The sequence below is a fragment of the Streptomyces spinoverrucosus genome, from assembly GCF_015712165.1.
Classification (GTDB): Bacteria; Actinomycetota; Actinomycetes; order Streptomycetales; family Streptomycetaceae; genus Streptomyces; species Streptomyces spinoverrucosus_A.
In genome coordinates this window covers 1083386-1537876 of sequence record NZ_JADPZX010000001.1, presented here as the reverse complement: position 1 = coordinate 1537876, position 454491 = coordinate 1083386, and the positions used below count along the sequence as shown (strand labels likewise).

Here is a 454491-nt window from a genome sequence, read left to right as displayed (position 1 = left end):
CCCGGGGTTCGATCAGCGTTGCCGGGCTCTTCGTCATCCTCATGCTCACGCGGGAGACGTTCCGGCCGATGCACGACCTGGAGGCCGCCTACCACGCCGCGTACTCCGCGATCCCGGCGAGCGTCGGCGTCGCGGAGCTGCTGCGGCTCGAGCCGGACGTGACCGAGCCGGCCACGACGGCCCCCGCGCTCACCGAGGACCCGCCTGGCCTGACCTTCTCGGACGTCTCCTTCACTTACCCGACGCGAAGCGCCCCGGCCCTGCGGAACTTCAGCCTCACGGTGGCACCGGGTGAGCGTCTGGCGGTCGTCGGCCGTTCCGGCGCGGGCAAGAGCACGCTGATCGCGCTGCTGATGCGCTACTTCGACCCCGACGACGGTGTGATCCGGCTCGGCGGGCGGGACATCCGCGAACTGCCGCTGGCACAGCTGCGCGCGCTTGTCGGCGTCGTGTCCCAGGACACGTACCTCTTCCACGGCACCGTCCGGGACAACCTGCTGCTGGCCAAGCCGGACGCGCGGCCGGAGGAGCTGGACCGGGTGACGGCGGCGGCCCGTGCCGACAAGTTCATCCACGCGCTGCCGCAGGGCTACGACACCGTGATCGGGGAACGCGGGCTGAAGCTGTCCGGCGGCGAACGGCAACGGCTGGCGATCGCACGTGCGTTGCTCAAGGACGCGCCGGTCCTGGTTCTCGACGAGCCGACGTCCAGTGTGGACGCCGCGAACGAGGCCGAGATCACCCAGGCACTGACCGAGCTGATGCGTGGCCGGACGAGCGTCGTCATCGCGCACCGGCTGTCCACGGTCCGCGACGCCGACCGGATCGTGGTGATGGACGGCGGCCTCGTGGTCGAGGCGGGCAGCCACGCCGACCTGCTCGGCTCAGCCGGGGCCTACGCCGAGCTCGTCGCCACTCAGACGGGAGCGACGCGATGACCGCTGTCACCCACGACCACGACCACCTGCACGACACCGGCGGTGAGGATCGCGCGCGGCCGCGGTCGTTGAGTGCCCGGCTGCGGGTGCTCATGCCGCTGCTCGGGGAGCACCGGAGGCTGATCGCCGTCGCCTATCTCGCGGGCGCGGTGCACCAGTTGCTCGCGCTCGCTTCGGCCGGGATCGGCGCCTACGTGGTCGCGCTCGCGGCGACCGGCAGCTCGGCCGGGGAACTCACCGGCTGGATCGTGCTGTTGGCGGCGCTCATCGCGCCGCTCGCCTTCTTCAACGTGGCCGACAGCGTGTTCGCCCACGTCGCCGCCTTCCGTGCCCTGGCCGACACCCGCGGCAAGGTGTACGCGGCTTTCGAGCGGCTTTCCCCCGGGTACATGCTCGAACGCCGGTCAGGTGACCTGGGATCGGCGGCGATCGCCGATGTCGAGCAGATCGAACTCTTCTTCGCGCACACGCTGAGCCCGCTCGCGGTGGCCACCACGATCCCGGTGGCGACCACGGTGGCCCTGGGCAGCTTCCACTGGTCACTGGCGGTGGCGTTGCTGCCGGTGCTGCTGGTGCTCGCCTCGGTGCCGGCCTGGCTGCGCCGCCGGGCCGAGGCCCACGGCCGGGACCTGCGCGAGTCACTCGGCCGGATCGGCGCCGACAGCGCCGACACCTTCCAGGGCCTGCGCGAGCTGGTCAACTTCGGTGGCCGGGAGCAGCGGCTGGGGCTGCTGCGCCAGGAGGGCTCGCGGCTCGCGGCGGCGAAGGCGCGGCACGGACGACGGTCCGGAATCGAATACTCCGCGACGGACACCATCGCCCTGGTCGGCATCCTCGTGGTGCTGGTGCTCGGCGCCCGACTGGTGGACCAGGGCGAACTGGCCGCCACCGCCTTCCCCGTCGCCGTCGTGCTGGCCGCGATGTCGATGATGCCCGTGCTCAAGGTGACCGAGGTCGCCCGGGAGCTGTCGGTGGTGGCCGCCGCCGCGGAACGCATCGTCACGTTGATCGAGCAGCCTCCCCCGGTGACCGACCTGGTCGACTCCGCGCCCGCCGGCCCGATCACGCCGGTGGTGCGCTTCGACGGAGTCGGCTTCGCCTACCGCGACGACCTGCGGCCCGCCGTCGAGGACGTCTCCTTCGAGATCCGCCCCGGGGAGACCGTGGCGCTGGTCGGGCACTCCGGGGCCGGCAAGTCCACCTGCGCCAACCTGCTGCTGCGGTTCTGGGACGCGGCCGCCGGCTCCATCACGGTCGGCGGGCACGACGTGCGCGACTTCCCGGCGGAGGACCTGCGTCGGCTGATGACCCTGGTGCCGCAGGACACGTTCCTGTTCAACACGTCCCTGCGGGAGAACATCCGGCTCGGCCGTGCGGACGCCACCGACGAGGAGGTCGAGGCGGCCGCCCGGGCCGCCCAGGCGCACCAGTTCATCGCCGAGCTGCCCCACGGCTACGACACGGTGGCCGGGGAGCTCGGCGCCAGGATGTCCGGCGGGCAGCGGCAGCGCATCGCCATTGCTCGCGCGCTGCTCAAGGACGCGCCGATCCTCGTCATGGACGAGGCGGTGTCCAACCTCGACGCCGCCAGCGAACAGGCCGTCACCGCGGCGATGAACAGCGCCAGGCAAGGGCGCACCACGCTGGTCATCGCGCACCGGCTGTCCACCATCCGCACCGCCGACCGGATCGTCGTCCTGGACCGGGGCCGGGTCGCCGAGACCGGCACCCACGCCGAGCTGGTCGCCGCCGACGGCCGCTACGTCAACCTGCTCGCCGCTCAGCTCGACGAGGAGTCAGCGTGACCGCCGGCACCAGCCGTCCCGCGCGAAGTCCGTCGTGCAGGCACGGGCTGCCGGCCGTCGGTGGCCTGGAGCAGCTCGCCGAGGAAGAGGAACTGGAGCAGCCGGAATGACCGATTCCGACGTGCAGGAACCAATCACGTCGTACTGGAGCGGCCACGGCCCCGACTACGACGCGCACCCGACGAGCCGGCTGCACATGGGTGAGGCCGCACAGCACTGGCAGCAGGTCTGGGCCTCGGCGCTGCCCCAGGCACCGGCCGACGTGCTCGACGTCGGCACCGGCACCGGCCAGGTCGCGGTCCACCTGTGGCAGCTGGGACACCGGGTTACCGGGGTCGACCTCGCCGAGGGGATGTTGGACCTCGCCCGAGCCAAGGCCGCGGAGTTGGACGACCCGCCAATCTTCCGGGTCGGGGACGCCGTGCGCCCGCCGTTGCCCGCCGCCTCGTTCGACGCCGTCACCGCGCGGTACCTGCTGTGGACGCTGCGCGAACCGGTGCAGGCGCTGCGGAACTGGCACGAGCTGCTGCGGCCCGGTGGGCATCTCGCCGTCGTCGACGGGCTGTGGTTCGCGAACGGGATCGATACGTCCCGGGACAGGCCGGACGAAGCCGTGTTCCACTCCGCCTACCAGCCCCATGTGGTGCATGCGCTGACGCTCGCGGAGTCAGCGGATCCGCAGGACTTCGCCGCGGCGGTCCGAGACGCGGGCTTCGTCGACGTGCGGATCCGTGACCTGCCGGAGATCCAGGCCGCGGAGCTGGAGCTGTCCCGCGATCCAGCGGTGGGCCACCAGGTGGACCCCCGGATGCAGTTCCTCATCACCGCGCGGCGGGCGCCGTGAGGAATGCGCGACGCCTTGCCGGAAGTACGCCCGCCGACGCCCGCACGACTGGAGAACCCACGTGAGCCCTTCCCGCCACCCCCGGGCCGGCCGGTTCCGGTCGCTGACGGCCGTTCTCGCCGCCGCCGTGCTCACCCTCACCGCCTGCCAGTCCGCCGAGCCGAAGGCGGGTACGCCCAAGGCGGGAGGGACTCTGCGCATCGGCCTGGCCTCCGAGTCCGGGGCACTGGACCCGCACACGTTCAGCGCCAACTTCCTCGTCCTCGACGGCGTTTTCGACGCGCTCGTCGGCTATGGACCCAACGGGAAGCTGCGACCCGAACTGGCCGAGTCCTGGACCGTGGCTCCGGACGGCAAGTCCGTCGAGTTCGACCTGCGCGACGGCGTGACCTTCCACGACGGGACCTCGTTCGACGCCAAGGCGGTCAAGTGGAACTTCGACCGCTGGGTCGGCAAGAAGGACTTCGCCTTCTTCCGTGCCTCCAAGGTGATCACCGGTGTCGAGGTGATCGACCCGGACATCGTCAAGCTGAAGCTGTCCGAGCCGTACGACCCCCTGTTGCAGGAACTGTCGATCGCCCGGCCGGTGCGTTTCCTCAGCCCTGCCTCGGTCGGCGCCGACGGGAAGTTCTCCGCGCCGGTGGGCACCGGGCCGTGGAAGTTCGTCTCCAACTCCGCGACCGGTGCGGTCCTGCAGCGAAACGACGCGTACTGGGGGCGGAAACCGCTGTTGGACCGTCTGGAGTTCAAGGTCGTCCCGGACTCCCAGTCGCGCCTGGCCGCGTTGCGCAACGGTGAGCTGGATGTCATCGGCGGCGCCTATCTGGCCCCGATCACCCCGGTCGAGGCGAAGTCGCTCAGCAAGGGCGGCGGCGGAGCACGGCTTCTCACCGGCGAGCCCGACGTCACGGTCATGCTCGGCTTCAACCCGAAGGGCCCGGCCGGGGACAAGGCCGTCCGTGAGGCGGTGGCCAAGGCGCTCGACCGCAAGGCCCTCATCGAGGCGCTCTACCTCGGCTACGGCGAGCCGGCGTCGCGCTTCTTCCCGCCCGCCGTCCCCGACTCCGGCGCCGACCAGACCTTCACCTTCGACAAGGCCGCCGCCGAGAAGGCGCTCGACGCCGCCGGCTACACCCGCTCCGGCGACACCCGCAGCAAGGACGGCAAGCCGCTGCGCCTGCGGTTCCTGGTGTCCGCCAACGCCAACGGCATGCAGGACGCCCGCGGCAGCGCCGAAGCGGTGGCCGGGGCATTGAAGGAGGTCGGGGTCGGTACCGACATCGTCTTCGTCGACGACACGGCGTACTACGAGGACAAGGCGGCCGGCAAGTGGGACATCGCGTTCTTCGAGACGTACGGCGCCCCGTACGACCCGTCAAGCACGGCGGTCGCCTTCCTCGCCGAGGGCGCCGAGTCACCGGTGTTCGCGACCGGCGCCTACGACCGGCTGGTCGACGCCGCGCTGTTCGCCCGCGACCCGAAGGACCGCAAGGCCAAGTACCAGGCCCTCTACGACGCGCTGTACGCCGACGCCGGCTACGTGCCGATCGCCTACCGCACGCGACTGTGGGCCGTGCGTGACACCGTGACCGGGTTCGCCATCCCGACCACCGAGTACGACCTCGAGCTCAACGGCGTCGGCCTGAGGTGAGTGTGTCCGCATCGACCGGTCCGGGGCGTGCGGTACGCGCGCCCCGGACCGGCGCCACGGTGGCGGGGTTCCTGCTGCGCCGCGCGGCAGGTCTCGTCGTGGTCCTGCTCGCCCTGTCGGGGATGACGTTCGCCCTTGCCCAGCTCGCCCCCGGCGACCCGGCCCGGGCCGTGGCCGTGGACCGGATCGGGGATGCCGCCACCGCCGCGGACATCGAGGCGGTACGCGCCGAACTCGGCCTGGACGGCCCCGTGGCCGAGCAGTACCTCCGGTTCCTCGGCAACGCGCTCACCGGAGATCTCGGCGAGTCGTACCGGACCGGGCAGCCGGTGACCGCCGAGCTGGCCGGCCGCGTGCCGGTCACCCTCGGGCTGGCCTCGCTCGGCGGTGGCCTCGGTGTGGCCCTCGGGCTGGCCCTCGGCCTCGCATCGGTACGCGCCCGCGGGCGGTTCGTACGGGGGGTGCTGCGTACGGTCGGTCTCACCGCCTCCGCGGTCCCGCCCTTCTGGCTCGGCTACCTGCTGGTGCTCTACCTCGCGTTGACGCTCGGCCTGGTACCCACCGGCGGCATGGCCGGACCGAGCACGTGGCTCCTGCCCATGGTCGTCCTCGCTCTTCCACTGGCGGGGGTGCTCAGCCGGGTCGTCGCGGTCACCGTGGCCGACGCGCTGGCCGCACCCCACATCCAGGCCGCCGTGGCGCGGGGTGCCTCGCCGCGCCGGATCCTGCTGCGTGAGGCGCTGCCGAACGCGGCCGGGCCGGTCCTGACCGTGGCCGGGTTCACCGTCGCGGGGCTGCTCGTCGGCACCGTCATCGTCGAGCAGATCTTCGGCTGGCCCGGGGTCGGAGACTACTTCGCCCAGGCCGTCGCCGCGCGGGACCTGCCCGCCCTGCAAGGAGGCGTCGCCTACTTCGGGTTCGCCATCGTGGCCGCCAACGCGGCCGCCGACGCGCTGCACGGCCTTGTCGACCCGCGAGTCCGGAGCGTGCGGTGACCAGACGTCAGCGTGGGGCCCGCACGGCCCAGTCCCGTCGCCGCCGGCGCACGATGGCCGCGGCCGTACCTCTGGTCGGCTTCGTCCTGCTCGGCCTGAGCGCGCCCTGGCTGACGCCGTGCGACCCCACCGCCAACGACCTGGCCGCCACGCTGCAGGCCCCCGGGGGAGAACACCTGCTCGGCACCGACCAGCTCGGTCGCGACCAGTTGTCGCGGCTTCTCCAGGCGGCCCGGATCTCCCTGACGGTCACGGCTGCCGTGCTGCTGCTCTCGATCGCCCTCGGCGTGGTCCTCGGTGTCACCGCCGGTTACGTGGGCCGCGCCTTCGACCGGATGCTGGTCGGGCTGGTCGACGTCACGATGGCCGCCCCCGCTCTGCTGGTCGCGCTGGCCGTCATCGGTGTCCGGGGCCCGGGCACGGAGAACATCGTGCTCGCCCTCGCCCTCACCGGATGGGCACCCTACGCGCGGATCGCTCGCGCCCAGGTCCGCAGCGCTCGCAGCGGGGTGCACCTGGACGCGCTGCGTGTGCTCGGTGCGCCCCGCCGCCGGATCGTCGGGCGGCACCTGCTCCCGGCCACCATCGGCCCCTGCCTTGTCTACGGCAGCACCGACCTCGGGGTCATCGTGCTGGCCGTGGCGTCGCTGAGCTTCCTCGGGCTCGGCGTCCCACCACCCGACGCGGAATGGGGGGCGATGCTCGTCGAGGCACGGCCCTTCCTGGACTCCGCATGGTGGCTGGCCTATCCGCCCGGGATCGCCATCACCGCGGTCGTGCTGGCGGCGAACCTGCTGGGAGAGAACCTCACGACCGGCGACCGGGCACGCCCCTCGGCGTTCTTCGTCGGCCGTCGGGTTCCGCGCCGCCGCCCGAAGTCGGCCGGCTCATCCGCGAACGCTCCCGTTCCGGCCGGCCCCTCCGTGAACGCCCCCGTCCCGGCCGGGCCCGTCTCGGACCACGCGGAGTCCGCAGAGGAGAGCGCGAAATCCGCACAGGAGAACGCGGTCTTCGAAGTCCAGGCCCTGAACGTCTCCTACGGCGACCGGCGGGTCGTGGCCGACGTCAGCCTTCGCCTGGCGGCCGGGGAGATCCTGGCGCTGGTGGGGGAGAGCGGCAGCGGCAAGTCGAGCTCGGCGCTGGGGCCGCTGGGCCTGCTCGGTCCATCGGCGCAGGTGAGCGGCTCGGCCCTGCTGCGGACCCCAGCCGACACCCTCGACCTGATCGGGGCGCCGGAGACGGCCCTGCGACAGCTCTACGGGCGGGAGATCGGTGTCGTCTTCCAGGACAGCCTGGCCGCCTTGAACCCGCTGCGGACCGTCGGCGCATCGCTCGATCAGGCCATCCGGTTGTCCGGTTTCGCGACGGACCGGGCCGAGGTCCGGCTCCGGCGCGCCTCTCTGTTGGACGCCGTCGGGCTGCCCGATGCCGCGCCGCGCTATCCGCACCAACTCTCCGGAGGTATGCGCCAGCGGGTCCAACTCGCCATCGCGGTGGCCGGCGAACCGCGCCTGCTCATCGCCGACGAACCCACATCCGCCCTGGACGTCACCGTGCAGGCGGACATCCTCGGCCTGCTGCGGCGCTACCGCGACCGGACCGGGGCCGCCATCCTGCTGGTGACGCACGACCTCGGCGTCGTCGCCGAGATCGCCGACTCCGTCACCGTCGCCTACGCCGGCCGGATCATCGAGCACGGGCCGGCCCACCGGGTGCTCACCCGGCCGGACCACCCCTACACCCAGGGCCTGCTCGCCGCCGTGCCCGACCTTGCCGTCGCGCCCGGAACTCCCTTCGTGACCTTGCCCGGCGCGCCCGGCGCCGGACCGGACGACGTCGCGGGGTGCTCCTTCGGGCCGCGTTGCCGTCTCGTCCAACCCCGCTGCGCCGCCGAGGTGCCCGAACTGGACCTGGTGGGTGAGACCCATTGGTCTCGCTGTGTGCGCCACCCTTCGGCCGAGGTGGCCGTCCAACCCCGGCCCCGCGGAGGCGCCCGTGCTTGAGATCGACGCATTGACGGTCGGCTACCCCGGCCGAGGCGGACGGGGCGGGCCGGTGCTGACGGACGTGTCGTTGCGGGTCGATCGGGGTGAGATCCTCGCCCTGGTGGGGGAGTCCGGTTGCGGCAAGTCGACGCTGGCCCGGGCCGCGGTCGGCCTGCTCACACCGGATCGCGGTGCCGTGCGGGTCGCCGGGGCGGACGTGCACCGGGCGCGGGGGCGGGCGGCGCGCGACGTGCGGCGCCGGTGTCAGATGGTCTTCCAGGACGCCGGGCTCTCGCTGAGCCCGCGCCTGAGCGTCCACGAGGCGATCCGCGAACCGCTGCGGATTCACAAGGCCGGCAGCCGGGCCGAGCAGAAGGCCCGTGTCGAACACCTCCTGCACACCGTCGGGCTGGGGCCGGAACTCGCTGACCGACGCCCGGGGGAACTGTCCGGTGGACAACGTCAGCGCGTCGCCATCGCGCGCGCCCTCGCTCTGGAACCGGACGTGCTGATCTGCGACGAGCCGGTCACGGCGCTCGACGTCTCCATCCAGGCCGGGGTGCTCAACCTGCTGTCCGAACTGCGGGACCGGCTCGGTCTTGCGTGCCTGTTCATCGCCCACGACCTGGCCGTCGTTCAGCGGCTGGCGGACCGCATCGCGGTCATGTACGGCGGGCGCGTCGTGGAACAGGCCGCCAGTGCGACGTTCGCCGTGGCACCGCTGCACCCGTACACCAAAAAACTGCTCGCCGCGGCACCAGCGCTGAACTCCCAGCATCGCCCGCGACCGGTCGAGGAGTCGGCGATCCGACCGCTGCCCTCGCCGGCCGCCCAGGACGGGTGCGGCTTCCGCGCCCGGTGCCCGGAGCGTGTCGCGGCCTGCGAGTCCAGACCGCCCCTGATCCCGCTGGCGGCCCCGCAGCCCCGCCCGGCCGCCCACGCCGGCCACTACGTGGCCTGTCACTTGCCCGGCTCAGGCCGCCCCTCGTCCGATCAGCACGGCAACCCGGAGAAATCCATGACCGACACCGCCGAACACACCGGCACCTGGACCGACCTGCTCACCCGCTGGGACCGGCAGCAGGACCTCTACATCGAACAACGCGAGCGCCGCTTCGACGTCATGTTCGACTTCCTCGGCGAACTCGCCCCAGGACCCGCCCCCACCGTGCTCGACCTCGCCTGCGGCCCCGGCGCGATCAGCGACCGGCTGCTGCGCCGGTATCCCGAGGCACGCGCCGTCGCCGTCGACGTCGACCCGGTGCTCCTGACGATCGGGCAGGGCGCGTGCGGGGACCACGGCGGCCGGCTGCGCTGGGTCCGGACCGACCTGCGCACCCCCGACTGGGTCACCGCCCTCGACGAGGACGGCAGGCCAGGCACCTTCGACGCGGTCCTGTCCAGCACCGCGCTGCACTGGCTGGGCCCGCCGGAGCTGGTCGCGGTGTACCGCGCCGCCGCGACCCTGCTGAAGCCCGGTGGCGTGCTGATCAACGCCGACTACCTCCCAGCCGGCTCGCGGAACAAGCGGATCAGGGGGGCCTGCGCCGCCGTCAACGCCCGCCGGCAGTCCGCCGCGCTCGCCCGCGGCGCCGAGGACTGGGAGACCTGGTGGAAGAACGCCGAGTCCGTGCCCGCCTTGGGCGAGGCCGTCGACACCCGACGCCAGATCTGGCCGGAGGGCAGAAAGGGCAAGTGGGCCTCCGCAGGCATCGACTATCACGAGGCCGCGCTCCGCGAGGCGGGCTTCGCCGAGGTCGACGTCGTGTGGCAGGACCTCGAGGAGCGGGTGCTGATCGCGCTGATGCCGTGACGGCCGGGCCGTTCACCCCTGCTGTGTCGGAGAGTTGTGGCCTAGCAGGACGCCGGATGGCGCCACGCTCTCACGGATCAGCAGGCGGCGGCAGGCCGGTCGAAGAACACTTCGTCTCGCGTCGCGCCGCCCATCGGCGCCGGCCGATCTCGCGCAGCTCCTCCCGCCGGATGCGCTCGCGGCCGCGCCCGACCGGACAAGAGGCCGAGGCCGCCGCGCGCGCCGGCCAGGCACACGAGTGCATCACGACGCTGCGGACGGCTACGACACAGTCGCCGGTGAACGCGGCGCGCTCATGTCCGGCGGCCAACGGCAACGCATCGCGATCGCACGGGCCCTGTTGAAGGACGCTCCGATCCTCGTCATGACGAGGCCCGGCACGGCCGCACCACTTTGGTCATCGCCCACCGGCTCTCGACCGTCCTGACCGCGGACCGGATCGCCGTCGTCTCCGGCGGACGCGTGGCCGAGACCGGAACCCACGAGGAGCTTCTCGCCCTCGACGGCGCCTACGTCGAGCTGCTCGCCTCGCAACTCGACGGATTCGCCGGACCGGACGCCTGATCCATGGGAACTCTGCCCGTCCGCACCGGGCGGGCAGGGGGCCCGTCCCGAAGCGTTTTGAAAATGAGTGTCATTTTCGTGTAAGAATCTGGTGTGCTTATCTCACCGCAGGCGTCGGCGCCTCCGATGGCCGGAGTACGGCCCTTCGCGCTCACCGCTATTCGGCATCCCACGGTCGCCACGCTTCTGGCGGATCACCGCGCGCTGCTGGCCGACCTTCTGGACGGCCTGGGGTCACCGCTGCACGTCGTGCTGCCCGAGATCTTCGAGGAGAACGTCACCGGACTACGGCAGGCGTTCGCCGAGGCGGGCGCCACCGCCGACATCCTGTTCGCCAAGAAGGCGAACAAGGCCGACTGCTACGTCACGTCGGCCGCTGCCCTCGGCGTCGGGATCGACGCCGCCAGCACCCCCGAACTGGTCAAGGCCCTGGCCGGCGGGGTGCCCGGACACCGGATCGGCATCTCCGGCCCGGAGAAGGACGACACCCTGCACGCTCTCGCCGTTCAGCACGGCTGCCTGGTCGCCGTCGACTCGATCAGTGAGCTACGCCGGCTCGCCGCAACCGCGCGGCGCGCGCGACGGCAGACCAGTGTCCTGCTGAGGTCCCGGACGGCCGGTCAACCGGGAAGCCGCTTCGGGCTGTCCGCCGCCGAGCGTGACGCCGCCGTCGGTCTGTGCGCGGAACTCGCCGATCACATCAGCCTCCGCGGCTTCTCCTTCCATCTGAACGGCTACTCCACCGCGGAACGCGCGACGGCGGCGAACGAGATGATCGAGCACTGCCTCGACGCCAGGCGGCGCGGCTCGCTCTGCGCCGAACTGGTGGACATCGGCGGCGGGTTGCCGGTCCGCTATGTCGAGCCGCGACTCTGGGACGAGTTCGTCGAGCAGAACGAGCCGACCCAGTACCACGCGGCCAAGAACTTCAAGGACTTCTATCCGTACGGCGGGCAGACGGCCGCCGAGGCAGTGCGCGCGATCATGGCGCACCCGGTCGACGGGGACGAGAGCCTGTCGGCGAAGGCGAAACGCACAGGCATCCGGTTCGTCGTAGAGCCCGGCCGGGCCCTGCTCGACCAGGCCGGATTCACCATGTACCGCGTACAGCAGGTGGACGACCGGCGGGACACCGAGGGGTACGCCATCGTCACGGTCGCCGGCAGCAGTTTCAGCCTCTCCGAGCAGTGGTTCAACAGTGACTACCTCCCCGACCCGCTGCTGGTGTCCGCCCAGGCTGCTGCCGACGAGATGTTCCCGGCTTGCGTCGCGGGCTCGACCTGCCTGGAAAGCGACCTGGTGACCTGGCGGAAGATCGGCTTCCCGCGGCCCGTCCGGCGCGGTGACCACCTGGTCTACCTCAACACCGCGGGCTACCAGATGGACTCCAACGAATCACCGTTCCATGACGCCGCGCTACCCCGGAAAGCCGTTCTCCGCCTCGGTGACGGCGAGGCCCGGCCGCGCTGGCACCTGGACGGAATCTGACGCCACCTCGAACCGATCCGACGCGACCTCGAACCAGTCCGGCACGACCTCGAACGAAGGAGAAACCCCGCATGTCACAGAGCTACGCCCCGCCCGGGCAGTTGTGGCTCTTGCCGCAGTCCCAGCAAGAAGGTCTTGACCTTGACCACCGCCAGGTGATCGAGGTCGTCGAGCAGGCCTACCGCGCATTGCGCGAAGGCGGCTCGAACAACCCGGTCAAGACGATCATCGACGATCCCGACCACCACTCGCTGAGCTATTCGATGGTGGCCAGGGACGCGGGCAGCGGCACCGTCTGCTTCAAGGCCGTCTACGAGTTCGACCCGCGCCGGACCCGGGACAGTTACCGGTTCCACTCGTTCGTCTTCCTCGTCGACGACACCACCGGGGCGCCCATCGCGCTGATGGACGTGGTGAAGCTCGGCCCCCTGCGGTCCTCGGCCACCACCGCGCTGTTCGCCCGCGCGGCCTGCCCCGACGCCCGAACCGCCCTGGTCGTCGGGACCGGCGTCCAGGGGCAGGCGGCCCTGCCGATGCTGGTCGCGGCCCTGCCGAAGCTGGAGCGCCTGCAGGTGTTCGGCACCTACCCCGAGGGTCTGCGCGCGGTCCAGGACAGCGTCGACGGACGCGAGGTCGAGATCGTCAAGGATCTCCGGGAGGCCGCCGGTGAGGCGGACATCGTGATCGGCGCTGCCGGCCTGTCTGCCACGGAGGAGGTCCGGCGCGACTGGATGAAGCCGGGCTCGGTCGCCGTACTCCTCGGGTACGGCGTGCACGCCGACGTGTGCCACGGCGCGGACTACCGGATCGCCACCGACACCGCCCAGATGCACGCCACCTGCGACGACCTGCGGGGCGAGGACGGCAGCCTGCCGTCGGTCGACGCCCAGCTGCCGGACGTCCTGCTCGGCCGGGCACCCGCCCGGCGCACTCCGGACGACGTGGTGTTCGCCTACAACAGCGGCATGGCGGTCACGGACGCCGCACTGGGCCGGTACATAGCCGATCTCGCCCAGGCGAGCGGGCGCGGGGAAAAGGTCAACTTCTGGTGAGCAGTGCCCGGACAACCGACACGACCGACACGACAGAGGCCGGCGTCGGCTGGTGGGTCAAGAACTCGCGGGCGCTGCTGAAGCTCGCGTTTCCGCTGATCCTGACCAACTTCGCCTATGTCGCGCTGACCACCGTGGACATCGTGATGCTGGGCAGGCTCGGTGCGGTCGAGATCGCCGCCGCCGGTCTGGCCATCGCGCTGTTCAACCAGTTGCGCACCACCGGGACCGGCCTGGTCACCGGGGTCAGCAACCTGGTGGCCGAGGCGCGGGTGCGAGGCGACCGGGAACGGATCGGCGCACTGCTGTTCGCGGGCTTCTTCTGGGCGACCGTCTGCGGTGTGGCGTTCTGCGCGGTGCTGCTGCTGATCGGCCCGCTGCTCATCCTGCTGGGTCAGGACCCGAAGGTGGTCGACAAGGCAGGTGACTTCCTGGTGGTCCTGGCGCCGGGCATGCTGCCCTGCCTGTGGTTCCAGAACCTGCGGCACTTCACCACCGGCCTCAAGCGCCCCGGCCCACTGCTGGCGATCACACTGGCCTCGGTCGGCGTGACCATCGGCCTGAACTACGCACTGATCTACGGCAAGTTCGGCCTGCCGGAGTTCGGATTCGTCGGCGTCGCGATCGCCACCGTCACGGTGTTCCTGCTGTCCTTCCTGGCGTTCATCGCGGTGATCCTGCGCGACAGCGTCCTGCGCCCGTACCTCACTTCGCCCGACGCGCGGCGCTGGAACGGGGACGCGGTCCGGTCCGTTTGGCGCCTCGGCCTGCCGATCTCGGGCACCTATGCCTCGGAGGCCGGGTTCTTCAGCGTGCTCACCCTCATCATCGGCTCCCTGGGCGTCAACGCCCTCGCCGCGCAGACGGTGCTCAACCAGATCGTCTACATCGTCTTCATGATCTCCGCCGGCCTGTCCCACGCGGCGTCGATCCACATCAGCGAGGCCGACGGCGTGAACGACTACGCGACAGCACGCCGCATGGGGCTCCTCGGCACGGCCTGGGGAGTGATCGCGACGCTCGTGATCGCCGTCCTGTACCTGGCGATCCCGAACCCGATCGTGTCGCTGTTCATCTCGGCCGAGCACGCCGACAACTCGGACATCGTCGCGCTCACCGTGACCGGACTGCTGATCGCCGCCCTCATGCAGGTCTTCGACGCCACGCAGAACATCGGCAACGGCATCCTGCGCGGCATCGGCGACACCGCCGGGCCCTTCCGGATCTCCCTGGTCGGCTACTGGCTGATCGGGCTGCCCGCCGGCTACCTGCTCGGGGTGACCGCCGACTGGGGCGTCGAGGGCGTCTGGATCGGCCAGACCATCGGCCTCGCGGCCACCGCCGCCATCCTGCTGGTCGCGTTCCTGCGCCGCGTCGACCGGCTCCACCGAGAGAAGTCAGGCGCACCCGTCCCGCAACCGGAGCCGTCATGAACCCCGTCCTCGCACCAGCCACTTCGGCGTCGTTGATACGCGGCGAAGTGGCGGGCCTGCCGCTCTACGATCCCGGCGCCGACCCGGACGAGGTGGCCGCCCTCAGCGGCGGCCGCGTGATCAAACTCTCCAACAACGAGAACCCGTACGGCATCTCTCCCACGGTCGCCGAAGCCATACGCCTCAGCCTGGCCGGAGGCGTCTCCCGCTACCCCGATCCCACCGGCAAGCGGCTGGCCGAGGCCATCGGGACGAGCCTGGACGTGCCTGCCGAGCACGTCGTGCTCGGCAACGGTTCGGAGAACATTCTGGAGTTGCTGTGCCAGGCGGTACTCGATCCCGGTGACCTGGTGGTCACCCAGGCGCCCGGGTTCGCCCTGCACGAGATCTTCCCGCGCGTCATGGGCGCCCGGGTCGTCAAGGTTCCGGTGACTGCCGAGTTCGGGTTCGACGCGGCCGCCTGGCGTGACGCGCTGGCCGCGGGACCGAAGCTCGTCTTTCTCGCCAACCCGTGCAACCCCACCGGCGCGATGCTCAGCGCCGGCCAACTGGAGCAGGTCGTGGCCGCCATGGCGGAGTCGGCACTGCTCGTGCTCGACGAGGCGTACGGCGAGTTCGCCCGGACCGACCCCGAGTACCCCGACGGGCTGGAGGCCCTGCGCGGCCAGGACCGGCCGTGGATCGTACTGCGCACCTTCTCCAAGGCCTATGGTCTGGCGGCCTTCCGGGTGGGGTACGGCATCGCCTCCGACGCCGCCCTGATCCAGGCACTGGACCGGGTCCGTACTCCGTACAACGTCAACCAACCCGCCCAGGACGCCGCCATCGCCGCGCTGGGCGATCACGAGCACCTTGCGGAAACGGTACGCCGGACCGGTCTGGAGATTGCCAGGGTCACGGACCGGCTGCACGGCGCGGGACTGCGTGTGGTCCCGTCCTCGACCAACTTCCTGTTCATCGACACCGGATACCGCTCCGACCGAGTCGCCCAGGAGCTGCACCGCGCCGGAATCATCGTCAAGGCGTGGCGCGAGCCGGGATACGAGACCTACATCCGAGCCTCCCTGTCGACGCCCGAGGAGAACGACGTGTTCGTGCGGTGTCTGACGGAGATCTGCGCGAAGGGAATGCTGTGATCAAGAGCAAGGTATCCGACCTGATAGGCCGAACCCCCCTGCTCAAACTGTCGGTTGCGGAGAGTTCGGCGACCGTCCTGCTGAAGCTGGAGCAGTTCAACCCCACCGGCACCGCCAAGATCCGGATGGCGCGGAACATGGTGGACGAGGCGGAGGAGGCGGGGCTGCTCGCCCCCGGCGGGTGGCTGGTCGAGTCCACCTCCGGCAACACCGGGCTCGGCCTGGCGCTCATCGCCGCCGAACGCGGATACAAGTTCACCGCCGTGGTGGACAACCACTCCAGCGCGGACAAACTGCGCGGCATGCTCGCCTACGGCGCCGACATACTCAACGTCGCCGGGGACGAGGAGGGCCTCGCCACCGCCGAACGCGACACCGTGGCCGAGCGACTCGCGGCTGAGCACGGCGCGTACTGGACCGCCCAACACCGTAATCAGGGGAACCCCAACGGCTACCGGCCGCTCGCCCGCGAACTGCACGACGACCTCGGCGACGACATCGACTACCTGTACGGGGCGGTCGGCACCGGCGGTTCGCTCTGCGGCACCGGTCGCGTCCTGCGGGAACGCATCCCGGACCTGAAGATCGTCGGCGTCGAGCCGGTCGGGTCGGTCGTCTTCGGCGGCCCGGGCGCGCCTTACCACCAGTCCGGCACCGGTACGCCAGAAGGCTCGGAGATCGGCGGCGTCGTCGACTACGAAGTGATCGACAAGGGAGTCAAGGCCAGCGACTCGGAAGCCTTCGAGACCTGCCGCTACCTGGCAAGGAACTTCGGCATCCTGATCGGCGGTTCGGCCGGCGGCGTGGTCTACAAGGCCCTGGAGCATGCGCAGAGCGCGGGGCCCGGGACCACCATCGTCGTGCTGGTCTGCGACGGTGGCGACAAGTACCTGGACACCGTGTTCAACGACGACTGGATGGCCGCCAACGGCCTGTTCGACGAGCAGGTCGTCCGCCGGCTGGCCGCGATGCTGCGGTAACACCTGGCCGACGGGCCGATCACTGCGACACAACGCCCTTCTGGCACTACTTACGGATTGGTACGATCAGCCAATGAAAACGAAAATGATTACCACAATACTTACGGCCGCGGCCATGTTCGCGGTCGCCGGGTGCGGCGGCGACTCGGCCTCCGATGCGGCCGGGAAGGCGACGACGGCTGCGAAGGGCGCGACGACCTACCCGTTCACCATCAAGAACTGCGGCACCGACGTGACTTACAAGGCCGCGCCGCAGAAGGTCGTCACGCTGAACCAGACCGCCGCCGAGATCCTCATCCACCTGGGGGTGGGGGACCGGATCGTCGGATCGGGCTACGAGATCGAGAAGGCGCCGGACGCGATCGCCGCGCAGTACAAGAAGATTCCGATCCTGTCCGGGGACGGCGAGACGATCAAGCACGAGAAGCTGCTGGAAGCGCAGCCGGACCTCGTCTACAGCTCTTTCGCGAGCTTCCTCACCAAGGAGGAGGCCGGTGACCGCAAGGACCTGCACGACCTGGGCGTGCCGACCTACCTGACCGAGTTCGACTGCTCGTACCACGAGAGCGTGGCCGACGCGGACTTCGAGATGCTGTACGAGGAGTACCGCCGCCTGGGCAGGATCATGGGCGTGCCCGACGCCGGCGAGAAGCTGGCGACCGAGCAGAAGGCCGTGGTGGACAAGGCGCTGAGCGACTACAAGAAGCCGGACAAGCCCCTGAAGGTGATGTGGTTCTACTCCACCTACGACGGCACCCCTTGGGCCGCGGGCCCCGGTGGTCTACCGCAGCACATCTCCGAGCGCGTCGGGGTCGAGAACATCTTCGAGGACGCGAAGACCAAGTGGGCGGAGGTGAGCTGGGACGAGGTCGCCGCCCGGAATCCCGACGTCATCATCCTGGCCGACCTGACCCGAGGCGAACCCAACGACACCGCCAAGGAGAAGATCGAGCTGCTCAAGAAGGACCCCCTCACCCGCAAGCTCGCCGCCGTGAAGGGCGACCGGTTCGTCACCATCCCCGGCACCCACATGGACCCCAGCTACGGCAGCGCGTCCGCGGTCCCCGCGCTGGTCGACGGCCTGAACAAGCTTGGGTGACCTGTCAACCACCATGACCACGAGCTCACAAACGACTGCCCCGCCCACCGGCACTCCGGTCACCAGCCCTGCCAAGGCTCCGGTGGGCGCGCGGCGCGCCTCGACAGCGGCACTCTTCGTCCTTGCTGTGGCCGGGCTGTTGGTGTCGGTCGTCGCCGCTTCGCTGTTCGGGAGCGCGAACATCCGGCCCCTGGATGTCGTCTCCACGATCCTCAGGCACATCGGCCTGGGCGATATCGCCCCCACCCCGCCACTGCCGGGGCTGCTGGACGCTCTGATCTGGGAGTCTCGCTTCCCGCGGGTGCTGCTGGCCTGCGCCGTCGGCATGGCCCTGGCGGTCTCGGGCGCGGTCCTGCAGGCGGTCACCAGGAATCCCCTGGCCGACCCCTACCTGCTGGGAGTCTCCTCCGGCGCCTCCACCGGCGCGGTCGCCGTGCTCCTGCTGGGCATCGGCGGAAGCATCTCCCTGTCGACCGGAGCGTTCGTCGGCGGGCTGGTCTCCTTTGGTCTGCTGCTGGTTCTCCTCGGCGGGGGGCGCGTCTCCAGCCCCTCCCGAGTGGTGCTCACCGGTGTGCTCGTGTCGCAGTTCTTCGCGGCGGTCACCTCGGTCATCCTCATGGTCAGCGGCGACGCGAACTCCACCCGCGGGTTCACCTACTGGCTGCTCGGCACCCTCGGCGGCGCCCGGTGGGAGGGGGTGACCGTCACCGTCGTGATCATCCTGATCGGGGTGATCGCCGTCCAGTTCTTCGCGCCCGCCCTCGACGCCTTCACGTTCGGGTGGGACTCCGCCGAAGCCCTGGGGATCAACGTCACCGCTGCCCGCGTCTGGCTGATGGTGCTGACCTCGGTCATGACGGCGGCCGCCGTGGCGGCCTCAGGCGCGATCGGCTTCATCGGGCTGCTCATCCCGCACGCCGTCCGCATCCTCGCGGGCCCGACGCACCGCTCCCTGCTTCCCCTGTCCGCGATCGTCGGCGCCATCTTCCTCATCTGGGTCGACGTGTTCGCACGGACGGCGTTCTCGCCCCACGAGCTGCCCGCCGGCGTCATCACCGCGCTTCTCGGCGCGCCCGCGTTCGCGCTGGTCCTGAAGCGTCTGGAGTCCTGATGGGCCGTATCACCACCACCCAACTCTCCTGGTCGGTCAAGGGTCACCGGCTGCTGGACAACATCGAGATGGCGGCCCAGGACGGGAAGATCGTCGGCCTCCTCGGCCCCAACGGCTCGGGCAAGTCGACGCTGCTGCGCCTGCTCGCCGGACTGCGCCGCCCCGACACCGGAACCATCCACTTCGACGACACCAGCCTGCACGACCTCAGCCGCCGGGTGCGGGCCCGCCGGCTCGCCGTCGTCGAACAGGACGTGTCCGCCCACCACCACGTCAACGTCCGCCAGGTCGTGGAACTCGGGCGCACACCGTTCCGCGGCCGCTTCGACGCGCTGACGGAGCACGATCGGCGGATCGTCGACGCGGCGCTGGAACGGACCGACATCACCGGCAAGCAGTACCAGAGCTGGCACACCCTCTCCGGAGGGGAGAAGCAGCGTGCCCAACTCGCCCGCGCCCTCGCCCAGGAACCGCAGGAGATCCTGCTCGACGAACCCACCAACCACCTCGACATACGCCACCAGCTCGAACTCCTCGACCTGCTGACATCACTGGACGTCACCTGCGTCGTCGCCCTGCACGACCTCAACCTCGCCGCCCGTTACTGCGACCACATCGTCGTCCTCGACCACGGCGAGGTCGCCGCGGCGGGCACCCCGGAGGCCGTGCTGACCCCGGACCTGATCAAGTCGGTCTACGGCGTCAACGTCCTCGTCGACCGCGAACCCACCACCGGCACCCTCCGCATCACCTACCTGGCCGCCACCGCCACGGGAACGACTGCCACACAGGTGATGCAACTCGATCCCCAATAGGACTCGTCAGCTGCTGACCGGTGATGTCGTAGCCGGATGAGGAGAGTGCACCGCTTCGACAGACGACTGGGCATTCCCGCACCGCTTCCGGTGTTCGGGCCTACCTACCGAGGTTGGGGCCGTGGTTACAGGGGTTGGGGGGCCAGGGAACGGGCGGGGTGGCGGGGGTCCAGCCCTGGTGGCGGTAGAAGGACATGGCTCGTGGCGACTGGACGGACGTCAGCAGCCAGGAGCGGCCCTCGGGGGCGTCGGCGGTCACGGCCTCCAGGAGCTTGCCCGCGAGACCGGCGCCCCGGGCATCGGCGCGGACCGCGAGCTCGGGGCTCCGGCGGCGCGGGACACCTGGCTCCTCGGCGTCCCTCTCTGCCTCGGGCTCCCCGGCCTGTATCTGGCGTGAACGGCGCGCGCCGTGCTGTACGCCCTGCTGATCCACCTGCGGTACCAGCACCGCTTCCGGCGCCGGTCGTGACCCGCTTCAGCGGCGGGCGTCGTCCTCGAACGGGCGCGCCTCCGCCGCCGTAACCGTCTCCCCGGCCCGCACACCGTGCAGGACATGCGCCAGTACCTCCGCGCCACGGACCACGCGCGGGCCGGGGCGGTTGAAGTAGGCCGGGCCGTCGAGCACCCACACCCGGCCGGCCCGGACGGCGGGCAGGTCCGCCCAGCCGGGCAGAGCGGTCAGCAACTCCCGTTCCTTCAGCGTCCGTTCGGGAGCGAAGCCGCAGGGCAGCACCAGGACGACGTCCGGCTGGGCCGCGCGTACGGCCTCCCAGGTCATCGGCTTGGTGTGTTCGCCGGGCGCGGCGAGCAGCGGCTCGCCCCCGGCGCGGGTGATCTGCTCGGGCACCCAGTGTCCGGCGGGCCACAGCGGGTCCAGCCACTCGATGGCGACGACGCGCGGCCGGTCCCGCCCCGCCACCGCAGCACGGACCCGGTCGAGCCGGGCCCGCAGCTCCGCCCGACGCTGCTCGGCCCGCTCCCGCACTCCGAGCAGCTCGCCGACCGTGACCAGACAGTCCAGTACGTCGTCGAGAGTGCGCGGCTCCAGGCTGAGGACGCGGGTGCCGGCGTCCAGGACACGTACGGCCCGGCTCACCTTCTCGTACGACACGGCGCACACGTCGCACAGGTCCTGGGTGAGGACGACGTCCGGGCGGAGGCCGGCCAGGGCCTCGGTGTCGAGGGTGTAGAGGGACGACCCGGAGTGCGCCGAGCCGCCCACGGCGTCGGAGATCTCGCGGCTGGTGAGGTCGTCCGGGGTGAATTCCGCACGCGTGACGACCTGTACGCCGGTCACCGAAGCGGGAGGCCAGTCGCACTCGTGGGTCCGGCCGACCAGCCGTTCGATGAGGCCGAGCTCGGCCACGATGTCGGTCGCGGCGGGCAGCAGGGAGACGATGCGCATACCGCGACCCTAGGCGCCCGATGTCATCCGCCGCACGGCAGGACTGGATTTACTAGGACGTCCAACTATATATTCGTGGGGAAGGCCCGCGGTGCAGGGAAGCCGGTGTGAATCCGGCACGGTCCCGCCACTGTGACCGGGGAGTACGCCGTCGAGAGATACGCCACTGACGAGCTGGATGTCGGGAAGGCGGACGGCGCGCGCTGATCCGGGAGTCAGGATACCGGCCGTGGGATTTGTTCCGTGTTGTCCACGAGGATGGAGCAGACACGCATGGCACCGGTGTGCACCCACGACCCAGGTGAATCCCCCGTTCTCTGACGAGGACGGGCTTCGAGCCATACGCGATCTCGCGCTGCCCCGCACCCCGACGCCACGAGCGTCCCGAGGTGCCGGACCGGCGTGCCATCCCCGGATCCCACCTGACGAGAGCAGGCATCGATGGTCCGCGAACACGACCGCGCCGCTGTGCGCGAGTTGACCCATTTCGTCGGCGGCAAGCACACCCCGGGTACATCGGGGGCCTACGGCGAGGTGTACGACCCCAACACCGGCCGCGTCCAGGCCCATGTACCGCTGGCGAACCGTGCCGAGACCGCGGCGGCCATCGCCGACGCCGCCGAGGCCCAGCGCGAATGGGCCGCCTGGAACCCGCAGCGCCGGGCGCGTGTGCTCCTGCGCTTCCTCCAGCTTGTGGAGGAGGAGAAGGATGCGCTGGCCCGGCTGCTGTCCTCCGAGCACGGCAAGACCATCGCCGACGCGCACGGTGACATCCAACGCGGCTTGGAGGTCGTCGAGTTCGCAGCGGGCATCCCGCACCTGCTCAAGGGCGAGTTCACCGACAACGCGGGCACGGGCATCGACGTGCACTCGCTGCGCGCACCGCTCGGCGTGGTCGCCGGGATCACCCCGTTCAACTTCCCCGCGATGATTCCCCTGTGGAAGGCCGCCCCGGCCCTGGCCTGCGGCAACGCCTTCATCCTCAAGCCCTCCGAGCGCGACCCGTCGGTCCCGCTCCGCCTCGCGGAACTCTTCCTGGAGGCGGGCCTGCCGCCCGGCGTCCTCAACGTCGTCAACGGCGCCCGCGAGACCGTCGACACCCTCCTCGAAGACCCGCGCGTCGCCGCCCTCGGCTTCGTCGGCTCCACCCCGATCGCCGCGCACGTCTACGCCACCGCCGCCGCCCACGGCAAGCGCGCCCAGTGCTTCGGCGGCGCCAAGAACCACATGATCGTGATGCCGGACGCCGACCTCGACCAGGCCGTCGACGCCCTGATCGGTGCCGGATACGGCTCGGCGGGCGAGCGCTGCATGGCGATCTCCGTGGCCGTACCGGTGGGCGAACAGACCGCCGACGCCCTCGTGGCCCGCCTCAAGGACCGCATCGCCGGCCTGCGCATCGGCCGCAGCGACGACCCGGACGCCGACTTCGGCCCCCTGGTCGGCCAAGACGCCGTCGACCGCGTCCGCTCCTACGTCGACCTCGGTGTCGAGGAGGGCGCCGAACTCGTCGTCGACGGACGGGACTTCACCCTCCCCGGCCACGAGGACGGCTTCTTCGCGGGCGCCTCCCTCTTCGACCGGGTGACTCCTTCCATGCGCATCTACCAGGAGGAGATCTTCGGCCCGGTCCTGTCCGTCGTCCGCGCCGCCGACTACGAGGAGGCCCTGCGCCTGCCCAGCGAGCACACCTACGGCAACGGCGTCGCGATCTTCACCCGGGACGGCGACACCGCCCGCGACTTCACCCGGCGTGTGAACACCGGCATGGTCGGCGTCAACGTGCCCATCCCGGTGCCGGTCGCCTACCACACGTTCGGCGGCTGGAAGCGCTCCGGATTCGGCGATCTGAACCAGCACGGTCCGGACGCGATCCGCTTCTACACCCGTACGAAGACGGTCACTTCACGCTGGCCCGCCGGCCTCAGGGAAGGCGCCAGTTTCACCATCCCGACGATGGGGTGAGCGGTATGACCATGCTCACCGAGGACCAGCAGGCCCTTGTCGAGACCACCCTCGACTTCGCCCAGGACCATCTCGCCCCGCACGCCCTCGACTGGGACCGGGACAAGCACTTCCCCGTCGACGTGCTCCGCAAGGCGGCCGGTCTCGGCCTCGGCGGCGTGTACGTCCGTGAGGAGTCCGGAGGCTCCGGCCTCACTCGCGCCGACGGCGTGCTCGTCTTCGAGACGCTCGCCTCCGGCTGCCCGTCCATCGCCGGGTATCTGTCCATCCACAACATGGTCGCCTGGATGATCGACCACTACGGCGACACCGCCCAGCGCGAGCGATGGCTGCCCCGCCTGTGCTCGATGGAGGACCTGGGCAGCTACTGCCTGACCGAACCCGGTGCCGGCTCGGACGCCGCCGCCCTCACCACGCGCGCGGTTCGCGACGGCGACCACTGGGTGCTCACGGGGGTGAAGCAGTTCATCTCCGGGGCGGGCGCCTCGCAGCTCTACCTCGTGATGGCCCGCACGGGAGGCGAAGGCCCGCAGGGCGTCTCCGCGTTCGTCGTCGACAAGGACGACCCCGGCCTTTCCTTCGGCCCCAACGAACGCAAGATGGGCTGGAACGCCCAGCCCACGGGCCAGGTGATCCTGGACGAGGTCCGCCTGCCTGCCGACCGGCTGCTCGGCCGCGAGGGCGACGGTTTCCGCATCGCCATGAGCGGCCTCAACGGCGGCCGACTCGGCATCGCAGCCTGCTCCCTGGGTGGCGCCCGCAGCGCCCTCGACCGCAGCCTGGCCCACCTCGCCGACCGGGAGGCGTTCGGCGCGCGGCTCCTCGACGCCCAGGCCCTGCGCTTCCGCCTCGCCGACATGGCGACCGAACTCGCCGCCGCCCGAGCCCTCGTCCAGCAGGCCGCCCAGGCCCTGGACCGTGGGGACCCGCAGGCGCCGTACCTGTGCGCGATGGCCAAACGCTTCGCCACCGACACCGGGTACTCCGTCGCCGACCGGGCGCTCCAACTGCACGGCGGCTACGGCTACCTGAGCGAGTACGGCGTCGAGAAGATCGTCCGCGACCTGCGGGTCCACCAGATCCTGGAAGGAACCAACGAGATCATGCGCGTCATCGTGGCCCGCGGCCTGACGGAGGCGTTCGGATGACCGACGTCCTGTTCCGCACGGAGGGCCGGGCCGGCCACATCACCCTCACCCGCCCCAAGGCCCTGAACTCCCTCACCCATGACATGGTGCTGCGCATCGCCGAAACGCTGACCGAGTGGGAGCACGACCCGGCCGTCGAGACCGTCGTCATCACCGGCGCGGGCGAGCGCGGCCTGTGCGCGGGCGGCGACATCCGCGCCATCCACGACGACGCCCGCGACGGGGACGGTTCGGCGACGGCGGCCTTCTGGCGCGACGAGTACCACCTCAACGCCCGGATCGCCCGCTATCCCAAGCCATACGTCGCCGTCATGGACGGCATCGTGATGGGCGGCGGCGTCGGAGTCTCCGCGCACGGCGCCTTCCGGGTCGTCACCGAGCGGTCCAGGATCGCCATGCCGGAGACCGGCATCGGCTTCGTCCCGGACGTCGGCGGCACCTATCTGCTCGCCCTCGCGCCCGGCGAGCTCGGCACCCATCTCGCCCTGACGGGCGCCCAGATCGGTGCCGCCGACGCCCTGCTGTGCGGACTCGCCGACCACTACGTGCCGTCCACCGCACTCCCGGGCTTCGTCGACGACCTCGCCGAGAAGCCCGTACGGGAGGCGCTCGCCCGTCACGTACGGCAGGCGCCCCCGGGAGTCCTGGCCGGCCGCCGGGAATGGATCGACGCCTGCTTCTCGGCCGACACCGTCGAGGACATCGTCCAGCGGCTCCTCGCCCAGGGTGACCCGGCCGCCAAGGAGACCGCCGATACCCTGCTCGCCAAGTCGCCGACCGCTCTCAAGGTCACCCTGGCCGCCCTGCGCCGCGCCCGCCGGCTCGGCCCCTTGGAGCGGGTCCTCGACCAGGAGTTCCGCGTGTCGTGCGCGACTCTGACCGCCCCGGACCTGGTGGAGGGCATCCGCGCCCAGGTCATCGACAAGGACCGGGACCCGCACTGGTCGCCGGCGACGCTCGTCGAAGTCACCGACGCGGACGTCGAGCGCTTCTTCACGCCCCTCGGCGAGCGCGAACTGGGCCTCGCCGCCGCATCCGACACCACCGAGGAGGTGGCCTGGTGAGCACGACCGTCGCGTTCATCGGACTCGGACACATGGGCGGCCCGATGGCCGCCAACCTGACCAAGGCCGGCCACCGGCTGCTCGGCCACGACCTCGTCCCCGCGGCGATGGAGAACGCCGCCGGAGCCGGAGTGGAACCGGCCGCGTCCGCGACCGAGGCCGTCGCCGACGCCGACGTGGTCATCAGCATGCTGCCCGCCGGCCGCCACGTCCTGGGTCTCTACGACGACATCCTGGCCGCCGCCCGCCCCGGCACGCTCTTCGTCGACTGTTCCACGATCGACGTCGCCGACGCCCGCACCGCCCACGAACGCGCGGTCGCCGCCGGGATGCGCGCCCTGGACGCACCCGTCTCCGGCGGAGTGGTCGGCGCCGAGGCCGCCACCCTGACCTTCATGGCGGGCGGGGGAGAGGCGGAGTTCGCCGAAGCGCGCCCCTTGCTGGAGGCCATGGGCAAGAAGGCCGTGCACTGCGGCGGGCCGGGCGCCGGACAGGCCGCCAAGATCTGCAACAACATGATCCTCGGCGTCTCCATGATCGCCGTCAGCGAGGCGTTCGTCCTCGGCGAGAGCCTCGGCCTGTCCCACCAGGCCCTGTACGACGTGGCCTCCACGGCCTCCGGGCAGTGCTGGGCCCTCAGCGTCAACTGCCCCGTTCCCGGGCCCGTTCCGGCAAGCCCCGCCAACCGCGAGTACCGGCCCGGGTTCGCCGCGTCCCTGATGGCCAAGGACCTGGGCCTCGCCGCCAACGCGGTGCGCGCGGGGGGCGTCGACGCGGAACTCGGCCTGCGTGCCGCCGAGTTGTACACCGCCTATGCCGAGCGCGTCAGTGACACGGAGGACTTCTCCGGCATCGTACGGACGATCAGGGACCGCAGCGGAGAAGAGAACGGGGACGCGGCATGAGCAATGACGCCGAGAACACCTACGCCACGATCCGCGTCGAACGCAAGGGCCGCACCGCCCTGCTCACTCTCGACCGCCCGAAGGCCCTCAACGCGCTCAACCTCCAGGTGATGGAGGAGGTCGTGGCGGCGACCGAGGCCCTCGACCGGGACCCGGACTGCGGCTGCATCGTGATCACCGGATCGGAGAAGGCGTTCGCGGCCGGGGCCGACATCAAGGAGATGCGGCCGCAGGGGTACATGGACATGTACCTGAGCGACTGGTTCACGGCCTGGGACCGGCTGGGGCAGCTGCGCACGCCGACGGTCGCCGCCGTCTCCGGGTACGCGCTGGGCGGCGGCTGCGAACTGGCCATGCTCTGCGACATCCTGCTCGCCGCCGACACCGCCGTCTTCGGGCAGCCGGAGATCAAGCTCGGTGTCATCCCCGGCATCGGCGGCTCCCAGCGGCTCACCCGCGCGGTCGGCAAGGCCAAGGCCATGGAACTGTGCCTGACCGGGCGCACCATGGACGCCGCCGAGGCCGAGCGCGCGGGCCTGGTCTCCCGGATCGTGCCCGCCGACGAACTGATCGGAGAGGCGCTGAACGTCGCGGAGACGGTGGCGGGCATGTCCCTGCCGGTCGCGATGATGGCCAAGGAGGCGGTGGCACGGTCCTTCGAGACGACCCTGGCGGAGGGCGTCCGCTTCGAACGGCGGCTCTTCCACGCGGTGTTCGCGACTGCGGACCAGAAGGAGGGCATGGGCGCGTTCGTCGACAAGCGGCCGCCCGAGTTCCACCACAGGTAAGCGTCGGGTGAGAGGACGTTCGCTGACGTGAGAGGGCTCGCGGAACCATCCGGGGGCCCTTTCGCGTTCTCCGAGCACCGATGGCGTCCGGCGAGGAGCGGAGGAACCGAGTGGCCAAACGACCCCAGCCGCGCCGCATCACCCTCGGCGGCCACGAGGCGGTCGCCCTCACCGTGGAGGAGTACGAGCAGCTGATCGCCAGCCGTCGGCAGATCGGCGGCCAGAGCGCCCGCGTGCGCGTGCTCGCTCAACAGGCCAAGCAGACCGAGCAGTTCCTTGAGGAGTTGGAGGTGCTGGTCGGGGCTCGACTAGCACGTACGTCCGCCGGTCGGGGTCGATGGCGAGCCGTCCCCCGGCCGGGGGACGGGCCCGTTGGGCGCAGTCACGGCGTTCGCAGATCCGGCAGCCCAGGCCGATGGGCGTCGCGGCGCGGGGGTCGTCCAGGGCAATGCCCTCGGCGTAGACGAGCCGGTGCGCGTGGCGCAGTTCGCAGCCGAGCGCGACGGCGAACTCGGCGCGCGGGGCGTGATGGCCGAACCCGCCCCGGGTGATGGTCCTGGCGACCCAGAAGTACCGCTTACCGTCCGGCATTTCGGCGACCTGCGTCAGGATCCGGCCCGGTGCTGAGAACGCGTGAGCGTGCCGAGGTCGCGGTAGGCGCGCTCGACGGCGTTCAGTTCCGCAGGCGTGCGGTCCTGTACGAAGGCGGGCTCGTCCAGCTGGACCCACTCGGCGCCGGCCGCGCGCAGGTCGGCGAGCACCTCGGCGTACACCGGCAGCAGGCGGTCGAGCAGGGTGAGCGGCTCGAAGTCCGCGGGGACGCCCGGTGCGGGCTTGGCGAGGAGCAGGTAGGTGACGGGGCCGACCAGGACCGGGCGGGCGGTCAGGCCCAGCGCCAGGGCCTCCTTCAGCTCGGCGACTTGCTTTGTCGAGTCGGCCGTGAACACCGAGTCCGGGCCCAACTCGGGCACGAGGTAGTGGTAGTTGGTGTCGAACCACTTGGTCATCTCCAGCGGCGCGACGTCCTGGGTGCCGCGGGCCATGGCGAAGTAGCCGTCAAGGGTGTCGGCCGCCATGGCCGCGCGGTGGCGCTCGGGGATCGCGCCGACCATGACGGTGGTGTCGAGGACGTGGTCGTAGTACGAGAAGTCACCAGTTGGCACTTCGTGGATGCCGGCGTCGGCGAGCTGCAGGTGGCAGGTCTTCGGACTCGCGGGCACGCCCTCGTCGTTCACCGAGGAGGACACCTACTGGCCGTCGCTTCCCAGGCCCGGTACGTCGGACCCAGTGCGTATGACGGCGGTCGTTCCCGCTCACCGCTGCGGGGCAGTCCCGGATTCCCACCGGGTTCCCTCTTGCGACACCCCGCCATGGGGTCCCCCCATGCTTTTGGGCTATGGGGGAGGACGGGGTGAACCAGCTGCTCCGGCCACCCTACGGGGTGTCGTCCCTCGGGCAAGGGAGCCGTCCGGGCTCTGGAAGGTGACACAGAGCACGTCGGAGGCGGAACGCCGAGGGGCGGGAAGCGCCGCACTCGCGCTTCCCGCCCTTCCCAGTCGCGCCGCGCGGGACCCTCACCCCTGCGGCGGTGCGGGCCCCTCAGCCCGCGTCGTACCAGGCCCTCAGCCCTGGTCGTAGGTGTGGAAGCCCCGGCCGGTCTTTCGGCCCAGCAGCCCCGCCTCGACCATCCGCTGGAGCAGCGGGGGAGAAGCGTAGAGGGGTTCCTTGAACTCGTCGTAGAGCGACTCGGCGATGGACGCGACGGTGTCCAGGCCGATCAGGTCGGCGAGTTTCAGCGGGCCCATCGGGTGGGCGCAGCCGAGCTCCATGCCGGTGTCGATGTCGGTGGCGGTGGCGAAGCCGGACTCGGCCATCCGGATCGCCGACAGGAGATACGGGATGAGGAGCGCGTTGACGACGAAGCCCGCCCGGTCCTGGGAACGGATCACCGTCTTGCCGAGGGCCCGGGTGGCGAAGTCCTCCACCGCGGCCGTCGTCGCGGCCGACGTGTGGAGCGAGGTCACGACCTCCACCAGGGGCAGTACGGGCACGGGGTTGAAGAAGTGCAGCCCGACCACTCGGTCCGCGCGGCTCGTAGCCATGCCGAGCCGCATGATCGGCAGGGAGGAGGTGTTGGTGGCGAGCACCGCCTCCGGATCCTCGACGATCTTGTCGAGCGCGGCGAAGATCTCGGTCTTGGCGTCGGCGTTCTCGATCACGGCCTCGACGACGAGCTGCCGGTCGGCGAGGTCGTCCAGGCTGCTGGTGAAGCCGAGCCTGGCGAGGGCGTCACCGGCGGCTTCCTGGGTCAGCTTCCCCCGCCGCACCGCACGGTCCAGGGAACCCGCGATCCGGTCGCGGGCGGCGCGGGCGGCGATGGCATCCGCCTCGCAGACCACGGTGTCGAGCCCGGCCCGTGCGCACACCTCCGCGATGCCGGCGCCCATCTGTCCGCCGCCGACCACGCCGACGCGTCCGATCGCCGCGCTCATGCCGCGGCCTCCGTCCGTCGTACCAGGTGCCGCGTGTAGGCGTCCGGCGTGAAGAACAACGGCAACTCGCCCGTCAGCGCGGTCCGTTCGAAGAGGGCGCGGATGTCGTCGACCGGCGCCCACGGGTACTCGGCGCCGAGCGCGGCGGTCTCGTCGTCGAGGATCTCCTCCACGGTCTCCCGGTCGATGACCCGGTGCCGCAGCCACTGCCAGATCTGCACGCGGGCGATCTCGGCGGTGGCCGCGTCCTCCATCAGCCCGTTGATGGCGACCGCACCCTGCCCGCGCAGCCAGGCGGCGAAGTAGCGCAGCGCGACGGAGACGTTGGTGCGGACCCCCTCCAGGGTGGGCGGGCCGCTGATCCTGCGCACGGACAGCAGGCCGGCCGGGGTCACCTCGACGTCGTCGCGGGTCCGGTCCAGCTGATGGGGGCGTTCGCCGAGGACACCGTCGAAGACCTCGCGGCAGACGGGGACGAGTCCCGGATGGGCGACCCAGGAGCCGTCGAAGCCGTCCTCGGCCTCGCGCTCCTTGTCCAGCCGGACCTTGGCGAGCGCGGCCTCGTTGGCGGCGGGGTCCTTGCCCGGCACCTGGGCCGCCATGCCGCCGATGGCGTGGGCGCCGCGCTTGTGGCAGGTGCGGACGAGGAGTTCGGTGTAGGCCCGCATGAACGGGGCGGACATCGTGACCTTCGCCCGGTCGGGCAGGAGGAAGTCGGTGCGGTGGCCGAAGGTCTTGATCAGGCTGAACAGGTAGTCCCAGCGGCCCGCGTTGAGCCCGGAGCTGTGCTCGCGCAGTTCGTAGAGGATCTCCTCCATCTCGAACGCGGCGGTGATCGTCTCGATGAGGACGGTGGCCCGGATCGTGCCGCGCGGGATGCCGAGCAGCTCCTGGGCGAGGACGAAGACGTCGTTCCAGAGGCGGGCCTCGTAGCGGTTCTCCAGTTTGGGGAGGTAGAAGTACGGGCCGTACCCGGCGTCGATCTGCCGCTGGGCGCAGTGGAAGAAGTACAGGCCGAAGTCGACGAGGGCTGCGGGCACGGGCCGGCCGTCGAACTCCAGGTGCTCCTCGTCGAGGTGCCAGCCACGCGGACGCACGACGATCGTGGCGAGCTGCTCGCCGAGCCGGTACTCCTTGCCCTCCGGCGTGGTGAAGTCGATACGGCGCTCGATGGCGTCGAGCAGGGTGAGCTGACCGCCGATGACGTTGTCCCAGAGGGGCGCGGTGGCGTCCTCGAAGTCCGCCATCCACACCTTGGCGCCGGAGTTGAGCGCGTTGACGGCCATGCGCCGGTCGGGCGGGCCGGTGATCTCCACGCGCCGGTCAGTCAGACCGGGCGCGGGCGGCGCCACCCGCCAGGTCGGGTCGTTGCGTACAGAGGCCGTGACCATGGGGAAGTCGAGAGGCGAGCCCGACGCCAGCCGCAGTACCTGCCGGCGGCGTTCCTTCATCAGGTCCCGCCGACGCGGCTCGAACGCCTCGGCCAGCCGGCCGATGAAGTCCAGGGCGGCGGGGGTGAGGATCTCGTCGTGCCGGTGACCGGGGGCGGCGAGGACGCGGACGTGGTGGGTGAGTGCGGTGGTGGACATCGGGCTCTCCTGAGGGATGGGAGCGGAGGGGGACGGAGACGGTTCGTCCCCCTCCGCTCGGCCGAGGGCCGGCCGGACGGCGAGTGTCCGGCCCGGCGGCCTAGTGGAACTGCTCTTCCTCCGTGGACCCGGCCAGCGCGGTCGTGGAAGAGGCAGGGTTGACGGCCGTCGACACCAGGTCGAAGTAACCCGTGCCGACCTCACGCTGGTGCTTGACGGCGGTGAAGCCGTGGGCCTGGGCGGCGAACTCCCGCTCCTGGAGGTCGACGTAGGCGGTCATGCCGTGCTCGGCGTAGCCCCGGGCGAGGTCGAACATGCCGTGGTTGAGGGAGTGGAAGCCGGCGAGGGTGATGAACTGGAACTTGTAGCCCATGGCGCCGAGTTCGCGCTGGAACTTGGCGATCTGGTCGTCGTCCAGCGCGGCCTTCCAGTTGAAGGAGGGCGAGCAGTTGTACGCCAGCATCTGGTCGGGGTACTGGGCGTGGATCGCCTCGGCGAACTCGCGGGCCTGGGCGAGGTCCGGGGTGCCGGTCTCCACCCAGATCAGATCGGCGTACGGGGCGTAGGCCAGACCACGGGCGATGACCGGCGCCATGCCGTTCCGCACCCGGTAGAAGCCCTCCGCCGTGCGCTCACCGGTCACGAACTCGGCGTCACGCTCGTCGACGTCGGACGTCAGCAGATTCGCGGCCAGCGCGTCCGTGCGGGCGATGATCACCGTCGGTGTGTCGGCGATGTCGGCGGCGAGACGGGCCGCGTTGAGGGTGCGGATGTGCTGCGAGGTCGGCACGAGGACCTTGCCGCCGAGGTGGCCGCACTTCTTCTCGGAGGCCAGCTGGTCCTCGTAGTGGATGCCGGCGGCGCCGGCCGCGATCATGCCCTTGGTCAGCTCGAAGGCGTTCAGCGGGCCGCCGAACCCGGCCTCGGCGTCGGCGACGATCGGCGCCAGCCAGTCGGTCGAGCTGTCGCCCTCGCTGGTGGCGATCTGGTCGGCGCGCAGCAGCGCGTTGTTGATCCGACGGACCACCTGGGGAACGGAGTTGGCCGGGTACAGGCTCTGGTCGGGGTAGGTGTGCCCGGCCTGGTTGGCGTCGGCGGCGACCTGCCAGCCGGACAGGTAGATGGCCTGGAGGCCCGCCTTGACCTGCTGCACCGCCTGGCCGCCGGTCAGCGCGCCGAGCGCGTGGATGTAGTCCCGCTCGTGCAGCTGACGCCACAGCCGCTCGGCGCCGCGCCGGGCCAGAGTGTGCTCCTCACGGACGCTGCCGGAGAGCCGTACGACGTCCTCGGCGCTGTAGGTGCGCTCGATGCCCTGCCACCTCGCGTCGGTGGCCCAGCGCTTGGCCAGTTCCTCGGCCGCCTGCGTCCTCGCTTCTGCCATGACTGTCACCGTTTCCTCGGTCTGTACTGGCTGCCAATCCCGCCGTCCGGATGAACAGAGGTGGCACTGCGTGTCGTCTCACTGGGATGCGGCCCGCCGTCACCCCGGAGGGCGAAGGTGAGCAATGCTGTCGGCGTGATGCGCCGCGGATGCCGGGATCTCCGACGTCAGGGCAGTGAATCGTGCCCCGGTTCCGGGCGGTTTCTGCCGGGTCCGGCGGGCCGCACTGAAACTCTGGCACTGGCACTGAGTGCCATCAACCTTGGATCAATGCCAACTTTTGCGAATCTTCTCGCCGTGGTTTGCCAACTTTGCGAAGGTCGGGGTGGCGGGTTCGTCCCGTACGCTGACCGGGTCGGGATGCCTGGTATGGAGGAGCGCGGGTGAGCAAGACGTACGCGGGTGCGCGGCTGCGGCGGCTGCGTGAGGAGCGCCGTATGAGCCAGGCGGAGCTGGCCCGCGTCCTTGGTATCTCGCCGAGCTATCTGAACCAGATGGAGCACGACTCCCGCCCGCTCACCGTGCCCGTCCTGCTCCGGCTCACGGAGACCTTCGGCGTCGACGCCGCCTTTTTCTCCGAGCGCGACACCGCCCGCCTCGTGGCCGACCTGCGCGAGGCGCTGACCGGCGAGATCGCCGCTTCCAGGGTCTCCCCGTCCGACCTAGCCGAACTGGCCTCGCGGATGCCCGCGGTCGCCCAGGTCCTGCTCGACCTGGGCCGCCGCAACCAGCAGCTCGCCGAGCGACTGGCCGGGGCGGCGGACGGCCGGGGCGCAGAGCGGGAAACCGTGCCCTCACCGCACGAGGAGATCCGCGACTTCTTCTACCGCCGCCAGAACTACCTCCACGACACCGACCTCGCCGCCGAGCGGCTGGCCGAGGAGATCGGTATCCGGCCCGGTGAGGTGATCGGGGCCCTCACCGCGAGACTTGCCGAGACGCACGGCATCCATCTCGCCGCGGAGTCCGGTGAACGGCTGCACCGCTACGACGACCGAACCCGCACCCTCCATCTGTCCTCGCGCCTGCGGCCCGGTCAGCGCGCCTTCCGCATGGCGACCCAGCTGGCCCTGCTGGAACACGGCGAGGATCTGGGCCGGCTCGCCGCGGAGGACTTCGAACCCGGCTTGCAGGCCCACGCGCTGGCCCGCATCGGGATCGCCAACTACTTCGCCGCCGCGCTGATCCTGCCGTACACCGCCTTCCACACGGCCGCCGAGGAGGTCCGCTACGACATCGACCGCCTCACCGACCGCTACGGACTCGGCTACGAGACCGTCTGCCACCGCCTCAGCACCCTCCAGCGCCCCCGACTGCGCGGGGTCCCCTTCTCCTTCGTCCGGGTCGACCGGGCCGGGAACATGTCCAAGCGGCAGTCCGCGACCGGCTTCCACTTCTCCCGGGCCGGCGGCACGTGCCCCCTGTGGAACGTCTACGAGGCGTTCACCTCACCCGGCCGTATCCACGTCCAGATCGCCGAAATGCCGGACGGGCAGCGGTACTTGTGGACGGCCCGCGCCGTCACCCGGCACCGCGGCGGCTGGGGCGAGCCCGGCAGGACGTATGCCATCGGGCTGGGCTGCGAGATCCGCCATGCCCACCGCCTCGTCTACTCCGACGGGCTCGACCTCACCAACGCCTCCGCCGCGACTCCGATCGGCATGGGCTGCCGCGTCTGCGAACGCCTTGGCTGTTCCCAACGGGCCGCGCCACCGCTGGGGCGTCCGCTGCTCATCGACCAGAACAGCAGCACCTTCGTGCCCTATCCGGTCGGGAACGACGGGGCCCGGGGGTAGGCCGAGATCTCGGCCCACCCCGCGGACGCACCGACCCGACGGAGTGTCAGACCTCTGCGGCTGAACGAGTGGCGCGCTGCCGGTGGATCAGGCCGAGCGCGCCGTCCAGGAGCAGGAAGGCCAGCAGGGACCAGCCCAGCAGCGGAACCGCCCAGCCGACGGCGATGGTCAGCGGCACGGCCACGGCCAGAGCGGGCCAGGGCAGGTTGCGCCAGGTACCGCGCGCGGGCGGGCGGCCCACCCAGGCGCGGCGGTCGGCCCGGGTGGGCCTGCGCTGCCACCACATGCGGTAGCCGAGCACGATGCCCACGGTCAGGCCGAGGGCGATGACCGCGAGGACGATCTGGTTGGCCAGACCGAAGAGGGTGCCCATGTGGGCGGCCACACCGAGCGTGCTGAGCTTGGCGAGCACCGGGTGGTCCGCCCAGTCGACACGCGAGGTGACCTCGCCGCTGTGGGGGTCGATGGCCGCCTGGTCCTTGTGGACCGGCCACAGGCCGTCGGTCTGGGCGACGGTCCAGGTGCTCTTGTCGTCGGCGGGGGTGCTGATCTCCACCGGACCGTCGAGGCCCGCGGCACGGGCCTCGTCGAGGATCCGGTCGATGGTCAGCCCTTCGGGCAGGCCGCCCTCCGTGGTGTCTTCGCCGGTGCTCTCGCCGTGCGAGTGGTCGTGTCCCGAGCCGCCGGTCCCCGCGGACGCGGTGGTGTCCAGCTCGGGTGGGTAGGCGCTCAGCGAGGTCCGCAGGTCGGTGATGCGTTCCCCGGCATGCGTCGACCAGGTCAGGCCGGTGACGCTGAGGGCGAGCAGGCCGACGGAGATCCACACCCCGGTCACCGCGTGGAAACTGCGGCTGCGGCGCACCCCTCGCGCTCCGCGTTCCGGTAGCACGGTGTTCCGCTTCGAGCCGCCCGCGTAGGTGCGGCGGCGGCCGAACCACAGCACGAGACCGCCCAGGACGAGCACCCACAGCCAGCTCGCGGCGAGTTCGGAATAGAGCCGGCCCGTCTCGCCGAGGTGAAGGTGGCGGTGCAGGTCGTCCAGCCAGGTGGCCAGCGGTGTCGAACCGAACCACGTGGTCAGGGCGCCGCGTACCTCGGCGGTATAGGGGTCGACGTAGACGGTGCGCTGCTTGTCCTGCTCGGCGAGTTCGGGGACGGAGAGCACGACCTTGGTGGTGTGGTCCGGCGCGTCGGGCGGGACGACCGAGGCGATGACGCCCTCGGGGTGGGCTTCGCGGGCGGCCGCGATCTGCTCGGTCAGGGGTCTGGGCTCGTCACCGACCCGCTCCACCCGCAACTGGTCGCCGTAAACGAACTGGTCGAGCTGCGGCACGGCGGTGTACGCCAGCCCGGTCAGCGCCGCGACCAGCAGGAACGGGGCGACCAGGATGCCCGCGTAGAAGTGCAGCCGGGTCAGCAGGGGCCACCAGCCGGAACGGGTACGAACGTCGGCGCCGCCGTTCTGCGCCGGTGCCGCGGAGGTCGGCGAGGCGTCGGTAGCGGTCTGTGCGGCTGGTGGGCTCGGGTCGGGGGAGTCGGCGGGTGGGTTTTCGTCGGGGGAGGCTTCGGACGTGGTGCTCATGAAAGGGCTCAGCTCCTGAAGTCAGCCCGGCCCACTGCGGGGAACCGGGTTGCTGTTCACTGCTGGACGGGCGCGTGTGGCCCACCGGTCCCGTCGCGATGAGCGGGGCCGTGGGCGTACGGCACGCCCGTGAGTGCCGACGCGTGCGGCTGGGCGAACCCGGGGCATGCGAGGCGAGAAAACCGGTCGGGTGAGAAGTGCGCGGGACACCCTCGGTTCGGCCGGATCAGCGGGTGAACAGCAGGGGCGGCCCGCGGCGGGCGAGTGCATGCTCCAGTACTCGGGTGCCGAAGGGCACGTCGTTGTCCGCGGCGCCGCACTGGGGCGCCACACGATGCCGGGACAGCGCCGCCCGGTGCCGCGCCCACCGCCGCAGCAGGTCCAGGGCGCGGAACGTGGCCGAAACGGGCGCGCCGAGCAGACGGCACAGCCGCCACACCACGGCCTCACCCTGCCGCAGCCACCAGGCGGCACCGAGCCCGGCGACCAGGTGCGCGAGCAGCATGAAGGGGCTTGGATGGGCGGCGTCCAGGGCCACTCCGACCGCTTCGGCACCTGTCCCGGTGGCGCCTGTTGCGGCTGCCGGGGCGTGGTGCTCCGCATGCGACATGTGCCCGGCATGCCCATCGGGGGGTGCGGAGGGCGCAGTGCTGGTGCGGGCGGGCCCGGCCAGGGCGAACAGCAGGTGCAGCGCGCCCTGCGTGACCGTGACCGCGCCGCCGATCTGGACCAGGGAGCGCTCGCTCCCGGCTAGACGTCCGGCCGTGACCGCGACAGCGATGCCGCCGATGGCCAGCAGCGTGAGCGGCGGACGATGCCCGGCAGCCATGCCGTGCCCGGTGGCGGCCAACAGCACGCACACGAGGCTGAACACCGCCACCCGCGAGGCGCGGAGCAGACCGCGGTCAGCCATCGCTCCTCCTCGCGTGTTCGCCGGGCTGCCCCGCTTCTTGTCGCACACATACGTGTGCGACTTCGTGACCGTTCACTTCCGGCCACGGGCGATCGTCAACTGCCGTCGGGACGATGCGCGTGTCCGAGCCCGCTGTGCCCGCCGCCGACGAGTGCCGAAGTGGCTCGCGGGGCGAGGGCCGGCAGAGCCTACCGTGACCGAAATAGGCCGCACCAGTCCGCCGACCGCAGTTCAGCGCGCGGGAACGGTGAACGGGTCACGCCCGCACCGCGTACACCACGGCACGCGATTCCCCGCGGTCACCGAGAAGCGGCGAGGACAGGAGCATCCGCCATGGCTGAGAAGACCTACACCGTGTCCGGTATGAGCTGCGGCCACTGTGCGGCGAGCATCACCGAGGAGGTCGTCGAGGTCGCAGGGGTCACCGAGGTCGACGTCGATGTCCCGGCGGGCCGTGTGACCGTGACGGGCGAGTCGGTCGACGACGCTGCCGTACGTGCCGCGATCGTGGAGGCGGGCTACGAGGTGACCGGCGCTGCGTCGCCCGCGGCCGCCTGACCGGCCGAGTGTGATGCACGTCACTTGCGGGCGGGGGAACTTGCGTTTCACCTCGCCCGACTCCTGAACCGTAACGGCCGACCCGGGAATTGAAGCGAACTGCTCGTCCGGGCGTCGGACAGGCATCAGGAGGCCCGGTGATGGAAGAACCCGAGCAGACGTCGTCCCCGAGGGCGGGCGCGGCCCGGCGCAGGCTGGTGCCGCCGCCCGCCCTCTGCGGTTTCCTGCTGCTGCTCACGCTGGTCTTCACGGTGTCGTACGCCGTCGGAACCGCCGCCGGTCCGGTCGCGCCCGGCATGCACCGCTCGGGGACGGACGACGACGGAAACGGCGGAGACGGTGGCGGCACGGACATGGAGCACGGGGACATGGGCGACATGGACATGAACCACGGGAGCGGCAGCTGATGGCCACCGAACCCGCACCCCCCATGACGATCACCGACCTGACCGTCGGTGGGATGACCTGTGCGGCCTGCGTTCGGCGGGTGGAGAAGAAGCTCGCCAAGCTGGACAGCGTCTCGGCGACGGTCAATCTGGCCACCGGGCGCGCCCGCGTCAGCCACCCGGCGCACGTCCGCCCGGCAGAACTGGTAACGGCCGTCGAGCAGGCCGGCTACACGGCCGCGCTGCCCGAGCCGCCGAGGAAGAAGCCGGAACGCCAGGACCGCGGCGACGAGCCCGAGGACGCCCGTCAGGAACGCGAACGCCTGCTGATCACCGCACTGCTCGCGGTCCCGGTGCTCGTGCTGTCTATGGTGCCCGCCTGGCAGTTCCGCAACTGGCAGTGGTTGTGCTTTGTGCTGTCCGCGCCGGTCGCCGTGTGGAGCGCGTGGCCGTTCCACATCCGGGCGGCGCGCGGGCTGCGGCACTCGACGGCGACCATGGACACCCTCGTCTCGCTGGGCGTGGTGGCCTCCTTCGGCTGGTCGGCGTACGCCCTGTTTCTGGGCGGGGCGGGCGAGCCGGGCATGACGATGCCGTTCAGCCTGCTGCCCGAAGCGTCGGACGGCATGGCGCACGTGTACCTGGAAGCGGCCGTCGGTGTCCCGCTGTTCGTGCTCGCGGGCCGTTTCCTGGAGGCGCGGGCCCGGCACGGCACTGGTGCCGCCTTGCGCTCGCTGGCGCACCTCGCCGCCAAGGAGGTGTCCATCCGGGAGGGCGACGCTGAACGGCTCGTCGCCATCGATGAGTTGACGGTCGGGCAGGTCTTCGTCGTACGGCCCGGGGAACGGGTCGCCACCGACGGGGAGGTGGTGGAGGGCAACTCCGCCGTGGATCTGTCGCTCGTCACCGGGGAGAGCGACCCGGTCGAGGTCGGCTCCGGCTCGGCGGTGGTGGGCGGTGCCGTCAACGCGGGCGGGCTGCTGCTGGTGCGGGCCGCGGCTGTCGGCGCCGACACGCAACTGGCCCGGATCACCCGGTTGGTGACGGAGGCGCAGGCTGGGAAAGCGAAGGCGCAGCGGCTGGCAGACGCGGTCGCGGGCGTGTTCGTGCCGGTGGTGCTGTCGCTGGCGGTGACCGTGCTCGGGTTCTGGCTCGGTGCCGGGGCCGACGCGCAGGCAGCGGTCACCGCGTGCGTGGCCGTGCTGGTGGTGGCCTGCCCGTGTGCCCTGGGCCTGGCGACCCCGACGGCGCTGATGGCCGCGACCGGGCGCGGCGCGCAGCTGGGCGTCCTGGTCAAGGGCCCGCAGGCGTTGGAGGGGTTGCAGCACCTGGACGCCGTCGTGCTGGACAAGACCGGCACCCTGACCTCCGGGCACATGAGCGTCGCCCGGGTGACCGCGGTGCCCGGCGGGCTGGGCCGCGACGAGGTACTGCGGCTGGCCGGGGCGGTGGAGCAGGGCTCGGAGCATCCGCTGGGCCGGGCGATCGTCTCGTACGCGAACCGGGCTCAGTCCGGGACGCGGCTGCCGGCCGTGAGTGACTTCGCGGCGACGGCGGGCAAGGGCGTGCAGGGCCGCGTCGAGGGTCGGCTGGTGGAAGTCGTCGCCCCCGACTGCGAGTTGCCCGCCGACCTGGCAGACGCGCTGCCCGTGGCGGAGGCCGCCGCGCACACGCCCGTGCTGGTCCGGATCGACGGCGCGGCCGAGGCCCTGATCGAGGTCGGGGACGTTCTACGGCCCGGCAGTTACCGTGCCGTGGACCGGCTCCGGCGCCTGGGCGTACGCCCTGTCCTCGCGACCGGTGACCGTGAGGCGTCCGCGCGGGCCGTCGCGGCCGCGCTGGGCATCGACGAGGTGCACGCGCGCTGCACCCCCGAGGACAAGGCCGACCTCGTACGCGAGTTGCGGGAGCAGGGCTACCGGGTCGCGGTCGTCGGGGACGGCGTCAACGACGCGGCCGCGCTGGCCGGGGCGGACCTGGGCATCGCCATGGGCGGTGGCACGGACGCGGCGATCGGCGCCGCCGACGTGACCCTCGTACGCGGTGACATCGAAGCCCTGGCGGACGCGGTACGGCTGGCCCGCCGCACTCTCGGCACCATCCGCGCCAACCTCCTGTGGGCCTTCGGCTACAACGTCGTGACCGTGCCGCTCGCCATGGTGGGCCTGCTCAACCCGATGGTCGCCGCCGCGGCCATGTCGGTCAGCTCGGTGCTCGTGGTCGGCAACAGCCTGCGGCTGCGCGCCTGGCAACCGGCGCCCGCCCGGCAGCGCACCCTGACGACGACCGGGAGCGACGCCCGATGATCACGTCCCTGTGGCGTCCCACCCGCCGCCGTCTGACCGACACCCTGATCGCCGCGGCCGCGCCCGTCGCCGCCTCCAGCCTCGCCCTCGGCGCCCTGACCACCTGGGTGAACACCGGCAACGCGGGCAGCCCGCCGCGCGTCGAGGTCGTCGACGGCCGGGTCTGGCTGCCGTACGGCGACACCCGAGCCACCTCGGCGTACTTCCGCATCATCAACTCCGGGGGCGCGGACGACCGGTTGCTGAAGGTGACGTCCGCCGCGGTCGCCGGCACTCCCGAGCTCAGCCGTCACCGCATGCTCGACGGAAACGCCGCGACCGGTGAGGAGGTCTCCTCGATCCCGGCCCCGGCCGGGGACACGCTGTCCATGTCCCCGGACAGCTTCAACGTGACAGTGCTCGCGAAATCGGGCTGGGAGATCGGCGACGAGGTCCCGTTCACGCTGCACTTCGAGCACGAGGGTCGGATCAGGGTGTCGGCGTTGGTGCTCCGGCCGGGCACGGACGCCTCCTGACCGGCCGGGCCGCCGCTACGACCGTACGGCCGCCAGCACCTCCCGGCACACGTCCACCGCCTGCTCGGTGGACTCCGCGCAGATGCGGCAGTGCTCGTGGTGCGCCGCGCACAGGTCGTGGCTGAGCCGGCAGGCGATCAGGCATGCCTCGACCTGTGCGGCGAGCAGCGTACGGTCGTGGCCGCCCCGGGTCAGGACCCGGCGGGTCGCGGCCGTCACGTCGGCGCAGTCCAGGTCCTGGACGATCGCCGCCCTCAGTTCGTCGGCGTCCTTCCCGGCGAGCATGGCGGCCGCGCACGCCGTCGTGGCCTCCTCGCACTCGGAGAGCAGGCTGACGGCACGGGCCAGGACCTCGCTGCGGAGCGGGCCGGCGGTGGTGAGGCTGTCGAAGAGTTCCCGGGTCTGGAGCATGACGTCCCCCACGGGGCGAGTGGTGGGTCTGTACCCCGCCGACGCCAGTACCGCGTGCCGCCGAGAGGAAGCGACGCGCACCCCACCGTCACCGGGGATTGCGACTGGCGGGAACTCAGGCCCTGTCCGCCCCGACTACTGCATCGGGGGTGGCGGTGGTCCGCCTTCGCACCGAGTGGATCCGGGAGTTGTTCGATGCGTTCTCGTAGGTGGGCCGGTGCCGCGGCCGTCGTGGTGGGCGGTCTGCTCATGGCGGGCTGCGGCAACGGAGACGGCAGCGGGGACGGCGACAAGGCAAGCCCCGCCGCCGGTAAGGCCGCCGCAGGCGACTACCCGGTGACCGTGACCGACTGCATGGGCGCCAAGACCACCTTCGACTCCGCCCCGAAGAGCATCGTCACCAGCAACGCCTCCAGCCTTGAACTGCTGCTCCGGCTCGGTGCCGGGGACAAGGTGATCGGCACCGGCTTCCCGCCCGGCGAGGGCACCCTGCCCGGCGAACTCGACGCGCAGGCCCAGCAGGTGAAGGTCCTGAGCGACACGGTGATTCCGAAGGAGAAGCTGCTCGGCTCCGGCGCCGACCTCTACATCGACACCTTCGCCTCGATGAACATGGGCGGCGGCATGGGCGACGCGCCCACGGAGCAGGAGTTCAAGACCGCCGGGATCAAGCACATCTTCCTCAAGTCCACCGCCTGCGCGGCGCAGAGCAAGAGCGCGGTGACCGACCTGTCGGCGGTGGAGGGGGACATCACCTCCCTCGGCGAGGTCACGGGCACCAGCGCGAAGGCGAAGGAACTCGTCGACGGGATGAAGAAGAAGGTGGACGCCGTCCAGAAGGCGGTCGGCAAGACGGCGGAGAGCGAGCGGCCGACGTACTTCTTCTTCGACTACGACGCCGGTACCAAGCAGCCCATGGCCATCTGCAACCGGCAGGTCGCCAACGCCGTGATCACGCTCGCCGGGGCCCGCAACGTCTTCGCCGACTGCGACGGCGACTACAAGCAGGTCGGCTGGGAGGACGTGATCGCCAAGAACCCGGACTGGATCCAGCTCGGCGTGCGTAATCGGGGGAGTGAGGCGGCGAACGAGAAGGCGTTCGACGAGGCCGAGAAGTGGCTGACGTCCAACTCCGCCACCAAGGGTATGAAGGCCGTGAAGGAAGGGCACTTCCTGCGCATCGGCTCCGAGCAGACCACCATCGCCGGGGTCGAGAACGCCGACACGGTCGAGGAGATCGCGAAGACCATCCACCCGGGCAAGGTCGGCTGACCGTGCTCGACGTTCCGGTGCGCAGGAAGGGCACGGATGCCCCGCGCGCGCAGACGCGGCGTTCCGTGCCCGCCGGGCCGCTGGCGCTGCTCCTCGGGGTGGCGCTGCTCGCGGCCCTCACGGCGGCGGTCGCCTGGGGCTCCACGTCGATCCCGCCGGGCGAGGTGTGGAGCGTGGTCTGGCGCCGGGCGACCGGCGAGGCCCCGAGGCCCGGCACGAACGACCTGATCGTCTGGCAACTCCGGCTGCCCCGAGCCCTGTTGGCGGCCCTGGTGGGTGCCGGGCTCGGCCTGGTCGGTACGGCGATGCAGGCCCTGGTGCGCAACCCGCTGGCCGACCCGTACTTCCTCGGCGTCTCCAACGGCGCCTCCCTCGGCGCGGTCGCCGCGATCGTGCTCGGCCTCGGCACCGGCGGGGTCCTCGGCCTCGGCCTGTCGGGCGCGGCTTTCGCCGGAGCCCTGGCCACCTTCGCCCTCGTCTGGGCGATCGCCCGGCGCGGCGGGGGATTCGCGCCGCTCCGCCTGGTGCTGGCCGGGGTCGCCATCGGTCAGTTCCTGTCCGGCTTCACCAGCTACCTCGTGCTCCAGGCCGGTGACGAGCAGCAGACCCACAGCGTGCTGTTCTGGCTCATGGGCAGCCTGAGCGGAGCGAACTGGGAACTGCTGGCCGCCCCGGCGGTGGCGGTACCGGCCGTGTCGCTGCTGCTCCAGGCCCGCGCCCGCGGCCTGAACGCGCTGCTGATGGGCGACGAGACGGCGGCGGGGCTGGGCATCGATGTCGTACGGCTGCGCAGGGAGCTGTTCGCCGTGACGAGTCTGCTCACCGGTGTTCTCGTCGCGGTGTCCGGGGCCATCGCTTTCGTCGCGCTCATGGTCCCGCACGCCTGCCGCCTGGTCGTCGGCGGCGACCACCGTCGACTGCTGCCGGTGTCGGCGCTGTTCGGCGCGTTGCTGCTGGTGGTGGTCGACATCGTGTGCCGTACGGCCATGGACACGCAGGAGCTGCCGGTCGGGGTCGTCACCTCGCTGATCGGCGCTCCGGCGCTGCTGTATCTGCTGGACCGACGGCTGGGGAGCGGCAGTTGAGGATCTGGGGGAGCGGACGTTGAGAATCGACATCGAGGACCTGCACGTCGCGTACGCCGGTCGTACGGTCGTCGCCGGCGCGCATCTGATCGCGGCCGAGGGCGAGATCACCGGCCTGGTGGGGCCGAACGGCAGCGGCAAGTCGACGCTGCTGCGGACGGTCTACCGGCATCTGAAGCCCGCCTCCGGCCGCGTCCTGCTCGACGGCACCGACATCCGCGCACTGGCCCCCGCGCGCTCGGCTCGGCATGTCGCCGCGCTTCCGCAGGAGCGGGGCGGCGACTTCGAGCTGAGCGTCCGCGAGGTCGTCGCGATGGGCCGAACACCGTACAAGCGGGCCTTCGCCGGGGAGGACGCCACCGACCGGGACGTCGTCGCCCGCGCCCTCACGGACGTCGGAATGGCGGACCACTCCGGCCGCCGCTTCACAGAACTGTCCGGCGGTGAGCGTCAACGCGTCCTGCTGGCCCGCGCGTTCGCCCAGCAGCCGGACGTCCTGGTGCTGGACGAGCCGACGAACCACCTCGACATCCGCCACCAGGTGGAACTGCTCGCCCTGCTCCGCGCGCAGCGCCGTACGACCCTGGTGTCGCTGCACGACCTCAACGCCGCCGCCTCCGTCTGCGACCGGCTGCACGTGCTGCACGACGGCCGGGTGGTTGCCTCCGGCGGGCCCCGTGAGGTGCTGCAACCAGCCTTGCTGGCCGAGGTGTTCGGCGTGCGGGCGACCGTGGTCGAGCATCCGCTGACCGGTGACCCGCTGATCGCCTTCGATCATCGAGCGCCGGCGGACAGAAGGCCCCTTTCCGAGAGCCGGGCCGAGCTGTCCTCACGTTCCCGGGAAATGTTGTGATGAGGAAAGGACGGGACCATGACTGAAATCCACGGCCTGGCCGGTCTCGAACCGGTGGCGGCCTTCTGCGGCAACTGCAACTGCGGCTGCCCTCAACTGTTCGTCGACCCCGCGGCCCCGGCCGAGCGCCGTGTCGTCCTCACGGACGACTTCGGGCAGCGGGTGCAGATGAGCGCCGACCAGTTCGCCAATCTGGTCGAGGACGCGAAGTCCGGCAAACTCGACGGCGTGACGACGGCCTGACCCAGCTGCATCAGAGGCGGATCCGTATATTTCCCGCCAATTCTGGGAACTCACTGCGCGTCTCCCCCGACTTCTGGGACGGGGCTGTCGCTTGGCGGCCCACCCGAGTGGGGGAGGCGCGCAAGTGGCGGACCACGACTCCGGTTCGGAGCGGTCCGGGGACATAGCCGGGGGCGGCGACCGCTGGCTTCTGGTGGTCGTGGCGGGCGCGCTGTCGTTCGTGGCGATGCTCGACATGAACATCGTGAACGTGGCGCTCGCGGGCATCTCCGAGGGCCTGCGGACACCCGCCGCGATAGCCCAGTGGGCGGTACTGGGCTATCAACTCCCGGTCGTCGCCCTGCTGTTGCCCGTCGGGCGGTGGCTCGACGCCATGGGCACCCGCCCGGCGCTGCTGACCGCGACCTCCGGCTTCGCCCTGTGCAGCGCGCTGGCCGCGCTGTCCCCCTGGGTGCCCTGGCTGATCGCTGCCCGCATCGGTCAGGGCGCGTGCGGCGCCGTGCTGTTCGTCCTGATGCCGGTGCTGGCGATCCGTTCCGTACGGCCGGAGCTGCGCGGGCGGGCGATGAGCGTGCCGGCGACCCTGGGCCCGCTGGGCGCCGTTACCGGACCGGCCATCGGCGGGCTGATTCTCGACCATCTGGGCTGGCGGTGGATCTTCCTCGTCAAGATTCCGTTCTGTCTGGCGGCGCTCGTCATCGCCTGGCGTGCGATGCCGCGCGACGGCCGCCTGCATTCACCGGACCGCAGGTACTGGCCGACGCGCTGCTGGTGGCGATGGGCGGCACCGTCCTTCTGCTGTCCCTGACCCTGGCCGCCGACACCTCCGCCTGGCTGCCGCTGGCCATCGCCGCCGTACCGCCGCTGTGATGGTGGCTGCGGGGGCCGGGCGGTCGTCCGGTGGCCGGGGTGCTGCGGGCGGTCGGGCTGCTGCGGGCGCACGGCGCGGTGCTCGCGCTGGCGCTGGGCTTCGCGGCCATGCACTACGTGGTCGCCCTCCACCTTCAGCGAGACGAGGGGGTCAGTGCGACGACGACCGGCCTGACGGTCCTGGCCTTCCCTCTCGGGATGGGCCTGGCCGGCCCGCTGGGCGGACGCCTCGCCGATCGGTACGGCGCCCGTCCGATCGCGGTTACCGGCGCCGCGTTCACCGCAGCAGGACTGCTTCTGCTGACCCCGCTCGGCGATGACTGGTCCCCGCCCGACGTGGCCTGGCGCCTCGCCCTGGCCGGCGTCGGCATGGGCCTGAACGGTGGGCCCACCCAGGCCCTGGTGATGGGCGCCGCGCCACCCGACCGCGCCGCCACTGTCGGTTCGACCGTCCAGCTCGCCCGCAGCCTCGGCTTCACGCTGGGCCCTGCCAGGCGGTGGCCGAGCACCTGGACGGGATGTTTGCCTTCGCCGTCTGGGACGAGCGCGCCCAGCGGCTGCTCCTCGTCCGCGACCGGCTCGGCGTCAAACCGCTGTTCTGGGCTGCCGTCGACGACGGGCTCGCCTTCGCCTCCGAGCCCAAGGCGCTGTTCGCGCACCCTGTGGCGTACGAACCTGTAGCGGCGTGGTCGGCGCGACACATCATGAGGTCCCGGCCGCCGGCCACCGCTCTCGTTGCGCCTGAGCTCCGCCCGCTTGCCCGCGTGCGCATAAACGCCCATACGTGTCATCAGGTTTCGCTGAAGGCCCGCCGGTAGGCGCTGGGCGTGGTGCCGAAACGCGTTCGGAAACGGCGGCGCAGGTTGACCGCCGAGGCGAGTCCGACTCGGGTGGCGACGGCTTCCACCGGGAGGTCGGTCTGTTCCAGCAGTATCCGTGCCGTGTCGAGGCGCTGGGCGAGCAGCCATTGTCCCGGGCTGGTGCCGAGTTGTTCGGCGAAGCGCCGGGCGAGGGTTCGACTGGACAGGCCGGCGCGTTCGGCGAGGTGGTCGAGGGTCAGCCGGGTGCCGAGGTGGGAGGTGGCCCACTCCAGCAGCGGTGCCAACGATTCGTCCGCCCTGGCCGGTGCGGGCTGCGCAGCGTACTGGAGCTGGCTGCCCTCCCGGTGCGGCGGCAGGACCATTCGCCGGGCGATACCAGCGGCGTACGCCGCTCCGTGGTCGGACCGCACCAGGTGCAGGCACAGGTCGATGCCCGCGCCGGTCCCGGCACTGGTCGCCACGTCGCCGTGGTCCACGAAGAGCACGTCCGGATCCACGTGCACATCGGGAAAGGCGGCGGCGAACCGGTCTGCGCTGCGCCAGTGGGTGGTGGCGCGGCGACCGTCGAGCAGTCCGGCCTGAGCGAGGACGAACGCCCCTGTGCAGATCGCGACGATCCTCGCCCCGCGCCGGTGCGCGTCCCGCAGTGCCTCGACGACGTCCGGCGACACGGGCGCGTCGGGCGGCTGCCGACCGGGGACGACCACGGTGTCCGCCTCCCGCAGGGCGGACAGCTCCGCCTCGACGAGCATCGTGTAGCCAGCGCCGGTCGGCAGGAGTCCGGAACGCTCGGCGCAGACCCGGAAGTCGTAGCGGGGCGGCGCGTCCGGCGGGGCGGCACCGAAGACCTCAAAGGCGCAGGCCAGCTCGAAGGGCGACTGCGGCGGGGTGAGCAGGGCCACCACACGATGAAGCGACATGGCGAGAATGTACCTGAAGGTGTCATTCAAGACTCTCGGCCGGGAGAGCATGTCGCGGTCACAGTGGATCCATGAACGAGATCCTCGAATCGACAGTGCTGCGGACCGAGATCCAGGTCGACGGTGCAGCGGCCAGCTATCTGACCGTGGAGCAGGACGGCCCGGCAGTGCTCCTGCTGCACGGCACCTATTGGAGCCGGGTCTGGCTGCCGGTGATGGACCGTCTGGGCGCGGCGGGGCTGCGCCCCATCGCCGTCGACCTCCCCGGACTCGGGTGCTCGGGAGGCGAGCTCACCTTGGAGACGGGCACGGTCCCCGCCCTTGCGGACTGGGTGGCGCGCTTCGCCTCCGCGCTGAAGCTCTCTGGGCCGATCGCCGTGGCGGGTCATGACATCGGCGGCGCCGTCGCCCAGCACATCCTGGTCCACGATCTGTTGGACGTGTCCCGGCTGGCATTGGTCAACTCGGTCACCTACGACTCCTGGCCGGTGTCCAGCGTGGCTCGCTTCCGGGACCCTGGGGTCGTCGCCGCGACCACCGCCGATGAGATTCTCGCCGCCCGCCGGCAAGCCGTGACACAAGCATTGGCCGGTGCCGCCACCGAGCAGCGGATCACGGACTATCTGGACCCGTGGACCGATGAGCGGGTCCGCCGCTCCTGGATGGCTATGGTGGGCGCGGCCGACAACCGCCACACCCGCGACGCCGTCCCCGCCCTGCGGCAGAACGCGACACCCAAGCTGCTGATCTGGGGCGAGGACGACGGCTTCCAGAAGGTGGAGTACGCCGAGCGGTTCGCCTCGGAGATCCCGCACACCACCCTCGTACGCATCCCGGACGCAGGCCACATCCCCACGGAGAACGCGCCCGGCCCGATCGCACGCGCACTCGTCGACTTCTTCACGGCATAGAGGGCGAAGCTGGCCTTGTCACAGCGGTCCACCAGCCGGTCCGTTCAGCGGGCATGCCGGGACTCCCCTGCCGCGGGGGCGCCTGCGCTTTCCGGCATACGGGGACGGGGCACGGCCAGGGCCGGACCCAGGTCGAGCCGGGCGTCCAGGTCAAGACGGAAAGTGCCGTAGGGGTTCACGTTCGACCAGAAGAGCGGGGTCAGCCCACGCCGGTCCTCGTCGTTGAGTTTCTTCGCCCACGCCGGTTCGGCCAGGACCTGCTGCATCAGCAGGGTGTTGACGTGCACGAGCGCGGACTGCAGCAGGTGCAAGGCAAGCATCGAGGTCTCGGCGTGCTCCTTGTCCGGGCCGGTCAGGGCGCCGTCCTTGCCGTAGTGGAGCACGGTGTTCGCACTGTTCCAGTTCTCCACGACCTGGAGGCCGCCGTGGATCTCGCGGCGCAGGCCAGGGCCGGCCAGGTAGTCGCAGGCGAAGACCGTACGCACGGCGCGGCCGAGTTCTTCGAGGGCCTGGTAGGTGGGGTGCTTGGGGCCGCCGCGGGTGAAGCGCCGCAGCACCTGCTCCGCCTCCGCCGTCCCCAGCCGGAGCGCGGTGGCGTACTTGACTGTCTGGTCGTATTGCTGCTCGATCAGCTCCCAGCGGATCGGCCTGGTCAGCGAGGCGCCGAGCGCCGGCCAGCCGGGCGGAGTGTCGTCGGGGCGGTACAGGCGGATGCTGCCGATGTTCTTCAGCCTCGGCAGGAGGCGGAAGTTGAGCAGTTCGGTGAAGGCGAACCCGACGACGCTCGCGCTGCGGGTGTCGACGTAGTTCGACTCGATCTCGGCGTCCGTGCAGTGCCGCAGCAGGCCCTCGATCATCGCCGCGACCTCGGACGACGAACAGCTCTTGAGCTGGGAGTAGATGCAGACGTTCTTCCGCTCGACGTGCCAGTACACCATCACGCCGTTGCCGCCGTAGCGGGCGTGGTACTCGGTCATGAAGTCCTTGAGGGCCACCAGGCCGGTGGGCTCGGCCACGAAGCCCACACGGCTGCCTCATCATGTGGCAGCACCTTCAGGAGCAGGTAGGTCTCGCTGCCGTCGTCCGGCGCGAGGATGACGCCTCGCCAGAAGGCGGTGATGCGGATCGTCCTGATGCGCGGGTCACGCGCCTGGGACACAACCGTGAGTTGGAGTCCTTTGTCCGATCTCAGTTCCACCGTGCTCAGCGTCTGGAACTTGGCCATCGCCTTGCGCACGCCGGCCCGCACCGGCTTGTCCAGCTGCTCGTACTCGGCCCACAGGGTGTTCGCGACGGCGAGCTGCGGCAACAGTAATTCCCCTGACCTCTGTCGTACGGATGAGGAGTGGCGTCGTCGCGTCCGAGCGCGCGGTGTCCGGGGCCACCCGTGCGAAGGGTCACCCTTCGTCTCACAGATTCAGTTCCGCTGCCCTCAGCGCTTACGGCAGGGATCTTCACTTGGCCGCCGCGTTCACTCCCTATGGCGAGCGGGGTCCCCTGCCCCGCCGCGTGCTGCGCATCGACCGTGGGCAGTGCGATCTCGCCACGACGAGGTGCTGCGCTGAAAAATCGCTGGCGCATCGTCTGGCCGGGTGGCTAGGGTCATGTTCGTTCCTGCGGCTGCTCCGTGCCGCCGCTGTTCGCTGCGTGTGACCTGGGAGGTGTTGACCGATGGCTGTCGCTGCGCTGGGCGCTGCCCGCATCCCGGAGTTCATCAAGTCCACCTCCGTGGCCACCGGCTGACACACTCGACGCTTCCGCGCGCGTCGTCGTACGCGCGCCCGCCGGGGCCACCCTTGTGAAGGGTCTCCCTTGACTTCCACTTCTGCTTCCGCCGCGCTCGCCCCCTACGGCTGGGACGAGGCATGGGCGGACGAGTTCACCCCGTACGACTGCGAGGGGCTGCTGGCCGGGCGGGTCGTCCGGGTCGACCGCGGTCAGTGCGACGTGGCCACCGCCGACGGAGTGTTGCGCGCCGACACCGCCTTCGTCACACCGCACGATCCGATGCGGGTCGTGTGCACCGGCGACTGGGTCGCCGTCGAACCCGCGGGCAGCCCCCGCTACGTACGGACGTATCTGCCACGCCGTACCGCCTTCGTACGCTCCACCTCCTCCAAGCGGTCCGAGGGGCAGATCCTCGCCGCCAACGTCGACCACGCGATCATCGCCGTGTCGCTGGCCGTCGAACTCGACCTCGGCCGCGTCGAACGCTTCCTCGCGCTCGCCTGGGAGTCCGGGGCGCAGCCGGTGGTCGTCCTGACCAAGGCCGATCTCGTGCCGGACGCGGTGACGCTCGGGCACCTCGTGCAGGACGTGGAGACCACGGCACCGGGAGTGCCGGTGCTGGCGGTCAGCGCGGTCGGCGGGGACGGGCTGGACGTCCTCACCGCCGTCGTCTGCGGCGGTACGTCCGTGCTGCTCGGACAGTCCGGCGCGGGCAAGTCCACGCTCGCCAACGCGCTGCTCGGGGACGACGTGATGGAGGTGCAGGCCACCCGGGACGTCGACGGGAAGGGCCGGCACACGACCACCACCCGCAACCTGCTGCTGATGCCCGGCGGCGGTGTGCTGATCGACACGCCGGGGCTGCGCGGGGTCGGGCTCTGGGACGCCGGTACCGGGGTCGGGCAGGTGTTCGCCGAGATCGAGGAGCTGGCCGACGGGTGCCGGTTCCACGACTGCGCGCACGTGTCCGAGCCGGGGTGTGCGGTGCTGGCCGCCGTCGAGGCGGGGGAACTGCCGGTGCGGCGGCTGGAGAGCTACCGGAAGCTGATTCGGGAGAACCAGTGGATCGTGGCCAAGACCGATGCCCGGGTCCGGGCGGAGATCCGTAAGGACTGGAAGCGGAAGGGGGCGGAGGGGCGGGCCGCCATGGAGGCAAAGCGGCGGGGTTGGCGGTAGGCCGCGGTCACTCGGCCGGAAGTCACACACCGGCGAGTCGCACAACTGGGTGTCCGAATCCCGCTAGCAGCAGTCTCCGCCCCGGCGGAGACTGGACAACGTGATGGATGAGGACACCAGGTACGAAGCCGTGCGCAGCAGGGACGCCCGGTTCGACGGCGCGTTCTTCTTCGCCGTCGAGACCACCGGCATCTACTGCCGGCCCAGCTGCCCGGCCGTCACCCCCAAACGGCACAACGTGCGGTTCTTCGCGACGGCCGCCGCCGCCCAGGGCGCGGGTTTCCGCGCCTGCCGGCGGTGCCGGCCGGACGCGGTGCCGGGCTCGGCCGAGTGGAACGTACGGGCCGATGTCGTCGGCCGCGCCATGCGGCTGATCGGCGACGGGGTCGTGGACCGCGAGGGGGTCGCCGGGCTCGCCGCGCGGCTCGGATACAGCGCGCGGCAGGTGCAGCGGCAGCTGACCGCCGAGCTCGGCGCCGGGCCCGTCGCCCTCGCCCGGGCGCAGCGCGCCCACACCGCGCGCGTGCTGATCCAGACCACCGACCTGCCCATCACGCACATCGCGTTCGCGGCCGGGTTCGCCAGTGTGCGGCAGTTCAACGACACCGTCCGCGAGGTGTACGCCTCCACCCCGAGCGATCTGCGGGCCGCCGCGCCCAAGGGGCGTACCGCCCGGCGGGCGGACACGCCGAGCGCCGGGTTCCCGCTGCGGCTCGCCTACCGCGGCCCGTATCACGCCGGTGCCGTCTTCGACCTGCTGGCGCGTGAGACCGTGCCCGGCATCGAGGAGGTCGGCGGGGCGACCGGCCGGCGCACCTACCGGCGTACGCTCCGGCTGCCGTACGGCACCGGGATCGTCGCCGTCGACGAGCGGACCGCAAGCTCCGGCTCCGCCACCCACCCCGGAGGCTGGCTGGAGGCCCGGCTGCATCTCACCGACCCGCGGGACCTCACCACCGCCGTACAGCGGCTGCGGCGGCTGTTCGACCTCGACGCCGATCCGTACGCCGTCGACGAACGCCTCGGCGCCGATCCGCGGCTCGCTCCGCTGGTCGCCGCGCGGCCGGGCCTGCGGTCGCCGGGCGCCGCGGACCCGGAGGAGCTGGCGGTACGGGCGCTGGTGGGGCGGTCGGTGGCGGAGGGGCTGGTACGTCGGTACGGCAAGGCCCTCGACGCGCCCTGCGGCACCCTCACCCACCTCTTCCCCGAACCGGCCGTCCTCGCCGGGGCCGAACCCGAAGGCACCCTGGGCGCGCTCACCGCGGCCCTCGCCGACGGCCTCGTACGACTGGATCCGGGCGCCGACCGGGACGACGCGCAGGCGGCCCTGCTCGCCCTGCCCGGCGTGGACCCCGCCACCGTCGCCGTCGTTCGCACCCGCGCCCTCGGTGACCCGGACGTCGCCCCGCCCGGCGCGGAGGTACCCGACAGTTGGCGCCCCTGGCGCTCGTACGCCGTACAACACCTGCGCGCAGCAGGGGAGCTGGAGTTCACGTGAACACCCCCGTCACCGCCACCCCGACCCACTGGACCACCGTCGACTGCCCCGTCGGCGAGCTGCTCCTCACCGCCGACCCGAGCGGCACCCTCACCTCCCTCTCCGTGCCCGGGCAGAAGGGCGGGCGGACCGTCCAGGACGGCTGGCGGCACGATCCCGCGCTGTTCCGGGAGGCGGAGGAGCAGCTCGCCGCGTACTTCGCCGGGGAGCTGAAGGAGTTCCGGCTGCGGTCCCGTTCCGAGGGGACGCCGTTCCGGCGGCGGGTGTGGGCGGCGCTCGACTCGCTGCCGTACGGCGCGACCACCACGTACGGCGAGATCGCCGCGCGGATCGGAGCCCCGCGCGCCGCCGTACGCGCCGTCGGTGGCGCGATCGGCGCCAACCCGCTGCTGATCCTGCGCCCCTGCCATCGGGTGATCGGCGCCGACGGGTCGCTGACCGGCTACGCGGGCGGCCTGGACCGCAAGGTGCGGCTGCTCACGCTGGAGGGCGTGCTGCGTTAACCGATTGAACCTCTGGCCGCCCGCGTGATTGCGTGGGCGGCATGATGTCGACCGATCGACTCGTGGCGTTCGCCGCCATGTCGTTCCTGCTGATCGTGGTGCCGGGGCCGAGCGTGCTCTTCGTGATCGGGCGGGCCCTGGCGCAGGGGCGCCGGGCCGCGCTGACCACGGTCGTGGGGAACACCCTGGGGGCGTACGTCCTCGTGGTCGCCGTGGCGTTCGGCGTCGGGGCCGTCGTGGAGCGGTCGGCCGTCGTCTTCCTGGCGCTGAAGCTGGCGGGCGCCGCCTATCTGATTCACCTGGGTGTGCGCGCGATACGGCAGCGTCACACGCTGCGGGCGGCGTTCGGCGGGGCGGCGGAGGTCGCCCACGGGCGGCTGCGCACGCTGTGGGAGGGGTTCGCGGTCGGGGTGACCAACCCGAAGACGATCGTGTTCTTCGCCGCCGTACTGCCCCAGTTCGTCGACCGCGCCCAGGGGCACGTCATCACGCAGATGCTGCTGCTCGGCCTGGTCTTCAACGTCATCGCGGTCGCCTGCGACAGCGTGTGGGGGCTGGTGGCGGCCGGCGCGCGGAACTGGTTCGCCCGTTCCCCCGGGCGGCTCGCGGCCGTCGGCGGCATCGGCGGCCTGACCATGATCGGCCTCGGCGTGACCGTGGCGACGACCGGCCGCAAGGACTAGGGCCTGTTGCGAAAGTGGCCTCTGCCGCGCGACGCCCGGCACGCACTCTCGGCGCACCGGACGCCGCGCGGCCGCCCTCCGGGCGACGAGGCCACTTTCGCAACAGGCCCTAGAAGCCGACGTCCCGTCGTCCGGCAGGTCAGGCCCAGATCACCACGCCCAGCCACGCGCCCATGATCAGCAGGCAGGTGAACAGCTCCGCGAGCACATTGGACCCGCCCGAGCGCATCGCCGTGCGCAGGGCGGCCCTGGCCTCGCCGTGGCGGCCGAGTCGGAGGCGTTCGCAGAGGTAGATACCGGCCATGAAGCCGGGGATCGCGCCGACGACGGGGACGACGACGAAGCCGACGAGCGCGCCGAGTCCGGCGTACACCGCCATCCGGGGGGTGGCGCCGGACTCCTGGAGCCGGCGGGGCGGCAGGGCCCAGCGCACCACCTGCGACAGGAACAGCGCGACGGTGGCGCCGACCAGCAGGAACCAGGCGACCGGCCGTGGATCCTGCAGCGCCCACCACATCACCGCGGCCCACACCAGCCACGACCCCGGAACACCGGGCACCAGCACTCCGCACAGGCCGAACACCATGACCAGGCCGGCCAGCAGGAGCTGCCACACTCCCATCTGCCCAGCGTGCAGGAGCCCGGGGAGACTCGCAGGTCGCCGGGGTGGGGCGGCGGGCATCGGCTGCTCCCCGGCGCGTGCGCGCGGAACCGTCAGCGTTCCCGGGCCACCCACCCCCGCTCATACGCGTGCCACCCCAGCTGCAGCCGGGTAGTCACCCCCGTCAGCTCCATCAGCCGTTTCGCCCGCCGCTGTACGGTCCTCAGGCCCAGGTCGAGCTGTCTGGCGACGCTCGCGTCGGTCAGGCCGGCCAGCAGCAGGGACAGGATCTCCAGATCGGTGCCGTCGGGACCCTCGGGGCCCTGCTCGGTGACGCCGGTGTCGCCGAGCCGCAGCGGCAGCGCCTCCCGCCACACCGACTCGAACAGGCCCGCCAGCAGTTCCAGCAGCCCACTCGCGTGCACCACCAGAGCGGCCGGTTCCGCGGTCGGCGAGGTGAGCGGCACCAGGGCGAGCGCGCGGTCCGCGACGACCAGCTTCGTCGGCACCTGGTCCACCACCCGCACCTCCTCACCCCGGCCGAGCGCCGCGCCCAGCTCGGTCACGCCGTCCGGCTGATCCAGCACCGCCCGCTCGACCACGACCCGGTAGCGCACGCCCCGGGCGGCGGCCTGCTCCTCCGCGTGGTTCTCCTCGCCGGTCACGGCCACCGGCGTACCGGTGACCAGCGCGCACACCTCGTCGGTCGCCCCCAGCTGCAACTGCAGGAACCGCTGCGTCACCGCCGCCGCGCCGATCACCACCTCGACCAGGTCGTGCACGGCCGGTTCGGCCGCCGCCGCCCGGTACTCCTCGGCCAGCAGCGCGGCCGCCAGCTCCGCCTGCTCCAGTTCGTGCCGTCGTTGGGTGAGCAGCGCGCCCAGCGCCACACCCGGCGGGGCGGCCACCCAGCGGCCGGGCCGCGCGGACGACTGGGCGGCGAGACCGTGCCGTTCCAGGCGGCGCAGCGCGCGCTCCGTGTCGTGCTCGCCGAGGGTCAGCCGCCGGGCCAGATCGGACACGTCGGCGGCGCCCACCGCCACCAGCGCGCGATACGCCGACTCATGTGTCCCGTCCAGGCCTATCGCCGCCAGCATCAACCGTCGCCCTCCCCGGAATCCGGACCCCGCGGTGCGGCCGTGGCGGAAACCGGCCACGGCGCAAAACCGCCTCGGCACATCATCGCCGTACCGCCCGTAACTCTGCGAAGGTGGGGCCACCGGCGCCGACGGGGGGCCGGGCCCTTCGACGTCGCCGGGCGGTTCTCCCGTGGGGGGTGGAACCGCCCGGCGGCCCTCATCATTTTCCGAACGCCCCGTTTTCATCCGGCCCGTGCGGTGGACAATTGGGGGCATGAGCCAGCAGGGGGGAAGGCCCGCCGGTCACTCCGACGACTGGTGGGGGCAGCTGTACGACGACACCACCGAGGACACGGGCCCCACGCGCACGCCCGACTCACTGGACGACCGCTTCGCCTCGGCGTCGGGCGCGGTGACCGGACCGCCCGATGCCCGGGACGTCTTACCGAAGCCGCGCAGCGGCGCACGGCCGCCGCGGGACACCGCCGATCGTCCCGGCGTCCCCGAGCCGCACGACGCCGGGCCGGTCCCCGCCGTACCCACCCCACGCCCCCTTCCTCCCCAAGGCCCCACCACCTCGACCACCGGCACCCCGTCCCCCACCTTCGCGGATCCACCCCCGCCGCCCCCACCGCCACCGGCCCGCCCGAGCCCGGTCACCCGCACCCTTCTCCACCACGTGGGCTCCGGCCCACCTACCTACGACCCCGAACCCACCGCCCTCCCGCCCGCCGACCCGGACGACCTCGGCGGCCTGGTCGCCGACACCATGCTGGACGGCGCCCACTACGGGGCCTGCACACTGCGCGCGGCCTCCGTGCGCGGGGACTCCGCGCGGTACCGGGGCGAGCCCCGCCGCGACGCGCTGCTCACCGCGCGGTTCGGCACCGGCGACGACGCGCTCGTGCTGGTCGCGATGGCCACCGGCGTACGGGCCACCGCCGGGGCGCACCGCGCCGCCGCCGAGGTGTGCCGGTGGATCGGGCGGGCGGTCGGGCGCAGCCATGAGCGGCTCGCCGAGGACATCCGGGCCGGCCGGCGCGGCGACCTGAAGTCCGGCCTGCACCGCCTCACCGACCGCAGCCTCGGCAAACTCCGCGCGAGCGCCGCCGAACAGGGCCTCAGGCCCGACGAGTACGCCGCCACCCTGCGCTGCCTGCTGCTGCCCGCCGACCCCGGATGCCGTACCCGCGTCTTCTTCGGCGTCGGCGCCGGCGGCCTGTTCCGGCTGCGCGACGGCGCCTGGCAGGACATCGAACCGCAGATCGGCGAGGTCGCCGGCGAACCCGTCCTCGGCTTCGGGTCACCGCCCGCCGAGACCCCCGGTGGCGACCGGCTCACCATGGACCTCGGCATCCCCACCCCGCCGAGCCCCTACGAACCGGCCCCCGAACCGCCCCGCGAACCCTTCCGCTTCCGCGCCTCCGTCGCCCGACCGGGCGACACGCTCCTGATGTGCACGGACGGCCTGGCCGAGCCGCTGCGCGGCGAACCGGAGCTGCCCGCGCATCTGCGAGAGCGGTGGTCGGCACCGCAGCCACCGGGCCTCGCCGCCTTCCTCGCCGACACCCAGGTACGGGTGAAGGGCTACGCCGACGACCGTACGGTGGCGGCCGTCTGGGAGGCGTAGGGGCCCACCCTGTGGATTGATGGACCCAACGAGAGCCGAAGGGGTGCATCGAGCCATGGCCAAGCAGAACGTCGCCGAACAGTTCGTCGACATCCTCGCCCGCGCCGGAGTCAAACGCCTGTACGGCGTCGTCGGCGACAGCCTCAACCCGGTCGTCGACGCGGTCCGCCGCAACTCCGCCATCGACTGGATCTCCGTACGGCACGAGGAGACCGCCGCCTTCGCGGCGGGCGCGGAGGCCCAGATCACCGGGAAACTGGCGGCCTGCGCCGGCTCCTGCGGACCCGGCAACCTGCACCTCATCAACGGCCTGTACGACGCCCACCGCTCCATGGCCCCGGTCCTCGCCCTCGCCTCGCACATCCCGTCCGGCGAGATCGGCCTCGGCTACTTCCAGGAGACCCACCCCGACCGGCTGTTCCAGGAGTGCAGCCACTACAGCGAGATGATCTCCAGCCCGCAGCAGATGCCGAGGCTGCTGCAGACCGCCATCCAGCACGCCGTCGGTCGCGGCGGCGTCAGCGTCGTCACCCTGCCGGGCGACATCGCCGACCGGCCCGCCCCCGACCGGGCCCCCGAGAGCGCCCTGGTCACCTCCCGCCCCACCGTCCGCCCCGGCGACGCCGAGATCGACCGCCTCGTCGAACTGATCGACGAGGCCGAGAAGGTCACCCTCTTCTGCGGAAGCGGCACGGCCGGGGCGCACGCCGAGGTGATGGAGTTCGCCGAGAAGATCAAGTCTCCGGTCGGGCACGCCCTGCGCGGCAAGGAGTGGATCCAGTACGACAACAAGTTCGACGTCGGAATGAGCGGACTCCTCGGCTACGGCGCCGCCTACGAGGCCACCCACGAGTGCGACCTGCTGATCCTGCTCGGCACCGACTTCCCGTACAACGCCTTCCTCCCCGACGACGTGCGGATCGCCCAGGTCGACGTGCGCCCCGAGCACCTGGGCCGCCGCTCCAAGCTGGACCTGGCCGTCTGGGGGGACGTCCGGGAGACGCTGCGCTGTCTCGTCCCCCGCGTGAAGACCAAGGAGAACCGGCGCTTCCTCGACAAGATGCTCAAGAAGCACGCGGACGCGCTGGAAGGGGTCGTCAAGGCGTACACCAGGAAGGTGGAGAAGCACATCCCGATCCACCCCGAGTACGTGGCGTCCGTCCTCGACGAAGTCGCCGACACCGACGCGGTGTTCACTGTCGACACCGGTATGTGCAATGTCTGGGCCGCCAGGTACATCTCGCCCAACGGCCGCCGCCGCGTCATCGGTTCGTTCTCCCACGGCTCGATGGCGAACGCGCTGCCGATGGCGATCGGCGCCCAGTTCACCGACCGTCGCCGGCAGGTCGTGTCGATGTCGGGGGACGGCGGATTCACCATGCTGATGGGGGACTTCCTGACCCTGGTCCAGCACGACCTGCCGGTGAAGGTCGTGCTGTTCAACAACTCCTCCCTCGGGATGGTCGAGCTGGAGATGATGGTCGCCGGCCTGCCGTCGTACGGCACGGCCGCCACCAATCCCGATTTCGCCGCAGTGGCCCGCGCCTGCGGCGCGTACGGCGTCCGCGTCGAGAAGCCCAAGCAGCTCGCCGGCGCCCTCAAGGACGCCTTCCGGCACAAGGGACCCGCACTCGTCGACGTCGTCACCGATCCCAACGCCCTGTCCATCCCGCCGAAGATCAAGGCCGAGATGGTGACCGGGTTCGCCCTGTCCGCCTCGAAGATCGTGCTGGACGGCGGCGTCGGCCGGATGCTCCAGCTGGCCCGCTCCAACCTCCGCAATGTGCCCCGGCCTTAGGCCTGTCCGGCGTACGGCCTCTACTGGCGCAGTGCCGCATGGTTTCGGCCAGTCTCTACGGTCGCGCCACGGTGGCCGTGCGGTGGCCGGAGAGCGGCTGTCGGCAAACGGCGGTCACCCGGGATTGGCGGATACGACCGGATCGGCAGGCGTAGTCCGGTAGTTGGGGCCGGTCATGGCGGGCCGGGCCGCGTCGGGCGCGCGGGCGGCGGTCGGCCGGGGCGCCCGTGGCGGGCCCGGCCGTGGCCGAACATCTGGTCGTTGACAATTCCACATGACTGTCCCCGGTACCCATCGGGCAAGCATCCCCGTGAACGTGTTCGAGCAGGAGGGGAACCGACATCGGCACGCGGGCGGGGGTCATGAAGAGGCAGGCACGAGGGGGCGGTCCCACGGCGATCGGGGCCTTCTCGGCAGGGACGGTGGAGGAAGAGGCCGACGGCGCCACGGAGCAGGCACAGGCGCCGCAACTGACGCGCAGACTCGGGCGGGCGGACCTGAGGGCGGTCCCGGAGGCCCGCAGAGAGCTGCGCGACCTGCTACGGCACTGGGGACAGCCCGGCCGGGCGGAGATAGCGGAACTGCTCACCAGCGAACTCGTCACCAACGCCATCGTCCACACCGACGACGACGCGGTCCTGACGGCCTGCGTCGGACCCGGGGGACTGCGGGTGGAGGTACGGGACTTCGTGGCCCGACCGCCGCGACTGCGGGTGGCGAACGCCGACGACAACACGCACGGCAGGGGGCTGGTGCTGGTGGAGTCCCTCGCGGACGCGTGGGGCGTACGGCCGCACGGGGTGGGGAAGTCGGTGTGGTTCGAACTCGACGCGGACGCCGCCTGAGACGCCGCTCGAACGGCACGGGGTGCGGCCCGAGTCGGACCGCACCCCGGTCCCGTGCTGTCCGGCTCTAGCCGAACTGCTGCTCAAGGTCCTTCAGCTTGCGCTCAAGGGAGTCGAGACGCGGGAGGGCCATTGTGTCGTCCTCCGCGGTGAGGTCGACGGTGACCGGCTCAGCGCCCCTGCGGACGGGCTGAAGTGAGGGCCGGGCGCGAACGGGCAGTGGCTCCCCGGTGGATATGGCAGGCTCCGCGGAGACGCGCTCGGCCTGCTCCACCGTGGGCAGCTCGACGTGCCGTCCGCCGCTCCGGCCGACGAAGCCGCGCCCGTGGCCCCGGCTGATCGCCTTGAGCTGCGCCCGCTCCAGCCGCTGCTGCTCGCGCCGCCGCAGCCGGGCCTCCTCCTTCTGCCGCTTGTCCTCGCGCACCTCGTCGACCGCCTCGTCGAGGGTGCGGACGCCTTCCAGCAGCATCAGCGACCAGGCCTTGTACGTCTCACGCGGCGCCCGCAGCCAGCGGACGATGCGGATCTGCGGCAACGGGCGCGGAATCAGGCCCTGCTCGCGCAGCGCGGCCCGGCGGGTCTGCTTCAGGGCGCGGTCGAAGAGGACCGCCGCCGACAGGGACATGCCCGCGAAGAAGTGGGGGGCACCGTCGTGTCCGAGGCCGCGGGGGGCGTGCACCCAGTTGAACCAGGCCGCCGCGCCCGCGAACGTCCACACCAGTATCCGGGAGCCGAGCGCCGCGTCACCGTGGCTGGCCTCGCGCACCGCGAGCACGGAGCAGAACATCGCCGCGCCGTCGAGGCCGAACGGCACGAGATACTCCCAGCCGCCGGAGAGGCCGAGGTTCTGCTGGCCGAAGCCGACGAGGCCTTTGAAGGAGAGGGCCGCGGCGACCGCGGCACAGCAGAAGAGGAGCACATAGGAGGCGGTGCCGTAGATGGCCTCCTTGCGTCTGCGGCGCTCCTCGGCGCGCTCCCACGAGTCGTCCGCGCTCGCGTCCTTCCCCGCGGAACGCTTGCCGCGCTGGAGTACCGCAACCGCCGTCAGCATGCCCGCGAGCAGTACGGCGCACGGTAGCAGCCAGTTCAGCGATATGTCGGTCAGTCTCATCTGGGGTCCCTTGCATTGGGATAGGGCGTAACGCCCGCCATGGTGGCCCAAACCCACCGGCCCTCAGGGGGTTTCGGGGCAAGAGGCCGCCAATGAAGTGCAAGGGGATGCCCGGGGCGGCGTTCTGCTCGAACTGCCGCTTGAGGGGCGGGAGTTGAGTTCGAGTAAGAGTACCCGGACGGGTGGTTGTGTTGAAAGTTCCTGCGGCTGGTGGGGGAGGTGTGAATTCCCTGTGCGTGGGCGATGCGGTGGGGCGCAGGAGGCTCAACTGGCGGTTGTCGCCAGCAGTTTGGTGACGCGGTCCGCGTCGCAGGTGCGCGGGCAGGTGGCGCAGGTGTCCTCGGGACGCAGGGTGTAGAACATGCAGCAGCTCGCCCGGTCCCGGGTGGGCAGTGTCTCGCCGTTGGGGCCCTTGAGCTCGCGGAAGGCGGCCGAACCGGCGTACGGCTTGGTCGCGCCCGGCAGCAGCAGCTCCAGTTCGTGGCGCGCGCGGTCCTGCTCGCCGAGGAGGTGGGCGACGTACCAGAGGCCCTCGACGATCTCGTCGGTCGCCGTACCCCACAGGGCGCGGCCGCGGCGGCGCATCCGGGGGCCGAAGGCGGCGAGGACCGGTTCGAGGTGCTCGGCGACCGCCGCGCGCACCTCGGTCCGCAGGGCCTCCTCGTCCGGGACCACGGTGGCGCCGGGCAGGGCGGCGGCCGGGTCGCCGGGGAGGCAGGCGAAGCCGTGCGGGCGGACCGCGAGGCGGCCCATGGCCAGGCCGGGGGCCGTGCGGTTGTACGAGACATGCGTCACGGGGTAGCGGGGGACGCGGCGGCTGAGGAACCAGGGGACGGTGATCAGGAGGCAGGCCGGCCAGGCGTAGCGGTGCAGGCCGAAGCTGGCGATCACGTCCGGGCGGGCGCGCTGGGCGTAGTCGCGGACGACCTGGGCGTCGTCGTGGGCCAGGAAGTCGTCGAGGGCGGTGCTGTGTGTGGTTATGGCGGCGGTGGTGATCCAGCCGGGGGTGGTGGGGAAGGGCTCGGTGGGGTCCAGTTCTGTGATGCCGAGGCTGGGGACGGCTTCCGTGAGGCGGGCGTACGCGTGTGCTGTGGCCGAGGCGGGCGTGGGCATACGGGGACCACCCAATCGGAGATGTCTGGGGCCTGTTTGAAGGTAAGGCTTACCTTAGCGGAAGGGGGGAGGATTTGAACTGGGGGCTTCTGCGCCTAAGGTGCTTGACGGATGAGTAACAAGACGCCGTAATGACCCCAAGTACTGACACGTCCGGAGGAGGACCCCTGTGAACCCCATGAAGCGAGTCGTGCCGGGCTTCGTGGAGGTGGGGGGTGTGGGCGGTGTGGGGGATTCGGTTTCGGTGCCGCAGGTGCGGGTGCCCGCGCAGCCTGGGGCCGCGGATGCGGCGTGGGGGCGGGACTGTGAGTCGGCTGAGGGTGTGCGGGGGGAGCACACGCACGGGGAGCACGCGCACGGGGGGCACGCGCACGGGGGGCACGCGCACGGGGAGCACACGCACAGTGAGCAGCCGGTTCGGGCGGTGGTGCAGCGGGCGTCCGTGCGGGGGCAGATTCTTGACGCGTTGCGTGCGGCGTTGGTGAGGGGGGAGCTGCGGCCGGGGGAGGTGTACTCGGCGCCGGCGCTGGGGGAGCGGTTCGGGGTGTCGGCGACGCCTGTGCGGGAGGCCATGCAGCAGTTGGCTCTGGAGGGGGCCGTCGAGGTTGTGCCCAACCGGGGTTTTCGGGTGGTCGAGCGGGATTCTCGTGAGCTGGCGGAGTTGGCGGAGGTGCGGGGGCTGATCGAGGTTCCTGTCATTCTGCGGCTGGCTCGTACGGTGTCCGCGGAGCGGTGGGCGGAGTTGCGGCCGTTGGCGGAGGCGTCGGTGCGGGCGGCCTCGTCCGGGTGTCGGGCGACGTATGCGGAGGCCGATCGGGCCTTTCACCGGGGTGTGCTGGGGCTTGCGGGGAACTCGCAGTTGGTGCGGATCGCCGATGATGTGCATCGGCGGGCGCAGTGGCCGTTGGTGGGGGCCTTGGCCTCGGCCTCGGCCTCGCGGGGGCGTACGGAGTTGGTGGCGGATGCGGCTGAGCATGCCGCTCTGCTGGATGCGCTGGTGGTGCGGGATCTGGATGCGGTGCGGGGGCTGGTGGAGGCGCACTTCGCCGTGGGGTGAGGGTGCCGGTGCCTGCGGCGGCCTGTGGCTGATCGGTGGGGGCCGCTGCAGCGCCTACGGCCCGGGGGTGGGTCGGGGCCGCGCCGGGGGGTGTCCGTCCTCGGAACGGCGCGGAATCGGTCACTTACCAACTTGCCCGGGTTGACGCGCCAACCGCTGCGGGCGGACACCCCCCGACACGGCCCCTTCCGTGCGTGCGCGAGTGCGGCTATCACCGGCCCAGCGGCGGGCATGCGGTGCCCTCCGGTTGTGGGTTGCGGTGCCGCTGAGCCGTGGGCACCTGGTGTCGTCCTGCGGTGGGTGTGTGGTGCCGCCCCGTCGCGGGTGTGTGGTGCTGTCCAGCGGCAGGTATGCGGTGCCGTCCAGTCGCGGGCAGTCGTGCTGCTGGGGCGGCACGGGTGGGCGCGGGTGTAAGCCGTTGTGCCGGGCTGCGTGACGCCCCGGGGGCAGTCGCTACGCCGTTGCCGCGCCAGCAGCCGGTGGTGTCAGTTGGGTTGCGAGCCAGGTGGGGACTCCGCCCAGGAGGCGGTACAGGCGGCGGGCCTCCTCGCGTAGGCGGGATGCCTCCGGTTCGGGTTCTGTGGCGGCCAGCGAGGCCAGGGCGGGGGCCGTGCCCACCAGGTAGCCCAACTCCTCGCGGATCCGCAGGGATTCGGCGAAGCCGTGGCGGGCCTCGGCCAACTCGCCCTCTCTGAGCGCCAGTCCGGCGAGGTGGCGCCAGGTGAAGGAGAGGAGGAGGGCGTTGGCGTGGGCGGTGGCGCCGGCGTGGGCGCGGCGGTAGGCGGCGAGGGCGGCCTGGGGGGAGTGGGCGAGGTTTTCGGCGAGTAGGCCGCGGCGGAAGTCCAGGAGGGGGCGGCCGGGGGCGCCCGGGGGGATCAGGGCCGCCGCCCGGCCGAGGGCCGCTCGTGCCTCGTCGGCGCGGTCGCGGACCGTGTGCAGGGTGGCCGCGTAGGCGAGCTGGCCGCGTTCACAGGCGGCCGCACCCCGTTCCTCGTCGGTGTGGGCCAGCGCCTCGGCCGTGCGCAGGGCGTCCTCGGCCTCCTGCCAGCCCTGCTCGGTGTACAGGCATCGTTCGACCAGCAGCGCGGCGCGTTGCAGGGCCGCCGCCGGCGTGGTCGGGGTCAGCAGGGCCGCCGCGTCGGCCCAGCAGGCCCGTGAACGCAACCGCCACACCGCGGTCTGGAGGGGATCGTCGTCTGAGGTCGTTCCGGTACCAGACATGGCGGTATGCGCCACGTTGCCCTCCCCGAGCGCGCCATCGAGCTGTTGAGTGGTGGCCGCATTTCAACACCAATTCAGCTGCCCGGCCAAGAGGGTGGGTGAAGGATTTCACAAAGTCGAGGGGCTTTGCGGTCTGTTGGGTTTCAGCTCATGCGCAGGGCCAGGAAGAAGTCGAGCTTGTCCTCCAGGCGTGAGAGGTCGCGGCTCGTCAGCTGCTCGATGCGGCCCACGCGGTAGCGCAGGGTGTTGACGTGCAGGTGGAGGCGGGAGGCGCAGCGGGTCCAGGAGCCGTCGCATTCGAGGAAGGCTTCGAGGGTCGGGATGAGTTCGGCGCGGTGGCGGCGGTCGTAGTCGCGCAGGGGGTCCAGGAGTCGGGCGGTGAAGGCGCGGCGTACGTCGTCGGGGACGAAGGGCAGGAGGAGGACGTGGGAGGCCAGTTCCTGGTGGCCGGCCGCGCAGACGCGGCCGGGGCGGGCCGCCGCCACCCGGCGGGCGTGCCGGGCCTCCTCCAGGGCGCCGCGCAGGCCCTCCGCCGAGTGGACCGCCGCGCTGACGCCGAGGGTGACGCGGCCGTCGTCCTCCAGGCCGGCCGAGAGGGGGGCGCGGACCGCGGTGAGGAGTGCGTCGGCGAGGACGCCGGTCTCCGAGCCGTCGTGCTCCGAGGAGACGGCGGGCAGGGGGACCAGGGCGATCGCCTCGTCGCCGGTGTGGGCCACGGCGATGCGGTCGGAGGGTTCCGGGCCGGTGGCCAGCGGGTCGACCAGGATCTCCTCCAGGAGGGACTGGGCCACCGGACCCGCCTCGATGTCGGCGCCGTCCCATTCGACGCGGGCCACGACCACCTGCCAGTGGGGGGCCGCGCCGAGGCCGGGCAGCAGCACCGGCGCGGCGACGCGCAGGCGGGCCGCGATCTCGGCGGGGGCGGCGCCCGTCTGGACGAGTTCCAGGACCTCCTGGGCCAGGCGGCGGCGGACCGTGCGGGCCGCGTCGCGGCGGTCGCGTTCGACGGCGATGAGTTGCGTGACGCCGTGGAGGAGGTCGAGGCGCTCCTCCGGCCAGTCACCCGCGTCCGCCTCGACGGCAAGTAGCCAGTCCGACAGGACTGTCTCGCGTACGTCCCGGGAGGCCTGCGGGGAGCGGCCGCTGCTGCGGATCGGGAAGAGCGAGTACGTCGTGGTGCCGAGGATCAGGCGGTGCGGGCCGCGCCGGCCGGTGCGGGCCGCCGCCAGGTGCTCGGCCGCCAGCTTCGCGCACGCCTCGGGGGGCAGCGCCGGGCCGCCGACCTTGGAGCCCGCGATCAGGCGGCCGGTGGGGGAGAGGACCCAGGCGCGCAGGTCCAGGTCCGAGCCGAGGAGGTCGAGGACCACGTCCGGGCCGCCGCCCGCCGGGCCCGCCGTCATCATCCGGCGGTGCCGGTCGACCACGGCCGCGAGGTCGCCGGCGCGCTCGCCGGAGACCTGTCGTACGACGTGCTCGGTGATCGTCGCGAAGGCCACCGACTCGTGCACCGCGAAGAGGGGCAGGCGGTGGCGGGCGCAGGCCATGACCAGGTCGTCCGGCACGTCGCCGAGTTCCGCCTCGCCGGCCCCCAGTGCCGCCACGCCGGCCTGCACCAGGATGCGTACGAAGGGCTCGGAGTCGGCCGCGTTCCGGCGCCACGCCAGGCCCGTGAGCACCAGCTCACCGCCGGAGAGGTAGCGGCTGGGGTCCCGCAGGTCGGTGGTCATCACGCCCCGCACGGTGCGGTCCAGCTCGTCCTCGCCGCCGAGCAGCTTGAGGCCCAGCGCGTCGGTGTCCAGCAGTGCGCGCAGCCGCATTCTCGTCGCCGCCGTTCTTTGTCTCGAAAACTACGATGGATCTTGACGGGTCCCTGGGTGAGTGGCCCGTGCGGTGGCCGGTTGAGCGGTGCTCGCCGTCTCCCGTGCTGTGTCCCAGGTCACGCGGCCTGTGCCGGACGTTTCCCCAGGAAAACCAGGAGGTTACTGATGACCTCCGTTCATACGAATCTACAAGATGACCGCCCTGGCCAGCCAACTCCTTCATGGTTTCGGTGACTGACCGCGCTGGAACAAGGCGCTGTGTACTGAGGTCAATGCGCGTTAACAGCACATGAACGAGCCGGGCCCGCCGCACACGGATTGGCTCAATCTGTACGACCCACGAGACGATGAAGAGAGCCGGTCATGGACTTCCTTCGCCCCGCCAGCTGGGAGGAGGCGCTCGCCGCGAAGGCCGAGCACCCCACCGCTGTGCCGATTGCGGGTGGCACCGATGTGATGGTCGAGATCAACTTCGACCACCGCCGGCCCGAGTACCTCATGGACCTCAACCGCATCGGCGATCTCTCCGAGTGGGAGATCGGCGAGGACTCCGTGCGGCTGGGGGCCTCCGTCCCGTACTCGAAGATCATGGAGCACCTGCGCGCCGAGCTGCCGGGCCTGGCCCTCGCCTCGCACACCGTCGCCTCCCCGCAGATCCGCAACCGCGGCGGCGTCGGCGGCAACCTCGGCACCGCCTCCCCGGCCGGTGACGCCCACCCCGCCCTCCTCGCCGCCGGCGCCGAGGTCGAGGTCGAGTCGGTGCGCGGGTCCCGCCGTATTCCGATCGATGAGTTCTACACCGGCGTCAAGCGCAACGCGCTGGCGGCCGACGAGCTGATCCGCGCCGTACACATCAAGAAGGCGGACGGGCCCCAGCAGTACTCGAAGGTCGGCACGCGCAACGCCATGGTCATCGCCGTGTGCGCCTTCGGGCTCGCCCTGCACCCGCAGACGCGGACCGTGCGGACCGGTATCGGTTCGGCGGCCCCGACGCCCGTGCGGGCCAAGGCCGCGGAGGAGTTCCTGAACGCCGCGCTCGAAGAGGGTGGCTTCTGGGACAACGGAAAGATCATCACCCCGTCGGTCGCCAAGCAGTTCGCGGACCTGTGCTCCGCCGCCTGCAACCCGATCGACGACGTCCGGGGCACGGCGAGCTACCGCCGGCACGCGGTGGGCATCATGGCCCGCCGGACCCTGACCTGGACCTGGGAGTCGTATCGCGGCACCGCCGCACGCACGGAGGGAGCCGCGTAATGCGCGTCAATTTCACGGTCAACGGACGTCCGCAGGAAGCCGACGACGTGTGGGAGGGCGAGTCCCTGCTGTACGTGCTGAGGGAACGGCTGGGGCTGCCGGGTTCGAAGAACGCCTGCGAGCAGGGCGAGTGCGGGTCGTGCACCGTGCGGCTGGACGGCGTGCCGGTGTGTTCGTGTCTGGTCGCCGCCGGGCAGGTCGAGGGCCGCGAGGTCGTCACCGTCGAGGGGCTCGCCGACTACGCCAAGCAGCGCGCCGAGAGCGGCTGCGCGACCGGCGCCTGCGGGACCTCCCTTCAGGACGCCCAGCAGTGGCAGGCCAAAGGCACCGACTCGCAGACCGGTGAGGGCAGCGAACTCTCCCCGATCCAGCAGGCGTTCATCGACGCCGGCGCCGTCCAGTGCGGCTTCTGCACCCCGGGTCTGCTGGTCGCCGCCGACGAGATGCTCGAGAACAACCCGAACCCGACCGACGCCGACATCCGCGAGGCGCTGTCGGGCAACCTGTGCCGCTGCACCGGCTACGAGAAGATCATGGACGCGGTCCGCCTGGCGGCCGCCCGCCAGTCCGAGGGGGTCTGACCATGCCGACCAACGGCGCACCTACGAAGATCACGCAGGGCTCGCAGACCAAGGGCGGCATCGGTGAGTCCACGCTCCGCCCGGACGGCACCCTGAAGGTCACCGGCGAGTTCGCGTACTCGTCCGACATGTGGCACGAGGACATGCTGTGGGGGCAGATCCTGCGCTCCACGGTCGCGCACGCCGAGATCGTCTCGATCGACACGTCCGAGGCGCTCGCGCTGCCGGGTGTGTACGCCGTGCTGACGTACGACGACCTGCCGACCGAGGTGAAGAACTACGGCCTGGAGATCCAGGACACCCCGGTCCTCGCGCACGGCAAGGTACGCCACCACGGCGAGCCCGTCGCGATCGTCGCCGCCGACCACCCGGAGACGGCCCGCCGCGCCGCCGCCAAGATCAAGGTCGACTACCGCGAACTGCCCGTCATCACCGACGAGGCCTCCGCGACCGCGCCGGACGCGATCCTCGTCCACGAGGGCCGCGACGATCACCACGCCGGCCACGTCCCGCACCCGAACATCGTGCACCGCCAGCCGATCATCCGCGGCGATGTGACTCAGGCCCGCAAGCGCGCCGACGTCATCGTCGAGGGCGAGTACACCTTCGGCATGCAGGACCAGGCCTTCCTCGGCCCCGAGTCCGGTCTCGCGGTGCCCGAGGAGGACGGCGGCGTCCACCTCTACATCGCCACCCAGTGGCTGCACTCCGACCTGCGCCAGATCGCGCCCGTGCTCGGCCTGCCCGAGGAGAAGGTGCGGATGACGCTGGCCGGTGTCGGCGGCGCGTTCGGCGGTCGTGAGGACCTGTCGATGCAGATCCACGCCTGCCTGCTGGCGCTGCGCACCGGCAAGCCGGTGAAGATCGTCTACAACCGGTTCGAGTCCTTCTTCGGGCACGTCCACCGCCACCCGGCCAAGCTGTACTACGAGCACGGCGCCACCAAGGACGGCAAGCTCACGCACATGAAGTGCCGGATCGTCCTGGACGGCGGCGCCTACGCCTCCGCCTCCCCGGCGGTCGTCGGCAACGCCTCCTCGCTGTCCGTCGGCCCGTACGTCATCGACGACGTCGACATCGAGGCCATCGCCCTCTACACCAACAACCCGCCCTGCGGCGCCATGCGCGGCTTCGGCGCGGTCCAGGCGTGCTTCGCCTACGAGGCGCAGATGGACAAGCTGGCGAAGAAGCTCGGCATGGACCCGGTGGAGTTCCGGCAGCTCAACGCCATGGAACAGGGCACCATCATGCCGACCGGCCAGCCCGTCGACTCGCCGGCGCCGGTCGCCGAACTCCTGCGCCGCGTCAAGGCGATGCCGATGCCGCCGGAGCGCCAGTGGGAGAGCAGCGAGGGCGCGGACGTCCGGCAGCTGCCCGGCGGCCTGTCCAACACCACGCACGGTGAAGGCGTCGTACGGGGTGTGGGCTACGCGGTCGGCATCAAGAACGTCGGCTTCTCCGAGGGCTTCGACGACTACTCCACCGCCAAGGTGCGCATGGAGGTCGTCGGCGGCGAGCCGGTGGCCACGGTCCACACGGCCATGGCGGAGGTCGGCCAGGGCGGTGTCACCGTCCACGCGCAGATCGCCCGCACCGAGCTGGGCGTCACCCAGGTGACCATCCACCCGGCGGACACCCAGGTGGGCAGCGCCGGTTCGACGTCCGCCTCGCGGCAGACGTACGTCACCGGTGGTGCCGTCAAGAACGCCTGTGAGCTGGTCCGCGAGCAGGTGCTGGAGCTCGGGCGCCGCAAGTTCGGCTCCTACCACCCGGCCTGGGCGACGGCCGAGCTGCTGCTGGAGGGCGGCAAGGTCGTCACCGACGGCGGCGAGGTGCTGGCCGACCTGGTGGACGTGCTGGAGAACGAGGCCGTCGAGGTCGAGGAGGAGTGGCGGCACCGGCCGACCGAGGCCTTCGACCTGCGCACCGGCCAGGGCTTCGGCCACGTCCAGTACTCCTTCGCCGCGCACCGCGCCGTCGTCGAGGTCGACACCGAGCTCGGCCTGGTCAAGGTGATCGAGCTGGCCTGCGCGCAGGACGTCGGCAAGGCGCTCAACCCGCTGTCCGTCATCGGGCAGATCCAGGGCGGTACGACCCAGGGTCTCGGTGTGGCGGTCATGGAGGAGATCGTCGTCGACCCGAAGACCGCGAAGGTGAAGAACCCCTCCTTCACGGACTATCTGATCCCGACCATCCTCGACACGCCGACCATCCCGGTCGACGTCCTCGAACTCGCCGACGAGCACGCCCCGTACGGGCTGCGCGGCATCGGCGAGGCCCCCACCCTGTCCTCGACTCCGGCGGTCCTCGCGGCGATCCGCAACGCGACCGGCCTGGAGCTGAACAGGACGCCGGTCCGCCCCGAGCACCTGACCGGTACCGCGTAAGAGCTCTCCGGGCGGCGCATGGAACGTCACACACTCCGCGCCGCCCGGAGCCCAAGTACCGCACCGCTCGCGGTCCTTGGAACCGACCGAATCGTTCGTCTCGGGCCGTCCCCCGGGTCGTGCGGCCGAAGCACCTTCCCAAATCCCGCAGCCGCAACGGCGGTCCCCATGCGGGTGCCCCTATGAACCTTGGGAGTAGGCCCACATGACCCAGCAGTCACTGGAGCCGAAGACCGTCTCGGAGGACGCGGGTGACGGATCCCGCGTCCCGGCCGGACGCTCTTGGCTCGACCGGTACTTTCACATATCCCAACGGGGATCCTCGGTCGCGCGTGAGGTGCGCGGCGGCGTCACCACCTTCATGGCGATGGCGTACATCCTCCTCCTCAACCCCCTGATCCTGTCCGGCAAGGACGCGGCGGGGGACACGCTCGGCCAGAAGGCCCTGATCACCGCCACCGCGTTCGCGGCGGCCCTCACGACGCTGCTGATGGGTTTCGTCGGCAAGGTGCCCCTGGCGCTCGCCGCGGGCCTCTCCGTCTCCGGAGTCCTCGCCTCCCAGGTCGCTCCCCAGATGACCTGGGCCCAGGCGATGGGCATGTGCGTGATGTACGGCGTGGTCATCATGCTGCTGGTCGTCACCGGCCTGCGCGAGATGATCATGAACGCGATTCCCTTGCCGCTGAAGCACGCGATCACCATGGGTATCGGCCTGTTCGTGGCGCTGATCGGCTTCTACAAGGCCGGTTTCGTGCACAACGGCGAGACCACCCCGGTGATCCTCGGCCCGGAGGGCGAACTGGCCGGCTGGCCGGTGCTGCTCTTCGCCCTGACCCTCCTCGCCATCTTCATGCTCCAGGCGCGCGGCATCCCCGGCGCCATCCTGCTCGGCATCGTCGGCGGCACGGTCCTCGCCCTGATCCTCAACGCCCTCGACGTCATCGACCCCGAGCAGTGGGCCGGCGGCGCTCCCGAACTGCGGGGCGGCGCGGTCTCGATGCCCGACTTCTCGATCTTCGGCAACGTCGAGTTCGGCGGCTGGGGCGAGGTCGGCGCGATGACCGTCGGCATGATCGTGTTCACGCTGGTGCTCGCCGGGTTCTTCGACGCGATGGCGACGATCATCGGCGTCGGCACCGAGGCCAAGCTGGCGGACGACAAGGGCCGGATGCCGGGCCTGTCCAAGGCGCTGTTCATCGACGGCGCGGGCGGCGCGATCGGCGGCGTCTCCGGCGCCTCCGGCCAGACCGTGTTCGTGGAGTCGGCGACCGGCGTCGGCGAGGGTGCCCGCACCGGCCTGTCGTCGGTGGTCACCGGTCTGTTCTTCGCGGCCTGCCTGTTCTTCACGCCGCTGACGGCGATCGTGCCGGGCGAGGTCGCGGCCGCCGCCCTGGTGGTGATCGGCGCCATGATGATGATGAACGCCCGGCACGTGGACTGGTCCGACCGCGCCACCGCGATCCCGGTCTTCCTGACCGTCGTGATCATGCCGTTCACGTACTCGATCACCGCGGGTGTCGCCGCCGGTGTCATCTCCTACGTCGCCATCCGGATCGCGCAGGGCAAGGCGCGCGAGATAGGTGTCTTCATGTGGGCGCTGACGGCGATCTTCGTGGTGTTCTTCGCACTCAACCCCATCGAGAGCTGGATGGGCGTGCACTGACGCCCGACCGCCCTCCCCACACCGCTGTTAAGGAGACCGAGACATGCTGGACATCGCCGACGAGCTGCACCGGTGGGTCGAGCAGGGACGCGACTTCGCCGTGGCCACCGTGGTGGCCGTGAGCGGCAGCGCCCCGCGCCAGCCGGGCGCCGCCCTCGCGGTGGACGCCGACGGCACGGCCATCGGCTCGGTCTCCGGCGGCTGTGTGGAGGGCGCGGTGTACGAGCTGTGCCAACAGGCGTTGCGGGACGGGGAACCGGTCCTGGAGCGCTTCGGCTACAGCGACGAGGACGCCTTCGCGGTCGGACTGACCTGCGGCGGCATCATCGACATCCTGGTCACCCCGGTCCGGGCGGGCGACCCCGTCCGGCCGGTGGTGGCGTCCGCGGTGGCCGCCGCGTCCCGACGCGAGCCCGCCGCGGTGGCCCGGATCGTCTCCGGCCCGGCCGAACTGATGGGCGGCCGCGCGCTGCTGGTCCGCCCCGACGGGTCGTACGACGGCGGCTTCGGCGCCCATCCCGAGCTGGACCGCACGGTCGCGGCCGAGGCGGGCGCCTTCCTGGACGCCGGCCGCACCGGCACCCTGGAGATCGGAGAGCAGGGCTCTCGGTGCGGAGCACCGCTCACGGTGCTGGTCGAGTCGTCGGTCCCCGCCCCCCGCATGATCGTCTTCGGCGCCATCGACTTCGCCTCCGCGCTGGTCCGCGTCGGCAGGTTCCTGGGCTACCACGTCACGGTGTGCGACGCCCGCCCCGTCTTCGCGACGCGGGCCCGCTTCCCCGAGGCCGACGAGATCGTCGTAGAGTGGCCCCACGAATACCTGGAGCGCACCGACGTCGACGCCCGCACGGTGCTGTGTGTGCTCACCCACGACGCCAAGTTCGACGTACCCCTGCTGAAGCTGGCGCTGCGGCTGCCGGTGGCGTACGTCGGCGCCATGGGCTCGCGCCGCACCCACCTCGACCGCAACAGGCGGCTGCGCGACGTCGGCGTCACCGACCTGGAGCTGGCCCGCCTGCGCTCGCCCATCGGCCTGGACCTCGGCGCCCGTACGCCGGAGGAGACGGCCCTGTCCATCGCCGCCGAGATCGTCGCGGGCCGGCGCGGTGGCAGCGGGGTTTCGCTGACCGGCGCGCACACCCCGATCCACCACGACACGCCGTCGGCACCGGCGGGGCGGATCGGGTCGGTGGCCTGAATCGGACAGGCCCTAGTGGTCTGTCTCCAGGTGCAGTTTGAGCAGGTCCACGCCGTAGTCGCCGCCGTTGGGGGTGCGGATGACGGTGTGGATGTGCTGCTGGGTGGGCGTGCCGTTCATGCCGCCCATGCCGCCGCCGCTGTCCTTGGTGCCGTAGGCGAGCGGCGACTGGGCGTCGTACTCGATGAGCACCACCGGGCTGTGCACGCGGTAGTAGAAGGCCGAGTCGTCGTCCGTCTCGCCGAGCCAGTAGAGGTACGTGTCGTCCAGGTGCTCCTCGATCTCCTTCATCCGCACCTCGGCGTGGCCCTCGGCCTGGTAGCCGACGTAGACGCCGACCAGGTCGAGCAGCTTCTGCCGCTGGGCGGAGGTGAGTTCGGAGCCGGGCAGGCCCTGGTAGGCGAGTTCGAGGTTGTCGGCGCCCGCGCCTGCCTTCAGGTTGGCGCCGCTCTTCTCCTCGGTAGTGGAGATCACCTTCGCCCGCTGCGCCTCGGTGAGGGAGCGCAGCAGGGCCAGGCCGGCCGTGGTCTCCGGCTCGAAGGTGGTGATCTTCTCGCCGTCGTACGTCGCCGAGGTCGGCTCCGAGCCCATGAAGGTCGGCGTCATCACGACCTGGTCGCCCAGCACGAAGTAGTTGATCGCCAGATGGTGGCCCTCGTACTGGAAGCCCCAGGGCGCGCTGGTCGACGGGGTGCCCATGACGGTGAAGAAGTAGTGGCCCTCGGTGAGGGTCTCCTTGCCGCCGCCGTTGTACTCGCCGAGGAACGCGTTGAGCTTCATGATGTTGCGCGCCTGGGTGAGCCCGTCGGCCGAGAGGGCCGCGCCGAGCAGCGCGTAACCCAGCTCGCGCTGCTTGTCGGTGAGGTCGCCCATGCGGACGCCCTCGCGCTCGTAGCCGTCGACATTGCTCCACGCCAGCCATTCGTCGGCCTGGATGTCGAACAGGGTGGCCCGGCGCTGCTTCTGGGAGAGCCCGTCGAGGAACGCCTGCGCGGCCTTGACCAGCGCGTCGGTGGAGACGCCGGTGGAGTGGATCGTGTACAGGTCGTCGACGACCTTGCCGTCGGTGGTGACGCCGACGAAGTCCGCGTACTTCACCTCGCTCGCGCCGGGGCCCATGCCGCCGGGGCCGCCGGACGGCATACCGCTCGGGGCGCCGGAGGCCGCCGCGGCGGAACTCGCCGATTCGGAGGAGCCCGTGGAGCAGCCGGTCATCGTCGCCACCGCGGCGACGCCGCCGGCGAGCAGCGCCCGGTTCATGAACCAGCGGCGGGTGCGTTGGGCTTCGGGGGTGCGGAGTCTGTGTCCGTGTCCGTGCATGCGCACCACACTCCAGGGCGGACCTGAGGCGCTGTTCGGTCGGCGCTGTGCGGGCGCTGTGAGCGCCGGTCACCGCCCCCGGAGCAGGCGGTTCGCCGCCCGGCCGAAGACATGGCGGGCCGCGCGCTCCAGGGCGCCGTCGAGGACGGGCGGCAGCAGACGTACGCGGAGTTCCTCGCGCCAGATCACGTGGGCGCGGCCGCCGGGGCCCGGGCGGACCTCGATCTCCGCCCAACCGCGCACCACCCGGCCGCGTTTCTCCAGCCGGCACCGGCCGGGGGCGTCGTCGGCCGGCGGCTGCCAGACGGTGACCTCCATCCGGTCGTCGAAGGCCAGCGGGCCGAGCCCGGAACGGGCCACGAACACCGTGCCCACATGGGTCGGCGCAGGGGTGAGCACGGTGACGCGGGTCAGCGGGACGACGTCACCGTGCCGGGACCAGTCCGTGAGCCGGCGCCAGGCCTCGGGCGGGGGGAGCGGAGCCGTGCGTTCGAGGAGGAAGGTGGCCACGGGGCGATCCTAGGCGGGTGCTACCGGTAGACCTCGCCCGGTTCGGCCTTCCCCGGTGCCAGCAGCTGAGGGACCGTCACGAACACGTATCCGCGTTCCTTGAGCGCGTCGATGATGCCGGGTACCGCCGGCACGGTCCCCTGGTAGATGTCGTGCAGCAGGATGATGCCGTCCCGGCCCGCCTGGTCGAGGACGAGCCGGCGGATGAGGGCGGAGTCGTCGGTCGTGTAGTCCTTGGCGGTGACGCTCCACAGGACCTCGGCGAGGCCGAGTTCGCGGCAGATCTCGTGCACGGTGTCGTTCGTACGGCCCTGGGGCGGGCGCATGAGGGTGGGGCGGCGGCCGGTGAGGCGTTCGATCTCCTCGTTGGGGCGCTGGAGTTCCTCGCGTATCTCGTCCGGCTTCAGCCGGGTGAGGATCTTGTGGTCCCAGGTGTGGCTGGCGATCTCGTGGCCCTCGTCGGCCATCCGCCGGACCAGCTCCGGGTACTTCTCGATGTGCCGCTTGCCGAGCAGGAAGAAGGTCGCCGGGACCTGCTTCTCCTTCAGGATGTCGAGCAGGCGCGGGGAGTTCTCGCTGGGGCCCGCGTCGAAGGTGAGCGCGATGCACTTGGCGCGTCGGCAGTCGACGCTGCCGAAGGCGGCGGGCTTCCCGTCGGACGCGGCCTGGGCGCGGACCGCGCTGGGGGCGGTCGTGTCGAGGCTGGTGCAGCCGGTCAGGGCGAGCGGCAGGGACAGGGCCGCCAGGAAAGTCGCGGCGGCACGGAACGGGGTGACCCGTCTGTCCGTCTTCCCGGGTGCCTTGGGGTGTTGGAGTCCTGGTCGGAGAGGCATGCCGAGACTATACACTGAGTGTATAGACGGGGGTTATAGTTGCCTGCGCGGCTCACTCGCGTGTTGCCTGCGCGGCTCACTCGCGTGTTTGAGGCGGCCGCACTCTGGCACCCGGCCAGACATGACCGCCGCCTACGCCGTGGTGATCCCCACGCTCGTCCGTGACACCCTCGCCGACTGTCTCGCCGCGCTGGCCGCCGCGACCGGCCCCACGCCGCGCGAGATCGTCCTGGTCGACGACAGACCCGTCCCGGATCCGGGCCCGCTGGAGCACCCGCTGAGCGTCCTCGGCGATCTGCGCGACCGAACGACCGTGCTGCACGGCGGCGGCCGCGGCCCCGCCGCCGCCCGCAACACCGGCCTGCGCGCGGTCGCCTCGCCCTGGGTCGCCTTCCTCGACGACGACGTTCAGGTCGGCCCGCACTGGTGCGAGCAGCTCACCCAGGATCTGGCCGCCGCGAGCCCCGACACGGCCGGCGTGCAGGGCGTGATCGCCGTACCGCTGCCCGGGCTGCGCCGCCCCACCGACTGGGAGCGCGAGACGGTGGCCCGGGCGCGCGCCCGCTGGGGCACCGTCGACATGGCGTACCGCACCGACGCCCTCAAGCAGGTCCGCGGCTTCGACGAACGCTTCCTGCGCGGCCACCGCGAGGACATCGACCTGGCCCTGCGGCTGCTCGACGCCGGATGGGGCATCCGGCAGGGGCGACGCACCACACGGCACCCGGTGCGTCCCGAAGGCCGCTGGGCCTCGCTGGCCGCCCAGCGCGGGCACGCCGACGACGCGCTCATGCTGCGGCTGCACGGCGCCGGGTGGTGGAGCAAGGCGGTCGCGCCGCGCGGTCGTGTCCGCGCCCACCTCGCGGTGACGGCGGCGGGCGCGGCCGCGTGCGTGCTCGCGTGTGCCGGGCGTCGTACGGCCGCCGCTGTCGCCGCGTCGGTCTGGGCCGCGGGCACCGCCGAGTTCGCCTGGGCGCGGATCGCGCCCGGCCCGCGCACCCGGGACGAGGTGACCACCCTGCTGGTGACCAGCGCGCTCATTCCGCCGGCGGCCGGCTGGCACTGGCTGAGCGGACTGTGGCGGTACCGGGGCGCGCCCGTGTGGCGGGACGTGGCGCCGTGATCCGCGCCGTGCTCCTCGACCGCGACGGCGTCCTCGTCGAGGACGTCCCCGACAACGCCGACCCCGACCGCGTCCGCCCCGTCCCCGGCGCCCACGAGGCGCTCGCGCTGCTGCGCGCCCACGGCATCCGCACCGGCTTCCTCACCCACCAGCCCGGCGTCTCCCAAGGGCGCCTCACCGAGGCCGACGTGCGCCGGGTCGATGCCCGCGTCGAGGAACTCCTCGGCCCGTTCGACGTACGCGGCGTGTGCCCGCACGCCCCCACCGACGGCTGCCACTGCCGACCGCCCGAGCCGGGCCTGATCCTCTGGGCCACCGGCCGCCTGTGCACGGCGCCCGCCCACTGCGCCGTGATCGGCGACACCGACGCCCACCTGGAGGCCGCCCGCCGGGCGGGCGCGCACGGGATCCTCGTGACGACCGCCCGGCCACAGGCAACCGCCGGACACACCGACCTGGGCACGGCGGTGCGGTCGTTGCTGTCGGGCCGGGCGGCGACTCGCGCGGCAAGGTGACCTGCGCGGCGAGACGCAGCCTTCTCACACACGCCGCCCGGCTGCCCCCGGACGGGTCCCCGTCACCCCCAGTGCCGCCGCCAGCGCGTCCGCCCGTCCCGTACGCCGGTGCCGTCCCGGAAGCGGTCCCGAGCCCGCCGGGCGGCGCCGCGTCCGGCGCTCGGGCACCAGTCCCACCACCGTTCCGGCTCGCCCACTTCGAGCCGTTCGGCCGCGATCAGCGCGGGCCGGCCGCAGGCGCGCGCCTGCGCGGTCACCTTCGCGCCGCCCGTGACCGGGTCGACGGCCAGTGCCGCAGTGCCCGCCCGCAGCGCCAGGACCAGCCCGGGAACGACGACGGAGGTGCCGACCAGGCGACGTCGTACGCCGGCCCGGCCCGCTCCAGTACGTCCTCCACCCGCCGCAGGGCCGGCACGTCCCCGGCGGTCACCTCCCCGTCCCGGAAGCTGAACCGCCCGGTGAGCAGGATCCGCCGCGGTTGCCCCATGGCGCCGACGGGCGCCCCGCACCCCCGGCGGCCAATCCCGCCTACAGGGCGCGTGCGACGAGGAGGGCGACGTCGTCGTGGTCTTCCGGGTGGCGCAGACCGTACAGCAGCAGGTCGCAGGTCGCCTCCAGCGGCCGGTGGGGTTCGTCGAGGAAGGTGAGGAGTGCGTTCAGCCGGTCGTCGATGGGGTGGTGGCGGGTCTCTACGAGGCCGTCGGTGTACAGGACCAGCAGGTCGCCGGGGGCCAGTTCGACCGTGGTGGGCTCGAAGGGGATGCCGCCGATGCCGAGGGGGGCGCCGGTGGGCAGGTCGAGCAGCTCGGGGGCCTGCCCGGGGCGGGCCAGCGCGGGCGGCATGTGGCCCGCGTTGGCGATACGGCACTGTCTGGTGTGGGGGTCGTACACGGCGTACACGCACGTCACGATGTAGTGCTCCAGATCGCAGGTGATCTTGTCGAGGTGCTGGAGCACGGCCTCGGGGTCGAGATCGAGGTCCGCGTAGGCGACGGTCGCCGTGCGCAGCCGGCCCATGGTGGCGGCGGCGTCGATGCCGTTGCCCATGACGTCGCCGACGACCAGGGCGGTCTTGTCGTCGGTCAGACCGATCACGTCGTACCAGTCGCCGCCGACCTCGCTGGTGGCCTGCGCGGGCTGGTAGCGGGAGGCCAGCTCCAGGCCGGTGTGGTGCGGCGGATGGTCGGGCAGCAGGCTGCGCTGCAGGGTGAGGGCGGTGTTGCGCACGCTCTGGAACCAGCGGGCGTTGTCGATGGCCACGGCGGCACGGCTGGCCAGCTCACTGGCCAGTACGACGTCGTCCTGGTCGAACGGCAGCGGGTTGCGGGTGCGCTTGAGGTCGAGGGCGCCGAGCACCTCGCCGTGCGCGATCAACGGCACGGCGAGATACGAGTGGACACCGGCCTGCGCCAGCAGCGCCCCGGCCTCGTCGTCCCGGGCGATGCGCGGCAGATCCCGGTCGTCGACATGCCGTACCAGGACCGGCCGGCCGGTGTGCACGCACAGGGTGACCAGGCGGTCGCCCTCGTAGGCGGCGAGGTCCCCGGGCGGGTCGGCGGCGCGCAGCGCCACCGTCGGGTGCGCCGCCTTGAGCGCGAGGGCCCGGAACAACTCCGGCCCGTTGTCCGGGGCCCGGTTGCGGCGGCAGGCCAGCGCGGCGTCCAGGACGTCCACGGCGACCACGTCGGCCAGCTCGGAGGCCGCGATGTCGGCCAGTTCGCGCGCGGTCTGCTCCACCTCCAGCGTGGTGCCGACCCGGGTGGAGGCGTCGGCGATGAGGGCGAGGCGCCGCCGGGCCCGGTCGGCCTCGGCGGCCGCGCGGTGCCGTTCGGTGACGTCGACGACGGAGGTGGCCGCGCCCAGGATCCGCCCGCCGGGGTCCTCCAGCCGGTAGAACGACAGGGACCAGGCGTGCTCGTGCTCGGGGTCGGTCGGCGGGCGGCCCACGTGGTACTGGTCGAGCAGCGGGCTGCCGGTGGTGAGCACCTGACGCAGGCAGGCCTCGATGGTGTCGATGTCCGGCAGGTGCAGGGTCTCCCGCAGATGCCGGCCGATGTGGTCCTCGGCGGGCACCCCGTCGATCCGCTCCAGTGCCGGGTTGACCAGCAGATACCGCAGGTCGTGGTCCATGAGGGCGAGGCCGATCGGGGACTGGTTGATCAGCCGCTCGCACAGGGCGAGGTCGGTCTCGACGCGCTGGAGCAGGTTGTGGTCGGCGGCGAGGCCGAGGGCGTAGACGTCACCGAGATCGTCCAGCAGCCGCATGTTGCGGAACTCCGTCAGACGACTGCTGCCGTCCTTGTGCCGGATCGGGAAGGTGCCCGCCCAGGCCCGTCCGGTCTCCAGCACCTCCGCGAACAGCTTCGTCACGGCCGGCAGATGCTCGGGGTGGATGAACAGCCGCGCCGCGTACGTGCCGAGGGCCTCCTCCGCGGTGTAGCCGAAGAGCTCCTGGGCCTGCGGGGTCCAGAACACGATGCGCCCGTCGGCGTCGACCACCACCGCGGCCACGCTCAGCACGTCCAGCAGGCCGGTCGGTCTGGGCGCCTCGGGGCCGTACTCGTCCGCGTCGGACTGGAAGGATTCGGCTGTCATCCCTGGTCCTCCTCCTCCACCGGCCGGCGGAAGTGACACGTGCCCTTCCATGCTGCCCCCGGCCCTCTGCCTTGCCCAGCCCTGGGCGGGTCACGGGGTGCCCGGCGGGGCCGTGCACATCGGACGGACAAGCAGGAACATGGGTCCTGTAAAGGATGGGGACCCATGGACTCTGCGCGACACGGTTCCGACACGGCGCCGCCCGCCGGAGCGCGCGAGCTCTTCGACGCGTCCAGCGACGCGGCGGCGGTGGTCTCCGCCGCCGGCGTGGTGATCGGCTGGACCCGGGCGGCCGAGGAACTCCTCGGGCACCCGGCGCGGGAGGTCGTCGGCGGCTCCGCCGCACGTCTGCTGGCGATGCCCGAGGATCCGGTACGCGCGGCCGGCGTCGCCGAGCGGTGCCGCGCCGGAATGGGGTGGAGCGGTCACATCCCGCTGCGGCACCGCGACGGCCACCGGATCGACGTCGACCTGCGGGTCTCCGCGTGCTTCCGGATCGGCGCGCAGGAGTGCTTCCTGCTCTCGGCCCGGGAGCAGCGCCAGGAGTGGACGGTCGGCCGGTCCGTCCTCGACGGCTTCCTGACCCGCTCGCCGGTCGGCATGGCGGTGATGGACCTGGACCTGCGCTACATGTGGCTGAACGACACCCTGGAACGCTTCGGCGGCGTGCCCCGGGCGCAGCGAATCGGCCGCAGGCTGAGCGAGCTGCTGCCCGGGCTGCACGCGGAGACCCTCGAAGGCCTGATGCGCAAGGTGCTGGCGACCGGGGTGCCCGTCACCGACTACGAGTACGTCGGCTGGAGCTGGGCCGACCCGCACCGCCAGCACGCCTACTCCACGTCGTTCTTCCCGCTGCTGGACGCCGACAACTCCGTCACCGGGGTCGGCTACATGGTCCTGGACGTCACCGAGCGGTGGAACGCCCGACAGCTGTTGTCGCTGGTCAACGACGCCGGCACCAGCATCGGCCGGACCCTCGACGTGATGCGCACGGCGCAGGAACTCGCCGACTTCGCCGTTCCCCGCTTCGCGGACTTCGTCGTCGTCGACCTGCTGGAAACCGTGCTGAGCACCGAGGGGCACGGGACGTGGCTGACCGACGCGGGACCGGCGGCCGCCAAGCCGTTGATGCGCCGCGCCGGGATGAGCTCGGTGCGCGAGGGCTGCCCGGAGGCCGTGGCGCGGGTGGGGGACCGGGTGGACTTCCTGCCGCCGCCGCACAACGTGAACCTGCTCATCGACGGCGAGCCGATCCTGATCCCGGTCCTCGACCCGTCCGACGCGCTGTGGGTCGCCGAACAGCCCGAGCGTGTGGTGAGCATCCGCGAGTTCGGACTGCACTCCCTCATCTCCGTGCCGATGCGGGCGCGGAACGCCGCGCTGGGCCTCACCACGTTCATACGGTCGCTCAATCCCGTCCCGTTCCAGCCCGACGACGTCCTGCTGGCCCGGGAGCTGGTGGCGCGGGCGGCGCTGTGTGTGGACAACGCCCGCCGCTACACCCGGGAACACACGTCGGCGGTCACCTTGCAGCGCAGCCTGCTCCCGCAGGCCCTGACGGGCGGCACGGCGCTGGAGGTGGCCTCGTACTATCTGCCGGCCGATCCGAGCGGAGGGGTCGGCGGCGACTGGTTCGACGTGATCCCGCTGTCCGGCTCCCGCGTGGGCCTCGTCGTCGGCGACGTCGTCGGCCACGGCATCACCGCGGCCGCCACGATGGGCCGGCTGCGCACGGCGGTGCAGACCCTCGCCGACATGGAGCTGCCGCCCGCCGACCTGCTGGCGCACCTCGACGACCTGGTGCTGCGGCTGAGCGAGGAGAAGACCGACGAGAGCACGACGCCGTTCCTCGGCGCGACCTGTCTGTACGCCGTCTACGACCCCGTCACCAGGCGGTGCACCATGGCCCGCGCCGGACATCCGCCCCCTGTCGTGGTCGCCCCCGACGGGCAGGTCTCCTTCCCGGAACCCCCGGCCGGGCCGCCGCTCGGGCTGGGTGGGATGGCCTTCGAGTCCGCCGAGATCGAACTCGCCGAGAACAGCCTCCTGGGTCTCTACACCGACGGCCTCATCGCGGGCGCCGACCGCGACATGGAACTCGGCATGTCCAAACTCGGCGAGGCCCTGGCCCAGCACTCCACAGGAAGGGGTGGCGCGCACACCGCGCGCGGCGGTGGTGAGGCGGGGGCGGGTGAGGTGGGGGCCGGTGGTGGTGAGGCGGGGCGGAGTGTGGCGGGGGCCGGTGGTGGTGAGGCGGGGCGGAGTGTGGCGGGGGCCGGTGGTGGCGACGCGCGGGCGGGTGTGGCCGGGGACGGTGGTGCAGATGCGGGGCGGAGTGTGGCGGGGGCCGGTGGTGGCGACGCGCGGGAGGGTGTGGCGGGGGCCGGTGGTGGCGACGCGCGGGAGGGTGTGGCGGGGGCCGGTGGTGGCGACGCGCGGGAGGGTGTGGCGGGGGCCGGTGGTGGCGACGCGCGGGAGGGTGTGGCGGGGGCCGGTGGTGGCGAGGCGGGGGCGGGTGTGGCCGGGGACGGTGGTGCAGATGCGGGGCGGAGTGTGACGGGGTCCGGTGGCGGCGGCGCCGGAGCGAGCGCCGCGGGGACCGGGCCCGCGGCGGGCACGGGGTGGGGGCCGGACTCCGACGTTGCAGCAGACACCGGGCGGGGTCAGGACTCCGGCCTGGCGGCGGGCGGTGGGCGGGGTCAGGGCTCCGATCTCGCGGCGGGTGGCGGGCGCCGGGGCTCCGGTCTCGCGGCGGGTGGTGGGCGGGGTCGGGACTCCGATCTTGCGGCGGGCCCCGGGCGGGGTCAGGACTCCGGCCTGGCGGCGGGCGGTGGGCGGGGTCAGGGCTCCGATCTCGCGGCTGGCGGCGGGCGCCGGGACTCCGGTCTCGCGGCGGGCGGTGGGCGGGGTCGGGACTCCGATCTCGCGGCTGGCGGCGGGCGCCGGGACTCCGGTCTCGCGGGGGTCGGTGGGCGGGGTCAGGACTCCGGCCTGGCGGCGGGCCCCGGGCGGGGTCAGGGCTCCGATCTCGCGGCGGGCGGCGGGCGCCGGGACTCCGATCTCGCGGCGGGCCCCGGGCGGAGCCAGGACTCCGACCTGGGGGCGCGCGCCGGACGCGGCCCGGCCCCCGACGCCGCCGCGCACAGCCGACCGGCACCGGACCCCGACCTCGCGGTCCTGTGTGCCTTCGCCGTGGAGCGGCTGGTGCCCGTGCCTCAGCCCGACGACATCGCGCTGCTCCTGACGCGCACCCACGCCCTGGGCGCCGACCACGTCATCTCCTGGGACGTCCCCGCGGACCCCGCCGCCGTCGCCGACGTCCGGGCCCGGGCGACCCGTCAGGTCGAGGCCTGGGGCCTGGAGGAGCTGGCCATGACCACGGAGCTGATCGTGAGCGAACTGGTCACCAACGCGGTCCGCTACGCCGCACCGCCCATCCATCTGCGTCTGCTCCGCGACTCCCGCCTGACCTGCGAGGTCGCCGACGGAAGCAGTACCGCGCCGCGCCTGAGGCATGCCCGCAGCACGGACGAGGGCGGCCGTGGCCTGTTCCTGGTGGCCCAGCTCGCCCACCGCTGGGGCGCCCGCTACACCCCCGGCGGCAAGATCATCTGGGCCGAGCAGGAGATTCCGTGAGACCCGGGGTTACCGGGCCAGTTCCTTGGTGATGCGGTCGAGCATGAACGCCGAGGACTCGCGCGCCCGTTCCTCCCAGGCGAAGACGCAGGCGGTGGCCACGCCGTCGAAGTCCAGCTCGCGCAGGGTGCCGAAGAAGGCGTCCCAGTCGACCTCGCCCTGGCCGATGTCGAGGTGCTGGTGAATGCGGGCCGGGGTGCCGGGCGGATTGAGGATGTAGCGCAGTCCGGACGACCCCTTGTGGTTGAAGGAGTCCGCGATGTGCACATGCCGGAGCTTGTCGCCGGCGTAGCGCATCATCGCCGCGATGTCGGCCCCCACCTCCGCCGCGCCGGACAGATGGAAGGTGTGCGGCGCGCAGTAGAGGTAGTTCACCCAGGGCTTGTTGAGGGCACGGACCAGGTCGACCGCGGGGGCGTTCTCCTCGCAGAAGTCGTCCGGGTGCGCCTCCAGGTTGAGGGCGATGCCCTCCCGCTCGAAGACCGGCAGCAGCTCCTCCATCGACCGCCAGAACGCGGCCTCGCTCTCGGCGGCCCGCTCGGGACGTCCGTTGAACTCGGAGTTCATCAGCGGGCACCCGAGCTCGGAGGTGATCTCGATCATCCGCTTCCAGTAGCGGACGGCGGCCTGCCGCTCCGTCTCGTCGGGCGAGGACCACTTGTACAGCGGCAGCACGGAGGACAGCTGGACGCCGTGCGTGCGCAGCGACCGCTTGAACGCGGCGACGCGTTCGTCGTCCGCCCGCGGATGCAGGAAGAACGGCATGAAGTCGTCGCGCGGCGACAACTCGATGTACTCGTAGCCGAGTTCGGCGACCGTGCGCACCATGTCGTCGAGCGGCAGGGCGCGGAACATGTACGGATCGAGGGCGATCTTCATGCGGTTCCTCCGTAGAAGGCCGGGCGGGGCTTCATGTCGACGGTGACGACCTGGCCGCCGGTCTGAAGGGAACGGACGGCGGCGTCGCAGATGACGGTGGCGGCATAGCCGTCCCACGTGGAGGGCCCGGTGGGCTCGGCGCCGCCCGCGACGGCGTTGATCCACTCGCGGAACTCGGTGTCGAAGGCGTCCGCGAACCGCCCCTTCCAGTCCTGCAGTACGGCGGTGCCGTGCCGTCCGGCGCTACGGACCCCCACTGCGGCCGGGTCGGGCAGCCGGACGAGGCCCTCCTCGCCGACGGTCTCGCACTGGATGTCGTATCCGTACTGGCAGTTGACGAAGACCTCCAGGTCGATGCGGACGCCCTGCACCGTCTCGAAGTACATCAGCTGGGGGTCCTTGAGGTGCGCGAACCGCCTGCCGGTGGCGCGCGGCGTGATCACCTGGGCGGAGACGATCTCGTCGTCCAGCAGCCAGCGCAGTACGTCGATCTCGTGCACGGCCGTGTCCTGCGCGGCCATGACGGAGGTGTACGACTCCGGCACGGTCGGGTTGCGGTGCGCGCAGTGCACGATCAGCGGGGTGCCGACGGCGCCGGAGGCGATGGTCTCCTTCATCTGGCGGTAGCCCGCGTCGAAGCGGCGCATGAAGCCGACCTGGACGAGACGGCTGCCGTGGGCGCGTTCGGCGTCGACGATGCGCAGACAGTCCTCGGCGGTGGTGGCGAGGGGCTTCTCGCAGAAGACGGGCTTGCCGGCCGTGATCGCGTCCAGGACGTGCTCGGCGTGCGTGGGCCCCCAGGAGGTGACGAGGACGGCGTCCACGTCGGGGGAGCCGATCACGTCGGCGCCCGTGGGCAGCGCGGTGGCGCCGACGCGGGCGGCCGCCTCGGCGGCGCGCGCCGCGTCGATGTCGGTCACGGCGGTGACGGCGGCCCCGGTGACGACCTCGGTGAGGCGCCGTATGTGGTCCTGGCCGATCATTCCGGCGCCGATGACACCAACTCGTACGGTCATGGTCGTTCCCTCCACGGGATTCAGGAGAAGCGCGCCCGGAGTTCGGCTTCGAGGGTTTCGAGGGTGCGGCCCTTGGTCTCGGGGGCGTAGCGCTTCACGAAGGTGATGGATACGACGCCCGCCGCCACGAACAGGAAGAACGTGCCCGCGATGCCGACGCCGGAGACCAGGGACGGAAAGAGCAGGCCGATCACGAAGTTGGTCAGCCACAGCACCACGGCGGCGACGCCCATCCCGAAGCCGCGCATCCGCATCGGGAAGATCTCCGAGAGCATCAGCCAGGTCACCGGCGAGATCGCGCCTTGCTGGAAGGCGAGGAAGGTGACGGTCATCGCGAGCACGGCGTAGGCGCGGACCTCGCCGGACGGCAGCGTCAGCGCGAACACGCCGATCAGCAGCAGGGCGACCGTCGTGCCGAGCTGGCCGGTCATCAGCATCGGGCGGCGGGGCACCCGGCCCAGCAGCCAGATCCCGACGAAGGTGGCCAGCATCGAGATCACTCCGTTGGCGATGTTCGCCGTCAGGGCGCCGTCGGCGGTGAAGCCGGCGTCGGTGAGGATCTGGGTGCCGTAGTACATGATCGTGTTGACGCCGGTGATCTGCTGCACGATCGCGATGCCGAAGCCGACGAACATCAGCCGGCGCACCCACGGCACGGCCTTCATGTCCTTCCAGCCGCCGAGCCTCTCCCGCTCGTCCAGGACGGCCAGCGCGGACACCTCGCTCAGCTCGGCCTCGGCCCGGGCCCGCGACCGCACCTGCTTCAGTACGCCGAGTGCCTCCCCGAAGCGGCTCTGCGAGGCCAGCCAGCGCGGGCTCTCCGGCATCACCAGCATCCCGAACCACAGCACCACGGCCGGCAAAGTGGCCAGCACCAGCATCCAGCGCCACACCCCGCCGGACTCGCCGCCGACCTGGGCGATGACCGCGTTGGAGGTGAAGGCGAGCAACTGCCCGCTGACGATCATCAGTTCGTTACGGGTGACCAGCGCGCCGCGCCGCTCCGCCGGCGAGATCTCCGCGAGGTACACCGGCACCGTCACCGACGCGCCGCCGACCGCGAGGCCGAGCACGAACCGGGCGACGACCATGACGGCGGTGGTCGGTGCGAGGGTGCAGCCGAGCGCGCCCACGAAGAACAGCACGGCGAGGGCGAGGATCGTCCGGCGTCGTCCGCGCGCGTCCGACAACCGGCCCCCGGCGACCGCGCCGAGCGCTGCACCGAGCAGGAGCGAGCTGGTGACCATGCCCTCGGTGACCGGGGTCAGGCCCAGGTCTTCGGTCATGTAGGGCAGGGCGCCGTTGATGACACCGGTGTCGTAGCCGAAGAGCAGACCGCCGAAGGTGGCGATGACGGTGATCAGGCGCAGCCGCCGGGAGACCGCGGAAGGGGCCTGGCCGGCGACCGGGGGCGGGGCCGGTGACGCGTCGGCCTTCACGTCCATGGCCGCCTCCTGCCGGTCGGGGTTCGGGCGTCGCGTTCGGTCCTGCGCGGTGGCGATGGCGCCGTTGCCATGGAGTGTCCTTCGGGAGAGATCGGGACATCGCGCTGCTTCCCCCGTCGCCCCGGGGGCAGCCGGTGCGTTGTCGGAAGAGGTCGCTGTCGCGCTCTACTAGCGCGCTCTAGTGCGAGTACGATGGCGCCTGTTCAAATGTCATGTCAATACCTTGTTGCCGGGAGATTTCGCCGCCGCCCCGGGTGGGTTCCGGGACTGGCTCGGTCGAAGGGTGGGTTCACAGGTGGATGCAACGGGCAGGCAGCGGCCCACGATGGCCGATGTCGCCGACCGGGCGGGCGTGTCCCGGGCGCTGGTCTCGATCGTCTTCCGCAACCAGCCGGGCGCGAGCCAGGAGACCCGCGAACGGGTGCTGCGGGTCGCCGAGGAGATCGGCTACCGCCCCGACAGCGCGGCCCGGCTCCTCGCCCGCGGCCGCAGTCGCACGCTCGGCGTGATGTTCACCGTCCACCAGACCTTCCACACCGACCTGATCGAAGGCATCTACCCCGAGGCCGAACGCCTCGGCTACGACGTCCTGCTCTCCGCCGCGGCCGAGGGCCGCAGCGAGGCCAAGGCGATCGAGGCGCTGCTCGGCCACCGCTGCGAGGCGCTGATCCTGCTCGGCCCCGACGCGGACCCCGCCTACCTCGACGAACTCGGACAGCGCACCGTCACCGTGTCGGTCAGCCGCCGCGTGCCGCGCGCCCGCGTCGACTTCGTGCACAGCGCCGAGAGCAAGGGGGTGCGGCAGGCCATGGACCATCTGATCGAACTCGGGCACCGCAGGATCGTGCACGTCGACGGCGGCCGGGGACCCGGCTCGGCCGAGCGGCGGCGCTCCTACCGGGCCGCGATGCGCCGGCACGGACTGGAGGCGGAGACCCGGGTGATCCCCGGCGAGCACACCGAGGAGTCCGGCATCGAGACCGGCCGCCTGCTGCTGGCGGAGCGCGACCGGGGCCTGCCCCTGCCGACGGCGGTCCTCGCAGGCAACGACCGGTGCGCGATGGGCGTGTTGATGGCCCTGGTACGGGCCGGCGTCGAGGTCCCGCGCGACATGTCCGTCGTCGGCTACGACGACAGTCACCTCTCCCATGTGATGCCGATCGGCCTGACCACCGTCCGCCAGGACGCGGTGCTGATGGCCGAGCATGCGGTGCGGTTCGCCGTGGAACGGCTTCAGGACCCGGAACTGGGGCCCCGGGAGGCCGTACTGGACCCGAAGCTGGTGGTACGGGGGACCAGCGGCCCGCCGCCCCGGGAGGCGGCGGGCTGAGTTCGCTCAGCGGGTGCCGTTGGCGGCGAACTCCGCGATGGAGTCGACGTTCTCCTCGGTGACGAAGGCCGGCCCGGTGAGCACCGGGGCGGTCCCGCCGCCGCTGAAGTTGCCGTTGGTGCGGTACAGCCACAACCCGTCGACGGCGAGGTAGCCCTGCAGATACGGCTGCTGGTCGACCGCGAACTCCACGGACCCGTCCTGGACGGCCCGCACCAGCTCCTTGTTGAGGTCGAAGGTGGCCACCTTGGCCCTGCTCCCCGAGTCCTGCACCGACTGCACGGCCGTGAGCGCGAAGGGGGCGCCGAGGGTGACCACCTGATCGACGGAGGAGTCCCGCTGGAGCTTGGCGGTGATCGTGGACTTCACGGACGGCATGTCCGTGCCGTTGACGTAGAGGGTCTCGGTCTTGCCCTTGAACCCCTTCTTCAGCCCGGCGCAGCGCGCCTCCAGCGCGACCTGCCCCTGCTCCTGGATCACGCACAGGGCGTGCCGGGCGCCCAGCTGGTTGAGGCGCTCCCCGAACGCCTCGCCCGCGATGTTCTCGTCCTGGCCGAAGTACTCCAGCATCCCGAGCTGCTTCCAGTCGTCCAGGCCGGAGTTGAAGCCGACGACCGGGATGCCTGCCGCCCTGGCCTTGGCCACCACCGCCTTCATGGCGTCCGGCTTGGCCGCGGTGAGCGCGATGCCGTCGACCTTCTGGTCGATCGCGTTCTGCACGAGGTTGGCCTGGTTTCCGGCGTTCGGGTCGCTGGAGTAGACGAGCTTGACGTTGTCCTTCGCGGCGGCGGCCGTGGCGCCCTTGCGGATCAGGTCCCAGAAGGTGTCGCCGGGGGCGGCGTGCGTGATCATCGCCACCGTCATCCGGGGCGTGTCCGCTTGGCCCGCGGCTGCGGCTGCCGCGCCTTCCTCGGACTTCTTCCCGCCGGAGCCGCTGGAACAGCCGGCGGCGAACAGGGCGCCCGCCAGCACGGTGGCGGTCAGGGCGGCGGCTCGGTGGTTTCTGTGCATGTCCCTTGCACCTCGTGACGAGTGGGTCCGGCTCGGTGGCGGACCGTGGCGCGGCGGGGTGGTCGGCCGGACGATGGGCTGGAGCGCCTACTAGTGCGCCCTACTAGTGCGCTCTAGTGGCACGTACTATGGGGCCGCCCTCGGTGGATGTCAACGGTTTGTCAGGACGTTTGAACAAGGTGCCGGGCAGGCCGCTGATCCGGTCCCCGCTCGGCGTCGTTCTGCATGTGTTTGATCGAGAAATAGCACCTTGTGAGACATTTCACCGATAAATGACTGGACTGGGGCACGTCGCAGATTTAGCGTCCTTTGAAAGCATGCGAGCCTTACAGACGATTTCCGCAGCGCCGCGGAGGCCGTGCAGCAGATGCGGCGTACCTCCGCGCCGGCATCACCAGAGGGGCGACTCGAGCCCGGAAGGTGGACAAGTGAGCGAAGACGCTGTGTGGGTCAGGGGTGTGACCGGCATCCAACTGCACCACGTCACCAATCTTCAGGACGCGCGACGCTTCCTGGGCAACGCCGTCATGGCGCTGAGCGCCGCCCATGTGCGGACCGGCGACGCCAGGTTCTCCGGTCTCGCCGACCAGCTCAAAGCGGTGGTCGCCGAAGCGCGGGACCTTGAGGGCGAGGCCCGGGAGAGCATGCAGCGGCTGCACTCTACGGATCCGGAGCGGTTCGTGCGCTGCCGGGAGGGCGAAGAGCCCTGGCCGGACGAGTTGCAGGCGGGCTTCATCCCGCGCCACACCTGCCGGGACGAGTGCCTGTACCACGACCGCGACGTGCTGGACGCCATCATGCAGTGCACCTGCGGCCGGCCCCCGTGCCGAGCGTGCGCGATCGCCGGCGCGCCCTGACGCACGCCTGGGCCCGACCCGGGGTACGCCGTCCGAGCCGCCGCGGCTGTCACCGCGTACGTCGGACCGTGCCCCGGTCACTCCAGGACCGGCCGAGAAATTTCCTGCGTCAAGTGCCCGGCCCGTCGCGCACCGAACCGGACCGCACGGCGGCGTTGCCGGGGCGTCCAACTCGCCTTGACACGCCGTCGTTGCAGGCGTTGCCTGGGATGAGAGGCGGCTTCTCACGGTGTATCCGGTTCGACCGGATCCGCGTCCGTGCCAAGGCCCGGAAGCGATCGGTGATGACGCATGGCGACGTATGAGTATTCCTGCCCTCGCTGTGGTTCGTTCGACGTGAAGCGGCCCATCGGCACGGCATCGGCCGAGGAAGTCTGCCCGCGCTGCTCGAACCTCGCCCGGCGCGTGTACTCCTCGCCCGCGACCGTCTTCACGTCGCCTGCCGTCGCGGCCCTGCGCGAGCAAGAGGAGAAGTCTCGCGAAAACCCCGCGGTGGTCACGCGGGTGCCCCCAAAGGAGGCAGCGCCGAGGCCCGCTCACCCGGCCCACGCCCGACTCCCCCGTCCCTGACACGTCTGACGGGGAAGTCGTCGCGAACCGGCCGGTAAGCCCTTCCCGGAAAGGTATGGGGCGGCATCGGTCCCACTGCCTCGCCAGTGGATCGGGAGGTGGGTTCCCTTGGCCAATGTCGGACTTCTCTTCGTGGGTGCGGTGCTGTTCCTGAACGGGCTGATGCTGTTGGGAAAGGTGGACAGCCGGGCCGCAGCGGTATTCAACCTGTTCGTGGGCGGACTCCAGGTTCTGACACCCACATATCTCATCATCGCCGCGGATCAGGATGCCGCCCGAATTCTGCTGGCTTCGGGTATCTTCCTCTTCGGTTTCACCTACCTGTATGTAGGAATCGGACTGCTGATGGGGCTCGACACGACCGGTGTCGGGTATTACTCGCTGTTCGTGGCGATCGTGGCTCTGGGTTATTCCTTCGTCAGCTTCCGGCAGTTCGGCGATCAGCCGTTCGGAGTCATCTGGCTCTACTGGGCGTTCCTCTGGTTCCTCTTCTTCCTGCTCCTGGGCCTGAAAATGGAGAGCCTGACGCCTTATGTCGGCTGGGTGACCGCGATCGAAGGCTGGGTGACCGGCGTCATACCGGCATTCCTGCTGCTGTCCGGTTACTGGGTCGCGGAGAACTTCTACGAGATCGCGATCGCGCTGGGCGCGTTCGGTGTGCTGACCTTCGGCGGGCTGTGGTTCGCGCTGCGCCACAGGCGGCCAGGTCGGCCCGCGGAGGAGTACGGCGCCCCGGGCTATCCGGCCGGCAGCCACGGCTAGGCGTGACACGGGCGAGCAAGAAAGAAGCCAAAAGCCCTGACCGCTCGCCATCACAGAAGAATACGAAGAACACGAAGAATACGAGGGATTCACATGCCTGAAGTAATCTTCAGCGTCGACCAGTCCCGTTCGATGCGTGACCAGGACGTGCCGGGACACAACAGGTGGCACCCTGACATTCCCAACGCCGCGATGGTCCGCCCGGGAGACGAGTTCCGCGTCGAATGCCGCGAATGGACCGACGCGCAGATCGGCAACAACGACTCCGCCAACGACGTCCGTGATGTCGACCTGAAAGCATGCCACATGCTCAGCGGGCCGATAGGCGTCGAAGGCGCGGAGCCCGGCGACCTGTTGGTCGTGGACATTCTCGACCTCGGGCCGGTACCGCAGCAGGTCGGGGACGCGCCCGGTCAGGCCTGGGGATACACCGGCGTCTTCGCCAAGGCCAACGGCGGGGGCTTCCTGACGGACTACTTCCCCGACGCCTACAAGGCGATATGGGACTTCCACGGGCAGGTGGCGACATCCAGGCACCTTCCCGGTGTCCGTTTCACCGGCATCACCCACCCCGGCCTCTTCGGCACCGCGCCGTCCGCGGAGCTGCTGGAACGGTGGAACAGGCGTGAGCAGGCCCTCGTCGACACCGACCCCGACCGCGTCCCGCCGCTGGGACTCACGCCCGACCCCGATCAGTCCCTCGCCGGCCAGGCGACCGGATCGGACGCCGAACGCGTCGGCCAGGAAGGAGCACGCACCGTTCCCGCACGGGAGAACGGCGGCAACCACGACATCAAGAACTTCACTCGTGGAGCGCGCGTCTTCTACCCCGTCCACGTCAAGGACGCCAAGCTGTCGGGCGGCGACCTGCACTTCAGCCAGGGAGACGGTGAGATCACCTTCTGCGGCGCCATCGAGATGGGCGGCTACATCGATTTCCACGTCGACCTGATCAAGGGCGGCATGGAGAAGTACGGCGTCACCACCAACCCCGTCTTCATGCCGGGCAACGTCGAGCCGCGGTACTCGGAATTCATGTCCTTCATCGGGATCTCCGTGGACCACGACACCGACACGAACTACTACCTGGACGCGACGGTCGCCTATCGCCGCGCCTGCCTCAACGCCGTCGAGTACCTGAAGAGGTTCGGCTACACCGGACAGCAGGCCTACCTGCTCCTCGGCGCGGCCCCCATCGAGGGACGCATCAGCGGGATCGTCGACATCCCCAACGCCTGCTGCTCCCTCTACCTCCCGACCGGAATCTTCGACTTCGACGTCCGTCCCACCTCGGAGGGGCCGAAGTCCGCGGACCGCGGTCAGTGCGCGGTGTCCGCCTGAGGCCGACCGGTCACGGAACCCTCACCCCCCGGCCGGGCTCCCAGACGGTGCCCGGCCGGGGGCCCTCGCGTCAAGGGGCGACGTCGGCGCCGACGATGCATCCGCCCGGAATATACCTAGTGGCCAAACATTTGAGTACGTGACCAAATAGGCCGCCATATTTGCGCTGCCGTGGAGCCAGGTGTAACACGGCGGCGATTGCACGGCGCTGAAGCAGGAAGAAACGGGGGCGACCCCGCCGACCGGACAACGCGTCAGATTGGATTTCCTGTGAACAACACCGGCCCGGTTTCCGGATACGAGACGTACGACCAGCCTCCGAGCCCCGACCGCTCCGCTCGCGACCGGACCGCCGCACGGAGGACGGCCATTGCGGTCTGCACGATCGCCGACATCGCGGCCGGTTTCCTGGGCCTGTGGATCGTGCTCCACCTGCTCGACGCGAACCAGGCGAATCCGTTTGTCGAGTTCGTGCACGGAACGGCGGACTGGTTGTCCGGATGGGCACAGGACATTTTCACGATGGACACAGAGGGCCTGCGCGTTGTCCTCAATTACGGTCTCCCGGCCGTCATCTATTTGCTGATCGGGCACGGGATCGCCGCCCGGCTCAATCAGGCGTGACCTCACCGGGCGCAACCCACGTCCAGCACCTCGATCACGTCACCCTGCACGGTGTACACGAGCCAGCACCATTCACCGAACACCGCGGCAAGCTCCGGGTGCTGCGCCTGCGTGTCCTGGCTCACCGCCGTGATGAGCGTGATGATCTCCTCGTGCACGTTGGCCGGGACGTCGAACAGCACGTCGGCGGCCCGTTGGATCAGTTCGACCTTCATCGCGCCTCCTGCGGCCGACAGGAGCAGCACCGCATGGCACCGCGGCACTACCAGCATCTCCCATGTGGAGGGGATTGGGGCGGGGCGTCTCGGCGATGCCGCCGATGTGCGAACCGCCGACGTGCGAACCGCAGCACGGTGGCGCCGGCGAAGTAGGCGGCCAGGCCCGGGGCGGGCAGGCCGGCGGGTCCCTGCCCGCGTTCGGCCAGGGAAATGCCGAGGAGCCCGGCCAGCACACCGGCCACACCGGCGACGGCGAGCAGGGCCGGCAGGACGCCGGTCGCGTCGCCCGGTCCGGGGCGAGGTCCGCTGCGTCGCTCGATGCGTCCGAACACGGCGACGAGCACCGTGAGGATCAGGGCCAGCACGACGAGCCAGGGGAGGCGCAGCGCCAGCCAGGCCGGTGACCCCGGTGGCGGCTGCGGCAGCAGCCCCGTGGAATACAACGCCAGTACGCCCAGTACCGCGGCGGTCAGATGCCACAGGAACAGCGTCATGATCACCGAGTTGACCGCCACCACAGCCGTCCACGGGGCCGCGCGCCGCAGCCACCGGCGGGCCGGGGCATGCAGCAGCAGGGCCAGGCCGGTCTGGGCGGCGGCCAGCGCCAGCAGTGCCACGGTGGGAGGTGCGGTGTTCTCGATCTCCTGGCCGGTCGTCCCGACCATGCTGACCGGATACGGGCCGACCACCGTCAACAACACCAGGGCGACCAGCCCGGCCACCGTGAGCGGGAGCGCGACCCCGCGCCGGTCGGGAAGCCGCCCGTCCTGCCAGGCGAAGCCGAGCTGATGCACGGCCAGCCAGGCGAGCAGGTAGTTGGCCTCGCCCACGTACGGAATCCGCAGCCACAGCCGTGCCGCGTCACCCAGGCCCACCAGGACGGTCAGCGCGATCGGTACGGCCAACCCGTACCGGTGGTGCAGGGCGAGCATCGGCGGGGTGAGCACGATCACGGCCAGATAGGCGGTCAGGAACCACAGCGGGATGGTGGCCAGCCAGACGGCGGTGCCGATCAGGCCGGGATCGACACCGAGCGTCCTGACCAGGAGAGCGGCCGGCACCAGCGTGGCCAGCAGCGCCGTCGTGGGACGGACGAGCCGGTCGGTGCGGTGCAGCACCCAGCCGGTGATGGTGCCGCCCCGCTCGCGGTGGGCGGTCAGGGAGGCCGCGTTGGCGAAACCACCGACCAGGAAGAAGACCGGCATGACCTGGAACAGCCAGGTGAACGGGCGTGTCCACGGCACGAGCCGCAGGACGGACTCGCCGCGCAACGTCCCGTCGTACGTCACGTGCACGGCCAGCCAGTGGCCCACCACCACGACGACGATCGCGACGGCGCGCAGAAGGTCGACATGACGATCCCGGTGCGCCGGGGTCTGCTCGGCCAGTCGGCGCATCTCACGCAGCACCTCCTCCACCCACTCCGGTGCCTAGGACGCGCCGACCCGGCGGAGGGACAATGAGAGGGCATCCCGCGCGTTGAAGGCGGTGGGAACCATGGTGCTGCCTGTGGTCGTGGGTGTCGACGGCTCGGAGCCCAGCCTCCACGCCGTCGACTGGGCAGTGGACGAGGCGGTCCGCCACGGCCTGCCGCTGCGGATCGTCCATGCCTCGCTGTGGGAGCGGTACGAGGGCGAGGCACTCGCGGACACACCGGGCGTCAGCCCGGATTTCGTGACCGAGCACGCGCTGGTCGAGACCGTGGTGGCGGCCGCGGCCCAGCATGCCCGGCGACGGGCGTCTCGGCTGGAGATCAGCACCGATGTGGTGCCGGACGACCCCCTGTCGGCGCTGCTGCGCGAGGCACACCGAGCCACCCTGGTCGTGACCGGTGCCCGCGGCAGGGGACCGATCCGGGAACTGCTTCTGGGCTCGGTCAGTCTTTCCCTCGCAGCCCGGGCACCAGGGCCCTGCCCGGTCGCCGTCGTACGGGGCCGTGCCGAGAACAGGGAATCCCGCAACGGGCGGATCCTCCTGGGAGTCGGTGGCGACACGGCCCCGGCAGCGGTCCGGTTCGCGTTCCGGGAAGCCGCGGCACGCGGGTGCGAGATCGAGGCCGTACGCGCCTGGCGCCGGCCGGCGCACAGGACCGCGCCGCATCCGCTGCTGGTCGGGGACCAAGCCCACGCGGGGGAGGAGCAGGCAGCGGCCCTCCTGCACGGCGCACTGGACGGCGTCGCGGACGAGTACCCGGGCGTGAGCGTGCACCGCGCGCTCGTCGAAGGCTCCGCACGCCATGCGCTGGTCGCCCGCTCGGCGGCGGCCGACCTCCTGGTCATCGGGTCCCGTCGGCGTCACGGACACCTCGGACCGCAGCTCGGGCTGGTGGGACACGCCCTGCTGCATCACGCCGACTGTCCGGTGGCGGTCGTCCCGCAGCACGAGTCCGCGTGAGGGAGCGAAGAGGTGGTCGTCGTCCCGCGACGCCGACGCGGATGCTCGCTGCCCGCGTCGACGTCGGTGTCGGATCAGACCGACTCGGGGGCCGGGTCCGGTGAGGTGGACGAGGTGCTGTTGCGGGCGCCTCGCCCGTCGACGGCCGTGCCGCGGCTGAGGCGGCCCGGCCACCAGAACCAGCGGCCCAGGTCCAGCGCGAGGGCGGGCACCAGGACCGTACGGACGAGGAAGGTGTCCAGCAGGACGCCGATGCCGACGAGAACGCCCATCTGGGCCATCGTCACCAGGGGCAGGCCCGCGAACACCGCGAAGGTCGCGGCCAGCACGATGCCGGCCGAGGTGATGACCCCTCCCGTGCTGGTCAGACCCTCCAGGACGCCGCGCTCATGGCCCAGCCTCCCGATCTCCTCCTTCACGCGGTGCATGAGGAAGATGTTGTAGTCGATGCCGAGGGCGACGAGGAAGACGAAGCCCATCAACGGGATCGACCAGTCGACGCCCGCGTAGCCCAGGACGTGCTCGAAGAGCAGGTTCGAGGCGCCGAGGGCCGCGAAGTACGACAGGACGACCGTGGCCAGGAGCAGGAGCGGGGCGACCAGGGCCCGCAGCAGAAGGATCAGGACACCCAGGACGACGAGGAGCACGATCGGCACGACTGTCGTCAGGTCGCGGTCGGCGGCCCGCTGGGTGTCGAGGGTCTCCGCGGTGGTGCCGCCGACCAGGGCGTCCGCGCCGTCGACCTGGTGGACGGCCGTGCGCAGGGCGTCGACCGTGTCCTTTGCCGCCTGGCTGTCGGGTGCGTCCTCCAATACCACGGCGATGGCGGTGAGTTCGCCGTCCGGTGTGCGGTCGCCGCCCTCCTCGACCCGGGCCACCCCGGCCACCGCGGCTGCGGCGGCCCTGACCTCGGCGGTCCGGTCGGAGCGGGTGACGATCTCCGCCGGGTCGGAGGCGCCCGACGGATAGTGCGCCGAGATCCTCTCCTGCGCCACGACCGACTCGGGCTTGTCCTGGAACGTCTCCGCCTGTGTCAGGCCCATGTTGATGCCCACCACGCTCAGCGCGAGCGCACCGGTGACGGCGACCGACATCAGCCACGACCAGCGGGGGCGCAGCGCGACGGCGGCCCCGACCCGGGACCAGATCGTGCGCGGCTTGCGGGCAGGCGTGCCGTGGTGCGGCACGAACGGCCAGAACACCCAGCGGCCCGCGATGACCAGCAGCGCCGGAAGCACGGTGACCATCGCGAGGAAGCCGCAGACCACGCCGACCGCGCCCACCAGGCCCAGCGAGCGGGAGGAGTTGATGTCGGCGAACGCCAGGCAGGACAGGCCGACGGCGATGGTGGCGGCGGAGGCCAGGATCGCGGGGCCCGAGCGGCGCAGCGCGATCCGCATCGCCTCGTGGCGGTCCTCGTGGCGGTGCAGTTCCTCGCGGTAGCGGGCGATGAGGAGCAGGGCGTAGTCCGTGCCGACGCCGAAGACCAGCACCATGAGCACACCCGCGCTCTGCGGGTCGACCGGCAGTCCGGCGTGCTTGGCCAGCAGGTAGGTGGTGGCCTGGGTGAGGACGGCCGCGAAGCCCACCGACAGCAGGGGCAGCAGCCACAGGACCGGGCTGCGGTAGGTGAGCAGCAGCAGGACGGCCACGACCAGGCCGGTGGCCAGCAGCAGCGTCGTATCCAGGCCGTCGAAGACCGCCACCGAGTCGGTGAGGGAACCGGCGGGGCCGCCGACCTCGACGTGCACGCCGGGCGGTGCGTTCGCGCCCGCCACGTCACGCAACTCGTCGACCTTGTCGGTGATGTCGTCCTCGACGTCTAGCGGGACGATCGTCATCAGGGCCTCGCCGTCCTCGGACGGGATCGGCTGCGACACCTCCTGACCGGCGGGGACGTACCGCGCGAAGGCGTCCCGGTCGGCGGCGGCCGTCGCATCCGCACCCGCGCCGGTGTAGACGACAACGGCGGGCATCACGGTGTCCGTACGGAACTTCTCCAGCTCCGTGTTGACCCGCGCGGACTCGGCGCCGCGCGGCAGGAAGGCGTTCGGACCGGTCTCCTCGACGTCGCCGAGCTTGCCGGCCAGTGGACCGAGGGCGACGGCCGCGATCAGCCAGATCGCCAGGATCAGCCACTTGCCGCGGCGTCCGCCGGGCGCGCGGGCGACGCGCTGGAGCAGCGCACGCATGAGTACTCTCCTTACGTAGGGAGCGCGCCGTCGCCGATCGGTTCCACGACCGGCATCAGGGCGCACGGGGCCCGCACCACGGCGCTTGCAGGTGTGACGACCTGCCGTGGTGTACGGGTGGGTGTGTCCCGGGGGTGTGTTCTTCCTCGGTACGGCCGGGAGTTGCCGCTCCCGGCCGTACGCGCGTCTGAGGGGGTTACTCGATCTCGCGCATCATCTTCTCCATCGAGGACACCGCGAGCCGGGTCTGCGTCAGCTCGTCCAGTGTCTGCCGCTGCTCCTCGACCGTGCGCCGCTGCAACTCAACGGTGTCTTCGAGGAGTTGGGCGTACTTCGCCGCGAGGTCCTTGTACTGCTGCTCCCGTGCGGCCAGCATTCGGGCCCGCCAGGTGGCGGCGACCTGCCAGACGATCACGATCAGCAGGGTGAAGACCCCGGCCGCGCCCACGGCTCCGACCAGCGCGCTCACGCTGTCGGCGCTGTCGGCGAGCGTCACCTGTTCCCCATTCACTTCGCTTCCTCTTTCTCTGCCTCGGTCTTCTCTGCCTCGGTCTTCTCTGCCTCGCTGAGCGTCGCGGCCGCCCGGGAGACGACGCCGGGTGTCAACTCGTAGAAGAACGGCGTGACGTCGAAGTACTTCATCGCCTTGCCGTCCTCCGCGAGTTCGAGCGTGCCGACGATCAGTCCGGCCGCTTCCAGTCGCTGCAGGTGCATGTGCAGCAGGGGGCGGCTCATGCCGATCTCGCGGGCCAGCGCGCTGACGTAGTTGCGGCTCTCCAGCAGGGCCGCGACGATCCGCATGCGGTGCGGATTGCCGAGTGCGGAGAGCACCTTCAGCAACTCGTCGCCAGTCGGTGCCGAAGGCGGGACCTCGGGCATCGCGGACCCTTTCCGTCGTACCTGTCAGAGAAAGCTGACAGGACTCGCGGGTACCTGTCAAAGATTCCTGACACATATCAGGGGTGGATGGGGGACAGCCAGGGGTGACATGGGGGATGTCTCAGGGTCGGCACGACCTGCCGCTCGCGGACGTCGGCTCGCGCGGGTGATGGCGCACTGTGGGGGCAGCCCAGCGGCAGCCGTGCATTACTTGGCGGGTGCCATCGCCTCCGCGCCCGAGAACCCCGAGCCCTACACGGTCCTTGCCGAGTTGTGGAGGGAAAGGCCGTCGGAAGTCGCTGAGGTCGTTCAGGATGCCGACGCCCTGAGGACCGTACTGGCGCAGTCGTATATCAGCTTCCTTCAGGGCGACATGGACGGCGCGGTGCTGGCGATCGGGGCGGTCGCGGGTGTGCGACCCGACATCGCATGGGCCAAAGCCGCCTGGTTCAGCGATGAACGCTTTCTCGGTGTGGTGAGTGGCGACTCTCTGGCCGAGGCCGCGATGCGGACCATGGACGGTGGCCGTGATCTGGACACCGAAAGCGTGCGGGAACGATTCCGGCCCTGGTTCAAAGCCATAGACGTCGTCTCGGCCCGCCGGCCGTTGCCGGAGGCGTTGGCCAAGATGGCCATCCTTCTCCGGGCGTGCGGTCTCACCGACGCATCATTGGCTCTCTGCGACCAAGCGGACGCAGATCAACGGATCATGCTGACGGAAGTGGTGCGCGCGGGCACATGGCGCAAGCTGGGAGATTTTGAACAGACAGTGGCCGCGTTCGAGCGCGCTGTTGCCCTGGCCCCGGCCAACTGGTCGCTCTACCTCGACCTGGCCGATGTGCGCGCCGAGCAGGGCGACTTCACCTCTGCGGTCCGACTGATCGATCAAGGGATGAGATACGGCCCGACCGAACTCACCCTTCGCGCGGCCGGGGCAGCCTACCGCGCACGGCTTACCGGCTCGCCGGCCGAACTGAGCGAACTCATCGAACTGGCGACGAATCTGCCGAACGACTCGTACCGAGACCTGCTGATTGACCACGCCTGCACCGGTCCCGACCTGCCTGCCGCCCTCGTGAATGCGGCCCGCCGCATCCGGAACAGCTGAGGTTGCGCAGTCATCCAAGCCCGGTGAGGGGCAGCCCCTTTCAGGACTGCGGTGACCCTGCGCCTGCGGCTTCCACGACGATCTCTCCAGCCCGGGTGCGTGCGTACAGCACCTCTCTGCCCGCACGGTGGGCGCTGGCCAGACCGGCGGTGCGCAGTGCGGTCAGGTGCTGGGAGACGCCGCCGGGAGTCAGTCCGGTGCGGCGGGCGAGGTCGGTGGTCGAGGCAGGGGCAGAAAGCTCGGTCAGGAGTGTCGCGCGGGAGCGGCCCAGTACGCCCGCCAGGGCATCGGACACGGTCGCGGGCCGCGCGTGCCAGAGCGTGCCGACGGCGCGTGGCGGGTAGCGCAGCGATGGCTGCCAGGGCTCGTTGAGCACGGAGAACACGCGCGGCCACACAAAGGCGGACGGCACCAACAGCAGGCCACGGCCGTCGAGTCGGCGCGCTCCGCGCACGGTGCGGTGCTCCAGGCGCAGGGTGCCTCCGGCCCAGGTGACCTGTGGGTCGAGGTCTGCGAACAGGTGCTGGGCGCCGCCTTCGACCAGGCGGCCGGCACGGTAGCGGATGTCGCCCTCCAGCAGGGTGAGGATCCGTGACCAGTACGGTGCCAGGGCCAGGTCCCAGTACGCCTCCACCACGTCGGCCAATCGCCCGAGCTCGGCCGCCGGGTCGGCACGCAGCGCCGCCATCCGCGCGGGCGGCACCTCTGCCGTCGTGTGCAGCAGCTCCGGCGGGGTGGCCCGGACCGCGGCCAGCTCCACGTCCAGTGACGGCAGGGGCGTTGTGGGCGGAGGGCAGATGAACCCCGGGACGCGGCCGGCCCAGCGCGAGCGCGTCGGCATCGGAACGAGTTCGAACAGAGGGCTGAGGTCGAGGTCCGCCGCCGCCAGCCGCGGGCGCACGTGTTGAGCCCAGGTGCGATGCAGGCCATGTTCGTCCGCGCCCTTGAGCACCCGGACGCTGGCCACCACCTCCCACAGGGGGGAGATCGCGAAGCGGGTACGAGCCACGTCTTCCAAGCCGAGTGTGATCTCGATCATTTAGCTCAGGGTAAATCAATGGGTGGAGCGGTTGGCGGTCGCGCACCGTACAGCGCATGACCGAAGCACCGAATTCCCCGTGGCGGCTGCGCGACTTCCGCATTCTCTTCGCCGCGGGCGCCCTCAGTCACCTCGGCAGCAATGTCGGCTACGTGGCGATCCCGCTGCTCGCCGTCACCGCCCTCGACGCGGGCCCCGGCCAGGCGGGTGCGCTGGCCGCGTTGTCCACCGCTGCCTTCCTCCTCATCGGCCTGCCCGCGGGCGCCTGGGTGGACCGCCTGCCCAGCCGCCGGGTGTTGGTGGCCGCCGACGCCGCCCGCGCCGTGCTGTTCGCCTCGATCCCTGTCGCCTGGTGGCTGGGCGTGCTGTCGCTGCCGCAGCTGTACGCGGTGGCGCTGCTGAACGGCTGCGCCACGGTGTTCTTCGACGTCGGCTCGCAGAGCGTCCTGCCCGAACTGGTCGGCCGCAAGCGCCTGGTGCCGGCGAACGCCGCTCTCGTGAGCCTGATGGCCGGCGCCAACATCGCCGGCCGCGGCGCCGGCGGCTTCCTGGTCCAGCTCTTCACGGCTCCACTGGCGATCCTCGGCGGGGCCGTCGCTTACCTCAGCTCCGCCGTCGGCCTCACGGGCATCAGGCCCCGACACGCTTCCTCCGTGGCATCGGCTGACCGGCGACGGCTGCGGGCAGAGATATCCGAAGGGCTACGACATGTCCTCGGCAGCCGCGAGTTGCGCGCGCTGGCTCTCACCGCGGCGCTCACCAACCTCGGCGCACAGATGATCAACGCCATGCTGCCAGTGCTGTTCACCCGCGAACTGCACCTGCCCGCCGGGGCGCTCGGGGCGTACTGGGCGGCCGGCGGCCTGGGCATCCTGCTCGGCGCCCGCCTCGCTCGCCCCCTGGCCGCCCGCCTTGGCCACGGCCGCACCCTGGGGCTGGCCGGGCTCTGGTTCGCACCCGCCGCACTTGCGGTCGCGCTGATCGGCGACGGGCCATGGCTGTGGGTGGCCGGCGTCGGGTGGTTCGCAGCCATGACCAAGACGGGCATCGACAACGTCCTCGGCGTCGCCCTGCGCCAGCATGTGACCCCGGACTCGTTGCTCGGCCGCATGAACGCCACCTTCCGATTCCTGCTCACCGGCGCCCTGGCGATCGGCTCCGCCCTCAGCGGTCTCGTCGGCCAGGCGGTGGGCGTACGCATGACGGTCTGGACGGGCGCGATCTGCCTGGCCGGCGCGTTTCTCCCGGTCTTCTGCTCCCCCGTTCGCACGCTGCGAGAGCTTCCCGTAGCCACCACGCCACTCCGCCAGGCGTCAGCGGCACCCGTCACCGAGGCGTGAACCCAGCACTCACCTGCTGCCAGGCAACCTGCCGTCACGTCACCGCCGAGCCCACTGTGAGGGTTCGTGCCGTGGCGTCGAGAACGGCGTCTGTGCCCAGGGGCAGAGTGGCCGGCCGAGCACGGTGACCGACGGGCAGGCCGCCGAGAACAGGGATGCCGAGGCCGCCGAAGTGCTCCATCAGGACATCAGCGATGCTCCAGCCGCCGTCCTGGGAGGCTGTCGCGTCGCCCTCGAACCCGAAGAACTGACCGAGAGCCACGCCGCGAAGCCCGTTCAGCTGCCCGCTGCGGCGTAGTTGGGTCAGAGCCCGATCCACGTTGCGCAGGCCACCCATGGGGTGTTCGAGAAAGAGAATGGCCCCGTCGAGAGAAGGCAGCCCGGCACCGGCCTCGGTGCTGAGGGCGGTGAGGAGCCCCCCGATCAGGACGCCCGTCGCCGTGCCATCGACGGTGACGGCTTCGGTCGCCTCGTTCGGATCGGCGTGCAGTGTGACAGGATCCGTCTCGGTCAAGGCCTGTCGCAACGCCTGCACGGTCCCGCTGTCGAGGACGTCGTCGCCGTGTGTGAGGAACGGGCCATGAACGGTCGCCAGCCCGCACTCCCGCCACAGCGCGAGGTGCAGGTGCGTCACATCGCTGAATCCGATCAGAGGCTTCGGATCGCGTTGGACCGCGTCTGTGTCGAGACCATCGGCGATCCTGTAGGCACCCGCGCCCCCGCGCGTGGCGAAGACGGCTCGCACCCCCGGGTCCGCGAAGGACGCCGGGGGTGGGCCCGCCCGTTCGCCGCGCGCTACGTGGTTGTCAGAGGGGAGCGGGCGGCTTCCGCGATGGCACGCCGCATGGTGAAGCCGGCTGCGGCTGGCTACGGGGCAGGCGCGCTGCCGGGTTCTGTCGAATCCTGGCTCCTCCTGCGCGGGTGTCGGAGGCGGATTGCCACGCCCCCGATCAGCAGGGCGGCGAGGAGGACGGCGAGCGCCGCAGGGCTGGCGGCGTCCAGGGCGTCAGCGAGGGTGCGCTGGATCGTGCCGGCGGTGTCGATGACAGGGTCCTGGGTGGCGGGGGCGCGCTGGACGCGGATCTCGTACCAGCCGTAGTAGGCGACGTACGCGCCGACCAGGAGCAGCAGGCCGCCGCCGGTGCGGGCGGCGACGGAGCCCAGGCGGCGCAGCCGGGCGACGCGGGCGGTGCGGGTGAGGGCGATGGAGAGGGCGGCGGTGCCGACTATCAGGCCCATCCCGGTCGCGTACGCCGTGAACAAAGTGATGCCTTCGAGGGTGGATCCGCTGCGGAAGGCGGAGACGACGATGGCGAGGAAGGGGGCGATGGTGCAGCCGAGGGAGGCGATGGCGTAGGCGGCGCCGAACAGGGCCATTGACGGCACGGAACGGGTGACGGTGGGGGCGCGGCGGAGTTTGGGGAGTAGGGCGGGCAGGTCGCGGCCGGCCAGGAGCCAGCTGCCGATGAGCGTGAGGAGGTGAGCTGTACTGAGATTTGTGGAGTCCCTGATGCCAGGGTTACGGTCCTGGCGAAGGAGATCCACCAGCACCATGGCAGCACCCCGTAAATATCCGGACGAACTGCGCGAGCGCGCGATTCGCGAGGTCCGCACCACCGGCCGCCCGATCGCGCACGTCGCGAAGGACCTCGGCATCCACAAGGAAGCCCTGCGAGGCTGGGTCCGCCAGGCCGAGGCCGACCGCGGCGAGCGGGACGACCGGCTCACCACCGCCGAGCTGGACGAGTTGAAGCAACTCCGGAAAGAGGTAGCGGAGTTGCGGCGGGCGAACGAGATCTTGAAAGCCGCCTCGGTGTTTTTTGCCCAGGAGATCGACCGTCCCCGGACGAGGCCGAGCAGGTGATCGACCACCTGCGCGAGAGGGGCCTTGGGGTCGATCCCGTCTGCCGGGTGCTGGAGCTGTCGCCGTCGACGTACTTCGCCCGCAAGAAGCGGCCGAAGTCGGCCCGCCGGCTCCGGGACGAGCAGCTCATGCCGCTGATCGAGGAGGTCCACGCGGAGTCGGGCGGCACCTATGGCGCCCGCCGGATCACCCGCGCGCTTCGGCGCAAGGGCCACGGGGTGGCCCGCTGCACCGTCGAGAGGCTGATGGCCGAGCTGGGCCTGGAGGGCGTCATCCGTGGCCGGCGGCGTCGGACCACGATTCCGGAACCGTCGGCGCCGCGTCCGCCGGACCTGGTCGACCGCGACTTCACCGCCTCCCGGCCCGATCAGCTGTGGGTCGCGGACATGACGTATGTCCGCACCTGGTCGGGATGGGCGTATGTGGCGTTCGTCCTGGATGTGTACTCGCGGATGATCGTCGGCTGGCAGGTCGCGAACCACATGCGGACCGAACTCCCTCTGGACGCCCTGGAGATGGCGCTCTGGCGGCGTCGGATCAAGAAGGACTCCGGACTGATACACCACAGCGATCGCGGGTCGCAATACGTATCAATTCGGTATACCGACCGGCTCGCCGACATCGGCGCCTCAGCCTCCGTCGGCTCCGTCGCGGACTCGTATGACAACGCGATGGCCGAGGCGCTGAACGGCACCTTCAAGGCCGAGCTGATCGAGATGCAGGGACCCTGGAAGGACGTCGACCAGGTCGAGCGGGCGATCTTCCAGTGGATCACCTGGTACAACGAAGAGCGTCTTCACTCCGCGCTCGACTACGTGCCGCCGGCCGAGTACGAGGAAGCCTTCTGGCGCAGCCAGGAGCAAACCCCGCAGTCCGCCTGAACCAATCAAGATCGGACTCTACGAAACTCGGGGCAGCTCAGAGGAGACCGAAGCCTATGGTGAACCAGGGAAGGTGTTGCTGTACCTGTCCGGCGAAGGGGGCGATGGCGAGGCCGAACAGGGCGAACACGGCGGTGAATCCGGCGCTCATCGCGGCGGTCGTCATCAGCGCGCGGACCACGGCGGCCGTGCGGGTGGGGGAATCGTCACCCAGGACGAGCAGGGACAGGTAGGCGGGCAGGAGGGCGAAGCCGCAGGGGTTGACGGCGGCGAGCATCCCTGCGGTCAGGGCCAGGGCGAGGGGCAGGTCGGACATGATGGTTCAGCCGATGAGCGGGCTGAGCTTGTCGGCGAGTCCCTTGCCGGCCGGGAGACTGCCGGTGAAGACGGTCCTGCCGTCCTTGTCGAGGATCACGTAGACGCTCTGCTGGGTGATCTCGAACTTCTTCCAGACCTCCCCAGCCTCGTCGGACACGTTCGGGAAAGTGTCCACTTTGGTGTCGGCGACGAAGTCCTTCATGGCCTGAGGCTTGTCGAGTCCGGCCACCCCGATCACGTTCGCCTTGCCCCCGAACTCGGCGGCGACCCTGGCAGTTTCGGGGCCCTGGGCCTTGCAGGTGGGGCACCACGGTGCCCAGAACCACAGCACGGTGGGCTTGCCCGCCAGCGTGGCCGCGTCGAAGGGCTTGCCGTCCACGGTCATGCCGGTGAACTGGAGCGCCTCGGGGACCGCCGCACTTCCGGACCCGTCGCGCCCCGCTGCCGAGGAGTCGGAGGCCGACGGACTGGCCGCCGCTGCGGCACCGCTGGAGGACGCGTTGTCCTGGGTGCCGCAGCCGGCCAGGCTGAGCGCGGCGGCGGCCAGAAGAGTCGGGAACAGCAGACGGGCACGCATGATGGGCAACTCCTGGTGGTCGTCAGTCTGCTGAACTGTAAGCCGAGCCGGGAGCGGTCGGGCCGGGCTGCGGTGCTTACGGTTCGGTGACGTCAGCCCGCGTGGTCGGCGAGCCGGTCCGGGGCGAGGACGGTGATGCGGCCGCGGGTGAGGCGGATCAGGTACCGGTCGGCGAAGTCCCGCAGGACCTTGGTGGTGGTCTCGCGGGAGGTTCGGGCGAGGGCGGCGATCTGCTGGTGGGTGAGCGCGATCTGCGGGCTACGGGCTGCGGGCTGCGGACCCGAGGACGCGGGGCCGCGTCCTGCCACACGGTGAAGTGCCTTTCGCGCCCCCGAAGCCGCCGGGGGGAGGACCAGCGAGATACGGGTCTTCCAGGGCACTCCGGCCGACGGAGTGAGGTCGTCAGTCATCCACAGCGGGTACGACGGCGACGGGGCAGCGGGCCGTGTGCAGGACTTCGCTGCTCACCGAGCCGAGGAGCAGTCGGCGCAGGCCGGTGCGGCCGCGTGAGCCGACCACCAGCAGATCGGCCTCCTCCGACAACTCCGTCAAGCGCGTCGCCGGGCGCACCCAAGCGATGTGCAGTTCGACCGGCACCTGCGGATGCTGTCCGCGAAGCTCAGCGATCCGTTCCTCAATCAGACCCCGGGCACCGTCCTCGGTCTCGCGCACCTCGCGTTCGGCTGTGGTGACGCTGCCCGGACCGGGCAGCAGCGCAGTCCGGTGCAAGGCATGCACGACGTGCAGGTGGGCTGAGCGGCGGTCGGCCTCCGCGAAAGCGAACTCCATCGTCTCCGGCGAGTAGTGCACGAGGTCGGCGCCGGCCACGACGCGCTCTCGTGACGCTCCGCGGTGCGGGCCGGGACGCGTCACGAGCACGGGGCACCGGGAGTGTGTGGCGACCTGAAGGCTCACCGAGCCCAGCGCCAGGCGAGGAAAGCCGCCACGGCCCCGATGCCCCAGCACCAGCAGGCACGCCTCCGCCGAGCGCACCACAAGCGTCGAGGCGGGATCACCGAAGTGCACTTCGCCCGCGACGGTCAGGACGGGGAACGCCGACCGGGCCACGGCCTCGAACCGGTCCACCACTGCCGTCCCCCGCTGCGCGGGGGAGCCCTGCCCGGCCTCCTCCTCCCTCTTCCAACCGAAGGGGCCGGGCAGCACTACGGCGTGGGCAACGTGCAGAGGGACTCCACGCATCACGGCCTGATGGGCTGCGTAGCGCACAAGGTCGTCCTGGTCGTCGGCGTCGTCCACGCCGACAATGACAGGCTTAACGTCAGCCATCTCGACTCCTCTCCACGCGAGATCCCTCACGGCCTGCCTGCCCCGGCCCGGTCCCCAAGCACGGGCGCGGATGTGGAGGGAGCCGACCCGTGCGGCTGGGACGTCTCGCTTTCATCGTCCGCGTGCGCCGAGAGGATCGCTGCGAGCAGCAGCCCGATGCCGGCCATGGCCGCGAGTGCTACGGCGACTTTGACCGTCCATGAGCGCTCCGCATCGCCGTGGAGGGCTGTTTCACGGCTCGCGGCCTCGTCAGGCTCCGCCTCGTCCGTGCCCGGGCCCCGGCGCCCGTCGTCCGTGCCTTGATCGGCGTCGGCTGCGTCGGGGAACTGCTGTTCGAGCGTGTCGAGACGTCGTGCAAGGGTCGGGTCGTCCTCGGCCAGGCGTTGCTCGATGAGAGCGAACGCGTGTGCGTCGTCCGGGGAACTCATATGGGTCACCTCGGCGTCGAACAAGCGGATCCGATGTAGGGGTGTGGCCCGGTCCGGTGCCTGTGGTGCGGTGGCGCCGGGCGGACGTGAACGCCCTGACGCTTCCCCGCCTGCGGGAGACCGGGTACCCGCACCCGGATGCCTCACGCGTGGTGGGAGGCCGACCGGTGCGCTGCCCTCGGGGCTGGGTGGTCAGGTCGTTCTTCGGTGCGGTTCGCTGCGTCAGGTCTTGCCGTCGGGTGGCGTATCGGCGTGGCCTGAGCGCGCGGGTCGCAGCACGCTGAGTACGACGGAGGCGATCAGGACGGTGACGATCACCGCGAGGCTGACGAGCGAGTGCACCTCCGGAATGCTGGTGCTGACGATCTCGTGGGATGCCTGCAGGATCAGCTTGACGCCGATGAAGGCGAGGATCAGCGCCAGGCCCTTGCTGAGGTAGTGGAAGCGGTCCAGCAGGTCGGCGAGCAGGAAGTACAGGGCGCGCAGGCCCAGGATGGCGAAGGCGTTGCTGGTGTAGACGATGAAGAGATCACTGCTGACGCCCAGGACGGCGGGCACGCTGTCGATGGCGAAGACCAGGTCGGCGCCCTCGACCGCGGCGACGACGGCGAGCAGCGGGGTGGCGACGAGCTTGCCGTTCTCCCTGAGGAAGAACCGGTTCCCGGCGTAGTCGTCCCGGACGGGGATGACCTTGCGCAGCAGCCGTACGGCGATGCTCTTGCCGGGGTCGACGCTGTCCTCCTCTTTGGTGACGATCTTGTACGCGCTGTAGAAGAGGAAGGCGCCGAAGAGGAACAGGACGGCGGTGAAGCGGCTGACGATCGCCACGCCGGCGGCGAGGAACAGGCCGCGGAAGACCAGGGCGCCCAGGACGCCGAGAAACAGCACGCGGTGCTGGTATTCGCGGGGTACCTGGAAGTAGCCGAAGATGAGTGCGAAGACGAAGAGGTTGTCGACCGACAGGCTCTTCTCCAGCAGCCACGCCGTGGTGTACTCGACGCCGGGGGTGGTGCCCACCACGAGGAAGACAACCACGCCGAAGACGACCGCCAGGCCCACCCAGACCCCGCTCCAGGCAGTGGCCTCCCGCAAGCCGATGACGTGCGCCTTACGGTTGACCAGCAGATCGACTGCCAAGGCCACCACAATGGTGACGGCGAACACGGTCCAGAGCCACAGCGGAACCTCGTACACGAACTCAACCCCTCAGGCACGGTCGACCGCATGAGGAGATCACCGTGGTAGCGCGCCCGTAACTGGAGGCGTGCGGGGTGGAGAGCTCCCGTACCCTCCTGGCGGCCGAGCTGCGGCCTTCCAGTGCTGCTCGTCACTTCGGGGCGGTGACGACAACCGCGTAGCTGCCGACTCCCACAAGTGCGTCGCCCGGAATCTGCTCGTCAGGGGTCATCAGGTGCAAGATGCTTCCCGACTGCTCGTCGAAGTCGATGTCGGTCACGGTGCCCTTCCTGACTCCTGTGTCGGTCAGTACGGTCTTCCCGATGGGGTCGTGCACCGCGTGGGCGTGATGGCTGGGGTCGATGTCCTTCTCGTCGCGGATCCGGTCGGCCCCTTCGACGGTTACCTCGTCCGGGCCGAACGACTGGACGTCTTCCCATGAAAGGGTGTGGTGTCCGCGGCCCCGGGTCTTCAGGCGCAGACCGGCGAGGCGCGCCGGTGAGGGGGCTACGGTGCACGCCTCGACCGTTCCGACCGTCTGGGCGGTCGCGAGGTCCATCACGGTCCTGCCCTGTGCCCTGGTGAACAGCATGGGTCAACCCTCCTGGGGGTGCTGCTGGAGGCGGCTGCGCAGGTGGTCCAGGGCGGTGTCGAACCCTGCCAGGTCACCCGCGCTGTGCTGTGCGGTGGCGTCCGGGACGAGTACGCGTTCGCCGGAGACGGCGACAGGGCCGGCGACCGGCAGCAGAACGCGCTGGCGCTCGGCGGTCTCGACCTCGTAGCCCGCGACCGCCGGCTCCCGGCCGACCGCGACGATGGCGTCGGTGACGGTACCCAGTCGTGTGCCGCTACGGGTCGAGATCGCGACACCAAGCACATTGCCCCCGGCCCGCTCCTTCTCACCTCGCCCGGCGGCGGTTTCGTCGTCCTCCAGCGCGCTCTCGTCGCGCACCATGACCGCGTCCGGCCCAGGCCGTGGACGTTCTTCCACAGCAGAGCTCGATGGAGCGGACCCGCCAGCAGGCCGCGGCCTGCGAGGGTGAAGCATCGGATGCTGCCCGTGGTGGCGTCGAAGACGAGGTCCTTGACCTGCCCGATGTCCTCCCCCGTCAAGGTGACCACGGGGTGCTGGGTGATCTCGCTTGCTCGCATATAGGCGGCGGTCACAGCGTCTGACCTCCCTCACCCGGAGGCCGGCGGTTCTGCGCTATCACCCCACCGGATCTGCGCCGCGCCTGGAGCGCCACTATGCAGACGGCGATGGCCGCGAGGATCGCGAGAGCGATGATGAGCCAGGTCCACCATTCCATGTCGATGCCCCTTTACATCGCACAAACGCCCCAAGTGTGTCTATTTCAGGATCTACCTCCGAGTGCCCGGGCGTCGACCCGAAGAGGTACGGATCGGTCATGCGCCGATGAGGCCCGCGTTGTCGGACCGATGACAGGCAGGTGCACCAGGCTCTCACCGGCAGAGTGCTCAGGGCGGCAGCGTGGTGCGTCGTCACGGCGCGGGGATTTCGAGGACGCCTTCGTCATAGTCGATGGTGATCGAGCCGAAGTCGCTGAGCACGTCCGAACCGAGCAGACCCTGCATCGTCTCGCCACCCCGGGGCGGCGAGAGATCGATGACCGTGAGTTCACCTGGCGCGAGACGCAGGTCACCGACCTCCCAGTGGGTTACCTCGACAACGGGGACCTCTCCAGTACTGAGGATCCCGCTCACCGAGCGGCGCTCGCCGGTGCGGTCAAGGCCGACCCGGTTTGCGATGTCGTCGTCGACGACGCTCATGGAAGCACCGGTGTCCAGGGCGAACATGAACGGCCCCTGGCCTTCGATGCGCACCGGGACGAACGCCAGCGTCTGGCCGAACTGCTCCTGCACCCTGAGCGGTACCTCGCGCGCCGCCGTCCGAGAGATCTGCCCGTCACCCCGGTCGTCGCGGTCCTCGGACACCACGCACCCGGCGAGCAGCAGCGCGGCCAGAAGCACCGCAACGCGTGGGGGCTTCCGCCGATGCCTGGTGCCGGACGCTCGGGCGTCCCGCGTGCCCATGCGCCACGGGGTGCCCGTCGCGCGGCCGCGCAAACACGAGCACCGTGCAGGCGGCGGCGCGTCGTCCGGAACGTCCGCTGCTTGAGCCGACGGTCCGAACGTAGTGCTGGTGCGACGGCTGTGCCCGGGTGATCCACCGGCAGCACCTGATTCGTGACAGGCGTGTTGAGGCCCGGCCCGTCGGCGGCTCGCGGTGGGCCATGGCGTGGCGCATGAAGGCAGTGGCGAGCGCCGGGCACCAAGGAGGCGGCTGCTGTGCGGGCGACGATCTCACTGGGCCGGTTGGCCGGGATCCGCGCTCGGGTGGAAGCACTCGTGGGGTGCGGACGGTACGTCAGACGGCCAGGGCCGCGACAGTGACGGCGTAGACCGTGATGAGCAGAACGCCGTCGAAGCCGAGACGTCCCCACCCACGCCGCTGCCGTACCAGCAGGCTGGCGAGCGGTATCGAGGTCATGACCAGGGAGCCACTGGTCAGGAAAAGCTCGTCCGCACCCGCCGCCTGGTACTGGGCTTGATCCTCTTTGACGGGCATCGAAGATCCGGGGCTTCGGCCCCGGAAGGGTGATGTCCATCATGGAGAGCATCGGGAAGAAGAAGCCGCGTCCTCGCCGCTCGTTCACGCCGGAGTTCAAGGCCGAGATCGTCGAACTGTGCCGACGCGGGGACCGCTCGGTCGGCCAGGTCGCCAAAGACTTCGACCTGACCGAGACCGCAGTGCGCGACTGGCTCAAGCAGGCCGAGGTCGACGCGGGCGAGCGCGACGGCCTGACCGGCAGCGAACGCGAGGAACTGGCCCAACTGCGGCGGGAGAACCGCCGCCTGCGCGAGGACGTGGAGATCCTCAAGCGGGACTTCGTCTTCTACGGCGCACCCGAGCATCCGGACGGCACCGTACGGCTTGCCATGGACGGCCCGACTGAGCAGGCTGTCACCGCCGATTTGGAGCGTCTGCCGCCGGAAATCCGCCGGGTCGTCGTTGCCGCCGCGATTGACGGCGCCGCGACATTCTCCGACGTCGGCGCCGTCGAGATCACTGTGACTAGCGGGGTCGGCGCGGCCTCAATCGCACGGGCCACCCTCGACGCCGCAACCACCGAGCGCACCATGATCCTCGCCGAGATCTACCGCCGTGGCGACGGCTGGCGGCTGCGTGCCGTGGGGCAGGGCTACGACCATGGTCTGGCCGACCTGGCCCAGGGCTACGGCGTCGACGTCAGCGAATGACCCAGCGGGCCCCGCGTTGTATGTGGGTTGGGGGCCGTCTGTGCAGCGGATGCCGGACAGCCCCGTGCCCAGACTCGTCTGACGATTCTGGGCACGGGGCGGAGCTGGTTTACGTTGGTCAGGTTGTCTTGGGCTGTGAGTCGGCGAGGTCGTTCAGAACCGCGTTGACCACAGGCCAGCACATGTTCAGAGTGTCGCGGTCCGGAGCGTGAGCCTCGCGAATCTCAGCGCGTGGGTGGACGAAGTTGCGGTACCTGCGCAGTTCGTGGCAGAAGCGTTCGACGTCGGAGCCGATCCATCCGGCCTCGTGGCAGGTCTTGATCAGGGTGTCCAGGCTGACATTGTCCGGCGACTTGTTGCCGAGCAGGGATGCGTCGCGTTCCTGGACCACGTGGACCAGGACGCCTTCGAGGAGGCTGCCGAGCATGATGATGGACGCTACGTGAGCGCCGTTGGCGTAGCAGGTGCGTGCCTCGTCCAAGCGGTGCTGGAGGAGCCCGGCCATCTTCTGGTCGTTGATGAGGTCTGACATGGCTGCCCTGAGTTCGACCGGGCCCTGGTTGCCCGGGTGGGCGAGAGAGGGGTCGCAGGCGATGAGGCGGGGACGGCCGCCGGGATTCTCCAGGCGTACGCCCTCGTGGATGAGGAAGGCGTTGACGGCGGAGACGACGGCGGGGAGCTGCTCGGGTTCGTCGAGGTACTCGCGTGGGTCGGCGAGCCGGAGCAAGACCTTCGCCAACTCCGTGGGGTCGTCCCGGCGTTCGGTCAGACGGGCCAGGGTCCAGTCCATGCGGTAACCGTCGTACTCCGGAACCTGCTGCCAGCCGGCACGTTCCAGGAACTGCGCGATTTCATAGCCCTTGCGGTAGTAGAGGTGGTCGTCGCCGCAGATGACGCGGGCCAGTTCCTGCAACGTGTTGACGTCCAGGACGCCGAGTGGGGACTGCGTGGTCATGCCGACCCTTCCGTACTGGGGATTTCGGTTTCGTCGTCTCCTGCGTGTCGAGGGCAGCGACCGGATCGACCGCGTCCGGGCCATCGGAGGATTCCGACAGGTCCTCGGTCAGCTCCTCGTCGGTAGAGAGGTCGAGGGGGGTCCACTTCACTCCGGGGCACGAGGATGTGGGCGTGGCATGAGACCAGTCGCCGGCGTCGGACGTGGCCGGACGGATGCCCAGCCGGTTCAGTTCCTCCCACAGGCCGGTCAGGGCCTCCTCGGGGTCGAACCGGAATTCGCTTTCGGGGATGCGCCAGAACGTCCAGCCGACCCTCTGGAGTTCGCGATCACGCTGCTGGTCGTGCCGGATCTGTTCGGGCGTCGAGTGGTACCGCTCGCCGTCGCACTCCACGGCCAGGCGCCCCCGCGCCCCCACAACGACGAGGTCGATGCGCTTGCTTCCTGCCGGGTACTGCGGGATGACGTGGTACCCGCGGGCTTTCAGACGCAGGTAGACGTGCTGCTCGAAGAGCGATTCGAACGGCTTCTGCGGGACCTCGCTCGACACCTTCCCGAGGTCGTCGGAGTTGGCCAGCGCTGCGGGTGGGTTCTCCATGTAGGCAAGGAGGTTGAGGCGGAGGTCTCCGGACTTCAGGCGGTCCGGCGGCACCGAGTAGAAGAGCCGCATCTGGTCCTGGGCGCGGGACGCGGCGACGTTGTACGCCTGTCGCTCGCTGCGTGCGCCGCCCGCGATGCGTGGCGGGTTGGTCGCGACCATCGACAGCAGGATGACGTGGCGTTCGTCTCCCTGGAACGATGCGGGGTTGCCCACACGTATCTGGTGCCGTTCGCGCACAGGCGCCGGAATGCGCTCGTTGATCAGCTGTTCCAGGAGCTTGACTTGGCTCACCGGCCCTTGAAGGGCGATGACGCCCATGGTCTTGTCCCGGTAGGCGGGATCCTCCACCAGCTGGGCCAAGCAGTCGACGATGGTCTCGGCTTCCTTCGGGTTACGGAGTCGGCTGTCGCGTCCCTGGGTGACGGCCCCGTCGACGAAGTGCGTCACGAGCGGGTCGAGGCGGTCACCGCCGTACTGGCGCAGTGGCTGCAGTTTGTTGTTGTAGAAGGCCCGGGAGGACCAGCCGATGATCTCGGGCATGCACCGGAAGTGCTCCTCCAGCCGGATCACCTTCGGGAAGAACGTGGACAGCAGCTGGTAGAGGTTGGTGGCGGGGCCGTAGAGAGTGCGCAGGCTCGGAGGCATGTCCGGCAGGTGGGAGATGAGCCGGTCGTGGATCGCCTGGTGACGGCCCATGCCGCTGAGCGAGGGCGCGCACTGTTTGTCGTCCCCCACGACGATCACGCGAGGGGCGAGCCACATCAGGAACAGTGCGTCCATGCCGGCCTGGCTCGCTTCGTCGACGATGACCACGTCGAATGCGTCCCGCTCGGGCGCCACCATCTCGGCAACCTGCGAGATGGGCATGACCCACGCCGGGACCGCGCCCTGCGCCGTCCGCATGGCGTCGTGCGCTGCGGCACGGTAGCGGCCCGCGCTGCGGCCCTTGCCCTTGCCGTACGAGGCCATGTGGGCGCGATACGCCTGCAGCGCGGACCGCTGCTCCTGCGTCATGCGCTCCAGGCGGGGTTGCCGGACAGACTGGACAACGCGCTTCAAGAGAATGGCGCGATATGCGTGGCGCATAGGCCGATTCGACCTGCTGCCCCGATCAGCGCGTGGGTAAGCGATGCGAACGCATGTCCGGGTGCGTACCAGTCCGCTGTCTCCCGTGCGGTGGCGTCGCCGCCGTAAAGACATCAGCCACTGGCTGATCTGTGCCCTTACCGGGAGTCTCCACGCCTGCCGAGACTGCTGCTCAGGACGTGGGGAGGGCTTGGATGGCGGTGCGGAGTCGACGTCGGTCGGGCGCTCGGAAACGCCGAGAGCAGCGGCTCAAGTTGAGCTTGATCGGTGGTGTCGCCTGCCTCGTTCTACTGGTCGTGTCCTGGCATGTGATCTGGCCGTACCTCATCGGTGGGTTCGTTCTCGTCGGGAGTATCTCCGGCGGGTGGTGGCTGTGGCGTATCAATCGATCTGTAAAAGGGCGCGATGACCAGTGGCGGCAGGAGGAGGCACTCAAGGCCGGCCGCCGATCCCTCATCGAAGTGGACGCGATGTCGGGTGGTGAATTCGAGGACTTCGTCGTGGGTCTGTGCCGACGCGACGGATGCACTGAGGTTCGCCGGGTCGGCGGCTCGCACGACGATGGCGCGGACGTGCTGGGGCGTCTGCCGGACGGCCGGAGCATGGTGATTCAGTGCAAGCGTTACTCACCGAAGAGCAGGATTCCGAGCCGCGAGGTCCGAGACCTTCTGGGCTCAAGGGTTCACTTCAAGGCCGACGTGGCGATCTTCGTTACAACTACGTACTTCACCGGACCGTCCGAGCGGACCGCAGTACAGAACGGCGTCATCGCGGTGCACCGCGACCATCTCGGTTTGTGGAACAACGGCGCCTCGCTTCTGTCGCTCAGCGAGGTGAACGGGGCGGGACAAGGTGATCGTAGGCATCGTGCTCGCTACAGGGAGACATACGAGTAGGACAGTCGCAATCCTCGAACCGTCCGCAAAGGGTTCCTGACCTGCGGTTTTGCTGGCGTGCGTCATGTGTGGTGTGGGCGTTAGGGGCGATACCTTGACGCTGGTGAAGTTCATCTGACACCCGTTCCGATGGGGTGTCAGATGCATGTTGTGCGACACCCTTCAGCGGGCCCGATCTCACGCTCGGCCCGACGTCAGTTCCATGGCTGTCACGTCCGAAGGCGCCCTGATCCGAGGCGCGGGCCCCACGCGCCCGGCCGCTGTCGGGTTGGCCAGCTCGTTCAGGCCGTACGACAGCTGCTGGTACAGGAGTTGGGCTGGGACCGGCGCTCGGTACTCACCAAGCCGTTCTCGGCGCCGGGCAGGAGGGGGGCGGCGTCCGCTGGAGCGGATCATGTAGAGCGTGCCGTCGGCGGCGCAGTCCGTCGGCGCCGGCTTGCAGATGCCGTCTTGGCCGGTGCGATCAGTCGGTGTCCGGGTCGTCGGACACTTCGAGGAGGCGGCTCGCGAGGTCATCAGCCCACTCCAAGGCCCACGTGCGCAGAGTGGTGATGGTGGCATCGTCGAGGCCGTAGGTGGCGAAGGCTTCGTCGTCGGTCCACTCGGCTCCGCTGAGGTTCGCCTGGAGGTCCTCGTGCTCGAAACGACCGCGGGCGTGACGTCGGCCGAACTCCTCCAACTCGGCATTCGTCCAGCGGCGGGACGCGGCGAACACGTCGATCGGATCGCGGGGCGCCCCGCGGTCGGCGAGGGCACGGACCTTGGTCCCGATCACGTCCTCCTCGGCGAGGACAGGCCCGTACGGGCTCTGGGCGACGGGCCGCCAGAAGATCTCTTTGAGGATGTCGACTTCGCACTCCTGCCCGGTGGTGGGGTCCGTCACGGTGAAGCGGGCGGACAGTGGGGCAGTCTCCAGCGCCTGTACCTTCCAGCCCCGGGCTGTCAGGCCGCTGCAGAGCGCGGCTGCGATGTCGGCCATGGGTGCCGGGTTCTCGGTGGCGACATCGAGGTCCTGGCTGGGGCGGTTGACGAGGCGGTGCGCCCGCACGGCGTATCCGCCGGTGAGGACCAACGGGTACGGCGAACCGAGGGCGATCACATCGGCCAGGAGCCGCGTGTGCAGCTCCGGCATGTCCGTCACGCGGCAGCCCGGGTGCGGGAGGCGAGCTGGGGGAAGGCGTCCTCCCACACGGTACGCACGGTGCGGCCGACGAGGGTGCGCAGTACGGGCCACAGCTCGAGGAGTAGGTCCCGGTTGAGGTAGCGGGGCAGGTCGTCGTGCAGGCCCTCGTGCAGAACGGTGCGGTACAGGCCCATGCGCTGACGAGGTTTGTCCAGGTCGTACGACGTCATCCCGGACCATGCCAGGTGCAGCGGCAGCTCCACGACGCCGTGGGTCGGTCCGTGCAGCTCGTCCAGTGACTCCGGTAGACGGCGCTGGAACTTTTCCCGGTACAGCGCGAGGTCCTCGGCGTCTGCGCCCGAGAGATTCCTCGGCCCGGGTCCGGTGTGCTGCGGGTGGGAGGCCATGCCTCCATTATGGCGGCCGCAAAGGGTCGGGGGCTTGTGGCTTCAACTAAGGAGTCAATGTCACTGTCTGTGTCCGTTGCGGATGCGGCAACGGCGCTCGACGACAGCCTTGGCGGGGAACGGGACAGCCATGGAGTCGCTGGCGCAGGGCCCGTGCCGTCGGCTGATTCTCCCCGGATTCTCCCCAGCGGCTTCTGGAGGGTAAAAGTGCGTAAAAGTGCTGGTCAGATGTGCAACGGAGGCAGGTAGAGGAGATCACCCGCATCACTTCTCCCCAGAGGCTCCCCAGGGCTGATTTCGCCCCGATCCGTGACCGGTGCGAGAGCAAAGGCCGCACAAGAGCTGAGCTCGGTAAGAGGGACTCAGAGCCAGTCCCGTCGCTTGAAAATCACGTACAAACTGACGCAAACCACCCCCATCAGGCCGATCGCAAAGGGGTATCCGAAGCTCCAGTCCAACTCGGGCATGTGCTCGAAGTTCATGCCGTAGATAGTTCCAACCAGCGTGGGAGCAAACAGAATCGCCGCCCACGACGAGATCTTCTTGATCTCCTCGTTCTGCTCGAACCCCGCCTCCGCGAGCGCCCGCATCTCCGCGTTCTGCTGCTGGGTCACGAGAGTCGTGTTCACCGTCAGGATGTCGGTCAGCGCCTGGCGGAAGCCGTCGACGCGTTCGCTGGTGTGGGTGACGTGATCGGCCACGTCCCGTAGGTAGCGCTGGAGTTCCTCGTCCGTGCCGTACTTGGCGAAGCCCGCCATCAGGCCGTGCAGCATCCCGACCAGGGGTCGGGTGGCGCGCTGGAACTCGACCATTTCGCGGGAGAGCTCGTAGATGCGGCGCGAGACCTCCGGGTCGCCGCGGAAGACCTCGGTCTCGATCTCGTCGATGTCGTTCTGGACGCCCGCGACGACCGGCGCGTAGCCGTCGACCACCGCGTCGAGGATCGCGTACAGCACCGCCTCCGGGCCGAGCTTCAGCAGCTCCGGCGTCTCCTCCATGCGGCGGCGCACCGCCGACAGGTCGGGGGCCGCGCCATGGCGGACCGTGATCACGAAGTCGGGGCCGACGAAGACGTGCAGCTCGCCGAACTCGACCTCCTCTGGCGCGTCGAGGTAGCGCGCCGCCCGCAGGACGACGAAGAGGGTGTCGCCGTAACGTTCCAGCTTCGGCCGCTGGTGTGCCTCCATCGCGTCCTCGACGGACAGCGGGTGCAGATCGAACTCCGCGGCCAGGGAGAGGAGTTCGCTCTCCGTGGGCCGGGCCAGCCCGATCCAGGCCATGCCGGACGGCTTCTCGCGCAGTTCGCGGTAGGTGTCGGCGAGGGTCGCGGGGGAGGAGACCCGCACGCCGTCCTCGTACAGCGCCGCCTCGACCACGCTGCCGATCTCGGTGGGCTGGGCGGCCGGCGGATCGGGGACGGGCGGCGGATCGGTCTGCGGCGGCTGTGGGGGAAGGGCGCGTCGCCAGCCGGACCTCTTCGACGAGTTCTTCCAGGCGATGGGGCACCTCCCTGGTCGGCCTGCGGCGGTGTGATCGTTGGCCAGGATCGCCAGAATCGTCAGGATAATCGCCAGGGTATACGGGGCAAACGGCATCGGGACGGGGTAGGCGGGCGAGGATGCGGCGAGAGTTGCGGACCGAGGCTGTCCGCAAGCGGCGCTAGCGTGCGGAGCATGACCCAGACGACGACCGTGCTCGGCACCCGCGCCCTCAACCGCGCCACCCTCGACCGGCAGCTGCTCCTGCGCCGCGCGCCGCTGTCCGCGAAGGCGGCCGTGGAGCACCTCGTCGGACTGCAGGCCCAGGAGGTCAAGCCGCCCTACTACGCGCTCGCCGCCCGCCTCGACGGCTTCCGCCCCGAGGAGCTCGCCGGGCTGCTCGCCGACCGCGCGGCGGTCCGGATCGTCACCCTGCGCTCGACCATCCATCTGCACACCGGCGACGACGCCCTCACCCTGCGGCCGCTGGTCCAGCCCGCCCGCGACCGGGAGATCAGGATCTTCCGCAAGGGCCTCGTCGGCGTCGACCTGGAGCGGCTCGCCACGGTCGCCCGCGAGCTGGTCGAGGCCGAGCCGCGCACCATGCGGCAGCTGCGCGAGGCCCTGATCGCCGAGTGGCCGGACGCCGACCCGCAGGCCCTCGCCGTCGCCGCCCGCTGCACGCTCCCGCTGGTCCAGGTCACCCCGCGCGGGCTGTGGGGCAGAAGCGCGCAGGTCGCCCTCACCACCGCCGAGCACTGGCTGGGCCGCCCCGCCGAACCGGCCGCCACCCCGGAGAGCGCCGTACTGCGCTACCTCGGCGCCTTCGGCCCCGCCTCGGTGAAGGACATGCAGACCTGGTCCGGTCTGACCCGGATGCGCCCCGTGTTCGAGCGGCTCCGCCCGCAGCTGGTCGCCTTCCGGGACGAGAGCGGCGTCGAACTCTTCGACCTCCCCGACGCGCCCCGCCCCGACCCGGAGACCCCGGCCCCGCCCCGCTTCCTGCCCGAGTTCGACAATCTGCTGCTCTCGCACGCCGACCGCACCCGCGTGGTGCCGCCCGCGCGCCACGGCCGCACCTGGCAGGCGAACACCTTCTACTGCCCGCTCCTCGTCGACGGCTTCCTGGCCGGCGTCTGGCGGCTGCTCGACGGCGCCCTGGTCGTCGAGCCGTTCGACAGCCTCACCCGGGCCCAGCGCGACGAGGTGACAGAGGAGGGCGCCCGCATGCTCCAGGTGCTGCACCAGGAGTCGTACGACATCCGCTTCGGGACCGTGATCCCGTGACCCGCGCCTGACCGGGCGCATGGAGAGGGGGCGTTGCGGGCCGCTCGTGGAGGCCCGCAACGCCCCCTGGCTTACTTACCTGAGGGGTACTCAGGAGTCCTTGCTGTCCCTGCCGCCGCTACGAGTTGACCTGCGCGGTCACCAGGCTGGAGAAGGTCGTCAGCCGGGTGTAGACGCCCGGGTAGCCGGCCTGCGCGCAGCCCTCGCCCCAGGAAGTGATCCCTGCCAGGACGCCCCCGATGAGCAGGGGACCGCCGCTGTCGCCCTGGCAGGTGTCCACGCCGCCGGAGGTGTATCCGGCGCACACCATGTCGCTCGCCACGAAGTCGGAGCCGTAGGAGTTGCCGCAGCTGGAGTCGGACACGGTCGGGACGGTGGCGGTCCGCAGCTGGTTGGAGGAGCTGCCGTTCTGGGAGGTGGTGCCCCAGCCGAGGACGCGGGCCGTGGTGCCGGGGGCGTACACCGAGGTCTGCGAGGAGGAGACGTACTTCGCGGTGGTGTACGGCATCGACGTCGACAGCGTCAGTACGGCCACGTCGTCGCCGTTGGTGACGTCCGAGTAGTCGGGGTGGATCCAGATCTTGCTGACCCGGCTGACCGTGCCGTTGGTGCCGTTGAGGTACGTGCGGCCACCGACCACGCGGACGCTGCTGGTGGTCTCGCCGACCATGCAGTGCGCGGCGGTCACGACCTTCGTCGGGGAGACCAGGGTGCCGCCGCAGAACTGGTCCTGCGAGGCGTCCGTGATCTGCATGATGAACGGGTACGCGGTCGTGGTGGTCGTCGTACCGCCGACGATGGGCTGCGGGGCGGCGACGGCGGCGGGGGCGGTGAGCAGCGCGGTCGCGGCGGCGGCAGCGGTCGCCGCGACGGCGGCGGCGGTCTTTCTGGCACGGGTGAGCCCGAACATGAGTCTCCTCAAGGGGTTGCCGGTGGGGGGTCGCGCGGGTGGGGTGGAGCACGGGGGCCTCGGGACAGACCCCCGTGTGCCCGGCGAGCGGCACGTGACTAAGCTAGAGCCGGGCGCCCATCCGTCCCAATGAGGGAACCCCCTAAGGGAGTTGGGGCAGGGAAAACCCTCGGTCGAGTGCGGCCGACGCCGCTACTTGACGTGCCGCCCCGCCGCCAGTCGGACGATGTCGACCCGGGATCGGATCCCCAGCTTGCGGTAGACCCGGGTGAGCGTCGCCTCGACCGTCTTGACGCTGATGAACAGCCGCCCGGCTATCTCCCGGTTGGTCGCGCCCTCCATGACCAGCGCCGCGACCTGACGCTCCATCGAGGCCAGCCCCTCCAGCGCGGACGGCGCGGGAGCCGGGGCCGGCTGCCGGTCCGGGGCCGCCCCCGCCGCCACGGCCGCGTCGACCTGCCGCAGCCAGGGCAGCGCCCGGCACCGCCGGAACAGCCGGGCCGCCTCGTCGTACGACGTCGGACCCGGCCCCGGCAGGGCCCGCAACCGGGCCAACTCGAAGGCGGCGCGCGCCTCTTCGAGCCCGTAGCCCAGCTTGCTCAGCCGGTCCTGCACCGACGTCAACTGGCTCACGGCCGCGTCGTGTTCACCGGCCGCCGCCCGCACCAGCGCCTCCGCCCGGTCCAGCACGGCGAGCACGCTCTCCCGCCCCAGCCGCAGCGCCTGCTCGCGCGTCACGTCGATGACGTCCTGCGCCTCCGCGAGCTCGCCGATCCGCACCAGCGCCTCCGCGAGGTCCCCGTGCCAGCGGCCGCGCGCCGGGTCGGTGACGCCGAGCCCGTTCTCCAGCTCCCGTACCCGGCGCAGCGACCGGACGGTTCCCTGGGCGTCCCCGGCGACCAGTTGGACGTATCCGAGGGCGGCCAGCGCGCGCGAGACGTAGATCTGGTCGCCGTCCTGCTCGGCGTGCTCCACCGCCTCCCGCGCCAGCGCCAGCGCCTGCTCCACGCTGCCGCCGGAGGCCTCGGCGAGCGAGGTGAGCATCGCGGAGGCCACCTCGCCGATGCCCGAGTCGCGGGCCAGCCGCAGGCTCTCGCGGGCCAGGTCGAGGGCGCGGCCGCAGTGCCCGGAGCGCAGTTCGGTCTCGGCCAGCAGCCGCAGGAAGTGCACCTCGCTCTCGACCATTCCGCGCCGCCGTACCTCGCGCAGCAGCGCGGTGACCGTGTTGCGCGCCTCCGGCAGCTGGTCGCTCATCAGCAGCCAGCGGAAGCGGGTGGATCCCGCCCCGTTGTGGTGGCACGCCACCTGCGGGTCCTGCGGCTCCTTCAGCGCCCGTTTGATGGTCGCGGGCGCGTCCGGGTGGCCCATCAGGGTCTCGGCCTGGGCCTGGAAGGCGAGCGCCAGCAGTTCGGTACGCCGGTCCCCGGCCCGCGCGGCCAGGCCGGCGGCGTGCGCGGCCTCCTCGCGGCCCTCGGCGAAGTCGCCCTCGACGACCAGCGCCCGCCAGGCCAGCTGGTAGTGCACCAGGGCGAGCAGCCGCGGATCGTCGCCCGCGTCGGCCAGCGCCTGCGGGAAGACGGCGTCGACCTCTCCGAGGGCCTGGCCCGCCGCCTCGATCACCACCATCCAGGCCCGCACCCGCTCCGCGGGAACCGTGGCCCGGGTCAGCACCTCACGCGCGATGTCCCGGGCGAGGTCCACCTCACCGGCGGTGATCGCGTCCTCGGCCGCCTGCAACCGCCGTTCGTCCGGCCCCGGCACGCTGTCGGCCGGCGCGTGCCGCGCCGCGAGCAGACCGAGTGACGCGGCGACCGAGGGCGCCCCACGGTCGCGGGCCAGCATGGCGGCCCCGGCGAGCCGCGCCGCCACCTCCGGATCGGTGCCGGTCGTCGCCAGCGCCAGATGCCGGGCCCGCTCGATCGGATCGGAGGCCGCCGTGGACAGCGCGGCGTGCGCGGCCCGCCGCTGGTGCGCGGGCGCCTCCGCGTACAGCGCGGCGGAGACCAGCGGATGCGCGAAGCGTACGGCGGGCCCCTCCGGCTCCGTTGCCAGCAGCCCGAGCTCGGCCGCCCGGGCGGTCTCGGCCTCGGCGTTCTCCCGGCCGGCCGCGTGCAGCAGCGACAGCGTGGGCCGGGCGCCCGCGCTCGCCACGAGGAGGGTGTGCCGGGCCTCGGCGGAGAGCATCTCCAGCCGGCTGAGGACGAGCGCCCGCAGCGACGTCGGCACCGGCAGCGGCTCGCCCGGGCGCGGCGGGGTCGGGTTCTCGGCGAGGGCACGGCCCAGCTCCAGCGCGAACAGCGGGTTGCCGCCACTGGTGCGGTGGATGTCCCGGACCGTGGAACGCGGCAAGCCGGTGTAGCCGCGGTTCTCCAGCAGCGCGGAGACCTGGGCGCGGGAGAGCGGGCCCAGCCGGACGGCGAGCGTGTCCGGGGGAGAGGTGCGCAGATGGCGGTCGTACTCCTGGCCGTCCGTCCGTACCGCGCACAGCATCTTGACGGGGGTGTCGCCGAGACGGCGGGCGGCGAAGCCGAGCAGTTCGGAGCTGGCCGAGTCCAGCCACTGCACATCGTCGGCGACGACGAGGACCGGCCCCTCGGCGGCGAGCGCGCGCAGCGCGGACAGCACGGCGAGGCGCAGCGCCAGGCCGTCGCGTTGGAGGGTGGACTCGCCGCGGCCGGTGAGCGCCGACTCCAGTGCGGTGCGCTGGGCGGCGGGCAGCTTGTCGGACACCTCGTCCAGCACCAGACCGAGCAGGTCGGCCAGGGCCAGGAACGGCAGATGCGATTCGGACTCCGTCGCCGAGCAGCGCAGCACGGTCCGGGCCGCCTCGGCGTAATCCGCGGCCAATGCCCGCAGCACGGTCGACTTTCCTATTCCGGCGGGCCCGTGCAGCAGCACACTGCCCCCGCGACCGAGCTGCTCACCCGCCGCCGTGAACAGTTCCTCCCGGCCGATGACCAGGTCGGGGCGGCTTCTGGCAGGCTCCTTGAAGTCCCGTCGCACGGTCACCGCTCCCTCCGAGTGTCGTGTCCGGGCCAAATTCTAGGCAACAACTCATTGAAATCCGGAGCGCCGAGATGGTGAGGGAAATAACAACAGGGGTGCATGGGCAAATTCAGACGGCCGTCAGGTGAATGGTCTGCCCGTACCGAGGGCCGTCCATGCGTAGGTACGGCAGTACTCTGCGTGGCGTTCAAGACCCTCAGCCCTCCGGTGTGCGGCATACACCCCCGTTCGGGGTAGTGACACCTGCGTCGCGGATTACACGATGTGAGCGAGCCGCCCGGGAACGGTCCGGCACCTAGGAGGACAGATGACGACGGCGACGGAGGAGTTCCGCGGGGCACGGGACTTCCTGCTGGAACACCGCGAGGACTACGACACCGCCTACGCGGGTTTCCGCTGGCCGCGCCCGGAGTACTTCAACTGGGCGCTGGACTGGTTCGACGTCATCGCCGACGGCAACGACCGCACGGCCCTGCACATCGTGGAGGAGGACGGCAGCGAGATCCGGCTCTCCTTCGCCGCCCTGGCCGAGCGGTCGGCACGGGCCGCCAACTGGCTGCGCGCACGCGGTGTCGCCGCCGGGGACCGGATCCTGGTGATGCTGGGCAACCAGGCCGAGCTGTGGGAGACGGCCCTGGCCGCGATGAAGCTGCGCGCGGTCGTCATCCCGGCCACGCCACTGCTCGGGCCGGCCGACCTGCGCGACCGGGTGGAGCGCGGGCACGTCCGGCACGTTCTCGTGCGCGCCGAGGACAGCGGCAAGTTCGCCGAGGTGCCGGGGGACTACACGCGCATCGCGGTCGGCGGGGCACCGGAGGGCTGGCTCAGGTACGAGGACGCGTACGCCGCCCCCGCCGACTTCACGCCCGACGGCCCCACCCGCGCCGACGACCCGCTGATGCTCTACTTCACCTCGGGGACGACGGCCCGCCCGAAGCTGGTCGAGCACACGCACACGTCGTACCCGGTCGGGCACCTGGCGACCATGTACTGGATCGGCCTCAAACCTGGCGATGTGCACCTGAACATCTCCTCGCCGGGCTGGGCCAAGCACGCCTGGTCCAACCTCTTCGCCCCCTGGAACGCCGAGGCGACCGTCTTCATCCACAACTACACCCGCTTCGACGCCGCCCGGCTGATGGAACAGATGGACCGGGCCGGGGTGAGCACGTTCTGCGCTCCGCCGACGGTGTGGCGGATGCTCATCCAGGCCGACCTGACCCAGCTGCGCACCGTGCCGAGGGAGGCGGTGGCCGCCGGGGAACCGCTCAACCCCGAGGTCATCGAACAGGTGCGGCGGGCCTGGGGCGTGACCATCCGGGACGGCTTCGGACAGACGGAGACCGCGGTGCAGGTCTCCAACAGCCCCGGCCAGCCGCTCAAGACCGGCTCCATGGGCCGGCCCAGCCCGGGCTTCCGCGTGGTGCTGCTGGATCCGCAGACCGGCGCGCCGGGCGCGGACGAGGGCGAGATCGCGGTGGACCTGTCACAGTCGCCGGTCGGTGTGATGGCGGGCTACCACGGGGACGCTGACCGGACGGCGCAGGCGATGGCGGGCGGCCACTACCGCACCGGCGACATCGGATCGCGCGACGAGGACGGTTACATCACCTACGTCGGCCGCGCCGACGACGTCTTCAAGGCGTCCGACTACAAGATCTCCCCGTTCGAGCTGGAGAGCGCCCTGCTGGAGCACGAGGCGGTGGCGGAAGCGGCCGTCGTACCGGCGCCGGACGCGCTGCGCCTCGCGGTGCCGAAGGCGTACGTGGTCCTGGCCGAGGGCTTCGAGCCGGGCCCCGACACGGCGAAGGTGCTGTTCGAGCACTCACGCGAGACCCTCGCCCCGTACAAGCGGATCCGCCGCCTGGAGTTCGGAACCCTCCCGAAGACCGTCTCCGGCAAGATCCGCCGCATCGAGCTGCGCGAGGCCACGGCGGCGGGCTCGGCCGACGAGTACCGCGAGGAGGACTTCCGCTGACCGATCACCACGCGTGTCACCAGCGTCCCGGGACAGCACGTAGCCGACGCCCCTCTCAGACCAGGGTGGCGTGCAGGGCGTCGGCCGGCTGGTTCACCGGGCGCGGGGTGCCGGTGGGGTCGTCCACGACGAACAGCGGGACGCCGAGGGCGTCGGCGCGGGCGCGGGCCTCGGTGGCGTACCCGGAGAGCGAGAAGTACACGCAGCGCGCGGACTCCGACATGGCCGTCAGCCACAGGCACTCCACGTCCCGCAGGGTGGCCGGGCGCGCGGACGGGTCGACCTGGGCGACCAGGCCGCGCGCCGCGAGGCCGATCCCGGACGGCGGCCGCTGGTCGGCGCGGCGCAGGTCGCGGTGGCCGAGGCGGTGGAGGTAGAGGGCGGCGGCCGTGACCGCGTCGAGGGCGGTGCGCACGCCGACCGGTCGCCGGTCGCCGGTGCCGGGCCTCGCCACCGGGATCCGCAGCACCGTCCCGCAGGGGCAGCCCAGCTCCGGGCGGGGCCAGTGGTTGCGCCGGCCGCAGGAGGCGCAGGGCACGGCGACCCATTCCTCGTCCCAGCTGCGGTGTGCGACCGCCCGCGGCGCGGTGTGCCGGTCCAGCGGCGGGCCGGCGGGGGCGCCGCAGGCGCAGGGGTAGGACGGGGCGGTGTAGAGGTGCTCGCGCCGACAGGCCGGGCAGCGCACCGGCAGGCTCTCGGGCATGGCCACTCCAGGGCGTCGCGGCGGAACGGGACGGCGGGGGCCGCGCGTGCGGTCGCGGCGGCCTCCCCATCGTGCTCCTTACGCCCCCGGCCTGTCCGTCCCTTGACGGCATTTGGCACCCACGCTTACATTACTTCCAGATCGTAGAAGTTACTTTCCGCAATACGGAAGTGCTCACCGGCGGGGCGCGACGGGAGTACGCATCCGACAGCCGAAGCAGGAGTACTCAATGGCTCGTATGACCGCTGCCCGCGCGGCAGTCGAGATCCTCAAGCGCGAGGGCGTCACGGACGCGTTCGGTGTGCCGGGCGCGGCGATCAACCCGTTCTACGCGGCACTCAAGGCGTCCGGCGGCATCGGCCACACCCTCGCCCGCCATGTGGAGGGCGCCTCGCACATGGCCGAGGGCTACACCCGCACCCACCCCGGCAACATCGGCGTGTGCATCGGCACCTCCGGACCGGCCGGCACCGACATGATCACCGGCCTCTACTCCGCGACCGGCGACTCCATCCCGATCCTGTGCATCACCGGCCAGGCCCCGACCGCGGTGATCCACAAAGAGGACTTCCAGGCCGTCGACATCGCCTCCATCGCCAAGCCGGTGACCAAGATGGCGGTCACCGTGCTGGAGGCCGCGCAGGTCCCCGGCGTCTTCCAGCAGGCGTTCCACCTGATGCGCTCCGGCCGCCCTGGCCCGGTCCTGATCGACCTGCCGATCGACGTCCAGCTCACCGAGATCGAGTTCGACCCGGAGACGTACGAGCCGCTGCCGGTCTACAAGCCGGCCGCCTCCCGCGCCCAGATCGAGAAGGCGATCGGGATGCTCAACGCGTCCGAGCGCCCGCTGATCGTGGCCGGCGGCGGCATCATCAACGCCGACGCCGCCGAACTCCTCGTCGAGTTCGCGGAACTGACGGGCACTCCGGTCGTGCCGACCCTGATGGGCTGGGGCGTCGTCCCCGACGACCACGAGCTGAACGCCGGCATGGTCGGCCTGCAGACCTCGCACCGCTACGGCAACGCGACGTTCCTGGAGTCCGACTTCGTCCTCGGCATCGGCAACCGGTGGGCCAACCGCCACACCGGCAAGATCGACGTCTACACCGCCGGCCGGAAGTTCGTGCACGTCGACATCGAGCCGACCCAGATCGGCAAGATCTTCGCGCCCGACTACGGCATCGCCTCCGACGCCAAGGCCGCGCTGGAGCTGTTCGTCGAGGTCGCCCGGGAGCTGAAGGCGGCCGGCAAGCTGCCCGACCGCTCCGAGTGGGCCGCGTCCGCGCAGGAGAAGAAGGCCACCCTCCAGCGGCGTACCCACTTCGACAACATCCCGATCAAGCCGCAGCGCGTCTACGAGGAGATGAACAAGGCCTTCGGCCCGGAGACCCGGTACGTCTCCACCATCGGCCTCTCGCAGATCGCCGGCGCCCAGATGCTGCACGTCTACCGGCCGCGGCACTGGATCAACTGCGGCCAGGCCGGCCCCCTCGGCTGGACCATCCCGGCCGCGCTCGGCGTCGCCAAGGCCGACCCGGAGGCTTCCGTGGTCGCCCTCTCCGGCGACTACGACTTCCAGTTCATGATCGAGGAGCTGGCGGTCGGCGCCCAGCACCGGATCCCGTACGTCCACGTCCTCGTGAACAACTCCTACCTGGGCCTGATCCGGCAGGCGCAGCGGGCGTTCGAGATCGACTTCCAGGTCAACCTGGAGTTCGAGAACCTCAACTCGCCCGAGCTCGGCGTCTACGGCGTCGATCACGTCAAGGTCGCGGAGGGCCTCGGCTGCAAGGCGATCCGGGTGACCGACCCGAACGAGCTGGGCGCGGCCTTCGAGCAGGCCAAGAAGCTCGCCGCCGAGTTCCGGGTGCCGGTGGTCGTCGAGGCGATCCTGGAGCGCATCACCAACATCTCCATGTCCGGCACGAACGACATCAGCAACGTGGTGGAGTTCGAGGAACTCGCGACAGAGCCCGGACACGCGCCGACCTCCATCAAGACGCTGAAGGTCTGAGGCGGATCACGGCAGTCGAGGGCGGCTCACCCGAGGGGTGAGCCGCCCTCGTCGTGCTTCGACAGGCCCTAGTCCCCGCCGCCTCCGCCACCCCCGCCGCACCCGTACCCGCCGCCCCCGTAGTGGTACCCGCCGGACGTGCCGCCGTCGTTCTGCTCGCCGGGGTCCTCCTCGGCGCCGTAGAGCCGGCGGAGGTCGGCGCCCCGGCCGAACGGGAAGCGGCCCTCGTCCGCGAGGGCGTCGCGGCCGACGAGGCCGGACGAGCGGGCGAAGTGCGGTACGAGCACGGCCAGGGCACGACCGCCGTGGAGTGCGACCGCGATGAGCATCTCCTCGTCGGTGAGGCCGTCCGAGCGTGTGGGCAGCGGGTGCTGGGCGCGGAGGGCGGCGAGGTGACGGCGTGCCGCGCGGGTGGGGCCGGGCAGCGCGGGGCGCAGCAGTCCGGCCGCGACGAGGTCGCGGCGCATCCGGGCGAGGGCGAGGCGTACGGCCGAGCGGCTGGGCAACTCCCGTATGCCGGCGGGCCGGTAGAGACCGACGCGTACCGCCTTCTCCAGCGGGTGGTCGGGTGGGGGGAACCCGGCTGCCTTCCGCAGGGTCCCCGGCTTCCCGGCCTCGACCAGGCCCCGCAGATGCAGGCCGAGCACGGCGACCCTGAGGGCGGCCCGGGGGCCGCCCTGCAGAAAGCCGACCTCGTGCGGCTCCAGCCGCCCGGTCCTCGTTTCCTCGCTCATCACAACCGACCCCCGTCACCCGGGGCCCGCCGCCCCCGTGCCGGCGGGCCCCGGTGTGTGGGGTATGTGCCCGCCCTTGGGGGCGCTCGAAGCATGCCGGGGGAGGGTTCAGAGGTTGATTTGAGGAAGCCGTACCCGGCGTACGCCCCCTGGCGTACGCGGGGTCATCCGGTGCCGGGCTGCTCGTGGTGCTCCGACAGGCCGGGCCAGTCGTCGGGCCCACCGCCCTGCCACTCGATGAGGTCGCTCTCCTCGACCTCGATCGTGTCCAGATCGGCCAGCCGCAGAATCTCGACGACGTCGTCCAGATGCGTGGCGACACCGAGGGTTTCCTCCCCGGCGGTGACCCGGCGGGAGCCGTCCAGGGCCGGGGCGTGGACTACGACATGCGGGGGCTGTGTGGGGTGTGCCATGTCTTCAGGGTGCTGCGGGCGGGCGGGATCCGCATGTCAGTGGGGTCCGGGCACGACGAAGGGCGCCGGGAGGATGAGGGTTCTTCCCGGCGCCCTGGTCGTGGTGGCCGTCCGGCGGTGCGAGGCTGGGCGCGTCAGGACATTCGCGCCGCCGGACGGAGTCGATGTGGCTGGGACCGCGGCGGCCAGCGACGGCTCCGGAGTCCTTCCCTCAGGTCGAAGAAGGAGCCTCGGGACCTTCACCACCGCACTGGCTCGCACGCCGCCGCGGTCCTCGCCTTGCCCGCCGTGCCACCGGGCGACCACCCCTCATCCGGGTCGCCGGTGGCGCGGCGGGCTGTGCGTCCGGAGTCCTGACCTCCCGTCAGAGTCCGGACGCGGCCCTTGGGTTCAGTCCTCGCGCAGGGCGCGGACCGCCTCCTCCACGCGCTTGCCGTACTCGGGGTCGGCGGCGTGGAAGTGAGCCAGGTTCTTGTCGATCACGTCGTCGCGGGAGACCTGCGAGAGGCTGCCGGCGATGTTGGCGATCAGACGCGACTTCTCCTCGGCGGACATCAGGCGGTACAGCTCGCCCGCCTGGAAGAAGTCGTCGTCCTTGGTGTGGAGGGGGGCCTCGTGGGTGCCGGTGTGGCCGGACACGGCCAGCGGGGCCGACAGCGGGCGGCCGGTCTCGACGGGCCCGTCGTAGGAGTTCGGCTCGTAGTTCTTGGCGTGCTGGCCCTGGGCGTTGGTGGCCATGAAGCCGTCCCGGCCGTAGTTCTGCGCGGTGGTCGCCTTCGGGGCGTTGACCGCGAGCAGGGTGTGGTTGACGCCCAGGCGGTAGCGGTGCGCGTCCGCGTAGGCGAACAGACGGCCCTGGAGCATCTTGTCGGGGGAGGGGCCGATGCCCGGCACGAAGTTGTTCGGGGAGAACGCGGCCTGCTCGACCTCGGCGAAGACGTTGTCCGGGTTGCGGTCCAGCACCAGGCGGCCGACGCGCTGCAGCGGGTAGTCCTTGTGCGGCCAGACCTTGGTCAGGTCGAACGGGTTGAAGCGGTAGTCCGCCGCCTCGGCCGCCGGCATGATCTGGACGTACAGCGTCCACGACGGGTTGACGCCCCGCTCGATCGCCTGGAGCAGGTCGGTCTGGTGCGAGTTGGGGTCCTGGCCCGCGGTCTCGGCGGCCTGCTCGCTGCTCAGGCAGCGGATGCCCTGGTTGGTCTTGAAGTGGTACTTGACGAAGAAGGCCTCGCCGTCGGCGTTCGTCCACTGGTAGGTGTGCGAGCCGTAGCCGTTCATGTGGCGGTACGACGCCGGGATGCCGCGGTCGCCCATCAGCCAGGTCACCTGATGCGTGGCCTCGGGGGCGTGCGCCCAGAAGTCCCAGACGTTGTCCGGCTCCTGGCGGCCCGTGAACGGGTCGCGCTTCTGCGAGTGGATGAAGTCCGGGAACTTGATCGGGTCCTTGATGAAGAAGACCGGAGTGTTGTTTCCGACGAGGTCGTAGTTGCCCTCTTCGGTGTAGAACTTGACCGCGAAGCCGCGCGGGTCGCGCACCGCGTCCGCACCGCCCAGCGAGTCCGCCACGGTCGAGAAGCGCAGGAACACCTCGGTGCGCTTGCCGATGGTGTTCAGGAAGTCGGCGTGGGTGAAGCCGGTGACGTCGTCGGTCACCTCGAAGTAGCCGTACGCGCCGGAGCCGCGGGCGTGCACCACGCGCTCCGGGATGCGCTCGCGGTTGAAGCGCGCCAGCTTCTCCAGCAGGTGCTGGTCCTGGAGCAGGAGCGGACCGCCGACACCGGCGGAGGCGGAGTTCTGGTTGTCGGCGACCGGGGCGCCGGACTCGGTGGTGAGCACGCGCTTCGACATGGTGACCTTCCGTACGAGGGGCAGCGGAAAACAGATTCCACTTCGTGGAGCATCCGCTTTGTGGAGCCTAGGTTCGGGGCGATCGCGACGTCAACAGTTTGTTGAAGTCGAGGGGATGGTTCCGGGCGACGCCACCGCCTGGGCGCGACAGGACAGGTGTCAGCGGCGGCGCCGCCCGGAGATCTCGGAGGGACTCAGACCTGGGCGCCGGAGAGGCGCTCCACGGCCCGCAGCAGGGCCGAGTGGTCCAGGCCCCCGTCGCCCTGCGCGCGCAGGGCGGCCACCAGCTGGGCGACCACGGCGCCGACGGGCAGGGCCGCGCCGACGTTGCGGGCCGCGTCGGTCACGATGCCCATGTCCTTGTGGTGCAGGTCGATCCGGAAGCCCGGCTTGAAGTCCCGGTTCAGGAAGTTGTCCTTCTTCCGGGTCAGCACGGTCGAACCCGCGAGCCCGCCGTTGAGGACGTCCAGCGCCGCCTTCAGGTCCACGCCGGACTTCTCCAGGAAGACCACGGCCTCGGCGCACGCCTGGATGTTCACGGCGACGATCAGCTGGTTGGCCGCCTTCACGGTCTGACCCGAGCCGTGCGGACCGCACAGCACGATGGTCTTGCCGAGCGCCTCGAAGATCGGCTTCGCCTGGTCGAAGTCGGCCTGCTCACCGCCGACCATGATGGACAGCACGGCCTCGATGGCACCGGCCTCACCGCCGGAGACGGGGGCGTCCAGGACGCGGATGCCCTTGTCCTTGGCCGCCTTCGCCAGGTCGACCGAGGTCTGCGGGGTGATCGAGGACATGTCGATCAGCAGCGCGCCGGACTTCGCGTTCTCCAGGATGCCGTCCGGGCCGTACGCGATGGCCTCGACCTGCGGGGACGCGGGCACCATGGTGATGACCACGTCGGCGTCCCGCACGGCCTCGGCGATCGAGCCGGCGGCCGTACCGCCGGCGGCGGCCAGTCGGTCCAGCTTCTCCCGCTCCAGAGTGAAGCCGGTGACCTGGTAACCCGCCTTGATCAGGTTCTCGGACATGGGGGAGCCCATGATGCCGAGGCCGATCCAGGCGATCTTGGGAAGGGTGCTCATGATAGGGGGTACCTCTCTGAACTGCTGGGGTACGTCTGAGAATTGGCGCCGGTCGGCAACAATCGGCCCGTCCGGCGTGTGAGGACGAGGCCCCTTCGGGGCCGAAGCGGGGGTCTGGGGGCGGCAGCCGCCCAGGGGCGGCGCCGTCAGCGGGCGGCGCGCTGGTCCGCCGGCAACCAGCCGAAGGCCTCCGCGCTGGGCCTGTCGCCCGGCCTGTACTCCAGTCCGACCCAGCCTTCGTATCCGGTCTTCCTCAGCTGGTCGAGCAGCTCCTCCAGCGGCAGCGTTCCCGTGCCCGGCGCGCCACGGCCCGGGTTGTCGGCGATCTGCACGTGGCCGGTCTTCTCGGCGTACGCGGCGATCACCTGCGGCAGGTCCTCGCCGTTCATCGACAGGTGGTAGAGGTCCATCAGGAACCGCGCGTTGCCGAGGCCGGTCGCCTGGTTGACCTTGTCGACTATGCCGATCGCGGCCGGCGCCGACACCAGCGGGTACAGCGGCGACTCGGGCTGGTTCAGGGCCTCGATCAGCAGGATCGCGCCGATCCGGTCGGCGGCGCGGGCCGCGAGGACCAGGTTGTCCAGCGCGAGCGCGTCCTGCTCGGCCGGGTCCACGCCCTCGACCCGGTTGCCGTAGAGCGCGTTGAGCGCCTTGCAGCCGAGGGAGGCGGCGAAGTCGGCGGCCACGTCGATGTTGGCGCGGAACCGCTCCGACTCCTCGCCGGGGATCGACAGGGCGCCCCGGTCGGGGCCGGGGAGCTGTCCGGCGTAGAAGTTCAGGCCGGTGAGCTGGACGCCCGCGTCCTCGATCGCCTGCTTCAGGGCGTCGAGCTCGGACTGCTCGGGCGTGGGGGAGTCGACCCAGGGCCACCACAGCTCGACCGCGGTGAAGCCTGCCGCGGCGGCCGCGGCCGGGCGCTCCAGAAGCGGGAGTTCCGTGAAGAGGATCGACAGGTTGACGTTGAAGCGCTGGTCTGCGAATCCCATCGGGGGTCGGCGCTCCCTTCCTGCTCTGCGCTGTATTCCATAATGTGGAAGTTGGTTTCTGCTTAATGGAAGAGTGCCTGTGGTGGGTGAGAGCTGTCAAGACCGGCCCGCAAAAAAGCGCCCCCGCGCGCGTGGCACGGGGACGCTGGGGAGGCGGTGGTTCAGAGCGCGTCGACGGCGCTCACCCTCCAGCCCTCGGACGTGCGGGTCATCGTCATCCGCACCCGGTTCAGGTCCACGCGGGATCCGGTGACCTGGGTGGACCGGGTGACCTGGTTGACGAAGAGCAGCACCACGGCCTCGTCCGCCGAGGCCGACACCACGGACGCCGCGGGCGCACCGCCACCGGCCGGCTCCGCGACCGTCGCCCTCACCACGCCGTCGTACTTCTGCGCCGTGGGCCCGACCACGGTCCGCGTGGTCTTGCGGTACTCGTCGCGGAACTTCCCGGTGAGGTGGGCGCCCGCAGCGGCGAAGTCCCGGTCCAGGTGCCGGTGGTCGTACGACAGCACGGCGGGCGCCGCCTTCCGCGCGGCCGCGAGCGCCTCCGCCCGCGCCTGGCCGGCCCGCACGCCCTCCCGGTAGTGGGTGGCGAGGACGGCGAGGGCGACCAGGCTCGCCACGAGCAGGACGGACAGGATCGCGACCCGCGGTCCCCGCCGGGAGCGCCGTACGTCCGTCTGCTGAGGGCCGTCCTCCGTGAAGTCCTCGGGTGACGGCTCCGGCGGGTCGTCCCAGCCGTCGGGCGGCTCGATGACCACGGTGCGCCCGCCGACCGGCGCCTTCACCGCAGCGGAAGCAGGGCTCCGTTCCGCTCGCTTGGCCGCGGCACGAGCCGCCGCCGTCATCGTGCGCCGGGTCGGGGAACCGGAGCCGCGTCCTCGGGTGGTGGTTTTCGCCACGGTCTTCCTCCTCACTGAATCGGACTGGATCGGACTGGATCGGACTGGTTCGGGCTGGATCGGGTCAGCCCACGAACTCGACGTCGGAGGTCAGCCAGCGGCCGTCCTCGTGGACGAGGTCGAGTTGCAGCCGGTAGGTGCGCGCCTCGCCCTTGGGTACGGCGGTGTTGGTCACCTTGCTGTCGGCCACCACGAGCACACGGGCCGAGCGCTCGTCGGAGCGGACGATGCCCGCGTCGAGGACCTGGCCCTCGGACACCGACTTGTTCTGCGCGACGAGCTCGGTCAGCTCCTCGGTCTGCGCGGCGAACTCCTTCTTGAAGTCGCCGGTCGCGCCCTTGAGCACGTTGGCGCTGTCCCGGTCGTAACGCCGGTAGTCGAGCGAGGTGAAGTTCAGCGCCGACTGACGGGCCGCCGCCAGGATGTCCTGGCGGCGCTGCTCCGCCTCGCGCTGCTCGTAGAGCCGGCTGCTCAGCCAGAGCGCCGACGCGGTGCAGAGGGCGGTTGCCACGATCAGCCCCACCGACACGGCTCTGGAGCGCCCGGCTCCGGTGAGCAAGCCACGGGTCGCCTGGTACACCATCCCGCTCATGCCATCGGTCCGACGAGCAGCCATTGCCACGACTCCTTTCCGAAGACGGTCTGCTGGCCGCCCGTCGAGCCGATCTCGACGGGCGTTCCGTCCGGGCCGGTGAAACTGCCGGTCTCCGGGTCGTACGGCGTCACGTACGCCGTCCGGTCGGCGCCCCCGGCGCCGGACGCCGCGCCGGGGGCGTTCTGCGCGCCGCGCACCGAGGTGGCGCTGCCGCGCGGGGCCGTGCAGCGCGCGCCGGTGTTCGCCTCGCGCGTGCTGGTGTCGGCCGGATCGCGCCGGGCGGTGCCTCCGTAGCCCTGGGTGCAGGGCGGCGGGTCGTCGGCGTTCACCACCAGGCCGAAGTGCGTGGTGCCGTCGCCGGGGACGACGGTGTGGCTGCCCGCGACCACCACCGGGAAGGTGACCAGCGCCTGCTCCACGCCGGGCAGCCGCGCGAGCGTGACCTGTCCGCCGCTGATCAGGTTGGCGAGCAGCACCGACAAGCGCGGTTCGATCGACTTCAGCAGCGAGTTGAGCTCGACGGCCGCCGGTGTCGCGTTGCCGACGAGCTTGCGCAGGTCCCCGTCGCTCGACTTCAACTCCTTTGTGAGCAGCGCCAGATCGCGGGAGAAGGCCTTGATGGACGAACCCTGGTCGGCCTGCGTCTTCAGCACCGTCCGGGAGTCCTCGATCAGCGCGATCGTCTCGGGCAGCGACTCGGACGCCGACTCGACCAGCGCGTTGCCCGAATCGACCAGCCTGCTCAGGTGCGGGCCGGTGCCCGCGAAGGCCTTGCCCAACTCGTCGACGGTGACGCGCAGGTCGTCCTTGCCGACCGAGTTCACCAGCCGGTCGAGACCGAGCACGAGGTCCGTGGTGGGCAGCGGAACCCGCGTGCTGCCGCGCGGGATCGTGCTGCCGTCCAACAGGTACGGCCCGGCGGAGGTGCGCGGCTGAAGGTCGACGTACTGCTCGCCCACCGCCGAACGGTTCGCCACCACCGCGAGCGTGTCCGCCGGGATGCGTGGCGCCCCGTCCTCGATGTCCAGCGCGACCGAGACCCCACCGCCGCCGGTCAGCCGCAGGGCCCCGACCCGGCCCACCGGCACCCCGCGGTAGGTGACCTCGGCGCCGGTGAAGATGCCCCCGGACCCGGCGAACTCGGCCCGCACGGTGTAGCCGCGGCCGAGCACGCCGTCCACCAGGCCCGTGTACTGGGCGCCGACATACGACACACCGACGGCGGTGACGGCGGCGAAGGCGACCAGCTGGGCCTTGACCGTACGTGTGATCACGGCTGTATCCCCTTCAGCAGCAGTTCCGCGAGTGCCAGGTCGATGCCCGGGGGCAGATCCCGGTCCGTGCCGTGCGCGGCCGTGCACACCGGCGGGCACAGCAGGTCTCCGGACGGAGGTGAGGGTGCGGGGGCGGGCGGAGCCTCGGGCAGGTCGGGGCTGGGCAGCGGCACGCTCGGCAGGCCGGGGACCTCCGGCACGTCGGGCAGATCCGGAAGGCCGGGTGCCTCGGGCGTGCGGCCCCCGCCGCCGTCTTCCGGCTGCTGCGTCAGGTTGCCGTAGAGACTCGCCAGATCCAGGTCCGCGGTGACGCTCAGGTTCACGTAGTCGCCCTTGATCGCGTCCACCGCGTTCCGCGGGAACGGGTAAGTGGTCAGCAACTCAAGGGAGTTGGGCAGATCGTCGCCCGCCTTGTTCAGCTGCTGGAGGATCGGGCGCAGCTGCTTGAGGTTGGCGACCGTGTCGTCCCGGGACGCCTTGATCACCTTCGTGCCCGTGGTGCCCAGCTTCGACAGGGCGGTGAGCATCCTCGTCAGGTCGCGCCGCTGGTCGGCGAGCACCTTCAGCGCGGGCGGCAGTGTGTCGACGGCCGTGGCGATCGTCTGCTTCTCCTTCCCGAGCCGCCCCGCGAGCCGGTCGACGGCCTCGATCGCGCGGACGATGTCCCGGCGCTGGTCGTCCAGGCCGCCGAGGAAGGTGTCCAGTTCCCCGAGCAGGGACCTGACCCGGTTCTCGCGCCCTTCCAGGGCCTTGTTCAGCTCCACGGTGATCGTCTTGAGCTGGGCCACTCCACCACCGTTGAGCAGCGCGGACAGGGCGGACAGCACCTCCTCGATCTCCGGGTTGCGGCCGCTGCGGCCGAGCGGGATGCGGTCGCCGTCGCGCAGCCGTCCCACGGGCGCCGTGCCGGGCGGGGCGGCCAGGGCGACGTACTTCTCGCCGAGCATGCTGGTCTGCCGCAGCTCGGCGACCGCGTTGGCGGGCAGCTTCACCGAGTCGGCGACCCGCAGCCGTACGCGCGCGTGCCAGCCGTCCAGCTCGACCTTCTCGACCGCGCCCACGGTCACGTTGTCGACCTTCACCGCCGACTGCGGGACCAGGTCGAGTACGTCGCGGAACTCGACGGTGACGCGGTACGCGCGGCCGTCCGAGGCGGCGCCGCCGGGCAGGTCGACGTCGTACCAGCCGTTGAACTCGCAGCCCGTCAGCAGCAGCGAACCGACCGCCACCCACGCACTCCTGCGCAGCCCGCTCATGCGCCGCCCTCCAGGATGCCGCCGAGCGTCCGGTCGACCGTGCCCGGTACGGCGGGTGCCGTCGGCACCTCGGGCAGGGAGCCGAAGAGCTTCTCCAGATCGGCGCAGTCGGCCCGCTCGCCGGTGGTCCTGAGCACGGAGCACAGCAGGGCCGCCGGATCCTGCGGGTGTTGCGGGTTGTTGCGGGTGTCGAGGGTGCCCGAGGAGGCGTTGTAGGCGTTCTGGAGGTTCGACAGACCCGTGGGGGCGACCTCCAGCAGCTCCTCCAGCGCCGCCCGCTGGGCGACGAGGACCTTGGTCACCTTGCTGAGGCCCTTCACGTTCGAGGTCAGCGACTGCTTGTTCTTCTTCACGAACGCGGACACGTCGCCGAGGGCGGTGCCGAGGTTGCGCAGTGCCGCCGCGAGGTCCTCGCGCTCCCCGGCGAGCTGCTCGGCCACCTGGGCGAGGCTGGTGTTGAACGACCGCACGCTCTTGTCGTCCGCGGCCAGCGCCGCCGTGAACACCTGGAGGTTGCGCACGGTGCCGAACAGGTCGCCGCGCCCGTCGGACAGCGTGGTCACCGCCTCCGACAGGTCCTTCACCGTCTGGTGGATGTTCTCGCCCTGACCGTCGAGGTTCCGCGCGCTCACCCCGAGCAGCCGGGACAGGGAGCCGTCCTTGTTGGCGCCGTCGGGACCGAGCGCCTCGGCCGTGGTGTGCAGGCTGTCGAAGACCCGGTCCAGCTCGACCGGCACGGCCGTGCGCGTCTCGGGGATGACGGCGCCGTCCCGCAGCACCGGGCCCTCGCGGTGGACCGGCAGCAGCTGCACATAACGGTCGCTGACCACCGAGGAGTTGATGATCGCGGCCCGCGCGTCGGCCGGGACCTTGCGCTCCTCGTCGTACTCCAGCTCCACCCGCACCCGGCCGCCCTCCGGCGTGATGGCCTTCACCTCGCCGATGCGGACGCCGAGGACCCGGACGTCGGAGCCGGGGTAGATGCCGACGGTGCGCGGGAAGTAGGCGGTGACCCGTACCTTTCCCGGGCGCGGCCACAGGACGAGGGCGAGCCCGGCCACCAGGGCCAGTACGACGAGCAGCGCCAGACGTTTCCTCATCGCGAGCCTCCCGTGCGCGGCACCACTGGGGCGGCGACCAGGTTCTGGACGTAGGAGTCGAACCAGCGGCCGTTGCCGAGGGTGTTGGTGAAGACCCGGACGTAGGGCGCGAGCAGCTTGACGCTGCGGTCCAGGCTCGACTGGTTGCGTTCGAGCATCTCCACCACCTGGTTCAGGCCCTTCAGCGCGGGCCCGATCTCCTTGTCGTTGTCCTCGACCAGGCCGGAGAGTTCGACGCCGAGCGCGGCGGAGGTCGTCAGCAGCTTGTGGATGGCCTCGCGTCGCCTGCTGATCTCCTTGAACAGCTTGTCGCCGTCCTCGACGAGGGCGGTGAAGTCGGAGGAGCGCTCGGCCAGTACGCCGGTGACCCCGTGGGCGTGGTCGAGGAGTTCACGCAGCGCCTTGTCGCGCGTGGCGACCGTCCGGGAGATCTTCGACAGGCCCTTGATGGACGCCCGTACCTCGGCGGGGGAGTCCTGGAAGGTGGTGGAGATGGTGTCCAGGGCCGTCGCCAGCCGTTCGGTGTCGACCTCCTCCGTCGTGGTCGTCAGATCGCTGAACGCCTGCACGACGTCGTACGCCGGGACGGTCCGTGTCAGCGGGATCTCACTGCCGGGCTTGAGCTGACCCGGCCCTTTGGGGTGCAGTGCCAGGTACTTGGCGCCGAGGATCGTCTTCACCCGGATCGAGGCGCCGGTCGCGGTGCCGAACTCCGGCTCGCCCTTGATCTTGAAGGTGACCCTGACGTGGTCGCCGTCCAGGTCGACCTCCTCGACCTTGCCGACCTTGACCCCGGCGATCCGCACCTCGTCGCCCGGCCTGAGCCCGCCCGCCTCCGCGAAGGCCGCGCTGTACGTCTCCCCGTCGCCGATCACCGGCAGGGAGTCGGCGTTGAACGCGGCGACGGTGAGCAGCGCGAGGGCGGTGAGACCGACGGCGCCGATCGTGACGGGGTTGCGCTCGCGGAAGGGGGTGAGGCCCCGGCGGCGCCCCAGGCGTGGCAGCTTCGGCCACTCGACGCGCACCTTGACCAGCGGCTCGGGGCGGGCCCTGCGCTTTCGTCGCAGCCGGATCCTCATGCTCCGCACCTCGCCCTCGCCACATGCAGCTCCGGCGTGATCACCTCACGTGTCTTCGGCAGCACGATCCGGCCGTCGAAGTCGCAGAGGTAGAAGTTGAACCACGAGCCGTAGGACGCCGTCCCGGTCAGCTCGTTCAGCTTGTTCGGCAGCCGCTTCAGCACGCCCTCCACGGTCTTCTCGTTCCTGTTCAGCGTTCCGGTGAGCTCGGTCAGCTCGGCGATGTCGTCCTTGAGCGGTGGACGGGCGTCCGCGAGCAGACCCGACGTCGCCTCCGTCAGGTCGCCGATGCTCACCAGCGACTCGCCGATCGGCTTCCGGTCGGCGGACAGCCCCGAGATCACCCGGCGCAGCTGCTTGAGCAGCCCGGAGAAACGGGCGCCGCGCTTGTCGAGCGTCTCCAGCACGGTGTTGAGGTTGTCGATCACGGAGCCGATCAGCTTGTCCCGGCCGGCGAGTGTGGTGGTGAGCGACGCGGTGTGCGCGAGCAGGCTGTTGACCGTGCCGCCCTCGCCCTGGAGGGTCTTGATGATCTCGGTGGCGAGCTGGTTGACGTCCTGGGGGCTGAGCGCGGCGAACAGCGGTTTGAAGCCGTTGAGCAGCGCGTTCAGGTCCAGCGCGGGCTGCGTCCGCGCCAGCGGGATGGTGCCGCCGGGCCGCAGCCGGGTGCCGTCGCCCGCGCCCTCGGTCAGGGCGACGTAGCGCTGCCCGACGAGGTTGCGGTAGCGGATCACCGCGCCGGTGCTGGTGAGGAGCGGGCGGTCCTCGCTGACGGTGAAGGTGACCTCCGCCCGTGTCCGGTCCTTGATCCGGATGCCCTCGACCTCGCCGACCCGCACCCCGGCCACCCGGATGTCGTCGCCCTCCTCCAGTCCGGTGACGTCGCTGAACACCGCGCGGTAGGTGTGCTCGGGAGTGAAGGAGACGTTGACGATGGTGGCGGCGAGCAGGGCCGTCGCCAGGATCGTCACCAGCGCGAAGAGGCTGAACTTGATCAGCGGCGCGGCGGTCCGGCGCGCACTCGTGTTCCTACGACTGCTCACACGACTGCTCACACGACTGCTCACACGACTGCTCATACGACGCTCACCGCCGTCCCCCGCGCCATCGGCCCGAACAGCAGCGTCGCCACCGGCGGCACCTCGTCCGCGGGCACGCCGAGGACGGGCGCCACGAGCGAGCCGACGGCGCGCTGCTCGGCGCGCGTCCCGGACACCTCCGACGTACCGTCGTTCAGCTTGGTGTGCGGCGCGGGCACGCCCGGGTGCGGCAGCCCCCGGCAGTTCGGGCCCGACCGCTCGCCGTAGCGCGGCTCCTCACCGGGCTCGTACGCCGGCCGCTGCCGTACGACTTCCAGGGTGATCCGCATCTTCCCGCCCCGGAACGCCTCCTCCGAGGCGGCCTCCTGCCGGACCAGGCCGTCGAGGAGGCACGGGTACTCGGGCGAGTAGCGGGCGAACAGCTCCAGCGTGGGGCGGGAGACCCGGCCCAGGGTGATCAGCCGGTCGCCGGTCGCGGCGAGGAAGCCGTCCGCCGTGCGAGCGGTGGTCGTGGTCGAGGTGAGCGCTGCGGCCAACTGGTCCTTCTTCTCCACCAGCGTGCGGCTGGTCGTCACGGTGTTGCGGAGGATCCGCAGCAGGTCGGGCGCCGCGTCGCCGTACACCTCGGCGACGTCCGCGAACCGCGCGATGTCCTCCTTCAGGGACGGCAGATGCGGGTTGAGCCTGCGCAGATACGCCTCCACGCGCGTGAGGTTGTCGCCGATCCGGTCGCCGCGACCCTCCAGTGCCGTGGCGAACGCGGAGAGCGTGGCGTTGAGTTCGCCGGGCCTGACGGTCCGCAGCAGCGGCAGCAGGTCGTTCATCAGCTGCTGGAGCTCGATGCCGACGCGGGTGCGGTCCTGGGTGATGACGTCGCCGGCGCGGATCGGCCGCGCGGCCGAACCGGCGGGCACGACCAGGTCGACGTACTTCTCGCCGAACAGCGTCTTGGGCAGCAGCCGCGCGTGCACATCGGCGGGGATGTACGCCACGTGCTCCGGCTTGAGCGCGATGTCCAGCGTGGCCTTCGTACCGTCCGCGCGCACCCCGCGCACCTCGCCGACCAGCAGCCCGCGCAGCTTGACGTCGGCCCGCCGGTCGAGCTGGTTGCCCAGGCTGTCGGCCTCCAGCGTGACCCGCACGACCGGCGTGAACGCCTGCTGATAGACGGCGACGGACAGGGACAGCAAAGTCGCGAGTACGGCGATGAAGACGACGCCGTACAACCGAAGCCTCAGCACCCTCACCCGGCTCACCCCGCTATCCGTACGGTCGTGTTGGCGCCCCAGATCGCCAGGGACAGGAAGAAGTCGAGGACGTTGATCGCCACGATCGAGGTCCGCACCGCCTTGCCCACCGCGACGCCGACGCCCGCCGGGCCGCCGCTCGCGTAGTAGCCGTAGAAGCAGTGCACCAGGATGATCACCACGGCGAAGACCAGCACCTTGCCGAAGGACCACAGCACGTCGACCGGGGGCAGGTACTGCTGGAAGTAGTGGTCGTAGGTGCCCGCCGACTGGCCGTAGTAGCCGGTGGTGATGGTGCGGGCGGCGAGGTACGACGACAGCAGCCCGACCACGTACAGCGGGATCACCGCGACGAACCCGGCGATCATCCGGGTGGTCACCAGGAACGGCAGCGACGGCACGCCCATGACCTCCAGGGCGTCGGTCTCCTCGCTGATCCGCATCGCGCCGAGCTGCGCGGTGAACCCGGCGCCGACCGTCGCGGACAGCGCGAGCCCGGCCACCAGCGGCGCGATCTCCCGGGTGTTGAAGTACGCCGACAGGAACGCCACGAAGTTGGACGTGCCGAGCTGGTTGAGCGCGGCGTACCCCTGCAGGCCCACCTCCGTTCCGGTGAAGAACGACAGGAAGGCGATCACGCCGACCGTGCCGCCGACGACGGCGAGGGCGCCCCGGCCGAAGCTGACCTCGGCGAGCAGGCGCAGGATCTCCTTCTTGTAGCGGCGCAGGGTGCGGCCGGTCCAGGCCAGCGAGCGGCCGTAGAAGGTGAGTTGGGCGCCCAGGTCCTCAAGTGACTTCAGCGGGCGGTCGATCAGTCTCATCGGCTAGCCCCTCTGCGGGACGACCTGGAAGTACACCGCGGTCATCACGAAGTTGGTCACGAACAGCAACATGAAGGTGATCACCACCGACTGGTTCACCGCGTCGCCCACGCCCTTGGGGCCGCCCTTCGCGGTGAGTCCCTTGTACGAGGCGACGATCGCGGCGATCGCACCGAAGACGAGCGCCTTGATCTCGGCCGCCCACAGGTCGGACAGCTGGGCGAGCGTGGTGAAGGACGCCAGATACGCGCCCGGTGTGCCGTCCTGCAGCACGACGTTGAAGAAGTAGCCGCCCGCCACACCGACCACCGACACCAGGCCGTTGAGCAGCACCGCGACCACCATCGAGGCCAGCACGCGGGGGACGACCAGCCGGTGGATGGGGTCGATGCCCAGCACCTGCATGGCGTCGATCTCCTCGCGGATCTTCCGCGCCCCGAGGTCCGCGCAGATCGCCGTGCCGCCCGCCCCCGCGATCAGCAGCGCGGTGACGATCGGCGAGGCCTCGCGCAGCACCGCGAGTACGGAGGCCGCCCCCGAGAACGACTGGGCGCCGAGCTGCCGGGTCAGGCTGCCGATCTGCAGGGCGATGACCGCGCCGAAGGGGATGGACACGAGGGCGGTCGGCAGGATGGTCACGCTCGCGATGAACCACGCCTGCTGGATGAACTCCCGTACCTGGAAGGGCCGTTTGGGGACGGTCCGTACGACGTCCAGGGCCATGGCGAACAGGCTGCCGGAGTGGCGCAGCGCGCCGACGGGGTTGAGGCTCATGCGCGGGCCACCTCCTGCTCCCGCTCGGCGATGGCCTGCCAGCGGGGCGGCCGGGTGATGCCGGGGCTGGGCAGCAGCCGGGGCGTGAGGTGCTGGGGGCCGGCGCTCTCGCCGATCTGGGCCAGCTCCTGCTCCACCTGGGCGGCGTCCTTCTCCTCCGCCATGCCGATGGGGCCCTGCATCCGGCCGTTCAGGAACTGCCGTACGACGGGTTCGTCGCTGGTCAGGAGCCGGTCACGGGGCCCGAACATCACCAGCTCGCGGCGGAACAGCAGCCCGATGTTGTCCGGGACCTGGCGGGCGGAGGCGATGTCGTGCGTGACGATCAGGAACGTCGCGTCGATCTGGGCGTTGAGGTCGACGATCAGCTGGTTGAGGTAGGCGACGCGGACCGGGTCGAGGCCCGAGTCGGGCTCGTCGAAGAGGATGATCTCGGGGTCGAGGACGAGCGCGCGAGCCAGCCCGGCCCGCTTGCGCATACCGCCGGAGATCTCGCCGGGCAGCTTCTGCTCGGCGCCGATCAGCCCGACCATGTCCATCTTCTCCAGGACGATCCGCCGGATCTCGCCCTCCGGCTTGCGGGTGTGCTCGCGCAGCGGGAAGGCGATGTTGTCGTACAGGTTCATGGAGCCGAACAGCGCGCCGTCCTGGAACAGCACGCCGAAGAGCTTGCGCACCTCGTACAGCTCGTGCTCGCGGAGCGTGGTGAGGTCCCGGCCCTGGATCGTGATCGAGCCCCGGTCCGGCCGGAGCAGCCCGACGAGCGTCTTGAGGAACACCGACTTGCCCGTGCCCGAGGGGCCGAGCATGACGGACACCTCACCGGCGGGCAGCGTCAGCGAGACGTCCTGCCAGATGACCTGGTGACCGAAGGACTTGGTCAGCCCTTCCACACAGATCTCGACACCCATCCGGTCCACCCTTCAGCCGGGGAGCAGCTCGTACGTCTGCTCTACGGGGAGGGGCGGGGCGTCCGTCGCGGCGAGGGCGAACTTTTTTGCGGACGGTTCGGGAGGGGGGCTACGGCAGGGAGCCGACCGGCGCGTCGGGGGCGTCCGCGACGGTGGGTTCGGGGACTGCGGGCACTCGGGGGGCTTGGGGCGCCTGGGGTGCCCGGGGTGCTTCGGGCGTGTCCGGGGCTTCCGGCAGCGACGGGCGGTCCGGTACGAGGCCGGGGACCGGGTCCGCCGGGACCGACGGCAGCTCCGGCAACGCGGGTACGGCCGACACCCCGGGCACGCTCAGCTCCGCCCCCGCCGGCACCCCGGGCAGCGACGGCACCGACAGCGGCAGCAGCGACCGGTCGGCCGGAGTCCGGCTCGCCCCGGGGGCGCCGGACGCCGAGGCGGCCGGTCGCCCGGGCGAGGACGCGCCCCGTCCCTCACGGACGTCGGCGGACGGACGCTGCCATGCCTCCGGCACGGGCGAGACGGACGTCCGGGGCCGCGCGCTCTCCCCGTTCCAGTCGTCGGCGTACGGCAGTACGAACCCGGCCACCGCCAGCGTCGCCGCCGTACCGGCCAGCGCCACGGCCTGCGTCTGCGACGCCCCGCGCGGCCGGCCCCGCCCCCACAGGAACACGGCGAGACCGAGCGTGCCGGCCAGCGAGTCGCGCAGCGTGCGGCGGGCCCGGGCCAGCAGCGACTCGACGGTCCGGTAGCTCAGGCCCATCTTCCCGGCTACCTGCCCGACGTCGAGGTCCTCGGACTTCAGCCAGATCGCCTCGGCCTGCCGGGCGGGCAGCTCCCCGCTGCGCGCGGCCAGCCACCTGGCCTCGGCCCGGTCGCACACCGCCTCCTCGACCGGCACCGGGCCGGGAGCGATCAGCGTCGGGCTGGTGCGCACCTCGGCCTCGCGGTTGACCTGCCGGTACCGGTCGACGCACAGCCGGATCGTCACCGTCGTCAGCCAGGCGGCGAGCCGCTCGTCGTCCAGGTCGGGGCGTTCCGCCGCGCGCAGCATCGCCTCGTGCACGGCGTCCTCGGCGTCCTCCGGGGACATCGACCGGCGGCGGGCCACCTTGAGCAGGTGCTCACGGTGGCTCCACATGCGCTCCCAACGGTCGTGGGCCGCCTGTGTCTCCGCGGGCGTGTTCGTCGCCATGAGGGCCCCTTCGCGCTCATCCGCCGGCCAGGTGCGCCCGGCGGAGGGCGACATTACCGCCCGGTAGCCGCGCTTGTGGAGGGGGCGGAGCCCATCAGGTCGCCCGAGGGCAGCAGGTCGTCGTCACCGGGCAGCTCGATTCCGGTGCCGGGCAGGGGCAGCGGGGGCCGTGGCGACGGCTGGGCGGACGGACGGCCCGTGGGGGACGGCCGCGGGGCGGTGGGGGAGGGCGCCGGGTCGGGGGACGGCGTACCGGATCCGCCGCCCGCCGGGCGGGCGCCAGGCGTGGGCGACGGTCCGCGTCGCACCGGCCGGGAGGCCTCGCGCTCCGGACTGCGACCGCCCGCCGCCCCGGCGTCCGGCACGACCCGGTGACCTGCCAGGAAGTACGCGAACCAGGCCCGGACCGTGCGCAGATACGCCGTCGAGCGGTTGTAGCCGAGGATCGCCGCGTCCAGGTCACCGGACGCGGTCAGGTCCCGTCCGCCCGCGCACAGGTAGCGCCCGGCGGCGAGGGCCGCGTCGAAGACGTTGTGCGGGTCTGCCCGCCCGTCTCCGTTGCCGTCCGTGCCCCACACCGCCCAGGTCGACGGGATGAACTGCATCGGCCCGACCGCGCGGTCGTACACCGCGTCCCCGTCGAGGGCACCGCCGTCGGTGTCCCGGATGAGGGCGAAGCCGTTGCCGTCGAGGCGTGGCCCGAGGACCGGCGCCGGCGTCGTACCGTCCGCGGCCACCCGCCCGCCGCGCGCCTGACCGGACTCCACCTGCCCGATGGCGGCCAGCAGTTGCCACCGAAGCCCGCAGCCGGGCGCCATGTCCGCGAGGCGGGCCTCGGCCCGTCGGTAGGCGGCGAACACGCTCACCGGCACCGCGCCGCCCACCTGCGACGTCGTGGCCTTCCGTGCTCGCAGCGGCGGGAGTTCCGTGCGGTACGGGGTGTCCCCGGACACGCTCGGCCCGTGCCCGGGGTCGGGCTCCGGGTGGGCGGGCGCGGCGGCCCGCGCCGACGGGGTGACACCCGGCGCCTGTGACGCGGTCAGCACCGCCATCGCCGCCACCGCGATCGCCGTAGCCTTCGCGCCTGTGATTCTGTGCCGTCCTGACACCGTGCGGCCCCTCCCTGTGCGGTCACTGCGGTCGACTGCTCTACGGGGAGGGGCCGCCGGTCCGTCGCGGGAAGTGCGGGATTCCGGCACCGCCAACCTCTGCCGCACCTTCCGTCACGCACAATGAGCCTGCAGCTGCCCTCTGGCCGGAGGGCTGAGAGGATGCAGGTCGAACACGCCATGGGGGCACAGTGCGACTGAAAGTGGAATTCACGACGGAACCCTTCGATCTCGACGAGGCACCCGCGCACGCGCTGGTGGCCCGCGAGGTCATCGAGGCCGCCGATCTGGACGCCGTGGACGTCGGGCCCTTCGGCAACACCGCCGAGGGTGCGGCCGACGCGGTGCTGACCGCCGTGGACGCACTGCTGCGCAGGACGCTCCAGGCCGGTGCCACCCGGGTCTCGCTCCAGGTCAACGTGGTCGGGGAGGGCGATAAGTGACCGGCAACGAGTCCTTCATCGCCGCCGTGAAACCGCTGGTCGACGCCATGGGCGGCATGATGATCCCGCCGGACGAGGCGAGCGCCGACGACGTCGTGCTGGCCTGGGAGGGCGCCGACGTGGTCGCCGTACGGCTGCCGCAGCTCGCCGACTCCCTCGATCACATCCTCGCGGCCATGGAGCGCAAGCAGGGCAAGCCGCTGTCCGAGCTGGACCGCAAGTCCAAGCAGGAGGTGGTGCGCATACTGGAGGCGCGGGGCGCCTTCTCCGTGCGGCACGGCGTGGAGACCGTGGCGAGCGCACTCGGCGTCAGCCGGTTCACCGTCTACAACTACCTCAACCGCGAAAAAGAGGCCTGACCAGGGCTTTCCCCCGGTGTGCGACCGCCGTCCCGTCAGTTCGGGGCGGCGGTTTTTGTTACCCCGAATTTTCAACAAACTGTTGACGTGGTGTTTCGGAGGGCGTTAGCTATCCGCAGCCCGTTCAGTACGACGGCCGGTCTACGGCCACGGAGGCTCCCGTGACGTCCACTTCCACGCCGCCGGGCCTGGCCCGCTTCAACGCCCTGGGGGAGCACGCGGCCTTCGCCGCGCTGCACGAGGCGTGCGCTTCCACGGCCTGGGCGAACCGGCTGCTCGCCGCCCGCCCCCACGCCACCCCCGAGGACCTCTACGCCGCCAGCGACGCCGCGATGGCCGAGCTGACCGCCGAGGACCTCGAAGAGGCGATGGCCGGACACCCGCCGATCGGCCGCCCCAAGCCGGGCGACCCGACCTCGGCCCGGGAACAGCGCGGCATGGCCGGCGCCTCCGAGGAGCTCAAGGCGGAGATGCTGGAACTGAACCTGGCCTACCAGGAGAAGTTCGGGCATGTCTTCCTGATCTGCGCCACCGGCCGCACCGGCGAGCAGATGCGCGACGCGGTCAAGGAGCGGATCGGGAACTCGCCGGAGCAGGAGCGGGAGATCGTCCGCACCGAGCTGGGCAGGATCAACCGCATCCGCCTGGCCAACCTCGTACAGGAAGATCAGACATGAGCACCAGCACCACCGCCTCCGTGTCCACCCACATCCTGGACACCAGCGTCGGCCGCCCCGCCGAGGGCGTCGCCGTCCACCTCTCCGCCCGCTCGGGGCGCGACGCGGACTTCACGGCGCTCGGCGGGTCCGCGACCGACGCGGACGGCCGGTGCAAGGACCTCCCGGCGCTGCCGGAGGGCACCACCCACGTACGGCTCGACTTCGCGGTGGAGCCGTACTTCGAAAAGTTCGCGAAGAAGCAAGCCGATGCGCAGCAGGACGCCCCCGCGAATCGGGACAGCGGACCTGGTGTGTTCTTCCCGGAGGTGGCGATCACGTTCGCCGTCGTGCCGGGCGAGCACTACCACGTACCGCTGCTGCTCAACCCGTTCGGCTACTCCGTTTACCGAGGGAGCTAGCTAAGATGCCCACGATTCTCGGCCAGAACCAGTACGGCAAGGCAGAGAACCGCGTCGTAAAGATCACGCGGGACGGCGCCACCCACCACATCAAGGACCTGAACGTGTCGGTGGCCCTGAGCGGCGACATGGACGAGGTCCACTACTCCGGTTCCAACGCCAACGTGCTGCCGACCGACACCACCAAGAACACGGTGTACGCGTTCGCCAAGGAGCACGGCATCGAGTCCGCCGAGCAGTTCGGCATCCACCTCGCGCGTCACTTCGTCACCTCGCAGGAGCCGATCAAGACGGCCCGGATCCGCATCGAGGAGTACGCCTGGGAGCGGATCGCGACCTCCGACGCCAACTCGAAGTTCATCGGCGCGGACGAGGTCAAGCACTCCTTCGTCCGCAAGGGCCAGGAGACCCGGGTCACCCAGATCACCTACGACGGCTCGTCGTGGGAGGTCATCTCGGGCCTGAAGGACCTGGTCGTGATGAACTCGACCAACTCCGAGTTCTGGGGTTACGTCAAGGACAAGTACACGACCCTGAAGGAGGCCTACGACCGCATCCTGGCCACCCAGGTCTCCGGCCGCTGGCGCTTCAACTGGACCGACGACGAGCAGAAGATGCCCAACTGGGAGAAGTCCTACGAGCAGACCAAGAAGCACATGCTCCAGGCCTTCGCCGAGACCTACTCGCTGTCGCTGCAGCAGACGCTGTACCAGATGGGCGCGCGCATCATCAACAACCGCAGCGAGATCGACGAGGTCCGCTTCTCGCTCCCGAACAAGCACCACTTCCTGGTGGACCTGGAGCCGTTCGGGCTGAAGAACGACAACGAGGTCTACTTCGCCGCCGACCGCCCCTACGGCCTGATCGAGGCCACCATCCTGCGGGACGGCTGCGAGGCGAAGATCCCCATGGATCTCACCAACCTGTAGTAACTCCAGATATCGGCACCCGCGGCCGGTGAGGGCTTTTCGATCCGGCCGCGGCACTCAAATCACCCAGGGTCCTGCCGTGCCCTCTCCACTTCAGCGCAAAGGACGAATCATGGCAGCAGCCCAGCGCATCGTCATCGAGAACTGTGCGATCGCGACAGTGGACGCGAACGACACCGAGTACGCCACGGGCCACATCGTCATCGTGGACAACCGCATCGAGTCCCTCGGCGCGGGCAAGGCCCCCGAGGGCCTGGAGAACGTCGTACGCCGCGTCGACGCCACCGGACATCTCGTGACCCCCGGCCTGGTCAACACCCATCACCACTTCTACCAGTGGATCACCCGGGGTCTGGCCACCGACCACAACCTCTTCAACTGGCTCGTCGCCCTCTACCCGACCTGGGCGCGCATCGACGAGCAGATGGTGCGCTCGGCCGCGCAGGGCTCGCTGGCGATGATGGCCCGCGGCGGTGTCACCACCGCCATGGACCACCACTACGTCTACCCGCAGGGCTCCGGCGACCTGTCCGGCGCGATCATCGGCGCCGCCCGCGACATGGGCGTCCGCTTCACCCTCGCCCGCGGCTCCATGGACCGCAGCGAGAAGGACGGCGGGCTGCCCCCGGACTTCGCCGTCGAGACCCTCGACGGCGCGCTCGCGGCGACCGAGGAGACCGTCAAGCAGCATCACGACGCCTCCTTCGACGCGATGACCCAGGTCGCCGTCGCCCCCTGCTCCCCGTTCTCCGTGTCCACCGAACTGCTGCGTGAGGGCGCCGTGTTGGCGCGCCGGCTCGGCGTGCGGCTGCACACGCACGGCTCGGAGACGGTCGAGGAGGAGAAGTTCTGCCACGAGCTGTTCGGCATGGGCCCGACCGACTACTTCGAGTCCACCGGCTGGCTCGGCGAGGACGTGTGGATGGCGCACTGCGTCCACATGAACGACTCCGACATCGCCGCCTTCGCCCGTACGAAGACCGGTGTCGCCCACTGCCCCTCCTCCAACGCCCGCCTGGCGGCCGGTATCGCCCGCGTCCCCGACATGCTCGCCGCCGGCGTCCCGGTCGGCCTCGGCGTCGACGGCACCGCGTCGAACGAGTCCGGCGAACTCCACACCGAGCTGCGCAACGCCCTGCTCATCAACCGCCTCGGCGCCCACCGCGAGGCCGCCCTGAACGCCCGTCAGGCGCTGCGCCTCGGCACCTACGGTGGCGCCCAGGTGCTGGGCCGCGCCGACCAGATCGGCTCCCTGGAGCCCGGCAAGCTGGCCGACCTGGTGCTGTGGAAGCTGGACACCCTCGCCCACGCCTCCATCGCCGACCCGGTGACAGCGCTGGTCTTCGGCGCCGCCGCCCCGGTCACGCTGTCCCTCGTCAACGGTGAGCCGGTCGTCGAGAACGGCCGCCTGCTGCACGTCGACGAGGACGCGATCGCCCGCTCCACGCGGGACGAGGCGCAGCGGCTGGCGCGGATCGCCGCCCAGGGCTGAACCGGGTGAAGACCCCGGCCGGGAGGGACGGCTCCCGGCCGGCAGCCGTGGACCCGAGCGGGGTCCATGGCGGCCGTGTCCGGGGCGCGCGTGGACGCGTGCGCCCCGGAACGGTCACCGTTCCCCGTCGAACGGCCGTCCCGGTCCCGCACGACCACCTGCACCACCTCCCTGACACCCACGGCAGCCTTTCCGCGCGGCCGTGTACCCGACCGGAGGAGCCGCCGTGGCCGCTCAGCCCGATGCCGTACCGCCCACCGTCCCCGAGCAGCGAGCCGTACATCCCGTCGACGAGAAACTCCCCGCCCTCAAGATGGCGACCACGGGCCTGCAACACGTGGCCGCCATGTACGCGGGAGTCGTCGCCCCACCCCTGATCGTCGGCGCGGCCATCGGCCTGACCGGCACCGAACTGACCTTCCTCACCGGCGCCTGCCTGTTCACCGCGGGACTCGCGACCTTCCTCCAGACGCTCGGCATCTGGAAGATCGGCGCCCGGCTGCCGTTCGTCAACGGTGTCACCTTCGCCGGTGTCGCCCCCATGACCGCGATCGTCGCCTCCACCGACGACAAGTCCGACGCGCTGCCGATCATCTTCGGGGCGGTCATCGTGGCCGGACTCCTCGGCTTCCTGGCCGCGCCCTTCTTCAGCAAGGCGGTCCGCTTCTTCCCGCCGGTCGTCACCGGCACGGTGATCACCCTCATCGGCATCTCGCTGCTGCCGGTGGCCTTCGGCTGGGCGCAGGGCGCGAGCCCCTCGGCGGACGACTACGGCTCGGGCACCAACCTGGGCCTGGCCGCCGTGACGCTGCTGCTGGTCCTCCTCCTGCGCCGCTTCACCCGGGGCTTCGTCAAGCAGATCGCCGTACTCCTCGGCCTGGTCGCGGGCACGCTGGTGGCGATACCGCTCGGCGTCACGGACTTCAGCCCGGTCACGGACGCGGACATCGTCGGCTTCCCGACGCCCTTCCACTTCGGCGCCCCGCAGTTCCAACTCGCCGCGATCATCTCGCTGTGCGTGGTCATGGTGGTGTCGATGACCGAGTCGACGGCGGACATGCTGGCGCTGGGCGAGATCGTCGAACGCCCCGCCGACGAGAAGACCATCGCCGCAGGCCTGCGCGCCGACACCCTCGGCTCCGCCATCAGCCCCCTCTTCAACGGCTTCATGTGCAGCGCCTTCGCCCAGAACATCGGCCTCGTGGCGATGACGCGGATCCGCAGCCGCTTCGTGGTCGCGGCCGGCGGCGCCTTCCTGGTCCTGATGGGCCTGTGCCCGGTCGCGGCCTCGCTCATCGCGGTCGTACCGCGCCCGGTGCTCGGCGGCGCGGGCGTGGTCCTGTTCGGCTCGGTCGCCGCGAGCGGCATTCAGACCCTGGTCCGGGCCGGCCTCGACAAGGACAACAACGTCCTGATCGTCGCCGTCTCCCTCGCCGTCGGCATCATCCCGATCACCGCGCCGGAGTTCTACCACGCCTTCCCGGAGACCGCGAGGATCGTCCTCGACTCCGGCATCTCGACGGGCTGCGTCGCGGCGGTGCTGCTGAACCTGGTCTTCAACCACCTCGGCAAGCGGGCCCGTGAGGCCGACGAGGTCACGGCGCCGATGGAGCCGGTGACCACGCCATGAGGTTGGCGGATCGCGGCGGAAGGCCCGCCTTCGTGGCGTACAGCGTCTTCATGTCCAGGCACCCCGAGTGCCCGAAGGGGCTGCGGCGGGCTCGGCTCCCTCACGCTCCAGCCGTTCGCGGTCCAGCCCACTCACGGCCAGCGCCTCCGGGACGAACTCCTCGCTGATCGGCCGGAGTTCGCGGTAGAACGTCCGCTCCTCCGGATCGGCGGCCGTGAGACCGTCGGCGTCCTGCCGGCCGGCGACCGCGGCACCGAGGCTGAGCATGGAGTACGGCCCCGGGATCGGGCCGTCGGCCTCGATGTCCACGGAGATGTAGAGGCTGGGTTTGATACGTCGTGGGGCCATGACGCCGAGCTTCGCAGCCCGGGGTCATGGCCCCATCCGAATTCAGGGGCGCTCGGTGCGTGTCCTCAGTACGGCCGCCGCCAGCCCCAGCGCCCCCACCGCGATCACCGTCGCCACCCGGAACGCCAGCTGGTAGCCCTCCGCCGTGGCCGCCACCGGCTCCGTCCCTGCGGTGAGCAGCCCGTCGGTGTGGCTCGCCGCGAGGGTGGACAGCACCGCCAGACCCAGCGAACCGCCCACCACCTGCGTGGTGTTGAACAGCCCGGACGCCAGGCCCCCGTCCTCCTCGTGCGCCCCCGACATGGCGAGCCCGGTCAGCGCGGGCATCGCGGCGGCGAAACCGGCGGCGAGCAGCAGCAGCGGCGGGAGTACGTCGGTGAGGTACGAGCCGCCCACGGGAGCCCGGCTGAGCAGGGCCATGCCGACGGTGATCAGCACGAGCCCGGCCAGCAGGACCCGGTACGCGCCGAACCTGCCGATCGTGCGGGCCGACAGCCCCAGCATCAGCACTCCGATCGCGATCGGCGCCGGGAGGAAGGCCGTGCCGGTGGTCAACTCGTCGTAGCCGAGGACGCGTTGGAGGTAGAGCGCGCCGATGAACTGGAAGCCGTACATCGTCGCGATCATCAGGACCTGCACGGCGTTCGCGCCGGTCAGGAGCCGGGAGCGGAACAGGCGCAGCCGCAGCAGCGGGCGTTCGGTGCGGGCCTGGCGGACGAGGAACGCCGTGAACAGGGCGGCGGTGAGCCCGGCCAGCAGCAGCGTGGCGGTCGGACCGAGGTCGCCGGCACCGATGATCACGTAGACCAGGAGCATCAGGGCGCCGGTGACCAGGGCCGCCCCCGGATAGTCCGCGCCCTTGCCGAGCCCGGCGCCCCGCTCCGGAGCGAGGACGCGCACGGCCGCCAGCCAGGCGACGACACCGATGGGCAGGTTGATCAGGAAGATCCAGTGCCAGCCCAGGGCCTGCGTCAGCGCCCCGCCGAGGAACGTGCCGAGCGCCCCGCCCGCCGCGCCGACCGCGCTGAACACCGCGATGGCGCGGGCCTGTTCACGCGGCTCGGGAAAGAGCGCGACCAGCATGCCGAGCACCACGGCCGAGGTCATCGCCCCGCCCACGCCCTGCAGAGCGCGCGCCGCGATCAGCATGCCCTGGCTCGTGGCCACCCCGCACAGCACGGACGCCACGGTGAACACCGCGAGCCCCGCCGTGAACATCCGCTTGCGGCCCACCAGATCGCCCAGCCGGCCGGCCAGCAGGAGCAGCCCGCCGAAGGGGATGAGATAGGCGTTGACCACCCAGGCCAGCCCCGGGCCGCTGAAGCCGAGGTCGCTCTGGATGGCGGGCATCGCCACGGTGACGATGTTGCCGTCCAGGATCGTCATCAGCGTCCCCGCACACAGCACGACAAGGGCCGCCCAACGGGAGTACGTTCGCTCCAGAGGCCGCTTCACGGTCTCAGTCACGGGCTCGGTCAGGGACGACATGGCCGCGTCTCCTCCGCAATCTCCATAGGTGCACGACTTGTAACGGGGAACATCGTGGGTGACCATGGAGGTCGGCGTAAGGAGGCACTTCGATGTCCCAGGGGAACACCGGTGTTACCGTCCAGGTCGTGAACGCGCACGCGTGCCCGGTCCGTGAAGTTCTTGACAGGGTGGCCGGCAAGTGGGCGGTCCAGATCCTGGTCGCGGCCGCGCACGGGCCGATCCGCTTCACCGAGTTGGAGCGCAGCATCGAGGGGATCAGCCGCCGCATGCTGACCCTCACCCTGCGCAATCTGGAGCGCGACGGGCTCGTCGTGCGGACCGTGCATCCGACGGTGCCGCCGAAGGTGGAGTACGAACTCACCCCGGTCGCTCATGAGTTGAACGACACCCTGCAACGGCTGACGGACTGGGCCGAGCGCAACCGGGTGTACATCGCTCAGGCGCGAGCGGAGTACGACTCGGAGCACGATCCGGAACTGGTCGGCGCGTAGACAGCGCCGCTACGTCCGTCTCAGAGGCCGAACAGGCCCGGATCCGCCGCCAGTTGCTTGAAGTGCTCCCGGGGGTCCGCGACCAGTCTGCGCTCCTTCAGGTCCATCAGCCCGCCGACCGCTTCGATCTCGGCCGCGACCGAGCCATCGGCCTTGCGTATCCGCTGCAGGATCCGGAACGTCTTGCCCTGCCCCCACTCGAAGCCGCACGTCACCTCGACCTCGTCGCCCGCGAGCAGCTCCCGCCGGTAGCGGATCGTCGTCTCCAGGGTCACCGGGCTGACGCCCCTGCCCACCAGGTCGGCCTGGCGGATGCCGGCCGCCTGGAGCAGCGACCAGCGGGCGTGCTCGGCGTAGTTCAGGTAGACGGCCTGGTTGAGGTGGCCCTGTACATCGATCTCGTACCCGCGGACGGTCACGGGCACGGAAAACACGTCGCTCACGGTGTCCCCTTGTCGTGGTCTACGTACTCCCCGATCTTGGCATGCTCATCACGCCCGTCGTGGAGAGGCCAGCAGATAACGCGCGCGCGTGCGCGGCTCGGTGTGCTCGCCGACCTGCCAGCCGGCCCGCTCCAGCGTGGCCGCGCAGGCCCGCAGTGCCTCGGCGTCCGGTTCGTACACGGCCACGGCCTCCGGCTGCGGAGTCGCCCGCACCCGGTAGCCCGCGGAGTCCCGACCGGCTGGGCGGTGCCCGGCGGCTTCCAGCGCGAGGGCGGCGGCCTGCACCAGATGCGTCCGCTCCCAGCCGCACGGCCGGTCCGTCACGCCGTCGGGACTGGTCATGCGGCGCAGCTCCAGCAGGCCCTGCCAGGCGCTGTGCACCTCGCGGACGCGGGACGGCCCGGCGTCCGGCGCGACCTCCTCGCCCCCGACGCGTGCGGCGAACACACCGGCGTTCGCGGCAGGCTCCGGCGCGGGCGCCTGCGCCTCCCGTATTCGATGACCCGCCGGCGTCAGAAAGTGGTCGTGCGGCGGCCGCGGGTGCCGGAAGGCCAGCCCGCGCTTCACCAGCGCCGCGAGCTGCGCCTCCGTGCCCCTCAGCCGCCCGGTGACCGGGTCGGCGGCGTCGATGACACGCCGCTGGGCGGCGGTCGGCGGGCGTGTCATGACGTACTCCTCCCCGGTCAGCAGTCCTCTGGGGCGCCGTAGCGGCGACCCATTCGAAGACTACGACCCGGGTCTGACATTCCAGGCGGCGATCACCGGCCGCCCGTGCTCGGTGCCCAGCCGGCACACCGTCCCCGTCGCCAGCTGGAACAGCGCGCCGTCCTCCGGCGGCAGCCCGAGCCGCCGGGCGGTCAGCACCCGCAGGAAGTGCCCGTGCGACACCAGCACCACCACACCCTCGGTGTTGGCGAGCGCGGCGTCCACCTTGCCCAGCATCCGGTCGGCCCGCGCCCCCACCTGCTGCACGCTCTCCCCGGGATGCTCCGGCGGCCCGGGCGCCACCCCGTCCCTGAACAGGAACCAGCCGGGCCGCTCCCGCTGGATCTCGACGGTGGTGATCCCCTCGTAGCCCCCGTAGTCCCACTCCCGCAGATCGGTGTCCACCCGCAGCGAGCCGTGCAGTCCGATGAGCTCGGCGGTCTCCCGCGCCCGTTGCAGGGGGCTGACGAAACAGGCACCGATCCGGTGCGACCGGATCAGCGGCACCAGCCCGCGCGCCTCCTGACGGCCGTGCTCGGTCAGCGGGACGTCGGTCAGTCCGGTGTGCCGCCCGGACCGCGACCACTCGGTCTCCCCGTGCCGCACCAGCAATAGATCACCCATGCGGCACACGCTATGTGCCGGGCGGTGGCCGCGCCTGCGGTGACACATACCCAGGCGACCGCATGAGGCGGAGACGTGTGCGGTGGCGGGTCTGCTCCCGGCGCAGCAGGAGGTGTACAGGGCGTGCCTCGGTTCGGGCGTGTGGCTGGTGTGGGGCCCGCCACGCCGTACCGCTACCAGGAGATGGCGACGCTGGAGTCCGCATGAACGTCATGCACCAGAAGATCGTCGTCGTCGACGACCGCACGGTGATGAGACGCCCCCGCGCCCGGTACGGAACCGGACGCGGGGTGTCGGCATGTCGTACGTCAGTGATCGGCGGCGTACGAGACGAAGGCGGCCCACTGCTGGGGCCCGAAGCCGAGCTGGGGGCCCTGCGCGCGCTTCGAGTCCCGTACGCGAACGGTCTCGGGGGCGAAGGCGACCTCCACGCACTCCGGGCCGTCGTTCGTGCTGTAGCTGCTCTTGAACCATGCCAGCGCGGAACCGTTCCCCGTCGTGGGGTTGGTCATCATGTCTCTCCCAGCACTTTCTCGATGAAGGCCAGCGACTCACGGGGTGCGAGGGCCTGGGCCCGGATGATGCCATAGCGGATCTCGTGGATCTGGACCTCCCTGGGGTGGGAGATCAGCCGACTGGTGAGCTGAACCTCGTTGTGCCCCACGGTGTCCCCTTCCTTGAGCCGGAGCAGCTGAAGTGACCCCGATAGACCGGCGTGGTCCTCACGATCCGTGGGCATCACCTGAATCTCCACGTTCCGTCGGTTGCCGATCTCCAACAGGTGTTCGAGCTGCTTCCGCATCACCATTCTGCCCCCGAGCGGGCGGCGCAGCGTCACCTCTTCCTGGACGAAACTGAAGACGGGTGCGGGCTGCCGGTCGAAGATCTCCTGCCGCGCCAAGCGCGCCGCGACGAGCCGCTCCACCTCCTCCTCGCTGAACGGCGGGCGCCGCATCCCGTACAACGCCCTGGCGTACTCCGGTGTTTGCAGCAGGCCGTGGACGACGGAGTTGGCGTAGGCGCACAGCTCAACCGCCTCCGCTTGCAACTTCGCCAGATCCCGCACCTTCTTCGGATACCGGGCCTGCTCCACGTCCTTCTTCAGCCCGATGAGCAGGCCACCGGCGTCCAACACGCGATCGGCCGCCTCCAGAAAGGCCGGACTCGGCGCCCGCCGCCCCCGCTCCACCGAGGACACCTGCTCCTCGCTGTACCCGATGGCCGTCCCCAACTCCGCCTGTGTGAGCCCCGCCCGTTCGCGGCACATCTTGACGATCCTGCCGACCGTGCGCAGTACCGCCGCCGACTCCTCGTCATCGGTGCCGTACGGCTCCATGCCGTCACCGCTCTGCGGCCCCTGCCCCGTCACACCCATGATGCTCCACCTCCACGTGCCGCCCGTCCTCAACTCCCCACCGGCGCACGGCGTAACGCCACGCCGCCCGGACACGGCCGGACAGCGACCGGACAGTGACGCTGAGTACCATCGTCGTCACTGGTCAGGGTAGAGACAGCCGACCACGCTGAGTGACATGAACGCCGATATTGACCACTCGACGGCAGCCCACCGGGGACCCGCCCAACGCACCACCCCCACCCACCACTTCACCCTCCGCCTCTCGGCCACCCCCAGAGGCGCCCGCCTCGCCCGCCGCCTCGCCGCCGAGCAACTCCACACCTGGGGCTGGCCGTACGACACGGAGGCCAACCAGACAGCGGCACTGCTGGTGGCCGAACTCTCCACGAACGCGGCGGTGCACGGCCGGGTCAGGGGCCGCGACTTCCGTCTCCGTCTCACCCTCCACCCCGCGGACGCCACGCTCCGCATCGAACTCACGGACCCCCGCCCCGACCGCCGCCCACCCGCCCCCGGCTCCCTCTCGCCGGCCTGCCCGGAGCAGGACTCCGGCCGCGGCCTGCTCCTCGTCGAAGCCCTGTCCACCCACTGGGGAACGGCCTGCGGGGACCCGTACACCAAGACCGTATGGTGCGAAGTCGCCCTGAAGTGACTGTCAGACCGGCCGCACGCTGCCCGCACACGGGTGCGTAAGACCACGGAACGGCTGATCGCCGCCGCCGACGCCAACTCCTCCTCGCTGACGTGCCGGAACCGGAGGCGACGGACACGGCAACGGAGCCGCTGAGGAGCCGCCTGCTGGCGGGGGCTGGACAACTGGTGGTGGCCGTGGGCCTCCTCGCCGGGGCGTTCCTGTTCCCGGGCGGGGCAGGTGTGCCGGACTTGCCGGCGGCCGCGGGGCTGGCCGGTGTCGCCTTGATCTGCCCGCCGCTCCGGGACGCCCTGCACCGCGGCGCCGATTATCTCGCCGACCGTTCGCCCGGCGCCGGGGGACCCGAGGCCGCCGACGGGGAGCCGCGTCTCCCGGCCGCCGCCGCCCGCCTCCACGTCCTGCCCCCACTGCGGCGGCCGTTCGGCCGTCACCGCGCGATCACGGCCGGTAGGGTGAGGGCCAGTCGGATGATCCCGCAGGAGCATGAGGGCGAGGGCGACGAGAAGACATGGCGGCGCTGGAAGACAGCCAGGGGCGTACACGGGACCGGCGGTCGGTGTTCGAGCGGTATCAGGACGCGGCAGCGGATGCCGGTGAAGTGGACTCGCCTCTGCTCTCCGTGGAGGTCACCGCCGACGGCCGGCCGACCGACGTCGAGCGCGAGGAGGGCGGGGACGAGGCGGTCGAGCAGATCACCTCTCCCTTCGACCCTGAGCACATCGACATCGACACCCGGACGACGACCGTCGACCTGCTGCTGTCCCGGCTGCGCAACGAGATGATCGACCTCGCCCCTGACTTCCAGCGCAAGGCGGGCATCTGGACCGACGGCAAGCAGAGCCGTCTCATCGAGTCGCTGCTCCTGCGCATCCCCATTCCTTCCTTCTACGCGGCCGAGAACAAGGACGGCAGTTGGGCCGTCGTCGACGGCATCCAGCGCCTGACCTCCATCGCCCGCTTCGTGGAGCCGCAGACGGTCGGCGCGGACCCGCTGAAGCTGACGGGCCTGGAGTATCTGCGCAACTTCGACGGGGCGAGCTTCTCGGATCTCTCCGGAAAGCTCCAGATCCGGCTGCGCGAGACGGAGGTCGTCGTCCACGTCATCCGGCGTGGTACGCCCGAGCCGGTGATGTTCAACGTCTTCGCGCGCATCAACACCGGAGGCGAGCCCCTCACCCGGCAGGAGATCAGGCACGCGCTCATCCCGGGACGGGCCCGCACGCTCCTCGCGGAGCTCGCGCAGACCGAGGAGTTCCGGCGGGCCACCGGCCACAGCGTCGTCGGCGACCGGATGGCCGACCGGGAGATGGTCCTGCGCTTCCTGGCCTTCCGGATGACCTCCCCGCACGCCTACCGGCCCGGTGACTTCGACGCGTTCCTCGCCGAGGCGATGCACCAGGTGAACCGTCTCGACAGCTCGGAAGAGGACCGCCTGCGGGCAGAGTTCATCACGGCGATGCTTGCGGCCGAGAAGATCTTCGGCCCCCACGCCTTCCGGAAGTACCGTCGCAACCAGCAGCGCAAGTCGCCCATCAACAAGGCACTCTTCGAGGCGGTCGCCGTCAATCTCGCGAGCCTCGGCGACGACGATCGCGAGGCGCTGTGGCAGGCGGATCTCCTCGACGCCTTCGCCGAGCTCATGGAGGACGTGGAGTTCGAACGTGCCATCTCCGTGGGCACCGGGGACGCCAGGAAGGTGCGCAAGCGGTTCGACGCCGTCAAGGAGCTCTTCGGGAACGCGCTCAGTGAGGAACGGAGCGGGGCCGAGCAGTGATCAACCGCATCACACTGATCAACTTCAAGGCGTTCCGGCGTCTGGAACTTCCCCTCGGTCCGCTGACACTCCTCACCGGCCTCAACTCCTCTGGCAAAAGCAGCGTGTTGCAGGCGCTGGGACTGTTACGGCAGTCGTACGAGACCCAGATGCTCAATCGGACCAGGCGGGCCGGGGGCGGGCTGCTGCTCAACGGCGATCTCGTGGCCCTGGGCACCGCACAGGACGTCCTGCACGAGGACTTCGGGCCCGTGGAAGAACTTGCCGCCGTCAGCGAGCCGCTTGTCGGCTTCGTCATCGAGGAGGACGGCGAGCAGCGCACATGGGCCGCAGCGTACGACATTCGTCATCCTGACCAGGACGTTATGCCTCTGGCGGAGGGGTCGGTCCGCTCGCACTTGGCCGAGCAGCCCTTCCAGTATCTGCACGCCGATCGCATCACCCCGGCGGTCACCTACCCCCGCTCCCACCAGATCGCCATCGCGCGAGGGTTTCTCGGGGTGCGCGGTGAACACACCGTCAACTACCTGCGCCACCACACGGAGCAGGAAGTGCCCAGGGAGGTGCCCGACGGCCCGCTCCGTCATCGCGCCGCCACGTCTCCTCAGCTCCTGGACCAGACGATCGCCTGGATGCAGGAGCTGTGCCCGGGTGTCAACATCGAGACGGACCCCATCGAGGGCACCGACTCGGTCCGTCTCTCCTACGGCTTCGGTGGCACCGCAGGCATCAATGCCACACGCCGCCGCCGCCCCACCAACGTCGGTTTCGGTCTCACCTACGCCCTGCCCGTCGTCGTCGCCTGTCTCACCGCGACCTCTGAGAGCCTGATCCTGCTGGAGAACCCCGAGGCCCACCTGCACCCGAAGGGGCAGAGCAGGATGGCCGCACTGCTCTCCGCGGCCGCTGCCACCGGCGCCCAGTTGATCGTCGAGACGCACAGCGACCACGTGCTCAACGGCGTCCGCATCGCCGTGAAACAGGGCGTCCTTCAGCCGGAGGACACCGTCGTGCACTACTTCAGCGGCAATGGGGCGGGCACCGAGGTCGTCACCCCCCGCATCGACAAGGACGGCATGCTCGAACAGTGGCCCGAGGGCTTCTTCGACGAGTGGGAGCACTCGCTCGACCAGCTGCTGGACTGACGGCACGGGCCGACACAGGGGGAGGAAAACGTGCCACTGCTGTTTCTGAACGAGAAGTCCTGGGGGACGGCCTGTGACCCGGCGCGGGCCGAGCGGGCCATGGCCGACTTCGTGGACGCCGTGCGTGCCGCTGCCGCCGCCGGCGGATCGGGCACCGCCCTGGTGAGCGAGGTGGACGTCAAGGCTCTGGAAATCGCCGAGGGTTATCCCGTCAACAAGTGGATCGGCGCCAGTCCACGCAACCGCGCTCTCTGGCAGCGCCTGAGGGGCTTACAGGGCAGATCTCCCGTGCGGAGCGTCTTCCCGGCGGAGGATGCTGCCGACCACCTCGAGTACCGCCACGACGGCGATATCGTCCTCGGACTGGGCGCCGCACACATCATGGACGGCATCGCCGTCAGCCTTCCGGTGGCCCGGCAGTGGCAGGCCGACAGCGTGACCGTGGAGCGCAGCGAACTCGTCGAATACGACGACAGCACGCTCCAGGTGCGGCACGACACCGTCGACGTCCGGCATGTGTCCGCCGAGCCCCACCTCGAGAGCCACGTCGACTGGATTCGCAAGACGCGCCGGGAGGGCGTCACTACCGGCCTGCGGATGTGGGACAGCCGAGCCGATCTCTACCCGCACCTCACGTTCCTGCCACGCGTCAAGGGCCAGCTCAGCGGCCTGAACCCGCACTGGGTCCTACCTGTACGTCGGACCCTGGAGCGGTTGGAGGAAGCCGTCGCCGCTTGGGATCCGGCGACCATGGCCGAGCCCGAGTGGCCGACCAAGGTCAGCCCGGAGGGCGAGACCCGCAAGCGCGTATGCCGCTTCACCGATCTGGACGGGGAAACACGCACCTTCGACCTGCACGCTCGGTTCACTCCGGGGGCGGGCCGCATCCACTTCCGCCTCGTCCCGGAGGAACGGGCGATCCGGCTCGCCCACATCGGCAGCAAGATCCGCCCGGAACTCTGAGCTGTCGGAACGGCGCCGAGAAGAGGTCCACCTCGGATACGACGGCGACCGAGAACCGCCGCCGGTCGCCGCTGCCGGGGTCGTTGGCCGCTACTGCCGGTACCCGCTGAGAAACCGCCCGATCCGCCCGATCGCCGCCTCCAGATCATCCGCGTGCGGCAACGTCAGGATGCGGAAGTGATCCGGTGTCGGCCAGTTGAAGCCCGTCCCCTGCACCACCTGGATCTTCTCCCGCAGCAGCAGGTCCAGGACGAACTTCTCGTCGTCGTGGATCCTGTGCACCTTGGGATCGATGCGCGGGAACGCGTACAGCGCGCCCTTCGGCTTCACGCACGACACGCCGGGAATCTCGTTCAGCTTCTCCCAGGCCACATCGCGCTGCTCGTGGAGGCGGCCGCCGGGGGCGGTCAACTCCCGGATCGACTGCCGGCCGCCGAGCGCCGCCTGAATGGCGTACTGCGCGGGCGCGTTGGAGCACAGGCGCATGGAGGCCAGCATGGTCAGGCCCTCCAGATAGTCCTTCGCGTGCTGCCTCGGGCCCGTCACCACCAGCCAGCCGGAGCGGAAGCCCGCCACCCGGTACGTCTTCGACAGGCCGCAGAAGGTGAGGACCACCAGGTCGGGCGCGAGTGCGGCGGCCGAGTGGTGCACGGCGTCGTCGTACAGGATCTGGTCGTAGATCTCGTCGGCGAACACCATCAGGCCGTGGCGGCGGGCCAGGTCGAGGATGCCCTCGACGATCTCCTTCGGGTAGACCGCCCCGGTGGGGTTGTTCGGGTTGATGATGACCACGGCCTTCGTGCGGTCCGTGATCTTCGACGCCATGTCGTCCAGGTCCGGGTACCAGTCGGCCTGCTCGTCGCAGAGGTAGTGGACCGCCTTGCCGCCGGCGAGCGTGGTCACCGCCGTCCAGAGCGGGAAGTCCGGGGCGGGGATCAGGATCTCGTCGCCGTCCTCCAGCAGGGCCTGTACGGCCATGGAGACCAGCTCGGAGACGCCGTTGCCGAGGAAGACGTCGTCGACGCCGACCTCCAGGCCGAGGGTCTGGTAGCGCTGGGCGACCGCGCGGCGGGCGGAGAGGATGCCGCGCGAGTCGGTGTAGCCGTGCGCCTGGGGCAGCATCCGGATCATGTCCTGGAGGATCTCCTCCGGCGCCTCGAACCCGAACAGCGCGGGGTTGCCGGTGTTCAGGCGCAGCACGCTGTGCCCCGCCGCCTCCAGCGCGTCGGCGTGCTCGATCACCGGGCCGCGGATCTCGTAACAGACCTCGCTGAGCTTGCTCGACTGCCGGAACTCCATGGGCCCCTCCGGTAACTGGTGTTGCTTGGTTTTACCAAGTTCGAGCTTGGAAAGTCCAACGACATGTCTAGACTGCGTCGCATGTCACCTCGTCGAAGCTACGACCAGTACTGCTCCGCCGCCCGCGCGCTCGATGTCGTCGGCGACCGCTGGACCCTGCTGATCGTCCGCGAACTCCTCGCCGGCGCGCGCCGCTACACGGACCTGCACGCGGATCTGCCGGGCGTCAGCACGGACGTACTCGCGTCACGGCTGAAGGACATGGAGCGCGACGGGCTGACGACCAGGCGCCGACTGCCGCCGCCCGGCGCGGCGTACGTCTACGAACTCACCCCGCGCGGACGGGAGTTGCTGCCGGTGCTGCAGGCGCTGGGCGTGTGGGGTCAGGCCGAGCTGGGGGAGCGGCGGCCGACGGACGCGGTCCGCGCGCACTGGTTCGCGCTGCCCCTGCTGCGGGCTCTGGAGGGGGAGGGGCTCGTCGAAGTGCGGCTGGAGGAGGGCGACTTCCACCTGTACGTCGGTGCCGAGGAGGGCCCCGTGTACGGCGACGGGCCCGCGCCGGGCGAGCCCGACGCCCTGCTGGTCCTCGACACCGCCACATGTACGGCGGTCGGCCGGGGCGAGGTGAGCGTGATCGACGCGGTACGGGACGGACGTATCACGGTGACCGGTGACGGCACACTGGCCAAGGTCCTGCGGGAGGCGTGAGGACCAACAAACGTGAGGACCGACAAAGCAGAAGGCCCGCACCGTACTGGGCGGGCCTTCTGATTCTTGGTCAGGCTCCGGTCGGGCGCCCCGACCCCCGGGTCAGCGCATACCCCCCGACCCCGGCCAGCGCGGCCAGCGCGCCGCCCACCGCCGTCCACACCCACCGGTCGGACCACCAGCCGGAGGCCCAGCCGTCCTCGGGCTCGATGCTCGACAGCACCGCCGAACCCTCTTCGTCCTCGGCCGACTTGACGGCTGCCCCCGGCACCAGCGGCTCGGCCAGTGCCCCGTCCACCGCCGCCGCGCCGCCGATCTCCTTGACGTCCACCCGCACCTCGGCGCTCACCGGCAGCCCCAGGTCGGACGTCGGCAAGCCCACCGCCGTGAGGCGCACGTAGTACGTGCCCGGCAGCGGGTCACCCGCCCACGGCTCCGACCAGGCACGGACCGTGCGCAGCGTGCAGGCCAGTTCCAGTGAGCCCGCGTCCTGCACGGCGGTCCGCGTCTGGGAACCGTACTGGCAGGCCTGGCGGCGCCGCAGACCGTCGTACACGTCGAGCTGCCAGGTCTCGGCGGCGTGCGAGTCCGGGAGCTTCACCGTCGCCTTGACGGTGGGCCGCTGGCCGGCGTCGGCGGGGAACGACCAGTACAGGTAGTCACCGGCGGAGCCGTCCGCCGTGGCGGTCTGCCCCGGCTCGAACTCGGCCGCCGTACGGAACGACGTGCCCGCCTCGGTCGGCGCCGAGCTGTCACCGGCTGGGGACGGCGTGGAGTCGGCCACGGCCGGTGAAACGGCCCATCCCAGCGCCAGCAGAGCCGCGCCCAAAGCCTTCACGATTCGCATCAGTTGGTCCTCCAGACCGCGACCCGCCAGCGCGACAGCCAGCCCCACAGCAGACCGGCGACGAAACCGGTCAGGACGAGAGCGCCGAGCAGCCACCAGCCGCGCCCGAGGCCGAAGGCGGCCACATCGCTCGCCGGCGAGGGCCCGTCGACGACGTCGATCGTCAGCTCCAGCGGCAGCCCGGGCGTGGTCTGCACGCCGGAGGCAGCCGAGAAGGAGTGGGTGACCTGCAGACACACGCTCTCGGCCGCCGGCTTGTCGGCGTCCACGTCGTCGCGCTCGGCCTTCGGGTAGCGCAGCCCGGTGGAGATCACATCCGTACGGCCGTTCCCGGCCGCCTCACCCCGCACGATCTCGCGGTCCTTGACCGTGACCGCCCGCAGCAGCACCCCGTACGCCGGGTTCACGTCCCGGTCCGCCGCCACGCTCACGGAGGCGCGCAGTTCCTGGCCGGGCAGCACGTCCACCCGGTACCAGCGCTGCTGCCCGAACCCCTCGCGGTCCGTGTAGAGGCCCGACTTCAGTGTCGGTGCCTGAGCACACCGCTCCGCGCCCTCGACGGCCACCGGCGTCACCACCGGATCGGCCGCCCGGTCCACCAACTGGTTCACGCGGTCGGTGAGTTCGTCCGTGTGCTCCACCGACGTGTATGTGCCGCCCGTCGCCTCAGCGATACAGCTGAGCTGCTGCCGCATCCTGGTGTTGGGCACCAGGCCGAGCGTGTCGATGGTGAGACCGATGCCCTTGGCGGCGATCTCGCGGGCCACCTCGCACGGGTCGAGCGGGGCGCAGGTGTCCTCGCCGTCGCTGATCAGCACGATCCGCTTGGAGCCGGTGCCGCCGTCGAGGTCGTCGGCGGCCTTCAGCAGCGCCGGGCCGATCGGGGTCCAGCCGGTCGGCGCCAGGGTGGCCACCGCCGCCTTGGCCTCGGTGCGGTCCAGCGGGCCGACCGGGTAGAGCTGCGCGGTGTCCTTGCAGCCCGTCTTCTGGTCGTCGCCGGGGTAGTTGGCGCCGAGGGTGCGGATGCCGAGCTGTACGTCCTCGGGCGTGGCGTCCAGCACCTCGTTGAAGGCCTGCTTCGCCGCCGCCATCCGCGACTGGCCGTCGATGTCCCGCGCCCGCATCGAACCGCTGACGTCCAGTACGAGGTCGACCTTGGGCGCGGCGGCCGTGGTCTCGTCGGCGAGCGCCGTCGACGGGACGGCGATGCCGGCCGCCAGCGCGGCGAACAGGGCGCATGCCCCTGCCGCCAGCCGTTGTCTTGTGATCATCGGTGGATCTTATGGATCAGGCGTGTCGGGCTCCAAAACGCCGGTTCGCCTGCCCCGAAACGGCAGGTCACCGAAGCGGATTGGGCAGCTCCGCCCACAGATCCCCGACCCTGCCCGGCGACAGCCGCATCAGCGTCAGCGCCTTCGTGGGCAGGGGTTCGTCGCACAGCGCGGCGAGGTCGGGCGTGCGCGGCAGCTCTCGTACGGCCGTCTCCAGCGCCGCCCGCAGGGCCGGCCGCGACCCGGCCGTCCCGGCCAGCGCGCCCGCCACCAGCGACCCGAACAGCTTGCGCCGCAGCGTCGTCACATCGTCGGTGACGATCCGGGCGGGCAGCTCCGGCACCGGGATGCCGTGCCGGGCCAGCCGGGCCGGGCTGACCCGGATGTCGGCCAGGTCGCGGTAGACCAGCCGCACCGGGGCGCCCGTCGGGGACAGCACTACGAGGAGGTTCTGGCCGTGCGCCTCCAGCGCCACCCCCAGCTCCAGCAGCCGCAGCCCGACACCGAGCGCGAGCCGGGCGAACTCGCCCAACCACAGTGGCGAGTCGGGGAGTTCCGTGGTCGCCAGCGCGGCCACCGGCAGCACCCGCTCACCCGGGCCCGCGTACTCCTGCGGCGACTGACGCAGTACGGCCGCCAGGTCCGGCGATCCGTCCGTGACCGCGCCCAGCGTGCGCGTGACGTGCAACAGGCCGTCCGTGCGTGCCGCCGGCTCCTGCGCGAACGCCGACAGGACCATGGACGCGGCGACCGACGGCACCGACATGTCCCGCACGGACGAGGTCAAGCGCGCGCTGAGCGCGGTCTTGACGTGTACTGAGTCTTCGAGGGCGAGGGTGCGCAGGGACATCAGCGGGTGCCCGGTGAGCCGTTCCTCGCACGGCCGCTTCAGCACATGCGCCGCCTGCCACGGATGCACCGGGATCAGCACCCGCCGCCCGTCCCGCATCCGATCCGGCCACGCACCCGTCACCAGGCACGTCTCCGCCGGGACCGGCACCAGCCCGAGCCCCACCAGCGGGCGGTGCTCGGGCGCCTGGGCGAGCTGCTCGGCGACCGAGAAACCGGGCCGCGACCGGCAGTTGGGGTGGTACGGATGCCCGTCCACCACCCGCTGCTCCCACTCCCAGTCGCTCGCGGGCCACTCTTCCTGGCGAGGTGGCTGTCCGGCCCTTGACAGGGCCAGTGAGGCGACACTGTGGTCGAGTTCGGCGGCGAGGTCCGCGCCGTGCGGTACGGCGAGGTCCGCCATCAGCCGTGCCGGACGGTCGTACGGCACGCCCTCCAGCTGTACGGCGGTGACGTAGGCGGCGGTCGCGTACGGGTCCGGCGCGGGCCCGTGCAGCCGACGACCGTCACGCAGGCGCACGGTGACGCCGTCCCCGCTGGGGACGCGGCTCTCCACCCAGGGGAGCGGCTCATGAGTGAGCGCACGCCACAGGCGCGTCAGTACGGCCGCCCGGGCGGCGGGCAGTTCGGCCGCGTACCGCGCGGCGAGGCCCGGGCGGACGACGGACAGTTCGTCGGCGACCTCGGCCTCGGCGGTGGGGGACGGTGCACGGTCGGGCTCCTCAGGGCGAGTCGGGGCGGAACGGCGCGACCTGGGCGGTCACGGGGGCGGGTGACGACCGCGATACTGATCGTCTCCGCAGATATGAACCGTAGGGAACGAGTGGAACGCGTGGACCTCATCCCCCCACCCGCCGGCGCCGACGCCGCAGCACCCGACGACGTCGCCGATCTGGCCGACGCCTACGCGGCCGCGCCGCTGCTCAACTGTCTGCTGCGCGAGGTGGCACGCCCGCTGCCCGGCCGCGAGGGGGTCTACCGGCTGCCCGGCGGCGACCGGCTGCTGCGGGTGCGCGGCGGCCGGCGGCCCATCGCACCCGAGGTGTACACACCGCACGGCTGGCACCGCCTCGACCACACCGACCTCGTCAAGCTCGTCACCGAGGAACTGCGCCGCCACACAGGCCTGTCCAACCACGAACTGCCCGCCGAGATGCTCGACAGCCGGGACGCCGTCGCCGCGCTCCTCGCCGCACGCGCGCGTGCCACCCCGCCCGACGACCCCTATCTGCGCTCCGAGCAGTCCCTGGTCACCGGCCACCCCCACCACCCCGCCCCCAAGGCGCGCGGCGGCGGCCCGGTCGCCGGCTGGCTGCCCTACGCCCCCGAGGCGCACGCCCGCTTCCCCCTCGTCCTCCTCGGGCTGCGCGAGGACACCGTCGTCGAGGAGGGCGACATCGCCGCGCTCGACACCCTCGGCACACCCCCGCCCGGCTACCGGCTGCTGCCCGCCCACCCCTGGCAGCTCGACCTGACCGCCCGCGACCTCGCCCCGGCCTTCGCCGACGGCCGCCTGATCCGGCTGGACACCACCACCGCCCCCGTCTGGCCGACGGCCGCCATCCGCACGGTGTACGCCCCGGAGCGCGACCTGTTCCTGAAGTTCAGCCTCGACGTGCGCATCACCAACGACGTACGCCGGCTGTGGCGGCACGACCTGCTGAAGCTGCGCCGCACCGACGCCGCCGTGAGCAGGGCCTTCGCGGGCGGTACGGCGGCCTGGATGGCCGACCGGGGCTACCGCACCGCCGACTTCGCCTTCGAGGAACTCGCCGTCCTGGTCCGCGACGGGGTGCGCGGCCACGTCCTGCCCGGCGCGACCCCGTTCCTGGCCGCAGGGCTGGTGGAGGGCTTCGAGGGCAGCCCACTGGACGGTTTGACGGACCCGGCGTGCTGGTGGGAGACGTATCTGAGCCGGGTGGTGCCCCCGGTCCTGACGGCCTTCGCCGACCACGGCGTCGTACTCGAAGCGCATCTGCAGAACTCGCTGGTCGCCTGTGACGCCGACGGGGCACCGATGCAGGCGCTGTTCCGGGACGCCGAGGGCGTGAAGCTGCTGCCGGACGTGTCGCGGGCCGCCGGGTGGGAGCGGCTGGTGTACTGCCTGGTCGTCAACCACCTCGTCGAACTGGCCGGAGCACTCGCCGAACGCCACCCCGGGCTGGACCCCTGGCCGGCCGTCCGCCGCGAACTGGCCCGGCACGATCTGCCCGAGATCCCCGCCCTCCTCACCGCGCCCACGCTCCCCGCCAAGACGAACCTGCTGCTGCGCTGGACGGGCGCGGACGGGGCCGCCGCCCGCTACCGGCCGCTGCCGAATCCGCTGGCCGGCGGAGCTTGAGCACTACAGCATGAGCTGGTCGATGGTGATCGGCAGGGAGCGGATGCGCCGTCCCGTGGCGTGGTGGACGGCGTTCGCGATGGCCGCCGCCACACCCACCAGCCCGATCTCCCCGACTCCCTTCGTACCGACGGGGGTTGCCCGGTCCGGGCCGCCGACGAAGATCACCTCCATGTCGGGGACATCCGCGTTGACCGGCACGAGGTAGTCCCCGAAGGTGGCGTTGGCGATGCGTCCGGTCCCGGCGTCGGTGGCCGTCTCCTCGAACATCGCCTGGCCGATGCCGCCCACCGTGCCGCCGACGATCTGACTGGCGGCGGTCTTCTCGTTGAGGATGCGCCCGCCGTCGACCGCCGACACCACGCGGGCCACCCGGAGCAGCCCCAGGTCGGGATCGACGCGGACCTCGACGAACTTGGCCGCGAAGGCGCCGGCGGTGGCCATCCCCGCCCCGTCGGGGGCGGGAGGTGTGCTGCGGCCGTCGGCGCTCAGTTCCTCCAGGCCATGGCGGGTCAGGATGTCGGTGTACGACTCGCCCTGGTCGGGGGCCCCGGTGCGGTGGATCCGCCCTTCGGCGACGGAGACGTCGTCGAGCGTCGCTCCCCGCAGCGGTGAGTCCGGGTCGTCCTTCACCACGTCGAGGAACTCCCGCACGAGGCGGCGGCAAGCGGCGTGCACGGCGTTGGCCAGGGCGCCGGTGAGACCGGAACCTCCCGCCTGCGGGGAGTAGGGCATGTCCGAGTCGCCGAGGTCGAAGTGGACGCGGGAGATATCCAGGCCCAGCAGTTCGGCCGACAGCTGCGTGATGATCGTGTAGGTGCCCGTGCCGATGTCGGTGGCCGCGCTGCGCACGTCGGCCGACCCGTCGCGGTGAAGGGACGCACGGGCCTGGCACGGCACCTGGTAGTGCGGATAGGACACCCCGGCCAGTCCGTAACCGATCAGCCGGCGCCCGTCGCGCATCGACCCCGGCCGAGGATCGCGGCGTGACCAGCCGAACCGCTCGGCGCCCCGCAGATAGCATTCCCGCAGTGCCTTGCTGGACCAGGGCAGGCCGAGCAGCGGATGCTTCTCCGCGTAGTTGCGCAGGCGCAGTTCGAGGGGATCGATGCCGAGTTCGTGGGCGAGTTCGTCGATCGCGGACTCCAGCGCGAAGTTGCCCTGTCCCTCGGCCGGCGCCCGCATGGAGCCGGGGCACGGGATGTTCAGCCGCACCTGCCGGTCCCGCGTCCTGACGTTCGGGCAGGCGTAGGAGACGGACGAGCCGGCCGACACGGGCTCGTAGTCGTCGTCCTCCATCGCCACGGGGGAGACGCCCTCGTGCTCGACGGCGGTCAGCTCTCCGGTCCGGGTCGCCCCGATCCTGATCTGCTGGACGCTGTAGGGCCGATGACCGACATCGGTGAACATCTCGGGCCGGGTGAGTACGAGCTTGACCGGCTTTCCCACCTCGCGTGCGGCGAGCACGGTGAGGATCACATGGGGCCACACCCGCAGCCCGGCACCGAAGCCCCCGCCGACGTAGGGGGCGAGGACCCGGACGTTGCTCTCGGGGACATGGAAGACCGCGGCGAGCGTGGTGCGGACGTTGTGGGGCCACTGGGTGGAGTCGTGGACGGTGAGCGAGTCGCCGTTCCAGGCGGCGACCGTGGACATCAGGCCGAGCGGGTTGTTGGTGTTGTCCGCGGTGGTGTAGGTGCCGCCGACGACCACGTCCGCCGCGGCGAACCCGGCGTCGATGTCGCCCCGGTCGGAGTCCAGCCCCCAGGGGTCGGTGGCCACCGCCGCCCGCGGGTCGTGGAGGTCCAGCAGCGGCTCGGCGGGCTCGTAGTCGACGCGCACCAGCGCGGCGGCGTGGCGTGCCTGCTCCGGGGTGGTGGCCACCACGACGGCGAGGTGCTGCCCGTAGTGGAGGATCCGGTCGCCCTGGAGCGGGGCCGGCGGGGACGGACCCAGCAGCGTCATCGGCCCGCGCTCCAGCCGAGGCGCGGTCAGGTGGGTGATGACGGCCAGTACGCCGGGCGCGGTTGCCGCCGCGGTGGTGTCGATGCCCCGGACGCGCCCTGCGGCGATGGTGCTGTGCACCAGGCAGGCGTGCACCATGCCGGGGAGGCTGAAGTCGTTGGGGTAGGGAGCCCTGCCGGTGGTCTTCATGGGCGCGTCCACGCGCTCCAGGCCGCGACCGACGGCCCTGGCGGCTTCGAGCGTGGTCATGGCTCGGCTCCTGACACGGTTTCGAGGGTGCGGATCAGCGTGCGCTGGGCCAGTTCGATCTTGAAGGCGGTGCCGGGCAGCGGACGGGCTCCCGCGAGGGCGGCCCGGGCGGCGGCCAGAAAAGTCTCCGCGTTCGCGGGCGCGTCACGCAGTACGTCCTCGGCGTCCCAGGCCCGCCAGGGAACAGTGCCCACTCCGCCGAGCCCCACCCGCGCCTCCCGGATGACACCGTCCTCCTGCGTCAGCGCCACACCGGCCGAGACCAGCGCGAACTCGTACGACGCCCGGTCGCGGACCTTGATGTAGTGCGAACGCGCCTCGCGTGGCAGCAGCGGGATCTCGACCGCGGTGATCAACTCGCCGTGCTGGAGTACGTTCTCGATGTGCGGGGTGTCGCCGGGCGGCAGATAGAACCGCGTCAGCGGTACGGCACGAGGACCGTCCACGCCCTGGATGTGGACGACGGCGTCGAGGGCGGCCAGCGGCACGGCGACGTCCGAGGCGTGCAGCGCGATGCAGTGGTCGCTGGTGCCGAGGACGGCGTGCATCCGGTGGACGCCGGTGATCGCGGCGCATCCGGATCCGGGGCGGCGCTTGTTGCAGGCTGCCACGGTCGGGTCCCGGAAGTAGCGGCACCGGGCGCGTTGCAGCAGATTGCCGCCGATGGTGGCCATGTTGCGCAGCTGCGTCGAGGCTCCCAGGAGAAGCGCTTCCCGTACGAACGGCAGCCGCTCCGTCACCACGGGGTCGGCGGCGAGTTCCTCCATCGTCGTCAGTGCCCCGACGCGCACCGCCGATTCGGTGTGCGTGATGCCGCCGAGCGGAAGCCGGGTGATGTCGACGAGCCGACGCGGATGCAGCACGCCGTCCTTCATCAGGTCCAACTGAGTGGTGCCGCCCGCGAGATAGGACGTGCCGGGATCCTCGCTGACCAGGGCCACGGCCCGGTCGGAATCGGTGGCCCGCAGATATTCGAAGGGATCCATCGTCACGCCTCCGCCACCACGTCGCGAATCGCGGCGCGGATGTTGGGGTAGGCGCCGCAGCGGCAGATGTTGCCGCTCATGAACTCGCGTATGTCCTCGTCGGAGCCCGCGCGCCCCTCGGCGATGAGGGAGACCGCCGACATGATCTGCCCCGGGGTGCAGTAACCGCACTGGAACGCGTCATGCCGTGCGAACGCCGCCTGCATGCGGTGCAGTTCACCGTTCGTCGACAGAGCTTCGACGGTGGTGATCTTTCGCCCTTCGTACTGGGCGGCCGGCGCCAGGCACGCCACCACGCGCTTTCCGTCGACCAGCACCGTGCAGGCTCCGCAGGCTCCCTGGTCGCAGCCCTTCTTCGAGCCGGTCAGTCCGAGGTGGTCGCGTAGCGCGTCGAGCAGAGTGACGCGGCTGTCGAGTCGGAGGTGGTGTTCGGTGTCGTTCACGTCGAGGGTGACGTCCACGTGTGGCACTTCGGGCGGAGCATGGGTGGATGACGGCATTGCCGCGGTGTCTGCGTGGTCCATGGCAGCAACTCGATTCCGGGGCGTGAGGCCGGCTCGCCGACGCAGAGAGCGGCAGCCCCCTGAGCCGACTCGTGGAGTCGATTTTATGGCCCAGGTGTCAGATGTGCGATTTAAGCGGAATGGATGATATTTCACGTTCCCCTCCCGACAGTGACGCACGGAGCCGATGGGGCGATCCTGGGGGTGGGGCGACCGGCGGCCGCGTCCGCCCCGCTGGAGGCAGAGATGAAAGTGAGCCGACTCGGTCTGGTCGTGCACGGTGGACGCGCGGAGGCTCTGGAGGCGGCCCGCGTGGTCCGTTCATGGTGCGCGGAGCACACCGTGCGGGCCACGGACATCGACGTGTGGCAGGACGGCGAGCGGCGCAGCGCCCGTGAGGAGGTCGAGGCCGCGGGCGACCCCGAACTCATCGTCACCCTGGGCGGCGACGGCACCTTCCTGCGCGGTGCCCGGCTGGCCGCGGTGAACGATGCCCTGCTCCTGGGGGTGAACCTGGGGAGAGTGGGCTTTCTGACGGAGGTGCCGGCCGCCGACGTGCGTACGGCGCTGGACGCGGTGCGTGACGACCGGCTCCGCATCGACAGCCGTATGCTGCTCGCCCTGCGGGCCTCCTGCCGCTTGGAGGTGCCGGCGGGCGCGGAGGCGTGGGTGCGGTACGGCCGCGGGCCACTTCTGCCGCCTCCCCAGGTGCGCACCGACTGCGCGGTCGACGCCGAGTGGGGCGTCCCGCTGGACGTCACGGCGCTCAACGACGTCGTCCTGGAGAAACTGGCCCGGGACCGGCAGGTGTCGGTCGGCGTCTACGTGTCCGGGAGGCTTCTGGCCTCCTACTCCGCCGACGCGCTCCTCGTGGCCACCCCGACCGGCTCGACCGCCTACAGCTTCGCCGCGGGCGGACCCGTCGTCTCGCCGCGGGCCGAAGCCCTCGTCTTCACGCCGGTCGCCCCGCACATGGCGTTCAACCGCTCGGTCGTCACGGCCCCCGACGAACCGGTCGGCCTGCGGATCCTCGAACGGTCGGGACCGGCCGCGGTCAGTATCGACGGACAATTGCGGGGCGTGCTGGACCCGGGGGACTGGATCGGCGTGTATGCCGCTCCGCAGCGGTTGCGGGCCGTACGGCTGGGGCCGATGGACTTCTACGGCCGGCTGCGGGAGCGGATGAACCTGACCGACGCCCCGGCCGCGGTCGCCGACGGATCCCCCGCGCCCCTGTGGTCGGTGACGACCCCGCCGCCCGGAGACCTCGCCCATCTGGCACTGCTGGTCCCCAACGGTCCCTCGCCCCTCCTGTGACCGCCGTCGTGAGCGTCACCGGCCGCTCTGTGGGCTGTAGGGCTGGAGGAGCTGGTCGACGGGTGCGTAGTCGTCGGTGAGCACGTGGGCATCGCCGGTCCAGGAGGTGAGGTCGTCGCCGGTGGCGATCTTCCAGCCGGTTTGCCGGGCGTCCAGCGCTTCCTGGGTCGCGTCCAGGTCGACCGTTCGGTCGGAGGCCAGCACCACCACATTGCCGCCCTTGGGGGTGGCGGTCGGGTCGAGGCCGATGTCGGCGCCTTCGCCGAGGAGGGCGACGTGCTCGAAAGTCTCGTGGAGGGTGGCTACTTCGGCACGTGCGAAGGCCATGTCACCGTGATCGATGAGGTTGGCGACGTAAAGGCCGTCCCCGTTGAGCACCCGCCGTATGTCGGTGATCGCTTCCACCGTGGTGAGGTGCCACGGCACGCTGACGCCCCCGAAGGCGTCGCCGACGACGAGGTCACGACTGCCGGCGTCCAGTCGCCGCAGGCCGAGCCTGCCGTCCTCGGCGCGTACGTCGACACCGGCTGCCGGTCTCAGACCGAGTCGGTCTCGGTTGATGCGCACGACCCCGTCATCGATCTCGGAAACGAGACTGCGCGTCCCGGGCCGCGTGGCCGCCAGGTATCGGGGTAGGGTGAGCCCACCGCCGCCCAGGTGGTAGGCGGCAAGAGGTTCACCATCGGGAAAGGCGGCGTCGACCACCGACGCGATGGCGCGCACATACTCGAACTTCAGGAACGTCGGGTCATCGATGTCGACGTAGGAGTGCCGCAAGCCGTCCAGCACGAGTGTGCGGCCGCTGCCCCGGTCGGGGTCTTCGACGACCCGTGCGCAGTGGTACTTGGTCTCCGTGTCGCAGCCACCCGGTGCGACCGTGGTGGCGAGGCCGCCGGCAACGACCACGAGTGTCAGGGCGGGGGTGCCGCTCCACCCGCGGCTTCGCCACTCGACCAGCGCCGAGCCGACCACCAGCAGCGTTCCGAGGCCGATCAGGATGCCGCTGACCGGCAACCTCGACACGAGGACGAAGCCGGTGAGGACGGTGCCGAAGATGGCGCCGACGGTGCCGACGCCGGACAGTCGGCCCACGACCGTTCCGGTCTCGGCGAGACTGGTGAGACGCAGCTTGGTCACGATCGGCGTCACCGCGGAGAGCAGCGCGCCCGGCACGAGGATGGTCAGCGACGCGATCAACAAGAGCGTCGCCGGCGCCCACTCCGCGGTGCTGCGCAGCACGGCGGGGGTGAGCGCCACGACCGCTCCCGACACCCCGAGCGAGGGGCCGATGAGCCGGCGTGGGTTGACCTGGTCGGCGAGGCGCCCGCCCAGCCAGGAGCCGAGGGCGATCGCGGTGAGGGCGATGCCGATCACGACGGTACTGGTCTCGAGAGTGAGGCCGAGGTAGGGGGCCAGCAGCCGCAAAGCGACGATCTCGACCACCAGGACCGCGGCCGAGGACCCGAACACAAGCACGGCGGCCGCACGGGGGCCCAGGCCGTGATCGCGTGGCGTGCCCTCGGCGACAGGCGACGAAGACGATCCGGTCACGGGCGACATCCTTGCATGCTTGGCCTCGGCCACGTGGCGCCGGTGCCTGACCGCACGGGCTGCCCGGCCTGACGGCCGGGCAGCCCTCACCAAGATCTTCATCGACCGTCCAGGGCTCCTCTGGAAGCACCTGTGTTGTCGCCGTGCAGTGTCCGCGACCGCCGCAGTCACCGGCCACTTTGGTGGACACTCAGGTTCTCGAGAAGCGCGATGTCGTGACGGTCGACGTCCCTGAGGGTGTATCCGCTGCGGAAGGCGAGTTGTTTCGATACCGACAGGCACGGAATGACCCGGCCCTGGAGCGTACCGACGGCGAACGCCCCGTGGGGATACAGGAAGAAGTCGCCGTCGAGGTCGGCCTGTCGCCCTACTCCTTCAGCGTCGAAGACGACCGGATGTAGATCCACCCAGCGTTGTCCGGGAGCCGCGAGTTCCACCCGTGTAGGTCGCTGTTCCGTTTCCACTCGGTATCCGAACGCTTCCAACGCGTCGACTGTCGCAGCCTCGCTCGCAGCGTCCAGAGCGAGGTCCACGTCTCGGTGCGCCCGCGTCTGACGCCCCACGAGGACGTCCACTCCCCATCCGCCGGCCACCCAGTGCGGAGCGTCGGCGGACTCCAGGATGTCGAGCAGGTCGAAAAGATCGGCGATGTTCATCGAGCCAACCCAACCAGCAAGTCGAACCGTCTGCAAGATGCCTACGAATCTACACAAAAGGAGAACATGTGCGCGACGTGGCGGCGTGGTCCCAGCGGTGATCGGTTCGGCAGATGCGTAGAGCGGTCTTGAATTTTCTAATTTCCGTCATTAGTTTGCACATCCAGTCGGCTCATCCGACCTAACAAGGTGGATAACTTGCTGTACTTGGACTCAGCCACGGCTGAGCACTGCATCGACTGGTTACAGACCGGGCTCATCCAGGGCGTAACCACCAATTCGACCCTCTTGGCGAAGGCCGACGCCACGTCGGTGTCGTCGGCCGTGAAGCGCATCCTTGCCAGTGGAACCGCCGAAGTGCATGCCCAGGTCCTGTCCGAAGCGGATGCGGATGCCTATCAGCAGGCGATCGCGTTAGCCGGCCTCGATCCACGAGTTCGGGTGAAGATCCCGTTCGTGACCTCGGCAGGACAGTGCCGGGCGGGACTCATCCGTCGGGCGCGTGACGCCGGGGTCAAGGTGAATGTCACCGTCTGTACCTCGCGCGCCGAGCTGTACGCGGCGCTGTTGTTGCAGCCCGAGTATCTGAGCCTTCTCTGGTGCCGCACGCGCGACGCGGGGGAGGACCCTGCCCAGGTGGTTCGTGCGGTGACCGCCCGCCGCGCTTTGACCAGCACCGGCACGCGCCTGGTCATCGGGAGCATCCGCGAGCCCGCCGACGTCACCGCGGCGCTCGACACGCCCTGCGACATCGTGACGGTGCCCCCGGCCGTCCTGGAGAAGTGGATCGACCACCCACGCAGCGTGGAAATGGCCCGTCAGTTCGCCACGGATGCCAAGGGACTCGTCACATGACCGAGGGCCCGGCGCAGGTGCCGTTCGCGGCCCCCCTCATCGGCGAAGAGGAGATATCCGCCGTCACCGAGGTACTGCGCAGCGGATGGATCGGCACGGGCTCCGTCGCGCGGGACACCGAAAACCGCATCACCCGATACCTCGGCGTCGAGCACTCCCTGCTGGTCAACTCCGGTACCGCGGCACTGCATCTCGCATTACTGGCGCTCGGGGTGGGTCCGGGCGACGAGGTCATCGTGCCTACGACGACCTTCACGGCATCCGCTGCCACGGTTGTGCACACTGGCGCCACCCCTGTGCTGGTCGATGTCGAGCCGCACCGGCTCACCATCGACCTGGAACAGGTGCGACGGCACCTCACCGGACGCACACGCGCGGTGATGGCCGTTCACTTTGCCGGCCGCATGGCTGACATGCGGGCACTACGCCACCTCTGCGACGAACACGGCCTCGCCCTGATCGAGGACTCGGCCCACGCTCTGCCCGCCGAACGTGACGGGGTGACGCCCGGCCGACTTGCCGACGCCACGGCGTTCTCGTTCTTCGTCACGAAGCCACTCACCAGCGCTGAAGGCGGCCTTCTGGTCTGCAATCGCGCGGACTTGGCGGCACGAGCCCGGACACTGAGCGCCCACGGCATCGATCGCGACGCGTTCGCACGGCATCACGAGGGACGGTCACCCCACTACGACGTCGTCGCGGCCGGCATGAAATACAACATGCCGGACGTGGCCGCAGCGCTCCTGCGCTGCCAGTTGGATCGCTGCGACGTGCTGCACGAACGGCGGCGTGCGATCGCGGAGCGCTACGCGAAAGGTCTCGCTTCCCTGACCGGCCTGCTGCTGCCGCTCGCCGACACCGCACAGGACAGCTCATCGTGGTACCTCTACGCCGTCCAGTTGCCCGAGGGCGTCGACCGTGACGGCGTGGCGGACCGGCTCCGCCAACGCGGCATCGGAACCAGCGTCCACTTCAGACCGCTGCACCAGTTCAGCTACTACCGTGCCGAACTGCCCTCCGCAGCACAGGCCTTTCCCGTTGCCGACGCCGCCTACCGAAGACTTCTGTCGCTCCCGATCTTTCCGGCGATGACGAACGAGGATGCGGACTCCGTCATGGCGGCCCTGACAGATGAACTTCGGCGCGCTGCCGGTGTGCGATGACCCAGCTGGTCATTCTCTGTGGCGGGCTCGGCACCCGGATGGCCGCGGTCAGCGGGGGCGTGCAGAAGTGCATGGTTCCCGTCGCCGGTCGTCCCTTCCTGAGCCACGTACTGGATCGGTCCGTCCGGCCGCCTGTCGACCGGGTCCTGCTCCTTGCGGGACACGACGCCCACTCCGTACAGGAGCTGGCCCGCGCGTGGCGGCCGCCTCACCAGGGAGAGTCGCCATCCAATCCGCTTCCTGAAGCCGACGGAACCGAAGCACTTCTTCGCGTGGAGGTCCTCGTCGAGGCCACTCCCGCCGGTCCCGTCGGTGCGCTGCGCGAAGCGGTCTTACACCTCGACGAGCAATTCCTCCTCGTCCTCGGCGACGTCCTTCCGCCCGACAGAAGGGACTTATGGCAAGCCCTCAGCGGCATCCTGCATCAACAACAGGCGCAAGCCGTCATGTCCGTTGCCCCCGAGAGCCGCTCGCACGACCCGGGCAACATCAGCGTCGACGGTCCGTGGGTCGCCCGCTACGACAAGAGATCCGCCGCACCGTACATCGACCGCGGGGTCCGGTTCCTTCGCCGGGACGCGCTGGAGTCCCATCCCGGCGACAGCGACAGTCCGTTCTTCGGGGCCCTCGCCGCCCAGCGTCGGCTCGCCCACTGGATCTGTGACGAGCCGATCATCGAGATCGGCACCCCGGATCGCTGGCGGCACGCCTGCGCCACCTTGGCCGACCTTCCCAGCGGGCCGTGCTCCACGCCCTCCCGAGCCGAGAGACAGCGCTGATGACGACGGTTCGCAGCTCCGCTCCCATGCGCATCAGCATCGCCGGCGGAGGCACCGACCTACCCGAGTACTACCGGCACGGCCCCACCACTGTCGTAGCGGCCGCCCTACCGCTGCGTGTTCACGTCAGCGTCGCCGACCGGCCGGCCTGCGCGCTGGCCGAACTGAACGCGTCAGACACCACTTGGCAGTACCTCTTGCCGCCCGCTGACACCGCGCGGCATCCGTATCCCGCGGCCGCGGGAGTCGTCCTCGGACTGAGGAGCCTGCCGAGCATCGCCGTGGGCTCCCTCGTACCGCCCGGTTCGGGCCTCGGCGGTTCCGGCGCCTACTCCGTCGCCCTCGTCGACGCGCTCGCTCGCTGGAGCGGTCAGTCTCTGCCACCGTACAGAACCGCTACTCTCGCGTTCCGGCTCGAACGCGAAGTCCTCGGCCGCACGATCGGACAGCAAGACGCCTGGGTAGCCGCACTGGGCGGCGCGCAGCGCCTTGGCTTCGAACCCGACGGGTCCGTCACCGCTACCCCCAGCCCCGCCCTGTGCTCCGCGCTGGCCCGGCTCATCGACAACGGCCTGTTGCTCTACCGGGTTCCCGGCACCCGCGACGCCTCCCGCGTCCTGTCCCGGGCCCCGGAAGTCACTGCCGAGCACCACCGTCAGGCGACAGCCGCCGCGGCGCTCACCGAGGAAGCCTTCCTGAGCGGTGACATCGCCGTGGTCGGTTCGGCCCTGCGGGCGCACTGGGCCCGAAAGACAGCCGCCAACCCGGCCACCGACCATCCCGTGTGCCGACGGATCGGACAGGCCCGTGACACTGACGGAATAACCGGTTTCAAACTGATCGGCGCCGGAGGCGGGGGGCACGTGCTCATCGCGGCCGACCCCACTCGCCTTGATCGCGCCCGGGCCTTCCTGGACGGCCTCGGGCTCACACATGTCCCCTTACGCATCTCCCAACAGGGCCTTGACAGCACCCAGTCGACGGCAGAGCCCAGCCGATGCGAGGGGGACACATGCGCGTCGGCGTGATCGGTGCGGGACTACAGTGCAGGCGGCGTATTTCGGCACTGGCCGCGGACGACGAGTTGGTCGGCATCGCCGCACCCGAACTGAACGAAACACGGACCCGTGCCCACTCGGTCAGGACCCGCGTCTTCGACCACTGGGACCAACTCCTCGCGCAGCCCGGACTGGACGCGGTCATCGTCGCGACGCCACCCGACACCCACCTCGCGGCGACCGTCGCGGCTCTCACCGCCGGCAAGCACGTCCTGTGCGAGAAGCCACTCGCCCGCGGCAGCGAGGAGGCGGCCCGGATGGAGGCCGCGGCACTCGACCACGGAAGGCTCCTGCACTGCGGGTTCAACCACCGATTCCACCCCGCTGTCCGTGCTCTGGCCCAGATCGTGGCCGATGACGAATACGGCGCAACCCTCTCAGCCCTGGGCGTGTACGGCTATGGCATCCGCGAGGGCTACTCCGACGAATGGCGCGCTGACCCGGGCATCGTGTCGGGTGGGCAGCTGATGGAACAGGGCATTCACCTGATCGATCTCATCGACGCCCTGCTGTGGCCGATCGACGACGTGATCGCTCACACCCAGCACTCGTTCGGTCTGCCGACCGGGATCGAGGACGACGCCCACGTCATGTTGCGATCGGCCGCCGGCCAGGTGGCCATGATCCGCAGCAGCCTGAGCCAGTGGCACAACCGCTTCCTGTTCGAAGTCACCTTCGAACGTGCCACCGTGCGGATCGACGGACTGACCGGTTCCTACGGCGAGCAGACCCTGACGGTCGAACGCCGCGACGACGGGCCGTTCGGCGCGCACGTCACACGGTTCCGTGGCGCCGACCGGTCCTGGGCCGCGGAATGGGCCCACTTCCGGGAGACGGCCGCACAGGACCCCACGCCGCCCCCTGATCCGGCCGGCCGACGTGCCCTCGCCGTCGTCGAGGCCGCCTACCGCTCCACCCACGCCGGCCGCTGGACCCCCGTCACGAAGGAGACACCATGAGTCTGTCCAGCATCACAGCCCTCCGCGACGCAGCCGCCACCGTCACGGCCGGCCTGGACACGGAGGCGCTCACCGCGGCCGCAGGGGTGCTCGCCGACTGCCGTGCCACTCGCGGTGTCGTCCTGACCGCCGGGCTCGGCGGCTCCAGCTCCACCGCCTCCCACTTCGCCGCCGACCTGACCAAGTTCACCCGCACCCCCCACGAGCCGCATCTACGCGCCGTCGCCCTGCTGGACAACATCGCCTGCCACACGGCGTGGACCAATGACGACGACCCCGGCCTGGCCCTGGCTCACCTGGCTGAACCATGGCTGCCCAGCCACGCCGGCGCCCGCGACGCCGTCGTGCTCTTCTCCGTGCACGGCGGCGCCCGCGACGGCTCCGTCTCACGCGGCCTGGTGGAGCTGGCCGCCTTCGCCCGCGAACAAGGCGCCGCGGTGATCGCCGTGACCGGCTTCGACGGGGGAGCCACCTCCGATCTGGCCGATGTGCACATCAACGTCCCGCTGGACCGCGAGCCGCTCGCTACGCCCGGTATCGAGTCCGTGCACCTTCTCGTCGCGCACGCCCTCTGCCTCGCCCTCACCGATGGAGAAAAGCGATGACCCGACCTCGCACCCTGGTGACCGGCGGCGCCGGTTTCATCGGAAGCCATGTCGTCGACCACCTGGTCGCCGCGGACAGCACACCCGTGGTGGTGGTCGACAACTTCTCCAACACCACCCGCAGCTGGATCGAACCTCACGAGCGTGACGGCACCGTCGTCCTCCACGAACTGGACGTCCTGGAAACCGACCGGCTGACCGAGCTGATGTCGGACGGCGTGGACCAGGTCATCCATCTCGCCGCCAGCGTCGATATGCGCGTCGGCCTCGAGGACAACTGGGTCGACATCCAACAGTCGGTCCTGGGAACCCGCTCAGTCCTTGAGGCCATGCGGCGGGCCGACGTGGGACAGATCGTCTTTTCCTCCTCCTCGACCGTCTACGGCGAACTCGCGCAGCGCCCTACCGCCGAGCACCACGGCCCCATGCTGCCCATCTCCGTCTACGGCGCGGCCAAGCTCGGCGCCGAAGCGCTGATCTCCTCCTACTGCCACCTCTACGGCTTCCGGGCGAGCATCTTCCGCTTCGGCAACGTGGTCGGCGGACGCATGAACCACGGAGTCATCCACGACTTCCTCAACAAGCTGCGCGACGACCCGAGCCGACTCCACATCCTGGGCGACGGACACCAGCGCAAGAACTACTTCCTCGCCGAGGACTGCGCCCGCGGCATCGTCGACCTGGCCGCCGCGGCGAAGACCGACATCCTCGTCGCCAACCTGGGCTCCACCGAGACCGTCACCGTCGCCAGGATCGCCGCGATCGTGTTGGAAGAACTCGGTCTTGACGCGGAGATCGAATACGGCGGCGGCAAGCGAGGCTGGCCCGGCGACGTCCCGGTGGTGGAGTTCGACCTGTCCACGGCCCACTCCATGGGCTGGCACAGCTCGCGGGAGTCCGAGGAAGCCGTCCGCGAGGCGGTACGCCGCCAGATAGGCGAAGCCGAGCATGCCTGACGTCCTCCTGGTCGGCGACTGGCACCTCGCGTCGGTGACCGCCGCCGGGCTGGCACAGCTCGGCTACACGGTCCACATACGGCCCGACGCTCTGCAAACGCCGGACCGGGCAGCCTTCGACGCCCTCGTCCGCGGGCGCCGTTGCGGCGACGAACCCGAAGTCGCGGGAATCCTTGCCACCGCGCATGAGAAGGGAACCCTGCGGCCGGTGCTCGACGAGGCGCAGGTCGCTCAGGTCCTGCGGCACGCCGACATGAGCCTCGTCGTCCACGACACCGGAACCGCCGCCGACGGCACCGTCACTGACCGGCGGCCCGTCGCCGCATTGCGCCAACTGCTGGGGAGCCACCGGCGCTGCGGGCCCGTGGTCGTCGCGAGTCAGCTCCGCGCGGGCACCTGTGACGCCGCCCTCGCCACCGCCGGCCTGTCGGCCGACAGCCCCGACCTCATCCACATTCCCGAGAACCTGCGCCTGGGCCGAGCGGTCACCGACTTCCTCCACCCCGTACGGACCGTCGTAGGGTGCAACTCTCCCCATCTGCCCGAAGCCGTACGCGACTTGCTGGACCGCCTCGGTTCCCGCGACGAACTGCGCATGCGGCTCGTCGAGGCGGAGCTGGTGAAACACGGCACCAACGCCTATCTCGCCCTGTGCATCACCCTCGCCAACGACCTGGGGACCGTCGCCGGTCATCTCGGCGCCGATCCGGTGACGGTCCTCGATGGCGTCCGCGCCGACGAGCGTGTCGCCGCCGGCGCCCCGCTGCGACCCGGAGAACCGTACGCGGGTGCCACCTTGCACCGTGACGTGCGGGCCCTCGTGGAACACGGTGAACCCATCGGCCGTGACGGCCTCTTCCGCGCCGTGGCCCATGCCAACGCCGTCCACGCGCTGGCACCGCTGGCGGCCCTGGACAAGCACCTCGAAGGCGTCGCCGAACGGACGGTCTGCCTGCTCGGTCTGACCTACAAACCCGGGGTGTCCACGCTCCGCGACTCCGCGGCCCTGCGGTTGGCGGACGAACTGCTCGCACAGGGCGCCAGGGTCACCGCCTACGATCCGATCGCCGAAACCGCCGACCTCCAGGACGTGCACCGCTGCACCACGTTCACCGAGGCGGTGGCCGACGCCGACTGCGTGGTGCTGACCGTGGAGCATCCGGCCTTCACCGACCCGGCGTTCTTCGAGAGCGCCACCCCGCGGCACACCCTGCTGCTGCGGCTGACGGGTGCGGAGCGCCGCAGCCGCGTACCGACCCCGCACGGGTGGAGGTCGGTGGACCTGTGGAACAGCTGACCGCTGCCGTACGGGGCCGGGGATGGTGTGTGTTCTTCGACCGGGACGGCACGCTCAACACCCACGTCCTACGGAGGGGGCGGCGCACCTCCCCGCGCCACCCACAGGAATGGACCGCTCTGCCCGGCGTCCAGGAGTGCTTCACTCAGCTGCGCGCGGCCGGCGCCCTGATCGCCCTCTTCACGAACCAGCCCGACCTTTCCCGGGGACTGCTCGACCGCTCCGCGCTCGACCGGATGCACCGCCGACTGGGCCGACTCGACGGCGTCTACGTGTGCTCGCACAGCGCGCGGCACCGCTGTCGGTGCCGCAAGCCCTCCAGCGTTCTGCTGCGCCAGGCTGCCGTCGACCTGTCGGTGGACCTCGCCGGCAGTTACCTCGTCGGGGACCGTCCCACCGACGCGCAAGCCGGTCTGAACGCCGGGTGCACCGCGGTCCTGCTCAGTCCACGCACCCCGCCGTGGGCCAGCACGGTGACCGGAGTCCACTACGCCTCGAATCTCCTGGAAGCCGCCCACACCGTGCTGCGCCACCGCCGCTCCCAAACCGCCCGGCACGCAAACGGAACCCCTTCACCCAAGGAGTCAGCCCGATGAAGCTCGGCACCATTCTCGACATATCCGAGTTCGGCGACCTGCACGGCGGCGACGTCGTGGTCGAAGCGCTGGACCGAAAGTGGATCGAGAACTTCGCGGAGGGCCAGTACGTCTACCGCGCCCCCTGGGTCCGCCTGCTGCGACGCCTGCAGAGCGAGATACTCGAACGTGCCTACGCCAATGACTTCGAGGAGTGGCTGTTCCCGCGCCTGATCCCGCGTCAGGCACTGGACGACTTCCGGCTGAGCCAGTACGCGCCCGAACTCCTCGTGCCGGCCGGCCCGGACGGCGACCAGGTCCTCGACCCGGTCCAGTGCATCAGCCTCTACCACCTCATGCGCGGCCGGCAGCTGTCGCTGGACGAGCTGCCGCTGCGCATAGTGGAGACCCTCGGTGGCTGGACCTGGCGCAACGAGTACGCCGCGGACCTGGACGGCCCCATCAAGGCGCGCGAGTTCCTTCGCGTCGAGCATGTCTTCTTCGGCACCCGAGAGCAGGTCCGCGCGACCCGCGGCCAGGTGCGCCAGACCCTGACCGAGCTCCTCTCCGGCTGGGGACTGAGCTGGCAGGTCGTGGCTGCCGAGGGCTGCATGGAAATACCCTCCCTCGTCGAGGCGCAGGACGACGCGGAGACCGCCGACGAGGTGCCTGTGCAGGACATCGAGGTCCCCCTCAGTAGCAACCGCCCCGAGCGGGCCCGCCCGGGCTGGGCCGACCACTTCGACGAGCGGTTCGACCTCCGGGAGATCTCCGGCTGCTCTGCCGAGGGCACCCACCAGACCGAGAGCTTCCACATCACCGCGGAAGGCCAGGACTTGTGGAGCGGGTGCTGCGGCATCGGCCTGAACCGGCTCGTCGTGGCCTATCTCTACCAGCACGGGTTCGACGCCGTCCTCAAGGAGCTTGATGCCTGACCACCGGCTGGCGGTTCTGCTCCTGACCAACGAAGGCTTCCGACAGGTCGACGGCGGCGTGGCCCGGTACATCCACAACATCCTCGATTCCCGTGACGACGTCGCCGCGATCGCCGACGAACGAGGGGTTCAGGTCGAGTGGCACGTCGCCGAACGTGCCAACTGCGCGGGGCTGGACGAGAAGCGTTTCGCCCAGGCCCTGGACCGTTATGTCCACCGCGGAGCCGTGCGCTATCACCCGTTGGCCGACCCGCGAGCCCACAGCTGGGAGGTGGACCACTTCGAGCACTGCATGGCCCTCGGCTCGGCGGCCGGTCAAGTCGCTCTCACGGTGGGACGCGAGGCGGACTCCCTCCTCGTCATCTCCGGGATGAGCATGTTCGCCATGGCCGCACGCTTCGTCGTCCGGGCCGCCGACCAGTTCGGCCTCGCGGCGAGCTATGTGCACATGACCCACAACCCCGTCCTACGCCCCGACGGCGACGCCGAGCTGCCCGAGACCTACGCCGACTCGGTGATGGGACACCTGGCCCGATCGGACCCCCGCGTGTGCATCGGCTGGGAGTCGCACTGGATGCGCCACCAGTATCAGCAGGTCTACGGCATCCCGGACGGCAAAACCCTCTACGCCCGTGCCGGCGTGCCCACCGACGCCGCCAAGTTCCGGCCGGGCCCGCCGGACCCCGCACTCCTGCGCGGGCTCGGAATCCCCACGGACCGGGACCTGGTCGTCAGTTGGGGCCGGGGGGTGGCGGAGAAGGGCTTCCACAGGCTGGTCGACGCCGCTCGCCTGGCCGGGAACCGGCTGGTCCCGGTGATCCTCAACCCACGTCCCTACGCTGATCTGGAGGAGCACGTCCGGCACACCGGATCACCGGCCGTGCTCCTCCACGGTCAGGACGACCGAGTCCTCACCGCACTCTGCCAATGGCCGAGAACCCTGTCCGCGGCCTTCCTGTCCGAGCGGGAAGCCGCCTCCGTCACCCCCGTGGAGGCCGCGCTGATGAACAACGGGAAGGGCCTCGTCGTCGCCGTACTGCCCACTGGCGTCTACCCGGAGCTCGTCGAACCCGGTGTCAGCGGCCTGGTGGCAGCCGGCCGGGAAACCGCTGACGCGACCGCCATGCTCACAGCCGTAACCGAGCTGACCCCGAAGGAGAGGGTGGACCTCAGCCAGGCGGCCCTGGCGCGAGCCCGCCGGGAACACGACTTCCGCACGAACTGGCGGCGCTCCTTCCAGGCCATGCTCGACCGGCATCTGTCGGTGGTCGGCGCTCCTCCGCGCAGCGGAGCGCCGGCATGAGAACCGAAGTGCGGACGTGTCTCGTCGCCGGTCCGAGATCGATGGCACCTGGGCCGCGGGGGTCCGTCTGCCTGGCCGGCACCCCCTCCGGCCCACCGGCCGCAAGCACCTCTGTTCCGTGTCGAACCCGCACGGGACGGCATCAGCACAGGCCGCAGCCCACACCCACGAAGACAGTGGAAGGAACTACGACACATGCCGGCCCAGGAACCGCTCGTCCACGCCAACGCCCTGGTGAAGCGCTATGGGGACTTCACCGCCCTGGATGGCGTCGAGTTCGAGGTCCGGCCGGGCCAGGTCTTCGGCCTGCTCGGACCGAACGGGGCCGGAAAGTCCTCGACGATGCGCATGATCAGCTGTATCTCCAAGCCGACGGAGGGCACGCTACGCATATTCGACATGGACGCGATCGCCAACGGACCTGCGATACGCGCGAGGATCGGGGTCTGTCCCCAACAGGACACACTCGACCCCGAACTGAGTCTGCTGCAGAACCTGACCGTCTTCGCGCGCTACTTCAGGATCCCGCGTGCGACAGCGGCCACACGTGCCGCCGAACTGCTGGCGTTCGTCCGTCTCGAGGACCGGGCCGGACATCGCGTCGATGCGCTGTCCGGCGGCATGAAGCGGCGTTTGAGCATCGCCCGCGCCATGATCAACGATCCGGAGCTGATCCTCCTGGACGAGCCCACCACCGGGCTCGACCCCCAGGCCCGTCATCTCCTCTGGGAGCGACTGGACCAGCTTCGCCGACGTGGCATCACGCAGATACTCACCACGCACTACATGGATGAGGCGGAGCAGCTGTGCGACTGGCTTGTCGTCGTCGACAGGGGCCGGGTCGTCGCGACCGGTACACCCAGCGGGCTGATCGCTCAGCACTGCACCAAAGAGGTAGTCGAACTGCGCCTTCGACAGGCCGACGCACCCATGGACGAGCTGAACCGACTGGGACTGCGCGTCGAGATGCTGCCCGACCGAGCGCTGATCTACGCCGACGACGGTGAGGCTGCGGCGTCAGCCATCCATCGGAACGGCATCGAAGTCCGGAGCGTTCTGGTCCGCCGGGGAGGACTCGAAGACGTCTTCCTGCACCTGACCGGCCGAACGCTGGTGGACTGACCGTGGCCTTGTTCGATTCCCGAGCTGTCGCCGTCACCGCGCACCTGTTCACCAGCTACCGCCGTACCTGGCTCGACTCGGTGTTCAACTCGTTCCTGCTGCCACTGTGCCTGCTCACCGGCATAGGCTGGTCGGTGGGCCGGTACGTCGGTGACCAGCCCGAACTCGGCGTCTCCTACTTCTCCTTCGTCGGTGCCGGACTTCTGGCCACATCTGTTGTCCAGATCGGCGCCGCGGAGTCCGCCTGGGCAGTCTTCGGTGGCTTCGAGTGGAGCCGTATCTACCACGCCATGCGACTGACACCGGTCAGGCCCGCGGACATCCTGATGGGGCATCTGGCCGCGGTCGTCGGGCGCGCGACCCTCGGCGGACTCAGCTTCCTGATCGTCATCGAGTTCTTCGGCGTCGGACACCGGTGGACCGCACTGGCAGTCGTCCCGCTTCTGCCACTGTTCGCCGTCTCGATCGCCGCTCCGGTCATGGCGTTCAGTGCCACCGTGCGGAGCGCCGGGATGTTCGACGTCCTCTTCCGTATCGGCATCGTTCCCATGGCCATGTTCAGCGGCGTCTACTTCCCGCTCGACGTCCTGCCGGCCCTCCTCCATGCCGTTGTCCTGGCCCTGCCCCTGGCGCACGCCGCCGACCTGTCCCGCATGCTGCTGCTCGGTTCCGGCACCGCCCTGGAAGCGGTCGTCGACCTGCTCTGTCTGGCTGCCTGGGCCGTCGCCGGGCTCGCTCTCGCCTGCCGCGCCTTCTCTCGACGCCTCTCGGACTAGGAGGGTTTGTGCCTGTATCCACTGCCGCGGCGCCGGGCCGGATGGAAACCGTCCGACCAGCCCATGTCTGGGCGGTGTTCCTGCGCAACGTCGAGGCGGCCCGCCATGCGTCCTACCTGTGGGTCCTGCTGTCCGGACTCTTCGAGCCCGTCTTCTTTCTCGGCGCGATCGGCCTTGGCGTCGGCACCCTGGTCGGCGACCTGAGCGTCTACGGCCACACGGTCGGCTACGCCACGTTCGTGGCTCCGGCGATGCTCGCGTCCTCCCTCATGAACGGTGCCGTATCGGAGTCGACGTTCACCTTCTTCACCAGGCTCAGGATGACGAAGCTCCACGATGCCACGGCGTGCACTCCTGTCTCCTCACTCGCGATCGTCTGCGGCGAGATGCTGTGGACCGTCGCCACGAGTGCCGTGCACGCCGTGTCGTTCCTGGCCTTCATGTGCGCTCTCGACCTGGTCCAACTTGCCCGCCTGCCCGCGCTGTTCATCGCGGCCCTGCTGGTGAGCGCCGCGTTCTCGGCGGTGGGGCTGGCTCTTTCCACGTTCCTGCGAGGCACGCACGACTTCGACCGCGTCAACCTGGTGACCTTCAGCATGTTCGTCTTCTCCGGCACCTTCACGCCGACTGACGGCTATCCCGTGGCACTCGGTCTCCTGGCTCAGTGCACGCCCCTGGCCCAGGCCGTCGACCTGGTCCGGAGCCTGTCGCTCGACACGGTCGGCGGGGCCACGGCACTCCCCGGCGTCTACCTGCTCGTCCTGATGGCGGCAGGGCTGCTCCTCGCCGGCCACAGAGTGGAGAGGATCCTGCGCGCATGACCACGAACCCCGCCCGTACCGCGGGAGCGGAGAGGGGCCCGGACCTGTACCGGGCCGCGGACGCCCGGACCAACGGCACACGCGTCGACGCCTCCGGACCGCATGCCCGCTTGGTCGACGAATCGGTGGCCCGAGCCGTCGTACGGCTCTCCGGTCCGAACGAGTACGTCGAATTCCACCTGGTGGCTCCCGCCGACGCGCTGACCCTGCGCTACTCGCTGCCCGACGCCCCCACGGGCGGCGGCCGCACCGAACGGCTGGTCCTGCACATCGACGGGGAGGAATGCCATCGGTTGACCCTGAGCTCCCGCTACTCCTGGTACTACGGCGGATATCCGTTCACCAACGACCCGGCAGCAGGCCGGGCACACCATCTCTACGACGACGTGCACGTACTCCTCGGCCGGACATGCCCGCCGGGCACACGCGTCACTCTGCGCCCCGCGGCCGAGGCGGAAGTGCCGGTCACCGTCGACATCGCCTGCTTCGAGGAGACCGGTGGACCGGCATCCCCGCCGCAGGACGCCCTGTCCGTGCTCGACTTCGGTGCGGACCCGACGGGTACGGCCGACTCGACCTCGGCCATCCGAACCGCTGTCGAGGCAGCCACCGGTACCGAGCGCACCGTCTGGCTGCCCCGCGGCATCTATGCGGTGACCGACCACATCCTCCTGGACCGTGTCACGATCCGCGGCGCCGGCCCCTGGTACACCGAACTGCGCGGCGCCGGCGTCGGTCTGTACGGCCACCCGGCGCCCCGCCCCAGCACCGGCGTGCACCTGTCCGGGGTCGCGATCTTCGGTGATGTCACCGAGCGCGACGACGCGGCGCAACACAACGGAATCGGAGGCGCGTTGGGCGGCGGTTCCACCATCGAGGATGTGTGGATCGCCCACACCAAGTGCGGAATGTGGCTGGACGGACCCTTCGAGGACCTGACCATCCGGAACGTCCGGATCATGAACACGACCGCGGACGGCATCAATCTGCACCGCGGAGTCTCGGACGTCACCATCACCGGCTGCCACATACGCAACACCGGCGACGACGCCATCGCCCTGTGGTCCGACGGGCTGGCGACCCACCACAACACCGTGCACGCGAACACCATCATGCTGCCGATGCTGGCCAATCACATCGCCGTCTACGGAGGTCACGACAACCGGATCACGGGAAACCTGCTGGCCGACTCGGTCGCGGAGGGTGGCGGGATCCACATCGCCAACCGCTATGGCGCTGTTCCCATCGCGGGGAAAACCCTCGTCGAGGGGAACTCGCTGATCCGGACCGGTTCCTACCATCCTCAATATCGCGCGGGAGTGGGCGCCCTATGGCTGCTGGCAGAGGACGCGCCCATGACGGGTGACGTGACCGTCAGCGGGAACATCCTGACCAATAGTGCTTACGCGGCCGTGCAGTTGAGCGGTGGCCGTATCGACGGCGTGGATGTGGACGGGATGACCATCGAGGGCGCGGGCACCTGCGCGGTCCAACTGGAGGCGACCGGATCCGCCCGTTTCGCCCGCGTCAGCGCCGTCCGGCTCGGCGTGACCGGGGTACACCGCGCCGCTCCGGAATTCGATCTCCTCAGCGGAGCGGGCAATGAAGGCTGGGACGAAGAGTTGGCCGATCTGCCGCCGGACGGTGCCCTTTACGCGTCAGTCACCCGCCTCGACTTCGGAGCAACCACGCCGCTCACCGTCGGCGCTCCTCAACGCCTGGAACTCCACAATCCCGGTCCCCGACAAGTCTTCGTCCAACAGGTCGAACTCACCGGAGACTTCACCGCCACCTCGCCCATCCCGGTTACTGTCGCGCCCGGAGCAAGTGCGGCCTTCACCGTGGGATTTACTCCCTCACGTGCCGGCCGGCGTACCGGCGTACTCACCGTGCACTCGAACGCACCCCGCAGTCCGCTCCACGTCGACCTGACCGGCGTCGGCTTCGACCCCACTGGTGACAGGGCTCTCGGGCGACGCGTCAAAGCAAGTACGGCCATGGGAGGCTTCCCGCCCGAAGCCGCCGTCGACGGCACCGAAAGGACGTGGTGGCAGAGCGACGGCATGGGGTTTCCGCAATGGCTCCAGGTGGACCTCGGCGAGCCCGTGCCTCTCGCACGCATCGTCCTGCGAACTCCGCAGAGCTGGGATGAGCGTACCGAGACGTTGGCAGTCCACATCGGTCTCGCAGAGGCCGATCTCATACCCGCCACCCCCGCTGTAACCTGCCGATTCGCTCCGGAGCAGCGCAACACCGTCGTCCTCCCGCTCACCCGCACGGCTCGGTTCGTCCGTTTACAGGTCACCGACAACACCGCCTGGGCTGGGGCGGCCCTCTCCGCCTTCGAGGTGTATGCGGCGGATGGCCAGTGAGGACTGGGCGGCCGAGAAGCAGGGCCGCCCCGACCGGTGGCGGATGGCCGGCCCCGAGCGCAACACGTGGATGCCGGCGGTCACCCTCGGTTACTATGCTCACTTCATGCCGGAGGCCGGAAGCAAGGGGCGGACGGCCATCGATGGACTACTGGCGAGACAGGGAGATTTGCATGCCAGCCGAAACTCCCCAGATTCTCCCCAGGGCTGATGGGCGATTCCCGCTGTTGCGCGCCTCCGAGGCCGAGCGTGGATTTCAAGGCTGAAGAGGCGGGTGGCCTGGGAAAATGCTAAGAGAGGTCTTCGCAACCCGTTACGTCGCACCCCTGCGCTCCGGCGGCTCCGTCCCCGGAGTCGTCGAGGCCGACGACCTGGGCACGTACGTCGTCAAGTTCACCGGCTCCGCGCAGGGCCGCAAGGCGCTGGTCGCCGAGGTGATCGTCGGCGAACTGGCGCGGGCGCTGGGGCTGCGCTTCCCGGAGCTGGTGCTGGTGCACTTCGACCCGGCGATCGCCGGGCACGAGGAGCACCAGGAGGTACGTGACCTGCACACGTCCAGCGCCGGGGTCAATCTGGGCATGGACTATCTGTCGGGCGCGCGGGACTTCACGCCGGAGGTCGCGAAGACCTTCCGGGTCGATCCGCTGGAAGCGGGGCGGATCGTCTGGCTCGACGCGCTGACCGTGAACGTCGACCGCACGGTGCACAGCTCGAACCTGGTGATCTGGCCGACGCTCGGCATCGCGCCGCCCCGGCTGTGGCTGATCGACCACGGGGCGGCCCTGGTCTTCCACCACCGCTGGGATCTGTCCGCGCCCGAGAAGGCCTACGACTTCCGCCACCACGCCCTCGGCCACTACGCGCCCGACGTACGGGCCGCCGACGCCGAGCTGGCACCCAAGGTGACCGAGGAACTGCTGCGCGAGGTCGTGTCGGAGGTGCCGGACGCCTGGCTGATCGGCGAGCTGGATTTCGCCACGCCCGAGGAGGTCCGGGAGGCGTACGTCGGCTACCTGCACGCGCGCGTGCAGGCGTCCCACGCATGGCTGCCGACCGATTTCCCCACCCGGGAGGAGATCGCCGCCGAGCAGGCCCTGCGCGCGGCGAAGACACAGCAAGGCAGGCCGAAATGGCTCAAGCAGGTCCCCGACCTGCACGGCGAACCGGCCGCGGAACAGGATTGGTCGGTGCACCTGCGATGACGTCCGGGATCCAGCGCGTCCAGATCGAGTACTGCACCCAGTGCAGGTGGCTGCCCCGCGCCGCCTGGCTGGCCCAGGAGCTGCTGACGACGTTCGAGGCCGAGCTGACCGAGCTGGCGTTGAAGCCGGGCACGGGCGGGGTGTTCGTCGTCCGCGTGAACGACGAGGTGGTGTGGGACCGCCGCGAGCAGGGCTTCCCCGAGCCCACGGCGGTCAAGCGGCTCGTACGCGACCGAGTGGCCCCGGGGAAGTCCCTGGGCCACTCGGACAAGCCCGCGTGAGACTCAGCCCTTGAGCTGCTCGTACGCCGGCAGCGTCAGGAAGTCCGCGTAGTCCTCGTCGAGGGAGACCTTCAGCAGCAGGTCGTGCGCCTGCTGCCAGCCGCCGGCCGCGAAGCCGTCCTCGCCGATCTCGGCGCGGATGTTCGCCAGCTCCTCGGCGGCGACCTTGCGGGCCAGCTCGGCGGTGACCTGTTCGCCGTTGTCGAGGACCACGCCCGCGTTGATCCACTGCCAGATCTGCGAGCGGGAGATCTCGGCGGTGGCCGCGTCCTCCATCAGGTTGAAGATCGCCACCGCGCCCAGGCCGCGCAGCCAGGCCTCGATGTAGCGGATGCCGACCTGCACGGCGTTCACCAGACCGGCATACGTCGGCTTGGCGTCGAGGGAGTCGACGGCGATCAGGTCCTCCGCCTTGACCTCGACGTCCTCGCGCAGCCGGTCCTTCTGGTTGGGCTTGTCGCCGAGGACCTTGTCGAAGGACTCCATGGCGATCGGGACGAGGTCGGGGTGGGCGACCCAGGAGCCGTCGAAGCCGTCGTTCGCCTCCCGGTCCTTGTCGGCGCGGACCTTCTCGAAGGCGACCTTGTTGACCTCGGCGTCCTTGCGGGACGGGATGAACGCCGCCATGCCACCGATCGCGTGCGCGCCGCGCTTGTGGCAGGTGCGCACGAGGAGTTCGGTGTACGCGCGCATGAACGGGGCGGTCATCGTCACCGCGTTGCGGTCCGGCAGCACGAACTTCGGCCCGCCGTCGCGGAAGTTCTTGACGATGGAGAAGAGGTAGTCCCAGCGGCCGGCGTTCAACCCGGAGGCGTGGTCGCGGAGTTCGTAGAGGATCTCCTCCATCTCGTACGCCGCCGTGATCGTCTCGATCAGGACGGTGGCGCGGACGGTGCCCTGCGGGATGCCGGCGTAGTCCTGGGCGAAGACGAACACCTCGTTCCAGAGGCGGGCCTCCAGGTGGGACTCCGTCTTCGGCAGGTAGAAGTACGGGCCCTTGCCGAGGTCGAGCAGGCGCTGGGCGTTGTGGAAGAAGTACAGGCCGAAGTCGACGAGGGCGCCCGGGACCTGCGTGCCGTCGGCGTCGACGAGGTGCCGCTCGTTCAGGTGCCAGCCGCGCGGGCGCATGACGACGGTCGCCAGTTCCTCGGCGGCCTTGAGCGCGTACGACTTGCCCGACCCGGGGTCCGTGAAGTCGATGTTCCGGGTGTAGGCGTCGGCCAGGTTGAGCTGGCCGAGGACCACGTTCTCCCAGGTGGGCGCGGAGGCGTCCTCGAAGTCCGCGAGCCAGACCTTGGCGCCCGAGTTCAGGGCGTTGATGGTCATCTTGCGGTCGGTGGGGCCGGTGATCTCGACCCGCCGGTCGTTCAGCGCGGCCGGGGCGGGTGCCACGCGCCAGGTGGGGTCCTCGCGGATCTGTGCGGTCTCCGGGAGGAAGTCGAGGGTGGAGGTGCGGGCGATCTCGGCGCGGCGTTCCGCGCGGCGGGCGAGGAGTTCGTCACGCCGGGGCGTGAACCGGCGGTGCAGCTCGGCCACGAAGGCGAGCGCCGCGTCGGTGAGGACCTCCTCCTGCCGGGGCAGGGGCTCGGCGTCGACGATGGCCAGCGGAGACGGCGCTGGTGCGGACATGAGCTGTCACTTCCTTCAGCGGTGGCACCGGGTGCCAGGAGGTACGAATGGGGAATTTCGCACCCGCTGTGCGGTCGGGTGCTTCTGGTCAGTGGATATTAGTTTTCTCATCGTGGAACTTCAATGGTTTGTTGACGTCGAGATTCTCTGAGTCGAGGCAAGGTGGCGCTGGGTGCCACCCCGTTCACTCAAGGTGCTCCAGGTCCGCCGCCGTGTCGATGTCGTACGGCTGAGCCACGTCGCCGCACTCCACGAAGCGGATCCCGGCCGCGTGTTCCCTCAGATACGCGCGTGCCCCCTGGTCGCCGGTCGCAGTCGCCGCGATGCCCGCCCAGTGCGCGGCGCCGAAGAGCACAGGATGGCCGCGTACGCCGTCGTAGGCGGCCGAGGCCAGGGAGGACTCGCCCGTGTAGGCGGCCAGGACGCGAGCGACCGCCTCCGGCCCGATCCCGGGCTGGTCGACGAGCGACACCAGCGCTGCCCGCGCCTGCGTCCCGGCGAGCGAGTCCAGCCCGGCGCGCAGCGACGAGCCCATGCCCTGCTCCCACTCGGGGTTGTCCACCAGCACACAGCCGGACAGCTCCGCCCGAGCCCGTACGACGTCGGCGCGCGCCCCCAGGACCACGTGCACGCGCGTGCAGCCGGCCGCGCGCAGCACCGCGACGGCGTGTTCGACCAGTGGGCGGCCCCGGTGTTCGAGCAGTGCCTTGGGGCGGCCGCCGAGCCGGCGTCCACCGCCCGCGGCGAGCAGCAGCGCGGCGACCGGGCGTTCGTTCTGATCCGTCATGGGTCCTGCATACCTGACCCCGCGCGGGCCGGACGGTGCCCCTGGACTGAATTTCGGTCCTTGCGGTGGCGGATCCGCACCCGGTGGCGTTTACTGACCCGCGTCCCCCGGCGCGCGACCGGTGCCATGGGGCGCACGGGGGGATGAGGGCGGGACTGTGCACAACGGTGTGCCAGGGGGGAGAGCTGTGTTGCGGAGCTTGGGGCAGAGGCCAGTGACCGGCAGCGACGAGGACCCGAGGGTGGCGGAACTGCGGACCGCCGTGTCCCGGCTGCGCCGCGAACTCGCCGCGCATCCCGCGGACTTCCACGACCGTGCCGTCGCCGAGGACGAACTCGCGGCGCTCGCCGCGATGACCGCCGACGGCCCGCCCGAGGTGCCACGACTGCGCCGGTCCCTCCTGCTGATCGCCGGCGCGATCGGCTCGGTGAGCGCGCTGTCGCGGGGGCTGTCGGAGGTGCGGGACGCGGTGGAGTTGTTCGGGGAGCCGCCGCGGCGCTGACGCGCGGCGGCTGCGGGTTGTTTGTGGCTGGTCGCGCGGTTCCCCGCGCCCCTTCAGAACGTTGCCCTCGGGGCGCCGCAGCCCGGCTCAGGTTCCCGCGCACACCCCCGGAGGGTTACGCGCCCGAGCTCGCCAGGGCCTCCGACAGTTCCGTCGCCACCTGCTGGAGCACGGGCACGATCCGGTCCGTCGCCGCCTCCGTGACCCGGCCCGCCGGGCCCGAGATGGAGATCGCGGCGGCGGTGGGGGAGTCGGGCACCGTCACGGCGAGGCAGCGGACGCCGATCTCCTGCTCGTTGTCGTCGACGGCGTAGCCGATCCGGCGGACGTCGTCGAGCGCCGCGAGGAAGCCCTCCGGCGTGGTGATCGTCTTCTCCGTCGCGGCGGGCATGCCGGTGCGGGCCAGCAGCGAGCGCACCTCCTCGTCCGGGAAGCCCGCGAGCAGCGCCTTGCCCACGCCCGTGGAGTGCGGCAGGACGCGTCGGCCCACCTCGGTGAACATGCGCATCGAGTGCTTGGACGGCACCTGGGCGACGTAAACGATTTCGTCCCCGTCGAGCAGCGCCATGTTCGCCGTCTCGCCGGTCTCCTCGACCAGGCGGGCGAGATACGGGCGGGCCCAGGTGCCGAGCAGGCGGGAGGCGGACTCGCCGAGCCGGATCAGGCGCGGGCCGAGCGCGTAACGGCGGTTCGGCTGCTGGCGGACGTACCCGCAGGCGACCAGGGTGCGCATCAGCCGGTGGATGGTCGGCAGCGGCAGCCCGCTGCTCGCGGACAGCTCGCTCAGGCCCACCTCGCCGCCCGCGTCCGCCATCCGCTCCAGCAGGTCGAAGGCGCGCTCGAGGGACTGGACGCCGCCGCCGTTGGCGGACTTGGCGGCGTCGGTGGTGCTGGCGCTGGACGTCGGCACGGCGCGTTCCTTTCGAGGCTGACAGGAGGGCAGAAGCCTACCCGGCAGCCGGTTGACTCCCCGCTTGTGCGTAACTACGTTCTGCTTGCTGGAATTGTAATTCCGCTTTGTGGAAACGTCCAGAGTGGGTGCCGTAGGTGCACTGTGGAGAAGTGTGCCCCTTGACGGTGTGCGGGCGGGAGTGAAGACTCCTTCAACAGAACGTTGAATTCCGTTACGCGGAAGTAAACCCCGTTTCCCGGATGGCACGGGAGCCGGGACGACGGCGAGGAGAGGGGTCCGGGTGTCCGACACTGAACTGGTGCTGCGCTCGACGCGTGTCATCACGCCCGAGGGGACGCGCCCCGCGTCCGTCGCGGTCGCCGACGGGAAGATCACCGCCGTACTGCCGTACGACGCCCCGGTCGAGGCCGCCCGGGTGGAGGACTTCGGCGACGACGTCCTGCTGCCCGGCCTGGTCGACACCCACGTGCACGTCAACGACCCCGGCCGCGCCGAGTGGGAGGGCTTCTGGACCGCCACGCGCGCCGCGGCGGCCGGTGGCATCACCACCCTCGTCGACATGCCGCTCAACTCCCTCCCGCCGACCACGACGGTCGACCACCTCCGCACCAAGCAGGAGGTGGCCAGGGAGAAGGCGCACATCGACGTCGGCTTCTGGGGCGGCGCGCTCCCCGACAACGTCAAGGACCTGCGCCCGCTGCACGACGCCGGAGTCTTCGGCTTCAAGGCGTTCCTGTCGCCGTCCGGCGTGGACGAGTTCCCGCACCTCGACCAGGAGCAGCTCGCCCAGTCCATGGCCGAGATCGCGGGGTTCGGCGGCCTGCTGATCGTGCACGCCGAGGACCCGCACCACCTCGCCGCCGCCCCGCAGCAGGGCGGCCCCAAGTACTCCCACTTCCTCGCCAGCCGCCCGCGCGACGCCGAGGACACCGCGATCGCCAACCTGATCGCACAGGCGAAACGCCTCCACGCGCGCGTGCACGTGCTGCACCTGTCCTCCAGCGATGCGCTGCCGCTGATCGCCGCCGCCCGCGCGGAGGGCGTGCGCGTCACCGTCGAGACGTGCCCGCACTACCTCACGCTGACCGCCGAGGAAGTCCCGGACGGTGCCAGCGAGTTCAAGTGCTGTCCGCCCATCCGCGAGGCCGCCAACCAGGACCTGCTGTGGGCGGCGCTGGCCGACGGCACCATCGACTGCGTGGTCACCGACCACTCCCCGTCGACCGCCGACCTCAAGACGAACGACTTCGCCACCGCCTGGGGCGGCATCTCCGGCCTCCAGCTGAGCCTGCCGGCGGTCTGGACCGAGGCCCGCAAGCGCGGCCACACCCTTCAGGACGTCGTCCGCTGGATGTCCACGCGGACGGCCGAGCTTGTGGGGCTCGGCCAGAAGGGCGCCATCGAGGCCGGCCGGGACGCCGACTTCGCCGTCCTCGCGCCCGACGAGACCTTCACCGTGGACCCCGTCGCCCTCCAGCACCGCAACCGCGTCACGGCGTACGCCGGGCGCACCCTCAGCGGCGTGGTGAAGTCCACCTGGCTGCGCGGGCAGCGCATCGTGGCGGACGGCGAGTTCACCGACCCGAGGGGGCGACTGCTCACCCGCACCCCCTGAATCCCGACGTCTGAAAGGCAGACCTGATCACCGTGACGGCGATACCGAGTTTCACCGGCGACGCGAGCCCCTACGGAGGCGGCGACCCGTACGCGGACTACCGCACCGCCGACTTCCCCTTCACCCAGTACGCCAACCTCGCCGACCGCCGGCTCGGCGCCGGAGTCATCGCCGCCAACGACGAGTTCTTCGCCCAGCGCGAGAACCTGCTGGTGCCCGAGCGCGCCGAGTTCGACCCCGAGCACTTCGGGCACAAGGGCAAGATCATGGACGGCTGGGAGACGCGGCGCCGCCGGGGCGCGTCCGCCGAGCACCCCTGGCCGACCGCCGAGGACCACGACTGGGCGCTGATCCGCCTCGGCGGGCCCGGCGTGATCCGCGGGATCGTGGTCGACACCGCCCACTTCCGCGGCAACTACCCGCAGTCCGTCTCCATCGAGGGCGCGTCGGTCGCCGGCTCTCCGTCTCCCGAGGAACTGCTGGCCGACGACGTGAAGTGGACGACCCTGGTCCCGCGCACGCCGGTCGGCGGCCACGCGGCGAACGGTTTCGCCGTCGCGGCCGAGCAGCGCTTCACGCACCTGCGGGTCAACCAGCATCCCGACGGCGGCATCGCGCGCCTGCGCGTGTACGGCGAGGTGGTGCCGGATCCCGAGTGGCTGGCGGTGCTGGGCGCCTTCGACGTGGTCGCCCTGGAGAACGGCGGCCAGGTCGAGGACGCCTCCGACCGCTTCTACTCGCCGGCCACCAACACCATCCAGCCGGGCCGCTCCCGCAAGATGGACGACGGCTGGGAGACGCGCCGCCGCCGCGACCAGGGCCATGACTGGATCCGCTACCGCCTGGTGGCCCAGTCGCAGATCCGCGCGATCGAGATCGACACCGCGTACCTGAAGGGCAACAGCGCGGGCTGGGCGTCGGTGTCGGTACGGGACGGCGAGGACGGCGACTGGACGGAGATCCTCCCCCGCACCCGCCTCCAGCCCGACACCAACCACCGTTTCGTACTCCCGACCCCCGCCGTCGGCACGCACGCGCGCGTGGACATCTTCCCGGACGGCGGCATCTCCCGCCTGCGCCTGTTCGGCTCCCTGACCCAGGAGGGCGCCACCCGCCTGGAGTCCCGCCACCAGGAGCTGGGCGGCTGACGCCGCCCCTTGGGCCGGGCGGGCCGTCACCGCGCCCTGGGCCGGGCGGGCTGACAGTCATCCGGAACCGGGCGGGCCGACACTGCCCTCTCGACCGGGCGGGCCGACTCCGCGCCCTGGACCGGGCGGGCCGACTCCGCGCCCTGGACCGGGCGGGCCGACGCCCATCCGGAACCGGGCGGCTGACGCCGCTCTCGGACTCGCGGGACGCACCGGCCTGGACAGCACCGGTGCGTTCCGCGTGGCTCACGCCGCATACCCGCCGTCCACCGGGGGACGGGCTCTGGTGGTGGGGGGTGGGCGACGGTCGCCCGCCCGGCCGGGGCGCTCGGTGGTCGTTCGGCCGGCGGGCTCGTCGGCCCGGATGGCACCGGTGCGTCCCGCGTGGCTCAGGCCGCGTGGCCGCCGTCGATCGAGAACTCGGCGCCGGTGACGTATGAGGCGCCGGCGAGGTAGGCGACCATGGACGCCACCTCCTCGGCCGTCCCGAAACGCCCCAGCGCGGTCATCGCCGCCTGACCGGCCGCGTACGGCCCGTCGGCCGGGTTCATGTCGGTGTCGGTCGGACCGGGGTGGACGATGTTCGCCGTGATCCCGCGGCCGCCCACCTCCCTGGCCAGAGCCTTGGTCAGCCCGATCAGCGCCGCCTTGCTGGTCGCGTAGAGCGTCCCGCCGGGCCCCGGCACCCGCTGGGTCATGCAGGTGCCGATGGTGATGATCCGGCCGCCCTCCCTCATTCGCGCGGCCGCCGCCTGGGAGGCCAGGAAGACGCCCCGGACGTTCACCGCGAGGACCCGGTCCACGTCGGCGAGCGACAGGCTCTCCAACGGCCCCAGCACCCCGACGCCCGCGTTGTTCACCAGCACGTCGAGCCCACCGAGCGCCTCAGTCGTACGCTCCACGGCCGCCACCGCCTCGACCGCGTCCGCCGCGTCCGCCCGCAGCGCCACCGCCCGGCGCCCCAGCGCCTCGACGGCCCGTACGACGCCCTCCGCCGCCTCCTTGCCGGTCACGTACGTCACAGCCACGTCGGCGCCCTCCCGCGCCAGCCGCACCGCCGTCGCCGCGCCGATCCCGCGGCTGCCGCCGGTCACCAGCGCCACCTTGCCGTCGAGGGCCGTTCGAAAAGTCACGTTCCGGGTTCCTTGAGAGGTCATACGCCCATTCCAGCGGCGGCCCCACGAGCGTGCCGGCGGCGAACGGACACCGAGGTGGCGCGCCCGGAACTCCTGGCTTCACCTCCCGCGTTCTCCCCATGTGACACTGCAGCAAGAGATCGTCGGCAACGCCATGCAGATGGCGGTCGTCAACCTGCGCCCGGGCCAGACCGTGTACTGCGAGGCAGGGAAGTTCCTGTTCAAGACCGCGAACGTGACCATGGAGACCCGGCTGTCCGGCCCGTCGGCCGGCGGCCCGGCACAGGGCGGCGGCTCGGGCGCCGCGGCGGCGGGCATGGGCGGCCTGCTGCGCCAGGCCATGGGCACGGCCATGCAGGTCGGCCAGCGAGCGCTGGCCGGTGAGTCCCTGGCGTTCCAGTACTTCACCGCCCAGGGCGGCGAGGGCACCGTCGGCTTCGCGGGCGTACTGCCCGGCGAGATGCGCGCCCTCGAACTCGACGGCACACGCGCGTGGTTCGCGGAGAAGGACGCCTTCGTGGCCGCCGAGTCCACCGTCGACTTCGGCATCGCCTTCCAGGGCGGGCGGACCGGCATGAAGGGCGGCGAGGGCTTCATCCTGGAGAAGTTCACCGGTCACGGCACGGTGGTCATCGCGGGCGCCGGCAACTTCATCGACCTCAACCCGGCCGACTTCGGCGGCCGCATCGAGGTCGACACCGGCTGCGTGGTGGCCTTCGAGGAGGGCATCGAGTACGGCGTCCAGCGCGTCGGCGGCCTCAACCGCCAGGGCCTGATGAACGCCGTGTTCGGCGGCGAGGGCCTGTCCCTGGCCACCCTGGAGGGCAACGGCAGCGTCATCCTGCAGTCGATGACCATCGAGGGCCTCGCGAACGCGCTGAAGAAGGCCCAGGGTGGCGACAAGCAGGGCCCGACGGGAGGCCTGTTCTCGACGAACGTCGGATGAAATCCGTGGGCCGGCGATGAGTCGCGGGTGCCGGTGGGGTCTGACCTGATGAAAGCGGGACCCCACCGCACACGGATCTTCAGGAAGAAGGCACCGCCATGGGCAAGCTCGTCCTCACCAGCTTCGTCACCCTCGACGGCGTGTACCAGGCCCCGGGCGGCCCCCAGGAGGACACCCGCGACGGCTTCGAGCAGGGCGGCTGGATCTGGCCGTACGCCGACGACGACTTCCGACGGTTCGTCGAAGAGGTCTTCCAGCGCGTCGGCGCGTTCCTCCTCGGCCGCCGGACGTACGAGATCTTCGCCGGGTTCTGGCCGAAGGTGACCGACGCCGACGACCTGATCGCCTCCCAGCTGAACACCATGCCGAAGTACGTCGCCTCCGCCTCCCTCACCGACCCCGGGTGGTCCGGCACCACCGTCATCAGCGGCGACCTCGCCAAGGAGGTCACCGCCCTGAAGGAGAACATCGACGGCGAGCTCCAGGTGCACGGCAGCGGCGCCCTCGCCCGGTCCCTGCTCAACCTCGGCCTCGTCGACACCGTGCACCTGCTGACCTTCCCGGTCGTGCTCGGCGCCGGCCGCCGCCTGTTCGCCGAGGGCACCGTCCCGACCACCTTCCGGCACACCGGCGGCCGGATCACCTCGAAGGGCGTGTCCATACAGACGTACGACCTGGCCGGAAGCCCCGACTACGGCTCGTTCGAGCCTCCCGAGAACGCCTGACGGGCCGGCGCACTCACCCCGTGGGTTCACTTTGTTAACTCCACGAAAAATCACGGGACTTGACGGCGAACTCCACAGTCTTGTCATTGACATGTCAGCGTCTACGCGCGTCATCATAGGCCCATGAGAATCCCCCCACGCGCCACCCGGATCGGCGCCGCAGCCGCTCTCCTGTCCGTCCTTCTCGTCGGTGGCACCGTCGCCGCTACCCCCGCGGGCGCGGCCGCCACGGCGGTCGGCAGCATCTGCTACAGCGACCTGCCCTCGCAGGCGTACACCACCCTGAACCTGATCGAGCAGGGCGGCCCCTTCCCCTACCCGCAGGACGGGCAGACCTTCTACAACCGCGAAGGCATCCTGCCCAGCCAGTCGACCGGCTACTACCACGAGTACACGGTCAAGACTCCCGGCAGTTCCACGCGCGGAGCCCGTCGGATCGTCACCGGCGAGGACTACCAGGAGGACTACTACACGGCGGATCACTACGCGTCGTTCGATCTGATCGACTACGACTGCTGAACCTCGGAGCACGACTGCCGAGGCGTCCGGCAAACGCTTGACGGTAAGGACCCTCGCCCCGCGGACCCCCCACACCCATCGGCCGCGGGGCGAGGCACGTCCACCGGAAGTCGGTCGTCGTCATCCGGGCTGGGTGAGCCGTTCGACTCGACGGTGGATGTGCTCCACGTGGTGCTCCGACTCCGGCTTCATCAGCACGCTGCGCAGGATTCGGGCGCTGTCGGCGTCCGCGCTGATCTTGGGGTGGCGTGCGGTGAACGCCTCGCGGTCGGCTTTGAGAGTGCTCAGGAACACCGGGTCGGAGCTCGCCATGCCGTCCGCCAGGATGCGGGCGGAGGCCCTGTCGATGCCGCTCAGGGTGGCGGGTTCGACGGAAGGGAAGTAGCCGACGATGTCCAGCTCCGGCTGCTGGTAGAGCTCCAGATGGTCGGACGCGGTGATCAGTTCGGCCCACCGCAGTGCGGCCCGGCGGCCCGCCGCCAGCACCCGGCCCAGCCCGTCGGCGGTGGGCGGCAGGAGCTGGAAGGTGAGCCACAGGGCGGCGGCCGAGGCGCCGGCGCGTGAGCACTCCAGGCTGATCTCCCCGAGATGGAGGTCGGCGGAGGTGAAGTAGGTGTACGGCGAGTCGTGCAGGTAGAAGCGGCCCACCTCGGGGTCGCGGAAGAGGACGGCACCGCAGCCGTAGGGCTGGAGTCCGTGCTTGTGCGGGTCGATGACGACCGAGTCGCACCGGGCGATCGCCCGCCAGGGCTCGGGCGCGAGCCCTTCGGGTCCCTCGCCGCCGGCCAGCAGGGTGAAGAAGCCGCCGTAGGCGGCGTCGACGTGGATACGGATGCCATAACGCTGCTTGAGGGCCAGGGCCTCGTGGATCGGGTCGACGGCCCCCAGTCCGGTGGTCCCGGCGGTCAGGACGACCGTGCCCACCCGGCCGCCGCGCAGGAGGTCCTCCAGCGCGTCGAGGTCCATACGGCCCCGGTCGTCCGTCGGCACCGCGTGGCCCTCCACCCCCAGCACACGGCACATGCGTCCGTGGGTGTAGTGGGCGTCCGCGCTGTAGGCGACGCCTCGGCCGGGGTGGAGTTCGCGGGCGACGAAGAGGGCCTCCAGGTTGGCGATCGTGCCGCTGGTGGTGAGGTGGCCCAGGAAGGTGTCGTAGCCGAACATGGCGGCCAGCTGGGCAACGGCCTCGCGTTCCATCCGGGCGGTGGCGGGGCCGCCGTCCAGGGCGTGGTTGTTGGGGTTGATCAGCATGGCGGTCACGTAGCCGACCACCGCGGCGGGGTGCGGGGGCTTGAGCATCTGGCCCGCGTAGTGCGGGTGGAAGAAGGGGTAGTTGTCCTTCAGCCTTCCCGTCAGCTCCTCGAAGGCCGCGGCGAAGCGGATGTCGTCGACCTGGAGCGACGGGTGGGGCTCGTATGCGCCGAAGGTGTCGGCCCAGTCCTGTATCGCGGCGGTGGCCCGGCCGAGCCAGTGCTGCAGTTCCACTGATCTTCCTCTCCCCGGTGCGGTCTGATGTGAGGGCGTCGACCGCGCGTGCGTCCACCCTGCGCATCCACCATAGGATTTCGCTGAGTAGTCAGCAATTGAGTGCTCAGCAATTGAGACGTCAGTAGGTGATGGCGCACTAAACTCGTCCGGTCAAGGCCGTCAGGAGTTCGATCAAGGTCGTAGGAATGGGAGGACCCGGGCAGATGGATGCCGCGCCCCGGCGAGCGGATGACCAGGCCGCCCGTGCTGCCAACAGCCCACTCGTGCACGACTTCGGGCTGCTGATCAAGGCCGCGACGCGCCTGGAGCAGCGGATCGACAGCGCCCTGCGCCGGGAGTGCGGCATCAGCCACACGATGCTGGAGGTCCTCATCAGGCTGTGCCGCCGGCCCGGCGAGGACGTGTCCCAGCGTCAGCTCGCCGCCGACCTCATCCTCACCAGCAGCGGCACCACCCGGCTGATCGACCGCATGGAGGAGGCCGGTCTGGTCCGCCGCGTCGCGTCTCCCGCCGACCGCAGAAGCGTCCTGGTGGAGGCGACCGAGCAGGGCCGTGCCGCGTTCCTCAAGGCCGCGGCCGTGCACTCCCAGGTCGTCGAGCGGTACTTCGTCGCACCGGTGGCCCGTGACGACTACGCACGGCTGACCGGTGCGCTCAGCGAGATCAACAGGGCGCTGGGCGATCCGGGGCGGCCGGCGTAAGCGTTCCGCGCACGCGTCCTTCAGCCGGCCTTGCGGCTCTCGGCGGCGGCGAAGAGCGCGAACGCCAGCACGACTAGGGCGATGCTCGCGTAGATCTCGTATCCGTCGAGGAAACCGACTCGCTGTACGAGGCCGATGTGCCAGTCGGTGAACTCGTGTACCAGGCCCATGACGCCCTGCACCAGGGCGATGAATCCAAGGAACTCCAGCAACTGCTTCATGGGTACGACCTTCGCCCCGCGCAACCCCCGCACGCATCGGCCGCGGGGCGAGACCCGGCCTACCGAAGTCGGCGATCTTCGCCGCCCGGCCGCGCCGAAAGTAGCGGGTTCGGCGACTTTGGTCGGCGATCCCGCGCGCGGGTAGGTGGCACGGTGCGGTCCTGCGTAGATTTGTCGACCGTGAAAGGTGACAGGACGGCACAGGCGGCGTCGGCGTTCGAGGGACGCCGATGGCTGTTCCCGTCCGCTCTGATCCACGCGCTCGACCCGGACGCCGGACATTCCGGCCGACGGCCCCGGCGCACCGCGCGCGACTGGCTCGTCGACTTCGCCTGCTTCTTCCTCGCCATCGTCGTCGGCCTGCTGGCGGCGGACTCCATGACGCCCGAGAACACCCCGGGCGCCCTCCTCGTCCTCGACCAGTGCCTCGGCGCCCTGTCCTGCGCCGCCGTCTGGCTGCGCCGCCGCTGGCCGGTCGGGCTCGCGATCGCGATGGTGCCGATCGGCTTCATCTCCAACACCGCGGGCGGCGCCGGTATGGTCGCCTTCTTCACCCTCGCGGTGCACCGGCCCTTCCGGTACGTGGCCTGGATCGGCGGCATCTCCATCGCCGTGATCCCGCTGTTCTTCTGGCTGCGCCCGGAACCGGAAATGCCCTACCCGGTGGCCGTCGCGTTCACCGTGCTGCTCAGCGTCTGCGTCATCGGCTGGGGCATGCTCGTACGGTCCAAACGGCAGCTGATGTTCAGCCTGCGCGACCGCGCCCAGCGCGCCGAGACGGAGGCCCATCTGCGCGCCGAGCAGGCGCAGCGGCTCGCGCGTGAGGCGATCGCCCGGGAGATGCACGACGTGCTGGCCCACCGGCTGACCCTGCTGAGCGTGCACGCCGGCGCGTTGGAGTTCCGGCCGGACGCTCCCCGCGAGGAGGTCGCCCGGGCGGCCGGTGTCATCCGGGAGAGCGCGCACGAGGCCTTGCAGGACCTACGGGAGATCATCGGCGTGCTGCGGGCAGGCGAGCCCGATGACGCCGGCCGCCCCCAGCCGACGCTCGCCGCCCTGGACGCGCTGGTCGCCGAGTCCCGCGAGGTCGGCACCAAGGTCACCCTCGACCTGCGGGTCACCGACCCGTCCGCCGTCCCCGCCTCGGTCGGCCGCACCGCCTACCGCATCGCCCAGGAGGGGCTGACCAACGCCCGCAAGCACGCCCCTGGCACCGAGGTCACGGTGTCCGTGACCGGCGCGCCGGGCGAGGGCCTGGCCGTCCGCGTGCACAACCCCGCCCCCGAGGGCGACGTCCCGCACGTGCCCGGCTCCGGGCAGGGACTGATCGGACTGACCGAGCGCGCGACGCTGGCCGGCGGACGGCTGGAGCACGGGGCGCGGCAGGACGGGGGCTTCGAGGTGCGGGCCTGGCTGCCGTGGGGCGCGCACGGACCGTGAACGATCACGTATCCTCCCATGTCGCTGCCGGTCCACGGCAGTTGACTTGGATGCGGGGACAGGCCGCCCTTGGTGCGGCCATCAGCACCGCGTGCGCCGGGAGGAAACAGCACAGTGAGTTTCGGGGGACCCAATCCGTACCAGCCGCACTGGCCACCGAACGGCGGCCCCCCGCCACCGCCCCCGAACACCGGACCGTACGTCCCACCGCCCACGAACACCGGACCGTACGTCCCACCGCCCACGAACACCGGACCGTACGTCCCACCGCCCACGAACACCGGACCGTACGTCCCACCGCCTACGAACCCGGGACCGTACGTCCCACCGCCTACGAACCCGGGACCGTACGTCCCACCGCCCACGAACACCGGACCGTACCCGCCGACGGGCAATCCGTACGCGCCGCAGCCGCCGTACCCGCCGCCGAACAACCCGTACCACCCGTACCACCCGTACCCGCCGTACTCCCCGCAGCCGTACCCGCCGCAGCGCAACGGCTCTCTCTGGTCGCAGATCAGGGGTCTGCGCGGTGCGGAATGGCCGCCGCTGCGCGAGCTGTTGCGGGCCGGGCGGCCACGCATCCACGGCTGTGTGTGGGCGCTGGTGCTGTTCCCGTGCACCTGGTTCGTGATTCCGCCCCTGCTGCTGTGCTACTCGTTCGCCCGTTCGGCCCGCCTGCGGGCGCACCGGCTCTTTCCGGTCAACGGTCACCGGCGCTTCGACGACCCCCAGGTGTGGCGCGTGCAGAAGGCGCGGGCCTGGACGGCGGCGGTGATGTCCGTGCTGTTGCTGCTCGTGTACGGCAAGCCGGAGGACTTCGGCGAGGCGCAGCAGCAGTACATGCTGCGGCTCGCCGTCACCCCGCCGCTGCTGCTGGTCAGCGCCCCCGTGGTGATCGCGGTGCTGTTCCGGGTGGCGTCGGCGGCGGCCAGGGCCGAGATGCGGTCGCGGGTGCGCGCGGCCGGACGGTCGGCCCTGTGGTACGTCGGTGCCGTGACGGCGGTGCCGCTGTGCCTGGTGGGCCTCACCCTGGCCGACCAGGAGACGGGCACGCCGGACCCCTGGTACAGCACGGTGGTGACGTGGGCGCTCGCCCTGCCGATGGTCTGGCTGCTGTTCTTCCTGGGCTTCGCCACCGGCCCCGCGATCCGCAGCGGGTTCAACGCCGCCGATGTGCACGCCGCGCTGCCCGCCCTGCTCACGGGCGTCCTGGTGTGGGAGTTCGCGGCCATCAGCCTGGCCGCGGGCGGGACGCCGCCCGGTCCGCCGCTGATCCAGGTCCTCGCCCTGCTCGGCGGCCCGGCCTCGGTCACCGCGGTGGCCTGGTGGGAGATCGGCCGGCTGCGCGACCGGTACGGGGTACGGCTTCGGGCCTGATCCCCTCGCAACCGTGCCGGCGGCGCGACACAACCGTGATTACGTGAGGGCCATGACTGCCATCCGACTGCTTCTCGTCGACGACGACCCCCTGGTGCGGGCCGGGCTGTCCTTCATGATGGGCGGTGCCGACGACATCCGGATCGTCGGCGAGGCCGCCGACGGCGGCGAGGTCGAGGCGCTCGTCGACCGCACACGCCCCGACGTCGTCCTGATGGACATCCGGATGCCGACGGTCGACGGCCTCACCGCCACCGAGCGGCTGCGCGCCCGCCCGGAGGCCCCGCAGGTCGTGGTCCTGACCACCTTCCACGCCGACGAACAGGTGCTGCGGGCGCTGCGCGCGGGCGCCGCCGGATTCGTCCTCAAGGACACCCCGCCGGCCGAGATCCTCGACGCCGTGCGCCGGGTCGCCGCCGGTGACCCGGTGCTGTCGCCCACCGTCACCCGCCAGCTGATGGAGCACGCGGCGGGCACCGCCGCCGACACCCGGCGAGCCCGCGCGCGGGAGCGGATCGCCGCCCTCAACGACCGCGAACGGGAGGTCGCCGTCGCGGTCGGCCGGGGCCTGTCCAACGCCGAGATCGCCACGGAGCTGTTCATGAGCGTGGCCACCGTCAAGACACACGTCTCTCGCGCCCTCGCCAAGCTCGACCTCAACAACCGCGTTCAGATCGCGCTGCTGGCGTACGACGCGGGACTCCTCGAAGGAGACACCCCCTAGCGTTCCGACGAGAATCTCCTCCGCGAGGTGTCGTATCGGGGCGTCCGCCGGACGTCTTACTGGTGAGAGGCCATGAAGGCGTTCGACCCAGTGGAGGCACACCCATGACAACGCAGCCGAAACCGATCCCGGACGCATACCGCCGGATCACCCCCTGACTCATCGTCCAGGGCGCGGCTAGGTGTGCCGGTGCGCTGGTAGTGCCCCAGCTCACCAACGCCCAAAGGGGCGCGGGGAACTGCGCGACCAGCCACGACGCGCCCGCAGCCGAGGTACAGGCCTCCTAACGGCGCCCCAGCGCAGCGTCACCGCAGCACCGGCTCCGCCCCGCCCGGGACCTCCGCGAGGCGGACGGGTCTGTGCTCCCGGCGGGACAGCTCGCAGGCCTCGGCGATCCGCAGCGCCTGCAACGCCTCGCGCCCGTCGCACGGGTTGGCCCGCTCCCCCCGCACCACCTCGACGAAGGCGTTCAGCTCGGCCTCGTAGGCAGGCCCGAACCGCTCCAGGAAGGTGGTCCACGGCTTGCTGGCGGCCGGCGGCCCGGTCGGCTCGGTGGACGCGATGGGCGTGCGGTCGTCGAGCCCGACCACGACCTGGTCCAGCTCCCCGGCCAGCTCCATGCGCACGTCGTAGCCGGCGCCGTTCAGCCGCGTCGCGGTGGCCGTCGCCAGGGTGCCGTCGTCGAGGGTGAGAACCACGGCCGCGGTGTCGACGTCCCCGGCCTCGCGGAACATCGCGGGACCGGCGTCGGACCCGGCGGCGTACACCTCCGTCACCTCGTGCCCGGTCACCCAGCGCAGGATGTCGAAGTCATGGATGAGCGTGTCCCGGTACAGCCCGCCCGACAGCGGCAGATACGTCACCGGCGGCGGCGCCTGGTCGGAGGTCATCGCGCGCACGGTGTGCAGCCGGCCGAGCCGCCCGGAGCGGACCGCCTCGCGGGCACCGGTGTAGCCCGCGTCGAAGCGGCGCTGGAACCCCATCTGCAGGATGGTTCCGGCCGTCTCGACCTCGGCGATCGCGTGCAGTGAGCCGGGCAGGTCGAGTGCGATCGGCTTCTCGCAGAACACCGGCAGCCCCGAGCGCGCCGCCCGGCCGATCAGGTCGGCGTGCGCCGCGGTCGCCGTCGTGATCACCACCGCGTCCACGCCCCACCGGAAGATCTCGTCCACGCCCGGCGCGGCCGTCTCCCCGAGCCGGTGCGCCAGCTCCAGCGCCCGCGCGGGATCCGCGTCCGTGAGGATCAGCGAGCCCACGTCACGGTGGCGGCTGAGCGTGTTCGCATGAATGGTGCCGATGCGGCCCGTACCGATGACGCCGATGCGCATGAGAACAAAGTGGGGTCCCACCCACGGCACTGTCAATGCTTATGTCCGGACAATCGGACTTCACAACTTCCCGTCAACCCGTCACAGAGCTACGCTCAGGCCCGTGCCGAAACCAGACGTGGACCCGACCGTGCGGCTCGACCTCAGCGTGGACCGCAGCTCGCCCGTGCCGTTGTACTTCCAGCTGTCCCAGCAGCTGGAGGCCGCCATCGAGCACGGCACGCTCACGCCCGGCAGCCTGCTGGGCAACGAGATCGAGCTCGCCGCCCGGCTCGGCCTGTCCCGCCCCACGGTCCGCCAGGCCATCCAGTCGCTGGTCGACAAGGGCCTGCTGGTCCGCCGCCGGGGCGTGGGCACCCAGGTCGTGCACAGCCAGGTCAAGCGCCCGCTGGAGCTCAGCAGCCTCTACGACGACCTGGAGGCGGCCGGGCAGCGTCCGGCCACGAAGGTGCTGGTCAACACCGTCGTCCCGGCGTCCGCCGAAGTGGCGGCGGCGCTCGGCGTCGCCGAGGACAGCGACGTACACCGCGTCGAACGGCTGCGGCTGGCGCACGGGGAGCCGATGGCGTACCTGTGCAACTTCCTGCCCACCGGCCTGATTGAACTGGACACCGAGCAGCTGGAGGCCACCGGCCTGTACCGGCTGATGCGGGCCGCCGGGATCACCCTGCACAGCGCCCGCCAGTCCATCGGCGCCCGGGCCGCCACCGCCGGCGAGGCCGAGCGGCTCGGCGAGAGCGAGGGCGCCCCGCTGCTGACCATGCAGCGCACGACGTTCGACGACACCGGCCGCGCGGTCGAGTACGGCACGCACACCTACCGTCCGACGCGCTACTCCTTCGAGTTCCAGCTGCTCGTGCGGCCCTGAGCGCCATGAGAGCCGCCCCTTTTCGGGGGCCGATTCGTCGCAATGTCCGGACAATGCGACCGAGTCGCGCTCCCCGGTCGCGAGCCGCATGATCCCTGTGTTCGATACTGGGGCGTTTGGGGTCGGTGAGACGACCGGCCCTCGCGTACCGGAGAACACAGCAAGAAGGGCACGGCCTCGTGGCACGGTTTCGGACCGGGTTTCGGACCTGGGTAGGCATCGCGGTGGCAGGGGCGCTGTGCGCGTCCCTCGCGGGGTGCAGCAGCACCGGCGGCAAACGCGCCGAGGACGCCCGCAAGGCCGCGGCCGCGCAGGGCAGGGCGGCGGTGAACACGCCCCGCTGGACCTTCGCCATGATCACCCACTCGGGTGACGGCGACACCTTCTGGGACATCGTCCAGAGCGGCGCCGAGCAGGCCGCCGTCAAGGACAACATCAACTTCCTGTACTCCCACGACGACGAGGCACAGCAGCAGGCGCAGCTGGTGGACGCGGCCGTCGACAAGAAGGTCGACGGCATCATCGTCACCCTCGCCAAGCCGGACGCGATGAAGGCCGCCGTGGCCCGTGCGGTCAAGGCGGGCATCCCCGTGGTCACCGTGAACTCGGGCTCCGCGGAGTCGAAGGAGTTCGGCGCCCTCACCCACATCGGCCAGGACGAGACCATCGCCGGCCAGGCGGTCGGTGAGGAGCTGAACAAGCGCGGCAAGAAGAAGGCGCTGTGCATCCTGCACGAGCAGGGCAACGTCGGGCACGAGCAGCGCTGCGCCGGTCTGAAGGAGACCTTCGACGGCACCGTGCAGAACCTCTATGTCACCGGCACCAACATGCCCGACGTGCAGTCCGGCATCGAGGCCAAGCTCCAGTCCGACAGCGCGGTCGACGCCGTCGTCACCCTCGGCGCCCCGTACGCCGACACCGCCGTCAAGGCCAAGCAGGGCGCCGGCAGTGACGCAGAGATCGACACCTTCGACCTGAACGCCAAGGTGGCGGCCGGACTGCGGGACGGCACCCTCGGCTTCGCCGTCGACCAGCAGCCCTACCTACAGGGCTACGAGGCGGTCGACCTGCTGTGGCTGTACAAGTACAACGCCGACGTCCTCGGCGGCGGCAAGCCGGTGCTGACCGGCCCGCAGATCATCACCAAGGACCAGGCGGGCGCACTGGCGGAGTACACCGAGCGGGGCACCCGATGACCGCGATCACTGATGAAAGGATTCTGCACACCTCTCCGCTGCGGAAGCTGCTCGGCCGTCCGGAACTGGGCTCGGTCGTCGGTGCCGCCGCCGTCTTCCTCTTCTTCGCCCTGGCCGCCGACAGCTTCCTGAAGGCATCGAGCCTGAGCACGGTCCTCTACGCCGCCTCGACGATCGGCATCATGGCCGTCCCGGTCGCGCTGCTGATGATCGGCGGCGAGTTCGACCTGTCCGCGGGTGTCATGGTGACGTCGTCCGCCTTGGTCTCGTCGATGTTCAGCTACCAGATGACGGCCAACGTCTGGGTCGGCGTCGGCGTCTCGCTGCTCGCGACCCTCGCCATCGGCGCCTTCAACGGCTTCATGCTCACCCGCACCAAGCTGCCGAGCTTCATCATCACGCTCGGCACCTTCCTGATGCTGACCGGCATGAACCTCGGCTTCACCAAGCTGATCTCCGGCACGGTCTCCACCAAGACCATCGCCGACATGGAGGGCTTCCCCACCGCGCACGACGTCTTCGCCTCCACGCTCACCCTCGGCGGCGTCAACTTCAAGATCACCATCCTGTGGTGGTTCGCGCTGGTCGCCCTCGCCAGCTGGATCCTGCTGCGCACCCGCGCCGGCAACTGGATCTTCGCGGTCGGCGGCAACCAGGACACGGCCCGCGCGGTCGGCGTCCCGGTCACCAGGACCAAGATCGGCCTCTACATGGGCGTGGGGTTCGGCGCCTGGATCTCCGGTCAGCACCTGCTCTTCAGCTACGACGTCGTCCAGTCCGGCGAGGGCGTCGGCAACGAGCTGATCTACATCATCGCCGCCGTCATCGGCGGCTGCCTGATCACCGGCGGCTACGGCAGCGCGGTGGGCTCGGCGGTCGGCGCCCTCATCTTCGGCATGACCAGCAAGGGCATCGTCTTCGCCGAGTGGAACCCCGACTGGTTCAAGTTCTTCCTCGGAGCGATGCTGCTCCTCGCGACCCTGCTCAACGCCTGGGTCCGCAAGCGCGCGGAGGCGACCAAGTGAGTCAAGCGGTGGGACGTACGGCACTCGTGGAGCTGTCCGACGTCAGCAAGCACTACGGCAACGTCCGCGCCCTCGAAGGTGTCTCCCTGGAGGTGCACGCGGGGGAGATCACCTGCGTGCTGGGCGACAACGGCGCCGGTAAGTCGACCCTGATCAAGATCATCGCCGGACTGCACCGGCACGACGGCGGCACCCTGCGCATCGACGGCGAGGAGATTCGCCTCGACTCCCCGCGCGAGGCCCTGGACCGCGGCATCGCGACCGTCTACCAGGACCTGGCCGTCGTCCCGCTCATGCCGGTCTGGCGCAACTTCTTCCTCGGCTCCGAGCCCCGCAAGGGCGTCGGCCCCTTCAAGCGCATGGACGTCGACTTCATGCGCCGCACCACCCACTCCGAACTGCTGCGCATGGGCATCGACCTGCGCGACGTCGACCAGCCCATCGGCACGCTGTCGGGCGGCGAGCGCCAGTGCGTGGCGATCGCACGGGCCGTCCACTTCGGCGCCAAGGTCCTGATCCTGGACGAACCGACGGCGGCGCTCGGCGTGAAGCAGTCCGGGGTCGTCCTGAAGTATGTGGCGGCGGCACGTGACCAGGGCCTCGGTGTTGTCTTGATCACCCACAACCCGCATCACGCGTACATGGTGGGCGACCGTTTCGTGCTCCTGAAGCGCGGCGCGATGGCGGGCAGCCACACCAGGGACTCGATCACGCTGGACGAGCTGACACGGCAGATGGCAGGCGGAAACGACCTGGACGATCTACGCCACGAACTGCAGCGGACGTAGGGGCGCGGGGCTGTGTCAATATGCGGCTCCGCCGCGGGGGCGCGATCAACCACAAGAGACCCGCACCCGGCATACGATCCGCAGCCCCGACGATCCCCTTACCGCACCCTGAGTCACGGTGAGGCAGAATCGCCGGTGATGAGCACCTACCGCGACCTAGCCTTCCCGAGGTCACTGAGCAACGCCCGCGTGACCGGCGCCCCCATCGGCTCCCGCCGCGCGGCGCTGCGCACCGTCGGCACCCGGGAACGCCGCTCCCACCTGACCGCACCCCGCGTGCCCACCGTCGGCATCGACATCGGCGGGACCAAGGTGATGGCGGGCGTCGTGGACGCCGACGGCAACATCCTGGAGAAGCTCCGCACGGAGACCCCGGACAAGTCCAAGAGCCCCAAGGTCGTCGAGGACACCATCGTCGAGCTGGTCCTGGACCTGTCCGACCGGCACGACGTGCACGCGGTCGGCATCGGCGCGGCCGGCTGGGTCGACGCCGACCGCAACCGGGTCCTGTTCGCGCCGCACCTGTCCTGGCGCAACGAGCCGCTGCGCGACCGCCTCGCCAGCCGCCTCTCCGTCCCGGTCCTGGTCGACAACGACGCCAACACCGCCGCCTGGGCCGAGTGGCGCTTCGGCGCCGGACGCGGCGAGGACCACCTCGTCATGATCACGCTGGGCACCGGCATCGGCGGCGCGATCCTGGAGGACGGCCAGGTCAAGCGCGGCAAGTTCGGCGTCGCCGGCGAGTTCGGCCACATGCAGGTCGTGCCCGGCGGCCACCGCTGCCCGTGCGGCAACCGCGGCTGCTGGGAGCAGTACAGCTCCGGCAACGCGCTGGTCCGGGAGGCGCGCGAGCTGGCCGCGGCCGACTCGCCGGTGGCGTACGGGATCATCGAGCACGTCAAGGGCAACATCGGCGACATCACCGGCCCGTTGATCACCGAGCTGGCCCGCGAGGGCGACGCCATGTGCATCGAGCTGCTCCAGGACATCGGCCAGTGGCTCGGCGTCGGCATCGCCAACCTGGCCGCCGCCCTCGACCCGTCCTGTTTCGTGATCGGCGGCGGTGTCTCGGCCGCCGACGACCTGCTCATCGGGCCCGCCCGGGACGCCTTCAAGCGACACCTCACCGGCCGTGGCTACCGCCCCGAGGCCCGTCTCGTCCGCGCCCAGCTCGGCCCCGAGGCCGGCATGGTCGGCGCCGCCGACCTCGCCCGGCTGGTCGCCCGCCGCTTCCGGCGCGCCAAACGGCGCAGGGTGGAGCGGTACGAACGCTACGAGCGGTACGCGGAGGCCCGCCGCGGCCAGGAGTCGCTGTGACGAGCTCGCTGCCGCCCCAGGCGGCTCCGGCCGAACAGCCGCAGGCGCCTGCCGACCAGCCGCAGGCGCCGGCCGAGAACCGCCGCCATGTGATGGGCCGCAGGGCGCTCACCCTGCTCATCATCGTGCTGCTCATCGGCATCCCCGCCGGATACCTGGTGATCTCCGCCAACCAGAGCCGCGACAGCGGCAAGGACAAGGAGAAGAAGTACTCGGCGCGGGGCCTGACCAAGGGCTGGCCGTCGAAGGTGCAGCGGCGGCTGTACCAGGTGCCGATACCGCATCCCTCCAACAAGGTCGCCTGGTACGAGACGAACAACTGGAAGACCAGCCGCCTCTACGTGCAGTTCCAGACCACGCACGCCGGGCTGGACGCCTTCCTCAAGGAGGTCGGCGTCAGCCGAAGCGAGCTGACCAAGGGCGACATCACGATCGGCTCGCGCGACCGGCACGTCACGGGCTGGAGGTTCTCGGGCGCGGGCGCCCGGCCCGGCGCCGACTGGGGCCTGGTCCACCAGCAGAAGAACCCCAAGCCGACGCAGGACATCGTGGTGAACACCGGCAATCCGAAGTACCCCATGGTGTACGTCGTCTCGCGCCTGATTCCCTGACGGGCCTTGCCGCCTCTGCTCCCGTCCGGTCCGGTCCGGGCCGCCGGAGCCGATTGTCAGACCCCGCCCGTAGAGTCGAAGACGACTGATCCGATGTGCGGGCGGGAGGTGACAGGACGTATGGGCGGATCCGTGCCCGAGGGGCTGGCGGCTGTCTTCCTGCCCGCACCGGTGCCGCGCGAGGGACGCGTGGCTTTCTGGGACCCGGACGGTGGCGGTACGTCGACGGCGCCCGGCCCCGCCTCCACGCCACTGACCGTCGTACGACCCCATGGCGCGGGCGTCCGCCGCAAGGAGATCCCGGCGCTGACCCTGCCGATCGGCGAGGCCCTGCCGTCGCTCGTCCGGGCCCGGCACGATCCGGCCGCCCACCCCGCCACGGCCTGCTGGGGCGCGGCCGCCCTGCACGCGCTGCGACTCGCCGCCCGGGGGCGCCTGCTGCCCGGGCTGACACCCAGCGGGCACGACGCCTGGCGGGCCGGCCCCCTCGACCCCGACGACATCGCCCACCTGCGCGCGGTGGCCGCCGCGCTGCCGTACGAGGGGCATGCGGTGCCGCTGCCCGGTCCGGGCCCGCTGCGGCTGCCCGAGCCGGAGGCGCTGATGCGGGCCTTCCTGGACGCGGTCGCGGACACCCTCCCGCGCACCCCCGCCGCCGAGCACGCCTGCGGCAGGCCCTTCGCGGCCCGCGCGCCCCAGCGCCTGCCCGCCGCCCACGACTGGGCGGCGGAGGTCGCCGCCGGGATGGACGCGGGCGTACGGATCTCCCTGCGCCTGGATCTGTCGGCGCACGACCTGTTCGACGCGGGCGAGGACGGCGAGCGGGTACGCCGGGCGGGCGCGGCGATCGTGCAGGTGCACAGCCTCGCCGACCCGACGCTCGTGGTGGACGCGGCGGCGCTGTGGACGGGGGACGCGGACGGCGACTTCGGTCCCCGCGCGCGGGTGGACGCCGCGCTCGCGGTCCGGCGCGCGGCCCGCGTCTGGGCGCCGCTGGACCAGCTCGCCGAGCAGGACGTGCCCGACGTGCTCGCCCTGTCCGAGCCGGAGCTGGGCGACCTGCTGGGCGCGGCGGCCGCCCGGCTCGCGGCGGCCGGCGTCGCCGTGCACTGGCCCCGCGACCTGGCACGGGACCTGACGGCCGCCGCGGTGGTCCGGCCGGCGCCCGGCTCGGCGACCGACGGCACCGGCTTCTTCGAGAGCGAGGAACTGCTGCAGTTCCGCTGGCAGTTGGCGCTCGGCGGCGAGCCGCTGAGCGAGGCCGAGATGGACGCGCTCGCCGAGGCCCACCGCCCCGTCGTCCGGCTGCGCGACCAGTGGGTCCTGGTCGACCCGGCGCTGGTCCGCAAGGCCCGCAAGCGCGAGCTGGGCCTGCTCGACCCGGTGGACGCCCTGTCCGTCGCGCTCACCGGCACCGCGGAGATCGACGGCGAGCAGGTCGAGGCGGTGCCGGTCGGCGCGCTGGCCGCGCTGCGCGACCGCCTCACCGCCGGGCTGCGGCCCGCCGAGCCGCCCGCCGGCCTGCGCGCCACCCTCCGTGACTACCAACTCCGGGGCCTGGCCTGGCTCGACCTGATGACCTCCCTCGGCCTCGGCGGCTGCCTCGCCGACGACATGGGACTCGGCAAGACGGTCACCGTCATCGCCCTCCACCTCAAACGCGCCCGCACCGAACCGACCCTGGTGGTCTGCCCGGCCTCCCTGCTCGGCAACTGGCAGCGGGAGATCGAGCGGTTCGCGCCCGGCGTCCCCGTCCGCCGCCACCACGGCACGGAACGCACCCTGGACGACCTCGACGGCGGCTTCGTCCTCACCACGTACGGCACGATGCGGTCGGCGGCGGCGACGCTCGCCCAGCAGAAGTGGGGCATGGTCGTCGCCGACGAGGCACAGCACGTCAAGAACCCGTACTCGGCGACGGCGAAAGCCCTGCGCACCATCCCGACGCCGGCGCGCGTCGCCCTGAGCGGCACCCCGGTCGAGAACAACCTCTCCGAGCTGTGGGCACTGCTGGACTGGACGACGCCCGGCCTGCTCGGCCCACTGAAGTCCTTCCGCGCCCGGCACGCCCGCGCGGTGGAGACCGGCGAGGACGAGGAGGCGGTGACCCGCCTCGCCCGACTCGTCCGCCCCTTCCTGCTGCGCCGCAAGAAGTCCGACCCCGGGATCGTCCCCGAACTGCCGCCCAAGACGGAGACCGACCACCCGGTGCCGCTCACCCGCGAACAGGCCGCGCTGTACGAGGCGGTGGTGCGGGAGTCCATGCTGGCCATCGAGACCGCGGAGGGCATGGCGCGCCGTGGCCTGGTGCTGAAGCTGTTGACCTCGCTCAAGCAGATCTGCGACCACCCGGCGCTGTACCTGAAGGAGGAGCACGCCCCGTACGGCGGCGACCGGCTCGCCGCCCGCTCCGGCAAACTCGCCCTGCTGGACGAGCTGCTGGACACGCTCCTCGCGGAGGACGGCTCGGCGCTGGTCTTCACGCAGTACGTCGGCATGGCCCGCCTCATCACGTCCCACCTGTCCGCCAGGGCCGTCCCGGTGGACCTGCTGCACGGCGGCACACCGGTACCGGAACGCGAACGCATGGTGGACCGCTTCCAGGGCGGCGCCACCCCGGTCCTCGTGCTGTCCCTCAAGGCCGCCGGCACCGGCCTGAACCTCACCCGCGCGGGCCACGTCGTCCACTTCGACCGCTGGTGGAACCCGGCGGTCGAGGAACAGGCCACCGACCGCGCCTACCGCATCGGCCAGACCCAGCCCGTCCAGGTACACCGCCTGATCACCGAGGGCACGGTGGAAGACCGCATCGCCGAGATGCTCCAGTCCAAGCGCGCCCTGGCCGACGCGATCCTCGGCTCCGGGGAGGCGGCCCTCACAGAGCTGACGGACCGTGAGCTGTCCGACCTCGTGTCGCTGCGGAGGGCGTCGTGACGGGGGAGCGGGGGCGGCCCTGGGTGTGGGGTGACGGTGAGGTGCCTGATGAGGCGCTGGCGTCGGGTGAGGAGGGCGCGGGGGTGGGGGGCGAGGCGGGTCGTGGTGCGCAGGGTTTGGGGGAGGGGGGCGAGGCGGGTCGTGGTGCGCAGGGTTTGGGGGAGGGGGGCGAGGCGGGTCGTGGTGCGCAGGGTTTGGGGGAGGGGGGCGAGGCGGGTCGTGGTGCGCAGGGTTTGGGGGAGGGGGGCGAGGCGGGTCGTGGTGCGCAGGGTTTGGGGGAGGGGGGCGAGGCGGGTCGTGGTGCGCAGGGCTTGGGAAAGGGGGTCGGAGCGGGTCGCCTTTCGCAGGGCTTGGGGGAGGGGGCCGAGGCGGGTTGCGGTTCGCAGCACCTGGGGGAGGAAGCTGAAGCGGTGGCGCAGGCGCGGCCCGCTGACGTGGCGCGTCGGGCTCTGCGGGCTGCTCGGGGGCTGAGGAGCCGGGAGGAGGATTCGGGTGACGCCGTGGACGGCCGGAGCCTGCCTCGTGACCGACGTCAGGCAGCCGCACCCGACCCCGAACCGGGCAACTCCGCGAGCCACGAGGCCCGGCCCGGTGACGCCGCTCGGGCCGCGCTGCGGCGCGCGGTGTCGACTCGGCGGGCCGTCGCCGCGGACGCCGGGGCGGCCGAAGCACCGGGGGACGGATCGGACCGGGCGCCCAGCGGGGCATCGGCCGCCGGTGTCCCCGACGCCCCCGGCGAGGACCCGGACCCCACCACTCCGGCAAGGGCCCGGCCCTCCACCCGTCCCGCCGACGTCGCGCGCGACGCCCTGCGCGCTGCCCGAAGCGAGCGGGAGGCGCAGGCACGGCAGGTAAGGGAGGACATCGAGGCCACGGACGTCGAGCCGGAGGCCCGTTCGGCGTACCGATCCGCACCGACGCCGCCGCGCCCCACCCCGCTGCCCCGACCGGCTACTGGGTCCCGACGCCCGCGTGAACTGGGCGAGTTGCTCGCGAGCGCAGTCAAGCCGCCGGCCCCGGCAACCGCGACGCACGAGCGTCCGCCCGCCCACGACCCGAACCACACAATCCCCTCTGGGCCGCCCGCTGCCGCACCCGCGGAGGGCACCACCACCCCACTCCCCGAATCCGCCGCCGCGCCCGCGGAGCACATCACCGCCGACCCGAACCGCGCGACCCCCTCTGGGCCGCCCGCTGCCGCACCCGGGGAGGGCACCACCCCACACCCCGAACCCGCCGCCGCACCCCAGGAGCGCGCCACCGCCGACCCAAAGCGCAATAGCCCCTCCGTGCCGCCCGCTGCCGCACCCGCGGAGGGCACCACCCCACACCCCGAACCCGCCGCCGCACCCCAGGAGCGCGCCACCGCCGACCCGAACCGCAAGCCCCCCTCCGTGCCGCCCGCTGCCGCACCCCCGGAGGGCACCACCACCCCCCACCCCGAACCCGCCGCCGCAACTCCCCGCGTCCCCCGCTCCATGGCCTCCCCCCACCGGGACGGAGACCTGCGCCGCACCTTCCCCGCGTTCCCGCCCCGCCCCTCGGACGAGGACGCGCCCTTCGCGGAGACCTGGTGGGGCAACGCCTGGATCAGCGCGCTGGAGCAGGGCGCGTTGGACGTCAAGCGGCTGGCGCGCGGACGTGGTTACGCCCAGCAGGGCCATGTGGACGCCATCACGGTGACCCCGGGCCTCGTCCTGGCGTACGTCCGCGGCAGCCGCCCCCGGCCCTACCGCGTGCAAGTGCGGCTGCGCACGCTGGACGACGCGGACTGGGAGCGGTTCCTGGACGCCGCCGCCGACCGGCCCGGCCATATCGCGGCGCTGCTCGACAAGGAGATGCCCCAGGCGCTCGCGGACGGCGACGTCCCGCTGCTCCCGGGCCCCGGCGACCTCGACCCGCACTGCAGTTGCCCCGACCGCGGCCACCCCTGCAAGCACGCCGCCGCCCTCTGCTACCAGACCGCGCGCCTGCTCGACGCCGATCCCTTCGTCCTGCTCCTGCTGCGCGGCCGGGGCGAACGCGAGCTGCTCGACGCCCTGTCCCGCCGCAACGCCACCCGCGCGGCCCGCGCCGCCCAGGAGCGGGAACCGGCCCCGCTGCCGGGCATCCGGGCCACCGACGCCCTGGCCCGAAGCGAACGTCCACCCCTCCCGCCCCCGTTGCCCGCCCCACCGCACCCCGAACAACCCCCGGTCTACCCCGCCGCCCCGGGCGGCCCGGACCCGTTCGCGCTGGACCAGCTGGCCACCGACGCCGCCGCCCGTGCCCACGCCGTGCTCGTCACCGGCCACGACCCGGTCGCGGAGCTGACGCTGTGGCAGGACGCGGTACGACTCGCGGCGGCCCGCCCCGGCTCCGGCCTCACCGCCGGCACACGCGCCCTGTACTCCTCGCTCGCCTCCGCCGTCGGCCGTAGCCCGGCGGAGCTGGCGCGCGCGGTCGCCGCCTGGCGGCAGGGCGGCCTCGACGGCCTCGCCGCGCTCGAAGAACCCTGGGATCCACCGGCCGGCCGCTTCGACCGCGCCCGCCCCCTCCTCCTCGCCGCCGACCTCCCCGCCTTCCGCCCCTGGCGCAACCGCCTCACCCACCCGAACGGCCACGTCCAGCTCCGCCTGGGCCGCGACGCCCTCTGGTACGCCTACGAGTCCGAACCGGGCCGGGACGACTGGTGGCCCCGAGGCACCCCGGACCCCGACCCGGTCGGCGCCCTGACCGGCCTCGGCGCCATGGACGAACCATGAGGCGACCCTGGCACATGGCTGTATCGGCCTGACCAGGTGGATGACCTCCCGGCAGCGTAGCTCCTCGCCATCCTCGGCCTCGACGCTCTCGCTTTCGTCGGCCAGCCGCATCCGAACATGGACCAACTGGACGCCTCGCCGGGGGGCACCTGTCCGATGGCGCGTCGACACAGGTACGCCCCTCCGGGTTCGGCGCGTTCAATGAAAGCGCGAGGACGGTCGAAGGCGCGGGCAGCCTCACCCCTTACGGCCGGGTTCGCATTCCTTCGTACAGAAGGTCGAGCATCCGACCCACCTGTTCGCGATCCTCGAGTACGCCGACGACCATGGCGATGCCGCTGAGTGACACCACCAGATCGTCCGCTTTGACCTCGGGACGCGTAAATCCTGCCGCGGCGGTCGCCGACAGCAGCGCGCCAACCGCGTCATCGAGCCGCTCACGGCTCTGCGCGAACGGGTCCCCGCCCGCGGCCACGACGGCTCGGATCGCATCCGTCAGACCGATCTTGGTGGCCCAGTAGTCGATGAAACGGTCCATCCAGGTACGCAGGGCATCAGCGGGCGGCATCGCCTCGATCAGCTCCCCGGCAGCGGCGCACACTGCGTCCAGCTCCGAACGGTACGCCGCTTCGATGAGGTCCTCTCGCGCCGGAAAGTGGCGGTAGACCGTCCCCACACCGACGCCGGCCTCCTTGGCGATCTCGGTGAACGGGACTTCCGCACCGCGCTCCACGAACAGCCGCAACGCCACCTCGAGGATGCGCGCACGATTGCGCTGCCCATCTGCACGCGGCCTGCGCTGCACAGCCCCCGTCACGGCCACCTCCACAAACCGGAATGTATTCCACTTCCCATCATACATACCGGCCGGGCCGCCACCGCCGGGCCGAGGCGCAGCCGGAGGCACCTCGCACGGACTTGCAATCGGAATCGATTCCGCTTAACTTGAATTACCGGAATCGATTCCGCATAACGATCGGCGCCCCTGCCGCGAGAGCGGCCAAGAGGTGACGGGGAGCGCCCATATGAACGGAGACCACACACATGAGCACGCATGAGCGTTTCACCACGCCCTTCGGCTTTCACACCACCGCCGACGAGGTCATCGAGGGCGTCGACCTGACCGGCAAGCGCGCGATCATCACCGGCGCGGCCTCCGGCATCGGCGTGGAAACGGCACGCGCCCTGGCCAGTGCCGGTGCGGATGTCACCCTCGCCGTCCGCAACGTCGAGGCGGGCAACCGTGTCGCCCAGGAGATCACGGCCAAGACCGGCAACCCCAAGGTGACCGCCGCGCCGCTGGAGCTGACCGACCGCGCCTCCGTCGCGTCCTTCACCGACGCCTGGCAGGGCCCCCTGCACATCCTGGTCAACAACGCCGGGATCATGGCCCTGCCCGAGCTCCACCGCACGCCCGAGGGCTGGGAACTGCAGTTCGCCACCAACTACCTCGGCCACTTCAACCTGACCCTCGGCCTCCACGACGCGCTCGCAGCCGCCGGCGGCGCGCGCATCGTCTCGCTCAGCTCCGTCGGCCACCTGTTCTCGCCGGTGGTCTTCGACGACATTCACTTCGAGCGCCGCCCCTACGAGGAGTGGGCCGCCTACGGCCAGTCCAAGACCGGCAACGTGCTGCTGGCAGTGGGAGCGGCCAAGCGGTGGGCCGACGACGGGATCACCGCCAACGCGGTCATGCCCGGCGGTATCCGCACCGGCCTCCAGCGCCACCAGCAGCACAACATGACGCCAGAGATCGAGGAGGCCTTCGCGAACTTCAACTGGAAGACCGTCGAGGAAGGCGCCGCCACCTCGGTCCTGGTGGCCGCGTCCCCCCTGCTCGAAGGCGTCACCGGCCGCTACTTCGAGGACTGCAACGAGGCCGAACTCAACACCAACCCCAGCCCCAACTCCGAGCGCGGTGTGCTCCCCTACGCCCTCGACGAGAACAACGCGGAGCGGCTCTGGGACCTCGGTACCGCCATGCTTCGCTCCTGACGCACGCCGCCCCTGAAGGGAACACCTCCACCGCCATGAAAATCCAGGGAAAGACCGCCTTCATCGCCGGCGCCACCTCGGGGCTCGGCCTGGGCGCGGCCCGCTACTTCGCCGAACGCGGTGCGAACGTCGTCCTCGTCGGGCGCCGCCGCGAGCTCGCCGAGAAACTCGCCGCCGAACTCGGCGACAACGCCCTCGGCCTCGGCGCGGACATCACCGACCCCGAGCAGGTGACCGCCGCCGTCCAGGCTGCCACCGACCGGTTCGGCGCGATCGACATCAACCTCAACACCGCCGGTTACATCGCCGCGGTCGGGCTGACCACCGCCGACGGAACGCCGACCGATCTCGCGGAGTTCAGCCGGATGGTCACCACGAACCTCGTCGGCACTTTCAATGTCATGAGCCACGCCGCCGCGGCCATGCTCGACAACGAGCCGGACGACGACGGCGAGCGAGGCGTCATCATCAACACCTCCTCCGCCGCCGCCCACGACGGCACCGTCGGCATGGTCGGATACTCCGCGACCAAGGCCGCGCTGGTGGGCATGACGCTCCCCGCCGCCCGCGAGTTCGCCGGCCGCGGCATCCGCGTCAACACCATCGTCGCCGGTGGCTTCGACACGCCGATCTTCGACGGCTTCACCGACGACGCGGCCATCGCCCAGCAAGTCCAGCACTTCGCCGGCCCCCGCCGCCTTGGCAGGCCCGAGGAGTTCGCCGCCTTCGCCGCACACCTGGTGGAGAACGGCTACTTCAACGCCTCCAACCCACGCCTGGACGCGGGATATCGCATCCCCCTCCAGTTCTAGGGCAGCACATAATGCAGGTCAGGAGCTGCGGTCGGACGGTGGAACCAGCCGTGTTCCGCCTCCGGCGAGGGACGCGGGCAGATGGGAGGTGAGCGCGGCCCGCAGGGCCTGGGGCTGCTCGGCGGCGAGGTGCCCGCAGCCGATGACCTTCAGGACGGCACGCGGGATGCCCGCCGCGAGTTCCTTCGCGTGCTCCACCGGAGTCGCCACGTCGTGGGAGCCCCCGACGACGAGGGTGGGTGCGGCGATCCTGGCCAGGTCGGGGCGCAGGTCGTACGTGGCGAGGGCGTCGCAGCATGCCGCGTAGCCGACGGGGTCGGCCTCGGCGAGATTGCCGATCAGCCTGCGGCCGAAGGGGGACTTGGCGATTTCCTCGGTGGCGAACCAGCGGTCCGGGCTGGTCACCAGCAGGGGAGAGGTCCCCTTGAGCCGTACGAGTTCCGCGCGCTCGTACCAGGGTTGCGGCGCCCCGAAGTGCGCGGAGGAGCAGACCAGTGCCAGGGACGCGACACGTTCGGGGTGGTGTGCCGCGAGGTGGGCGCCGATGGCTCCGCCCAGGGAGATGCCCGCGTAGTGGAAGCGGTCCCAGCCGTGGTGGTCGGCCAGTTCGAGCACCAAGGACGCGAGGTCCTCGACCGTCGTGCGTCCGGGCCCGGGATCGCGCAGCGGCCCGGTGGTGGAACCGCCATGTCCGGGCAGATCGAAGCGCAGGACCCGGAAACGGCGGATCAGGGAGGGCAGTTGGGGTTCCCAGACCGCCTTGGAGGTGCCCAGGGACGGACCGAGGACCAACGGCGGCGCGTCGACCGGACCGGCCAGGTGGTGGTGCAGCAGGTGTGGCGCGGGCACAGCGGCTCCCGAGGACTACTGGCGTTCGAGGACGAGGGCAAGGCCCTGGCCGACGCCGATGCAGAGGGTGGCGATGCCGGTGCCACTGCCCCGGCGGGCGAGCTGGTGAGCCACGGTGCCGGCGAGACGGGCATCGGAGGCGCCGAGGGGTGACCGAGGGCGAGGAGTTCGCGGATGGCATGTGCGCCGAGGTCGTCGGGGCGAACGCTCGCGAGGGCGCCGTTGTAGCGGCCGATCGGGGTGCGGACGGCGTCGACGATGTAAACCGTGTTCACAGCAGGCCCTCCGAGAGGATGAGCTTGGCGTCGGTCCTGGCGATGACGTCGTCGACGCTCACTCCAGGGGCGACCTCGGTCAACAAGAGTCCATCCGGTGTCACGTCGATCACGGCGAGATCGGTGATGACCCGGTTCACACACGCCCTGCCGGTGAGCGGCAGCGTGCACTCCTCCAGGATCTTCGGCGAGCCGTCCTTGGCGGTGTGCGTCATCACGACGATGACCGTGCGGGCGCCGTGGACCAGGTCCATCGCCCCGCCGATTCCCGTGATCAGCTTGCCCGGGACGGCCCAGTTCGCCAGGTCGCCGTTCGCGGACACCTGCATGGCGCCCAGGACGGCGACGTCGATGTGCCCGCCGCGGATCATTCCGAAGGACAGCGCGGAGTCGAAGAAGGAGGCGCCGGGCAGGACGGTGACGGTCTCCTTGCCGGCGTTGATCAGGTCCGGGTCGACGGCGTCCTCGGTCGGATAAGGGCCGGTGCCCAGGATGCCGTTCTCCGACTCCAGGATCACCTCGACGCCGGGCGGGAGGTGGTTGGGGATCAGGGTCGGCAGGCCGATGCCGAGGTTGACGTATTGCCCGTCGTTCAGTTCGCGCGCGGCCCGGGCGGCCATCTGTTCCCGTGTCCAGGGCATCAGCCGCTCACCCTCCGCCGCTCGATCTTCTTGTCCGCCGCCTGCTCGGGGGTGAGCGCGAGGACCCGCTGGACGAAGATGCCGGGCAGGTGCACCGCGTCCGGATCGATCTCTCCGGGCTCGACGAGTTCCTCGACCTCGGCGATCGTCACCCGACCGGCCATCGCGGCAAGGGGGTTGAAGTTCCGCTCTTCAACGCCACCGGCATGGCCACCCCGGACGACCTGGAGGAATTCCGCTCCTGCCAGAAGACCTACCTCGCCGAGTCCATGCCCTGGAACGACCTCAGCCGTGGCGCCGTGCACCAGATCGACGGCCCCGACGAGGACGCCAAGAAGATCGGGATCAACCCGATCGCCAGCGGTGTACGCACCGAGGACGAGGGGCTCTACCCCATCCAGCACGGCTACTGGGCGCGGACCCTGAGTGCGGCTCTGGAGGCGACCAAGTGACCACGGCAATCGATGAGTCGACTCTCGAAGGCATCCGCCAGTTCCTCTATCGCGAGGCGCGCTACCTGGACGACCGCGAGTTCGAGCAGTGGCTGGAGTGCTACCACCCGGACGCCGAGTTCTGGATGCCGGCCTGGGCCGACGACGACGAGCTCACCCGCGACCCGCAGCGCGAGATCTCCCTCGTCTACTACCCGAGCCGGGCCGGCCTGGAGGACCGTGTCTTCCGCATCCGCACCGACCGCTCCAGCGCCACGAGCCTGCCCGAGCCCCGCACCGGCCACAACATCACCAACGTCGAGATCACCGGCCGCGACGGCGACGTGCTGGACGTCCGCTTCAACTGGTTCACGCTCTACTACCGCTACCAGACGACAGACACGTACTTCGGCTCGTCCTTCTACCGCCTCGACGTCTCCGGTCCCGAGCCGCTGATCACCAGCAAGAAGGTCGTCCTGAAGAACGACTACGTGCACCACGTCGTCGACATCTACCACGTCTGAGATGAGCACGATCATGTCTTTCCAGGTCGCCCTGAACTTCGAGGACGGCATCACCCGCTTCATCGAGTGCCGCCCCGACGAGACGGTTGCCGAGGCCTCCTACAAGGCCCGCATCAACATCCCCCTCGACTGCCGCGACGGTGCCTGCGGCACCTGCAAGTCGCTGTGCGAGTCCGGGAGTTACGACGGCGGCGACTACATCGACGAGGCACTGACGGAGGACGAGGCGGCGCTCGGTCACTGCCTGCCCTGCCAGATGACCCCGCACAGCGACCTCGTGCTGCGCATCCCGTCCTCGTCCGCGGCCGCCAAGACGGGCGCCGCCACCCACACCGCCACCGTCGTCGACATCAAGCGCCACTCCGACACCACCGTGGAGTTCACGCTCGCCGCCGACGACCGGGAGGCGCTCGGCTTCCTGCCCGGCCAGTACGTCAACGTCGCCGTGCCCGGCACCGGCCAGACCCGCTCGTACTCCTTCAGCTCAGGACCGGGCCAGCGGCACCTTTCCTTCCTGGTCCGCATCGTCGAGGGCGGGACGATGTCCCGTTACCTCACCGAGCGTGCCCAGGTCGGCGACCGCCTGGAGTTCACCGGCCCCATGGGCAGCTTCTACCTGCGTGCACTCACCCGCCCCGCCCTGCTGCTGGCGGGCGGCACCGGCCTGGCACCGCTGCTCTCGATGCTGGAGCAGCTGGCCCAGCAGCCGCCCGGCCACCCGGTCCACCTGCTCTACGGCGTCACCACCGACCAGGACCTCGTCCACCTGGACACCCTGCGGGACTACGCCGACGTCATCCCGGGCTTCACCTTCGACCACTGTGTGGCCGACCCGAACAGCACCGCCCGCAACAGGGGCTTCGTCACCGGGCTGATGGACTCCGGCACCCTCCACGACGGAGACGCGGACGTCCATCTGTGCGGACCGCCCGCCATGGTCGAGGCAGTACGCGCCCACATCGCATCGCTCGGCGTGAGCCCGGCGAGCTTCCACTACGAGAAGTTCACGCCGGCTGTCGTACGCGAGACGGCGGAGGCGGCGTGATCGCGCACAGGGAGAGGTTCGCCGGCAAAAGGGCCGTGGTGACCGGAGCCGCGCAGGGCATCGGCCTCGAAGTCGCCCGCAGGCTTGTGGCCGAGTCCGCCGAGGTCGTCCTGGTGGACCGCTCGGGGACCGTCCGGGAAGCCGCTGACGACCTCAAGGCCCACGCCGTCCTGGCCGACCTGGAGACACGAGGGCGCGCGGAGCGCCGTCGCGGAGTCCCTCGAACTGCTCGGCCGGATCGACGTCCTGGTCAACAACGTCGGCGGCACGATCTGGGCCAAGCCCTTCGAGCACTACGCACCCGACGAGATCCAGGCCGAGATCCAGCGCTCTCTCTTCCCGACCCTGTGGACCACCCGCGCCGTCCTGCCCCACCTCGTCGAGCAGCGCTCAGGCACGATCGTCAACGTCTCCTCCATCGCCACCCGCGGCATCCACCGCATCCCCTACTCGGCGGCCAAGGGCGGCGTCAACGCCCTCACCGCCTCCCTCGCCATGGAGGCCGCCCCGTACGGCATCCGGGTCGTCGCCACCGCGGCCGGCGGCACGGACGCGCCGCCCCGCCGCGTGGCCCGGGGTCCCGCTCCCCGCACCGAGCAGGAGAAGGCCTGGTACCAGCGGATCGTCGACCAGACCATCGACTCCTCGCTGCTCAAGCGCTACGGCACCCCGCAGGAGCAGGCCGCGGCGATCTGCTTCCTCGCCTCCGACGAGGCCTCCTACATCACCGGCACGGTGCTCCCCGTCGGCGGCGGCGACCTCGGCTGAACTCCGCATCCCCCCACCCCAGTACGCCGCTGCCCGCCCGCCTCGCCTTCCTTCGGCCGGGCAGTGGAGCACACCCATCCGCTCACACGAACATGGGGTCCCCTCAATGAACACGCAGGAGCACAGAACCACGCAGGACCACAGAACCACCGACCCACGGCACCGTGCCACGCTGCGCTGGATCGTCGCCATCGCCACGGTCGCCCTCGTCTTCGACGGCTACGACCTCGTCGTCTACGGCGCCGTCGTCCCCGTCCTGCTGCGCGACCCGAGCCAGCTCGGCGCTCTCACCGCGACCCAGGCCGGCGCCCTCGGGTCGTACGCCCTCATCGGCGTCATGGTCGGCGCCCTGATCGCCGGGGCCGTCGGCGACCACATCGGGCGGCGCCGGATCATGCTGACCGGCATCGTGTGGTTCTCGAGGTTGGTCGGGTCGACGCCGCGGCACCAGGCGACGCCGTGCTCACGGTAGGTCGGGAAGACGTAGTCGTCCTCGCGGGTGGCCCGGCCGGAGCCGATCTGGGCGGCCTCCTGGCCGAGCAGCGAGGGCCACAGTCCCAACTCGCCCTGGCGCTGCAGGGCGGTGGCCTCGGCGTCGAAGCGGCGGGTGAGCACCATGTCGCGGTACAGGCCGCGGAGCTCTTCGGAGGTGATCCCGGCGACGTAGCCGTCGAACTCGGCGTTCTTGACCCGCTTGCCCTCGGGCGTCAGCAACTGCACGAGTTCGGGGTCGGTGCTCTTCCTGCTGTCCAGGGTCATGTGTGCTTCTCCGCCGTTTCGACCTCGGGGGTTGCCGGGTGGCCGGGCTTGGTGAGGGCGGGGGAGGAGGTGAGGGCGAGTTGGACGAGGCTTTCGGCGAGGTTGTCGTCGAGGGGGGAGTCGATCATGAGGCGGCGGTAGAGGATGGTGCCGGCCCAGACGTCCTGGAGGAGGTCGGTGTCGAGGTCGGCGGGGAGGTCGCCGCGTTGGATGCCGCGGCGCAGGGCGACGGCGATCTTGTGGCGTTTGCGCAGGAGGAAGGCTTCTCGGAAGCGGGCCATGAGTTCGGTGTTGGGGAAGAGGTCCGCGGCGAGTGCGGGCAGGGTGACGGCCACGTCCTTGTTGGCGTAGTTGTCGATGGTCATGTCGACGGCTCGGCGTAGTTCGGCGCGGGTGTCGCCGAGGTCGGGGATGTCGTCGCCGCGGAAGGCTTGTGCGAGTGCGTCGGCGACCAGTGCTTCTTTGCTGGGCCACCAGCGGTAGATGGTCGTTTTGCCGACGCCGGCTTCTGCGGCGACGGCCTCGATGGTGAGGGCCGGGTAGCCGCGTGCGGTGAGGATGTCCCGCGCTGCGCTGAGGATTTTGGGGGCGGAGCGGGGGGTGGCTCCTGTGTGGGAGGCGAATACAAGATTCATGAATAGAACGATACGTAGCGTTGCGTTCTTGGGGCAAGGTGTACTACGGTCGTCCCGTCCGAGTGAAACGCTACGTTTCGTAGCCTCCGATGGAAGGGAGCCCGCCATGAAGGGCTACACCGTCCCCCTGTCCCCCCGCGGCGAGGCCAACCTGGCCCCCGCCCCGCCCTGGCACTACGCCGGCACCGTCGTCGGCGTGGAGTTCTTCACCGACCCGGCCGCCGCCGAAGCCGCCCTCCCCGACGGCCTCACCCCCGACCCGGAGACCTCCGGACGCGGCGTGGCCATGTTCATCGACTGGCAGTACGCCGCCTCCGGCGACGACTACCTCGACCCGGTGCGCAGCCAGTACCGCGAATTCCTGGTCACCCTCAACGCCCGCTGGAACGACACCGCGGTGGCCTGGTGCCCCTACATCTACGTCGACAACGACGCCGCGCTGGCCCGCGGCTGGGTCCAGGGCTTCCCCAAGAAGCTCGGCAGCGTCCACCAGACCCGCGCCTACGCCGTGCAGACCCCCGCCACCCCGCTGCTCGCCCCCGGCGGACGGTTCGGCGCCACCGCCTCCGCCGCCGGGCAGCGCATCGCCGAGGCCCAGGTCACCCTGGAACAGCCCGTCGAGGACCCGGCCACGTTCGTCGGCCGCCCGCTGGTCAACCTCCGCCACTTCCCCCAGCTCGCCGCGGGCAAGCACGACCAGCCGGCCGTCCACGAACTGGTGATGTCGGTCCTGGACGACGTACGACTTGCCGACGCCTGGGTCGGCTCGGGCGAGCTGTCCTTCCTCCCCGCCCGCGGTGAGGAACTGGCCGACCTGCCGGTCCGGCGCACCGGCAAGGGCTTCCGCCTCGACCTCGGCTACACGGTCAACGACCTCAAGACCCTCACCGACCCCACCGAGTGAACCGCCTTCGACTCAATCCGCAGGAGCAGACGTGCCCATCTACGCATGCACCACGGCTCAGGGAACACTGACCGCCGAAACCAAGGCCCAACTGGCCGCCGAAATCACCAGGATTCACGTGGACATCAACCACGTACCGCCCGCCTTCGTCAACGTGTTCTTCTCCGAACTCCCCAAGGACTCCGTCTTCGTGGGCGGGGAACCGGGAGTACCGCTGCTGCTCACCGGCTGGGCCCGGCGTGGACATCCGCAGGAGGAGACGACCCGTCTGGCACTCGAACTGTCCGCGGCGGTCTCCCGCATCGCAGGAGTGCAGGAGAAGGACGTCCTGGTGGTGATCCAGGACAGTCCCGCGCGGTCCGCCGTCGCGGCCGGCCGGTCCCTGCCCGAGCCCGGAGAAGAGAAGGACTGGCTGCGCACCCCGTCGGGGTGATCCGGCTGTCTGTTTCATCGAGACGGTGGCGCACTTTCTCCATATCGCGAGACCTTCTGTCCTTTTTTCTCGCTTCGGATGGGTACCGCTGGCTCGGGATGCTTTCCCCGGCCTAGAAACGGTCCCAGAGCAACCGAGACGAGAGAAGTGAGCACCATGACGGGCATCGAGGGCCGGACAGTGAACACGGACCGCGGCAAGGTCAGCGGCGTCGCAGAGGGCGGGGTGGTCTCCTTCCGGGGCATCCCTTACGCCGCGTCGCCGGTCGGCGAGCTGCGGTTCGCGCCGCCGCAGCCGCACCCGGGCTGGACGGACGTGCGGGAGGCGGTGCAGGCCGGACCGTCCGTGCCGCAGGCCGCCTCCCGGCTGGAGAAGGTGCAGGGGCAGCGCGTGCCGGACTGGAACGAGGACGGCAGCCTGACCGTCAACGTCTTCACCCCGCGCCGGGCGTTGGAGGACGGTGCGGCCCGCCCGGTCCTGGTCTGGTGGCACGGAGGCGGCTTCACCAGCGGCTCCGGAGGCTGGGACTGGTACGACGGCGGCCGACTGGCCGCTCTGGGCGACATCGTCGTCGTCACCGCCAACTACCGTTTGGGGCCGCTGGGTTACCTCTACCTGCCGGAGATCGGCGCCGCCAACCTCGGCCCCCAGGACCAGGCCGCCGTCCTGCGCTGGGTCCAGGACAACATCGCCTCCTTCGGCGGCGATCCGCGGACCGTCACCGTCGGCGGGCAGTCCGCCGGTGCCTACTCCGCCCTGATGCTCGCCCTCGACCCCGCAACGAACGATTCCATCACCCGAGTGCTGCTGCAGAGCGGCCCCTTCGGCCTGAACCCGCAGGATGCGCACCAGGCCGCGGAGCACGCCGACGCCTATCTGCGCCTGCTGGGCATCCCGGCCGGCACGGACACCGCGAAGGCCCTGCGCGCCCTGCCGGTCGAGCAGTTGCTGGACGCCTATGGCCGGCTTTCCGTGCAGCTCGCGGCGCCGGGCAACGCGGCCCCGCCGATGTACCCGGTCCTCGGTGCACCCGGCCTGCCCCGCACCCGGCAACAGGCGCTCGCGGACGGCGATCTGGAGGGCAAGGCGCTGCTGATCGGCACCACCCGCGACGAGGCGACGGCCTTCTTCGCCTTCGATCCCCGTATCCAGAACCTCACCACCACAGACGCCCTGGACGTGCTCACCGCCCAGATCGGCCGGCAGGCCGCCCAGGACGTCTACCAGCAGCACGCGGCCCGCCTCCCGCAGGCGTCACCGGCAGAGATCTTCACCGCGGTACAGACGGACGGCCTCTTCCGCGACGGCTCGCTTCAGATCGCCGATCATCACGCGGCCGGCGGCAACACCACCTACGTCTACGAGTTCGACCACGCCCCCGCCGAGGACCCGTACGCCCTGGGCGCCACCCATTGCGCCGAACTGCCCTTCCTCTTCGGCACCTTCGACGCCTACCCCGGCAGCCCCGTCCTCGCCGGGGCCGGTGACGCCGAGCGTGCCCTTGGCCGCGAATTCGCGACCGTTGTCGCGGAGTTCGTCACCGCCGGTACGGCCGGCGACTGCCTGCCGTACGCCCCCGCCACCGCGGCCCGCATCCGCCACTTCGGCTGAGAGAGGACAGGGTCATGAAGCACATCTTCCGCAAGCCGACCATTCCTCACTGGGCCGACTTCCTGACCCTGCTGGTCACCATCTACACCTCGGACCGGCTGTACTCCCTGACCATCGCCGACCGGTTCGCGAACTGGAACCCATGGGTGCGTCCGCTCCCCCTTCACCCTGGCATCCATAGCGCTCCTCGTCTTCTTCGTGATGCCGAGATACGTCCGCTCCGTACGCTGAACGCGGCGGTGTCCGGTTCTCGCCAGTCCGCGGTAAATGCCTGGACTGAGACCCTCTCTCAACGGGACACTTCCGACTTCCGAACCTCCGGGAGTGTGATGGGGACAACAGATACGCGAGGGCCGGCGCCGGGCAGGAGCGCGGTCGTTCTGGCGCTGCGCCGCTACGGCCGGGAGCTGTTGCGACTACGACGGCTGGCCCTGCCCGCGCTGCTGCTGCCGGCCGTGGGCAACATCGGTATCCGCTACGTCGCCCCCCTGCTGATCGCCAAACTGGCAGGACAGGCCGCCCACGACGGCGGTCTCACCCTCAGCTCGGCGCTGCCGTACGTGCTGGGCTTCGGCGTGACGCTGCTGGTCGCCGAGGCCGTGTGGCGGATCGGGCAGCACTGCCTGAACCGCGTGGACGCCCTCGGTATGGAACACCTGTACGTGAGCGGCATGGACGAACTCCTCGCCAAGGACGCGGCCTTCTTCCACGACAACTTCGCCGGCTCCCTGACCAAACGGGTGCTGAGCTTCGGCAAGCGCTTCGAGGACTTCGTCGACACGGTGACGTACCGGATCGTGGGCAGTCTCGTCCCCCTGGTGTTCGGTGCCGTGGTGCTGTGGAGCTACGAACCGATGCTCGTCGCCGGCCTTCTTGTGATGATCGCGCTGACCGTGGTGGCCGCGACACCTCTGATCCGTCGTCGGCAGAGGCTCGTCAACGACCGTGAGGCGGCGCTCGCCCGGGTCTCCGGCCACGTCGCCGACAGCCTCATGAACATGGAGACCATCCGGGCGTTCGCGGCCGAGCGGCGGGAGGCCGACGAACACCGCAGCCGTGTCGCGGACTCCCGGCGCCTGACGCTGCGGTCGTGGGACTACGGCAATCTGCGCGTCGACACCCTGATCGCCCCCATGTCCGTGCTGACCAACGTGCTGGGCCTGTTGGTCGCCATCGCCTTCGGCGGCTCGGGCCAGGGAGTGGAGGAGGTCGTCGTCGCTTTCACCTACTACTCCAACGCGACCCAGATCATGTTCGAGTTCAACCAGATCTACCGGCGGCTGGAAAGCTCGATGACCGAGGCCGCCCAGTTCACCGAGCTGCTGTTGGATCCGCCCACCGTGCTCGACCCGACGGAACCCGAACCGCTCGCACCGCGGGACGCCGGCATCCGCTTCACCTCGGTCACCTTCGCTCACACGGGCGGGAAGCCGATTTTCCTGGGACTCGACCTGGACGTTCCCGACGGCGCACGTATCGGCCTGGTCGGCAGGTCCGGTGGCGGCAAGACCACACTCACCCGGCTCCTGCTGAGGATGTCGGACGTCGACGGCGGACGCATCCTGATCGGCGGGCAGGACATCAGCCGGCTGCGCCAGACCGACCTGCGCTCACTGATCGCCTACGTTCCGCAGGAACCCGCCATGTTCCACCGCAGCCTGCGGGACAACATCGCCTTCGCCCGGCCCGGCGCCACCGACGAGGAGATTCACGCGGCGGCCGCGGCCGCGCACGTCACGGAGTTCGCCGACCAACTCCCCGACGGCTTCGGCACTCTGGTGGGGGAGCGGGGGGTGAAACTCTCGGGCGGCCAGCGCCAGCGCGTGGCCCTCGCCAGGGCCATCCTGCGCGACGCCCCGATCCTGCTGCTCGACGAGGCGACCAGCGCGCTGGACTCGGAGAGCGAGCTCCTCGTCCAGGACGCCCTGTGGCGGTTGATGGACGGACGTACGGCCCTCGTGGTCGCGCACCGTTTGAGCACCGTCGCCGGCATGGACCGTCTCGTCGTCCTCGACCGCGGAAGCGTCGTCGAGCAGGGCACCCACAAGGAACTGCTCGCGGCGAACGGTGCCTACGCCAAGCTGTGGCGGCACCAGTCGGGCGGCTTCCTCGGCGAGAGCGCCGAGCCGCCCCTCGGACGCCCGGTCCCAGAAGCCAACCCCAGCGGGCTGCCCGGACCGCCCGACCCGGCGCCGGACGCGGACCGCGAGACGACGTCGTCGCACGCTCGCACGAGCACCGGGTCCACGTGACCGAATCGCTTTCCGGACATCCTTGACCGCAGCCGACGTCACGCCGATACGTCCGTCGCACGAGGCAAACCGCGCTCCGGGGGCGGCGGACAACCGCTGCTCCCGGACCGGCCGACGCCGTCCGGGAGAACGAGGGGCTGTCGACGATGATGCCGGTGCTCACCGATCCCGGAACGCCTGGGCAGTGAGGCGCCCTTCGCCGCGCTGTCCGGGGTCAGGGCAAGACCCGGCGCGAAATCGTCCGAGATGTAGCAGGAGGAGCCCGAGGGGAAGATCGCGGCGGGTGGCGAGGATCGCGTGAGCTGGCGGGGCAGGTGGGTCGGCAGCGACGCGAGTTGTTCGAAGGGGTCCGGCGAACTGAGCCAATGAAGATCGTCGATGATCAGCGTGATGGGGTCGTCGGTCGTGGCGAGCTCCGACAGGACCCGGTCCACCATGGCAGTGCCGTCGAAGGCGGGCGACGCAGCCGGCGGCTCCGCCGCCTCGTCCAGAGCACCACGGATCGCGCCGATCAGATCGAGCCAGAACAACTGCGCGTCGTTCTGGCCGCCCCGGACCGAGACGAACGCGATGCGGCGCTGCTGACCCGACTGAGCGGCCCAGGCACGCAACACAGACGTTTTCCTGCTGCCCGCGGGCGCCGAGATGATCGTCACTCGCTGCCGTGCGGCGAGATCCAGGGCCGCGACCAAGGCGTGTCGATCCATCAGCCCGACTCTGCGCGGTGCATCGGCCATCGCGCTCTCTCCTCCAAGCGAGCACCACCGTTATTCCAAGGAGATCACTCGAAGCCAGTGACGACACCTACTGGCGAGGCCGAGACCCTGAGGCCCGAAGATTCACCTTTTGTTGCCGCCTTCCTGCCGCGCCTGCTCGACGGTCGCGGCGCAGATACACCACTGGAGCGCAGCGCCGACCGGAATTGCACGTCCGGTCCACCGCCATCGGGTCACCACGGCGTACGACAAATGTCGGAAGAAGCCGGGTGAAGGTTCCGGCATCTGCTGGTAGTGACCGATCTCGCGCCGCCCGTACGGTCTGCGAACCGTCGGATTCCGGCCGCCTCACCGGTGTGGGGACCGGGCCGGGGCTGCTGAGATCGGAGCTTTGTGATGAGTGCAACAGTCGGCTTCATCGGGCTGGGGAACATCGGTGGACGGGTCGTCGCCCATCTGGTGAAGGCCGGGCATGACGTGGCCGTCTTCGACCTGAACGCCGCCGCGGTCGAAGCCGCGGTGGATGCCGGGGCCCGTGCGGCGTCCTCGGCCGGCGACGCCGCCTCCGGGGCCCGGGCGGTCTTCCTGAGTCTGCCGAACCCGGCCATCGTGTCCTCGGTCGTCGGGGAGATCCTGCCGCACACGGCCGGCGACACGGTGATCGTCGACCACAGCACGATCGACCCCGACACCTCGCGGGCCCTCGCGGCCGCTGCCGGCGAAGCAGGCGCGAGCTTCCTGGACGCCCCGGTCAGCGGCGGTGTCCAGGGAGCGGAGGCCGGCACCCTCGCCGTCATGGTGGGGGGTGACCAAGCCGCCCTGGAGCGGGTGCGCCCGCTGCTGGAGACCTATGCGGGCAGCGTCGTAAGGGTCGGGGACAGCGGCAGCGGCCAGGTCGTCAAGCTCGCCAACAACCTGATCACCGCCATCAACATCGCGGCACTGGGAGAGGCGCTGACCACGACTGTGCGCCAGGGCGTCGACCTCGACATCGCGGTGAGCGTGCTGACGAAGAGCTCGGCCAACAGCAACGTGCTGTCCAGCTACTTCCCGCGCACCCTGTTCACAGCCGAGCGGCCCACGGGCTTCGCCCTGGACTTCATGCACAAGGACCTGAGTCTGTTCCTGTCCTCCGCCGCCTCGGGTCCGGTTCCGCTGCCGCTGTCGAACACCGTCCGCGACCTGTTCACGATCGGCCGCCAACTGGGCCGCGGTGGCAAGGACTTCACCAGCGTCGTCGAGTTCTACGAGGACTTCGCCGACGTCCGCCTGCAGACCAAGGAGAACACCAAGTGAGCACCACCGACATCGAGACCCCCTTCGTCCACCAGCTGATCGGCGGCGCCTGGGGACCCGCCGACTCCGGCGACTGGATCGAGGTGGAGAACCCCGGGCGCCGCGAGGTCATCGCGCGTGTGCCCTCCTCCGGAGCATCGGACGTCGACCGGGCCGTCGAGGCGGCGAAGGCGGCGTTCCCCGCCTGGCGGGCCAAGCCCTCCCGCGAGCGCGGCGCCCTGCTGATCAAGCTCGGTGACAAGATCGCCGAGCACCAGGAGGAACTGGCGCGGATCATCGCCTCCGAGACCGGCAACGCGCTGCGCACCCAGGCCCGCGGCGAGGCCGCCTCGGCGGTGGACATCTTCCGCTACTACGGGCAGGTGGCCTCCGAGCAGAAGGGCGAGACCCTCCCCCTGGGCGACGGCCTGCTCTCCTACACCGTCCGGGAGCCGCTGGGCGTGGTCGGCGGCATCGTGCCGTGGAACGCACCGGTGCAGTTGTCCGCCCTGAAGATCGCCATGGCGCTGACCACGGGCAACACCCTCGTCCTCAAGGCGGCGGAGCTTGCCCCGCTGGGCGTGCTGCGCCTAGCGCAGTGGGCGGCGGAGATCCTGCCCGACGGCGTGCTGAACGTGATCTGCGGCCCGGGCTCCGTGGCAGGGGCACGGATCGCCTCCCACCCCGACATCGCGAAGCTGACCTTCACCGGTTCCACGGGGGTGGGGCGCGGCATCCTGGCGGCGGCCGCGGACCGGATCGTGCCCGTCACCCTGGAGCTGGGCGGCAAGTCCCCGGTCATCGTCTTCCCCGACTCCGACGACGACGCCACCGTCGACGGTGTCATCGCGGGCATGCGCTTCACCCGGCAGGGCCAGTCCTGCACCGCGGGCTCACGCCTGTACCTGCACGAGGACATCTTCGACTCGTTCCTGGACAAGCTCACCGCCAAGCTCGCCCAGCTGAAGATCGGTGACCCGCTGGACGAGGACAGCGACATCGGCGCCATCGTCAGCCGACCCCAGTACGACAAGGTCTGCCACTACATCCAGTCGGGCCTCGACAAGGGCGGCAAGCTGATCACCGGCGGCGTGCAACAGCCCGTCGACCAGGACGGCTACTACATCGCACCGACCGTGATCAGCGGCGTCGGCGCCGACTGGGAGATCACCCGAGAGGAAGTCTTCGGTCCCGTCCTGGTCGTGATTCCCTTCCGCGACGAGGACGAGGCCGTCGCGGCCGCCAACGATTCGCGCTACGGCCTGGCCGGGTACGTCTGGTCGAAGGACATCGACAAGGCGCTGCGCACCGCCAACAAGCTCCAGGTGGGCTGGATCCAGATCAATCGCGGCGGCGGCCAGATCCCCGGCATGGCCTACGGCGGCATCAAGCAGTCCGGCCTGGGCCGCGAGTACTCCGTCGACGGCGCGCTGGAGAGCTTCACCCAGCACAAGAGCTTCACCATCGCCTACCAGGCCTGACCCCGGGGCGGCGCGCCGCCCCGGTCGTACACCCCCACCAGCACGACGTCCGACAGGCGTCGCCGAAACCGACCGACCCGCGCGGTCTGTCCGCCGACAACCACCGCATCGCGCTGTACGCCCTGCCGATCTGGGCGGCTGCCCTTGTCGGCGGCCACCTCTACGCCAAACCGAGGATCACCGCCCGGGCCGCAGCCCATCAGCCGCCCGGCCCGGTGCCCGACGTCGCCACGGCGGCCGAGGAGTCCGCGGCACGCGTCGTGGACTGACACCGGGCCGCCGGGCGCGCCGGGGTCCGGCCCCGGTCGTCCCGGTAGGTCGCCGCCCGCACCGGCGACCTGCGGGCCCCTGTCCCTTGGGGCCCGCACGGCGGGCTGCCGAACCACGTCGGCAGCCCGCCACCCAGCGCCAGACCAGAACCTGCCCAGGCAAGGAGACACCTCTCGTGACCACCGCCCCCGCCTCCGCGATCGCGCCCTGGGCCGATGCCGCCGGCCGCCGGCGCCTGCACGAACTCGAGTCGCGGCACCGCGAGGAGTCCGCGGCCGACGTGGCCGCCGCGGTCAGCGGCGTCCTGGACGCCCACCACCAGCGCATCGGCACCGACGGCCTCGTGCTGTACGCCGGCACCAACGTCCTCTCCCCGGCCGTACGCGCCGCCCACGACACCGACCTGTCCACCCGGCCCGCGCTGGGCTGGCCGGGCGGCAAACTCCAGACCGGCGTCCAGGAGATCGAGGCCCTCGAAGTCATCGCCACCACACAGGTGGCCCGGGCCATGCGAGCAGCCCACGCCGAGGTCCGCTTCCTGACCGCGACCATGGCCAACCTCGCCCTGTACAGCGCCTTCACCCAGCCCGGCGACACCATAGCCGTGCTCTCCCCGGAGGCCGGCGGCCACGCCAGCCACCACGCACACGCCACCGCGGGCATCCGCGGCCTGAAGGTCACCTACCTGCCCTACAACCCGGTCGACTTCGACGTCGACGAAACCGTCCTGGACGTCTTCCTCACCGCCCACCGGCCCAAGCTCATCCTCGTCGGCGGCAGCGTCACCCTCTTCCCCCACCGGCTCACAGTCCTGCGCGCGGCCGCCGACCGCATCGGCGCCCTGCTGGCCTACGACGCCTCCCACACCGCCGGACTCATCGCCGCCGGCTACTTCCAGGACCCCCTGGCAGAAGGCGCCCACGTCGTGACCTTCTCCACCTACAAGACCTTCGCCGGCCCCGCCGGCGGCGCGGCGGTCACCAACGACCCCGAACTCGCCCAGGCCATCTCACATGCGGCCTACCCCGTCATGAGCTCCAACTACGACCCCGCACGCCTGGGCCCCCTCGCCGTCGCCGCCGCCGAAGCCGTCGAACAGCAGCCCTCCTGGGCCGGCCCGACCATCACTACGGCCCAGCGCCTCGGACACCATCTCGCCGCGCACGGCTACGCCGTCCTGGGCGCCCACCGCGGCTACACCCGCACCCACCAAGTCGTCCTGGACGCCACCGCCCTGGGCGGCGGCACCCCCGCCGTCGGCCGCCTGGCCGCCCACGGCATCTACGCCGGCACCTGCCGCCTGCCCTGGCAGACGCCCGACGGCCCCGCCCAGGGCATCCGGCTGGGCACGCAGGAAATCGTCCGCCGCGGCGCCGACACCGCGACCATGGCGCACATCGCCGCCGCCGTCCACCACGCCCTCATCAACACCGTGGCCCCGAGTACCGACCGCGCGGCCGAACTGCGCGCCGCACTGGGCCGCGACCTGTGGAACACGCACCAGCCGGGTACGGATCAGCCGGGTACGGATCAGCACCGACGCACCATCCGGCGCATAACCTGACAGGCAGGAACCGCCGCCTCTCCGCCTCCCTCCCAGCTGAACCGACCCGAGGACCACAGAGCATGGCCGACACCGACATGCAGGACATCGTCGACGAGATCGCCGCCGTGCTGGGCAAAGGCGTCTCCGTCGACGACCTCGGCGGCCGGCTGGTCACCTACAGCGCACAGCAGGGGCGCGCCGACGAAGCCCGTATCCGCTCCCTGCTCACCCGGGCCGTCCCCGACGACATCCGGGCCTGGCAGAACCGGCACGGCGTCGCCACGGCCACCGAGCCCGTCGTGGTCCCGCCCAACCCCGACCTCGGCATGCTGGCCCGGCTGTGCGTCCCACTGCTGCACCACGGCGTCAAGACCGGCACCCTGTGGGTCCTTCAGGCCGACGACACCTGGTCCTCCGAGGCCGTCCTCAGCCGGCTCGACACGCTGTCGGAGCAGATCACAACCCTGGCCGCCTTGCAGTACGACAAGGCCGACCCCCGGGTCGAGGAGCGCCGCGACCGTGAAGCGGTCTTCCAGCACGCCTGCCGCGGCGACCAGAACGCCATCGAGGACCTGCGCACCTGGCCGACGCTGTACGCGCTCGACACGGTGCACGTCCTGGTCTGTTTCCACGCCGCCGCCTTCGCTGCCGGCCACCGCAGCGACATCGAGGCCACCCAGCTGCGGGTCGCCCTGCACCAGACCCTGTCCGCTCACAGTCATGTCCTGGCCGGCTCCGTGCAGGACACCCACACCACCTGTCTTGTGCGCTCGAGCCACGGAGCCGACACGTCGTCGCGCCTGCACGAGGACCTGGCCGCAGCCATCACCAGCACTCAGGCCCACAGCGGCTCCGGCGCCACTGTCTTCACCGGTGTCAGCGCCCCGCTGAGGGACACCGGACGGCTCCCCGAGGCCTACCAGCAGGCCGTCATCGCCGGCCAGGCCGCGGCCGTCGACCCGGCCGTCGGCCCGCTGGCCTCTTGGCACAGCATCGGACCGTACCGGTTCCTCGCCCGGCACCTGCGTAGCGACGTCCCCCAGCAGTCAGACCTCTACGACCTGCTCAGGGCGGCCGACACCCAGGGCGAGCTGCTGCACACCCTGGAGGTCTACTACGACCACAGCAGCGTCAACCAGGTCGCCGACATCCTCCACCTGCACCGCACGACGCTCTACTACCGCCTGGGCAGGATCAAGGACGCCATCGGTGCCGACCCGCTCGAAGGCCCCACCCGCCTGGAACTGCACGTGGCGATCAAGGCCGCTCGCTGGCAGCGCCGTCCCCGCGTGTGACGCCTTCTCGTCGCCTCTTCCTGCCCGTCAAGCTGTCGGCGGAGGCGTGGCGTGCGGGTCGACTCCGAGGGTCAGTTCCGCTCGGACTCCGCGGTGGATGGCGTGCGCGGCAAGGGCAAGTGGGAGCACACCGGCCGCACCTACCGGAGCATCGCCCGCTACTGGCATGTCCTCGACCCGATCCTCCAGCGGTGGCTCGCGGACGGTGTCGAGAGCCTGCGCGAGATCACCCGCGACGACGTCAAAAAGGCCATCGCCACCCGCAAGGGGACGCCGGCCCGCTCGATCCACATCGTCCTGCGCAATGTCTTCCGAGCCCTTCGGCAAGAGGCCGTGATCTTCCGCGATCCCACCCGCGGCCTCGTCTTCGCCGGGATCAACAAGACCCCGCCTTCCGTGCCCTCGGACCGGCTGGCCGGCGTCCTCAGCCACGCGCAGAACGACTTCCAGCGCCTCGTGATGGTGCTGGTCTGCGTCCATGCGCTCAGCGGCACCGACATCCGTCACCTTCTACTCACCGACCTCGACCTGTCCCGTGAGCGGCTCGTCGTCCGGCGTCCCGGCAAACGGCACATCATCTACCTGGACGAACTCACCTACCGCTGCGCCTCAGCATGGCTCCGGGAACGTCACCGCCGTTGGCCGGTGACGACCAACCCGCATTTGCTGATCAACCGATGGACCGCGGCAGACACCACTCACTCACCCATCGGCACCACGTTCAGCGGCATCTTCCGGCCCGCCGGACTCACGATGTCGACGCTACGGCAGGACCGGATCCGCGACGAGGCGTTCGAGGTCGACGACCCGCTTCACCTGATGCGGCTGTTCGGCATCTCCTCCCAGACCGCAATGCGGTACATCACTGCGGCTCACCCCGAACGCACCGCGAAGCTTCCCCGATGAGGCGAGCGGCAGCCATCGACCAGCAGAGCCAAGATCAACGGCTTTCGCTAGCGGCTACCGACGTCGACGCCAGGAGGGGTGCGGGTCCGCCTCGATGGGCTTGATCGACCTCAAGGTGGTGGTGACCAACTTGGCCCGGCACGGCGAGGGTGTTCCCGGGCGTGCTGGCGGCACACCCGGGCCCGCTTCCCCATCGGTCACAGGTAAACGCACCGGCTAAAATCACCGCCCGGGGGCACCGGGGGAGAGCAAATCGGCGGGCGATGACGCCGGAAGGGGGCGAGCACGGTGTCTCGACGAGTACGCTACGGCGCCGGGGTAGTGGTCTTGACGGCGGTCGCGGTCCTGATCGGGCTGCTGGGACGGCCTTCAGGCGGCGACGGCAACCCCGGCACAGACGCCGCGACCCCGGCCTTCTCCGTCGCCCCAAGCTCCTCCGGCCAGCCCATCACGCCGACGGCCCCGGCGCCCGAGAGCCCGGTGGAAACCCGCCTCAACCTCTTCTCGTTCGGCGGCCTGTGCCAGGAGGACGGAAGCCGTCCGGTCCCCCGGGCCGCACGTGTCTCGGCGTCGGGGCCCCACCCTCTGGTTGTCCATGTCAACGGGCTGCTGCACCAGTTCAAGGGCAGTGGCGGCTACGACCGCACCGACCCGTTCACGCCCCTCCCCGAGCGGGTACAACTCGTCGCCTGCGCCCGGTACGAGGGGCTGGGCAAGCTCCTCAAGGTGTGCCGGTACCACTTGCCCACCGAAGCGAGCCGGGAGATCTCCCACTACGAGGGCCGGTACGAGGTGCGGGTTCTGGAGGCCCGTACCGGCCGTGTGCTCGGCACCCACCGTATTTCCGGTCGTACCTCCGTCACCTGCACACCGTTCGTCGAACGAGGCACGGACACCAAGGAGTTCCAGCCCCCCGGCGACGCCGCGTTCCGAGAACTCCTCGGCCCGTACGCGCGCGGCGAGAAGCTCTGAGCGGGGCGCTGCCCCAGACCTGTCACTACGACAGGGACGGCGAGGATGACCTCCTGGTCGATGGCGGCCTCATTGATGTCGTACGCCAGCTTCAGCGCCTTCTGAAGCTCCAGCTCCTTCCCGGCGGCGTCGATGCCGGAAAAGCCGTTCTACACAAACTCGTCAGTCGGTGTGAGCGACCGAGTGGCCGAAGCCGTCGGCGGGGAGCGTGTTGAGGGAGTCATCGGCGCGGTCGCCCCGCCACTCGTCACTTTCTTGACCGTCAAAATCTGTGATCTCGTGGTCACGGGGATCCGCCGCTGGCGGTACCTCCCCCGCATATGCGGCGACTTCATGCCGCCGTGCGGGACGGCGGCGAACGAACAGGTGGCGAAGCATTTCGGGACAGCTGGGGGCAGTGTCTGCTATCTTCGCGCGCGGTCACAGCACTAGGCGTGCCCTAACCGCTGTGCCGATGTAGAGGCCGAACCCGTACGCAGGGGGCCTAGGATCCAGTAGTCGCATGCGAGTTCCTGCGGCCTGACATCCAAAAATCCTGGAACCCGCGCGCCTTCGCCCGCGCGGTAGGAGAGGTCGAGCAGGCCGTCGATGCTGCCGCGACCGCCGTAGAAGCGGTCCTCGTCGAGCGTTGTGCGGGTCACGGTGTTGGTGTTGTACGGGGCGACGCGGGCGCCGGCCAGGACCGCTTCCTCGGCGAAGTACACCTGTCCGGTGTGGCAGACCTGGCCGCCGGCGTAGCCGCGCGGGGTCAGCTCGCCGCCGACGTGGACCTTGACGTGGATGTGGACGGCTCGGCCGATGTACCACCCGGGGAAGATGGTGCGGAACTCGATCTCACCGCGCTGGTCGGTGATCTGTGATCCGCGCAGGAACTTCCGCTGGTCGGTGGGGGGTTGATGCGCGCCCCCTGGGGGCGGCGGCGTGTCGTTTCCGACGCTGAGGTAGCCGGAGTACAGGCCCACCGCGTCGCAGCTCCAGATGTCGATGGCAGCGCCGCGCAGGGGATGGCAGGTGTGTACGTCGATGAACGCCAGGCGGAGGGTGAGGGGTATGCCGGCCCGGTCCTCCGTCAGGTCGCGGCGGAACAGGTCGTAGTCCAGGTAGGCGGAACAGGTCGTAGTCCAGGTAGTACGGGCCTTCGGTGGCTTCCGGTGAGAGCGCGTAGCAGGTCTGTGGCGTGGTGGTGGCCGAGGCTTGCGGGCCGGAGGCGGCGAGGCCTGCCATGGCGAGGCCCGCGCCGCCGGTGATGAGGAGTTGTCGCCGGGACGGGCCGGTGGCGTTTGAGGGGGCCGAGGGCAGGGAGTGGGGCAGATCCTGAGTCATGGGCGGAGACCGTAGCTGTCAACGGAGTCAACGGGTGCTCCGCCACGTCAACAGCCGCAGGAGGCACGCGTGATGAGCTGTGCCGCGAGGACGTCGCGGCTGGGTGGCAGGTCGGGGTCGTTCATCCGGTCCAGGAGCCGTCCGATCGCGGTACGGCCGAGGTGCTCGATCGGCTGCCGCATGGTCGACAGCGGGGGATTGGTGTACGCGCTGTCGACGCTTCCGTCGAAGGTGATCACGGTGAGATCGTCGGGGACGTGGATGCCCAGTTCGTTGGCGGCGTGCAGCACTCCCTTGGCTTGTTCGTCCGACGTGACGAACAGGCCGTCGACGTTCCGGTCGTGTGCGAGCAGGGCGCGGCTCGACCGGTATGCGTCACCGCGGTCGAAGACGCCGTGCAGCAGCGGGGCGGCGGCCGGGCGCGCCTGCCAGCCGGTGCGGCCTCCGGAGCCCGAACCTGCCTTGAGGCCGGCGGCTTCCAGTGCCTGGCGCCAGCCGACCACTCGGTCTCTGCTGGGGTTGAAACCGGGCGGGCCCGCGAGGCAGCCGATGCGGCGTCGGCCGTGGGCCAGCAGGTGCTCGGTGGCCTCCCGGGCCCCGCGCTCGTTGTCCACCAGCACATGGGTCATCGAGCGGGACGACACCTCGCGGTCGATGGCGACGACCGGCAGGCCGGTCCGGGCGAGAGAGGCGTACCAGGGTTGGGTGCGGTGGGCGGGAGCGAGCAGCAGCCCGTCGACCTGACGGTCGAGGAGGGCCCGGATGTGCCCGCTCTCGCGTTCCGGTGCCGCCGCCGAGTTGCCCACCAGCAGTGTGTATCCGGCGGACCAGGCGTGGTTCTCCAGCGAGGCGGCCAGTTCCGTGAAGTAGGGGTTGGTGCAGTCCGGCAGGACCAGGCCGAGCGTCATAATGCGGTCGAAGCGCAGCGCTCGGGCGGCGCTCTTGGGGCGGTAGCCGAGGTCGCGCACGGCAGCCAGTACGCGGTCCCGGGTGGTCGGGGCCACGGTGCGCGGGCCGTGGTTGAGCACGTAGATGACGACGGACGGGGAGACTCCCGCGCGCTGTGCCACGTCCTGGCGCGTCACCATGCGGCACGCTCCTGTGGGCCGAAGCGCCAGGCGTCGGGATCCGTGGCGCAGGTGAGTGTCACGGGTAATGCGGGGCCGGCGGTCACGTCGTGCGGGACAGCGGTTCCGCGACCTGTGCTGGAGCGGGCATGGCGGTTTGTGTGCCGTGCGCAGTGGGGGCGATGCCACCGGCCGCGCAGGCGTGACGGAGGGCATCGGCAAGAGGCAGCTCGGCCGCGTAGGCGAGCGCGAACTGTCCGCGGACGATCGTGTTCTCGCCGCTGTCCTCGACCGTGATGAGCGCCGTCCCGGTCGGGCAGTCCTCTTGGACCGCGACGTCTGTGACGTCCGGCACCGAGCCGGGGCAGGCACTCCACGGCTTCGACGAGGTCGAGGCTGAGGCTGCCGATGACGAGGACGTCAGTCACGCGGTTCGCCGCCCGCCCAGCCGGCGCTGGCCGGGACAGAGAGCGCGGTGTCCCGTTCGTCTGCCGTGACGAGTTCGTCGGCGACCTCGGTGAGCGAGGTGCCGGCCAGGTGCGGCAGGCAGTGCCCGCGCACCTGATCCAGCTTCTCCCGCCACCGCACGGGCAGGGCCGCGGCTCCGGCGAGGGCTCCGGTGAGGGCGCCCACCATCGGGGGCATGCTGTCACTCTGCTTGGCGACCATCCCCGCGAGCGGCAGTGCGGTGACCGGGTCGCCGCCGGTCGCGAGCACGAGCGCGAAGGCCGAGGCCAGCGTCTCGGGGGCGATCGTGCCGAAGCTGTATGAAGCGTTCGCTACTTGGTCGTTGAGGTCGGCGACCAGGTCGAGCGGGGTCGGGGCCGCCGCGGCGAGGTCGAGTGCTCGTGCCATCTGCCGCGCTAGCCAGGAATCGGCCGGGATGCGTGCCGCTCCGGTCTCTACGGCGGTCGCCGCGTCGGCACCCGACAGGGCTGCCGCGATGCCCGCCGCCATCGCGGCCGCGGCCCAGACCCCGTCGTCGGCGTGCGTGATCTCGGCGAGGCGGGTGGCGACGTCGGCCGCCCGATCGGGATGGCCGGCGTGCCGGATCCCCACGGGCACCGCACGTGCCACGGCGCCGTCGTCGAAGTACGCCGGGTTGTCGTTCCCGGTCGCGGGCGGCACCAGGCCGGCTTGGGCGTTGACGATGGAGGAGCGTTCCGCGATCCCGGACCAGACCTGGTCGGCGTGGTCGACCACCAACTTGCGCCAGCCTGCGAAGAGTTCATCGCTGGTGGCGTCGTCGCTCGCGTCGAGGAGGATGAGCGCGGCGGCCACGGCGAACTCGGTGTCGTCGGTGCCGGACAGGGCCAGCGGTTCCGGGCGGCCCTGGGTGAACGGCAATGGGAAACGCAACACCTGATTGCTGTCCGCCTCGGCGCTGAAGTGCCAGAGCCACTGGCGCGGTTCACCGAACCGGGCGCCGCGGTGGTAGAGGGCGGGCAGCCCGGCGGCATCCCCGATCGCGAGTCCGAGCAGCGCCCCGCGGGCACGATCGCGCGGGGACAGGGCGGGCACAGCTGGTGCGGTCATACGGCAGGGTCCTTCTCGAAGGGTACGGGTGCGGTACGAGGCGACATCACGCGGCGGTCTGCGCCGCGAGGAGCGCTGCGTGCAGCTCGCGGGCGAGTTCGGCCAGGTCGGTGCCGGCGGTCGCGGTGATGCAGTGGCCGCGTACGGCGTTGATGCGCCGGCGCCATTCCTCGGGAACGGCCTCGGCGCCGTGCAGGGCGCCGGCCAGTGAACCGGCCATCGCCGCGATGGTGTCGGCGTCGCGGCCGACGTTGGCGCCGCCGAGCACAGCCGGTACGTACTCGCCTCGGGCGGCCGCGAACACGCCCATGGCCAGGGCTGTCGCCTCGGGACCCACATCGGCGAAGGGGTAGTGGAAGATCGAGATCCGCTCGTAGAGGTCGTCGAGAGCGGCCGAGAGCTCCGTGTGCGCGGAGCCGATGTCGACCGCCCGGCGGATCGTGCGCCCGGTCCAGGAGTCGAGGGGCGCGGCTGCCAGTGCCGCCTCCACCACCTCCTCCCACGACTGAGCGGTCATGGCGGCGGCGACCCCGGCGGCGACGACCTGCGCACAGTAGATCCCGTCCTTGGCATGGGACACCTGGGCCTCGATCGCCGCGAGGCGGGCGGCTTCGGCGGGATCGCCGGCGCACAGGATGCCGACCGGCGCGATCCGCATCGCGGCGCCGTCGCTCCACAGCTCATGGTTGTCACTGCCGGTCACCGGAGGGGCGAGAGCGGCGCGCAGGTTGTTGATCGAGGTCATCTCGCTGAACCCGCCGCCGAAGAACCCGCCCACCTGATGGACCAGATCCCGCGTCCAGGCCGCACCGACCTGTTCCGGAGTCAGCTCCATGCCGTGATCGAGCAGCAGCCGGGCGGTCAGCACCGCGTACTCGGTGTCGTCCGTGCCGGCCGGATCGTCGTCGACGAAGTCCGACACCCAGCCGTACCGCTCGACGATCTGGGCCCGGCTGAGGCCCTCGGTCGGCGCCCCGAGCGCGTCGCCCACCGCCTGTCCGATGAGCGCGCCGTAGACGCGGTCGAAGGTTGAAGTCACTGGCACCTTCCTTGCACGAGCCCTGCACCAGGAGTGCAAGACGATTTGCACGCCAACTGAAGCCGACACCTCGTATGCCGTCAAGGGGCGGCCAAGTATTTGCTTAACCGCCTTGAAATCATCGAGGAATACGTGGTTCATCTCTTGACAACGCGACAGGCGTGCAGTCAACGTGACAGCCACATCGCGCCAAACGTTTTGCATGGAGGTAGGGGTGCCGCAGATCGGGATGACGGAGGTCGCCGCACGGGCCGGGGTGTCCGTGACGACGGTGTCCCATGTGCTGTCGGGGCGCCGTCCGGTCGCCGAGCGCACCAGGGCGCGGGTACTGGAGGTGATCGACGAGCTCGGCTACCAGCCCAACTCGCTCGCCCAGGGCCTGCGGACCCGTAGGACGATGACCGTCGGACTGATCGTCCCCGACCTGACCAACCCCTTCTATCCGATGGTGCTGCGCGGCCTGGACGACGTCCTCGTGCCGGCCGGCTATCGCACGGTGGTCTGCAACACCGACGGAAGCAGGGAGCAGGAGACGCTGTTCCTGCGGGACATGGCGACGCGGCGGGTCGACGGGGTGGTCATCGCCCCGTTCCAGCTCGCCCGCAAGGACCTTCTGGCGCACCGCCGGCTCATGCCGCTGGTACGGCTCGGCGGCGCGCTGCCCTTCGACGCCGACCTCGGCGACCTGATCCGCAGCGACGACGAGGGCGGCATGGCCCAGGCGGTCCGCTACCTGCTCGAACAGGGCCGACACCGGGTCGCGTACATCGGCGGCGCCCGGCACGCCGGTCCCAGCGACCGGCGCGAGGCAGGCTTTCGGCGGGCCATCAACGAGGTCGAGCACGTCGTCGACGAAGACCTCGTCGTCCGCGGTGAGTTCACCCGTGACGCGGGGCGCGAAGCGGCCGAGGCGCTCCTGGACCGCGATGACCGCCCGGACGCCATCGCCTGCGCCAACGACCTCATCGCCATCGGTGTCCTGGATGCGGCGCGCAAGCGCGGCCTGCGTGTTCCGGAGGATCTCGCCGTCACCGGATACGACGACATCGACGCCGCGTCCCTGGTCCACCCGGCGCTGACCACCGTGGTGAACCCGGCACGCGAGGTGGGCCGCGCCTGCGGCCAGGCGCTGCTGCGGCAACTGACCGCCGAGGAGGCGGAAGCCGCCGAGCCGTCGCACGAGCTCGTCATCGCCAACACGCTGGTCCGCCGCGAGTCCGCCTGAGCCCATCGCCACCCTTTGAGCCCTTTGAACTGAACCGACAGGAGCAATGAACGGTGCACGACCATCAGCCCCACGATCCGCGGGAACTGCTGCGCTGGGAGATCGCTCAGCGCCAGGAGAGCGGATTCGAGCTCGGGGATCTGGCCGCAGCCGGGCACCGCGCGGCCGCCGATGAGGAAGCGGCCGCCGCCCGACGGATCCTCGATGAGGTCAACAGCACGACTCGCACGCCGAGCTGGCCCTATGAGGAGCCGGAGTCGCCGGCTGACTTCCTCGCGAGCCTGCCCGACCCCGCCCCTGCGGTGACCATCGGTGAAGCGGAGCTGAGGGACCGGATGCTCGGCGCGTGGCTCGGCCGTTGCACGGGCTGCAATCTGGGCAAGCCGGTCGAGAACGGCGAGCACTGGACGTATCAACATCTGCGTGGCTACCTGGAGTTGGCAGGCGCCTATCCGCTGCGCGACTACATACCCGTCCTCGACCCCATGCCCGCGGGCTTCGAGCTGCGCGAGTTCTGGCCGGTCACCACCCGTGGCAGGATCACCGAGAGCGCACGCGACGACGACATCGACTACACGATCCTGGGGCTGCACCTCCTGGAGGAGTACGGATTCGGCTTCACCACCGCCGACGTGGCCGCCGAATGGCTCGACCGGCTCCCGTACACCCAGACCTTCACCGCCGAGCGGGTCGCCTACCGCAACCTCGCGATCGGGCTCCCGCCCGAGCAGGCGGGCAAGGTCGACAACCCGTACCGCGAATGGATCGGTGCTCAGATACGCGCCGACATCTTCGGCTACGTCCACCCCGGCAACCCACGTGCGGCTGCCGAACTCGCCTACCGCGACGCGACGCTGTCCCACACCGCCAACGGCGTGTACGGCGAGATGTGGGCCGCCGCGCTGGTGGCCGCCGCGTTCACCGGTACCGCACGCGAGGCCGTCGAGACCTCCCTGACCTGCATTCCGCCCAGGAGCAGGCTGGCCGAGGCCGTCACCTTCGTCCTCGACCGGCACGCGGCGGGCGACACCTGGGAGGCGGCCCGTGTCGCCATCGAAGACCGCTACGGGCACTACTCCTGGGTCCACACGGTCAACAACGCCGCCCTGGTCACGGCCGGACTCCTCTGGGGAGAGGGCGACTTCACGACCTCCGTCGGGCTGACCGTGCAAGGCGGCTGGGACACCGACTCCAACGGAGCCACCGCGGGCAGCGTCGCCGGAATCATCACCGGCGCCAAGCGACTCCCGCCGCACTGGACCGAGCCGCTCAACGACACGGCCCGCAGCGCCATCCGCGGCTTCGACCGCTCCAGCATCTCCGACCTCGCCGACCGGACCGTACGGCTGGTGATGAACCGATGACTCCCCTGACCGTCCTCCACCCTCACCAGGCGCACCAGAACACGGAGGCCACTCCATGACGACACCACTCCCGCGCCGTCGATTCCTCCAGCTCACCGGAGCCGCCGCACTGGGCACCACCGTCCTGTCCGCCTGCGGCACGGGCGCCGGCGCGAGCGGCAACCAGATCGAGCTCTGGAACGCGTTCGCGAGCAAGGACATCGAGAACTACTTCCAGCAGCACTTCGTCGACGGCTACAACAAGAGCGTGTCCGGGGGGAACTCGGCCAAGGTGCGGATGACGGTCAAGCAGATCGACACCCTCGACCGGCTCACCCAGACCGCCGTCGCCTCCGGCAGCGGACCCGACATCATCACCACCAGCGGGCCGGCACAGACCCTCAGCTTCGTCGACAACGACAACCTGCTGCCGCTCGACTCCTACGTCGACAAGCTCGGCTGGCAGGACGCCTTCCTGCCCTGGGCGCTGGACACCGGCCGCTTCGGCGGCAAGCTCTACGCGCTGCCGTCCAACCTCGAGACGCTGTCCGTCTACTACAACCCCGCGACCTTGAAGCAGCACGGCTGGCAGCCGCCGAAGAGCCGGGCCGAGTTCGAGGACCTGTGCAAGGACGCCAAAGCCAAGGGCATCACGCCCGTCGCCGCGGGCAACGCGGAATGGAAACGGGCCACCGAGTGGCACGTCTCCTGGGTGCTGAACACCTTCGCCGGACCCGAGATCCTCCACGAGGCGCTCACCGGGCAGCGCAGGTGGACCGACCCGGTCTTCGTCGATGCCATCGCCCTGCTCAAGGGCTGGTTCGACAAGGGCTGGTTCGGCGGCGGAACGGACCGGTACTTCACCAACAAGTTCACGGCCATGTACGAGCAGCTGGCGTCGGGCAAGGCAGCGCTTCTCTTCAACGGCTCCTGGACGTTCAGCGAGATCACCCCGTACTTCGGCAAGGAGGCCGGCAACGACGCCACCTGGGACTGGGCCCCGCTGCCCTCGATGAACAGCGGGGTACCCGCCGGCGTCCAGCCCCTGTCCATCGGCGTCGCCTTCTCCCTGAACAGTGACTGCGAGCACCCGGCTCAGGCCGCCGCCGCGCTCGACTACTTCCTCGCCGACGCGACCCGGCAGCTGGGGTACCTGAGCGCGACCGGAGTGGCCCCGTCCCCCGTCAAGATGCCCGAGCAGGACTTCCCGGCGGACATCGACCCCCGCATCAAGCGCCAGTACCTGCAGCTCAACTCGGCCAAGAACATCGGGTACACGACCTGGACCTTCTGGCCGCCCAAGTCCGACACCTACCTCGCCGAGCAGATGGAGAAGGTGCTCACCGGAGACCTGAGCCCGAAGGACTACTGCGCGGGACTGGACAAGGTCTTCCAGGAGGAGCTCAAGGCCGGCAAGCGACCGCCCCTGCCCGACCCGAACGGGGCGTGACCCGATGGCCCTCCTGCAAGCCAGCCGCCCCAAGGCGCCGCCGCCCCCGCCGGCGCCCACGGCCCGGCGCCGCAAACTACGCCGCAGCTTCATCGGCTTCGCTTTCATGGCCCCGCTGCTCGCCGTGAACATCCTCGTGATCGCCGTACCCGCCACCCAGTCGATCTGGTACTCCTTCACCGACTGGACCGGCCTCGGCCCGGCCGACTTCACCGGCCTCGACAACTACCGACGGCTCTTCGGCGACCCGGAGTTCCGCAACGCGCTCTGGCACAACACCCTGTGGACCGCGTTCTTCCTCACGGTGCCGATGGCGATGGGCCTCTTCGGAGCGTTCCTGCTCTCCCGCATCAAGCGGTTCCAAATGCTGTTCCGCGTCGCGTACTTCATTCCCTACGTCGTCGCCACCGTCGTCTCCGGCTCCATCTGGGAGAGCCTGCTCAGCCCCGACCAGGGCATCGGCAACGGCCTCGCCGACATGGGCCTGCCCTTCCTCGACGACGTCAACTTCCTCGGCGACCCGGATCTGGCGCTGGGCACGGTCGCGTTCGTCAACACCTGGCAGTGGTGGGGCTTCCTCGTCGTGATCTTCCTCGCCTCGATGCAGGCGGTGAACCCCTCGCAGTACGAAGCCGCACGGCTCGACGGCGCCAACCTGTGGCAGGAGTTCTGGCACATCACCCTGCCGGCGATCCGGCCCACCCTGATGTTCCTGGGCCTGATGACCGTCATCTGGTCGTTCCTGATCTTCGACTACATCTACATCCTGACCCAGGGCGGCCCGGCAGGCTCCACCGACGTGCTCGGCACCCTGCTCTACCGCACCGCCTTCGCCAACCAGGAAGCCGGCTACGCCGCGTCGATGGGCGTCGTCATGGGCCTGATCAGCGTCATCGCCGTCTCCGGCTTCCTCTACCTGCGCCGCCGGGGGTGGGACATTTGAGCACCTTGAGCACCGTGTACGACTCGACAGCCCAGCACGAACCCGCCAGGAGGCTGTCCCTCGGCCGCTACGCCACCTACGCCGTCCTCCTGCTCCTGGTGCTGTTCGCCATCGGGCCCATGCTGCTGTTCGCGTTCAACGCGTTCAAAACCCGATCCGGTATGGCCGACTCTCCGCTCGGCCTGCCCACGGACCCGCAGTGGCACAACCTTCTCGACGCCTGGCAGCAGGCCAACATGGGCGTCGGCCTGCGCAACAGCGCCATCATCGTGACCGCCACGGCACTCGGTGTCTGCGTCATCTCCAGCTGCGCCGCGTACGCCCTGAGCCGCCTCAACGTGCCCGGCAGCAGCGCCTTCATCTACTACCTCCTGGTCACCACAGCCCTGCCTCTCCAGCTCTTCCTGGTTCCGCTGTTCTACCTGTGGTCCAACCTCCGCCTCTACGACAGCCTGTTCGGCCTGATCGTCATCTACTGGGCCGTCTTCAGCCCCTTCGCCACCCTGCTCATCCGCTCGTTCATGGTCGGACTGCCCAAGGAGTACGAGGAGGCCGCCCGGCTCGACGGGGCAGGTGAATGGCGGGTGTTCGCCCGCGTGGTCCTGCCCATGGCCTGGCCCGGCGTACTGACGGCCGCGCTGGTCGCCGGCCTCCAGGCGTACAACGAGTTCCTGCTCGCCGTGACCTTCATCCAGAGCAGCGACAAGATGCCGGTCTCGACGTCCTTCTTCTCCTTCAAATCCGGCTACACCCAGGACTACACGCTCGTCAGCGCCGGCGGCCTGATCATGGTCATCCCGGTCCTGATCGCCTTTCTCCTGCTGCAGCGGCGCTTCATCGAGGGCTACACCTCCTCCGGGATGACGGGCTGAGCCCACACGACGGGCAGCCACCAACGCCGCCCGGCCCGCCCCTGCCGCCCGAATGCGCAATGACACTCTCTCAAGGACGAGGAAGAATGCCATGAAACATTCCAGGATCAACGCCGCCCTGTGTGGGGCGCTCGGCCTCGCATTGGTCGTGCCCCTCTCGCTCGCATCAAGCGACAACCCGGCACAGGCCGCGGGCGGCAAGTCGCCGACAACCGGTGTCACATCCGCCCGGAAGAGCTCCGACTTCCAGAACCTGAACGGGTTCATGTGGTACTACAACACGTGGTTCGGCTACAAGTACACGGACATCGAGAAGGACCTCGACAACCTCAAGAGCCGCGGAATCCGCGTTCTCGGATTCTTCACGCCGAACGACGGCGACAAGAACACCTGCGACGGCTGCTCCCCGCTCGACTTCTACCAGCCGCCGCCGCAGAACGGCACGATGCAGGACTGGAAGAACCTGGTCGACGCGGCGCACCGCAAGGGGCTGAAGGTCGTCTCCTACTTCGTCAACGTCTACATGGACGAGAAGTCGCCGTACTTCAAGAAGGCCGAAAAGCAGTATGCGGCCGGCGACCGCACCTCGCGCGAAGTCAGCACCTTCCGCTGGACCAATGATCCGAAAACGCCACTGCCCACCCTGCGCATGGGCCCGCCCGACCAGAGCTCATGGGAGTGGAGCGAGACCGCGGGCGCCTACTACTGGAAGCTGTGGTTCGGCCCCGGCTTCGACTACGACCTGCCCAGCGCCAGAGCCGAGGTCACGCGTATCGAGAAGCACTGGCTCGACACCGGAATCGACGGCTTCATGTGGGACGTGGGCACCACGGACGAACGCTGGAAATATCACGCCGTCGACCTCCCCAAGTCCTACTCGCGCAACGAACTGTGGCTGACGACGGAGCGCGCGAATTCCGCCGACGCCTCCGAGTGGCAGCAGTACGGCTTCAATTCCTGGTTCAACTACAAGGACGACGACACCAGCAACGACTACGGCCGGATCGTGAACGGCACCACCGACGCGGACGGACTCGAAGCCGCGCTGCGGAACACGGACATCGCCCGCGCGATGGGTTCCACCACGTACACGTGGAGCATCTGGGGAGACGACGCGGAGAAGAACCTGAAGCCGCACAAGTACCCGACCTACCCGAAGGACGACGTCATGCGGGTACAGGAAGCCGCTCTGCTCGCCGGCTCCGGCATCCTCTACGGATCGGGCATGTACGACCAGTACATACGCTGGTCCACGAAGCTCAGGAACGACTGGGAGCGAGTGCTGCGGACCGTCAACACCAACGAGGCACTGCTCCCGGCCGCCAGCCGCAAGCGCGTCCCGGCAGGCGACGATCCCAAGACCTACGCCATGCGCCGCACCAGCGAGAACGGCAAGCAGACAGCCCTGCTCGTCTACAACTTCAACAGCACACCCAGGAAGGTGACCGTCGACCTGGAAGGCACCGGGATCGACACGAACCAGAAGCCGAAGGACCTGTACAACGGCGGCAGCGCACCGGCCATCGACGGCAGGACGTACACGGTCAATCTGCCGGCCTACGGCTTCAAGATCCTTGATGTATCGGATCGTTGAGGACTGACGTCGGCAAGGAATCGGGGCCTTCGTGCGACACGTCTGGCCGTCCCGCACGAAGGCCCCGATCCGACACGTCAAAGAGGTCGGCGACTCATGCCGCGGCCGGTGCCCATCACGTTGCTGGTTTGTGCGTACGCCCAGGCCGGTCGAGCCGGGAGCCGTTCGGAGATCCTCGACCTCTTGGACGAGCTATGAAGTGCGGAGCGCCAAGGTCAAATCCCCTTTGCTCTCCCAAGAGTTGGCGACGTATCCGCTGCCGGCGCCGAGTCGTGGAATTCCGCAGGCAGGGCGGCGTACGGTGATCGAATGGTGGCGATACTGCGGTGCACTCCAGGCGAGGCCAAGTTCCTCGGCAGCCGGAAGCGGCAGGAGCAACTCGATGCCGGCTGGGAGTCGGTAGGAGAACGGGACGAGTGGAAGAGCAGACATGTCGTCCTGGTGGTGACCGGGCAGGAGAGAGGCCGACCGCGAGTCGAATACGTGGGGCAGGCCCGGAGCGGTCGCCCCGCCGGGACGTTCCGGCGTGTGGTCGAGGTGAGTCAACTCCATCGAGTCGCGCCTCCGGTCCCGATGGAAGACTTGTCCGACCAGCTTCCGCTCCGACACAGGGACGCAGTCGACCGGTCCGGTGTGCTGACGAAGCGGTCCGGCGAAGAGTTGCTGAACGGTCTTACCACGCTCCGTGCGGATCTGGCCGCGGTCATCGCCCAGTTGCAGGAAAGGGTGGGCGGTGTCCGGATCCTCGGCAGAGTGCGGGAGCTGTTCCTGGAGCAGAGAGACGCCACCGGACTGGCACTTCAACTGGGCGGATTCGACCGAAGCATCATTGAAGAGGCGAAGTTCCCGGAAGAGGGCGGGGATCAGATCCCCGTCCTCGCCACCCTGCCGGGACATCCGGCGCACGAGGACCACCTCGTCGCTCACGATGCGCAACGCTTCTCTGACTGGATCGGAAGTGACGCGGAGCATCTCGCGAAGCGTGTATTCCACAAGGGCGACCAGCAACTGTTCATCGCCAACGTGAACCGCCTGCCGGCTGAGGACACGCTGGGCGTCGACCTGATCTATCACCATGTGAGCCGGGACAGCTTCATCCTTGTCCAGTACAAGAAAATGGGCCAGGTCGGAGCCGGGCGCAGTGAGTGGGGATATCGGCCGGACGGTGATCTTGACGACCAGCTCAAGCGCATGAGGCAGGTAGAAGAGGCGTGCATGCGGCTGGAACAGGATCCCCCGGCCGATTACCGCTTCGTTCACCAGCCATGCTGGATCAAGTTCTGCAAGTCCGAACAAGTGGCGCCGAAGGGCGATGCGCTGATCGGCGGCATGTACCTCACGCGCGAACACGTCGAGTGGCTGAGAGGGCGGCCCGGACTGGCCACCGGCCCGAAAGGGGGCGAGCTGTTCGGCTACCACACGGTGCCCCGGTATCTCGACAACACGACCTTCACCCAACTCGTGCAGGACGGCTGGATCGGAACCCGCGGCAGGGCCAGTGACATCATCCAGGCCCAGATCAAGGCCAGTCTTGACGGCTCGCGCGCACTGGTCTTCGCCGGGCTCATCGGCGACGACACGACCCAGGCCGAACGTACGCGGGAACGAAGGGGCGGTCTGACGGGCTGAGAGTGTGAGGGGTGGGGTCGACCCTGAACCGGTGGATCCGCTCTCAACACGGCAAGAAGCGGACTTGAGCCGCCGGTCCCGGGAAGAGCGGCGGGGTGCCGGCGCGCCGCCGGCTGGGTCAGCGCTCCTCGGCGGCCCGCTCGGTATGGAGAAGGCCGGCCGGCCGGACTTCTGTCCCTGACGGAACGCTGGGGCGATTCCCGCCAGGTCTTGATGAGGTGACCCGTGTCCCGCAGAGGGTGGTGAGGCCCTCCTGGTCGTAAGCCCCGTCGAGTACTCCTCGTCGACCCCCGCACCCAGGAGGGCAAGACCCGACGTGAGATCATCCGCTGCCTCGAGCGATATGCCGCCCGAGAGGTCTTCAACCTGGTCAGAACGGTATCCAGCGTCCCCCCGTTATAGGGGCGCCTGTGCGACGAGAAGCCCCGCGGGTGCGGCCTCGCGGGGCTTCCGAACAGGTGGGTTACAGTGCCGGCGCGGGCGCCGTTGCACTCGGTTGTCCTCTTGGGAGCCACCCGAAGCAAGGGCACAGCGACGGCACGCGTTACGGCCGATGCGCAACACACGCCCCAGGGACTTGGCGCGATCAACCAGGACACATCCGTTTGCTGATGCAAAGTCCGCCTCCGCGGCGGTTCGGGCGTCCCAGTTGCTGTCGGCGGCGGTCGATGCGGCGGCAGCGACATGGTCGATCGGGGCCTGGGCAGACGGTTCCCGGGAGCGGTGCAGGAATCCTGCCCGAGCAGCCGACCCGCCGCACGGCGGCACGCTCCGGTGCGAAATACTCTCCCGATGAGTTCACGCACTTCTCAGATCGGCCAGCCGGTCACGATACGGAGGGCCGTTGCGCGGGATGCCAAACGGCTCACGCGGCTCGTGCGTGGCTCAGGCGCCTACGAGGGTAAGTACGCATCCGCAGTCGCGGGCTACCGGGTCGGTCCTGATTACATTGAGGCCCACCGCGCCTTCGTGGCCGTCGGCGCCGACGAGCATGGAGACCGGGTCCTCGGGTTCTACTCGCTCGTCCTTGCTCCACCGGAGCTCGACCTGCTGTTCGTTGCCGACGACGTGCAAGGACGGGGTATTGGACGGCTGCTCGTGGCGCACATGCAGTCCGAGGCCCGTGCCGCCGGTCTCGACCGTGTCATGGTCGTGTCGCATCTTCCCGCCGAGGACTTCTACCACCGTGTTGGCGCGGTGCGGACCGGGACCGCGTTTGCGAACCCGCCCGCCGTGCCGTGGGACCGTCCCGAATTCGAGTTTCGCATTCCTTCGGGATGACGCGGTGTGCCGGTTGGCTCGGTACCGGCTTCGCTGCGTGGTGGCCGGCTTGCAGGAGCCGCTGGACGCCGCGCGCTCCGTGTGTGTGGTCTCCGCTGCCCTGGCGCCGTGATCGCCTGCGTCAGCGGTCTGCCGCGATGCCCTCGCCGGGGTGTTCTTCCAGGGCTCGCAGGAGTAGTTCCTGGACCGTCACACGGGTGGTGACCTCGCCCAGTGACGCGAGCATCAGCCGATAGTCCGGGAACTCCCCAGGCCGACCCGCTGCCGGCACCCGCACACAGGGGCAATCGGTATCAGCGGCGCGAGGTTATGCCGTGTGTTAGTCTCACGCGTTTGCGTGGTCGTCGCGGTGGGCGATTCTGTCTGTTCCGTTCGGCTCGTGCGTGGGCTGTTCAAACCTGCCGGGCCTTCCTCGGTACGTTCCCTTGCGGAAGGCTGTTTATGAAGCATCCCAATGACTCCGGCATCGCCCACGGCAGTCCCGCCCAGCCTGGGACAACGACCCCGGCGCTGCTCCCGGCCGTCACCTTCGCCGGTCTGGAACTGCCGACGGAGGTGCTGCGGACACTGAGCGAACTCGGGGTGCGCGAACCCTTTCCGATCCAGGCGGCCACACTGCCCGATGCCCTGGAGGGGCGCGACATCCTGGGACGCGGGCGCACCGGATCAGGCAAGACGCTCGCCTTCGGCCTGCCGCTACTCGCACGGACGGCCGGGCGGCGCGCGGAACCGAAGCAGCCCCTTGCTCTGATCCTGGTGCCTACCCGGGAGCTGGCCCAACAGGTCACCCAGGCGCTGGCGCCGTACGCCGAGGCACTGCGGCTGCGGATCGCCGCGGTCGTCGGCGGAACGTCGATCGGTCGGCAGGTCGCCGCGCTGCGCCAGGGAGCCGAGGTGGTCGTCGCCACCCCCGGACGCCTGCACGACCTGATCGAGCGCAACGCCTGCCGCCTGGGACGGGTGAGAATCACCGTGCTGGACGAGGCCGACCAGATGTGCGACTTGGGATTCCTGCCGCAGGTTGCCGACGTGCTCGACCAGGTGCACCCCGACGGTCAGCGGATGCTTTTCTCGGCCACTCTCGATCGCGACGTCGATCAACTGGTCCGCCGCTACCTCCACGACCCCATCGTCCACTCGGTCGACCCGGCCGCGGGCACAGTCACGACGATGGAGCACCACGTTCTGGTCGTCCACGGCCCTGACCGCTACGCCGTCATCACGGAAATCGCCGCCCGCGACGGCCGCGTACTGCTGTTCCTCGACACCAAGCACGCCGTCGACCAGCTCACCCGGCATCTGCGGGCCAGCGGGGTGCACGCCGGGGCCCTGCACAGCGGCAAGTCCCAGCCACAGCGCACACGGACCCTGGCGCAGTTCAAGAACGGCCAGATCACCGTTCTGGTGGCGACCAATGTCGCGGCCCGTGGCCTGCACGTCGACGACCTCGATCTCGTGGTCAACGTCGACCCGCCCACCGATGCCAAGGACTATGTGCACCGGGCGGGCCGCACCGCCCGCGCCGGTGAGTCCGGCAGCGTGGTCACGCTCGTGCCGGCGGGCCAGCGCCGTGAGACGAGCCGCATGATGGCCGGGGCCGGCATCGAGCCGACCGTCACCAAGGTGCGCTCGGGCGAGGCGGAGCTGAGCCGGATCACCGGCGCCAAGACTCCCTCCGGGATCCCGCTCGACGGCGAGCCCGCCGTCCCCCGACCCAAGAACACCAACGCTCCCTTCCGCGGCCTCGGCACCAGCAAGGGCACCTCCCGCGGCGCCGGCGGCAAGTCCCGAAAGGCGGGCGAGGCCCGCAAGCTCGCCGAGGCCCGCAGGGCCGCCCTCGTGCGTCGCAACGGCTGAGAGTCGTTGCCTTGTCAGCCGGGCCACGGGATCGACAGCAGGATGATGTTGCCGGCGCCTCGAACTGCGCCCAGCATGACAAGCTGTGCTTGCCCATCCCCCCGAACCCAGGAGGTCACCATGACCGCAGAGCGCGTATCTACGGAAGGTTCGGAGCCGGCTGCCCCCGAGACGTCCCCTCTGGAGCCGGACAGTGACGGCAACTACGACCTCAAGCGCAAGTTCCGCGAAGCCCTGGCGCGTAAGCGCGGTGCGCAGGCGGATGCCGCTGATGTTGCCGCCAAGTCCGATGCATCGAAGGTGCGTTCGGCTCACGGCCCGGCTGCGAGCCAGCGGTCGTTCAGGCGCAAGAGCGGCGGCTGAGTCGATGAGTCCCGCGATCTGACCGCTTCACCGGCACTCGCGCTGTCGACTCACGCATCCCGTGCTGTAGCCCGCGACGTGCGCATGCCCGTGCGCGCGTCGCGGGCGGGGCGTAGCCGGAGGACTCGCCGGGGGGAATGGCCCAGATGCGGTTGGCTCGGGTCGGTGGCGCCGCCGAACTGGAAATCCGGGATGAGGGCACTGCCTTGTCCGAGGGTACGCGGCCGGTTTTGCGCGCCTCGCGTGCCCCTGTACCGCTGTGAAAATCGACTGCGGCCGTCCGGGGTGACGGTAGGCATCCGCGTGGCAAGGACATTCGTTCCCCGTCCTGCTGCGGCCTAACGACGCACAGACGGTCGCGTTCCGGGCAGCGGTCGCCTCCGTGCCCAGCCACGACGTGCAGGTGCCGACCTGCCCCGAGTGGACGTTGTCCGATCTGGTGCAACATCTGAGCGGGGTGCATGGCCGCCATGTCACCGGTTCCTCCCGCGGCTTCGGCCGCGAGTTTGCGCAGGCGGCCCCGGAGCGCGGCGACAGGGCCGTCGCCCGCAACACCGACTCCCTCGCGGACCTGCCGGCCGCCCACGGCGAGGCGATCCGCCTCGTCGAGCCCGGCGGCTTCGCCACCGTCCGGTCCGGGCGTGCCCGACCTCGATGCTCGCGGGGCCGCCACCGGAACCGTGGACGTGCTGCCGGGCCGCGGCTCAGGCGTCGATGATGACGGGGATGATGAGGGGCTTGCGGCGGTGGGTGCGGAACGCCCAGTTCGCCACGGCGCGGGCGACGAGTTGTTCGAGTTGGCGGGCGTCCCCGACGCCTTCCTCAGCTGCGGTGGCCAGGGTCTTCTCGATGACGGGGATGACCGGCTCGAAGGTGGCGTCGTCGTGGACGAAGCCCCGGGCCAGGAAGTCGGGGGCCTCGGCGAGGGCGCCGGTGTCCGCGTCGACGATCGCCACCACCGTGACCACGCCTTCGGCGGCGAGGGTGAGGCGGTCCTTGAGGGACGCTTCGGTCGCGCCGCCGACCTCCATGCCGTCCACGTAGACGTTGCCGGCGGGGACCTTGCCGGTGATGGATGCGCGCCCGTCGACCAGATCGACGACGACGCCGTCCTCGGCGATGACGACCCGGTCGGGGTCGACACCGGTACGGATGGCGAGGTCGCCGTTGGCCCGCAGGTGGCGCCATTCGCCGTGCACGGGCATGACGTTGCGGGGCTTGACGATGTTGTAGCAGTAGACGAGTTCGCCGGCGCTGGCGTGTCCGGAGACGTGCACCTTGGCGTTGCCCTTGTGGACCACGTGGGCGCCCCACCGGGTGAGTCCGTTGATCACCCGGTAGATGGCGTTCTCGTTGCCGGGAATGAGGGAGCTGGCGAGCAGGACGGTGTCGTCCTTGCCGATGCGGATCATGTGGTCGCGGTTGGCCATCCGTGACAGCGCGGCCATCGGTTCGCCCTGGGAGCCGGTGCACACCAGAGCGATCTTGTGATCCGGAAGCTTCTCCAACTCCTTCGTGCTCACGACCAGACCGGAGGGGACCTTCAGATAGCCCAGGTCACGGGCGATGCCCATGTTGCGGACCATCGACCGGCCGACGAAGGCGACCTTACGGCCGTGCTGGTGGGCGGCGTCCAGGACCTGCTGGATGCGGTGCACGTGGCTGGCGAAGCTGGAGACGATGACCCGGCGCGGCGCGGTGCGCATCACCTGCTCGATCGCCGGGCTCAGCTCTCGCTCGGAGGTGGTGAAGCCGGGTACTTCGGCGTTGGTGGAGTCGGTGAGGAACAGGTCCACGCCCTCCTCGCCGAGGCGGGCGAAGGCACGCAGATCGGTGATGCGGTCGTCGAGAGGGAACTGGTCCATCTTGAAGTCGCCGGTGTGCAGCACCATCCCGGCCCGGGTGCGGATCGCGACCGCGAGGCTGTCGGGGATGGAGTGGTTGACCGCCACGAACTCGCAGTCGAAGGGCCCGAAGCCACGCCGGTCGCCCTCCCGCACCCGCACCGTGCGCGGCCGGATGCCGTGTTCCTTGAGCTTGGCCTCCAGGAACGCCAGCGTCAGCTTGGAGCCGACGACGGGAATGTCGGACCGCTCGCGCAGCAGGTACGGCACGCCGCCGATGTGGTCCTCGTGGCCGTGGGTGAGGACCACGGCCACGATGTCGTCCAGCCGGTCGCGGATCGAGGTGAAGTCCGGCAGGATCACGTCCACGCCGGGCTGGGTCTCCTCAGGGAACAGTACGCCGCAGTCGACGATGAGCAGCTTGCCCGCGTGCTCGAAGACGGTCATGTTGCGGCCGATCTCCCCCAGGCCGCCCAGGGCGATGACCCGCAGCCCTCCTTCAGGAAGGGGCGGGGCGGCTTTCAGCTCGGGGTGCGGATGACTCATACCCTGACGGTACCCGGAGAGCGGGACAGGGTGATCCATTGCCTGTGCGATCTCCTTGTCCCGACGGAGCGGGGCACCCGCAGCGTGCCTCGGCACGATCGGATCACGCCGGCGACCGGGGACAGGGAGCGGTGAAAGCGGTACCACCTTCCGTGGCCGAACCGTTCGCCCGGTGCTGGAGAAGATCTCGTGCACCCTGTCGTGTTTTCCGACGTGCGCTGCCCCCGGCGGGCCTCGGCACCGGTCCACTCGCAGTGGTCGAGACTCGGATGTCTTCGGCGCTCAGGAGCACGTGGGCTGAGAGGGCCCCGAGGCAGCTTCCTTCGCCGGGCAGACAGACGGCGGTGTCCCAGAAGCGCTTGCCGCCCCCGCCCGCCATGCAGGAAGCCGATGTGGTGCCCCATCGAACTCGACGACGAGGTCACGCGGGGGTGGCTCGTCCCTGGTCTCGAGCCGGTTCCGGGAAGTCGAAGGTGACGTCGTGTGGGGAGGGGCCGGTCACGCATGACCGGTGGGGCCCACCCGGAGAACAGTCGGCGGCGGGGAGAGGTCATGCCTCGCCGCAGCCTTGTGCAGAAGAAGAAGGGCGCGAAACTGCTTGATCACCATCGGCCGAGCCTCACGGGCGGTCCAGCCCATCGTTCCGGGCCGGATACTGGCGCGTTTTCGCTGGCGGCTTCCGTCATGCCGTTATAGCGTTGTGATCAGCAGTCGTGGTTCCGAAGTTCCGTTCGCCCGTGATCGCCTCACGGGCGTTCTTGCTGTTCAGCGCCTCTCCGGACCAGGGCGATCACCTCCCGGTCACGCAGGGTGCGTGCCCGGTTTCCCTCAAAGGAGACAGTCATGGCCAAGGGCACAGTGAAGTGGTTCAACAGCGAGAAGGGCTTCGGCTTCATCGAGCAGGAGGGCGGCGGCCCCGACGTCTTCGCCCACTACTCCAACATCGCCAGCCAGGGCTACCGCGAGCTGCAGGAGGGCCAGAAGGTCGAGTTCGACGTCACGCAGGGCCAGAAGGGCCCGCAGGCTGAGAACATCCGCCCCGCCTGATCGCGCCCCGGTAAGGGGGGCCCGGCATCCCGGCTTCGGGACGCCGGGCCCTTACCGTCGCACGACGGTTCATCTGACTACGGGGGGCGGCCGGGCGCAGGCCTGGGACGGGCAAGAGGGACACCCGTTGTTTGAACACTCAGGTGTCCCGACGCATCAGTACGACCCCCTTGGTCGCTGACGACGCCGTCTACATCGCCGCATTCGACCCAGGGCGGCTTGTAGTCCCCGATCCGCTCTCTGGCAGAGAGCTGTGGCGCAAGAGCGCAGGCGGCGCCTTCACCACCACGCCGTTCATGGCGGGCGATCGGATCGGGGCCAGTGACCGTACTGGGGTCCTGCACGCGTGGGATCCGCGCACCCGCCGGAGTACGGCCCAGCTGCCGGCGCGGTGGAGCGAAGAAGGCCGCGGACAACCCGCCGTTGAGAGCCGCATGATGTTCGTCGGCGAGCGCGCAGGTCCAGGTCAGGGCCTTGTGACGTGAGAGCGTCTACGGGGTTGGTGATACGCCTGTGATTGCTTGTAAGGGGCCCGACGCCGCGGCGTAGCGACCTGCAACGATCGGACGGGGCAGCTGACGCAGCATCCGGAATGGTTCTACGGCGGATCAGAGGTCGAGGACCAGGCGGTTGCCCTTGGCTCGGGAGACGCAGATCATCATTGTGTTGCCCGCGGCGCGCTCCTCGTCGTCCAGGACCGAGTCGCGGTGGTCGATCTCCCCGGCCAGTACCGCCGTTTCGCAGGTTCCGCAGATTCCCTCCTCGCACGATGTCATCACCGACACACCGGTGCTTTCGACGGCCTCAAGAATGGACATGTCCTCAGAGACCTTCAGTGTCTTGCCGCTCTGGGCGAGTTCGACTTCGAAGGTCGTGAGCGGCCCGGCGGTGACATCGTTCTTCGGGGCGAAGCGCTCCAGGTGCAGAGATCCGCTCGGCCACCTCTCGCAGCCGGCCTCGACCGCCGCGAGCAGCGGTTCCGGACCGCAGCTGTAGACGGCTGTCTTGCGTTGCGGCTTGCCGAGCAGCGAAGGCAGGTCCAGCAGCCCGTACTCATCCTGCGGCCGCAGGCTCACCCGCTCTCCGTACGCCCCCTGCAACGTCTCACCGAATGCCATCGAAGCGCGGGTACGGCCCCCGTATACGAGTCGCCAGTCGGCGCGGCTCGCGTTGACGGCCGCGATCATGGGCAGGATCGGGGTGATCCCGATCCCGCCTGCGATGAACAGGTAGCTTTTGGCCTTCACGAGCGGAAAGTGGTTGCGTGGCCCGCGAATGCGCACCGACTCACCTTCCTTGAGTACGTCGTGCACGTGGCTCGACCCGCCCCGGCTTTCCGGTTCGCGCAGCACCGCGACCTGAAGGCGGGTTCGATCCGCTGGGTCTCCGCAGAGGGAATACTGCCTGACGAGGTCGGATCGCAGTATCAGATCGATGTGTGCCCCCGGCTGCCATTCCGGCAGCGGACGGCCTTCCGGGTCGCGCAGCGTCAGCAGCACAACACCTTCGGCTATGGATTCCTTGCGTTCCAACACGAGGTCGAGTTCGACCTCGGTGCTGAGAGTGCTCATGATCGGCCTTTCATTCTTTACGGGTGATGATTCGGTGGTCCGCGTTCTTTCCTGACCGATCAGGACGGGAAGCAACGGCCGAAGTCGCGCAGCAGCCGAGGGGAGCCCTGCAACTTGATCTGGCGCCGCACCAGTGCCCACGCCAGCATCGTCGGATTGGTGAGGAAACGCAGCCAGGTGGCCGTGTCGGCGGTGATCCTGAGATCAGGCTCACCGTGATGTCCGTCGGCGATATCGAGTTCGCGGTCGCGGATGGTCACGGTGATCTGCCGAGACTCGTCGCCGGTGAAGGTGAAGTGGTAACTGGCGGACATGTCCTTGGCCTGTTCGCGCTGAAAGATCAGCGGCATGCCTTCCACGAGACCGTCGATGCTGTTCGCTCGCAAGCTCATCGCCACGTGCTTCGTTCGCTTGTTCGGGAACCGTTTGGCCACGTGTTGCTCGGCGTCGGAACCCGGGACGACGTAGACGGTCTCTTCCTTGTCCACCAGTGGGCGCACGACCTGGGTCAGGTGTGACTTGCGATTTTCCAACCAGGGTCCGATGACGTCCTCGCCGGCCGGGCACACCGACATGCAGTAGGCCGCTTTGTAGTTGGCGCCGAAGGACAGGCTCTGCCACATGGACGCGCTCTCGCTGTCGCTCACTCGCGAGCGGTAGTCGTGGGCGTCACGGCTTTCAGCAACCTGTTCGGCCCAGTCGCCGAAGCCGCCCATGAACTCACGGTAGTTGTGTGTGTAGCAGGCGGAGAAGTTGAAGTGACCGTCGGACGCGATCGCCCCGGTCGGGCAGGCTGTCACGCACAGCTTGCATTCCAGGCAGGGGTTGTACTCGATGGGCTGGGAGAGGTCGCTTACCTCGGCGTCGATGAGGATGGTGCCCAGCAGGACGAAGTTGCCGAATTTCGGGTGGATGACGTTGCGGTGGATGCCCATCTTGCCGAGTCCGGCCGCCACGGCGACCGGCTTGTGCCCGACGACCCACGTCTTCCTGGGGAACTTGTCCATCTCCATCGGAAAACCCATCGCGGGGTTGATGGCGCGCACACCCATCGCCTCCAGCTTGCCCACCACTTGCCGGCCGACCTCGTTGGAGTGGTCGCCAGTGTGATGGAACTCCAGGTTGGCAACGGAGCGCGCAGGAGTGCGGACGTTCTCCCGGTTCATTCGGGTCACGAAGCTGATCAACACTCGGACACCGGGCAGCGCGGCTTCCAGGTCCGCTCGCTGGTCGGCGATTTCCGGCCGGTCGATCTCGACGAAACCAACATCGTCCGCACCCGCGTCGAGACATAGCTGCCGCAGCCAGGACGCATCCAGCGGCTCTGCGGGCCGGGTGACGCCACGATCGTGCCGCTGGCGGACTTGGACGACGGTGGGATGGTCTTCGAGCTTGTTCTTGCTGGCCATCGGGCATCCTTTCCTGTTTTCTAACGTGATGTCAGGTGCGTAGTGACCGCTCGTGCGACCGCGTCGCGCACCTCGGTGTGGGTTGGGGTCGGCAGGCCGCGTTCGGCGGCGAGTTCGGCCAGGGAGGTCATCCGGACGCCGGGCAGGGCGCAGGCGGTGAAGGCGGTGTAGACGCTCAGGTCGGGGTCGATGTTGAGGGCGAAGCCGTGGCTGGAGACACTTCCGCTGATGCGCATGCCGATCGAGGCGAGTTTGCGGTGACCGGGGGTCCACACGCCCGCCAGGCTCTGCGACCCCGGCGGCGTCTCGCGGCGGATCGCTGGGAAACCGAGGGTGTCCAGTGCGTCGATCAGCGCCTGCTCGACACGGCGGACCAGACCACGGGGACCGAGCTCGCGCACGTTGAGCACGAGATAGCCGATGAGCTGGCCTGGACCGTGGTAGGTGGCATGCCCGCCGCGGTCTGTCTGCACCAGGGCGATGGCTGAGTCCGCGTCGGGCAGTTGGTCGTTCGGCGTACGGGCGGTGTAGGTGATCACCGCAGGGTGCGTGAGCAGGAAGAGCCGGTTGGCCGCGAGGCCCTGTTTGCGCTCCTCAACCCATTGGACCATGTCCGCCTGCGCCGCCGTGTAGGGCACTTCTCCCAAGTCGACGCGCTCCAACCGCCGGCGTGAAGGCTGTTCCTCCACAGGTCCCGGCAACCTCATCGCTCGTCTCCTCGCTCATGACCGCGGTTTCATCACATTCCGTGCAGCGCCGTGTAACAGCCGTCGCGCCAGTACGTGATCAGCCGGCCACAGCCACTCGCGCGAGCGCCTTGCCCACAGCGCTGCACCGCGCACTGCGCGTTCGCCGTCTCCTCCAGCGCTAATCGGTGAAGCGGAAGACTGGCTTCCTCTCTGGGGCGTTCAGTGGCTCAGAGCAGCCGCCAGCTCCTGGATGCGCGGATGGTTCTCCAGCGCCCACCGCACGGACTTCGGCGGGCGCCCGAGCAGGGTTTCCAGCTGGTCGGTGACGCCTCGGTACCCTCCGCCGCCGATCAGCCGGGTCAGGGTCTTCATGTGCGCCGCGGTGTGCGGGTACTCGGCGAGGTTGCTGTCCACGTAGGTCTCGTTCCAGGTTTCGATGTCTTCGGGAACGTAGACGACCTCGCGTCCCAGCACGGCCGCGAAGTCCTCGGCGAACCCGTGCATGTCCTTCAGTTCCGGACCGTTGAGCTCGTAGGACTTCGAGATGTGCGGTGCCGGGTCGGCCAGGATCTTCGCGGACACCTCCGCCACGTCGTAACCCGCGACGGGCGCGAGCCGGTGAGGGCCGAAGGGCAGGCGCAGTTCGCCCTTGCTCAGCGGCTCCAGCGCCAGCCACGTCATGAGGGGGTTCTCGACGAACATGGCCCCCCGGATGTTGACGGTCGGAAGGCCGGACCACTCCAGCACCCGCTCGGCGACCCAGTGGGCCCGCTGCTGCGGCGACCACTCCGTGATGTTCCCGCCGAGCCACGCACGTCGCTCTTCCTCCGGTGCGGTCATCTTCTCGACCGTCATGAAGGACTGCTCGAACTCTGAGATGTTGACGAAGACCTCGATGTCGCCCTTGGCCCGTGCCGCCGCGGCCATCAGGCTGACGGCGTCGGTGTAGTACGGCGACAGGCTCATGCTGAAGTAGATGCGTCGGACGCCCTTCAGCGAGGCGGTCACGTCGGCGATGTTGAGCAGGTCTCCGACGAAGACCTCGGCTCCGGCCTGGCGGAGCGCGTGCGCGCGTTCGTCGTCCCGTCGCACGAACGCGCGTACCGGGTGCCCTTGTTCAAGCAGCATGTCGACGATCGTTCGGCTCACACCGCCGATGTGGCCGGCGGCTCCGGTGATCAGGATGGGATTGCGCTCTGGCATCGTTGTGTCCTCTTTCTGGTTGTGGTGAGTCAGCCGTTCGGAAAGCCGCAGCTCAGCGCGGTGGCCGGTCAGGGTCTCGGTCTGACTCGTGGAGGTGACCATCCCCGCCGGAGGCGGTGGATGAAGACGAAGCCGCCTGGCTCGGTGGCCGCATCCACGTGGACCTTGGGCCCTGATCCAGTCGGACCGTGCCGGCCAGGCGGATCCTGCGCAGTGTCATCGGGGCGAAGAGCCGTCGATGCGGGCGAGGAAGTCCAGAAGTGCGGCGTTGACCTCCGCGGGACGCTCCTGCTGCGTCCAATGCCCGCAACCCGGAAGCACCACCACGTCGTGCAGTTGAGGCGCGACAGCGCTCATCGGGTTGCCCGACCCGCCCTCGCCTCGCAGAATCTCGCTCAGAGAGCTGCCCCCGTCCGGCCCGCGCAGCGAGGTGACCATGTCGCGGTCTCCCACCACGTACAGCGCGGGGACGTCGATCCCGCGCCCCCGGAAAGCAGCGAGCAGTTCGTTGTTGTGCTCGATGTTCCGGTACCAGTTGAAGGCTCCGGTGAACGCCTGCTCGCCGTGCAGGGCGAAGTCCTCGGCGTACGCCTGGATGTCCTCCTTCGTCAGCCAGGCCGGGAGGTCGGGCGACTGCGGCATGGTGTCCAGGAGACCCAGGCCGTCGGGTATGACCAGCGGACGGGGCTCCCTGCCGAGCGGGTTGTCGCCCGAGGCACCGACCAGGAGGCGGCGGAAGGACTCCGGGATGTCCTTGGCGAACTCCGCGTCGGCGACTCCCGGCTGCTGGAAGTAGACCTGGTAGAAGCCCTCGCCGTACTGGGTGCGGGTGATCGACGGCGGGACCATCCCGCCGGGCAGGATCGGCGGAATGCTGAGCCCGGCCACGGCGCGGACCGTGTCGGGGCGCAGCATCGCGGCGGTCCAGGCGACGGGTGCGCCCCAGTCGTGGCCCACGACGATCGCCTGCTCCTCGCCGAGTTCCTCGATCAGGGCGATCACGTCACCGACGAGGTGGAGCAGGGTGTACGAGGCCACGTCCAGCGGCTGCTCGCTGCGGGCATAGCCGCGCTGGTCGGGGGCGACGACCCGGTATCCGGCCGCTGCCAGCGCCCCGAACTGGTGACGCCAGGAGTACCAGCTCTCCGGCCAGCCGTGCAGCAGCAGGACCAGCGGCCCCTGCCCCTGCTCGGCGATGTGCAGTCTGACTCCGTTCACGTCGACGAAGCGGTGGGTGAGCGAACTTTCCATGAGCATTTCCTTGAACCTTTGAACCTTTGAACCTTTGAATCGGTGAGCGCGTGCTATTTCTTCAGCTGGGCGTAGAGGGCCTCCAGGTCGGCGGACAGCTGCGACTTGACCCAGCGGGTGATGTCGTCGGCCAGCACCTCGTGCGCTCCCGCCTCGATGCCGTCGAGCGCGGCCACGGCGACGTCGCGGGGGTCGGCCTTGGGCGCGTCGATGCCCGCCGTCTGCGACCACAGGGCGGCCTTGGAGGCGCCGTAGGCCGTTTCGTCGGCCGGCCAGGACCGGGCGGAGTGCACGTTGAGGATGTGGCCCCCGCCGTTGCGCTCGATGATCGGGACGAAGGCCCGGGTCACCAGCAGCGGCCCGTAGAAGTTGGTCTCCATTTCCCGGCGGACGTTCTCCACCGGGGAGTCGAGATGTGAGGCGCGGACCGAGGCGCCGGCGTTGTTGATCAGGATGGTGACGTCCTGGGCCTGCTCGGCGGCCGCCGCGACGGACGCAGGGTCGGTGACCTCCAGCGACAGCGGAGCGGCACGGGGGTGGGTCACCGCGCGCGGGTCACGGGCCGTGGCGTAGACCTTGTCGGCACCACGTGCGTAGAGCTCCTCGACCAGCATCTTGCCGATGCCCCGGCCGCCTCCGGTGACGAGGACGGTGGCGCTTTCGATTGCTGTCACGACTACCTCCCAAGAACTAGGAAACCGATCGGTTTCACCCACCGTAAACCGATCGGTTTCCTCGCGCAAGCCGGGTCATAGTTGTTTGAAACGCATCGGAAGCCATGGGGAGCGATGACCTCACCCGGGAGTCCGGCGGAGAGAGTGGGGGGTGCCCGGTCTGGGGCGACAGCCGCTCGGACGGCCGTGACGGCCTCGGCAGCGGTGGGGGCTCGGGGCGTCGGAGGACCATGTGCGGTCAGGCCGCCCCCTCCGTGTGACGGAGCCCGGGCCCGGGGAAACTGCCGGGCGACGATCAGCCCACATGCGGCGGCTCGACGACGTAGCACTCGGCCACGTCCAGGTCCTGTCCGCGAAAGAGCCGCGGCCTGGGGAAGGCCGGTCTGGGCGAGCTGACGTCGGCCATGTCGCCCATGCGCCCTTCGGCGCTTGTTACCGGGCCGGAACCACCGGCAGGACGATGCGGGACGGCCGGACGGGGTCGTGGAAGATCTGCTGCTGGGCCACTTGGGCCGTGGTCGCGCTCTCCTCGGGTTCGCCGGTGTTGAGGTTACGGTCCCAGCGGGGGAAGTTGCTGGAGGTGACCTGGACCCGTATGCGGTGACCCGCCCGGAAGACGATGCTGGTCGACCACAGGTCCACGACGTGCTCGGCGGGCTCGCCCGGTGTCGCCCCGACCCGCAGGATGCCATCGGTCACATTGCGGGAGACGCCGTGCTCGTCCACGTCGCACAGGCGCGCCACCCAGTCGGTCGAGGGGCCGTCCGTGGCGGCGAAGAGCACCGCCCGGATGCGGCCGGTCATCTCGACGTCCTCGGCGAGCGGGTCGGTGGTGAAGACCAGGACGTCCTCGCGCTCCTCCACGGCCGTCTGGTCGAGCGGCCCGGTCGGAACTCGTCGGACATGAGGAGCGCGCCGCCGGTGGTGGGCACCGGATCCATGGGGTCGTAGGTGAACGCCTCCGACCGTTCGGCAGCGGACGGTGGCTCAAGGGTCAGGCGTCCGTCCGCGCGGAGGTGCAAGTCGGTGTCCACCGCCCGTGACAGGGGTCATTCGGTCTCCTCTCGCCATTGGTTGGTCCCCATGACGAACAGCAGCACCTTGCCCGTCTCCGGCTCCGGCGCGGCGCCGTCGCCGATCGTGCCCTGGAACCAGTCGAACTGCATGTCGTGCATGCGTCCCCGCATGCCCATGAAATCGGAGTGCGCGGCGAACCCGAAGTTGACCTCACCGACCACGTTCCGCCAGTTGGTGTGCGTCCACGGGCCCATGACCAGCGTGCCGGACCGGCCGGCGCGGCGCATGGCGGTGAAGTTGTCGAGCGTGCCCTGGCTGAAGATGTCGTACCAGCCCGCGACGCGGCAGGACCGCGCCCACTCGGGCTCCCGCCGGGACCGCTCATAGCCCAGCTCGGGAAGGTCGTGCCGGGCGAACGCGGGAAACCGCCCGGCGGGCAGCTCCCCGTAACCGCCGCCCGCCAGACCGTCGAAATCTCTTACCAGCCCGGTGATGCTGCTCACCAGCCCGTCCAGATCGGTAGCGTGCCGGCGCATCAACGTGTCGGCGCCCTGCATGAGCGACCAGGGCGCGGTGATGCCGAGCTCGATCGCACCGCCGCGCGTCCACAGCCCGTCGTCCGGATCCGACCACGTGATCAACGGCGCGATCGCCTTCAGCTCCGCGGCTTCGACAGCGCCGCCATCCACTGGGTGTTGCCGAAGTAGCTGCCGCCGATCATGCCGACGGAGCCGTTGGAGCCGGGCAGGGCGGCGGCCCACCGTACGGTGTCGTAACCGTCGCTCTCCTCGTACGTGAACGGCTCCCACTCGCCCTCGGAGGCGAACCGGCCGCGCGTGTCCTGGATCACGACCATGAAGCCGCGCCTGGCCGCAGCCACCGGATCTTGCCGTACGGCAGCCGGCTCAGCAGCACAGGCCACGGCCCGCTGCCGCCGGGCCGGTAGACATCCGAGCGCAGCACCGTGCCGTCACGCATGTTGGCCGGTACGTCGAACTCGATCTGGTTCTGTGCCATGTGCCGCTCCCTGGGAGTCCTGTTCTTGTGGGTGTGCTCGGGGCGGGCGGGAGTCAGCCGGCCAGCTGGTTGAGCTTGCGGATCTGCTTGTCGAAGACCCCGGCAGGAGCGAGGCGGCGCAGGACGCTGGCGCGTCCGGCCAGGGGACCGGCCGTGTAGCGCAGCTTCGGCTTCGGGTCGGTCGCTGCCGCGACGATCACCTTGGCGACGGCGGCGGGGTCGTCGCCGTCCTTGATCGCTGTCTCCATCATGCGGTCGAAGGCGCGCCGCTGGTTCGCGTAGACCTCCAGGGGCGTATCGGGCCGCGGGCTGTTGGCCTCGAATCCGGTGTTGGTGTAGGCCGGTTGGACGAGCAGCGCCCGGACGCCGTGCTCGCGGATCTCATGGTCCAGGGACTCCGTGTACCCCTCGATCGCATGCTTGGAGGCGGAGTAGACGGCCATGTAGGGCGAGGGGAGGAAGCCCACCACGGAGGAGAGGTTGATGATGCGGCCGTGCCTCCTGGCGCGCATGTGGGGCAGTACTTCCTTCACCATGCGCATCACGCCGAAGACGTTGACGTCGAAGACGACCTGGGCCTGGGCGAGGGAGTTCTCCTCGGCCGCACCCATCAAGCCCATGCCGGCGTTGTTGATCAGGACGTCGATCTGCCCGAACTGGTCGATCACCTGCTGGACCACGGCGGCGGCCGACGCGTCGCCGGCCACGTCCAGGTCGAGGAGGGTCACGCCGCCGGGTGGGGTGACGCGGGCGATGTCGCGGCTTGTGCCGACCACCTCGAACCCCGCTTGGACCAGCGCGAGCGCGGCTGCCTTCCCGATGCCGGACGACGCACCCGTCACGAGTGCCACCGGCCGATGTGTGCTCATCATGGACTCCCGGACTCATTGGGAAAACCGATCGGTTTCCCTCACCGTAAACCGACCGGTTTTCGCATGCAAGTCCCAGGGTGCTCGGCGGCGATCGCCGAGTTCACGATCAAGGGCTACTACGGCACCTCTACCGAGGTGATCGCCAAGCGCGTCGGAGTCACGCAGTCGTACCTCTTCCGGCTTCCCTGGCAGCAAGGCGATCTTCATCGCCGCCTTGACTTGGGGTATGGAGGGCGCCCGTCTGGCTTTCGAGCGACCGGCCGACGGGGGCAGGGCGGCGAGGAGGCCCGCCATGCCATGGCGAGCGCTTGCATGTGGCTGCTCTCGACGCACCCGCAAACGCCTCTGATGCAGCTCTCGCCCTGCGCCTCAGTCGCTGTCAGGGGGCGAGGCCGCGGCCTTCCTCGTGCGCGGCATGCTGATCAATACCCTTACAGCCGTCGGGCTTCCCTCCGACTGCCGGGAAGCGGGGCTGTGAAGCCACCGGAGTCGCGCAGTGCGCCGACGCCGGGCGTCAACCCGGAGAGCGCATCGCTCACGGGGCCCTTTCGAAAAGCGATGCGTCAGCTCATCCCTGCCGCATCGAGCAGGGTGACCACCGTCGGGGCGATGAGCCCTGTGAGATTGTCGGCTCCGATCCCCGCGCGGGCGCTGGCGCCGTCGAAGACGAGGCTGAGCTGCCGGGCCAGCAGGTCGGGGTCGCTCGCGCCGCCCTGTTCGGCCTCGGTGCGGAAGAAGCCCGTCAGGTTTCCTTTGACCCGGTGGGCCACCTGGCTCGCGGGGTGGCTCCGGTCCTTGAGCTCGATCTGCACAGCCAGGTACTGGCAGCCTCGGAACTCCGGCGCGCCGGCCTGCCGTTCCACCTGCTCGAAGGCGTGCAGGATCCGCTCGCGTGCTGATCGGCCCTCGTCCGCCGCGGGCAGGAGTGTCGCCACGAAGGCGGAAGCGCGTTGCTCCAGGCTCGCTGCCAGCAGTTCGTCCTTGCTCTCGAACAGCTGGTACATGGACCGCTTCGACACCCCCGCGGCCTTGCACAGCGCCTCGATGCCGATACCGACGCCGTCTCGGTAGGTGAGCGTTGCCGCTGCCTCCAGCAGCCGCTCTCGGGAGCTTTGCTTCACTTCAGTGCTCATACCGTGAGGTTAACTCGTTTCGGGCAAAATATAAACCGATCGGTTTCCTGCTGGTCGTGTGGCGTGGCCTGCCTGTCCGGGCGAAGCCGCGGAGGACGGTAAAGGGCTCGGCGACAGCCTCGGGGGAAGGGTCGTCGCCGAGCCATGATGGTGTGTCGCCTGCCGTCCCCGCAGGCGACACACACCGGGGGTCACTCCGCACAATGGCCCCGTCCGTGGGTTGCGGTTCCGCGACGCCAGGGCGGCGGTGTAGTAGAGGATCGAGCCGAGGCCGAACTGCGCAGGGCCATCGAACTCGACCCCGTCGAGCAATACGCCCGGCTGATGCTGGGGCGCACTCTCGAGCGGCGAGGCCGGGGCGCGGAGGCGGTGCCGGAGCTGCGGATGGCGGTTGCGCTCGCGGGCGACTTCCGCGCGGCCTGAGCGTCCGATCGTTTTTCGTCGGGGCGCCGGTGACCAAGGTCAACGGCGCCCCGACGGTGTCTCCCCGCTCCTGCGCTCGGGCGGATCGGTCGGCGGGTGCCGTCCGAGCCCTGCGGGACCGCCTGACGATTTTGGCGTGCTGGAAGACGCTCAGACGGCGCCGTCGAACTGCAACACCCAGCCATGGACGGTGCATGTCGTCTCGGGCGCGGCACGGGACGCCCTGAGCAAGGAACTGCTCAGGGCCGGCGAGCAAGGGCGTTTCTCCTAGGACTTCACCTTCGACTACGCCGACTTCGGCGAAGGTACCTACCTCGACCGGGCCCACAACCAGGCCGCGACCCTCACTCGGGCCACGGGCCTGAGGCGCGAGGACCGGACAGCCCGGAAGGCAGCGGCCCGCGAGGGCCTGAACTTCTTCGGCGCGCCCCATGCCGCCTTCCTCTTCATGCCGGCGTTCGGCGACGGCGTACGGGCAGCCGGCGACATCGGCATGTACGGGCAGAACTTCCTGCTCTCCCTGGCCGCCCGGGGGTTCGACGGCGTCCCGCAGACCATGCTCGGCTTCTACGCCGACACCGTCCGCGAGTTCCTGGGCGTTCCCCGAGGAGCTCAAGCTGCTGTTCGGCATCTCCTTCGGCACCGCTGACCAGGCCGCACCGGTGAACAACGTCCGCATGGGACGCGTCCCGCTCGAACAGAGCGTGGTCCTGCATGACACCCCTGGCGTCCTGGACACGCAGTAGCTCGGTCCGGTGCGGCCGGCGTCCTCGCCGAACAGTCATCACATCGTGTCGCCCTCCGGGGACGGCACAACCGCAAGAAGGGATCACCGCATGCGTGTGGGCAGAATGTCCGAATCCGGCCGGAGCGCACTCGTCGAGGAACCGACGCCGGCACCCGGCACCGGTCAGGTGCTGGTGCGGGTGCACGCCAGCTCGCTCAATGCCCGCGACCTGTTCATGCTGGACGGCCGCTACCCGGTGCCGCCCGGCCGGGTGCCGCTGTCCGACGCCGCGGGTGTCATCGAGGCCGTCGGCCCCGGTGTGACACCGTTCCAGGTCGGTGACCGAGTGGTGAACTCGTTCAACCCTCTCTGGTTCGGCGGACCGCAGCGCAAGCCGGGCCAGAACTACCACACGGACATCGACGGGTGGCTGGCCGAGTACGTCGTGATCGACGAGCAGCGGCTGGTGTCGGTGCCGGAGCACCTGGACTTCAACGGAGGCCGCGACACTGCCCTGCGCCGCCGTCACGGCGTGGTCGGCGCTGGAGGGGGTCGGCCCCGGGGACACGGTGCTGGTCCAGGGGTCGGGTGGCGTCGCACTGTTCGCACTGCAGCTCGCCCGTGCCATGGGAGCCCGCGTGATCGCCGCGACGTCCAGCGAGAAGAAGGCGGCGCGACTGGTCGAACTCGGCGCGAGCGACGTGATCAATTACGTCGACACGCCGGACTGGGGCGCCGAGGTGCGGGGGCTCACCGACGGTCAGGGCGCCGACGTTGTCGTGGAGGTCGGTGGCGCGGGGACGATCGCGCAGTCGATCAAGGCCGTCGCCTACCGCGGAGTCATCTCGCTCGTCGGCCACGTCGCGCATGACACGACAGGAATGAACCTCCTGGACTTCACCTACAGCGGCGCGACCCTGCGCGCGATCGGCGGCGGCAGCAGGAGCGACCTGGAGGACATGAACAGGGTCATCACGGCGCACCAGTTGCGCCCGGTGATCGACCGCGTCTTCCCCTTCGAGGAGGCCCTCGACGCAGCCGCCCACCTGGGGAGCGGTGCCCACTTCGGCAAGGTCGTCATCAGCCACTGACACCGACACGCCCACGCCCGGCTTTCAGCCTGGCCATGACGTCGTCATCCTCCCCGCCGGCCTCGCGGCGGGGAGCAGCTCCGGCTCGCGTCGCACTCGCGGACCCATGGGCCTTCCCGTCGCCCTCGCGTCACCCCGCCAAGGCGTACGCCGAGCGGCTCGGCGCCACCGAGGGCGCGACGAGCGCCCGGATCACCGGCGCCGAGGGCACTACGGCCCGGGTCTCCATCGCATTCGACGGCAAGGCCATCTCGACCGAGGCGCGCGACCTGGTGAACCGGCTCAAGGACGTACCCGAACCGTCGGGCGCCCGGGCGTACTTCGGCGGCGAGTCGGCGGTCTACGACGACACCCTGGACGCGCTCGGCGAGACCCTGCAGGCGGGTGAGTGAGACACCACCGAACACCCTGCAATACCGCTTTGACGGGCCAGAAGAGGCTTCCGTCCTGATCCTGGGTCCCTCCCTGGGTACCACATGGCACAGGTTGTAGAAGCCGTCCAGGGCCGTCCATCCAGTCCGGTGCGGACATATATGTCCAGTTTCGGGACCCTGTGCCGGAGGGTGTCCACGGGGTTTGTGACTCGCGCGTGACACCTGACAGCGTGGGTTGGGGCCTGTGCGAGGGCGCTGTTGTACCCCGGCTCGCCGGTCTCGACGACGCGGAGGAGCGAGGCGTACGACGGTCCGGGTTGGCCTGGGCCCTTGTGGCCTTCCGGCCACGGCGGCCGGCTACCGTCGGCTGATCGCCTGGGCCCGCAAGCCGGGTAAGGTGCGCCGGGCCGGTGTGGAGGGCACTGGCGCCTTCGCAGCGGATCTGTCCCGCTACCTGTTGGATCGGCACGTGCAGGTGTACGAGGTGAACCGGCACGACCGCACGGCCCGCCGCCTTGCCGCACGCGGGGGCAGGGTTCGGTCAGCGGGGTCCTCGATTTCGGCTGGACGGGCACAGTCTCGATCTCGCCGTAGCCTCGGTGGCCAACGTGATGGGCGAAGTCGTACCCGGTGCACTGCGGACTGACCGTTGTCCGGGTGGGGTCAGCTCTCCTGCGCACTCGGTCCGCCTTGCCGGAACAGCAAGAAATGTGACGGCGCGTCGGCCGTTCCGGCGACAGTGGCCGGTGCCCGCCTCTTTCGGGGAACAGACCGTCGACAGGAGTGACCATGGCACAGCAGCCTCAAGGACCCACGGCGGAGGAACTCGCCGCGCGAACGCCCGGGGAGTTCTGGGAGTCCCTCTACAGTGAACGGGCGGACGGCGGCGCCGCTTGGGGAGACCGGGTGAACCCGGTGCTCGCGGAGGTGGCGGGCGTCCTTCCGCCGGGGCTCGCGCTCGACCTCGCGTGCGGGACGGGCGGTGACACCCTCTGGCTCGCCGCACGAGGATGGCGGGTCACGGCGGTCGACATCTCGCCGACCGCCGTGGACCGGCTGGGCGACGTGGCACGGTCCCAGCGCATGGGCGAACTCGTCACAGCCGAGTGCCACGACCTGGCCCGTACCTTCCCGGCGGGGGAGTTCGACCTGGTCTCGGCGCAGTACTTCCACACACCGTACGACCTGCCCCGCGGAGCGATCCTGCGGACCGCCGCCGAGGCACTGCGGCCGGGCGGTCGGCTGCTCGTCGTCGATCACGGCTCCCTCGCCCCCTGGTCCTGGAAGCTGGATCAGGAGCCCTGTTTTCCCACCCCGGAGGAGGTCTACGCCGACATCGGCCTGCCTGCCGCCGGCTGGGCCGTCGAACGGTCCGACGCGCGGGACCGCCGGGCGACCGGACCGGGCGGGCAGACCGCCACGGTCACCGACCACGTCCTGCTCGTCCGCCGCGCGACCGGCTGAGTCCGCACGAACTTTCCCTGCGTGGGAGGCCCCTGAACCGTTCATGAGTGCTCGCGCCGGGTGCGCCGCCAGATCACCGGACCGGCGCCGACGCCCAACATCAGCGCACCCAGGGTGAGGGTCCAGCCCACCTCCGCGCCGGTCCCGGGCGAGGTTGCCGCCGCTCGCCGCCCCCGAGGGTGTGGGTTCTGGCGTCGGTGTCGGGCCCGGCGTGGGCTCGGGGGAGGGCCCGGGAGCCGCCACCGTCACCGGAGCTGAGGGCGCGGACGTCTCGGACGGGCCGACGGTGTTGACGGCGGTGACCGTCGCCCCTTCACCTGCCGACCGGTACTTCGTCGAAGCCGGTCGACGTCACATCCCCCCTCGGCCCAGCCGGCCTTGCGGTAGAAGTCCTCTACCCCGAGGCCCGCCCGCACCGAGAGCTGGAGCCGTTCGAGGCCCATCTTCTCCCGCGCGACGTGACACACCCGGTGCATCAGCGCGGCCCCGATCCCCAGGCGTCGGAGATGCTTGCGCCTGTACGTGGTTCACCCCGCCGCAGTGCGCTTCGAGCGGGTGTCCTTCGCGGCGGACGAGGAGCCAACCGGCCAGGCCCCGTCGAGAGTGGCCGCCAGCAGCCTCCCTTGCTCGGGCGCAAGGCTCTTCGCGATTCGGTCCACGGCGGCTGCCACATCCGCCGGTGTCAAGGCGGCAGTGGACAGTCCGCGGGAATGACCGCCCCGCCGGCGTTGACCACCGTGGCCCAGCAGGCGGCGAGTTCCTGCCGGAGGACGCCGGAGACCCCTGAGAGCCGGGCGAATGGGGTGACCGTGGGTGCGACGGCTTCCAATGCTGTCACGTGCAGCATCTTGTCACCTCCCGCGCGACCGACTGCCCGGTGTGATGAGGCCCCCCGGGCCCCGTGCCTCGCGCTCGACGGCATGGCGCCGCCGACGCCGTTGACCGTCGGCGGACTTGAGCGTGGCGGCGCACGGTTGAGGCTGCCAAGTGGTGTGTGGGGCTGCGTGGATGCCGGGTTCCGCGATGAACGCTCATGGGTGAGGCACCTGCGGTCCCCGGATGAACCCAGAGGCGAGGGAGCGTCGGCCCGGCGCCGAACGGTGCCACCGAGTGGTCCGGCCAGGCTCACGCCAGCTGCCAGATCCGGGCGAGGGCTTCGGTGGTGAGTACCTGGTCAGGTATGCCCCATCCGACCAGCCGCCCGTCGCTGAGGAGGAGGCAGGCGTCCGCCGTGCGGGCGGCTTCCAGGTCGTGCGTGGCCTGGACGACGGTGGTGCCGTCGGCGACCAGTTCCGCCAGCAGCGCCGCGATCCGCTCGCGGGCCTCCGGGTCGAGCCCGGTGGTCGGCTCGTCCAGCAGGAGGAGGTCGGACTGCTGGGCGAGGCCCTGGGCGATCAGGACGCGTTGGCGCTGACCGCCCGACAACTCGCCGAGCTGGCGGGCGGAGAGGTCGGCGACGCCCAGCCGGTCCATGGCCGAGTCGACCAGCGTCCGGTCGTGCCTGGTCAGCCGCCGCCACAGGCCGCGCTCGCCCCAGCGCCCCATCTCCACCGTCTGCCGCACGGTGAGCGGCAGTGCGTCGCCGACGGCACCGCGCTGCGGCACGAAGGCCGGCGGATGTCCTTGGGAATACCGGAGCTGTCCGGCTGTGGTCTCGATCACGCCGGCGAGGACTCCGAGGAGGGTGGACTTTCCGCTCCCGTTCGGTCCGACGAGCGCCGTCATGGCCAAGGCCGGTATATCCGCGGTGAGTTGGCGCAGTACGGGTCTGCCCGGGTATCCGGCGTCCAGGCCGGCGAACCGGATGCGATGGTTTCCTTCCTCGGCGCCCGGGGCTTCACGGCGATTGTTATTGAACATGGTTGTCATTGTAGTGTCATTCTATGGAGTGGTTGACGGCGCCTTTCGAGGTGACCTTCGTGCAGCGGGCCCTGTGGGCAGGGATTCTGGTGTCGGCCATATGTGCCCTGGCCGGCACATGGGTCGTACTCAGGGGGATGGCCTTCCTCGGTGACGCCATGTCCCACGGACTGCTGCCGGGAGTCGCGGTCGCCGCGCTGCTCGGGGGCAACCTCATGGTGGGAGCTCTGGTGAGCGCGGCCGTCATGACCGCCGGCGTCACCGCCCTCGGCCGTACGCCGAGACTGTCCCAGGACACCGGAATCGGCCTGCTCTTCGTCGGCATGCTGTCCCTGGGCGTCATCATCGTGTCGCGGTCGCAGTCGTTCGCGGTCGACCTGACCGGGTTCCTCTTCGGCGACGTTCTCGCCGTACGCGAGAGCGACCTGGTACTGCTGGGAGCGGCGCTGCTGTTGGCGCTGCTCGTCGCGGTACTCGGTCACCGGGCCTTCCTGGCCCTGGCGTTCGACGCCCGCAAGGCCCGGACACTCGGCCTGCGCCCCCGGCTGGCCCACGCCGTGCTGCTCGCACTGCTGGCCCTGGCCATCGTGGCCTCGTTCCACATCGTGGGGACGTTGCTGGTCCTCGGCCTGCTCATCGCCCCGCCGGCGGCGGCCTTGCCCTGGGCGCGCAGCGTGAGCGGCGTCATGCTTCTCGCGGCGGTCCTCGGCGCGATCGCCACCTTCGGCGGCCTGCTGCTCTCCTGGCACCTGAGCACCGCGGCCGGAGCGACCGTCTCCGGCCTGGCGGTGAGCCTGTTCTTCCTGTCCCACCTCGCGTCCGGAGTGCACCACCGACGCCGCGCCCGCCTCGCGGAACTCCCCACTCCCACCCCCGCGGTGACTGCGAACAGCCCCGCTTCCGCGGTCACGTCGACCCCCCACACGACCCGACCGAACGAAACCTGACTGAGGCGATCTCCCTTGTTCGTCCGAAGAGACGTCATTTCCCCGGTGTCGGCGCTCCTGGCCCTGGCCCTGCTGACCGCTGGCTGCGCGAGCGGCGGCGGCATCGAGTCCAAGCCCGGCTCCCCTTCCTCCACCACGCCCCACGGCTATGTCGAAGGAGCCACCGAGGCCGCCGAGCAGCAGTCCCGCCTGCTGCTCGGCGACCCCGGTACCGGCGATACCGCGGTCCTGGACCTGATCAGCGGCAAAGTCCACGAGACCGAACGAAGAACAGGCGTCACCGCACTCACGACGGACGGTCGCTTCGGCTACTTCCACGGCGCGAACGGCACCCATGTCCTCGACAGCGGCGCATGGATGGTCGACCACGGCGACCACGTGCACTACTACCGGGCGACGATCCGCGACGTCGGCCAACTGCCGGGCGGTACCGGCACCCTGGTCCGCGGCGACGCCGGCGTGACCGTGGTGACCGGCGCGGACGGCCGCGCGGCCGTCTATCGCCGCGCCGGTCTGGAGAAGGGCACGATCGGCGCCCCGGTCGAGCTTCCCGGCTCCTACGCAGGGGCCGTGGTGCCTTACGAGGAACACCTGATCGCGCTCACGCGGGGCGGGGAGGGCCCGGCGAGGGTCGTCGTGCTCGACCGCTCGGGCAAACGCGTCGCCTCACCGGAGGCCGGGTGCGAGGACCCGCGGGGCGATGCCGTCACCCGGCGCGGCCTCGTCCTCGGGTGCGCCGACGGTGCCCTGCTCGTGCACGAGGACGACGGCGCCTTCACCGCCGAGAAGATCCCGTACGGCGAGGACGTACCGAAGGACGAGAGGGCCACGGCGTTCCGGCACCGCGCGGGCAGCACCACGCTCACCGCACCCGCTGGCACGAAGGCCGTCTGGGTCCTGGACGTGACCGAGCGCGCCTGGACACGGGTGAGGACCGGTCCCGTCGTCGCCGCCAACACCGCAGGCGAGGGCTCCCCGCTGATCGTCCTGGAGACCGACGGAGCCCTGCACGGCTACGACATCGCCGACGGCAAGGAGTCCGCGGTGACCGACCGGCTGCTTCAGGACGTCCCCGAGATCCCGACCGACGCGGCCACCGCACCGGTGCTCGAGATCGACCGGAGCCGGGCCTACCTCAACGACCCGGAGGGCAAGCGCGTGTACGAGATCGACTACAACGACAGCCTCCGCGTCGCCCGCACTTTCGACCTGGACATCCGGCCGTCCATGATGGCGGAGACGGGGCGATGAGCGTGCGCGCGAAGGCGGCGCGGGTCCGCGCCCTGGTCCTGACCCTGATCAGCTTCTTCACCCTCGCCGCCACGGCGACCGGCTGTGCGAGCGACGACGACCGGCCCCGGGTCGTGGTGACGACCAACATCCTCGGTGACATCACCCGTGCGATCGTCGGCGACGAGGCGGACGTCAGCGTCCTGATGAAGCCCAACGCCGACCCGCACTCCTTCGGTCTGTCGGCCGTGCAGGCGGCCGAGTTGGAGAACGCCGACCTGGTCGTCTACAACGGGCTGGGCCTGGAGGAGAACGTACTGCGGCACGTGGAGGCCGCCCGCGACTCCGGTGTGGCCACCTTCGCGGCCGGCGAGGCGGCGGACCCGCTCACCTTCCACACCGGCGACGAGGGCGGCCCCGCCGAAGAGGGCGGAGAGCCCGACCCGCACTTCTGGACCGACCCCGACCGGGTGCGCAAGGCCGCCGCACTGATCGCGGACCAGGTGGTGGAACACGTCGACGGCGTGCAGGAGAAGGCCGTCCGTGACAACGCCGAACGCTACGACGGCCAACTCGCGGACCTCGCCACCTGGATGGAGAAGTCCTTCGCCGCGATACCCGGGGACCGCCGTGCCCTGGTGACCAACCACCACGTGTTCGGATACCTGGCCGACCGCTTCGGCTTCCGGGTGATCGGTGCGGTCATCCCCAGCGGCACGACCCTCGCCTCACCCAGCTCATCCGACCTGCGCTCCCTCACACAGGCCATGCGGGAGGCCGGCGTACGCACCGTCTTCGCCGACTCCTCCCAGCCCACCCGGCTGGCCGAGGTCCTCCGCCAGGAGATGGGCGGCGACGTGGACGTCGTCCCGCTGTACTCCGAGTCGCTGACCGAGAAGGGCAAAGGCGCCGGCACCTACCTGGAAATGATGCGCGCCAACACCTCGGCCATGACCGAGGGCCTCACCGGCGACTGAACGAGCTTCCCCGCTGTCCGGCGTACTCAACGCCGACCGTCCCACCCGCACCCGAACACCGCCCCACGAGGGCCGGAGAGGAATCACACCGATGGACAAGCCCACAAGCACCAGAACGCTCACGGGCACGGCCCTCGCCCTGGCGGCGGCCATGGCGCTGACCGCCTGCGGCGGGAACGACGACACCTCCACCGACACCAAGCCGAAGCAGGCGAAGGGCAGCCAGGCCGCGGCGGTCAAGAACCCGCTGGTCGCCTCCTACGACGGGGGACTGTACGTCCTCGACGGTGAGACCCTGAAGCTCGCGAAGACGGTCGAACTGCCGGGCTTCAACCGGGTCAACCCGGCAGGCGACAAGGACCATGTCGTCATCTCCACCGACACCGGATTCCGCGTTTTCGACGCCGTCCGGCAGACCTTCACGGACGCCGAGTTCAAGGGTGCCAAGCCCGGTCACGTCGTCCAGCACGCCGGCAAGACGGTCCTGTTCACGGACGGCACGGGAGAGGTGAACGTCTTCGACCCCGCCGGCCTCGCCGACGGCAAGAAGCCGCAGTCCCGCAGCTACACCTCCGCCGAGCCCCACCACGGCGTCGCCATCGAGCTGACCAACGGCGAACTCCTCAGCACCCTGGGAACCGAGGAGAAGCGCACCGGCGCCCTGGTCCTGGACAAGAACAACAAGGAGATCAAGCGCGCCGAGAACTGCCCCGGTGTGCACGGCGAGGCGGCCGCGAAGGGCGAGGCGGTCGCCGTCGGCTGCGAGGACGGGGTCCTGATCTACAAGGACGGAAAGTTCACCAAGGTCGACGCCCCCGACGACTACGGCCGCATCGGCAACCAGCGGGGCAGCGACCTCTCGCCGGTCCTCCTGGGCGACTACAAGACCGACGCCGAGGCGGAACTGGAGCGGCCCACCCGCATCTCGCTGATCGACACCCGTACGGCGAAGATACGCCTGGTCGATCTCGGCACCAGCTACTCCTTCCGCTCGCTCGCCCGCGGCCCCCAGGGCGAGGCCCTCGTGCTCGGCACCAATGGCACCCTCCACGTCATCGATCCGGAGACCGGCAAGGTCGAGAAGAAGATCGACGCGGTGGACGACTGGACGGAGCCGCTGGACTGGCAGCAGGCCAGGCCCACCCTCTTCGTCCGCGACGACACGGCCTACGTCTCCGAGCCGGGCAAGCGCCAACTGCACTCCTTCGACCTGGAGTCGGGCACGAAGCTCAACTCCGTGACCCTGCCGAAGAGCACCAACGAACTGTCCGGCGTCGTCGCCGGCCACTGACCGGTCTCGTATCGCCGGATCTCCGCGGCGCCCGTCCACCCGAGGTGGCGGGCGCCGCGCCTTGTGCCCCGCCGCTCGGCCGAGCTACTCGGCTGAGCTTCTTGCGGTCGGAGTGAGGCGACAGCGGACACAGATGCCCGTAAGTTCCACGGTGTGTTCCACCTCTGTGAACCCCGGAGGTCTCGGCCATGTCCTCCGCCCAGCGTTCCACCGCGTCCGCCTCCACCACCCCGCTCAAGCCACAGGCGCGGCAGACGAGATAGTGACGGTGTCCGCCGGTGGGCCGGGGTCCGATTCGCTGTCGTGTCCTTCTTCTCCTGCGGGATGCACCCTCCTATCCCGCGGATCCGGCCGACGCCCTGAGCGTCTCCCGGACCAGGCTGTCGAATCATCTGGCGTGTCTGCGCTACTGCGGCCTCGTCGTGGCGGTGTTGGACGGGCGTCGTACGCGGTACGGGATCGCTTGGGTACGTTCCCGTTTGGCGCGCGCTCGGCTCACCGTTGGTCGGCCGCTCGTGGACCAGGGCGCCGCATCGCCCCGTCGGTGACGAGGGTGACCGCCGCGACGAGGCCGACGGCGGTTGCCACATGGGCGGGAGGTGGCGCCGACGCGACACGCGGACCGTCATCACCGCCCGGTGGAGACGCCCCCGTGCCGGGCACCGGCCAGTGGCAGCAGCCGCATCCTGGCGGGCAGTCGTCGCATGCCGCTCGCAATGGCCATGGGGACAGCCACTGAACGCTCCGAGTTTCGGACCGAAAAGAATACGCACCCCAAGCCAGAAAGGACGGGGAGTGAGGTCCTACCGGCTCGCGTACGGAAGGATTGCCATCTCGCGGGCGTTCTTGATCGCCTTGGCGAGTTGTCGCTGCTGCTGGGCCGAGACGCGGGTGACGCGGCTGCCGCGGATCTTGCCACGGTCGGAAATGAACTTCCGCAGCAGGTCTGTGTCCTTGTAGTCGATGTACGTGATCCCTGCCGTGTCCAGAGGGTTGGGGCGGGTCTTGAGAGGCTTACGGGGGCCCTGGCGACAGGGCATGCGTGTTCCTTCTGAGATGGGTTGCGTGCCGGGCTATACGCGGGCGGCGTCTATCCCACAGGGTCGAGCAGGGAATCGAACGCGGCCGGGAGGTTCTTCCACGCCTCGGGTCCGGCGGCGTACTCGTCGTCGGTGAGCAGGCAGGACTCGAGGACTCGTGCGAGCTCGTCGCCGTCGAGGCCAGGTGAGGTGAAGACGAGGTGCTGGCAGCGGTCGCCGTGCTCGGGGTGCCAGTCCAGCGCGGCCGCGGCCCGGCGGACGGGCGGGACCAGGTCCCAGGCGGCGTCCGGCAAGGAAGCCAGCCACGGGCCGGCGCTCTCCACACACAGGGCTCCACCGGCAGCGTCCCAGGCCAGCAAGGTGTCGGGGCGGTCGGCCAGCCAGAACCGTCCGCGGCTTCGGGCGGCGGCACAGCAGAGATCCTCAAGCGCCTGGTAGAGGCGTTCGGGGTGGAACGGGCGGTGACGGCGCCAGACGAAGGTGGTGACTCCAGCTTCGTCGGCTTCCTGGGGGAGCAGGGCGCAAGCCGGATGCTGGGCTGCGGCCGCCGCCTCCACGTCGAAGCCGGCGAAGGCCAGTTCAGTCAGCTTCGTGGATTCGGCGTCCACCTGACGGGCAGTGGGGTGGAGCTGGGTGAGGAGCGCGCGGTCCTCCTCGTCGGCGTCCTCGCTCTCCACGACGGCGACGACAGGGGCGTACTCCAGTTGCCGGGCCCAGGTGTCGCCCACGGTGCGCTGGTCGCCGGGGGCGGCCGCGAGGCCCGCCTCGGCCAGGTCGTCGCCATTGGCGAGGCAGGGAAGGACCAGAGCGGGATCGACCGCCGTGATCACGTTGGTGAGTCGGACCGTGTCGACACCGTGGGCGACGACGACTTCGGCCATCGCCTTGGGTTCGACCGAGTCCCACAACTCGACGACGACGAGCCGGGTCAGACCGCTGTCGGCCAGCCGCTCCAGCTCGGGAACCAGATCTTCGCGCAGCGCACAGCACGCGCAGTCGTTGACCAGCTGGGCACCGCCGCGAGACAGCTCGCCCGAAGCGTCGCGTACCAGTCGCAGGACGGTGCCCTCGGTTGCAGTGGACAGGTCGTGGTGGAGGGCGACACTGCCGGGAACGGCGTGCAGGAGGCGGTCCACGACCGTCCTGCGGGCATCGGCGTGCAGCCCGCCGACGATCACGACGGGCAGTCGGGCCTCGTCCTGCATCAGTTCGCTCCGCGTCGGCCGTAGCGACGCTCGAACCGCTCGACTCGCCCGGCGGTGTCCAGGACTCGGGCGGTTCCCGTGTAGAAGGGGTGGCTCACGTTCGAGATCTCGACGTCGACCACCGGGTAGGTGTTGCCGTCCTCCCAGTCGATGGTCTTGTCGCTGGTCATGGTGGAGCGGGTGAGGAACGCGTAGTTGGCGGCCCGGTCGCGGAAGACGACGGGACGGTACTCGGGGTGGATTCCAGGCTTCAAGGGGGTGTCCTTCAGGTCGGGTCGGCAGGGGGACGGCGGGAGGTCAGCGTTCCCCGCGGCAGTCGGCTGTACCTCGGTGCGAGCCTCGAGGGGTACTATATGGGAATGGTTTCCATTACCGAAAAGTAATCGTCAGACGAGAGGCAGGAGAGAACTTGTCCGCCCACTGCCAACTGACCGGCGCCCAACCGGGCTTCGGCAACACCATCTCCCACTCGCACCGGCGCACCTCGCGCCGGTTCGACCCCAACATCCAGCGCAAGCGGTACTGGCTGCCGAGTGAGGGCCGGCATGTCCGGCTGGTGCTCAGCGCGAAGGCGATCAAGACCATCGACAGCATTGGCATCGAGGCCGCCGTGGCCCGCATCCGTGCCCGTGGGGAGAAGGTCTGATGGCCAAGAAGAGCAAGATCGCGCAGAACGAGAAGCGCAAGGCGATCGTCGAGCGGTACGCGGTCCGGCGTGCGGAACTGAAGGAGATCATCCGCCGGCCGTCCTCCACCGACGCCGAACGCCAGGCGGCGGTGGAAGAGCTCCGGCGTCAGCCCCGCAACGCCAGTGCGACCCGGGTGCGCAACCGGGACAGCGTGGACGGGCGTCCGCGCGGCCACCTGAGGAAGTTCGGCCTGTCGCGGGTCCGGATGCGTGAGCAGGCCCACGCCGGCTTCCTTCCCGGGGTCACCAAGTCCTCCTGGTAGCCGTGCCGCTCGCGTGCCGGGCGGAGTCGCTGGCCGTGACTCGGCGGGGTCACGGCCAGAGGCGTTCCCGGACGTGCCACCGAATGTCAGGGCGGGCTCAGTGGATTGAGCCGTTGGCTCTCGGCCGTTGGAGATTGGGGAGGGAGCCGCCGCGTGGCGAGTGTGCGGGTGCCATCTGCTCATGGCAGAGCGGGAGTTCAGCCGGCAACAGCAGCACGTCGGTGCGGTACCTGTGGCATGCGGGCCTCGAACTTGTCGAGGGGGTCGCGCTGTTCCCGGGAGCCGAAGAAGTCGGCTGCGATGGGGGCACTTCAGGCCGCCGAAGCGCGCCGAGACGTATCGATCGCGGTGACGATCTCGTCGAAGACCGGGCCGGACGGTGCCGTGGCTGCGACCACCGTCCGGCCCGGAGTCTTAGTTCCCCGCCACGGCGGTGAGGGGCTCGTGCTCGTGCGCGCAGACCTCGTCGAAGCCGTAGGTGTCCCAGGCGGGGAAGGGGTCGGAAGAGGGGGAGCGCTCGTCCTCCCTCATGAGGCAGTCGGCGAGGGCCGCCCGCAGCGGCTCCGCGTCCAGGTGGGTGCCGATGAACACGAGTTCCTGGGCGTAGGGGCTGTCGGTGTCACGCGCGGAGGAGGGCTCGAAGCGTGCCACCGAGCCGGCCTGGGACCACAGTCCCGTCACGTGGGGGCGGCTGGCCAGGGTGAAGAAGCCCTTGGAGCGGAGGATCTGTCCGTGGGCGCCGCTGTCGAGTGCCTCGGTCACGAACGTCCACAGCCGCCCGGGATGGAAGGGCGTCGCGGAGCGGAAGACGGTGGAGGAGATGCCGTACTCCTCTGTCTCGGGGACGTGGTCGCCGTTGAGTTCCCTGACCCAGCCCGGTGCCTGCTGGGCTCGTTCCAGGTCGAAGCGGTTGGCACCCAGGATTTCGCCGACGGGTACGCGGCCCCGCACGGCCGGCACGATGTGGGCGGCGGGGTTGAGGCGGGTCAGGGTGGCCCGCAGCCGGTCGGCTGACGTGGCGTCGACGAGGTCGAGCTTGTTGAGGACGATGACGTCGGCGAACTCGATCTGGTCCATCAGCAGGTCGCTGACCGTGCGTTCGTCGTTCTCGTACTGGTCCAGGCCCCGTTCGGTCAGTTCGTCGCCGGCGGTCAGCTCGGGCAGGAAGCCCGCGGCGTCCACGACCGTGACCATCGTGTCGAGGCGGGCCAGGTCGCCGAGGGTGGCGCCGTCGTCGCGGGCGAAGGCGAAGGTGGCGGCGACGGGCATGGGTTCGGAGATGCCGGAGGACTCGATGAGGAGGTAGTCGAAGCGCCCCTCGCGCGCCAGTCGGTCCACTTCTTCCAGCAGGTCGTCGCGCAGGGTGCAGCAGATGCATCCGTTGGTCATCTCGACCAGGCGTTCCTCGGTGCGCGACAGCGCTGCTTCGCCGCCGCGCACCAGGGCGGCGTCGATGTTGACCTCGCTCATGTCATTGACGATGACGGCGACGCGCAGGCCCTCACGGTTGCTGAGGACGTGGTTGAGCAGGGTGGTCTTGCCGGCGCCGAGGAATCCCGACAGGACGGTGACGGGTAGGCGCGGCGAGGGGGTGTGGGTCATGCGGCGGTCAGCCTTCGGGGCGGAGCAGACCGCGTTCGTATGCCTTGGCCAGCCGCTGGGGGACGAGGTACGGCACGCCGTCCACCGTGACCGTCACCAACTGGGGGTGCTGGTAAGAACGCTGTCACCAGCCGCAAACGGCGGTGATCAGTCTTCGGACCTGGTGGGTTGGGGCAGTTCCGGCGTGCTCGTCGCCTCAGCGAGTGCGAGGCGACCGCCCTTCAGTTCGGGCACGTAGTTGTAGATCGTGTTCCTGGAGACGCCGAGGAGCTTCGCGATCGAGGTGACGGTGTTTTCCGGGCGGGGCGAGCAGGTCGCGGGCGTGACGTACCTGCTCCTCCGTCATCGCCGGCGGGCGGCCGAGTCGGGCGCCGCGGGCGCGAGCGGCGTCCAGGCCCTCGTTGGTGCCCTGCACGATGAGTTCGCGGATGAACTCGGCCAGGGCCGCGAACACGTGGAAGACCAGGCGTCCGCCGGGCGTGGTCGTGTCGAGCGCCTCGTGCAGCGAGGTGAAGCCGACGCCACGCTTGCGCAGGCCGGAGACAATCGCGATGAGGTCCTGGATGGAGCGACCGAGCCGGTCCAGTGACGGGACGACGAGAGTGTCACCCTCGCGCAGGTAGTCGAGCGCCTTCCACAGTTCCTCGCGTTCGGCGTTCTTGCCGGACTTCTCCGTTTCTCGCACACGATCCGGCGCCGTTCCGGCTGCGGGCCGCACCCTTGCTGATCTTGTTCGGGAATCGGTCGATTGATGAACGCGGCTGGCGGACGACGCAAGCCCGTGATGGCGCTTCATGTGCTGGTGCCCATGCTGGGGTGCAGTCCGCCGGCACGAGGTCAGATGGGATCCCGCCGGCGAGAGGCGACTGGGCGGATCTCAGGAACGCCAGTGGATCACGCAGCGGCGGAAGTGACCGATCAGCGGCAGCTTCCCGGCGCCTGCGGTACCTTCCGCGAGACCGTGGGCTTGGGACGTGCCTGCTCGCCTCACTGTCCTGGCTCGGTGGAGTAGCGGTCGGAGGTCGCAGACCAGTCGCGTGTGGTGGCGACGAAATTGCGCATGCCTTCCACGTAGCGTTCGGCGGCAAGCCGCTGGTGAGCGTTCAGCCCCAGGGAGCGGTAGAGGGCCGGTAGGTGGCCTTCGCCGTCCAGGAACTGCCGAGTGAGGTCCTTGATGTCCTGGCGGACGTGGGCGATGGCCTCGTCCCGCGAGCAGCCCCGTTCTTTTTCCGTGATCAGGACCATGTTGTGGCAGTCGCCCTTCGACTCCTCGACCTTGAACGAGTACAGGTCGTTGAGCAGGGCGACCAGGTCGCTTCCGGCGTTCTGCACGACGGTGAACTGCGATGTGGAGAAGAGCTGGGCGGGTACTTCCAGCCGATTGGTGCGTTCGATGAGCGCGAAGAAGCCCTCGCACCAGACGCTGTCGCGGCGCAGTGTGCGGTACTGCTCGGCCGTTAGTTGTGTGTGCTGCTGCCGGTTGCGGGTTTCCGTGCAGCATGCCGCGAGGAATCGGTCGAGGATGCGGGTGAACCGTTGCTGCCATGAGGGGGACATGCCCTCCGTGACGCGGCTCCACATATCGGCGAAGCTCGTCTCGATGGGTGTGCACGGGCTGACGCCGCTGACTGTCGGCGCCTTGCTGCTCAGCGCGAGCAGGCGGTTGCGGGCCTCCTCGGCAGTGCGGACGCTGTTTACGCCGGGCGCGTCCAGCATGTCATCGAAGAGCCTTGCCCAGCCGGTGAAGTCGGTGGCCACCGCCAGATCGGCGCCGCCGGCGTCGGGGTAGCAGCAGGCCACGGCCTCGCTCATTCGGTAGGTCAGGTAACGCTGAACCTGTGCGGTGCTGGTGAGGAGGCTGTGCTCGCGCAGCCAGGCGATGTGGTGCTCGCGGGCCTGGTCGAGGTGCGGGCTCACGCGTACGGTGAACGGGATGCCGAACTGGTCGTCGGCCGCCATGGTGTTGTCCCTTCGGTTGGCGGGGCGGTGTCACAGGCCCCGACGGCGATGGCGGGTGCTGTACCAGCGCAGGGCCGCGTCAAAGCTGTCGCGGTCGAAGTCGGGCCAGAGGGTGTCCGTGAAGTACAGCTCCGCCTGGTCAACCTGCCAGGCCATGAAGCCGGACAGACGCTGTTCACCGGAGGTTCGGATGAGCAGGTCGATGTCGGGCTGGCCGGCGGTCGACAGATACCGTGCCAGGTCCTCTTCAGTGAGCGCACAGGCGGGGACGCCGGGGCCGGTTGGGGTGCGGCGGTGGTGAAGTAGGGTGTTGATCGCGTTGAGGATGTCCTGGCGGCCGCTGTAGGCGACCGCCACGTTCAGCTCCGCCCCGCTGTGATGCCGGGTGTCGGCCTCCACTTCGCGCAGCACGGCCGCGTGGTCGTGGGGAAGCCGGTCGAGGGCGCCGATCGGGCGGATCCTCCAACGCCTTTCGGCGGCCATCCCCAGTACCCCTTCGGTAACCGCCTGGGCGATACCGGCGACCTGCTCACCGTCGCGGTTGAGGTTGCCCTGGGAGAGCGCCCACACCGTGATGACCGGAATGCCTGCTTCTTCGCACCAGGTCATCAGATCGTGCACCCGCCGGGCCCCGGCCCGGTACGCCGCAGCGAGGGACAGGTTGTGGCAGGCGGCCCAGCGGCGGTTTCCGTCCAGGACGACTGCCAGGTGCCGGGGCACCTGCGTAGAGGGGGTGGCAGGGGTACGCTCGGCGCGGTACAGGTGCCTGCCCGTCTGATCAGGGCGTGTCACCGCTGCTCCGCCATGGGCTGCCCGGCGACGTCGGCCGGGATGCGCGGGCCGGGCACACTGGCCGCGGTGAGGTTCAGACGGGCGCCCATGTCGAGGTTCACCTCGCCGTAGGGCCGGACGTGGGACCAGAACAGCGGGGTCAGGCCGCGCCGGTCGGCGGGCGTGAGGAGGTCGGACCACTCCGGTTCGCCAAGGATGTCCTGGAGCATCAGGGTGTTCACGAAGACCAAGGCGGACTGCAAGATCCGCAGGCACAGCACGAACATCTCCTGCTCGTCGCGCCGGTTGGATGCGATCTCCCCGCCCTTGCCGTAGGCGATCACGGAGTTGGCGCCGTTGGAGGACTCCATCACGTTCAGGCCCTCCTCGATCTCCCGCTGAAGGTCGCGAAGCCGCAGGTAGCGGGTCACGAAGATGGTCTTCTGGGCGCGGCCGACCTCCAGCATGGCCGCGTAGGTGGGGTGGGAGGCTTTGCGGGTGAAGCGGCGCAGGATCGCCTCGGTGGACGCGGTGCGGGTCCGGATCGCGGTGGCGTACTTGATCATCTGGTCGTACTGCTGGGCGATGAGTTCCCAGCGGATCGGGCGGGTCAGCGCCGGGCCGAGCTGCGGGTAGGCGTCCGGTTCGCCGGCCACGGGCCGGTACAGCTTCACCTTGTTGATCCGCTTGATCCTCGGCAGTAGGTCGAAGTTCAGCAGCCTCGTGATGCCGAACCCGATTTCCGACTGGCCGTGACTGTCGGTGTAGTTGGCCTCGACATCCATGGTCGTGCCGTGCCGCATCGCGCCCTCGATCATCGCGGCAACCTCGGAAGCAGTGCAGTTGATCAGCTGGGAGTGGATGGCCAGCGACTTCTTCTCCACGTGCCAGTAGATGAGCACCCCACGGCCGCCGTAGCGCGAGTGCCACTCGGTGAACAGGTTCTGGTCGTAGGCCCGCACGTGCGTGGAGTAGGAGGCGACCGCGGTCGAGCCCTGCCCCCACAACTCCGTGCTGCGGGCGGCGAAGGTGGCGTTCGCGATCTCGATGGCGATCTGCCGGGCCGTCTCAGGGGTCAGGTACCGGCGGCGCACGTAGCGCAGCTCGTCCTCCGTGTGGCCGTGGCCGCCGGAGGCGACGGCCTTGATCCCGGTGTTCGTGCCGTAGGCATAGATGACCAGGAGCAGCCGCTCGGCCAGGACCTCCGCCGACAGGGAGCCACCGCCGGAGACGGAGGTGACCGCGTCCAGGCAGCCCGTGCGCAGGACGGCCTCTTTCAGCATGTCGATGAGCGGCACGATGCCCCACCGGCGCTGTACCTCGTCCTTGACCCGGCGCAGGTTCTTCGGCTCGGGCTGGGCCTCGGCCGGGGTCAGCCGGATCGCCCCGGACTTCCGCTCGGCGATGTCCAGCCAGGACAGCTTGGGCATCCGGTCGTTCAGCAGCGTCAGTTCGGTGGCCATCTGCTCGCGCAGTTCGTCGACGAAGTCGGCCGCGTCCAGCGGCTTGCGCAGCTCGCGGTAGTTCTCCTCGCGCCGCTCGGCGAAGTCCTGGGGCAGGTCCTCGTCCGGGTTGCGCCACTTGTCGGCGCCGACCACCCAGATCTCCTTGCACTTGAGCTGGTCGCGCAGAGCTTGGAAGGCGACGACCTCGTAGACCATCCGAACCACCCGGCGCCTGCCCCGCTTGTCCGTGCGGTGCACGACCTCAGCCCAGTCCCCGCCCATCGCCTTGTGTACCGGCACGGTCTCGCCCAGCGGGTAGTAGGTGGTATTGCCCGCCGCCGCGTACCGGGCCACCAGCGCCAACGCCTCGATCACCGGCCGGTGGGTGTGGTTGGACGAGCGGAACTCCAGCACGTCCAGCAGCCGGATCAGCCCTCGCCGGTAGTGGTTGGTGTACGACGCTTTCAAGGTGGTCTGCACCGTGCGCCGGTAGACCGGGCCGCGGGTCTTGAACTCGTGGACCAGCTTCCGCAGCGTCTGCTCGCCGCCGGACACGGCCGGGTAGACGACCTCGCGGACCGTGCCCTCCGGCTCGCCGATCGACGCCTCGGCGAGCTTGAAGAGGATGCTCTCCTTGCCCGACACCTTCTTGAACGCGTTGACCAACTGCTCGGTGACCTTCTTTTCCGCCCGTGCCCCGATCCGGTGCACCGTGGATATCAGCAGCTCGACCAGCGTGTCCGTGATCTCCCGTTCCCGCTCGTGCAGCAGCGCGGCCAGCAGCGTCACCCGCAGCGGCGGCGGGTGCGTGCGCAGGTGGGAGGGGGATTCCACCGCGGCCCGAGCCCGCCACCCGGCCACGACCTTCGGCGCGATGTCGGCGAACAGGTCCGCCGGCAGCCCGACTGCCCTCACCGCGAGCAGCTTGTCGATCTCGGTCAGCATCGTCTCCAGGCTCACATTGCCCGGAGCCTCCTTGATCTTCCCCAGGACCGGCGGGCCGTCCTCGCCCTCACCGGCACCAGCTTCACCGGCTACGGAGTCGTCCTCCTGGTCGCCGCCGACGACCAGGGCCACGATCCGCTCCGTGCTCTCCACCGTGATCCGGGCCGAGATCCTCGCCGTCAGCGTCTCCTCGGCCACGTGCAGCGCGGCGCCCACGATCCGGTCGCACCGCCCCGGAGTCGGCGGCTCAATGCTCTCCGTCCGACAGCGGGCCAGCAGTTCCACCCGCACCCGCTCCGGCCGCCGCTCCTTGCACGCGACGTGCTTGGCGAGCCAGCCGGTCAGCTTGTCCGCATCCGCGACGCTGCACTCCCGGAAGCCCAGATGCCCGCGGATCTGCGCGCGGTGGTACTCGACCGTCCGGCCGCTCCACTCGTACGCCTCCAGCTCGGCGGCAGGTACCTGTACCTGCCGGGCGACGAACTCCACCGCCTCACCCGGCAACTCGAACCGGCCCCGGGGAAACCGACCGTGCTGCGTATAGAACTTCAGCAACACGGCAAAGCCCAGTCTCGTCGCGCTACGCTTGCCGGACACGAGCCCCTGCTCGCCCTTCAACAGCGTCCAGTGCTCGACCAGGTCGTCCAGGTCCAAAGGGGTACGGGCCACGGTCGTCGATCGTCCTCCCGGGCCTCACTCCGCGCAGCTGCACGACCCCGGACTCACCCACACGAGTGACACCCGCGCAAGATCACCGCCGTTTGCGGCTGGTGACAGCGTTCTTACCGGCACCCCAACTGAGGCGTCGTGGCCTTCCATTGCGCGCGACGGTGCCGGGTGTTGCTGCGCGACATCTTGCGTTTGGGTACGGCCATGGGGACCTCCGGTGCGTTCGGTGAGTGAGGCAGCGATACATGAAAATGGATGTCATTGCGAACTCTGTTGCCGCAGTTACTGTCCGAGAGGCAGCATGCGCAGCTGCAGCCGCGCGTGTTGACCACCATGCGGCTGGCCGGTTCTCCTCTAGAACCTCGCGCTCCCACTCGGCGTCGAGCTGTCCGGTGCTGTCCGGTTCGCCGGCCCGCATCTCGGTGATGATCGCCGAGGTGCGGCACCAGCGCCGTGTTCTTCCTGCTCTCCCTCTCTATCTCCAACAGGTCCAGGGGCACTCGGCGGTGCAGACGGGGTTGTGGTTCCTGCCGCAGGATGTGCGCTCGGTTCGGCCCCTTGCGGGTGATGGTGGTCGGTTATGTCCTGTCGGCGGTGGGACTGGCCGGTCTGCTGAGGCTCGATGCCCGGACCGGCCTCAGCGGCCTTGGTGTCGGTCTCCGTCGTCCTGGGTGCCGGGATGGGGGCGGCCATCTGGCCGACCCAACTGGCCGGAGTGGCCGCCCTGCGGGTGCGCCGCTCAGGGCTGGCCTCCGCGGCCATCAGCACCACCCGTCAGGTCGGTACGGCCCTGGGCGTCGCCGTCCTGGGACTGATCGTCGCCACCCACTCCGGCAGCCGGATGGGCACCACGCTGTTCGCCGACGGATTCGTCCGCGGGCTGCACCTGCCGGGCGGCGTCACGGCGACGGCGATGCTGGCGTGCGCCGCGCTGCTCGTCACCGGCGCGCGTGCCGCCGGGCGCGGGCATCTGTCGCGCGAGGACACCGCCGCGCAGACGGCACCGGCCGGCGGGGTGAAGGCGTGAGACCGACGGCCTCAGCAGTCCCGGAACTCCGGTGACTGGTTCAGGATCTGGGCGCGCAGGGAGGTGAAACGGGTGTACGTCTCGCCGCCGCGCGCCTCGGGCGGGAACACGGCGACGCGGTGGCAGTTCTGGAAGGCGAGGGCGATCCCGAAGTGCCGCTCCAGGCTGCCGCGGATCGCGTCGCTGGAAAGGGCCCGCAGCAGCTGGCCGCGCTCTTTCTCCGAGGGCGGCGGGGTCCGGTTGTCGGCGAACTGAGCCGTTCCGGAGCGCAGTTCGTCGGCCAGGCGGGCGACGAGGTCATAGGCGTACGGCAGGGACGTACGGACCGTTTCGACGAAGTCCTGCTCTCGCACCGGACCCTTCTGGGCTTCGGCGAGCAGTTGCGGGGAGACGTCGAGCGACATGAGGTGCTGTCCTGTTCTGGGGTTGTGTTCTTGGCTGCTGAGCGTGGTGACGGTCAGGCGAGGGCGGCCAGCGCCGCGGGACCGTGCTGGAACTGCGGGTCGACCTGGGTGGCGAGGTCCCGGCCGGTGGCGGCGTTGGCCCAGGCCGTGGCGTTGCGCAGGTGGAAGTCGACGGCGTGCCGCTGGAACGCGGTCCAGTCCTTGGGGCGTGCGTCGACGGCGACGCGCAGCCGGTCCAGGGTGCGGGCGTTGTGCGGCTCCAGCTCGCCGTGCGCGCGGCCCTGTTCGTGGGCGCGGACGTACGAGGACTGCTCGCAATGGGCGAGCAGGTCGTCGCCGACATGGGTGCGCAGGAAGTCGAGGTCGTCCTCGCCGGTGACCTTGTTGCCGACGACGGCCACCGGGATGCCGAACTCGGCGGCGTGGTCGCGGTACTGGCGGTAGACGGAGACGCTCTTGCGGGTGGGCTCGGCCACCAGGAAGGTCATGTCGAAGCGGGTGAACAGGCCGGAGGCGAATGCGTCGGCACCGGCGGTCATGTCGACGACGACGTACTCTCCGGGGCCGTCGACGAGGTGGTTGAGGTACAGCTCCACCGCGCCCAGCTTGGAGTGGTAGCAGGCCACTCCGAGGTCGCTCTCGTCGAAGGCGCCGGTGACCATCAGGGGGACCCCGGCCACCTCCTGGACATGGTGGGCGTGGATCTCGTCGTCGCCCAGCAGGCGCAGCAGCCGGGAACCACGGCCGGGTGGGGTCGTCTTGACCATGGCGTCGTGGGACGGGATCCGGGGGTTGGTGCCCCGCAGGTAGTCCTTGATCTCGCCGGTCCGCGCGCTCAGCGGCGGCGCGGCGAAGAGTTCGTCCTCGTCGAGGCCGAGGGCGTACGCCAGATGCTGGTTGATGTCACCGTCGATGGCGACGACCGGGGCGCCCGCGCGCGCCAGGTGACGGGTGAAGAGGGCGGACAGGGTGGTCTTGCCGCTGCCGCCCTTGCCGACGAAGGCAACGCGCATCTAACCGCTCCTATTGGAAATGGATGTCATGAGCATAGGCTGGGGGTGCGGTGGGGCGGTGTCAAATCGGCTCCACCTCAACTGGCCGCTCATGAATGCGAGTTGGGGCCTTCGTGACGCAAGCGAGGGAATCCCTTTGCGCGGTGGGGAGGAGATGTGGGTATGAACGATGCCGCTTACGGCCCTCGGGGCCGCCCCTTCACCCTGGTCGTCTGCGGTACGTGCCGTGGCGCGGACGAACGGGTGAGGGACGGACTGCGGAGCGCGGTCCGGGCCTGCCCGCACGGGGTCATGGTCTCTGCCGGCTGCCTGGGGAAGGTGCTGCGCTGCCGGGGTGCTCGTGGGCTGCACGCGGCCGTGCAGCCGTGCGCGGTGGATCGCACCCCCACCGGAGCGGTCGTACGCCTCGGCCCGCTCCTGAACGAGGCCGACGCCGAGGTGGTCGGGGCGTGGTTGCGGGCCGGGATGCCTGACGACGGCACGCTGCCCGAGCGGCTTCGCACTGCCCCCCGCTCCACGGCAGGTAACGCATCTGAACTGAGCCACTCGATCGTGGCCTGACACTTCAACCCGACCGGGACGCGCGGCCGGCTCAGCCGGTCTCCGCGTCCCGGTCGGGGCGGAGATCAGGAAAGGCGGACGAGGTTGAGCCGGTACTCCTCGACCTGGGGCAGGCGTTGCGTGGCGAGCCCGGAGAGCATGTCCTGGTAGGCGGGCGGTAGTTCGTCGTACATCCGGGGCGGGAGGCTGCTGAGCGTGTGCGAGGCGAGGATCTGTGTGCCGGGCCGCCAGTCACTGAGCCGGGACGGGTCGGCGCACGCCCAGGCCATCCGTGCTTCGACCTTGCTCAGGGCGTCGTGCTGGTTCTGGTGGTCGACGATGCCGGGCCCGGCGGTGTCCAGGGCGAGGAGGGAGCCGGGGAAGCGGTCGGCGACGAGGTCGATGACGCCGCGGACCTCGCTCTCGGTCAGGAACGGCAGCACGGCTTCGGCGGCCAGGAAGTACGGGCCGTCCGAGTGTGCGGTCACGATGTCGGCCCACGCGCCGTCCGTCACCGACGACGCGATCATCGTGCGGCGCGGGGAGTCGGTGAAGAAAGTCTGGCGCAGGTCGACGACGTCGGGCAGGTCGAGGTCGAACCAGCGGGCCTGGCCGTTGTCGACGCGTTCGAAGCGGGTGTTGAGGCCGGTGCCGATCTCCACGACACTGCCGGCCGGATGGGCGGCCAGGAAGTCCGCGATCCAGCGGTCGAACAGGCTGGTGCGCAGCACCGTGCCGGTCAGGCTGGGCAGGCCGTCGAAGCGGGTGAAGTCGTAGTCGATGGACGCGACGAGTTCCTCGGCCCTCGGATCGCGTAGTGCCGGTTCCGGCTTGCTGTTCTCCACGGCCCGGCCGTACAGCGGGATCAGGAGGGTCTCCTGGACCGTTCCCAGTTGTACGCCGTATTCCGTGTTCTCTGCCATGGCTGTCTCCCTGGCTTGTGTGTGTACGGGATGCGGGCCCTTGTGTCGGCCCGGGGTGCGGATGCTGAGCGGTGCGGGGTCGGCGAGGCAGGTGGTCCCGATGGCGACCGCTTCAAGAGGCGGGCAGCCGGGCCTGGCGCAGGTGGGCGGCGGGTCACGATGTGCGGTGTCGTCGTCCGGGGCGCGTGCGGAGCGGACGGTCTCCTTCGGGCGGTGCGGCTCGGGGTGGCCGGTCCCGATGCGCTGTGTGGCCTGAATCCCAGGGCCGTGGTGGATTGCCTCTTTCGTCCGTCGCGGGCTGGCAGGCGGTGCAGACGCCGGTGAGCTCGACGGTGTGCTCCACGGCCGCGAAGCCGGTCTGGGCTGTGATGCGCTCGGCCCACTCCTCGATGACCTCGGAGTCCACCGGACGGCTGCGTCCGCAACTGCGGCAGATCAGGTAGTGGCGGTGCTCGTCGCCGGCCCGCGAGCGGTACAACCGTTCGCCGACTTCGTCGCGTACGACGTCGACGCCGCCGGTCGCCTCCAGGTCGCGCAGCGCGCGGTAGACGGTGGTCAGCCCGATCTGGGTGCCGTCGGCCGTCAGCAGGGCGTGCAAGTCCTGGGCGGACACGAACTCTTGACAGTGTGTCAGCGCATTGAGGACCGCTGCGCGCTGGCGGGTGATCCGGCCGCTCACAGCTGATGACCCCCCGGTTGTGTCGGGATCGAGGCGGATGCACGGTCAAGGGTAGATGAAAATGGCAGTCATATCCATGTGGTCCCCGGTTCACGCCTCGGCGGCGGCGTGGTATATAAATGGGAACCATTTTCAATAAGCTGGGAAGGGGGCAGGGTATGGCCCGAAGACCGCCCCGGAGGGCGGGGAGCTCGACGAGCACGTCTGGTACGACTTCCCGACCGTGGCCAAGCTCGCCGACCGCGCCGACCGAGTAGTGGCAGCCCTGGGCAAGGCGGCACCCGACGACGCCGCGACTTTCACGGCTCGGTGTGCTCTTCCTCGCCCAGAAGGCCGGGCGGCGAACAAGTTCGGCATCCTCGCAGGGCAGATCGTCGCCGTCGACACCCCGCAGATGTCGTGGCTGCTCGGCGCGTCGGCTGTGGTGCTCGTGGCGCTGACGGTGATGTGGCGGCCGCTCGCCTTCGTCAGTGCCGACCCGGATGTGGCCGAGGCGCGGGGTGTGCCGGTGCGGGGGCTGTCGTTCGGCTTCATGATCGTGCTGGGGCTGGCGGTCGCGTTGTCCGTGCAGTTCGTCGGCGCGCTGCTGGTCCTCGGTCTGCTCGTCACGCCCGCGGCCGCGGCGGCCCGGATCGCGGCCTCGCCGGTGCTCCTGCCCTTGCTGGGCGTGGTGTTCGCGGTGGTCTCCATCGAGGGCGGCATCTTGCCGGCCCTGGGCAGCTCCATCCCCATCAGCCCGTACGTCACCACGATCTCGTTCGCGATCTACATTGTGTGCCGGCTGGCGGGCACGTACCGGACTCGGCAGTGGGGGGCCCGGGGAACGGTTCCCGAGTTCGGCTGACGATCAGCGTCGCAACCCCGCCCTCTTATTGAAAACGATTTTCGAGAGCGCTACTGTGTGTACGTCGTATACCCCGGGTGCCGGCGAACTTTCGACCGCCCGGGGTCGGTGCGTGCAAGGGGAGAGGGAACCGGCGTGATAGGTCGGCGTACCGCGCTGCGCGGTGTCGTAGGAGGGGCGGCCGCTGTTGCCGTCGGCGGAGGGCTGGCGGGCTGCGGAAACGGGGGCGGGAAGGAGCAGCCTGCCCGTGCCGAGGCATCCGTCACCCCGCGCAAGGGCGGGAAACTTCGAGCAGCGTTCATTGGAGGGAGCGCCGAGTCCACCGACCCCACGCTCGCCGCCGGCGTCGGCGTCGACTACGTGCGCGCCCGGGTCGTCTGGGACACCCTCGGGGAGCTGGACGGTGGCAAGCCCGTGTGGCGGCTGGCCGAGACCGTCGAGCCCAACTCCGACGCGACGAAGTGGACGGTACGCGTCAGGAAGGGCGTCACCTTCAGCGACGGACGCCAACTCACCGCCCGTGACGTGCTGTTCAGTCTGCGCACGCTCGTCGAGAAGCGCAGCCCGCAGGGCGGCTTCATCACGCACCTCGACCTCAAGAACGCCCGTGCCCGTGACGAGCGGACCGTCGAACTGCCCCTCACCATGGCCGACGGGTTCTTCGATCTCGCCCTCGCCCACTCGATGTTCGTGTTCCCGGACGGCACCAAGAACCTCGCCAAGGCCGTGGGCAGCGGTCCGTACGTGGTCAAGCGGTGGCAGGCCGGGCGTAGCAGTGTGCTGGCCCCGCGCGAGGACTACTGGGACGCCGACAACGGCGGGCCCTACCTCGACGAGCTGGAGCTGATCTCCGTCACGGACGCGGCGGCCCGGCTCAGCGGCCTGAAGTCGGGCCAGTTCGAGTACGCCGGCGGGCTCGCTCTCACCGCCGTACGCACCGAACGCGGCAACAGCGCGCTGCGCATCGAGACGCCGCCGAAGGACCTGTGGGTCGACCTGAACCTCCCGATGAACCTCGGGCTGAAGCCCTTCACGGACGCGCGCGTCGTGCGCGCGGTGAAGCTGGCGCTCGACCGGGAGTCCCTGGTGCGGTCCGTGACGCTAGGTCAGGGCGAGGTCGGCAACGACCTCGTGGGCGCGCACCAGCCGTACTACGACAGCGGCATAGCGCAGACCGCGTACGACCCCGATCAGGCGAAGAAGCTCCTCGCCGAGGCGGGGCAGGAGGGGCTGGCCGTCACGATCCGCACCTCCGACTACGACTACGGCACCGAGGAGAGCGCCACCGCGATGGTGCCGATGCTGGCCAAGGCCGGGATCAAGGCGACGCTCGACAAGGTGCCCGCCGCGGACTACTACAGCGACTTCAAGACGATCCTCAGCACGCCGATCCAGACCGCCGCCTACCACCCCAATCCGCTGCCGCTGGCGATCCGTACGTACTACGGCTCGACGGCCTCCTTCCCGCTCACCGGCACCAAGAGCGCCGCCGAACTCGATCCGCTGATCGCCGCCATGAACCGGGCCACGCGGGAGGCGGATCGCCGGGCGCGGGTGGCGGACGTCCTGCGGCATCTGCACGAGAACGGTGGCGATGCGCTGTTCGCGCGGGTTCCCACGGTGTCTGGCTCGGCCGCTAAGGCACATGGGGTGAAGTCGCGCGGCTATGCCGACTTTCCGAGTCTGCGGGACGCGTTCGTCGAATGAGATCGCAGCAGTCGAGGGTGGGGCGGCGCTCGCGCTCACGCCCGTGGTCGGCGCGGAGCGCGGGAGCGCTGCTCGTGCTGTTCGCCGTGTCCGTGCTGGTGTTCGCCGCCACCGAGGCGGCGCCCGGCGACGCGGCCACCGCCCGGCTGGGCCCGCAGGCGTCCGCCGAGTCGGTGGCGGAGCTGCGGACTCAGCTGGGCCTGGACCGGCCCGCGCCACTGCGGTATCTCGACTGGCTCGGGCACGCCGTGCGTGGTGACTTCGGCGCCAGCTACGCGAGCGGGCGGCCGGTCGGCGAGCTGATCGCCGACCGGTTCGGCAACTCCCTTGTGCTGGGGCTCGCCGCCACGGCTGTACTGGTGCCGCTCGCTGTAGGACTCGGCCTGTGGGCCGGGCTGCGGGCCGGGCGGCGTGGCGACCGGATCGTGTCCGGCACCGCCCTCGGGATGGCCGCCGTACCGGAGTTCGTCACGGGCGCCCTGCTGATGGCGGTGTTCGCGGCCGGCCTCGGCTGGCTGCCCGCGGTGTCCCTGCTCGGCGCCGGGCAGGGGCCGCTCGACGAACCGTCCGTGCTCGTCCTGCCGGTGCTCACCCTCGTCTCGGTGTGCCTCGCCCAGAACCTGCGGCTGGTACGGGCAGGGGTGGCCGAGGCCGCCCGCTCCCCGGCAGTGGAGGCCGCGCGGCTGAACGGGGTGCCCGAGGGCCGGGTCGCCCTGCGCTACGTCCTGCCCGCCGGGCTCGGGCCCGCCGTTCCGGTGCTCGCCCGCTCCACCGCCTACCTGCTGGGCGGGGCGCTGGTAGCGGAGTCCCTGTTCGGCTATCCGGGCATCGCCGCGCTCCTGGTGGACGCCACGGCGGCCCGCGATGTCCCGGTGGTGCAGGCGGTGGCCCTGCTCGGCGCGGCTGTCGCGGTGACTGCGAACCTCGTCGCCGATCTTGCCGTACCGCTCCTCGATCCTGTGCAGAGGTGGGCGCGGTGACCTCGCTTTCCGATCGTCGGGCCCATGGGGCGGTCGTCGGGGCCGAGGGGTGGTCGCGGCGGGGTGCGCTGGTCTCGAATCCCGTCGCCGATCCGGCGGCCCCGCTCCTCGATCCCGTGCGGAGGCGCCCTCGATGACTCTGATCTCCGAACGGCCGCCCGCCGTCGCGGCCCCCGAGGCAGACCGGCCGGCCCGGCGCCGTTGGCGCGGCCGGGCCGCGCTGGCCGTGCTGCTGCTGGTCGCCGCCGTCGCCCTGCTCGGACCGCTGTTCGCGCCGCACCCCGTGACCGAGCCCGTGGACATCCCGTACGCGCCCGGCAGTGGCCAAGCCCCGCTGGGAACCGACCGGTTGGGCTCCGACGTGCTCAGCCGGGTGCTGTCCGGCGGCCGTTCCCTGCTGCTGAACGGGCTGGCGGTCACGGCCGCGGTCTGTGCCCTGGGCGCGGTGGCCGGGATGACCGCCGCCTACCGCAAGGGATGGACCGACACCCTCATCCTGCGCCTCGCCGACGTCCTGCTGGGGCTGCCCGCCTTCCTGCTGCTGAGCGTGGTGGTCGTGGCCACCGGGCGCGGCACGGCGGGCGTCGCTCTCGCCGCCGGGCTCGTCCTGCTGCCGGAGAGCATCCGCGTGGTGCGGGCCGCGACCCTGCGCATCCTCTCCCAGGACTACGTGGAAGTCGCCGTCGCGCGAGGGGAGCGCACGGCGAGCGTGCTGGGGCGCGAGGTGCTGCCCAACCTCGCCCCGGTCCTCGCGGCCGACGCCGGGGTGCGCTTCCTCGGCGCGGTCACCGTCGTCGCCACCGCCGCCTTCCTCGGATACGGCGCCCAACCACCCTCCGCCGACTGGGGGTTGATGGTCCTGGAGAACCGCGACGGCCTCACCCTTCAGCCTCTCGCGGTCGTCGTGCCGGCGGTGCTGCTCCTGGTCCTCCTGCTCGCCACGAACCTGCTGCTCGATGCCGCGTTCCCCGGGCCGGACGCGAGAGCCGTCGGGCGTACGCGCAAGGCCGCCCCGGGGGTTGTGGAGGCGGCGGGGACTCTGCTGTCCGTGCGCGGACTGCGTGTCGAGCGCGGAGGAGGAGGCGCGGTACTCGACGCTGTGGATCTCGACCTGGCACCCGGTGAACTCCTCGCCGTGGTGGGGGAGTCGGGCAGCGGCAAGACCACGCTCGTCCTCGCCGCACTGGGGCACATCGCCCCGGGGCTACGGCACGCGGGCGGCGCCGTACGACTCGACGGTCAGGACCCCCTGACGCTGGACGAGCGTCGGCTACGGCGGCTGCGCGCATCCGTGTGCGGATACGTCGCCCAGGATCCGCGCACCGCGCTCGCCCCGCACCTGCGCGTCGGCACCCAGATCGGCGAAGTACTGCGGGCCCGCCGCGTACCGAAGGAGCGGTGGCCGGAGCGGATCGAACGGGCGCTGCGGCTCGCGGGACTCGACCGGCCTCAGGAGGTCGTCCACCGCCTGCCGCATCAGCTCTCCGGCGGTCAGCGTCAGCGGGCCGCACTGGCGGCGGCCCTCGCTGCGGAGCCCCGGCTGCTCGTCCTCGACGAACCGACCAGCGCCCTCGACACCGTCACCGCCGCCGCGTTCCTCGCCGACCTGACCCGGCTGCGGCGCGAGACGGACACCGCGGTCCTGCTCGTCTCGCACGACCTCGCTTCGGTCGCCTCCGTGGCGGACCGGGTGGCCGTCGTGGACGGTGGGCGGATCGTCGAACTCGGGCCCGCCGAGGCTGTGTTGGCCGATCCGGTGAGTGAGCTCGGGAAGGCGCTGGTCGCGGCAGCCCGCCCCGGCACACCCGCGACTGCCGACTTCGCGGGCGAGGGGGCCCTGCTCCAAGCGTCCGACATCTCACTCGTCCGCGACAAGCCCGTACTTGACGGGGTTGATCTCACCCTCGACCCGGGCGACTGCTTGTCCGTCGTCGGCCCCTCCGGCTGCGGCAAGACGACCCTGCTGCGCTGTCTTGCCGGACTCGACACCCCCACGCGAGGCGAGATCCACCTGCACGGCGAGGCACTCGCCCCGGACGTACGCCACCGCGACCCCGGACAGCGCCGCCGAGTGCAGCTCGTGCCCCAGGACCCGTACGCCTCGCTCAACCCGCGCCACACCGTGGCCGCGATCGTGGGCCGCCCGCTTGTGTTCCGCCCCGACCTTCCGGCGCCGCGCCGATCAGCGGAAATGGAGCGGTTGCTGGCCCAGGTGGGCCTGGATCCGGAGCTGGGCGGACGGCTCCCCGGAGCGCTGTCGGGCGGTCAGCGGCAGCGGGTGGCCCTGGCACGAGCCTTGGCCGCGGGGCCCGAGGTGCTGCTCTGTGACGAGGTGACGAGCGCGCTGGATCCGTCGGTGGCGGTCGCGGTCACCGAGCTGATCGCCGGCCTGCGTGCGGAGCTGGGGGTCGCCGTCGTCATGGTCACGCACGACCTGTCGGTCGCCGCCCGCCTCGGCGGCCGGGTGGCGGTGCTGCACGACGGGCGGATCCGCGAGACGGGGCCGGCGGCCCGGGTGCTGAGCCGGCCCGAGCATGAAGTGACCCGTGCCCTGGTGGCGGCGATGCCGCAGGGGGCGCGGGCCGCGGGAGAGGACGTGACACGGTGACCTTAGGGTGGCGGTATGCCGAGCTCGACGACCGACAGCGACGGAACGCGCCCCGGGAACGGGAAGCGCCGCGCCCCGCTGAACCGGGCGACCGTCGTGGCCGCCGGGCGGCGGGTGGCCCGCGACGAGGGGCTGTCGGCGGTCACCCTGCGCCGGGTCGCGGCGGAACTCGGCGTGACGGCCATGGCGTTGTACCGGCACGTGGGCGACAAGCGCGAGCTGCTGGTCGCGATGCTGGACGACGTGGCCGAGCAGTTGGTGCTTCCGGACTGCGACGGTTCGACCTCGGAGCGGCTGGTCCTGGCCTTCCGGGCACTGCACGACCACTTGACGGCCGAGCCGTGGGTGGCCGAAGTCCTCAAGGCCGGCGAGCTGTTCGGGCCGCGCGCCTCGCGGTTCGTCGAGCATGTGCTCACCCTGCTGGAGGAGGCGGGGCTCGGCGACGAGGAGGCGGCCGACGCCTACTGGGCGCTGTGGTGGTACACCTTCGGGCATCTGTCGTACCTGCCCGCGCTGAGGCCCGAGGGCCGCCCCGCCCGGCATGAGCTGATGACCCGAGTCCGCATGACCGACCATCCCCGGCTGGCCCGGATGCTGGCCCGCCCGCCGCGCGATGCTGCGGCGGAGGACGCGTTCGTGCCCGGCCTCCAGGCCCTGCTGCGGGGCCTGTTGCCGTCGGCCTGAGCCGGGGGCCGCCGGATCGAGCACGCGGTGTACCGCTGCCGCCCGCCCACATGTATACGTCGTATACCCATGACTGCTAGGGGTTTGCCCATGACCCAGGACATACGTCGGGAGTCGTCCGCCGACGAGGACGAGAAACCGCCGGGCAACGGCTGGCTGCTCGCCACCACGTCACTGGCCGCCGTGCTGATGACGCTGGACATCACCGTCGTCAACGTCGCCCTGCCCGAAGTCGCCGCCGATCTCGACGCCGGGCTGACCGGCCTGCAATGGGTGGTGAACGCCTACACGCTGGTCTTCGCGGCGCTTCTGCTGCCCGCGGGGGCGCTGTCCGACCGGATCGGGCGCCGGAACATGTTCCTCACCGGCGTCGCGGTCTTCACCGTCGCGTCGGCGGGCTGCGGCGCAGCACCCGGCGTCGGGACGCTGATCGCCTGCCGCGCCGCGCAGGGTCTGGGCGGCGCGATGGTGATGTCGACCGCGCTCGCCCTGATCGCCGGGGCTTACCAGGGCCCGCGCCGTCAGTCGGCGATCGGGATGTTCTCCGCGGCGGGCGGCGCCGCGGCCGCCCTCGGCCCCCTGGTGGGCGGCGCCGTTGTCGAAGGTCTCGACTGGCGGTGGATCTTCTACGTCAACCTGCCGGTCGGCGCCCTCATCATCGCCGGTGCCGCGCTGCGCGTACCCCGGGAGCGCAGGGGCGAACTGCCGCGTCCCGAGGGCCGGTTCGACCTCGTGGGCCTGCTGCTCGCCGCGGGTGCGCTGCTCGGCCTCAACTACGGCCTGGTGACCGGCCCCGAGGACGGCTGGACCTCGGCCTCCGCGCTGCTGCCCCTGGTGGGCGGGGCCCTGCTCGTCGCCGGGTTCGCGGTGTGGGAGACACGGCGCCGGGACGCGGCGATGTTCGACGTACGGCTGCTGCGGGTGCCGTCGTTCACCGGCGCGATCGTGCTCAGCTTCGTCTGCCGCGTCGTCAGCTTCGGGGTGCTGCCGTATCTGATCCTGTGGCTGTCCGGGATGCTCGGTCACAGCCCGCTGGGCACCGGGCTGCGGCTGCTGGCGATGACGGCCTTCATCATGCTGGTCGCCCCCTTCAGCGGGCTGTTCCTGAAGCTGATGCCGACACGCGGTGTCATGGCGCTCGGCACGGGGATCACCGCGATCGGGCTCCTCACCATGGCGCGCGTCGGGCCCGACGACTCGTGGCTGGTCATGCTGCCCGGTCTGGTGATGCTCGGCATCGGCGGGGCGATCGCCTTCCCGCCGCTGATGGGCATAGCCGTCGGGGTGGTGCCGCCGGAGCGAGCAGGGATGGCCTCCGGGATGACCAACACATTCTTCCCGCTCGGCACGGCGGCCGGAGTTGCCGCCTTCGGCGCGGTGTTCAGCACCCGCATCGACAGCGATCTCGACGACGCTCGGCTCGCCTCGCTCCAGGTCCCGGAGGGGATGCGGCAGCAGGTCCGGGACGCCGTGGCCGCCGGGCAGTTCGGCTCGCTCGAACGCGATCTTCCCGCCACCGCCCGCGAACCGGTCCTGGACGCGGCCCGCTCCGCGCTCACCGGCGGCCTGGCGACCATCTGCCTCGCGGCGGCCGTGGTCAGCCTGCTCGCCGCCCTCGCCTCGTGGACCCTCATCCGTGACCGGGATCAGCTGTCTGGGAAGGAGGCGGCGGATGCTGCCGGCTGACTACAGGGGGCGCGATGTCTGCGGTCGGGTGGGCGGGTTCGGCGAGTTGTTCGTCGCCCTCGCCTCCTGCGCGCTCGTCCGTGACCGGGACCGGCTGTCTGGGAAGGAGGCGGCGGATGCTGCCGGCTGACTACAGGGGGCGCGATGTCTGCGGTCGGGTGGGCGGGTTCGGCGAGTTGTTCGTCGCCCTCGCCTCCTGCGCGCTCGTCCGTGACCGGGACCGGCTGACGGGGAAGGAGGCGGCGGATGCTGCCGGCTGACTACAGGGGGCGCGATGTCTGCGGTCGGGTGGGCGGGTTCGGCGAGTTGTTCGTCGCCCTCGCCTCCTGCGCGCTCGTCCGTGACCGGGACCGGCTGACGGGGAAGGAGGCGGCGGATGCTGCCGGCTGACTACAGGGGGCGCGATGTCTGCGGTCGGGTGGGCGGGTTCGGCGAGTTGTTCGTCGCCCTCGCCTCCTGCGCGCTCGTCCGTGACCGGGACCGGCTGACGGGGAAGGAGGCGGCGGATGCCTCTGCCTGACACCGCGGCCGTCCAGGACACGTACGGTCCGGCCGCCGAGTTCTACGACCTCCTCGCCGCCCCCGCCTGGGCGCGGCTCGGCCCGCTGCTGCGCCGGGCACTCGACCGAGTCGACCCGGGGCACGGGCCTCTGCTCGACATCGGCGCGGGCACCGGGCTGTCCACCGAGGCCGCCGCCGACGCCGTTCCCGGTGCCCAACTACTGGCGGTGGAGCCCTCCGCGGGGATGCGTATCGCGCTGTCCACCCGGCTCGCCGGACGCCCCGCGCTCGCCGAGCGCGTCACCGTCATCGCGGGCACGGCCGACGACGCGCGGCTGCCGGCCCGCCTGTGCGCGGCCGTCGCCCTCGGCGTCGTAGGACATCTCGGATCCGACGAACGCGCCGCACTATGGCGGCTGTTGTGCGAGCGGCTGGCGCCCGGAGCCCCCGCCGTCGTCGACGTCCTCGACCGGACCGCACCCCCGACCCGGGCCCCGCTCCGGATCGCGACCCGTCGCGTAGGCGCCCTCACCTACGAGTCGTGGAGCGAGGGCGCCGACGACGGATGGACTCTCACGTACCGCGTGCGCGACGGGGAGACGGTCGTCCGCGAGCACGCCGTACCGCTGCCCTGGTCGGGGATCGGTCTCGACGCCCTCGCCGAGGAGGCGAGGGCCGCCGGGCTCGTCTGCACGCCGCTCGCCCCCGATTTCGCCGTACTCCGACCCACCTCCACCCGAGACTCCCGAGAGGAACACTCATGACCGGCGCGGCCCTCGCGGACACGCGAGAGGGCACTCCCGACACCGCCCACCAGCCACCCGAGGCCCCCGGCAAGCCGCCCGGCCTCGGAGACCTCCTCCTCCCCGTCCGTGGGCGCCTGATCGCCGCGGTCGTCGCCCAGGCCGCCGCCGCGGTCTGCTCGATGATCCCGTTCATCGCGGTCGCCGAACTCGCCCGCGCCCTGCTGGCGTCCGGCGGCGCGGACGAGGGCCGTGCCTGGGCCGCGGCCTGGACCGCCGTGGCCGCCCTCGTGGCCCGGCTCGTCCTCTACGCGACCGCCGGCGTCCTCACCCACCACGCCGATGCCGACCTCCAGCTCGGGCTGCGCCGCCGCATGGCCCGGCATCTGGGGCGGGTGCCGCTCGGCTGGTTCACCGAGAACAGCTCCGGCGAGGTGAAGAAGGCGGCGGGCGACAACATCTCCACCCTGCACCACCTGATCGCGCACACCGCGCTCGAAGTCACCTCGGCGATCGTGGCGCCGCTGACCGCCCTGGTCTACCTCCTGACCGTGGACTGGCGGCTCGCCCTCGTCGCCCTGCTCCCGCTCCTGCTCGGCGGCTACTTCTTCAAGCAGGCCATGTCCGGCGGCGAGGAGGTGACGGCACGGTTCTTCGGCTCGATGGGCGCCGTCAACGCGGCCGTCGTCGAACTCGTCCACGGCATCACGGTCATCAAGGCGTACGGCCGCACCTCCCGCGCCCACCGCGCCTACGACGACGCCGCCGACAGCTTCTCCGCCTTCTTCCGCGACTGGATCATGAGTACGACCCGGGCCAGTACGTCGGCCGCGCTCGCCCTGTCCGGCCCGGCCGCCCTGCTCCTCGCCACGGCCGCCGGCACCCTGTTCGTCACCCAGGGCTGGACCGACGCACTCGACCTCGTGCCGTTCGTCCTGCTGGGCCCGGCGCTGACCGGGTCCGTGATGGGGCTCGCCCAGTCCGGGCATGCCGTCCAGGGCGGCATGCAGAGCGCCCGCGAGCTCCACGCGCTGCTGTCCACCCCCGCCCTCCCCGAGGCCTCCGAGCCCGCGACGCCGGGAGCGGACGGCCGCGTCGAGCTGACCGGCGTCGGCTTCAGCTACGACGGCACGACGGACGTCCTGAGCGGCATCGACCTGACCCTGCGGCCCGGCACCGTCACCGCCCTGGTCGGCGCCTCCGGCTCGGGCAAGTCCACCCTCGCCAGGCTGGTGCCCCGCTTCTGGGACCCGACCGCCGGCACGGTACGGATCGGCGGCACGGACGTCCGGGACCTCGCCCCGAACGACCTGTACCGCCAGGTGTCCTTCGTCTTCCAGGAACCCCACCTGCTGCGCACCACCGTCCGCGACAACATCCGCCTCGGCCGCCCCGACGCCGACGACACGGCCGTGGAGCGGGCCGCGCGCGCCGCGCACATCCACGACCGGATCACCGCCCTGCCACGTGGCTACGACTCGGTGATCGGCGAGGACGCGCTGCTCTCCGGCGGCGAGTCGCAGCGCCTCTCCGTCGCCCGCGCGTTGCTCGCCGACGCACCCGTCCTCGTCCTCGACGAGGCGACCTCCTTCGCCGACCCCGAGTCCGAGGCCGCCGTCCAGCAGGCACTGTCCGCGCTCGCCGCCGGCCGCACCCTGCTGGTCATCGCCCACCGGCTCGCGACCGTACGGGACGCCGACCACATCGTGGTCCTCGACGGCGGACGCATCGCCGAACAGGGCACCCACGCCGAACTGCTGGCCCTGGACGGCCGCTACGCCCGCATGTGGGCCCTCCAGCAGAAGGGAGCCGCGCGATGACCGCGCTGCTGACACGCGTACTGGGACGGGAGCAGACGGAGGGGCTGCGCCGCGTGCTGCTGTGGGCGGCCGTCGCAGCCGCCCTCCAGGGAGTGGCTTATGCGCTCTTGGTCCCGCTGCTGACCCGGCTCCTCGGCGACGACCCGGAGGCGGCCTGGCCGTGGGTCGCCGCTCTCGCCGTCGCGACGGTCGCCTACGGGGCCGTCGCCTTCACCGCGGCCGTGCGCGGCAACCGCTTCAGCGCCGACCTGGGGCGCACCCTGCACCACCGCATCGGTGACCATGTCGTCGCGCTGCCGCTCGGCTGGTTCGGCGGCGAACGCACCGGGGCGCTGGGCCAGTTGGCGGGACAGGGCGTGGTCCAGGTGATGAACGCCGCCGCCAACCTGATGCGTCCGCTGTGCAACGCCTTCGTCACGCCCGCCGTCGTCGTCCTGGCCACGTTCGTCATCGACTGGCGGCTCGCGCTGGCCATGGTCGTGGCGGCCCCGGTCGCGGCTGCCGCGTACCGGTGGTCCGGGCGGCTGATGTCCCGCGTCGACCGGCAGTCCCATGCCGCCGCAGTCGAGACCGCCGACCGGCTGGTGGAGTTCGCCCGGCACCAACCCGCACTGCGCGCCTTCGGCCGGACCGCCGAGGACCACGAACTCCTCGACGCCGCCCTGCGCGAGCAGCAGGCCAAGGCCCGCGCCGCCATACGCATCGGAGTACCCGGCATCGCGGGCTTCGCGCTCGCCGTGCAGCTCTGCTTCACCTGCGTCCTGCTGCTCGGCACGTTCCTGGCGGTCGGCGGATCGATCGGTGCCGGTGAGCTGATCGCGGTGCTCGTGCTGGCCGTGCGCTTCGTCGAACCCATGGGTGCGGCGGCGGAGTTGGGCGGCTCGCTGCGGGTCGCTCGCGGCACGCTGGAGCGCCTGGACGAGGTACTCGCCACCGATCCGCTGCCCCAGCCGGAGACCGAGGCGCCGTTCCCGGAGGCGTACGGCATAGAGCTCGACGGTGTCTCCTTCGGCTACGGAGACGGGCCCACCGTGCTCGACCGACTCGACCTGCGCGTCGCGGCCGGGAAGACCGTGGCGCTGGTCGGCCCGTCCGGCGCGGGCAAGACCACCGTGACCCGGCTGATCGCCCGCTTCTGGGACGTGAGCGCGGGCACGGTCCGCGTCGGCGGGACGGACGTCCGTGACCTGACAACCGATCAGCTCATGGCGCGGCTCGCCATGGTCTTCCAGGACGTCTACCTCTTCGCGGGCACGATCGAGGACAACATCCGCGCCGGACGCGAGGACGCCACGGGCGAGGAAGTGCGCGAGGCCGGGCGGCTCGCCAGGGTCGACGAGATCGCCGAGCGGCTCCCGGACGGCTGGAACGCACGGGTCGGCGAGGGTGGCGCGGCCCTGTCCGGCGGGGAGCGGCAGCGGATCTCGCTGGCGCGGGCCCTGCTCAAGCAGGCACCGATCGTGCTGCTCGACGAGGCGACCTCGGCGCTCGACGCGGAGAACGAGGCCGCGGTCCAGCGGGCCCTGGGAGCGCTTACGGCGGATCGGACGGTACTGGTTGTCGCCCACCGGCTCGACACCATCCGGGGTGCCGATCTGATCGCGTTCCTGGAGGGCGGGCGGATCGTCGAACAGGGCACGCACGAGGAACTGCTGGCGCTCGGCGGGCGGTACGCGGCGTTCTGGGGGGAGCGGGAGCAGGCGAGCGGGTGGCGGCTGGCCGTGCGTTCGTGACGCGGTAGCAGGGCGGCACGGTGATGTACCGTGCCGCCCTACCGCTGTGCGTCACCCGGCGTGCGCGCAGGTCACCAGGTGAATGCCGGTTCCGGTGACGTGGCGGCCGGTGACGCGCAGTCCGGCCCGGGTGACCAGGTCGTCCAGCTGCCGCGGCGTGCGTTCTCGGCCGCCGAACAGCACCAGCAGCCGTAGATCCATAGCCGCGGCCACGTCGGCGCGGCGGCCGTCGGTGGCCAGGTTCTCCACGACGAGGACCCGGCCGTCCTCGCCGGCCGCTTCGGCGCACCGGCGCAGGATTCGCTCGGCTTCTTCGTCGCTCCAGTCGTGCAGCACCCAGGTGAGCAGATACAGGTCCGCTCCGGCGGGCAGCGGGTCGAAGAAGCTGCCGGGATGCACCGAGGCACGCGTCCCGAGTCCGGCGGCGGACAGGGCTTTGTGGGCTTCCTCCGCAGCCTCGGGCAGGTCGAGCAGCGTGCCGCGCAGCGCGGGGCGCGCCGTGAGCAGCCGGGCGAGCAGGGATCCGGAACCGCCGCCGACGTCCACCACGTGCCCGCGCTCGGGCCAGGCGTACGAGGCGACGACCTCCGGGGCCGCGAACCTGGTGTGCGCGGCCATCAGGTCGGCGTAGGAGCGGGCGAGTGCGGGGTCGTCCAGGGTGTCCTGCCACAGGGACCGGCCGTGCACGAGGGGATAGGCGGGCTCACCGGTGCGCACGGTGTCCAGCAGACGCCCGAACGCCTGGTCCATGCGCCCGCCCATGCCGTCCAGGTCGTACCAGGCGCGCAGCCCGAACGCCCCGCTGTCCTTGAGGAGTTCGGCTGCGGGCGTGAGTGTGTACGTGTCCTCCTCCGGCTCGGCGAAGACGCCCCGACCGGTAAGCACGCGCAGCATGCGGCGCAGCGCGTCCGGGTCGGCACCCGCGGCGCGGGCGAGGTCGGGCAGCGCCGTGTGGCCGGCGGTGATGTGATCGGCCAGGCGCAGGGTCGCCGCGACCCTGATCGCCCACGGGGTGACGAGGTCGGCGAGCGCAGCGAGGTCGACGCGCGCGGGGGCGGCTTGGGGAAGGGTGGTCATGTCACTCCACTCAGCGGTCAGGGAAGTACGGCGTGGGCGGCGGGCGGCGGCGCACCGCATACGTCGAGCACAGTCGCGACGACCTGCTTCACCTGGGTGACCAGGTAGAAGTGGCCGCCCGGCAGGACCAGGCCGCTGAACGCCCCCGACGTGGCGCTCCGCCACGTCGCCACGTCCGCCTCCGTGGCCTCCTCGTCGCGATCTCCGGTGAGGGCGGTCAAAGGGCAGCGCAGCCGGGCGGTGGTGTCCGGGCGGTAGGTCTCGATGAGGCGGTAGTCGGCCCGTACCGCGGGCAGCAGCACCGCCCGCACCTCGGGGTCGTCGAGCAGGGCGGCGTGGGTGCCGTCGAGGCGGCGCAGTTCGGCGGCGAGGCCGTCGTCGTCCCGCAGGTGCACCGTGCCGGGGCGCTGGCGGTGCGGCCCGGGACGCCCGGAGACGACCACGTGCCGCGGGCCCGCGCCCGATGCCTCCAGCCGCAGGGCGGTCTCCCAGGCGACCGAGGCGCCCATGCTGTGCCCGAACAGGACGTGTTCGCGATCCGATCGGTCGGCGCGCAGCGCCTCGGCGACCGCACCGGCGAGCTCGTCCATGGACTCGGCGGCGGGCTCCGTGAGCCGGTCCTGGCGGCCCGGGTACTGCACGGCGACGAGCTCCACATGCGGTGGCAGCAGCCGGGCCCACGCGGTGTAGAAGGCGGCGCTGCCACCCGCGTGCGGACAGCACACGAGCGACACGCGTGCCGTGGGGCGGGGCAGCGGTCGGCGGAGCCAAGGGGAAGCGGTACTGGTCACAGAGGTCACTCCAGGTGGACGGGAAGCGCGGCGGGGCCGCGGCTCATGAAGTCGCCGGCGCGGCGGAAACGGAAGCCGGGTGCGAGCCGCAGCTTTGGATAGCGCCCGATCAACACCTCGGCCGCCACCCGCAGTTGGAGCCGGGTGAGGGAGGCGCCGAGGCAGGCGTGCGGGCCCTTGCCGAAGGCCAGGTGGGCGCGCACTCCCGGCCGGTCAGGCCGGAACGCGTCGGCGTTGGCACCCCAGCGCGCTGGGTCGCGGTTGGCGGAGGCGACGACCGCGACCACCCGTTCCCCGGCCCGTACGGGGCTGTCGCCCACGGTGGTGTCACGGGTCGCGGTGCGCATCTGCCACAGCGCGGGCGGGTCGAGGCGCAACGACTCCTCGATCGCCTCCGGCAGCCCCTCGGCCCGCCAGTGATCCTCGCTCAGCAGCCGCAGCACCAGATTCCCCAGCGCATGGCGGAGGTTGGGCACCCCGGCCACGATCAGGAAGTGCAGGAAGGTGACCGCCTCGGTGCGGTCCAGCTGCTGCAGGACACGGACGCGTCCTTCGGTTTCCCGCAGCGCCCAGCGCTCGAAGGCGGGCCATTCGGCGTGCGCCCGGTGCCCCAGGAGGTCGGTGAAGGTGGCGGCCCAGCGGTCGTAGTCCGCCGCGTCGGCGTCGTCCACTCCGCAGAAGGCAGCCAGGACGGCACGTGGCAGCGGCGCGGCGAACGCGCCGACCAGATCCGTGTCCTGCTCGAACCGGCCCGCCAGCGCCTCGGCACGTTCCCGCACGACGGGTTCCAGCTCCGCGACGACGGTCCGTGCGAAGGCGGGGGAGAGGAGCCGACGCAGCCGCGTGTGCGCGGGCGGGTCGAGCTGGGACAGAGCCAACTCCCGGTCCGCTTCGGGTGTGTCGGGTACGGAGGAGTTGTTGCGGCGGCTCGACCACAGAGCCGGGTCCGCCAGCACCGCCCGCACGTCCGCGTCGCGGACCACCACATGCCAGCCGGGCAGCGGCGTGGAGACCGGCCGTTCGCGGCGCAGCGCGGCCAGCCGGGGATAGGGGTCCTCGCTGTGGCTCAGGTCCAGCGGGTTGAAAGCAGGCGCCGAAGTGGTCACAGCCCCTCCCGTTCACGCACCGCCGCGGCCAGGTCCGGCGCGGTGACCGGCTCCGGCGCGGGGCGGCGTACCAGGTCCGGGTAGCCGAGTCGGGCGGTGAGGTCCTGCCAGATCTGGCTGAGGGTGAGGTGGTACTGGCCCGCCCGCATCGGGTCCTCGCCCGCCCCGGCCGCGTCCGCCGTCGCCCGCAGGGCCCGCCGTACGCCTGCCGGCCACACGTCGGCGTACACCTCCCGGTGCGTGGGCGCCTCGGCGGGGCCGACCGGCTGAACGCTCGGCAGGTGCACCAGGCGGTGGGCCTCGGCGTCGAAGTCCAGCTCGCCGTCGTCCCCGCGCGGGGCGGGCAGCGCCGGGCTCCACAGGACCGGGCCGTGCGTCCCGGCCAGGATCAGCGTGCCGCCGCTGAAGCCGAGGGTGGCCCGGTGCAGCAGGTGCGTGTGGTTGTCGGGGTCCTCCGGGTCGAGCTGGTTCAGGACGCGCAGGGTGAGGGGGACGCCGGCGAGCCGGCCCTCCAGGGTGGTGAACGGCCCGCCGCCGGACACGGGATCCCCGAGCTGCCAGGGCCGCAGCCCGCCGAGCGCCTGACCGAGGATGTCGATCAGGTCGTACGACACATGGACGGCACACCACCCCTCCGCGTACAGCACGTCCTGCCGCTCGGCCAGATGACGGGCCGCCGCGAGGAAGCGGCGCACGGGAGCCAGGTGCGGATAGAAGGTGTTGAGCCGGTACTGGACACCGTGGCGGCGGGCGGTGCGCAGGCAGGCGGCCAGTTCCACCTGGTGGATCGGATGCTCGTGCAGCACATGTACCCCGTGCGCCATCAGCCGCCGCGCGAGCGCGGCCCCCTCCCCGCCGCCGACCCCGTTGGGCACCACCACGCAGGCCAGGTCGGCGTGCCGGGGCACCTCGTCCGGGTCGGTGAGGAGAGGCACCCCGTAGCGTTCCGCGCATGCCTTGGAGCGGGCGCTGCCCCGGCCGAGGACACCGGTCAGCCGGAACGGGAAGTCCGGCCCCGGTTCCCGGAAGGCACTGAGGTACACGCGGCCGAAACCGGTGCCGCAGACGACGACTCGGGTCACGGGAGTCACAGGATTCCTTCTTCCAGGGGGAGTTCGGCGAGCGGCCCGTCCAGCAGCCGAAGCGCGGTCACGGCCGGGGTTTCGGCGATACGACGGGCCAGGCGCCCAGGGTCGGGGAGTTCCGCGAAGTGCTGCTGTCCGGGCGGGAGTTCACCGTTCAGCACCGCCAGGGCCGCGTGGGCGGCGGTGGTTCCGGTGAGGGCCGTGGAGTCGGTTCCGGTGAGGACGAGCGCGCGCCCTTCCAGCTCGCAGGTCACGGCCTGGTACGGCGTTCGGCCCGCGAGGTCGGTGAGCGTGGCACGCGACAGCTCGTCCGCGGCCACGTCCACAGACCGGTCGTCCGGCGACAGCCCGGCGCGATAGCGGTCGAGAACCGCGCGGGTGTGCTCGCCGCCGAACACCGTGTACCAGCGCACCTCGCCGAGCCCGTGTCGATGGGCGACGGCCACGGCCTCCTCGGTCAGGTACGGGATCGCCGTCACGGCCCCGGGGAAGTACGGCAGCCGCGCGTCACGCTCCACCGCGAGTGCCCCCGGCACCCGTCGCCCGTCGCGCCAGACGGCCGTCACTTCGCCGTCGGGGCGGGCGAGCCGGTCCATGAAGTCCCGGGCGGCGGCGGGCGGGAAGTGGGGGAGCCCGCCGACGCGCACGGTGAGGACCTCGCCCTTGACCTCCCTGCTTTCGGCCAGCAACCCGGGCAGCATCCCCGCCAGCCCCGGCATCAGCCCCGCCCCGATTACCGCCGTCCGCCACCGCAACAGCCGCTCGTACGGCGGCGGTTCGGGCAGTTCGGCCGTGTCGTTGACGTCGACCAGGTCCGCGCCCGCCGCGAGGGCCGCAGCCGCCACCCGGTGGCCCATGGCCCGGACCGGCCCGGTGGCGTTGACGACGACACGGCACTCGGCGCAGAACGCGGCGAGGGCCTGCTCGTCGGTCACGTCCACCGGGTCCGGCCACAGCCCGGCCGCCGCGGGCAGGGGCAGTCCCGGCCGACGGCGCACCGCCGCCCGCACCGGCCCCACCCCGAGACGCAGCAACTCGTCCAGCACGGCCCGGCCCACCGCCCCGGCCGCCCCGACCACGCCCACCGCGACCGGCGCGGTACGGCCTCGGTTCACGGGGTGCCTCCGGCAGCCGCGGCCACCTGGTCGACGTGCGGCGCGCGCAGGCAGCTGAAGTGGTCGCCGTCGACATCGACCACCGTCAGATCACCGAGGCACACCTCACGCCACAGCTCGTCCGCCTCCTGCCCGAAGCCCGCGAGGAACCGCAGCCGGCCCCGCGGCTGTACGAGGGTGATGTCGCCCGCGTACGGCTGCGTGGTGTGCAGCGACGCGGCGGCGAAGGCGTGCCGGAACACCCGGTACAGGCCCGGTACGTGGGCGGCGTCGCCGTCCCCGCCCAGGGTGCGGGCGATCGCTCCGAGCCGCTCCGGCTGGGGCACCTCGGCCAGGGCGCGCATGCGGCGGGCCACCGCCTCCAGGCGCGGCTCACCGCACAGGGCGGCGAAGGCGCCGGACGGCACCCGGCCGGGGGTGGCGTCGAGGACGGCCCGCAGCGCCGCCCCCAGCTCCTCCTCGTCGTCCGGGTAACCGGCCGCCGCCGGGTCCGCGCCCAGCACCCGCGCGAAGGCGTGCTCGATCAGCAGCTCGTCCTCGCACACGAAGGCGGGCGGGCTGCTGCTGACCACCGTCAGCCGCTCGACGTGCGCCCCGCCCTCGGTGAGCTGCCGGGCGATCTCGGTGGCGAGCTGCCCGCCCAGGCAGTACCCCGTGAGCCGGAACCGGTCGGCACCGGTCGCGGTCAACCGCCGTACGTGCTCGGCGGCGAGCCGCTCCACGAACTCCTCCGCCGGGATCTCCGTGCACGCCTCGACATCGCCGACGGCCAGGCCGACGAGCGGTCCGTACGCGGTGAGCCGGTCCGTGAGGTCGCGGTACGGGGCCATGGTGCCGATGCCCTCGTGCACCAGTACGTGCAGCACTCCGCCGTCCGGCGCGTCGCCGAGTGGCAGCAGCGCGCTCGCCTCGCCCGTGCCCGCCTCGGCGTCGTCCGTCCCGCGCAGATGGCGGGCCAGGTCGGCGACCGTCGGGCGGTTGAGGAGCTCCCGCAGCAGGGTGTCGAACTGCTGGTCCGCCGCCTGCGGTACCTCCTCGATCAGCCGCGCCGACAGCTGGGCGAGCAGCAGCGAGTCCGCGCCCAGGTCGAACAGGCTGCGATCGCGCGGGACGGCCGTCACACCGAGTGCCACGGCAGCCACCGAGGCGAGCCGCTCCTCCAGCTCGTCGGCGGGCTCGGCGGTTTCCGCCACGGCGACGGTGTGCTGCTCCTCGGCCGTGACGGCGGCCCGTGCCGCGAGGGCCTTGCGGTCCACCTTGCCGTTGGACGTGAGGGGGAGCGCGTCGAGGACGTGCAGGGCGGCGGGCAGCATGTAGACCGGCAGCCGTGCCGCGAGATGGTCGAGGGCGTCCGCAGGGTCGACCAGGGCTCGGTCGGTCTTGAAGCGTACGGCGAAGACGTGCTGGCCCAGCGGCTCCAGCGGGTGGCCCTGCTTGGGCAGGCAGAGCGTGTTCTCACCGCCCGTCTCGGCGAAGAGGCGCAGCCACTGCTCGCGGGTGACGAAGGTGGCGTCCGTGCCATCCGTGCCGTCCGCGCGCCGCACGTCCTCCGCCCCGGTCATCATGAACGCCTGCGAGATCAGGATCTCGTAGTGTTCCCGCGTCGGCTCGGTGACCAGCAGCAGCCCGCCGGGCACGAGCAGCGAGCGCAGCGCGGTGAGCGCGGCCGCCGTGTCCCGGGCGTTGTTCAGCACGCCCGCGCACACCACCGCGTCGAACGAGTTCGCCGCCAGCCCCTGCTCGGCCGGGTCACGGTCCACGTCGTACAGCCCGTACCGCAGCCTTGTGTCGGGCCCGAACCGCTCGCGCGACTTGTCCAGGAAGAACGGGCTCACATCGGTGAACAGCCACTCCACCTCCCGTCCGTCCAGCGCGGCCAGCGCCCCGGCGGTGCTCGCCCCGGTCCCGGCGCCCACCTCCAGCACCCGCAGCGGTCGGCCGGACGCTGCCCGTTCCTCGGCCGCCGTGCGCAGGGCTTCGGCGACGACACGGTTGAGGTAGGCGGACATGACGTTCTCGCGGTAGGCCGCGTCGGCGGTCTCCATCCGGGCGGCGGGGAAGAGGAGGTCGACGGCGGCGACACGGTCGTCCATCAGTGCGCCCAACTGGTCCGCGTTGGCGCGGAGATAGTCGAGCAGGTCGCGCGGGCCCAGCTCGTCGCTCCATACGGCGGCGACCCGGTCCCATGCGTCGGCGGCCGAGGGCGGCTCGACGCCCATCCTGTACCGGCCGGCGTCCAGCTCCAGGACGCCCTCCGCGTGCAGCACGCGCAGCCAGCGCCGGATCAGGCGGTGGTGGCGCGGTACGGCGGCTGCCTCCACCACCTCGTCGGCCGTGTGGGCGGCCCCGGGCTCCGCGAACAGGCCACGGGCGCGCAGCGCGTCGAGCATGGACGCCAGCGACGCCTCGTCCAGCAGCCGGGCGAACTCGGCGATCCGCTCCGGCTCGGCCACCTCGAACGCGTCGGCCGCCTCCCGGGCCCGCCGCGGCAGGGCACCGCCTGCCTCATCAGCACGGGCCACCCGTGCCGGTTCCGCGAAGGCGACCAGCCGGCGTTGCAGCGGATGGTCACCGACGGCGAGCACGGCCGCCCCGCCGACGGCCGGATGCCCCGTCAACGCGGCCTCGATCTCGGCGAGTTCGATGCGATGACCCCGGATCTTGACCTGCCCGTCCTCGCGCCCCAGGAACTCGATGTCCCCGCCGGGCAGCCACCGGCCCAGGTCACCGGTCCGGTAGAGCCGCTCCCCGGTGACGGGATGGGTGACGAACCGCCGTGCCGTCGTCTCCGGGTCCCCGTGGTAGCCGAGCGCCAGGCCGCTGCCGCCGATGCACAGCTCGCCCGGCACCCAGTCCGGCCGCGGTCGCAGTGCCTCGTCCAGGACGTGGAAGGTCTGGTTGGCGAGCGGCCTGCCGTAGAGGATGCTCGGCCGGTCCGGGTCCACGGGCTGCTCGATGGGGTGGTGGATGGACCAGATCGCGGCTTCCGTCGCCCCGCCCAGGCTGATCAACCGTAGCCCCGGCAGGAGCTCCCGCACCCGGTCCGGCAGGCGTACGGGGATCCAGTCGCCGGACAGCAGGCCGAGTCGCAGCCCGGACAGCGCCGCCACGTCGGCCGCACCGGCGCCGGAGGCCAGGTAGTCGTACAGCATCTGGAGCTGTGCGGGCACCGAGTTCCACAGGGTCACCCGGTGGCGGGCGGCGAGGTCGGCCCAGTGCGAGGGGTCGCCGCGGCGCTCGGCGTCCGGCAGGACGACCGCCCCGCCGTGTGCGAGGGGCCCGAACAGGTCGTACACGGACAGGTCGAAGCCCAGTTGGGCGAGCCCGAGGACCCGGTCGCCCGGCCCCACGCCGAACCGCTCGTCGATGTCGGCGACCGTGTTGAGCGCGGCCCGGTGGGAGACCACCACGCCCTTGGGCTCACCGGTCGAGCCGGACGTGTAGATGATGTACGCGGCCTGGTCGGGGTCCACCGGCCGCGACTCCACCGCCTCCGACGGCGCAAGCGCGTCGACGGCGATCGTCGGTATCGCGTACGAGTCACTCAGGCGCGCCTGGGTGAGCACGGCGACCGCTCCACTGGAGGCCAGGACCTTCGCCCGGCGCGCGGGCGGGTGGACGGTGTCCACCGGCACGTACACGCACCCCGCGTCCAGCGCGCCGAGCACGGCCGGGACCTGCTCCCAGCCCTTGTCCATCACGATCGCCACCCGGTCGCCCGGCGCGACCCCGGCCTTCCGCAGCCGGGCGGCCACCGCCCAGGCGTACCCGGCGAGTTCGGCGTAGGTGAGGATGCGGTCGGGCGCGATGACCGCCGGGCGGTCGGCGTGCGCGACGGCTGCGGCGAACACGCGCTCGTGCAGCAGCCCTTCGGGCAAGGGCCGCCCGGTGGCGTTGACGTCCGCGTGCCGGGTCGCCTGCGCCTCGGGCAGCCGCACCGGGTCGGTGCTGTCCCACGGCGCGTCCGATGCGGCCAACTCCCGTACGAGAGAAGCGAACGCGTCGAACGCGTCATCGGCCAGCCCCTCCGGCAGGGCGCCCTCCCGCACGTCCCAGCCCAGCAGGATCTCCCCGCCCGACTCCATCACCTGGCAGTCGATCCACACCTGCGGCGTCTGCGTCACGCCGTACACGACCCTGCCGGGACCCATGGCCGGCACCTCCGTGCCCTGAAGGGTGCTGGTGAACACGACCGGCATCAGCGTCTGCCGGTCCGAGCGGCGGGCCGCCTCGCGCAGCACCTCCACGCCCGAGTACAGGCCGTGGTCCAGGTCCTCGAAGAGCCGCCCGCCGAGCACGCGGGCCCGGTCCGCGAACCCCTTCTCGGCGTCGGGCTCGACGGCCAGCAGCGTCACGGACGTGAAGTCGCCCACGACCCGGCCGATGTCGGGGTGCACGGGGCGCTTGGCGAACACCGGCAGGTTGAGCGTGAAGCGCGGCTTGGCGCTCCATCGGCCGATCACCTCGGCGTAGGCGGCGAGCAGCACGGTGGACACCGTCAGGTCACGCCCGGCGGCCCGCCGCCGCAGCGCCGCCGACTCCTCGGCGGTCAGCCGGTCGGCCAGCCGCCGGAACCGCACGCTTCCACCCGACTCCTCACCCAAGACGGGGAGTTCGGGAGCGGGAGGCAGGTCATCGAGCCGGTCCAGCCAGTAGGCGCGGTCACGGGCCCAGCGGGCGCTGTCACGCAGCCGCCGCTCGGCGAGTACGTGATCGCGGAAGGACACCGGGACGGGTTCCAGCGCCCGGTCGGGCGCGAGGCACAGCTGCTCCAGTTCGCCCAGCAGTTGCTGCACCCCGGAGAAGTCCGTGACGAGCAGGTCGACGGAGAGATGCACGAGCAGCCGCTCGGGGGAGTGCGTGAGGCGCACGTCGAACAGCGGCCACGCGCCCGGATCGTAGGTGCGCTGCGCCAGTTCCCCGCGGATCCGCTCCGCCTGCTCGGCGCCGGCCACGGGGATGTCGTACGGCGGCAGGTCCTTGAGCACCTGCTGCCCGTCCGGGTGGTACACGGTGCGCAGCGCGTCGTGCCGCTCGACCAGTGCCCGCCAGGCGTCGGTGGCCCGCTCGGGAGCGACGTCGCCCGGCAGTTCGTACTCCAGGTAGGCGTGGCAGCCGATGCCGCCGTACGGGAAGGCGTCCGTGCGGCCCAGCAGGTACGAGGACTGCACCTCCGTCAGCGGGAACGGCAGGTGCCGGCCGTCCGGGTCCGGTACCAGGGGCTCCGCGAACGGGTCCCGCAGATGTGCCAGTACGGCGTCCCGGTCGGCGCGTAGCCGCTCGCGCAGTTCCTCGGTGAGGGCGCCCTGCGGCGCCCGGAAGCGGATGCGGCCGTCCTCCTCCCACAACTCGACTCCGGCGGCGGCCAGTTCCGATACCAGCTCGGCGGCGCTCACAGCTCCCCCTCTTCCCAGTTCTGTTCGGTGGTGCGGTCGGTGATGTGATCGACGGCGGCGGCGAGCGCGGCCACGGTCGGGGCGGCGAAGAACTCCCGGAGCGGGACCTCCACGCCGGTGCGTTCACGCAGTCGCGCGATGAGGCGGGTGGCGAGCAGGCTGTCCCCGCCGGCCGCGAAGAAGCCCTGCTCGCGGCCCGCGAGTGGGGTGTCGGGCAGCAGCTCCGACCAGAGCGTGGCGACGAGTTCCTCGGTGGCGCCGCGTGGCGGCCCTCCGGCGTCGGCCTCTGCCTCGGCGGTCGTCGGCACGGGAACGGCGGACTGCTCTCCCACCCGGAGACCCGTGGTGAGGATCAGCGCGTCCCAGTTGTCGGCCGCGGCCAGCTCTTCCAGCAGGGCGAGTTGCCGGGCCATCAGCGATTCGGGGAGGTCATCAGGCAGCAACCCGGTCACCGCGTCCCAGGTCAGCCGCAGCCCTTCGGCGTCCTCCAGCACCTGGTGGTCGAGCCAGACCTGCGGGGTCTGGGACACCGACCAGTGCGGCGGGGTCAGCAGCCGGGCCCGCTCGTCGTCGATGCCGAGGGCGCTGGTGAACACGACCGGCATGGCCGCCCGGTCGGGGCCCCGCCGCTGGGCGAGCTGGCGCATCACCCACACCGCTGACACGGCCCGGTGGTCGAGGTCGGTCCACAGGCGGGCCTGCAGCCCGCGCAGGCGCGCGAGCCAGGACTCGCCGACGCGCGGATGGTGGGCGGCCAGCAGCAGAGAAGTGAAGTCACCGGCGATCCGGTTGATGTCCGGATGGATCTCCTGCCGGTCGAAGAGGGTGAGGTTGACGGTGAGTTCGGGACTTTCGGCGTGTTCGCCGAGCGCCTCGGCGTACACGGCGAGCAGCAGCACGGAGGGCGTGATGCCGTAGACCCGGGCCCGGTCCTTGAGCCGCTCCCACCTCTCGTACGGCAGATGCGTGGCACGGCGCTCGAAGCGCGGGCGGCCGATCGCCGACGGCTCGCGCAGCAGCGGCAGCCGGGGTGCCGGGGGCAGCGAGGTGAGCCGGTCGCGCCAGTACTCCTGGTCGGTCGCCACGGTGCCGTCCGGCGGCTGCGCGGAGGCAAGGTAGTCCCGGAACGTCACGCCCACGGAGGGGAGTTCGGCGTCCGGGTCCTCCCTCAGCTGCCGCAGCTCGGTGAAGACGATCATCATGCTGAGGCCGTCGAGGACCAGGTTGTCCAGGCTCACCCCGATCCGGGTCCGGCGCTCGCCGTCCGGCGCGGTGTAGTGCACGGCCCGTACGTCGAACAGCGGCCAGCGGGCCGGGTCGAGGACCTGGTGGGACATCTCCTCGCGCAGGGCGGCGAGATGCTCCTCGCCCGCCCGGACCGGAATGGTGAAGTCCGCCACCTCGGCCTCGTTGAGCACGCGCTGCCGCCCGTCCTCGTCGAAGACGGCCCGCAGCATCGGGTGGCGGGCGATGAGCCGTCGCCAGGCCCGTTCCAGCCCGGCGATGTCGGCGTACTCCTCGTCGGTCTCGCTGTAGTAGTGCGAGCCGACCCCGCCGAGGTCGAGCTGTGCGGTGCGCCCGATCCAGTACGCCCGCTGCACGTCGGTCGCCTCGAACGGCTCGTGCGCGTGCGCCGGATCGCTCACCAGGGCCTGCGTTACGGGCTTTTCGGCACCCAGGGTCAGCGTGGCGGCGTAGTCCTTGAGCACCGGGTGGGTGAACAGCGCCGCGATGCGGGCGCCGCGCACCCCGGCCTCGCGCAACCGGGCCACGAGCCGCGTGGCCAGCAGGCTGTCGCCGCCGAGTGCGAAGAACTCGTCGTCCCTGCCGACCTGTTCGGCCCCGAGCAGCTCCCGCCAGGCGGCGGCGACCAGCTCCTCGACCGGGCCGGCCGGCTCCCGTGTCCCGCCGGACGTCACGCCGAGACCGGCCGCCTGCTCGGCGAGCGCGGCGCGGTCCACCTTGCCGTTGGCGGTCAGCGGCAGCCCGTCCGGCAGCAGGACGAGCGCGGAGGGCACGGCGTGCGCGGGCAGGTGGTCGGGGAGACGGCGCTCGACCGCCGCGAGGTCCAGCGGTCCCTCGGGAACCACGAACGCGGTCAGCCGCTGCTGCCCCCGCGGCCCGGTCGCGACGGTGATGGCGCGGGCGATTCCGGGCTGAGCGAGCAGCGCCGCGTCGACCTCGCCGAGCTCGGTGCGATGGCCCCGGATCTTCAGCTGGTGGTCGCGGCGCCCCAGGAATTCCAGCAGCCCGTCGGGACGGTAGCGGCCCAGGTCGCCGGTGCGGTACCAGCGGTCCCCGCCGTCGGTCACGAACCGGTCGGCGGTGCGCTCGGGATCGCCCCGGTATCCGGTGGCCACCCCGGCTCCGCCGATCCACAGCTCGCCCGGTACCCACTCCGGGCAGTCCTCGCCGAGCGGACCCACGACCCGGAACCGCTGTGCGCGCAGCGGCGTCCCGTACGGCACCGACGGCCAGCCCTCCGGCGCGCCGGCGGTGGCGTCGTACGCGTTGGACCAGATGGCGGCCTCGGTGGCACCGCCCATGGCGATGAGCCGGCAGTCACTGTGGGAGGCCAGGCGCGCGTGCAGGTCCAGCGGCACCCAGTCGCCCGAGACCATGGCGAGCCTGAGCGTGGGCGGTGCCTGCCCCGCCGACGCGGTGAGCAGCATGTCCAGCAGCATCGGTACGGAGTTCCAGACGGTGACGCCGTGCCGTGCGGCGAGGTCGCGCCACCGCTGGGCGTCCCTGCGCTCCTCCTCGGTGACCAGGACGAGCGCGCCGCCCGCGCCGAGCAGTCCGAAGATGTCGTACACGGACAGGTCGAAGTCGAGCGCGGAGACCGCCAGGACGCGGTCGCCGGGGCCGATGCCGTGCCGTTCGTTGATGTCCTCGACGGTGTTGGCGGCGGCCCGGTGGGTGAGTTCGACGCCCTTGGGCTCACCGGTGGATCCGGAGGTGAAGATCACGTACGCGCAGGAGTCGGGGTCGGTGGCCACGGGCTTCTCCAGCGGTGTGGGCAGCGGCTCGGCAAGGAACTCCGCGTCGAGTACGCACCGGGCCCGCGACGCCCTGAGCATCCGCTCGCGCCGCACCGGAGGCTGGTCGGCACCGACCGGGACGTACGCGGCACCGGCCGCCAGTACTCCGAGCACGGCGCATATCTGCTCGGGGCCCTTGGGCAGCGACACGGCGACCGTGTCACCGGGTTCGACGCCGCGCGCGGCCAGTGCGGCGGCGATGCGCAGCGCGTGGTCGCGCAGCTCGCCCCGCGACATCACACCGTCGTCGCCCCAGAGCAGGGCGGGGGAGTCGGGTTCGGAGGCGGCCCGCTCGAAGAAGGGCAGGTGCAGGGCGCGTTCGCCGCCCGGCCTGCCCGTGGCGTTGACCCGCTCGCGGACCGCACGCTGAGCGTCGGGCAGCAGGGCGGGCCGGGGCGTCCGCCAGTCGGCGTCGCACAGGTGGAGCAGCAGCTCGTCGAAGGCGGCGGACATCGTCTCCACCAGGCCCTCGGGGAACAGCTCCCGCACCGCGTCCCACTGGTGGCGCAGCGCCCCGTCCCGGCCCTCGTACACCTGGAGGTCGAGCCAGACCTGCGGGGTCTGGCTGACGCCCCACACGCGCGGCGGGAAACCGTCGGGCGCGTCCATGGACACGCCGTCGTCGACGCCGAGCGCACTGGTGAACACCACCGGCACGGCGGCCTCGGACTCGCCACGAGCCCGGGCCAGTTCGCGCATCACCCACACCGCGGAGACCGAGCGGTGGTCAAGGTCGCGCCACAGCTGTTCCTGCAACGCACGCACCCGGGTCAGCCAGTCCTCGCCGGCGCGCGGACGGTGGGCGGCGAGCAGCAGCGAGGTGAAGTCGCCGAGGGTCCGGTTGATGTCCGGGTGGATCTCCTGGCGGTCGAACAGGGTGAGGTTGACGGTGAGTTCGGGGCTCTCGCTCCAGGTGCCGAGCACCTCCGCGTAGGCCGCGAGCAGCAGGGTGGAGGGGGTGACACCGTGCTCGCGGGCACGTTCCTTCAGACGCCGCCAGCGGTCGGCGGTCAGCTGCCCCGAGGTGCGCGTGAAGCGGGGGCGGCCCAGCGTGGCCGGGTCGCGCAGCAACGGCAGCCGCGGCGCGGGTGGCAGCTCGGGCAGCCGGTCGCGCCAGTACGCCTGGTCGGCGGCGACCGTCTCGGGCGCGGGGCGGACGGAGGCGAGGTAGTCGCGGAACGTCGGCTCCACGGGCGGCAGTCCGGCGTCCGGATCGGCGTACAGCACGCCCAGCTCGGTGAAGACGGTCATCATGCTGAGGCCGTCGAGGACGATGTTGTCGAGGCTCACCCCGATGCGGGTCCGGCCGTCCCCGTACCGCACCGCCCGTACGTCGAAGAGCGGCCAGCGGGCGGGGTCGAGGACCTGGTGGGACATCTCCTCGCGCAGAGTGGCGAGGTGCTCCTCGCCGTCCCGGACCGGGATGGTGAACTCGGGTACGTCGGCCTCGTCGAGCACGCGCTGCCGACCGTCCTCGTCGAAGACGGCCCGCAGCATCGGATGCCGTACGACGAGCGCGCGCCAGGCCGTCTCCAGCCGCGGCAGGTCCACGCCGGTGCCGTCGAACTCCGAGTAGTAGTGCGCCCCCACTCCGCCGAGCCGCATCTCCTCGGACCGCCCCAGCCAGTAGGCGCGCTGCACATCGGTCGCCGGGAACGGCTCGTGCGCGTGCTCCGGGTCCGGCACGAGGGCGGGCGCGGCGGAGCTGCCCGCGTCCTGGGTGAGCGTGGCGGCGTAGTCCTTCAGTACCGGGCTCGTGAACAGGTCGGCGATCCGGGCACCGTTCACCCCGCGCTCGCCGAGCCGGTGCAGCATCCGCGTGGCCAGCAGGCTGTCGCCGCCGAGCGCGAAGAAGTCGTCCTCGCGGTGCACGTCCCGGGCGCCGAGCAGGTCGCGCCACACCTCGGCGACCAGTTCCTCCACGCCGGGCCGGGGCGGAGTGCCCCGCCCCGTGCGGTTCCGCGCCGACGACACGTGCCGGGCGAGGAGTTCGCGCACCGCGCGCCGGTCGACCTTGCCGTTCGCGGTGAGCGGCATGACCGGCAGCAGGACCAGCCGGTCGGGGACCATGTACGACGGCACCTGGCCGACGGCGAAGGCACGGACGCCGTCGGTGTCGCACGGCCGACCGTCCGGATCACGGACCGCGCGGATCAGCAGCGCGGGCTCCTGGTCACGTACGGACGTGCCCACCTCGCTGAACCCATGGCCGTGCAGCAACTGCTCCCAGGCCGACGGCGGCAGCAGCGGGCTGCCGGCCGCGCGGCGGGCCGGGTCCGCGTTCGCGAACCCCCGTGTGGGAAGCGCGGCACAGATCAGCCCCAGCGGCGGCAGACCGCCCTGCTCCACCGCGAGCAGCACGCCACCCGGGGCCAGCAGCGCCGCCGCCTGGGCGACCCCGGCGGCCGGGTCGTCGAAGGCGTGCAGGGCGCCGACGGCGAGGACGGCGTCGAACGCGCCGGGCAGTCCCTCCGGGAGCGCACCGTCCGGCAGCGACCGGTACCTCACGTCGTGCGGCAGGCCGGCCAGCCGGTCGCGAGCCCGCTCCAGAAGCCCGGCAGAGGTGTCCAGGAGCGTCAACTGTACGGATACAGAGGCAAGTTGCTTCGCCACGCGCAGGACACCGAGCCCACCTCGCGCCCCGACGACCGCGACCCGCAGCACACCCCGGCCGGGCTCCGCCGCGAGAGCGCGCAGTGCCTCCGCGCAGTCCGCGGCAGCCGCCGCGGTGGCGGGCAGCGCGTCGAGCGCCGCTTCCGGGGCGAGAACCGGGTCGTCGAGGAGCTCCAGCGGGTCGCGTTCACCGGTGAGCATGGCCCGCAGGTCCGGCAGCCGCTCGGTCAGCCGGGCGAGCACGGCTTCGAGGCGGGTTCCGGCGACGCACTCGGCCAGGCGCTCCGCGTCCGCCGGTGCCGGTTGGCGGCTGAGCCAGTCCCGCCACAGGCGGACCAGTCCGCGCATGGACTCGGCGGGAGTCCTCCGGTCTTCGAGAACCCGGCCGATGACGTGCGCGACGACATCCGCCTCCAGCGGATCCGGCCGTGCGGCCACGACCTGGGGCCTGATCCCGTCGTTCGGGCTCGACTCCTTGCCGAGCGCGGGCGCGTACGCCGCCACCAGCGCCCGCGGAGCTCCGTCCGCGTCGCCGACGACCGCCGCGACCGCCCGCCCCACACCCGGCGCCCGCTCCAGTGCCGCCTCCACCTCGCCCAGCTCCACCCGGTGGCCGCGCAGCTTCACCTGGGAGTCGGCCCGGCCGAGGAACTCGACGGTGCCGCCGGGCCGGTAGCGGGCGAGGTCGCCCGTGCGGTACCAGCGCAGCCCGTCGTGCCGCACGAACCGGTCGGCGGTGCGCTCGGGATCGCCGAGGTAGCCGTCGGCCACCCCGGCCCCGCCGATCCACAACTCACCCGGCACCCAGTCGGGGCAGTCCCGGCCCCGGGTGTCGACGACCCGGCACCGGACGTTGCCGAGCGGCGTCCCGTACGGCACCGCCGTCCAGTCCCCGGGAACGTCGGCGCCGGTCACCTCGCACACCGTGGAGTGGATCGCCGTCTCCGTCGTACCGCCCAGCGCCACGAACCGGCAGGCAGGCGCACGTTCCGCCAGCCGGCCGGGCAGGTCGACGCTCACCCAGTCACCGCCGAGCAGCACCAGCCGCAGTGCTCCGAGCCCGTCTCCGGCGGTGCTGAGCAGCATGTCAAGGACGGACGGCACGCAGTTGAGGACGGTGACCTCGTGCCGGGCCATCAGCGCGTGCCAGCCCCCCGCGTCCCGCCGGTCCTCCTCCCGTACGAGCACGACCGCGCCGCCGGCGGACAGCGGACCGAACAGGTCGTACACCGACAGGTCGAAGTCGAGCGCGGACAGCGCGAGCGTCCGGTCGCCGTCACCCACGCCGAACCGCTCGCCGAGGTCGTCGACCGTGTTGCGCGCCGCGCGGTGCGGTACGACGACGCCCTTCGGCTCACCCGTGGAGCCGGAGGTGAACAGGATGTACGCCGGGTCGTCCTCCGGCACCGCGACGGGCTCCTTGACGGGCTCGTGCGCCAACGCCTCCGCCACGGTCAGCGCAACCACACCCTCCGGCAGCGCCGCAGTGTCCTCGTCCACGAAGGCGACCCGGGTTTCCGCCCGGCTCAGCACACGATCCCGTCGCGCCGGCGGATGGTCACGCCCGACCGGCACATAGGCCGCGCCCGCCGTCAGCACGCCGAGCACGGCGGCGATCTGGTCGGGCCCCTTGGGCAGGCAGACGGCGACGCGGTCGCCGGGGCCGACGGCGTGCGCGGCGAGCGCGGCGGCGATCCGCCGGGCCCGGTCGGCGAGTTCGCCGTAGGTGAGGCGGCCGTCCGTGTCGTCCGTGCCCCACAGCAACGCGGGCTGGTCCGGGGTGCGCTCGGCGCGGCTCAGGAAGTCCTCGTGGAGCAGCAGGCCGGTGCGCGGCCCGTCGGTGGCGTTGGCACGCGTGCGGGCCTCCCGCTGGTCCTCGGGCAGCAGGTCCGGCACGGGCGCACCCCAGGTGGCGTCGGCCCCTGCGAGGGAGTCCACCAGCGTGCGGAACGCGGCGAACATCGCGTCCAGCATTCCCTCGGGGAACGCCTGCTCCAGCGCGTCCCAGTTCACGAGCAGACCGCCGTCGAGCTCGGTGACCTGGGCGTCCAGCCACACCTGCGGCCCCTGCGAGATGATCCACACCGGCCGCCCGAAGCAGGAGCGCACGTCCTCGGAGAACAGCTCGCCCAGGTTGAGGGCGCTGGTGAAGACGACGGGCGCGAGGACCCGGCCGCCGCCGTGCTGCGCGCGGTTCAGGTCGCGGAGCACCTCCACACCCGAGTAGGAGGCGTGGGCGGCATCGTCGAGAAAGCGCTCTTGCAGGGCGCGGGCGCGGTGCTCGAAGGCGTCCTGACCGGACATGTCGGCGGTGAGCAGGACGGATCCGGTGAAGTCGCCCACGAGCAGGGGTACGTCGGGATGCAGCGGCTCACGGTCGAACAGCGGCACGTTCAGCAGGAAACGGTGCTCCGCGCTCCACGCGGCCAGCACCTCGGCGTACGCGGCGGCCAGGGCCATTGCGGGGGTGACGCCGTGCCGGTGGGCGCGGGCGAACAGGGCGTCGCGCGCCTCGGGCGGCAGCCAGTGGTGGCGGCGGGTGACACGGGGCTGGACCGGGCCCTGGGCCACGGGCAGTGCGGGCGCTCCCGGCAGGTCCGGCAGCCGGGTGGCCCACCAGGCCGCGTCCCGCGCGCGGTCGCGTTCCCGCTCGGCGGAGGCGGCACGGTCGGCGAGGTAGCGGCGGTAGCTGTAGGCGATGGGCGGGAGTTGCTCCGTACCGCGGTAGAGGGCCGCGAGGTCGGCGAGCAGGACGCGCAGGCTGAGCGCGTCGGCGGCGAGCATGTCGAGGTTGAGGTGGGTACGGGTCCGGCCGCCCGGCAGCAGCGAGAGCTGCACGTCGAAGACCTCGCCCGCGCCGACCCGCAGCATCCGGTGCGACAGCTCGTCCCGCAGCTGCTCCAGCCGGCGGTCCACTTCGTCCTCGGGCAGCTCGCGCAGGTCGTGCACGCGAAGACCGGGCCAGGCGGAGGTGGCCGGGGTGTGCTGGCGGCCGTCGTCGCCGAACACGGCGCGCAGCTGGGCGTGCCGGGCGAGCAGGGCGCGTACGGCGCGCTCCAGGCGCTGCGGGTCGACGCCCTCGCCGTCGAACTCGTTGTAGAAGTGCGCGGCCACACCGCCGAGTTCGTGCTCCTCGCCGCGGCCCACCCAGTACGCGTGCTGCATCAGGGCGAGGTCGAAGGGGGAGGTCTCGTCGTCGGCCGAGGCGCCCTCGGACGGTTCCTGAGTCCCGCTGCCGGGGCTCGGACATCGCTCGGCCAGCAGTTCCGCCCACGCGTGCAGCGTGGGTGTGCGGGCGAGTTCCGCGAAGGTCAGCCGTATGCCGGCGCGGCGCAGTGCCGCGGACACGGTCATCAGGCGGATGGAGTCCAGTCCCTGCTCGATGAGGTTGTCGTCGGGGCCGACCCGCTCGGCGTCGGGGCCGAGCCAGTCAGCGATCAGAGGGCGGACCGTCCGCAGAAGATCGGGTTCTGACACTGCGTCACCAGCCTCGAAGTGATCGATGTGTGATCCATTGTTGAAAATGATATTCATTTACTACAGTATGAAGAACGGGATGGACAAGCCCCTGCCGAGCAGGACACGACCAGAGGGGGACCACGTGCTGGACGGCTGTACGCCCTGGCCCGAGGAGTTCGCCGAGCGCTACCGGGAGGCCGGGCACTGGCGAGGCGAGACCTTCGACCAGCTACTACGGGCCTGGACTCGCGCCGACCCGCACCGCACAGCCCTCGTCGACGGCGAACGGCGGCTGGACCGGGCGGAGTTGGAGCGGTCGGCGGACCGTGCCGCGCGCCGGCTGGCCGGACTCGGCGTCCGGGCGGGGGACCGCGTGGTCCTCCAGCTCCCGAACGTGCCCGAGTTCTTCACCGTCTTCTTCGGCCTCCAGCGACTCGGCGCGATCCCCGTCCTCGCCCTGCCGCTGCACCGCCGCAGCGAGCTCGTCCACCTGTGCCGGCTGTCCGGGGCCGTGGCGTACGTCGTCCCGGACGTCCATCAGGGCTTCGACCACCGTGAGCTGGCCGCCGAGGTCGTCAAGGAGTGCCCGGACCTGCGGCACGTCCTGGTGGCCGGCGCCCCGGGCGCCCACCTCCCGCTCGACGGCCCCGGAATCGCGGGGGAGTTGCCGCCCACCCCCGGCGACGCCTCCGAGGTGGCGCTGCTCCTGGTCTCCGGCGGCACCACCGGCCTGCCGAAGCTGATCCCGCGCACCCACGACGACTACGCGTACAACGTGCGGGCCAGTGCCGAGCTGTGCCGCTTCGGCGCCGACACCGTCTACCTCGCCGCGCTGCCCGTCGCCCACAACTTCGCGCTCGGCTGTCCCGGAGTGCTCGGCGCCCTGCACGCGGGCGGCACCGCCGTGCTCACCGACGAGCCCGACCCGGACGCGGCCTTCGCCCTCATCGAGCGGGAACGCGTCACCGCGACCGCGCTCGTCCCGCCGACCGCCCGGATGTGGGCGGCGGCCACGGAGTGGGACGAGACGGACCTGTCCTCGCTGCGGCTGCTCCAGGTCGGCGGCGCCCGCCTGCTGCCCGAGCACGCCGTCCAGGTGCGGGGCGCCTTCGGCCCCGTCCTGCAGCAGGTGTTCGGCATGGCGGAGGGCCTGCTGAACTACACCGAACCGGACGCGCCGGAAGACATCGTCCTGCACACGCAGGGCCGTCCACTGTCCGCCGACGACGAACTCCGCATCGTCGACGAGAACGACCGCGACGTCCCGCCCGGCACGACCGGACGGCTCCTCACCCGCGGCCCCTACACCCTGCGCGGCTACTACCGGGCCGACGAGCACAACGCCACCGCGTTCACCGCCGACGGCCACTACCGCACCGGCGACCTCGTCCGGCGCACCCCCACGGGCCACCTCGTCGTCGAGGGCCGGGTGAAGGAGCAGATCAACCGGGGCGGCGACAAGGTCGCCGCCGCCGAGGTCGAGGAGCAACTCGCCCACCACCCGGCGGTCCTGGACGTGGCCGTCGTACCCGTTCCGGACGACCTGCTCGGTGAGCGCACCTGCGCCTTCGTCGTCCCCAGGCCCGGAGCCACCGCGCCCGACCGGATCGAGGCGGCAGCCTTCCTGCGCGAACGCGGGCTGGCCCCGTACAAGGTCCCCGACCGGATCGAGACCCTCGACGCCCTCCCCGTGACGGCCGTCGGCAAGACCGACAAGAAGGCGCTGACGGCGCTGGCCCGCGATCTCGCGGCCGAGGGCGCGCGGCGCGAGGAAGGGAACCCCCGTTCATGACCGGCATGACCGACCGCCGACGGACCGCCAGGACTTCGCACTCGTCCCGCACCTCCGACGTCGCCTGGGACTCGTGGGCCGATGGTCTCCCCGCACCGGGCCCCGCGCACACCGCCGAGGCCCCCGACGACCCTGCCGAGGCGGCCGTCCGCCTCGCCCGCTCCGGTCTCGGCGGCGAGTACGTCGTCTACGAACGCGCCGGTGTCTGGCACTACGCCGCCGGCCCCGCGGCCACCGTCACCCTGCACGCCGAGGGGATCACCGCACGCTGCGGCAACCGCTCCACGACCCGGCCCCTCGGCGCGGCGCCGCTGGAGCAGCTCGCCGACGCCCTGGCTCAACTGCCGCACCAGGACTGGCGGGTGTACGGATGGGCGGCCTTCGAGCTGGCCCACCTGCTGCACCCGGACACCGGGGAAACGGGGCCCGACCCGCTGCTCCACCTCATGCTGCCGACCACCGAGGTCGCCCTGACACAGGGAACGGCACGCATCCGGACGGCGGACCCGGAACACATACCCCTCGTCACCAAGGCCCTGGCCGGCCCCACGGGAGCGGAAGGCGAGGTCCTCACCGACGACGTGGATGAACTGCTGGCCTCCGGGGCGGAGCCGTACCAGCACGCCGTCGCGCGCACGGTGGACGACATCCGGGCAGGGCTCCTCCAGAAGGCCGTACTGTCCCGCCCGTTGCCGCTGCCCGCGCACACGCCCGCCCCCGACCTGACCGCCACCTACCTGGAGGGCCGCCGCGCCAACACTCCCGCCCGGTCCTTCCTGCTGGACCTGGGCGGCTGGCGAGCGGCCGGCTTCAGCCCCGAGACCGTCGTGGAGGTCGAGGCGGGCACCCGTCGCGTCTCCACCCAGCCGCTCGCCGGCACCCGCGCCCTCGCCCCGCGCCCCGAGGAGACCGCGCGGCTGCGTGCCGACCTGCTCGGCGACCCCAAGGAGATCCACGAACACGCCCTCTCCGTCCGACTCGCCGTCGACGAACTGACCGGCATCTGCCGCCAAGGCACGGTCGCCGTCGAGGAGTTCATGGCGGTCCGGGAACGCGGCTCGGTGCAGCATCTCGCCTCGCGCGCCGCCGGACACCTCGCCGACGACCGGGGCCCCTGGGACGCCTTCGCGGCCCTGTTCCCCGCGATCACCGCCACCGGCTGCCCCAAACCGCAGGCACTGCGCGCCATCGGCCGATACGAGAGCGAACCCCGAGGCCTGTACGCCGGAGCCGTGTTCACCGCCGACGCCGACGGCTCCCTCGACGCGGCACTGGTACTGCGCACGGTCTTCCAGCGCGACGGCCGCAGTTGGCTGCGGGCGGGCGCCGGAGTCATGGGGCAATCGACACCGGAACGCGAGTGGGAGGAGACCTGCGAGAAGCTCCGCAGCGTGGCCCCGCATCTGCGCCGCAGCCCCGGCACGGCACCCGCGGAGCCGCGATGAGCGATCAGGCGCCCGCGGCCCTGGTCCTGGTCCACGGCGGCTGGCTCACCGGCGCCTGCTGGGAGCCCGTCCTGCCCCACCTGTCCGTCCCGTGTCTCACCCCCGACCTCCCGGGCCGGGCCGGCAGACCCGCCGATCTCACCACCCTGACCATCGGCGACCTGGCACGAGCGGTGGCGGACGACATCGATGCGGCCGGACTCGACCAGGTCGTCCTGGTCGGCCACTCACTGGCGGGCGTCGTCATCCCGCAGGTCGCCGCGCTGCTTCCGCACCGGATCCGGCGCCTGGTGTTCCTGGCCGCCACCGTGCCACGCGAGGGCACCTGCGCGCTCGACGGCTTCCCGTTCCTGGTCCGCGCCGTGATGCGAAGACGGCTGCGCCACGGCCTGTCACCACGCCCGGCACGGGCGCCGGCCCGCTGGAGCTACTGCCGCGACCTGCCGCCCGACACGGCCGAGCACGTCCTGTCCCACCTGGTCGATGACGCGGCGGGACCCCTCCTTGAAGCGGTGTCGCGCACGGGCCTGCCGCCCGTCCCACGCACCTACCTCCGCCTGCGCCGCGACAGGGCGCTCCCCCTGCCCGCCCAGCAGCGCCAGATCAGCCACCTCGGCGACACCGACGTCACTGACCTGGACTGTGGCCACTTGGCGATGTACGAGCAGCCCGCCCGGCTCGCGGCCGTCCTCGACTATCTGGCTTCGCGTTGAGTGTCTCGATCACACGGTGTCGGCCGTTGGCCGGGGATGGTGCGTTGTCGGTGCCGGGCCGGCGGGGTGTGTCCCGATAGGGGCCTGCCGATTGCTGTGGCGTCCTCACGATTCTGACCGTCTGACGCGGCCCGGTACCGGCAACGCGACACGTCATCGCACCGGAAGGGGAACGGAAGGGGCATGTCCAGTTCGACCGTGCCCAGTACGTCGTCGGCTCCGCGAACCCGTCGCCGCCCTGCGGGGGAGGTGGTGCTGGGAGTGGATACGCACCGGGATGTTCACGTGGCTGCGGTGCTCTCCGTGTCGGGGGCAGTCGTTGCCATGAGGCGGGCCGGAGTGGAGGGGACCGGCTCTTACGGAGCTTCGTTGTCTCGCTATCTGCCGGCCCAGGGCGTGGACGGGCTCGACGTGAATCGGATGGACCGTGCGGATCTTCGTCGGCGTGGCAAGTCTGATCCGCTCGATGCCCAGAACGCGGCGCGAGCCGTGTTGAGCGGGCGGGCCCGTGCCCGGGCCAAAACGGGCGACGGGCCGGTGCAGATCGCGAGAATGTACAAACTCACGAAATCGTCGGCCGTCAAAGCCCGCACCCAGGCCATCAATCAGCTCAAGGCCGTCCTTATTACTGCTGATCCAGCTTTACGGGAAGAACTGGCCGGACTGGGTCATGCCGAACTCTTCCGTACCTGTGCGCGGTTCACGGACAACTCGTCTTGCCCGGCTCGTGGAACGGCACGCCCCGCAGCTGCTCGACGTGGTGGGGATCGGCCCGGACACGGCGGTCGCTCTGCTGATCACGGTGGGGGACAACCCGGATCGGCTGGACAGCGAGGCGTCGTTCGCCGCGCTGTGTGGTGTCAGTCCTGTCGAGCGTTCCTCGGGACGGCGAAACTACCGTCGACTCAACCGCGGTGGCGACCGGCACGCCAGTGCCGCGCTCCACCGCATCGTGTTCACCCGTCTTCGGGTCGACCCGCGCACTCAGGACTACTACGAGCGCCGGATCAAGGAGGGCAAGACCCGGCGCGAAATCGTCCGCTGCCTCAAACGCTACGCGGCCCGAGAGGTCTTCCACCTGGTAAAACAGCTACGGCCAGCACCCCGCTCATAGGGGCTGTCGTGACAGATGAGAGGCTCAGGCGGGTGAGTGAGACACCACCGAACACCCTGCAATACCGCTTTGACGGGCCAGAAGACGCTCCGGTCCTGATCTTGGGTCCCTCACTGGGTACCACATGGCACATGTGGGACCGCCAGGTCCCGGAGCTGATGAAGCAGTGGCGTGTCTTCCGGTTCGACCTGCCTGGACACGGCGGCGCCCCCGCCTACCCCGCCGGCTCCGTCACCGACCTCACCGCCCGGCTGCTCGCCACCCTCGACAGCCTGGGCGTGCACCGCTTCGGCTACGCGGGCTGCGCCCTCGGCGGCGCCGTCGGCGTCGAGCTGGCCCTGCGCCACCCGGAGCGGCTCGCCTCGCTCGCGCTGATCGCCGCCTCGCCCCGCTTCGGCACCGCCGACGAGTTCCGCCAGCGCGGCGTGATCGTCCGGTCGAACGGGCTCGACCCGATCGCCCGTACCGCGCCGGACCGCTGGTTCACCGGCGGGTTCGCCGCGGCCCAGCCCGCGATCACCGAGTGGGCGGTGCAGATGGTGCGCACCACCGACCCCGGCTGCTACATCGCCAACTGCGAGGCGCTCGCCGGCTTCGACGTACGGCACGAACTCGGCCGCGTCGGCGTGCCCACCCTGGTCCTGGTCGGCTCGGAGGACCAGGTCACCGGCCCCGCCGAGGCCCGCACGCTGGTCGCCGGGATACCCGACGCCCGCCTCGCCGTCGTACCCGGCGCCTCCCACCTGGTCCCCGTCGAGCAGCCCGCCGCCGTCACGGACCTGCTGGTCACGCACTTCTCCACCGCCTGGCAGCCCGCGTTCGACGCCACCGGCCAGATGGCCATCCCGGCGGCCCCGGTCAAGCCGGTCCTCGCCGCGCCGCCGCCCCCGCAGGCCGCGCCCGTCGCCGAGATCGCCCCGGCCGCAGTGGAGCCGCAGGCGAACGGGCGGCCGGATCCGTACGACGCCGGGATCAGGGTGCGGCGCGAGGTGCTCGGCGACGCGCACGTGGACCGGGCGCTGGCACAGGCCGACGAGTTCTCCGGGGACTTCCAGGAGTTCATCACCCGCTATGCCTGGGGTGAGATCTGGAACCGGCCGGGCCTGGACCGCCGCAACCGCAGCTGCATCACGCTCACCGCCCTGGTCGCGGGCGGCCATCTCGACGAGCTCGCCTTCCACACCCGCGCCGCCCTGCGCAACGGCCTCACCCCGGCCGAGATCAAGGAGGTGCTGCTCCAGGCGGCCGTCTACTGCGGCGTACCGGCGGCGAACAGCGCGTTCAAGGTGGCCCAGCAGGTCATAAGAGAGGAGACGACACCCCAGGAGTGAGCCCCCAGGCCACCCAGGCCCCTGGAGCAAGCCCCCAGCAAGCCCCCACCCCCCACCCCGGGCAGGATGGAACCCATGAGGCTCACGAAGAAGTCGCACGCCTGCGTCCGTCTGGAGAAGGACGGCCGGACGCTCGTCCTCGACCCGGGCGGATTCAGCGAGCCGGACGCCGCGGTCGGCGCCGAGGCGATCCTCGTCACCCACGAGCACCCCGACCACTTCGACGAGGAGCGGCTGCGCACCGCCCTGGAAGCCGACCCGGCCGCCGAGATCTGGACGCTGAAGTCCGTCGCGGAGAAGATCTCCACGGCCTTCCCGGGCCGTGTGCACACCGTCGGCCACGGCGACACGTTCACCGCCGCGGGCTTCGACATCCAGGCGCACGGCGAACTGCACGCCGTGATCCACCCGGACATCCCGCGCATCACCAACGTCGGCTACCTCGTCGACGGCAGCGTCTTCCACCCCGGCGACGCCCTCACCGTCCCCGACCACCCGGTGGAGACGCTGATGCTGCCGGTGATGGCCCCGTGGAGCAAGATCTCCGAGGTGATCGACTACGTCCGCGAGGTCAAGCCGCAGCGGGCGTACGACATCCACGACGCGCTCCTCACCGACCTCGCCCGCCCGATCTACGACAACCAGATCGGCGCCCTCGGCGGTTCCCCGCACCTGCGGCTGACGCCGGGGGAGTCCGCCGAGGTGTGACGGGTCACGGGCGGGACGCGTTGTCGGACCCGCCCGGTAGGTTGTGAGGCATGCGCATCGCGACCTGGAACGTGAACTCGATCACCGCCCGTCTGCCCCGGCTGCTGGCCTGGCTGGAGAACAGCGGCACCGACGTGCTGTGCCTGCAGGAGGCCAAGGTCGCCGAGGAGCAGTTCCCGTTCGACCAGCTGCGCGACCTGGGCTACGAGGCCGCGGTGCACGCCACCGGCCGGTGGAACGGCGTGGCGGTGCTCTCCCGGCTCGGCCTCGCGGACGTCGTGAAGGGCCTGCCCGGCGACACCGGGTACGACGGCTCGGTGGAGCCCCGCGCCATCGCCGCGACCTGCGGCCCGGTCCGCGTCTGGTCGGTGTACGTGCCGAACGGACGTGAGATCGACCACGCCCACTACGCCTACAAGCTCCAGTGGCTCGAGGCGCTGAAGGCAACCGTCGCAGGTGACGCGGGCGGCACCCGCCCGTTCGCGGTGCTCGGCGACTTCAACGTCGCGCCGACGGACGACGACGTCTACGACGTGGCCGCCTTCGAGGGCCTCACCCACGTCACCCCCGCCGAGCGCGCCGCGCTGGCGTCGCTGCGCGAGACGGGCCTGTCGGACGTGGTCCCGCGCCCCCTGAAGTACGACCACCCGTTCACGTACTGGGACTACCGCCAGCTCTGCTTCCCCAAGAACCGCGGCATGCGGATCGACCTGGTCTACGGCAACAAGCCGTTCGCGAGCGCGGTCAAGGACGCGTACGTGGACCGCGAGGAGCGCAAGGGCAAGGGCGCCTCGGACCACGCGCCGGTGGTCGTGGACCTGGAGGTCTAGGGCCATGGCGGTCACAGCAGCGTCAGGTCCACCGACTCCGCCAGCGCGGCCAGCCCCGCGTCCCCGGGATGCAGGTGGTCGCCGCTGTCGTATGCCGGGAGCATGCGCGTCGGCTGTGCCGGATCCCGTACCGCCGCGTCGAAGTCGAGCACCCCGTCGAACACGTCGTTCTGCCGGATCCACGCGTTGACGGCGGTCCGCTCGCTCTCCAGGGCGGCTGTGCAGCGGGGCTCGCCGCCGCACGGCAGCAGGGTCGCCACCAGCACCCGCAGCCCGCGCGCGTGCGCCCGGTCGGCGATCTCCGTCAGGGCCTCGGTCAGCTGCTGTGCGGTCCTGCCCGCCAGCAGGTCGTTGATGCCCTCGAAGACGACCGCCGTACGCACCGAGGTCTGGGCGTGCACATCCCGGTCGAGCCGGTTCAGCGCGCTCACTCCTGACGCGTCCGTGGTGACCCCGTCCCCGGGGTAGCGGTCGGCGATCACGCTGTTACCCGCGATGCCCTGATTGAGCACCCCGTACCGCGGCACCGCGCTCTGCGCCCGCAGCCGTGCGGCCAGCACGTCGGGCCAGCGCCGGTTGGCGTCCACGGTCGACTTGTCGCCGTCGGTGATCGAGTCGCCGACCGCCACGACGGACCCCGGCCCGTCGGCCACGTCCACACCGGTCAGCAGCGGCCAGTTGGTCAGGGTGGTGGTGTACGCCGTGGCCGTGCCGGCGGCCGTGTGGTCGCCCGGCTCGCTGACATACGACCGCTGCTGCGCGAGCCGGTGCACCGGTGCCGCCGAGACCGGGCCGGGCAGATGGAAGCTGACCAGCAGATTGGCGTCGGCGGGCACGTCGAAGGTGAGCGGGTCGCTGTAGGCCTGGGCCCCCGCCGGGATCTCGACGTCCGTCGCCCCGCCGAAGGTCAGCCGCACCGGCGTGTCCTCGGCCGCCGCGCCCGTGTCCTGCACGGCCACCGTCGCGCCACCGATCCGTACCGGCGCCGCCGCGAACGTGTTGTCGAACCGCAGCCGCAGCCGGGGCCCGCCCGCCGAGGTGTGCACCACCAGCCGCAGCGTCCGGTCGGTCCACGGGCCCACGGCCGGCTGCCCGGACGTCGCCGTCGCCCAGCTGCCCGTCCAGCCGGTCGTGGCGGCGCGCACCGACAGGGCGAAGACATGCAGGTCGGGGGCGAGGGGCAGCTGCACCGCGGCGACGATCCGCCCCGCGTCGACCGGCACGGTCACGACGTACAGCCGCGCCTTCTCGGCGAGTTGACCACCGGGTGTGTTGACGTGCGGCAGCGCCACCGCCTTGGTGGCGAGCGGGCCGCGCCGCCAGTCGGGCGCGGTGAGGAGGTACGGGGAGAGGGTGCCGTCGGCGTACGAGATCGTGCCGGAGGCGGTGACGTCGGCGCCGGACGTGCTCGCGACCAGGAAGGCGAGCGCGTCGCCCTGGCCGTTCAGTGCCACGCTCTGGCCGTCGGCCCGTACGTTGTCCGGCTCGCCCGCGACCCGGTCCGGCCAGGTCAGCGTGGCGCCCTGCACGGTGAGCGCGCGGCCCGGCGTCCAGCCGGCGGCCGCCAGGTCCTGGGCGGACAGGGAGGCGCCCACGCCGTCGAAGTCGGCCTCCGCGGGGCTGCCGTCGTCGCTGACGGCGGTGTTGTCGAAGAGCTGCTCCAGCGGCAGCGGCGCCGCCGCCTCGTCGTGGGTGGCCTGCGCCGAGGCCGTGGGCAGCACGGACGCGATCAGCACGAGGACGACCGCGACCCCCCGGACACCTCGGCGTACCAACCGACCCTCCCGCTCTCCCGTGCGACTGGTGATGATCGTGAAGCTAGGGAGGTGGATCGGGGCGGGTCAACGAACCATGCGCGAACACGGTGTGAAACCGCCCGGACGACCGCATACGACCGTCCGCGCGCCTGTGGTGCGCACGCCGGTGCGAATGACAGGCTGGACGTATGAACATCCCTTTCCTGGGCCACCGACGCCAGAGGCCCGGGGTCTTCGACCCCGAGGGCATCGCCGAGCTCCTGGCCGAGTGCGAGCTGCTTCGTTCCCAGGCGGGCCGGGCGGGCGTCCAACTCGATGACAGCGTGGACTCGTTGGAGGCGCTCGACCAGCTGCTGCCGCGCTGGCGGGACGACGAGGAGATCCTGCCCTGGCTGGGCAATGACGCCGGTCTGTATCTGGGGACGGTGATCGTGCGCACGGTGCCCGGCGCGGCCTGGGAGATCCGGCCGGACGGCCAGCCGGTGGTGCGGCTGGCGTCCGGCCGCGAGTTCGACGTCGTGGCCTCCGGTCAGGAGTGGGCCGCGAGCGGCGTGCCCGAGCTGTCGCAGCTGTACGCGGAAGTCGCCGAATCCTGACCTCGCTGCGCATCTAGGCGGGCAAGTGCGTTCGGCGAACCTCGACTACGATGTGCCGTTCAGCCCTGTGATGGGTCCCCCCACGGCCGTTCGACCGTAGGGGGCGGCAGTACCCCGAGCCGGACCCGTCCGGCAGCGGCCGAAGATCACTGCTCGCGCAGCGGAATCGACACGTACGACGGGTCGTTCGCCGGCGAGGAGAAGGTCAGCCGCGCGCCGGACGGGTTGTGCTCGATGTAGAGCGGGTCGACCGTGTCGACGACCAGGGCCAGCCGATGCCCTGCCGGGACGTCGTAGGCCGTGGAGAACAGTTCCAGGTCGACGCCGAACGGCTTTCCGGGCGTACGTCCGTGGAAGGTGTACGGCGCGTTGCTGACCAGCTTGCCGAGGCCGAGCGGGCCCACGTCGTAGAGGTACGCGACGAGGGTTCCGCTCGACTCGGTCGGAGTGAGGGTCGTGTGCAGCTTCGCGGTGCCGCGCACGTGCTGGGTCGTGGCGTACTTCTCCGACTGCCATACGGCGGCCCAGCGGCGCGGCAGCAGGGGGATCGACGCCGTCGGGGGCAGCTGGGCGATCTGGTCGAGGAAGCTGGACAGGAGGATGACCCCGCCGTCCGCCCCGGAGTTGACGTTCGTGCGGATCGTGGTCGAGCCCGCCAGGTCGATCTTCCGGCTGGTCGCGGCGACCGACTTCCAGTCCGGGTAGCCCTCGTAGCCGCCGCCCGTGCGGGACTTGAGACGGACCGGCTGCTCGCGGTCGATGCCGTTGTCCTCGCCCTTGAGATGGTGGTCGAACCAGCGCCCGGTGTCCGTCCACACGTCGTTGGGCAGGCCGAGCAGCCCGGTCACCTCGGTGGTCGCGTGGTCGCCGGGGCGCAGTTCGAGTCGCTTGGGGACGGTCAGCTTCTCGTAGAAGTCCGTGTACTGGTTGGGCGGGAAGATCGTGTCGCCCCAGGCGTTGGCGAGCATGATCGCGGTGCCGTTGTCGTTGATCCGGTCGACATAGGCGGCGGGGGAACGTTTCTTCCCCCAGGCGATCAGCTCCGGCTCCCTCTCCAGGTTGGAGGCGAAGAAGTCCTCGAACACCTGCTGGAGTTCGGCGCTGGGCCGGCCGGTGAGTTGGCCGGCGCCCTGCAACAGGGCGGCGGCCTGGGAGTGCTGGGTGCGGCCGGAGTAGATCGAGTCGATCAGGTCGGCCCAGCCGCTGAGCGCGGCGACGGCCCGGACGCGCTTGTCGTGCGCGGCGGCGAGCAGGCTGATGCCCGCGCCGTACGAGAGGCCTGCCATGCCGATGCGTTCGGCGTCGGACGGGGTGTTGGCGAGCGCCCAGTCGATGACCCGGGACGCGTCGGCTGTGTCGGGTGGGCCGGCGACCTCTATGTAGCCGCCGGACTGCCAGAAGCCGCGGACGTTGTAAGTGACCACGACATAGCCGGAGTTGGCGAGTTTCTGGGCCTGTGCGAGGTACTCGATCTGGGGCGTGGCCCAGCTCGTGGGCAGCACGAGCAGCGGGTAGCGGCGGCCGGCGTCGGCGCCCGCGGGCGTGACGACGTTCGCCTTGAGGACGGTGCCGCCGTCGCCGGTGATGTCGACGAAACGGACCGGGTCGGGGGCCGCCTGGGCGGCGGGGGCGAGCCCGAGGGCGCTTCCGGCGACCAGGGTCGCGGAGACGGCGCCCACGGCAGTCGTACGCAGGGCCTTGCGATGGGGTCCCACGGGTCACTCCTCACTCGTGTCAGTGCAAAGTGACCCGACGGTAACCTCGGCTTCTTACCGGGGGTAACCCGTCAGTAAGTTACGTGAAAGTAACAATCATTGAATGGTGCAGAACCCTAGGAGGCGCGGTGCGAGTTGCGGGGCGCGGCGACCGCCGGAATCGGGGCCTGGGCCGCCCGGGTCACCTCCGCGACCAGTTCGACCACGTCCGGGCCGTACGCCTGCGAGTTCACCACCTTCAGCAGCAGTACGAAGCTGTTGTTGCCGTGCTTGCGGGTCAGCCGCTCGTGGTTGCGCGCGAGATAGCGGGTGGCCGCCTGGTTGGTGATCGCGGTCTGGCCGCAGAACAGGAAGACCGGGCGGCTGCCCGGGCTCTGGTCCACCGTCAGGCGGGCGAGGAGCACGTGCTCCTCCTTGCCGACCTCCACGCGGTACCGCTCGGAGCCGATCTGGAAGGCGCCGCGGTCCGGGCCCGGTTCGGCGTCGACGTTCACCCGCACACCGGGCAGCAGAGAGGCCAGATGCGCCGTCATGCGGCGGTTGGACGCCGGGCCGCCGACGCAGAACTCGGTGCGCTCACCGAAACCCTGACGGGCCGCGTCGTGCGGGACGATCTGGGCGAAGGCGTTGCAGTCCTTGATCAACGCGGCCAGTTCAAGGAGCGCGAACACGTCGTAGCGCATCACCGACAGCTCGGGTCCGCCCGCGCCCCGGTTCACCACCAGCAGCGACTCGGAGTTGTCGGGCAGCCCGAAGAAGGCCTGCTTGCGGCGGAGTTTGCGCCGCCACAGATAGGTGCGGGCCAGCCAGCCGATCGCGGCGCTGAGGCCGGCCGCGATCACGCCGAGGACGATGTTGCGCACGTCGTCAGTCATGGGCGCGCATGGTAGCGGGCGCAGGGAAACCGTGTTCGAGTGGTGAGTGAGGGGCACGGGTGCGCGCTCCTGACGCGGGCATGTCCATGGATTAGGCTGCGCGGACGGTCCCTGACTGGAGGTGCGGATGCGTCGCCCTGTCGTGCGGAAACTGACGGTTCTGGCGGTGTCGGCCGCCGTGGTGTCGGTGGGGGCCGCGGCGCCCCCGGCTCCCCCGACGACGCCGGAGGAGAAGGTCCCGGTCGCCGTCGGCCACGGCGGCGCGGTGGCGAGCGTCGACGCGGACGCCTCCGCCGCCGGTATCGAGGTGCTGAGGAAGGGCGGCAACGCCGTCGACGCGGCCGTCGCCACCGCCGCCGCGCTGGGCGTCACCGAGCCGTACTCCGCCGGAATCGGCGGCGGCGGATACTTCGTCTACTACAACGCCCGGTCCCGTTCGGTGCACACGATCGACGGCCGCGAGACCGCGCCGCTGACGGCGGACGAGAAGCTGTTCACGGAGAACGGCAAGGCGATCCCCTTCGCCGAGGCGGTCACCAGCGGACTGAGCGTCGGCACCCCGGGCACCCCTGCCACCTGGCAGTCGGCGCTGAAGAACTGGGGCAGCAAACCGCTGCGCACACTCCTGAAGCCCGCCGAACGACTGGCACGCGACGGATTCACCGTCGACGCCACCTTCCGCGCGCAGACCGCGTCCAACGAAGCGCGGTTCAAGAACTTCCCGGACACGGCGAAGCTCTTCCTGCCCGGCGGCGAGCTGCCCGTCGTCGGCTCCACCCTCACCAACCCCGATCTCGCCCAGACCTACGAGGAGCTGGGCCGCGAGGGCGTCGGCGCGCTGTACCGGGGCAGGCTGGCGAAGGAGATCGTCGACACCGTCAACGACCCTCCCGTGGACCCCTCCTCCGGCTACCACGCCCGCCCCGGCGAGCTGTCGCTGAAGGACCTGGCCACCTACCGCACCAAGAACCAGGCACCCAGCAGCACCTCGTACCGCGGCCTCGGCGTCTACTCGATGGCGCCCTCCTCCTCGGGCGGCACCACGGTCGGGGAGGCGCTCAACATGCTGGAGCGGACGGACCTTTCCAAGGCGAGCGACGCCCAGTACCTGCACCGCTTCATCGAGGCGAGCCGGGTCGCGTTCGCGGACCGGGGGCGCTGGGTGGGCGACCCCGCCTTCGAGGACGTACCGACCAAGGAGCTGCTCTCCCAGAAGTACGCCGACTCGCGCGCGTGCCTGATCAAGGACGACGCGGTGCTGACCAGCCCGGTCGCGCCGGGTGACCCGCGTGACCCGGCGGCCTGCTCCACGGGCGGCAAGTCGGCCCCGACGACCTACGAGGGCGACAGCACGACCCACCTCACCACGGCCGACAAGTGGGGCAACGTCGTCTCCTACACGCTCACCATCGAGCAGACCGGCGGCAGCGGCATCACCGTCCCGGGGCGCGGCTTCATCCTGAACAACGAGCTGACCGACTTCTCCTTCACCCCGGCCAACCCGGCCGTGCACGACCCCAACCTGCCGGGTCCGGGCAAGCGGCCGCGCTCGTCGATGTCGCCGACGATCGTGCTGGACGAGCACCGGAAGCCGGTGGTGGCGCTGGGTTCGCCCGGCGGCGCGACCATCATCACCACCGTGCTGCAGACGCTCACCGGTTTCCTGGACCGGGGGCAGCCGCTCGTCGACGCCATCGCCGCACCGCGGGCCAGCCAGCGCAACGCCGCACAGACCGAGTTGGAGCCCGGGCTGTACGACGACAAGGAGATGCGGGAGCGGTTGCAGGCCATCGGCCACTCCTTCCGCCTCAACCCGGAGATCGGCGCGACCACGGGCGTACAGCGACTGCCGGGCGGCAAGTGGCTGGCGGCGGCGGAGAAGACGCGACGCGGGGGCGGGTCGGCGATGGTGGTGTGGCCGACGCGGTGACACTCGCGCGGCCGCGCTGCACCACTGGCGCGGCCGCGCGGCCAGGCTGTCCGTGCCGCTCGCGCCGCCGCGCTCCCGGACCTGCTTGCACGGTGGCGTTCCCGGACCTGCTTGCACGGTCGCGTTCGCGGTGCCGGCTACGCGGGCGCGTTCTCGGTTTGGAACGTCAGCCTGCCGTCCTCCGTGTCCACCCGCACCCGGTCGCCCTCCCGCACCCGGCCGTCGAGGAGGAGGCGGGAGAGCTCGTTGTCGACCTCGCGTTGGATGGTGCGGCGCAGCGGGCGGGCGCCGTACTCCGGCTGGTAGCCCTGGCGGGCCAGCCAGTCGACGGCCGGGTCGGTGAACTCGACCGCGATGCCCTGGGCCTGCATCAGCCGGCGGGTGCGGTCCAGCAGCAGGTTGGTGATGCGGTGCAGCTGGTCCGGCGTGAGCTGGCGGAAGTAGACGATCTCGTCGATCCGGTTGAGGAACTCCGGCCGGAAGTGCTCGCGCAGCGGCCGCAGGATCTGCTCACGCCGCGCCTCCTCGTCCGCCTCGGTGCCACCCGCGCCGAAGCCGATTCCCGCGCCCCGCCGGGTGATCGCCTCGGAGCCGAGGTTGCTGGTCATCACGATCACCGTGTTGGTGAAGTCGACCGTGCGGCCCTGGGAGTCGGTGAGGCGACCGTCGTCGAGGACCTGCAACAGGATGTTGAAGACGTCGGGGTGCGCCTTCTCCACCTCGTCGAGCAGCAGCAGTGAGTACGGGTGCCGGCGCACGACCTCGGTGAGCTGCCCGGCCTCCTCGTGCCCGACGTATCCGGGCGGCGCCCCCACCAGGCGGCTGACGGTGTGCCGTTCCTGGTACTCGCTCATGTCGAGGCGGACCATCCGCTCCTCGCTGCCGAACAGCGCCTCGGCCAGGGCGCGCGCCAGCTCCGTCTTGCCGACACCGGTCGGCCCGAGGAACAGGAAGCTGCCGATCGGCCGGTCGGGGCTGGCGAGCCCGGCGCGCGAGCGCATGACCGCCTCGGAGACGACCCGGACCGCCTCTTCCTGGCCCACGACCCGCTCGTGCAGGTGTTCCTCCAGGCCGAGCAGCCGTTCCTTCTCCTCCTCGGTCAGCCTGCTCACCGGGATGCCGGTCTGCCGGGACACCACCTCGGCGATGGCCTCGGCGGTGACCTCCAGGTTCTGTCCCTCGTCGGCCTGGTCGTCGCCGGTGGCCTCGGAGATCCGCCGCTTCAGCTCCATGATCCGGTCCCGCAGCTGCGTGGCCTGCTCGTACTGCTCGGCGGCCACCGCCTGGTCCTTGTCCCGGGCCAGCTGCTCGGCCTCCCGTTCCATGGCCCGTACGTCCGTGCCCTTGGTGCGGGCGCGCAGCCGCACCCGCGCGCCCGCCTGGTCGATCAGGTCGATGGCCTTGTCGGGCAGGCGCCGGTCGGTGAGATAGCGGTCGGACAGCTCGACGGCGGCGACGAGTGCCTGGTCCGTGTAGCGGACCTGGTGGTGGGCCTCGTAGCGGTCCTGCAAGCCGCGCAGGATCTCGATGGCGTCCCCGGCGGTCGGCTCCGGGACCAGGATCGGCTGGAAACGGCGGGCGAGCGCCGCGTCCTTCTCGATCCGGCGGTACTCCTCCAGGGTGGTGGCGCCGACGATGTGCAGCTCGCCGCGGGCCAGGGCGGGCTTGAGGATGTTGCTCGCGTCCATGGAGCCGCCCTCGCCACCGCCACCCGCGCCCACGACGGTGTGCAGCTCGTCGATGAAGATGATCAGGCGGTCGGAGTTGGCGCGGATCTCGCCCACGATGTTGTTCAGGCGCTCCTCGAAGTCGCCCCGGTAACGGGTTCCGGCGACCACCCCGGGCAGGTCCAGGGCGACCACGCGCCGCCCGATCAGTACGTCGGGCACGTCACCGTCGGCGATCCGCTGCGCCAGCCCCTCCACGATCGCGGTCTTGCCGACCCCGGCGTCACCGATGAGCACGGGGTTGTTCTTGCCGCGCCGGGAGAGCACCTCGATCGTCTGCTCGATCTCCTCGTCCCGCCCGATCACCGGGTCGATACGGCCCTGCCGGGCCAGCTCGGTGAGATCGCGGCCGAACTTGTCGACGGTCGGCGTGGCCGCCTGGCGGGGATGCTCGGGGCGGGCCTGCGTGACGTCCGGGGCCTCGGGCGGCAGGCCGGAGGGGGCAAAGCGGGCCGCGTTGAGGATGTGCCCGGCGGCGGAGTCCGGGTTGGCGGCGAGCGCGCTGAGCACGTGCTCGGGGCCGATGTAACCGGTGCCGCTCGCCCGGGCCAGGTCGTGCGCGTCCAGCAGGGCGCGTTTGACGGCCGGGGTGAGCGACAGCGAGGTGGGCGGCGGGACCTCGCCCTGCGGGTGCTGGACCGGGCCCGAGCGCTCGTCGATCTCCGACGCCAGACTGTCGGGGTCCGCGCCGGCGCGGCTCAGCAGGCTGCGGGTCGGTTCGTTGGCGAGGGCCGCGCGCAGCAGGTGCTGGGTGTCCAGATCCCGGCTGCCGTGCTCGGCGGCGTACTGGGCAGCGCCGCGCACCAGGTCCCGGGCCGGCTGACTGAGCAGGCGGCCGATGTCGATCTGGCGGGGTCCTGGGCGGGGCCCGCCGAAGAAGCGGGCCAGGAATTCTCCGAACGGGTCCGAGTTCATGCCCTCCGGGCCGGGGAAGCCGCTGGTCATCACAGTTCCGTTTCGCTGATCGGCGTACCGGTGTGCACGGGTTCCCGTGCGCTGCGCGGCTATGCGTGACGGGTGCGCTGCTCAACACCCTGGCACGATCGGGGGCCGGTGGCATGTGGAGGCGCCTACGGACGCGGGATTTGGAGCCTCACCTGGCCGTGAGGATGCGAGGTCCCGTTTCCGTGATCGCCACCGTGTGTTCCGCGTGGGCCGCTTGGGAGCCGTCGGTGGTGCGCAGGGTCCAGCCGTCGGGGGAGGCGTGGAAGTCGTCGCGGCCGCCGGCGATGAGCATGGGCTCGATGGCCAGGACCATGCCCTTGCGCAGGGGGAGGCCCCGTCCCGGGCGGCCCTCGTTCGGGACCGAGGGGTCCTCGTGCATACGGCGGCCGATGCCGTGGCCGCCGAAGCCGTCCATGATGCCGTAACCGGCCTTGCGGCAGACCGTGCCGATGGCGTGGGCGATGTCGCCGATGCGGTTGCCGACGACCGCCGCCTCGATGCCGGCCGCGAGGGCGCGTTCGGCCGTCTCGATCAGCCGCAGGTCGGCCGGGCGGGGGCGGCCGACGACGAAGCTGATCGCCGAGTCGCCCACCCAGCCGCCCAGCTCGGCGCCGCAGTCGACGGAGACCAGGTCGCCGTCGCGCAGCCGGTAGCGGGTCGGGATGCCGTGCACGATCGCGTCGTTCACCGAGGTGCAGATGACGGCCGGGAAGGGTGTGGGCGCGAAGGAGGGGCGATAGCCGAGGAAGGGCGACTTCGCGCCGGCCTCGCGCAGCACCTCGCGGGCCACCTCGTCCAGCTCCAGCAGGGTCACGCCCACGGCGGCGGCCTCGCGCACGGCCGTGAGGGCGCGGCCGACGACCTGGCCCGCCTCGTACATGGCGTCGATCGATGTGTCTGTCTTCAGCTCCACCATGCCAATTACTATACCGGTATTAGAATGGTGGCATGGTGCGCACCCCTCTCACTCCCGAAGAACGCCAACGCGGCGAGCGGCTCGGACAACTGCTGCGCGAGGCCCGTGGCGGCCGCAGCATGGCCGAGGTGGCGGCCGAGGCGGGCATCTCCGCGGAGACACTCCGCAAGATCGAGACCGGCCGCGCCCCGACGCCGGCCTTCTTCACGGTGGCCGCGCTGGCCCGTGCGCTCGGCCTGTCCATGGACGAACTGGCCGGAGCCTGTGCGCCGGTGGCGGTCTGACGCCTTTACCGGAACATGGCTGATGTCACCGCCGGAGCGTGGCTGATCTGAGTCCTCCGCGTTCCCTCGGAAAACTTCCCGTAGCGAGTCCGTAACACGGCTGGTGTTGTCTACGGCCCGGAGTTGTCCGGTCCTTACGGGGGTTGCGCGATGGCAGTGGAACAACTCCCGGCTCAGGTACGGGAGTTCGCGAACTACCTGAACGGTTTGCTGGCGCGCCTGGATCAGGACGTCGGCTGGTGCGCGGTGTTCTGGCAGCGCGACCCGGAGGGCATGCAGGCCTGCCTCGACGGGCGTGAGGTGCCGCCGTGGGACGTGGTCGAGGCGCTGCTGCAGGACCTTGCCGCTGAGTACGGTCCCGAGGTCGCCACCCCCGAGAAGGAGCCGGCGCGCTCCCTGCACGCCGCCGCGCTCATCGCGTACGACACCCGGCCCGGCGGTCGGGACGCCCTCGGCGACCGGCTCGACGTCATGCTCCGCGAGCAGCGGTACGCCGCGGAACGGCTCGCGGAGTTGGGGCGGTTGCTGCCCGCCGCCACGTCCCAGGAGGACGCCGACGCCGTCCGCCTCGATCTCGCGTGGGCCCGCGACGACCATGACCGCGCGACCGCGCGCTGCGCCGAACTCCGGTGGCGCATGGCCGAGTTGGCCCGACGGTCGGTGGGCGGCCAGGTACGGGGCGCCCAGCTGATCCGGCCGCGGGCCCCGGGGGAGAGGCAGGGCCAGGCACCCGTACGGCCGACGGAGCCCGATCCATACGACCCCCGGGCCGCCCAAGCCTCCGAGCACGCCCATGACTGGGCCCCGGCCCCCGAGGGCCAACGGCGGGCGGCGTACGACCCGGCTCGCGCCGACGAGACCCGGCAGCGCGGCGCCCATGGCTCCCTCCCGGCGCATGAGGGCCGGCATGGGGCGGCCTTTGACCCGGCTCGCGCCGAGGCGGCCCGGCAGCGCACCGCCCACGACTGGGCCCCGGCCCACGAGGCCCCGCCTCCCGCTTACGCCCCAGCACCCGAGGGCCCGCAGCCGCCTGCCTACGCCCCGCCGCCCCCCGAGGCCCCGCACCCGACCGCCTACGCCCCAGCCCCACCCCCCGAGCGCTCGCATCCCACCGCCTACGCCCCAGCCCCCACCCCCGACCCCCCGCAACCGGCTCCCCCCGACCTGATCCCGCGCAACGCAGCGCCCCCCGACCCGACCCCGCCCAACGTGCCGCGCCCGCAACCCGCCGCCTCCGCCCCGACCCCTGCCCCCGACTCCCCCCGCCCCGCCCCCAAGTCGCGTAAACGCCGCCGTGGCGGTGCGCGGTTCGCCGGGATGGTCGAGGAGGAGGGCGCCCCCACCGTCGTACCCCCGGGTGCCGTACCGGTGCTGCCCGCTCCGGAGGCCACCACCGGTCGTAGCCCGCGCGGCGCGCGCTTCGCCGGGGTGGCAGAAGAAGCGGTCGAGGGGTCGCAGCCGCAGGTCGAGCCGGTGGACGCGGCGGCGTGGCGGGAGGTGGCCGGGGTGGTCGAGACGCTGGTGCGGCTGCGCGGCGAGGGGCGCACGGGAGAGGCGCACGTCCTGCTGGTCGAGGCCGCGTACTGGCCCGCCGCCCGCTTCCCGCTGCTCGCCGCCGAAATGGAACGCGCCGGCCTCGGCGCCGACTGGGCGACGCTGCTGTGGGAGGCCGCCTCGCTGCCCGCCGAGCAGCTGGTCGCCGCGGCGGACGCGCTGGTCGCGGCGGGCCGGGACGTCGACGCGGAGCAGATCCTGCGGCAGGGGGTGGGGCGGCCGGCGGACGAGATCGGCCGGGCCGTGCTCGGGCTGGCCCACGAGGGCCGCCGCCGCGAGGTCCGCGCGCTGCTGGACGCGTACGTCCGCGTCCGCACCCCCGAGGAGGCCGCGCGCAGCGCCGAGCCCGACCCGCAGACCCTGGTGCCGCTGCTCCTGGAGGCCGCGCAGGGCGTATCCGCCGAGCGGCACTGGGATCTCGTCCACGCCCTGCGTGTCGCCGGTCTCACGACGTGACCGCCCGGCGATCACCCACAGGGGTGTGAAACAGCGCCGACCCCGCGGGTTAACGACGATGGTCTTGGCAAGGCCTTCACCTAGGCATACGTTCGTGCCTCTACCGCCCGCTCTACGGGCGTAGAGGCGCTGACGTCCCGTCGAAGGAGCAGCTCATGGCGAACGTCGTCCGTGCCGCTCTGGTCCAGGCCACCTGGACCGGCGACACCGAGTCCATGGTGGCGAAACACGAGGAGCACGCCCGCGAGGCGGCCCGGCAGGGCGCCAAGGTCATCGGGTTCCAGGAAGTCTTCAACGCCCCCTACTTCTGTCAGGTCCAGGAGCCGGAGCACTACCGGTGGGCCGAGCCGGTGCCGGACGGGCCGACCGTGCGTCGTATGCGGGCCCTGGCCCGCGAGACCGGCATGGTGATCGTGGTGCCGGTGTTCGAGGTCGAGCAGTCCGGTTTCTACTACAACACCGCGGCCGTGATCGACGCGGACGGCACCTACCTCGGCAAGTACCGCAAGCACCACATCCCGCAGGTGAAGGGCTTCTGGGAGAAGTACTACTTCAAACCGGGAAACCTCGGCTGGCCCGTCTTCGACACCGCGGTCGGCAAGGTGGGCGTCTACATCTGCTACGACCGCCACTTCCCGGAGGGCTGGCGGCAACTCGGCCTGAACGGAGCCCAGTTGGTGTACAACCCGTCCGCCACCCACCGGGGCCTGTCCGCCTATCTGTGGCGGCTGGAGCAGCCCGCGGCGGCCGTCGCCAACGAGTACTTCGTCGCCGCGATCAACCGGGTCGGGGTCGAGGAGTACGGCGACAACGACTTCTACGGCAGCAGCTACTTCGTCGACCCACGCGGGCAGTTCGTGGGTGAGATCGCCGACGACAAGACCGAGGAACTCGTCGTGCGCGACCTCGACTTCGACGTCATCGAAGAGGTCCGGCAGCAGTGGGCCTTCTACCGCGACCGCCGTCCCGACGCCTACGAAGGGCTGGTGCAGCCGTGACCAAGGACCTGCTCGGACGCCACCGGGCCGTGCTCCCCGACTGGCTCGCCCTCTACTACGACGAGCCGATCGAGATCACCCACGGCGAGGGCCGGCACGTCTGGGACGCCGCCGGACGGCGGTATCTCGACTTCTTCGGCGGCATCCTCACCACGATGACCGCGCACGCCCTGCCCGAGGTGACCAAGGCGGTGAGCGAACAGGCCGGGCGGATCATCCACTCGTCCACCCTGTACCTCAACCGCCCCATGGTCGAACTCGCCGAGCGCATCGCCCAGTTGAGCGGCATCCCCGACGCGCGTGTCTTCTTCACCACCTCCGGCACGGAGGCCAACGACACGGCCCTGCTGCTGGCCACGACGTACCGCCGCAGCAACACGATCCTGGCGATGCGCAACAGCTACCACGGCCGTTCCTTCAGCGCCGTCGGCATCACCGGCAACCGCGGCTGGTCACCGACCTCGCTGTCCCCGCTGCAGACGCTGTACGTCCACGGCGGCGTACGCACCCGAGGGCCGTACGCCGGCCTGAGCGACGACGAGTTCGTCGCGGCCTGCGTCGAGGACCTCACCGACCTGCTCGGCCACACCCGCCCGCCCGCCGCGCTGATCGCCGAGCCCATCCAGGGCGTCGGCGGCTTCACCTCACCGCCGGACGGGCTGTACGCCCGTTTCCGCGAGGTGCTCAACGAGCGCGGCATCCTCTGGATCTCCGACGAGGTGCAGACCGGCTGGGGTCGTACCGGCGATCACTTCTGGGGCTGGCAGGCGCACGGCAGCAGCGGACCGCCGGACATGCTCACCTTCGCCAAGGGCATCGGCAACGGCATGTCCATCGGCGGGGTCGTCGCCCGCGCCGAGATCATGAACTGCCTCGACGCCAACAGCATCTCGACCTTCGGCGGCACCCAGATCACCATGGCCGCGGGCCTCGCCAACCTCGCGTACCTGCTGGAACACGACCTCCAGGGCAACGCCCGGCGGGTCGGCGGACTGCTGATCGAGCGGTTGCGGGCCGTCGCCGCGCAGGTGCCCGCCGTACGTGAGGTGCGGGGGCGCGGGCTGATGATCGGCATCGAGGTGGCACGGCCGGGCACGGACGAGGCGGATCCACAGGCCGCGTCCGCCGTGCTGGAGGCGGCCCGCGAGGGCGGACTGCTCATCGGCAAGGGCGGCGGGCACAACACCAGCGCCCTGCGCGTCGCACCGCCACTGTCCCTGACCGTCGCGGAGGCCGAGGAGGGCGCCGCCGTCCTCGAACGCGCCCTGAGGAGCATCAGCTAGCACCGGGCAGAGCAAGGGAGCGCCGCCATGACCACCCCCCTGGAGTCCTGGGAGCCCCTGGCACCGGCCCTGTCCGTCCGACAGGTCCTCACCCTGGAACGGGTGCTCGCCGGGGAGCCCGAAGTGGTGGCCGGCGCGAGCCAGTTGGACCGGCCGGTGCGCTGGGTGCACGTCGCCGAGGCCGCCGACGTCGGAGTGATGCTCAGCGGCGGCGAGATGGTCCTCACCACCGGCGTCCTGCTCGCCGGTGACCCGGACAAGCAGGCCGAGTACGTCCGGTCGCTGCACCGCGCGGAGGCGGCGGCCGTCGTCCTCGGCCTCGGCCGCGCCTTCCCCGCCGCGCCGGACGCGATGCGGCGGGTCGCCGAGCGGTGCGGGCTGCCCATGGTCGTCCTGCACCGCCCCTTCCCCTTCGCCGAGCTCACCGAGGAGGTCCAGTCCCGGCTGGTGCGGCGGAAGTTCGCCGCCGTCAGCCTCTCCGAGGCGGTACGCACCGAACTCACCGCGCTGATCACCTCCGGCGCCCCCTTGCAACGCCTGCTCGACGAGGTGGCCCGGCACAGCGCCTGCCCCGTCGTCGTCACCAACCTCGCCCACCGCGTCCTCGCCACGGCGGGGGAGCGGCCGGCCGTCGACGACGTGCTGCGCGACTGGGAGCGCATCGCCCGCCAGGCCGGCGGCGGCGAGGGCGACGGCTGGATCCGCGCCGAGCTGAGCGGGCGCGGGGAGCAGTGGGGACGGATCGTGCTGTGCGGTTACCGGGGTGACACCGCCGCCGGGCGACTGCTCGCCGACCGCGCCGCCGAGGCCCTCGTGCTGCACCGCATGCTCGGCGGGCCGTCGGGCAGCTGGGAGGAGCAGTCGGCGCAGAGCCTGCTGACGGACCTGGTCAGTGGCGTCGTACCCGCACGGCAGTTGCTGCCCAGGGCACGGGCGGCCGGGCTGCCGGTCAACCGGCGCACCTTCGTTCCGCTGGTCGTACGCGACCGCGAGCCGGAGCAACTCGACCGCGTGCTGCGCCTGCTGGGCCTGCCCGGCATCGCCGCCGAACTCGCCGACGGGGCCACCGCCGTGCTGCTCAGCCTCGCCCGGGACCAGGACGCCGAGGCGCTCACCGCCCACTTCGCGGCCCGGCTGCGGTCCACGTCAGGACCCGTGGTGGCCGCCGCGGCACCGCGCACCGCCTGGGACGACGTGCCCGCCGGGCTGCGCGAGGCACAGCACGTCGCCGACGCCGTGGCGGACTCCTCGGCAGCGCTGGACCTCCCGGCCGTCGTCCACCTGAAGGACGTACACCTGCGGGGCCTGGTCCGGCTGCTGCGGGACGACCCGCATGTGCAGTCCTTCGCGGAGCGGGAGCTGGACGGGCTGCTCGGCGGCCGGGACGCAGAGGTGGTGGCGCTGCTCGCCGTGTTGCGCACCTATCTCGCCACCGGCCGCAACAAGTCCCGTACCGCACAGCTGCACCATGTCTCGCGCCCCGCGCTCTACCGCCGTCTGGAGGCCATACAGGCGCGGCTCGGGGTGGACCTCGACGACTTCGAACAGGCCGCGTCGGTGCACATCGCCCTCCTCGCACACGACGCGCAACAGGGGTGAAACATGCGACGACCTGGGAAAACGGCGGTGAAACATGGGCCTGCCGAAAGGTGACACGGTGGCACGCCGGGTGCCCGCAGACGTGACACGGTGCAACTCAACGACGACATCCGGACTTCCTAGGCTCACCGCACACCGAGCTACCGGAGCGACCGGAGGTCCCGATGAGCCGAGTGATCCGCGCCGCCGTCTTCCAGACCGCCTGGACCGGCGACAAGGAGTCGATGATCCAGGTGCACGAGCAGGCGGTGCGCGACGCCGCCGCGCAGGGCGCCCAAGTCCTGTGCTTCCAGGAACTGTTCTACGGACCGTACTTCTGCCAGGTCCAGGACCCGGCCTTCTACGAGTACGCCGAGAAGATCCCCGAGGGCCCGATCGTCCGGCGCTTCCAGGCCCTCGCGAAGGAGCTCGGCATCGTCCTCGTGCTGCCGATGTACGAGGAGGAGCAGCCCGGAGTCCTCTACAACACGGCCGCGGTGATCGACGCCGACGGCTCCTACCTCGGCAAGTACCGCAAGACGCACATCCCGCAGGTGAAGGGCTTCTGGGAGAAGTTCTACTTCCGGCCCGGCAACAGCGGCTGGCCCGTCTTCGACACCGCCGTCGGCAGGATCGGCGTGTACATCTGCTACGACCGCCACTTCCCGGAAGGCTGGCGGGCGCTGGGCCTCGCGGGGGCCGAGCTCGTCTTCAACCCGTCGGCCACCTCACGCGGACTCTCCGCCTACCTGTGGCAGCTGGAGCAGCCGGCGGCGGCCGTCGCCAACGAGTACTTCGTCGGCGCGATCAACCGGGTCGGGGTCGAGGAGTACGGCGACAACGACTTCTACGGCACCTCGTACTTCGTCGACCCCGAGGCCCAGTTCGTCGGCGAGGTGGCGAACGACAAGAAGACCGAACTCGTCGTCCGGGACCTGGACATGGCCAAGCTGCGCGAGGTCCGCGACCGCTGGCAGTTCTACCGGGACCGGGCACCGGGAGCCTACGGCCCGTTGACGACGCCGTAAGGACAACCACCGCAGGGGCGCGGGGAACTGCGCGACCAGCCACAGACAACCGGCACAAGCACACGGCGAGGAGCGACCGATGACCCGTACAGTGATCCGCGGCGGCCTAGTTGTCACCGCCTCCGACGAGATCCACGCCGACGTCCTGATCGAGGACGGCCGCATCGCCGCCCTCGCCACCTCCGGCACTCCCGCGGCGCAGGCCTTCACCGCCGAGCGCACGCTCGACGCCACCGGCAAGTACGTCATCCCGGGCGGCGTCGACGTCCACACCCACATGGAGCTGCCGTTCGGCGGCACCTTCGCCTCCGACACCTTCGAGACCGGCACCCGGGCCGCCGCCTGGGGCGGCACCACGACGATCGTCGACTTCGCGGTGCAGAGCGTCGGTCAATCGCTGCGCGAGGGCCTGGACGCCTGGCACGCCAAGGCGGAGGGCAACTGCGCGATCGACTACGGCTTCCACATGATCGTCTCCGATGTGAACGAGGAGACGCTGAAGGAGATGGATCTGCTGATCGAGGAAGGCGTCACCTCGTTCAAGCAGTTCATGGCCTACCCGGGCGTCTTCTACTCCGACGACGGCCAGATCCTGCGCGCCATGCAGCGCTCCGCCGACAACGGCGGGCTGATCATGATGCACGCGGAGAACGGCATCGCCATCGACGTGCTGGTCGAGCAGGCCCTCGCCCGAGGCGAGACCGACCCGCGCCACCACGGCGAGGTGCGCAAGGCGCTGCTGGAGGCGGAGGCCACCCACCGCGCGATCCGGCTCGCGCAGGTCGCCGGAGCGCCCCTGTATGTCGTGCACGTCTCGGCGATGGAGGCGGTCGCCGAGCTGACCAGGGCACGGGACCAGGGGCTCAACGTCTTCGGCGAGACCTGCCCGCAGTATCTGTTCCTGTCGACCGACAACCTCGCCGAACCCGATTTCGAGGGCGCCAAGTACGTCTGCTCGACGCCGCTGCGACCGCGCGAGCACCAGGCGGAGCTGTGGAAGGGCCTGCGCACCAACGACCTCCAGGTCGTCTCCACCGACCACTGCCCCTTCTGCTTCGTCGGGCAGAAGGACCTCGGCCGCGGTGACTTCTCCAAGATCCCCAACGGGCTGCCGGGCGTGGAGAACCGTATGGACCTGCTCCACCAGGCCGTCCTCGACGGGCACATCTCGCGCCGCCGCTGGATCGAGATCGCCTGCGCCACCCCGGCCCGGATGTTCGGCATGTACCCGAAGAAGGGCACCATCGCGCCGGGCGCCGACGCCGACGTCGTGATCTACGACCCGCACGCCGAGCAGGTGATGTCGGCCGAGACGCACCACATGAACGTCGACTACTCGGCGTACGAGGGAAAGCGCGTCACCGGCCGCGTCGAGACCGTGCTCTCGCGTGGCGTGCCCGTCATCACCGAGCGGGAGTACACCGGGCACGCCGGGCACGGGCTGTACACCCCCCGCTCCACCTGTCAGTACCTCAACTAGGAGCGGTGCCCATGGACTTCGGACTCGTGCTGCAGACCGACCCGCCGGCCTCGCGGGTGGTCTCCCTGATGAAACGCGCCGAGCGCAACGGGTTCACGTACGGCTGGACCTTCGACTCGGCCGTGCTCTGGCAGGAGCCGTTCGTGATCTACAGCCAGATCCTCGCGAACACGCAGAAGCTGACGGTCGGCCCGATGGTGACCAACCCGGGCACCCGCACCTGGGAGGTCACCGCCTCCACCTTCGCCACCCTCAACGACATGTTCGGCAACCGCACGGTGTGCGGTATCGGGCGCGGCGACTCGGCGATGCGGGTGGCCGGCCGCAAGCCCAACACGCTGGCCCGGATCAGCGAGGCCATGAAGGTCATCCGGGCGCTGGGCAGCGGCCAGGAGGCCGACCTCGGCGGCACGGTGATCAGGTTTCCGTGGATCAGGCCGGGCGCCCGGCTCCCCGTGTGGATGGCGGCATACGGGCCCAAGGCGCTGAAGATGACCGGTGAGGAGGCGGACGGGTTCATCCTCCAGCTCGCCGACCTGTATCTCACCGAGTACATGGTCAAGGCGGTCAAGGACGCGGCCGTCGCCGCCGGGCGGGACCCGGCCGAGGTGACCATCTGTGTGGCCGCCCCCGCCTACGTCACCGAGGACGACTCGCCCGAGGCGCTCGCACACGCGCGCGAGCAGTGCCGGTGGTTCGGCGGGATGGTCGGCAACCATGTGGCCGACCTGGTCGCCAAGTACGGCGAACACTCGGCGGCCGTACCCGACGAGCTCACCGACTACATCAAGGCCCGCGAGGGCTACGACTACTCCCACCACGGGCGCAGCGGAAACCCCGACACCCGGTTCGTGCCGGACGAGATCGTCGACCGGTTCTGCCTCATCGGTACGCCTCGGATGCACATCGAGAAGCTGAAGAAGCTGCGCGAGCTCGGCGTCGACCAGTTCGCGGTGTACGACATGCACGATGCGCAGGAGGCCGTCATCGACGCGTACGGCACGCAGGTCATCCCCGCGGTCAACGCCTGATCCATCGCTCCACCCGACCCCCCACACCTTGCCCCCTCTCCGCTCCCCCGGAGAGGGGGGCCCAAGGCCCCCCCGCACGGCCTCTCCCGTCCCGCCTTGTCGATTGGCCTGCCCATGACCGAAACAGTCCCCACGGGGTCGCCCGCCGCTCAGAAGACCGATGCCGACGGCCGGATCGAACTGGCCCCCGAGGCCTTCCCCACCGACAGTCCGTTCGCCAACGAGGACCTGCGTCCCGTCCCGGTCGCCGAGCGCAAGTGGACGACGTACAACTTCGCCGCGCTGTGGATCTCCATGGCGCACTGCATCCCCAGCTGGACCCTGGCCTCCGGCCTGGTGGCGCTCGGCATGGACTGGAAGCAGGCGGTCTTCACCATCGCCCTGGCCAACGTCATCGTGCTGCTGCCGATGCTGGCCACCGGCCATGCCGGCCCCAAGTACGGCATACCCTTCCCGGTGCTGGCCCGCGCCTCCTTCGGGCTGCGCGGCGCCAACGTCCCGGCGCTGATCCGAGCGGCGGTGGCGTGCGGCTGGTTCGGCATCCAGACCTGGATCGGCGGCAGCGGCATCTTCGCCCTCGGTTCCAAACTCACCGGCGGTGAGTGGGAGAAGGCCGGGCAGATCGCCGGGAACCCGTGGCCGTTGTGGCTGTGTTTCATCCTGTTCTGGGCGATGCAGATCGCCATCATCCACCGCGGCATGGACTTCCTGCGGCACTTCGAGAACTGGGCGGCGCCCTTCGTGATCGTCGGTGCCTTCGTGCTGCTGATCTGGATAGCGGTGGAGGCGAACGGATTCGGCGAGTTGCTGTCGCAGCCCTCCAAGCTCGGCTGGGGCGCGGACTTCTGGCCGGTCTTCTTCCCGTCCCTCATGGGCATGATCGGCTTCTGGGCCACCCTGTCCCTCAACATCCCCGACTTCACCCGCTTCGGCGCCAGCCAGCGCGCCCAGACCTGGGGTCAGTCGCTGGGCCTGCCCACGACGATGACGCTGTTCGCCATCCTCGCCGTGCTGGTCACCTCCGGCTCCGAGGTGGTCTACGGCGAGGCGATCTGGGACCCGGTCGCCCTCGCCGCCAAGGCGGACAACGTCTTCGGGCTGCTCTTCGCGCTCATCACCGTGCTGGTCGCCACCATCTCCGTGAACATCGCGGCCAACGTGGTCTCGCCGGCGTACGACCTGGCCAACCTGGCGCCGAAGTTCATCAACTTCCGTACCGGCGCGCTGATCACGGGCGTCATCGGCATCCTGATCTTCCCGTGGAAGCTGATCTCGACGCCCGAGTTCTACATCTTCACCTGGCTCGGCGTGGTCGGCGGCCTGCTCGGCACGGTCGCGGGCATCCTGATCGCCGACTACTGGATCGTCCGGCGTACGGTCCTGCACCTGGCCGACTTGTACACGCCGGGCGGGCGTTACTGGTACACCGCCGGCTGGAACTGGCGGGCGCTGGCGGCGTTCGTGGTCGGCGGCGTGCTGGCCGTCGGCGGGTCGTACTCCACCGTGAACGCGGACGGCGTGAAGTCCGGCCCCTTCCCGGCGGACGGTCTGATCCCGTTCCTGAAGCCGCTCGCGGACTACGGCTGGGCGGTGGGCCTGGCGGCGTCGCTGCTGCTGTACGTGGCGCTGATGCTGCCGCGCGAACGGACCTGAGGCTCGTGTTGGAGGGCGGTCGGGCCTACTGGCCGCCCCCAGCGCCGCCACCGCCTCCTTGGCCGCCTTGATCGCGCCCTTGTTCATCTCGTCCGAGCTGGGCGCCTCCTTCGACTCGAAGTCGGAGCCGTTGTACGTGACGACCACCAGCGCGTTGGAGGCGCGCACCACCACCACGCCCTCGCGCGTCTTCTGGTCGTCCTCGGTGGTGAGGTTCACGACGGAGTAGGCCGCGTCACCCACGCCGGGGACCTCGCCGCCGCCCTTCTTCTCCGCGACGCGCTCCTGGTACTGCTTGAGCGCCTCGTCGTCCGAGTCGCCTATCTCGAAGGAGACGTCGAGCCAGCGGTAGTCGTAGCCCTTGAGGGCGTTCCAGGAGCAGGTGCGGCGAACCGAGGCGTCCGTCGAGGTGATCTCCTTCCCGGCCGTCTTGGCGCCGGGCACCAGCGACGTGATCGTCTCCTTGCCCAGGCTGCCGCACGGCGCGGGGGCCTTGGTGTACGTCTTCGGCGCGGCCGTCGAGGACGGTGCCGAGGCGGACTGGGTCCCGGTCTTGTCCGTCGCCCTGTCCTGGGCGGTGGGGGCGGTGGACTCAGGGCCGGAGGTGAGTGCCCAGCCCGCGCAGGCGAGCACCACGACCGGGGTCAGGCGCGCGGTGAGAGCGAGCGGCAGAGGAAGAGAACGCACGGCGCACTTCTCGTGGGGGATGGTGCGGAGTGTGGTCCGCACTGCGGACGGGACGCCAGTGTCACACGACTCTCTGTGTGACGAAAGTGCCAACTCGCTCCGTACCTGAGCGGTAACTGTGGCTCACTGCCGATGCGTTGTGTGTCCCGTTATGTCCCGGCGGGGCGGCGATCCCACGCCGACTCGATCCGGTCAACGGCGGCTGCCGCCGGCATCGCCAGCCGCGCGCCCGGCCCCTCGGAACGACCTGGAAAGAGCTGGTTCGCGCGAGTGGGGTGCGATCCGTCCCAGGTGCGCAGGGCCTGTCGTAGTGCGCGGGCTCCAGTCCCCCCTGGCGCCAGTTCTGGTAGAAGCGCGAGACGAGGACGGTGGTGGTGATGTCGGGTACGCGCCACGGGCTGCCGACCACCCCCGCCGCACCGGCCTCGCTCAGACCGGTCGGCAGTCCGACGGCCTCGTCGGGCAGGGCGGTGCCCGACAGCGCGCTCTCGCAGGCGGACAGCACGGCGACACGCGCCGACGTGAGGCGTTGTTCGAGCACATCACGCAGCGTCAGTGCGCTCTGCGCCAGCAGCAGCGCGCTGTCCAGCGGTTGATCGGGGTACGCGGAGAGCACCAGTGCCCGGCCGTGTTCGACGCCGGTGGCGGCCCGCGTCGCCCGCCCGGCCGTCACCATGGCGAAGGCCGCGCGGGCCGGAAGCCGCTGTGCCCTGCGCAGCCAGGTCTCGCGCTGTGCCCGGGTGGTCTGCGCGCGCACCAGTCGGTGCATGGCCTTCAGCCCGATGGCGTACGCGCGCGCGGACTCGTCCCACGCCTCCCGTTCGGCCGCCCAGTCCCCCAGGGTGCGGGCGGCGAGCAGTGCGACCTGGGGGCTGTGTGCGAGTCCGATCCGGGCGGCGCGGCGCAGCGACTCCGCGGCCCGGCGCCGGTCCCGGGCGTCGGCGCCTCGGTCGTGGCGCAGCCGGAGGCCGACCGCCAGGTTGTACGAGAGGGCGGCCGGCTCGGGGCTGCGCGGCCGGACCGCGGCGATCGCCTGTTCGTAGTAGTGGCAGGCACGCCACCACTGCGGGGAGTGGTCCGGGGTGAGATCGAACGCCTCCTGGGAGCGGGCCACGATGGTGTCCAGCAGGTCGGCCAGGGGGCGGGCCCGGCTGCTCGCCCTGTGGAGCGAGCCACCGATCGATCGGCACTCCTTCGGCGTCGATCAAGAGATCGTCTCCCCTCCCTTCCCAACCACGTTGAGCTTGTTGGGAGTTGTAGGCGATGCAACCAAATATCGTTGAACGTTCGCCTGCTTTCAGTGCCGTACATGGCGGTACATTTTCGGGGCTCGTATGCTGGAAGTGCACGACAGCGCGGGAAGCCCAGGCCGTTCGCTTCGGTTTCAACCACCGCTGGATCCCCATGATTTCGGTACGGCTTCTCACGCCTGAACTCCATGCGTGAAGGGGGCCTTCCATGGCTGCCAAGAAGCGTGCCTCCACCAATCCCAAGCCCTCCGCAAGCGGCCAGGACAAGCTGATCGGTGACCTCAAGCAGTTCATCCGTGCCCGGGGATCGAGCTTCCTCAGCGACCCGAATGTGTCCTCGGTCGGTATCGGGTACAAGGAGACGAACGGGGAACCGGGGAAGGAACTGGCCCTTCAGTTCACGGTCGACAAAAAGGTCCGGCCGGAGGAACTGGAGGAACTGAGGACCGCCGAGATCCCCGCCGTCATCGACATAGGAGGCGGCGTCGAGGTACCGACCGACGTCGTCCAGCGCTCCTACAAGCCGCACTTCCTCGTGGTGGACGAGGGCGAGACACCGCAGCGGCAGCGGCGCGTCGATCCGGTCCGTCCCGGTGTGAGCGTCGGCAACGTCAAGGTGAGCGCCGGCACCTTCGGGTGCATCGCCTTCGACAGGAACGACGGTTCGCCCTGCCTGCTGAGCAACTGGCACGTGCTGAACGGCCGGAAGGGCGAACTCGGCGACGTGGTCGTGCAGCCCGGCAAGAAGGACGACAGCCGCGTCGCACTGAACAGCCTCGGCCGGCTCAAGCGCGCCCACCTCGGCAGGGGCGGCGACTGCGCGGTGTCGACGGTCACAGACCGTGATTTCGCCATGGACATCCTCGACCTCGATGTCACTCCGACGAAGCTGGGCGAACCGCAGATCGACGACAAGGTCGTCAAGAGCGGCCGTACCACCGGGGTCACGCACGGCGTGGTGAGCAGGCCCTTCGCCATCGTCAGCATCGACTACGGCGCGCCGGTCGGAGTGCGCGAGATCGAATGCTTCGAGATAGGCCCCGACCCCAAGCATCCGGCGGACGGCGACGAGATCAGCCTGCCCGGCGACTCCGGATCGGTCTGGATGTTCACAAGCCGCTCCGGCAAGCCCACGGACGTAATGGCCGGACTGCACTTCGGTGGTGAGGGGGACGCGGACCCCGAGGACCGCGCTCTGGCCTGCTTCCCCCAGGCGGTCTTCGACGAACTGAAGATCACCCTCGCCCCGCCGGACCCCGAATCGCTGGAGGCCGTGACCGGCTACGACCCGGGCTTCCTCGCCGTACCGATCGGCACCCCGCAGCTCAACCCGTCGATCAAGCAGGACGCCGTCCGGCTCAACGGGTCCGAGGTGGTCCCCTACACGCACTTCTCGCTGGCCCTCAGCACATCGCGGCGCTTCGCCTTCTGGGTGGGCTGGAACATCGACGGTGGCACCCTCAAGAAGCTCGACCGGCAGGGCATCGACTTCGTCAAGGACCCGCGCCTTCCGGCCGCCGCCCAGGTCAGCAACGAGCTGTACAAGGGCCGCGACAACCGGCTCGACCGCGGCCATATAGCGCGCCGCGCCGACGTGGTGTGGGGTTCGCTGCCCGAGGCGAAGAAGGCCAACAAGGACTCGTTCTTCTACACCAACATCACTCCGCAGATGGACGACTTCAACCAGAGCGGGCGCAACGGCATCTGGGGCCACCTGGAGGACGCGGTCTTCGAAGATGTCCGTGTCGACGACCTCAAGGTCAGCGTGTTCGGCGGTCCGGTCTTCCACGAGGACGACCGTGTCTTCCGGGGGGTCAAACTCCCGCGCGAGTTCTGGAAGGTGCTCGTCTTCTCCGAGGACGGCAAGCTCAAGTCCAAGGCGTTCCTGCTGACGCAGAACCTGGATGTGTCCGAGGCCCTCGAACTGGACGAGTTCCGGGTGTTCCAGGTCAGGTTGTCCGAGATCCAGACGCGAACCCGCCTGCGCTTCCCCACCGCGATGACCGCGGCGGACACGCTGGTTGTCCCGGAGTCCCTGGAGGAGCGGGTCCCGCTGGAGCGTCAGTCCGACATCGACTGGAGCTAGGGCCTGTTGCGAAAGTGGCCTCTGCCGCGAAGAAGAACGGGGGCGCTCTCCGCGCGTCGGAGGGGTCAGGTGCGGGGTGTGACCAGAGCGTCGGCGAGTTCTCGCAGGTCCTGGGCGATGTGAGTGGGCGCGGACATCGTCCGGGGATAGGCGGGGACTCCGCGCCGTAGCCAGGCGCCGCCCAGTCCGGCTCGTCGTGCTCCGTCGATGTCCCAGGGATGCACGGCGACCATCAGGGCCTGGTCCGGTTGTACTCCGGCCCGGTCGACGGCGTACCGGTAGGCGGCCGGGGCGGGCTTCCAGCAGCGCGGGCCGCCCACGTCGAGCACGGCCGCGAAGCGGTCCAGCAGTCCCGCCCTGGAAAGCAGCCGTTCGGTCAGGGCGGCGCTGCCGTTGGTCATGGCCACCAGCCGGTAGCCCGCGGCACTCAACTGCCGTACACCGTCCGGGACATCGGGGTGCACGTCCAGGTGGGCGAAGCCGTCCAGGACGTGCTGGGCTGCCGCGTCCACGTCCCCTGTCCAGCCCTCCACGCCGGACAGCACCGCCCGTACTCCGTCGCGCCCGACGGCCGCGAAGTCCGCGTACGCCCCGGCGATCGTCAGCGCGAATCCGTCTCGCAGTACCCCGGCGAACCAGGTCGGCATCAGATGCCCGGGGGCGCCGATGTCCTCGAACCGGAGACGCAGCGGGGTGAGATCACTGAGCGTCTCGTTGACATCGAAGACGATGACGTGATGACCGTCGGCAGGCATGAACCCTCCCGTCTGCTCCACTGCACTCACCCATGGTGCCAGCCCGCTCCCGACACAAGGGCAGTCGGAACCCGCGTCCGACGCCTGAGTAGTTCCAGCGCGTGCATCGACGTCTGCCGTGCCATGCGGCAGGTCAGCGATGTGCCCCGGTGCCGGCCGCGCCGCCCGTGGCTCCGTCGGCCGCCGCCCGTCGGCCGGATCCGCGGACGACCTTGCCGGAGGCAGTGCCGGTCGCCGCACCGTTCGCGGACCGGCGGTCGGATCTGCGGTCGCCCGCGCCGACGCCACCACCCGTGGCCCTGTCGGCTCCCGTCCGGCGGGCTGAACCGCGCCCGCTGGTTGCCGAGGAGCCACCAGCCGCTGCCGCCCGGCCCGCGGCCCGGCGGTCCGAGCCCCGGCCCCCCGTCCCGGTGGCCGCGACTGTCGCGGCCCCGGCCCCGCCGCCCTTTCGGCGGCGGCTGGAACGCCTGCCCGGCTCGGTGCCGGTCTTCCGGTCCGGGCGGGATGCCGACGGTGCCGACTGCTGCGGGACCTCGATGGTGACGGGTACGCCGGAAGGCTCGCGCGCACCGGTGATGGTGGCCAGTTCCGTGTCGTTCGACGTGATGCGGGCAGTCCGGGGGCGGATGCCCGCGTCCGACATGAGCCGGGTGACGTCCCGTTTCTGGTCGGGCAGGACCAGCGTGACCACGCTGCCGGAGCCGCCGGCGCGGGCCGTGCGGCCGCCCCGGTGGAGGTAGTCCTTGTGGTCGGCGGGGGGATCGACGTTGACGACGAGGTCGAGGTCGTCGATGTGTATACCCCGGGCCGCGACGTTCGTCGCCACCAGCGCGGTGACCTGGCCCTTCTTGAACTGCTCCAGGGTGCGATTCCGCTGCGGCTGGGAGCGGCCTCCGTGCAGTGCCGCCGCGCGGACACCGACTGCCAGGAGCCGTTTGGTGAGCCGGTCGGCGGACCTCTTGGTGTCGAGGAACAGGATGACCCGGCCGTCACGGGCCGCGATGCGCGTGGTGACCGCCTTCTTGTCGGTCTCGTCCTGGACGTGGAGCACGTGGTGCTCCATGGTGGTCACCGCCCCCGCGGACGGGTCCACGGAGTGCACCACGGGGTCGGTCAGGAACCGCTGCACCAGGCGGTCGATGTTGCCGTCCAGGGTGGCCGAGAAGAGCATGCGCTGTCCGTCGGGCCGTACCTGCTGGATCAGCTTGGTGATCTGCGGCAGGAAGCCCATGTCGGTCATCTGGTCGGCTTCGTCCAGCACCGTGATGCGTACGCTGTCGAGCACGCAGTCACCCTGGGCCACCAGGTCGTTGAGCCGGCCGGGGGTCGCCACGAGCACCTCGGCGCCGCGCCGGAGCGTGGCGGCCTGCTTGGTGATGGACAGCCCGCCGACCACGGTGGCCAGCCTGAGGTTCACCGCCGTCGCGTAGGGGGTCAGCGCGTCCGTCACCTGTTGGGCGAGTTCACGGGTGGGCACCAGCACGAGGGCGAGAGGTGCCTTGGGCTCCGCGCGCCGTCCGGCCGTGCGGGCCAGGAGCGCCAGCCCGAACGCGAGGGTCTTGCCGGAGCCGGTGCGTCCCCGTCCCAGCAGGTCACGGCCGGCGAGCGAGTTGGGCAGCGTGGCGGCCTGGATGGGAAAGGGGGTGGTGACGCCTTGTGCGGTGAGGGTCTTCAGCAGCCCCGCGGGCATGTCCAGACCGGCGAAGTCCTCGACGGCGGGAAGTGCGGGTGTGGTGCTTTCCGGCAGCTGGAATTCCCTGGGCGAAGACGCGGACGGTGGGGGCGACGAGGCGCGCCGGTTCGACTTCTGGGGTCTGCGGGGCATGCGGTTGTTTGCCTTCCTGGAAACAGCACAAACCGGGGTCCGCACCGTGACGGTGCGGACCCCGGTCGGATACGCGTCCGGCGATCAGGCGGGGACGATGTTCTCCGCCTGCGGGCCCTTCTGGCCCTGCGTGACGTCGAAGGAGACGCGCTGGCCCTCCTGGAGCTCACGGAAGCCCTGCGTCGCGATGTTCGAGTAGTGGGCGAAGACGTCGGGACCGCCGCCGTCCTGCTGGATGAAGCCGAAACCCTTTTCGGCGTTGAACCACTTCACGGTTCCCTGTGCCATGTCCTTCTCCTTCTGTAGGCAGAGGCCCCATCCGGAGATCCCGGAAAACAAACAATGCGCCTGAAGGAGAAACATTCCCGTCAGGCGCACATAGGTTCATGGGTACCACAACTGCAACGCCGGGAATCTAGCACAGTTCGGCGGCCCGTGGTGAAAACATCGAGGCGCGACGCCGCCGGGGCACGCCTGGTCGGCGTCCGGCGGTCGTACGGTCGAACCCGTCACCGAGGAGGACTTCCGATGCGCAGCGTGACCTATTCGATGAACGTCTCACTTGACGGCTGCGTCGGCGTCCACCTGTACTGGGAGACCACCGACCAGGATCCATCGCTCGACGACTCAAGGCTGGAGTGGGCCGCGATCTGGAAGGCGCTCCCCAAGGTGGTGTTCTCCAACACGCTGTCGGCGGTGCAGGGCAATGCCCGCCTGGCCTCCGGCTGCCTGGCGGAGGAGATCGAGCGGTTGCGAGCCGAGCCGGGGGAGGGCGACATCGCGATCGGCGGCGCGACGCTCGCCGCCGAGGCGGCCGCGCTGGGTCTGATCGACGAGTACCGGGCCAGGGTCTACCCGGTGCTGGTCGGCGGTGGCATTCCGTTCTTTCCCCAGCGCGAGCGCCGGGTGGATCTCGAACTCGTCGAGACCCGCGCCTTCACCTCGACAGTCGTCTACCTCCGCTACCGCGTGGCGCGCTAGGCGGCCCGCCCACCCGAGCGTCCGTCCGTTCAGGGCCTGGATGGCGGCCTATCGCGGTCGCACAAGGTCAAGGTCGTCGCCCCATGCGTCCAGCACCTCGTCGTGTCCGGCCTCTCGGGCCGCCGCCTCGACAAGGGTGAAGAGGTGCCGTTGCAGGGCTACGTCACCCGTGGCCGAGATGCGGTCCACGGAGCGGAGCAGTACGTCGGTGTCCCAGCCCGGCAGCGGGTGCCGGGCGAGCTCCCACTCCAGGTACTTGTTGTAGGGGCGGGGGCGACGGTCGAGAGCGAAGAGCAGCTCGAGCAGGAACCGCATGCTGTCGGCCGCGTCGAGGCGAGCGGCAAGGGCCCGGCCGTCTCGGTGGTTCTTGACGGAGCGGTAGAGGGAGTTGGTGTAGGCGTCGAGCCATCCGCCGGAGTCCCGGAACGCCTCATCGGCGTCCAGCCGAGCCCGGTCGGCAAGGATGCGGGCGATGCCTCCGTCGAGTCGGTCGAGCACGATCCGGGCACGGGCGAGGGCGTAGCGTTCCCAACAGGGCATCCCGGCCCCACGGAACTCGGTGAGAGTGACGATGACGAGGTCGAGCTCGGCGCTGCGGTGGCCCGAGAACCGGGTCAGATCGGTTCTGGCGTCGTCGGCGACGACCACGTACAGGTCGTGGTCGGAGTACGGGGTGATCATGCCGTCGTGGGCCTGGGATCCCTTGAGGACGAGGCCGACGACGGCTGAATCAGCGGCGGCGAGTTCGACGAACGCGTCGTAGGTGAGGGGCTGCTGAGCAGTCATGGTGTGGATCTCCGGTGGGGGATGAGGGGTACGCCTGCTGGGGCGACCCCGTGACGGGCCGCCCTGCACCGTCCGCGGCTGCACGCGGCTGCCGCCCGGAAGATCAACACACATCTGGACTCTATCGCCCGGCCGGGCCGTGAGTCAGGGCCTTCGGCGATGCCCAAGGCGGTGTGACGCAGCCCGAATTCGCGGGCCACGGCGAGGGCGGTGGGGCGCCTCCCGGTCCGGGTGGCCCGCCGGAGGCGGGGAAGAAGGGGCGCGGGGCGATCGATAGCCTGCTGGGGGAGTGGACGGAGGAGGGCTCCGGCCCGAACTCCCCAGATTCTCCGCGGGGCCGATCCTGGGCGCCGATCGATCCGACCGATGTGCGGCAAAGACGAGGTGAGAGGCCCGATGTTCACGACCCGCCCCACCCTTCAGGGCACCTACGGCATGGTGTCGTCCACCCACTGGCTCGCCTCGCAGTCAGCGATGGCCGTGCTGGAGGACGGTGGCAACGCCTACGACGCGGCGGTGGCCGGGGCGTTCGTGCTGCATGTCGTCGAGCCGCACCTCAACGGGCCCGCCGGCGAGGTGCCGATCCTGATCGCGCCCGCCGGCGGCGAGGTGCGGGTGCTGTGCGGGCAGGGCGTGGCGCCCGCCGGAGCGAGCGTCGCCCACTACCAGGGGCTCGGCCTCGACCTCGTCCCCGGCACCGGGCCACTCGCCGCCGCCGTCCCGGGCGCCTTCGACGCCTGGATGCTGCTGCTGCGCGACCACGGCACGAAGCCGCTCGCCGACGTCCTGAAGTACGCCATCGGGTACGCCGAGCACGGGCACGCGCCCGTGGAGCGCGTCGGCGAGACCGTCGAGACCGTGCGTGAGCTGTTCGAGACGGAGTGGACCTCGTCGGCGGAGGTGTACCTGCCGGGCGGCAGGGCCCCGCGCCCCGGCGAACTGCTGCGCAACCCCGCCCTCGCCGCCACCTGGAAGCGGCTGCTCGCCGAGGTCGCCGGGGCGGGGGACCGGGAGGCGCAGATCGAGGCGGCGCGGGACGTCTGGCGCACCGGGTTCGTCGCCGAGGCGCTGGTACGGCAGGCGGGGCGCCCCACGCTGGACACCAGCGGCGAGCACCACACCGGCACCCTCACGGCCGCCGACCTCGCCGGCTGGTCCGCGACCTACGAGGCGCCGGCGACGTACGACTGGAACGGCTGGACCGTGTGCAAGGCCGGGCCCTGGAGCCAGGGCCCGGTGCTGCTCCAGCAGCTGGCCCTGCTGCCGCCCGAGCTGCCGGAGTACGGCTCCGCGGACTACGTCCATCAGCTGATCGAGGGCTGCAAGCTCGCCATGGCCGACCGGGAGGCCTGGTACGGGGACGCGGACGAGGTGCCGCTCGACGACCTGCTGTCGGCGCCGTACAACGCGGAGCGGCGCGGCCTCGTCGGCGACCGGGCGTCGTACGAGCTGCGGCCGGGCAGCCCGGGCGGGCGTACGCCGCGACTGTGCGCACACGCGCGCGTGGTGGCCACCGAGGAACCCGGCTTCAACCCGATGGGGGTGGGGGAGCCGACCGTCGCCAAGCGCCCGACCTCCCCGGTGCCCGGCGAACCCGACGTCTCCGCCGCCGGCGCCACCCGCGGCGACACCTGTCACCTGGACGTCGTCGACCGGTGGGGCAACATGATCGCCGCCACGCCCAGCGGGGGCTGGCTGCAGTCCAACCCCGTCGTGCCCGAGCTGGGCTTTCCGCTCGGTACGCGGTTGCAGATGACCTGGCTGGAAGAGGGGCTGCCGAACTCGCTCACGCCGGGTCGCCGGCCCAGGACCACGCTCACCCCGTCGATCGCGCTGCGTGACGGGGTGCCGGTGATGGCGTTCGGCACGCCCGGCGGGGACCAGCAGGACCAGTGGCAGCTGCACTTCTTCCTGACGGTAGCCCTGCGCTCCCCGGTCCGCGGCGGACTCGACCTGCAGGGCGCGATCGACGCCCCGAACTGGCACAACGACAGCTTCCCCGGTTCCTTCTACCCGCGCGGGATGCGTCCGGGGAGCGTGACGGTCGAGGGCCGGATGCCCCCGGCGGTGGTCGAGGGGCTCCGGCGGCGCGGTCACGACGTCACGGTGGGTGACGACTGGTCGGAAGGGCGGCTGTGCGCGGTGGCGCGGGACCCGGAGACGGGCGTGCTGTCGGCCGCGGCGAATCCGCGCGGGATGCAGGGGTACGCGGTCGGGCGCTGACCGCGCGTAGTCGAGTACCTGGGAGTTCATCCCGATTCCACCCGGAGTGCACTCGCCGGGCGGGGATTGTCAGTGCCGCGTGCTCTCATGGAGCCATGTTCGAAGAGATGGAAACCATCGACGAGTTTCTCGCACGTCACTCGGCCGACGTGGAAGAAGCGGTGCGCAAGGCGGCCGCGGCCGAGATCATGCCGCGCTTCCGGCAGCTGGCCGAGCACGAGGTCGACCAGAAGAGCGGCCCGCACGACCTGGTGACGGACGCCGACCGGCTGGCCGAGCGGCACCTCACCGAGGCGCTCGGCGCGCTGCTGCCCGGCTCCGTGGTGGTCGGCGAGGAAGCGGTGCACGCCAACCCGGCGTCGTACGACGCGATACGCGGCGACGCCCCGGTCTGGATCGTCGACCCCGTCGACGGCACCCGCCAGTTCGTGCACGGCGACGACGGCTTCTGCACCCTGGTCGCACTGGCCCGCCACGGTGTCGTGCTGGCCTCGTGGACGTACGCCGCCGCCCGCGACCAGCTGGCCACGGCCGTCCGCGGCCAGGGCGCCTTCCTCGACGGCGAGCGACTGTTCGCCGGCCCGCCCACGCCGGGCCGCGACCTGCGGATCGCCACCTCCCACCCGGACTACACGACCGACGAGGAGAAGCGCGCGCTGCTCGGCCTGTGGACGGACGGTGTCGCCCCGCGCGAGTGCGGCTCGGCCGGCCTGGAGTATCTCGCCGTCGCCCGGGGCGAGTCGGACGCCACGGCGTTCTCCTGGGAGGCCGCCTGGGACCACGCGGCGGGCCTGCTGCTCGTCGAGGAGGCGGGCGGCACCCACCTGACCCGTACGGGCGAGCCGTTCCGCATCACGGGCGGCAACACGCTGCCGTTCACCGCCGCCCGCGACGCGGCCACGGCCCGCCGGGTTGCGGGGCTGCTGGCCTCGGGGGTCTGAGCCTCGGTTCATTGTCAGGGACACCCGTCGCGGGGGAGTGTCAGTCCCCCGGCATATCCTGATCCTTCAGTGGCCATCGGCTGACGAAGGAGTCCGAAGGTGCCGTCAATGCTCGATGCGGTCGTGGTGGGTGCGGGGCCGAACGGGCTGACCGCCGCAGTGGAGCTGGCCCGTCGCGGCTTCTCCGTGGCGGTGTTCGAGGCCCGGGACGCGATCGGTGGCGGCGCCCGCACCCAGGAGCTCACGCTCCCCGGCTTCCGCCACGACCCGTGCTCCGCGGCCCACCCCCTGGGCATCAACTCCCCGGCGTTCCGAGCCCTCCCCCTGGACCGCTACGGCCTTCAGTGGCTGCACGCCGACCTGCCCATGGCCCACCCCTTCCCCGACGGCACCGCCGCGATCCTGTCCCGCTCGGTCGGCGAGACGGCCGCCTCCCTCGGACCGCGCGACGCGGGGGCGTACCGCAGGCTGGTGGAGCCCTTCCTGCCCCACTGGGACACGCTCGCCCGCGACTTCATGTCCCTGCCGCTCACCGCGCTGCCCCGTGACCCGGTGACCCTCGCCCGCTTCGGCCTGGTCGGCCTGCCCCCGTCCACCTGGCTCACCCGCCGCTTCCGCGACGAACCCGCCAAGACCCTCTTCGCCGGTCTCGTCGCCCATGTGATGGCCCCGCTCACCGGCTTCGCCACCGGCGGGATCGGCCTGGTCTTCGCCCTGGCCGCGCACGCCCGGGGCTGGCCCGTGGCCCGTGGCGGCTCCCAGTCCATCTCGGACGCGCTCGCCGCGTACCTGAAGGACCTCGGCGGCACGATCCACACCGACTACGAGGTCAAGCGCCTCGACGACCTGCCGCCCGCCCGCGCGTACGTCTTCGACACCTCACCCACGGCCCTGGCCCGCATCGCGGGCTTCGGCCGCTACTACGAGGGGTACCGGTACGGCCCCGGCGTCTTCAAGGTCGACTACGCGCTGGACGGCCCGGTGCCGTGGGCCGCCGAGGAGCCGCGCCGGGCCGGGACCGTGCAGATCGGCGGCAGCAGCGCGGAGATCGGCACCGCGCTGCGCGAGGCGTCCCGCCTCGGCCGGGCGCCCGAACGGCCGTTCCTCATCACCGTGCAGCCCAGCGTCGTCGATCCCACCCGAGCCCCCGACGGCAAGCAGGTCTTCTGGGTGTACGGCCATGTCCCCAGCGGCTGGACCGGCGACCTCACCGACATCATCGAACGCCAACTGGAGCGTTTCGCCCCGGGATTCCGCGACCGCGTCCTCGCCCGCGCGACTGCCGGACCACCCGAACTGTCCGCCCGCAACGCCAACTACGTCGGCGGCGACATCGCCTCCGGCGCGGTCAGCGGACTCCAGACACTGCTGCGCCCCAAACTGTCCCTGTTCCCGTACAGCACCCCGCACCCGGCCGTGTACATCTGCTCCTCGGCCACCCCGCCGGGACCGGGCGTACACGGCATGTCGGGGCACAACGCGGCGAAGGCCGTGTGGAGGAGGCTGAGGCAGACATGACCACCGGTGAGGCAGGCATGGCCCCCACCATCACGCTCGTCCAGGGCGACATCACCGAGCAGAGCGCCGACGCGATCGTCAACGCGGCCAACTCCTCGCTGTTGGGCGGCGGAGGTGTGGACGGCGCCATTCACCGGCGTGGCGGCCCCGCGATCCTGGAGGACTGCCGCAAGCTGCGGGCCTCGAAGTACGGCAAGGGCCTGCCGACCGGCCAGGCGGTCGCCACGACGGCGGGCGAACTGGACGCGCGGTGGGTGATCCACACCGTGGGGCCCGTCCACTCCCCGCAGGAGGACCGCTCCGAGCTGCTGGCCTCCTGCTACCGGGAATCCCTGCGCGTCGCCGACGAGTTGGGCGCCCGGACCGTCGCGTTCCCCGCCGTCTCCGCGGGCGTCTTCGGCTGGCCGATGGACGACGCCGCACGCATCGCGGTCGAGACGGTACGGGCCACGCGGACGTCGGTCGAGGAGGTCATGTTCGTGCTCTTCGACGAGCAGGCGTACGAGGCGTTCGCGCGGCAGGTGGGCTGACCCGGGCTCAGCGAAGCCGAAGCCGAAGTCGAAGGCGAAGCCGACCGGGGAGGACGTTCAACGTGCGGACCAGGCCGCGCGCCAGGCGGAGATGGCCTTGGTGCGCCGGAGGAAGGTCGAGAGCGGTGAGCGCCTTCGGTGGCAGCAGGGCCACGGTCAGGCGGGTCAGGTGCGGGAACAGGGCCCGCCCGACGGCCTGCCAACAGGCGGTGGCGACGGGGGAGTCGGCCAGCGGCTGTGGGGGAGTCAGCGGGACCGGCCCGAGGAGGGCCTCGACGGTCGCCGTGCGTTCCAGGGTGGTCAGGGCGGCGTCGAAATAGGACCTGAACGCGTCCAGGTCGGGCGGCAGATCGGCGTCCCGCAGGCCCAGGCAGCGGCCCACGCGATACCACTGGCCGTACAACCGCGCACGTTCGTCGGCGCCCAGCGGCCTCCCGCTCAGCTCCCGCAGCGTGAACACGCTGTCGAGGTAGGTGGCGTGGACCCACAGGAACAGCTCGGGGCGCAGCGCGTGGTACGGCCGTCCGTGCGCGTCGGTGCCCTGCACCGTGCGATGCCGTCGCCGCAGTTCACGGCCGAGGCGCTCACCGTCGGACGGGTCGGCGTGGGCCAGGCGCTGGAGATGGAGCAGTGTCCGGTGTCCGCGCCGCCAGAGGTCCGTGCGGTAGACGGAGTGCTGTTCCACGCCGGCGCTCACCGCGGGGTGCGCCACCTGGAGCAGGATGGCCCGCGGGAACACCAGCAGGAACGCCCACTGGTCGAAGGAACTCGCCAGCGGTGAGTGCGGGTTGGTCGCTCGGCTCGGCATCGCACGGTGAACGAACCGGTGCGAAGAACGTCACGTCAGCTTATGGGGACGGACTGCGACACCTCCTGGAGCAGGGCTCGTTGGGCCCCTCGTGATCGACATTGACGAGCCCGACCCGAGGACATCCCCTGCCCCGACCCGGCCACGGTGGCGCCACCGGCCGGCCGACCGCCCCCGTGCGGGGCGAACGAGCGGACTGCGCTTCGTCGTTGCGCTGACGCCGCTGCTGGTCGGCGCCTCGGTGCTGCTGGCAGGCAGCGCGGCCGGGCTGGTGTCGGTGGCGTTCGCCGGGCAGGTGCCGATCACCGTGCACGCGGCCCACGTCTCCGGCTCGAACGTGACGGCCGCGCCCGGCGCGTCGGGCCGGGGCGGTCTGCTGCCCGCCCTGGTCACCCGGGTCGAGAAGGGCGAGGTCACGGACGCCTGCACCACGTCCACCGCACAGCTGCCCGTCGTCGGCGCGGTCACGGTGACGGTACGCATCGAGCGCGCGTCGGCCGACGGACTGACGGTCGAGTCGGCCATGGCCACCGCCGAGTCCGTCACCCTCTCCGGCGCTCACCTCGACACACCGCAGACGTCGCCGAAGAGCCCGACCGGACTGTTCTCGGTTGGCGCGGAGAAGGTCACCGGGCGCGGGGTGACCACCCGGCCGCACGCCTTCACGGCCGGCACGATCACTGCCAGTGGCGTCGACATCGCCGTGGACCGCGGCTCCGGTGGCTGCCGCGGGCGGCACGCGAAGGAGGCGTCGTGACCGACGTCGGATCGCGCTGGCGTCACTGGCGCGGACACCGCCCCTTCCTCGCCGGGCTGCTGCTCGGACTCGGCGGCCTGGAACTCATCGGCGTCTCCTGGGCCGGCCTGGGCTTCCTCCGGTTCACCGGTACGGCGGGGGCGTACTCGTGGGCGCTCGGCGCCCTGCTCGTCGTAGCGGGCGCCACGACCTGGCTGAACCCGGCGCTGCGGCACTTCGCCGGCGTCCTGGCGGCCGTACTGTCCCTGATCAGCCTGATCGCAGCCAACCTCGGCGGTCTGCTGGTCGGCTTCCTGCTCACGGCCGTCGGCAGCGCCCTGGCCCTGGCCTGGGTCCCGGCCCCCGGCGGCGAAGGAGCGACCAGCTGATGCCGACCACCTCGCCCACGCCCGCCACCCCCACGTCGCCCACCCCCATGTCGTATACGCCGCCCACCCCCCACCCCTTCCTCGGCACCGTCTACCACCGCGGCGGCGCCCACACCCCCTCCCTCCGCCGCGGCTATCAGGCCTGCCGCCGCGCCACCCGCCGTACCGGCGAGATCGAATACCCCCTCTCCCTGCTCCTGCCCCCACCCCTGCGGCTCGCCGCATGGGCCCTGTACGGCGCGGTCCGCACCGTCGACGACCTCGCCGACGCGGACCCCCACGACACCGACGCACCGCACCGCCTCGACGCGTGGATCACGGCCTGCGAGGAGGACCTCCGTCAGGGCCACAGCACCGACCCCGTCCGCCAGGCCCTGATCCACACGCTGCTGACCTGGAACCTCCAGCCCGCCTTCCTGCACACCCTCTTCGAGCAGCTGCGCCAGGACACCGCCGGACGCCGGTTCGCGACCTGGCGGGAGTGGCAGCGCTACAACCGCCTGATCAACACCCCGCTCGTGCTGCGCACCGCGTCCCTGGTGATGAGGGCGACGGGCGTGCCCTTCGAACCCGAGGTGCTCGCCGCGGGCCTGCCCGGCGTCGAGGAGGCCTGGCAGCAGGTCGTCGACGCCCTCTACCTCACCGACGCCCTGGTCGACCTCGCCGACGACCTGACCCGCGGCCACGTCCCGCTTCCCGACGAGGCCCTCGACGAGGCCGAGGTAAGCCGCACCGACCTGCTGGAACGCCGGCACACCCCGGCCTTCGCCCGCATGGTCGACCACCTCACCGACCGGGCCACCGCGGGCTTCCGGCACCTCCCCGCCCTGCCCGCCCTGCACCCCGCCATCAGCACCGCGCTCACCGCCTACGCCGACCTCTACCGGCTGCGCCTGCTCCGCGTGAAGGCCGCCCACACCACCCTCCTGCACACCACCCCGCGCCTGCGCCGCCGCGACGTCCACCGCGTTCTCGCCCCGGCCCGCGCCAAGGCGGCCATCGCCTGGAGCCTGTTCCCCCTGCCCGTGCGGCCCGCCCCGCTCCCCACACCCGCGCGCGTCGAAGGCCTGACCGAGAAGGTCCGCACGTACGCCGCCCGACAGCAGCCGATCACCCGGCCGACCCCGCACCCGTCCGGCGTGCGCCCGCCCCGGTTGCCCGCCGAGGCGATGCCCCGCCATGTCGCGATCATCATGGACGGCAACGGCCGCTGGGCCACCGCCCGTGGCCTGCCCCGCACCGAGGGCCATCGGGCGGGCGCCAACGCCGTCACGGACGTCGTCCACGGTGCCGTCGAGATCGGCCTGGAGAATCTGACGCTGTACATGTTCTCCACCGAGAACTGGAAACGCCCCGCCGACGAGATCCAGGCCCTCATGTACGAGATCCCGGCCTGCGTCCAGCGCCTGCTCGACGACAGCCTTCCCCTGGACATCCGCGTGCGCTGGGCGGGCCTGCCCGGCGGACTGCCCGCCGACGTCCGCGAGACCCTCACCGAGGTCGAGCAGGCCACCCGCCACTGCACCGGCCTCACCCTGACCGCCTGCGTCAACTACGGCGGCCGCGCCGAACTCACCTTCGCCGCCCGGCAACTGACCGAGGATGCTCTCGCCGGGAAGGTCGAGCCCAGCCAGATCTCCGAGCACCTCCTCGCCCAGTACTTGCACGTCCCCGAACTGCCCGACGTCGACCTGCTCCTGCGCACCGGCGGCGACCAGCGCGTCTCCAACTTCCTGCCCTGGCAGGCCGCCTACGCCGAACTGGTCTTCGTCGACACCTGCTGGCCGGACATCGACCGCCGCGACCTGTGGCGCGCCATCGAGCAGTACGCCGGCCGCACCCGGCGCTACGGCTCGGTCCCCCGCCAGCCGCAACCCCCGGCGGACGTCAAGGCACCGGCCCGGTCATGACGCCCGCCCATCAGGAACCCACAAATTCCGGCCATGAGGCCTGCCCATCAGGAACCCACAAATCCCGACGGGGCAATTGCTTGGTTGTGTTCGAAGTCCTAGGGTGATCCGGGCGCAGCAGCCGACACCGTCCTCACGAGTCGCGTTCCCCCACGACGGCAACGGCTGCTCCGTCACCGTGAGGTGACCCGCCCTCAGTTCGTGCAGCGCACTGCTCGTCCCGAGGAAGGACACGGTCATGCCGCACCCGCACCCCTCTCCCGCCGACCGGCCCGTCGTCAGCCGCCGCCGACTCCTGGAGGCAGGCGCCGCCGCCCTCGGCGCGCTCGCCCTGTCCTCGTCGCCCGTCGCCGCGTACGCCGCCCCGCGCGGCGCCACGGCGGACGGACCGCCGGAGTGGAACGGCACCATCGACCTGTTCCGGCTGGGCACCGAGCCCCCGCACACCACGCTCATGCCGTACGCGGACGTACGGCAGGCCCTGGCCGCCGACCGCACCCGCTCGCCGTACCGGCTGAGCCTCGACGGCACCTGGAAGTTCGCCTACGCCGACCGCCCCGCCGACCGGGACACCGACTTCCACCGCACCGACGTCGACGACAGATCCTGGGACACCATCCCCGTCCCCTCCGCCTGGCAACTGCACGGCTACGACTTCCCGATCTACGTCAACATCACCTACCCGTGGTGGGGCCCCAACGGCCTGGGCGAGGAGCCGCAGCCACCGGCCGCGCCGACCCGTTACAACCCCGTCGGCCAGTACCGACGCACCTTCACGGTCCCGCGAACCTGGTCGGGACGGCGGACGTTCCTGCACTTCGAGGGGGTCAAGTCCGCGCACTACGTGTGGATCAACGGGGAGTTGGTCGGCTATCACGAGGACTCGTACACCCCCGCCGAGTACGACATCACCTCGTACCTCAAGCCCGGCACCAATCAGATCGCGGTCGAGGTCTACCGCTACTCCGACGGGGACTGGCTGGAGGACCAGGACATGATCCGGCTGAGCGGCATCTTCCGCTCGGTGTACCTGTACTCCACGCCGGTCGTCCACCTGCGCGACTTCAAGCTGGACACCCCGCTGAGCGACGACTACACGGCGGCCGAGCTGTCGGTGACCGCGAGTGTGCGGGCGTACGGCGACGGTGGCGCCGGACGGTACACGGTGGAGACCCAGCTGTACGACGAGCGCGGTCACCCCGTGTGGTCCCGACCGCTGGAGCAGGCCGTCGACGTCACGGGGATCGGTGAGGACGCCACCGTCCAGTCGGCCAAGGCCGTGCCCGCGCCCCGGCTCTGGTCGGCCGAGCACCCGAACCTCTACACCGCCGTCCTGCGACTGCGCGACCCGGCCGGCAAGGTGATCGAAACGCTCTCGCACCGGGTCGGCTTCCGCGAGTTCGCGCTCAAGGACGGGCTGATGCGCATCAACGGCCGGCCCGTCTCCTTCCGGGGCACCAACCGGCACGAGATGCACCCCGAGCGCGGCACCGCGCTCACCCGCGCCGACATGGTCCAGGACATCGGGATCATCAAGCGGATGAACATCAACTCCGTCCGCACCTCGCACTACCCCAACAACCCGCTGTGGTACGAACTCGCCGACGAGTACGGCCTGTACCTGGTCGACGAGGCCAACGTCGAGACCCACGGCATACGCGGCCAGTACCCGGGCAACCACGCCGACTGGAGCAGAGCGTGCGTGGCCCGCGCGCAGAACATGGTCCACCGGGACAAGAACCACGCCTCGGTGGTCGTCTGGTCGCTGGGCAACGAGGCGGGCGGCGGCAGCACCTTCGTCGCCATGCATGACTGGATACGTTCCTACGACCCGACCCGCGTCATCCAGTACGAGGGCGACGACCGGCCCCAGGTCAGCGACATCCGCTCGGAGATGTACGAGAGTCCCGCACGCGTCGAGGCCCGCGCCAGGGACACCGCGGACACCCGACCGTACGTGATGATCGAGTACTCGCACGCGATGGGGAACTCGAACGGCAACTTCAGGAAGTACTGGGACGTCATCCGCCGTCACGACGTCCTCCAGGGCGGCTGGATCTGGGACTTCGTCGACCAGTCGCTCAACTGGCCCACCCCGACACGGAAGACGCTGACGGAGAGCGGGCCGGGCAAGCTCAAGGGCGAGATCCTCGCGCCCGGCGGCACCTTCGACCGTGCCAAGGGCGTCTTCGGCGGCACCGTCTTCGCCCGCGACCCCTCCCTCGACCTCACCGGCTCCCTGACCCTGGAGGCCTGGGTCACCCCGCACGTCACCGGCTACCACCAGCCCATCCTCGCCAAGGGCGACACCCAGTACGCGCTGAAACAGACCAACCGGAACCTGGAGTTCTTCATCCACGGCGGCGGCCAGTGGATCACCGCGAGTTGGGCGCTGCCGGCGGAGGGCTGGACCGGCACCGAGCACCACATCGCGGGCGTCTTCGACGCCGACACCGGCACCCTGACCCTCTACGTCGACGGCGTCGCCCGCGCCACCCGGACCACCACACGCCGGCCCGGCAGCAACACCGCGCCCCTCGCGCTCGCCACCGACGTCGACAACTGGACCCGCGAGTTCAGCGGCACCATACGCCGGGCGCGCGTGTACGCCCGCGCGCTGAGCGCCGGTGAGCTGGCCTCCGACAGCCGGGGTCCCGGCGACGACGGGGTGCGGTTCTGGTTCGACGCGGCCACGGTCGGGTTCGACGAGAAGAAACCGCGGGAGAAGACGTTCCTCGCCTACGGCGGCGACTGGGGCGACAACCCCAACGACGGCAACTTCGTCGCGGACGGCATCGTGACCGCCGACCGCGGGCTCACCGGCAAGGCGACCGAGGTCAAGCACGTCTACCAGACGATCAACGTCACGCCCGGCACCGGCTGGGGCGCGGTCACCCTCACCAACGAGAACCTGTTCACCAACCTGCGCGCATACGACGCCACTTGGACCCTCGTCGCCGACGGCAAGGCCGTGCAGCGCGGCAGACTCACCCGCGACCAGCTCGACGTACCGCCACTGTCGAGCAAGGACATCACGCTCCCGGTACGACGGCCGGGCAACCCCGCGCCGGGCGCCGAGTACTTCCTCCGGCTGTCCTTCACCACCAAGGAAGCCACGAAGTGGGCGAAGGCAGGCTTCGAGGTCGCAGGGCAGCAGCTGCCCGTCGACGCGGGCAGCCCGGCTGTGACACCGGTACCTCTGGAGCGCGTCCCGGCGCTCACGTACGACGACGCGGAGGCGTCCGTCACCGTCACGGGGAAGGGTTTCTCCGTCACCGTCGACAAGAGCAGCGGAGTCATCACCTCGTACGAGGCGGCAGGCACCCGTCTGATCACCTCCGGGCCCGTGCCGAACTTCTGGCGGGCGCCCACCGACAACGACAAGGGCAACGGCCAGCACACCCGCAACCAGACCTGGCGGGACGCCGGCGCCCTGCGCGAGGTGACCGGTGTCAGTGTGCGCGCCCTGCTCGACCGGGCCGTCGAGATCAAGGTCGGCGGCACCCTGCCCACGACCACCGAGTCGACGTACACCACCACCTACACGGTGTTCGGCAACGGTGAGATCAAGGTCGACCACACCCTGCACCCGGGGGCGGCGAACCTGCCGTACCTACCGGAGGTCGGCACGCTGCTGTTCCTGCCGCGGCGCCTCGACCGGCTGCACTACTACGGCCGCGGTCCCGAGGAGAACTACTGGGACCGCGACAACGGCACCGACGTCGGCGTGTACTCGGCAACCGTCGCCGACCAGTGGACGCCGTACATCCGCCCGCAGGAGAACGGCAACCGGACCGACGTGCGCTGGGCCGCGCTGACCGGGCGCGACGGTGCCGGACTGCTGGTCTGCGGGGAGCCGCTGGTGGAGCTCAACGCCTCGCACTTCACGCCGGAGGACCTGTCGTCCGGCGTGCGCCACGACTACCAGCTCACTCCCCGGGACGCGGTGGTGCTGCGGGTGAACCACCGGCAGATGGGCGTGGGCGGCGACGACAGCTGGGGCGCGCACACCCACGACGAGTACAAGCTGTTCGCCGACCGCGACTACGCCTACACCTACCGGCTGCGCCCGCTGAGCGACGTACGGGACGCGATGGCGGCGGCCCGCCGGCCCACCGCCACCGACTAGACAAGCGGCGCCCGGCACTCCAGGACGATCTCCGCGTGTCGGGCGCCGCACGGTGGAAACCCGTACCACCACAGGGCGAGAAGAAAGGCCCCGTGGCGGAAGGGGAGCACATGCGTTTCCGTGACCGTGCGCACGCCGGCCGGGAACTGGCCGAACACATGCGCATTCTGCAGGAGAAGGGGACACTTCCGGACCCCGTGGTCCTCGCCCTGCCCCGCGGCGGCGTCACGGTGGCCCGGGAGGTCGCGCGGGCTCTCGGCGCGCCGCTGGACGTGCTGGTGGTCCGCAAGATCGGAGCACCGTTCCACGAGGAGTACGGGGTCGGCGCGATCGCGGGCGACGAGCCGCCGTTCTTCGACACCCGGGCCCTGGACCAGCTGGGCCTGAACGAGGCCGAGCTGGCCCCGATCGTGGCCCGGGAGCGGACCGAGCTGCACCGCAGGGAACAGCGGTACCGCCAGGACCGGCCCGCCGCCGAGCTGCGCGGACGGACCGCCATCCTCGTCGACGACGGACTGGCCACCGGATCGACCGCCCGGGCCGCCGTGCGCGCGGTGCGGCACCGGGAGCCCGAGCGGGTGGTCGTCGCCGCGCCGGTCTGCTCGCACGAGGCGGTGGAGCTGCTGCGCCACGAGGCCGACGATGTCGTCTGCCTGCTGCGGCCGAGCCCGTTCCACGCGGTGGGCCTCTGGTACGAGGACTTCGAACAGCTGACGGACGAGGACGTGCTGGAAGCGCTGCACGGCGGCTGACCAGCGGCCCAGGAGGTGTTCATGACCAGGTACATACGGGACGTGATGTCGTCGAGCACGGCGTCGATCGAACCCATGACGACGGTGGCCCGGGCCGCCCAGGTCATGCGGGACCGGGACATCGGCGACGTCCTGGTGACGTACGACCGCGATCTGTTCGGCGTGCTCACCGACCGCGACATCACGGTCCGGGCGGTCGCCGAGGCCCGCGACCCGCTCGTCACACCGGTCGGCTCGCTGTGCACGCGTCCGCCCGTGGTGACCGTGGCGCCGGACGACACGACGGCCCACGCCGTCCAGCTCATGCGGCAGCACGCCGTCCGCAGGCTCCCCGTCGTCGACCGCAGCGGCTGCCCGGTCGGCGTGGTCAGCCTGGGTGACCTCGCCACCACCGAGGACCCGCACTCCGCGCTGGCGGACATCAGCCGGGCGGCACCCAACCACTGACGGTGTGGCGTTGCGCGGAGCGGGGCGAAAGAATCCCTGCTGCATGCGAAAGAACCACACCGAAAGGGACCTGACGCATGGACGAGCAGGACGAGCGCTTCGACGTCGTCGTTCTCGGAGCGGGCCCCGGCGGTTACGTCGCCGCCGTCCGCGCCGCGCAACTGGGCAAACGCGTCGCCGTCGTGGAGGAGAAGTACTGGGGTGGCGTCTGCCTGAACGTCGGCTGCATCCCCACCAAGGCCCTGCTGCGCAACGCCGAGCTCGCGCACATCGTCACCCGCGAGGCCAAGACCTTCGGCATCAGGGTCGACGGCGAGGTCTCCTTCGACTACGGCGAGGCGTTCCGGCGCAGCCGCCGGGTCGCGGACGGCCGCGTCAAGGGCGTCCACTACCTGATGAAGAAGAACAAGATCACGGAGTACGACGGCCGCGGCACGTTTCTCGACCCGCACACCCTCCAGGTCACCGACTACGAGGGCACGACCCGCACCATCGGCTTCGAGCACTGCGTCATCGCCACCGGCGCCACGCCCAAGCTGCTCCCCGGCACCCGCCGCACCTCCCGCGTGGTGACCTACGAGGAGCAGATCCTCGCCGAGGACCTGCCGCGGTCGATCATCATCGCGGGCGCGGGAGCGATCGGCATCGAGTTCGCCTACGTCCTGCACAACTACGGCGTGAAGGTCACCGTCGTCGAGTTCCTGGACCGGGCCGCCCCGCTGGAGGACGCCGACGTCTCCGCCGAACTCGCCCGGCAGTACCGCAAGCTGGGCATCGACGTGATGACCTCGACCCGCGTCGACGCCATCGACGAGTCCGGCCCGCAGGTCCGGGTCACGGTCACCGCCAAGGACGGCTCCCAGCAGATCCTGGAGGCCGACAAGGTGCTCCAGGCGATCGGTTTCGCGCCCAACGTCACCGGCTACGGCCTGGAGAACACCGGCGTCCGTGTCACCGAGCGCGGCGCGATCGACGTCGACGGCCGCTGCCGCACCTCCGTGCCGCACATCTACGCCATCGGCGACGTCACGGCGAAGCTGATGCTCGCGCACGCCGCCGAGGCCATGGGCGTGGTCGCCGCCGAGACGATCGCGGACGCCGAGACGATGGAGCTCGACTACGCGATGATCCCGCGCGCCACCTACTGCCAGCCGCAGATCGCCAGCTTCGGCTACACCGAGGCGCAGGCCCGCGAGCTGGGCCACGACGTCAAGGTGGCGAAGTTCCCGTTCACCGCGAACGGCAAGGCGCACGGCCTGGGCGACACCACCGGCTTCGTGAAGCTGATCAGCGACGCCAGGTACGGCGAGCTGATCGGCGGCCACCTGATCGGCCCGGACGTCACCGAACTGCTGCCCGAGCTGACCCTGGCCCAGCAGTGGGACCTGACCGTCCACGAGGTCGCCCGCAACGTGCACGCCCACCCGACGCTGGGCGAGGCGGTCAAGGAGGCGGTGCACGGGCTGGCCGGCCACATGATCAACATGTGAGTACCCGTCCCGGGTGTCACCCGACCGGCGTAATCGGAGTGGCGGCACCCGGGAGGCGCCCGGACGCTGGAAGTCACCCGCATGAACCCCACGGGCCCCAAGAGGCACTGGTACGGGGACGGAAGGGACGGCCGCCATGGCTCAGCACGCTGCACATCCGACGGGAACCCCGCAGACCGCGCCGACGGGCCGCCGCGAGGGATGGGCGACCGGCGGCGTCATGTTCGCGGGTGTGCTGATGTTGTGCGGCGGTCTGCTGGCGGTGCTCCAGGGCATCGCGGCGATCGCCGAGGACGACGTGTACGCCCGGGTCGGCACCTACGTCTACGAGCTGGACCTCACCGGCTGGGGCTGGATCCACCTGGTCGTCGGCGTCCTGGTGGCCGTCACCGGCTGGGGCCTGCTCATGGGGGCGGCCTGGGCACGGATCGCCGGTATCACCCTCGCCGCGCTGAGCCTGATCCTGCAGTTCCTCTTCCTGCCGTACCAGCCCGTCTGGTCGGTCGTCATGATGGCGATCGACGTGTTCGTGATCTGGGCGCTGGCCTCCTACCGGGAACCCGCCCGCTGAGCCGCACTACTCGGCGGTGTCGCTGATCCCCAGCCGCAGATGCTCCACGTGGTACACCGCCTGGTCGAGTAGTTCGGCGACGTGGTGGTCGTGCAGCGCGTAGACGATCGACCGGCCGCGCCGCTCGCCGACCACCAGCCCCAGGTTGCGCAGCAGCCGCAGCTGGTGCGAGCACGCCGACTGCTCCATGCCCACCTCCGCCGCCAACTCCGTGGCGGGCAGCGGCCCTTCGCGCAGCCGCGCCAGGATCAGCAGACGGGACGGGGTGGACAGGGCCTGGAGGGTGGTGGCCACCTTGGCGACGTTGGCCTCGTCCAGGCGTACGTGCTCGGCGGCTGCGGGGGGGACGGCTCCATGACCCATGACCGGTATCGTACCGGCCGTATATGAACGCATGAATGAGTCTTCATGTGTTCCTGTATGGTGGCCCGCGTGTCAGCGACTCTCGCGCCGCGAACGGCGCCCCCTGCCCCCACCCCGACGGCACCCGGCCGCCGCACCCGCGTCCTCGCCCTGCCCGAGGCCCGCTGGGCGCTGGCCGCGCTGGTGGCCTTCCTGCTCGGCCTCGCCCTGGACCTCGGCGGCGCCCCCGCCTGGGCCTTCGGCCCGCTGTACGCCGTCGCGTACGTCACCGGCGGCTGGGAGCCGGCGCTGGAGGGGCTGCGGGCGCTGCGCGAGAAGACCCTCGACGTCGACCTGCTGATGATCGTCGCGGCGCTGGGGGCGGCGGCGATCGGGCAGGTCCTCGACGGGGCCCTGCTGATCGTCATCTTCGCCACGTCCGGCGCGCTGGAGGCGCTGGCCACCGCCCGCACCGCCGACTCCGTGCGCGGCCTGCTCGACCTCGCCCCGGCCACCGCGACCCGGCTCACGGCCGACGGGCGCGAGGAGACCGTGCCGACGTCCGCGCTCACCGTCGGTGACGTGCTGCTGATCCGGCCGGGGGAGCGGATCGGCGCCGACGGCCAGGTGCTGGACGGCACCAGCGAGGCCGACCAGGCCACCATCACCGGCGAGCCCCTGCCGGTGCTCAAGCGCCCCGGCGACGAGGTCTTCGCGGGCACCCTCAACGGCACCGGCGCGTTGCGTGTCCGCGTGGAACGCGACCCCGCCGACTCGGTCATCGCCCGGATCGTGACGCTGGTCGAGGAGGCGTCCCGGACCAAGGCGCCGACGCAGCTGTTCATCGAGAAGGTCGAACAGCGCTACGCGGTCGGCGTGGTCGCCGCGACCCTCGCCGTCTTCGCCGTCCCGCTCGCTTTCGGGGCCGACCTCACGGACGCGCTGCTGCGGGCGATGACCTTCATGATCGTCGCCTCGCCGTGCGCGGTCGTGCTGGCGACCATGCCGCCGCTGCTGTCGGCGATCGCCAACGCCGGACGGCACGGCGTGCTGGTGAAGTCGGCGGTGGCGATGGAGCGGCTCGGGGAGATCGACACCGCGGCGCTCGACAAGACGGGCACCCTCACCGAGGGCGCGCCCGAGGTGACGGACGTACGACCGCTGCCGGGCTCCGGGCTCGACGAGGACGGGCTGCTCGCGCTCGCCGCGGCCGCCGAGCATCCCAGCGAGCATCCGCTGGCCCGGGCGATCGTGAGCGCGGCCCGGGACAGGGGGCTGCCGATCGCGACCGCGGCGGACTTCACCGCCCTGCCGGGACAGGGAGTCACCGCCGTGGTGGATGGCCACGAGGTGCGGGTCGGCCGCGCGGAGGCAGACGCGGGCCGTGCCGACGGCGCCACCGTCGTGCAGGTGGTTCGCGGCGGTGTCCCGGTGGGCACCCTCGCCCTCACCGACCGGCTCCGCGCCGACGCCCCCGCGACCACCGCCGCCCTCACCGCCCTGACCGGCACCCCGCCCGTCCTGCTCACCGGCGACAACGCGCACACCGCCGCCCGTGTCGCCGACGCCACCGGCCTCGGGGACGTCCGCGCGGACCTGCTGCCCGAGGACAAGGTGAAGGCGGTCCGGGAACTCCAGGACGGCGGCCGCAGGGTGCTCTTCGTCGGTGACGGCGTCAACGACGCGCCCGCCCTGGCCGCCGCGCACTCCGGCGTGGCGATGGGACGCGCGGGTGCCGACCTCGCGCTGGAGACCGCGGACGCCGTCGTCGTACGCGACGAACTCGCCACCGTCCCGGCGGTCGTCCGACTGTCCCGGAGCGCCCGCCGCCTCGTCGTCCAGAACCTGGTCATCGCCGGTACGTTCATCACCGTGCTGGTCGTGTGGGACCTGGCCGGCCATCTGCCGCTGCCGCTCGGTGTCGCCGGACACGAGGGCTCGACCGTGCTGGTCGGGCTCAACGGGCTGCGGCTGCTGCGCGAGTCTGCCTGGCGATCCGGGCCGGTCCAGGACAGCCAAGGTTGATGTCGGATTCTCGCCAGCCCCGGCCCGTCCGGTGGTCGATGCTGGATCTATGCAGAACGGGATGCACACCGACACCGAGCGCTGTCTGCGGGCGGTTCAGTCCAAGGACGCGCGCTTCGACGGCTGGTTCTTCACCGCCGTCCTGACCACCGGGATCTACTGCCGGCCCAGCTGCCCGGTCGTGCCGCCCAAACCGGAGAACATGGTGTTCCACCCGAGCGCGGCGGCCTGCCAGCAGGCCGGTTTCCGGGCGTGCAAGCGCTGCCGCCCGGACACCAGCCCCGGCTCCCCGGAGTGGAACCAGCGCGCCGACCTCGTGGCCCGCGCCATGCGGCTGATCGCCGACGGAGTCGTCGACCGCGAGGGCGTCCCCGGCCTCGCCGCCCGGCTCGCCTACAGCGCCCGGCAGATCGAACGCCTGCTGTTCGCCGAACTCGGCGCGGGCCCGCTCGCCCTGGCCCGCGCCCAGCGCGCCCAGACCGCCCGGCTGCTCATCGAGACCACGGCGCTGCCCATGGCGCAGATCGCCTTCGCCGCCGGCTTCTCCTCCATCCGCACCTTCAACGACACCGTCCGCGAGGTCTACGCCCTCAGCCCCAGCGACCTGCGCGCACGCACGCCGCTGGGCCCGGTCGGCGGCACCCCGGGCGCCTTGTCGCTCCGCCTGCCGTTCCGCGCCCCGCTCAATCCCGACAACCTCTTCGGCCACCTCGCCGCCACCGCCGTACCCGGCGTCGAGGAGTGGCGCGACGGCGCCTACCGCCGCACCCTGCGCCTTCCCTACGGCCACGGCATCGTGGCGCTCACCCCGCAGCCGGACCACATCGCCTGCCGACTCACCCTCAGCGACCTGCGCGATCTGCCCGTCGCCATCAGCCGCTGCCGCCGGATGCTCGACCTGGACGCCGACCCGGTCGCGATCGACGACCAGTTGCGCACGGATCCCCTGCTGGCGCCGCTGGTGGACAAGGCCCCCGGCAGGCGGGTGCCGCGCACCGTGGACGAGGCCGAGTTCGCGGTACGGGCGGTGCTGGGCCAGCAGGTCTCCACGGCCGCCGCCCGCACCCACGCCGCCCGGCTGGTCACCGCGCACGGTGAGCCGGTCGACGACCCCGACGGCGGGCTCACCCACCTGTTCCCGTCGCCCGAGGCGCTGGCCGCCGTCGACCCCGAGTCGCTCGCCATGCCCCGCACCCGCCGCACTACCTTCACCACCCTCGTCGGCCAACTCGCCGACGGCTCACTCCACTTGGGCGTGGAGAGCGACTGGCCGGACACCCGAGCACGGCTGCTGGCCCTCCCCGGCTTCGGCCCCTGGACGGTCGACGTCATCGCGATGCGCGCCCTCGGCGATCCCGACGCCTTCCTCCCCACCGACCTCGGCATCCGCCGCGCGGCGGGGGAGCTGGGCCTGCCGTCCACACCGGCCGCGCTGACCGCACGCGCCGCGGCCTGGCGCCCGTGGCGGGCCTACGCCGTCCAGTACCTGTGGGCGACCGACAGCCACCCGATCAACTTCCTGCCCGTGTGAGGACGACCCATGCGACAGCACACCGTCATCGACAGCCCGTACGACACCCTCACCCTCGTCGCCGAGGACGGCGTCCTGTGCGGCCTCTACATGACCGAGCAGCGCCACCGCCCGCCGGAGGAGACCTTCGGCGTCCGCGACGAGACACCCTTCGGTGAGATCATCGACCAGCTGACGGCCTACTTCGAGGGCCGGCTGAAGGAGTTCACCTTCCCCCTCCACCTCAACGGCACCCCGTTCCAGCGCACCGTCTGGGACCAGCTCCGCCGCATCCCCTACGGCGAGACCCGCTCGTACGGCGAACTGGCCGACGCCCTGGGCAACCCCCACGCCTCCCGCGCGGTCGGCCTCGCCAACGGCAAGAACCCCATCGGGATCATCGTCCCCTGCCACCGCGTGATCGGCGCGAGCGGCAGCCTCACCGGCTACGGCGGCGGCCTGGACCGCAAGCAGCGCCTGCTGGACTTCGAACGCGGCGAGGCCCTCTTTTGATCGGCCCTAGTCGGCGAGGGTCCGCAGCAGCTTCGGCAGCGCGGTGCCGATGGGTTCCCGCACGACCTCGTCGGCCCGTTCGTCGTACGGCGTCGGCTCGGCGTTGACGATGATCAGCCGGGCCCCGTGGTCGGCGGCGACCCCGGCGAGCCCGGCGGCGGGCTGCACCTGGAGGCTGCTGCCCACCGCGATGAACACCTGGCAGGCCTTGGTGATCGCGACGGCCTCGCCGAGGACGACCGGGTCGAGCCGCTCGCCGAACATCACCGTGGCCGACTTCAGGATCCCGCCGCACTCCCGGCACGACGGATCGTCCTCACCGGCCTCGACCCGCGCGATCGCGTCCGCCATGGACCCGCGCGCGTGACACCCAGTGCACACGACACCGCGCGCACTGCCGTGCAGTTCGAGCACCTTGCGGGCGGGCATCCCGGCGAGCTGGTGCAGCCCGTCCACGTTCTGCGTGATCACCCGCACCGGCACCCCGGACCGCTCCAGCTCCGCCACCGCCCGGTGCGCGGCGTTCGGCTGCGCCTGCAACGTCCGGTTCTTCCGCCGCATCTGCCAGGAGCGCCGGCGGATCTCCGGATCGCCCATGTAGTACTCGTACGTCACGAGCTTCTCGGCCTCCGGATCCCGCCGCCACAGCCCGTTCGGACCGCGGTAGTCCGGGATGCCGGAGTCGGTGGAGATCCCGGCGCCGCTGAGGATGGCGACGAGGGGCTTGGTCATGGGACCGAGGGTAGGGCCGGGCGTACGGGACGGCGAACAGATAATCGGGTCGGCGGGGCGTGGCCGCTGCTGGGGCCCGTGCATGGCACAGGTCAACGTCTCGCTCGACGCCAAGCCGCGGGACGTGGAGGGCTGAGCCTGACCCCGTTCACCGGGTCAGCCGACTCGGTGGCCGTTCTCCAGCTCGATCGTCCCCGAGCCGTTCTGCAGGGCGTCGAGGGCGGCCATCACACGGTGGCCCGTGGCGCCGGGCAGGTGGTCGAGGATCTCGGCGGGCTCGACGAACCGCCAGGACAGCAGCTCCTCCTCCTGCAGCCGGATCGCCTTGATGTCCTGCGGGCCGAGCACTCCGCCGTCGTAGACGTACGCCACCAGCGGCGGCCGGGCCGTCCCGTGCACCCAGTCCACGGCGAGCAACCGCCCGAGTTCGCGGTCCAGGCCGATCTCCTCCGCGGTCTCGCGGCGCGCGCCCTGCCGTGGGGTCTCGCCGTCGTCGGACTCGATCGTGCCGCCCGGCAGCGACCAGCCCTCGCGGTAGTTGGGCTCGACGAGCAGCACACGCCCCTCGCCGTCACGGAAGAGAGCGGCGGCACCGGCGAGGACACGGGGCAGGCTCGCGATGTACGTGGCGTAGTCAGGAGTGGTCACCCTGGACAGGGTAACCAGCGCACAGGGCCGCCCTCTCCGGCGCACGACGCCTCGAACGAGCCTTACCGGGCCTCCGCTCGCGCCGCCCTGCGCCTACCGCACCGCCCCGCACCCGGGCCTACGCCTCCGTCTGCATCACCCGCAGGGTCCGTTCCGCCAGTTCGCTGATCCGGACCCCGTCGAAGCCGAACACCGCGCTGCGGACCGTGTCCTCAAGCGGCTCCTTCCACTGGACCGGGATCGCGTCCGCGCCGGTCAGCACGCCGGCCACCGAGCCCGCCGTGGCGCCGTTGGAGTCGGTGTCCAGGCCGCCGCGCACGGTGAGGGTGATGGTGCGGGTGAAGTCGCCGTCGCCGTACAGCAGCCCTGCGGTGAGCACGGCGGCGTTCGGGATCGTGTGGATCCAGCCCAGCCCGGCGGTCTCCTCGGCCACCGTGGTGAGCGTGTCCTCCCAGGTCATCCGGGTCTCGTGGAGCGAGATGACACGGCGGACCGTGCGGGACAGGCGGCTGCTCGCCGGGATGACGGCCAGCGCCTCGTCCAGGGCGTGCCGCACGGTGGGCGCGGTGAACGCGGCCGAGACCAGCGCCGCCGCCCACATCGCGCCGTAGACGCCGTTGCCGGTGTGCGAGAGCACCGCGTCCCGGCGGGCCAGCGCCGCGGCGCGGCGGGGCGCGCCGGGGGAGGTCCAGCCGTAGATGTCGGCGCGGATCAGCGCACCGATCCACTCCTGGTACGGGTTCTCGTACGTCGCCGTCAGCGGCGGCTTCAGCCCGTTGGCGAGGTTCCGGTACGCCGCCCGCTCGGCCGTGAAGGTCTGCAGATACGGCAGCCGCAGCAGCCACAGGTCGCCGACCTGCTCGGTGCTGAAGCCGAAGCCGTGGGTCTCCAGCAGGTCCAGGCCGAGGATCGCGTAGTCGACGTCGTCGTCGCGGCAGCTGCCGTGGATCCGGCCGCGGACGCACTGGCGCCATTCCGGGCGCAGCTCGAGAGCGGCACCGTCGGGAGGCGGCTCGGGGAAGTAGTCGGTGAGGGGCAGGGCGGAGGCCTGCCGCAGGTAGTCGTCGATACGGTCCCGCGTCCACAGGTCGCCCTGCTCGACCGGTTTGCCCAGCATGTTGCCCGCGATCCGGCCCAGCCAGCCCCCCAGGACGCGGTCGGCGAGCTCTGGCTCAGTGCCCACAGGGGTCATGGTTCCGGTTTACCCACTTCCGGCCGTCGCCACAGTCCGTACTCAGCCGGTTGCCAGGAGATTCCGAGGACCGGGCAGGGGCATGACGCCGGGGGTGTCCTGCGGTTAAGGTCGCAGCGGCGCGACTGGCCCTGACGTGCGCGGGGCCCGGAGAGCAAGGGGAAGACAAGGTGGCTGACGCTGTGGACGGCGCCCGCGGGGTGCTCATCGCCGCGGACAAGTTCAAGGGGTCGCTGACGGCCGTGCAGGTCGCCGAGCGGGTGACGGCCGGGCTGCGCCGCGTCGTGCCGGACCTCGCCGTGGAGGCGCTGCCCGTGGCCGACGGCGGCGACGGGACCGTGGACGCGGCGGTCGCGGCCGGGTTCGAGCGGCGTGAGGTGCGGGTCGCGGGGCCCCTTGGGCACGAGGTGACGGCCGCGTTCGCGCTGCGCGGCGACACCGCGGTCGTGGAGATGGCCGAGGCGAGCGGGCTGCAGCGGCTGCCGGCCGGGGTCTTCGCGCCGCTGACGGCGTCCACGTACGGGTCGGGGGAACTGCTGCGGGCCGCCCTCGACGCCGGGGCGCGCACGATCGTCTTCGGGGTCGGGGGCAGTGCGACCACCGACGGCGGCGCCGGAATGCTGTCCGCGCTCGGGGCGCGGTTCCTGACGGCCGACGGCGAGCCGGTGCCGCCGGGTGGCGGGGGGCTGGGTGAGCTGGCCTCCGCGGACCTGTCGGGGCTGGACGCGCGGCTTTCCTCCGTCGAGCTGGTACTGGCCAGCGATGTCGACAATCCGCTGACCGGACCGAAGGGCGCTCCCGCGGTGTACGGGCCGCAGAAGGGGGCCTCGCCGGACGACGTGGCGACACTGGACGCGGCGCTGGGGCACTTCGCGAAGGTGCTGGAGGAGGCCGTGGGGCCCAGGGCGGGGGAGTACGCCGGGGCGCCCGGGGCCGGTGCGGCGGGTGGTATCGGCTACGGCGCCATGCTGCTCGGCGCCCGCTTCCGGCCCGGCATCGAGGTCATGCTCGACGTGCTGGGCTTCGCGCCCGCGCTGGAGCGGGCAGGCCTGGTGATCACCGGTGAGGGCTCGTTGGACGAGCAGACCCTGCACGGCAAGGCTCCGGCGGGTGTCGCCGCGGCGGCGCGGGCGGCGGGCAAGGAGGTCGTCGCGGTGTGCGGGCGGCTCGCGCTGAGGCCCGAGGCGTTGGGACGGGCGGGGATCCGGCGGGCGTACCCCTTGACGGAGGTCGAGCCGGACGTGGCGAAGTGCATCGCGGAGGCGGGTCCGATCCTGGAGCGTGTCGCGGAGCGCATCGCCCGGGACTACCTGGCCTGACGTCAGCGTCATCCAGCCCGTCCGGCGTTGGCCGGGACCAACGCCGTGCACACAAAAGCGAAGGGCCCCGAACCCACCAGGTCCGGGGCCCAAGCCGGCGCAGCGCTACGGCAACTGCGCCGCCCGCGCCTCGCGCCGGTTGTCGCGGAAGTTGTTCACCCGGCGGGCCGTGGCGAACAGCGGGATCACCGCGCCCATGACCAGCTGCAGCGCGCACCCCGTCTGCAGCAGCAGCTGGCCGCTCGGGGCACCGAAGGCCCACGCCACCAGCAGACCCATGCTGAGCACGATCCAGGTGAGCATCGCGCCGGCCAGGCGGCCCCGCGGCTTGGGGTACTCGACGCGGCTCACCATCAGCCACGCGGTGCCCAGGATCGCCAGCAGCGTCGCCGCGAAGGGCAGCTCCAGCAGCACGATCGCGACGACCGTCAGCGCGCCGAAGGGGCTCGGCATGCCCTGGAACATGCCGTTCGTCGGCGTCACGCAGGAGAAGCGGGCGAGTCTCAGCACCACCGCCAGCAGCACGACGATCGCGCCGACCGCCGCCACCCGCTGGTGTGCGTCGTCGGCGACCATGCCGTAGACCAGGACGAAGTACGCGGGGGCCAGGCCGAAACTGATCAGGTCCGAGAGGTTGTCCAGCTCGGCGCCCATGGGGGAGGAGCGCAGCTTGCGCGCGACCAGGCCGTCGAACAGGTCGAAGACGGCGGCGCAGAGCATGAGGATGACCGCCGTGGCCGCGCTGTGGCGGGCCATGCCGGTCTCCTGGCTGCCGGTGAGGTGCGGGATCAGGATGCCGGTGGTGGTGAAGTACACCGCCATGAAGCCGCAGGTGGCGTTGCCCAGAGTGAGGGTGTCCGCTATCGACAGGCGCAGAGAGAGGGGCATCTCCTCCTCTTCGTCCTCCGTCGCCGCCTCCGGGACCCAGCCCGACTGCGTCCCGGGATCAGTCACGGTCAATGCGAGTCACCCCAGCCACGGTCTTCTGGCCGACCTCCACCGCGACCTCGACGCCCTCCGGCAGGTACAGGTCGACACGCGAGCCGAAGCGGATCAGACCGATCCGCTCGCCCTGCTCGACCTTGGTGCCCTGCGGGATGTAGGGGATGATACGGCGGGCCACGGCGCCGGCGATCTGGATCATCTCGATGTCACCGAGCTCGGTGTCGAAGTGCCACACGACCCGCTCGTTGTTCTCGCTCTCCTTGTTGAAAGCGGGAACGAAGCCGCCGGGGACGTGCTCGACCGACGTCACGGTGCCGGCCAGCGGAGCGCGGTTGACGTGGACGTTGAGCGGGCTCATGAAGATCGCGACGCGGGTGCGTCCGTCCTTCCACGGCATGATGCTCTGCACCACACCGTCGGCCGGCGAGATGACCCGGCCCTGGGCGATCTCACGCTCGGGGTCGCGGAAGAACCACAGCATCCCCGCCGCGAGCGCGGTGGCGGGGACGGCGACGGCCTTCGCGGCGCCGGAGCGGCGGGCGCGAGCCAGGCTGAGGGCTGCGGTGGCGACGGTCGGCAGAAGCCACGGCGATGCTCCGCGCGCGAGGCGTACGCCGACCAGGCTGTCGCGAGGTGCAGAGGTTTGGCTGTGGGGCATGGATGACCTTCGTAGCGGATGATGCCGCGCTCTGACGGGGGACGGCGGCTTTCCGCGATCGTAGCGGCTAAGCGCCACAACTGGGTAAGCCAGGAAGCCGAGTCGGCGGCCGGAGAGTGCCTACGGGGTGTGATCTTCTTCTCCAAGAAAACACCCCGTATCCGGACATTTAACCCTGGAATCGATACTCTTCGAGCAACCTGCGCCCGATGATCATTTTCTGGATCTCGGCTGTCCCTTCACCGATCAGCAGCATCGGGGCCTCGCGGTAGAGGCGCTCGATCTCGTACTCCTTGGAGAAGCCGTAGCCGCCGTGGATCCGGAAGGCGTCCTCCACGACCTCCTTGCAGTACTCGGAGGCGAGGTACTTCGCCATGCCGGCTTCCAGGTCGTTTCGCTCCCCGGAGTCCTTTTTGCGTGCAGCGTTGACCATCATGGCATGCGCGGCCTCCACCTTGGTAGCCATCTCGGCGAGCTTGAACTGAATGGCCTGGTGCTGCGCGATCGGCTTGCCGAAAGTGTGACGCTGCTGGGCGTACTGGACACCGAGCTCGAACGCGCGCTGAGCGACGCCGCAGCCACGCGCCGCCACATTGACGCGGCCGACCTCCACGCCGTCCATCATCTGGTAAAAACCGCGTCCGGTGACCCCGCCGAGCACGCGGTCGGCGGGAATCCGCAGACCGTCCATGATCAGCTCGGTGGTGTCGACACCCTTGTAGCCCATCTTGTCGATCTTGCCCGGAATGGTCAGACCGGGACGGACCTCACCGAAGCCGGGCTCCTTCTCGACCAGGAAGGTGGTCATCGACTTGTGAGGCGCGGTGCCCTCGGGGTGACCTTCGTCACTTCGCACCAGAACGGCGACGAGGGACGACGTGCCCCCGTTGGTCAGCCACATCTTCTGACCGTTCAGGATGAATTCATCCCCGTCCCGGACCGCCTTCGACGTGATGGCCGACACATCGGAGCCCAGCCCCGGCTCCGACATCGAGAAGGCACCGCGGATCTCACCGGCCGCCATCTTCGGCAGGAAGTAGTCCTTCTGCTCCTGCGTGCCGTGCTGCTTGAGCATGTACGCCACGATGAAGTGCGTGTTGATGATGCCGGACACCGACATCCAGCCGCGGGCGATCTCCTCGACGCAGAGGGCGTACGTCAGCAGCGACTCGCCCAGACCCCCGTACTCCTCGGGGATCATCAGGCCGAACAGGCCCAACTCCTTGAGGCCGTCGACGATCGCCTGCGGGTACTCGTCGCGGTGCTCCAGCTCGGTGGCGACCGGGATGATCTCCTTGTCCACGAAGTCGCGGACGGTGGACAGGATCTCCTGCTGGATGTCGGTCAGACCGGCGGTCTGGGCGAGTCGCGCCATCGCTACTTCCCCTGTTCCTTCAGCTCGGGGCGGCCCGGCTGCTCGCCGCCGCGCTCCTTGATGTACGTCTCGGTGGGGACCATCACCTTGCGGCGGAACACGCAGACCAGCGTGCCGTCCTGCTTGTAGCCCTTGGTCTCGACGTAGACGATGCCGCGGTCGTTCTTCGACTTCGACGGCCACTTGTCCAGCACGGTCGTCTCGCCGTAGATCGTGTCGCCGTGGAAGGTCGGCGCCACGTGCTTGAGCGACTCGATCTCCAGGTTGGCGATCGCCTTGCCGGAGATGTCCGGGACGGACATGCCGAGCAGCAGGGAGTAGATGTAGTTCCCGACCACCACGTTCTTGCCGAAGTCCGTCGTCTTCTCGGCGTAGTTGGTGTCCATGTGGAGCGGGTGGTGGTTCATGGTGAGGAGACAGAACAGGTGGTCGTCGTACTCCGTGACCGTCTTGCCGGGCCAGTGCTTGTACGTCGCCCCGACCTCGAACTCCTCGTAGGTGCGTCCGAACTGCATCGCGCTCAGGGCTCCTTAGTTGTCGGGGATCTCGAACTTCGACGTGCGCTGCATGCCGGCCGCGCGGCCCTTGCCGGAGATGACCAGCGCCATCTTGCGGCTGGCCTCGTCGATCATCTCGTCGCCGAGCATCGCGGAGCCCTTCTTGCCGCCCGCCTCGGACGTGTAGTAGTCGTACGCGTCCAGGATCAGCTCGGCGTGGTCGTAGTCCTCCTGCGACGGCGAGAAGATCTCGTTGGAGGCCTCGACCTGGCCCGGGTGCAGCACCCACTTGCCGTCGAAGCCGAGCGCGGCGGCGCGCTGGGCGACCTCGCGGTAGCCGTCGATGTTGCGGATCTGGAGGTAGGGGCCGTCGATCGCCTGGAGGTTGTTGGCGCGGGCGGCCATAAGGATCTTCATCAGGATGTAGTGGTAGGCGTCCGCCGGGTAGCCGGGCGGCTGCTCGCCCACGACCAGCGACTTCATGTTGATCGACGCCATGAAGTCGGCCGGGCCGAAGATGATCGTCTCGATGCGCGGCGAGGCCTGCGCGATCTCGTTGACGTTGTTCAGGCCCTGCGCGTTCTCGATCTGCGCCTCGATGCCGATCCGGCCGACCTCGAAGCCCATCGTCTTCTCGATCTGCGTCAGCAGCAGGTCCAGCGCGACGATCTGCCGGGCGTCCTGCACCTTCGGCAGCATGATGCAGTCCAGGTTCGGGCCCGCGCCCTCGACCACCGTCACGACATCGCGGTACGTCCACTGCGTCGTCCAGTCGTTGACGCGCACGACTCGCGTCTTGCCCGTCCAGTCGCCCTCGTTGAGGAACTTGACGATGGTGTGCCGCGCCTCGGGCTTGGCGAGCGGGGCGCACGCGTCCTCCAGGTCGAGGAAGACCTGGTCCGCCGGGAGGCCCTGCGCCTTCTCCAGGAAGCGGGGGTTCGAGCCCGGTACCGCCAGGCAGGAACGCCGGGGGCGAAGGCGGTTGACGGTCGTCATGCGGGGACCTCCAGGGGGTCGAGCTTGTTCGCTTTCCGGATCTCGTCGACGATGCGGCCGATGATCCCGGTGATGTCGAAGTCCTTCGGGGTGAAGACGGCGGCCACACCGGCGGCCCTGAGCTGCTCGGCGTCACCATTCGGGATGATGCCACCGGCGATCACGGGTATATCTGTGGCGCCGGCCACATGGAGCCGCTCCAGCACGTCCGGCACCAGCTGCGCGTGCGAGCCGGACAGGATCGACAGGCCGACCGCGTGCACGTCCTCGGCGAGGGCGGCGTCCACGATCTGTTCCGGCGTCAGCCGGATGCCCTGGTAGACCACCTCGAAGCCGGCGTCTCGCGCGCGGACGGCGATCTGCTCGGCGCCGTTGGAGTGTCCGTCCAGGCCGGGCTTGCCGACCAGGAAGCGCAGCTTGCCGACGCCGAGGTCCTGGGCCGTCAGGTCCACCTTTCGGCGCACCTGCGACAGGGCGCTGCCCTCCTCGGCGGGAATGGCCACCGGCGCCGACGACACGCCCGTCGGGGCGCGGAACTCGCCGAACACCTCGCGCAGGGCCCCGGCCCACTCGCCGGTCGTCACCCCGGCGCGGGCGCACTCCAGGGTGGCCTCCATGAGGTTGCCGGTGCCCTTGGCGGCCTCCTTCAGCCGCTCCAGCGCCTTGCAGGGGCGGGGGTGGTTGAAGGGCGGCTGGTAGCGGGTGTCGCGCCAGTTCTGCAGTCCCGCGATCACCCGTGCCTCGACGGCCGGGTCGACCGTCTGGATCGCGGTGTCCAGGTCGGCGGTCAGCGGGTTCGGCTCGGTCGTCTCGAAGATGTTGACGCCGACGATCTTCTCCCGCCCGGACTCGATCCGGGCCCGGCGCTCGGCGTGCGACGAGACGAGCTGCGACTTGAGATAGCCCGACTCGACGGCGGCCATCGCGCCGCCCATCTCCTCGATCCGCTCGATCTCCGCGAGCGACTCCTCGACCAGCTTGCTCACCTTCGCCTCGATGACGTGCGAGCCGTCGAAGATGTCCTCGTACTCCAGCAGATCGCTCTCATGGGCGAGCACCTGCTGGATACGCAGCGACCACTGCTGGTCCCAGGGGCGAGGCAGGCCCAGGGCCTCGTTCCAGGCGGGCAACTGGACGGCACGCGCGCGTGCGTCCTTGGAGAGGGTCACGGCCAGCATCTCCAGGACGATCCGCTGGACGTTGTTCTCCGGCTGCGCCTCGGTCAGACCGAGGGAGTTGACCTGGACGCCGTAGCGGAAGCGGCGCTGTTTGGGGTTCTCGATGCCGTACCGCTCGCGCGTGACCTGGTCCCAGATCCGCCCGAACGCCCGCATCTTGCACATCTCCTCGATGAAGCGGACACCCGCGTTCACGAAGAAGGAGATACGGGCCACGACGTCCCCGAACTTCTCCTGGGGGACCTGCCCCGAGTCGCGTACGGCATCGAGAACCGCGATCGCGGTGGACATCGCGTACGCGATCTCCTGCACCGGCGTGGCGCCCGCCTCCTGCAGGTGGTAGCTGCAGATGTTGATCGGGTTCCACTTCGGGATGTGGGAGACCGTGTACGCGATCATGTCCGTGGTCAGCCGGAGTGAGGGCCCCGGCGGGAACACGTGCGTCCCCCGCGACAGGTACTCCTTGACGATGTCGTTCTGGGTCGTGCCCTGGAGCTGGGTGATGTCCGCGCCCTGCTCCTCCGCGACGACCTGGTAGAGCGCCAGCAGCCACATGGCCGTGGCGTTGATGGTCATCGAGGTGTTCATCTGCTCCAGGGGTATGTCCTGGAACAGCCGGCGCATGTCACCGAGGTGCCCGATCGGCACGCCGACCCGGCCGACCTCGCCGCGGGCGAGGATGTGGTCGGAGTCGTAGCCGGTCTGCGTCGGCAGGTCGAACGCCACCGACAGACCCGTCTGCCCCTTGGCGAGGTTGCGCCGGTACAACTCGTTGGACGCCTCGGCCGTGGAGTGACCGGCGTACGTGCGCATCAGCCACGGCCGGTCCTTCTGACGCTCAGTCATGCAACGCCCCTCAGATGTTCCGGAAGCGGTTGATGGCGTCGAGGTGCTTGGCGCGCATCTCCTCGTCGCGCACGCCCAGGCCCTCCTCGGGCGCGAGGCACAGCACGCCGACCTTGCCCTGGTGGGCGTTGCGGTGGACGTCGTGGGCGGCCTGGCCGGTCTCCTCCAGCGGGTAGACCTTCGACAGCGTCGGGTGGATCTTGCCCTTGGCGATGAGTCGGTTGGCCTCCCAGGCCTCGCGGTAGTTGGCGAAGTGGGAGCCGATGATCCGCTTCAGCGACATCCACAGGTAGCGGTTGTCGTACTGGTGCATGTAGCCCGAGGTCGAGGCGCAGGTGGTGATGGTGCCGCCCTTGCGGGTGACGTAGACGGAGGCGCCGAAGGTCTCGCGGCCGGGGTGCTCGAAGACGATGTCGATGTCCTCGCCGCCGGTGAGTTCGCGGATGCGCTTGCCGAAACGCTTCCACTCCTTCGGGTCCTGGGTCTGCTCGTCCTTCCAGAACTTGTAGCCCTCGGCGTTGCGGTCGATGATCGCCTCGGCGCCCATCGACCGGCAGATCTCGGCCTTCTGAGGGCTGCTCACCACACAGATCGGGGTGGCGCCGCCGGCCAGCGCGAACTGCGTGGCGTAGGAGCCGAGTCCGCCGCTCGCGCCCCAGATGAGGACGTTGTCGCCCTGCTTCATGCCGGCGCCGTTGCGGGAGACCAGCTGGCGGTAGGCGGTGGAGTTGACCAGACCCGGAGCGGCGGCCTCCTCCCAGCTGAGGTGGTCCGGCTTGGGCATCAGCTGGTTGGACTTCACCAGCGCGATCTCGGCGAGGCCGCCGAAGTTGGTCTCGAAGCCCCAGATGCGCTGCTCGGGGTCGAGCATGGTGTCGTTGTGGCCGTCGCTGGACTCCAGCTCGACCGACAGGCAGTGCGCGACGACCTCGTCGCCGGGCTTCCAGGAGTTCACGCCCGGGCCGGTGCGCAGGACGACGCCGGCCAGGTCGGAGCCGATGATGTGGTACGGCAGGTCGTGGCGCTTGGTGAGCTCGCTGAGCCGGCCGTAGCGCTCCAGGAAGCCGAAGGTGGACATCGGCTCGAAGATCGAGGTCCACACCGAGTTGTAGTTCACCGAGGAGGCCATGACGGCCACCAGGGCTTCGCCCGGGCCGAGTTCCGGCACCGGCACCTCGTCCAGGTGGATCGACTTGCGGGGGTCCTTGTCGCGGGTCGCGAGGCCCGCGAACATCTCCGTCTCGTCCTTGTGCACGGTGATCGCGCGGTACGACTCGGGGAGCGGCAGAGCGGCGAAGTCGGCCGGCGTCGATTCGGGCGACTGGATCGCGTCCAGGATGTCCTTCACGGTCACGGTGTTGCCTCCGGCGGTGAGCGCCCCTGAGGGAAGGGCGCTGAGGGTTACGTCGATGCTGCTGAGGGATGAGGGAGTGCCGTCGGTTCGGCGGGTGGTGCTTGGTTCGGCAGCGCTTTGTTGGCGCGGGAGGTTGCCTGTGACGCAGGCGTCCGGACGCGCAGGCGGTGGGCCTGCCGGGACAGTTGCCCGGACTCCTTCAACGTATGACACCGCGTGTCAGGTGGCAAGGCACTGAGTGCCAGAACCTGCTCTCAGATGAAATCTTTACGTAACAAATGAGCGATGATCGATCGAATGGCCTCTCCGAGACGTTCGAAAAGGGCCCCTGACATGCCAAAACGGCCACCCGGAGGGGTGGCCGTCATCACAGTGGCGAGGGGGCGTTCAGCGCTCCTTGAGCGCCTGCTCGATGGTCCGCATGACCTCGTCCAGCGAGGCGTCGGTGCGTGCGACCGTCACCAGCACCTCGCCCTGCGTGGAGACCGACGCGGGTGCCGGCTTCGGAGCCGCGGCACGCCCTATCCCGATGCCCGCCCCGAACGTCTTGCGCACGATCGCGAAGGCGTGGTCCAGCTGCGCCTCCACGTCCCCCTGGCCGCCCGCACGCAGCCAACGCCGCAGCACGTGGTTGTGGGCGGTGACGACCGCGGACGCGGCGACCTCGGCCAGCAGCGGGTCGTCGTTGGCGTCGTCGTCGTGCGCGTGCTCGTCGAAGTGGCCGAGCAGATAGCGGGTGAAGAGGCGCTCGTAGCGGGCCACCGAGGCGATCTCGGCCTCGCGCAGGGTGGGCACCTCGCGGGTGAGCTTGTAGCGGGCGACCGAGATCTCCGGCCGGGCCGCGTACATCTTCATGACTTCCTTGATCCCGCGGCACACCGTGTCCAGCGGGTGCTCGTGCGCGGGTGCCGCGTTGAGCACCGCCTCGGCCCGGACCAGGGTGTCGTCGTGGTCGGGGAAGATCGCCTCTTCCTTGGAGCGGAAGTGGCGGAAGAAGGTACGGCGGGCGACCCCGGCCTGGGCCGCGATCTCGTCGACGGTGGTCGCCTCGTAGCCCTTGGTCGCGAACAGCTCCATGGCCGCGGCCGCCAGTTCCCGGCGCATTTTGAGCCGTTGGGCGGCGGCGCGACTGCCCGCGGCACTTTCCGGCGCGTCGGGCGTGGCTGGTGTACGTGAGGACTTGGCGGGCTGGGACATGCCCCGAACGTACTGCATGTGCGCAGCTCGATGCGCAGGTCCGGGGTTTCCCCCGCCTCCGGAGGGCGGGGGAGAACCGGCCGGATCGAGCAGTCCTCCCCACTCCACACCCGCTCGGAACCAGTCGCCGGGCCGCTCAGCGCCGGGCATATTCGCGGAAGCCGCGGCCCGTCTTGCGGCCGAGGCAGCCCGCGGCCACCAGGTGCTCCAGGAGCGGTGCCGGGGCGAGGCCCGGGTCGCGGAACTCGCGGTGCAGGACCTTCTCGATGGCCAGCGAGACGTCCAGGCCGACCACGTCCAGCAGCTCGAAGGGGCCCATCGGGTAACCGCCGCCCAGCCTCATCGCGGCGTCGATGTCGTCCAGGGACGCGTAGTGGTCCTGGACCATCTTGATCGCGTTGTTCAGGTACGGGAAGAGCAGCGCGTTGACGATGAATCCCGCCCGGTCGCCACAGTCGACCGCGTGCTTCTTGATCTTCCCGCAGACCTCGCGGACGGTCGAGTGGACGTCGTCGGCCGTCAGCACCGTGCGGACGACCTCGACCAGCTTCATCGCGGGCGCCGGGTTGAAGAAGTGCATGCCGATCACGTCCTGCGGACGCGAGGTGGCGCGGGCACAGGCCACGACCGGCAGCGACGAGGTGGTCGTCGCCAGGACCGCGCCCGGCTTGCAGACCTTGTCCAGCGCCGCGAACAGCTGCCGCTTGACCTCCAGGTCCTCGGCGACGGCCTCGACCGCCAGATCGACGTCGGCGAAGGCGTCGTAGGAGGCCGCAGGGGTGATCCGGTCCAGCGTCTGCGCCGCTGCCTCGGCGGTGAGCCGGCCCTTGTCGACCGAGCGGGACAGCGACTTGCCGATGCGGGCCTTGGCGGCCTGCGCCTTCTCCTCGCTGCGGGCGGCGAGGACCACCTCGTAGCCGGCCTTGGCGAACACCTCGGCGATGCCGGACGCCATGGTGCCGGAGCCCGCGACACCGACCGAGCGGACCGGGCGGCCGGGGACCTGAAGCTCACCGGAGAGCGGGGTCAGCGCGTCCCGGACGACGGTGCCGCTGCCCGGAGCCTCGTAGGTGTAGAAGCCCCGGCCCGCCTTGCGGCCGGTCAGGCCCGCCTCGCTGAGCTGCTTCAGGATCGGCGCGGGGGCGTGCAGGCGGTCGCGGGACGCGGCGTACATGGCGTCCAGGACCGTGCGCGCGGTGTCGATGCCGATCAGGTCGAGCAGGGCGAGCGGACCCATGGGCAGTCCGCAGCCGAGCCGCATCGCGGCGTCGATGTCCTCGCGGGAGGCGTACTTCGCCTCGTACATCGCGGCGGCCTGGTTGAGGTAGCCGAACAGCAGCCCGTCGGCCACGAATCCGGGCCGGTCGCCGACCGCCACGGGCTCCTTGCCCAGCTGGATCGCGAGGTCGGTGACCGCGGCGACGGCCTGCGGCGCGGTGAGCACCGAGGAGACCACCTCGACCAGCCGCATCGCCGGGGCCGGGTTGAAGAAGTGCAGGCCCAGCACCCGCTCCGGGCGGGCCGAATCGGCGGCCAGTCGCGTGACGGACAGCGCGTTGGTGCCGGTCGCCAGGATCGCCTCCGGGCGCACGATGCCGTCCAGCTCGCGGAAGATCTGCTGCTTGATCTCGTACGACTCCGGCGCCACCTCGATCACCAGGTCGGCGTCGGCCGCAGCCCGCAGGTCGGTGGAGGTGCGGACGCGGGCGAGGGCGTCCGCCCGCTCCTCCTCGGTCAGGCGGCCGCGCTCGACGGCGCGGGCGGTGGAGGACTCCAGAGTGGCGACGCAGCGCACCGCCTGGGCCTCGCTGATGTCGATCCCGACGACCTCGCGGCCGGCCTTCGCCAGGACTTCGGCGATGCCGGTGCCCATGGTGCCGAGGCCGACCACGGCAATGGTCTTGAGCGGGGACAGAGGGCTGTCGGACAGGGGAGTGGCCATCGCGGACTCCTGGAAAATGAGGGTGACGACTGGGAACGCGGCCCGGTGCGCCGAGGGCGCACCGGGTGCGTGCGGAGTGCGGGTGATTGCCGGGCTGCGAGCGCACACGCCCGGTTCCGTCGCTGAGGACGTGCACACGTCCGAAGAACGGTGATGACCGACCGGCCCTGTCCCGTGGCCGAGTCGTACAGCGGTACTTGGCGTACCGAACCGACTGCTCTCGCGGCGGCTGCGTCACCAGGCCGTCGCAAGCAGGAATGCGAGTGGGTAACTCGCTCGTCTGAGCTTAACTCGCGGGTAACGAGCGCGCCAGCCCCTTGTCTTTGTGATGTAGGTCCCTTGAGCCGAGATCGTTTGTACTCTCGCGTCATGGACGAAGAGTTGCGATCGCTCACGGAGCGCTTACGGCAAGAGTCCGGGGACTCCGCGCAGTACGAGCGGCTGACGGCGACCGAGGATCACGACGCACTGGCCGACGTGCTCACCGCGCCCGGGCAGCCGTTGTGGGCCAGGGAGTTGGCGGCGTTCCGGCTGGGTCTCGCGGGCGACCGGCGGGCCTTCGAGGCCCTCGTCCTCCTCCTCAACCACCGCGACCCACCGCGCTGCGCCTCCGCCGCCCACGCCCTCGCCCGCCTCGGCGATCCACGCACCGCCCGCGCGGCGGCCGCCCTCGCCACGAACGAACTGCGCGTCGCCTACGCCCTGCACCCGGTACGCCTGCTCGTCGAGCTGCGCGCCCCGGAGTCCGTCCCCGCCCTGATCACGACGCTGCGACGCCGGCTCCGCCCGCACGACCCGTACCGCCGCGTGGCCCTCGCCTGCGTGGAGGGCCTTGGGGCACTGGGGGACACCCGGGCCAGGCCCGTACTGAACGAAGCCCTCGCACATCCGGCCCTGGCGGAGGCCGCGGTGGCGGCACTCGCGCGGATTCCCGGGCAGCGGCGGGGGTGAGGGAGGTACGTCAGCGCCGGGCGTCCTCCCCGGTCTCCGCCAACTCCCGCGCGTACCGCACCTCCGGCACTTTCACCCCCTCCACCTCGAACGGCTCCTGCGCCCCGTCCGGCGCGAAGCCCGCCCGCTCGTAGAAGCGCCGGGCGGGGGCGTTGTCCCGGAGGACCCACAGCAGCATGCGGGGGTGACCGGCGGCCCGGCAACGGCGTATCGACTCCGTCAGCAGGGCCTGCCCGATGCCCTCGCCGTACCGCTCGGGGTGCACGTAGATCGCGTACAACTCGGCGTCGGCCGTGCGCACTTCGCTGTCCCGGTAGGGGCCGTGGCAGGCCCAGCCGACGACCTCGCCCCTCCGCTCCGCGACCAGGTTCACCACACTGCCGTCGCCCTGCCCGAAGCGGGTGCGGTGGCGTGCCGCGTCCTCCGGCACGCTCAGCGCGTCGAGGTAGGACTGCGGCATCAGGCCCCGGTACGCGGACTGCCAGCCGCCGACGCGGATCTCGGCCACCCGGTCGCAGTCGGCGAGCGTCAGCTCCCGGATGTGCGGCTCCTTCGTGGCCGAGGCGGCCACGAAGAGGCCGTTGCCCGTGACCACGGGCGAGTCCTCCGTGGTGGCGGCGACCCCGTCGGGGGCGGGGATCCTGGTCGGCTCACTCATGCGTCCATGGTGGACCATGGGACTGACAACGCCCCCGACGGGCCGTTACCTCACGGCTCAGCCGCGGAAGCCCAGCAGTCGGTGCAGCGTCGAGCCCCGGGAGTCCCCGGCGACCTTCGCGGTCAGCGGCTTCGGGTCGGGCAGTGCCGCGCACACCGCGTCGGCCTCGTCGTCATGGCCGCGCGGCACCGTGCCGTCGGTCAGATAGGCCTCCAGGTGCCGGTCCAGGCAGGCGTTCCCGCTCAGCGTGATGCCGTGGTTTCCGCCGTTCGCCTCGACCACCAGGCTGGAGCCGCGTAGCAGACGGTGGACCGTCGCACCGCCCTGGTACGGCGTGGCCGCGTCGTGCGTCGACTGGAACAGCAGGACCGGCGGCACCTGGTCGTTGGCCACGTTCACCGGCCGCAGTGCGCTTGCCGGCCAGAACGCGCACGGCGCGTTGTACCAGGTGTTGCTCCAGGTCATGAACGGCGCCTTCTCGTGCACCGCCCAGTTGTCCTTGCGCCACTGCCGCCAGTCCCGCGGCCAGTCGGTGTCCTGGCACTGCACCGAGGTGTAGACGCTGTAGCTGTTCTCCCCGGCGGCGTCGACCGCGCCGAAGTTCTCGTACGCCTCGACCAGCGCGGCGGGGTCCTTGTCGTTGACGTACGCGGCGAACGCCTCGGCCAGATACGGCCAGTAGCCGTTGTAGTAGCCGCCGGGCAGGAACGTGTCCTCCAGCTCGGCCGGGCCCACCGTGCCGTCCGCGGGCTTCTTGGCCAGCGCGGCCCGCATCGCGTACCACTTGGCCTCGATCTTCTCCGGATCGGTGCCCAGCCCGTACGTGCCGTCGTACTTCGCGACCCACGCCATGAACGCCCGGTGCCGGTCGTTGAAGGCGTGGTCCTGCATGAGGTTGTTGTCGTACCAGACGCCGGTGGGGTCGACGACCGAGTCGAGGACCATGCGCCGCACCCGGTCCGGGTGCAGCCTGGCGTAGACCGCGCCGAGGTAGGTGCCGTACGAGTAGCCGAAGAAGCTGATCCGCGGCGCTCCGAGGGCGCGCCGGATCCAGTCCATGTCCTGCGCGGCGCTGGGCGTGGTGATGTACGGCAGCTCGCGCGCGTACTTCTTGCCGCAGGCCTCCGCGAAGGCTTTCGCGCGCGTGAGGTTGGCCTGCTCGACGGCCGGGGTGGTGGGCAGGGAGTCGGGGCGTACGGGCTGGGAGTGGCCGGGAGCGCAGTTCAGCGCCGGCTTGCTCGCGCCGACGCCGCGCGGGTCGAAGCCGATGACGTCGTACTGGGCCGCCACCGCCTTGGGCAGCGTGGACGCGACGAACCCGGCGAGGGTCAGACCGCTGCCACCGGGCCCGCCGGGGTTGACCAGGAGTGGGCCCTGGTACTTCTTCGCGGTGTGCGGGACGCGGGACAGAGCGAGGGTGATCTTCCGCCCGTCGGGGTTCGCGTGGTCGAGCGGCACCTGCAAGGACGCGCACTGGAGCGTCGGATAGTCCTCGGTGCCGCACTTCTTCCAGGTGAGCTTCGCGGTGTGCGGGGCGCTCGCCCGGGCGGGGACGGCCGTGAACGTCCCGGCCACCACGACGGCGGCGGCGCACAGCGCGGCTGCGCGTTTCTTCATGGGGTCCTCCCAGGACGCTTGGGGTCCTCCCGGAACGGAGGGTTCGCGAACCGCGCATCCCGCGGTCCTCGCCGCATCGTCCCGGAGAGAGCACCTGGAAGAACCTGTTCTGCCCGTTCTTGACCCGATTGGGCCGAGAGTTGCGCTCGAACGCTCTCAGATCAGCGAAAGTTGAGTCTGTTCGGGCATCGCCGGTGGGGCGGGCTCCGGCTCCCGGATCCGGCGGGGCATCCCCGCGCGCGTCGGGCCGATGCCGTACTCCTCGGCCAGCTGGTGCACCTGACGGGTGATCCGGCGCTGGTACCACTTCGGGGCGTAGGCGCCGTCGGCGTACAGCCGCTCGTAGCGGGCCACCAGGTGCGGGTGCTCACGGCCGAGCCAGGCCATGAACCACTCGCGCGCCCCCGGACGCAGATGCAGCACCAGCGGGGTGACCGAGGTGGCCCCGGAGGCCGCGATCGCCCGCACGGTGGCCCGCAGTTGGGCCGGGTGGTCGCTCAGGAACGGGATCACCGGCGCCATCAGCACCCCGCACCCGATGCCGTGCTCGCCCAGCGTCCGTACGACGTCCAGGCGCCGCTCCGGGGCGGGCGTGCCCGGCTCCACCGTGCGCCACAGTGCCGGATCGGTGAAGCCGACCGAGACCGAGATGCCGACGTCCGTCACCTGGGCCGCCTGTGTCAGCAGCTCCAGGTCGCGCAGGATCAGCGTGCCCTTGGTCAGGATGGAGAAGGGGTTGGCGTGGTCGCGCAGGGCGGCCAGGATGCCCGGCATCAGCCGGTAGCGGCCCTCGGCGCGCTGGTAGCAGTCGACGTTGGTGCCCATCGCTATGTGCTCGCCCTGCCAGCGGCGCGAGCCGAGCTGGCGGCGCAGCAGGTCCGGCGCGTTCACCTTCACCACGATCTGCGAGTCGAAGCCGAGGCCCGTGTCGAGGTCCAGATAGCTGTGGGTCTTGCGGGCGAAGCAGTACACGCACGCGTGCGTGCAGCCCCGATAGGGGTTCACCGTCCACTCGAAGGGCATGCGGGAGGCCCCCGGCACCCGGTTGATGATCGACCGGGCCCGCACCTCGTGGAAGGTGATGCCGGCGAACTCGGGGGTGTCGAAGGTACGGGTGATCACCGCGTCCGCGCCGAACAGCGCGGCGTCGGCAGGGCTGTCGCCGGATCCCAGGGTGAGGTTCTCCCAGCGCATGACGCCTCCTCGGTAGCACTGGCCCCACAATAGAACATGTGTTCCCATGATCGTGCGAGTGTCACCTCCGATCGCGTGGCGAAACCCGATCGATCACTTCCTGGCCCCCGATTTGGCGGCCGGGGACCGGGGTGGTTGGCTTTCCCCAACCCCGAGAACTCAGGTGCTGGAGGAACTCAATGGCGCAGGTCGAGGCCACTACGGAGCGGGTCGTCGCGGCGGACCCGGAGAAGGTGTTCGACACCCTCGCCGACTACAGCGGCACGCGCGCGAACCTGCTGTCCGAGCACTTCAGCGAGTACGAGGTGCGCGAGGGCGGCGACGGCGAGGGCACCCTCGTCCACTGGAAGCTGCAGGCCACCAGCAAGCGCGTCCGCGACTGCCTCCTGGAGGTCACCGAGCCGGCCGACGGCGAACTGGTCGAGAAGGACCGCAACTCCTCCATGGTCACCGTCTGGCGGGTCACCCCGGCCGGCGAGGGCAAGTCCCGGGTCGTGGTGACCACCACCTGGACCGGCGCCGGCGGCATCGGCGGCTTCTTCGAGAAGACCTTCGCACCCAAGGGTCTCGGCCGGATCTACGATGCGATCCTCGCCAAGCTCGCCGCCGAGGTGGAGAAGTAACCCCGGAGGCAACTCGCGAGGTAACCCAAGAGGCCGGTCTCGAAAGGCTGTTGGCCTCTCACCGGTTCGAGTGGATTCCGCGCCGGGCGGCATGATGCCGTAACTCGTCGCGCTTGTTGGTAGTTGTCGCTTTTACGCGGGAATTGTGCAACAGCGCGACGAGGGGAGCGGCACGTGGGCGGGACGACTCTGGTGCAGGACGAACCGGTCGCGGCGGCGCCCCCGCGGCTCCCGCCGCCACCGCCCGCCCATGCCGTCGAACTCGGCCCGCGCCGCGTGCGGTTGGTCTTCTTCGGCCTGATGCTCGCCCTGCTCCTCGCCGCCCTGGAGCAGATGATCGTCGCCACCGCGCTGCCGAAGATCGTCGGCGAGCTGCACGGCCTGGACAAGATGTCCTGGGCGATCACCGCCTATCTGCTCACCGCCACCGTCGGACTGCCGATCTACGGCAAGCTGGGCGATCTGCTCGGCCGCAAGGGCGTCTTCCAGTTCGCCATCGTCGTCTTCGTCGTCGGTTCCGCCCTCGCGGGCCGCGCCCAGACCATGGACCAACTCATCGCCTTCCGCGCGGTGCAGGGCGTCGGCGCGGGCGGGCTCATGATCGGCGTGCAGGCGATCATCGCGGACATCGTGCCGCCGAGGCAGCGCGGCAAGTTCATGGGGCTGATCGGCGCCGCCTTCGGCCTCGCCTCCGTCGCCGGACCGCTCCTCGGCGGCTACTTCACCGACCACCTCTCCTGGCGCTGGTGCTTCTACATCAACGTGCCCTTCGGCCTGGTCACCATGGCCGTCGTCGCCGTCGTCCTCAAACTCCCCAAACCCGAGGTCAAAGCCCGCCTCGACATCCTCGGCGCGCTGCTGCTCACGGCGGCCTCCACCTGCCTGGTCCTGCTGACCAGTTGGGGCGGCACCGAGTACGCCTGGGACTCCCGCGTCATCCTCGGCCTCACCGTCGCGGCCGTGGCCGCCACCGCGCTGTTCCTGATCGCCGAGCACTTCGCCGCCGAACCCCTCATCCCGCTCAGGCTGTTCCGCGACTCGGTCTTCAACGTCACCGGCCTGGTGGGCCTGGTGGTCGGTGTCGCCCTGTTCGGCGCCGCCAGCTATCTGCCGACGTTCCTGCAGATGGTCGACGGGGCCAGCGCCACCGAGTCCGGGCTGCTCATGCTGCCGATGATGGGCGGCATCGTCATCGCGTCGATCATCTCCGGACAGCTCATCAGCGCCACCGGCCACTACAAGGCTCACCCGATCCTCGGCTGCGCCCTGTCCGTCGCCGGCATGTGGCTGCTCTCCCGGCTCGAAGCCGACACGCCCCGGCTGCACTACAGCGTCTGGATGGCCGTCCTCGGCGCCGGGATCGGCATGGTGATGCCGGTGCTGATCCTCGCCGTGCAGAACTCCGTGCGCCCCGCCGACCTCGGCACCGCCACCAGCGCCAACAACTACTTCCGGCAGATCGGCGGCAGCGTCGGCGCCGCCGTCTTCGGCACCCTCTTCGCCGACCGGCTCACCGACGCCCTCGCCGACCGAGTGCCCCCGCGCGCGGGGTCCGCCCTGCCCGACCCCGAGTCCATCACCCCGCAAGCCGTCCACGCACTGCCCCCGGCGCTGCGCGACGGCTACGTCCAGGCCTACGCCGACGCCATGCCGAGGATCTTCCTGTACCTCGTGCCCGTGCTCGCCGTCGGCCTGCTCCTGACGTTCTTCCTCAAGGAGAAACCCTTGGTGACCCACCACACCCCCGAGACGGACACCGCGCCGGTGAACGCCTCGATCCCGCACGCCCGTTCGCCGCACGCCGCCGGAATCGCCGTCTGCGGCACCGTGCAGCACCCCGACGGGACCGTCGTCCCGCGCGCGGCGCTCACCCTCATCGACGTCGCCGGACAGCAGATCGGGCGCGGCGCCAGCGGCGACGACGGACGCTACGCACTGGCCACTCCCGGCTCCGGGTCGTATGTCCTGATCGCGGCGGCGGGCGGACACCAGCCGCAGGCGGTCTCCGTGTCCGTCGGCGAGCGCCCCGTCGAGCTGGACGTCGTCCTCGGCGGCGCCGGACGCCTCGCCGGGAGCGTCCTCACCGCCGACGGCACGCCCGTACGGGACGCCACCGTCACCCTCACCAACGTGCACGGCGAGGTCGTCTCCAGTACCCGCAGCGGACGCGAGGGCGGCTACGTCATCACCGAACTGGTCGCCGGCGAGTACACCCTCGCCGCCAGCGCGCCCGCGTTCCGCCCCGCCGCCCTCCCCGTCACCGTCCAGGCCGCCCGCGAGACCCGGCAGGACGTCGAACTCGCCGGCGGTGCCGTGCTGCGCGGCACGGTCCGGGCGAGCGGCGGGCGGCCCGTGGAGGACGCGCGCGTGACCCTGCTGGACGCTGCCGGCAACGTCGTCGACACCCTCACCACCGGGACCGACGGCACGTTCCGGTTCGTCGACCTGTCCTCCGGCGAGTACACGGTCATCGCGGCCGGGTATCCGCCCGTGGCGACCGTGCTCCAGGTGGCGGGTGGGGGGCGCACGGAACGGGACCTCCAGCTGGGCCACGAGGACTGAGCCCTGCGGGGGCGCACTTCCGCGCGCCCGCGCGCCCGGGGACACCAATTCCCGTATTGCCGCACATCGCGCACGGGCCGCGCCGTACGGTGGTGACCGGGGCGCAGATCTTGCACAGTCGTGGGGAGAGAGGGCCTGGGCCATGGAGCATGGCACCGACCGGGAAGCACCTCCCAGCCACCTGGCCGGGAGCGGTGTGCCCGCGGGACGTGTCCCGCTGGCCGTGGTCGTCGTGGACCGCGAGGGCCTGGTCTCCCACTGGAGTACCGGTGCGCGGCGGCTGTTCGGCACCGCCAAGGAGTCCGCGATCGGCCGCCCGGTGAGCGATCTGCTGCCCGTATCCGGCGCGCTGCCCGCGGACCAGGAGGACTCTCCGTACGGACCCTACGGGGCGTACGACGGTCTCGGCCCGGACCTCGGGGTCTCGCTCGACGGCGGACTGTCCTACCCGGCGGCGGGCAGCGCCCGCCTCACCGTGCCCGAGGGCGGCCGGGTCGACGTGCTGTGGTGGGCGTACCCGCTGGTGGGGCCCGGCGATGAGCGGCTGCTGGTGCTCGCCGCCGACGCTGCCGCCCTGCGCCTGGACCGGACGGGCGAGGACGCGGCCGTCGAGCGGATCGCGCCCGCCTTCGCCCTGCACACCGACTTCCCCGGCGCCGACGAACTGGCCCGCAGGCTCCCCGAGATCCTGCCCAGCATGAGCGTGGAGGAGAGCGCCCGGATCGTCGCGCAGGTCCTCGAACTGGGCTACCCGATCCTGGAGTTCAGCCAGAACGACCGCGTTCCGGTCACCCCCGACTGGGGCGTGCCCCGGCGCGCCGAGCGCAGGGCACGCCGCGAGCGGCTCGCGACGGCCATGGCCGCCGGCGAGTCCGTACCGGAGGAACTCCGGGACGAGGCCGAGGACCTCGAGTACGTGGCCGTACGGGAGCGGCTGGAGTTCCTCAACGAGGTCAGCGGGAAGATCGGCACCTCGCTCGATCTGGCGCGGACGATCGTCGAGGTCAGCAAGGCGGTCGTGCCGCGCTTCACCGATGTCGCCGGCACCTATCTGCGCGAACAGGTCGTCGCGGGCGAGGGCTTCCCGGACGGTGTGCCGGACACGACCACCATGTGGCACCGGGTGGCCCTGGAACACACCGACGAGCCAGGCCGCTGGGACGACGTCGTCCCCGTCGGCGAGGCCATGCCGTTCCCGGCGCACACGCCGTTCTTCCAGTGCATGACCAGCGGCGAGCCCGTCCTGGTGCCCCGGATCAGCGAGCAGATGGGCCATGCCATCGCCTCGCAGTTCGAAAAGCGCGACATCCGGCCGCTGATCACCGGCCGGAGCATGCTCGTCGTACCGCTGAAGGCGCGCCATGTGGTGCTCGGCTTCATGATCCTGCTGCGGCATCCAGAGCGCGCCGAGTTCAACGACATGGACCGCGTCACCGGCGCCGAACTCGCCGCCCGCGCGGGCCTCGTACTCGACAACGCGCGCATGTACACCTTCCAGGAGAGCGTCGCCGAGACCCTCCAGGACAGCATGCTGCCGCACATCCCGCCCCGCATGGCGGGCTGCGACATCGCCACCCGCTACCTGCCCGGCACCCTGCTCGGACGGGTCGGCGGCGACTGGTTCGACTCGGTGAAACTGCCCGGCGCGCGCACCGCGTTCGTCGTCGGCGACGTCATGGGACACGGTCTCAACTCGGCCGCCATGATGGGCCAGTTGCGTACGGCCGTGCAGACCATGGCCGCCCTCGACCTGCCGCCCGCGCAGCTGCTGCGCAACCTCGACGACCTCGCCCAGCGGCTCGGCGACACGTACCTCGCGACCTGCCTGTACGCCGTGTACGACCCGATCGCGAGCGAGCTCCACATCGCCAACGCCGGCCACATCCCACCCGTGCTGGTGCGTGCCGAGGACGGCCACAGCGAGCTGCTCGATCTGCCCACCGGCGCGCCCATCGGCGTCGGCGGGGTGCCGTTCGAGGCGGTACGCGTGCGCGTGGAGCCCGGCGACCGGCTGGTGATGTGCACCGACGGGCTGGTCGAGGTGCGCGGTGAGGACATCGGCGTCGGTCTCGCCACGCTGTGCGAGTCGGCCGCCCACCCGGCCGCGTCCATGGACGACGCCTGCGACACCATCATCCGCGCCCTCAACACCCGCGGCGGCCGCAAGGACGACGTGGCCCTGCTGATGGCCCGCCTCAACGGCATCGCGCCCGACGACGTCGCCGAGTGGCGGTTCACCCTCGACCCCGCCGAGGTGGGCCGGGCCCGCGCGGTGGTCCGGGAGCAACTGCACGAGTGGCGCCTGGCGAATCTGGCCGACAACGCCGAGCTGATGGTCAGTGAGCTGGTCACCAACGCCGTACGGCACTCCCACCGCGGGCCGGTCGAACTGCGCCTCGTGCGTGGCGACACGCTGCTGTGCGAGGTGGACGACGACGACCACGACCTGCCGACGCTGCTCAGCGCCGGGCCCGGCGACGAGACCGGGCGCGGACTGCGCGTGGTCAGCACCCTCGCACGCGAGTGGGGCGCCAGCCGGACCGGGGCGGGCAAGACCGTCTGGTTCGAACTCACGCTGCCGCGCCGCTGACTCGTCCACCAGGGCGGCGTACGCCGGTCGAACGAGCCGTGAAGGTATGCGCTTCGTACGTGCCGTGTGCTTGTGACCGCGCTCCGGGCGCGATAGACCGTACTGGCCCGTCACCTGCGGCGGGAAAACGGCGTCGGACCTGGGGAGTTGGCCATGAGCGTGACGAGTCGGTACCGGGAGGCCTGGGAAGGGTTCTGGCGCGAGGCGCCCGGTGAGCAGGGCTCCGTCTTCTGGGACGCCGAGCCCGCGCTGACCGCCGGACGGCATGTCGCCCTGTTCGAGTCGCACCTGGCCGACGCGGGGCTGCCGATGGTCGACCTGGGCTGCGGCAACGGCACCCAGACCCGTTTCCTCGCCGGCCGCTTCCCGCGCGTCCTCGGCGTCGACCTGTCCGCGGCGGCCGTCGCGCACGCCGAGCGGGGGGACCCGGCCGGGCAGGCCGACTACCGCGTGCTGGACGCCGCCGACAAGGCCGAGACGGAGGCCCTGCACAAGGAGCTCGGCGACGCGAACGTGTACATGCGCGGCGTACTGCACCAGTGCGAGCCCGCCGACCGGCAGTCGCTGGCCGACGGGATCGCGACCCTGGTCGGGGAGCGCGGCCGGGTCTTCCTCGTCGAGCTCGCCGAGGCCGCCGGGCTCGTCCTGCGCGGCCTGGCGCAGGGCCCGGACGGTCCGCCGGCCAAGCTCGTCCCGGTCTTCCGACACGGCATCGCGCCCGGCGAGGTCGCCGACGCCGCGGTGCCCGAGTACCTCGGCGCGGCCGGCCTCACCGTGCTGGCGAGCGGTGAACTGCCGCTGACGACCACGGAGTCCGCGCCGGACGGCACCCGGATCGAGCTGCCCTCGAAGTGGCTGGTGGCGGGCCGCACCGGCTGAGCGGCTGAAGGGCGCCGCGAGTCCTGGCAGCCCGTCGAATCTCCGCGTAACGTGACGCACCATGAAGATCCTCATCAGCGCCGACATGGAGGGCGCCACCGGTGTCACCTGGCCGGCCGACGTGCTGCCCGGGACACCCCAGTGGGAGCGCTGCCGGTTGATGTTCACCTCGGACGTGAACGCCGCCGCGCTGGGCTTCTACGACGGCGGCGCCGACGAGGTACTCGTCAACGAGGCGCACTGGACCATGCGCAATCTGCTGCTGGAGCAGCTGGACGAGCGGGTGGAGATGCTCACCGGGCGGCACAAGTCGCTGTCGATGGTCGAGGGCGTGCAGCGCGGGGACGTGGACGGGATCGCGTTCGTCGGCTACCACGCGGGCGCCGGCGCCGAGGGCGTCCTCGCGCACACCTACCTCGCGAACTCCATCACCGGCGTGTGGCTGAACGACGTACGGGCCAGTGAGGGACTGCTGAACGCGCATGTCGTCGCCGAGTACGGGGTGCCCGTGGTGCTGGTGACCGGCGACGACGTGGCGTGCGAGGACGCGCTCGGGTACGCGCCCGAGGCACTGAAGGTCGCCGTGAAGGACCATGTGTCGCGGTACGCGGCGGTGTGCCGTACGCCGGCCAGGACCGCCGCCGACATCCGCGCCGCGGCGAAGGCGGCGGCCTCGCTGGCGGTGCGCCACGAGCCCGTCGCTTCCGGGCCGTACACCGTCGCGGTCGAGTTCGACGCCGAGCACCTGGCCATGGCGGCGACCGTCGTGCCGGGCGTCGACCGGATCGGCGAGCGGAAGGTGGCGTACACCTCCGCGACCATGTACGAGGGGATCCGCACCTTCAAGGCGGTCACCACTGTCGTCTCGGCCGCCGTGGAGGAGCAGTATGGCTGATCAGCGGGCACTGGACGAGGTCGTGGAGTTCACCTCCGGCCTCATCCGCATCGACACCACCAACCGGGGCGGCGGCGACTGCCGGGAGCGGCCCGCCGCCGAGTACGCGGCGGAGCGGCTGGCCGAGGCGGGTCTGGAGCCCACGCTCCTGGAGCGCACCAAGGGGCGGACCAACGTGGTCGCCCGGATCGAGGGCACGGATCCGGGAGCCGACGCCCTGCTGGTCCACGGTCACCTGGACGTCGTGCCCGCCGAGGCCGCCGACTGGAGCGTGCACCCGTTCTCCGGGGAGGTGCGGGACGGGGTCGTCTGGGGCCGGGGCGCGGTCGACATGAAGAACATGGACGCGATGATCCTCGCCGTCGTGCGGTCCTGGGCCCGCCAGGGCGTACGGCCCCGACGGGACCTCGTCATCGCGTTCACCGCGGACGAGGAGGCCAGCGCCGAGGACGGCTCCGGATTCCTCACCGACCGGCACGCCGCGCTGTTCGAGGGCTGTACAGAAGGCATCAGCGAGTCCGGGGCGTTCACCTTCCACGACGGGACGGGCCGCGAGATCTACCCGATCGCCGCCGGTGAGCGCGGCACGGGCTGGCTGAAGCTCACCGCGCGCGGGCGCGCCGGACACGGCTCCAAGGTGAACCGTGAGAACGCGGTGACCCGGCTGGCTGCCGCGATCGCCCGGATCGGCGCGCACGAGTGGCCGCTCAGGCTCACCCCGACCGTCAGCGCGGCGCTCACCGAACTCGCCGCGCTGTACGGCATCGACACCGACCTGAACGACGTGGACCGGCTGCTGGAGAAGCTCGGCCCGGCCGCCAAGCTGGTCGAGGCCACCGTCCGCAACAGCGCCAACCCGACCATGCTGGACGCCGGTTACAAGATCAACGTCATTCCGGGCGAGGCCGTGGCCCACGTCGACGGGCGCTATCTGCCGGGCTGGGAGCAGGAGTTCCGGGACACCCTCGACCTGCTCACCGGGCCGGACGTGGAGTGGGAGTTCGACCATCGCGAGGTGGCGCTCCAGGCGCCGCTGGACTCGCCGACGTACGCGAAGATGCGGGCGGCCGTCCAGGAGTTCGCGCCCGAGGGGCACGTCGTGCCGTACTGCATGTCGGGCGGCACCGACGCCAAGCAGTTCTCGCGGCTCGGCATCACCGGCTACGGCTTCGCGCCGCTGAAGCTGCCCGAGGGCCTCGACTACCAGGCCCTCTTCCACGGCGTCGACGAACGCGTGCCCGTCGAGGCGCTGCGGTTCGGCGTCCGCGTCCTCGACCGGTTCCTACGGGACGCCTGACCACATGGGGGAGAACGTGCAGACCCTGCCGTACGGTTCCTGGCCCTCGCCCATCGACGCGGCCCTCGCCGCCGCCCACGACGGGCGCCCGGAGTTCGTGGGCTTCGTCGGCGACGAGACGTGGTGGACCGAGCCACGGCCCACCGAGGGCGGCCGGCGCACCCTGGTGCGGCGGCACGCCGACGGCACGGAGGAGTCCGTGCTGCCCGCGCCGTGGAACGTGCGCAGCCGGGTCATCGAGTACGGCGGACAGCCCTGGGCCGGCGCCCTGGTCGACGGGCGCCCGGTCGTGGTGTTCGCGCACTTCGCCGACCAGCGGCTGTACCGGTACGAGGAGGGCGGCGAGCCGCGTCCGCTGACCCCCGTGTCGCCGGTGGGCGGCGGGCTGCGCTGGGTGGATCCGCTGCTGCGGGTGGAGCGCGGGGAGGTGTGGTGCGTGCTGGAGGAGTTCACCGGCGACGGACCCACCGACGTGCGGCGCGTCCTGGCCGCCGTGCCGCTGGACGGCTCCGCCGCCGAGGACCGGGCCGCCGTACGCGAACTCACCGGCGAACGGCACCGGTTCGTCACCGGGCCCCGCCTCTCGCCCGACGGACGGCACGCGGCGTGGCTCGCCTGGGACCATCCCCGGATGCCGTGGGACGGTACGGAGCTGGTGCTCGCCGAGGTGACGGACGACGGCACCCTCGCCGCGCCCCGCACGGTCGCCGGCGGCCCCGAGGAGGCCGTCGCGCAGGCGGAGTTCGACGCCGACGGCTCCCTGCTGTACGTCAGCGACCGCACCGGCTGGTGGAACCTGTACCGCGACGGCGAACCCCTGTGCCCGCGCGAGGAGGAGTTCGGCGGGCCGCTGTGGCGGATCGGGTACCGCTGGTTCGCGCCGCTGGACAGCGGGCTCGTCGCCGTCGTGCACGGCCGTGGCGCCACCGCCCTCGGCATACTCGACCCCGAGAGCGGCGAGGTCGTCGACGCGGCCGGTCCCTGGACCGAGTTCGCGCCCACCCTCGCGGTGCACGGCGAGCGGATCGTCGCCGTCGGCGCCAGCCCGCGCAGCGCCTACGAGGTGGTCGAACTGGACGCCCGTACCGGCCGGGCCAGGGTGATCGGCGCCGAGCACGACGACGTCGTGGACCCGGCGTACTACCCCGAACCGCAGATCCGGACCTTCACCGGACCCGCCGGACGCGAGATCCACGCGCACGTCTACCCGCCGCACAACCCCGGCCGCACCCCGCCGGGCGCCGAGCTGCCGCCGTACGTCGTCTGGGCGCACGGCGGCCCGACCGGCCACGCCCCGCTCGTCCTCGACCTGCAGATCGCCTACTTCACCTCGCGCGGCATCGGGGTCGCCGAGGTCAACTACGGCGGCTCCAGCGGCTACGGGCGGGAGTACCGGGAGCGGCTGCGCGAGCAGTGGGGCGTCGTCGACGTCGAGGACTGCGCGGCCGTCGCGCTGGCCCTCGCCGAGGAGGGCACCGCCGACCGCGACCGGCTCGCCGTGCGCGGCGGCAGCGCGGGCGGCTGGACCACGGCCGCGTCGCTCGCCACCACCGACGTCTACGCCTGCGGCACCATCATCTACCCGATCCTCGACCTCACCGGCTGGGCGACGGGCGAGACCCACGACTTCGAGTCGCAGTACCTGGAGAGCCTGATCGGCCCGCTCGCCGACGTGCCCGGCCGGTACATGGAACGCTCGCCCGCCCGGCACGCCGACCGGATCACCGCGCCCTTCCTGCTGCTCCAGGGCCTGGACGACGTGATCTGCCCGCCCGCGCAGTGCGAGCGGTTCCTCGAACAGATGGAGGGCCGGCGCGTCCCGCACGCGTACATCGCGTTCGAGGGCGAGGGCCACGGCTTCCGGCGCGCCGACACCATGATCCGCGCGCTGGAGGCCGAGCTGTCCCTGTACGCACAGGTGTTCGGGCTGAATCCGCCCGGTGTCCCGACGTTGGAGCTGACCAAGTGAAGCAGCTGGCACGACCGCCCCGGCTGGCACCCGGGGCCCGGGTGGCCGTCGTCGCGCCGAGCGGGCCGGTGCCCGAGGAGCGCCTGCAGTCCGGGCTCGACGTGCTGCGCGGCTGGGACCTCGACCCGGTGGTGGCACCCCATGTACTGGACCGGCACGGCGAGTTCGGCTATCTGGCGGGCACGGACGCCGACCGGGCCGCCGACTTCCAGGCCGCCTGGTGCGACCCGTCCGTGGCCGCCGTGCTGTGCGCCCGCGGCGGGTACGGGACGCAGCGGATGGTCGACCTGCTCGACTGGGACGCGCTGCGCGCGGCCGGGCCGAAGGTGTTCGTCGGCTTCAGCGACATCACCGCGCTGCACGAGGCCTTCGCCACCCGGCTCGGCCTGGTCACCCTGCACGGGCCGATGGCGGCCGGCGTCGACTTCATCAAGAACGCGCGGGCGCAGGCCCACCTCAAGGCCACGCTGTTCGCACCGGAGACCGTCCGCACGATCGTCGCCTCCGGCGGCGGCGCGCTGGTGCCCGGCCGGGCGCGGGGCGTCACGTTCGGCGGTTGCGTGAGCCTGCTCGCGGCCGAGCTGGGCACGCCGTACGCCCGCGGCGGTGCCCGTGGCGGGCTGCTGATGATCGAGGACGTGGGCGAGGAGGCGTACCGCCTCGACCGGATCCTGACCCAGCTGCTGCGCGCCGGACGGCTCGACGGGGTCGCGGGGATCGCCCTCGGCTCGTGGCTCGACTGCGGTCCGTACGACACCCTGCGCCGGGTGTTCGCCGACCGGCTGGGCGGGCTCGGCGTGCCGGTCGTGGAGGAGTTCGGGTTCGGGCACTGCGAAGGGGCGTTGACGATTCCGTTCGGAGTCGCGGCCGAACTGGACGCGGACGCGGGCACGCTGACACTCGACGCGCCCGCCCTGAGCTGAGCGAGCGAACTGAATCTCCGTCAAGAAACCTCCTTCCCGGTGATTGACCCCGCCTGACACGTGTCACAGCATGTCAACCGGCCAGTACTTACTGGTCGGTATCCGGGTTGTCCTCAGCGTGGAGGTCTTGTGTCCCGACGTGTGCCCAGATCCCGTGCCGTCCTCGCCGCCACTCTCGGCGCCGCGCTCACCGCACCCCTCGCACTCACCGCTCCCGCCACCGCCGCGACCGGCCAGTACTCCGTCACCGCCCTGAAGTTCACCGTCCAGGCGGGCGGCCGCACCTGCACGATCGACGCCGACCTCTACCGGCCCGCGGACGTGGACAGCGCCCACCCCGCCCCCGCAGTCCTCGGCACGAACGGCTTCGGCGGCAGCAAGAACGACGGCTCCACCGACGCCATCGGAAGGAACTTCGCCCAGCGCGGCTATGTCGGCCTCGTCTACTCCGGACTCGGCTTCGGCCGCTCGGGCTGCCTCATCTCGCTCGACGACCCGGCCATCGACGGCCGCGCCGCCTCCCAGCTGCTGGACTTCCTGGCCGGCAAACGCGCCGCCGACGACGGCACCAGCGTCGACTTCGTCACCCTGGACCGGCCGGGCGACCCGCGCGTCGGGATGATCGGCGGCTCCTACGGCGGCGCCGTCCAGCTCGCCACGGCGTCCGTCGACCAGCGCGTCGACGCGCTCGTGCCGATGATCACCTGGAACAACCTGGCGTACTCGCTCGACCCGAACAACGCCGTCGGCGCCGGTCGGGTGCCCGGCGTCTTCAAGTGGCAGTGGACCAACGGCTTCTACCTCATCGGCGAGGGCCAGCCGCTGCTCCAGCCGAGCCTCGACCCGTCCCGCATCAACTCCCTGGCCTGCCTGCACTTCGTCACCAAGGCCTGCGACACCGTGCGCACCCTCAACTCCGGCAGCTACCCGGCCGACCGGACCAAGGCGCTGCTCGACTACGCCCACAGCGTCTCCCCGGTGTCCTATCTGCACCGGGTCCAGGCACCGACGCTGCTGGTCCAGGGCCAGGCCGACAGCCTGTTCAACCTCAACGAGGCGACGCGGACGTACCAGACGCTCAGGGCCCGGGGCACGCCGGTGAAGATGATCTGGCAGTCGTGGGGGCACAGCGGCGGCACCAGCAGCCCGGCGGACGGGGAACTCAACCTCGGCGCGGGCAACCTGGAGACCAGTTACGTCGGCAGGCGGATCCTGGCCTGGTTCGACCGCTATCTGCACAAGCGGACCGGCACCGACACCGGGCCCGCCTTCGCCTACTACCGGGACTGGGTGAGCGACCCCGGCGGCCGGTACGCCACCGCCGACCGGCTGCCCGTGCTCGGGCAGAAGCTGTACCTCTCCGGCGACGGCAAGCTCGTCGACAACCGCAGGAAGGTGGCGCGGGGCAGCCGGACGTACACCAACTGGCTGATCCCCACGAGCCACTCGGAGAGTTCCCTCGCCGGACTGATCGGGCTGCCGGACCCGGCGCCGTACGACACCAAGGGCACCCACCTCGGCTGGACCAGTGAGCCGCTCGCCCGGGCCGTGGACGTCGTCGGGGCACCCCAGGCCACGCTGAAGGTGGTGTCGCCGAAGGCCGAGCGGACCCAGCACTCCGGGGACGCCGCCGACAAGCTGGTGCTCTTCGCCAAGCTGTACGACGTCGCCCCGGACGGCACGCAGACGCTGGTGCACCGGCTGGTCGCGCCGGTCCGGGTGCCGGACGTGCGCCGGCCGTTCACCGTGACGCTGCCGGGGATCGTGCACCGCTACGAGCAGGGTCACCGGCTGCGGTTCGTGATCGCGGCGAGTGACGGGGCGTACTTCGGCAACCGGGGGACCAAGCCGGTGACCGTGGTGAGCGCGCCCGGCGACACCGGGGTGCTGCAGCTGCCCGTGGTCCGCGACTGACGCCGCGCACGGCCGGTCGTAGGGTGGCGGGATGCCGCACATCGCGTCCCGCTACCTCGCCGAGGGCCCCCGCGTGGGCATACGCCACTTCACCTACGAGGACGGCGCCGAGTTCACGGCCCGGGTCCGGGAGAGCAAGGATCTGCACCAGCCGTGGCTCTTCCCGCCGGAGAGCGCCGAGGTGTACGCCCGCTATGCCGGCCGGCTGATCGAGGACCCGACGAAGGCGGGGTTCCTGGTGTGCGAGACGGACACGGGAGCCCTCGCCGGATACATCAACATCAACAACATCGTCGGCGGCGCCTTCCAGAGCGGTGCTCTCGGATACGGCGCCTTCGCACACGCCGCCGGGCGGGGCCTGATGCGCGAAGGGCTGAACCTCGTGATCGGCCACGCCTTCGGGCCGATGCGGCTGCACCGGCTGGAGATCAACGTGCAGCCGGGCAACACCGCCTCCATCGCCCTGGCCCGCGCCTGCGGATTCCGCCGGGAGGGGTTCTCGCCCAACATGCTCTACATCGGCGGCGCCTGGCGGGACCACGAACGCTGGGCGCTCACCGTCGAGACGCGGGCTTGTGGTTGATCTTCATGGTGTCGAGGTCGGTGACCGTCGAGCGCAGTCCCCGGAAGTCGCAGCCGAGCCCGCGCAGGGTCGCCTCGGCGCGCTCCTCCGCGAGCGCGGCCGCCATCTCCTCGCCGTCCTCGGCGTCGGACACGACCACGTACCGCATCGAGAAGTGCTTCAGCGGCGACGCCTCGTACGACAGCGTCCCCTCCTCGGTGAACCGCATGCTCGGCATCCCGTGGTCGGCGGCCTCCGCCAGCAGCCGGGCCCGGGCCTCGTCGGTCAGCCCGTCCCAGGAGCCCCGGACGATGACCCGGTAGGTGTGCTTCTCGCTCATACGTTCGCTTTCTTGCGTAAATGCCGTTGAAGACCTGACTCTACGTCGGGAAGGATGCGGCCCATGCGGAATATCGTGGTGATCGACGCCCCCTCCAACCTGGGTCTGCGCCCGCCCGCCCCCGGCACCGTGCCCGGCTGTTACAAGCTCGCCGGGGCGCTGCGCGAACAGCGGATCGTGCAGCGGCTGGGCGCGCTGGAGGGCGGGGTGGTCGTGCCGCCGCGCTACGACCGGGGGGACTGGCAGGAGGGCGACGGGGTGTTCAACGCCGCCGCCATCGCCTCGTACACGCGCAGGCTGGCCGACCGGATCGAGCGCCATGTGCGCGCCGGGGACTTCCCGCTCGTGCTCGGCGGTGACTGCTCCATCCAGCTCGGCGCGTCCCTCGCCCTGCGCCGGATCGGCCGGTACGGGCTGGCGGCCGTCGACGCCTCCGCTGACTTCCGGCACCCCGGCAACTCCGACCACGTCGGCGCGGCCGGCGGCGAGGAGCTGGCGCTGGCCACCGGGCGGGGCCAGGAGGACCTGACGAACCTGGAAGGGCTCAAGCCCTATCTGCGGGACGAGGACGTACGGCTCTTCGGGATCCGCGACGCCGACCCGGAACGTACGGATCTCGCCGCCCTGAAGATCCCCGTCGTGACCGTCGGGGACGTGCGCGAGTGGGGCGCGGAGGCGCTCGCACGGGCCACCGCCGAGGCCTTCCAGGTCCCCCAAGTGCGGGGCTTCTGGGTGCACCTGGACGCCGACGTGCTCGACCCGAGCGTGATGCCCGCCGTCGACAGCCCCGACCCGGACGGACTGCTCCCCGCCGAACTCGTCGCGCTGCTGCGCCCGTTGCTCGCCTCACCGCACTGCGTCGGCCTCAACATCACCATCTACGACCCCGACCTCGACCCCGAGGGCACGGCGGGCGCGCTGCTGGCGGACGTCGTCGTGGACGCCTTTGCGCAATCCTGACCGGCGGATCCCCTGGTCAGTTCGGCGGCGGGCGGGTTCCATGGTCGGCGTGACGACGATCCGACGTGACGTAGTGACACTGCCGGCCGCCGAGTTGGGGCCGGACTACCCCCTTCCCCCGCTGCGCCCCCTCGACGAGGTGCACCACATCGACGACCGGGACCGCGAGGCCCTGCCGCGCGACATGGCACGGCAGGTCGGGTACGCGCCGCTGCGCGGCCTGCTGCCCGTGCGGGTCCGCGACGGCTACGAACGGGCCCGCGCCCCGAGGGACTTCGACGCCGTGGTGATCGAGAACGACCGGCTGCGCGCCACCGTGCTCCCCGCCCTCGGCGGGCGGCTGGTCTCGCTGGTCCACCTGCCGACCGGCCGTGAACTCCTCTACCGCAACCCGGTGTTCCAGCCCGCCAACTTCGCCCTCAACGGCGCCTGGTTCTCCGGCGGCGTCGAATGGAACATCGGCGCCACCGGCCACACCACCCTGTCCTGCTCACCCCTGCACGCCGCGCGCGTGCCCGCCCCCGACGGCGGGGAGATGCTGCGCCTGTGGGAGTGGGAACGCCTGCGCGACCTGCCCTTCCAGGTCGACCTCTGGCTGCCCGACGGCTCCGACTTCCTCCACGTCGGCGTCCGCGTCCGCAACCCGCACGAGCGGCCCATGCCGACGTACTGGTGGTCCAACATCGCCGTCCCCGAGGAGTGCCGGGTACTGGCCCCGGCCGAGGCGGCCTGGCACTTCGGCTACGAACGCCGGCTGCGCCGCGTCCCCGTCCCCGTCCCCGTGTACGACGGAATCGACCGGACGTACCCCTTGAACAGCGCCTACGCCGCCGACTACTTCTACGAGCTGCCCAAGGGCGGGCGGCCCTGGATCGCCGCGCTCGACGCCGACGGGCACGGGCTGGTGCAGACGTCCACCGACGGCTTGCGCGGACGCAAGCTGTTCGTGTGGGGCGCGGGCAGCGGCGGGCGGCGCTGGCAGCAGTGGCTCACCGAGCCCGGCACCGGCGGCTACTGCGAGATCCAGGCCGGGCTCGCCCGCACCCAGCTGGAGCACGTACGGCTGGAGGCGGAGAGCGAGGTGTCCTGGCTGGAGGCGTACGGGCCGCTCAGCGCCGCCCCGGAGGGCGACGACTGGGGCGAGGTGATCCGCGACGCCGAGGCGCGGCTGGAGAGGGTGCTGCCGAGCGCCGACGTGGTGGCGGCGTACGAGGCGTGGAAGCCGTGTGCCGACGCCGAGCCCGGCGAGGTGGTCGCCGTCGGCTCGGGCTGGGGTGCGCTCGAAGTGCTGCGGGGCGGCTGGAAGCTGCCGGGCACCCCCTTCGGGGAGGACACCCTCGGGGACGCCCAGGCGCCGTGGCTGCACCTGCTGCGGGCCGGGTCCCTGCCCGAACCGCGCCGGGTACGGCCGCCGGGAGAGACGCTGGTCGGACCGCACTGGCGGGACATGCTGGAGACGGCGCCCGCGACCCCGCTCGCCGAGTACCACCTCGGGGTCGCGCAGTGGCACGCCGGGGACCGGGCGCAGGCCGTGCGCAGCTGGGAGCGGGCCCTCCAACTGGCGCCCTCGCTGTGGCCGTTGCTGCGCTGCCTGGCGGTCGCGGACCAGGAGAACGGCAACCCCGAGCGGGCCGCCGACCGGTACGCGGAGGCCTTCGACGACCTGTGCCGGGAGCGGCGGGACGACGGAGAGGCGTGGACGGCGGCCACGGCGGCGCTGGGACGCGAGGCGATCGGGGCACTGCTCGACGTACGGCGTCCGGAGCAGGCGCGGGGCGTGTGGGAGCGGCTGCATCCGGCGACGCGGGCGCGGGGGCGGTTCCGGCTGCTGGAGGCCGAGCTGCTGGTCGCCGAGGGGCGGACCGAGGAGGCCCGCGCGGCGTTCGAGGCGGGCTTCGAGGTGGCCGATCTGCGGGAAGGGGACGAGGTCGTCGGGCGGTTGTGGGAGCGGCTCGGGAGCGGTCCGCTGCCCGAGCGGTACGACTTCCGGATGCGGCCGCCCGCACCCTGAGGCGTTACGCGCAGTTGCGCACGGGTACCCGGCTGCCATGGACCGCATGGATCATCTGGAGCACCTGGACAAGCATCTGGTCGACGAGCTGGCACAGGTCGCGCGGGAGACGATCCGCGACGAACTGCGCCAGCAGACCCGCAAGCAGCGCCGCAAGGCCACGCTGTACGCCGCGTCCGGAGCCGTCGCCCTGTACGCGGGCGCGGCCGTCGCCCTCACGGTCGGACTGGCACTCGCCCTCGTCCTGCCGGGCTGGGCGGCCGCGCTGATCACCGCGGCGATCCTCGGAGTCGTCGCCTACCTGCTGCGCGGCGCCGCCAAGCCGCACGCCGGGACGCCGCACGGGCGCGCCGCCGAACTGGCGGCGGAACGGGACCGCGCGCACGGCGCCGCCCCGCCCGGCGGACTCGGCAACGCGCCGTACCCGCCGGTGCCGCCCGTCCCGCCCACCCCGCCCGGAGAGGCCGCCGCGCCGACCCGAGCGCCGGGGGCGGACACGCCGGGGCCGGGCGCACCCACGCCGGGCCCGATGCCGCCGCCGGACCGCATCGACCCCGAGAGCCCGCACCACCGGGCGTGATGCGGGGTGCGCACACCGATCGGACGGGGCAGGGCCGTCGTCGTGACCGGAGCGAGCGGCGGGGTGGGCCGGGCCACGGCGGTGGCCTTCGCCGCGCGGGGTGACCGGGTCGCCCTGCTGGCCCGCGGGCGCGAGGGGCTCGCCGCGGCGGCGGACGAGGTGCAGCGCGCCGGCGGTGAGGCGCTCGTCGTGCCGGTGGACATGGCCGACGCCAAGGCCGTCGACGACGCCGCCGAGCAGGTCGTGGACGCCTTCGGACGGATCGACGTGTGGGTCAACAACGCCTTCGCCGGAGTGTTCGCGCCGTTCACGGAGATCACGCCGGACGAGTTCCGGCGGGTGACCGAAGTGACGTATCTCGGCTATGTGTTCGGTACGCGGGCCGCGCTGCGGCACATGCTGCCCCGGGACCGGGGCACGGTCGTGCAGGTCGGTTCGGCGCTGGCGTACCGGGGGATCCCCCTGCAGTCGGCGTACTGCGGGTCCAAGCACGCGATCCAGGGCTTCAACGAGTCGCTGCGGTGCGAGCTGCTGCACCAGGGCAGCAAGGTGCGGACGACGATGGTGCAGCTGCCCGCGATCAACACCCCGCAGTTCGACTGGGTGCTCAACCGGATGCCGGGGCGGGCCCGGCCGGTGCCTCCCGTGTACCAGCCGGAGGTCGCGGCGCGGGCGATCGTGCACGCGGCGCGGCACGGGCGGCGGCGGGAGTACTGGGTGGGCGGTTCGACCGTGGGCACCTTGATCGCCAACGCCGTCGCTCCCGGACTGCTGGAGCGGTATCTCGCCCGGACCGGTTTCGACGCACAGCAGGACCCGGGGGAGCACGGTGGGGTGGGCAACCTCTGGACCCCGGCGGACGGGCCGCACGGGCGGGACTTCGGCGCGCACGGGCGCTTCGACGAGGAGGCGCTGTCGCGGAGCCGGCAGGGGTGGGCCTCGGTGAACAGGGGGCGGGTCGGATGGCTGCTGGCCGGCGGCGGGCTGGGGGCCGTGCTGACGGCCGGGCTGCGTCGCGGGGGCTGGGCGCAGTTGCGGCGAGGCTGAGGGCACGGCGGGGCTGAGGGCACTCAGGCACGGCATCAGTGGCTCTGCTGGAGCTGGGGCAGCACCTTCGTGCGGTAGAAGTCGAAGAAGGCGCGCTGGTCGGGGCCGATCTGGTTGACGTAGACGCGGTCGAAGCCGGCGTCGGCGAAGGCGCTGAGGGCGGAGACGTGTTCGTCGACGTCGTCGCCGCAGACCGTGTTCTCGCTGATCATCTTCTCGGTGATCAGCGGCTGCAGCTGCTCGAAGTGGCGCGGCGAGGGCAGGATCTGGCCCATCTCACCGGGCAGCAGCTGGTTCGACCACAACCGGCGGACCGTACGGACCGCCTCGTCGCGGTCGGTGCCGTAGCAGACCTTCGTGCCGCCGCTCACCGGCTTCGCGCCCCCGCCGCCCTTGCGGAACTGCTCCACCATCGACTCCTCGGGCGTCATCGTGATGTAGCCGTCGCCGACGCGGGCCGCGAGGGCCGTGGCCTGCGGGCCGAAGCCGGAGATGTCGATCGGGACGGGCTCGTCGGGGACCGTGTACAGGCGGGCGTTCTCCACCTTGTAGTGCGTGCCGTAGTGGCTGATCTCCTCGCCCGTGAACAGCTTGCGCATCACCTGGATGGACTCCTCCAGCATGTCCATCCGGACGGAGGCGGGCGGCCAGGTGTGGCCGACGATGTGCTCGTTGAGCGCCTCGCCCGTGCCCACCCCGAGGCGGAAGCGGCCGTTCGTCATTACCGCGCTGGTCGCGGCGGCCTGCGCCACCACCGCCGGGTGGATACGGACCGTCGGGCAGGTCACCGCGGTCTCGATCGGCAGGGACACCGCCTGGGAGATCGCGCCGATCACCGACCACACGAACGGACTCTGCCCCTGCGCGTCGTTCCAGGGGTGGTAGTGGTCCGAGATCCACAGGGCCTGGAATCCGGCCTGTTCGGCCATCCTCGCCTGCTCGACGAGGTCCGCGGGGCCGAACTCCTCACAGGCCAGGAAATAGCCGTACTCGGGCATGGGGGACACCTCCGCGTCAGGGGGTGGGGGGTCAGCGGCCGGGTATCCGGCCGCCCGGGCGCCAAACGCCGGGCCGAACGCGGGGTCCGTCCGGGTTTGGGCGCCCTGACCAGGGGGACGCGGAAAACCTCGTACGAGACGACCGCCGGAGGCGAAACCGTGAGTCGACCCCGCATCGTGATCGTCGGTGCCGGCTTCGCCGGCTACCGCACGGCCCGCGTCCTGTCGCGGCTGGCCCGGGACAGGGCCGACATCACCCTGCTCAACCCGACCGACTACTTCCTGTATCTGCCGCTGCTGCCGCAGGTGGCCGCCGGGATCCTGGAGCCGCGCCGCGTCACCGTCTCCCTCTCCGGCACCCTGCCCCGGGTGCGGCTCGTCCTCGGCGAGGCCGACGGCATCGACCTCGACGCGCGGACCGTGCACTACTCCGACCCCGAGGGCGGGGGCGGCACGCTGGAGTACGACCGGCTGGTGCTCGCCGCCGGCAGCGTCAACAAGCTGCTGCCCATACCCGGCGTCGCCGAGCACGCCCACGGCTTCCGCGGCCTGCCCGAGGCGCTCTACCTGCGCGACCACGTGACCCGGCAGGTGGAGCTGGCGGCCGCCGCCGACGACCCCAAGAGCTGTGCCGCGCGCTGCACCTTCGTGGTGGTCGGCGCCGGCTACACCGGGACCGAGGTCGCCGCGCACGGGCAGATGTTCACCGACGCCCAGGTGCGCAAGCACCCCCTGCGGGAGGGCATGCGGCCGCGCTGGCTCCTGCTGGACATCGCCGAGCGCGTCCTGCCCGAACTGGACGAACGGCTCTCCCGCACCGCCGACCGGGTGCTGCGCCAACGCGGCGTCGACGTGCGGATGGGGACCTCCGTGAAGGAGGCCACGCACGGCGGGGTGCTGCTGACCGACGGGGAGTACGTCGAGACCCGCACGCTCGTGTGGTGCGTGGGCGTACGGCCCGACCCACTCGTCGAGTCCCTCGATCTGCCGATGGAACGCGGGCGGCTGCTCGTCGACCCGCACCTGCAAGTGCCGGGCCGTCCCGAGGTGTTCGCCTGCGGGGACGCCGCCGCCGTGCCCGACCTCGACAAGCCCGGTCAGTACACGCCGATGACCGCACAGCACGCCTGGCGGCACGGCAAGGTGTGCGCCCACAACATCGCCGCGTCGTTCGGCGAGGGGGAGCGGCGGGCCTACCGGCACAAGGACATGGGGTTCGTGGTCGACCTGGGCGGCGCCAAGGCGGCGGCGAATCCGCTGGGAGTGCCGCTGTCCGGGGTCGCCGCCGGGGCGGTCACCCGCGGCTACCATCTCGCCGCCATGCCGGGGAACCGGGTGCGGGTTGCGGCCGACTGGCTGCTGGACGCCGTACTGCCGCGCCAGGCCGTGCAGTTGGGGCTCGTACGATCCTGGTCGGTGCCGCTGGACACGGCGTCGCCGGAACTGGCGCGGGTGCCGGGAGGCGCCGGGGCGCCGGCCGGCGCTGAGGTGGCGGCTGGAGCCCGGACGGGGCCCGGGGCTGCCGCTGCCCCTGATGCGGACCCCGAGTCCGCGAAGAACCAGCCCGGCGGGGAGCCCGCGAAGAACCAGCCCGGCGGGGAGCCCGCGAAGAACCAGCCCGGCGGGGAGCCCGCGAAGAACCAGCCCGGTGGCGAACCCGCCAAGAACCAGCCCGGCCCCGAGTCGGGCAAGCCTGCCCCGAAGTCCGGTACGGACCACCCCTCCCCGGGCCCCGTGAAGCGCATCGACACCCCCGACGAAGGAGACCGATGAACACCCGCGAACTCGTCGAGCTGGCCCAGCAGTTGCGCGTGGACAGCGTGCGGGCCTCCGCCGCCGCAGGCTCCGGGCATCCGACGTCGTCGATGTCCGCCGCCGATCTGATGGCCGTACTCCTGGCCCACCACCTGCGCTACGACTTCGACCGCCCGGACCACCCGGGCAACGACCGCTTCGTGCTGTCCAAGGGACACGCCTCGCCCCTGCTGTACTCGGCCTACAAGGCGGCCGGCGCCATCGACGACGGTGAGCTGCTCACCTTCCGCAAGCTGGGCAGCCGGCTCGAAGGGCACCCCACGCCGCGGCGGCTGCCCTGGGTCGAGACGGCCACCGGATCGCTGGGGCAGGGACTGCCGGTCGGTGTCGGGATCGCGCTGTCCGGCAAGCGGCTCGACCGTACGGACTACCGCGTGTACGTGCTGTGCGGGGACAGCGAGCTCGCCGAGGGCTCCGTGTGGGAGGCCGCCGAGCACGCCTCGTACGAGCATCTGGACAACCTCACCGCGATCGTCGACGTCAACCGGCTGGGCCAGCGCGGCCCCACCCGGCACGGCCACGACCTCGACGCCTACGCCCGCCGCTTCCAGGCGTTCGGCTGGCACACCATCGAGGTCGACGGGCACGACGTGGACGCGATCGACCGGGCGTACGGGGAGGCCATCTCGACCAGGGGCCAGCCGACCGCCGTCCTCGCCCGCACCCTCAAGGGCAAGGGCGTCGACGGGGTCGAGGACCGCGAGGGGCTGCACGGCAAGCCGCTGCCCGACGCCGACGAGGCCATCGCCGAACTCGGCGGCCCCCGAGACCTGCGTGTCCATGTGAACGAGCCGCCGGCCGCGCGCCTGCTGCACGCCGTCCGGGAGGAGCACGTCGAGCTGCCCCGCTTCGACCAGGGCGAGGAGGTGGCGACCCGGGACGCCTACGGCAAGGCGCTCGCCGCCCTCGGCACCGGACGCGGTGACGTCGTCGCCCTCGACGGCGAGGTGAGCGACTCCACGCGGTCCGAGGCCTTCGCCAAGGAGCACCCCGAGCGGTTCTTCGAGTGCTACATCGCCGAGCAGCAGATGGTCGCGGGCGCGGTGGGCATCGCCTCGCGCGGCTGGGTGCCGTACGCCTCGACGTTCGCGGCCTTCCTCACGCGCGCCTACGACTTCGTCCGCATGGCCTCGATCAGCGGGGCCGGGATCAACCTGGTCGGCTCGCACGCGGGCGTCGCGATCGGGCAGGACGGGCCCTCGCAGATGGGCCTGGAGGACCTGGCGATGTTCCGGGCCGTGCACGGCTCGACCGTGCTGTACCCGTGCGACGCCAACCAGACCGCCCGGCTCGTCGCCGCCATGGCCGACCTGGACGGCATCCGCTACCTGCGCACCTCGCGCGGCAAGAGCGAGGTGATCTACGGCCCCGACGAGGACTTCCCGGTCGGCGGCAGCAAGGTGCTGCGATCCTCCGAAACCGACCGGGTGACCCTCGTCGCGGCGGGCGTCACCGTGCCCGAGGCGCTGGCCGCCGCCGACGCGCTGGACCGAGCGGGCATCCAGGTGCGGGTGATCGACCTGTACTCGGTCAAGCCCGTCGACCGGCTCACCCTGCGCCAGGCCGCCGAGGACACCGGCTGCCTGATCACCGTCGAGGACCACCACCCGGAGGGCGGTCTCGGCGACGCCGTCCTCGACGCCTTCCTCGACGGGCGTCCCATGCCGCGTCTGGTGCGTCTCGCGGTGCGTACGATGCCGGGTTCGGCGGCGCCCGACCAGCAGCTGCACGCCGCGGGCATCGACGCCGAGTCGATCGCCGCCGCCGTGCAACTGCTGGTCGAACAGGCGGTCCTACGGTGAGCGGTGACGACGTCCAGAGGGTGCGGGCCGGGCGGCGCACGGTCGAGGTACACCGGCCGGACAAGGTGCTCTTCCCCGGCGGCGGGGACGCCAAGGAGTACACCAAACGGGATCTCGTCGACTACTACCGGGCCGTCGCGCCGTTCATGCTGCCGCACCTGCGCGGCCGCCCGCTGATGCTCCAGCGGCAGCCGGACGGCCTCGACGGTCCGGAGTTCATGCAGAAGAACACGCCGGAGAACTATCCGGAGTGGATCACCCGTGTCGAGGTGCCCAAGGAGGGCGGCACGGTCTGCCACACCGTCTGCGACGACGCCGCCACCCTCGTCTACCTCGCCGACCAGGCGTGCCTCACCCTGCACCGCTGGCTCTCCCGGACCGGCCGGCTCGACCGGCCGGACCGGCTGGTGTTCGACCTCGACCCGTCCGGCGGCTCCTTCGCACCCGTGCGCGAGGCGGCCTGGCTGCTCGGGGAACTGCTCGACGAACTCAAGCTGCCGTCGGCGCTGATGACCACCGGCTCGCGCGGCCTGCACGTCGTCGTGCCGCTCAACGGGCACCACGACTTCGACGAGGTACGCGAGTTCGCCCGGGACGTCGCCGACACCCTCGCCGCCGCGCACCCCGACCGGCTCACCACCGCCGCCCGCAAGAAGGACCGGGGCGAGAGGCTCTACCTCGACGTACAGCGCAACGCCTACGCGCAGACCGCCGTCGCCCCCTTCACCGTACGGGCCAGGCCCGGCGCGCCCGTCGCCGTGCCCGTCGCCTGGGACCAGCTCGACCATCCCGACTTCGGGCCGCGCCGCTGGACCGTCGCCGACGCCGTCGACCAGGCCCGCACCAACCCCTGGGCCGGCGTGCTGAACCGCGGCCGCGCCCTCGGCCCGGCGCGGCGTCGGCTCAACGCGTTGCGTGGCTGACACACGTACCGCCTCTGCGCAGGTGTGATGCGGCCGGCGGGGAAAGCGGGTGCGTTCAGAAGGTTTGGCCAAGGGACGTGCGGCCACCCGATGTTCGAGGTGGCCATGACCAACACAAAGAACACGTCCGATTCGCAGAATTCACGTAACTCACCCAAAAACCAGGAAGTCGACACGGCGGACCCCCGGCCGAGCCCCATGGAGGTGCTGCGCCACGCGCGCACCCAACTGGCGGAGCTCACCGGTATGGCCGCCGAATCCGTGTCGTCCTTCGAACAGACCGAGGACGGCTGGTCCCTGGAGGTCGAGGTCCTCGAACTCGCCCGGGTGCCCGACACGATGAGCCTGATGGCGAGCTACCAGGTCGATCTGGACCCCGAGGGACAGCTCACCGGCTATCGGCGCGTTCGCCGTTACGAACGAGGGCGGGCCGACTCACACAGGCCGGGCGGCCGCTAGGCCGCCCACCCGGAGCCACACCAACCGACAAGGAGGAACAGCCGGCATGACCGTTGTACCGGCACAGCAGACCGGCGGTGGAGGCGGCAGCAGCGGCCTCTACGACGTGCTTGAACTCGTTCTCGACAGGGGGCTGGTGATCGACGCCTTCGTCCGCGTCTCCCTGGTCGGCATCGAGATCCTGAAGATCGACGTCCGGGTCGTCGTCGCCAGCGTCGACACCTATCTGCGCTTCGCCGAGGCGTGCAACCGCCTCGACCTGGAGGCCGGGCCGCGCAAGAGCCCCGGCCTGCCCGACGTCGTCGGCGAGATCACCGAGTCCGGCGCGCGCGGCAAGTCCAAGGGCGCGCTCTCCGGCGCCGCGCAGACCGTCTCCGACGCCTTCAGGCAGGCGCGTGAGGAAGGCGAGGCCGAGCCCCGGCCGCGCGCCCGCAAGTCCACGTCCACGCGCCGGAAGGAGGAGCAGGAGTGAGCACGTACGTCTACGGCATCGCGGCGAGCTCGCATCCCGCCCTTCCCGACGGCATGGGCGGCGTCGGCGACCCGGCCCGGCCCGTGCGCATCCTGAAGGAGGGCGACCTGGCGGCGATCGTCAGCGACGCGCCCGAAGGGCTGCGCCCCAAGCGCAAGGACCTGCTGGCCCATCAGAACGTCCTCGCTGAGGCCGGATCGGGCGGGAGCGTGCTGCCGATGCGGTTCGGCAGCGTCGCCCCGGACGACGCGGCGGTCACGGGCGTGCTGGCCGAGCGCACCGAGCACTACAAGGAACGCCTGACGGCGCTCGACGGACGGATCGAGTACAACGTCAAGGCCAACCACGTCGAGGAAGCCGTCCTGCACCACGTGATGGCCGAGAGCCCGGAGATCCGCGCCCTCGCGGAGGCAAACCGGAAGGCCGGCGGGGGCGGTTACGAGGACAAGCTCCGGCTCGGCGAGCTGGTCGCGGCGGCGGTCAAGGCCAAGGAGGCCGAGGACGCGCTCGCGCTGCGACGGGCACTGGAGCCGAACGTGGACGCGGTCAGCGTGGGCCCGGAGTCCACCGGCTGGCTCGCCAACGTGTCGTTCCTGGTGGACCGGCGGTCGGCGGAGAACTTCCTGGCCGCCGTGGAGCGGGCTCGGGGGGAGCTGCCGCACCTGGAGGTGCGGGTGAACGGCCCGCTGCCCCCGTACAGCTTCGTCGAGCCCGGCCCCGCCGAACCGGCGGGCAGCACGGTCGGCGGTCTGGACACCGGGGCCGGGTGAGGACGTGGGACTGATCTCGGAGGTGCTGCTGCTGCCGTTCGCGCCGGTGCGCGGCAGCGCCTGGGCCATCAGACAGGTGCTCCACGAGGCAGAGCGGATCTACTACGACCCCGCCACGATCCGGGCCGAACTGGCCCGGCTGGAGGAGCGGCTGGAGGCCGGGGAGATCAGCGAGGAGGAGTTCGACCGGGAGGAGGACGAACTCCTCGACCGGCTGGAGATCGCTTCGCGCAACAGCGCGGGAACGGGCAACGGGACAGCACGATGAACCGAGTGGGACTGGGCCTCGCGGTAGGGGCCGGATACGTCCTCGGACGGACGAAGAAGATGAAACTGGCGTTCGCCGTCGGCACGCTCGTCGCCGGCAAGCGGATGAACCTGAGCCCGCGGGCGCTCGCGGACCTGGTGTCCGGGCAGCTGCGGAACAACCCGCAGTTCAAGGAGCTCGGCGACCAGCTCCGCCAGGACCTGCGGGGCGTCGGCGGCGCGGCGACGGGCGCCCTGCTGGAACGGCAGCTCGACACACTCGCCGACCGCCTGCACGACCGGACGGCCGGGGTGCGGGAGCGGCTGAACGGGGTCGTACCGGAGCGGCGGGACCTCGGCTACGACGACGAGGAGCCGGAGGAAGAGGGGTACGCGGACGAGCCGGACGAGGAAGACCGGTACGCGGACGAGCCGGACGGGGAAGACCGGTACGCGGACGAGCCGGACGTCGGGGAGCCCCGGGCGGCGGCCCGTAAGAATGCGGTCCCCAAGGAGCGCCCGGCCAAGAAGGCCGAGGCCAAGAAGGCGACCGCGAAGAAGGCGACCGCGAAGACGGCCGCGGCGAAGAAGGTCCCGGCGAAGAAGGTCCCGGCGAAGAAGGCCCCGGCGAAGAAGGCCCCGGCGAAGAAGGTCGCCAAGAAGGCGCCCGCGCGCAAGGCCGCCCCGGCGAAGAAGGCGGCGGCCAAGCGGACCGCCGCTCGGAAGTCGGCCTCGGCCCGGATGCCGAAAGGAGGCGGTGAGTGATGAGCGAGACGCTCGGATCGGCGGGGTCCACGGCGGGCCGTGGCGCCCCGCTCGTCGGCGTGGCCTGCATCAACGCCGTCCCGGCGAATAAGGCGGCTTCCGCGCGGAGTGCGGCTCGGGTGTTGAAAGGAGGCGGTGAGTGATGAGCGAGACGCTCGGATCGGCGGGGTCCACGGCGGGCCGTGGCGCCCCGCTCGTCGGCGTGGCCTGCATCAACGCCGTCCCGGCGAATAAGGCGGCTTCCGCGCGGAGTGCGGCTCGGGTGTTGAAAGGAGGCGGTGAGTGATGAGCGAGACGCTCGGATCGGCGGGGTCCACGGCGGGCCGTGGCGCCCCGCTCGTCGGCGTGGCCTGCATCAACGCCGTCCCGGCGAATAAGGCGGCCTCCGCGCGGAGTGCGGCTCGGGTGTTGAAAGGAGGCGGTGACCGATGAGTGAGACGCTCGGATCGGCGGGGTCCACGGCGGGCCGGGCGGCCGGTGGCAATCCGCTGGCCGACGTGGCCCGCAGTGAGGCCGCCGAGCGGCTGAAGGCGGAGGCCCAGGAGTACGTGGCCGCGCAGGCCACCCGGCTGCTCACCGGCCTCGGTCGCAGGCTCGGCGAGACGACTGGCAAGCTGAACGACATCGCCGAGGGCCGCAGCCCCGGGTTCGCGCGACTCGCGCTCGACGGCGGCCGCAAGCTCGCCGAGGGCAAGGGCCCCGTCCGCTCGGCGCTGGAGCTCGGCGCCTCGCGGGCCAAGGACAACGTGGTCGGCGCGCTGAAGAACCTGACCGGCGGCAAGGGCGGACGCAAGGGCGGCTCCGGTCACCGGCCCACCGTGATCATCGAGTACGTCGACGTGGGCGTACCACTGCGCACCGCCTACGACCAGTGGACCCGCTACCAGGACTTCAGCACCTTCGCCAAGGGCGTCAAGAGCGCCGAGCGCGCCGACGACACCACCTCGGACTGGCAGCTGAAGGTCTTCTGGTCCAACCGCAGCTGGAAGGCCCACACCACCGAACAGGTCCCCGACGACCGGATCGCCTGGACCTCGGAAGGCGCCAAGGGCACCACCAAGGGCGTCGTCTCCTTCCACCGGCTCGCCGACAACCTCACCCGGGTCCTGCTGGTGATCGAGTACTACCCGAAGGGCCTGTTCGAGAAGACCGGCAACCTCTGGCGGGCCCAGGGCCGCCGGGCCCGGCTCGACCTGAAGAACTTCGCCCGCCACATCACCCTCAGGGGCGAGGCGGAGGACGGCTGGCGCGGGGAGATCCGCGACGGCGAGGTCGTACACGGCCATGACGAGGCGCTCGCCGAGGAGGAGGGCGCCGAGGACGAGGACGGCGGGTACGAGGAGTACGAAGAGGAGCCGGAAGAGGACTACGAGGACGAGGAACCCCGCGCGGAAGGGGAACCCGGACCGGAGAAGGAGACCGACGAACTCGAGGAGCCTGAGGAGACAGAGGAGCCTGAGGAGATCGACGACGAGTACCGGGACGAGTACGCCGACGCCCGGAGCCGTCGATGACGTCACCGAGCCGCCTGCCCGAGCCCTACGGCCACGACGGGGGCGCCAACCTCGCCGACATCCTGGAACGGGTGCTCGACAAGGGCGTCGTCATCGCCGGCGACATCCGGATCAACCTGCTCGACATCGAACTGCTCACCATCAAGCTGCGGCTCATCGTCGCCTCCGTCGACAAGGCGAAGGAGATGGGCATCGACTGGTGGGAGGACGACCCGGCCCTGTCGTCGGGCGCTCGCCGCAAGGAACTCGCCCGGGAGAACGCCGAGTTGCGCGAGCGGCTGGCGGCGCTGGAGACCGGCCGCGCACAGGAGGAGAGCCCATGACCGGACTGCGGTACGTGTACGCCGTCTGCCGCCCCTTCGACGCGGCCCTGCAGTCCCAGCTGACCGGCGTGGCCGGCGCGCCGCCCAAGCTGCTGCACCACCGCGGCCTGATCGCGGTGGTCAGTACGGTGCCGGAGCGGGACTTCGCCGAGGAGCCGCTGCGCGCCCATCTGGAGGACCTCGACTGGCTCACCGCCACGGCCCGGGCCCACCAGGGCGTGATCGACGCGCTCACCACGGTGACGACGCCGCTGCCCCTCCGGCTGGGCACGGTCTTCCGCGACGACAGCGGCGTACGGATGATGCTGGAGGCCCGCGAGGGCGATTTCCTGCGCACTCTGGACCGGCTGACGGGCCGGGTGGAATGGGGCGTGAAGGTGTACGCCGAATCGGCGGCCGCGGAATCTGCGGAATCCGTGGAATCCGGGGAAACCGCGCAGGGCCCGGATGCGGAAAACGGGTGGGTGGCCGGAAAGGCCATGTCCGGACGGGACTATTTGCGCCGCCGCAGCCAGAGCGTCAAAGAACGCGAGTCGGGCCTCAGGAAAGCCGAGGACTTCGCGGACCGGCTGCACGAAAGGCTCGCCTCGCACGCCGAGGACTCGCGGCTGCACGCGCCCCAGAGCGCTCAGCTGTCCGGTGCCTCGGGCCGCAATGTGCTGAACGCGGCCTATCTGGTGCCGCGCGCCCAGTCCGAGGAGTTCGTGGAGATCGTGGATCGTACGAAGGGCGAGATGCCGGGAATCCGGGTGGAACTCACCGGCCCCTGGGCGGCCTATTCCTTCGCGGGGGAAAAGCCGTGACGGTGATCGAACGCCGTGAGATCGCCCTGGTGGACCTGCTCGACCGGCTGCTGGCCGGCGGTGTGGTGATCACCGGCGATGTCACCCTGCGCATCGCGGACGTCGACCTCGTCCGCATCGACCTCAACGCACTGATCAGCTCCGTGAACGCACAGGTGCCGGCCCCCTGGGGTGATTCGACGTGACAGCTCCCCGCAACCGACTCGAACTGGAGCCCGACACGGTCGAACGTGACCTGGTCAAACTCGTCCTGACCGTGGTGGAGCTGCTACGCCAGCTGATGGAGCGGCAGGCGCTGCGCCGGTTCGACGAGGGCGACCTGAGCGAGGAGCAGGAGGAGCGGATCGGGCTCACGCTGATGCTCCTCGACGACCGTATGACCGAGCTGCGTGAGCGCTACGGACTGCGGCCCGAGGACCTGAATCTGGACCTCGGGCCGCTCGGACCTCTGCTGCCCCGGGAGTGAGACCCCGGGGCAGTTCACCACCGGTACCAGCGTCCCCTGCCACCGCCCGCGGTCGTGCCACGAAGCAGGAAACCCAGGAGCCACAGGACCAGCACCGCGATGGCGATGTACCAGAGCACCTCGACGGCGAATCCGGCGCCGAAGAGAATGAGTACGAGAAGCAGTACGAGCAGGATGGGAACCATAATGACCTCCTGCCGACCGAGTTTCCCGAAATCGCTTTTTCAGCCTTCCTTGCGGCACAGAATTTCTCCGTGCAGAACGCCGAACCAGCCGTCGGCCGCTTTCCCCCACTCCCGCCACGCCCGAGCCATGGCCCGCAACTGTTCCTCGGTGGCATGACCGCCCTCGGTGGCCTGCCGCGCGTAGGCGGACGCCAGGGTGCGGTCCGCCCACAGGCCGCTCCACCACTCCCGCTCGTCCGGCGCCGCGAAGGTCCAGGTGCTCGACGTGGCCGTGACGTCGGTGAGCCCCGCCCGCAGCGCCCAGGCCTTCAGCCGCCGCCCCGCGTCCGGCTCACCCCCGTTGGCGCGGGCCACCCGCCGGTACAGCTCCAGCCAGTCGTCCAGGCCGGGTGAGCCGGGGTACCAGGTCATCGCGGCGTAGTCCCCGTCGCGGGCGGCGATCAGCCCGCCCGGCCTCGTCACCCGCTTCATCTCGCGCAGCGCCTGCACCGGGTCGCCGACGTGCTGGAGCACCTGGTGGGCGTGGACCACGCAGAACGTGTCGTCGGGGAAGTCCAGGGCGTGCACGTCGGCGACCGCGAAGTCCACGTTGGTCAGTCCCCGGTCCATGGCCGTGGCGCGCGCCCGGTCCAGGATCTCCGGCGCCCGGTCGACGCCGGTGACGTGCCCGTCCGGGACCAGTGCGGCCAGGTCGGCGGTGATGGTGCCGGGCCCGCAGCCGATGTCCAGGATCCGCATGCGCGGCTTCAGCGAGCCGAGGAGGTACGCCGCCGAATTGGCGGCGGTCCGCCAGATGTGCGAACGCAGCACGGACTCGTGGTGCCCGTGCGTGTAGACGGCGGTCTCCTGCGCTTTCGGCATGGCGGTACCCCTTCTCGTCGGACCGGTTCCACGTCCCACGCTCAACGTACGCGCTGGCCGAATGGTGAGACAGAGTGTTCTGCCATATGGACTGACTGAGTGTCAGTTCTGCTGGGGGAGCGGCCGGTAGACCACCAGCGCCTCCGGCTCCTTCTCCAGCGTCACCTCGCCTTCCACCTCGGTGACCTCGCCGTCGTAGGCGAGGAGCGTGCCCGGGGCGACGCCGGACAGCCGCAGCCGGCGGACCTGGACGGCGGCGTGGGCGGGGGAGCGGGTCAGCGGGCCGGCGAGGGCGGCGGCGAGCAGCCGCAGCGCCGGACCCCGGCCGCCGTGCACGACCCGCACGTCGAGCTGCCCGTCCGCGAGGTCCATACGGCGGGCCGGCGCGAGCCCCATCCGGTGGTAGGTGCCGTTCCCCGCGAACAGCAGCCACAACGGCCGTGCCCGGCCGCCGAGTTCGGCCTCCAGCGGATGCCGGTCGGCGCGCAGGACACGCAGCGCCGCCAGCACCCCGGCGGGCCAGCTGCCGATCCGGTGCGACCAGCGGTCCCGCTCACGCACCAGCTCCGGATAGACGCCCAGGCTGCACGTGTTCACGAAGACGCCCCACTTCTCGCCGCAGCGGAACCGGCCGACGTCCACCCGGACCGTGTGCCCCTCCTGAACTGATCGGGCCAGCGCCCGGACGTCCTCCACACCAAGGTCGTACGCGAAGTGGTTGAGCGTGCCACCGGGCAGCACGGCGAGCGGCAGACGACGGCGCAGGGCGATCTCGGCGGCCGCGTTCACCGTGCCGTCGCCGCCGCACACACCGAGCACCCGGGCCCGGGCGGCCGCCTTCTCCAACTCGTCCGGCACGTCCTCCGGCACGCACTCCACGACCTCCGCCCGGGGCAGCGCGTCGCGCAGCGCCCGCACCCGGTCGGAACTGCCCGCCGCCGTGTTGGCGACGACGACCAGCCCCTCGCCCTCGGGCAGCGCCGGGGCGTCGGCGCGCGGCCGGGGCGGCAGGGCGACCTGGTCGCGGGTCGGCACCAGCCCCCGTACCGCCAACGCGGCACCCACGCCGAGGGCCGCGCCCGCCAGCACGTCGCTCGGGAAGTGGACGCCGGTGTAGACGCGCGACATGGCCACCGAGAACGCCACCGGGGCGACGACGGCTCCCCAGGTCGGGGACTCCATGGCCACGCCGGCCGCGAAGGCCGCGGCCGAGGCGGAGTGGCCGGACGGGAACGACGTGGTGATCGGCTGCCGCTTCAGATGGCGGACGGCCGGCACGGGGTCGAGGACCGGGCGCGAGCGGCGCACGCTGCGCTTGCCGATGGTGTTGATGGTGGCCGAGGCCAGGGCGAGGGAGGCCACACCGCGTGCGGCGGCCCGGCGGGCCCTCGGGGTGCGGCTGGCCGCGATGACGCCGGCGGTCGCGAACCACAGCAGACCGTGGTTGGCGCTGCGGCTCAGCCTGGGCAGGACGGGTTCGGCGGCGGGCCAGTGCCGTTGGGCGGCGAACTCGAACAGCCGGCAGTCCAGCGCGAGCAGCCGCTCGCGCAGGACGTGGCGGCCGGGTTTCGGGACGGTGAGGTCGACGTCTGGGCTCATGTAGGGGCGGGTACCCTGAAGTGGCCGTTTTCTGTCCGGCCGGTGGTGACCGGCACTCGGAGGAACACATCGATGCGCCTGCTGCTCGTCCGCCACGGCCAGACCCCGTCCAACGTCGCCTACTTGCTGGACACCGCCGTCCCCGGACCGGGCCTGACCGAACTCGGCGAACGCCAGGCGGCCGCCCTGCCGGCCGCGCTCGCCGACGAGGACATCGAGGCGGTCTACGCCTCCACGCTCGTGCGCACCCAGCTCACCGCCGCGCCGCTCGCCGCGGCCCGCGGCCTCGACGTCATCGTGCGTGACGGCATCCGTGAGCTGTCGGCGGGCGACCTGGAGATGCTGCCGGGCGACTCGGCGCGCGGCGAGGAGTACATGCGGATCGCCTTCGCCTGGGCGGCCGGGGAGACCGCCCTGCGGATGCCGGGCGGGGAGAGCGGCGCGGAGGCGCTCGCGCGGTACGACGCCGTGGTCGCGGAGGCCGCCGACAGTGGCGCCGGGACCGTCGCCATGGTCAGCCACGGCGCCGCGATCCGGATGTGGACGGCCGCCCGCGCCGACAACGTCGACGTGGCCTTCGCCGCCGCGCACCCCCTCGACAACACCGGTGTCGTGATCCTCGAAGGCTCCCCGGCCGACGGCTGGAAGGCCCTGACCTGGGCGGGCGCCACGGTCGCCCCCGTGGGCGAGGGCGGACCCACCGGGCGCCCGGTGGACGAGAGCGGGCACGCGGGATAAGGGTTTGCCCCGCCGCACCGCCCGCCCGCACAATGCGGCCCCATGGGACATCTGGAAGCCGCGCACATCGAGTACCACCTCCCCGACGGGAGGGCACTGCTCGGCGACGTGTCCTTCCGGGTGGGCGAGGGTGCCGTCGTCGCCCTCGTCGGACCCAACGGCGCCGGCAAGACCACCCTGCTCCGGCTGCTCTCCGGCGAGCTGAAACCGCACGGCGGCACCGTCACCGTGAGCGGCGGGCTCGGCGTGATGCGGCAGTTCGTGGGATCCGTACGGGACGAGACGACCGTACGCGACCTGCTGGTGTCGGTGTCGCCGCCCCGCATCCGTGAGGCCGCGAAGGCCGTCGACGCCGCAGAGCACGCCATCATGACCGTCGACGACGAGGCCGCCCAGCTGACGTACGCGCAGGCGCTCGCCGACTGGGCCGAGGCGCGCGGCTACGAGGCGGAGACGCTGTGGGACATGTGCACCACGGCCGCGCTCGGGGTGCCGTACGAGAAGGCGCAGTGGCGGCAGGTGCGGACCCTGTCCGGCGGCGAGCAGAAACGGCTCGTGCTGGAGGCGCTGTTGCGCGGCACCGACGAGGTGCTGCTGCTCGACGAGCCCGACAACTACCTCGACGTACCCGGCAAACGCTGGCTGGAGGAGCGGCTCACCGAGACCCGCAAAACGGTGCTGTTCGTCTCCCACGACCGCGAACTGCTCGCCCGCACCGCCGAGAAGATCGTCTCCGTGGAACCCGGCCCGGCCGGCGCGGACGCCTGGGTGCACGGCGGCGGCTTCGCGACCTACCACGAGGCCCGGCGTGAACGCTTCGCCCGTTTCGAGGAGTTGCGCAGACGCTGGGACGAGAAGCACGCCCAGCTGAAGAAGCTGGTGCTGAACCTGCGCCAGGCCGCCTCCGTCAGCCACGAGATGGCGTCCCGGTACGCGGCGGCCCAGACCAGGCTGCGCAAGTTCGAGGAGGCGGGCCCGCCGCCGGAGCCGCCGCGCGAGCAGGACATCACCATGCGGCTCAAGGGCGGCCGGACCGGGGTTCGGGCCGTCACCTGCGCGGGCCTCGAACTCACCGGCCTGATGAAGCCGTTCGACCTGGAGGTCTTCTACGGCGAGCGGGTTGCCGTCCTCGGCTCCAACGGCTCCGGCAAGTCGCACTTCCTGCGGCTGCTCGCCGGGGAGGACGTGGCGCACACGGGGGAGTGGAAGCTCGGGGCGCGGGTCGTGCCCGGCCACTTCGCGCAGACGCACGCGCATCCCGAGCTCATGGGCCGCTCCCTACTGGACATCCTGTGGCGGGAGCACGCCCAGGACCGGGGCGCCGCCATGTCGCGGCTGCGGCGCTACGAGCTGACCGGCCAGGCCGAACAGACCTTCGACCGACTCTCGGGTGGCCAGCAGGCCCGCTTCCAGATCCTGCTGCTGGAACTCCAGGGTGTCACCGCCCTGCTCCTCGACGAGCCCACCGACAACCTGGACCTGGAGTCCGCCGAGGCGCTCCAGGAGGGCCTGGAGGCGTTCGACGGCACGGTCCTCGCGGTCACCCACGACCGCTGGTTCGCCCGCTCCTTCGACCGCTTCCTGGTCTTCGGCAGCGACGGCCGCGTCCGGGAGACGCCGGAGCCGGTGTGGGACGAGCGCCGGGTGGAGCGGGCCCGGTAGCCCGCCGACCCGCTGGTGGCACGACCATGCGAAGGACGGGCAGGCCCGGCGGCCGAGCGCCCAGGGGTGTCCGTGTGGGCAGGCCGTGTGGGCAGGCCCGGTGGCCGGGCCCGCCCCGGGCGGGTTACGACCAGCGCAGCAGGGCGCCCAGGCCGCCCACCGGCACGTCCTGCTCTCGGGCCGCCTCGGCGGGGGCCAGTGAGATCGCGGGGGCGTTCGTGGCGACCGCCGAGCGCAGGAGGGCGTCGTCCGCGCGGGCGGACCAGGAGTGCTGTTCGCCGAGGATCTTCAGGTCCGTACGACGGACCGCCAGCTGGTCGGCGTCCTCACCGATCCACACCTCGCGGTGCGTGTCACCGCCGTCCGGGCGGACGACCAGCTCGTCGACACGGTGTTCACGCGCCGCCTCGATCAGCGCGGGCACGCCCTCCACCGCCCCGGCGCGGCCCTCGTCGTCCGGAGCCCGGGCCGCCAGGAACCGCTCCAGCTCCGCCTCGGCATGCCGGCGCACATGAGTGGCGCGGGCCTCCTCGACGTCCCCGTCGAGCAGCCGGCTGCCCGCCCCGTGCGGGGCCTCCACCACGCGGTCGTGCAGCCGCTGGGGCAGCCGCTCGTGCACGGCCCGCTGCTCCCGGTCCGAACCGACCAGGATCAGCAGGTCTGCGCGGGTCTCCTCCTGGCACACCGCGAGTGCGTCGGCGATCTCCGCCGCATTGTGCTCCCAGGTGTTCTCCACCCGCAGCTGGAAGTGCCGCTCCGACCAGTCGACGGTGCTCGTCCGGTGCACGGGCCACTGCCGTCCGGTGACCGAACCGGCCGTCTCCCGGGCCAGCGCACTGCGCAGCTCGAAGTCGGCGCCCCTGCGGTCGATGTAGGCCACCACGGCCACCGCGTCCTCGCCGGTCAGGTCCAGCAGCGGGGTGGCCCGGGGCAGCGGCGCCCACTCGGCCCAGCCGCGCTGCGGGGCGCGGGCCAGCGGCGGGTCGAGGACCACCTGACCCGCACGGGCGAACAGGGCCCGCCCGTGCGGCTCCGGCGAGTGCTTCAGCTCCTCGATCGCGTCCCGCACGGCCCGGCAGGTCGCCTCGTCGGCGCCCTGCCCCGCGAGCTCCCGGGCCATCGCCTCGGCCGTCAGATGCCGTTCGAGCGGCGTGTCCTCCGTATGCCGGGACAGGTCGACGTAGACGGAGGCCCAGGGGCCCGGATGTTCGTAGAGTGGATGCAGGAACGCGAGATCCATGGCTCCCTCCCGGTTGCCGCTCGGGGGCAGTGCAGTGCTTGCTTGCCGGGCGGGTACCCGTACCGCATGAGAGAACACGACGAGCGGGGCACCACGATGACCGGAGTCGACCCGGGCCGGCTGGATGACCAGCAGCTCATGAAAGAGCTGGAGACCATCCACCGCACGCGCCACGACACCCTGCTGTACGGCTCGAACGACGCGCTGCGCGCGCACAACGAACGCATGGCCCAGCTGGAGGGCGAGTACCTGCGTCGCAACCCGCGCCGCTTCGTCGCCCCGGGCCGCACCCGCGACGGCGCCCGGGAACGCGCCGGGAACGGCTCCCGCGACGCACAGACCCCGGTGGGCAAGTGGGGTTCGGGCAGCGCCGCGGACCGTGAGTCCGGCCCGGACCGCAGCCCGAGCGCGTGACACGCGCGGACCGGGCCCCGCCCTGCGGAACCCGGCCCGGCTCGTCGCATGATCCGGTTACGCGGCCGGTTACGCGATGACGCGGTCCGGTTGCGCCATGACGCGGTCCGGTTACGCCGTTACGCGATCACGCGGTCTCCTTCGCGAACACCTCCAGGAACGTCTCGCAGAACGCCTTCAGGTCGCCCGGCTTGCGGCTGGTGACGAGCTTGTTGGTGCCGTGGTCGCACACCTTCACCTGCTCGTCCACCCAGGTGCCGCCCGCGTTGCGGATGTCGGTCCGCAGGCTCGGCCAGGAGGTCAGCACCCGGCCCCGTACGACGTCGGCCTCGACCAGCGTCCACGGCGCGTGGCAGATCGCCGCGACCGGACGGCCCTGCTCGAAGAAGTCCCGGACGAAGGCCACGGCCTTGGGGTCCATCCGCAGGAAGTCCGGGTTGGCGACCCCGCCCGGCAGCACCAGCCCGCCGAAGGAGTCCGCGGAGGTCTCGCCCACCACCTCGTCGACGGGGAACGTGTCCGCCTTGTCGAGGTGGTTGAAAGCCTGGATCTCGCCGCTCTTCGTCGATACGAGCACCGGTTCGTGCCCGGCGTCTGTGGCCGCCTTCCAGGGGTCGGTCAGCTCGACCTGCTCGACTCCCTCGGGCGCGGTCAGAAACGCGATACGCATGATCCTTCAGCGTCCTTCCGTGTGCTTGTTCCCTGCCCTGGCCGTCACACCGGGCCCCGGATGTCGGGCGCGGGGCGTGTGGCCGTGTCCGGTTCGGCCCTGCTGATGTCGGCGAGGGCGCTCTCCGGGTCCTGCGCCAGAGCGAGGTCCCCGAGACTCACCATCCCGACGGGCAGGCCGTCCTCGACGACCGGCAGGCGGCGTACGGCCTTCTCGCGCATCAGCGCCACCGCCGTCGACACCGGGTCCTGGGGCCCGACCACCACCGGGTCCGGGGTGCACACCGACGCGGCACTCACCGTCAGCGGGTCGATGCCCTCGGCGACCGCCCGCACGGTGATGTCCCGGTCGGTGAGCACCCCGACCACACGCTGTCCGTCGGCCACCACGACATCGCCGATGTCCTGCGCACGCATCAGCTGCGCCGCCTCCACCAGCGAGGCGTCCGGCCGGACCGCCACCACCCCCGGCGTCATCACTTCCCGCACATAGTCGGCCATCATCACGTCTCCCTCCGCCGCTCACCGTGGGTCAGGGCCTCGGCCAGCTTCTGCACGTTGCCGTAGCGGGCCGAGCGGGGCAGCCGCCGCAGCGGCTCGATCAGGGCGTCGGGCGCGTTGCGCCGGCGCAGGGCGCTGATCAGGTCGCCCGGGCCGGCCGGGAACGCGGTGCGGCCCAGGATCCGGCCCAGCTCCAGGCGGACCTCCGCCAACGAGCCCGGCATGACCGGGCCGCCCGCGATGCGCGGGTCGTCCTCGGCGGTGGGCTCGGGGTCGTGCCACTCCTCCGTGCGGGTGGGGTGGCCCGACCTGAGCAGCCCCTGCAGTTCGTGCTTCATCTCTTCGTCCCGGTGGACGCTCAGCCGGTCACTGCCTCGCTGCATGGTGTGCTCCAGATCTTCGGGGTGCGCACCGCGTACCCGGAGGGCGGGCGGCGACACCGGGTGGGCGGGGCTCGGACCGTCTTGACGGTGTCGCCGTCGATGACGTAGTCGGCGCCGGTGATGTTCGCGGCCACGTCGGACAGCAGGGGCCGCAACGCTTTCGTGCGCCCCGAACTATTCAGCGCCGTCCAACACCTCGGCCTACTTCTTCTCCCGCCGCGGCAGGAACTCCTGCACCTTCGCCTTGAACCCCTGCCTGACCATGGAGCCCCGGTCGGCGTCGCCCTTCAGGATCGACGCGGCCGTCGCCTCCATCTGCTCCCACGTCGCGTGCGGCGGGATCGGCGGCACCGCAGGGTCGGTCAGGAACTCGATCACCGCCGGGCCGTCGGCCTCCAGACCGGCCCGCCAGCCCGCCTCCACGTCCTCCGGCTTCTCCACCCGGACCCCGGTCAGGCCCAGGGAGCGGGCGAAGGCCGCGTACTGCACGTCCGGCAGTTGCTGGGAGGGCAGGAAGGACGGCGCGCCCCCCATGGCCCGCATCTCCCAGGTGACCTGGTTCAGGTCGTGGTTGTTCCATACGGCGACCACCAGCCGCGGATCCTGCCAGCGGCCCTGGTACTTCGCCGCCGTGATCAGCTCCGCGAGTCCATTCATCTGCATCGCCCCGTCGCCGACCAGTGCGATCGCGGGCCGGTCCGGGTGCGCGAACTTCGCGCCGATCGCGTACGGCACCCCGCAGCCCATCGTCGCCAGCGTCCCGGAGAGCGAGGAACGCATGCCGCCGCGCATCGTCAGATGGCGGGCGTACCAGTTGGCCGCCGAACCCGAGTCGGACGTGACGATCGCGTTCTCGGGCAGCAGCGGGTCCAGGGCGTGGGCCACGTACTCCGGGTTGATCGGGTCCGCCGACAGTTCCGCCCGGCGTTCCATCACCTGCCGCCAGTGCCGCACGTTGTCGCACACCGTCTCGTACCACTCGCGCCCACGGTCGGCGTCCAGCAGCGGGATCAGCCGCCGCAGGGTCTCCCCGGCGTCGCCGACGAGATTCACCTCGTACGGATAACGCATCCCGACCATGTGCGGGTCGATGTCGATCTGCACCCCGCGCGCCTTGCCGAACTCCGGCAGGAACTGCGTGTACGGGAACGAGGAGCCGATGGTCAGCAGCGTGTCGCAGTCACGCATCAGCTCGTACGACGGACGGGTGCCCAGCAGGCCGATCGAGCCGGTGACGTACGGCAGTTCGTCGCTCAGCGCGTCCTTGCCGAGCAGCGCCTTGGCGACGCCCGCGCCGAGCAGCTCGGCGATCCGCTCCACCTCCGCGCGCGCCCCCGACGCGCCCTGACCGACCAGGATCGCCACCTTGTCACCGGCGTTGAGAACCTCCGCCGCCCGGTGCAGCGAATCCTCGGACGGGATCGCCGTCCACGCGCTGCGGTCCAGGCTGGAGGGCACCATCTTGAACTCGTGCGTCGGCGCCGCGTAGTCGAGCTCCTGCACGTCCCCGGGGATGATGACCGCGGTCGGGGCGCGGCGCGCGTAGGCG

General features: G+C 71.1%; 407 protein-coding genes, 22 pseudogenes and 2 riboswitches (2 of these 431 only partly in view). Of the genes and pseudogenes, 243 read left to right on the top strand and 186 right to left on the bottom strand.

Translation table 11 applies throughout. The annotated features are described in order from the left end of the window. From I2W78_RS07040 to I2W78_RS06965, 17 genes are all read left to right on the top strand, one after another. Positions 1-938, top strand: partial view of an ABC transporter ATP-binding protein gene (locus I2W78_RS07040; protein ID WP_196457890.1) — the 3' portion only. Its footprint begins 799 nt before the window's first position; the window shows 938 of its 1737 coding nt (coding positions 800-1737); the start codon falls outside the window, past its left edge; the stop codon is at positions 936-938. Beyond that, positions 935-2743 carry an ABC transporter ATP-binding protein gene (locus tag I2W78_RS07035; protein WP_196457888.1) on the top strand — a complete coding sequence of 603 codons (1809 nt, stop codon included), beginning with the start codon at positions 935-937 and terminating at the stop codon, positions 2741-2743. The genes I2W78_RS07040 and I2W78_RS07035 overlap by 4 nt, the downstream gene beginning before the upstream one ends. 106 nt (positions 2744-2849) lie before the next feature. Then, positions 2850-3587 carry a class I SAM-dependent methyltransferase gene (locus I2W78_RS07030; RefSeq protein WP_196457886.1) on the top strand — a complete coding sequence of 246 codons (738 nt, stop codon included), beginning with the start codon at positions 2850-2852 and terminating at the stop codon, positions 3585-3587. A 61-nt stretch (positions 3588-3648) separates the two neighbouring features. Beyond that, the gene (locus I2W78_RS07025) at positions 3649-5238 is read left to right on the top strand and encodes an ABC transporter substrate-binding protein (RefSeq protein WP_196457884.1); all 1590 of its coding nucleotides are present in this window, start codon (positions 3649-3651) and stop codon (positions 5236-5238) included. A gap of 2 nt (positions 5239-5240) precedes the next feature. Next, the gene (locus tag I2W78_RS07020; RefSeq protein WP_196457882.1) at positions 5241-6233 is read left to right on the top strand and encodes an ABC transporter permease; all 993 of its coding nucleotides are present in this window, start codon (positions 5241-5243) and stop codon (positions 6231-6233) included. Continuing rightward, on the top strand, positions 6230-8236 hold the full coding sequence (locus I2W78_RS07015; RefSeq protein WP_196457880.1) for a dipeptide/oligopeptide/nickel ABC transporter permease/ATP-binding protein: 2007 nt from the start codon (positions 6230-6232) through the stop codon (positions 8234-8236). Before I2W78_RS07020 ends, I2W78_RS07015 begins: the two co-directional genes overlap by 4 nt. Further along, positions 8229-10031 (top strand): oligopeptide/dipeptide ABC transporter ATP-binding protein, encoded by a 1803-nt coding sequence (locus tag I2W78_RS07010; RefSeq protein ID WP_196457878.1) that lies wholly within the window; start codon positions 8229-8231, stop codon positions 10029-10031. Before I2W78_RS07015 ends, I2W78_RS07010 begins: the two co-directional genes overlap by 8 nt. Before the next feature lie 295 nt (positions 10032-10326). After that, positions 10327-10458: an ATP-binding cassette domain-containing protein gene (locus I2W78_RS41630; RefSeq protein ID WP_374222721.1), complete on the top strand. Its 132-nt coding sequence runs from the start codon at positions 10327-10329 to the stop codon at positions 10456-10458. Continuing rightward, on the top strand, positions 10425-10595 hold the full coding sequence (locus I2W78_RS41625) for a hypothetical protein (RefSeq protein WP_374222648.1): 171 nt from the start codon (positions 10425-10427) through the stop codon (positions 10593-10595). Before I2W78_RS41630 ends, I2W78_RS41625 begins: the two co-directional genes overlap by 34 nt. A 93-nt stretch (positions 10596-10688) precedes the next feature. After that, positions 10689-12083, top strand: a complete 1395-nt coding sequence (locus I2W78_RS07000) for an alanine racemase (protein WP_307783622.1) — start codon at positions 10689-10691, stop codon at positions 12081-12083. Between the two features lie 71 nt (positions 12084-12154). Continuing rightward, positions 12155-13135 (top strand): ornithine cyclodeaminase, encoded by a 981-nt coding sequence (locus I2W78_RS06995; RefSeq protein ID WP_196457877.1) that lies wholly within the window; start codon positions 12155-12157, stop codon positions 13133-13135. Beyond that, positions 13132-14568, top strand: a complete 1437-nt coding sequence (locus tag I2W78_RS06990; RefSeq protein WP_196457876.1) for an MATE family efflux transporter — start codon at positions 13132-13134, stop codon at positions 14566-14568. The genes I2W78_RS06995 and I2W78_RS06990 overlap by 4 nt, the downstream gene beginning before the upstream one ends. Continuing rightward, on the top strand, positions 14565-15704 hold the full coding sequence (gene hisC / locus I2W78_RS06985; protein ID WP_196457875.1) for a histidinol-phosphate transaminase: 1140 nt from the start codon (positions 14565-14567) through the stop codon (positions 15702-15704). The genes I2W78_RS06990 and hisC overlap by 4 nt, the downstream gene beginning before the upstream one ends. Next, positions 15701-16684 (top strand): PLP-dependent cysteine synthase family protein, encoded by a 984-nt coding sequence (locus tag I2W78_RS06980; RefSeq protein ID WP_196457874.1) that lies wholly within the window; start codon positions 15701-15703, stop codon positions 16682-16684. Before hisC ends, I2W78_RS06980 begins: the two co-directional genes overlap by 4 nt. 85 nt (positions 16685-16769) lie before the next feature. Continuing rightward, entirely contained in the window at positions 16770-17783 is a 1014-nt protein-coding gene (locus tag I2W78_RS06975) for an ABC transporter substrate-binding protein (RefSeq protein ID WP_230885360.1), read from the top strand. Between the two features lie 82 nt (positions 17784-17865). Beyond that, positions 17866-18894, top strand: a complete 1029-nt coding sequence (locus I2W78_RS06970) for a FecCD family ABC transporter permease (RefSeq protein WP_196464452.1) — start codon at positions 17866-17868, stop codon at positions 18892-18894. After that, entirely contained in the window at positions 18894-19709 is an 816-nt protein-coding gene (locus I2W78_RS06965) for an ABC transporter ATP-binding protein (protein ID WP_196457873.1), read from the top strand. Before I2W78_RS06970 ends, I2W78_RS06965 begins: the two co-directional genes overlap by 1 nt. A 145-nt stretch (positions 19710-19854) precedes the next feature. Here the strand turns inward: I2W78_RS06965 and I2W78_RS40305 are convergent. Both I2W78_RS40305 and I2W78_RS06955 read right to left on the bottom strand, forming a co-directional pair. Beyond that, positions 19855-20028, bottom strand: a pseudogene (locus I2W78_RS40305) (GNAT family N-acetyltransferase); the annotation flags it as partial. Positions 20029-20184: 156 nt separating this feature from the next. Further along, positions 20185-21114, bottom strand: coding sequence for a cobalamin-binding protein (locus tag I2W78_RS06955; protein ID WP_196457869.1), 930 nt, complete (start codon positions 21112-21114; stop codon positions 20185-20187). A gap of 72 nt (positions 21115-21186) precedes the next feature. Then, positions 21187-21360: riboswitch (cobalamin riboswitch) on the top strand. Positions 21361-21555: 195 nt separating this feature from the next. On the opposite strand from I2W78_RS06955, the gene I2W78_RS06950 reads away from it, so the two are divergent. Genes I2W78_RS06950 through I2W78_RS06930 form a run of 5 tightly spaced genes read left to right on the top strand, consistent with a single transcriptional unit; the run spans position 21556 to position 26984 of the window. Beyond that, positions 21556-23079, top strand: a complete 1524-nt coding sequence (locus tag I2W78_RS06950; RefSeq protein WP_196457867.1) for a CoA-acylating methylmalonate-semialdehyde dehydrogenase — start codon at positions 21556-21558, stop codon at positions 23077-23079. A gap of 5 nt (positions 23080-23084) precedes the next feature. Then, positions 23085-24227, top strand: a complete 1143-nt coding sequence (locus I2W78_RS06945; RefSeq protein WP_196457864.1) for an acyl-CoA dehydrogenase family protein — start codon at positions 23085-23087, stop codon at positions 24225-24227. Then, the gene (locus I2W78_RS06940) at positions 24224-25291 is read left to right on the top strand and encodes an enoyl-CoA hydratase/isomerase family protein (protein ID WP_196457862.1); all 1068 of its coding nucleotides are present in this window, start codon (positions 24224-24226) and stop codon (positions 25289-25291) included. The genes I2W78_RS06945 and I2W78_RS06940 overlap by 4 nt, the downstream gene beginning before the upstream one ends. Continuing rightward, positions 25261-26196, top strand: coding sequence for a 3-hydroxyisobutyrate dehydrogenase (gene mmsB / locus I2W78_RS06935; protein WP_307783942.1), 936 nt, complete (start codon positions 25261-25263; stop codon positions 26194-26196). The genes I2W78_RS06940 and mmsB overlap by 31 nt, the downstream gene beginning before the upstream one ends. Then, positions 26193-26984, top strand: coding sequence for an enoyl-CoA hydratase (locus I2W78_RS06930; protein WP_196457858.1), 792 nt, complete (start codon positions 26193-26195; stop codon positions 26982-26984). The genes mmsB and I2W78_RS06930 overlap by 4 nt, the downstream gene beginning before the upstream one ends. 168 nt (positions 26985-27152) lie before the next feature. On the opposite strand, the gene I2W78_RS40300 is transcribed toward I2W78_RS06930, so the two are convergent. The 5 genes and pseudogenes from I2W78_RS40300 to aceA form a co-directional block, all read right to left on the bottom strand. Then, positions 27153-27713 carry a short-chain fatty acyl-CoA regulator family protein gene (locus I2W78_RS40300; RefSeq protein ID WP_307783621.1) on the bottom strand — a complete coding sequence of 187 codons (561 nt, stop codon included), beginning with the start codon at positions 27711-27713 and terminating at the stop codon, positions 27153-27155. Then, positions 27617-28174: pseudogene (locus I2W78_RS06920) on the bottom strand (5-methyltetrahydropteroyltriglutamate--homocysteine S-methyltransferase); the annotation flags it as partial. The gene I2W78_RS40300 and the pseudogene I2W78_RS06920, both read right to left, overlap by 97 nt. Then, a riboswitch (cobalamin riboswitch) is annotated at positions 28163-28383 on the bottom strand. Its footprint overlaps the pseudogene before it by 12 nt. Positions 28384-28606: 223 nt before the next feature. Next, positions 28607-29476, bottom strand: a complete 870-nt coding sequence (locus I2W78_RS06915) for a 3-hydroxybutyryl-CoA dehydrogenase (protein WP_196457856.1) — start codon at positions 29474-29476, stop codon at positions 28607-28609. Then, the gene (aceB, locus tag I2W78_RS06910; RefSeq protein ID WP_196457854.1) at positions 29473-31065 is read right to left on the bottom strand and encodes a malate synthase A; all 1593 of its coding nucleotides are present in this window, start codon (positions 31063-31065) and stop codon (positions 29473-29475) included. Before aceB (I2W78_RS06910) ends, I2W78_RS06915 begins: the two co-directional genes overlap by 4 nt. A 100-nt stretch (positions 31066-31165) precedes the next feature. Next, complete coding sequence (gene aceA / locus I2W78_RS06905) at positions 31166-32446, bottom strand: isocitrate lyase (protein WP_196457852.1); 1281 nt, start codon at positions 32444-32446, stop codon at positions 31166-31168. Positions 32447-32829: 383 nt separating this feature from the next. On the opposite strand from aceA, the gene I2W78_RS06900 reads away from it, so the two are divergent. Further along, positions 32830-34242, top strand: coding sequence for a short-chain fatty acyl-CoA regulator family protein (locus tag I2W78_RS06900; protein ID WP_196457850.1), 1413 nt, complete (start codon positions 32830-32832; stop codon positions 34240-34242). Positions 34243-34288: 46 nt separating this feature from the next. On the opposite strand, the gene I2W78_RS06895 is transcribed toward I2W78_RS06900, so the two are convergent. Continuing rightward, positions 34289-35824, bottom strand: a complete 1536-nt coding sequence (locus tag I2W78_RS06895) for a PepSY-associated TM helix domain-containing protein (protein ID WP_196457848.1) — start codon at positions 35822-35824, stop codon at positions 34289-34291. 226 nt (positions 35825-36050) lie between these two features. After that, positions 36051-36737: a hypothetical protein gene (locus I2W78_RS06890; RefSeq protein WP_196457846.1), complete on the bottom strand. Its 687-nt coding sequence runs from the start codon at positions 36735-36737 to the stop codon at positions 36051-36053. Positions 36738-37070: 333 nt separating this feature from the next. On the opposite strand from I2W78_RS06890, the gene I2W78_RS06885 reads away from it, so the two are divergent. From I2W78_RS06885 to I2W78_RS06870, 4 genes are all read left to right on the top strand, one after another. Further along, a complete protein-coding gene (locus I2W78_RS06885; protein WP_196457845.1) occupies positions 37071-37295 on the top strand; it encodes a heavy-metal-associated domain-containing protein in 225 nt (74 codons plus the stop codon). Positions 37296-37435: 140 nt separating this feature from the next. After that, positions 37436-37702 (top strand): hypothetical protein, encoded by a 267-nt coding sequence (locus tag I2W78_RS06880; protein ID WP_196457844.1) that lies wholly within the window; start codon positions 37436-37438, stop codon positions 37700-37702. Continuing rightward, on the top strand, positions 37702-39987 hold the full coding sequence (locus I2W78_RS06875; protein WP_196457843.1) for a heavy metal translocating P-type ATPase: 2286 nt from the start codon (positions 37702-37704) through the stop codon (positions 39985-39987). The genes I2W78_RS06880 and I2W78_RS06875 overlap by 1 nt, the downstream gene beginning before the upstream one ends. After that, positions 39984-40502: a copper chaperone PCu(A)C gene (locus I2W78_RS06870; protein WP_196457842.1), complete on the top strand. Its 519-nt coding sequence runs from the start codon at positions 39984-39986 to the stop codon at positions 40500-40502. Before I2W78_RS06875 ends, I2W78_RS06870 begins: the two co-directional genes overlap by 4 nt. A 15-nt stretch (positions 40503-40517) precedes the next feature. Here I2W78_RS06870 and I2W78_RS06865 read toward each other — a convergent pair whose 3' ends face one another. Then, positions 40518-40913: a hypothetical protein gene (locus I2W78_RS06865; RefSeq protein ID WP_196457841.1), complete on the bottom strand. Its 396-nt coding sequence runs from the start codon at positions 40911-40913 to the stop codon at positions 40518-40520. Between the two features lie 195 nt (positions 40914-41108). Between I2W78_RS06865 and I2W78_RS06860 the strand changes: the two genes are divergently transcribed. From I2W78_RS06860 to I2W78_RS06835, 7 genes and pseudogenes are all read left to right on the top strand, one after another. Continuing rightward, entirely contained in the window at positions 41109-42185 is a 1077-nt protein-coding gene (locus I2W78_RS06860) for an ABC transporter substrate-binding protein (protein ID WP_196457839.1), read from the top strand. A 2-nt stretch (positions 42186-42187) separates the two neighbouring features. After that, positions 42188-43270: a FecCD family ABC transporter permease gene (locus I2W78_RS06855; RefSeq protein WP_374222647.1), complete on the top strand. Its 1083-nt coding sequence runs from the start codon at positions 42188-42190 to the stop codon at positions 43268-43270. A 19-nt stretch (positions 43271-43289) separates the two neighbouring features. Next, positions 43290-44123, top strand: a complete 834-nt coding sequence (locus I2W78_RS06850) for an ABC transporter ATP-binding protein (protein WP_196457838.1) — start codon at positions 43290-43292, stop codon at positions 44121-44123. 18 nt (positions 44124-44141) lie between these two features. After that, positions 44142-44366 carry a hypothetical protein gene (locus I2W78_RS06845; protein ID WP_196457837.1) on the top strand — a complete coding sequence of 75 codons (225 nt, stop codon included), beginning with the start codon at positions 44142-44144 and terminating at the stop codon, positions 44364-44366. 124 nt (positions 44367-44490) lie between these two features. Beyond that, positions 44491-45174 (top strand): MFS transporter, encoded by a 684-nt coding sequence (locus I2W78_RS40295; RefSeq protein WP_307783619.1) that lies wholly within the window; start codon positions 44491-44493, stop codon positions 45172-45174. 170 nt (positions 45175-45344) lie between these two features. Further along, positions 45345-45665 (top strand): annotated as a pseudogene (locus tag I2W78_RS40290) (MFS transporter); the annotation flags it as partial. A gap of 68 nt (positions 45666-45733) precedes the next feature. Next, positions 45734-45898 (top strand): annotated as a pseudogene (locus I2W78_RS06835) (hypothetical protein); the annotation flags it as partial. A 128-nt stretch (positions 45899-46026) separates the two neighbouring features. Here I2W78_RS06835 and I2W78_RS06830 read toward each other — a convergent pair. Further along, positions 46027-46977 (bottom strand): GlxA family transcriptional regulator, encoded by a 951-nt coding sequence (locus I2W78_RS06830; protein WP_196457836.1) that lies wholly within the window; start codon positions 46975-46977, stop codon positions 46027-46029. 71 nt (positions 46978-47048) lie between these two features. On the opposite strand from I2W78_RS06830, the gene I2W78_RS06825 reads away from it, so the two are divergent. Next, positions 47049-47888, top strand: coding sequence for an alpha/beta fold hydrolase (locus tag I2W78_RS06825; protein WP_196457835.1), 840 nt, complete (start codon positions 47049-47051; stop codon positions 47886-47888). Positions 47889-47932: 44 nt separating this feature from the next. Here I2W78_RS06825 and I2W78_RS06820 read toward each other — a convergent pair whose 3' ends face one another. Both I2W78_RS06820 and I2W78_RS06815 read right to left on the bottom strand, forming a co-directional pair. Next, positions 47933-48904: a Tn3 family transposase gene (locus I2W78_RS06820; RefSeq protein ID WP_374222720.1), complete on the bottom strand. Its 972-nt coding sequence runs from the start codon at positions 48902-48904 to the stop codon at positions 47933-47935. Further along, positions 48904-49197: pseudogene (locus tag I2W78_RS06815) on the bottom strand (DNA helicase UvrD); the annotation flags it as partial. The pseudogene I2W78_RS06815 and the gene I2W78_RS06820, both read right to left, overlap by 1 nt. A 503-nt stretch (positions 49198-49700) precedes the next feature. Here I2W78_RS06815 and rsgA point away from each other — a divergent pair. The 4 genes from rsgA (at position 49701) to I2W78_RS06795 (ending at position 53476) form a co-directional block, all read left to right on the top strand. Continuing rightward, positions 49701-50792 carry a ribosome small subunit-dependent GTPase A gene (rsgA, locus tag I2W78_RS06810; RefSeq protein WP_196457833.1) on the top strand — a complete coding sequence of 364 codons (1092 nt, stop codon included), beginning with the start codon at positions 49701-49703 and terminating at the stop codon, positions 50790-50792. A gap of 103 nt (positions 50793-50895) precedes the next feature. Next, the gene (locus I2W78_RS06805; RefSeq protein WP_196464450.1) at positions 50896-52290 is read left to right on the top strand and encodes a DNA-3-methyladenine glycosylase 2 family protein; all 1395 of its coding nucleotides are present in this window, start codon (positions 50896-50898) and stop codon (positions 52288-52290) included. Continuing rightward, entirely contained in the window at positions 52287-52793 is a 507-nt protein-coding gene (locus I2W78_RS06800) for a methylated-DNA--[protein]-cysteine S-methyltransferase (RefSeq protein WP_196457832.1), read from the top strand. Before I2W78_RS06805 ends, I2W78_RS06800 begins: the two co-directional genes overlap by 4 nt. A 41-nt stretch (positions 52794-52834) precedes the next feature. After that, entirely contained in the window at positions 52835-53476 is a 642-nt protein-coding gene (locus tag I2W78_RS06795) for a LysE family translocator (protein WP_196457831.1), read from the top strand. Between the two features lie 139 nt (positions 53477-53615). Here the strand turns inward: I2W78_RS06795 and I2W78_RS06790 are convergent, their stop codons facing one another. Continuing rightward, on the bottom strand, positions 53616-54098 hold the full coding sequence (locus tag I2W78_RS06790; protein WP_196457830.1) for a DUF456 domain-containing protein: 483 nt from the start codon (positions 54096-54098) through the stop codon (positions 53616-53618). 92 nt (positions 54099-54190) lie between these two features. Further along, positions 54191-55174, bottom strand: coding sequence for a helix-turn-helix transcriptional regulator (locus tag I2W78_RS06785; RefSeq protein WP_196457829.1), 984 nt, complete (start codon positions 55172-55174; stop codon positions 54191-54193). A 256-nt stretch (positions 55175-55430) separates the two neighbouring features. On the opposite strand from I2W78_RS06785, the gene I2W78_RS06780 reads away from it, so the two are divergent. The 3 genes from I2W78_RS06780 to I2W78_RS06770 all read left to right on the top strand — a co-directional run bounded on the left by I2W78_RS06780 (position 55431) and on the right by I2W78_RS06770 (position 59429). Next, a complete protein-coding gene (locus tag I2W78_RS06780) occupies positions 55431-56786 on the top strand; it encodes a protein phosphatase 2C domain-containing protein (RefSeq protein ID WP_196457828.1) in 1356 nt (451 codons plus the stop codon). 55 nt (positions 56787-56841) lie between these two features. Next, complete coding sequence (locus tag I2W78_RS06775) at positions 56842-58584, top strand: pyruvate dehydrogenase (RefSeq protein WP_196457827.1); 1743 nt, start codon at positions 56842-56844, stop codon at positions 58582-58584. Between the two features lie 362 nt (positions 58585-58946). Continuing rightward, on the top strand, positions 58947-59429 hold the full coding sequence (locus I2W78_RS06770) for an ATP-binding protein (protein ID WP_196457824.1): 483 nt from the start codon (positions 58947-58949) through the stop codon (positions 59427-59429). Positions 59430-59496: 67 nt separating this feature from the next. Here I2W78_RS06770 and I2W78_RS06765 read toward each other — a convergent pair whose 3' ends face one another. Together I2W78_RS06765 and I2W78_RS06760 are read right to left on the bottom strand one after the other, a co-directional pair. Beyond that, a complete protein-coding gene (locus I2W78_RS06765; RefSeq protein WP_196457822.1) occupies positions 59497-60540 on the bottom strand; it encodes a DUF2637 domain-containing protein in 1044 nt (347 codons plus the stop codon). Between the two features lie 264 nt (positions 60541-60804). Further along, positions 60805-61653: a (2Fe-2S)-binding protein gene (locus I2W78_RS06760; protein ID WP_196457820.1), complete on the bottom strand. Its 849-nt coding sequence runs from the start codon at positions 61651-61653 to the stop codon at positions 60805-60807. A 178-nt stretch (positions 61654-61831) separates the two neighbouring features. Here I2W78_RS06760 and I2W78_RS06755 point away from each other — a divergent pair, with 178 nt between their 5' ends. Continuing rightward, positions 61832-62710: a GntR family transcriptional regulator gene (locus I2W78_RS06755; protein ID WP_196464449.1), complete on the top strand. Its 879-nt coding sequence runs from the start codon at positions 61832-61834 to the stop codon at positions 62708-62710. 453 nt (positions 62711-63163) lie between these two features. Here the strand turns inward: I2W78_RS06755 and I2W78_RS06750 are convergent, their stop codons facing one another. Together I2W78_RS06750 and I2W78_RS06745 are read right to left on the bottom strand one after the other, a co-directional pair. Continuing rightward, complete coding sequence (locus I2W78_RS06750) at positions 63164-63931, bottom strand: hypothetical protein (RefSeq protein WP_196457818.1); 768 nt, start codon at positions 63929-63931, stop codon at positions 63164-63166. Between the two features lie 143 nt (positions 63932-64074). Further along, the gene (locus tag I2W78_RS06745) at positions 64075-65748 is read right to left on the bottom strand and encodes a PucR family transcriptional regulator (RefSeq protein WP_196457816.1); all 1674 of its coding nucleotides are present in this window, start codon (positions 65746-65748) and stop codon (positions 64075-64077) included. A gap of 366 nt (positions 65749-66114) precedes the next feature. On the opposite strand from I2W78_RS06745, the gene I2W78_RS06740 reads away from it, so the two are divergent. The 5 genes from I2W78_RS06740 (at position 66115) to I2W78_RS06720 (ending at position 72834) form a co-directional block, all read left to right on the top strand. Then, on the top strand, positions 66115-67005 hold the full coding sequence (locus I2W78_RS06740; RefSeq protein WP_196457814.1) for an FAD binding domain-containing protein: 891 nt from the start codon (positions 66115-66117) through the stop codon (positions 67003-67005). Continuing rightward, a complete protein-coding gene (locus I2W78_RS06735) occupies positions 67005-67586 on the top strand; it encodes a (2Fe-2S)-binding protein (protein ID WP_196457812.1) in 582 nt (193 codons plus the stop codon). Before I2W78_RS06740 ends, I2W78_RS06735 begins: the two co-directional genes overlap by 1 nt. A 2-nt stretch (positions 67587-67588) precedes the next feature. Further along, positions 67589-69973, top strand: a complete 2385-nt coding sequence (locus tag I2W78_RS06730; RefSeq protein ID WP_196457811.1) for a xanthine dehydrogenase family protein molybdopterin-binding subunit — start codon at positions 67589-67591, stop codon at positions 69971-69973. Positions 69974-70178: 205 nt separating this feature from the next. Next, a complete protein-coding gene (locus I2W78_RS06725) occupies positions 70179-71636 on the top strand; it encodes an NCS2 family permease (protein WP_196457809.1) in 1458 nt (485 codons plus the stop codon). 43 nt (positions 71637-71679) lie between these two features. After that, positions 71680-72834, top strand: a complete 1155-nt coding sequence (locus tag I2W78_RS06720; RefSeq protein WP_196457807.1) for an XdhC family protein — start codon at positions 71680-71682, stop codon at positions 72832-72834. Between the two features lie 12 nt (positions 72835-72846). Here the strand turns inward: I2W78_RS06720 and I2W78_RS06715 are convergent, their stop codons facing one another. From I2W78_RS06715 to I2W78_RS06705, 3 genes are all read right to left on the bottom strand, one after another. Next, entirely contained in the window at positions 72847-74154 is a 1308-nt protein-coding gene (locus I2W78_RS06715; RefSeq protein WP_230885358.1) for a DUF3500 domain-containing protein, read from the bottom strand. A gap of 69 nt (positions 74155-74223) precedes the next feature. Then, positions 74224-74664, bottom strand: a complete 441-nt coding sequence (locus I2W78_RS06710) for an SRPBCC family protein (RefSeq protein ID WP_196457805.1) — start codon at positions 74662-74664, stop codon at positions 74224-74226. 20 nt (positions 74665-74684) lie between these two features. Then, entirely contained in the window at positions 74685-75497 is an 813-nt protein-coding gene (locus I2W78_RS06705; protein WP_196457803.1) for a polysaccharide deacetylase family protein, read from the bottom strand. A gap of 121 nt (positions 75498-75618) precedes the next feature. Between I2W78_RS06705 and I2W78_RS40285 the strand changes: the two genes are divergently transcribed. Both I2W78_RS40285 and I2W78_RS40280 read left to right on the top strand, forming a co-directional pair. Further along, a complete protein-coding gene (locus I2W78_RS40285; RefSeq protein WP_230885357.1) occupies positions 75619-76620 on the top strand; it encodes a glycosyltransferase family 2 protein in 1002 nt (333 codons plus the stop codon). Then, complete coding sequence (locus I2W78_RS40280; RefSeq protein ID WP_307783617.1) at positions 76599-77135, top strand: D-glycero-alpha-D-manno-heptose-1,7-bisphosphate 7-phosphatase; 537 nt, start codon at positions 76599-76601, stop codon at positions 77133-77135. The genes I2W78_RS40285 and I2W78_RS40280 overlap by 22 nt, the downstream gene beginning before the upstream one ends. A 62-nt stretch (positions 77136-77197) precedes the next feature. Here the strand turns inward: I2W78_RS40280 and I2W78_RS40275 are convergent, their stop codons facing one another. The 3 genes from I2W78_RS40275 to I2W78_RS06690 are packed head-to-tail and all read right to left on the bottom strand — an operon-like array spanning position 77198 to position 79730. Beyond that, positions 77198-77392, bottom strand: a complete 195-nt coding sequence (locus tag I2W78_RS40275; protein WP_374222646.1) for a hypothetical protein — start codon at positions 77390-77392, stop codon at positions 77198-77200. Then, a complete protein-coding gene (locus I2W78_RS40270) occupies positions 77389-77622 on the bottom strand; it encodes a hypothetical protein (protein ID WP_230886979.1) in 234 nt (77 codons plus the stop codon). The genes I2W78_RS40275 and I2W78_RS40270 overlap by 4 nt, the downstream gene beginning before the upstream one ends. A 41-nt stretch (positions 77623-77663) precedes the next feature. Then, complete coding sequence (locus tag I2W78_RS06690) at positions 77664-79730, bottom strand: SpoIIE family protein phosphatase (RefSeq protein WP_196457801.1); 2067 nt, start codon at positions 79728-79730, stop codon at positions 77664-77666. Positions 79731-79895: 165 nt separating this feature from the next. Between I2W78_RS06690 and I2W78_RS40265 the strand changes: the two genes are divergently transcribed. After that, on the top strand, positions 79896-83366 hold the full coding sequence (locus I2W78_RS40265) for a SpoIIE family protein phosphatase (protein ID WP_230885356.1): 3471 nt from the start codon (positions 79896-79898) through the stop codon (positions 83364-83366). 9 nt (positions 83367-83375) lie between these two features. On the opposite strand, the gene I2W78_RS06675 is transcribed toward I2W78_RS40265, so the two are convergent. From I2W78_RS06675 to I2W78_RS06665, 3 genes are read right to left on the bottom strand one after another with little or no spacing between them, the layout of a single operon-like run. After that, positions 83376-84245, bottom strand: a complete 870-nt coding sequence (locus tag I2W78_RS06675) for a sugar phosphate isomerase/epimerase family protein (RefSeq protein ID WP_196457799.1) — start codon at positions 84243-84245, stop codon at positions 83376-83378. Further along, positions 84242-85261 (bottom strand): Gfo/Idh/MocA family oxidoreductase, encoded by a 1020-nt coding sequence (locus tag I2W78_RS06670; RefSeq protein WP_196457797.1) that lies wholly within the window; start codon positions 85259-85261, stop codon positions 84242-84244. The genes I2W78_RS06675 and I2W78_RS06670 overlap by 4 nt, the downstream gene beginning before the upstream one ends. A gap of 20 nt (positions 85262-85281) precedes the next feature. Further along, positions 85282-86706 (bottom strand): sugar porter family MFS transporter, encoded by a 1425-nt coding sequence (locus I2W78_RS06665; protein WP_196457795.1) that lies wholly within the window; start codon positions 86704-86706, stop codon positions 85282-85284. A 325-nt stretch (positions 86707-87031) separates the two neighbouring features. On the opposite strand from I2W78_RS06665, the gene I2W78_RS06660 reads away from it, so the two are divergent. Next, positions 87032-88036 (top strand): LacI family DNA-binding transcriptional regulator, encoded by a 1005-nt coding sequence (locus I2W78_RS06660; RefSeq protein WP_196457793.1) that lies wholly within the window; start codon positions 87032-87034, stop codon positions 88034-88036. A 6-nt stretch (positions 88037-88042) separates the two neighbouring features. Here the strand turns inward: I2W78_RS06660 and I2W78_RS06655 are convergent, their stop codons facing one another. Further along, positions 88043-89047: a substrate-binding domain-containing protein gene (locus tag I2W78_RS06655; RefSeq protein ID WP_196457791.1), complete on the bottom strand. Its 1005-nt coding sequence runs from the start codon at positions 89045-89047 to the stop codon at positions 88043-88045. A 428-nt stretch (positions 89048-89475) separates the two neighbouring features. Between I2W78_RS06655 and I2W78_RS06650 the strand changes: the two genes are divergently transcribed. From I2W78_RS06650 to I2W78_RS06630, 5 genes are all read left to right on the top strand, one after another. Continuing rightward, positions 89476-89904, top strand: coding sequence for a hypothetical protein (locus I2W78_RS06650; RefSeq protein ID WP_196457789.1), 429 nt, complete (start codon positions 89476-89478; stop codon positions 89902-89904). Positions 89905-90195: 291 nt separating this feature from the next. After that, on the top strand, positions 90196-90474 hold the full coding sequence (locus tag I2W78_RS41620; protein WP_196457787.1) for an FmdB family zinc ribbon protein: 279 nt from the start codon (positions 90196-90198) through the stop codon (positions 90472-90474). 108 nt (positions 90475-90582) lie between these two features. Further along, complete coding sequence (locus I2W78_RS06640) at positions 90583-91236, top strand: AmiS/UreI family transporter (protein WP_196457785.1); 654 nt, start codon at positions 90583-90585, stop codon at positions 91234-91236. A 93-nt stretch (positions 91237-91329) separates the two neighbouring features. Beyond that, positions 91330-92577, top strand: a complete 1248-nt coding sequence (gene fmdA / locus I2W78_RS06635) for a formamidase (RefSeq protein WP_196457783.1) — start codon at positions 91330-91332, stop codon at positions 92575-92577. Positions 92578-92847: 270 nt separating this feature from the next. Beyond that, positions 92848-93201, top strand: coding sequence for a hypothetical protein (locus I2W78_RS06630; protein ID WP_196457781.1), 354 nt, complete (start codon positions 92848-92850; stop codon positions 93199-93201). Positions 93202-93203: 2 nt separating this feature from the next. Here I2W78_RS06630 and I2W78_RS06625 read toward each other — a convergent pair whose 3' ends face one another. Beyond that, positions 93204-93416 (bottom strand): hypothetical protein, encoded by a 213-nt coding sequence (locus I2W78_RS06625; protein WP_196457779.1) that lies wholly within the window; start codon positions 93414-93416, stop codon positions 93204-93206. Positions 93417-93463: 47 nt separating this feature from the next. Further along, positions 93464-94816, bottom strand: coding sequence for an acyltransferase family protein (locus I2W78_RS06620; protein ID WP_230885354.1), 1353 nt, complete (start codon positions 94814-94816; stop codon positions 93464-93466). A gap of 100 nt (positions 94817-94916) precedes the next feature. Between I2W78_RS06620 and I2W78_RS06615 the strand changes: the two genes are divergently transcribed. After that, positions 94917-95813 (top strand): universal stress protein, encoded by an 897-nt coding sequence (locus tag I2W78_RS06615; protein ID WP_196457777.1) that lies wholly within the window; start codon positions 94917-94919, stop codon positions 95811-95813. 74 nt (positions 95814-95887) lie between these two features. On the opposite strand, the gene I2W78_RS06610 is transcribed toward I2W78_RS06615, so the two are convergent. The 3 genes from I2W78_RS06610 to I2W78_RS06600 all read right to left on the bottom strand — a co-directional run bounded on the left by I2W78_RS06610 (position 95888) and on the right by I2W78_RS06600 (position 98884). Then, positions 95888-98005, bottom strand: coding sequence for an MMPL family transporter (locus I2W78_RS06610; protein ID WP_196457775.1), 2118 nt, complete (start codon positions 98003-98005; stop codon positions 95888-95890). A 196-nt stretch (positions 98006-98201) separates the two neighbouring features. Further along, complete coding sequence (locus I2W78_RS06605; protein ID WP_196457773.1) at positions 98202-98516, bottom strand: hypothetical protein; 315 nt, start codon at positions 98514-98516, stop codon at positions 98202-98204. Next, a complete protein-coding gene (locus I2W78_RS06600; protein WP_196457772.1) occupies positions 98513-98884 on the bottom strand; it encodes an ArsR/SmtB family transcription factor in 372 nt (123 codons plus the stop codon). The genes I2W78_RS06605 and I2W78_RS06600 overlap by 4 nt, the downstream gene beginning before the upstream one ends. 202 nt (positions 98885-99086) lie before the next feature. On the opposite strand from I2W78_RS06600, the gene I2W78_RS06595 reads away from it, so the two are divergent. Further along, positions 99087-99992 (top strand): tetratricopeptide repeat protein, encoded by a 906-nt coding sequence (locus I2W78_RS06595; protein WP_307783616.1) that lies wholly within the window; start codon positions 99087-99089, stop codon positions 99990-99992. Between the two features lie 40 nt (positions 99993-100032). On the opposite strand, the gene I2W78_RS06590 is transcribed toward I2W78_RS06595, so the two are convergent. Continuing rightward, positions 100033-101031: an ArsR/SmtB family transcription factor gene (locus I2W78_RS06590; RefSeq protein WP_196457770.1), complete on the bottom strand. Its 999-nt coding sequence runs from the start codon at positions 101029-101031 to the stop codon at positions 100033-100035. Positions 101032-101087: 56 nt separating this feature from the next. Between I2W78_RS06590 and I2W78_RS06585 the strand changes: the two genes are divergently transcribed. Next, the gene (locus I2W78_RS06585; protein ID WP_196457768.1) at positions 101088-102371 is read left to right on the top strand and encodes an MFS transporter; all 1284 of its coding nucleotides are present in this window, start codon (positions 101088-101090) and stop codon (positions 102369-102371) included. 34 nt (positions 102372-102405) lie between these two features. Here I2W78_RS06585 and I2W78_RS06580 read toward each other — a convergent pair whose 3' ends face one another. The 3 genes and pseudogenes from I2W78_RS06580 to I2W78_RS06575 form a co-directional block, all read right to left on the bottom strand. Continuing rightward, on the bottom strand, positions 102406-102906 hold the full coding sequence (locus tag I2W78_RS06580; RefSeq protein ID WP_307783940.1) for a hypothetical protein: 501 nt from the start codon (positions 102904-102906) through the stop codon (positions 102406-102408). Between the two features lie 54 nt (positions 102907-102960). Continuing rightward, positions 102961-103125, bottom strand: a pseudogene (locus I2W78_RS41070) (LD-carboxypeptidase); the annotation flags it as partial. A gap of 113 nt (positions 103126-103238) precedes the next feature. Beyond that, on the bottom strand, positions 103239-103916 hold the full coding sequence (locus I2W78_RS06575) for a cytochrome c biogenesis CcdA family protein (protein WP_196457764.1): 678 nt from the start codon (positions 103914-103916) through the stop codon (positions 103239-103241). A 7-nt stretch (positions 103917-103923) separates the two neighbouring features. Here I2W78_RS06575 and I2W78_RS06570 point away from each other — a divergent pair. Continuing rightward, a protein-coding gene (locus tag I2W78_RS06570; RefSeq protein WP_196455809.1) for an IS3 family transposase occupies positions 103924-105116 on the top strand; the annotation gives its coding sequence in 2 pieces (ribosomal slippage) (positions 103924-104188 and positions 104188-105116; 1194 coding nt in all). Positions 105117-105153: 37 nt separating this feature from the next. Here the strand turns inward: I2W78_RS06570 and I2W78_RS06565 are convergent. From I2W78_RS06565 to I2W78_RS06520, 11 genes and pseudogenes are all read right to left on the bottom strand, one after another. After that, positions 105154-105432, bottom strand: a complete 279-nt coding sequence (locus tag I2W78_RS06565; protein WP_230885353.1) for a cytochrome c biogenesis CcdA family protein — start codon at positions 105430-105432, stop codon at positions 105154-105156. 6 nt (positions 105433-105438) lie between these two features. Beyond that, positions 105439-106011, bottom strand: a complete 573-nt coding sequence (locus I2W78_RS06560) for a redoxin domain-containing protein (RefSeq protein ID WP_196457762.1) — start codon at positions 106009-106011, stop codon at positions 105439-105441. Between the two features lie 92 nt (positions 106012-106103). Next, the gene (locus tag I2W78_RS06555) at positions 106104-106421 is read right to left on the bottom strand and encodes a helix-turn-helix domain-containing protein (protein ID WP_196457760.1); all 318 of its coding nucleotides are present in this window, start codon (positions 106419-106421) and stop codon (positions 106104-106106) included. Further along, the gene (locus tag I2W78_RS06550; protein WP_196457758.1) at positions 106414-107298 is read right to left on the bottom strand and encodes a universal stress protein; all 885 of its coding nucleotides are present in this window, start codon (positions 107296-107298) and stop codon (positions 106414-106416) included. The genes I2W78_RS06555 and I2W78_RS06550 overlap by 8 nt, the downstream gene beginning before the upstream one ends. 26 nt (positions 107299-107324) lie before the next feature. Beyond that, the gene (locus tag I2W78_RS06545; protein WP_196457757.1) at positions 107325-107750 is read right to left on the bottom strand and encodes a hypothetical protein; all 426 of its coding nucleotides are present in this window, start codon (positions 107748-107750) and stop codon (positions 107325-107327) included. Between the two features lie 198 nt (positions 107751-107948). Further along, on the bottom strand, positions 107949-108920 hold the full coding sequence (locus I2W78_RS06540) for a TerC family protein (RefSeq protein WP_196457755.1): 972 nt from the start codon (positions 108918-108920) through the stop codon (positions 107949-107951). Positions 108921-109053: 133 nt separating this feature from the next. After that, entirely contained in the window at positions 109054-109494 is a 441-nt protein-coding gene (locus tag I2W78_RS06535; protein WP_196457753.1) for a PRC-barrel domain-containing protein, read from the bottom strand. 3 nt (positions 109495-109497) lie between these two features. Further along, a complete protein-coding gene (locus tag I2W78_RS40255) occupies positions 109498-109857 on the bottom strand; it encodes a hypothetical protein (protein WP_230886978.1) in 360 nt (119 codons plus the stop codon). Between the two features lie 122 nt (positions 109858-109979). Then, positions 109980-110054 (bottom strand): annotated as a pseudogene (locus tag I2W78_RS40250) (PRC-barrel domain-containing protein); the annotation flags it as partial. Positions 110055-110405: 351 nt separating this feature from the next. After that, a complete protein-coding gene (locus tag I2W78_RS41615) occupies positions 110406-110693 on the bottom strand; it encodes an aspartyl protease family protein (protein ID WP_374222719.1) in 288 nt (95 codons plus the stop codon). Positions 110694-111291: 598 nt separating this feature from the next. Continuing rightward, on the bottom strand, positions 111292-111492 hold the full coding sequence (locus I2W78_RS06520; RefSeq protein WP_196457749.1) for a hypothetical protein: 201 nt from the start codon (positions 111490-111492) through the stop codon (positions 111292-111294). 32 nt (positions 111493-111524) lie between these two features. Here I2W78_RS06520 and I2W78_RS41610 point away from each other — a divergent pair, with 32 nt between their 5' ends. Next, positions 111525-112184, top strand: coding sequence for a TerD family protein (locus I2W78_RS41610; RefSeq protein WP_374222645.1), 660 nt, complete (start codon positions 111525-111527; stop codon positions 112182-112184). A gap of 118 nt (positions 112185-112302) precedes the next feature. Here the strand turns inward: I2W78_RS41610 and I2W78_RS06510 are convergent, their stop codons facing one another. Beyond that, positions 112303-113139, bottom strand: coding sequence for a hypothetical protein (locus tag I2W78_RS06510; protein WP_196457745.1), 837 nt, complete (start codon positions 113137-113139; stop codon positions 112303-112305). Next, positions 113036-114754, bottom strand: coding sequence for an AAA domain-containing protein (locus I2W78_RS06505; protein ID WP_230885352.1), 1719 nt, complete (start codon positions 114752-114754; stop codon positions 113036-113038). The genes I2W78_RS06510 and I2W78_RS06505 overlap by 104 nt, the downstream gene beginning before the upstream one ends. Before the next feature lie 326 nt (positions 114755-115080). Here I2W78_RS06505 and I2W78_RS06500 point away from each other — a divergent pair, with 326 nt between their 5' ends. Further along, positions 115081-115722 carry a restriction endonuclease gene (locus I2W78_RS06500; RefSeq protein ID WP_230885351.1) on the top strand — a complete coding sequence of 214 codons (642 nt, stop codon included), beginning with the start codon at positions 115081-115083 and terminating at the stop codon, positions 115720-115722. Between the two features lie 463 nt (positions 115723-116185). Here I2W78_RS06500 and I2W78_RS06495 read toward each other — a convergent pair whose 3' ends face one another. The 3 genes from I2W78_RS06495 to I2W78_RS06485 all read right to left on the bottom strand — a co-directional run bounded on the left by I2W78_RS06495 (position 116186) and on the right by I2W78_RS06485 (position 118628). After that, a complete protein-coding gene (locus tag I2W78_RS06495) occupies positions 116186-116854 on the bottom strand; it encodes a nucleotidyl transferase AbiEii/AbiGii toxin family protein (protein WP_196457739.1) in 669 nt (222 codons plus the stop codon). Positions 116855-116859: 5 nt separating this feature from the next. Continuing rightward, positions 116860-117252: a hypothetical protein gene (locus I2W78_RS06490; RefSeq protein WP_196457738.1), complete on the bottom strand. Its 393-nt coding sequence runs from the start codon at positions 117250-117252 to the stop codon at positions 116860-116862. Between the two features lie 362 nt (positions 117253-117614). After that, positions 117615-118628 carry a magnesium and cobalt transport protein CorA gene (locus I2W78_RS06485; protein WP_196464444.1) on the bottom strand — a complete coding sequence of 338 codons (1014 nt, stop codon included), beginning with the start codon at positions 118626-118628 and terminating at the stop codon, positions 117615-117617. Between the two features lie 297 nt (positions 118629-118925). Here I2W78_RS06485 and I2W78_RS06480 point away from each other — a divergent pair, with 297 nt between their 5' ends. Then, the gene (locus I2W78_RS06480; protein ID WP_196457736.1) at positions 118926-120017 is read left to right on the top strand and encodes a winged helix DNA-binding domain-containing protein; all 1092 of its coding nucleotides are present in this window, start codon (positions 118926-118928) and stop codon (positions 120015-120017) included. 118 nt (positions 120018-120135) lie between these two features. On the opposite strand, the gene I2W78_RS06475 is transcribed toward I2W78_RS06480, so the two are convergent. Both I2W78_RS06475 and I2W78_RS06470 read right to left on the bottom strand, forming a co-directional pair. Then, positions 120136-120927: a S1 family peptidase gene (locus I2W78_RS06475; protein ID WP_196457734.1), complete on the bottom strand. Its 792-nt coding sequence runs from the start codon at positions 120925-120927 to the stop codon at positions 120136-120138. A gap of 192 nt (positions 120928-121119) precedes the next feature. Beyond that, positions 121120-123936: a helix-turn-helix transcriptional regulator gene (locus I2W78_RS06470; RefSeq protein WP_196457732.1), complete on the bottom strand. Its 2817-nt coding sequence runs from the start codon at positions 123934-123936 to the stop codon at positions 121120-121122. Positions 123937-124240: 304 nt separating this feature from the next. On the opposite strand from I2W78_RS06470, the gene I2W78_RS06465 reads away from it, so the two are divergent. Then, on the top strand, positions 124241-125911 hold the full coding sequence (locus I2W78_RS06465) for an AMP-binding protein (protein ID WP_196457730.1): 1671 nt from the start codon (positions 124241-124243) through the stop codon (positions 125909-125911). Positions 125912-125966: 55 nt separating this feature from the next. Here I2W78_RS06465 and I2W78_RS06460 read toward each other — a convergent pair whose 3' ends face one another. Next, complete coding sequence (locus tag I2W78_RS06460) at positions 125967-126614, bottom strand: hypothetical protein (protein WP_196457728.1); 648 nt, start codon at positions 126612-126614, stop codon at positions 125967-125969. A gap of 229 nt (positions 126615-126843) precedes the next feature. Here I2W78_RS06460 and gcl point away from each other — a divergent pair, with 229 nt between their 5' ends. After that, the gene (gcl, locus tag I2W78_RS06455; RefSeq protein ID WP_196457726.1) at positions 126844-128628 is read left to right on the top strand and encodes a glyoxylate carboligase; all 1785 of its coding nucleotides are present in this window, start codon (positions 126844-126846) and stop codon (positions 128626-128628) included. Between the two features lie 68 nt (positions 128629-128696). On the opposite strand, the gene I2W78_RS06450 is transcribed toward gcl, so the two are convergent. The 18 genes from I2W78_RS06450 to I2W78_RS06365 all read right to left on the bottom strand — a co-directional run bounded on the left by I2W78_RS06450 (position 128697) and on the right by I2W78_RS06365 (position 146937). Beyond that, positions 128697-129362 carry a TIGR04222 domain-containing membrane protein gene (locus I2W78_RS06450; RefSeq protein ID WP_196457724.1) on the bottom strand — a complete coding sequence of 222 codons (666 nt, stop codon included), beginning with the start codon at positions 129360-129362 and terminating at the stop codon, positions 128697-128699. Between the two features lie 164 nt (positions 129363-129526). Further along, entirely contained in the window at positions 129527-129775 is a 249-nt protein-coding gene (locus I2W78_RS06445; RefSeq protein ID WP_196457723.1) for a hypothetical protein, read from the bottom strand. Positions 129776-130165: 390 nt separating this feature from the next. Next, entirely contained in the window at positions 130166-131623 is a 1458-nt protein-coding gene (locus I2W78_RS06440; protein ID WP_196457721.1) for a catalase, read from the bottom strand. Positions 131624-131817: 194 nt separating this feature from the next. Continuing rightward, complete coding sequence (locus I2W78_RS06435; RefSeq protein ID WP_196457719.1) at positions 131818-132708, bottom strand: 2-hydroxy-3-oxopropionate reductase; 891 nt, start codon at positions 132706-132708, stop codon at positions 131818-131820. A 146-nt stretch (positions 132709-132854) separates the two neighbouring features. Continuing rightward, positions 132855-133694, bottom strand: a complete 840-nt coding sequence (locus I2W78_RS06430; RefSeq protein ID WP_196457717.1) for a TIM barrel protein — start codon at positions 133692-133694, stop codon at positions 132855-132857. Positions 133695-133855: 161 nt separating this feature from the next. Next, on the bottom strand, positions 133856-134596 hold the full coding sequence (locus tag I2W78_RS06425) for a hypothetical protein (protein WP_196457715.1): 741 nt from the start codon (positions 134594-134596) through the stop codon (positions 133856-133858). 64 nt (positions 134597-134660) lie between these two features. Beyond that, a complete protein-coding gene (locus tag I2W78_RS06420) occupies positions 134661-135212 on the bottom strand; it encodes a hypothetical protein (protein WP_374222644.1) in 552 nt (183 codons plus the stop codon). Further along, positions 135185-136465, bottom strand: coding sequence for an MCE family protein (locus I2W78_RS06415; RefSeq protein WP_196457713.1), 1281 nt, complete (start codon positions 136463-136465; stop codon positions 135185-135187). Before I2W78_RS06415 ends, I2W78_RS06420 begins: the two co-directional genes overlap by 28 nt. After that, positions 136462-137721 (bottom strand): MCE family protein, encoded by a 1260-nt coding sequence (locus I2W78_RS06410; protein ID WP_196457712.1) that lies wholly within the window; start codon positions 137719-137721, stop codon positions 136462-136464. Before I2W78_RS06410 ends, I2W78_RS06415 begins: the two co-directional genes overlap by 4 nt. After that, entirely contained in the window at positions 137718-138821 is a 1104-nt protein-coding gene (locus I2W78_RS06405; protein WP_196457711.1) for an MCE family protein, read from the bottom strand. Before I2W78_RS06405 ends, I2W78_RS06410 begins: the two co-directional genes overlap by 4 nt. Beyond that, complete coding sequence (locus I2W78_RS06400) at positions 138818-139900, bottom strand: MCE family protein (protein WP_196457710.1); 1083 nt, start codon at positions 139898-139900, stop codon at positions 138818-138820. The genes I2W78_RS06405 and I2W78_RS06400 overlap by 4 nt, the downstream gene beginning before the upstream one ends. After that, on the bottom strand, positions 139897-140943 hold the full coding sequence (locus tag I2W78_RS06395) for an MCE family protein (protein WP_374222643.1): 1047 nt from the start codon (positions 140941-140943) through the stop codon (positions 139897-139899). Before I2W78_RS06395 ends, I2W78_RS06400 begins: the two co-directional genes overlap by 4 nt. A gap of 32 nt (positions 140944-140975) precedes the next feature. After that, positions 140976-142187 (bottom strand): MCE family protein, encoded by a 1212-nt coding sequence (locus tag I2W78_RS06390; RefSeq protein ID WP_196457708.1) that lies wholly within the window; start codon positions 142185-142187, stop codon positions 140976-140978. Between the two features lie 5 nt (positions 142188-142192). Next, on the bottom strand, positions 142193-143008 hold the full coding sequence (locus tag I2W78_RS06385; protein WP_196457707.1) for an MlaE family ABC transporter permease: 816 nt from the start codon (positions 143006-143008) through the stop codon (positions 142193-142195). Positions 143009-143011: 3 nt separating this feature from the next. Next, a complete protein-coding gene (locus tag I2W78_RS06380) occupies positions 143012-143782 on the bottom strand; it encodes an MlaE family ABC transporter permease (RefSeq protein ID WP_196457706.1) in 771 nt (256 codons plus the stop codon). Next, positions 143779-144693, bottom strand: coding sequence for an ABC transporter ATP-binding protein (locus I2W78_RS06375; RefSeq protein WP_196457704.1), 915 nt, complete (start codon positions 144691-144693; stop codon positions 143779-143781). The genes I2W78_RS06380 and I2W78_RS06375 overlap by 4 nt, the downstream gene beginning before the upstream one ends. Before the next feature lie 109 nt (positions 144694-144802). Then, positions 144803-145885, bottom strand: a complete 1083-nt coding sequence (locus I2W78_RS06370; RefSeq protein ID WP_196457702.1) for an RNA polymerase sigma factor — start codon at positions 145883-145885, stop codon at positions 144803-144805. Between the two features lie 53 nt (positions 145886-145938). Next, on the bottom strand, positions 145939-146937 hold the full coding sequence (locus I2W78_RS06365; protein ID WP_196464442.1) for a lytic transglycosylase domain-containing protein: 999 nt from the start codon (positions 146935-146937) through the stop codon (positions 145939-145941). A 248-nt stretch (positions 146938-147185) separates the two neighbouring features. Here I2W78_RS06365 and I2W78_RS06360 point away from each other — a divergent pair, with 248 nt between their 5' ends. The 7 genes from I2W78_RS06360 (at position 147186) to I2W78_RS06330 (ending at position 152925) form a co-directional block, all read left to right on the top strand. Beyond that, positions 147186-147437, top strand: a complete 252-nt coding sequence (locus tag I2W78_RS06360) for a hypothetical protein (protein ID WP_196457700.1) — start codon at positions 147186-147188, stop codon at positions 147435-147437. A 47-nt stretch (positions 147438-147484) separates the two neighbouring features. After that, positions 147485-147796, top strand: a complete 312-nt coding sequence (locus I2W78_RS06355) for a helix-turn-helix domain-containing protein (RefSeq protein ID WP_230885919.1) — start codon at positions 147485-147487, stop codon at positions 147794-147796. 161 nt (positions 147797-147957) lie between these two features. After that, positions 147958-148473: a 2-oxo-4-hydroxy-4-carboxy-5-ureidoimidazoline decarboxylase gene (gene uraD / locus I2W78_RS06350; RefSeq protein ID WP_196457697.1), complete on the top strand. Its 516-nt coding sequence runs from the start codon at positions 147958-147960 to the stop codon at positions 148471-148473. After that, positions 148470-148874 carry a hydroxyisourate hydrolase gene (gene uraH / locus I2W78_RS06345; protein WP_196457696.1) on the top strand — a complete coding sequence of 135 codons (405 nt, stop codon included), beginning with the start codon at positions 148470-148472 and terminating at the stop codon, positions 148872-148874. Before uraD ends, uraH begins: the two co-directional genes overlap by 4 nt. 5 nt (positions 148875-148879) lie before the next feature. After that, positions 148880-149803, top strand: a complete 924-nt coding sequence (gene pucL, locus I2W78_RS06340) for a factor-independent urate hydroxylase (RefSeq protein WP_196457695.1) — start codon at positions 148880-148882, stop codon at positions 149801-149803. 112 nt (positions 149804-149915) lie between these two features. After that, positions 149916-151295 carry an 8-oxoguanine deaminase gene (locus tag I2W78_RS06335; RefSeq protein ID WP_196457694.1) on the top strand — a complete coding sequence of 460 codons (1380 nt, stop codon included), beginning with the start codon at positions 149916-149918 and terminating at the stop codon, positions 151293-151295. Between the two features lie 226 nt (positions 151296-151521). Beyond that, positions 151522-152925, top strand: a complete 1404-nt coding sequence (locus I2W78_RS06330; protein ID WP_307783615.1) for a nucleobase:cation symporter-2 family protein — start codon at positions 151522-151524, stop codon at positions 152923-152925. A 48-nt stretch (positions 152926-152973) separates the two neighbouring features. Here I2W78_RS06330 and I2W78_RS06325 read toward each other — a convergent pair whose 3' ends face one another. Then, positions 152974-153273, bottom strand: coding sequence for a hypothetical protein (locus I2W78_RS06325; protein WP_374222642.1), 300 nt, complete (start codon positions 153271-153273; stop codon positions 152974-152976). Positions 153274-153315: 42 nt separating this feature from the next. Then, the gene (locus I2W78_RS06320) at positions 153316-154761 is read right to left on the bottom strand and encodes an MFS transporter (protein WP_196457693.1); all 1446 of its coding nucleotides are present in this window, start codon (positions 154759-154761) and stop codon (positions 153316-153318) included. 92 nt (positions 154762-154853) lie between these two features. Here I2W78_RS06320 and I2W78_RS06315 point away from each other — a divergent pair, with 92 nt between their 5' ends. Then, positions 154854-155255: a winged helix-turn-helix transcriptional regulator gene (locus tag I2W78_RS06315; protein WP_196457692.1), complete on the top strand. Its 402-nt coding sequence runs from the start codon at positions 154854-154856 to the stop codon at positions 155253-155255. 20 nt (positions 155256-155275) lie between these two features. Here the strand turns inward: I2W78_RS06315 and I2W78_RS06310 are convergent, their stop codons facing one another. The 5 genes from I2W78_RS06310 to I2W78_RS06290 all read right to left on the bottom strand — a co-directional run bounded on the left by I2W78_RS06310 (position 155276) and on the right by I2W78_RS06290 (position 158402). Further along, on the bottom strand, positions 155276-155698 hold the full coding sequence (locus I2W78_RS06310; RefSeq protein ID WP_196457691.1) for an acyl-CoA thioesterase: 423 nt from the start codon (positions 155696-155698) through the stop codon (positions 155276-155278). A 48-nt stretch (positions 155699-155746) separates the two neighbouring features. Beyond that, positions 155747-156364 (bottom strand): hypothetical protein, encoded by a 618-nt coding sequence (locus I2W78_RS06305; RefSeq protein ID WP_196457690.1) that lies wholly within the window; start codon positions 156362-156364, stop codon positions 155747-155749. Between the two features lie 60 nt (positions 156365-156424). Beyond that, a complete protein-coding gene (locus I2W78_RS06300; RefSeq protein ID WP_196457689.1) occupies positions 156425-157027 on the bottom strand; it encodes a histidine phosphatase family protein in 603 nt (200 codons plus the stop codon). Between the two features lie 308 nt (positions 157028-157335). Further along, positions 157336-157539, bottom strand: coding sequence for a DUF397 domain-containing protein (locus I2W78_RS06295; protein ID WP_196464440.1), 204 nt, complete (start codon positions 157537-157539; stop codon positions 157336-157338). Next, positions 157539-158402, bottom strand: a complete 864-nt coding sequence (locus tag I2W78_RS06290; protein ID WP_196457688.1) for a helix-turn-helix domain-containing protein — start codon at positions 158400-158402, stop codon at positions 157539-157541. Before I2W78_RS06290 ends, I2W78_RS06295 begins: the two co-directional genes overlap by 1 nt. 157 nt (positions 158403-158559) lie before the next feature. Here I2W78_RS06290 and I2W78_RS06285 point away from each other — a divergent pair, with 157 nt between their 5' ends. The 4 genes from I2W78_RS06285 (at position 158560) to I2W78_RS06270 (ending at position 162918) form a co-directional block, all read left to right on the top strand. Next, positions 158560-159036, top strand: coding sequence for an ATP-binding protein (locus I2W78_RS06285; RefSeq protein WP_196457687.1), 477 nt, complete (start codon positions 158560-158562; stop codon positions 159034-159036). A 508-nt stretch (positions 159037-159544) separates the two neighbouring features. After that, the gene (locus I2W78_RS06280; RefSeq protein ID WP_196457686.1) at positions 159545-160810 is read left to right on the top strand and encodes a DUF262 domain-containing protein; all 1266 of its coding nucleotides are present in this window, start codon (positions 159545-159547) and stop codon (positions 160808-160810) included. Further along, positions 160807-161955, top strand: a complete 1149-nt coding sequence (locus tag I2W78_RS41360) for an AAA family ATPase (RefSeq protein WP_196457685.1) — start codon at positions 160807-160809, stop codon at positions 161953-161955. Before I2W78_RS06280 ends, I2W78_RS41360 begins: the two co-directional genes overlap by 4 nt. A gap of 30 nt (positions 161956-161985) precedes the next feature. Beyond that, positions 161986-162918: a hypothetical protein gene (locus tag I2W78_RS06270; RefSeq protein ID WP_196457684.1), complete on the top strand. Its 933-nt coding sequence runs from the start codon at positions 161986-161988 to the stop codon at positions 162916-162918. A gap of 90 nt (positions 162919-163008) precedes the next feature. Here I2W78_RS06270 and I2W78_RS06265 read toward each other — a convergent pair whose 3' ends face one another. Further along, positions 163009-164217, bottom strand: coding sequence for a pyridoxal phosphate-dependent aminotransferase (locus I2W78_RS06265; RefSeq protein ID WP_196457683.1), 1209 nt, complete (start codon positions 164215-164217; stop codon positions 163009-163011). Positions 164218-164298: 81 nt separating this feature from the next. Between I2W78_RS06265 and I2W78_RS06260 the strand changes: the two genes are divergently transcribed. Then, positions 164299-164925, top strand: a complete 627-nt coding sequence (locus I2W78_RS06260) for a winged helix-turn-helix transcriptional regulator (protein ID WP_196457682.1) — start codon at positions 164299-164301, stop codon at positions 164923-164925. A 70-nt stretch (positions 164926-164995) separates the two neighbouring features. Here the strand turns inward: I2W78_RS06260 and I2W78_RS06255 are convergent, their stop codons facing one another. From I2W78_RS06255 to I2W78_RS06245, 3 genes are all read right to left on the bottom strand, one after another. Further along, on the bottom strand, positions 164996-165772 hold the full coding sequence (locus I2W78_RS06255; RefSeq protein WP_196457681.1) for a hypothetical protein: 777 nt from the start codon (positions 165770-165772) through the stop codon (positions 164996-164998). Further along, positions 165772-167043: a VWA domain-containing protein gene (locus I2W78_RS06250; RefSeq protein ID WP_196457680.1), complete on the bottom strand. Its 1272-nt coding sequence runs from the start codon at positions 167041-167043 to the stop codon at positions 165772-165774. The genes I2W78_RS06255 and I2W78_RS06250 overlap by 1 nt, the downstream gene beginning before the upstream one ends. Before the next feature lie 67 nt (positions 167044-167110). Further along, the gene (locus tag I2W78_RS06245; protein ID WP_374222641.1) at positions 167111-168448 is read right to left on the bottom strand and encodes an IucA/IucC family protein; all 1338 of its coding nucleotides are present in this window, start codon (positions 168446-168448) and stop codon (positions 167111-167113) included. A 267-nt stretch (positions 168449-168715) separates the two neighbouring features. Here I2W78_RS06245 and I2W78_RS06240 point away from each other — a divergent pair, with 267 nt between their 5' ends. Next, on the top strand, positions 168716-170233 hold the full coding sequence (locus I2W78_RS06240) for an IucA/IucC family protein (protein WP_307783939.1): 1518 nt from the start codon (positions 168716-168718) through the stop codon (positions 170231-170233). A gap of 3 nt (positions 170234-170236) precedes the next feature. Here the strand turns inward: I2W78_RS06240 and I2W78_RS06235 are convergent, their stop codons facing one another. From I2W78_RS06235 to I2W78_RS06225, 3 genes are read right to left on the bottom strand one after another with little or no spacing between them, the layout of a single operon-like run. Next, complete coding sequence (locus tag I2W78_RS06235) at positions 170237-172447, bottom strand: xanthine dehydrogenase family protein molybdopterin-binding subunit (protein WP_196457679.1); 2211 nt, start codon at positions 172445-172447, stop codon at positions 170237-170239. Continuing rightward, positions 172444-173433 (bottom strand): FAD binding domain-containing protein, encoded by a 990-nt coding sequence (locus I2W78_RS06230; RefSeq protein ID WP_196457678.1) that lies wholly within the window; start codon positions 173431-173433, stop codon positions 172444-172446. Before I2W78_RS06230 ends, I2W78_RS06235 begins: the two co-directional genes overlap by 4 nt. Positions 173434-173435: 2 nt before the next feature. Beyond that, complete coding sequence (locus I2W78_RS06225; RefSeq protein WP_374222640.1) at positions 173436-173894, bottom strand: (2Fe-2S)-binding protein; 459 nt, start codon at positions 173892-173894, stop codon at positions 173436-173438. Between the two features lie 288 nt (positions 173895-174182). On the opposite strand from I2W78_RS06225, the gene I2W78_RS06220 reads away from it, so the two are divergent. After that, the gene (locus tag I2W78_RS06220; protein ID WP_196457676.1) at positions 174183-175253 is read left to right on the top strand and encodes an NAD(+)/NADH kinase; all 1071 of its coding nucleotides are present in this window, start codon (positions 174183-174185) and stop codon (positions 175251-175253) included. Between the two features lie 15 nt (positions 175254-175268). Here I2W78_RS06220 and I2W78_RS06215 read toward each other — a convergent pair whose 3' ends face one another. Both I2W78_RS06215 and I2W78_RS06210 read right to left on the bottom strand, forming a co-directional pair. Further along, positions 175269-176813, bottom strand: a complete 1545-nt coding sequence (locus tag I2W78_RS06215; RefSeq protein WP_196457674.1) for a fused MFS/spermidine synthase — start codon at positions 176811-176813, stop codon at positions 175269-175271. Between the two features lie 158 nt (positions 176814-176971). After that, the gene (locus tag I2W78_RS06210) at positions 176972-177460 is read right to left on the bottom strand and encodes a nucleotidyltransferase domain-containing protein (RefSeq protein ID WP_196457672.1); all 489 of its coding nucleotides are present in this window, start codon (positions 177458-177460) and stop codon (positions 176972-176974) included. Between the two features lie 198 nt (positions 177461-177658). Here I2W78_RS06210 and I2W78_RS06205 point away from each other — a divergent pair, with 198 nt between their 5' ends. From I2W78_RS06205 to I2W78_RS06125, 17 genes are all read left to right on the top strand, one after another. Continuing rightward, positions 177659-178315 carry a transaldolase family protein gene (locus I2W78_RS06205; RefSeq protein ID WP_196457670.1) on the top strand — a complete coding sequence of 219 codons (657 nt, stop codon included), beginning with the start codon at positions 177659-177661 and terminating at the stop codon, positions 178313-178315. Next, the gene (locus I2W78_RS06200) at positions 178312-179478 is read left to right on the top strand and encodes a DegT/DnrJ/EryC1/StrS family aminotransferase (RefSeq protein ID WP_196457668.1); all 1167 of its coding nucleotides are present in this window, start codon (positions 178312-178314) and stop codon (positions 179476-179478) included. Before I2W78_RS06205 ends, I2W78_RS06200 begins: the two co-directional genes overlap by 4 nt. Beyond that, positions 179475-180257 (top strand): NTP transferase domain-containing protein, encoded by a 783-nt coding sequence (locus I2W78_RS06195; RefSeq protein WP_196457666.1) that lies wholly within the window; start codon positions 179475-179477, stop codon positions 180255-180257. The genes I2W78_RS06200 and I2W78_RS06195 overlap by 4 nt, the downstream gene beginning before the upstream one ends. Before the next feature lie 26 nt (positions 180258-180283). Next, positions 180284-181285 (top strand): GHMP family kinase ATP-binding protein, encoded by a 1002-nt coding sequence (locus tag I2W78_RS06190; protein ID WP_196457665.1) that lies wholly within the window; start codon positions 180284-180286, stop codon positions 181283-181285. Next, complete coding sequence (locus I2W78_RS06185) at positions 181270-182274, top strand: Gfo/Idh/MocA family protein (protein ID WP_196457663.1); 1005 nt, start codon at positions 181270-181272, stop codon at positions 182272-182274. The genes I2W78_RS06190 and I2W78_RS06185 overlap by 16 nt, the downstream gene beginning before the upstream one ends. Continuing rightward, positions 182271-182879: an SIS domain-containing protein gene (locus I2W78_RS06180; protein WP_196457661.1), complete on the top strand. Its 609-nt coding sequence runs from the start codon at positions 182271-182273 to the stop codon at positions 182877-182879. The genes I2W78_RS06185 and I2W78_RS06180 overlap by 4 nt, the downstream gene beginning before the upstream one ends. After that, positions 182876-183835, top strand: coding sequence for an NAD-dependent epimerase/dehydratase family protein (locus I2W78_RS06175; protein WP_196457659.1), 960 nt, complete (start codon positions 182876-182878; stop codon positions 183833-183835). Before I2W78_RS06180 ends, I2W78_RS06175 begins: the two co-directional genes overlap by 4 nt. Next, complete coding sequence (locus I2W78_RS06170; RefSeq protein WP_196457657.1) at positions 183828-185132, top strand: UDP-glucose/GDP-mannose dehydrogenase family protein; 1305 nt, start codon at positions 183828-183830, stop codon at positions 185130-185132. The genes I2W78_RS06175 and I2W78_RS06170 overlap by 8 nt, the downstream gene beginning before the upstream one ends. After that, on the top strand, positions 185120-185728 hold the full coding sequence (locus I2W78_RS06165) for a D-glycero-alpha-D-manno-heptose-1,7-bisphosphate 7-phosphatase (RefSeq protein ID WP_196457655.1): 609 nt from the start codon (positions 185120-185122) through the stop codon (positions 185726-185728). Before I2W78_RS06170 ends, I2W78_RS06165 begins: the two co-directional genes overlap by 13 nt. Next, positions 185725-186642 (top strand): aminoacyl--tRNA ligase-related protein, encoded by a 918-nt coding sequence (locus tag I2W78_RS06160; protein ID WP_196457653.1) that lies wholly within the window; start codon positions 185725-185727, stop codon positions 186640-186642. Before I2W78_RS06165 ends, I2W78_RS06160 begins: the two co-directional genes overlap by 4 nt. Then, positions 186635-187945, top strand: coding sequence for a glycosyltransferase family 4 protein (locus I2W78_RS06155; RefSeq protein WP_196457651.1), 1311 nt, complete (start codon positions 186635-186637; stop codon positions 187943-187945). Before I2W78_RS06160 ends, I2W78_RS06155 begins: the two co-directional genes overlap by 8 nt. A 195-nt stretch (positions 187946-188140) precedes the next feature. Next, positions 188141-189067 carry an ABC transporter ATP-binding protein gene (locus I2W78_RS06150; RefSeq protein ID WP_196457650.1) on the top strand — a complete coding sequence of 309 codons (927 nt, stop codon included), beginning with the start codon at positions 188141-188143 and terminating at the stop codon, positions 189065-189067. Between the two features lie 2 nt (positions 189068-189069). After that, positions 189070-189843 carry an ABC transporter permease gene (locus I2W78_RS06145; protein WP_196457649.1) on the top strand — a complete coding sequence of 258 codons (774 nt, stop codon included), beginning with the start codon at positions 189070-189072 and terminating at the stop codon, positions 189841-189843. A gap of 8 nt (positions 189844-189851) precedes the next feature. Further along, positions 189852-190664 (top strand): ABC transporter permease, encoded by an 813-nt coding sequence (locus I2W78_RS06140; RefSeq protein ID WP_196457648.1) that lies wholly within the window; start codon positions 189852-189854, stop codon positions 190662-190664. Next, entirely contained in the window at positions 190661-193036 is a 2376-nt protein-coding gene (locus I2W78_RS06135) for a glycosyl hydrolase family 28-related protein (protein ID WP_196457647.1), read from the top strand. Before I2W78_RS06140 ends, I2W78_RS06135 begins: the two co-directional genes overlap by 4 nt. Before the next feature lie 287 nt (positions 193037-193323). Then, a complete protein-coding gene (locus tag I2W78_RS06130) occupies positions 193324-194238 on the top strand; it encodes a HipA family kinase (RefSeq protein ID WP_196457646.1) in 915 nt (304 codons plus the stop codon). After that, the gene (locus tag I2W78_RS06125) at positions 194235-194519 is read left to right on the top strand and encodes a SelT/SelW/SelH family protein (RefSeq protein WP_196457645.1); all 285 of its coding nucleotides are present in this window, start codon (positions 194235-194237) and stop codon (positions 194517-194519) included. Before I2W78_RS06130 ends, I2W78_RS06125 begins: the two co-directional genes overlap by 4 nt. A gap of 3 nt (positions 194520-194522) precedes the next feature. Here I2W78_RS06125 and aceB (I2W78_RS06120) read toward each other — a convergent pair whose 3' ends face one another. Continuing rightward, positions 194523-196148, bottom strand: a complete 1626-nt coding sequence (gene aceB / locus I2W78_RS06120; protein ID WP_196457644.1) for a malate synthase A — start codon at positions 196146-196148, stop codon at positions 194523-194525. 184 nt (positions 196149-196332) lie between these two features. Then, positions 196333-196935, bottom strand: coding sequence for a nucleotidyltransferase family protein (locus I2W78_RS06115; protein WP_196457642.1), 603 nt, complete (start codon positions 196933-196935; stop codon positions 196333-196335). Positions 196936-197149: 214 nt separating this feature from the next. On the opposite strand from I2W78_RS06115, the gene I2W78_RS06110 reads away from it, so the two are divergent. Then, on the top strand, positions 197150-197437 hold the full coding sequence (locus I2W78_RS06110) for a DUF5955 family protein (RefSeq protein WP_307783614.1): 288 nt from the start codon (positions 197150-197152) through the stop codon (positions 197435-197437). Between the two features lie 115 nt (positions 197438-197552). Here I2W78_RS06110 and I2W78_RS06105 read toward each other — a convergent pair whose 3' ends face one another. Further along, on the bottom strand, positions 197553-198347 hold the full coding sequence (locus I2W78_RS06105) for an IclR family transcriptional regulator (protein ID WP_196457638.1): 795 nt from the start codon (positions 198345-198347) through the stop codon (positions 197553-197555). Positions 198348-198630: 283 nt separating this feature from the next. Here I2W78_RS06105 and allB point away from each other — a divergent pair, with 283 nt between their 5' ends. Further along, on the top strand, positions 198631-199965 hold the full coding sequence (allB, locus tag I2W78_RS06100; RefSeq protein ID WP_196457636.1) for an allantoinase AllB: 1335 nt from the start codon (positions 198631-198633) through the stop codon (positions 199963-199965). Positions 199966-199997: 32 nt separating this feature from the next. Continuing rightward, entirely contained in the window at positions 199998-201113 is a 1116-nt protein-coding gene (gene alc / locus I2W78_RS06095) for an allantoicase (RefSeq protein WP_196457634.1), read from the top strand. Between the two features lie 389 nt (positions 201114-201502). On the opposite strand, the gene I2W78_RS06090 is transcribed toward alc, so the two are convergent. Further along, complete coding sequence (locus I2W78_RS06090; RefSeq protein WP_196457633.1) at positions 201503-202270, bottom strand: SDR family oxidoreductase; 768 nt, start codon at positions 202268-202270, stop codon at positions 201503-201505. Between the two features lie 100 nt (positions 202271-202370). On the opposite strand from I2W78_RS06090, the gene I2W78_RS06085 reads away from it, so the two are divergent. From I2W78_RS06085 to I2W78_RS06075, 3 genes are all read left to right on the top strand, one after another. After that, a complete protein-coding gene (locus tag I2W78_RS06085; RefSeq protein ID WP_196457631.1) occupies positions 202371-203195 on the top strand; it encodes an AIM24 family protein in 825 nt (274 codons plus the stop codon). 98 nt (positions 203196-203293) lie between these two features. Next, a complete protein-coding gene (locus tag I2W78_RS06080; RefSeq protein WP_196457629.1) occupies positions 203294-203920 on the top strand; it encodes a dihydrofolate reductase family protein in 627 nt (208 codons plus the stop codon). Between the two features lie 123 nt (positions 203921-204043). Further along, a complete protein-coding gene (locus I2W78_RS06075; protein WP_196457627.1) occupies positions 204044-204439 on the top strand; it encodes a ribonuclease domain-containing protein in 396 nt (131 codons plus the stop codon). 120 nt (positions 204440-204559) lie between these two features. Here the strand turns inward: I2W78_RS06075 and I2W78_RS06070 are convergent, their stop codons facing one another. Beyond that, a complete protein-coding gene (locus I2W78_RS06070) occupies positions 204560-205924 on the bottom strand; it encodes a pyridoxal phosphate-dependent decarboxylase family protein (protein ID WP_196457625.1) in 1365 nt (454 codons plus the stop codon). A 206-nt stretch (positions 205925-206130) separates the two neighbouring features. Between I2W78_RS06070 and I2W78_RS06065 the strand changes: the two genes are divergently transcribed. Next, the gene (locus tag I2W78_RS06065; protein WP_196457623.1) at positions 206131-206628 is read left to right on the top strand and encodes a MarR family winged helix-turn-helix transcriptional regulator; all 498 of its coding nucleotides are present in this window, start codon (positions 206131-206133) and stop codon (positions 206626-206628) included. 20 nt (positions 206629-206648) lie between these two features. Here the strand turns inward: I2W78_RS06065 and I2W78_RS06060 are convergent, their stop codons facing one another. Then, positions 206649-206849 carry a hypothetical protein gene (locus I2W78_RS06060; RefSeq protein WP_196457621.1) on the bottom strand — a complete coding sequence of 67 codons (201 nt, stop codon included), beginning with the start codon at positions 206847-206849 and terminating at the stop codon, positions 206649-206651. Between the two features lie 171 nt (positions 206850-207020). Here I2W78_RS06060 and I2W78_RS06055 point away from each other — a divergent pair, with 171 nt between their 5' ends. The 3 genes from I2W78_RS06055 (at position 207021) to I2W78_RS06045 (ending at position 210393) form a co-directional block, all read left to right on the top strand. Then, positions 207021-208289 (top strand): sensor histidine kinase, encoded by a 1269-nt coding sequence (locus I2W78_RS06055; RefSeq protein ID WP_230885346.1) that lies wholly within the window; start codon positions 207021-207023, stop codon positions 208287-208289. 114 nt (positions 208290-208403) lie between these two features. Further along, positions 208404-209669 (top strand): hypothetical protein, encoded by a 1266-nt coding sequence (locus tag I2W78_RS06050; RefSeq protein ID WP_230885345.1) that lies wholly within the window; start codon positions 208404-208406, stop codon positions 209667-209669. A 52-nt stretch (positions 209670-209721) separates the two neighbouring features. Beyond that, positions 209722-210393: a response regulator transcription factor gene (locus tag I2W78_RS06045; RefSeq protein ID WP_196457617.1), complete on the top strand. Its 672-nt coding sequence runs from the start codon at positions 209722-209724 to the stop codon at positions 210391-210393. A gap of 305 nt (positions 210394-210698) precedes the next feature. Here I2W78_RS06045 and I2W78_RS06040 read toward each other — a convergent pair whose 3' ends face one another. Further along, positions 210699-211721, bottom strand: a complete 1023-nt coding sequence (locus tag I2W78_RS06040; RefSeq protein ID WP_196457615.1) for a Gfo/Idh/MocA family protein — start codon at positions 211719-211721, stop codon at positions 210699-210701. 130 nt (positions 211722-211851) lie between these two features. Between I2W78_RS06040 and I2W78_RS06035 the strand changes: the two genes are divergently transcribed. From I2W78_RS06035 to I2W78_RS06000, 8 genes are all read left to right on the top strand, one after another. Further along, entirely contained in the window at positions 211852-212589 is a 738-nt protein-coding gene (locus tag I2W78_RS06035) for a GntR family transcriptional regulator (RefSeq protein ID WP_196464436.1), read from the top strand. Positions 212590-212768: 179 nt separating this feature from the next. Beyond that, positions 212769-213785, top strand: coding sequence for a sugar ABC transporter substrate-binding protein (locus I2W78_RS06030; RefSeq protein ID WP_445330147.1), 1017 nt, complete (start codon positions 212769-212771; stop codon positions 213783-213785). Beyond that, positions 213782-214810 (top strand): ABC transporter permease, encoded by a 1029-nt coding sequence (locus tag I2W78_RS06025; protein WP_196457613.1) that lies wholly within the window; start codon positions 213782-213784, stop codon positions 214808-214810. Before I2W78_RS06030 ends, I2W78_RS06025 begins: the two co-directional genes overlap by 4 nt. After that, complete coding sequence (locus I2W78_RS06020) at positions 214807-215598, top strand: ATP-binding cassette domain-containing protein (protein WP_196457612.1); 792 nt, start codon at positions 214807-214809, stop codon at positions 215596-215598. The genes I2W78_RS06025 and I2W78_RS06020 overlap by 4 nt, the downstream gene beginning before the upstream one ends. Before the next feature lie 138 nt (positions 215599-215736). After that, entirely contained in the window at positions 215737-216915 is a 1179-nt protein-coding gene (locus I2W78_RS06015; RefSeq protein ID WP_196457610.1) for an ROK family glucokinase, read from the top strand. Continuing rightward, positions 216912-217526 carry a sugar kinase gene (locus I2W78_RS06010; protein WP_196457608.1) on the top strand — a complete coding sequence of 205 codons (615 nt, stop codon included), beginning with the start codon at positions 216912-216914 and terminating at the stop codon, positions 217524-217526. The genes I2W78_RS06015 and I2W78_RS06010 overlap by 4 nt, the downstream gene beginning before the upstream one ends. A gap of 120 nt (positions 217527-217646) precedes the next feature. Further along, positions 217647-220460 carry a DEAD/DEAH box helicase gene (locus I2W78_RS06005; RefSeq protein WP_230885344.1) on the top strand — a complete coding sequence of 938 codons (2814 nt, stop codon included), beginning with the start codon at positions 217647-217649 and terminating at the stop codon, positions 220458-220460. Positions 220461-220960: 500 nt separating this feature from the next. After that, positions 220961-223204: an SWIM zinc finger family protein gene (locus I2W78_RS06000; protein WP_307783613.1), complete on the top strand. Its 2244-nt coding sequence runs from the start codon at positions 220961-220963 to the stop codon at positions 223202-223204. A 244-nt stretch (positions 223205-223448) separates the two neighbouring features. Here the strand turns inward: I2W78_RS06000 and I2W78_RS05995 are convergent, their stop codons facing one another. Continuing rightward, positions 223449-224033: a TetR/AcrR family transcriptional regulator gene (locus I2W78_RS05995; protein WP_307783612.1), complete on the bottom strand. Its 585-nt coding sequence runs from the start codon at positions 224031-224033 to the stop codon at positions 223449-223451. 215 nt (positions 224034-224248) lie between these two features. On the opposite strand from I2W78_RS05995, the gene I2W78_RS05990 reads away from it, so the two are divergent. Beyond that, positions 224249-225199 carry an SDR family NAD(P)-dependent oxidoreductase gene (locus I2W78_RS05990; protein WP_196457604.1) on the top strand — a complete coding sequence of 317 codons (951 nt, stop codon included), beginning with the start codon at positions 224249-224251 and terminating at the stop codon, positions 225197-225199. Positions 225200-225234: 35 nt separating this feature from the next. Further along, positions 225235-226011, top strand: a complete 777-nt coding sequence (locus I2W78_RS05985; RefSeq protein ID WP_196457602.1) for an SDR family oxidoreductase — start codon at positions 225235-225237, stop codon at positions 226009-226011. An 18-nt stretch (positions 226012-226029) separates the two neighbouring features. On the opposite strand, the gene I2W78_RS05980 is transcribed toward I2W78_RS05985, so the two are convergent. The 4 genes and pseudogenes from I2W78_RS05980 to I2W78_RS05965 all read right to left on the bottom strand — a co-directional run. Further along, positions 226030-226860: an alpha/beta fold hydrolase gene (locus I2W78_RS05980; RefSeq protein ID WP_307783611.1), complete on the bottom strand. Its 831-nt coding sequence runs from the start codon at positions 226858-226860 to the stop codon at positions 226030-226032. Between the two features lie 15 nt (positions 226861-226875). After that, positions 226876-227010 (bottom strand): annotated as a pseudogene (locus I2W78_RS40230) (3-oxoadipyl-CoA thiolase); the annotation flags it as partial. A gap of 121 nt (positions 227011-227131) precedes the next feature. Next, positions 227132-227776: a CoA transferase subunit B gene (locus I2W78_RS05970; protein WP_196457601.1), complete on the bottom strand. Its 645-nt coding sequence runs from the start codon at positions 227774-227776 to the stop codon at positions 227132-227134. Beyond that, positions 227776-227967 (bottom strand): annotated as a pseudogene (locus I2W78_RS05965) (CoA-transferase); the annotation flags it as partial. The pseudogene I2W78_RS05965 and the gene I2W78_RS05970, both read right to left, overlap by 1 nt. A gap of 15 nt (positions 227968-227982) precedes the next feature. Here I2W78_RS05965 and I2W78_RS05960 point away from each other — a divergent pair. From I2W78_RS05960 to I2W78_RS05945, 6 genes and pseudogenes are all read left to right on the top strand, one after another. Then, complete coding sequence (locus I2W78_RS05960) at positions 227983-228228, top strand: hypothetical protein (RefSeq protein WP_230886977.1); 246 nt, start codon at positions 227983-227985, stop codon at positions 228226-228228. Further along, positions 228225-228731, top strand: coding sequence for a benzoate 1,2-dioxygenase small subunit (gene benB, locus I2W78_RS05955; protein ID WP_196457599.1), 507 nt, complete (start codon positions 228225-228227; stop codon positions 228729-228731). The genes I2W78_RS05960 and benB overlap by 4 nt, the downstream gene beginning before the upstream one ends. 1 nt (position 228732) lies before the next feature. Next, the gene (gene benC, locus I2W78_RS40225; RefSeq protein WP_230885343.1) at positions 228733-229776 is read left to right on the top strand and encodes a benzoate 1,2-dioxygenase electron transfer component BenC; all 1044 of its coding nucleotides are present in this window, start codon (positions 228733-228735) and stop codon (positions 229774-229776) included. Then, a pseudogene (locus I2W78_RS41355) lies at positions 229773-229904 on the top strand (SDR family NAD(P)-dependent oxidoreductase); the annotation flags it as partial. The gene benC and the pseudogene I2W78_RS41355, both read left to right, overlap by 4 nt. Next, the gene (locus I2W78_RS05950) at positions 229861-230544 is read left to right on the top strand and encodes a 1,6-dihydroxycyclohexa-2,4-diene-1-carboxylate dehydrogenase (protein ID WP_307783610.1); all 684 of its coding nucleotides are present in this window, start codon (positions 229861-229863) and stop codon (positions 230542-230544) included. The pseudogene I2W78_RS41355 and the gene I2W78_RS05950, both read left to right, overlap by 44 nt. A 106-nt stretch (positions 230545-230650) precedes the next feature. Further along, the gene (locus I2W78_RS05945) at positions 230651-231016 is read left to right on the top strand and encodes an MFS transporter (protein WP_230885342.1); all 366 of its coding nucleotides are present in this window, start codon (positions 230651-230653) and stop codon (positions 231014-231016) included. On the opposite strand, the pseudogene I2W78_RS05940 reads toward I2W78_RS05945, so the two are convergent. After that, positions 230965-231303: pseudogene (locus I2W78_RS05940) on the bottom strand (thiamine pyrophosphate-dependent enzyme); the annotation flags it as partial. The gene I2W78_RS05945 and the pseudogene I2W78_RS05940 overlap by 52 nt on opposite strands. Beyond that, a complete protein-coding gene (locus I2W78_RS05935) occupies positions 231300-231938 on the bottom strand; it encodes a TetR/AcrR family transcriptional regulator (protein ID WP_196457597.1) in 639 nt (212 codons plus the stop codon). The pseudogene I2W78_RS05940 and the gene I2W78_RS05935, both read right to left, overlap by 4 nt. Positions 231939-232044: 106 nt before the next feature. On the opposite strand from I2W78_RS05935, the gene I2W78_RS05930 reads away from it, so the two are divergent. From I2W78_RS05930 to I2W78_RS05915, 4 genes are all read left to right on the top strand, one after another. After that, positions 232045-232842: an acetoacetate decarboxylase family protein gene (locus I2W78_RS05930; RefSeq protein WP_196457595.1), complete on the top strand. Its 798-nt coding sequence runs from the start codon at positions 232045-232047 to the stop codon at positions 232840-232842. 31 nt (positions 232843-232873) lie between these two features. Further along, on the top strand, positions 232874-233275 hold the full coding sequence (locus I2W78_RS05925; RefSeq protein ID WP_196457594.1) for a tautomerase family protein: 402 nt from the start codon (positions 232874-232876) through the stop codon (positions 233273-233275). A gap of 156 nt (positions 233276-233431) precedes the next feature. Continuing rightward, complete coding sequence (locus tag I2W78_RS05920; RefSeq protein WP_196457592.1) at positions 233432-234886, top strand: carboxylesterase/lipase family protein; 1455 nt, start codon at positions 233432-233434, stop codon at positions 234884-234886. Between the two features lie 329 nt (positions 234887-235215). Further along, on the top strand, positions 235216-237138 hold the full coding sequence (locus I2W78_RS05915; RefSeq protein WP_196457590.1) for an ABC transporter ATP-binding protein: 1923 nt from the start codon (positions 235216-235218) through the stop codon (positions 237136-237138). Positions 237139-237176: 38 nt separating this feature from the next. Here I2W78_RS05915 and I2W78_RS05910 read toward each other — a convergent pair whose 3' ends face one another. Next, positions 237177-237875 (bottom strand): AAA family ATPase, encoded by a 699-nt coding sequence (locus I2W78_RS05910; RefSeq protein WP_196457588.1) that lies wholly within the window; start codon positions 237873-237875, stop codon positions 237177-237179. A 375-nt stretch (positions 237876-238250) separates the two neighbouring features. Here I2W78_RS05910 and I2W78_RS05905 point away from each other — a divergent pair, with 375 nt between their 5' ends. From I2W78_RS05905 to I2W78_RS05880, 6 genes are all read left to right on the top strand, one after another. Further along, positions 238251-239150, top strand: a complete 900-nt coding sequence (locus I2W78_RS05905; protein WP_196457586.1) for an NAD(P)-dependent oxidoreductase — start codon at positions 238251-238253, stop codon at positions 239148-239150. Further along, positions 239147-240610, top strand: a complete 1464-nt coding sequence (locus I2W78_RS05900) for an aldehyde dehydrogenase family protein (protein ID WP_196457584.1) — start codon at positions 239147-239149, stop codon at positions 240608-240610. Before I2W78_RS05905 ends, I2W78_RS05900 begins: the two co-directional genes overlap by 4 nt. A gap of 445 nt (positions 240611-241055) precedes the next feature. Further along, positions 241056-242444 carry a DegT/DnrJ/EryC1/StrS family aminotransferase gene (locus I2W78_RS05895; protein WP_196457582.1) on the top strand — a complete coding sequence of 463 codons (1389 nt, stop codon included), beginning with the start codon at positions 241056-241058 and terminating at the stop codon, positions 242442-242444. A 62-nt stretch (positions 242445-242506) separates the two neighbouring features. Beyond that, entirely contained in the window at positions 242507-243721 is a 1215-nt protein-coding gene (locus I2W78_RS05890) for a PucR family transcriptional regulator (protein ID WP_196457580.1), read from the top strand. 51 nt (positions 243722-243772) lie between these two features. Further along, a complete protein-coding gene (locus tag I2W78_RS05885; protein WP_196457578.1) occupies positions 243773-244627 on the top strand; it encodes a hypothetical protein in 855 nt (284 codons plus the stop codon). Positions 244628-244948: 321 nt separating this feature from the next. Then, positions 244949-245599 (top strand): hypothetical protein, encoded by a 651-nt coding sequence (locus tag I2W78_RS05880; protein WP_307783937.1) that lies wholly within the window; start codon positions 244949-244951, stop codon positions 245597-245599. A gap of 428 nt (positions 245600-246027) precedes the next feature. Here I2W78_RS05880 and I2W78_RS05875 read toward each other — a convergent pair whose 3' ends face one another. The 5 genes from I2W78_RS05875 to I2W78_RS05855 form a co-directional block, all read right to left on the bottom strand. Next, positions 246028-246651, bottom strand: coding sequence for a hypothetical protein (locus tag I2W78_RS05875; protein WP_374222718.1), 624 nt, complete (start codon positions 246649-246651; stop codon positions 246028-246030). A 318-nt stretch (positions 246652-246969) separates the two neighbouring features. Then, positions 246970-248010 (bottom strand): LacI family DNA-binding transcriptional regulator, encoded by a 1041-nt coding sequence (locus I2W78_RS05870; protein ID WP_196457572.1) that lies wholly within the window; start codon positions 248008-248010, stop codon positions 246970-246972. Between the two features lie 82 nt (positions 248011-248092). Then, entirely contained in the window at positions 248093-248344 is a 252-nt protein-coding gene (locus I2W78_RS05865) for a hypothetical protein (protein WP_196457570.1), read from the bottom strand. 65 nt (positions 248345-248409) lie between these two features. Beyond that, a complete protein-coding gene (locus I2W78_RS05860) occupies positions 248410-249525 on the bottom strand; it encodes an ADP-ribosylglycohydrolase family protein (protein ID WP_196457568.1) in 1116 nt (371 codons plus the stop codon). Positions 249526-249571: 46 nt separating this feature from the next. Next, on the bottom strand, positions 249572-250564 hold the full coding sequence (locus I2W78_RS05855; protein WP_307783609.1) for an ADP-ribosylglycohydrolase family protein: 993 nt from the start codon (positions 250562-250564) through the stop codon (positions 249572-249574). A 214-nt stretch (positions 250565-250778) separates the two neighbouring features. On the opposite strand from I2W78_RS05855, the gene I2W78_RS05850 reads away from it, so the two are divergent. The 8 genes from I2W78_RS05850 to I2W78_RS05815 all read left to right on the top strand — a co-directional run bounded on the left by I2W78_RS05850 (position 250779) and on the right by I2W78_RS05815 (position 260901). Then, a complete protein-coding gene (locus I2W78_RS05850; protein WP_196457564.1) occupies positions 250779-251789 on the top strand; it encodes a LacI family DNA-binding transcriptional regulator in 1011 nt (336 codons plus the stop codon). A 53-nt stretch (positions 251790-251842) separates the two neighbouring features. Beyond that, positions 251843-253153 (top strand): ADP-ribosylglycohydrolase family protein, encoded by a 1311-nt coding sequence (locus tag I2W78_RS05845; RefSeq protein ID WP_374222639.1) that lies wholly within the window; start codon positions 251843-251845, stop codon positions 253151-253153. Between the two features lie 55 nt (positions 253154-253208). Then, positions 253209-254582: an ABC transporter substrate-binding protein gene (locus tag I2W78_RS05840; protein ID WP_196457562.1), complete on the top strand. Its 1374-nt coding sequence runs from the start codon at positions 253209-253211 to the stop codon at positions 254580-254582. A 4-nt stretch (positions 254583-254586) separates the two neighbouring features. After that, entirely contained in the window at positions 254587-255525 is a 939-nt protein-coding gene (locus I2W78_RS05835) for a carbohydrate ABC transporter permease (RefSeq protein ID WP_196457560.1), read from the top strand. A 14-nt stretch (positions 255526-255539) separates the two neighbouring features. Beyond that, entirely contained in the window at positions 255540-256397 is an 858-nt protein-coding gene (locus I2W78_RS05830) for a carbohydrate ABC transporter permease (protein ID WP_196457558.1), read from the top strand. A gap of 91 nt (positions 256398-256488) precedes the next feature. Beyond that, positions 256489-257991 (top strand): alpha-amylase family glycosyl hydrolase, encoded by a 1503-nt coding sequence (locus I2W78_RS05825; RefSeq protein WP_196457556.1) that lies wholly within the window; start codon positions 256489-256491, stop codon positions 257989-257991. Positions 257992-258300: 309 nt separating this feature from the next. Continuing rightward, positions 258301-259620, top strand: a complete 1320-nt coding sequence (locus tag I2W78_RS05820; protein ID WP_230885339.1) for a hypothetical protein — start codon at positions 258301-258303, stop codon at positions 259618-259620. 792 nt (positions 259621-260412) lie between these two features. Then, entirely contained in the window at positions 260413-260901 is a 489-nt protein-coding gene (locus I2W78_RS05815) for a GNAT family N-acetyltransferase (protein ID WP_196457554.1), read from the top strand. Between the two features lie 136 nt (positions 260902-261037). Here I2W78_RS05815 and I2W78_RS05810 read toward each other — a convergent pair. Next, positions 261038-261148, bottom strand: a pseudogene (locus I2W78_RS05810) (MerR family transcriptional regulator); the annotation flags it as partial. 194 nt (positions 261149-261342) lie between these two features. On the opposite strand from I2W78_RS05810, the gene I2W78_RS05805 reads away from it, so the two are divergent. The 3 genes from I2W78_RS05805 to I2W78_RS05795 all read left to right on the top strand — a co-directional run bounded on the left by I2W78_RS05805 (position 261343) and on the right by I2W78_RS05795 (position 263839). Next, a complete protein-coding gene (locus I2W78_RS05805; protein ID WP_196457552.1) occupies positions 261343-262758 on the top strand; it encodes a DEAD/DEAH box helicase in 1416 nt (471 codons plus the stop codon). Between the two features lie 120 nt (positions 262759-262878). After that, entirely contained in the window at positions 262879-263121 is a 243-nt protein-coding gene (locus tag I2W78_RS05800) for a DUF5302 domain-containing protein (protein ID WP_196457550.1), read from the top strand. Positions 263122-263503: 382 nt separating this feature from the next. Continuing rightward, positions 263504-263839 carry a hypothetical protein gene (locus I2W78_RS05795; protein ID WP_374222638.1) on the top strand — a complete coding sequence of 112 codons (336 nt, stop codon included), beginning with the start codon at positions 263504-263506 and terminating at the stop codon, positions 263837-263839. Here I2W78_RS05795 and I2W78_RS05790 read toward each other — a convergent pair. After that, complete coding sequence (locus tag I2W78_RS05790; RefSeq protein WP_196457548.1) at positions 263826-265511, bottom strand: ribonuclease J; 1686 nt, start codon at positions 265509-265511, stop codon at positions 263826-263828. The two genes, I2W78_RS05795 and I2W78_RS05790, sit on opposite strands and share 14 nt — an antisense overlap. Before the next feature lie 843 nt (positions 265512-266354). Between I2W78_RS05790 and I2W78_RS05785 the strand changes: the two genes are divergently transcribed. Both I2W78_RS05785 and I2W78_RS41605 read left to right on the top strand, forming a co-directional pair. Next, on the top strand, positions 266355-266558 hold the full coding sequence (locus tag I2W78_RS05785; protein WP_014670069.1) for a cold-shock protein: 204 nt from the start codon (positions 266355-266357) through the stop codon (positions 266556-266558). A gap of 143 nt (positions 266559-266701) precedes the next feature. Beyond that, on the top strand, positions 266702-267043 hold the full coding sequence (locus I2W78_RS41605) for an outer membrane protein assembly factor BamB family protein (RefSeq protein ID WP_374222717.1): 342 nt from the start codon (positions 266702-266704) through the stop codon (positions 267041-267043). Positions 267044-267166: 123 nt separating this feature from the next. On the opposite strand, the gene I2W78_RS05775 is transcribed toward I2W78_RS41605, so the two are convergent. The 11 genes and pseudogenes from I2W78_RS05775 to I2W78_RS05735 all read right to left on the bottom strand — a co-directional run bounded on the left by I2W78_RS05775 (position 267167) and on the right by I2W78_RS05735 (position 277394). Further along, on the bottom strand, positions 267167-268129 hold the full coding sequence (locus I2W78_RS05775; protein ID WP_196457545.1) for a PDR/VanB family oxidoreductase: 963 nt from the start codon (positions 268127-268129) through the stop codon (positions 267167-267169). 59 nt (positions 268130-268188) lie between these two features. Then, on the bottom strand, positions 268189-269538 hold the full coding sequence (locus I2W78_RS05770) for an SCP2 sterol-binding domain-containing protein (protein WP_196457544.1): 1350 nt from the start codon (positions 269536-269538) through the stop codon (positions 268189-268191). Between the two features lie 20 nt (positions 269539-269558). Further along, positions 269559-270176, bottom strand: a complete 618-nt coding sequence (lipB, locus tag I2W78_RS05765) for a lipoyl(octanoyl) transferase LipB (RefSeq protein ID WP_307783936.1) — start codon at positions 270174-270176, stop codon at positions 269559-269561. Positions 270177-270446: 270 nt separating this feature from the next. Next, a complete protein-coding gene (locus I2W78_RS05760; RefSeq protein WP_196457542.1) occupies positions 270447-271430 on the bottom strand; it encodes an NmrA family NAD(P)-binding protein in 984 nt (327 codons plus the stop codon). Positions 271431-271646: 216 nt separating this feature from the next. Further along, positions 271647-272681: an alpha/beta fold hydrolase gene (locus I2W78_RS05755; protein WP_196457541.1), complete on the bottom strand. Its 1035-nt coding sequence runs from the start codon at positions 272679-272681 to the stop codon at positions 271647-271649. Between the two features lie 53 nt (positions 272682-272734). After that, on the bottom strand, positions 272735-273355 hold the full coding sequence (locus I2W78_RS05750; protein WP_196457540.1) for an SDR family NAD(P)-dependent oxidoreductase: 621 nt from the start codon (positions 273353-273355) through the stop codon (positions 272735-272737). A gap of 432 nt (positions 273356-273787) precedes the next feature. After that, positions 273788-274219, bottom strand: coding sequence for a CocE/NonD family hydrolase (locus I2W78_RS40220; RefSeq protein ID WP_307783607.1), 432 nt, complete (start codon positions 274217-274219; stop codon positions 273788-273790). A 185-nt stretch (positions 274220-274404) separates the two neighbouring features. Then, positions 274405-275013 (bottom strand): CocE/NonD family hydrolase, encoded by a 609-nt coding sequence (locus I2W78_RS40215; RefSeq protein ID WP_230885337.1) that lies wholly within the window; start codon positions 275011-275013, stop codon positions 274405-274407. Positions 275014-275027: 14 nt separating this feature from the next. Further along, a pseudogene (locus I2W78_RS41600) lies at positions 275028-275350 on the bottom strand (CocE/NonD family hydrolase). A gap of 92 nt (positions 275351-275442) precedes the next feature. Then, positions 275443-276258 carry an oxidoreductase gene (locus I2W78_RS05740; RefSeq protein ID WP_196464429.1) on the bottom strand — a complete coding sequence of 272 codons (816 nt, stop codon included), beginning with the start codon at positions 276256-276258 and terminating at the stop codon, positions 275443-275445. 566 nt (positions 276259-276824) lie between these two features. Further along, positions 276825-277394, bottom strand: a complete 570-nt coding sequence (locus I2W78_RS05735; protein WP_196457539.1) for a TetR/AcrR family transcriptional regulator — start codon at positions 277392-277394, stop codon at positions 276825-276827. A gap of 261 nt (positions 277395-277655) precedes the next feature. On the opposite strand from I2W78_RS05735, the pseudogene I2W78_RS41835 reads away from it, so the two are divergent. The 6 genes and pseudogenes from I2W78_RS41835 to I2W78_RS05715 all read left to right on the top strand — a co-directional run. Then, positions 277656-277817 (top strand): annotated as a pseudogene (locus tag I2W78_RS41835) (tetratricopeptide repeat protein); the annotation flags it as partial. Between the two features lie 136 nt (positions 277818-277953). Next, a pseudogene (locus tag I2W78_RS41595) lies at positions 277954-278466 on the top strand (nitroreductase family protein). Between the two features lie 187 nt (positions 278467-278653). After that, positions 278654-278965, top strand: a pseudogene (locus I2W78_RS41590) (alcohol dehydrogenase catalytic domain-containing protein); the annotation flags it as partial. Positions 278966-279182: 217 nt separating this feature from the next. Next, positions 279183-279635 carry a zinc-binding dehydrogenase gene (locus I2W78_RS40190; protein ID WP_307783605.1) on the top strand — a complete coding sequence of 151 codons (453 nt, stop codon included), beginning with the start codon at positions 279183-279185 and terminating at the stop codon, positions 279633-279635. A 35-nt stretch (positions 279636-279670) separates the two neighbouring features. Further along, positions 279671-280027, top strand: a complete 357-nt coding sequence (locus I2W78_RS05720) for an MMPL family transporter (RefSeq protein ID WP_196457537.1) — start codon at positions 279671-279673, stop codon at positions 280025-280027. A 771-nt stretch (positions 280028-280798) separates the two neighbouring features. Continuing rightward, positions 280799-281473, top strand: coding sequence for a class I SAM-dependent methyltransferase (locus I2W78_RS05715; protein ID WP_196457536.1), 675 nt, complete (start codon positions 280799-280801; stop codon positions 281471-281473). Between the two features lie 245 nt (positions 281474-281718). Here the strand turns inward: I2W78_RS05715 and I2W78_RS40185 are convergent, their stop codons facing one another. Beyond that, complete coding sequence (locus I2W78_RS40185) at positions 281719-281949, bottom strand: hypothetical protein (protein WP_230885336.1); 231 nt, start codon at positions 281947-281949, stop codon at positions 281719-281721. A 649-nt stretch (positions 281950-282598) separates the two neighbouring features. Then, complete coding sequence (gene aztA / locus I2W78_RS05705; protein ID WP_374222637.1) at positions 282599-283342, bottom strand: zinc ABC transporter ATP-binding protein AztA; 744 nt, start codon at positions 283340-283342, stop codon at positions 282599-282601. A 14-nt stretch (positions 283343-283356) separates the two neighbouring features. Here aztA and aztB point away from each other — a divergent pair, with 14 nt between their 5' ends. The 5 genes and pseudogenes from aztB to I2W78_RS40175 all read left to right on the top strand — a co-directional run. Beyond that, complete coding sequence (gene aztB, locus I2W78_RS05700; RefSeq protein ID WP_196457534.1) at positions 283357-284280, top strand: zinc ABC transporter permease AztB; 924 nt, start codon at positions 283357-283359, stop codon at positions 284278-284280. Positions 284281-284295: 15 nt separating this feature from the next. After that, positions 284296-285531: a hypothetical protein gene (locus I2W78_RS05695; protein ID WP_196457533.1), complete on the top strand. Its 1236-nt coding sequence runs from the start codon at positions 284296-284298 to the stop codon at positions 285529-285531. Further along, on the top strand, positions 285528-286487 hold the full coding sequence (gene aztC, locus I2W78_RS05690; protein ID WP_196457532.1) for a zinc ABC transporter substrate-binding protein AztC: 960 nt from the start codon (positions 285528-285530) through the stop codon (positions 286485-286487). The genes I2W78_RS05695 and aztC overlap by 4 nt, the downstream gene beginning before the upstream one ends. 91 nt (positions 286488-286578) lie before the next feature. Next, entirely contained in the window at positions 286579-287778 is a 1200-nt protein-coding gene (aztD, locus tag I2W78_RS05685; protein WP_196457531.1) for a zinc metallochaperone AztD, read from the top strand. A 278-nt stretch (positions 287779-288056) separates the two neighbouring features. After that, a pseudogene (locus tag I2W78_RS40175) lies at positions 288057-288242 on the top strand (ArsR family transcriptional regulator); the annotation flags it as partial. Positions 288243-288581: 339 nt separating this feature from the next. Here I2W78_RS40175 and rpsR read toward each other — a convergent pair. Genes rpsR through I2W78_RS05665 form a run of 3 tightly spaced genes read right to left on the bottom strand, consistent with a single transcriptional unit; the run spans position 288582 to position 290277 of the window. Further along, positions 288582-288818, bottom strand: a complete 237-nt coding sequence (gene rpsR / locus I2W78_RS05675) for a 30S ribosomal protein S18 (protein ID WP_196457527.1) — start codon at positions 288816-288818, stop codon at positions 288582-288584. Positions 288819-288868: 50 nt separating this feature from the next. Continuing rightward, positions 288869-290023 carry a CobW family GTP-binding protein gene (locus I2W78_RS05670; RefSeq protein ID WP_196457525.1) on the bottom strand — a complete coding sequence of 385 codons (1155 nt, stop codon included), beginning with the start codon at positions 290021-290023 and terminating at the stop codon, positions 288869-288871. Beyond that, entirely contained in the window at positions 290023-290277 is a 255-nt protein-coding gene (locus I2W78_RS05665) for a type B 50S ribosomal protein L31 (RefSeq protein ID WP_196457523.1), read from the bottom strand. The genes I2W78_RS05670 and I2W78_RS05665 overlap by 1 nt, the downstream gene beginning before the upstream one ends. 155 nt (positions 290278-290432) lie before the next feature. Here I2W78_RS05665 and rpmB point away from each other — a divergent pair, with 155 nt between their 5' ends. Further along, the gene (gene rpmB / locus I2W78_RS05660) at positions 290433-290669 is read left to right on the top strand and encodes a 50S ribosomal protein L28 (RefSeq protein WP_196457521.1); all 237 of its coding nucleotides are present in this window, start codon (positions 290433-290435) and stop codon (positions 290667-290669) included. Next, positions 290669-290974, top strand: a complete 306-nt coding sequence (rpsN, locus tag I2W78_RS05655) for a 30S ribosomal protein S14 (protein ID WP_196457519.1) — start codon at positions 290669-290671, stop codon at positions 290972-290974. The genes rpmB and rpsN overlap by 1 nt, the downstream gene beginning before the upstream one ends. Positions 290975-291388: 414 nt before the next feature. On the opposite strand, the gene I2W78_RS05650 is transcribed toward rpsN, so the two are convergent. The 7 genes and pseudogenes from I2W78_RS05650 to rpmF all read right to left on the bottom strand — a co-directional run. Then, the gene (locus tag I2W78_RS05650) at positions 291389-292576 is read right to left on the bottom strand and encodes a GTP-binding protein (RefSeq protein WP_196457518.1); all 1188 of its coding nucleotides are present in this window, start codon (positions 292574-292576) and stop codon (positions 291389-291391) included. A 7-nt stretch (positions 292577-292583) separates the two neighbouring features. Next, positions 292584-292682, bottom strand: a pseudogene (locus tag I2W78_RS05645) (50S ribosomal protein L32); the annotation flags it as partial. A 90-nt stretch (positions 292683-292772) separates the two neighbouring features. Next, entirely contained in the window at positions 292773-293261 is a 489-nt protein-coding gene (locus I2W78_RS05640) for a recombinase family protein (protein ID WP_307783604.1), read from the bottom strand. A gap of 302 nt (positions 293262-293563) precedes the next feature. Continuing rightward, positions 293564-294535 carry a terpene synthase family protein gene (locus tag I2W78_RS05635; protein WP_196457517.1) on the bottom strand — a complete coding sequence of 324 codons (972 nt, stop codon included), beginning with the start codon at positions 294533-294535 and terminating at the stop codon, positions 293564-293566. Between the two features lie 30 nt (positions 294536-294565). Then, positions 294566-295327: a polyprenyl diphosphate synthase gene (gene uppS, locus I2W78_RS05630; protein WP_196457515.1), complete on the bottom strand. Its 762-nt coding sequence runs from the start codon at positions 295325-295327 to the stop codon at positions 294566-294568. Further along, entirely contained in the window at positions 295324-298365 is a 3042-nt protein-coding gene (locus tag I2W78_RS05625) for a Tn3 family transposase (protein ID WP_196457513.1), read from the bottom strand. Before I2W78_RS05625 ends, uppS (I2W78_RS05630) begins: the two co-directional genes overlap by 4 nt. Before the next feature lie 125 nt (positions 298366-298490). After that, positions 298491-298571: pseudogene (rpmF, locus tag I2W78_RS05620) on the bottom strand (50S ribosomal protein L32); the annotation flags it as partial. Positions 298572-298987: 416 nt separating this feature from the next. Here rpmF and I2W78_RS05615 point away from each other — a divergent pair. Then, complete coding sequence (locus tag I2W78_RS05615) at positions 298988-299392, top strand: hypothetical protein (protein ID WP_196457511.1); 405 nt, start codon at positions 298988-298990, stop codon at positions 299390-299392. Positions 299393-299403: 11 nt separating this feature from the next. Here the strand turns inward: I2W78_RS05615 and I2W78_RS05610 are convergent, their stop codons facing one another. Both I2W78_RS05610 and I2W78_RS05605 read right to left on the bottom strand, forming a co-directional pair. Then, positions 299404-299796 carry an SCO5389 family protein gene (locus I2W78_RS05610; RefSeq protein ID WP_196457509.1) on the bottom strand — a complete coding sequence of 131 codons (393 nt, stop codon included), beginning with the start codon at positions 299794-299796 and terminating at the stop codon, positions 299404-299406. Between the two features lie 53 nt (positions 299797-299849). Further along, the gene (locus I2W78_RS05605; protein ID WP_196457507.1) at positions 299850-300809 is read right to left on the bottom strand and encodes an ATP-binding protein; all 960 of its coding nucleotides are present in this window, start codon (positions 300807-300809) and stop codon (positions 299850-299852) included. A gap of 162 nt (positions 300810-300971) precedes the next feature. Here I2W78_RS05605 and I2W78_RS05600 point away from each other — a divergent pair, with 162 nt between their 5' ends. Next, positions 300972-301370, top strand: coding sequence for a hypothetical protein (locus I2W78_RS05600; RefSeq protein ID WP_230885335.1), 399 nt, complete (start codon positions 300972-300974; stop codon positions 301368-301370). Between the two features lie 65 nt (positions 301371-301435). Here I2W78_RS05600 and I2W78_RS05595 read toward each other — a convergent pair whose 3' ends face one another. Together I2W78_RS05595 and I2W78_RS05590 are read right to left on the bottom strand one after the other, a co-directional pair. Continuing rightward, positions 301436-302272 (bottom strand): class I SAM-dependent methyltransferase, encoded by an 837-nt coding sequence (locus I2W78_RS05595; protein ID WP_196457505.1) that lies wholly within the window; start codon positions 302270-302272, stop codon positions 301436-301438. 154 nt (positions 302273-302426) lie between these two features. Beyond that, positions 302427-302951, bottom strand: coding sequence for a Fur family transcriptional regulator (locus tag I2W78_RS05590; protein WP_196457503.1), 525 nt, complete (start codon positions 302949-302951; stop codon positions 302427-302429). 328 nt (positions 302952-303279) lie between these two features. On the opposite strand from I2W78_RS05590, the pseudogene I2W78_RS05580 reads away from it, so the two are divergent. From I2W78_RS05580 to I2W78_RS05520, 13 genes and pseudogenes are all read left to right on the top strand, one after another. Then, positions 303280-303795 (top strand): annotated as a pseudogene (locus I2W78_RS05580) (metal ABC transporter permease); the annotation flags it as partial. Positions 303796-303930: 135 nt separating this feature from the next. After that, entirely contained in the window at positions 303931-305502 is a 1572-nt protein-coding gene (locus I2W78_RS05575; RefSeq protein ID WP_196457501.1) for an ABC transporter substrate-binding protein, read from the top strand. Beyond that, a complete protein-coding gene (locus I2W78_RS05570) occupies positions 305499-306482 on the top strand; it encodes an ABC transporter permease (RefSeq protein WP_196457499.1) in 984 nt (327 codons plus the stop codon). The genes I2W78_RS05575 and I2W78_RS05570 overlap by 4 nt, the downstream gene beginning before the upstream one ends. A gap of 133 nt (positions 306483-306615) precedes the next feature. Continuing rightward, positions 306616-309090 (top strand): ABC transporter ATP-binding protein/permease, encoded by a 2475-nt coding sequence (locus I2W78_RS05565; RefSeq protein ID WP_196457497.1) that lies wholly within the window; start codon positions 306616-306618, stop codon positions 309088-309090. 15 nt (positions 309091-309105) lie between these two features. Beyond that, positions 309106-309774 (top strand): TetR/AcrR family transcriptional regulator, encoded by a 669-nt coding sequence (locus I2W78_RS05560; RefSeq protein ID WP_196457495.1) that lies wholly within the window; start codon positions 309106-309108, stop codon positions 309772-309774. Between the two features lie 90 nt (positions 309775-309864). After that, a complete protein-coding gene (locus I2W78_RS05555; protein ID WP_196457493.1) occupies positions 309865-311460 on the top strand; it encodes an MFS transporter in 1596 nt (531 codons plus the stop codon). Further along, the gene (locus tag I2W78_RS05550; RefSeq protein WP_196457491.1) at positions 311447-311590 is read left to right on the top strand and encodes a hypothetical protein; all 144 of its coding nucleotides are present in this window, start codon (positions 311447-311449) and stop codon (positions 311588-311590) included. Before I2W78_RS05555 ends, I2W78_RS05550 begins: the two co-directional genes overlap by 14 nt. Next, entirely contained in the window at positions 311577-311720 is a 144-nt protein-coding gene (locus I2W78_RS05545; protein WP_196457489.1) for a hypothetical protein, read from the top strand. The genes I2W78_RS05550 and I2W78_RS05545 overlap by 14 nt, the downstream gene beginning before the upstream one ends. Beyond that, positions 311707-311850, top strand: coding sequence for a hypothetical protein (locus I2W78_RS05540; protein ID WP_196457489.1), 144 nt, complete (start codon positions 311707-311709; stop codon positions 311848-311850). The genes I2W78_RS05545 and I2W78_RS05540 overlap by 14 nt, the downstream gene beginning before the upstream one ends. Beyond that, positions 311837-311980: a hypothetical protein gene (locus I2W78_RS05535; protein ID WP_196457487.1), complete on the top strand. Its 144-nt coding sequence runs from the start codon at positions 311837-311839 to the stop codon at positions 311978-311980. The genes I2W78_RS05540 and I2W78_RS05535 overlap by 14 nt, the downstream gene beginning before the upstream one ends. Next, on the top strand, positions 311967-312725 hold the full coding sequence (locus I2W78_RS05530) for a class I SAM-dependent methyltransferase (RefSeq protein WP_196457485.1): 759 nt from the start codon (positions 311967-311969) through the stop codon (positions 312723-312725). Before I2W78_RS05535 ends, I2W78_RS05530 begins: the two co-directional genes overlap by 14 nt. Beyond that, positions 312722-314524: an ABC transporter ATP-binding protein gene (locus tag I2W78_RS05525; RefSeq protein ID WP_196457483.1), complete on the top strand. Its 1803-nt coding sequence runs from the start codon at positions 312722-312724 to the stop codon at positions 314522-314524. The genes I2W78_RS05530 and I2W78_RS05525 overlap by 4 nt, the downstream gene beginning before the upstream one ends. Beyond that, a complete protein-coding gene (locus tag I2W78_RS05520; protein WP_196457481.1) occupies positions 314521-316257 on the top strand; it encodes an ABC transporter ATP-binding protein in 1737 nt (578 codons plus the stop codon). The genes I2W78_RS05525 and I2W78_RS05520 overlap by 4 nt, the downstream gene beginning before the upstream one ends. A gap of 51 nt (positions 316258-316308) precedes the next feature. Here the strand turns inward: I2W78_RS05520 and I2W78_RS05515 are convergent, their stop codons facing one another. The 7 genes from I2W78_RS05515 to I2W78_RS05485 are packed head-to-tail and all read right to left on the bottom strand — an operon-like array spanning position 316309 to position 335958. Next, positions 316309-317334 (bottom strand): methyltransferase, encoded by a 1026-nt coding sequence (locus I2W78_RS05515; RefSeq protein ID WP_196457479.1) that lies wholly within the window; start codon positions 317332-317334, stop codon positions 316309-316311. A 17-nt stretch (positions 317335-317351) separates the two neighbouring features. Next, positions 317352-318125, bottom strand: coding sequence for a thioesterase II family protein (locus tag I2W78_RS05510; RefSeq protein WP_307783603.1), 774 nt, complete (start codon positions 318123-318125; stop codon positions 317352-317354). A 5-nt stretch (positions 318126-318130) separates the two neighbouring features. Beyond that, positions 318131-319231: a cytochrome P450 gene (locus I2W78_RS41045; RefSeq protein ID WP_196457475.1), complete on the bottom strand. Its 1101-nt coding sequence runs from the start codon at positions 319229-319231 to the stop codon at positions 318131-318133. After that, positions 319228-320313, bottom strand: coding sequence for a Gfo/Idh/MocA family oxidoreductase (locus I2W78_RS05500; RefSeq protein WP_196457473.1), 1086 nt, complete (start codon positions 320311-320313; stop codon positions 319228-319230). Before I2W78_RS05500 ends, I2W78_RS41045 begins: the two co-directional genes overlap by 4 nt. A 5-nt stretch (positions 320314-320318) precedes the next feature. Further along, complete coding sequence (locus I2W78_RS05495) at positions 320319-321431, bottom strand: saccharopine dehydrogenase NADP-binding domain-containing protein (RefSeq protein ID WP_196457471.1); 1113 nt, start codon at positions 321429-321431, stop codon at positions 320319-320321. Further along, complete coding sequence (locus tag I2W78_RS05490) at positions 321428-326827, bottom strand: non-ribosomal peptide synthetase (RefSeq protein ID WP_196457469.1); 5400 nt, start codon at positions 326825-326827, stop codon at positions 321428-321430. Before I2W78_RS05490 ends, I2W78_RS05495 begins: the two co-directional genes overlap by 4 nt. After that, positions 326824-335958, bottom strand: a complete 9135-nt coding sequence (locus tag I2W78_RS05485; RefSeq protein ID WP_307783602.1) for a non-ribosomal peptide synthetase — start codon at positions 335956-335958, stop codon at positions 326824-326826. The genes I2W78_RS05490 and I2W78_RS05485 overlap by 4 nt, the downstream gene beginning before the upstream one ends. Before the next feature lie 79 nt (positions 335959-336037). Between I2W78_RS05485 and I2W78_RS05480 the strand changes: the two genes are divergently transcribed. From I2W78_RS05480 to I2W78_RS05450, 7 genes and pseudogenes are all read left to right on the top strand, one after another. Continuing rightward, on the top strand, positions 336038-337732 hold the full coding sequence (locus I2W78_RS05480) for a (2,3-dihydroxybenzoyl)adenylate synthase (RefSeq protein WP_196457465.1): 1695 nt from the start codon (positions 336038-336040) through the stop codon (positions 337730-337732). Beyond that, a complete protein-coding gene (locus I2W78_RS05475; RefSeq protein ID WP_230885334.1) occupies positions 337729-339177 on the top strand; it encodes a salicylate synthase in 1449 nt (482 codons plus the stop codon). The genes I2W78_RS05480 and I2W78_RS05475 overlap by 4 nt, the downstream gene beginning before the upstream one ends. Then, the gene (locus tag I2W78_RS05470) at positions 339174-339890 is read left to right on the top strand and encodes an alpha/beta fold hydrolase (protein ID WP_196457463.1); all 717 of its coding nucleotides are present in this window, start codon (positions 339174-339176) and stop codon (positions 339888-339890) included. Before I2W78_RS05475 ends, I2W78_RS05470 begins: the two co-directional genes overlap by 4 nt. A gap of 183 nt (positions 339891-340073) precedes the next feature. Continuing rightward, a pseudogene (locus I2W78_RS41830) lies at positions 340074-341004 on the top strand (transposase). A 32-nt stretch (positions 341005-341036) separates the two neighbouring features. Beyond that, positions 341037-342335 (top strand): bifunctional 3-oxoadipate enol-lactonase/4-carboxymuconolactone decarboxylase PcaDC, encoded by a 1299-nt coding sequence (gene pcaDC / locus I2W78_RS05460; RefSeq protein WP_196457461.1) that lies wholly within the window; start codon positions 341037-341039, stop codon positions 342333-342335. Positions 342336-342410: 75 nt separating this feature from the next. Further along, complete coding sequence (locus tag I2W78_RS05455) at positions 342411-343043, top strand: MBL fold metallo-hydrolase (RefSeq protein WP_196457460.1); 633 nt, start codon at positions 342411-342413, stop codon at positions 343041-343043. Between the two features lie 50 nt (positions 343044-343093). Beyond that, positions 343094-343873 (top strand): exodeoxyribonuclease III, encoded by a 780-nt coding sequence (locus I2W78_RS05450; RefSeq protein WP_196457458.1) that lies wholly within the window; start codon positions 343094-343096, stop codon positions 343871-343873. 11 nt (positions 343874-343884) lie between these two features. On the opposite strand, the gene I2W78_RS05445 is transcribed toward I2W78_RS05450, so the two are convergent. Then, the gene (locus I2W78_RS05445; RefSeq protein ID WP_374222636.1) at positions 343885-345609 is read right to left on the bottom strand and encodes an SGNH/GDSL hydrolase family protein; all 1725 of its coding nucleotides are present in this window, start codon (positions 345607-345609) and stop codon (positions 343885-343887) included. Positions 345610-345818: 209 nt separating this feature from the next. Between I2W78_RS05445 and I2W78_RS05440 the strand changes: the two genes are divergently transcribed. Beyond that, entirely contained in the window at positions 345819-346226 is a 408-nt protein-coding gene (locus I2W78_RS05440) for a DUF6278 family protein (protein WP_196457454.1), read from the top strand. 146 nt (positions 346227-346372) lie between these two features. On the opposite strand, the gene I2W78_RS05435 is transcribed toward I2W78_RS05440, so the two are convergent. Further along, on the bottom strand, positions 346373-347941 hold the full coding sequence (locus tag I2W78_RS05435) for an alpha/beta fold hydrolase (RefSeq protein WP_196457452.1): 1569 nt from the start codon (positions 347939-347941) through the stop codon (positions 346373-346375). 116 nt (positions 347942-348057) lie between these two features. Then, positions 348058-348816 carry a hypothetical protein gene (locus I2W78_RS05430; protein ID WP_196457450.1) on the bottom strand — a complete coding sequence of 253 codons (759 nt, stop codon included), beginning with the start codon at positions 348814-348816 and terminating at the stop codon, positions 348058-348060. Positions 348817-348943: 127 nt separating this feature from the next. Between I2W78_RS05430 and ggt the strand changes: the two genes are divergently transcribed. Continuing rightward, the gene (gene ggt / locus I2W78_RS05425) at positions 348944-350746 is read left to right on the top strand and encodes a gamma-glutamyltransferase (protein WP_196457448.1); all 1803 of its coding nucleotides are present in this window, start codon (positions 348944-348946) and stop codon (positions 350744-350746) included. Between the two features lie 137 nt (positions 350747-350883). Here the strand turns inward: ggt and I2W78_RS05420 are convergent, their stop codons facing one another. Both I2W78_RS05420 and map read right to left on the bottom strand, forming a co-directional pair. Then, complete coding sequence (locus I2W78_RS05420) at positions 350884-353418, bottom strand: ATP-dependent Clp protease ATP-binding subunit (RefSeq protein WP_196457446.1); 2535 nt, start codon at positions 353416-353418, stop codon at positions 350884-350886. 148 nt (positions 353419-353566) lie between these two features. Further along, a complete protein-coding gene (gene map, locus I2W78_RS05415) occupies positions 353567-354334 on the bottom strand; it encodes a type I methionyl aminopeptidase (protein WP_196457444.1) in 768 nt (255 codons plus the stop codon). A 32-nt stretch (positions 354335-354366) separates the two neighbouring features. Between map and I2W78_RS05410 the strand changes: the two genes are divergently transcribed. From I2W78_RS05410 to I2W78_RS05370, 9 genes are all read left to right on the top strand, one after another. Then, the gene (locus tag I2W78_RS05410) at positions 354367-354618 is read left to right on the top strand and encodes a helix-turn-helix domain-containing protein (RefSeq protein WP_196457442.1); all 252 of its coding nucleotides are present in this window, start codon (positions 354367-354369) and stop codon (positions 354616-354618) included. Positions 354619-354768: 150 nt separating this feature from the next. Further along, positions 354769-356628, top strand: coding sequence for a hypothetical protein (locus I2W78_RS05405; protein WP_196457440.1), 1860 nt, complete (start codon positions 354769-354771; stop codon positions 356626-356628). A gap of 155 nt (positions 356629-356783) precedes the next feature. Then, positions 356784-357626, top strand: a complete 843-nt coding sequence (locus I2W78_RS05400) for a nitrilase-related carbon-nitrogen hydrolase (protein ID WP_196457438.1) — start codon at positions 356784-356786, stop codon at positions 357624-357626. Next, complete coding sequence (locus tag I2W78_RS05395; RefSeq protein ID WP_196457436.1) at positions 357623-358909, top strand: aspartate aminotransferase family protein; 1287 nt, start codon at positions 357623-357625, stop codon at positions 358907-358909. The genes I2W78_RS05400 and I2W78_RS05395 overlap by 4 nt, the downstream gene beginning before the upstream one ends. A gap of 27 nt (positions 358910-358936) precedes the next feature. Beyond that, entirely contained in the window at positions 358937-360508 is a 1572-nt protein-coding gene (locus I2W78_RS05390; protein ID WP_196457434.1) for a PucR family transcriptional regulator, read from the top strand. 164 nt (positions 360509-360672) lie between these two features. After that, entirely contained in the window at positions 360673-361515 is an 843-nt protein-coding gene (locus I2W78_RS05385) for a nitrilase-related carbon-nitrogen hydrolase (RefSeq protein ID WP_196457432.1), read from the top strand. Between the two features lie 79 nt (positions 361516-361594). Then, positions 361595-362995 (top strand): dihydropyrimidinase, encoded by a 1401-nt coding sequence (gene hydA / locus I2W78_RS05380; protein WP_196457430.1) that lies wholly within the window; start codon positions 361595-361597, stop codon positions 362993-362995. An 11-nt stretch (positions 362996-363006) separates the two neighbouring features. Further along, positions 363007-364026: a TIGR03842 family LLM class F420-dependent oxidoreductase gene (locus tag I2W78_RS05375; RefSeq protein WP_196457428.1), complete on the top strand. Its 1020-nt coding sequence runs from the start codon at positions 363007-363009 to the stop codon at positions 364024-364026. A 114-nt stretch (positions 364027-364140) separates the two neighbouring features. After that, complete coding sequence (locus I2W78_RS05370) at positions 364141-365679, top strand: NCS1 family nucleobase:cation symporter-1 (protein ID WP_196457426.1); 1539 nt, start codon at positions 364141-364143, stop codon at positions 365677-365679. A gap of 39 nt (positions 365680-365718) precedes the next feature. Here the strand turns inward: I2W78_RS05370 and I2W78_RS40160 are convergent. Next, a pseudogene (locus I2W78_RS40160) lies at positions 365719-366366 on the bottom strand (hypothetical protein); the annotation flags it as partial. A 61-nt stretch (positions 366367-366427) separates the two neighbouring features. Then, positions 366428-367480 carry a CHAT domain-containing protein gene (locus I2W78_RS41340; RefSeq protein ID WP_196457422.1) on the bottom strand — a complete coding sequence of 351 codons (1053 nt, stop codon included), beginning with the start codon at positions 367478-367480 and terminating at the stop codon, positions 366428-366430. A 344-nt stretch (positions 367481-367824) separates the two neighbouring features. On the opposite strand from I2W78_RS41340, the gene I2W78_RS05355 reads away from it, so the two are divergent. Next, positions 367825-369702, top strand: coding sequence for a DNA/RNA non-specific endonuclease (locus I2W78_RS05355; protein ID WP_196457421.1), 1878 nt, complete (start codon positions 367825-367827; stop codon positions 369700-369702). A 65-nt stretch (positions 369703-369767) separates the two neighbouring features. On the opposite strand, the gene I2W78_RS05350 is transcribed toward I2W78_RS05355, so the two are convergent. The 3 genes from I2W78_RS05350 to I2W78_RS05340 form a co-directional block, all read right to left on the bottom strand. After that, a complete protein-coding gene (locus tag I2W78_RS05350) occupies positions 369768-370457 on the bottom strand; it encodes a haloacid dehalogenase type II (RefSeq protein ID WP_196457419.1) in 690 nt (229 codons plus the stop codon). Positions 370458-370590: 133 nt separating this feature from the next. Then, positions 370591-372282: a DEAD/DEAH box helicase gene (locus I2W78_RS05345; protein ID WP_196457417.1), complete on the bottom strand. Its 1692-nt coding sequence runs from the start codon at positions 372280-372282 to the stop codon at positions 370591-370593. Between the two features lie 84 nt (positions 372283-372366). Further along, entirely contained in the window at positions 372367-372570 is a 204-nt protein-coding gene (locus I2W78_RS05340) for a cold-shock protein (RefSeq protein WP_023544341.1), read from the bottom strand. 240 nt (positions 372571-372810) lie between these two features. Here I2W78_RS05340 and I2W78_RS05335 point away from each other — a divergent pair, with 240 nt between their 5' ends. Continuing rightward, complete coding sequence (locus I2W78_RS05335) at positions 372811-373263, top strand: dihydrofolate reductase family protein (RefSeq protein ID WP_196457415.1); 453 nt, start codon at positions 372811-372813, stop codon at positions 373261-373263. Positions 373264-373311: 48 nt separating this feature from the next. Here the strand turns inward: I2W78_RS05335 and I2W78_RS05330 are convergent, their stop codons facing one another. Then, positions 373312-374049 (bottom strand): hypothetical protein, encoded by a 738-nt coding sequence (locus tag I2W78_RS05330; protein ID WP_196457413.1) that lies wholly within the window; start codon positions 374047-374049, stop codon positions 373312-373314. A 396-nt stretch (positions 374050-374445) separates the two neighbouring features. Between I2W78_RS05330 and I2W78_RS05325 the strand changes: the two genes are divergently transcribed. From I2W78_RS05325 to I2W78_RS05310, 4 genes are all read left to right on the top strand, one after another. After that, complete coding sequence (locus tag I2W78_RS05325) at positions 374446-376272, top strand: gamma-glutamyltransferase family protein (RefSeq protein ID WP_196457411.1); 1827 nt, start codon at positions 374446-374448, stop codon at positions 376270-376272. Positions 376273-376367: 95 nt separating this feature from the next. After that, positions 376368-377213, top strand: a complete 846-nt coding sequence (locus tag I2W78_RS05320) for an inositol monophosphatase family protein (RefSeq protein WP_196457409.1) — start codon at positions 376368-376370, stop codon at positions 377211-377213. A gap of 108 nt (positions 377214-377321) precedes the next feature. Further along, positions 377322-378731 (top strand): phytoene desaturase family protein, encoded by a 1410-nt coding sequence (locus tag I2W78_RS05315; RefSeq protein ID WP_196457407.1) that lies wholly within the window; start codon positions 377322-377324, stop codon positions 378729-378731. Between the two features lie 17 nt (positions 378732-378748). Beyond that, positions 378749-379261 carry an O-acetyl-ADP-ribose deacetylase gene (locus I2W78_RS05310; protein WP_196464427.1) on the top strand — a complete coding sequence of 171 codons (513 nt, stop codon included), beginning with the start codon at positions 378749-378751 and terminating at the stop codon, positions 379259-379261. 7 nt (positions 379262-379268) lie between these two features. Here I2W78_RS05310 and I2W78_RS05305 read toward each other — a convergent pair whose 3' ends face one another. After that, complete coding sequence (locus tag I2W78_RS05305) at positions 379269-380069, bottom strand: oxygenase MpaB family protein (protein WP_196457405.1); 801 nt, start codon at positions 380067-380069, stop codon at positions 379269-379271. A 91-nt stretch (positions 380070-380160) separates the two neighbouring features. Between I2W78_RS05305 and I2W78_RS05300 the strand changes: the two genes are divergently transcribed. The 8 genes from I2W78_RS05300 (at position 380161) to I2W78_RS05265 (ending at position 390493) form a co-directional block, all read left to right on the top strand. Then, positions 380161-380826 (top strand): DUF6230 family protein, encoded by a 666-nt coding sequence (locus I2W78_RS05300; protein ID WP_196457403.1) that lies wholly within the window; start codon positions 380161-380163, stop codon positions 380824-380826. Further along, positions 380823-381194: a DUF6114 domain-containing protein gene (locus I2W78_RS05295; RefSeq protein ID WP_196457401.1), complete on the top strand. Its 372-nt coding sequence runs from the start codon at positions 380823-380825 to the stop codon at positions 381192-381194. Before I2W78_RS05300 ends, I2W78_RS05295 begins: the two co-directional genes overlap by 4 nt. Beyond that, entirely contained in the window at positions 381194-383104 is a 1911-nt protein-coding gene (gene uppS / locus I2W78_RS05290; RefSeq protein ID WP_196457399.1) for a polyprenyl diphosphate synthase, read from the top strand. The genes I2W78_RS05295 and uppS (I2W78_RS05290) overlap by 1 nt, the downstream gene beginning before the upstream one ends. Before the next feature lie 238 nt (positions 383105-383342). Continuing rightward, entirely contained in the window at positions 383343-387233 is a 3891-nt protein-coding gene (locus I2W78_RS05285) for a glycoside hydrolase family 2 TIM barrel-domain containing protein (protein WP_196457397.1), read from the top strand. A gap of 110 nt (positions 387234-387343) precedes the next feature. After that, positions 387344-387985 (top strand): phosphoribosyltransferase, encoded by a 642-nt coding sequence (locus I2W78_RS05280; RefSeq protein WP_196457395.1) that lies wholly within the window; start codon positions 387344-387346, stop codon positions 387983-387985. Between the two features lie 21 nt (positions 387986-388006). Continuing rightward, on the top strand, positions 388007-388432 hold the full coding sequence (locus tag I2W78_RS05275; RefSeq protein WP_196457393.1) for a CBS domain-containing protein: 426 nt from the start codon (positions 388007-388009) through the stop codon (positions 388430-388432). A 77-nt stretch (positions 388433-388509) separates the two neighbouring features. Next, positions 388510-389922 carry a dihydrolipoyl dehydrogenase gene (gene lpdA, locus I2W78_RS05270; protein ID WP_196457391.1) on the top strand — a complete coding sequence of 471 codons (1413 nt, stop codon included), beginning with the start codon at positions 388510-388512 and terminating at the stop codon, positions 389920-389922. 136 nt (positions 389923-390058) lie between these two features. Beyond that, positions 390059-390493, top strand: a complete 435-nt coding sequence (locus I2W78_RS05265) for a DUF7144 family membrane protein (RefSeq protein WP_196457389.1) — start codon at positions 390059-390061, stop codon at positions 390491-390493. 6 nt (positions 390494-390499) lie between these two features. Here I2W78_RS05265 and I2W78_RS05260 read toward each other — a convergent pair whose 3' ends face one another. Further along, positions 390500-390856, bottom strand: coding sequence for an ArsR/SmtB family transcription factor (locus tag I2W78_RS05260; protein WP_230885332.1), 357 nt, complete (start codon positions 390854-390856; stop codon positions 390500-390502). 57 nt (positions 390857-390913) lie between these two features. Between I2W78_RS05260 and I2W78_RS05255 the strand changes: the two genes are divergently transcribed. The 3 genes from I2W78_RS05255 to I2W78_RS05245 are packed head-to-tail and all read left to right on the top strand — an operon-like array spanning position 390914 to position 394883. Continuing rightward, positions 390914-392860, top strand: coding sequence for a heavy metal translocating P-type ATPase (locus I2W78_RS05255; protein WP_196464425.1), 1947 nt, complete (start codon positions 390914-390916; stop codon positions 392858-392860). A 49-nt stretch (positions 392861-392909) separates the two neighbouring features. After that, a complete protein-coding gene (locus I2W78_RS05250) occupies positions 392910-394391 on the top strand; it encodes an AlkA N-terminal domain-containing protein (RefSeq protein ID WP_307783600.1) in 1482 nt (493 codons plus the stop codon). A 9-nt stretch (positions 394392-394400) separates the two neighbouring features. Next, positions 394401-394883 carry a methylated-DNA--[protein]-cysteine S-methyltransferase gene (locus I2W78_RS05245; RefSeq protein WP_196457387.1) on the top strand — a complete coding sequence of 161 codons (483 nt, stop codon included), beginning with the start codon at positions 394401-394403 and terminating at the stop codon, positions 394881-394883. Positions 394884-394889: 6 nt separating this feature from the next. Here the strand turns inward: I2W78_RS05245 and I2W78_RS05240 are convergent, their stop codons facing one another. Then, complete coding sequence (locus tag I2W78_RS05240) at positions 394890-395615, bottom strand: SIR2 family NAD-dependent protein deacylase (protein WP_196457385.1); 726 nt, start codon at positions 395613-395615, stop codon at positions 394890-394892. Between I2W78_RS05240 and I2W78_RS05235 the strand changes: the two genes are divergently transcribed. Next, on the top strand, positions 395614-395751 hold the full coding sequence (locus tag I2W78_RS05235; protein ID WP_196457383.1) for a hypothetical protein: 138 nt from the start codon (positions 395614-395616) through the stop codon (positions 395749-395751). The two genes, I2W78_RS05240 and I2W78_RS05235, sit on opposite strands and share 2 nt — an antisense overlap. Before the next feature lie 20 nt (positions 395752-395771). Here the strand turns inward: I2W78_RS05235 and I2W78_RS05230 are convergent, their stop codons facing one another. Both I2W78_RS05230 and I2W78_RS05225 read right to left on the bottom strand, forming a co-directional pair. Continuing rightward, complete coding sequence (locus I2W78_RS05230) at positions 395772-396263, bottom strand: NUDIX domain-containing protein (protein WP_196457381.1); 492 nt, start codon at positions 396261-396263, stop codon at positions 395772-395774. A 118-nt stretch (positions 396264-396381) separates the two neighbouring features. Further along, a complete protein-coding gene (locus I2W78_RS05225) occupies positions 396382-397455 on the bottom strand; it encodes an ADP-ribosylglycohydrolase family protein (protein ID WP_196457379.1) in 1074 nt (357 codons plus the stop codon). Between the two features lie 170 nt (positions 397456-397625). Between I2W78_RS05225 and I2W78_RS05220 the strand changes: the two genes are divergently transcribed. Continuing rightward, positions 397626-398774: a glycerate kinase gene (locus I2W78_RS05220; protein WP_196457378.1), complete on the top strand. Its 1149-nt coding sequence runs from the start codon at positions 397626-397628 to the stop codon at positions 398772-398774. 105 nt (positions 398775-398879) lie between these two features. Here the strand turns inward: I2W78_RS05220 and pssA are convergent, their stop codons facing one another. The 9 genes from pssA to I2W78_RS05175 all read right to left on the bottom strand — a co-directional run bounded on the left by pssA (position 398880) and on the right by I2W78_RS05175 (position 409762). Further along, positions 398880-399662, bottom strand: a complete 783-nt coding sequence (pssA, locus tag I2W78_RS05215; RefSeq protein WP_196464423.1) for a CDP-diacylglycerol--serine O-phosphatidyltransferase — start codon at positions 399660-399662, stop codon at positions 398880-398882. A gap of 58 nt (positions 399663-399720) precedes the next feature. Further along, positions 399721-400377 (bottom strand): phosphatidylserine decarboxylase, encoded by a 657-nt coding sequence (locus I2W78_RS05210; RefSeq protein ID WP_196457376.1) that lies wholly within the window; start codon positions 400375-400377, stop codon positions 399721-399723. Between the two features lie 169 nt (positions 400378-400546). Next, positions 400547-401752 (bottom strand): acyl-CoA dehydrogenase family protein, encoded by a 1206-nt coding sequence (locus I2W78_RS05205; RefSeq protein WP_196457375.1) that lies wholly within the window; start codon positions 401750-401752, stop codon positions 400547-400549. A gap of 2 nt (positions 401753-401754) precedes the next feature. Next, complete coding sequence (locus I2W78_RS05200; RefSeq protein ID WP_196457374.1) at positions 401755-402267, bottom strand: MaoC family dehydratase; 513 nt, start codon at positions 402265-402267, stop codon at positions 401755-401757. A gap of 15 nt (positions 402268-402282) precedes the next feature. Continuing rightward, entirely contained in the window at positions 402283-403245 is a 963-nt protein-coding gene (locus I2W78_RS05195; RefSeq protein WP_196457373.1) for an HpcH/HpaI aldolase/citrate lyase family protein, read from the bottom strand. Next, positions 403242-405269, bottom strand: coding sequence for a protein meaA (locus tag I2W78_RS05190; protein ID WP_196457372.1), 2028 nt, complete (start codon positions 405267-405269; stop codon positions 403242-403244). The genes I2W78_RS05195 and I2W78_RS05190 overlap by 4 nt, the downstream gene beginning before the upstream one ends. Positions 405270-405279: 10 nt before the next feature. Further along, positions 405280-406617 carry a crotonyl-CoA carboxylase/reductase gene (gene ccrA / locus I2W78_RS05185; RefSeq protein WP_196464422.1) on the bottom strand — a complete coding sequence of 446 codons (1338 nt, stop codon included), beginning with the start codon at positions 406615-406617 and terminating at the stop codon, positions 405280-405282. A gap of 393 nt (positions 406618-407010) precedes the next feature. Further along, a complete protein-coding gene (locus tag I2W78_RS05180) occupies positions 407011-407820 on the bottom strand; it encodes a TetR family transcriptional regulator (RefSeq protein ID WP_196457371.1) in 810 nt (269 codons plus the stop codon). A gap of 136 nt (positions 407821-407956) precedes the next feature. Further along, on the bottom strand, positions 407957-409762 hold the full coding sequence (locus I2W78_RS05175) for a 3-hydroxyacyl-CoA dehydrogenase family protein (RefSeq protein WP_196457369.1): 1806 nt from the start codon (positions 409760-409762) through the stop codon (positions 407957-407959). A 369-nt stretch (positions 409763-410131) separates the two neighbouring features. Between I2W78_RS05175 and I2W78_RS05170 the strand changes: the two genes are divergently transcribed. After that, on the top strand, positions 410132-410713 hold the full coding sequence (locus tag I2W78_RS05170) for an adenylosuccinate lyase (protein WP_196457367.1): 582 nt from the start codon (positions 410132-410134) through the stop codon (positions 410711-410713). A 10-nt stretch (positions 410714-410723) separates the two neighbouring features. Here I2W78_RS05170 and I2W78_RS05165 read toward each other — a convergent pair whose 3' ends face one another. From I2W78_RS05165 to I2W78_RS05155, 3 genes are all read right to left on the bottom strand, one after another. Further along, a complete protein-coding gene (locus tag I2W78_RS05165; protein ID WP_230885331.1) occupies positions 410724-411371 on the bottom strand; it encodes a GNAT family N-acetyltransferase in 648 nt (215 codons plus the stop codon). 57 nt (positions 411372-411428) lie between these two features. Further along, positions 411429-412988 carry an alpha/beta hydrolase gene (locus tag I2W78_RS05160; RefSeq protein ID WP_196457363.1) on the bottom strand — a complete coding sequence of 520 codons (1560 nt, stop codon included), beginning with the start codon at positions 412986-412988 and terminating at the stop codon, positions 411429-411431. Between the two features lie 156 nt (positions 412989-413144). After that, entirely contained in the window at positions 413145-414182 is a 1038-nt protein-coding gene (locus tag I2W78_RS05155; protein ID WP_196457362.1) for an Rv2578c family radical SAM protein, read from the bottom strand. A gap of 179 nt (positions 414183-414361) precedes the next feature. Here I2W78_RS05155 and I2W78_RS05150 point away from each other — a divergent pair, with 179 nt between their 5' ends. The 10 genes from I2W78_RS05150 (at position 414362) to I2W78_RS05105 (ending at position 428417) form a co-directional block, all read left to right on the top strand. Further along, positions 414362-414805 (top strand): SRPBCC family protein, encoded by a 444-nt coding sequence (locus I2W78_RS05150; protein WP_196457360.1) that lies wholly within the window; start codon positions 414362-414364, stop codon positions 414803-414805. Positions 414806-414979: 174 nt separating this feature from the next. Further along, positions 414980-417367, top strand: coding sequence for an MFS transporter (locus I2W78_RS05145; protein WP_196457358.1), 2388 nt, complete (start codon positions 414980-414982; stop codon positions 417365-417367). A gap of 142 nt (positions 417368-417509) precedes the next feature. Continuing rightward, a complete protein-coding gene (locus tag I2W78_RS05140; protein WP_196457356.1) occupies positions 417510-419957 on the top strand; it encodes an ATP-binding SpoIIE family protein phosphatase in 2448 nt (815 codons plus the stop codon). A gap of 153 nt (positions 419958-420110) precedes the next feature. Then, a complete protein-coding gene (locus I2W78_RS05135; RefSeq protein WP_196457354.1) occupies positions 420111-420836 on the top strand; it encodes a class I SAM-dependent methyltransferase in 726 nt (241 codons plus the stop codon). 61 nt (positions 420837-420897) lie between these two features. Continuing rightward, the gene (locus I2W78_RS05130) at positions 420898-421731 is read left to right on the top strand and encodes a M55 family metallopeptidase (RefSeq protein ID WP_196457352.1); all 834 of its coding nucleotides are present in this window, start codon (positions 420898-420900) and stop codon (positions 421729-421731) included. Next, positions 421724-423028: a M20/M25/M40 family metallo-hydrolase gene (locus I2W78_RS05125; RefSeq protein ID WP_196457350.1), complete on the top strand. Its 1305-nt coding sequence runs from the start codon at positions 421724-421726 to the stop codon at positions 423026-423028. Before I2W78_RS05130 ends, I2W78_RS05125 begins: the two co-directional genes overlap by 8 nt. Before the next feature lie 4 nt (positions 423029-423032). Next, the gene (locus tag I2W78_RS05120) at positions 423033-424997 is read left to right on the top strand and encodes a prolyl oligopeptidase family serine peptidase (protein WP_196457348.1); all 1965 of its coding nucleotides are present in this window, start codon (positions 423033-423035) and stop codon (positions 424995-424997) included. Next, on the top strand, positions 424994-425920 hold the full coding sequence (locus I2W78_RS05115; protein WP_196457346.1) for a S66 peptidase family protein: 927 nt from the start codon (positions 424994-424996) through the stop codon (positions 425918-425920). Before I2W78_RS05120 ends, I2W78_RS05115 begins: the two co-directional genes overlap by 4 nt. Before the next feature lie 141 nt (positions 425921-426061). Then, positions 426062-427834, top strand: a complete 1773-nt coding sequence (locus I2W78_RS05110; protein WP_307783599.1) for a CocE/NonD family hydrolase — start codon at positions 426062-426064, stop codon at positions 427832-427834. 31 nt (positions 427835-427865) lie between these two features. Further along, the gene (locus tag I2W78_RS05105) at positions 427866-428417 is read left to right on the top strand and encodes a GNAT family N-acetyltransferase (protein ID WP_196457342.1); all 552 of its coding nucleotides are present in this window, start codon (positions 427866-427868) and stop codon (positions 428415-428417) included. Here the strand turns inward: I2W78_RS05105 and I2W78_RS05100 are convergent. Further along, on the bottom strand, positions 428389-428736 hold the full coding sequence (locus I2W78_RS05100; protein WP_196457340.1) for a DUF6204 family protein: 348 nt from the start codon (positions 428734-428736) through the stop codon (positions 428389-428391). The genes I2W78_RS05105 and I2W78_RS05100 overlap by 29 nt on opposite strands. A 63-nt stretch (positions 428737-428799) precedes the next feature. Here I2W78_RS05100 and I2W78_RS05095 point away from each other — a divergent pair, with 63 nt between their 5' ends. The 4 genes from I2W78_RS05095 to I2W78_RS05080 are packed head-to-tail and all read left to right on the top strand — an operon-like array spanning position 428800 to position 433334. Beyond that, positions 428800-429696, top strand: a complete 897-nt coding sequence (locus tag I2W78_RS05095) for an arginase family protein (RefSeq protein ID WP_196457338.1) — start codon at positions 428800-428802, stop codon at positions 429694-429696. A gap of 40 nt (positions 429697-429736) precedes the next feature. Beyond that, positions 429737-431707: a DUF5107 domain-containing protein gene (locus I2W78_RS05090; RefSeq protein ID WP_196457336.1), complete on the top strand. Its 1971-nt coding sequence runs from the start codon at positions 429737-429739 to the stop codon at positions 431705-431707. A 37-nt stretch (positions 431708-431744) separates the two neighbouring features. Next, positions 431745-432287: a phage holin family protein gene (locus I2W78_RS05085; RefSeq protein WP_196457334.1), complete on the top strand. Its 543-nt coding sequence runs from the start codon at positions 431745-431747 to the stop codon at positions 432285-432287. A 6-nt stretch (positions 432288-432293) separates the two neighbouring features. Further along, positions 432294-433334: an SDR family oxidoreductase gene (locus I2W78_RS05080; RefSeq protein ID WP_374222635.1), complete on the top strand. Its 1041-nt coding sequence runs from the start codon at positions 432294-432296 to the stop codon at positions 433332-433334. A gap of 35 nt (positions 433335-433369) precedes the next feature. Here I2W78_RS05080 and I2W78_RS05075 read toward each other — a convergent pair whose 3' ends face one another. Continuing rightward, entirely contained in the window at positions 433370-434332 is a 963-nt protein-coding gene (locus tag I2W78_RS05075) for an LLM class F420-dependent oxidoreductase (protein WP_196457332.1), read from the bottom strand. 159 nt (positions 434333-434491) lie between these two features. On the opposite strand from I2W78_RS05075, the gene I2W78_RS05070 reads away from it, so the two are divergent. The 13 genes from I2W78_RS05070 (at position 434492) to I2W78_RS05010 (ending at position 444690) form a co-directional block, all read left to right on the top strand. After that, positions 434492-436105: an NAD(P)/FAD-dependent oxidoreductase gene (locus I2W78_RS05070; RefSeq protein WP_196457330.1), complete on the top strand. Its 1614-nt coding sequence runs from the start codon at positions 434492-434494 to the stop codon at positions 436103-436105. Next, positions 436102-437949 carry a transketolase gene (locus I2W78_RS05065; protein ID WP_196457328.1) on the top strand — a complete coding sequence of 616 codons (1848 nt, stop codon included), beginning with the start codon at positions 436102-436104 and terminating at the stop codon, positions 437947-437949. Before I2W78_RS05070 ends, I2W78_RS05065 begins: the two co-directional genes overlap by 4 nt. After that, positions 437946-438872 (top strand): non-homologous end-joining DNA ligase, encoded by a 927-nt coding sequence (gene ligD / locus I2W78_RS05060; protein WP_196457326.1) that lies wholly within the window; start codon positions 437946-437948, stop codon positions 438870-438872. The genes I2W78_RS05065 and ligD overlap by 4 nt, the downstream gene beginning before the upstream one ends. Positions 438873-438977: 105 nt before the next feature. Further along, entirely contained in the window at positions 438978-439331 is a 354-nt protein-coding gene (locus tag I2W78_RS05055) for a gas vesicle protein GvpO (protein WP_196457325.1), read from the top strand. A gap of 46 nt (positions 439332-439377) precedes the next feature. Continuing rightward, complete coding sequence (locus I2W78_RS05050; protein ID WP_196457323.1) at positions 439378-439803, top strand: gas vesicle structural protein GvpA; 426 nt, start codon at positions 439378-439380, stop codon at positions 439801-439803. Continuing rightward, positions 439800-440573, top strand: coding sequence for a GvpL/GvpF family gas vesicle protein (locus I2W78_RS05045; RefSeq protein WP_196457321.1), 774 nt, complete (start codon positions 439800-439802; stop codon positions 440571-440573). The genes I2W78_RS05050 and I2W78_RS05045 overlap by 4 nt, the downstream gene beginning before the upstream one ends. Before the next feature lie 4 nt (positions 440574-440577). Then, complete coding sequence (locus I2W78_RS05040) at positions 440578-440841, top strand: gas vesicle protein GvpG (RefSeq protein WP_196457319.1); 264 nt, start codon at positions 440578-440580, stop codon at positions 440839-440841. Further along, on the top strand, positions 440838-441584 hold the full coding sequence (locus I2W78_RS05035; RefSeq protein ID WP_196457317.1) for a DNA primase: 747 nt from the start codon (positions 440838-440840) through the stop codon (positions 441582-441584). Before I2W78_RS05040 ends, I2W78_RS05035 begins: the two co-directional genes overlap by 4 nt. 428 nt (positions 441585-442012) lie before the next feature. Further along, entirely contained in the window at positions 442013-443098 is a 1086-nt protein-coding gene (locus tag I2W78_RS05030) for an SRPBCC family protein (RefSeq protein WP_196457315.1), read from the top strand. Then, positions 443095-443421 (top strand): gas vesicle protein, encoded by a 327-nt coding sequence (locus I2W78_RS05025; protein ID WP_196457313.1) that lies wholly within the window; start codon positions 443095-443097, stop codon positions 443419-443421. The genes I2W78_RS05030 and I2W78_RS05025 overlap by 4 nt, the downstream gene beginning before the upstream one ends. Then, on the top strand, positions 443418-444224 hold the full coding sequence (locus I2W78_RS05020) for a GvpL/GvpF family gas vesicle protein (RefSeq protein ID WP_196457311.1): 807 nt from the start codon (positions 443418-443420) through the stop codon (positions 444222-444224). The genes I2W78_RS05025 and I2W78_RS05020 overlap by 4 nt, the downstream gene beginning before the upstream one ends. Beyond that, the gene (locus tag I2W78_RS05015; RefSeq protein ID WP_196457309.1) at positions 444221-444409 is read left to right on the top strand and encodes a gas vesicle protein; all 189 of its coding nucleotides are present in this window, start codon (positions 444221-444223) and stop codon (positions 444407-444409) included. Before I2W78_RS05020 ends, I2W78_RS05015 begins: the two co-directional genes overlap by 4 nt. Next, entirely contained in the window at positions 444406-444690 is a 285-nt protein-coding gene (locus I2W78_RS05010; RefSeq protein ID WP_196457307.1) for a gas vesicle protein K, read from the top strand. The genes I2W78_RS05015 and I2W78_RS05010 overlap by 4 nt, the downstream gene beginning before the upstream one ends. A 14-nt stretch (positions 444691-444704) precedes the next feature. Here I2W78_RS05010 and I2W78_RS05005 read toward each other — a convergent pair whose 3' ends face one another. From I2W78_RS05005 to I2W78_RS04995, 3 genes are all read right to left on the bottom strand, one after another. Next, complete coding sequence (locus tag I2W78_RS05005; RefSeq protein WP_196457305.1) at positions 444705-444875, bottom strand: hydrophobic protein; 171 nt, start codon at positions 444873-444875, stop codon at positions 444705-444707. 39 nt (positions 444876-444914) lie between these two features. Next, on the bottom strand, positions 444915-445736 hold the full coding sequence (locus I2W78_RS05000) for a class I SAM-dependent methyltransferase (RefSeq protein WP_196457303.1): 822 nt from the start codon (positions 445734-445736) through the stop codon (positions 444915-444917). Positions 445737-445838: 102 nt separating this feature from the next. After that, complete coding sequence (locus I2W78_RS04995; RefSeq protein WP_196457301.1) at positions 445839-447335, bottom strand: bifunctional phosphatase PAP2/diacylglycerol kinase family protein; 1497 nt, start codon at positions 447333-447335, stop codon at positions 445839-445841. Positions 447336-447407: 72 nt separating this feature from the next. On the opposite strand from I2W78_RS04995, the gene I2W78_RS04990 reads away from it, so the two are divergent. Beyond that, on the top strand, positions 447408-448073 hold the full coding sequence (locus I2W78_RS04990) for a histidine phosphatase family protein (protein ID WP_196457299.1): 666 nt from the start codon (positions 447408-447410) through the stop codon (positions 448071-448073). Between the two features lie 42 nt (positions 448074-448115). Next, positions 448116-449735, top strand: coding sequence for an ABC-F family ATP-binding cassette domain-containing protein (locus I2W78_RS04985; protein ID WP_196457297.1), 1620 nt, complete (start codon positions 448116-448118; stop codon positions 449733-449735). Between the two features lie 124 nt (positions 449736-449859). On the opposite strand, the gene I2W78_RS04980 is transcribed toward I2W78_RS04985, so the two are convergent. Next, positions 449860-450975 (bottom strand): baeRF2 domain-containing protein, encoded by a 1116-nt coding sequence (locus tag I2W78_RS04980; protein WP_196457295.1) that lies wholly within the window; start codon positions 450973-450975, stop codon positions 449860-449862. 66 nt (positions 450976-451041) lie between these two features. Between I2W78_RS04980 and I2W78_RS04975 the strand changes: the two genes are divergently transcribed. Beyond that, on the top strand, positions 451042-451389 hold the full coding sequence (locus I2W78_RS04975) for a DUF6158 family protein (RefSeq protein ID WP_230885329.1): 348 nt from the start codon (positions 451042-451044) through the stop codon (positions 451387-451389). A 127-nt stretch (positions 451390-451516) separates the two neighbouring features. Here the strand turns inward: I2W78_RS04975 and I2W78_RS04970 are convergent, their stop codons facing one another. From I2W78_RS04970 to I2W78_RS04950, 5 genes are all read right to left on the bottom strand, one after another. Continuing rightward, entirely contained in the window at positions 451517-452059 is a 543-nt protein-coding gene (locus tag I2W78_RS04970) for a type 1 glutamine amidotransferase domain-containing protein (protein ID WP_196457293.1), read from the bottom strand. Between the two features lie 44 nt (positions 452060-452103). Continuing rightward, positions 452104-452559, bottom strand: coding sequence for a CBS domain-containing protein (locus I2W78_RS04965; RefSeq protein WP_196464420.1), 456 nt, complete (start codon positions 452557-452559; stop codon positions 452104-452106). A gap of 2 nt (positions 452560-452561) precedes the next feature. Then, positions 452562-452942 (bottom strand): DUF2795 domain-containing protein, encoded by a 381-nt coding sequence (locus tag I2W78_RS04960; protein ID WP_196457291.1) that lies wholly within the window; start codon positions 452940-452942, stop codon positions 452562-452564. Then, a complete protein-coding gene (locus I2W78_RS40150) occupies positions 452918-453076 on the bottom strand; it encodes a hypothetical protein (RefSeq protein ID WP_230885328.1) in 159 nt (52 codons plus the stop codon). The genes I2W78_RS04960 and I2W78_RS40150 overlap by 25 nt, the downstream gene beginning before the upstream one ends. Positions 453077-453143: 67 nt before the next feature. Beyond that, positions 453144-454491: the 3' portion of a thiamine pyrophosphate-requiring protein gene (locus tag I2W78_RS04950; protein WP_196457289.1), read on the bottom strand. The gene runs 446 nt beyond the window's last position; the window shows 1348 of its 1794 coding nt (coding positions 447-1794); its start codon lies beyond the right edge, outside the window; it ends in the stop codon at positions 453144-453146.

What these genes read in the sequence shown, in the direction of transcription:
- I2W78_RS05335 (WP_196457415.1), top strand. Translation starts at nt 372,811, where the DNA reads ATGCGCAGCGTGACCTATTCGATGAACGTCTCACTTGACGGCTGCGTC.
- I2W78_RS05355 (WP_196457421.1), top strand. Translation starts at nt 367,825, where the DNA reads ATGGCTGCCAAGAAGCGTGCCTCCACCAATCCCAAGCCCTCCGCAAGC.
- I2W78_RS05450 (WP_196457458.1), top strand. Translation starts at nt 343,094, where the DNA reads ATGCGCATCGCGACCTGGAACGTGAACTCGATCACCGCCCGTCTGCCC.
- I2W78_RS05930 (WP_196457595.1), top strand. Translation starts at nt 232,045, where the DNA reads ATGAAGGGCTACACCGTCCCCCTGTCCCCCCGCGGCGAGGCCAACCTG.
- I2W78_RS05420 (WP_196457446.1), bottom strand. Translation starts at nt 353,418, where the DNA reads ATGACCAGCGGCTTCCCCGGCCCGGAGGGCATGAACTCGGACCCGTTC.
- I2W78_RS05265 (WP_196457389.1), top strand. Translation starts at nt 390,059, where the DNA reads ATGGCTCAGCACGCTGCACATCCGACGGGAACCCCGCAGACCGCGCCG.
- I2W78_RS06220 (WP_196457676.1), top strand. Translation starts at nt 174,183, where the DNA reads ATGAAAGTGAGCCGACTCGGTCTGGTCGTGCACGGTGGACGCGCGGAG.
- I2W78_RS05085 (WP_196457334.1), top strand. Translation starts at nt 431,745, where the DNA reads ATGGACCGCATGGATCATCTGGAGCACCTGGACAAGCATCTGGTCGAC.
- I2W78_RS06765 (WP_196457822.1), bottom strand. Translation starts at nt 60,540, where the DNA reads ATGAGACTGACCGACATATCGCTGAACTGGCTGCTACCGTGCGCCGTA.
- I2W78_RS05470 (WP_196457463.1), top strand. Translation starts at nt 339,174, where the DNA reads ATGAGCGATCAGGCGCCCGCGGCCCTGGTCCTGGTCCACGGCGGCTGG.
- I2W78_RS05025 (WP_196457313.1), top strand. Translation starts at nt 443,095, where the DNA reads ATGACGTCACCGAGCCGCCTGCCCGAGCCCTACGGCCACGACGGGGGC.
- I2W78_RS05775 (WP_196457545.1), bottom strand. Translation starts at nt 268,129, where the DNA reads ATGAGCACTCTCAGCACCGAGGTCGAACTCGACCTCGTGTTGGAACGC.
- I2W78_RS06495 (WP_196457739.1), bottom strand. Translation starts at nt 116,854, where the DNA reads ATGCCGGAGCTGCACACGCGGCTCCTGGCCGATGTGATCGCCCTCGGT.
- I2W78_RS05400 (WP_196457438.1), top strand. Translation starts at nt 356,784, where the DNA reads ATGGCGAACGTCGTCCGTGCCGCTCTGGTCCAGGCCACCTGGACCGGC.
- I2W78_RS06950 (WP_196457867.1), top strand. Translation starts at nt 21,556, where the DNA reads ATGGTCCGCGAACACGACCGCGCCGCTGTGCGCGAGTTGACCCATTTC.
- I2W78_RS05890 (WP_196457580.1), top strand. Translation starts at nt 242,507, where the DNA reads ATGGCCGACACCGACATGCAGGACATCGTCGACGAGATCGCCGCCGTG.
- I2W78_RS05815 (WP_196457554.1), top strand. Translation starts at nt 260,413, where the DNA reads ATGAGTTCACGCACTTCTCAGATCGGCCAGCCGGTCACGATACGGAGG.
- aceB (WP_196457854.1), bottom strand. Translation starts at nt 31,065, where the DNA reads ATGTCCACCACCGCACTCACCCACCACGTCCGCGTCCTCGCCGCCCCC.
- I2W78_RS06725 (WP_196457809.1), top strand. Translation starts at nt 70,179, where the DNA reads ATGACCCAGCAGTCACTGGAGCCGAAGACCGTCTCGGAGGACGCGGGT.
- I2W78_RS05455 (WP_196457460.1), top strand. Translation starts at nt 342,411, where the DNA reads ATGAGGCTCACGAAGAAGTCGCACGCCTGCGTCCGTCTGGAGAAGGAC.
- I2W78_RS06215 (WP_196457674.1), bottom strand. Translation starts at nt 176,813, where the DNA reads ATGTCGCCCGTGACCGGATCGTCTTCGTCGCCTGTCGCCGAGGGCACG.
- I2W78_RS05525 (WP_196457483.1), top strand. Translation starts at nt 312,722, where the DNA reads ATGACCGGCGCGGCCCTCGCGGACACGCGAGAGGGCACTCCCGACACC.
- I2W78_RS05805 (WP_196457552.1), top strand. Translation starts at nt 261,343, where the DNA reads ATGAAGCATCCCAATGACTCCGGCATCGCCCACGGCAGTCCCGCCCAG.
- I2W78_RS06005 (WP_230885344.1), top strand. Translation starts at nt 217,647, where the DNA reads ATGGGCGGATCCGTGCCCGAGGGGCTGGCGGCTGTCTTCCTGCCCGCA.
- I2W78_RS06565 (WP_230885353.1), bottom strand. Translation starts at nt 105,432, where the DNA reads ATGTCCGACCTGCCCCTCGCCCTGGCCCTGACCGCAGGGATGCTCGCC.
- I2W78_RS06255 (WP_196457681.1), bottom strand. Translation starts at nt 165,772, where the DNA reads ATGCGAATCGTGAAGGCTTTGGGCGCGGCTCTGCTGGCGCTGGGATGG.
- I2W78_RS06860 (WP_196457839.1), top strand. Translation starts at nt 41,109, where the DNA reads ATGCGTTCTCGTAGGTGGGCCGGTGCCGCGGCCGTCGTGGTGGGCGGT.
- I2W78_RS06335 (WP_196457694.1), top strand. Translation starts at nt 149,916, where the DNA reads ATGGCAGCAGCCCAGCGCATCGTCATCGAGAACTGTGCGATCGCGACA.
- I2W78_RS05245 (WP_196457387.1), top strand. Translation starts at nt 394,401, where the DNA reads ATGCGACAGCACACCGTCATCGACAGCCCGTACGACACCCTCACCCTC.
- I2W78_RS06885 (WP_196457845.1), top strand. Translation starts at nt 37,071, where the DNA reads ATGGCTGAGAAGACCTACACCGTGTCCGGTATGAGCTGCGGCCACTGT.
- I2W78_RS40255 (WP_230886978.1), bottom strand. Translation starts at nt 109,857, where the DNA reads ATGGTGCGCGACGAGAGCGCGCTGGAGGACGACGAAACCGCCGCCGGG.
- I2W78_RS05960 (WP_230886977.1), top strand. Translation starts at nt 227,983, where the DNA reads ATGGCCACCCCGGACGACCTGGAGGAATTCCGCTCCTGCCAGAAGACC.
- I2W78_RS05065 (WP_196457328.1), top strand. Translation starts at nt 436,102, where the DNA reads ATGAACACCCGCGAACTCGTCGAGCTGGCCCAGCAGTTGCGCGTGGAC.
- I2W78_RS05180 (WP_196457371.1), bottom strand. Translation starts at nt 407,820, where the DNA reads ATGTCCCAGCCCGCCAAGTCCTCACGTACACCAGCCACGCCCGACGCG.
- I2W78_RS05170 (WP_196457367.1), top strand. Translation starts at nt 410,132, where the DNA reads ATGGACGAAGAGTTGCGATCGCTCACGGAGCGCTTACGGCAAGAGTCC.
- I2W78_RS05480 (WP_196457465.1), top strand. Translation starts at nt 336,038, where the DNA reads ATGGACAAGCCCCTGCCGAGCAGGACACGACCAGAGGGGGACCACGTG.
- I2W78_RS41630 (WP_374222721.1), top strand. Translation starts at nt 10,327, where the DNA reads ATGTCCGGCGGCCAACGGCAACGCATCGCGATCGCACGGGCCCTGTTG.
- I2W78_RS06015 (WP_196457610.1), top strand. Translation starts at nt 215,737, where the DNA reads ATGAGCACCTACCGCGACCTAGCCTTCCCGAGGTCACTGAGCAACGCC.
- I2W78_RS06975 (WP_230885360.1), top strand. Translation starts at nt 16,770, where the DNA reads ATGATTACCACAATACTTACGGCCGCGGCCATGTTCGCGGTCGCCGGG.
- I2W78_RS05075 (WP_196457332.1), bottom strand. Translation starts at nt 434,332, where the DNA reads ATGCCCGAGTACGGCTATTTCCTGGCCTGTGAGGAGTTCGGCCCCGCG.
- I2W78_RS06160 (WP_196457653.1), top strand. Translation starts at nt 185,725, where the DNA reads ATGAAGCTCGGCACCATTCTCGACATATCCGAGTTCGGCGACCTGCAC.
- I2W78_RS41615 (WP_374222719.1), bottom strand. Translation starts at nt 110,693, where the DNA reads ATGAGCGTCGTCGACGACGACATCGCAAACCGGGTCGGCCTTGACCGC.
- I2W78_RS06740 (WP_196457814.1), top strand. Translation starts at nt 66,115, where the DNA reads ATGGACTTCCTTCGCCCCGCCAGCTGGGAGGAGGCGCTCGCCGCGAAG.
- I2W78_RS06775 (WP_196457827.1), top strand. Translation starts at nt 56,842, where the DNA reads ATGGCCAAGCAGAACGTCGCCGAACAGTTCGTCGACATCCTCGCCCGC.
- I2W78_RS05945 (WP_230885342.1), top strand. Translation starts at nt 230,651, where the DNA reads ATGAACACGCAGGAGCACAGAACCACGCAGGACCACAGAACCACCGAC.
- I2W78_RS05515 (WP_196457479.1), bottom strand. Translation starts at nt 317,334, where the DNA reads ATGACCACCCTTCCCCAAGCCGCCCCCGCGCGCGTCGACCTCGCTGCG.
- I2W78_RS06135 (WP_196457647.1), top strand. Translation starts at nt 190,661, where the DNA reads ATGACCACGAACCCCGCCCGTACCGCGGGAGCGGAGAGGGGCCCGGAC.
- I2W78_RS06520 (WP_196457749.1), bottom strand. Translation starts at nt 111,492, where the DNA reads ATGCCCGTCAAAGAGGATCAAGCCCAGTACCAGGCGGCGGGTGCGGAC.
- I2W78_RS06280 (WP_196457686.1), top strand. Translation starts at nt 159,545, where the DNA reads ATGGCGGCGCTGGAAGACAGCCAGGGGCGTACACGGGACCGGCGGTCG.
- I2W78_RS05120 (WP_196457348.1), top strand. Translation starts at nt 423,033, where the DNA reads ATGGGGGAGAACGTGCAGACCCTGCCGTACGGTTCCTGGCCCTCGCCC.
- I2W78_RS04965 (WP_196464420.1), bottom strand. Translation starts at nt 452,559, where the DNA reads ATGGCCGACTATGTGCGGGAAGTGATGACGCCGGGGGTGGTGGCGGTC.
- I2W78_RS05440 (WP_196457454.1), top strand. Translation starts at nt 345,819, where the DNA reads ATGAACATCCCTTTCCTGGGCCACCGACGCCAGAGGCCCGGGGTCTTC.
- I2W78_RS06260 (WP_196457682.1), top strand. Translation starts at nt 164,299, where the DNA reads ATGTCACCTCGTCGAAGCTACGACCAGTACTGCTCCGCCGCCCGCGCG.
- I2W78_RS05605 (WP_196457507.1), bottom strand. Translation starts at nt 300,809, where the DNA reads ATGCGCGTTGCCTTCGTCGGCAAGGGCGGCAGCGGCAAGACCACCCTG.
- I2W78_RS06195 (WP_196457666.1), top strand. Translation starts at nt 179,475, where the DNA reads ATGACCCAGCTGGTCATTCTCTGTGGCGGGCTCGGCACCCGGATGGCC.
- I2W78_RS06560 (WP_196457762.1), bottom strand. Translation starts at nt 106,011, where the DNA reads ATGCGTGCCCGTCTGCTGTTCCCGACTCTTCTGGCCGCCGCCGCGCTC.
- I2W78_RS06025 (WP_196457613.1), top strand. Translation starts at nt 213,782, where the DNA reads ATGACCGCGATCACTGATGAAAGGATTCTGCACACCTCTCCGCTGCGG.
- I2W78_RS05165 (WP_230885331.1), bottom strand. Translation starts at nt 411,371, where the DNA reads ATGAGTGAGCCGACCAGGATCCCCGCCCCCGACGGGGTCGCCGCCACC.
- I2W78_RS06465 (WP_196457730.1), top strand. Translation starts at nt 124,241, where the DNA reads ATGACGACGGCGACGGAGGAGTTCCGCGGGGCACGGGACTTCCTGCTG.
- I2W78_RS40285 (WP_230885357.1), top strand. Translation starts at nt 75,619, where the DNA reads ATGACCGCCGCCTACGCCGTGGTGATCCCCACGCTCGTCCGTGACACC.
- I2W78_RS05840 (WP_196457562.1), top strand. Translation starts at nt 253,209, where the DNA reads ATGACGACACCACTCCCGCGCCGTCGATTCCTCCAGCTCACCGGAGCC.
- I2W78_RS06115 (WP_196457642.1), bottom strand. Translation starts at nt 196,935, where the DNA reads ATGACGGATCAGAACGAACGCCCGGTCGCCGCGCTGCTGCTCGCCGCG.
- I2W78_RS06510 (WP_196457745.1), bottom strand. Translation starts at nt 113,139, where the DNA reads ATGACCACGCAGTCCCCACTCGGCGTCCTGGACGTCAACACGTTGCAG.
- I2W78_RS06585 (WP_196457768.1), top strand. Translation starts at nt 101,088, where the DNA reads ATGACCGAAGCACCGAATTCCCCGTGGCGGCTGCGCGACTTCCGCATT.
- I2W78_RS06200 (WP_196457668.1), top strand. Translation starts at nt 178,312, where the DNA reads ATGACCGAGGGCCCGGCGCAGGTGCCGTTCGCGGCCCCCCTCATCGGC.
- I2W78_RS05260 (WP_230885332.1), bottom strand. Translation starts at nt 390,856, where the DNA reads ATGGGTCATGGAGCCGTCCCCCCCGCAGCCGCCGAGCACGTACGCCTG.
- I2W78_RS06965 (WP_196457873.1), top strand. Translation starts at nt 18,894, where the DNA reads ATGGGCCGTATCACCACCACCCAACTCTCCTGGTCGGTCAAGGGTCAC.
- I2W78_RS04970 (WP_196457293.1), bottom strand. Translation starts at nt 452,059, where the DNA reads ATGCGTATCGCGTTTCTGACCGCGCCCGAGGGAGTCGAGCAGGTCGAG.
- I2W78_RS05125 (WP_196457350.1), top strand. Translation starts at nt 421,724, where the DNA reads ATGGCTGATCAGCGGGCACTGGACGAGGTCGTGGAGTTCACCTCCGGC.
- I2W78_RS05100 (WP_196457340.1), bottom strand. Translation starts at nt 428,736, where the DNA reads ATGAGCGAGAAGCACACCTACCGGGTCATCGTCCGGGGCTCCTGGGAC.
- I2W78_RS06665 (WP_196457795.1), bottom strand. Translation starts at nt 86,706, where the DNA reads ATGGACGTGAAGGCCGACGCGTCACCGGCCCCGCCCCCGGTCGCCGGC.
- I2W78_RS06175 (WP_196457659.1), top strand. Translation starts at nt 182,876, where the DNA reads ATGACCCGACCTCGCACCCTGGTGACCGGCGGCGCCGGTTTCATCGGA.
- I2W78_RS05135 (WP_196457354.1), top strand. Translation starts at nt 420,111, where the DNA reads ATGAGCGTGACGAGTCGGTACCGGGAGGCCTGGGAAGGGTTCTGGCGC.
- I2W78_RS06610 (WP_196457775.1), bottom strand. Translation starts at nt 98,005, where the DNA reads ATGCGTGCGCTGCTCCAGCGCGTCGCCCGCGCGCCCGGCGGACGCCGC.
- fmdA (WP_196457783.1), top strand. Translation starts at nt 91,330, where the DNA reads ATGCCTGAAGTAATCTTCAGCGTCGACCAGTCCCGTTCGATGCGTGAC.
- hydA (WP_196457430.1), top strand. Translation starts at nt 361,595, where the DNA reads ATGACCCGTACAGTGATCCGCGGCGGCCTAGTTGTCACCGCCTCCGAC.
- I2W78_RS05545 (WP_196457489.1), top strand. Translation starts at nt 311,577, where the DNA reads ATGCTGCCGGCTGACTACAGGGGGCGCGATGTCTGCGGTCGGGTGGGC.
- I2W78_RS06940 (WP_196457862.1), top strand. Translation starts at nt 24,224, where the DNA reads ATGACCGACGTCCTGTTCCGCACGGAGGGCCGGGCCGGCCACATCACC.
- I2W78_RS05330 (WP_196457413.1), bottom strand. Translation starts at nt 374,049, where the DNA reads ATGACTGCTCAGCAGCCCCTCACCTACGACGCGTTCGTCGAACTCGCC.
- I2W78_RS06420 (WP_374222644.1), bottom strand. Translation starts at nt 135,212, where the DNA reads ATGGCTGCTCGTCGGACCGATGGCATGAGCGGGATGGTGTACCAGGCG.
- I2W78_RS06915 (WP_196457856.1), bottom strand. Translation starts at nt 29,476, where the DNA reads ATGAGCGCGGCGATCGGACGCGTCGGCGTGGTCGGCGGCGGACAGATG.
- I2W78_RS05800 (WP_196457550.1), top strand. Translation starts at nt 262,879, where the DNA reads ATGACCGCAGAGCGCGTATCTACGGAAGGTTCGGAGCCGGCTGCCCCC.
- I2W78_RS05205 (WP_196457375.1), bottom strand. Translation starts at nt 401,752, where the DNA reads ATGGCGCGACTCGCCCAGACCGCCGGTCTGACCGACATCCAGCAGGAG.
- I2W78_RS06400 (WP_196457710.1), bottom strand. Translation starts at nt 139,900, where the DNA reads ATGAGGATCCGGCTGCGACGAAAGCGCAGGGCCCGCCCCGAGCCGCTG.
- I2W78_RS05600 (WP_230885335.1), top strand. Translation starts at nt 300,972, where the DNA reads ATGAACGATGCCGCTTACGGCCCTCGGGGCCGCCCCTTCACCCTGGTC.
- I2W78_RS05345 (WP_196457417.1), bottom strand. Translation starts at nt 372,282, where the DNA reads ATGCCCCGCAGACCCCAGAAGTCGAACCGGCGCGCCTCGTCGCCCCCA.
- I2W78_RS05970 (WP_196457601.1), bottom strand. Translation starts at nt 227,776, where the DNA reads ATGCCCTGGACACGGGAACAGATGGCCGCCCGGGCCGCGCGCGAACTG.
- I2W78_RS04995 (WP_196457301.1), bottom strand. Translation starts at nt 447,335, where the DNA reads ATGAGCCCAGACGTCGACCTCACCGTCCCGAAACCCGGCCGCCACGTC.
- I2W78_RS06045 (WP_196457617.1), top strand. Translation starts at nt 209,722, where the DNA reads ATGACTGCCATCCGACTGCTTCTCGTCGACGACGACCCCCTGGTGCGG.
- I2W78_RS05225 (WP_196457379.1), bottom strand. Translation starts at nt 397,455, where the DNA reads ATGACCCCTGTGGGCACTGAGCCAGAGCTCGCCGACCGCGTCCTGGGG.
- I2W78_RS06440 (WP_196457721.1), bottom strand. Translation starts at nt 131,623, where the DNA reads ATGTCGAAGCGCGTGCTCACCACCGAGTCCGGCGCCCCGGTCGCCGAC.
- I2W78_RS05035 (WP_196457317.1), top strand. Translation starts at nt 440,838, where the DNA reads ATGAACCGAGTGGGACTGGGCCTCGCGGTAGGGGCCGGATACGTCCTC.
- I2W78_RS06890 (WP_196457846.1), bottom strand. Translation starts at nt 36,737, where the DNA reads ATGGCTGACCGCGGTCTGCTCCGCGCCTCGCGGGTGGCGGTGTTCAGC.
- I2W78_RS05835 (WP_196457560.1), top strand. Translation starts at nt 254,587, where the DNA reads ATGGCCCTCCTGCAAGCCAGCCGCCCCAAGGCGCCGCCGCCCCCGCCG.
- I2W78_RS05555 (WP_196457493.1), top strand. Translation starts at nt 309,865, where the DNA reads ATGACCCAGGACATACGTCGGGAGTCGTCCGCCGACGAGGACGAGAAA.
- I2W78_RS40185 (WP_230885336.1), bottom strand. Translation starts at nt 281,949, where the DNA reads ATGCACCGGGTGTGTCACGTCGCGCGGGAGAAGATGGGCCTCGAACGG.
- I2W78_RS05430 (WP_196457450.1), bottom strand. Translation starts at nt 348,816, where the DNA reads ATGACTGACGACGTGCGCAACATCGTCCTCGGCGTGATCGCGGCCGGC.
- I2W78_RS05200 (WP_196457374.1), bottom strand. Translation starts at nt 402,267, where the DNA reads ATGCAGTTCGGACGCACCTACGAGGAGTTCGAGGTCGGGGCGACGTAC.
- I2W78_RS41610 (WP_374222645.1), top strand. Translation starts at nt 111,525, where the DNA reads ATGTCCATCATGGAGAGCATCGGGAAGAAGAAGCCGCGTCCTCGCCGC.
- I2W78_RS06435 (WP_196457719.1), bottom strand. Translation starts at nt 132,708, where the DNA reads ATGAGCACCCTTCCCAAGATCGCCTGGATCGGCCTCGGCATCATGGGC.
- gcl (WP_196457726.1), top strand. Translation starts at nt 126,844, where the DNA reads ATGGCTCGTATGACCGCTGCCCGCGCGGCAGTCGAGATCCTCAAGCGC.
- I2W78_RS06805 (WP_196464450.1), top strand. Translation starts at nt 50,896, where the DNA reads ATGGATGAGGACACCAGGTACGAAGCCGTGCGCAGCAGGGACGCCCGG.
- I2W78_RS06590 (WP_196457770.1), bottom strand. Translation starts at nt 101,031, where the DNA reads ATGATCGAGATCACACTCGGCTTGGAAGACGTGGCTCGTACCCGCTTC.
- I2W78_RS06230 (WP_196457678.1), bottom strand. Translation starts at nt 173,433, where the DNA reads ATGGATCCCTTCGAATATCTGCGGGCCACCGATTCCGACCGGGCCGTG.
- I2W78_RS06600 (WP_196457772.1), bottom strand. Translation starts at nt 98,884, where the DNA reads ATGCCCGAGGTCCCGCCTTCGGCACCGACTGGCGACGAGTTGCTGAAG.
- I2W78_RS05790 (WP_196457548.1), bottom strand. Translation starts at nt 265,511, where the DNA reads ATGAGTCATCCGCACCCCGAGCTGAAAGCCGCCCCGCCCCTTCCTGAA.
- I2W78_RS06505 (WP_230885352.1), bottom strand. Translation starts at nt 114,754, where the DNA reads ATGACGCAGGAGCAGCGGTCCGCGCTGCAGGCGTATCGCGCCCACATG.
- uraH (WP_196457696.1), top strand. Translation starts at nt 148,470, where the DNA reads ATGAGCACCAGCACCACCGCCTCCGTGTCCACCCACATCCTGGACACC.
- I2W78_RS06190 (WP_196457665.1), top strand. Translation starts at nt 180,284, where the DNA reads ATGCGCATCAGCATCGCCGGCGGAGGCACCGACCTACCCGAGTACTAC.
- I2W78_RS05595 (WP_196457505.1), bottom strand. Translation starts at nt 302,272, where the DNA reads ATGGCAGAGAACACGGAATACGGCGTACAACTGGGAACGGTCCAGGAG.
- pssA (WP_196464423.1), bottom strand. Translation starts at nt 399,662, where the DNA reads ATGCCCCTCTCTCTGCGCCTGTCGATAGCGGACACCCTCACTCTGGGC.
- I2W78_RS05550 (WP_196457491.1), top strand. Translation starts at nt 311,447, where the DNA reads ATGCTGCCGGCTGACTACAGGGGGCGCGATGTCTGCGGTCGGGTGGGC.
- I2W78_RS06075 (WP_196457627.1), top strand. Translation starts at nt 204,044, where the DNA reads ATGAGAATCCCCCCACGCGCCACCCGGATCGGCGCCGCAGCCGCTCTC.
- I2W78_RS05405 (WP_196457440.1), top strand. Translation starts at nt 354,769, where the DNA reads ATGGCAGTGGAACAACTCCCGGCTCAGGTACGGGAGTTCGCGAACTAC.
- I2W78_RS06490 (WP_196457738.1), bottom strand. Translation starts at nt 117,252, where the DNA reads ATGGCCTCCCACCCGCAGCACACCGGACCCGGGCCGAGGAATCTCTCG.
- I2W78_RS06760 (WP_196457820.1), bottom strand. Translation starts at nt 61,653, where the DNA reads ATGCCCACGCCCGCCTCGGCCACAGCACACGCGTACGCCCGCCTCACG.
- I2W78_RS06770 (WP_196457824.1), top strand. Translation starts at nt 58,947, where the DNA reads ATGAAGAGGCAGGCACGAGGGGGCGGTCCCACGGCGATCGGGGCCTTC.
- I2W78_RS06550 (WP_196457758.1), bottom strand. Translation starts at nt 107,298, where the DNA reads ATGGCTGACGTTAAGCCTGTCATTGTCGGCGTGGACGACGCCGACGAC.
- I2W78_RS04975 (WP_230885329.1), top strand. Translation starts at nt 451,042, where the DNA reads ATGAGAGAACACGACGAGCGGGGCACCACGATGACCGGAGTCGACCCG.
- I2W78_RS06410 (WP_196457712.1), bottom strand. Translation starts at nt 137,721, where the DNA reads ATGAGCGGGCTGCGCAGGAGTGCGTGGGTGGCGGTCGGTTCGCTGCTG.
- I2W78_RS06675 (WP_196457799.1), bottom strand. Translation starts at nt 84,245, where the DNA reads ATGAAGATCGCCCTCGATCCGTACATGTTCCGCGCCCTGCCGCTCGAC.
- uppS (WP_196457399.1), top strand. Translation starts at nt 381,194, where the DNA reads ATGCCGACCACCTCGCCCACGCCCGCCACCCCCACGTCGCCCACCCCC.
- I2W78_RS05315 (WP_196457407.1), top strand. Translation starts at nt 377,322, where the DNA reads ATGCTCGATGCGGTCGTGGTGGGTGCGGGGCCGAACGGGCTGACCGCC.
- I2W78_RS06620 (WP_230885354.1), bottom strand. Translation starts at nt 94,816, where the DNA reads ATGCGCCGACTGGCCGAGCAGACCCCGGCGCACCGGGATCGTCATGTC.
- I2W78_RS06375 (WP_196457704.1), bottom strand. Translation starts at nt 144,693, where the DNA reads ATGGGTGTCGAGATCTGTGTGGAAGGGCTGACCAAGTCCTTCGGTCAC.
- I2W78_RS06265 (WP_196457683.1), bottom strand. Translation starts at nt 164,217, where the DNA reads ATGGAGTTCCGGCAGTCGAGCAAGCTCAGCGAGGTCTGTTACGAGATC.
- aceB (WP_196457644.1), bottom strand. Translation starts at nt 196,148, where the DNA reads ATGTCCGCACCAGCGCCGTCTCCGCTGGCCATCGTCGACGCCGAGCCC.
- I2W78_RS05530 (WP_196457485.1), top strand. Translation starts at nt 311,967, where the DNA reads ATGCCTCTGCCTGACACCGCGGCCGTCCAGGACACGTACGGTCCGGCC.
- I2W78_RS06305 (WP_196457690.1), bottom strand. Translation starts at nt 156,364, where the DNA reads ATGACACGCCCGCCGACCGCCGCCCAGCGGCGTGTCATCGACGCCGCC.
- I2W78_RS05390 (WP_196457434.1), top strand. Translation starts at nt 358,937, where the DNA reads ATGACCACCCCCCTGGAGTCCTGGGAGCCCCTGGCACCGGCCCTGTCC.
- I2W78_RS06430 (WP_196457717.1), bottom strand. Translation starts at nt 133,694, where the DNA reads ATGGGATTCGCAGACCAGCGCTTCAACGTCAACCTGTCGATCCTCTTC.
- I2W78_RS06790 (WP_196457830.1), bottom strand. Translation starts at nt 54,098, where the DNA reads ATGGGAGTGTGGCAGCTCCTGCTGGCCGGCCTGGTCATGGTGTTCGGC.
- I2W78_RS06670 (WP_196457797.1), bottom strand. Translation starts at nt 85,261, where the DNA reads ATGACCGTACGAGTTGGTGTCATCGGCGCCGGAATGATCGGCCAGGAC.
- I2W78_RS05385 (WP_196457432.1), top strand. Translation starts at nt 360,673, where the DNA reads ATGAGCCGAGTGATCCGCGCCGCCGTCTTCCAGACCGCCTGGACCGGC.
- I2W78_RS06080 (WP_196457629.1), top strand. Translation starts at nt 203,294, where the DNA reads ATGGGCAAGCTCGTCCTCACCAGCTTCGTCACCCTCGACGGCGTGTAC.
- I2W78_RS05720 (WP_196457537.1), top strand. Translation starts at nt 279,671, where the DNA reads ATGACGTCGTCATCCTCCCCGCCGGCCTCGCGGCGGGGAGCAGCTCCG.
- I2W78_RS05285 (WP_196457397.1), top strand. Translation starts at nt 383,343, where the DNA reads ATGCCGCACCCGCACCCCTCTCCCGCCGACCGGCCCGTCGTCAGCCGC.
- I2W78_RS05615 (WP_196457511.1), top strand. Translation starts at nt 298,988, where the DNA reads ATGCCCGGACCGGCCTCAGCGGCCTTGGTGTCGGTCTCCGTCGTCCTG.
- I2W78_RS05610 (WP_196457509.1), bottom strand. Translation starts at nt 299,796, where the DNA reads ATGTCGCTCGACGTCTCCCCGCAACTGCTCGCCGAAGCCCAGAAGGGT.
- I2W78_RS05535 (WP_196457487.1), top strand. Translation starts at nt 311,837, where the DNA reads ATGCTGCCGGCTGACTACAGGGGGCGCGATGTCTGCGGTCGGGTGGGC.
- I2W78_RS05310 (WP_196464427.1), top strand. Translation starts at nt 378,749, where the DNA reads ATGGCCCCCACCATCACGCTCGTCCAGGGCGACATCACCGAGCAGAGC.
- aztB (WP_196457534.1), top strand. Translation starts at nt 283,357, where the DNA reads ATGGAGTGGTTGACGGCGCCTTTCGAGGTGACCTTCGTGCAGCGGGCC.
- I2W78_RS05055 (WP_196457325.1), top strand. Translation starts at nt 438,978, where the DNA reads ATGACCAACACAAAGAACACGTCCGATTCGCAGAATTCACGTAACTCA.
- I2W78_RS05375 (WP_196457428.1), top strand. Translation starts at nt 363,007, where the DNA reads ATGGACTTCGGACTCGTGCTGCAGACCGACCCGCCGGCCTCGCGGGTG.
- I2W78_RS05560 (WP_196457495.1), top strand. Translation starts at nt 309,106, where the DNA reads ATGCCGAGCTCGACGACCGACAGCGACGGAACGCGCCCCGGGAACGGG.
- I2W78_RS06385 (WP_196457707.1), bottom strand. Translation starts at nt 143,008, where the DNA reads ATGAGACTGATCGACCGCCCGCTGAAGTCACTTGAGGACCTGGGCGCC.
- I2W78_RS06370 (WP_196457702.1), bottom strand. Translation starts at nt 145,885, where the DNA reads ATGGCGACGAACACGCCCGCGGAGACACAGGCGGCCCACGACCGTTGG.
- I2W78_RS05905 (WP_196457586.1), top strand. Translation starts at nt 238,251, where the DNA reads ATGAGTGCAACAGTCGGCTTCATCGGGCTGGGGAACATCGGTGGACGG.
- I2W78_RS05255 (WP_196464425.1), top strand. Translation starts at nt 390,914, where the DNA reads ATGGTGGCCCGCGTGTCAGCGACTCTCGCGCCGCGAACGGCGCCCCCT.
- I2W78_RS04980 (WP_196457295.1), bottom strand. Translation starts at nt 450,975, where the DNA reads ATGGATCTCGCGTTCCTGCATCCACTCTACGAACATCCGGGCCCCTGG.
- I2W78_RS05210 (WP_196457376.1), bottom strand. Translation starts at nt 400,377, where the DNA reads ATGCCCCACAGCCAAACCTCTGCACCTCGCGACAGCCTGGTCGGCGTA.
- I2W78_RS06150 (WP_196457650.1), top strand. Translation starts at nt 188,141, where the DNA reads ATGCCGGCCCAGGAACCGCTCGTCCACGCCAACGCCCTGGTGAAGCGC.
- I2W78_RS06660 (WP_196457793.1), top strand. Translation starts at nt 87,032, where the DNA reads ATGGCCGATGTCGCCGACCGGGCGGGCGTGTCCCGGGCGCTGGTCTCG.
- I2W78_RS06795 (WP_196457831.1), top strand. Translation starts at nt 52,835, where the DNA reads ATGATGTCGACCGATCGACTCGTGGCGTTCGCCGCCATGTCGTTCCTG.
- I2W78_RS06995 (WP_196457877.1), top strand. Translation starts at nt 12,155, where the DNA reads ATGTCACAGAGCTACGCCCCGCCCGGGCAGTTGTGGCTCTTGCCGCAG.
- I2W78_RS06745 (WP_196457816.1), bottom strand. Translation starts at nt 65,748, where the DNA reads ATGCGGCTGCGCGCACTGCTGGACACCGACGCGCTGGGCCTCAAGCTG.
- I2W78_RS05755 (WP_196457541.1), bottom strand. Translation starts at nt 272,681, where the DNA reads ATGGAAAGTTCGCTCACCCACCGCTTCGTCGACGTGAACGGAGTCAGA.
- I2W78_RS06780 (WP_196457828.1), top strand. Translation starts at nt 55,431, where the DNA reads ATGAGCCAGCAGGGGGGAAGGCCCGCCGGTCACTCCGACGACTGGTGG.
- I2W78_RS06705 (WP_196457803.1), bottom strand. Translation starts at nt 75,497, where the DNA reads ATGCCTCTCCGACCAGGACTCCAACACCCCAAGGCACCCGGGAAGACG.
- I2W78_RS05410 (WP_196457442.1), top strand. Translation starts at nt 354,367, where the DNA reads ATGGTGCGCACCCCTCTCACTCCCGAAGAACGCCAACGCGGCGAGCGG.
- I2W78_RS06180 (WP_196457661.1), top strand. Translation starts at nt 182,271, where the DNA reads ATGAGTCTGTCCAGCATCACAGCCCTCCGCGACGCAGCCGCCACCGTC.
- I2W78_RS06785 (WP_196457829.1), bottom strand. Translation starts at nt 55,174, where the DNA reads ATGCTGGCGGCGATAGGCCTGGACGGGACACATGAGTCGGCGTATCGC.
- I2W78_RS05130 (WP_196457352.1), top strand. Translation starts at nt 420,898, where the DNA reads ATGAAGATCCTCATCAGCGCCGACATGGAGGGCGCCACCGGTGTCACC.
- I2W78_RS06285 (WP_196457687.1), top strand. Translation starts at nt 158,560, where the DNA reads ATGAACGCCGATATTGACCACTCGACGGCAGCCCACCGGGGACCCGCC.
- I2W78_RS05030 (WP_196457315.1), top strand. Translation starts at nt 442,013, where the DNA reads ATGAGTGAGACGCTCGGATCGGCGGGGTCCACGGCGGGCCGGGCGGCC.
- I2W78_RS05475 (WP_230885334.1), top strand. Translation starts at nt 337,729, where the DNA reads ATGACCGGCATGACCGACCGCCGACGGACCGCCAGGACTTCGCACTCG.
- I2W78_RS06365 (WP_196464442.1), bottom strand. Translation starts at nt 146,937, where the DNA reads ATGGCGGTGCTGACCGCGTCACAGGCGCCGGGTGTCACCCCGTCGGCG.
- I2W78_RS05305 (WP_196457405.1), bottom strand. Translation starts at nt 380,069, where the DNA reads ATGCCGAGCCGAGCGACCAACCCGCACTCACCGCTGGCGAGTTCCTTC.
- I2W78_RS06535 (WP_196457753.1), bottom strand. Translation starts at nt 109,494, where the DNA reads ATGCTGTTCACCAGGGCACAGGGCAGGACCGTGATGGACCTCGCGACC.
- I2W78_RS05175 (WP_196457369.1), bottom strand. Translation starts at nt 409,762, where the DNA reads ATGGCCACTCCCCTGTCCGACAGCCCTCTGTCCCCGCTCAAGACCATT.
- I2W78_RS05280 (WP_196457395.1), top strand. Translation starts at nt 387,344, where the DNA reads ATGCGTTTCCGTGACCGTGCGCACGCCGGCCGGGAACTGGCCGAACAC.
- I2W78_RS05715 (WP_196457536.1), top strand. Translation starts at nt 280,799, where the DNA reads ATGGCACAGCAGCCTCAAGGACCCACGGCGGAGGAACTCGCCGCGCGA.
- I2W78_RS06715 (WP_230885358.1), bottom strand. Translation starts at nt 74,154, where the DNA reads ATGCACGGACACGGACACAGACTCCGCACCCCCGAAGCCCAACGCACC.
- I2W78_RS05095 (WP_196457338.1), top strand. Translation starts at nt 428,800, where the DNA reads ATGCGGAATATCGTGGTGATCGACGCCCCCTCCAACCTGGGTCTGCGC.
- I2W78_RS06445 (WP_196457723.1), bottom strand. Translation starts at nt 129,775, where the DNA reads ATGGCACACCCCACACAGCCCCCGCATGTCGTAGTCCACGCCCCGGCC.
- I2W78_RS05870 (WP_196457572.1), bottom strand. Translation starts at nt 248,010, where the DNA reads ATGGTGACGCGCCAGGACGTGGCACAGCGCGCGGGAGTCTCCCCGTCC.
- I2W78_RS06625 (WP_196457779.1), bottom strand. Translation starts at nt 93,416, where the DNA reads ATGAAGGTCGAACTGATCCAACGGGCCGCCGACGTGCTGTTCGACGTC.
- I2W78_RS07035 (WP_196457888.1), top strand. Translation starts at nt 935, where the DNA reads ATGACCGCTGTCACCCACGACCACGACCACCTGCACGACACCGGCGGT.
- I2W78_RS05235 (WP_196457383.1), top strand. Translation starts at nt 395,614, where the DNA reads ATGGGACCGAGGGTAGGGCCGGGCGTACGGGACGGCGAACAGATAATC.
- I2W78_RS06930 (WP_196457858.1), top strand. Translation starts at nt 26,193, where the DNA reads ATGAGCAATGACGCCGAGAACACCTACGCCACGATCCGCGTCGAACGC.
- I2W78_RS06750 (WP_196457818.1), bottom strand. Translation starts at nt 63,931, where the DNA reads ATGTCTGGTACCGGAACGACCTCAGACGACGATCCCCTCCAGACCGCG.
- I2W78_RS06870 (WP_196457842.1), top strand. Translation starts at nt 39,984, where the DNA reads ATGATCACGTCCCTGTGGCGTCCCACCCGCCGCCGTCTGACCGACACC.
- I2W78_RS06325 (WP_374222642.1), bottom strand. Translation starts at nt 153,273, where the DNA reads ATGGCCCCACGACGTATCAAACCCAGCCTCTACATCTCCGTGGACATC.
- I2W78_RS06875 (WP_196457843.1), top strand. Translation starts at nt 37,702, where the DNA reads ATGGCCACCGAACCCGCACCCCCCATGACGATCACCGACCTGACCGTC.
- I2W78_RS05935 (WP_196457597.1), bottom strand. Translation starts at nt 231,938, where the DNA reads ATGAATCTTGTATTCGCCTCCCACACAGGAGCCACCCCCCGCTCCGCC.
- I2W78_RS05160 (WP_196457363.1), bottom strand. Translation starts at nt 412,988, where the DNA reads ATGAAGAAACGCGCAGCCGCGCTGTGCGCCGCCGCCGTCGTGGTGGCC.
- I2W78_RS05325 (WP_196457411.1), top strand. Translation starts at nt 374,446, where the DNA reads ATGTTCACGACCCGCCCCACCCTTCAGGGCACCTACGGCATGGTGTCG.
- I2W78_RS05050 (WP_196457323.1), top strand. Translation starts at nt 439,378, where the DNA reads ATGACCGTTGTACCGGCACAGCAGACCGGCGGTGGAGGCGGCAGCAGC.
- aztD (WP_196457531.1), top strand. Translation starts at nt 286,579, where the DNA reads ATGGACAAGCCCACAAGCACCAGAACGCTCACGGGCACGGCCCTCGCC.
- I2W78_RS06290 (WP_196457688.1), bottom strand. Translation starts at nt 158,402, where the DNA reads ATGGGTGTGACGGGGCAGGGGCCGCAGAGCGGTGACGGCATGGAGCCG.
- I2W78_RS05670 (WP_196457525.1), bottom strand. Translation starts at nt 290,023, where the DNA reads ATGCAGGACGAGGCCCGACTGCCCGTCGTGATCGTCGGCGGGCTGCAC.
- I2W78_RS06655 (WP_196457791.1), bottom strand. Translation starts at nt 89,047, where the DNA reads ATGCACAGAAACCACCGAGCCGCCGCCCTGACCGCCACCGTGCTGGCG.
- I2W78_RS05195 (WP_196457373.1), bottom strand. Translation starts at nt 403,245, where the DNA reads ATGACGACCGTCAACCGCCTTCGCCCCCGGCGTTCCTGCCTGGCGGTA.
- I2W78_RS06235 (WP_196457679.1), bottom strand. Translation starts at nt 172,447, where the DNA reads ATGACCACGCTCGAAGCCGCCAGGGCCGTCGGTCGCGGCCTGGAGCGC.
- lpdA (WP_196457391.1), top strand. Translation starts at nt 388,510, where the DNA reads ATGGACGAGCAGGACGAGCGCTTCGACGTCGTCGTTCTCGGAGCGGGC.
- I2W78_RS05785 (WP_014670069.1), top strand. Translation starts at nt 266,355, where the DNA reads ATGGCCAAGGGCACAGTGAAGTGGTTCAACAGCGAGAAGGGCTTCGGC.
- I2W78_RS06955 (WP_196457869.1), bottom strand. Translation starts at nt 21,114, where the DNA reads ATGCGCATCGTCTCCCTGCTGCCCGCCGCGACCGACATCGTGGCCGAG.
- aceA (WP_196457852.1), bottom strand. Translation starts at nt 32,446, where the DNA reads ATGGCAGAAGCGAGGACGCAGGCGGCCGAGGAACTGGCCAAGCGCTGG.
- I2W78_RS05825 (WP_196457556.1), top strand. Translation starts at nt 256,489, where the DNA reads ATGAAACATTCCAGGATCAACGCCGCCCTGTGTGGGGCGCTCGGCCTC.
- I2W78_RS06315 (WP_196457692.1), top strand. Translation starts at nt 154,854, where the DNA reads ATGTCCCAGGGGAACACCGGTGTTACCGTCCAGGTCGTGAACGCGCAC.
- I2W78_RS05000 (WP_196457303.1), bottom strand. Translation starts at nt 445,736, where the DNA reads ATGCCGAAAGCGCAGGAGACCGCCGTCTACACGCACGGGCACCACGAG.
- I2W78_RS06895 (WP_196457848.1), bottom strand. Translation starts at nt 35,824, where the DNA reads ATGAGCACCACGTCCGAAGCCTCCCCCGACGAAAACCCACCCGCCGAC.
- I2W78_RS06040 (WP_196457615.1), bottom strand. Translation starts at nt 211,721, where the DNA reads ATGCGCATCGGCGTCATCGGTACGGGCCGCATCGGCACCATTCATGCG.
- I2W78_RS04960 (WP_196457291.1), bottom strand. Translation starts at nt 452,942, where the DNA reads ATGCAGCGAGGCAGTGACCGGCTGAGCGTCCACCGGGACGAAGAGATG.
- I2W78_RS06480 (WP_196457736.1), top strand. Translation starts at nt 118,926, where the DNA reads ATGACCCAGACGACGACCGTGCTCGGCACCCGCGCCCTCAACCGCGCC.
- I2W78_RS06555 (WP_196457760.1), bottom strand. Translation starts at nt 106,421, where the DNA reads ATGACTGACGACCTCACTCCGTCGGCCGGAGTGCCCTGGAAGACCCGT.
- I2W78_RS06405 (WP_196457711.1), bottom strand. Translation starts at nt 138,821, where the DNA reads ATGAGGAAACGTCTGGCGCTGCTCGTCGTACTGGCCCTGGTGGCCGGG.
- I2W78_RS06090 (WP_196457633.1), bottom strand. Translation starts at nt 202,270, where the DNA reads ATGACCTCTCAAGGAACCCGGAACGTGACTTTTCGAACGGCCCTCGAC.
- I2W78_RS06475 (WP_196457734.1), bottom strand. Translation starts at nt 120,927, where the DNA reads ATGTTCGGGCTCACCCGTGCCAGAAAGACCGCCGCCGCCGTCGCGGCG.
- I2W78_RS06130 (WP_196457646.1), top strand. Translation starts at nt 193,324, where the DNA reads ATGCTAAGAGAGGTCTTCGCAACCCGTTACGTCGCACCCCTGCGCTCC.
- I2W78_RS06690 (WP_196457801.1), bottom strand. Translation starts at nt 79,730, where the DNA reads ATGACAGCCGAATCCTTCCAGTCCGACGCGGACGAGTACGGCCCCGAG.
- I2W78_RS05860 (WP_196457568.1), bottom strand. Translation starts at nt 249,525, where the DNA reads ATGACCGCACCAGCTGTGCCCGCCCTGTCCCCGCGCGATCGTGCCCGC.
- I2W78_RS05105 (WP_196457342.1), top strand. Translation starts at nt 427,866, where the DNA reads ATGCCGCACATCGCGTCCCGCTACCTCGCCGAGGGCCCCCGCGTGGGC.
- rpsR (WP_196457527.1), bottom strand. Translation starts at nt 288,818, where the DNA reads ATGCCCTGTCGCCAGGGCCCCCGTAAGCCTCTCAAGACCCGCCCCAAC.
- I2W78_RS06380 (WP_196457706.1), bottom strand. Translation starts at nt 143,782, where the DNA reads ATGAGCCTCAACCCCGTCGGCGCGCTGCGCCACTCCGGCAGCCTGTTC.
- I2W78_RS05250 (WP_307783600.1), top strand. Translation starts at nt 392,910, where the DNA reads ATGCAGAACGGGATGCACACCGACACCGAGCGCTGTCTGCGGGCGGTT.
- I2W78_RS05320 (WP_196457409.1), top strand. Translation starts at nt 376,368, where the DNA reads ATGTTCGAAGAGATGGAAACCATCGACGAGTTTCTCGCACGTCACTCG.
- I2W78_RS05150 (WP_196457360.1), top strand. Translation starts at nt 414,362, where the DNA reads ATGGCGCAGGTCGAGGCCACTACGGAGCGGGTCGTCGCGGCGGACCCG.
- I2W78_RS05155 (WP_196457362.1), bottom strand. Translation starts at nt 414,182, where the DNA reads ATGCGCTGGGAGAACCTCACCCTGGGATCCGGCGACAGCCCTGCCGAC.
- I2W78_RS06615 (WP_196457777.1), top strand. Translation starts at nt 94,917, where the DNA reads ATGGTGCTGCCTGTGGTCGTGGGTGTCGACGGCTCGGAGCCCAGCCTC.
- I2W78_RS06355 (WP_230885919.1), top strand. Translation starts at nt 147,485, where the DNA reads ATGGGCGGCATGATGATCCCGCCGGACGAGGCGAGCGCCGACGACGTC.
- I2W78_RS05735 (WP_196457539.1), bottom strand. Translation starts at nt 277,394, where the DNA reads ATGAGCACTGAAGTGAAGCAAAGCTCCCGAGAGCGGCTGCTGGAGGCA.
- I2W78_RS06300 (WP_196457689.1), bottom strand. Translation starts at nt 157,027, where the DNA reads ATGGGTGATCTATTGCTGGTGCGGCACGGGGAGACCGAGTGGTCGCGG.
- I2W78_RS06170 (WP_196457657.1), top strand. Translation starts at nt 183,828, where the DNA reads ATGCCTGACGTCCTCCTGGTCGGCGACTGGCACCTCGCGTCGGTGACC.
- I2W78_RS05740 (WP_196464429.1), bottom strand. Translation starts at nt 276,258, where the DNA reads ATGAGCACACATCGGCCGGTGGCACTCGTGACGGGTGCGTCGTCCGGC.
- I2W78_RS05275 (WP_196457393.1), top strand. Translation starts at nt 388,007, where the DNA reads ATGACCAGGTACATACGGGACGTGATGTCGTCGAGCACGGCGTCGATC.
- I2W78_RS05370 (WP_196457426.1), top strand. Translation starts at nt 364,141, where the DNA reads ATGACCGAAACAGTCCCCACGGGGTCGCCCGCCGCTCAGAAGACCGAT.
- I2W78_RS05540 (WP_196457489.1), top strand. Translation starts at nt 311,707, where the DNA reads ATGCTGCCGGCTGACTACAGGGGGCGCGATGTCTGCGGTCGGGTGGGC.
- I2W78_RS05650 (WP_196457518.1), bottom strand. Translation starts at nt 292,576, where the DNA reads ATGACCCACACCCCCTCGCCGCGCCTACCCGTCACCGTCCTGTCGGGA.
- I2W78_RS06450 (WP_196457724.1), bottom strand. Translation starts at nt 129,362, where the DNA reads ATGAGCGAGGAAACGAGGACCGGGCGGCTGGAGCCGCACGAGGTCGGC.
- I2W78_RS06735 (WP_196457812.1), top strand. Translation starts at nt 67,005, where the DNA reads ATGCGCGTCAATTTCACGGTCAACGGACGTCCGCAGGAAGCCGACGAC.
- hisC (WP_196457875.1), top strand. Translation starts at nt 14,565, where the DNA reads ATGAACCCCGTCCTCGCACCAGCCACTTCGGCGTCGTTGATACGCGGC.
- I2W78_RS06730 (WP_196457811.1), top strand. Translation starts at nt 67,589, where the DNA reads ATGCCGACCAACGGCGCACCTACGAAGATCACGCAGGGCTCGCAGACC.
- I2W78_RS06945 (WP_196457864.1), top strand. Translation starts at nt 23,085, where the DNA reads ATGACCATGCTCACCGAGGACCAGCAGGCCCTTGTCGAGACCACCCTC.
- I2W78_RS05340 (WP_023544341.1), bottom strand. Translation starts at nt 372,570, where the DNA reads ATGGCACAGGGAACCGTGAAGTGGTTCAACGCCGAAAAGGGTTTCGGC.
- I2W78_RS06880 (WP_196457844.1), top strand. Translation starts at nt 37,436, where the DNA reads ATGGAAGAACCCGAGCAGACGTCGTCCCCGAGGGCGGGCGCGGCCCGG.
- I2W78_RS07030 (WP_196457886.1), top strand. Translation starts at nt 2,850, where the DNA reads ATGACCGATTCCGACGTGCAGGAACCAATCACGTCGTACTGGAGCGGC.
- I2W78_RS06185 (WP_196457663.1), top strand. Translation starts at nt 181,270, where the DNA reads ATGCGCGTCGGCGTGATCGGTGCGGGACTACAGTGCAGGCGGCGTATT.
- I2W78_RS06060 (WP_196457621.1), bottom strand. Translation starts at nt 206,849, where the DNA reads ATGAAGCAGTTGCTGGAGTTCCTTGGATTCATCGCCCTGGTGCAGGGC.
- I2W78_RS05020 (WP_196457311.1), top strand. Translation starts at nt 443,418, where the DNA reads ATGACCGGACTGCGGTACGTGTACGCCGTCTGCCGCCCCTTCGACGCG.
- I2W78_RS06720 (WP_196457807.1), top strand. Translation starts at nt 71,680, where the DNA reads ATGCTGGACATCGCCGACGAGCTGCACCGGTGGGTCGAGCAGGGACGC.
- I2W78_RS05005 (WP_196457305.1), bottom strand. Translation starts at nt 444,875, where the DNA reads ATGGTTCCCATCCTGCTCGTACTGCTTCTCGTACTCATTCTCTTCGGC.
- I2W78_RS06295 (WP_196464440.1), bottom strand. Translation starts at nt 157,539, where the DNA reads ATGACCAACCCCACGACGGGGAACGGTTCCGCGCTGGCATGGTTCAAG.
- I2W78_RS40270 (WP_230886979.1), bottom strand. Translation starts at nt 77,622, where the DNA reads ATGGGGCAACCGCGGCGGATCCTGCTCACCGGGCGGTTCAGCTTCCGG.
- I2W78_RS05985 (WP_196457602.1), top strand. Translation starts at nt 225,235, where the DNA reads ATGAAAATCCAGGGAAAGACCGCCTTCATCGCCGGCGCCACCTCGGGG.
- I2W78_RS05920 (WP_196457592.1), top strand. Translation starts at nt 233,432, where the DNA reads ATGACGGGCATCGAGGGCCGGACAGTGAACACGGACCGCGGCAAGGTC.
- I2W78_RS05350 (WP_196457419.1), bottom strand. Translation starts at nt 370,457, where the DNA reads ATGCCTGCCGACGGTCATCACGTCATCGTCTTCGATGTCAACGAGACG.
- I2W78_RS06065 (WP_196457623.1), top strand. Translation starts at nt 206,131, where the DNA reads ATGGATGCCGCGCCCCGGCGAGCGGATGACCAGGCCGCCCGTGCTGCC.
- map (WP_196457444.1), bottom strand. Translation starts at nt 354,334, where the DNA reads ATGGTGGAGCTGAAGACAGACACATCGATCGACGCCATGTACGAGGCG.
- I2W78_RS06125 (WP_196457645.1), top strand. Translation starts at nt 194,235, where the DNA reads ATGACGTCCGGGATCCAGCGCGTCCAGATCGAGTACTGCACCCAGTGC.
- rpsN (WP_196457519.1), top strand. Translation starts at nt 290,669, where the DNA reads ATGGCCAAGAAGAGCAAGATCGCGCAGAACGAGAAGCGCAAGGCGATC.
- I2W78_RS05820 (WP_230885339.1), top strand. Translation starts at nt 258,301, where the DNA reads ATGGTGGCGATACTGCGGTGCACTCCAGGCGAGGCCAAGTTCCTCGGC.
- I2W78_RS05635 (WP_196457517.1), bottom strand. Translation starts at nt 294,535, where the DNA reads ATGGCGGCCGACGACCAGTTCGGCATCCCGTTCACCGTACGCGTGAGC.
- ggt (WP_196457448.1), top strand. Translation starts at nt 348,944, where the DNA reads ATGCGTCGCCCTGTCGTGCGGAAACTGACGGTTCTGGCGGTGTCGGCC.
- I2W78_RS05190 (WP_196457372.1), bottom strand. Translation starts at nt 405,269, where the DNA reads ATGACTGAGCGTCAGAAGGACCGGCCGTGGCTGATGCGCACGTACGCC.
- I2W78_RS05760 (WP_196457542.1), bottom strand. Translation starts at nt 271,430, where the DNA reads ATGCCAGAGCGCAATCCCATCCTGATCACCGGAGCCGCCGGCCACATC.
- I2W78_RS05090 (WP_196457336.1), top strand. Translation starts at nt 429,737, where the DNA reads ATGGTCGGCGTGACGACGATCCGACGTGACGTAGTGACACTGCCGGCC.
- aztC (WP_196457532.1), top strand. Translation starts at nt 285,528, where the DNA reads ATGAGCGTGCGCGCGAAGGCGGCGCGGGTCCGCGCCCTGGTCCTGACC.
- I2W78_RS05770 (WP_196457544.1), bottom strand. Translation starts at nt 269,538, where the DNA reads ATGGCCAGCAAGAACAAGCTCGAAGACCATCCCACCGTCGTCCAAGTC.
- I2W78_RS05520 (WP_196457481.1), top strand. Translation starts at nt 314,521, where the DNA reads ATGACCGCGCTGCTGACACGCGTACTGGGACGGGAGCAGACGGAGGGG.
- I2W78_RS06210 (WP_196457672.1), bottom strand. Translation starts at nt 177,460, where the DNA reads ATGAACATCGCCGATCTTTTCGACCTGCTCGACATCCTGGAGTCCGCC.
- I2W78_RS41620 (WP_196457787.1), top strand. Translation starts at nt 90,196, where the DNA reads ATGGCGACGTATGAGTATTCCTGCCCTCGCTGTGGTTCGTTCGACGTG.
- I2W78_RS05570 (WP_196457499.1), top strand. Translation starts at nt 305,499, where the DNA reads ATGAGATCGCAGCAGTCGAGGGTGGGGCGGCGCTCGCGCTCACGCCCG.
- I2W78_RS05915 (WP_196457590.1), top strand. Translation starts at nt 235,216, where the DNA reads ATGGGGACAACAGATACGCGAGGGCCGGCGCCGGGCAGGAGCGCGGTC.
- aztA (WP_374222637.1), bottom strand. Translation starts at nt 283,342, where the DNA reads ATGACAACCATGTTCAATAACAATCGCCGTGAAGCCCCGGGCGCCGAG.
- I2W78_RS05990 (WP_196457604.1), top strand. Translation starts at nt 224,249, where the DNA reads ATGAGCACGCATGAGCGTTTCACCACGCCCTTCGGCTTTCACACCACC.
- I2W78_RS06845 (WP_196457837.1), top strand. Translation starts at nt 44,142, where the DNA reads ATGACTGAAATCCACGGCCTGGCCGGTCTCGAACCGGTGGCGGCCTTC.
- I2W78_RS05565 (WP_196457497.1), top strand. Translation starts at nt 306,616, where the DNA reads ATGACTCTGATCTCCGAACGGCCGCCCGCCGTCGCGGCCCCCGAGGCA.
- I2W78_RS04990 (WP_196457299.1), top strand. Translation starts at nt 447,408, where the DNA reads ATGCGCCTGCTGCTCGTCCGCCACGGCCAGACCCCGTCCAACGTCGCC.
- I2W78_RS06830 (WP_196457836.1), bottom strand. Translation starts at nt 46,977, where the DNA reads ATGTCGCTTCATCGTGTGGTGGCCCTGCTCACCCCGCCGCAGTCGCCC.
- I2W78_RS06250 (WP_196457680.1), bottom strand. Translation starts at nt 167,043, where the DNA reads ATGATCACAAGACAACGGCTGGCGGCAGGGGCATGCGCCCTGTTCGCC.
- I2W78_RS06155 (WP_196457651.1), top strand. Translation starts at nt 186,635, where the DNA reads ATGCCTGACCACCGGCTGGCGGTTCTGCTCCTGACCAACGAAGGCTTC.
- I2W78_RS04985 (WP_196457297.1), top strand. Translation starts at nt 448,116, where the DNA reads ATGGGACATCTGGAAGCCGCGCACATCGAGTACCACCTCCCCGACGGG.
- I2W78_RS06460 (WP_196457728.1), bottom strand. Translation starts at nt 126,614, where the DNA reads ATGCCCGAGAGCCTGCCGGTGCGCTGCCCGGCCTGTCGGCGCGAGCAC.
- I2W78_RS06755 (WP_196464449.1), top strand. Translation starts at nt 61,832, where the DNA reads ATGAAGCGAGTCGTGCCGGGCTTCGTGGAGGTGGGGGGTGTGGGCGGT.
- I2W78_RS05140 (WP_196457356.1), top strand. Translation starts at nt 417,510, where the DNA reads ATGGAGCATGGCACCGACCGGGAAGCACCTCCCAGCCACCTGGCCGGG.
- benC (WP_230885343.1), top strand. Translation starts at nt 228,733, where the DNA reads ATGAGCACGATCATGTCTTTCCAGGTCGCCCTGAACTTCGAGGACGGC.
- pucL (WP_196457695.1), top strand. Translation starts at nt 148,880, where the DNA reads ATGCCCACGATTCTCGGCCAGAACCAGTACGGCAAGGCAGAGAACCGC.
- I2W78_RS06865 (WP_196457841.1), bottom strand. Translation starts at nt 40,913, where the DNA reads ATGCTCCAGACCCGGGAACTCTTCGACAGCCTCACCACCGCCGGCCCG.
- I2W78_RS40265 (WP_230885356.1), top strand. Translation starts at nt 79,896, where the DNA reads ATGGACTCTGCGCGACACGGTTCCGACACGGCGCCGCCCGCCGGAGCG.
- I2W78_RS06320 (WP_196457693.1), bottom strand. Translation starts at nt 154,761, where the DNA reads ATGTCGTCCCTGACCGAGCCCGTGACTGAGACCGTGAAGCGGCCTCTG.
- I2W78_RS05240 (WP_196457385.1), bottom strand. Translation starts at nt 395,615, where the DNA reads ATGACCAAGCCCCTCGTCGCCATCCTCAGCGGCGCCGGGATCTCCACC.
- I2W78_RS06825 (WP_196457835.1), top strand. Translation starts at nt 47,049, where the DNA reads ATGAACGAGATCCTCGAATCGACAGTGCTGCGGACCGAGATCCAGGTC.
- I2W78_RS05910 (WP_196457588.1), bottom strand. Translation starts at nt 237,875, where the DNA reads ATGGCCGATGCACCGCGCAGAGTCGGGCTGATGGATCGACACGCCTTG.